General features: G+C 69.8%; 446 protein-coding genes, 10 tRNA genes, 3 rRNA genes, 1 other RNA gene and 4 pseudogenes (2 of these 464 running past the window's edge). 234 read left to right on the top strand and 230 right to left on the bottom strand.

The window, feature by feature from the left end:
• Window positions 1-780: the 5' portion of a branched-chain amino acid ABC transporter permease gene (locus NL112_RS06400; protein WP_255151796.1), read on the bottom strand. Its footprint begins 135 nt before the window's first position; the window shows 780 of its 915 coding nt (coding positions 1-780); it begins with the start codon at window positions 778-780; the stop codon falls past the left edge of the window.
• 3 nt (window positions 781-783) lie between these two features.
• Window positions 784-2,094 (bottom strand): ABC transporter substrate-binding protein, encoded by a 1,311-nt coding sequence (locus NL112_RS06395; protein WP_255151795.1) that lies wholly within the window; start codon window positions 2,092-2,094, stop codon window positions 784-786.
• Between the two features lie 172 nt (window positions 2,095-2,266).
• On the opposite strand from NL112_RS06395, the gene NL112_RS06390 reads away from it, so the two are divergent.
• On the top strand, window positions 2,267-3,100 hold the full coding sequence (locus NL112_RS06390) for a proline dehydrogenase family protein (RefSeq protein WP_255151794.1): 834 nt from the start codon (window positions 2,267-2,269) through the stop codon (window positions 3,098-3,100).
• Here NL112_RS06390 and NL112_RS06385 read toward each other — a convergent pair.
• On the bottom strand, window positions 3,093-3,809 hold the full coding sequence (locus NL112_RS06385; RefSeq protein ID WP_255151793.1) for a helix-turn-helix domain-containing protein: 717 nt from the start codon (window positions 3,807-3,809) through the stop codon (window positions 3,093-3,095). The two genes, NL112_RS06390 and NL112_RS06385, sit on opposite strands and share 8 nt — an antisense overlap.
• A 142-nt stretch (window positions 3,810-3,951) precedes the next feature.
• Between NL112_RS06385 and NL112_RS06380 the strand changes: the two genes are divergently transcribed.
• Window positions 3,952-5,472 carry an aldehyde dehydrogenase family protein gene (locus tag NL112_RS06380; protein WP_255151792.1) on the top strand — a complete coding sequence of 507 codons (1,521 nt, stop codon included), beginning with the start codon at window positions 3,952-3,954 and terminating at the stop codon, window positions 5,470-5,472.
• A gap of 31 nt (window positions 5,473-5,503) precedes the next feature.
• Here NL112_RS06380 and NL112_RS06375 read toward each other — a convergent pair whose 3' ends face one another.
• The 4 genes from NL112_RS06375 to NL112_RS06360 form a co-directional block, all read right to left on the bottom strand.
• Window positions 5,504-6,238 (bottom strand): response regulator, encoded by a 735-nt coding sequence (locus NL112_RS06375; protein WP_255151791.1) that lies wholly within the window; start codon window positions 6,236-6,238, stop codon window positions 5,504-5,506.
• Between the two features lie 109 nt (window positions 6,239-6,347).
• Window positions 6,348-6,623: a DUF7521 family protein gene (locus NL112_RS06370; RefSeq protein WP_255151790.1), complete on the bottom strand. Its 276-nt coding sequence runs from the start codon at window positions 6,621-6,623 to the stop codon at window positions 6,348-6,350.
• Entirely contained in the window at window positions 6,620-6,994 is a 375-nt protein-coding gene (locus NL112_RS06365; RefSeq protein ID WP_255151789.1) for a winged helix-turn-helix domain-containing protein, read from the bottom strand. Before NL112_RS06365 ends, NL112_RS06370 begins: the two co-directional genes overlap by 4 nt.
• Window position 6,995: 1 nt before the next feature.
• Window positions 6,996-7,652: a helix-turn-helix domain-containing protein gene (locus NL112_RS06360; protein ID WP_255151788.1), complete on the bottom strand. Its 657-nt coding sequence runs from the start codon at window positions 7,650-7,652 to the stop codon at window positions 6,996-6,998.
• Window positions 7,653-7,812: 160 nt separating this feature from the next.
• Between NL112_RS06360 and NL112_RS06355 the strand changes: the two genes are divergently transcribed.
• Window positions 7,813-8,958: a multicopper oxidase domain-containing protein gene (locus NL112_RS06355; protein ID WP_255151787.1), complete on the top strand. Its 1,146-nt coding sequence runs from the start codon at window positions 7,813-7,815 to the stop codon at window positions 8,956-8,958.
• 2 nt (window positions 8,959-8,960) lie between these two features.
• Entirely contained in the window at window positions 8,961-9,923 is a 963-nt protein-coding gene (locus NL112_RS06350; protein ID WP_255151786.1) for a halocyanin domain-containing protein, read from the top strand.
• Here the strand turns inward: NL112_RS06350 and NL112_RS06345 are convergent, their stop codons facing one another.
• The 3 genes from NL112_RS06345 to NL112_RS06335 all read right to left on the bottom strand — a co-directional run bounded on the left by NL112_RS06345 (window position 9,924) and on the right by NL112_RS06335 (window position 12,082).
• Window positions 9,924-10,733, bottom strand: coding sequence for a transcriptional regulator TbsP domain-containing protein (locus tag NL112_RS06345; protein ID WP_255151785.1), 810 nt, complete (start codon window positions 10,731-10,733; stop codon window positions 9,924-9,926).
• Between the two features lie 141 nt (window positions 10,734-10,874).
• Window positions 10,875-11,480 (bottom strand): DUF7504 family protein, encoded by a 606-nt coding sequence (locus NL112_RS06340; protein ID WP_255151783.1) that lies wholly within the window; start codon window positions 11,478-11,480, stop codon window positions 10,875-10,877.
• Complete coding sequence (locus NL112_RS06335; protein ID WP_255151782.1) at window positions 11,477-12,082, bottom strand: DUF7344 domain-containing protein; 606 nt, start codon at window positions 12,080-12,082, stop codon at window positions 11,477-11,479. The genes NL112_RS06340 and NL112_RS06335 overlap by 4 nt, the downstream gene beginning before the upstream one ends.
• Before the next feature lie 399 nt (window positions 12,083-12,481).
• Between NL112_RS06335 and NL112_RS06330 the strand changes: the two genes are divergently transcribed.
• From NL112_RS06330 to NL112_RS06315, 4 genes are all read left to right on the top strand, one after another.
• Window positions 12,482-14,332: a hypothetical protein gene (locus NL112_RS06330; protein WP_255151781.1), complete on the top strand. Its 1,851-nt coding sequence runs from the start codon at window positions 12,482-12,484 to the stop codon at window positions 14,330-14,332.
• A 201-nt stretch (window positions 14,333-14,533) separates the two neighbouring features.
• Entirely contained in the window at window positions 14,534-15,076 is a 543-nt protein-coding gene (locus NL112_RS06325; protein WP_255151780.1) for a hypothetical protein, read from the top strand.
• 79 nt (window positions 15,077-15,155) lie between these two features.
• Window positions 15,156-16,919 (top strand): PKD domain-containing protein, encoded by a 1,764-nt coding sequence (locus NL112_RS06320; RefSeq protein ID WP_255151779.1) that lies wholly within the window; start codon window positions 15,156-15,158, stop codon window positions 16,917-16,919.
• Window positions 16,920-16,963: 44 nt separating this feature from the next.
• Window positions 16,964-18,121: a signal peptidase I gene (locus NL112_RS06315; protein WP_255151778.1), complete on the top strand. Its 1,158-nt coding sequence runs from the start codon at window positions 16,964-16,966 to the stop codon at window positions 18,119-18,121.
• A gap of 1 nt (window position 18,122) precedes the next feature.
• Here NL112_RS06315 and NL112_RS06310 read toward each other — a convergent pair whose 3' ends face one another.
• The 4 genes from NL112_RS06310 to NL112_RS06295 form a co-directional block, all read right to left on the bottom strand.
• The gene (locus NL112_RS06310; RefSeq protein WP_255151777.1) at window positions 18,123-19,145 is read right to left on the bottom strand and encodes a DUF5305 domain-containing protein; all 1,023 of its coding nucleotides are present in this window, start codon (window positions 19,143-19,145) and stop codon (window positions 18,123-18,125) included.
• Window positions 19,146-19,195: 50 nt separating this feature from the next.
• The gene (locus NL112_RS06305) at window positions 19,196-20,227 is read right to left on the bottom strand and encodes a signal peptidase I (RefSeq protein ID WP_255151776.1); all 1,032 of its coding nucleotides are present in this window, start codon (window positions 20,225-20,227) and stop codon (window positions 19,196-19,198) included.
• Window positions 20,227-21,063, bottom strand: coding sequence for a hypothetical protein (locus tag NL112_RS06300; protein ID WP_255151775.1), 837 nt, complete (start codon window positions 21,061-21,063; stop codon window positions 20,227-20,229). Before NL112_RS06300 ends, NL112_RS06305 begins: the two co-directional genes overlap by 1 nt.
• A 274-nt stretch (window positions 21,064-21,337) precedes the next feature.
• Entirely contained in the window at window positions 21,338-22,384 is a 1,047-nt protein-coding gene (locus NL112_RS06295; protein WP_255151774.1) for a halocyanin domain-containing protein, read from the bottom strand.
• Window positions 22,385-22,497: 113 nt separating this feature from the next.
• Here NL112_RS06295 and nirK point away from each other — a divergent pair, with 113 nt between their 5' ends.
• Together nirK and NL112_RS06285 are read left to right on the top strand one after the other, a co-directional pair.
• Window positions 22,498-23,589, top strand: coding sequence for a copper-containing nitrite reductase (nirK, locus tag NL112_RS06290; protein ID WP_350356159.1), 1,092 nt, complete (start codon window positions 22,498-22,500; stop codon window positions 23,587-23,589).
• Window positions 23,590-23,684: 95 nt separating this feature from the next.
• Window positions 23,685-24,665 carry a nucleoside recognition protein gene (locus tag NL112_RS06285; protein ID WP_255151772.1) on the top strand — a complete coding sequence of 327 codons (981 nt, stop codon included), beginning with the start codon at window positions 23,685-23,687 and terminating at the stop codon, window positions 24,663-24,665.
• Between the two features lie 249 nt (window positions 24,666-24,914).
• Here the strand turns inward: NL112_RS06285 and NL112_RS06280 are convergent, their stop codons facing one another.
• The 3 genes from NL112_RS06280 to NL112_RS06275 all read right to left on the bottom strand — a co-directional run bounded on the left by NL112_RS06280 (window position 24,915) and on the right by NL112_RS06275 (window position 26,930).
• Window positions 24,915-25,145 carry a hypothetical protein gene (locus tag NL112_RS06280; RefSeq protein ID WP_255151771.1) on the bottom strand — a complete coding sequence of 77 codons (231 nt, stop codon included), beginning with the start codon at window positions 25,143-25,145 and terminating at the stop codon, window positions 24,915-24,917.
• Window positions 25,146-25,449: 304 nt separating this feature from the next.
• Window positions 25,450-26,139 carry an HNH endonuclease gene (locus tag NL112_RS22880; protein WP_350356156.1) on the bottom strand — a complete coding sequence of 230 codons (690 nt, stop codon included), beginning with the start codon at window positions 26,137-26,139 and terminating at the stop codon, window positions 25,450-25,452.
• 251 nt (window positions 26,140-26,390) lie between these two features.
• A complete protein-coding gene (locus NL112_RS06275) occupies window positions 26,391-26,930 on the bottom strand; it encodes a CBS domain-containing protein (protein ID WP_255151770.1) in 540 nt (179 codons plus the stop codon).
• Between the two features lie 70 nt (window positions 26,931-27,000).
• Between NL112_RS06275 and NL112_RS06270 the strand changes: the two genes are divergently transcribed.
• Window positions 27,001-27,645, top strand: coding sequence for a hypothetical protein (locus NL112_RS06270; RefSeq protein WP_255151769.1), 645 nt, complete (start codon window positions 27,001-27,003; stop codon window positions 27,643-27,645).
• A gap of 442 nt (window positions 27,646-28,087) precedes the next feature.
• On the opposite strand, the gene NL112_RS06265 is transcribed toward NL112_RS06270, so the two are convergent.
• Window positions 28,088-29,092 (bottom strand): tyrosine-type recombinase/integrase, encoded by a 1,005-nt coding sequence (locus tag NL112_RS06265; RefSeq protein WP_255151768.1) that lies wholly within the window; start codon window positions 29,090-29,092, stop codon window positions 28,088-28,090.
• A gap of 414 nt (window positions 29,093-29,506) precedes the next feature.
• Between NL112_RS06265 and NL112_RS06260 the strand changes: the two genes are divergently transcribed.
• Window positions 29,507-29,695 carry a hypothetical protein gene (locus NL112_RS06260; protein WP_255151767.1) on the top strand — a complete coding sequence of 63 codons (189 nt, stop codon included), beginning with the start codon at window positions 29,507-29,509 and terminating at the stop codon, window positions 29,693-29,695.
• An 87-nt stretch (window positions 29,696-29,782) separates the two neighbouring features.
• On the top strand, window positions 29,783-30,823 hold the full coding sequence (locus NL112_RS06255) for a molybdopterin-dependent oxidoreductase (protein ID WP_255151766.1): 1,041 nt from the start codon (window positions 29,783-29,785) through the stop codon (window positions 30,821-30,823).
• On the opposite strand, the gene NL112_RS06250 is transcribed toward NL112_RS06255, so the two are convergent.
• The 3 genes from NL112_RS06250 to NL112_RS06240 are packed head-to-tail and all read right to left on the bottom strand — an operon-like array spanning window position 30,824 to window position 32,444.
• Window positions 30,824-31,456: an HAD family hydrolase gene (locus tag NL112_RS06250; RefSeq protein WP_255151765.1), complete on the bottom strand. Its 633-nt coding sequence runs from the start codon at window positions 31,454-31,456 to the stop codon at window positions 30,824-30,826.
• A gap of 44 nt (window positions 31,457-31,500) precedes the next feature.
• The gene (locus NL112_RS06245; RefSeq protein WP_255151764.1) at window positions 31,501-31,917 is read right to left on the bottom strand and encodes an RNA-binding domain-containing protein; all 417 of its coding nucleotides are present in this window, start codon (window positions 31,915-31,917) and stop codon (window positions 31,501-31,503) included.
• Window positions 31,914-32,444, bottom strand: a complete 531-nt coding sequence (locus NL112_RS06240; RefSeq protein WP_255151763.1) for an AAA family ATPase — start codon at window positions 32,442-32,444, stop codon at window positions 31,914-31,916. The genes NL112_RS06245 and NL112_RS06240 overlap by 4 nt, the downstream gene beginning before the upstream one ends.
• Window positions 32,445-32,568: 124 nt before the next feature.
• On the opposite strand from NL112_RS06240, the gene NL112_RS06235 reads away from it, so the two are divergent.
• From NL112_RS06235 to NL112_RS06225, 3 genes are all read left to right on the top strand, one after another.
• Window positions 32,569-32,946 carry a YccF domain-containing protein gene (locus NL112_RS06235; RefSeq protein WP_255151762.1) on the top strand — a complete coding sequence of 126 codons (378 nt, stop codon included), beginning with the start codon at window positions 32,569-32,571 and terminating at the stop codon, window positions 32,944-32,946.
• 265 nt (window positions 32,947-33,211) lie between these two features.
• Window positions 33,212-34,465 (top strand): vWA domain-containing protein, encoded by a 1,254-nt coding sequence (locus tag NL112_RS06230; RefSeq protein WP_255151761.1) that lies wholly within the window; start codon window positions 33,212-33,214, stop codon window positions 34,463-34,465.
• A gap of 186 nt (window positions 34,466-34,651) precedes the next feature.
• Window positions 34,652-34,727: transfer RNA gene (locus NL112_RS06225), tRNA-Arg, on the top strand.
• A gap of 195 nt (window positions 34,728-34,922) precedes the next feature.
• Here the strand turns inward: NL112_RS06225 and NL112_RS06220 are convergent.
• Window positions 34,923-35,285: a hypothetical protein gene (locus NL112_RS06220; RefSeq protein ID WP_255151760.1), complete on the bottom strand. Its 363-nt coding sequence runs from the start codon at window positions 35,283-35,285 to the stop codon at window positions 34,923-34,925.
• 172 nt (window positions 35,286-35,457) lie between these two features.
• On the opposite strand from NL112_RS06220, the gene NL112_RS06215 reads away from it, so the two are divergent.
• On the top strand, window positions 35,458-35,802 hold the full coding sequence (locus NL112_RS06215) for an ArsR/SmtB family transcription factor (RefSeq protein ID WP_255151759.1): 345 nt from the start codon (window positions 35,458-35,460) through the stop codon (window positions 35,800-35,802).
• Window positions 35,799-36,119, top strand: a complete 321-nt coding sequence (locus tag NL112_RS06210; protein WP_255151758.1) for a DUF7521 family protein — start codon at window positions 35,799-35,801, stop codon at window positions 36,117-36,119. Before NL112_RS06215 ends, NL112_RS06210 begins: the two co-directional genes overlap by 4 nt.
• Here the strand turns inward: NL112_RS06210 and NL112_RS06205 are convergent.
• The 3 genes from NL112_RS06205 to NL112_RS06195 form a co-directional block, all read right to left on the bottom strand.
• Entirely contained in the window at window positions 36,116-38,074 is a 1,959-nt protein-coding gene (locus NL112_RS06205) for a M61 metallopeptidase family protein (RefSeq protein ID WP_255151757.1), read from the bottom strand. The genes NL112_RS06210 and NL112_RS06205 overlap by 4 nt on opposite strands.
• Window positions 38,075-38,392: 318 nt before the next feature.
• Window positions 38,393-38,797 carry a hypothetical protein gene (locus NL112_RS06200; RefSeq protein WP_255151756.1) on the bottom strand — a complete coding sequence of 135 codons (405 nt, stop codon included), beginning with the start codon at window positions 38,795-38,797 and terminating at the stop codon, window positions 38,393-38,395.
• 68 nt (window positions 38,798-38,865) lie between these two features.
• Entirely contained in the window at window positions 38,866-39,960 is a 1,095-nt protein-coding gene (locus tag NL112_RS06195) for an aminopeptidase (protein WP_255151755.1), read from the bottom strand.
• A gap of 85 nt (window positions 39,961-40,045) precedes the next feature.
• Here NL112_RS06195 and NL112_RS06190 point away from each other — a divergent pair, with 85 nt between their 5' ends.
• Complete coding sequence (locus NL112_RS06190; protein ID WP_255151754.1) at window positions 40,046-41,053, top strand: threonine aldolase family protein; 1,008 nt, start codon at window positions 40,046-40,048, stop codon at window positions 41,051-41,053.
• Here the strand turns inward: NL112_RS06190 and NL112_RS06185 are convergent.
• A complete protein-coding gene (locus tag NL112_RS06185) occupies window positions 41,050-41,184 on the bottom strand; it encodes a DUF7859 family protein (protein WP_255151753.1) in 135 nt (44 codons plus the stop codon). The two genes, NL112_RS06190 and NL112_RS06185, sit on opposite strands and share 4 nt — an antisense overlap.
• A 144-nt stretch (window positions 41,185-41,328) precedes the next feature.
• On the opposite strand from NL112_RS06185, the gene NL112_RS06180 reads away from it, so the two are divergent.
• Window positions 41,329-42,207, top strand: coding sequence for an ArsR/SmtB family transcription factor (locus tag NL112_RS06180; RefSeq protein WP_255151752.1), 879 nt, complete (start codon window positions 41,329-41,331; stop codon window positions 42,205-42,207).
• Between the two features lie 99 nt (window positions 42,208-42,306).
• Here NL112_RS06180 and NL112_RS06175 read toward each other — a convergent pair whose 3' ends face one another.
• The gene (locus NL112_RS06175) at window positions 42,307-42,816 is read right to left on the bottom strand and encodes a metallophosphoesterase (protein WP_255151751.1); all 510 of its coding nucleotides are present in this window, start codon (window positions 42,814-42,816) and stop codon (window positions 42,307-42,309) included.
• 86 nt (window positions 42,817-42,902) lie between these two features.
• Between NL112_RS06175 and NL112_RS06170 the strand changes: the two genes are divergently transcribed.
• Together NL112_RS06170 and NL112_RS06165 are read left to right on the top strand one after the other, a co-directional pair.
• The gene (locus NL112_RS06170; protein WP_255151750.1) at window positions 42,903-43,856 is read left to right on the top strand and encodes a cation diffusion facilitator family transporter; all 954 of its coding nucleotides are present in this window, start codon (window positions 42,903-42,905) and stop codon (window positions 43,854-43,856) included.
• Between the two features lie 186 nt (window positions 43,857-44,042).
• Complete coding sequence (locus NL112_RS06165; protein WP_350356155.1) at window positions 44,043-46,226, top strand: ATP-dependent DNA helicase; 2,184 nt, start codon at window positions 44,043-44,045, stop codon at window positions 46,224-46,226.
• Here NL112_RS06165 and NL112_RS06160 read toward each other — a convergent pair.
• Window positions 46,223-46,708, bottom strand: a complete 486-nt coding sequence (locus NL112_RS06160) for a 2'-5' RNA ligase family protein (protein WP_255151749.1) — start codon at window positions 46,706-46,708, stop codon at window positions 46,223-46,225. The genes NL112_RS06165 and NL112_RS06160 overlap by 4 nt on opposite strands.
• Before the next feature lie 24 nt (window positions 46,709-46,732).
• Window positions 46,733-46,900 (bottom strand): DUF7554 family protein, encoded by a 168-nt coding sequence (locus NL112_RS06155; protein ID WP_255151748.1) that lies wholly within the window; start codon window positions 46,898-46,900, stop codon window positions 46,733-46,735.
• A gap of 86 nt (window positions 46,901-46,986) precedes the next feature.
• Between NL112_RS06155 and NL112_RS06150 the strand changes: the two genes are divergently transcribed.
• From NL112_RS06150 to NL112_RS06100, 11 genes are all read left to right on the top strand, one after another.
• Window positions 46,987-47,721 carry a DUF7345 domain-containing protein gene (locus NL112_RS06150; RefSeq protein WP_255151747.1) on the top strand — a complete coding sequence of 245 codons (735 nt, stop codon included), beginning with the start codon at window positions 46,987-46,989 and terminating at the stop codon, window positions 47,719-47,721.
• A gap of 248 nt (window positions 47,722-47,969) precedes the next feature.
• On the top strand, window positions 47,970-49,211 hold the full coding sequence (locus NL112_RS06145; RefSeq protein WP_255151746.1) for an argininosuccinate synthase: 1,242 nt from the start codon (window positions 47,970-47,972) through the stop codon (window positions 49,209-49,211).
• Between the two features lie 4 nt (window positions 49,212-49,215).
• Window positions 49,216-50,667, top strand: coding sequence for an argininosuccinate lyase (argH, locus tag NL112_RS06140; RefSeq protein ID WP_255151745.1), 1,452 nt, complete (start codon window positions 49,216-49,218; stop codon window positions 50,665-50,667).
• Between the two features lie 198 nt (window positions 50,668-50,865).
• Window positions 50,866-51,030: a lysine biosynthesis protein LysW gene (gene lysW, locus NL112_RS06135; RefSeq protein ID WP_255151744.1), complete on the top strand. Its 165-nt coding sequence runs from the start codon at window positions 50,866-50,868 to the stop codon at window positions 51,028-51,030.
• Window positions 51,031-51,054: 24 nt separating this feature from the next.
• Window positions 51,055-51,927, top strand: a complete 873-nt coding sequence (gene lysX / locus NL112_RS06130; RefSeq protein WP_255151743.1) for a lysine biosynthesis protein LysX — start codon at window positions 51,055-51,057, stop codon at window positions 51,925-51,927.
• Window positions 51,924-52,955 (top strand): N-acetyl-gamma-glutamyl-phosphate reductase, encoded by a 1,032-nt coding sequence (gene argC / locus NL112_RS06125; protein WP_255151742.1) that lies wholly within the window; start codon window positions 51,924-51,926, stop codon window positions 52,953-52,955. The genes lysX and argC overlap by 4 nt, the downstream gene beginning before the upstream one ends.
• Window positions 52,956-52,972: 17 nt before the next feature.
• Window positions 52,973-53,803, top strand: coding sequence for an acetylglutamate/acetylaminoadipate kinase (locus tag NL112_RS06120; protein WP_255151741.1), 831 nt, complete (start codon window positions 52,973-52,975; stop codon window positions 53,801-53,803).
• On the top strand, window positions 53,800-54,930 hold the full coding sequence (locus NL112_RS06115) for an aspartate aminotransferase family protein (protein ID WP_255151740.1): 1,131 nt from the start codon (window positions 53,800-53,802) through the stop codon (window positions 54,928-54,930). The genes NL112_RS06120 and NL112_RS06115 overlap by 4 nt, the downstream gene beginning before the upstream one ends.
• Window positions 54,927-56,024 carry a [LysW]-lysine hydrolase gene (locus NL112_RS06110; protein ID WP_255151739.1) on the top strand — a complete coding sequence of 366 codons (1,098 nt, stop codon included), beginning with the start codon at window positions 54,927-54,929 and terminating at the stop codon, window positions 56,022-56,024. Before NL112_RS06115 ends, NL112_RS06110 begins: the two co-directional genes overlap by 4 nt.
• On the top strand, window positions 56,021-56,911 hold the full coding sequence (gene argF, locus NL112_RS06105) for an ornithine carbamoyltransferase (protein ID WP_255151738.1): 891 nt from the start codon (window positions 56,021-56,023) through the stop codon (window positions 56,909-56,911). The genes NL112_RS06110 and argF overlap by 4 nt, the downstream gene beginning before the upstream one ends.
• A 31-nt stretch (window positions 56,912-56,942) precedes the next feature.
• Window positions 56,943-57,524, top strand: coding sequence for an NUDIX hydrolase N-terminal domain-containing protein (locus NL112_RS06100; protein ID WP_255151737.1), 582 nt, complete (start codon window positions 56,943-56,945; stop codon window positions 57,522-57,524).
• Here the strand turns inward: NL112_RS06100 and NL112_RS06095 are convergent, their stop codons facing one another.
• Both NL112_RS06095 and NL112_RS06090 read right to left on the bottom strand, forming a co-directional pair.
• Window positions 57,525-57,998 carry a DUF6789 family protein gene (locus NL112_RS06095; protein WP_255151736.1) on the bottom strand — a complete coding sequence of 158 codons (474 nt, stop codon included), beginning with the start codon at window positions 57,996-57,998 and terminating at the stop codon, window positions 57,525-57,527. It abuts the gene before it with no gap.
• Between the two features lie 83 nt (window positions 57,999-58,081).
• Window positions 58,082-59,911, bottom strand: coding sequence for an endonuclease/exonuclease/phosphatase family protein (locus tag NL112_RS06090; RefSeq protein WP_255151735.1), 1,830 nt, complete (start codon window positions 59,909-59,911; stop codon window positions 58,082-58,084).
• Between the two features lie 152 nt (window positions 59,912-60,063).
• Here NL112_RS06090 and NL112_RS06085 point away from each other — a divergent pair, with 152 nt between their 5' ends.
• Window positions 60,064-60,444 carry a helix-turn-helix domain-containing protein gene (locus NL112_RS06085; RefSeq protein WP_255151734.1) on the top strand — a complete coding sequence of 127 codons (381 nt, stop codon included), beginning with the start codon at window positions 60,064-60,066 and terminating at the stop codon, window positions 60,442-60,444.
• Window positions 60,445-60,689: 245 nt separating this feature from the next.
• On the top strand, window positions 60,690-61,034 hold the full coding sequence (locus NL112_RS06080) for a winged helix-turn-helix transcriptional regulator (RefSeq protein WP_255151733.1): 345 nt from the start codon (window positions 60,690-60,692) through the stop codon (window positions 61,032-61,034).
• Between the two features lie 98 nt (window positions 61,035-61,132).
• On the opposite strand, the gene NL112_RS06075 is transcribed toward NL112_RS06080, so the two are convergent.
• Window positions 61,133-61,291, bottom strand: coding sequence for a DUF7331 family protein (locus tag NL112_RS06075; protein ID WP_255151732.1), 159 nt, complete (start codon window positions 61,289-61,291; stop codon window positions 61,133-61,135).
• Window positions 61,292-61,415: 124 nt separating this feature from the next.
• On the opposite strand from NL112_RS06075, the gene NL112_RS06070 reads away from it, so the two are divergent.
• Window positions 61,416-61,649: a DUF8001 family protein gene (locus NL112_RS06070; RefSeq protein WP_255151731.1), complete on the top strand. Its 234-nt coding sequence runs from the start codon at window positions 61,416-61,418 to the stop codon at window positions 61,647-61,649.
• A 64-nt stretch (window positions 61,650-61,713) separates the two neighbouring features.
• Window positions 61,714-63,018: a threonine synthase gene (gene thrC / locus NL112_RS06065; RefSeq protein WP_255151730.1), complete on the top strand. Its 1,305-nt coding sequence runs from the start codon at window positions 61,714-61,716 to the stop codon at window positions 63,016-63,018.
• A gap of 31 nt (window positions 63,019-63,049) precedes the next feature.
• Here thrC and NL112_RS06060 read toward each other — a convergent pair whose 3' ends face one another.
• Both NL112_RS06060 and NL112_RS06055 read right to left on the bottom strand, forming a co-directional pair.
• Complete coding sequence (locus NL112_RS06060; RefSeq protein ID WP_255151729.1) at window positions 63,050-65,332, bottom strand: prolyl oligopeptidase family serine peptidase; 2,283 nt, start codon at window positions 65,330-65,332, stop codon at window positions 63,050-63,052.
• A gap of 203 nt (window positions 65,333-65,535) precedes the next feature.
• Window positions 65,536-67,989: a prolyl oligopeptidase family serine peptidase gene (locus tag NL112_RS06055; RefSeq protein WP_255151728.1), complete on the bottom strand. Its 2,454-nt coding sequence runs from the start codon at window positions 67,987-67,989 to the stop codon at window positions 65,536-65,538.
• A gap of 149 nt (window positions 67,990-68,138) precedes the next feature.
• On the opposite strand from NL112_RS06055, the gene NL112_RS06050 reads away from it, so the two are divergent.
• Entirely contained in the window at window positions 68,139-68,579 is a 441-nt protein-coding gene (locus NL112_RS06050) for a DUF4407 domain-containing protein (RefSeq protein WP_255151727.1), read from the top strand.
• On the opposite strand, the gene serA is transcribed toward NL112_RS06050, so the two are convergent.
• Window positions 68,546-70,138: a phosphoglycerate dehydrogenase gene (serA, locus tag NL112_RS06045; RefSeq protein WP_255151726.1), complete on the bottom strand. Its 1,593-nt coding sequence runs from the start codon at window positions 70,136-70,138 to the stop codon at window positions 68,546-68,548. The genes NL112_RS06050 and serA overlap by 34 nt on opposite strands.
• 236 nt (window positions 70,139-70,374) lie before the next feature.
• On the opposite strand from serA, the gene NL112_RS06040 reads away from it, so the two are divergent.
• From NL112_RS06040 to NL112_RS06030, 3 genes and pseudogenes are all read left to right on the top strand, one after another.
• Window positions 70,375-72,996, top strand: a complete 2,622-nt coding sequence (locus NL112_RS06040; RefSeq protein ID WP_255151725.1) for an efflux RND transporter permease subunit — start codon at window positions 70,375-70,377, stop codon at window positions 72,994-72,996.
• Window positions 72,997-73,096: 100 nt separating this feature from the next.
• Window positions 73,097-73,753 (top strand): annotated as a pseudogene (gene serB / locus NL112_RS06035) (phosphoserine phosphatase SerB); the annotation flags it as partial.
• Window positions 73,754-73,859: 106 nt separating this feature from the next.
• The gene (locus NL112_RS06030; protein WP_255151723.1) at window positions 73,860-74,078 is read left to right on the top strand and encodes a hypothetical protein; all 219 of its coding nucleotides are present in this window, start codon (window positions 73,860-73,862) and stop codon (window positions 74,076-74,078) included.
• Window positions 74,079-74,107: 29 nt separating this feature from the next.
• Here the strand turns inward: NL112_RS06030 and NL112_RS06025 are convergent, their stop codons facing one another.
• From NL112_RS06025 to NL112_RS06015, 3 genes are all read right to left on the bottom strand, one after another.
• Complete coding sequence (locus NL112_RS06025; RefSeq protein WP_255151722.1) at window positions 74,108-75,400, bottom strand: O-acetylhomoserine aminocarboxypropyltransferase/cysteine synthase family protein; 1,293 nt, start codon at window positions 75,398-75,400, stop codon at window positions 74,108-74,110.
• Between the two features lie 75 nt (window positions 75,401-75,475).
• On the bottom strand, window positions 75,476-76,675 hold the full coding sequence (metX, locus tag NL112_RS06020; RefSeq protein ID WP_255151721.1) for a homoserine O-acetyltransferase MetX: 1,200 nt from the start codon (window positions 76,673-76,675) through the stop codon (window positions 75,476-75,478).
• Window positions 76,672-77,946: an O-acetylhomoserine aminocarboxypropyltransferase/cysteine synthase family protein gene (locus NL112_RS06015; RefSeq protein WP_255151720.1), complete on the bottom strand. Its 1,275-nt coding sequence runs from the start codon at window positions 77,944-77,946 to the stop codon at window positions 76,672-76,674. The genes metX and NL112_RS06015 overlap by 4 nt, the downstream gene beginning before the upstream one ends.
• Window positions 77,947-78,130: 184 nt before the next feature.
• Between NL112_RS06015 and NL112_RS06010 the strand changes: the two genes are divergently transcribed.
• From NL112_RS06010 to ligA, 5 genes are all read left to right on the top strand, one after another.
• Window positions 78,131-78,268, top strand: coding sequence for a hypothetical protein (locus tag NL112_RS06010; protein ID WP_255151719.1), 138 nt, complete (start codon window positions 78,131-78,133; stop codon window positions 78,266-78,268).
• 40 nt (window positions 78,269-78,308) lie between these two features.
• Window positions 78,309-79,502 (top strand): MFS transporter, encoded by a 1,194-nt coding sequence (locus tag NL112_RS06005; RefSeq protein WP_255151718.1) that lies wholly within the window; start codon window positions 78,309-78,311, stop codon window positions 79,500-79,502.
• 99 nt (window positions 79,503-79,601) lie between these two features.
• Window positions 79,602-80,708 (top strand): pyridoxal-phosphate-dependent aminotransferase family protein, encoded by a 1,107-nt coding sequence (locus tag NL112_RS06000; protein ID WP_255151717.1) that lies wholly within the window; start codon window positions 79,602-79,604, stop codon window positions 80,706-80,708.
• A 38-nt stretch (window positions 80,709-80,746) separates the two neighbouring features.
• Window positions 80,747-81,265, top strand: coding sequence for a TspO/MBR family protein (locus NL112_RS05995; RefSeq protein WP_255151716.1), 519 nt, complete (start codon window positions 80,747-80,749; stop codon window positions 81,263-81,265).
• Between the two features lie 46 nt (window positions 81,266-81,311).
• Complete coding sequence (gene ligA, locus NL112_RS05990; protein WP_255151715.1) at window positions 81,312-83,369, top strand: NAD-dependent DNA ligase LigA; 2,058 nt, start codon at window positions 81,312-81,314, stop codon at window positions 83,367-83,369.
• 36 nt (window positions 83,370-83,405) lie between these two features.
• Here ligA and NL112_RS05985 read toward each other — a convergent pair whose 3' ends face one another.
• Together NL112_RS05985 and NL112_RS05980 are read right to left on the bottom strand one after the other, a co-directional pair.
• Window positions 83,406-83,567 (bottom strand): DUF6757 family protein, encoded by a 162-nt coding sequence (locus tag NL112_RS05985; RefSeq protein WP_255151714.1) that lies wholly within the window; start codon window positions 83,565-83,567, stop codon window positions 83,406-83,408.
• Window positions 83,568-83,599: 32 nt separating this feature from the next.
• The gene (locus NL112_RS05980) at window positions 83,600-84,385 is read right to left on the bottom strand and encodes a PHP domain-containing protein (protein ID WP_255151713.1); all 786 of its coding nucleotides are present in this window, start codon (window positions 84,383-84,385) and stop codon (window positions 83,600-83,602) included.
• 119 nt (window positions 84,386-84,504) lie between these two features.
• Between NL112_RS05980 and NL112_RS05975 the strand changes: the two genes are divergently transcribed.
• A complete protein-coding gene (locus NL112_RS05975) occupies window positions 84,505-84,792 on the top strand; it encodes a DUF5789 family protein (protein ID WP_255151712.1) in 288 nt (95 codons plus the stop codon).
• 420 nt (window positions 84,793-85,212) lie between these two features.
• On the opposite strand, the gene NL112_RS05970 is transcribed toward NL112_RS05975, so the two are convergent.
• Window positions 85,213-86,211 (bottom strand): DUF5784 family protein, encoded by a 999-nt coding sequence (locus NL112_RS05970; protein WP_255151711.1) that lies wholly within the window; start codon window positions 86,209-86,211, stop codon window positions 85,213-85,215.
• 122 nt (window positions 86,212-86,333) lie between these two features.
• Between NL112_RS05970 and NL112_RS05965 the strand changes: the two genes are divergently transcribed.
• Entirely contained in the window at window positions 86,334-86,510 is a 177-nt protein-coding gene (locus tag NL112_RS05965) for a DUF5786 family protein (RefSeq protein ID WP_255151710.1), read from the top strand.
• Here NL112_RS05965 and NL112_RS05960 read toward each other — a convergent pair.
• The 3 genes from NL112_RS05960 to NL112_RS05950 are packed head-to-tail and all read right to left on the bottom strand — an operon-like array spanning window position 86,494 to window position 88,998.
• Window positions 86,494-87,216: a DUF7530 family protein gene (locus NL112_RS05960; protein WP_255151709.1), complete on the bottom strand. Its 723-nt coding sequence runs from the start codon at window positions 87,214-87,216 to the stop codon at window positions 86,494-86,496. The two genes, NL112_RS05965 and NL112_RS05960, sit on opposite strands and share 17 nt — an antisense overlap.
• Window positions 87,213-88,130 (bottom strand): NAD(P)H-binding protein, encoded by a 918-nt coding sequence (locus NL112_RS05955; protein WP_255151708.1) that lies wholly within the window; start codon window positions 88,128-88,130, stop codon window positions 87,213-87,215. Before NL112_RS05955 ends, NL112_RS05960 begins: the two co-directional genes overlap by 4 nt.
• Window positions 88,131-88,155: 25 nt before the next feature.
• Window positions 88,156-88,998 (bottom strand): YkgJ family cysteine cluster protein, encoded by an 843-nt coding sequence (locus NL112_RS05950; RefSeq protein ID WP_255151707.1) that lies wholly within the window; start codon window positions 88,996-88,998, stop codon window positions 88,156-88,158.
• Between the two features lie 133 nt (window positions 88,999-89,131).
• Here NL112_RS05950 and NL112_RS05945 point away from each other — a divergent pair, with 133 nt between their 5' ends.
• Together NL112_RS05945 and NL112_RS05940 are read left to right on the top strand one after the other, a co-directional pair.
• Window positions 89,132-89,347: a DUF8015 family protein gene (locus tag NL112_RS05945; protein WP_255151706.1), complete on the top strand. Its 216-nt coding sequence runs from the start codon at window positions 89,132-89,134 to the stop codon at window positions 89,345-89,347.
• 41 nt (window positions 89,348-89,388) lie between these two features.
• Window positions 89,389-89,595 carry a DUF7561 family protein gene (locus tag NL112_RS05940; protein ID WP_255151705.1) on the top strand — a complete coding sequence of 69 codons (207 nt, stop codon included), beginning with the start codon at window positions 89,389-89,391 and terminating at the stop codon, window positions 89,593-89,595.
• Here NL112_RS05940 and NL112_RS05935 read toward each other — a convergent pair whose 3' ends face one another.
• Window positions 89,596-90,540, bottom strand: coding sequence for a hypothetical protein (locus NL112_RS05935; RefSeq protein ID WP_255151704.1), 945 nt, complete (start codon window positions 90,538-90,540; stop codon window positions 89,596-89,598).
• A 169-nt stretch (window positions 90,541-90,709) separates the two neighbouring features.
• Between NL112_RS05935 and NL112_RS05930 the strand changes: the two genes are divergently transcribed.
• The 3 genes from NL112_RS05930 (at window position 90,710) to NL112_RS05920 (ending at window position 93,597) form a co-directional block, all read left to right on the top strand.
• A complete protein-coding gene (locus NL112_RS05930; protein WP_255151703.1) occupies window positions 90,710-92,458 on the top strand; it encodes a helicase C-terminal domain-containing protein in 1,749 nt (582 codons plus the stop codon).
• A gap of 200 nt (window positions 92,459-92,658) precedes the next feature.
• Window positions 92,659-93,234: a DoxX family membrane protein gene (locus NL112_RS05925; RefSeq protein ID WP_255151702.1), complete on the top strand. Its 576-nt coding sequence runs from the start codon at window positions 92,659-92,661 to the stop codon at window positions 93,232-93,234.
• 51 nt (window positions 93,235-93,285) lie between these two features.
• Window positions 93,286-93,597 carry a DUF7521 family protein gene (locus NL112_RS05920; protein WP_255151701.1) on the top strand — a complete coding sequence of 104 codons (312 nt, stop codon included), beginning with the start codon at window positions 93,286-93,288 and terminating at the stop codon, window positions 93,595-93,597.
• A 50-nt stretch (window positions 93,598-93,647) separates the two neighbouring features.
• Here NL112_RS05920 and NL112_RS05915 read toward each other — a convergent pair whose 3' ends face one another.
• Window positions 93,648-94,487, bottom strand: a complete 840-nt coding sequence (locus NL112_RS05915) for a DUF8155 domain-containing protein (protein WP_255151700.1) — start codon at window positions 94,485-94,487, stop codon at window positions 93,648-93,650.
• Between the two features lie 51 nt (window positions 94,488-94,538).
• Here NL112_RS05915 and NL112_RS05910 point away from each other — a divergent pair, with 51 nt between their 5' ends.
• Window positions 94,539-95,216, top strand: coding sequence for a lipoyl protein ligase domain-containing protein (locus NL112_RS05910; RefSeq protein ID WP_255151699.1), 678 nt, complete (start codon window positions 94,539-94,541; stop codon window positions 95,214-95,216).
• Between the two features lies 1 nt (window position 95,217).
• On the opposite strand, the gene NL112_RS05905 is transcribed toward NL112_RS05910, so the two are convergent.
• Window positions 95,218-95,421 (bottom strand): hypothetical protein, encoded by a 204-nt coding sequence (locus tag NL112_RS05905; protein WP_255151698.1) that lies wholly within the window; start codon window positions 95,419-95,421, stop codon window positions 95,218-95,220.
• Window positions 95,422-95,492: 71 nt separating this feature from the next.
• Here NL112_RS05905 and NL112_RS05900 point away from each other — a divergent pair, with 71 nt between their 5' ends.
• Window positions 95,493-96,770, top strand: a complete 1,278-nt coding sequence (locus NL112_RS05900; RefSeq protein WP_255151697.1) for a dihydroorotase — start codon at window positions 95,493-95,495, stop codon at window positions 96,768-96,770.
• Window positions 96,771-96,789: 19 nt separating this feature from the next.
• On the opposite strand, the gene NL112_RS05895 is transcribed toward NL112_RS05900, so the two are convergent.
• On the bottom strand, window positions 96,790-97,350 hold the full coding sequence (locus NL112_RS05895) for a GNAT family N-acetyltransferase (protein WP_255151696.1): 561 nt from the start codon (window positions 97,348-97,350) through the stop codon (window positions 96,790-96,792).
• A complete protein-coding gene (locus NL112_RS05890; protein ID WP_255151695.1) occupies window positions 97,347-97,715 on the bottom strand; it encodes a universal stress protein in 369 nt (122 codons plus the stop codon). Before NL112_RS05890 ends, NL112_RS05895 begins: the two co-directional genes overlap by 4 nt.
• An 82-nt stretch (window positions 97,716-97,797) precedes the next feature.
• On the opposite strand from NL112_RS05890, the gene NL112_RS05885 reads away from it, so the two are divergent.
• Both NL112_RS05885 and NL112_RS05880 read left to right on the top strand, forming a co-directional pair.
• The gene (locus tag NL112_RS05885) at window positions 97,798-98,187 is read left to right on the top strand and encodes an SHOCT domain-containing protein (RefSeq protein WP_255151694.1); all 390 of its coding nucleotides are present in this window, start codon (window positions 97,798-97,800) and stop codon (window positions 98,185-98,187) included.
• 352 nt (window positions 98,188-98,539) lie between these two features.
• Complete coding sequence (locus NL112_RS05880; protein ID WP_255152579.1) at window positions 98,540-99,163, top strand: DUF5806 family protein; 624 nt, start codon at window positions 98,540-98,542, stop codon at window positions 99,161-99,163.
• Window positions 99,164-99,213: 50 nt separating this feature from the next.
• Here the strand turns inward: NL112_RS05880 and NL112_RS05875 are convergent, their stop codons facing one another.
• Genes NL112_RS05875 through NL112_RS05865 form a run of 3 tightly spaced genes read right to left on the bottom strand, consistent with a single transcriptional unit; the run spans window position 99,214 to window position 102,778 of the window.
• A complete protein-coding gene (locus NL112_RS05875) occupies window positions 99,214-99,684 on the bottom strand; it encodes a DUF7529 family protein (RefSeq protein ID WP_255151693.1) in 471 nt (156 codons plus the stop codon).
• 44 nt (window positions 99,685-99,728) lie between these two features.
• A complete protein-coding gene (locus tag NL112_RS05870; RefSeq protein ID WP_255151692.1) occupies window positions 99,729-100,163 on the bottom strand; it encodes a universal stress protein in 435 nt (144 codons plus the stop codon).
• 41 nt (window positions 100,164-100,204) lie between these two features.
• A complete protein-coding gene (locus tag NL112_RS05865) occupies window positions 100,205-102,778 on the bottom strand; it encodes a pentapeptide repeat-containing protein (protein ID WP_255151691.1) in 2,574 nt (857 codons plus the stop codon).
• A gap of 245 nt (window positions 102,779-103,023) precedes the next feature.
• Here NL112_RS05865 and NL112_RS05860 point away from each other — a divergent pair, with 245 nt between their 5' ends.
• Both NL112_RS05860 and NL112_RS05855 read left to right on the top strand, forming a co-directional pair.
• The gene (locus NL112_RS05860) at window positions 103,024-106,353 is read left to right on the top strand and encodes a HEAT repeat domain-containing protein (RefSeq protein WP_255151690.1); all 3,330 of its coding nucleotides are present in this window, start codon (window positions 103,024-103,026) and stop codon (window positions 106,351-106,353) included.
• Between the two features lie 96 nt (window positions 106,354-106,449).
• Entirely contained in the window at window positions 106,450-107,058 is a 609-nt protein-coding gene (locus NL112_RS05855) for a class I SAM-dependent methyltransferase (RefSeq protein WP_255151689.1), read from the top strand.
• 45 nt (window positions 107,059-107,103) lie between these two features.
• On the opposite strand, the gene NL112_RS05850 is transcribed toward NL112_RS05855, so the two are convergent.
• From NL112_RS05850 to NL112_RS05820, 7 genes are all read right to left on the bottom strand, one after another.
• A tRNA-Cys gene (locus tag NL112_RS05850) sits at window positions 107,104-107,179 on the bottom strand.
• Window positions 107,180-107,275: 96 nt separating this feature from the next.
• Window positions 107,276-108,481: an acyl-CoA dehydrogenase family protein gene (locus NL112_RS05845; RefSeq protein WP_255151688.1), complete on the bottom strand. Its 1,206-nt coding sequence runs from the start codon at window positions 108,479-108,481 to the stop codon at window positions 107,276-107,278.
• Between the two features lie 155 nt (window positions 108,482-108,636).
• Window positions 108,637-108,758, bottom strand: a 5S ribosomal RNA gene (rrf, locus tag NL112_RS05840).
• A 111-nt stretch (window positions 108,759-108,869) separates the two neighbouring features.
• Window positions 108,870-111,782, bottom strand: a 23S ribosomal RNA gene (locus NL112_RS05835).
• Between the two features lie 187 nt (window positions 111,783-111,969).
• Window positions 111,970-112,041 (bottom strand) — tRNA-Ala (locus tag NL112_RS05830).
• A gap of 141 nt (window positions 112,042-112,182) precedes the next feature.
• Window positions 112,183-113,649, bottom strand: a 16S ribosomal RNA gene (locus tag NL112_RS05825).
• The 16S, 23S and 5S rRNA genes sit together here with 1 tRNA gene alongside, the layout of an rRNA operon.
• A gap of 835 nt (window positions 113,650-114,484) precedes the next feature.
• Window positions 114,485-114,796, bottom strand: coding sequence for a non-histone chromosomal MC1 family protein (locus NL112_RS05820; protein WP_255151687.1), 312 nt, complete (start codon window positions 114,794-114,796; stop codon window positions 114,485-114,487).
• 235 nt (window positions 114,797-115,031) lie between these two features.
• On the opposite strand from NL112_RS05820, the gene NL112_RS05815 reads away from it, so the two are divergent.
• The gene (locus NL112_RS05815) at window positions 115,032-115,229 is read left to right on the top strand and encodes a hypothetical protein (protein ID WP_254823863.1); all 198 of its coding nucleotides are present in this window, start codon (window positions 115,032-115,034) and stop codon (window positions 115,227-115,229) included.
• 54 nt (window positions 115,230-115,283) lie between these two features.
• Entirely contained in the window at window positions 115,284-116,336 is a 1,053-nt protein-coding gene (locus NL112_RS05810) for a quinone-dependent dihydroorotate dehydrogenase (protein WP_255151686.1), read from the top strand.
• Between the two features lie 138 nt (window positions 116,337-116,474).
• Here NL112_RS05810 and pheT read toward each other — a convergent pair whose 3' ends face one another.
• The 4 genes from pheT to NL112_RS05790 all read right to left on the bottom strand — a co-directional run bounded on the left by pheT (window position 116,475) and on the right by NL112_RS05790 (window position 122,726).
• Window positions 116,475-118,181, bottom strand: a complete 1,707-nt coding sequence (pheT, locus tag NL112_RS05805) for a phenylalanine--tRNA ligase subunit beta (protein WP_255151685.1) — start codon at window positions 118,179-118,181, stop codon at window positions 116,475-116,477.
• Window positions 118,181-119,701: a phenylalanine--tRNA ligase subunit alpha gene (gene pheS, locus NL112_RS05800; protein WP_255151684.1), complete on the bottom strand. Its 1,521-nt coding sequence runs from the start codon at window positions 119,699-119,701 to the stop codon at window positions 118,181-118,183. Before pheS ends, pheT begins: the two co-directional genes overlap by 1 nt.
• Window positions 119,702-119,936: 235 nt before the next feature.
• Complete coding sequence (locus NL112_RS05795; RefSeq protein ID WP_255151683.1) at window positions 119,937-121,100, bottom strand: NAD(P)/FAD-dependent oxidoreductase; 1,164 nt, start codon at window positions 121,098-121,100, stop codon at window positions 119,937-119,939.
• Between the two features lie 30 nt (window positions 121,101-121,130).
• Window positions 121,131-122,726 (bottom strand): tryptophan--tRNA ligase, encoded by a 1,596-nt coding sequence (locus NL112_RS05790; RefSeq protein ID WP_255151682.1) that lies wholly within the window; start codon window positions 122,724-122,726, stop codon window positions 121,131-121,133.
• Window positions 122,727-122,999: 273 nt separating this feature from the next.
• Between NL112_RS05790 and NL112_RS05785 the strand changes: the two genes are divergently transcribed.
• The 5 genes from NL112_RS05785 (at window position 123,000) to NL112_RS05765 (ending at window position 126,633) form a co-directional block, all read left to right on the top strand.
• Complete coding sequence (locus tag NL112_RS05785; protein ID WP_255151681.1) at window positions 123,000-123,725, top strand: class I SAM-dependent methyltransferase; 726 nt, start codon at window positions 123,000-123,002, stop codon at window positions 123,723-123,725.
• Window positions 123,722-124,381, top strand: coding sequence for a class I SAM-dependent methyltransferase (locus tag NL112_RS05780; protein WP_255151680.1), 660 nt, complete (start codon window positions 123,722-123,724; stop codon window positions 124,379-124,381). The genes NL112_RS05785 and NL112_RS05780 overlap by 4 nt, the downstream gene beginning before the upstream one ends.
• A 129-nt stretch (window positions 124,382-124,510) precedes the next feature.
• Window positions 124,511-125,317, top strand: coding sequence for a hypothetical protein (locus NL112_RS05775; RefSeq protein WP_255151679.1), 807 nt, complete (start codon window positions 124,511-124,513; stop codon window positions 125,315-125,317).
• 8 nt (window positions 125,318-125,325) lie between these two features.
• The gene (locus tag NL112_RS05770) at window positions 125,326-125,988 is read left to right on the top strand and encodes a hypothetical protein (RefSeq protein WP_255151678.1); all 663 of its coding nucleotides are present in this window, start codon (window positions 125,326-125,328) and stop codon (window positions 125,986-125,988) included.
• Complete coding sequence (locus NL112_RS05765; protein WP_255151677.1) at window positions 125,989-126,633, top strand: hypothetical protein; 645 nt, start codon at window positions 125,989-125,991, stop codon at window positions 126,631-126,633.
• On the opposite strand, the gene endA is transcribed toward NL112_RS05765, so the two are convergent.
• The 5 genes from endA to larB form a co-directional block, all read right to left on the bottom strand.
• Complete coding sequence (gene endA, locus NL112_RS05760; protein ID WP_255151676.1) at window positions 126,634-127,641, bottom strand: tRNA-intron lyase; 1,008 nt, start codon at window positions 127,639-127,641, stop codon at window positions 126,634-126,636. It abuts the gene before it with no gap.
• Between the two features lie 31 nt (window positions 127,642-127,672).
• The gene (locus NL112_RS05755; RefSeq protein ID WP_255151675.1) at window positions 127,673-128,392 is read right to left on the bottom strand and encodes a topoisomerase DNA-binding C4 zinc finger domain-containing protein; all 720 of its coding nucleotides are present in this window, start codon (window positions 128,390-128,392) and stop codon (window positions 127,673-127,675) included.
• Between the two features lie 26 nt (window positions 128,393-128,418).
• Window positions 128,419-128,676, bottom strand: a complete 258-nt coding sequence (locus NL112_RS05750; protein WP_255151674.1) for a GIY-YIG nuclease family protein — start codon at window positions 128,674-128,676, stop codon at window positions 128,419-128,421.
• A gap of 39 nt (window positions 128,677-128,715) precedes the next feature.
• Window positions 128,716-128,871, bottom strand: coding sequence for a DUF7563 family protein (locus tag NL112_RS05745; RefSeq protein ID WP_255151673.1), 156 nt, complete (start codon window positions 128,869-128,871; stop codon window positions 128,716-128,718).
• A gap of 109 nt (window positions 128,872-128,980) precedes the next feature.
• Complete coding sequence (gene larB / locus NL112_RS05740) at window positions 128,981-129,754, bottom strand: nickel pincer cofactor biosynthesis protein LarB (RefSeq protein ID WP_255151672.1); 774 nt, start codon at window positions 129,752-129,754, stop codon at window positions 128,981-128,983.
• A gap of 196 nt (window positions 129,755-129,950) precedes the next feature.
• On the opposite strand from larB, the gene NL112_RS05735 reads away from it, so the two are divergent.
• Window positions 129,951-130,118 (top strand): DUF1931 domain-containing protein, encoded by a 168-nt coding sequence (locus NL112_RS05735; protein WP_255151671.1) that lies wholly within the window; start codon window positions 129,951-129,953, stop codon window positions 130,116-130,118.
• Window positions 130,119-130,268: 150 nt separating this feature from the next.
• On the opposite strand, the gene rpiA is transcribed toward NL112_RS05735, so the two are convergent.
• Window positions 130,269-130,973 (bottom strand): ribose-5-phosphate isomerase RpiA, encoded by a 705-nt coding sequence (gene rpiA / locus NL112_RS05730; RefSeq protein ID WP_255151670.1) that lies wholly within the window; start codon window positions 130,971-130,973, stop codon window positions 130,269-130,271.
• 86 nt (window positions 130,974-131,059) lie between these two features.
• Between rpiA and NL112_RS05725 the strand changes: the two genes are divergently transcribed.
• Genes NL112_RS05725 through glmM form a run of 3 tightly spaced genes read left to right on the top strand, consistent with a single transcriptional unit; the run spans window position 131,060 to window position 132,706 of the window.
• Window positions 131,060-131,224, top strand: coding sequence for a hypothetical protein (locus NL112_RS05725; protein WP_255151669.1), 165 nt, complete (start codon window positions 131,060-131,062; stop codon window positions 131,222-131,224).
• Window positions 131,209-131,355 carry a hypothetical protein gene (locus NL112_RS05720; protein WP_255151668.1) on the top strand — a complete coding sequence of 49 codons (147 nt, stop codon included), beginning with the start codon at window positions 131,209-131,211 and terminating at the stop codon, window positions 131,353-131,355. Before NL112_RS05725 ends, NL112_RS05720 begins: the two co-directional genes overlap by 16 nt.
• A gap of 22 nt (window positions 131,356-131,377) precedes the next feature.
• Window positions 131,378-132,706 carry a phosphoglucosamine mutase gene (gene glmM, locus NL112_RS05715; protein ID WP_255151667.1) on the top strand — a complete coding sequence of 443 codons (1,329 nt, stop codon included), beginning with the start codon at window positions 131,378-131,380 and terminating at the stop codon, window positions 132,704-132,706.
• Between the two features lie 11 nt (window positions 132,707-132,717).
• Here glmM and NL112_RS05710 read toward each other — a convergent pair whose 3' ends face one another.
• Window positions 132,718-132,876 (bottom strand): DUF7563 family protein, encoded by a 159-nt coding sequence (locus tag NL112_RS05710; protein ID WP_255151666.1) that lies wholly within the window; start codon window positions 132,874-132,876, stop codon window positions 132,718-132,720.
• A gap of 163 nt (window positions 132,877-133,039) precedes the next feature.
• On the opposite strand from NL112_RS05710, the gene NL112_RS05705 reads away from it, so the two are divergent.
• The 3 genes from NL112_RS05705 to NL112_RS05695 are packed head-to-tail and all read left to right on the top strand — an operon-like array spanning window position 133,040 to window position 134,445.
• A complete protein-coding gene (locus NL112_RS05705) occupies window positions 133,040-133,510 on the top strand; it encodes a cupin domain-containing protein (protein WP_255151665.1) in 471 nt (156 codons plus the stop codon).
• A gap of 31 nt (window positions 133,511-133,541) precedes the next feature.
• Window positions 133,542-134,024, top strand: a complete 483-nt coding sequence (locus tag NL112_RS05700) for a cupin domain-containing protein (protein WP_255151664.1) — start codon at window positions 133,542-133,544, stop codon at window positions 134,022-134,024.
• 46 nt (window positions 134,025-134,070) lie between these two features.
• A complete protein-coding gene (locus NL112_RS05695) occupies window positions 134,071-134,445 on the top strand; it encodes a DCC1-like thiol-disulfide oxidoreductase family protein (protein WP_255151663.1) in 375 nt (124 codons plus the stop codon).
• Window positions 134,446-134,715: 270 nt separating this feature from the next.
• Here NL112_RS05695 and pheA read toward each other — a convergent pair whose 3' ends face one another.
• The gene (pheA, locus tag NL112_RS05690) at window positions 134,716-135,522 is read right to left on the bottom strand and encodes a prephenate dehydratase (protein WP_255151662.1); all 807 of its coding nucleotides are present in this window, start codon (window positions 135,520-135,522) and stop codon (window positions 134,716-134,718) included.
• A gap of 104 nt (window positions 135,523-135,626) precedes the next feature.
• On the opposite strand from pheA, the gene NL112_RS05685 reads away from it, so the two are divergent.
• On the top strand, window positions 135,627-136,091 hold the full coding sequence (locus NL112_RS05685) for a hypothetical protein (RefSeq protein WP_255151661.1): 465 nt from the start codon (window positions 135,627-135,629) through the stop codon (window positions 136,089-136,091).
• A gap of 68 nt (window positions 136,092-136,159) precedes the next feature.
• Here the strand turns inward: NL112_RS05685 and lpdA are convergent, their stop codons facing one another.
• The 5 genes from lpdA to lipA all read right to left on the bottom strand — a co-directional run bounded on the left by lpdA (window position 136,160) and on the right by lipA (window position 142,391).
• A complete protein-coding gene (lpdA, locus tag NL112_RS05680; protein WP_255151660.1) occupies window positions 136,160-137,584 on the bottom strand; it encodes a dihydrolipoyl dehydrogenase in 1,425 nt (474 codons plus the stop codon).
• The gene (locus tag NL112_RS05675; RefSeq protein WP_255151659.1) at window positions 137,584-139,164 is read right to left on the bottom strand and encodes a dihydrolipoamide acetyltransferase family protein; all 1,581 of its coding nucleotides are present in this window, start codon (window positions 139,162-139,164) and stop codon (window positions 137,584-137,586) included. The genes lpdA and NL112_RS05675 overlap by 1 nt, the downstream gene beginning before the upstream one ends.
• A 2-nt stretch (window positions 139,165-139,166) precedes the next feature.
• Window positions 139,167-140,147: an alpha-ketoacid dehydrogenase subunit beta gene (locus NL112_RS05670; RefSeq protein ID WP_255151658.1), complete on the bottom strand. Its 981-nt coding sequence runs from the start codon at window positions 140,145-140,147 to the stop codon at window positions 139,167-139,169.
• Window positions 140,148-140,150: 3 nt separating this feature from the next.
• Window positions 140,151-141,260, bottom strand: a complete 1,110-nt coding sequence (gene pdhA / locus NL112_RS05665; protein ID WP_255151657.1) for a pyruvate dehydrogenase (acetyl-transferring) E1 component subunit alpha — start codon at window positions 141,258-141,260, stop codon at window positions 140,151-140,153.
• Window positions 141,261-141,449: 189 nt separating this feature from the next.
• A complete protein-coding gene (gene lipA, locus NL112_RS05660) occupies window positions 141,450-142,391 on the bottom strand; it encodes a lipoyl synthase (protein ID WP_350356154.1) in 942 nt (313 codons plus the stop codon).
• Between the two features lie 91 nt (window positions 142,392-142,482).
• Between lipA and NL112_RS05655 the strand changes: the two genes are divergently transcribed.
• Window positions 142,483-143,094 (top strand): histidine phosphatase family protein, encoded by a 612-nt coding sequence (locus NL112_RS05655; RefSeq protein WP_255151655.1) that lies wholly within the window; start codon window positions 142,483-142,485, stop codon window positions 143,092-143,094.
• 1 nt (window position 143,095) lies between these two features.
• On the opposite strand, the gene larE is transcribed toward NL112_RS05655, so the two are convergent.
• A complete protein-coding gene (gene larE, locus NL112_RS05650; RefSeq protein WP_255151654.1) occupies window positions 143,096-143,956 on the bottom strand; it encodes an ATP-dependent sacrificial sulfur transferase LarE in 861 nt (286 codons plus the stop codon).
• A 103-nt stretch (window positions 143,957-144,059) separates the two neighbouring features.
• Here larE and NL112_RS05645 point away from each other — a divergent pair, with 103 nt between their 5' ends.
• The 3 genes from NL112_RS05645 (at window position 144,060) to NL112_RS05635 (ending at window position 147,753) form a co-directional block, all read left to right on the top strand.
• A complete protein-coding gene (locus NL112_RS05645; RefSeq protein WP_255151653.1) occupies window positions 144,060-146,039 on the top strand; it encodes a MutS-related protein in 1,980 nt (659 codons plus the stop codon).
• Between the two features lie 72 nt (window positions 146,040-146,111).
• Window positions 146,112-146,525: a DUF8059 family membrane protein gene (locus NL112_RS05640; RefSeq protein WP_255151652.1), complete on the top strand. Its 414-nt coding sequence runs from the start codon at window positions 146,112-146,114 to the stop codon at window positions 146,523-146,525.
• A 73-nt stretch (window positions 146,526-146,598) separates the two neighbouring features.
• Entirely contained in the window at window positions 146,599-147,753 is a 1,155-nt protein-coding gene (locus NL112_RS05635) for an ORC1-type DNA replication protein (RefSeq protein WP_255151651.1), read from the top strand.
• A 157-nt stretch (window positions 147,754-147,910) separates the two neighbouring features.
• Here NL112_RS05635 and polC read toward each other — a convergent pair whose 3' ends face one another.
• Entirely contained in the window at window positions 147,911-152,956 is a 5,046-nt protein-coding gene (polC, locus tag NL112_RS05630; RefSeq protein ID WP_255151650.1) for a DNA polymerase II large subunit, read from the bottom strand.
• The gene (locus NL112_RS05625) at window positions 152,957-153,379 is read right to left on the bottom strand and encodes a PPC domain-containing DNA-binding protein (RefSeq protein WP_255151649.1); all 423 of its coding nucleotides are present in this window, start codon (window positions 153,377-153,379) and stop codon (window positions 152,957-152,959) included.
• 216 nt (window positions 153,380-153,595) lie between these two features.
• Here NL112_RS05625 and NL112_RS05620 point away from each other — a divergent pair, with 216 nt between their 5' ends.
• Window positions 153,596-155,467 (top strand): ABC transporter substrate-binding protein, encoded by a 1,872-nt coding sequence (locus tag NL112_RS05620; protein WP_255151648.1) that lies wholly within the window; start codon window positions 153,596-153,598, stop codon window positions 155,465-155,467.
• Window positions 155,468-155,775: 308 nt separating this feature from the next.
• On the opposite strand, the gene NL112_RS05615 is transcribed toward NL112_RS05620, so the two are convergent.
• Complete coding sequence (locus NL112_RS05615; RefSeq protein WP_255151647.1) at window positions 155,776-157,455, bottom strand: Cdc6/Cdc18 family protein; 1,680 nt, start codon at window positions 157,453-157,455, stop codon at window positions 155,776-155,778.
• Window positions 157,456-159,101: 1,646 nt separating this feature from the next.
• On the opposite strand from NL112_RS05615, the gene NL112_RS05610 reads away from it, so the two are divergent.
• The 4 genes from NL112_RS05610 to NL112_RS05595 are packed head-to-tail and all read left to right on the top strand — an operon-like array spanning window position 159,102 to window position 161,721.
• Complete coding sequence (locus tag NL112_RS05610; RefSeq protein ID WP_255151646.1) at window positions 159,102-159,743, top strand: Era-like GTP-binding protein; 642 nt, start codon at window positions 159,102-159,104, stop codon at window positions 159,741-159,743.
• A gap of 2 nt (window positions 159,744-159,745) precedes the next feature.
• Window positions 159,746-160,126: a DUF2073 domain-containing protein gene (locus NL112_RS05605; protein ID WP_255151645.1), complete on the top strand. Its 381-nt coding sequence runs from the start codon at window positions 159,746-159,748 to the stop codon at window positions 160,124-160,126.
• A complete protein-coding gene (locus tag NL112_RS05600) occupies window positions 160,126-161,082 on the top strand; it encodes an OapC/ArvC family zinc-ribbon domain-containing protein (protein WP_255151644.1) in 957 nt (318 codons plus the stop codon). Before NL112_RS05605 ends, NL112_RS05600 begins: the two co-directional genes overlap by 1 nt.
• Window positions 161,083-161,142: 60 nt before the next feature.
• A complete protein-coding gene (locus NL112_RS05595; RefSeq protein WP_255151643.1) occupies window positions 161,143-161,721 on the top strand; it encodes a DUF7090 family protein in 579 nt (192 codons plus the stop codon).
• A gap of 6 nt (window positions 161,722-161,727) precedes the next feature.
• Here the strand turns inward: NL112_RS05595 and NL112_RS05590 are convergent, their stop codons facing one another.
• Window positions 161,728-162,507, bottom strand: coding sequence for a DUF7089 family protein (locus tag NL112_RS05590; protein ID WP_255151642.1), 780 nt, complete (start codon window positions 162,505-162,507; stop codon window positions 161,728-161,730).
• Complete coding sequence (locus NL112_RS05585) at window positions 162,507-162,668, bottom strand: hypothetical protein (RefSeq protein ID WP_255151641.1); 162 nt, start codon at window positions 162,666-162,668, stop codon at window positions 162,507-162,509. The genes NL112_RS05590 and NL112_RS05585 overlap by 1 nt, the downstream gene beginning before the upstream one ends.
• A gap of 46 nt (window positions 162,669-162,714) precedes the next feature.
• On the opposite strand from NL112_RS05585, the gene NL112_RS05580 reads away from it, so the two are divergent.
• Window positions 162,715-163,158 (top strand): RidA family protein, encoded by a 444-nt coding sequence (locus NL112_RS05580; RefSeq protein ID WP_255151640.1) that lies wholly within the window; start codon window positions 162,715-162,717, stop codon window positions 163,156-163,158.
• Between the two features lie 14 nt (window positions 163,159-163,172).
• On the opposite strand, the gene NL112_RS05575 is transcribed toward NL112_RS05580, so the two are convergent.
• Window positions 163,173-163,601: a DUF2391 family protein gene (locus tag NL112_RS05575; RefSeq protein WP_255151639.1), complete on the bottom strand. Its 429-nt coding sequence runs from the start codon at window positions 163,599-163,601 to the stop codon at window positions 163,173-163,175.
• Window positions 163,602-163,701: 100 nt separating this feature from the next.
• Here NL112_RS05575 and NL112_RS05570 point away from each other — a divergent pair, with 100 nt between their 5' ends.
• Window positions 163,702-164,382, top strand: coding sequence for a class I SAM-dependent methyltransferase (locus tag NL112_RS05570; RefSeq protein WP_255151638.1), 681 nt, complete (start codon window positions 163,702-163,704; stop codon window positions 164,380-164,382).
• Window positions 164,383-164,591: 209 nt separating this feature from the next.
• Here NL112_RS05570 and NL112_RS05565 read toward each other — a convergent pair whose 3' ends face one another.
• Window positions 164,592-165,254 (bottom strand): helix-turn-helix domain-containing protein, encoded by a 663-nt coding sequence (locus NL112_RS05565; RefSeq protein ID WP_255151637.1) that lies wholly within the window; start codon window positions 165,252-165,254, stop codon window positions 164,592-164,594.
• Between the two features lie 86 nt (window positions 165,255-165,340).
• Here NL112_RS05565 and NL112_RS05560 point away from each other — a divergent pair, with 86 nt between their 5' ends.
• The 4 genes from NL112_RS05560 (at window position 165,341) to NL112_RS05545 (ending at window position 168,776) form a co-directional block, all read left to right on the top strand.
• Complete coding sequence (locus NL112_RS05560; RefSeq protein ID WP_255151636.1) at window positions 165,341-166,150, top strand: SDR family oxidoreductase; 810 nt, start codon at window positions 165,341-165,343, stop codon at window positions 166,148-166,150.
• 9 nt (window positions 166,151-166,159) lie between these two features.
• On the top strand, window positions 166,160-166,579 hold the full coding sequence (locus NL112_RS05555) for a hypothetical protein (protein ID WP_255151635.1): 420 nt from the start codon (window positions 166,160-166,162) through the stop codon (window positions 166,577-166,579).
• 80 nt (window positions 166,580-166,659) lie between these two features.
• Window positions 166,660-167,325 carry a potassium channel family protein gene (locus NL112_RS05550; protein ID WP_350356153.1) on the top strand — a complete coding sequence of 222 codons (666 nt, stop codon included), beginning with the start codon at window positions 166,660-166,662 and terminating at the stop codon, window positions 167,323-167,325.
• On the top strand, window positions 167,322-168,776 hold the full coding sequence (locus NL112_RS05545) for an APC family permease (protein ID WP_255151633.1): 1,455 nt from the start codon (window positions 167,322-167,324) through the stop codon (window positions 168,774-168,776). Before NL112_RS05550 ends, NL112_RS05545 begins: the two co-directional genes overlap by 4 nt.
• 2 nt (window positions 168,777-168,778) lie before the next feature.
• On the opposite strand, the gene NL112_RS05540 is transcribed toward NL112_RS05545, so the two are convergent.
• Together NL112_RS05540 and NL112_RS05535 are read right to left on the bottom strand one after the other, a co-directional pair.
• Window positions 168,779-169,336, bottom strand: coding sequence for a DUF1684 domain-containing protein (locus tag NL112_RS05540; RefSeq protein ID WP_255151632.1), 558 nt, complete (start codon window positions 169,334-169,336; stop codon window positions 168,779-168,781).
• 58 nt (window positions 169,337-169,394) lie between these two features.
• Window positions 169,395-169,547: a zinc-ribbon domain-containing protein gene (locus tag NL112_RS05535; protein ID WP_255151631.1), complete on the bottom strand. Its 153-nt coding sequence runs from the start codon at window positions 169,545-169,547 to the stop codon at window positions 169,395-169,397.
• Window positions 169,548-169,658: 111 nt separating this feature from the next.
• Between NL112_RS05535 and NL112_RS05530 the strand changes: the two genes are divergently transcribed.
• Both NL112_RS05530 and NL112_RS05525 read left to right on the top strand, forming a co-directional pair.
• Entirely contained in the window at window positions 169,659-172,088 is a 2,430-nt protein-coding gene (locus tag NL112_RS05530; protein WP_255151630.1) for an ATP-dependent DNA helicase, read from the top strand.
• 298 nt (window positions 172,089-172,386) lie between these two features.
• Window positions 172,387-173,415, top strand: a complete 1,029-nt coding sequence (locus NL112_RS05525; RefSeq protein ID WP_255151629.1) for a DNA primase large subunit PriL — start codon at window positions 172,387-172,389, stop codon at window positions 173,413-173,415.
• 16 nt (window positions 173,416-173,431) lie between these two features.
• On the opposite strand, the gene NL112_RS05520 is transcribed toward NL112_RS05525, so the two are convergent.
• Complete coding sequence (locus NL112_RS05520) at window positions 173,432-173,632, bottom strand: DUF7472 family protein (protein ID WP_255151628.1); 201 nt, start codon at window positions 173,630-173,632, stop codon at window positions 173,432-173,434.
• A gap of 135 nt (window positions 173,633-173,767) precedes the next feature.
• Between NL112_RS05520 and NL112_RS05515 the strand changes: the two genes are divergently transcribed.
• The gene (locus NL112_RS05515) at window positions 173,768-174,403 is read left to right on the top strand and encodes an SWIM zinc finger family protein (RefSeq protein WP_255151627.1); all 636 of its coding nucleotides are present in this window, start codon (window positions 173,768-173,770) and stop codon (window positions 174,401-174,403) included.
• 15 nt (window positions 174,404-174,418) lie between these two features.
• Here NL112_RS05515 and hjc read toward each other — a convergent pair whose 3' ends face one another.
• The 4 genes from hjc to NL112_RS05495 form a co-directional block, all read right to left on the bottom strand.
• Window positions 174,419-174,940, bottom strand: coding sequence for a Holliday junction resolvase Hjc (gene hjc / locus NL112_RS05510; RefSeq protein WP_255151626.1), 522 nt, complete (start codon window positions 174,938-174,940; stop codon window positions 174,419-174,421).
• A gap of 64 nt (window positions 174,941-175,004) precedes the next feature.
• Window positions 175,005-176,279 carry an adenosylhomocysteinase gene (locus NL112_RS05505; RefSeq protein WP_255151625.1) on the bottom strand — a complete coding sequence of 425 codons (1,275 nt, stop codon included), beginning with the start codon at window positions 176,277-176,279 and terminating at the stop codon, window positions 175,005-175,007.
• 102 nt (window positions 176,280-176,381) lie between these two features.
• Entirely contained in the window at window positions 176,382-177,764 is a 1,383-nt protein-coding gene (locus tag NL112_RS05500; protein WP_255151624.1) for a collagen-like triple helix repeat-containing protein, read from the bottom strand.
• 163 nt (window positions 177,765-177,927) lie between these two features.
• The gene (locus NL112_RS05495; protein ID WP_255151623.1) at window positions 177,928-179,214 is read right to left on the bottom strand and encodes an amidohydrolase; all 1,287 of its coding nucleotides are present in this window, start codon (window positions 179,212-179,214) and stop codon (window positions 177,928-177,930) included.
• 82 nt (window positions 179,215-179,296) lie between these two features.
• Here NL112_RS05495 and NL112_RS05490 point away from each other — a divergent pair, with 82 nt between their 5' ends.
• A complete protein-coding gene (locus tag NL112_RS05490) occupies window positions 179,297-179,671 on the top strand; it encodes a hypothetical protein (RefSeq protein ID WP_255151622.1) in 375 nt (124 codons plus the stop codon).
• Here NL112_RS05490 and NL112_RS05485 read toward each other — a convergent pair.
• Window positions 179,668-180,735 carry a hypothetical protein gene (locus tag NL112_RS05485; RefSeq protein ID WP_255151621.1) on the bottom strand — a complete coding sequence of 356 codons (1,068 nt, stop codon included), beginning with the start codon at window positions 180,733-180,735 and terminating at the stop codon, window positions 179,668-179,670. The two genes, NL112_RS05490 and NL112_RS05485, sit on opposite strands and share 4 nt — an antisense overlap.
• 58 nt (window positions 180,736-180,793) lie before the next feature.
• Here NL112_RS05485 and hisG point away from each other — a divergent pair, with 58 nt between their 5' ends.
• Complete coding sequence (gene hisG / locus NL112_RS05480; protein WP_255151620.1) at window positions 180,794-181,639, top strand: ATP phosphoribosyltransferase; 846 nt, start codon at window positions 180,794-180,796, stop codon at window positions 181,637-181,639.
• On the opposite strand, the gene NL112_RS05475 is transcribed toward hisG, so the two are convergent.
• Window positions 181,640-182,038 (bottom strand): DUF7473 family protein, encoded by a 399-nt coding sequence (locus NL112_RS05475; protein WP_255151619.1) that lies wholly within the window; start codon window positions 182,036-182,038, stop codon window positions 181,640-181,642. It abuts the gene before it with no gap.
• A gap of 99 nt (window positions 182,039-182,137) precedes the next feature.
• Window positions 182,138-182,701: a TATA-box-binding protein gene (locus NL112_RS05470; protein ID WP_255151618.1), complete on the bottom strand. Its 564-nt coding sequence runs from the start codon at window positions 182,699-182,701 to the stop codon at window positions 182,138-182,140.
• Window positions 182,702-182,821: 120 nt separating this feature from the next.
• Here NL112_RS05470 and NL112_RS05465 point away from each other — a divergent pair, with 120 nt between their 5' ends.
• From NL112_RS05465 to NL112_RS05455, 3 genes are read left to right on the top strand one after another with little or no spacing between them, the layout of a single operon-like run.
• A complete protein-coding gene (locus tag NL112_RS05465) occupies window positions 182,822-183,850 on the top strand; it encodes a methyltransferase domain-containing protein (protein WP_350356152.1) in 1,029 nt (342 codons plus the stop codon).
• A 44-nt stretch (window positions 183,851-183,894) separates the two neighbouring features.
• Window positions 183,895-184,665, top strand: a complete 771-nt coding sequence (locus tag NL112_RS05460; RefSeq protein ID WP_255151617.1) for a 23S rRNA (uridine(2552)-2'-O)-methyltransferase — start codon at window positions 183,895-183,897, stop codon at window positions 184,663-184,665.
• A 37-nt stretch (window positions 184,666-184,702) separates the two neighbouring features.
• Complete coding sequence (locus NL112_RS05455; protein WP_255151616.1) at window positions 184,703-185,161, top strand: hypothetical protein; 459 nt, start codon at window positions 184,703-184,705, stop codon at window positions 185,159-185,161.
• Here the strand turns inward: NL112_RS05455 and NL112_RS05450 are convergent.
• From NL112_RS05450 to NL112_RS05440, 3 genes are all read right to left on the bottom strand, one after another.
• Complete coding sequence (locus NL112_RS05450; RefSeq protein WP_255151615.1) at window positions 185,158-185,874, bottom strand: queuosine precursor transporter; 717 nt, start codon at window positions 185,872-185,874, stop codon at window positions 185,158-185,160. The genes NL112_RS05455 and NL112_RS05450 overlap by 4 nt on opposite strands.
• Window positions 185,867-186,043, bottom strand: coding sequence for a ribbon-helix-helix domain-containing protein (locus tag NL112_RS05445; protein ID WP_255151614.1), 177 nt, complete (start codon window positions 186,041-186,043; stop codon window positions 185,867-185,869). The genes NL112_RS05450 and NL112_RS05445 overlap by 8 nt, the downstream gene beginning before the upstream one ends.
• Before the next feature lie 85 nt (window positions 186,044-186,128).
• Window positions 186,129-188,396, bottom strand: coding sequence for a twin-arginine translocase subunit TatC (locus tag NL112_RS05440; RefSeq protein ID WP_255151613.1), 2,268 nt, complete (start codon window positions 188,394-188,396; stop codon window positions 186,129-186,131).
• Window positions 188,397-188,514: 118 nt separating this feature from the next.
• On the opposite strand from NL112_RS05440, the gene tatC reads away from it, so the two are divergent.
• The 5 genes from tatC (at window position 188,515) to NL112_RS05415 (ending at window position 193,378) form a co-directional block, all read left to right on the top strand.
• Window positions 188,515-189,864, top strand: a complete 1,350-nt coding sequence (tatC, locus tag NL112_RS05435; protein WP_255151612.1) for a twin-arginine translocase subunit TatC — start codon at window positions 188,515-188,517, stop codon at window positions 189,862-189,864.
• Between the two features lie 43 nt (window positions 189,865-189,907).
• The gene (locus tag NL112_RS05430) at window positions 189,908-190,918 is read left to right on the top strand and encodes an AAA family ATPase (protein WP_255151611.1); all 1,011 of its coding nucleotides are present in this window, start codon (window positions 189,908-189,910) and stop codon (window positions 190,916-190,918) included.
• 117 nt (window positions 190,919-191,035) lie between these two features.
• Window positions 191,036-191,779, top strand: a complete 744-nt coding sequence (locus NL112_RS05425; protein WP_255151610.1) for a DNA polymerase sliding clamp — start codon at window positions 191,036-191,038, stop codon at window positions 191,777-191,779.
• 316 nt (window positions 191,780-192,095) lie between these two features.
• Window positions 192,096-192,740, top strand: coding sequence for a hypothetical protein (locus NL112_RS05420; RefSeq protein ID WP_255151609.1), 645 nt, complete (start codon window positions 192,096-192,098; stop codon window positions 192,738-192,740).
• Window positions 192,737-193,378 carry a hypothetical protein gene (locus NL112_RS05415; RefSeq protein ID WP_255151608.1) on the top strand — a complete coding sequence of 214 codons (642 nt, stop codon included), beginning with the start codon at window positions 192,737-192,739 and terminating at the stop codon, window positions 193,376-193,378. Before NL112_RS05420 ends, NL112_RS05415 begins: the two co-directional genes overlap by 4 nt.
• A gap of 189 nt (window positions 193,379-193,567) precedes the next feature.
• Here NL112_RS05415 and NL112_RS05410 read toward each other — a convergent pair whose 3' ends face one another.
• Genes NL112_RS05410 through NL112_RS05395 form a run of 4 tightly spaced genes read right to left on the bottom strand, consistent with a single transcriptional unit; the run spans window position 193,568 to window position 198,098 of the window.
• Window positions 193,568-194,152 carry a DUF7474 family protein gene (locus NL112_RS05410; RefSeq protein ID WP_255151607.1) on the bottom strand — a complete coding sequence of 195 codons (585 nt, stop codon included), beginning with the start codon at window positions 194,150-194,152 and terminating at the stop codon, window positions 193,568-193,570.
• Between the two features lie 23 nt (window positions 194,153-194,175).
• Entirely contained in the window at window positions 194,176-195,219 is a 1,044-nt protein-coding gene (locus tag NL112_RS05405; RefSeq protein WP_255151606.1) for an ABC transporter ATP-binding protein, read from the bottom strand.
• Window positions 195,212-197,053, bottom strand: coding sequence for an ABC transporter permease (locus NL112_RS05400; RefSeq protein WP_255151605.1), 1,842 nt, complete (start codon window positions 197,051-197,053; stop codon window positions 195,212-195,214). The genes NL112_RS05405 and NL112_RS05400 overlap by 8 nt, the downstream gene beginning before the upstream one ends.
• On the bottom strand, window positions 197,010-198,098 hold the full coding sequence (locus NL112_RS05395; protein WP_255151604.1) for a thiamine ABC transporter substrate-binding protein: 1,089 nt from the start codon (window positions 198,096-198,098) through the stop codon (window positions 197,010-197,012). Before NL112_RS05395 ends, NL112_RS05400 begins: the two co-directional genes overlap by 44 nt.
• An 81-nt stretch (window positions 198,099-198,179) precedes the next feature.
• Here NL112_RS05395 and NL112_RS05390 point away from each other — a divergent pair, with 81 nt between their 5' ends.
• The gene (locus NL112_RS05390) at window positions 198,180-199,178 is read left to right on the top strand and encodes an AI-2E family transporter (RefSeq protein WP_255151603.1); all 999 of its coding nucleotides are present in this window, start codon (window positions 198,180-198,182) and stop codon (window positions 199,176-199,178) included.
• On the opposite strand, the gene NL112_RS05385 is transcribed toward NL112_RS05390, so the two are convergent.
• Window positions 199,168-199,944, bottom strand: coding sequence for a sulfurtransferase (locus NL112_RS05385; RefSeq protein WP_255151602.1), 777 nt, complete (start codon window positions 199,942-199,944; stop codon window positions 199,168-199,170). The genes NL112_RS05390 and NL112_RS05385 overlap by 11 nt on opposite strands.
• Window positions 199,945-200,216: 272 nt before the next feature.
• On the opposite strand from NL112_RS05385, the gene NL112_RS05380 reads away from it, so the two are divergent.
• Window positions 200,217-201,077, top strand: a complete 861-nt coding sequence (locus tag NL112_RS05380) for a sulfurtransferase (protein WP_255151601.1) — start codon at window positions 200,217-200,219, stop codon at window positions 201,075-201,077.
• A 139-nt stretch (window positions 201,078-201,216) separates the two neighbouring features.
• On the opposite strand, the gene ilvA is transcribed toward NL112_RS05380, so the two are convergent.
• Window positions 201,217-202,428, bottom strand: coding sequence for a threonine ammonia-lyase (ilvA, locus tag NL112_RS05375; RefSeq protein ID WP_255151600.1), 1,212 nt, complete (start codon window positions 202,426-202,428; stop codon window positions 201,217-201,219).
• A gap of 240 nt (window positions 202,429-202,668) precedes the next feature.
• Entirely contained in the window at window positions 202,669-203,832 is a 1,164-nt protein-coding gene (locus tag NL112_RS05370) for an acyl-CoA dehydrogenase family protein (RefSeq protein ID WP_255151599.1), read from the bottom strand.
• 105 nt (window positions 203,833-203,937) lie between these two features.
• Here NL112_RS05370 and NL112_RS05365 point away from each other — a divergent pair, with 105 nt between their 5' ends.
• Window positions 203,938-204,450 (top strand): HPP family protein, encoded by a 513-nt coding sequence (locus NL112_RS05365; protein WP_255151598.1) that lies wholly within the window; start codon window positions 203,938-203,940, stop codon window positions 204,448-204,450.
• Here the strand turns inward: NL112_RS05365 and NL112_RS05360 are convergent.
• From NL112_RS05360 to NL112_RS05345, 4 genes are read right to left on the bottom strand one after another with little or no spacing between them, the layout of a single operon-like run.
• Window positions 204,405-205,103, bottom strand: coding sequence for a type 1 glutamine amidotransferase (locus NL112_RS05360; RefSeq protein ID WP_255151597.1), 699 nt, complete (start codon window positions 205,101-205,103; stop codon window positions 204,405-204,407). The genes NL112_RS05365 and NL112_RS05360 overlap by 46 nt on opposite strands.
• A 44-nt stretch (window positions 205,104-205,147) precedes the next feature.
• Complete coding sequence (locus NL112_RS05355) at window positions 205,148-206,065, bottom strand: hypothetical protein (protein WP_255151596.1); 918 nt, start codon at window positions 206,063-206,065, stop codon at window positions 205,148-205,150.
• A 56-nt stretch (window positions 206,066-206,121) separates the two neighbouring features.
• Window positions 206,122-206,688: an NUDIX hydrolase gene (locus NL112_RS05350; protein ID WP_255151595.1), complete on the bottom strand. Its 567-nt coding sequence runs from the start codon at window positions 206,686-206,688 to the stop codon at window positions 206,122-206,124.
• Window positions 206,685-207,428: an alpha/beta fold hydrolase gene (locus tag NL112_RS05345; RefSeq protein ID WP_255151594.1), complete on the bottom strand. Its 744-nt coding sequence runs from the start codon at window positions 207,426-207,428 to the stop codon at window positions 206,685-206,687. The genes NL112_RS05350 and NL112_RS05345 overlap by 4 nt, the downstream gene beginning before the upstream one ends.
• Window positions 207,429-207,518: 90 nt before the next feature.
• On the opposite strand from NL112_RS05345, the gene NL112_RS05340 reads away from it, so the two are divergent.
• Complete coding sequence (locus NL112_RS05340) at window positions 207,519-208,613, top strand: aminotransferase class V-fold PLP-dependent enzyme (RefSeq protein WP_255151593.1); 1,095 nt, start codon at window positions 207,519-207,521, stop codon at window positions 208,611-208,613.
• Here NL112_RS05340 and alaS read toward each other — a convergent pair.
• Complete coding sequence (gene alaS, locus NL112_RS05335) at window positions 208,610-211,390, bottom strand: alanine--tRNA ligase (RefSeq protein WP_255151592.1); 2,781 nt, start codon at window positions 211,388-211,390, stop codon at window positions 208,610-208,612. The two genes, NL112_RS05340 and alaS, sit on opposite strands and share 4 nt — an antisense overlap.
• A gap of 157 nt (window positions 211,391-211,547) precedes the next feature.
• Here alaS and NL112_RS05330 point away from each other — a divergent pair, with 157 nt between their 5' ends.
• Window positions 211,548-213,413: a sensor histidine kinase gene (locus NL112_RS05330; RefSeq protein ID WP_255151591.1), complete on the top strand. Its 1,866-nt coding sequence runs from the start codon at window positions 211,548-211,550 to the stop codon at window positions 213,411-213,413.
• 135 nt (window positions 213,414-213,548) lie between these two features.
• On the opposite strand, the gene NL112_RS05325 is transcribed toward NL112_RS05330, so the two are convergent.
• Window positions 213,549-216,626 carry a replication factor C small subunit gene (locus NL112_RS05325; protein WP_350356151.1) on the bottom strand — a complete coding sequence of 1,026 codons (3,078 nt, stop codon included), beginning with the start codon at window positions 216,624-216,626 and terminating at the stop codon, window positions 213,549-213,551.
• 122 nt (window positions 216,627-216,748) lie between these two features.
• Here NL112_RS05325 and NL112_RS05315 point away from each other — a divergent pair, with 122 nt between their 5' ends.
• The 3 genes from NL112_RS05315 to samp2 all read left to right on the top strand — a co-directional run bounded on the left by NL112_RS05315 (window position 216,749) and on the right by samp2 (window position 219,108).
• The gene (locus NL112_RS05315) at window positions 216,749-217,759 is read left to right on the top strand and encodes a bactofilin family protein (RefSeq protein WP_255151590.1); all 1,011 of its coding nucleotides are present in this window, start codon (window positions 216,749-216,751) and stop codon (window positions 217,757-217,759) included.
• 72 nt (window positions 217,760-217,831) lie between these two features.
• Window positions 217,832-218,869, top strand: coding sequence for a bactofilin family protein (locus NL112_RS05310; RefSeq protein WP_255151589.1), 1,038 nt, complete (start codon window positions 217,832-217,834; stop codon window positions 218,867-218,869).
• A gap of 38 nt (window positions 218,870-218,907) precedes the next feature.
• Window positions 218,908-219,108 (top strand): ubiquitin-like small modifier protein SAMP2, encoded by a 201-nt coding sequence (samp2, locus tag NL112_RS05305; protein WP_255151588.1) that lies wholly within the window; start codon window positions 218,908-218,910, stop codon window positions 219,106-219,108.
• A 1-nt stretch (window position 219,109) separates the two neighbouring features.
• Here the strand turns inward: samp2 and NL112_RS05300 are convergent, their stop codons facing one another.
• Window positions 219,110-219,331, bottom strand: coding sequence for a hypothetical protein (locus NL112_RS05300; RefSeq protein ID WP_255151587.1), 222 nt, complete (start codon window positions 219,329-219,331; stop codon window positions 219,110-219,112).
• Between the two features lie 112 nt (window positions 219,332-219,443).
• Between NL112_RS05300 and NL112_RS05295 the strand changes: the two genes are divergently transcribed.
• Complete coding sequence (locus NL112_RS05295) at window positions 219,444-219,809, top strand: GNAT family N-acetyltransferase (RefSeq protein ID WP_255151586.1); 366 nt, start codon at window positions 219,444-219,446, stop codon at window positions 219,807-219,809.
• Here NL112_RS05295 and NL112_RS05290 read toward each other — a convergent pair whose 3' ends face one another.
• The 4 genes from NL112_RS05290 to leuS all read right to left on the bottom strand — a co-directional run bounded on the left by NL112_RS05290 (window position 219,810) and on the right by leuS (window position 227,808).
• The gene (locus NL112_RS05290; RefSeq protein WP_255151585.1) at window positions 219,810-221,225 is read right to left on the bottom strand and encodes a phosphoglucomutase/phosphomannomutase family protein; all 1,416 of its coding nucleotides are present in this window, start codon (window positions 221,223-221,225) and stop codon (window positions 219,810-219,812) included.
• A 44-nt stretch (window positions 221,226-221,269) separates the two neighbouring features.
• The gene (locus tag NL112_RS05285; RefSeq protein WP_255151584.1) at window positions 221,270-223,633 is read right to left on the bottom strand and encodes a DEAD/DEAH box helicase; all 2,364 of its coding nucleotides are present in this window, start codon (window positions 223,631-223,633) and stop codon (window positions 221,270-221,272) included.
• Window positions 223,634-223,691: 58 nt separating this feature from the next.
• Window positions 223,692-225,104 (bottom strand): MATE family efflux transporter, encoded by a 1,413-nt coding sequence (locus tag NL112_RS05280; RefSeq protein ID WP_255151583.1) that lies wholly within the window; start codon window positions 225,102-225,104, stop codon window positions 223,692-223,694.
• Window positions 225,105-225,171: 67 nt separating this feature from the next.
• On the bottom strand, window positions 225,172-227,808 hold the full coding sequence (gene leuS, locus NL112_RS05275; RefSeq protein WP_255151582.1) for a leucine--tRNA ligase: 2,637 nt from the start codon (window positions 227,806-227,808) through the stop codon (window positions 225,172-225,174).
• Window positions 227,809-227,932: 124 nt separating this feature from the next.
• On the opposite strand from leuS, the gene NL112_RS05270 reads away from it, so the two are divergent.
• The gene (locus NL112_RS05270) at window positions 227,933-228,181 is read left to right on the top strand and encodes a DUF7535 family protein (protein WP_255151581.1); all 249 of its coding nucleotides are present in this window, start codon (window positions 227,933-227,935) and stop codon (window positions 228,179-228,181) included.
• Here the strand turns inward: NL112_RS05270 and NL112_RS05265 are convergent.
• Both NL112_RS05265 and NL112_RS05260 read right to left on the bottom strand, forming a co-directional pair.
• Complete coding sequence (locus NL112_RS05265; protein ID WP_255151580.1) at window positions 228,178-229,485, bottom strand: DUF7282 domain-containing protein; 1,308 nt, start codon at window positions 229,483-229,485, stop codon at window positions 228,178-228,180. The genes NL112_RS05270 and NL112_RS05265 overlap by 4 nt on opposite strands.
• A gap of 75 nt (window positions 229,486-229,560) precedes the next feature.
• Window positions 229,561-230,565 carry an ornithine cyclodeaminase family protein gene (locus NL112_RS05260; protein ID WP_255151579.1) on the bottom strand — a complete coding sequence of 335 codons (1,005 nt, stop codon included), beginning with the start codon at window positions 230,563-230,565 and terminating at the stop codon, window positions 229,561-229,563.
• 113 nt (window positions 230,566-230,678) lie between these two features.
• Here NL112_RS05260 and NL112_RS05255 point away from each other — a divergent pair, with 113 nt between their 5' ends.
• From NL112_RS05255 to NL112_RS05245, 3 genes are read left to right on the top strand one after another with little or no spacing between them, the layout of a single operon-like run.
• Entirely contained in the window at window positions 230,679-231,494 is an 816-nt protein-coding gene (locus NL112_RS05255; protein ID WP_255151578.1) for a DUF7537 family lipoprotein, read from the top strand.
• A 39-nt stretch (window positions 231,495-231,533) separates the two neighbouring features.
• The gene (locus tag NL112_RS05250; RefSeq protein WP_255151577.1) at window positions 231,534-232,352 is read left to right on the top strand and encodes a hypothetical protein; all 819 of its coding nucleotides are present in this window, start codon (window positions 231,534-231,536) and stop codon (window positions 232,350-232,352) included.
• Between the two features lie 55 nt (window positions 232,353-232,407).
• Window positions 232,408-232,932, top strand: a complete 525-nt coding sequence (locus NL112_RS05245; RefSeq protein ID WP_255151576.1) for a GNAT family N-acetyltransferase — start codon at window positions 232,408-232,410, stop codon at window positions 232,930-232,932.
• 70 nt (window positions 232,933-233,002) lie between these two features.
• Here the strand turns inward: NL112_RS05245 and thsB are convergent, their stop codons facing one another.
• The 5 genes from thsB to NL112_RS05220 form a co-directional block, all read right to left on the bottom strand.
• Window positions 233,003-234,685 (bottom strand): thermosome subunit beta, encoded by a 1,683-nt coding sequence (thsB, locus tag NL112_RS05240; RefSeq protein ID WP_350356150.1) that lies wholly within the window; start codon window positions 234,683-234,685, stop codon window positions 233,003-233,005.
• Window positions 234,686-234,891: 206 nt separating this feature from the next.
• Window positions 234,892-235,410: a helix-turn-helix domain-containing protein gene (locus tag NL112_RS05235; RefSeq protein ID WP_255151575.1), complete on the bottom strand. Its 519-nt coding sequence runs from the start codon at window positions 235,408-235,410 to the stop codon at window positions 234,892-234,894.
• Between the two features lie 251 nt (window positions 235,411-235,661).
• Window positions 235,662-235,742 (bottom strand) — tRNA-Ser (locus NL112_RS05230).
• A 52-nt stretch (window positions 235,743-235,794) separates the two neighbouring features.
• The gene (locus NL112_RS05225; protein ID WP_255151574.1) at window positions 235,795-235,980 is read right to left on the bottom strand and encodes a DUF7981 family protein; all 186 of its coding nucleotides are present in this window, start codon (window positions 235,978-235,980) and stop codon (window positions 235,795-235,797) included.
• A complete protein-coding gene (locus NL112_RS05220) occupies window positions 235,980-236,360 on the bottom strand; it encodes a Rid family detoxifying hydrolase (RefSeq protein ID WP_255151573.1) in 381 nt (126 codons plus the stop codon). The genes NL112_RS05225 and NL112_RS05220 overlap by 1 nt, the downstream gene beginning before the upstream one ends.
• Window positions 236,361-236,390: 30 nt before the next feature.
• Between NL112_RS05220 and NL112_RS05215 the strand changes: the two genes are divergently transcribed.
• From NL112_RS05215 to NL112_RS05195, 5 genes are all read left to right on the top strand, one after another.
• Window positions 236,391-237,245, top strand: a complete 855-nt coding sequence (locus NL112_RS05215; RefSeq protein WP_255151572.1) for a hypothetical protein — start codon at window positions 236,391-236,393, stop codon at window positions 237,243-237,245.
• Between the two features lie 75 nt (window positions 237,246-237,320).
• Window positions 237,321-240,200, top strand: a complete 2,880-nt coding sequence (locus NL112_RS05210) for a bacterio-opsin activator domain-containing protein (protein WP_255151571.1) — start codon at window positions 237,321-237,323, stop codon at window positions 240,198-240,200.
• 83 nt (window positions 240,201-240,283) lie between these two features.
• Window positions 240,284-240,427 carry a rubrerythrin-like domain-containing protein gene (locus tag NL112_RS05205; protein ID WP_255151570.1) on the top strand — a complete coding sequence of 48 codons (144 nt, stop codon included), beginning with the start codon at window positions 240,284-240,286 and terminating at the stop codon, window positions 240,425-240,427.
• 3 nt (window positions 240,428-240,430) lie between these two features.
• The gene (gene gdhB, locus NL112_RS05200; protein ID WP_255151569.1) at window positions 240,431-241,714 is read left to right on the top strand and encodes a glutamate dehydrogenase GdhB; all 1,284 of its coding nucleotides are present in this window, start codon (window positions 240,431-240,433) and stop codon (window positions 241,712-241,714) included.
• Between the two features lie 50 nt (window positions 241,715-241,764).
• Complete coding sequence (locus NL112_RS05195; protein ID WP_255151568.1) at window positions 241,765-242,394, top strand: rubrerythrin family protein; 630 nt, start codon at window positions 241,765-241,767, stop codon at window positions 242,392-242,394.
• A 27-nt stretch (window positions 242,395-242,421) separates the two neighbouring features.
• On the opposite strand, the gene NL112_RS05190 is transcribed toward NL112_RS05195, so the two are convergent.
• Window positions 242,422-243,183, bottom strand: coding sequence for a S26 family signal peptidase (locus NL112_RS05190; protein WP_255151567.1), 762 nt, complete (start codon window positions 243,181-243,183; stop codon window positions 242,422-242,424).
• A gap of 96 nt (window positions 243,184-243,279) precedes the next feature.
• On the opposite strand from NL112_RS05190, the gene NL112_RS05185 reads away from it, so the two are divergent.
• From NL112_RS05185 to NL112_RS05175, 3 genes are all read left to right on the top strand, one after another.
• The gene (locus NL112_RS05185) at window positions 243,280-244,824 is read left to right on the top strand and encodes a DNA-directed DNA polymerase II small subunit (protein ID WP_255151566.1); all 1,545 of its coding nucleotides are present in this window, start codon (window positions 243,280-243,282) and stop codon (window positions 244,822-244,824) included.
• A gap of 204 nt (window positions 244,825-245,028) precedes the next feature.
• Window positions 245,029-245,496, top strand: coding sequence for a DUF7344 domain-containing protein (locus NL112_RS05180; RefSeq protein WP_255151565.1), 468 nt, complete (start codon window positions 245,029-245,031; stop codon window positions 245,494-245,496).
• Window positions 245,493-245,831, top strand: a complete 339-nt coding sequence (locus NL112_RS05175; protein ID WP_255151564.1) for a HalOD1 output domain-containing protein — start codon at window positions 245,493-245,495, stop codon at window positions 245,829-245,831. The genes NL112_RS05180 and NL112_RS05175 overlap by 4 nt, the downstream gene beginning before the upstream one ends.
• Window positions 245,832-245,885: 54 nt before the next feature.
• On the opposite strand, the gene NL112_RS05170 is transcribed toward NL112_RS05175, so the two are convergent.
• Window positions 245,886-246,266, bottom strand: coding sequence for a hypothetical protein (locus tag NL112_RS05170; RefSeq protein ID WP_255151563.1), 381 nt, complete (start codon window positions 246,264-246,266; stop codon window positions 245,886-245,888).
• Window positions 246,267-246,347: 81 nt separating this feature from the next.
• Here NL112_RS05170 and NL112_RS05165 point away from each other — a divergent pair, with 81 nt between their 5' ends.
• On the top strand, window positions 246,348-247,562 hold the full coding sequence (locus tag NL112_RS05165; RefSeq protein ID WP_255151562.1) for an ATPase domain-containing protein: 1,215 nt from the start codon (window positions 246,348-246,350) through the stop codon (window positions 247,560-247,562).
• A gap of 99 nt (window positions 247,563-247,661) precedes the next feature.
• Window positions 247,662-248,849, top strand: coding sequence for an aspartate kinase (locus NL112_RS05160; RefSeq protein WP_255151561.1), 1,188 nt, complete (start codon window positions 247,662-247,664; stop codon window positions 248,847-248,849).
• On the opposite strand, the gene NL112_RS05155 is transcribed toward NL112_RS05160, so the two are convergent.
• The 3 genes and pseudogenes from NL112_RS05155 to NL112_RS22875 form a co-directional block, all read right to left on the bottom strand.
• Window positions 248,846-249,505 carry a metallophosphoesterase family protein gene (locus NL112_RS05155; RefSeq protein ID WP_255151560.1) on the bottom strand — a complete coding sequence of 220 codons (660 nt, stop codon included), beginning with the start codon at window positions 249,503-249,505 and terminating at the stop codon, window positions 248,846-248,848. The genes NL112_RS05160 and NL112_RS05155 overlap by 4 nt on opposite strands.
• A gap of 51 nt (window positions 249,506-249,556) precedes the next feature.
• Window positions 249,557-250,129, bottom strand: coding sequence for an IMP cyclohydrolase (locus tag NL112_RS05150; RefSeq protein WP_255151559.1), 573 nt, complete (start codon window positions 250,127-250,129; stop codon window positions 249,557-249,559).
• Between the two features lie 60 nt (window positions 250,130-250,189).
• Window positions 250,190-251,409 (bottom strand): annotated as a pseudogene (locus NL112_RS22875) (MFS transporter).
• A gap of 185 nt (window positions 251,410-251,594) precedes the next feature.
• Between NL112_RS22875 and NL112_RS05135 the strand changes: the two are divergent.
• Window positions 251,595-251,667: transfer RNA gene (locus tag NL112_RS05135), tRNA-Gln, on the top strand.
• Between the two features lie 293 nt (window positions 251,668-251,960).
• Here NL112_RS05135 and NL112_RS05130 read toward each other — a convergent pair.
• Window positions 251,961-252,125 (bottom strand): hypothetical protein, encoded by a 165-nt coding sequence (locus NL112_RS05130; RefSeq protein WP_255151556.1) that lies wholly within the window; start codon window positions 252,123-252,125, stop codon window positions 251,961-251,963.
• 211 nt (window positions 252,126-252,336) lie between these two features.
• Here NL112_RS05130 and NL112_RS05125 point away from each other — a divergent pair, with 211 nt between their 5' ends.
• Window positions 252,337-253,608, top strand: coding sequence for a hypothetical protein (locus NL112_RS05125; RefSeq protein WP_255151555.1), 1,272 nt, complete (start codon window positions 252,337-252,339; stop codon window positions 253,606-253,608).
• A 68-nt stretch (window positions 253,609-253,676) separates the two neighbouring features.
• A complete protein-coding gene (locus NL112_RS05120; protein ID WP_255151554.1) occupies window positions 253,677-254,627 on the top strand; it encodes an alpha/beta fold hydrolase in 951 nt (316 codons plus the stop codon).
• Window positions 254,628-254,636: 9 nt separating this feature from the next.
• On the opposite strand, the gene NL112_RS05115 is transcribed toward NL112_RS05120, so the two are convergent.
• On the bottom strand, window positions 254,637-255,530 hold the full coding sequence (locus NL112_RS05115) for an MBL fold metallo-hydrolase (RefSeq protein WP_255151553.1): 894 nt from the start codon (window positions 255,528-255,530) through the stop codon (window positions 254,637-254,639).
• A 203-nt stretch (window positions 255,531-255,733) separates the two neighbouring features.
• Here NL112_RS05115 and cmk point away from each other — a divergent pair, with 203 nt between their 5' ends.
• The gene (gene cmk / locus NL112_RS05110; RefSeq protein WP_255151552.1) at window positions 255,734-256,363 is read left to right on the top strand and encodes a (d)CMP kinase; all 630 of its coding nucleotides are present in this window, start codon (window positions 255,734-255,736) and stop codon (window positions 256,361-256,363) included.
• Here cmk and NL112_RS05105 read toward each other — a convergent pair whose 3' ends face one another.
• Window positions 256,364-257,503 carry a citrate synthase/methylcitrate synthase gene (locus NL112_RS05105; RefSeq protein WP_255151551.1) on the bottom strand — a complete coding sequence of 380 codons (1,140 nt, stop codon included), beginning with the start codon at window positions 257,501-257,503 and terminating at the stop codon, window positions 256,364-256,366. It abuts the gene before it with no gap.
• A gap of 81 nt (window positions 257,504-257,584) precedes the next feature.
• On the bottom strand, window positions 257,585-258,814 hold the full coding sequence (locus NL112_RS05100; RefSeq protein ID WP_255151550.1) for a Vms1/Ankzf1 family peptidyl-tRNA hydrolase: 1,230 nt from the start codon (window positions 258,812-258,814) through the stop codon (window positions 257,585-257,587).
• 122 nt (window positions 258,815-258,936) lie between these two features.
• On the opposite strand from NL112_RS05100, the gene lipP1 reads away from it, so the two are divergent.
• Complete coding sequence (gene lipP1, locus NL112_RS05095) at window positions 258,937-259,908, top strand: LipP1 family hormone-sensitive lipase (protein WP_255151549.1); 972 nt, start codon at window positions 258,937-258,939, stop codon at window positions 259,906-259,908.
• 117 nt (window positions 259,909-260,025) lie between these two features.
• Complete coding sequence (locus tag NL112_RS05090; protein ID WP_255151548.1) at window positions 260,026-260,265, top strand: hypothetical protein; 240 nt, start codon at window positions 260,026-260,028, stop codon at window positions 260,263-260,265.
• A gap of 9 nt (window positions 260,266-260,274) precedes the next feature.
• On the opposite strand, the gene NL112_RS05085 is transcribed toward NL112_RS05090, so the two are convergent.
• Window positions 260,275-260,871, bottom strand: coding sequence for a hypothetical protein (locus NL112_RS05085; protein ID WP_255151547.1), 597 nt, complete (start codon window positions 260,869-260,871; stop codon window positions 260,275-260,277).
• 185 nt (window positions 260,872-261,056) lie between these two features.
• Here NL112_RS05085 and NL112_RS05080 point away from each other — a divergent pair, with 185 nt between their 5' ends.
• The gene (locus NL112_RS05080) at window positions 261,057-262,559 is read left to right on the top strand and encodes a glutamate-cysteine ligase family protein (protein ID WP_255151546.1); all 1,503 of its coding nucleotides are present in this window, start codon (window positions 261,057-261,059) and stop codon (window positions 262,557-262,559) included.
• Here NL112_RS05080 and NL112_RS05075 read toward each other — a convergent pair whose 3' ends face one another.
• Complete coding sequence (locus tag NL112_RS05075; RefSeq protein WP_255151545.1) at window positions 262,560-263,003, bottom strand: hypothetical protein; 444 nt, start codon at window positions 263,001-263,003, stop codon at window positions 262,560-262,562.
• A 72-nt stretch (window positions 263,004-263,075) separates the two neighbouring features.
• Window positions 263,076-263,939, bottom strand: a complete 864-nt coding sequence (locus NL112_RS05070; RefSeq protein ID WP_255152575.1) for an SDR family NAD(P)-dependent oxidoreductase — start codon at window positions 263,937-263,939, stop codon at window positions 263,076-263,078.
• 123 nt (window positions 263,940-264,062) lie between these two features.
• On the opposite strand from NL112_RS05070, the gene NL112_RS05065 reads away from it, so the two are divergent.
• The 7 genes from NL112_RS05065 to NL112_RS05035 all read left to right on the top strand — a co-directional run bounded on the left by NL112_RS05065 (window position 264,063) and on the right by NL112_RS05035 (window position 270,076).
• Window positions 264,063-265,190: an ABC transporter substrate-binding protein gene (locus NL112_RS05065; protein WP_255151544.1), complete on the top strand. Its 1,128-nt coding sequence runs from the start codon at window positions 264,063-264,065 to the stop codon at window positions 265,188-265,190.
• 90 nt (window positions 265,191-265,280) lie between these two features.
• A complete protein-coding gene (locus NL112_RS05060) occupies window positions 265,281-266,402 on the top strand; it encodes an ABC transporter substrate-binding protein (RefSeq protein ID WP_255151543.1) in 1,122 nt (373 codons plus the stop codon).
• Between the two features lies 1 nt (window position 266,403).
• The gene (locus NL112_RS05055) at window positions 266,404-266,886 is read left to right on the top strand and encodes a DUF7552 domain-containing protein (RefSeq protein WP_255151542.1); all 483 of its coding nucleotides are present in this window, start codon (window positions 266,404-266,406) and stop codon (window positions 266,884-266,886) included.
• Window positions 266,883-267,770, top strand: a complete 888-nt coding sequence (locus NL112_RS05050; protein ID WP_255151541.1) for an FAD-dependent oxidoreductase — start codon at window positions 266,883-266,885, stop codon at window positions 267,768-267,770. Before NL112_RS05055 ends, NL112_RS05050 begins: the two co-directional genes overlap by 4 nt.
• Window positions 267,771-267,774: 4 nt before the next feature.
• Window positions 267,775-268,023, top strand: coding sequence for a hypothetical protein (locus NL112_RS05045; RefSeq protein WP_255151540.1), 249 nt, complete (start codon window positions 267,775-267,777; stop codon window positions 268,021-268,023).
• 71 nt (window positions 268,024-268,094) lie between these two features.
• Window positions 268,095-269,243: a FecCD family ABC transporter permease gene (locus NL112_RS05040; protein ID WP_255151539.1), complete on the top strand. Its 1,149-nt coding sequence runs from the start codon at window positions 268,095-268,097 to the stop codon at window positions 269,241-269,243.
• Window positions 269,240-270,076, top strand: a complete 837-nt coding sequence (locus NL112_RS05035; protein ID WP_255151538.1) for an ABC transporter ATP-binding protein — start codon at window positions 269,240-269,242, stop codon at window positions 270,074-270,076. The genes NL112_RS05040 and NL112_RS05035 overlap by 4 nt, the downstream gene beginning before the upstream one ends.
• Here the strand turns inward: NL112_RS05035 and NL112_RS05030 are convergent.
• Together NL112_RS05030 and NL112_RS05025 are read right to left on the bottom strand one after the other, a co-directional pair.
• Window positions 270,073-271,404, bottom strand: coding sequence for an Abi-alpha family protein (locus tag NL112_RS05030; protein WP_255151537.1), 1,332 nt, complete (start codon window positions 271,402-271,404; stop codon window positions 270,073-270,075). The two genes, NL112_RS05035 and NL112_RS05030, sit on opposite strands and share 4 nt — an antisense overlap.
• On the bottom strand, window positions 271,401-272,699 hold the full coding sequence (locus NL112_RS05025) for a DUF445 domain-containing protein (RefSeq protein WP_255151536.1): 1,299 nt from the start codon (window positions 272,697-272,699) through the stop codon (window positions 271,401-271,403). Before NL112_RS05025 ends, NL112_RS05030 begins: the two co-directional genes overlap by 4 nt.
• A gap of 423 nt (window positions 272,700-273,122) precedes the next feature.
• Here NL112_RS05025 and NL112_RS05020 point away from each other — a divergent pair, with 423 nt between their 5' ends.
• Together NL112_RS05020 and NL112_RS05015 are read left to right on the top strand one after the other, a co-directional pair.
• Window positions 273,123-273,776, top strand: coding sequence for a hypothetical protein (locus NL112_RS05020; protein WP_255151535.1), 654 nt, complete (start codon window positions 273,123-273,125; stop codon window positions 273,774-273,776).
• Window positions 273,777-274,029: 253 nt separating this feature from the next.
• Window positions 274,030-276,468: an efflux RND transporter permease subunit gene (locus NL112_RS05015; RefSeq protein ID WP_255151534.1), complete on the top strand. Its 2,439-nt coding sequence runs from the start codon at window positions 274,030-274,032 to the stop codon at window positions 276,466-276,468.
• Here NL112_RS05015 and NL112_RS05010 read toward each other — a convergent pair.
• Window positions 276,458-279,499 carry a COG1361 S-layer family protein gene (locus NL112_RS05010; protein ID WP_255151533.1) on the bottom strand — a complete coding sequence of 1,014 codons (3,042 nt, stop codon included), beginning with the start codon at window positions 279,497-279,499 and terminating at the stop codon, window positions 276,458-276,460. The genes NL112_RS05015 and NL112_RS05010 overlap by 11 nt on opposite strands.
• Window positions 279,500-279,583: 84 nt before the next feature.
• Entirely contained in the window at window positions 279,584-280,036 is a 453-nt protein-coding gene (locus tag NL112_RS05005) for a TIGR00725 family protein (RefSeq protein WP_255151532.1), read from the bottom strand.
• Window positions 280,037-280,266: 230 nt separating this feature from the next.
• Between NL112_RS05005 and NL112_RS05000 the strand changes: the two genes are divergently transcribed.
• Entirely contained in the window at window positions 280,267-282,735 is a 2,469-nt protein-coding gene (locus NL112_RS05000) for a DEAD/DEAH box helicase (protein ID WP_255151531.1), read from the top strand.
• Here NL112_RS05000 and NL112_RS04995 read toward each other — a convergent pair.
• Window positions 282,732-283,403, bottom strand: a complete 672-nt coding sequence (locus NL112_RS04995; RefSeq protein WP_255151530.1) for an Sjogren's syndrome/scleroderma autoantigen 1 family protein — start codon at window positions 283,401-283,403, stop codon at window positions 282,732-282,734. The genes NL112_RS05000 and NL112_RS04995 overlap by 4 nt on opposite strands.
• An 83-nt stretch (window positions 283,404-283,486) precedes the next feature.
• Between NL112_RS04995 and NL112_RS04990 the strand changes: the two genes are divergently transcribed.
• Together NL112_RS04990 and NL112_RS04985 are read left to right on the top strand one after the other, a co-directional pair.
• A complete protein-coding gene (locus NL112_RS04990; RefSeq protein ID WP_255151529.1) occupies window positions 283,487-283,969 on the top strand; it encodes a cation:proton antiporter regulatory subunit in 483 nt (160 codons plus the stop codon).
• The gene (locus NL112_RS04985; protein WP_255151528.1) at window positions 283,969-285,135 is read left to right on the top strand and encodes a cation:proton antiporter; all 1,167 of its coding nucleotides are present in this window, start codon (window positions 283,969-283,971) and stop codon (window positions 285,133-285,135) included. Before NL112_RS04990 ends, NL112_RS04985 begins: the two co-directional genes overlap by 1 nt.
• Here the strand turns inward: NL112_RS04985 and NL112_RS04980 are convergent, their stop codons facing one another.
• The 11 genes from NL112_RS04980 to NL112_RS04930 form a co-directional block, all read right to left on the bottom strand.
• On the bottom strand, window positions 285,136-285,696 hold the full coding sequence (locus NL112_RS04980) for a dolichol kinase (protein ID WP_255151527.1): 561 nt from the start codon (window positions 285,694-285,696) through the stop codon (window positions 285,136-285,138).
• A gap of 1 nt (window position 285,697) precedes the next feature.
• Window positions 285,698-287,491, bottom strand: a complete 1,794-nt coding sequence (glyS, locus tag NL112_RS04975) for a glycine--tRNA ligase (RefSeq protein ID WP_255151526.1) — start codon at window positions 287,489-287,491, stop codon at window positions 285,698-285,700.
• A complete protein-coding gene (locus NL112_RS04970; RefSeq protein WP_255151525.1) occupies window positions 287,488-288,336 on the bottom strand; it encodes a CBS domain-containing protein in 849 nt (282 codons plus the stop codon). Before NL112_RS04970 ends, glyS begins: the two co-directional genes overlap by 4 nt.
• A gap of 156 nt (window positions 288,337-288,492) precedes the next feature.
• Window positions 288,493-289,005, bottom strand: coding sequence for a hypothetical protein (locus tag NL112_RS04965; RefSeq protein WP_255151524.1), 513 nt, complete (start codon window positions 289,003-289,005; stop codon window positions 288,493-288,495).
• A 148-nt stretch (window positions 289,006-289,153) separates the two neighbouring features.
• Entirely contained in the window at window positions 289,154-289,726 is a 573-nt protein-coding gene (locus NL112_RS04960) for a DUF7529 family protein (RefSeq protein WP_255151523.1), read from the bottom strand.
• Window positions 289,727-289,774: 48 nt separating this feature from the next.
• Window positions 289,775-290,230, bottom strand: a complete 456-nt coding sequence (locus tag NL112_RS04955) for a DUF7555 family protein (RefSeq protein WP_255151522.1) — start codon at window positions 290,228-290,230, stop codon at window positions 289,775-289,777.
• Window positions 290,230-291,780 (bottom strand): ABC transporter ATP-binding protein, encoded by a 1,551-nt coding sequence (locus tag NL112_RS04950; RefSeq protein WP_255151521.1) that lies wholly within the window; start codon window positions 291,778-291,780, stop codon window positions 290,230-290,232. The genes NL112_RS04955 and NL112_RS04950 overlap by 1 nt, the downstream gene beginning before the upstream one ends.
• Entirely contained in the window at window positions 291,777-292,871 is a 1,095-nt protein-coding gene (locus tag NL112_RS04945; RefSeq protein WP_255151520.1) for an ABC transporter ATP-binding protein, read from the bottom strand. Before NL112_RS04945 ends, NL112_RS04950 begins: the two co-directional genes overlap by 4 nt.
• Entirely contained in the window at window positions 292,868-294,376 is a 1,509-nt protein-coding gene (locus tag NL112_RS04940; protein WP_255151519.1) for an ABC transporter permease, read from the bottom strand. Before NL112_RS04940 ends, NL112_RS04945 begins: the two co-directional genes overlap by 4 nt.
• A 2-nt stretch (window positions 294,377-294,378) precedes the next feature.
• Window positions 294,379-295,479 carry an ABC transporter permease gene (locus NL112_RS04935; RefSeq protein WP_255151518.1) on the bottom strand — a complete coding sequence of 367 codons (1,101 nt, stop codon included), beginning with the start codon at window positions 295,477-295,479 and terminating at the stop codon, window positions 294,379-294,381.
• A gap of 155 nt (window positions 295,480-295,634) precedes the next feature.
• Window positions 295,635-297,488: an ABC transporter substrate-binding protein gene (locus NL112_RS04930; RefSeq protein ID WP_255151517.1), complete on the bottom strand. Its 1,854-nt coding sequence runs from the start codon at window positions 297,486-297,488 to the stop codon at window positions 295,635-295,637.
• Window positions 297,489-297,788: 300 nt separating this feature from the next.
• On the opposite strand from NL112_RS04930, the gene NL112_RS04925 reads away from it, so the two are divergent.
• Window positions 297,789-297,947, top strand: coding sequence for a DUF7556 family protein (locus tag NL112_RS04925; RefSeq protein WP_255151516.1), 159 nt, complete (start codon window positions 297,789-297,791; stop codon window positions 297,945-297,947).
• A 10-nt stretch (window positions 297,948-297,957) separates the two neighbouring features.
• Here NL112_RS04925 and NL112_RS04920 read toward each other — a convergent pair whose 3' ends face one another.
• On the bottom strand, window positions 297,958-298,263 hold the full coding sequence (locus NL112_RS04920; protein WP_255151515.1) for an AbrB/MazE/SpoVT family DNA-binding domain-containing protein: 306 nt from the start codon (window positions 298,261-298,263) through the stop codon (window positions 297,958-297,960).
• Window positions 298,264-298,394: 131 nt separating this feature from the next.
• Here NL112_RS04920 and NL112_RS04915 point away from each other — a divergent pair, with 131 nt between their 5' ends.
• Window positions 298,395-298,880 carry a MaoC family dehydratase gene (locus tag NL112_RS04915; protein ID WP_255151514.1) on the top strand — a complete coding sequence of 162 codons (486 nt, stop codon included), beginning with the start codon at window positions 298,395-298,397 and terminating at the stop codon, window positions 298,878-298,880.
• Here the strand turns inward: NL112_RS04915 and NL112_RS04910 are convergent.
• The 4 genes from NL112_RS04910 to NL112_RS04895 are packed head-to-tail and all read right to left on the bottom strand — an operon-like array spanning window position 298,877 to window position 303,298.
• Window positions 298,877-300,139, bottom strand: a complete 1,263-nt coding sequence (locus NL112_RS04910; protein ID WP_255151513.1) for an oxidoreductase — start codon at window positions 300,137-300,139, stop codon at window positions 298,877-298,879. The two genes, NL112_RS04915 and NL112_RS04910, sit on opposite strands and share 4 nt — an antisense overlap.
• 37 nt (window positions 300,140-300,176) lie before the next feature.
• On the bottom strand, window positions 300,177-300,494 hold the full coding sequence (locus NL112_RS04905; protein WP_255151512.1) for a DUF5789 family protein: 318 nt from the start codon (window positions 300,492-300,494) through the stop codon (window positions 300,177-300,179).
• A 45-nt stretch (window positions 300,495-300,539) separates the two neighbouring features.
• On the bottom strand, window positions 300,540-301,037 hold the full coding sequence (gene cgi121 / locus NL112_RS04900) for a KEOPS complex subunit Cgi121 (protein ID WP_255151511.1): 498 nt from the start codon (window positions 301,035-301,037) through the stop codon (window positions 300,540-300,542).
• A complete protein-coding gene (locus NL112_RS04895; protein ID WP_255151510.1) occupies window positions 301,037-303,298 on the bottom strand; it encodes an ATP-dependent DNA helicase in 2,262 nt (753 codons plus the stop codon). Before NL112_RS04895 ends, cgi121 begins: the two co-directional genes overlap by 1 nt.
• A 114-nt stretch (window positions 303,299-303,412) precedes the next feature.
• Between NL112_RS04895 and NL112_RS04890 the strand changes: the two genes are divergently transcribed.
• Window positions 303,413-303,658, top strand: a complete 246-nt coding sequence (locus tag NL112_RS04890) for a ferredoxin (protein WP_255151509.1) — start codon at window positions 303,413-303,415, stop codon at window positions 303,656-303,658.
• Between the two features lie 260 nt (window positions 303,659-303,918).
• On the opposite strand, the gene mdh is transcribed toward NL112_RS04890, so the two are convergent.
• On the bottom strand, window positions 303,919-304,833 hold the full coding sequence (gene mdh / locus NL112_RS04885) for a malate dehydrogenase (RefSeq protein ID WP_255151508.1): 915 nt from the start codon (window positions 304,831-304,833) through the stop codon (window positions 303,919-303,921).
• A gap of 103 nt (window positions 304,834-304,936) precedes the next feature.
• Here mdh and NL112_RS04880 point away from each other — a divergent pair, with 103 nt between their 5' ends.
• Window positions 304,937-305,086, top strand: coding sequence for a hypothetical protein (locus NL112_RS04880; RefSeq protein ID WP_255151507.1), 150 nt, complete (start codon window positions 304,937-304,939; stop codon window positions 305,084-305,086).
• Window positions 305,087-305,151: 65 nt separating this feature from the next.
• Here the strand turns inward: NL112_RS04880 and NL112_RS04875 are convergent, their stop codons facing one another.
• From NL112_RS04875 to NL112_RS04865, 3 genes are all read right to left on the bottom strand, one after another.
• Entirely contained in the window at window positions 305,152-306,351 is a 1,200-nt protein-coding gene (locus NL112_RS04875; RefSeq protein WP_255151506.1) for a metal-dependent hydrolase family protein, read from the bottom strand.
• A 71-nt stretch (window positions 306,352-306,422) separates the two neighbouring features.
• Entirely contained in the window at window positions 306,423-307,415 is a 993-nt protein-coding gene (locus NL112_RS04870; RefSeq protein ID WP_255151505.1) for a class I SAM-dependent methyltransferase, read from the bottom strand.
• Complete coding sequence (locus NL112_RS04865) at window positions 307,408-308,538, bottom strand: 60S ribosomal export protein NMD3 (RefSeq protein ID WP_255151504.1); 1,131 nt, start codon at window positions 308,536-308,538, stop codon at window positions 307,408-307,410. The genes NL112_RS04870 and NL112_RS04865 overlap by 8 nt, the downstream gene beginning before the upstream one ends.
• A gap of 81 nt (window positions 308,539-308,619) precedes the next feature.
• Between NL112_RS04865 and NL112_RS04860 the strand changes: the two genes are divergently transcribed.
• The 6 genes from NL112_RS04860 to radA all read left to right on the top strand — a co-directional run bounded on the left by NL112_RS04860 (window position 308,620) and on the right by radA (window position 314,837).
• On the top strand, window positions 308,620-310,230 hold the full coding sequence (locus NL112_RS04860) for a gamma-glutamyltransferase family protein (RefSeq protein ID WP_255151503.1): 1,611 nt from the start codon (window positions 308,620-308,622) through the stop codon (window positions 310,228-310,230).
• Between the two features lie 44 nt (window positions 310,231-310,274).
• Entirely contained in the window at window positions 310,275-311,156 is an 882-nt protein-coding gene (htpX, locus tag NL112_RS04855) for a zinc metalloprotease HtpX (RefSeq protein WP_255151502.1), read from the top strand.
• A 60-nt stretch (window positions 311,157-311,216) separates the two neighbouring features.
• Window positions 311,217-312,434, top strand: coding sequence for an outer membrane protein assembly factor BamB family protein (locus tag NL112_RS04850; RefSeq protein ID WP_255151501.1), 1,218 nt, complete (start codon window positions 311,217-311,219; stop codon window positions 312,432-312,434).
• The gene (locus NL112_RS04845) at window positions 312,431-312,997 is read left to right on the top strand and encodes a hypothetical protein (RefSeq protein ID WP_255151500.1); all 567 of its coding nucleotides are present in this window, start codon (window positions 312,431-312,433) and stop codon (window positions 312,995-312,997) included. Before NL112_RS04850 ends, NL112_RS04845 begins: the two co-directional genes overlap by 4 nt.
• A gap of 37 nt (window positions 312,998-313,034) precedes the next feature.
• Complete coding sequence (gene pspAB, locus NL112_RS04840) at window positions 313,035-313,670, top strand: PspA-associated protein PspAB (RefSeq protein ID WP_255151499.1); 636 nt, start codon at window positions 313,035-313,037, stop codon at window positions 313,668-313,670.
• A 132-nt stretch (window positions 313,671-313,802) separates the two neighbouring features.
• On the top strand, window positions 313,803-314,837 hold the full coding sequence (radA, locus tag NL112_RS04835) for a DNA repair and recombination protein RadA (protein WP_255151498.1): 1,035 nt from the start codon (window positions 313,803-313,805) through the stop codon (window positions 314,835-314,837).
• Window positions 314,838-314,903: 66 nt separating this feature from the next.
• Here the strand turns inward: radA and NL112_RS04830 are convergent, their stop codons facing one another.
• From NL112_RS04830 to NL112_RS04820, 3 genes are read right to left on the bottom strand one after another with little or no spacing between them, the layout of a single operon-like run.
• Window positions 314,904-315,851, bottom strand: coding sequence for an ABC transporter permease (locus tag NL112_RS04830; RefSeq protein WP_255151497.1), 948 nt, complete (start codon window positions 315,849-315,851; stop codon window positions 314,904-314,906).
• Window positions 315,848-316,756: an ABC transporter ATP-binding protein gene (locus NL112_RS04825; protein ID WP_255151496.1), complete on the bottom strand. Its 909-nt coding sequence runs from the start codon at window positions 316,754-316,756 to the stop codon at window positions 315,848-315,850. Before NL112_RS04825 ends, NL112_RS04830 begins: the two co-directional genes overlap by 4 nt.
• Before the next feature lie 58 nt (window positions 316,757-316,814).
• The gene (locus NL112_RS04820) at window positions 316,815-317,072 is read right to left on the bottom strand and encodes a DUF7967 family protein (protein ID WP_255151495.1); all 258 of its coding nucleotides are present in this window, start codon (window positions 317,070-317,072) and stop codon (window positions 316,815-316,817) included.
• A gap of 78 nt (window positions 317,073-317,150) precedes the next feature.
• Here NL112_RS04820 and NL112_RS04815 point away from each other — a divergent pair, with 78 nt between their 5' ends.
• Both NL112_RS04815 and NL112_RS04810 read left to right on the top strand, forming a co-directional pair.
• Window positions 317,151-317,693, top strand: a complete 543-nt coding sequence (locus NL112_RS04815; protein ID WP_255151494.1) for a hypothetical protein — start codon at window positions 317,151-317,153, stop codon at window positions 317,691-317,693.
• Between the two features lie 25 nt (window positions 317,694-317,718).
• Complete coding sequence (locus NL112_RS04810) at window positions 317,719-319,506, top strand: excinuclease ABC subunit C (RefSeq protein ID WP_255151493.1); 1,788 nt, start codon at window positions 317,719-317,721, stop codon at window positions 319,504-319,506.
• Here NL112_RS04810 and NL112_RS04805 read toward each other — a convergent pair.
• Window positions 319,503-320,015 (bottom strand): acyl-CoA thioesterase, encoded by a 513-nt coding sequence (locus NL112_RS04805; RefSeq protein WP_255151492.1) that lies wholly within the window; start codon window positions 320,013-320,015, stop codon window positions 319,503-319,505. The genes NL112_RS04810 and NL112_RS04805 overlap by 4 nt on opposite strands.
• A gap of 152 nt (window positions 320,016-320,167) precedes the next feature.
• Entirely contained in the window at window positions 320,168-322,225 is a 2,058-nt protein-coding gene (uvrB, locus tag NL112_RS04800; protein ID WP_255151491.1) for an excinuclease ABC subunit UvrB, read from the bottom strand.
• A 115-nt stretch (window positions 322,226-322,340) separates the two neighbouring features.
• On the opposite strand from uvrB, the gene NL112_RS04795 reads away from it, so the two are divergent.
• The 6 genes from NL112_RS04795 to NL112_RS04770 all read left to right on the top strand — a co-directional run bounded on the left by NL112_RS04795 (window position 322,341) and on the right by NL112_RS04770 (window position 324,980).
• Window positions 322,341-322,484, top strand: a complete 144-nt coding sequence (locus NL112_RS04795) for a rubrerythrin-like domain-containing protein (RefSeq protein WP_255151490.1) — start codon at window positions 322,341-322,343, stop codon at window positions 322,482-322,484.
• A gap of 50 nt (window positions 322,485-322,534) precedes the next feature.
• Window positions 322,535-323,455 (top strand): oxidoreductase, encoded by a 921-nt coding sequence (locus NL112_RS04790; RefSeq protein ID WP_255152574.1) that lies wholly within the window; start codon window positions 322,535-322,537, stop codon window positions 323,453-323,455.
• 44 nt (window positions 323,456-323,499) lie between these two features.
• Window positions 323,500-323,970 carry an FKBP-type peptidyl-prolyl cis-trans isomerase gene (locus tag NL112_RS04785; RefSeq protein ID WP_255151489.1) on the top strand — a complete coding sequence of 157 codons (471 nt, stop codon included), beginning with the start codon at window positions 323,500-323,502 and terminating at the stop codon, window positions 323,968-323,970.
• Window positions 323,970-324,164, top strand: coding sequence for a hypothetical protein (locus NL112_RS04780; protein ID WP_255151488.1), 195 nt, complete (start codon window positions 323,970-323,972; stop codon window positions 324,162-324,164). Before NL112_RS04785 ends, NL112_RS04780 begins: the two co-directional genes overlap by 1 nt.
• Window positions 324,165-324,225: 61 nt before the next feature.
• Complete coding sequence (locus NL112_RS04775) at window positions 324,226-324,465, top strand: DUF7120 family protein (protein ID WP_255151487.1); 240 nt, start codon at window positions 324,226-324,228, stop codon at window positions 324,463-324,465.
• A gap of 41 nt (window positions 324,466-324,506) precedes the next feature.
• The gene (locus NL112_RS04770; RefSeq protein WP_255151486.1) at window positions 324,507-324,980 is read left to right on the top strand and encodes a PaaI family thioesterase; all 474 of its coding nucleotides are present in this window, start codon (window positions 324,507-324,509) and stop codon (window positions 324,978-324,980) included.
• Here NL112_RS04770 and NL112_RS04765 read toward each other — a convergent pair.
• Window positions 324,977-325,438 carry a GNAT family N-acetyltransferase gene (locus NL112_RS04765; protein ID WP_255151485.1) on the bottom strand — a complete coding sequence of 154 codons (462 nt, stop codon included), beginning with the start codon at window positions 325,436-325,438 and terminating at the stop codon, window positions 324,977-324,979. The two genes, NL112_RS04770 and NL112_RS04765, sit on opposite strands and share 4 nt — an antisense overlap.
• Window positions 325,435-326,001, bottom strand: a complete 567-nt coding sequence (locus NL112_RS04760; protein WP_255151484.1) for a cysteine hydrolase family protein — start codon at window positions 325,999-326,001, stop codon at window positions 325,435-325,437. Before NL112_RS04760 ends, NL112_RS04765 begins: the two co-directional genes overlap by 4 nt.
• Window positions 326,002-326,087: 86 nt before the next feature.
• On the opposite strand from NL112_RS04760, the gene NL112_RS04755 reads away from it, so the two are divergent.
• Genes NL112_RS04755 through NL112_RS04745 form a run of 3 tightly spaced genes read left to right on the top strand, consistent with a single transcriptional unit; the run spans window position 326,088 to window position 330,131 of the window.
• Window positions 326,088-327,617 (top strand): Hvo_1808 family surface protein, encoded by a 1,530-nt coding sequence (locus tag NL112_RS04755; RefSeq protein WP_255151483.1) that lies wholly within the window; start codon window positions 326,088-326,090, stop codon window positions 327,615-327,617.
• Entirely contained in the window at window positions 327,614-328,933 is a 1,320-nt protein-coding gene (locus NL112_RS04750) for an Hvo_1808 family surface protein (RefSeq protein ID WP_255151482.1), read from the top strand. The genes NL112_RS04755 and NL112_RS04750 overlap by 4 nt, the downstream gene beginning before the upstream one ends.
• 55 nt (window positions 328,934-328,988) lie before the next feature.
• The gene (locus tag NL112_RS04745) at window positions 328,989-330,131 is read left to right on the top strand and encodes a nicotinate phosphoribosyltransferase (RefSeq protein ID WP_255151481.1); all 1,143 of its coding nucleotides are present in this window, start codon (window positions 328,989-328,991) and stop codon (window positions 330,129-330,131) included.
• Here the strand turns inward: NL112_RS04745 and NL112_RS04740 are convergent.
• Window positions 330,122-330,454 (bottom strand): winged helix-turn-helix transcriptional regulator, encoded by a 333-nt coding sequence (locus NL112_RS04740; RefSeq protein ID WP_255151480.1) that lies wholly within the window; start codon window positions 330,452-330,454, stop codon window positions 330,122-330,124. The genes NL112_RS04745 and NL112_RS04740 overlap by 10 nt on opposite strands.
• 106 nt (window positions 330,455-330,560) lie before the next feature.
• Here NL112_RS04740 and NL112_RS04735 point away from each other — a divergent pair, with 106 nt between their 5' ends.
• From NL112_RS04735 to NL112_RS04725, 3 genes are all read left to right on the top strand, one after another.
• Entirely contained in the window at window positions 330,561-330,791 is a 231-nt protein-coding gene (locus tag NL112_RS04735) for a SelT/SelW/SelH family protein (RefSeq protein WP_255151479.1), read from the top strand.
• Window positions 330,788-331,714: a bile acid:sodium symporter family protein gene (locus tag NL112_RS04730; RefSeq protein WP_255151478.1), complete on the top strand. Its 927-nt coding sequence runs from the start codon at window positions 330,788-330,790 to the stop codon at window positions 331,712-331,714. The genes NL112_RS04735 and NL112_RS04730 overlap by 4 nt, the downstream gene beginning before the upstream one ends.
• Window positions 331,715-331,779: 65 nt before the next feature.
• Window positions 331,780-332,280, top strand: coding sequence for a hypothetical protein (locus NL112_RS04725; protein ID WP_255151477.1), 501 nt, complete (start codon window positions 331,780-331,782; stop codon window positions 332,278-332,280).
• 177 nt (window positions 332,281-332,457) lie between these two features.
• Here the strand turns inward: NL112_RS04725 and rnpB are convergent.
• Window positions 332,458-332,845: RNase P RNA component (gene rnpB / locus NL112_RS04720), an RNA gene on the bottom strand.
• Between the two features lie 82 nt (window positions 332,846-332,927).
• On the opposite strand from rnpB, the gene NL112_RS04715 reads away from it, so the two are divergent.
• Window positions 332,928-333,926 (top strand): zinc metalloprotease, encoded by a 999-nt coding sequence (locus NL112_RS04715; RefSeq protein WP_255151476.1) that lies wholly within the window; start codon window positions 332,928-332,930, stop codon window positions 333,924-333,926.
• A 201-nt stretch (window positions 333,927-334,127) separates the two neighbouring features.
• On the opposite strand, the gene NL112_RS04710 is transcribed toward NL112_RS04715, so the two are convergent.
• Genes NL112_RS04710 through NL112_RS04700 form a run of 3 tightly spaced genes read right to left on the bottom strand, consistent with a single transcriptional unit; the run spans window position 334,128 to window position 336,019 of the window.
• The gene (locus NL112_RS04710) at window positions 334,128-334,550 is read right to left on the bottom strand and encodes a dCTP deaminase/dUTPase family protein (protein WP_255151475.1); all 423 of its coding nucleotides are present in this window, start codon (window positions 334,548-334,550) and stop codon (window positions 334,128-334,130) included.
• Window positions 334,551-334,597: 47 nt separating this feature from the next.
• On the bottom strand, window positions 334,598-335,698 hold the full coding sequence (locus NL112_RS04705) for an aminopeptidase (protein ID WP_255151474.1): 1,101 nt from the start codon (window positions 335,696-335,698) through the stop codon (window positions 334,598-334,600).
• A 30-nt stretch (window positions 335,699-335,728) separates the two neighbouring features.
• On the bottom strand, window positions 335,729-336,019 hold the full coding sequence (locus tag NL112_RS04700) for a DUF6360 family protein (protein WP_255151473.1): 291 nt from the start codon (window positions 336,017-336,019) through the stop codon (window positions 335,729-335,731).
• Window positions 336,020-336,097: 78 nt separating this feature from the next.
• Here NL112_RS04700 and NL112_RS04695 point away from each other — a divergent pair, with 78 nt between their 5' ends.
• Window positions 336,098-336,505: a DUF6069 family protein gene (locus tag NL112_RS04695; RefSeq protein WP_255151472.1), complete on the top strand. Its 408-nt coding sequence runs from the start codon at window positions 336,098-336,100 to the stop codon at window positions 336,503-336,505.
• Here the strand turns inward: NL112_RS04695 and NL112_RS04690 are convergent, their stop codons facing one another.
• Together NL112_RS04690 and NL112_RS04685 are read right to left on the bottom strand one after the other, a co-directional pair.
• Window positions 336,506-338,278, bottom strand: coding sequence for a nitrite/sulfite reductase (locus NL112_RS04690; RefSeq protein ID WP_255151471.1), 1,773 nt, complete (start codon window positions 338,276-338,278; stop codon window positions 336,506-336,508).
• A gap of 85 nt (window positions 338,279-338,363) precedes the next feature.
• The gene (locus NL112_RS04685) at window positions 338,364-338,714 is read right to left on the bottom strand and encodes a DUF8134 family protein (protein ID WP_255151470.1); all 351 of its coding nucleotides are present in this window, start codon (window positions 338,712-338,714) and stop codon (window positions 338,364-338,366) included.
• Window positions 338,715-339,017: 303 nt separating this feature from the next.
• Here NL112_RS04685 and NL112_RS04680 point away from each other — a divergent pair, with 303 nt between their 5' ends.
• Both NL112_RS04680 and NL112_RS04675 read left to right on the top strand, forming a co-directional pair.
• Entirely contained in the window at window positions 339,018-339,200 is a 183-nt protein-coding gene (locus NL112_RS04680; RefSeq protein ID WP_255152636.1) for a DUF8595 family protein, read from the top strand.
• A 58-nt stretch (window positions 339,201-339,258) separates the two neighbouring features.
• A complete protein-coding gene (locus NL112_RS04675; protein WP_255151469.1) occupies window positions 339,259-339,915 on the top strand; it encodes a DUF7119 family protein in 657 nt (218 codons plus the stop codon).
• On the opposite strand, the gene NL112_RS04670 is transcribed toward NL112_RS04675, so the two are convergent.
• Both NL112_RS04670 and NL112_RS04665 read right to left on the bottom strand, forming a co-directional pair.
• The gene (locus NL112_RS04670) at window positions 339,900-341,120 is read right to left on the bottom strand and encodes a M20 family metallopeptidase (RefSeq protein ID WP_255151468.1); all 1,221 of its coding nucleotides are present in this window, start codon (window positions 341,118-341,120) and stop codon (window positions 339,900-339,902) included. The two genes, NL112_RS04675 and NL112_RS04670, sit on opposite strands and share 16 nt — an antisense overlap.
• Window positions 341,121-341,160: 40 nt before the next feature.
• Window positions 341,161-341,325, bottom strand: a complete 165-nt coding sequence (locus NL112_RS04665) for an FmdB family zinc ribbon protein (protein WP_255151467.1) — start codon at window positions 341,323-341,325, stop codon at window positions 341,161-341,163.
• 98 nt (window positions 341,326-341,423) lie between these two features.
• Here NL112_RS04665 and NL112_RS04660 point away from each other — a divergent pair.
• Window positions 341,424-341,497: transfer RNA gene (locus NL112_RS04660), tRNA-Lys, on the top strand.
• Window positions 341,498-341,679: 182 nt separating this feature from the next.
• Here NL112_RS04660 and NL112_RS04655 read toward each other — a convergent pair.
• From NL112_RS04655 to NL112_RS04645, 3 genes are all read right to left on the bottom strand, one after another.
• Window positions 341,680-342,543, bottom strand: coding sequence for a hypothetical protein (locus tag NL112_RS04655; RefSeq protein ID WP_255151466.1), 864 nt, complete (start codon window positions 342,541-342,543; stop codon window positions 341,680-341,682).
• 88 nt (window positions 342,544-342,631) lie between these two features.
• Complete coding sequence (locus NL112_RS04650; RefSeq protein ID WP_255151465.1) at window positions 342,632-343,690, bottom strand: PGF-CTERM sorting domain-containing protein; 1,059 nt, start codon at window positions 343,688-343,690, stop codon at window positions 342,632-342,634.
• Window positions 343,691-343,840: 150 nt separating this feature from the next.
• Window positions 343,841-345,007 (bottom strand): PGF-CTERM sorting domain-containing protein, encoded by a 1,167-nt coding sequence (locus NL112_RS04645; RefSeq protein WP_255151464.1) that lies wholly within the window; start codon window positions 345,005-345,007, stop codon window positions 343,841-343,843.
• A 404-nt stretch (window positions 345,008-345,411) separates the two neighbouring features.
• Here NL112_RS04645 and NL112_RS04640 point away from each other — a divergent pair, with 404 nt between their 5' ends.
• Genes NL112_RS04640 through NL112_RS04620 form a run of 5 tightly spaced genes read left to right on the top strand, consistent with a single transcriptional unit; the run spans window position 345,412 to window position 350,658 of the window.
• Window positions 345,412-346,857 carry an ABC transporter substrate-binding protein gene (locus NL112_RS04640; RefSeq protein WP_255151463.1) on the top strand — a complete coding sequence of 482 codons (1,446 nt, stop codon included), beginning with the start codon at window positions 345,412-345,414 and terminating at the stop codon, window positions 346,855-346,857.
• Between the two features lie 3 nt (window positions 346,858-346,860).
• The gene (locus NL112_RS04635; protein ID WP_255151462.1) at window positions 346,861-347,730 is read left to right on the top strand and encodes a branched-chain amino acid ABC transporter permease; all 870 of its coding nucleotides are present in this window, start codon (window positions 346,861-346,863) and stop codon (window positions 347,728-347,730) included.
• A complete protein-coding gene (locus NL112_RS04630; RefSeq protein ID WP_255151461.1) occupies window positions 347,730-349,022 on the top strand; it encodes a branched-chain amino acid ABC transporter permease in 1,293 nt (430 codons plus the stop codon). Before NL112_RS04635 ends, NL112_RS04630 begins: the two co-directional genes overlap by 1 nt.
• The gene (locus tag NL112_RS04625) at window positions 349,019-349,807 is read left to right on the top strand and encodes an ABC transporter ATP-binding protein (protein WP_255151460.1); all 789 of its coding nucleotides are present in this window, start codon (window positions 349,019-349,021) and stop codon (window positions 349,805-349,807) included. Before NL112_RS04630 ends, NL112_RS04625 begins: the two co-directional genes overlap by 4 nt.
• A complete protein-coding gene (locus tag NL112_RS04620; protein WP_255151459.1) occupies window positions 349,804-350,658 on the top strand; it encodes an ABC transporter ATP-binding protein in 855 nt (284 codons plus the stop codon). The genes NL112_RS04625 and NL112_RS04620 overlap by 4 nt, the downstream gene beginning before the upstream one ends.
• On the opposite strand, the gene NL112_RS04615 is transcribed toward NL112_RS04620, so the two are convergent.
• The 5 genes from NL112_RS04615 to NL112_RS04595 all read right to left on the bottom strand — a co-directional run bounded on the left by NL112_RS04615 (window position 350,655) and on the right by NL112_RS04595 (window position 353,844).
• Window positions 350,655-351,035 carry a hypothetical protein gene (locus NL112_RS04615; protein WP_255151458.1) on the bottom strand — a complete coding sequence of 127 codons (381 nt, stop codon included), beginning with the start codon at window positions 351,033-351,035 and terminating at the stop codon, window positions 350,655-350,657. The genes NL112_RS04620 and NL112_RS04615 overlap by 4 nt on opposite strands.
• A 40-nt stretch (window positions 351,036-351,075) precedes the next feature.
• Complete coding sequence (locus NL112_RS04610; protein ID WP_255151457.1) at window positions 351,076-351,639, bottom strand: 5' nucleotidase, NT5C type; 564 nt, start codon at window positions 351,637-351,639, stop codon at window positions 351,076-351,078.
• 39 nt (window positions 351,640-351,678) lie between these two features.
• Window positions 351,679-352,167 (bottom strand): hypothetical protein, encoded by a 489-nt coding sequence (locus NL112_RS04605; protein ID WP_255151456.1) that lies wholly within the window; start codon window positions 352,165-352,167, stop codon window positions 351,679-351,681.
• 80 nt (window positions 352,168-352,247) lie between these two features.
• Window positions 352,248-352,967, bottom strand: coding sequence for a CPBP family intramembrane glutamic endopeptidase (locus NL112_RS04600; RefSeq protein ID WP_255151455.1), 720 nt, complete (start codon window positions 352,965-352,967; stop codon window positions 352,248-352,250).
• A gap of 1 nt (window position 352,968) precedes the next feature.
• Entirely contained in the window at window positions 352,969-353,844 is an 876-nt protein-coding gene (locus tag NL112_RS04595; protein WP_255151454.1) for an alpha/beta fold hydrolase, read from the bottom strand.
• An 83-nt stretch (window positions 353,845-353,927) separates the two neighbouring features.
• Here NL112_RS04595 and NL112_RS04590 point away from each other — a divergent pair, with 83 nt between their 5' ends.
• Together NL112_RS04590 and NL112_RS04585 are read left to right on the top strand one after the other, a co-directional pair.
• Window positions 353,928-354,569: a helix-turn-helix domain-containing protein gene (locus NL112_RS04590; RefSeq protein WP_255151453.1), complete on the top strand. Its 642-nt coding sequence runs from the start codon at window positions 353,928-353,930 to the stop codon at window positions 354,567-354,569.
• A 25-nt stretch (window positions 354,570-354,594) separates the two neighbouring features.
• Window positions 354,595-355,713 carry an FAD-dependent oxidoreductase gene (locus NL112_RS04585; RefSeq protein ID WP_255151452.1) on the top strand — a complete coding sequence of 373 codons (1,119 nt, stop codon included), beginning with the start codon at window positions 354,595-354,597 and terminating at the stop codon, window positions 355,711-355,713.
• On the opposite strand, the gene NL112_RS04580 is transcribed toward NL112_RS04585, so the two are convergent.
• On the bottom strand, window positions 355,710-356,942 hold the full coding sequence (locus tag NL112_RS04580; RefSeq protein ID WP_255151451.1) for an MBL fold metallo-hydrolase: 1,233 nt from the start codon (window positions 356,940-356,942) through the stop codon (window positions 355,710-355,712). The genes NL112_RS04585 and NL112_RS04580 overlap by 4 nt on opposite strands.
• A 91-nt stretch (window positions 356,943-357,033) precedes the next feature.
• Here NL112_RS04580 and NL112_RS04575 point away from each other — a divergent pair, with 91 nt between their 5' ends.
• Window positions 357,034-357,807 carry an SDR family oxidoreductase gene (locus NL112_RS04575; protein WP_255151450.1) on the top strand — a complete coding sequence of 258 codons (774 nt, stop codon included), beginning with the start codon at window positions 357,034-357,036 and terminating at the stop codon, window positions 357,805-357,807.
• Window positions 357,808-357,810: 3 nt separating this feature from the next.
• Here the strand turns inward: NL112_RS04575 and NL112_RS04570 are convergent, their stop codons facing one another.
• Together NL112_RS04570 and NL112_RS23025 are read right to left on the bottom strand one after the other, a co-directional pair.
• Window positions 357,811-358,545: a sporulation protein gene (locus NL112_RS04570; RefSeq protein ID WP_255151449.1), complete on the bottom strand. Its 735-nt coding sequence runs from the start codon at window positions 358,543-358,545 to the stop codon at window positions 357,811-357,813.
• 217 nt (window positions 358,546-358,762) lie between these two features.
• Window positions 358,763-359,224, bottom strand: coding sequence for a WNWW family protein (locus NL112_RS23025; protein WP_491543647.1), 462 nt, complete (start codon window positions 359,222-359,224; stop codon window positions 358,763-358,765).
• Between NL112_RS23025 and NL112_RS04560 the strand changes: the two genes are divergently transcribed.
• Together NL112_RS04560 and NL112_RS04555 are read left to right on the top strand one after the other, a co-directional pair.
• Complete coding sequence (locus NL112_RS04560; RefSeq protein WP_255151447.1) at window positions 359,223-360,410, top strand: outer membrane protein assembly factor BamB family protein; 1,188 nt, start codon at window positions 359,223-359,225, stop codon at window positions 360,408-360,410. The genes NL112_RS23025 and NL112_RS04560 overlap by 2 nt on opposite strands.
• On the top strand, window positions 360,410-361,033 hold the full coding sequence (locus NL112_RS04555) for a hypothetical protein (protein ID WP_255151446.1): 624 nt from the start codon (window positions 360,410-360,412) through the stop codon (window positions 361,031-361,033). Before NL112_RS04560 ends, NL112_RS04555 begins: the two co-directional genes overlap by 1 nt.
• Window positions 361,034-361,102: 69 nt before the next feature.
• Here NL112_RS04555 and NL112_RS04550 read toward each other — a convergent pair whose 3' ends face one another.
• Window positions 361,103-361,717 (bottom strand): 30S ribosomal protein S7, encoded by a 615-nt coding sequence (locus NL112_RS04550; RefSeq protein ID WP_255151445.1) that lies wholly within the window; start codon window positions 361,715-361,717, stop codon window positions 361,103-361,105.
• Window position 361,718: 1 nt separating this feature from the next.
• Window positions 361,719-362,147: a 30S ribosomal protein S12 gene (locus NL112_RS04545; RefSeq protein ID WP_178289723.1), complete on the bottom strand. Its 429-nt coding sequence runs from the start codon at window positions 362,145-362,147 to the stop codon at window positions 361,719-361,721.
• A 161-nt stretch (window positions 362,148-362,308) separates the two neighbouring features.
• Here NL112_RS04545 and NL112_RS04540 point away from each other — a divergent pair, with 161 nt between their 5' ends.
• On the top strand, window positions 362,309-362,551 hold the full coding sequence (locus NL112_RS04540; RefSeq protein ID WP_255151444.1) for a hypothetical protein: 243 nt from the start codon (window positions 362,309-362,311) through the stop codon (window positions 362,549-362,551).
• Here NL112_RS04540 and NL112_RS23020 read toward each other — a convergent pair.
• From NL112_RS23020 to NL112_RS04510, 7 genes and pseudogenes are all read right to left on the bottom strand, one after another.
• The gene (locus NL112_RS23020) at window positions 362,548-362,838 is read right to left on the bottom strand and encodes a hypothetical protein (protein WP_491543652.1); all 291 of its coding nucleotides are present in this window, start codon (window positions 362,836-362,838) and stop codon (window positions 362,548-362,550) included. The two genes, NL112_RS04540 and NL112_RS23020, sit on opposite strands and share 4 nt — an antisense overlap.
• Window positions 362,839-362,937: 99 nt before the next feature.
• Window positions 362,938-363,366: pseudogene (locus NL112_RS04535) on the bottom strand (NusA-like transcription termination signal-binding factor); the annotation flags it as partial.
• Window positions 363,367-364,581, bottom strand: coding sequence for a DNA-directed RNA polymerase subunit A'' (rpoA2, locus tag NL112_RS04530; protein ID WP_255151443.1), 1,215 nt, complete (start codon window positions 364,579-364,581; stop codon window positions 363,367-363,369).
• A complete protein-coding gene (locus NL112_RS04525) occupies window positions 364,574-367,522 on the bottom strand; it encodes a DNA-directed RNA polymerase subunit A' (protein ID WP_255151442.1) in 2,949 nt (982 codons plus the stop codon). Before NL112_RS04525 ends, rpoA2 begins: the two co-directional genes overlap by 8 nt.
• A 1-nt stretch (window position 367,523) precedes the next feature.
• The gene (gene rpoB, locus NL112_RS04520) at window positions 367,524-369,350 is read right to left on the bottom strand and encodes a DNA-directed RNA polymerase subunit B (RefSeq protein ID WP_255151441.1); all 1,827 of its coding nucleotides are present in this window, start codon (window positions 369,348-369,350) and stop codon (window positions 367,524-367,526) included.
• A 1-nt stretch (window position 369,351) separates the two neighbouring features.
• The gene (locus NL112_RS04515; RefSeq protein WP_255151440.1) at window positions 369,352-370,914 is read right to left on the bottom strand and encodes a DNA-directed RNA polymerase subunit B''; all 1,563 of its coding nucleotides are present in this window, start codon (window positions 370,912-370,914) and stop codon (window positions 369,352-369,354) included.
• Window positions 370,915-371,142 carry a DNA-directed RNA polymerase subunit H gene (locus NL112_RS04510; protein ID WP_255151439.1) on the bottom strand — a complete coding sequence of 76 codons (228 nt, stop codon included), beginning with the start codon at window positions 371,140-371,142 and terminating at the stop codon, window positions 370,915-370,917. It lies immediately after the preceding gene.
• A gap of 249 nt (window positions 371,143-371,391) precedes the next feature.
• Here NL112_RS04510 and NL112_RS04505 point away from each other — a divergent pair.
• A tRNA-Asp gene (locus NL112_RS04505) sits at window positions 371,392-371,464 on the top strand.
• Window positions 371,465-371,903: 439 nt separating this feature from the next.
• Window positions 371,904-372,473 (top strand): HalX domain-containing protein, encoded by a 570-nt coding sequence (locus tag NL112_RS04500; RefSeq protein WP_255151438.1) that lies wholly within the window; start codon window positions 371,904-371,906, stop codon window positions 372,471-372,473.
• Here NL112_RS04500 and NL112_RS04495 read toward each other — a convergent pair.
• Genes NL112_RS04495 through NL112_RS04485 form a run of 3 tightly spaced genes read right to left on the bottom strand, consistent with a single transcriptional unit; the run spans window position 372,470 to window position 374,209 of the window.
• The gene (locus NL112_RS04495) at window positions 372,470-372,805 is read right to left on the bottom strand and encodes a fluoride efflux transporter FluC (RefSeq protein WP_255151437.1); all 336 of its coding nucleotides are present in this window, start codon (window positions 372,803-372,805) and stop codon (window positions 372,470-372,472) included. The genes NL112_RS04500 and NL112_RS04495 overlap by 4 nt on opposite strands.
• On the bottom strand, window positions 372,805-373,173 hold the full coding sequence (locus NL112_RS04490; protein ID WP_255151436.1) for a fluoride efflux transporter FluC: 369 nt from the start codon (window positions 373,171-373,173) through the stop codon (window positions 372,805-372,807). Before NL112_RS04490 ends, NL112_RS04495 begins: the two co-directional genes overlap by 1 nt.
• A gap of 10 nt (window positions 373,174-373,183) precedes the next feature.
• A complete protein-coding gene (locus tag NL112_RS04485; RefSeq protein WP_255151435.1) occupies window positions 373,184-374,209 on the bottom strand; it encodes an ATP-binding protein in 1,026 nt (341 codons plus the stop codon).
• A gap of 74 nt (window positions 374,210-374,283) precedes the next feature.
• On the opposite strand from NL112_RS04485, the gene NL112_RS04480 reads away from it, so the two are divergent.
• On the top strand, window positions 374,284-374,727 hold the full coding sequence (locus NL112_RS04480; protein ID WP_255151434.1) for a DUF7382 domain-containing protein: 444 nt from the start codon (window positions 374,284-374,286) through the stop codon (window positions 374,725-374,727).
• A 147-nt stretch (window positions 374,728-374,874) separates the two neighbouring features.
• Here the strand turns inward: NL112_RS04480 and NL112_RS04475 are convergent, their stop codons facing one another.
• A complete protein-coding gene (locus tag NL112_RS04475) occupies window positions 374,875-376,428 on the bottom strand; it encodes a lipopolysaccharide biosynthesis protein (RefSeq protein WP_255151433.1) in 1,554 nt (517 codons plus the stop codon).
• Between the two features lie 104 nt (window positions 376,429-376,532).
• On the opposite strand from NL112_RS04475, the gene NL112_RS04470 reads away from it, so the two are divergent.
• Window positions 376,533-377,300: an enoyl-CoA hydratase/isomerase family protein gene (locus tag NL112_RS04470; protein WP_255151432.1), complete on the top strand. Its 768-nt coding sequence runs from the start codon at window positions 376,533-376,535 to the stop codon at window positions 377,298-377,300.
• Here the strand turns inward: NL112_RS04470 and NL112_RS04465 are convergent.
• Both NL112_RS04465 and NL112_RS04460 read right to left on the bottom strand, forming a co-directional pair.
• The gene (locus NL112_RS04465; protein WP_255151431.1) at window positions 377,297-378,040 is read right to left on the bottom strand and encodes a protein-L-isoaspartate O-methyltransferase family protein; all 744 of its coding nucleotides are present in this window, start codon (window positions 378,038-378,040) and stop codon (window positions 377,297-377,299) included. The two genes, NL112_RS04470 and NL112_RS04465, sit on opposite strands and share 4 nt — an antisense overlap.
• A gap of 22 nt (window positions 378,041-378,062) precedes the next feature.
• Complete coding sequence (locus NL112_RS04460; protein WP_255151430.1) at window positions 378,063-378,968, bottom strand: hypothetical protein; 906 nt, start codon at window positions 378,966-378,968, stop codon at window positions 378,063-378,065.
• Between the two features lie 81 nt (window positions 378,969-379,049).
• Here NL112_RS04460 and NL112_RS04455 point away from each other — a divergent pair, with 81 nt between their 5' ends.
• The 11 genes from NL112_RS04455 to NL112_RS04405 are packed head-to-tail and all read left to right on the top strand — an operon-like array spanning window position 379,050 to window position 387,416.
• Window positions 379,050-379,577 (top strand): Na+/H+ antiporter subunit E, encoded by a 528-nt coding sequence (locus NL112_RS04455; RefSeq protein WP_255151429.1) that lies wholly within the window; start codon window positions 379,050-379,052, stop codon window positions 379,575-379,577.
• Complete coding sequence (locus NL112_RS04450) at window positions 379,574-379,846, top strand: monovalent cation/H+ antiporter complex subunit F (RefSeq protein ID WP_255151428.1); 273 nt, start codon at window positions 379,574-379,576, stop codon at window positions 379,844-379,846. The genes NL112_RS04455 and NL112_RS04450 overlap by 4 nt, the downstream gene beginning before the upstream one ends.
• On the top strand, window positions 379,843-380,181 hold the full coding sequence (mnhG, locus tag NL112_RS04445) for a monovalent cation/H(+) antiporter subunit G (RefSeq protein ID WP_255151427.1): 339 nt from the start codon (window positions 379,843-379,845) through the stop codon (window positions 380,179-380,181). Before NL112_RS04450 ends, mnhG begins: the two co-directional genes overlap by 4 nt.
• Window positions 380,178-380,705: a DUF4040 domain-containing protein gene (locus NL112_RS04440; protein ID WP_255151426.1), complete on the top strand. Its 528-nt coding sequence runs from the start codon at window positions 380,178-380,180 to the stop codon at window positions 380,703-380,705. Before mnhG ends, NL112_RS04440 begins: the two co-directional genes overlap by 4 nt.
• On the top strand, window positions 380,702-381,115 hold the full coding sequence (locus NL112_RS04435; RefSeq protein ID WP_255151425.1) for an MnhB domain-containing protein: 414 nt from the start codon (window positions 380,702-380,704) through the stop codon (window positions 381,113-381,115). The genes NL112_RS04440 and NL112_RS04435 overlap by 4 nt, the downstream gene beginning before the upstream one ends.
• Window positions 381,105-381,443, top strand: a complete 339-nt coding sequence (locus tag NL112_RS04430) for a cation:proton antiporter subunit C (protein WP_255151424.1) — start codon at window positions 381,105-381,107, stop codon at window positions 381,441-381,443. Before NL112_RS04435 ends, NL112_RS04430 begins: the two co-directional genes overlap by 11 nt.
• Entirely contained in the window at window positions 381,440-382,879 is a 1,440-nt protein-coding gene (locus NL112_RS04425; protein ID WP_255151423.1) for a complex I subunit 5 family protein, read from the top strand. The genes NL112_RS04430 and NL112_RS04425 overlap by 4 nt, the downstream gene beginning before the upstream one ends.
• On the top strand, window positions 382,876-384,390 hold the full coding sequence (locus NL112_RS04420; RefSeq protein WP_255151422.1) for a complex I subunit 5 family protein: 1,515 nt from the start codon (window positions 382,876-382,878) through the stop codon (window positions 384,388-384,390). Before NL112_RS04425 ends, NL112_RS04420 begins: the two co-directional genes overlap by 4 nt.
• Window positions 384,390-386,039 carry a proton-conducting transporter transmembrane domain-containing protein gene (locus NL112_RS04415; protein ID WP_255151421.1) on the top strand — a complete coding sequence of 550 codons (1,650 nt, stop codon included), beginning with the start codon at window positions 384,390-384,392 and terminating at the stop codon, window positions 386,037-386,039. The genes NL112_RS04420 and NL112_RS04415 overlap by 1 nt, the downstream gene beginning before the upstream one ends.
• Window positions 386,040-386,076: 37 nt before the next feature.
• A complete protein-coding gene (locus NL112_RS04410; protein WP_255151420.1) occupies window positions 386,077-386,454 on the top strand; it encodes a DUF7522 family protein in 378 nt (125 codons plus the stop codon).
• Window positions 386,455-386,489: 35 nt separating this feature from the next.
• A complete protein-coding gene (locus NL112_RS04405) occupies window positions 386,490-387,416 on the top strand; it encodes a sodium:calcium antiporter (RefSeq protein ID WP_255151419.1) in 927 nt (308 codons plus the stop codon).
• Here NL112_RS04405 and azf read toward each other — a convergent pair whose 3' ends face one another.
• Window positions 387,417-388,157 carry an NAD-dependent glucose-6-phosphate dehydrogenase Azf gene (azf, locus tag NL112_RS04400; RefSeq protein ID WP_255151418.1) on the bottom strand — a complete coding sequence of 247 codons (741 nt, stop codon included), beginning with the start codon at window positions 388,155-388,157 and terminating at the stop codon, window positions 387,417-387,419.
• A gap of 71 nt (window positions 388,158-388,228) precedes the next feature.
• On the opposite strand from azf, the gene NL112_RS04395 reads away from it, so the two are divergent.
• The 3 genes from NL112_RS04395 to NL112_RS04385 all read left to right on the top strand — a co-directional run bounded on the left by NL112_RS04395 (window position 388,229) and on the right by NL112_RS04385 (window position 390,099).
• Window positions 388,229-388,573: a dihydroneopterin aldolase family protein gene (locus NL112_RS04395; protein ID WP_255151417.1), complete on the top strand. Its 345-nt coding sequence runs from the start codon at window positions 388,229-388,231 to the stop codon at window positions 388,571-388,573.
• A 43-nt stretch (window positions 388,574-388,616) separates the two neighbouring features.
• Window positions 388,617-389,630 carry a DUF7544 domain-containing protein gene (locus NL112_RS04390; protein ID WP_255151416.1) on the top strand — a complete coding sequence of 338 codons (1,014 nt, stop codon included), beginning with the start codon at window positions 388,617-388,619 and terminating at the stop codon, window positions 389,628-389,630.
• Between the two features lie 61 nt (window positions 389,631-389,691).
• Complete coding sequence (locus NL112_RS04385; protein ID WP_255151415.1) at window positions 389,692-390,099, top strand: DUF5790 family protein; 408 nt, start codon at window positions 389,692-389,694, stop codon at window positions 390,097-390,099.
• 2 nt (window positions 390,100-390,101) lie between these two features.
• Here NL112_RS04385 and NL112_RS04380 read toward each other — a convergent pair whose 3' ends face one another.
• Window positions 390,102-391,310 carry an MFS transporter gene (locus NL112_RS04380; protein ID WP_255151414.1) on the bottom strand — a complete coding sequence of 403 codons (1,209 nt, stop codon included), beginning with the start codon at window positions 391,308-391,310 and terminating at the stop codon, window positions 390,102-390,104.
• A gap of 112 nt (window positions 391,311-391,422) precedes the next feature.
• The gene (locus NL112_RS04375) at window positions 391,423-392,151 is read right to left on the bottom strand and encodes a creatininase family protein (protein ID WP_255151413.1); all 729 of its coding nucleotides are present in this window, start codon (window positions 392,149-392,151) and stop codon (window positions 391,423-391,425) included.
• A gap of 203 nt (window positions 392,152-392,354) precedes the next feature.
• Here NL112_RS04375 and NL112_RS04370 point away from each other — a divergent pair, with 203 nt between their 5' ends.
• Window positions 392,355-392,801: a pyridoxamine 5'-phosphate oxidase family protein gene (locus NL112_RS04370; protein ID WP_255151412.1), complete on the top strand. Its 447-nt coding sequence runs from the start codon at window positions 392,355-392,357 to the stop codon at window positions 392,799-392,801.
• Here NL112_RS04370 and NL112_RS04365 read toward each other — a convergent pair.
• Window positions 392,798-394,723 (bottom strand): ABC transporter ATP-binding protein, encoded by a 1,926-nt coding sequence (locus tag NL112_RS04365; protein ID WP_255151411.1) that lies wholly within the window; start codon window positions 394,721-394,723, stop codon window positions 392,798-392,800. The genes NL112_RS04370 and NL112_RS04365 overlap by 4 nt on opposite strands.
• A 95-nt stretch (window positions 394,724-394,818) precedes the next feature.
• Entirely contained in the window at window positions 394,819-395,382 is a 564-nt protein-coding gene (locus tag NL112_RS04360) for a DUF192 domain-containing protein (protein ID WP_255151410.1), read from the bottom strand.
• Between the two features lie 83 nt (window positions 395,383-395,465).
• Here NL112_RS04360 and NL112_RS04355 point away from each other — a divergent pair.
• Window positions 395,466-395,537, top strand: a tRNA-Val gene (locus NL112_RS04355).
• An 82-nt stretch (window positions 395,538-395,619) separates the two neighbouring features.
• Here NL112_RS04355 and NL112_RS04350 read toward each other — a convergent pair.
• Complete coding sequence (locus NL112_RS04350) at window positions 395,620-395,784, bottom strand: hypothetical protein (RefSeq protein ID WP_255151409.1); 165 nt, start codon at window positions 395,782-395,784, stop codon at window positions 395,620-395,622.
• Between the two features lie 91 nt (window positions 395,785-395,875).
• Here NL112_RS04350 and NL112_RS04345 point away from each other — a divergent pair.
• The 5 genes from NL112_RS04345 to NL112_RS04325 all read left to right on the top strand — a co-directional run bounded on the left by NL112_RS04345 (window position 395,876) and on the right by NL112_RS04325 (window position 397,272).
• Window positions 395,876-395,949: transfer RNA gene (locus NL112_RS04345), tRNA-Phe, on the top strand.
• A 114-nt stretch (window positions 395,950-396,063) separates the two neighbouring features.
• Window positions 396,064-396,468, top strand: a complete 405-nt coding sequence (locus NL112_RS04340; RefSeq protein ID WP_255151408.1) for a DoxX family protein — start codon at window positions 396,064-396,066, stop codon at window positions 396,466-396,468.
• A gap of 91 nt (window positions 396,469-396,559) precedes the next feature.
• A complete protein-coding gene (locus tag NL112_RS04335) occupies window positions 396,560-396,733 on the top strand; it encodes a hypothetical protein (protein WP_255151407.1) in 174 nt (57 codons plus the stop codon).
• Between the two features lie 39 nt (window positions 396,734-396,772).
• Window positions 396,773-396,898, top strand: a complete 126-nt coding sequence (locus tag NL112_RS04330) for a hypothetical protein (RefSeq protein ID WP_255151406.1) — start codon at window positions 396,773-396,775, stop codon at window positions 396,896-396,898.
• 101 nt (window positions 396,899-396,999) lie between these two features.
• Entirely contained in the window at window positions 397,000-397,272 is a 273-nt protein-coding gene (locus NL112_RS04325) for a hypothetical protein (RefSeq protein WP_255151405.1), read from the top strand.
• A gap of 3 nt (window positions 397,273-397,275) precedes the next feature.
• Here the strand turns inward: NL112_RS04325 and NL112_RS04320 are convergent, their stop codons facing one another.
• The 5 genes from NL112_RS04320 to mutS all read right to left on the bottom strand — a co-directional run bounded on the left by NL112_RS04320 (window position 397,276) and on the right by mutS (window position 404,418).
• Window positions 397,276-397,785, bottom strand: coding sequence for a hypothetical protein (locus NL112_RS04320; protein WP_255151404.1), 510 nt, complete (start codon window positions 397,783-397,785; stop codon window positions 397,276-397,278).
• Between the two features lie 115 nt (window positions 397,786-397,900).
• A complete protein-coding gene (locus tag NL112_RS04315) occupies window positions 397,901-398,638 on the bottom strand; it encodes a DUF429 domain-containing protein (protein WP_255151403.1) in 738 nt (245 codons plus the stop codon).
• Between the two features lie 52 nt (window positions 398,639-398,690).
• Window positions 398,691-400,706 (bottom strand): DNA mismatch repair endonuclease MutL, encoded by a 2,016-nt coding sequence (gene mutL, locus NL112_RS04310; protein WP_255151402.1) that lies wholly within the window; start codon window positions 400,704-400,706, stop codon window positions 398,691-398,693.
• An 85-nt stretch (window positions 400,707-400,791) separates the two neighbouring features.
• Complete coding sequence (locus tag NL112_RS04305) at window positions 400,792-401,658, bottom strand: helix-hairpin-helix domain-containing protein (RefSeq protein WP_255151401.1); 867 nt, start codon at window positions 401,656-401,658, stop codon at window positions 400,792-400,794.
• A 111-nt stretch (window positions 401,659-401,769) separates the two neighbouring features.
• On the bottom strand, window positions 401,770-404,418 hold the full coding sequence (mutS, locus tag NL112_RS04300; protein WP_255151400.1) for a DNA mismatch repair protein MutS: 2,649 nt from the start codon (window positions 404,416-404,418) through the stop codon (window positions 401,770-401,772).
• A 104-nt stretch (window positions 404,419-404,522) separates the two neighbouring features.
• On the opposite strand from mutS, the gene NL112_RS04295 reads away from it, so the two are divergent.
• From NL112_RS04295 to NL112_RS04280, 4 genes are all read left to right on the top strand, one after another.
• Window positions 404,523-405,023, top strand: coding sequence for a hypothetical protein (locus NL112_RS04295; protein ID WP_255151399.1), 501 nt, complete (start codon window positions 404,523-404,525; stop codon window positions 405,021-405,023).
• A 27-nt stretch (window positions 405,024-405,050) separates the two neighbouring features.
• Complete coding sequence (locus NL112_RS04290; protein ID WP_255151398.1) at window positions 405,051-405,848, top strand: YqcI/YcgG family protein; 798 nt, start codon at window positions 405,051-405,053, stop codon at window positions 405,846-405,848.
• A gap of 86 nt (window positions 405,849-405,934) precedes the next feature.
• Window positions 405,935-406,735 (top strand): M48 family metallopeptidase, encoded by an 801-nt coding sequence (locus tag NL112_RS04285; RefSeq protein WP_434084202.1) that lies wholly within the window; start codon window positions 405,935-405,937, stop codon window positions 406,733-406,735.
• The gene (locus NL112_RS04280; RefSeq protein ID WP_255151396.1) at window positions 406,735-406,965 is read left to right on the top strand and encodes a hypothetical protein; all 231 of its coding nucleotides are present in this window, start codon (window positions 406,735-406,737) and stop codon (window positions 406,963-406,965) included. Before NL112_RS04285 ends, NL112_RS04280 begins: the two co-directional genes overlap by 1 nt.
• A gap of 1 nt (window position 406,966) precedes the next feature.
• Here NL112_RS04280 and NL112_RS04275 read toward each other — a convergent pair whose 3' ends face one another.
• Both NL112_RS04275 and NL112_RS04270 read right to left on the bottom strand, forming a co-directional pair.
• Window positions 406,967-407,413, bottom strand: coding sequence for a DUF8108 domain-containing protein (locus NL112_RS04275; protein WP_255151395.1), 447 nt, complete (start codon window positions 407,411-407,413; stop codon window positions 406,967-406,969).
• A gap of 38 nt (window positions 407,414-407,451) precedes the next feature.
• Window positions 407,452-408,219, bottom strand: coding sequence for an SDR family NAD(P)-dependent oxidoreductase (locus tag NL112_RS04270; protein ID WP_255151394.1), 768 nt, complete (start codon window positions 408,217-408,219; stop codon window positions 407,452-407,454).
• A 171-nt stretch (window positions 408,220-408,390) separates the two neighbouring features.
• Between NL112_RS04270 and NL112_RS04265 the strand changes: the two genes are divergently transcribed.
• The 3 genes from NL112_RS04265 to NL112_RS04255 are packed head-to-tail and all read left to right on the top strand — an operon-like array spanning window position 408,391 to window position 411,121.
• On the top strand, window positions 408,391-409,854 hold the full coding sequence (locus NL112_RS04265; protein WP_255151393.1) for an amidohydrolase family protein: 1,464 nt from the start codon (window positions 408,391-408,393) through the stop codon (window positions 409,852-409,854).
• A 45-nt stretch (window positions 409,855-409,899) separates the two neighbouring features.
• Complete coding sequence (locus NL112_RS04260) at window positions 409,900-410,352, top strand: peroxiredoxin (protein ID WP_255151392.1); 453 nt, start codon at window positions 409,900-409,902, stop codon at window positions 410,350-410,352.
• Between the two features lie 37 nt (window positions 410,353-410,389).
• The gene (locus NL112_RS04255) at window positions 410,390-411,121 is read left to right on the top strand and encodes an SDR family oxidoreductase (protein ID WP_255151391.1); all 732 of its coding nucleotides are present in this window, start codon (window positions 410,390-410,392) and stop codon (window positions 411,119-411,121) included.
• On the opposite strand, the gene NL112_RS04250 is transcribed toward NL112_RS04255, so the two are convergent.
• Both NL112_RS04250 and NL112_RS04245 read right to left on the bottom strand, forming a co-directional pair.
• Window positions 411,118-411,519 (bottom strand): DUF7988 family protein, encoded by a 402-nt coding sequence (locus NL112_RS04250; protein ID WP_255151390.1) that lies wholly within the window; start codon window positions 411,517-411,519, stop codon window positions 411,118-411,120. The two genes, NL112_RS04255 and NL112_RS04250, sit on opposite strands and share 4 nt — an antisense overlap.
• Window positions 411,519-412,658: an MBL fold metallo-hydrolase gene (locus tag NL112_RS04245; RefSeq protein ID WP_255151389.1), complete on the bottom strand. Its 1,140-nt coding sequence runs from the start codon at window positions 412,656-412,658 to the stop codon at window positions 411,519-411,521. Before NL112_RS04245 ends, NL112_RS04250 begins: the two co-directional genes overlap by 1 nt.
• A gap of 70 nt (window positions 412,659-412,728) precedes the next feature.
• Here NL112_RS04245 and NL112_RS04240 point away from each other — a divergent pair, with 70 nt between their 5' ends.
• On the top strand, window positions 412,729-413,355 hold the full coding sequence (locus NL112_RS04240; protein WP_255151388.1) for a rubrerythrin family protein: 627 nt from the start codon (window positions 412,729-412,731) through the stop codon (window positions 413,353-413,355).
• A 16-nt stretch (window positions 413,356-413,371) separates the two neighbouring features.
• Here the strand turns inward: NL112_RS04240 and NL112_RS04235 are convergent, their stop codons facing one another.
• Window positions 413,372-414,151, bottom strand: a complete 780-nt coding sequence (locus NL112_RS04235; RefSeq protein WP_255151387.1) for a class I SAM-dependent methyltransferase — start codon at window positions 414,149-414,151, stop codon at window positions 413,372-413,374.
• 93 nt (window positions 414,152-414,244) lie between these two features.
• On the opposite strand from NL112_RS04235, the gene NL112_RS04230 reads away from it, so the two are divergent.
• Window positions 414,245-414,586, top strand: coding sequence for a DUF8062 family protein (locus NL112_RS04230; protein WP_255151386.1), 342 nt, complete (start codon window positions 414,245-414,247; stop codon window positions 414,584-414,586).
• On the opposite strand, the gene NL112_RS04225 is transcribed toward NL112_RS04230, so the two are convergent.
• Both NL112_RS04225 and NL112_RS04220 read right to left on the bottom strand, forming a co-directional pair.
• Window positions 414,583-414,996, bottom strand: a complete 414-nt coding sequence (locus tag NL112_RS04225) for a DUF8159 domain-containing protein (protein WP_255151385.1) — start codon at window positions 414,994-414,996, stop codon at window positions 414,583-414,585. The two genes, NL112_RS04230 and NL112_RS04225, sit on opposite strands and share 4 nt — an antisense overlap.
• A 37-nt stretch (window positions 414,997-415,033) precedes the next feature.
• Window positions 415,034-415,450 (bottom strand): acyl-CoA thioesterase, encoded by a 417-nt coding sequence (locus tag NL112_RS04220; RefSeq protein WP_255151384.1) that lies wholly within the window; start codon window positions 415,448-415,450, stop codon window positions 415,034-415,036.
• A 76-nt stretch (window positions 415,451-415,526) separates the two neighbouring features.
• On the opposite strand from NL112_RS04220, the gene NL112_RS04215 reads away from it, so the two are divergent.
• Window positions 415,527-415,718 (top strand): DUF7501 family protein, encoded by a 192-nt coding sequence (locus NL112_RS04215; protein ID WP_255151383.1) that lies wholly within the window; start codon window positions 415,527-415,529, stop codon window positions 415,716-415,718.
• Here the strand turns inward: NL112_RS04215 and NL112_RS04210 are convergent.
• Window positions 415,715-416,359 (bottom strand): DUF6663 family protein, encoded by a 645-nt coding sequence (locus tag NL112_RS04210; protein ID WP_255151382.1) that lies wholly within the window; start codon window positions 416,357-416,359, stop codon window positions 415,715-415,717. The genes NL112_RS04215 and NL112_RS04210 overlap by 4 nt on opposite strands.
• A gap of 81 nt (window positions 416,360-416,440) precedes the next feature.
• Between NL112_RS04210 and NL112_RS04205 the strand changes: the two genes are divergently transcribed.
• From NL112_RS04205 to NL112_RS04185, 5 genes are all read left to right on the top strand, one after another.
• Window positions 416,441-416,902 (top strand): deoxyuridine 5'-triphosphate nucleotidohydrolase, encoded by a 462-nt coding sequence (locus tag NL112_RS04205; protein WP_255151381.1) that lies wholly within the window; start codon window positions 416,441-416,443, stop codon window positions 416,900-416,902.
• Window positions 416,903-417,020: 118 nt separating this feature from the next.
• Window positions 417,021-418,346, top strand: a complete 1,326-nt coding sequence (locus tag NL112_RS04200) for a S8 family serine peptidase (protein WP_255151380.1) — start codon at window positions 417,021-417,023, stop codon at window positions 418,344-418,346.
• Window positions 418,347-418,449: 103 nt separating this feature from the next.
• Window positions 418,450-420,618, top strand: coding sequence for a S8 family serine peptidase (locus NL112_RS04195; protein WP_255151379.1), 2,169 nt, complete (start codon window positions 418,450-418,452; stop codon window positions 420,616-420,618).
• A 296-nt stretch (window positions 420,619-420,914) separates the two neighbouring features.
• Complete coding sequence (locus NL112_RS04190; RefSeq protein ID WP_255151378.1) at window positions 420,915-422,333, top strand: winged helix-turn-helix transcriptional regulator; 1,419 nt, start codon at window positions 420,915-420,917, stop codon at window positions 422,331-422,333.
• 112 nt (window positions 422,334-422,445) lie between these two features.
• Window positions 422,446-422,961 (top strand): phosphate-starvation-inducible PsiE family protein, encoded by a 516-nt coding sequence (locus NL112_RS04185; RefSeq protein ID WP_255151377.1) that lies wholly within the window; start codon window positions 422,446-422,448, stop codon window positions 422,959-422,961.
• Here NL112_RS04185 and NL112_RS04180 read toward each other — a convergent pair whose 3' ends face one another.
• Window positions 422,962-426,555, bottom strand: coding sequence for a pentapeptide repeat-containing protein (locus NL112_RS04180; protein WP_255151376.1), 3,594 nt, complete (start codon window positions 426,553-426,555; stop codon window positions 422,962-422,964).
• Between the two features lie 118 nt (window positions 426,556-426,673).
• On the opposite strand from NL112_RS04180, the gene NL112_RS04175 reads away from it, so the two are divergent.
• Together NL112_RS04175 and NL112_RS04170 are read left to right on the top strand one after the other, a co-directional pair.
• Complete coding sequence (locus NL112_RS04175; RefSeq protein ID WP_255151375.1) at window positions 426,674-427,477, top strand: DUF7847 domain-containing protein; 804 nt, start codon at window positions 426,674-426,676, stop codon at window positions 427,475-427,477.
• A 72-nt stretch (window positions 427,478-427,549) separates the two neighbouring features.
• Window positions 427,550-427,849, top strand: coding sequence for an ArsR/SmtB family transcription factor (locus NL112_RS04170; protein ID WP_255151374.1), 300 nt, complete (start codon window positions 427,550-427,552; stop codon window positions 427,847-427,849).
• Window positions 427,850-427,855: 6 nt separating this feature from the next.
• Here the strand turns inward: NL112_RS04170 and NL112_RS04165 are convergent, their stop codons facing one another.
• Window positions 427,856-428,041: a hypothetical protein gene (locus NL112_RS04165; RefSeq protein ID WP_255151373.1), complete on the bottom strand. Its 186-nt coding sequence runs from the start codon at window positions 428,039-428,041 to the stop codon at window positions 427,856-427,858.
• A 304-nt stretch (window positions 428,042-428,345) separates the two neighbouring features.
• Here NL112_RS04165 and NL112_RS04160 point away from each other — a divergent pair, with 304 nt between their 5' ends.
• The 3 genes from NL112_RS04160 to NL112_RS04150 all read left to right on the top strand — a co-directional run bounded on the left by NL112_RS04160 (window position 428,346) and on the right by NL112_RS04150 (window position 430,276).
• Entirely contained in the window at window positions 428,346-428,543 is a 198-nt protein-coding gene (locus tag NL112_RS04160) for a hypothetical protein (protein ID WP_255151372.1), read from the top strand.
• A gap of 249 nt (window positions 428,544-428,792) precedes the next feature.
• Window positions 428,793-429,449: a helix-turn-helix domain-containing protein gene (locus NL112_RS04155; RefSeq protein ID WP_255151371.1), complete on the top strand. Its 657-nt coding sequence runs from the start codon at window positions 428,793-428,795 to the stop codon at window positions 429,447-429,449.
• A 170-nt stretch (window positions 429,450-429,619) separates the two neighbouring features.
• Entirely contained in the window at window positions 429,620-430,276 is a 657-nt protein-coding gene (locus tag NL112_RS04150; protein WP_255151370.1) for a helix-turn-helix domain-containing protein, read from the top strand.
• 9 nt (window positions 430,277-430,285) lie between these two features.
• On the opposite strand, the gene NL112_RS04145 is transcribed toward NL112_RS04150, so the two are convergent.
• Together NL112_RS04145 and NL112_RS04140 are read right to left on the bottom strand one after the other, a co-directional pair.
• Window positions 430,286-430,498 carry a HalOD1 output domain-containing protein gene (locus NL112_RS04145; RefSeq protein WP_255151369.1) on the bottom strand — a complete coding sequence of 71 codons (213 nt, stop codon included), beginning with the start codon at window positions 430,496-430,498 and terminating at the stop codon, window positions 430,286-430,288.
• Between the two features lie 91 nt (window positions 430,499-430,589).
• On the bottom strand, window positions 430,590-431,258 hold the full coding sequence (locus NL112_RS04140; RefSeq protein WP_255151368.1) for a helix-turn-helix domain-containing protein: 669 nt from the start codon (window positions 431,256-431,258) through the stop codon (window positions 430,590-430,592).
• Window positions 431,259-431,462: 204 nt separating this feature from the next.
• Between NL112_RS04140 and NL112_RS04135 the strand changes: the two genes are divergently transcribed.
• Both NL112_RS04135 and NL112_RS04130 read left to right on the top strand, forming a co-directional pair.
• On the top strand, window positions 431,463-432,080 hold the full coding sequence (locus NL112_RS04135) for a class I SAM-dependent methyltransferase (protein ID WP_255152635.1): 618 nt from the start codon (window positions 431,463-431,465) through the stop codon (window positions 432,078-432,080).
• A 54-nt stretch (window positions 432,081-432,134) separates the two neighbouring features.
• A complete protein-coding gene (locus tag NL112_RS04130; protein WP_255151367.1) occupies window positions 432,135-433,097 on the top strand; it encodes an MBL fold metallo-hydrolase in 963 nt (320 codons plus the stop codon).
• A 385-nt stretch (window positions 433,098-433,482) separates the two neighbouring features.
• Here NL112_RS04130 and NL112_RS04125 read toward each other — a convergent pair.
• Window positions 433,483-433,555 (bottom strand) — tRNA-Arg (locus tag NL112_RS04125).
• Window positions 433,556-433,701: 146 nt separating this feature from the next.
• On the opposite strand from NL112_RS04125, the gene NL112_RS04120 reads away from it, so the two are divergent.
• Both NL112_RS04120 and NL112_RS22870 read left to right on the top strand, forming a co-directional pair.
• Window positions 433,702-434,706 (top strand): S49 family peptidase, encoded by a 1,005-nt coding sequence (locus NL112_RS04120; RefSeq protein ID WP_255151366.1) that lies wholly within the window; start codon window positions 433,702-433,704, stop codon window positions 434,704-434,706.
• Window positions 434,696-435,559, top strand: a pseudogene (locus NL112_RS22870) (DUF4350 domain-containing protein); the annotation flags it as partial. The gene NL112_RS04120 and the pseudogene NL112_RS22870, both read left to right, overlap by 11 nt.
• A 227-nt stretch (window positions 435,560-435,786) precedes the next feature.
• Here the strand turns inward: NL112_RS22870 and NL112_RS04110 are convergent.
• Entirely contained in the window at window positions 435,787-437,277 is a 1,491-nt protein-coding gene (locus NL112_RS04110) for an MATE family efflux transporter (RefSeq protein ID WP_350356149.1), read from the bottom strand.
• Between the two features lie 134 nt (window positions 437,278-437,411).
• On the opposite strand from NL112_RS04110, the gene NL112_RS04105 reads away from it, so the two are divergent.
• Window positions 437,412-437,900: a hypothetical protein gene (locus NL112_RS04105; RefSeq protein ID WP_255151364.1), complete on the top strand. Its 489-nt coding sequence runs from the start codon at window positions 437,412-437,414 to the stop codon at window positions 437,898-437,900.
• A 7-nt stretch (window positions 437,901-437,907) separates the two neighbouring features.
• On the opposite strand, the gene NL112_RS04100 is transcribed toward NL112_RS04105, so the two are convergent.
• The 4 genes from NL112_RS04100 to NL112_RS04085 all read right to left on the bottom strand — a co-directional run.
• Window positions 437,908-438,492: a 2Fe-2S iron-sulfur cluster-binding protein gene (locus NL112_RS04100; protein ID WP_255151363.1), complete on the bottom strand. Its 585-nt coding sequence runs from the start codon at window positions 438,490-438,492 to the stop codon at window positions 437,908-437,910.
• A gap of 68 nt (window positions 438,493-438,560) precedes the next feature.
• Window positions 438,561-438,824 carry a lipoyl domain-containing protein gene (locus tag NL112_RS04095; RefSeq protein WP_255151362.1) on the bottom strand — a complete coding sequence of 88 codons (264 nt, stop codon included), beginning with the start codon at window positions 438,822-438,824 and terminating at the stop codon, window positions 438,561-438,563.
• Window positions 438,824-439,828: an alpha-ketoacid dehydrogenase subunit beta gene (locus tag NL112_RS04090; protein ID WP_255151361.1), complete on the bottom strand. Its 1,005-nt coding sequence runs from the start codon at window positions 439,826-439,828 to the stop codon at window positions 438,824-438,826. Before NL112_RS04090 ends, NL112_RS04095 begins: the two co-directional genes overlap by 1 nt.
• Window positions 439,825-440,731, bottom strand: partial view of a thiamine pyrophosphate-dependent dehydrogenase E1 component subunit alpha gene (locus NL112_RS04085; RefSeq protein WP_350356187.1) — the 3' portion only. Its footprint extends 107 nt past the window's final position; only the last 907 of its 1,014 coding nucleotides appear in the window; its start codon lies beyond the right edge, outside the window — the gene reads right to left on this strand; its stop codon occupies window positions 439,825-439,827. Before NL112_RS04085 ends, NL112_RS04090 begins: the two co-directional genes overlap by 4 nt.

The raw sequence follows: 440,731 nt of genomic DNA, 5'->3' as shown, positions 1-440,731 counted from the left end.
TATCATCCCGATGAGGAACCCGCCCAGCATCGCGCCGTACACCGAGCCGATGCCCCCGAGGATGACGGCGGCGAACACGACGAGCAGGATGTTGAACCCCATCCGGGGCGACACCTGGTTGTAGAGACCGAGGAACACGCCGCCGGCACCCGCCAGCCCCGCACCGATTATCCACGTCCAGAGCTTCACCCGCTTGACGCGGATGCCCGACACCCGCGCGAGGTCCGGGTTGTCGGCGGTCGCACGCATCTTCCGGCCGAGGTCGGTGTACTGGAGCAGGCTGTGGAGCCCCGCGACCAGTATCGCCGCCGACGCGACGATGGCAACGTCGTGGAGCGTCACCCGGATGCCGAACGGAATCAGCGCGTCGATGGGACGCAACACCTGGATGCCGAACTCGGTGAAGTCGGTGCCGAACCCGAGTTGGACGAGCGCGCGGTAGACGAACGCGACGCCGATGCTCGTGATGAGCATGCCGATGGAGCCGATTTCCAGCGGTTCGTACACGAGTTTGTGCGTGAGCACCGCGACGAGGGCCGCGACGGCGACGCCGGCCGCGAGCGCGACGAAGAAGCCCAGCGGCAGACCGAGCACCGTCGCGCCGAGACCGCCGACCGCCCCGAAGGTGACCAGCGCCGCGTACGCGCCGACGGTCATCGTGTCGCCGTGCGCGAAGTTGGCGAAGTCGGCGATGCTGTACACCAGCGACAGACCGATGCTCGAGAGCACGATGATGCTGGAGAACACCAGCCCGTTCGCCAGATATTCCAGGACGGACATCCCTCAGCCTTCGATGGTGCCCGTCTGGACGTACTCGTGGTTCTCGACGGTCAGTATCTGGAGGAACCCGACCGGGTCGCCGTTCTCGTCGAAGTCGATGGGGCCGGAGACGCCCTGATAGTCGATGTCATCGGCGGTGCCGTCCTCGCCGAGCACCTCCATCGCCTCCGCGAAGGTGAACACCTCCTCGCCCTCCGGCCGGGTCACGTCACGCACCGTCTCCTGGAGGGCGGCACCGGTGAACTCGTCGGCCGTCGCTATCGACAGCGCCGCCGTGACGACGCAGTCGTACGCGAACGCCGACCACGAGGTGGGCGTCTCGCCGTACTCGCTTTCGAACTCGTTGGCGAAGTTCTGGTAGTTCTCCTGGTCGATGGCCGCCGACGGCGTGACGATTTTCATGCCGTCGAGACTCCCCTCCGGCGTGTTCGAGAGCACGTCCGGCCCGGCGACGGAGTCGGCGCCGTAGAACGTCGCCTCGTAGCCGTTCGAGTACGCCTCCTGGGCCATCGTCGTGAACTCCGGCTGGTAGGTGATGAACAGCCACGCGTCCGCGTCGGCGTTGGCCATCCCCGAGACGGTCGATGAGTACGACGACTGGCCCTGGTCGTGGGACTGGTCGTACGCGATGTCGCCGTCCCACTCCTCGCGGAACGTCTCGGCGAGCCCCTGCCCGTAGTCGTTGTTCACCCACGCCATCGCAACCGAGTCGAAGCCGTCCTCGCCGATGATGTCCGCCAGCGCCCTCGACTGGGTGCTCCCGGTCGGGGACATCCGGAGCAGGCCGGGGAAGTCCGTCAGGTCCGGGCTCGTGGAGTTCTGGCTCAACTGGACGACGTCGGTGTTCTGGATGACCGACTCGTAGATGGCGAGCGACACCCCAGAGCCGACCGCGCCGATGACGAACGGGACGCCGTCCTGGTTGACGAGTTTCTGTGCGGCGGAGACGCCCGCCTGCGACTGTGACTGGGAGTCCTCGACGATGATGTTCAACTCGCGCCCGTGGATGCCGACCTCGTTGACGGCCGACAGCGCGAGGTCCTTCCCGCGTTGGTTCCGCTGGCCGAACGCCGACAGCGACCCCGTCAGCGAGTCGACCATCCCGATGGTGTACGGCCCCTCGTCACCGCCACCACCTCCGCCACCACCGCCTCCGCCGCCACCGCCTCCGCCGTCGGTTTCGGTCGGACTGTCCGTCTCGGTACCGTCGTCGTCGGTCGTGCTCACACAGCCGGCCGAAACCGCGATGCCGGCGAGCCCCGACGCCCGGAGGACGTCGCGCCGCGTGGGACGCCGCGTGTCATTCGGTGTCATAACGATGTGGCGATAGGTTTCGTCACTCCGACCCTATACTCCGCCCCGACCATGGTCGGGACGCGGCGGTCCGAACGGCGACTCCCCCGCCTGCCAATTAATATTCGTTCTTTCTCGGCGGAAACGTTTGGTCGGGGGGCGATTTAGGGCGGTCGGGGGCGGTGTCGATGGCATGATTCCGCCGATTGCGAGCAACTTCGTCGCCGGCGACGACGCGGCGACTGCGCTCGCCCACGTCGAGACGCTGAACGACGACGGCGTCGGTGCCATCTTGAACCTGCTCGGCGAACACTACGACGAGCGGGCGGCGGCCGACGCCGACGCCGACGCGTACGTCGACCTGGTCGAGCGACTCGCGGACCGCGGCCGCGACGCCTGCGTCTCGGTGAAACCCTCCCAGATAGGGCTCGGCGTCTCCGAGTCGGCGTTCGAGGAGAACCTCGCGCGGATCGTGGCGGCGGCCGACGGCGACTGCTTCGTCTGGATAGACATGGAAGACCACGGGACGACCGACGTGACGCTCGACGCCTTCGAGCGACACGCCCGCGAGACGGACGGCGCGGTCGGCGTCTGCGTGCAGGCGAACCTGAAGCGCACCCGCCGCGACCTCGAACGGCTGGCCGACCTGCCGGGAAAAGTGCGACTGGTGAAAGGCGCCTACGACGAGCCGTCCGACATCGCGTACCGGCAGAAGTCGAGGGTGAACGACGCCTACCGGGAGTGTCTCGAGTACGCGTTCCGCGAGTTCGACGGCGGCGTCGCCGTCGGGAGCCACGACCCCGCGATGACCGGCTACGCGCTCGACCTCCACGACGAGTACGGCACCGAGTTCGAGATACAGATGCTGATGGGCGTCCGCGAGCGCGCACAGGTCGAACTCGCGGCCGCGGGCTACGACGTGTACCAGTACGTCCCGTACGGCGACCGGTGGTTCCAGTACTTCTACCGGCGCGCCCGCGAGCGGAAGGAGAACGCGCTGTTCGCGTTACGGGCGGTCCTCACGTAGGGTCGAGCAGTTTCGACTCGGCCTTCCGGAGATGCTCGAGCAGGGTGGTCTTCGAGACGTCGAGGTCGTCCGCGAGGTCGCGGGTCGAACAGCCTCGGGGCCACTCGTAGTAGCCGGCCTCGCGCGCGTGTTCGAACACCTCCCGCTGGGTGGAGGTCAGCGAGTCGAGACGCTCGGTTCGCTCGGTCGCGGGCGCGTTGCTGTCGGCGGCGTGGATGGCGACGACCGACACCTCCGCGCCCGCCTGCTCGCGGACCCCGTCCAGCGCCGCCTCGATCTCCCCGCGGTCGCCCGTGAACCGGACCTGCCACTCCTCGCGGCCCCCTTCGATGCGGACGGGCGCGCTGTGGACGAACCCGTGTTCCAGTAGCGTCGGACACACCATGTCGTTGGGGTCGTACTCGAGGAAGAACTCCCGGACGACGTTGCCGGGCGCCGACCGGGCGCGCCCGAACCGCTCCTGGAGTTCCAGCAGTTCGCCGGCGTGGTCGGAGGCGCTTATCTTCTCGAGCAGTCGCTCCACCTCCGCCGTCGTGTCGCCGAACGCGGTGAACAGTCCGTTGACCGACTCGGGAGCCGTCTTCGGCGTGTTGTAGATGGCGTGGGCGAGCACGCCCCCGCCGACCTGCTCCGTCGACTCGATGGCCCAGCAGTTGGGGTGCCACAGGTCGAGGGTGAGCCGCGTCCCGGCGCTCGGGGTCTGACTCATCGGTGACTCTATCACGTCCGGAAAGATGTATGTGACGCCCTACCAAAGACGGCCCGACCATGGTCGGTCAGGCTCCCACACCGTGGGGAGGGTGACCATGGGCGGTCCGGAAGTTACGCGGACCGGCGACGGACGACCGGACATGCCGGACACCTACCAGCAGTACATCGGCGGCGAGTGGACAGACGGCGAGGGGTCCGAGACGTTCGCGTCGCGGAACCCGGCGACCGGCGAGACGCTCGCGACGTTCCACCGCGGCACCGCCGCGGACATCGACCGTGCGCTGGCGGCGGCCGACGCGGCCGCGAGCGACTGGCGCGATTCGAGCCACATCGACCGCGCGGAGTATCTCTGGGACATCTACCACGAACTCCGCGACCGCACCGACGAACTCGCCGAAGTCGTCACCAAAGAGTGCGGCAAGGAGATCAGCGAGGGCCGCGCCGACGTCATCGAAGCCTACCACATGGTTGAGTGGGCCGCCGGCGACGCGCGCCACCCCAAAGGCGACGTGGTACCGAGCGAAATTCCCGAAAAAGACGCCTACATGCGCCGAAAGCCACGCGGCGTGGTCGGCTGTATCACCCCCTGGAACTTCCCCGTCGCCATCCCCTTCTGGCATATGGCCGTCGCTCTCGTCGAAGGCAACACGGTCGTCTGGAAACCCGCAGAACAGACGCCCTGGTGCGGCCAAATCATCGCCGAGATGTTCGAGGACGCCGGCATCCCAGACGGCGTCTTCAACCTCGTCCAGGGGTTCGGCGACGCCGGGGCCGAGATCGTCGACGACGACCGCGTCGACACCGTCCTGTTCACCGGGTCCGCGGAGGTCGGGCAGGAGGTGGCCGCGAAGGTGGCCCAACAGCCGGGGAAGCTTGCGGCCTGCGAGATGGGCGGGAAGAACGCGGTCGTCGTCACCGAACACGCGGACCTCGACGTCGCCGTCCACTCGGCGGTGATGTCCTCGTTCAAGACCACCGGCCAGCGCTGTGTCTCCTCCGAACGACTCATCGTCCACGAAGACGTCTACGACGAGTTCAAACAGCGGTTCGTCGAGGTGGCCGAGAGCGTCGCCGTCGGCGACCCCCTCTCCGAAGACACCTTCATGGGTCCGCTCATCGAACCCGAGCACCGCGAGAAGGTGCGCCGGTACAACGACCTGGCCCGCGAGGAGGGCGTGAACGTGCTCGTCGACCGGACCGACCTGCCGGCCGGGGAGATTCCCGACGGCCACGAGGACGGCCACTGGGTCGGCCCCTTCGTCTACGAAGCCGACGCCGACGACCCGCTCCGGTGTACCCACGAGGAGGTGTTCGGCCCCCACGTCGCACTCCTCGAATACTCCGGCGACATCGAACGCGCCGTCGAGATTCACAACGACACGCCGTACGGCCTCGCCGGCGCCATCATCAGCGAAGACTACCGGCAGATAAACTACTACCGCGACAACGCCGAACTCGGACTCGCATACGGCAACCTCCCCTGTATCGGCGCCGAAGTGCAGTTGCCGTTCGGCGGCGTCAAGAAATCCGGCAACGGCTACCCCTCCGCACGCGAAGTCATCGAAGCCGTCACCGAACGAACCGCCTGGACGCTCAACAACTCCAAAGACATCCAGATGGCACAGGGACTGTCGGCGGACATCAAAACCGGCGACGATTAGCGGCGACGTTTCCGCCGAGAAAGGGCGCCGGCTAGTGGAACACGGCCGCGAAGTAGCTCGGTTCCGAGATGTGGCCGGTGACGTGGGTGACCTGTCCCGTGACGGGGCGGTCCGACCCCTGTGCGCGGACCAGGTCGTGGTTCAGTTCCGCGGTGCCGCGGTCGCTTGCGGTCCGTAGCACCTCGTCGAGCGCGTCGCCGTCCGCGAACACGTCGTGGACCCGCTCGCCAACTATCTCGGTCGCCGGGCGGTCCGTGAGCCGTTCGGCCCCCTCGTTCCAGGTCATCACCCGGCCGTCGCGGTCCAGCATCACGACCGCGTAGCCGTCGATGGCGTCGATGGCCTGCTGGAACCGGGAACTGGCGTGGGCCAGTTTCCCCTCGTCGCGCGCGACGACCGCCGACTGGACGTGGTCGAACAGTTCGGTCACCCAGTCGCCCTCCTTGAGAATGTAGTCGGTGGCACCCGACCGGACCGCCTCGCTGGCGACCCGCTCGTTGCCGTGGGCGGTCGTCACGATGAACGGGATGTCGGTGCTGTGCCACCGGACGGCGGTGAGGAAGTCCAGTCCGTCCATCCCGGGCATGTCGTAGTCGCTGACGATGCAGTCGACGAACGACTCGTCGAACGTGTCGAGCGCCGCGGGCACCGACGGCTCCGTCGTCACGACCACGCCCTCGTGTTGCCGGAGCATGGCACCGACCGTCTCCAGCAGTTCCTCGTCGTCGTCGACGAGCAGGACGTGGATGGTGTCGTCGGGTGTCACGCGAGTTCACCCGGGCCGTGTGCCCGACGACGTGGCGACCGTGTGTGCATACCGGACGGTAGGACTCCCGGCGCATAAATATCGTTCATCCGGTTCGAGCGCCGAGCCGTCACTCCACGAACAGCGAGTAGACGATGACGGCGAACCCCGCGGCGGTGAAGGCGCTCTCGACCGCGAGGGCTATCGTCTGCTCCAGCGGCAGGAACTGGTCGGCCGCGCCCGCGAGCAGGGCCCCGAAAGTGACGATGCCGAAGCCGATAGCGAGCGCCCGGAGCGCCTGCGCGCCGGTCCGCTTGTACGCGCGGTAGCTGTAGTAGGTGATGAGACCCCCCAAAACGAGGGTGAGGCTCTTCAGCGCGACGATGAGAACGGTCGTGTGTGTCATGTTTCCTTTCTGACCTCCTCCCAGAGGGTCGCAACGCGCTCCTCCGGGGACTGTTCGGGGCGCTCGACCCGGACGTCGAGGTCGCGGTCGTCGTCGAGGTCGATGTGGACCGTCTCGAAGTCGAGCAGGTAGCGGGTCGTGTGGTGGCCGTCCGACCGCACCTCTACCTCCTCGTCGACGAGCGACGCCTCGCTCAGCAGTTCGAGCTTCCGGTACGCCGTCGAGCGGGGGATGTCACACGTGTCCGAGACTTCCGAGGCGGTCATCGACTCGTCCAGCCGGCGGATGATGCGCCGGCAGTCGTCGTCGTCCAGCGCGTCGAGGACGACCTCGACGTCCGGCTCCTCGGGGGCGAACGGGTTCGACGACACGTCAGGCCCCCTCCGCGGCGACCGTCTCGCCGGTCGACAGATACCGGCGGAGTATCTCCCCCTCCGCGCGCCGGAGGGTCTCGCTGCACGTCGACACCGCCACGTCGAGTTCCGCGGCGAGGTCGCGGAGGTCACAGCCCCGCGGGCTGTCGTAGTAGCCACGCTCGACCGCGAGCCGTGCGACGCGACGCTGGCGCGGCGTCAGCCCGTCGTCCGGGTCGTCGACCGGCCCGACCGACGCCACCTCGAACTCGAAGCCGGTCGCCTCGAGTCGCTCCGCGAGCGCCGCCAGGTTGTCGGCGTCGCTCCTGAGCGTCCACCGAACGAAGCCGTCGTCGACCTCGAACGGGAGCACGACCGGCGCGCCCGCGTCGCGTGCGACCCGCAACAGGCCGGGCGTGGTCGTCTCGACCTGCATCACGGCCCGGCCGGACGACCGGCCGAGCACCGACAGGTCGGAGACGGCCGCCGCGTCGCGGACGGCCGAGACCACCGCCGACAGGTCCGCGCCGGCGTCCACCTCGAACACGACGACGCCGGCGTCGTCGGCCTCCAACAGCGCCGACAGCACCCGGAATCGGGCGTCGGGGTACGCCCGCGAGACGCGCCCTATCCAGGCATCGTCGGGGAGGCGTACGGTCAGTCGAGCCTGCGGCATCCAGTCGTCCTCCGAGCGCCTCCCTCATATCCCTAACTGACTGGCCGTGCCGTGGTCGTGGGACGCGTTTAAATACTCCGGGGCGAAACTGTTCGGGCCGGTTCCAGCGGGCGGGAATCGCCGAGGCGCGCTTTATCATCCCCCTACAAGCCGGAGGTGTATGACGCAGACGTTTGGTGCGCCGGGTGACGGTATCACGCGCAGGGAGTTCGTCGCGGCGACGGGCACCGCAGGGACGGTTGCGGCGGCCGGCTGTACGGCCACCACGGAGCCGTCGGCCACGGAGGTCGAGAGCGGGGCCGCCCGGTCGATGGCCTCCTCGCTCCCGACGACCAGCCCTCCGGAGGTCGTCGACCTGAACGAGCGGGGTGGGGCGGTGACGCTGAAGACGGTGAAGGCGACCCACCACGTCCACCCCACGGAGACGATGGGCGGGCCGGTCACGCTCCCGCAGGTGTGGGCGTGGCAGGCCGACGACGGCGCGCCGTCGGTGCCCGGACCGGTGCTCCGCGTCGAGGAGGGCACCGAGTTCGAGGTGACGCTGGACAACTCGGGGATGAGCATGCCCCACACGTTCCACGTCCACGGTATCCAGAAGACGTGGGAGAACGACGGCGTGCCGACGACGACGGGCGTCACCGTCGACCCCGGCGAGAGCCACACCTACGAGTTCACCGCGAACGTTCCCGGGACGCATCTCTACCACTGCCACTACCAGACGCCCCGGCACATGGACATGGGGATGTACGGGGTCCTGCGGGTGGACCCGAAGGGGTACGAGCCGGCCGACAAGGAGTACTTCATGACCGTCAAGGAGTGGGACAGCCGACTCTCCCGGCAGTTCGGCGGCGAGGACGTCACCTACGACATCACGAACCGTCGGCCCGACGTGTTCACGGTCAACGGGAAGTCCGCCCCCCGGACGCTCCACCCCGAGGACGGCAGTCCCATCATCGTCGAACGGGGCGATACCGTCCGCCTCCACTGGGTGAACGCGGGGTTCATGTCCCACCCGATGCACACCCACAACCACCGGTTCACGGTGGTCGAGCGGGACGGCTCGCCGGTGCCCGAGGTGGCCCGGTACGCCCGCGACGTGCAGGGCATCTCGCCCGCCGAGCGCTACACCGTCGAGTTCGAGGCGGACGCCGACCCCGGCATCTACCTCATGCACTGCCACAAGGTCGACCACGTCCGCAACGGCGCCACCTACCCCGGCGGGATGCTCGGCGGCATCGTCTACAAGGAGGCGATGGACACCGACATCTTCGGGCAACTGATGGAGTACGCGGGCTACGAGGGCTGACCATGCCGACGCGCAGAGCGTTCCTGAAGACGGCGACGGTCGGAACCGCGGCGGCGGCCGTCGGCACCGGCCGGGCGGCCGCCGGGACCGACCTCTCGGGATGGCTGTCGAACACCGACGGCGCCACGGAGGTCGTCGACCGCACCGGGAACGCGACGGTCGAAGTCGCGGTCGGCGCCGAGGGGAACGGCGGCGCGTTCGGGTTCGGCCCGCCGGTGGTCCGTGTCGACCCCGGAACGACGGTCCGGTGGACGTGGACGCAGGGGTCGCACAACGTCGTCGCCAAGGACGGGCGCTTCGAGTCCCCGATGCAGAGCGAGGGCTCCTTCGAGCGGACGTTCGAGACGGCGGGCGTGGCGAAGTACTACTGTGCGCCCCACAAGGCGATGGGGATGAAAGGCGCGGTCGTCGTCGGGGACCGCGAGGTCACTCTCCCCGGCGGCGCGACGCCCACGCCGTCGAGCGACGAGGGAGACGAGGGCACCGCCGGCGAGACGCGGTCGTTCGACGGCTGGCTCGCGGAGACGGACAACTACGACGGCGTCCGCGACCTGCGGGGCAACTCGGAAGTGACGGTGGAGGTCGGTGCCGAGGGCAACGGCGGCCCGCTGGCGTTCGCGCCCGCGGCGATTCACGTCGACCCCGGGACTGTCGTGCGGTTCGAGTGGGTCGGTCCCCGGCAGTACGACGTGGTCGACCCCGAGCTGGGCATCGAGTCCGAGCAGGTGGCGAGCGAGGGGCACATCTACGCCGTCCAGTTCGACGGTGACGGTCTCGCCACCTACGAGTGCACCACGTACGGCGACCAGGGGATGCGCGGCGTCGTCGTCGTCGGGGAGGGCCCACAGGAACAGGTGACGTGGCAGGGCGTCGCCGCGATGGGCGGTGCCGCCGCGGTGCTGTCCGCGCCGCTGGCGCTGGGCCTGCGCCTCCACGAGCGCACGGCCACGACCGGCGACGAGTAGCTACGCGTCGAGCGTGCGGCGCGCGGTGTCGAGGAACTCCTCGACCTCCATCTCGGCCATCGACTCGTCGCCGAGAACGAGCCGCTGTCGGGGGCGACCGACGCTTCCGGAGTGGACCGTCTCCGTGTCGACGAGTCCGAGTTCCTCGAGCCGACGCTTCGCCTGCGAGAACGTGCCGACGCTGGCGACGCCCGTGTCAGAGCCCCACTGCGTCAGTTCGTACAACTGGTGACGATGGCGCGCGGTCAGAAGCACGAGCAGTTCGACCAGGTCGAAGTCGGCCTCGAGGCCTCTGACCGCCGGGAGCGCGAGCGCGGCGTCGAGGTCGGTACCAGTCGCGTCGTCGAACGTCTCGCCGATGGAAGCGACCAGCGACGAGTGGGCCGGAATCTCCGGCCGGTAGGGGTCGCCGTCCGCCCAGCGTCGCTCGATACCCGCACGGACCGCTTCGACCGCGTCGGCGTCGTCCGTCGGCACCCCGAGCGCGTCGTCGGGAACCGCGGTCAGCACCGCCACGGCGCGGTCGCCCGCGACGACGACCGTCTCGTCGCCGGGGTCGCCCGTTCGGACACTGAGCGCACCGGCGGCGTCCAGGTCCGCCAGCCTGGCGGCGACGACCTGGTCACGGTCGATGACGCGAACCGCACCCGCCGGTGCGAGCACCCGCACGGGCGAGCTCCGGTCGGCAACTTCCACGGCGTCGACGACGGCGACGAGTGCAGCGGCGCTCACGCAGGCGACGACCGCTTCGTCGTCCTCCATCGCGGCAGCCAGCACGTCCGCCAGCGAGCCTTCGTGTGCTGCGTCCACACCGGGCGTTCTCAGGGGGTGAAAATGATGGTTTCGGTGCCACCTTGGATTTCCAAGTACCCAATTAATAAATATAGGAAACGACGAGCCGGGGGGCCGTCGCGTCGCTTCGGATCGGCTCGACGCGCGAAAACGGCCGCCTCACTCGCTGTGGACGGTGCACGCGCCGTCGTCGTCGATTTCGAGAACCGTATCGAACAGCGTCCGGACGGTCCCGGTCGCCTCCTCCCCCACCTGTTCTGGGTCGAGGTGGTAGTGGACCCGCACGTCGTAGGAGTCGAGTCGGGAGCGGAAGGTGTGGATGAACCGGAACACGAGTTCGAAGTCGAGATACTGGAGCAGTACCGTCAGCGAGTCGAAACAGAGCGCGACCTCCCCCGGGGTGTCTTCATCCAGTTCCCCCACGAGGTCGGTTATCTTGATGCCGAGTCGCGGAAGGTCGCGGTGGTTGGTTATCGACTCGACGCGCACACCGGGGGGTGTCTCGAGGCCCGCCCAGTCGCCGACCGACAACAGCATGACGTTGCGCGGTCGCTCGACGTCGTCGCGTCGCCACGTCGCCAGTTTCTCCGCCGGCGACCCGGAGAGTTCGACGGTCAGCACCGACTCCTCGTCGGGGTCCCCGTCGGTGAGCAGATGGTGACACACCGTCTCCTCGGTGTCGACGCCGTCCGGTGCGACCACGAGGACGTGCTGGTCGGCATCGAGTGCGTCGCGCGTCTCCGGGGAGAGTTCCACGTCGCTCATTCCGATTCCCCCTCCAGTTCCGGCGGCGGCCCGGGGTCGCCGAACCGCATCCGATTCGAGGCGGCCGTCTGCACGAGCGCCGCCCCGCCGAACACCACGAGCACGACGGCCGCCCAGCCGATGTCCGGAACCGTCGTGAACGGCCGGACGTCGAAGTAGACGAGCGCCAGCGCGATACCCCCCGCGAGCGTCAGTCCGAGGTAGAACCGGCTCCACGGGATGTCCTCGCCCGGTACGACCTCCATGTAGACGTCTATCTCGTCGGCGGCCGCCGACAGCGCGACGACGCCGCGGTCCTGGTCGTACTCGACGATACCCTCGTCGTCGAGCGTCGATAGATGCGACTGATACAGCGAGACGTACACGCGCTTGCGTTCCTTCGAGGAGAGCGCCTCGACCGGCTTGTCGTTCTCCCACGCCGCCACCTGCTCGGCGAGGTCACGGACGGGCACCTCCTCGCCCCGCTGTTTGAGATGGTGGAGGACGTACCGCCGGCGTTTCGCCGTCAGTACGTCGAACAGGGTCTCGCTGGAGAGCCCCGCCTCCCCCGTCCCCTCTGTCGTCTCTTCCTCGACGGCCGGCTGTTCACCTGTGTCGACCATCCATCAGTCGTTCTCGAAAGGAGGGTGACGTTCGTGGATAATAAATCACTCGTGGGAAATGTTGTCGCGCATATCAGCCCGTTGAGTAGCTATCACGGTTGAAAATAGCATCTGACGTTCGAAAAACCAACCCATACAACAGTAATAATTTGTATGGTTGGACCGGACCGTGGAGCGGTAGCCGACGGATGCCGTCCGTCGGTCGAACCAGTTTTGTCAGTCGACTCCCGAAACCGCGTATGCGGCTCGACCACACGGTCGACCGGCGTTCGCCTGCAGGGGCCAAGGGGGACGGGGGACGGACCGATACGCGAACCGGAGGGCCGGAGCTGTGAACGCCAGCACCCCGGCCGCCGTCGTAACCGGACGCGACGGGGCCTGCGTCGGCGACACACCGCGATGACTGCACCGCGAGTCTCGACCGGCGGCGGCCACGCGCTCTCACACCTCCGTAGCTTCGCCCTGCGGGTCGTGGGCGGCCGAGTCGGTGCCGCAATCCTGTTCGGCGCCGTCTCGTTTTTCGGTCTCTACTGGCAGAGCGGCGTCTTCATCAACGATAACTTCACGCTCGTGAACGCGCTCCGGGCAGTATCCGACGGCCGATTGTACTGGCAGAGCCAGGTGTCGTGGCCGGGGACGGTGACCATCGACGGGCGGCTGTACGGACGCAGTTACGGCATCGTGGTCGCGGCACTCCCGTTCCTGTGGCTACTCGAACTGTTCGGACCCATCGTCGGGGTGCGGTTCGTCGCGGTCGGGATCTGGGCGGTCGCCGTGTTCGGGTTCGCACACCACGCCGGAGCGGTGAGCGGCCAGCGGCGCGGGGCACTGCTCGCGGCCGCCGGCGTCGTCTCGGTCGTCGCGCTGGCGAACGCGCTGTTCGCGGGGCCGCTCGATTACGGCGCCCGGTTCGCGCTCGCGCTACAACTGCTCGCTATGGTGACCACGGCGCTCATCGGCGTCCTCGTCTATCGGCTCCTCTGCCGGGTGGAGTCCCGGACGCTCGGCGCTTTCGGTGGAAGCGCGGTCGTGCTCGCCACGAGCGTCGCCTACTGGGCGTCGATTCCGAAGCGACACGTGTTCACGGCGTTGCTCGCGTTGCTCGCGGTGTACGGGTTCGCCGTGAGCCGGACCGAATCGGAGCCGCGACGCGGGCTCGTCCATCGCTGTCTCGCGTACGGGGCGGTCGGGCTGACGGCGTGGGTCAACCCCGCCGAAGCGGCGGTGCTGTTCACCGTGCTCCTGCCTCTCGATGTAGCGACGGCGCCGTCGAACGACCGGATGCACCTTACCGGAGTCGGCTCCGCGTTCGCGCTCTCGTTGCTCCCGTTTCTGGTCACGAACACGCTCGTCACCGGCGACCCCCTCACCGCTCCGGTGATGGAACTCACCGGGTTCAGCGGGACGGGCGGAGGGCCCCCACCGTCGGGTGGCGGCGGTGGCGGCGGTGGCGGCGGAACGACTCCGCTCGTCGAGCGACTGGGGCGCGCCGCATCGCCGATACTCGACCCGCTCGTCCTCGTTTGGTCGGTGTACGCCGACGGGCTGGACGTGCTTCTGGCCGAACCGCTCCGGCTGTATCAGGTGTTCGTCGACCGGGGTTTCGACGCCCTGACCGGCCAGCGGGTGGGCAGCGCCCGGAACCTGAGCGTCCTCGAATCGGTGCCGTTCCTCGCGGCCCTCGTCGGTGCCCTGCCGAGCCTGCGACACGAAGGGCGCACGGAGCGCCTCCGCGCGTGGCTCGCCTCGGCGGATGGCCGAACCGACGCATTCGTCATCGTGTACGTGGCGCTGTTCACGCTGCTGTATCTCCCCCGGCTCCCGTTGCGCGTCCAGCTCACCGTCAGGTATCTCGTGCCGGTCGTCCCCGGGCTGGTGTATCTCGTCTGTCGCGTGCCGGTCGTGAAGCGGAGCCTCCAGCGAAACCAGACGGCGGCGCTGTGGACCTACGCGTACGGCGTCGGGGTGGGGAGCCTGGTCTCGGTCGTCCTGTTCCGGCTCGGGCCGACCGTCGGGCTCGGGCTCTCGAAGAACGAGATCATCTCGATGCACGGTGACATCGCGCTCCTCACCGCGGCGGCGCTCGCGGTCGTGACGGTCGCCGCCGACGTTCGGGACCGCGACGGCCTCGACCGGACCGTCGCCCGACTGATGGCACTCGGGGCCGCGCTGGGCACCGTGCTGGTGCTCGTCTCGTTTCTCCACTACTGGAACGGCGACCTCCTGCTCGTCCCGCAGTTCGGGTCGTAACACCCAGAAACACCGACCACCGACAGATGCCCTAAACGGTCCGTTAGGCACGCCTACCACCGTTCGGAGGAGTTCGGCAGGGGCAAGTAAGCGTCCCTAGCGACGGAGTAGACCGGGCTTACAAAGGGGATAGGGGGTATCGGTGGTGGTAAGCGCGTCATACTCCGCTCCGTCTGGTGCGGGGTGCGTGCGACTCCAACCATGACACGACCCAAAGGCAAACTGTTCGCGCTGCTGGCCATCTTCGCGGCCATCGCGCTGGTCGCGGCGACCGGTGCGTTCAGCAGCGTGGAGGCGACTCGTACCGCAGATGTTGACGTGGCAGGCGACGACGCAGCGCTGCTCCAGCTAGAAGCGTCCACGAATACCGGTGTCTCCGGGGTGGCGGAACAGAACGCTACCGGAGCTATCCAGTTGAAATTCAACGACGGTGATGGCTCCGCTGGCGGTATCAACCCTCACGCAGTGACCACGTTCGACAAAGTTCTGAGGGTAACGAACCAAGGTTCGGATGACGTTGATCTCAGCGTCACCCTGGCGAACGACGATGGGACTGTCGACCCAGCAGACGTTGTTACAGTCGAAACTGCTGGCGGGACGGACTTAGTGAGCGGACAAAAGACACTCACCCCCGGCGACTCCGTCTTGATTAACTTCGAGTTCGACACCACTAGTGACAGCCAGCTAGCAAATGACATAGACGACGAGAGCATCCTCACGTCGGTCACGTTCACTGCAGAATAGCCGGCCAGCTCGGGTTTCCCGTCCCCGAAGTTCCGGGCGCGAGACGAACAGCCCGCCGACCACATACACCCCATCAGCGATGAAACTCTTCAGTCTCGACTCCGTCGTGCTCGCCCTCGTCCTGCTGGGGCTGGTCGTCCCGACGGGCGCCGTCACCGGCGACGAGCTGTTCCCCGACAGCGAGCCGTCGCTGGTGGCCGCGCCCCACGACGGCCCCAACGGCGAGTACGCGACCATCGAGGAGGGGAACCTCTCGGTCGACCTCGCGGACGCGGGCGTCAACCCCGACGCGACGACCACCGTGCGGAACGTGTTCGACCTCACGAACGAGGGCGATGCGCCGCTTCTGGTGTGGATAACCCACGACGCGGGCGACCGCGTGAGTGTCGTCGACGCCGACGGGGACGGGGTGGGCTCCAGCGAGGACGCGGCCCGGCTCGCGCCGGGCGAGACGCTGACCGTCGGCTTCGTCGTCGACACCCACGGGAGCGAGGCGGGCGACGACCTGATGGACCGGCTGACGGTGAAGGTCCGCGAGCCGGGGACGGAGACGCCCGACGAACCCGGCACGGCCACGCCGACGGAGACGTCCGAGACGGCGACCCCCGCCACGGACACCTCCGCGAACGGAACCGGCGGCGAGCCCGGGACCGGCGGCGCGGAGACGATACCGACGCCGGGCGCGCCGACGCCGGCGCCGTCCGACCCCGCCGAGGGCGTCTCGGTCCAGTTCTCGGTGCCGGTCGAGAACGCGACGGTGGCGGTGACCGACCTCGACGAACTGCCGTCTGAGGACGCGTCACTGCGCCGGCCGAGGGCCCGCATCGTCGGGACCATCGGGGCGCGGAACGCGACCGCCGTCGACGGAGCGAACGCGCTGGTGTTGACGAACGAGACAGTGTCGCTCGACGGCCACACCTCGCTCGTCGGCACCGCCGACGCCGTCGACGAGCGGATTCGGGTGAGCCGCATCGTCCGCATCGACCCGCCGCGAGGCACCGAGAACGCGCCCGCGACGGTCCGCATCCGCGTGGACCGTGACGCGCTGGCGGGCGCCGACCCCACCACGGCCCGTGTCGGGCGGGCGACCGCCGGCGGCTGGCAACTGCTGGAGACGCAGGTCGTCGACCGGTCCGACGAGGCCGTCACTCTCGCCGCACGTACCCCCGGGTTCAGCGTGTTCGCGGTGTTCGCCTCGCCGGACGTCAGCTACACCTGGAACATCGAGAGCGTGGGCCAGCGGCGCGGCGAGATCGCGGACGTCTCCTTCGCGGAGCCGGGCATCTACAACGCCTCGCTGACCGTCACCGACGCCCTCGGGCAGTCCGACACGGCAAGCTACCGCATCCTGGCGAACGACCGGCCGAACGTGACGCTCGACCGGAGCGGGCCGCTGGTCGCCGGGAGCCCCGTGACGCTCCGGGCGAACGTCACCGACCGCGTCGGGGAGACGACCGTCACCTGGCGGTTCGAGGACGGCACCACGCTCGTCGGACGGTCGGTGAACCGCTCGTTCGCGCCCGGTCGCCACGTCGTCGAGGTGACCGTCCGCGACGAGTACGGCGCGAACCGCACCCGCGAGTTCGCGCTCGACGTACCGGCGGCGGCCGGCGGCCAGTCGGTCGGCGTCCGCCAGGAGGGCGGGGCGGCCGAACTGCTGATGCTCGGCGTCTCCCTGCCGCTGGCGGGACTGCTCGCGGTGGTGTACGGCCGCCGGCAGTACGTGCGCCGGCGTGACCGCGACCGTGTCCGGAAGCGCGACGGACCCTCCCTCCCGGCGCGGGCGCTCGACGCCGTCGACCGCGCGCTTCCGGGCGAACCCGTGCGCGGTCGCCGCCGGTAAGCCGACGCAAACGGTTTAGGTAACAGGCGGCTACCGACCCTCGAATGGACCCGAGACGCGCGGCGCGGCTGGCCGGCGGCGGACTCCTCGCGCTTCTCCTCGTAACCGTCGTCGTCGGCCAACTGCTCGGCCAGCCGGTGCTCCTGAGCTACGTCACCACCGGGAGCATGGAGCCGACGCTCCATCCCGGCGACGGCTTCGTCGCCGTCCCATCGGCGGTCGCCGGCCCCGTCGAGGAGGGCGACGTGGTCGTGTTCCGAGCCGAGACGCTCCACGGCGGCGGGCTCACCACCCACCGGGTCGTCGAGGAGACGCCGCGGGGGTACATCACGAAGGGCGACGCCAACCCGTTCACCGACCAGGACGGCGGCGAACCCCCCGTCACCGAGGAGCAGATCGTCGCCCAGGGGTTCGAGGTGGGCGGGCAACTGCTCGTCATCCCGAACCTCGGCGTCCCCGCGATGGCGGCCGCCGGCGCCCTCACCGGCCTGCAACGGGGGCTTGCGACCTTGCTGGGCACCCGGTCGCTACTTGGGACACAGGGGCTCGCGTATCTGCTGTTCGCGGTCGGCGCGGGCGCGTACGCCATCGAGGCGGTCCGCGAGCGGGGCCGGGGCGCCCGCCGCGAGACCGACCGCCGCGACCGGCGGCCGGGCGTCGTCGACGCACGGGTCGTCGTCGCCGCGCTCGTCGTGCTGGTGCTGGTCGGCGTGACCGCCGCGATGGTCGTCCCCTCGGGAGGCGAGGCGCTCACGGTCGTCAGTTCCAGTAGCGACTCCCCGCGGCCGAACGTCGTCGCCGCCGGCACGACCCAGAACGTCACCTACTCGTTCCGCAACACCGGCCTGCTCCCGGCGGTCGTCATGCTCGACAGCGGCGACCCGAACCTGACGTTCGCCCGCGACCAGGTGGTCGTCCCCGGGGGGAGCCGCGCGAACGTCTCGGCGACGGTGACCGCCCCCGACCGGACCGGCGTCGTCCAGTACGGCCTCTCGCGCCACTGGTATCTGGCGGTGGTGCCGCCCTCGACCGTCCGGACGCTGTACGCCGTCCATCCGGTCGTGCCGCTGCTGGCCATCGACGCGCTCGTCGGTGCCGGCGTCGGTCTCGTCGGCGTCAGCGTCCTCGGCACGGGCCCCCTCCGATTCCGCGAGTCGGGCATCACGGTGCGCGACCGCCTCCGGGCGTGGCTCCGGCGGTGAGCTACATATTGAGCCACGGCGCGATGCGGTCGTAGTCGTCCGTGTAGTAGTAGACCAGGTCGCCGTCGGCGACCGCGTACGCCTGGTACACGTCGTCGTAGATGACGCGCTTGTTGGAGTCGATGGCCACGTCGACGAGGTCCTCCAGCGTGTTGATGCGGATGTACCGCTTGTCCGGGCCGGAGGGGAACTCTCCCTCGGATATCCACTCTTCGTAGCGGGACCGGACAGTCTCGGTCGCCACCGAGTCGACGTCGAGGTCGCGGTAGACGTACGCGACGCCGCCGGCCCCGACGAGCGCGAGCGCGCCGACGAGCACGAGCGACCCGACCAGAAGCGGGTCCGGCTGGCGCGTCACCGTCCGCGAGACAGACCGCGACTGGGTGCGCGACCCCGAGAGGTCGCCGTCGACCCAGTAGGCGCGGCCCGTCACCTGGAGCGGCGCCGAGGCGTTCAGCGTGCCCTCGTAGCGGTTGCTCCGGTAGTCGACCCTGAGTTCGAGCCGCGTCTCGAACACGCCCACGCCGCCGACGGCCGACCGGACCGACTGGAGCCGCTGTGCGACGGCCGACATGTTCAGGGTGGCGTTCGCGCGGGCGGTGCCGTCGGTCACCCGCTGGCTCTCGTTGACCAGCAGTCGCTCCGTCTGCCAGAACGTCTCGCCGTTGCGCGTCCCCTCGTAGACGAGTACCAGCCGCTGTGACACCGCTACCGTGGGCCCCTCGGGTACCGATGTCTCGACCGAGTAGGTCGCCTCCGGGGCGGCCGCGAGCAGGTACACCGGCTTGTCCCGCAGGCGAACCCCCTCGGCGTACAGCGGCGTCGACCCCGTGACGAGCGCGCTCGTCTCGACGTCGCTCGCGAACGTCTGTTCCGCCCGCTGTTCGGTCACTTGCTCGGTCGGCGGAAATGCGACGAGCCAGCCGGCTCCCCCGAGTGCGAACACGCCGACGAGCACCAGCACGACCGCGACCGTGGGGCCGCGCGTCGCAACGACGTGTTTCGCCTGAGTGCCCGTCGACATGCGAGTACGGTCGCCTTACTACTGTTGCGTACAAATGGGTTCCGTCCGACTCACGGCTGACGTCTGCCGGTTCGACGGCCCGACAGCGCCGGAATCGGCCGCGAGCCGTCGACCAGTAGCGTGTAGCCGGCGACCAGCGGCCCGAACACGACCGACAGAGAGCCGAGCACTGCCGCGAGCGGATGGAATCGGTGGAGCACCACCAGCCAGTCGTGGGGCAACACCCCCGGGTAGGGGTACACCCGGAGCACCGCCTGGTGGACGCCCGGGCGGGCGGGCGGCGGCAGGGTCACTTGCACGTCGAGCCGGTCGCCGGTCGCGGTCGCGCGGTCGACCGTCAGCCCCTCGCCGTCGACGACGAACTGGACGAACGGCGTCGCGGAGACGTCGACGTTCATCTCCCGGGTCGTCGGCTCGCCGACGACGACCTCCGCCCCGGGCTCGCCCGGCTCGGACGCGACGTACGTCAGCCGGTAGGCGTCCGCGCCAAGCGGCGTCACGGCGAGGCCGGTGAGGACGCCCACGACCAACAGCGGCACCACCACGTCGCGAACTCGGTACACCGGCCGGCCGGGGCGGTCGTGGCGGCTCCGCTTCCACGCGCGGGTGGCAATCGCCGCCCCGACCAGCAGGACCCCCGCGAAGATGGGGGACCGGAACGTCCGCACGACGGGCACGACCCGCCCGGCGGTCGGGACGACGACCGGCGTGCCGGCGACGGTCAACACCTCGCCCACGATGGCCGCCCGCGTCACCGGCTCGTAGCCGTTCGCCTGGTCGGTCCGCTCGTTGGCGTCGCCCTTCGTGACGTACCCCTCGGCCGTCTCCCCGACGACGCGGTGGGTGACGAACTCGTTGCGCGACGGCGCCCAGAACACCACGACGTCGCCAGTCTCCACCTCGCCCGCGGGGACGACCACGTAGCCGTCGCCCGGCTGGAGCGTCGGCGCCATGCTGTCGGACTCGGCGTAGCTCACCTGCACCGGTCCCCCGAGTGGTACGGCAAGCAACATGACACCGAGCACGGCCACGACGGCGACGAGCGCGAGCAGACGGAGCCGTACGGAGTCGTCGAGCGGCATCACGCCGTGTCGGTTCTGGTCACGCTGGCGGAGTTCCCGTCGGCGTCGTAGCCCGTGACGGTGAGCGTGTACGTCTCGCCCGGCACGAGGATGTAGCCGGAGTCGGGCTCGATGACGACTTCATTCTTCTTCCTGGAGTAGCTATCCCCCGACGCGGTGTCGCGTTGGGTCCCGCGTACGGTCCCGCCGCTGTCGGTCACCTCGTACTCGACGCGGTCGAGGTCGGCGTCGCCGTCGCCGTCCCGAATGTCCACCTGCTGGACGGTCCAGTTGTTGTCCAGGAGATTGGCGCTGAACTTCTTCACCTTCTTGACGGTCACCGCACCCTTCACGTTCCCCGACTCGGCGGTCGTCGACCGCGTCGCAGTGAACGAGAACCCGGAGCCGGCGACGTCAAGCGTGAACGGAATCGTGGTGTCCTTGACCGCCGCCTCGATATCGACGGTTCCGGACCCCCCGACGGCCAGCGAGAACGAGACGGAACAGCCGCTCGTCCCGGCCGGGTCGTAGTAGAGGGTCCCCTGCGTGCAGAAGTCCAGCGAGACGGTGACAGTCACGTCCGAACTGGTGTCGTTCGTGACCGTGACCAGCCGGTCGGTCGAGTTCTTCTTCACCGCCCCGTTGATGTCGAGGCCGACCAGCGCGTTCGGGTCGTCGGCGACGCTGACGGCCACGCTCCGGCCGGCCGTCGCGGAACTGAACGCTCCGGTACGGTTCGACAGCGACACGGCAGAGAGGACGCCCGCCCCGCCGACGAGACCGCCCAGCACCCGCCGGCGGGTGAGTTTCTCGGACCCGCGGCGCCGCGAGCGGTCACGGGAACGGCGACCGGTCACGGCGGGCCACCTCCCGGTGCGGCGACAGGGCGCGACGCGACGCCGAATCCGTACGGCGGCGTCGGTCTCGAGCCGGGGGCTGTCGGCTGGTGTCGGCGCCCGTTCACGTCTCCGTCCACGTTCACCATTACCCCCTGCGGATAGTCGAATCACGGTCTCGAGATTCAAAAGCCTTCGATTCGGTTCAGGCGCCGACGGCCCGGCGCCCGAGCGTCCGCCCGACAGCGACCGGGGGAAAGCCCCGGCATCCGACGGTCCCGACCCGACCGGCGCCCTACCGGGGCCGGGCGGCCGACTCCTCGTCTCGGGCGCCGGCGGCGGGGTCGGCGGTCGCGTTCCGCCGGTTCCGGACCGCGAGGAACGCGCCGAACGCCGTCGGCGAGAGGATGCCGACGCCGAACGCGCCCAGCACCGCCAGTTCCGCGTTCGACAGTTCGTGCACGCCCTCGAACACGTCGCCGACGACGACGGCGCCCCGCATCCCCGCCGCCTCGTGAGCGGTGCAGGCGTACGTGCTGACGCCGACACCGTCGAACATCTGTCCGAACCGCCCCTCGCTCTGAACGGCGCTGGCGTAGCCGTCGTCGCTGGCGACGTCGTGCTCCCCGTCGCCGGTCCACTCCCAGACGACGCGAGTTCCAGGGTCGACCTGGACCGCGGGCGGGTCGAACGCGAGCGCGCCGCCGTTGCCCGCCGCACCGACGACGACGGTAACCGCCTCGCGGCCACGGGCGTCGACGGTGCCCTCGTAGTTCGAGACGCCGTCGAACCAGTCGCCGTAGTCGGGTTCTCGCTCGACGTACGCGCGGTCCGGTTCCGGTGCGGGCGTCGGCGTCGGAGTGGCGACGGCCACGTCACCGACGACGACGGCCCCCTTCATCCCCATCGCCTTGTGGGGCGAGCAGGCGTACAGCGCGACGCCATCGCTCTCGAAGCCGTGCTCGAACGTGTGGCCGGTGTCGTCGACGAGTTCGCTCTCGAAGGCGCCGTCCTCGCTGACGACGTTGTGGGCACCGCCCGCGCCGGTCCACTCCCAGACGACGGTGGTGCCGGGGTCGACGCGGACGGCCGCCGGGCCGAAGGCGAACCCGCCGCCGTTCCCGTCGGCCCCGACGGCGACGGTGACCCGCGCCTTCCCGCGTTCGTCGACGACGCCCGCGAAGTTCGAGACGTTCGAGAACCACGCCGAGAGGTCTTCGCCCGACTGAGCGACTGCGGTTCCGGTCGTGCCGGCGACCCCTGTGGCGCCCGCCGCGACCAGCGTGGCGGCCTGCAGGAACCGGCGGCGGTTCACGGTTCGGGGGTGTCGTGTCGCGTTCATGCATCACCTTTCAGACGTAGCAACATAACACCAAATTCCGATTCTCACGGCCTGAGACACGAGTTTTTGTTATATGCTGTTGCTCCGAGAACATGCGTTCAGAGGCATTCGAAATGACGTACACCACCACGCGGCGACGCGTACTGCAGACGGCTGGACTCGGCGGCGCGGCGGCCCTCGCGGGCTGTACCGTCGGCACCCCGCCGGCCAACGACGTGCGGACGAGCCCGGTCCAGTTCCAGCAGGACACGCCGGCCGAACTGGGCGAGGCGAAGCCGGTCGACGTCGACCGCATCGCCGCCGACCCCCGGGATATCCCCGCACCCATCTCGCGGTCCGAGCCGGCGACCGTCGAGGTGGAGATGGAGACGCTCGAACTCGTCGCCGAGGTGGAGCCCGGCGTGACGTTCACCTACATGACGTTCGACGGGCAGGTGCCCGGGCCGTTCATCCGCACCCGCGTGGGTGACACCGTCGAGTTGACCATCCGCAACAACGAGAACAACGCGATGGTCCACAACGTGGACTTCCACGCGTGCCGCGGCCCCGGCGGCGGTGCGGAGGCGACGGTCGTCGCCCCCGGCGAGGAGAAACAGCTCTCGTTCAAGGTGACGTACCCCGGCGCGTTCATCTACCACTGTGCGGTGGCGAACGTCGACTACCACATCTCCAGCGGGATGTTCGGCATCATCCTCGTCGAACCCGAAGAGGGCCTGCCCGAGGTGGACCACGAGTTCTACCTCGGCCAGCACGAACTGTACACGAACGGGACGACGGGCCAGACGGGCCACCACGAGTTCGACTTCGCGCGGATGGCGATGGAGGACCCCACCTACGTCCTGATGAACGGCGAGAAGTACGCCATCACGCCCGACAACTACGCCGAGATGAACGTGCGGACCGGCGAGACCGCCCGCGTGTTCTTCGGCGTCGGCGGGCCGAACAAGTTCAGCAGTTTCCACCCCATCGGGAGCGTCTGGGACGAGGTCTGGGAGCAGGGCGCGCTCGCCAGCGAACCGAGCCGCTACGTCCAGACGACGCCCGTCCTCCCCGGGAGCGCCTGCGTCGCCACGATGTCGTTCCCCGTCCCGGGGAACTTCAAACTCGTCGACCACGCGCTCTCGCGGGTCGCACGGAAGGGTGCCCTCGCCGTCGTCACCGCCGAGGGGCCGGAGGACCCCGAGATATTCGCGCCGGGCGAGTGACCGGGTAGCCGAACCGTCCGGGCCGGTCTCCTCTCTTCCTGTCACCCCGCCCACGAGAGACACCGCTTAGTGTCGCCGACCCCTAGCCGGCGGCGATGGCAGTCGAGGTGTGGGGCGTCCTGCCGACGGTCGCGGTCCGCGTCGCCAAGATAGCGGCGTTCATCGCCGTCGGCGTGAGCCTCGCGCACCTGCTGGTGGCGTTCGGCCTCGTCGAGCGCGTGGCGGCGCTGTCGAAGTATCTGACGCGCCCGGCGAACCTCCCCGACGAGGTGGGCGGGGCCATCGTCACCACCGCCGCCTCGACCACCGCGGGCTACGGGATGCTCGCGGAGTTCCGCGAGTCCGGGCGCCTCTCGGACCGTGCGACGCTCGTCGCCGTCACCATCAACACGTTCTTTGGGTTCGTCCAGCACATCTTCACGTTCTACGCGCCCGTCCTCATTCCGATTCTCGGCCTGCGTGTCGGCCTCATGTACGTGGGCGCGCGGGCGGCAATCTCGCTGGCCATCACCCTCACCGGGGTGGCGGCGGGCGCGCTGTTGCTGGCGGGCGAGCGGCCCGGGACGGACCCCGTCGAGGCGGACGGCGGGACCGCCACCGAGCCGACGGTCACCGGCGACCACCCCGAGACCCTCCAGGGGAAACTTGAGCAGGCCGGCCGCAAGGGGTACGAGAAGACCCGCGACATCCTGCCGCGGCTGGCGATTATCTACGCGGCGGTCGCCCTGCTGACCGCGAACGTCGACATCACGCAGGTCACCGCGGCCGCCGACCCGCTGGCGACGACCGTCGGCCTCCCCGCGGCCGCCGTCCCTGTGGTGGCCGTGTTCGCGCTCGACACGACGAACGGCGCCATCGTCATCGCGCCGCTGGTCCCGGGGACGTTCACGCCCGAGCAGGCGGTGGCGACGATGCTCGTCGGCGGCGTCGTCTCCTTCGCCGTCACCACGTTCAAGCGCTCCATCCCGTTCCAGTACGGCATCTGGGGTGCCGAGTTCGGGAGCAAGGTCGTCGCCGTGAACACGGCGCTGAAGGTGGTGTTCATCGCCGCCGCCGTCGCCCTGTTGCTGTACTGATGTGCTGCGGTTTCAGGAGTTTGACCACAGACCGACGACCCACAGTTTCCCTGATAAACGGGGTGATTAGCGGAGTCGCATTCGGCATCCGGTATGCCAGTGGTCTGCGGCGTCATACGGTTCAGGCGAATTATCCATACCCACTAACCTAGTTCTTACGACCGTTCAACACACTTGAAAATCGCCAGAATACAGATTAGGGGTTTGTCGCACACTATGGGATTCTGATTCTGTGTCCCAGTTGGAGAATTATGCCCTTGCTTCGGCAGCTTGAAAGAGCGCATACAAGGCGATTCCACCTAAAGAGAGCGGAACTAAGGCTACGACCGCTCCTGCGAAGAGCCTAGAAGCTTGTTCAACCATCTCGACATTGGGGTTCCCATTAACCAATAGCCAGAGCATCCCCCCAAGGAATGGCAACACGGTAACTACTGCTATCACTCGACCGACCATCGCAATAGCGGCCCAGCTACTTGACATACAATTGGTAAAAGAAGGTGTAGACTGAAAAGTGTTCTTCCTAAACAAGGTTATCACGATTCAACGACCCTGATTTCGATGTTTATTGCAACTATGCCAATGACACTTTGCGCGTGAAAGTGGCATCCAAACAGGCCACTCAGAGCCGTGACTGGTGAGAAGGGGGTATAGACGAAAGTCGCTGATCATTCGTCGGGAAATATCAACACCAGATTCCCCCACCCGAGGTTAATTAGGTACAGAGATAGATTCCCTGAAAACTGTTTAGTCCCGTATCAAACATCGAGGGTGATGTGATTTTCCTTCAACCCTTGACTTTAATGAGTAGATACACGAGGACAATCAATATCGTGACAAACCAATATTGACCACCATACGTAGAATTACCGGCTAAAAATACTAATGAATTGGCAATAATTAGTATTCCTGCTAATCCGAGGATGCTGATTGCCAGGGAACTTAATCCAGCTTTGGCCAAATTACCGCAAGGGTTGTTTGAGTATTCTTCTTGGCTCATATTTTTCCATTCCTGTTGAGTTAGTGTTGTTCCAACTAGTTCCTCCGGGCCGTCTGTCAGTTTCCAAATACTATTTTTCCAACTTTGGCGCGTGAACCTTGATTTACACGACGAGCATCGAATATGTGGATGAAGTAGACTATGCATCCATTCCAACTTATTTGACTTCTCGCACATCGGACAGCCCCCTAAACGGCGGTCGAATATGGAACGACTGGTTTTTGAACGAGTAGTTTCAGTTCTTGCAGTTGGAGCAAGCCTCCTCCCATGAATCGCACTGTGACAGTGACTACACATTGTCTTCAGATTCGTCAGTCGGTGTGTCCCCCCCTTGCTTTTCGGGACGATGTGATGAGCGTGTAACTCGGCATTCCCGTGTGGGCCACCACGTCGACCGCAGTTCTGACATTGATAGTTATCTCTCTGATATACGGTCTTTCGCCGCTCGTCCCAATCAGACGGGTACCCATCCCCCATTACTGTCAACATTTTATCCATGTGTAAATGAATGTTATTAATGTCAAATTTTGAATGGCCTGTCCCGATGAGATGGCCGTCAGTTGTTCAGATTAGTCGCTGACCCAAATCACGCACATTCCAATGCAATTGGCCTGCGACAGAGAAAAGCCGCTTAGACGCTAATCTGATTGAGTTTTCATCCACACATCAAATCAAGACTGTGCATGAATCAATATATCTGAATTAATCATTATTGGAGACTAACCAGTCTACAACAAATCAAATTGGGTGATTAGCCCACAATATCCGTCGTTGTCCTCTACAAGTACAGATGGATAGCCTTCTTCAAGAATAGCTTTTACCAACTCACGGCTATCCGTCGGTTCCACGGAGATGGCTGACATCCCCATCATGTCCTCAACAGGAGTCTTTGGATCAGGATGCTCCATCAAATCAAAATCGGTAACGAATCCAATTGCCTCACCTTCATCCATCACAGGCAATTGTGAGAAGTCATTACCAGTGAGTTTGGAGACCACATCGGCACGAGTCTCACCCTTGTAGGCCCATTCAATATCTTCCACCATCAGAGACTCTGCAGACTCCTGAGACGCCGTGTCATGCTCCTGAAGCACTTGCCAGACCCGTTGGACGTTGCGATAGGAGCCATTAGTCTGTGCTAATTCCATCCGGTTCAGTTGGCTATCACTGAGATTCACTTCGTTAGCGACTTCGAAGAGAGATAGCTCCAGTTCAATCCGTTTGTCGCGAAGGATCTGCATCGTCGTGTCATATTCAGGGATCTGCATATCCCGTGTAATACAATTCGAATCACATCAATTCCCGCCTTATGTGCGACACGTACCTACTGTAAGTTGCATGAGTCCAGCAACCAGCGCCCCGATACCCGAGATACTGGATGAGTCGCAGACGACCAAGCAAGAAGGTAAACTCGATCTCTTTAGAGGGTACGGTGGTTCCGCGAACCAAGCTGTAGAAGACTATTCGGACTCACAGACATGCTCAACTTTTGAGTCCGCTGCCAGCACCCATTTCAGATTAGAAGATGCTCCTGCGAGGACGAGGTGGGAGAAACAGAAGTGGGAGCGATTACAGCGGTGGCAGAGGGGCACAAAGCCTAACTGGGACGGATATGGGATGGACCAGCGACAATCCCAATCGCAGCGTGATAATATCCTATTCAAAAAGACACAAGCAAAGTGTTTGAGTGACGCGTGCGATTTAAACTGCAAGGAGAAAGAGATTGTCGTAAGTGGTAGCACACGACTTGATTACGTAAAATTCGGTGCGCATAGCGATATCTGGAAAGGGATACTGGGAGTGATGGCTGTAGTAGTCGAAAATAGACGACCACAGTACGGTGCTGATTTCGAATTAGCCTCTCTCCATCGTCAAGACGCTTTTCGTGAACTGATGGATTTCATCGGACTGGATTATACAGGATTGAACACGGTGAAAAAGGAGGTAAGAGATCAATTGACGTGGATTTCAGAAGTCGGATGAATGATTATAGCACCGTCTTCTTCGACTATAATTGGTTCCAGAAAATAATCATCCTCCACGAGTCACAGACTGTCGGCTCAGAAAACACTCCTCTCACCCGTCTACCTGCTGTTTTAACAGTGCCGTTTGGTGCGGGAACGCGCCCGGAGACACACTATCCTGCGGTGCGGTTTATGGATAGTTGTCGAGGGCGCATCCCAATCAAGGCAATCCATTCATCAGGATAGCTACCCAATCACTACAGTATCAATGTCAAGGGGTATCACGCTCTATCCACGCCCGTTCCGTCCAATACTTTGTTTCTCAGAACTATTTAAAAGGATTTAGGCTTAGTAGCTACTGTCGGTTCTGTCCTCACGTTACCAGCCAATACATTGTTCAATAATCTGTGAAAGGGCCATGTCTCGCGTAAGCAACTACAGAGAAAGGTCAGAACAATCGGTTAGATACTGTCGAGATACTTCCTACGTGCCTCCGCTTTCTCGTCAGCAGTTCTCTGGTCGTAGTGTGCATCCAATACGTCCTTACTGACGTTCATGCGGTCACTGACGGCGGTTTCAGGAACGTCGTTCAAGAGATGGTGAGTGATACTGCCTCTACGAATCGGGTGCGGTGAAACGCTACTGGGACAGAGAGATGCACTGTTGTCGTCAACCGCCTCACAGTCGTCAGTGTCGCGGTTGTGAGGACACGAACCATAGACACAGGGGCGAGTCATGGTGTATGCGGCGTCTTTGACTGCTGAGAGTGAGATACGACCGTAACGGGTTGTGAATAGTGGTTCTCTCCCGTAATCGTCCGTCTTGTCGTACCTGTGATGCTCAGTGTAGTCGGACAGCACTTCAGTAACGTAATCCGACAAAGCGAGTGTTCGTTGCCCACGCCGACCGTTCTTCAGTGGTGTATCCGTGTCAGGTCGGTGGTGAGCTTCAAGTGTCTGGTTTCGGGAATGAAAGTCGCCAAGGTCGAATGCACGGACGGTCCCTTTGCGACAACCGACGTGCCACATCAACTCCAACAGCGCGTGAGTCCGAGTAGCATACTGATACTTCCGAAGGTGATTCAACATCTCCTCTGCATCGTCAGCATTCAGCATCGTGTCACGAGCTTCAGTCTCCCGATTCCGAGATGGCAGGATTATCTTCTCGTCTAATCCCTCTGGCGCAGCATCGATACTGACACACCACCGCAGAAACTTGCGGAGTGACGAGAGATTAATACTCAGTGTCGTTTGGGCTATCCCCTCTTGTCGCCAGATACGGTAATCGTGTAGTCTCCGACCAGTCAGCTCGGTCAAATCATCGATTTCCTCACTCTCACACCACTCACAGAAAGCTCGCAGGTGTCCAGTGATGTTTTCCAGAGTTTTGTCTGCCAGTTCTGACTGCCGTTCATTCAGATACATTTCTACTGCTGATTCAGGGTTGATGGGTTGCAGTTCGGTCATGGATTGCTCCGAACCGCACGACACGCTCCTGATACCCGCGCCAGTCTCCAGCCTACAGACCGACCTAACGCTTGAACCCCGCTATCGCAAGCATAGGGGCGCTGAGTCTCTGACTTCTCGTAAGAGAATCGTGGGACCGCAGCATCCCGATAGGGTGCAAGGTTCGGGAGCAAGGTCGTCGCCGTGAACACGGCGCTGAAGGTGGTGTTCATCGCCGCCGCCGTCGCCCTGTTGCTGTACGGGCCCATCTGACCGCCCGACACCTCGACGCGCGCCACGGCATGACAGACCATGTACGAACCCGAACTTTCATTATAGTTCCCGCGGTACGGTGGTGTACGGATGCTCGCTGTACGCGCACACTGACCCCTGTTTTGCGACGTACAGCCACTCGATTGCACTCTCAGACAACAGATGAGCACATCCACACCCCGACCCGACACCGAGACGCGCCCCGGCCGACCGACGCCCCGCCCCGACCCCGACCGCTGGTACAGCGACGACGCGGTCACCACCGAGAACGCCCCGCGGACGTTCGACACCGACTGCACGCACCGCCTCCCGAACCCCGTCTCGAAGGCGAACCAGTCGACGCCGCAGTAGCGCAGGCCGCTCCGCTCTTCGGTCGCGCCACGTCCGAGAGCGGCGCGTGGCCCACCACTCAAGCCCGTCCGGCCCGTAGCCGGGGGTATGGACCGGGCGGGGCCTCGCGTACCCTCGTGGCTGGTGGACTACTCGCTTCTGGCCGGCGTCGCGCTGGCCGTCGCCAGCGGCCTCGCCAGCCTCGTCTCCCGGCCCGGCGACGCGTGGCTGTTCGTCCTCCACGGCGGCGCGGGCGTCTCGCTGGTCGCCTTTCTCGCGCTGAAACTCTGGCGCGTCCGCCACCGCGTGCGGGCCGGCGTCCGGGCGCGGTCCGGCCGGGTCGCGCTCTCGGTGGTGCTGTCGCTGGTGGCCGTCGCCGCGCTCGCGACGGGCATCGCGTGGGTGCTCGGCGCCACCGTCCCGGGACCGTGGACCCTGCTTTTCGTCCACGCCTCGCTCGGCGTCGTCACCGCCGTCGTCCTCCTCGTCCACCTGCGTGACCGCCTTTCGCTTCCTGCGCGGGCCGACCTGCGGGAGCGGCGGGCCGCCCTCTCGTGGCTGGGGCTGACCGCGGCGGGCGCCGTCGCCTACCGCGTCACCGACGCCGTCGGCACCGAGCGCCGGTTCACCGGCTCCCGCGAACGGGGGAGCGACGCCGGCAACCGCTTCCCCGTCACCGCGTGGGTCGCGGACGACCCCGACCCCGTCGACCCCGACGAGTGGACGCTGACCGTGACGGGACTGGTCGAGCGCGAGTTCGAACTCGACTACGGGAGCGTTCGACCCGAAACGGAGGCCCGTGCGCTGCTGGACTGCACCAGCGGCTGGTACTCGGAACACGACTGGCAGGGCGTCCGCGTAGACGAGTTGCTGGACGAGGCGGGCGTCGGCGAGAACGCGGCGTGGGTCCAGTTCCGGTCGGTGACCGGCTACCGGTGGTCTCTGCCGCTCGCGGAGGCCCGCGAGGCCCTGCTCGCCACGGCCGTCGACGGCGAACGTCTCAGCCACGGCCACGGCTTCCCCCTGCGGCTGGTCGCGCCCGAGCGCCGCGGCTTCCAGTGGGTGAAGTGGGTCGAGGAGGTCCGGGTGACGCGCCGGCGCGACCGCTCGGAGTGGGTCGCCATCAACGTCTCGGGGCTGGGCGAGTAGTCACGACAGCGCCGCGAGCAGGGCCGCCAGGTCGCGCTCCGAGCCGACGCGGACGCCCGCCGCGTCGCGGTCGAGATGGACCGCCTCCCAGCCGGCATCGCGAGCGCCGACCACGTCCCCCTCGTGGTCGTCCCCGACCATCAGGTACCCCTCCGCCGACAGACGTTGCTCGGCGAGGTCGAACACCGCGGCGTCGGGCTTGTGCGCGCCCGCCTCGTAGGACGTGACGACCGCGTCGAACCGGTCGCGGACGCCGACGGCGTCGAGTTTCCCCGTCTGCCAGTCGGGCAGGCCGTTCGTCACGACGCCGAGCGGCCGGTCGTCGAGGCGGTCCAGCAGGGCCAGCATCCCGTCGGAGACGCCGACCGCCTCGTACTCCAACTCGCGGACGGTGTCGGCGAACGCCGCCGGGTCGACCGTCGCGTCCGCCCGGTCCGCGACCGCCCGCCCGCCGGCGGCGTACGGCTCCGGGTCGAGCGCCCGGAACGCCTCGAGGAACGCCTCGTTGTACGCCTCGACGAGCGCGTCGTCGCGGCTGTCAGCGTGGCGCTGGGTCGCGTCGGCGAGCAGGTCGGCGTACCCGCGGGAGAGGGTGAGGAGCGTGCCGTCGAGGTCGAAACAGACCGCGTGCATACGGGGGCGGGGTGCGCGGCGGTAGAAAGCGTTCGGGTAGCGTGTCACCCGTCGTCGGGGTCGACGGGCCGGCCCTCCTGGGTGGGCGGGGCGACGTGGTCGACGTACGCCTCGACCGACGGCTCCTCCACCTTCACGCGGACGTGGATGGTGCCGAGTTCGCCGGGAGAGCCGACGGCGAAGTTGACGCGGCCCTCAAAGGCGGCCTGCTTCTTCAGGTCGAACGAGAACGCGTCCCCGCGCCGCCCGTCGAAGAACTGGCCGCGGGCGGTGTCGAGTATCTCCTGTTCGTGGAGCAACTCGGAGAACCGCTCCATCCCGTGGGCCGTCGCCAGCAGTTCGCCCTCGCCGTGTTCGACCTCTGCCTCGGGAAACAGATTCTCGATGGCACGCTCTACGCGGTCGGGCAGTTCCGTCTCGCGAACGGGCGTGGTTATCTGGACGTCGACGCTGTAAATCATGCGAGCACCTCCCTGACCTGCCGGCGGAACGCCGCCAGCGTGTCGTCGTTCTCGATGCGGCGGTCGGCCCGCTCCATCGCCTCGCCCATCCCGAAGCCGAGTTCGCGCTCGTCGCGGTCCCGCAGCGTCTCCTCGGCGGTGTTGTCGCGGCCCCGCGTCTCGATGCGCTCGGCGCGGGCCTCGAACGGCGCCTCGATGGCCACGAGCGTGAACTCGTCGCCGAACGCCTCGCGGAACCGGTCGAGTTCCTCGCCCGACCGCAGGCCGTCGACCAGGACGGTGTCCGACGACTCCAGCGCCTCCCGAATCATGGGAATGGACCGCTCGGCGATGGCGAGGGCTCCCTCCTCCTCCCGGAGCGCCTGGGCGATTTCGCCGTGGTGGTCCGCGGGGTCTAACCCCCGGCGGCGGCACTCCTCGCGGATGACGTCGCCCATCGTGACGACCGGGACCCCCATCTCGCGGGCGACGCTGGCGAACTCGCCTTTGCCGCTTCCCGGCAGTCCGACGGTTCCGATGACAGCCATTCGAGCGAGGGTAGCCGGGATTCGCGCTTAAGCGCTGTGACTCGCTGGTCCGCGAGCGACCCGGCCCCACCACGGGACCCACTACTGCCGACAACCCCTTGGCGTCGTCCGTCGTACTCGAGCCATGGCCCAACGTTCGTTCCTCGTCCGCGCCCTGTGGTTCGTGCTCGTCGGGTGGTGGCTCACGCCCGTCCTCATCAACATCGCGTGGCTCCTCAACGTGACCATCGTCCTGATTCCGCTCGGCATCAAGCTAATCAACCTCGTGCCGACGGCGCTGTCGCTGGCGGAGCCGCGGGGCCTCGACGCACCCGAGTCGGGACGTGGGCAGACGAACCTCCTCGTCCGGGCGGTGTACTTCGTGTTCGTCGGCTGGTGGCTCTCGTGGATATGGGCGAACGTCGCCGCCTTCCTCGCGGTCACCATCATCGGCCTGCCGGTGGCGTTCTGGATGTTCAACCGCCTGCCGTACGTCACGTCGCTGTACCGGTTCCACGGCTGAGGCGACGGCGGGTAGATACGTATGGTGGCCGGACCCGCCACCGTTCCAGCGTCCGCCCCTGAACGGTCCTGCGTGCCACCATCCCACATGTGAGTGACTAGCATGGTGGCGAAACCGCTACCCTGCGAGCCGGTAGGATGAGCATGCCGCTCGACGCGAGGACCGTCCGGACCGTTCACGGCCGGCGGCGGTCGAAACTAACGTCCGGTATTATCCCCTGAACCAGCCCAGTAGGCTGCACGATTCGTGTGAAATCGTACGTATCATGACGACCACCACCACCACGCTGTACCCGCTGAGCCGCCGCTCGATGCTGAAGGGCGCCGCGGCCGTCGGGGCCGCCTCCGCGCTCGGGACGTTCGGCCCGAGCGTCGTGGGGCGGGCCGCCGCCGACTCCCACGCCGGCGTCATCGAGACCTGTGGCGACCTCGACGTCGTCCTCGCGCTGGACTACTCGGGGTCGATTCGCAACGCCGGCACCTGGCCGGACATCCAGAGCGGCGTCGAGAGTTTCTTCGACGTGTTCCCCGCGGACGCACAGGTCGGGCTGGTCACGTTCGGTGACTCGCCCGTCGCATACGAGTACGCACCCGGCGACCTGCTCCGGCTCGCCACCGCCAGCAACGTCTCGATGGTCAAAGGTGGCGTCCCCGCGAACGCGCCCCCGGGCGAGAACGCGACCCACATGCCCGGCGCGCTGGCGTTCGCCGACGCCATCCTCGCGAACGAGGGCCGCGGCGGGAAGGAGGTCATCGTTCTCGTCACCGACGGCGGCCCGAACTACCAGAACGGGTTCGTCGGCGACGGCGACGACGACCCCGGGACCGCCGGCTTCCAGGGACCGGCCGACGACGTGCCGTTCCCCTACGGCAGTTTCGAGTTCACCGGCGGCACGACCGGCGGCGAGAACGGCGTCGCCGGCGAGGCCGGCGAACTGACCGAGACGACGGCCACCGCCACCGCCATCACGGACGGCGGCGTCCGCATCATCGCGGTCGGCGTCGGCGGGAACGTCGCCGGCTTCGACACCTACCTGCGCGACGACGTCGCCAGCAGTCCCGACGACTTCGTCGCCGTCGAGAACGCCGAGGACCTCGGCTCCCAGCTCCAGGCGCTCCTGACGGAAGTGTGCGAGGAGGAGTGCGACCCCTGCGCGTTCGACGGGACGTACAAGTTCGAGTACGAGTACGAGGAGGAAGACGGCGTCGTCGTGACCGACGGGTTCGCCCCCGAGGGCGGGAGCGTCGACGGCATCGACTTCGAGAGCTACATCTCGAAGGCCGGCGAGATGTACGAACCCATCAGCGTCACGTTCGCCTCCGACTACTGTGCCGACTCGCTGGTCGCCACGGTGAAGGCCGGCCGCGAGGTCCACGAGGTCGACGTACAACAGGGCGATGACGGCACCGTCGTCGTCAGCATCGACGGCGACGACCGCTTCCGCAACTCGCGGAACGGCAAGGCGTACGCCATCAGCTACGTCCAGTTCGACTGCGTGGCGGCCGACGCGGGAAACTGACGCCGGACTCCACCCCCGAGGCGGAGTCCACGGCCGTCGAACCCGCGGACCGCGACCGGGGACACGGCAACGACCCCGACCGACGCGACGACGACAACCCCGGACGTGCGTACGGTCGCGCCCCCGGGCGCGGCCGGTAGCACCGACCCGCACCGCTTTTGAGCGGGCCGCCGCTATCGTGCGACAGGGCACGTAGCTCAGCCAGGATTAGAGCGTCGGACTTCTAATCCGATGGTCGTGGGTTCGAATCCCACCGTGCTCGCTTCTGCGAACGACAGTGAGCAGAGCGAGCTACGGGAGTCGAACCCTGCCAGTCGCACGCCCGCGCAGGCCGGAGGCCGAGCAGGAACGTCTGGCTCCGGTTCGAATCCCACCGTGCTCGTGCAGCGAGGAGCGGAGCGACGAGCACGGTGATGGTCGCGAAGCCTCCGGCTTCGCTCACTCCCACCGTCTCGTTTCACACCACGTTCAACACGACGACGAGCAACTGGACGGCACAGCAGAACGCGACGGCGAGCACGACCAGCCCGTCGTACAGCCATCGGACGGGCGCCAGTTCCGTGCCGAGGTCGTCGACGAGCGGGAGCGCCCGGAGCACGGCGAACGTCACCGCCGCGACGAGCGTGCCGGCGAACAGGCCGAGCCAGCGCGGGAGCGTCCGGACGCCGTGGTAGTACTGCTCGTAGCCGAGCGACCAGTGGACGACGACCTGCTGGGGGGCCGAGCGGTACGCCGCGACGCCCACAGCGAGCGTGGCGAGCAGGATGCCGACGGCGAGCGCGTCGCCGGCACGGACCCGCGACCGGACGGCGAGGCTCACGCGACCACCTCCGGAGCGGGGCGATTGGCGAGCAGGGCGACCACGCGATGTGCGTCAGTCGGGGACATCACGTGTGGACGAACGGGTGGGAGGAAGATAGACCGGGAGCCACCGCTTCAGCGGCTGAAGCCGTCGGAGATGGTTTATATGCTCGCGGTGACTCGAACCCGTCGTGAGTGAGGAGTGCGACCTCGACGCCATCGCCGCCGTCCTCGAAGACGGGACAGCGCGGGCCATCCTCACCGAGACAAGCATGGAGCCAGCATCAGCCGACGAACTCGCCGAGCGCTGTGACGCATCGGGACCGACCATCTACCGCCGGCTCGACGACCTGCGGGCGTGTGACCTCGTCGAGGAGCGGACGCGCCCCGACCCGGCGGGCGGGCACCACCGGACCGAGTACGCCGCGACGCTCGAGCGCGTGACCGTCGAACTCGACGACGGGACGTTCAGCCTGCGCGTCGACCGCCGGGCGGACATGGCCGACCGGTTCACGCGGCTCATCGAGGGGATGTGACCGTGCTCGCGACGCTCCAGACGGCCGGACCGCTCGACGGCTGGCTCGGGACCGCCCTGCAGGCCAGCGACGTGGTCGGGGCGCTCATCGGGCTGTTCATCGCGTATCAGGCGTACCGCGGCTACCGGCGCAACGAGAGCCGGCCGATGCTGTTCATCGCCGTCGGGTTCGTGCTCGCGCTGGGCGTCCCGGTCGCGCTCCTGTTTGTCACGCTCGCGGTGCCGTCGGTCCCGCGGGCCGCGGTGGCCGTGGCGTCGCAGGCGAGTGAACTCGTCGGACTGCTGTGTATCCTGTACGCGATTCGGATGCCGAGCTAGAACAGGTCCGCGACGAAGAACACGATGCCGCTGGTGTCCGTGGTCGGGTCGGTGCCGGCCCGGACCTCCCTCCCGTCGGGGATGCCGTCGCCGTCGGTGTCGGGGTCCCGTGGGTCGGTGCCGTGGCGCTTCTCGGCGGCGTCACCCAGCCCGTCGCCGTCCGTGTCGCGCTCGGTGGGGTCGCTGTCGAACGCGAGTTCCGCGGCGTCCGCGAGGCGGTCGCCGTCGGTGAACCGGCTGGCCGGGTCCGTGCCGAGGCGAGCCTCCCGTGCGTCGTCGAGGCCGTCGTCGTCCGTGTCAGCGACCGTCGGGTCGGCACCGAGCGCGACCTCCCGGCCGTCCGCCAGCCCGTCGCCGTCCGTGTCGTAGACGGCGGGGTCCGCGCCGACCGCGAGTTCCCGCCCGTCCGCCAGACCGTCGCTGTCCGTGTCCGCGACCGTCGGGTCCGCGCCGACCGCGACCTCCCGGCCGTCCACGAGGCCGTCGTCGTCCGTGTCCGCGACCGTCGGGTCCGCGCCGACCGCGAGTTCCCGCCCGTCCTCTAACCCGTCGTCGTCCGTATCGGCGTCGAGGGGGTCGGTAGGGCCGTCGCGCTCACGCAGGTCGGTGAGCCCGTCGTCGTCCGTGTCGGGGGTGAACGGGCTCGTCCCAAGCGCCCGCTCCGTCGCGTCGTCGAGACCGTCGCCGTCGGCGTCGGCGACGTCGGGGTTCGTGAACGAATACGGGTTCGCCGGGACGGACGGCGTCGCCGTCCCCTGCACGTAGCGGTCGAGCCACCCCGAGAGGTCAGCGCCGGCGGCGTCGTCGACCATCCGCCGGAAGTCGGCGGAGGAGACCGGCCCGTCGTGGCGGTTCATCGTCCGGAACACGTCCTGCAGGGTGGCGTCGCCGCCGCTGGCCGCGCGGATGCGGAGGTCCAGCGCCGCGAGCACGCGCCGTCCCTTCGTGTACGGCGTGCGACTGCTCGACCACGTCGACGGCGCGGCGAGGCGGTCGTCGGCCCCCCGTTCCGTCGTGAGGTGGTCGTGGACGGTGTCGAACTCGATGCGCCCCTGCTGGAGCGTCAGGAGGGCGGTGTAGTACTCCGCGCTGGCCTCGGTGAACCACCGGGTCTCGGCGGTCGTCTCGTACGACTGCCGGCTGTGGACGTACTCGTGGAACCAGGTGTTGCCGGTCGTGTTGAGCCGAACGTCGTCGCGGACCCACACGTCCTGTACGCCGCGGCGCCGCTGGGGGAAGGTGACGCCGCCGCGGCGGATGGGGTCGGTGGTGACGAACACGTTGACGCGCCGGTCGACCGCGCCGACGTCGAGCGCGACCCGGGCGCCGATGAGCGCCGACAGCACCTCGTTCCGGTCGCGGTCGGTGAACGTCGCCGCCTCGGGGACGACGAGGCGGAACTGCTGGTCGCCGTACGAGCGGTTGGTGACCGCGTACTCGCCGAGGAACACGATGCTCGGGCCGGCCGTGCCGCCGTCGGCGGCGACGCGCGTCTCGATGCCCGGGTCGACCCCGTAGTAGCGGTAGGAGTAGGAGAACGTGAGGCGGCCGGCCGCGACGTACGTCCACTGCTCGGCGCCGGCGGTGCCGAGTCCGTTCGCACCCCCGTCCTCCGGCCGAACGGTGGCGGTCCGCGGCGCGGCCGGCGCGGTGAACGTGATGGACGGGTCGCCGGTACGTCCGTCCCAGACGAACTCGCCGCCCGAGCGGGAGAACCCGCGGGTCGACTGCACGCGGATGCCGTCGTACCGGGGGGTGAACCGGAACGACGAGACCGACGCCGGCATCGAGGTGAGCCGGACGGTGACGCGCACCCGGTCGGCCGCGTCCGCCGGCGCGAACGTGTACGACGCCACGATGGCGTCGTCCTCGGTCGCCGTACCCGCCGCGCCGACGGCCGGAGCCACCGCTGTGAGGAGAAGGCAACACACGAACGCGACCCGCAGGCGTCGCACGGTCGTGCTACCCGAGCGACACCCTTAGCGGTTCTGCCCGGTATAGCCGGGGAACGACACGACCGGGTTCAAGTGAGCACATATGAACACCTGAAACCGAATTAGGTTGGTTGTACGGAACAGTTATCCGCTCGTTTGCCAACGAACGTCACGCAATGTCCGAAATACGACCAGCGCCGACGGGCGATTCACGTCCCGGGCATCGCCCGCCCGGAGGGGACCGTGGGGTCTCCGGCCGGAGGACCGCCCGGGACAGGAGGTGGAGCCAGGCACCCTGACCGTCGCTCCGTGCCATGACACACCGGTTGACTCTTTCACTCACGGTGCCACGTCCACGAGTTCCGCGTCGAGGAACACGTCTGCACCGCCGCGAACCCGGAGACAGAGGTCGTGGTCGGTGTCGCGGAACAGGCGCTCGAACGACGCCGGATACGACTCGTGGACCACTTCTACGGCCCTGACGTCCCGGGCCGTCATCCGCGGCCCTTCGAACGTGATTCCCGAGCGGTCGCCGTACGCCTCGCGGGCGTCGGCCAGCCGATGCTCGCGGAACCGCACGCCGACCGTACAGCCGTCGAACGCGACCGCACGGAGGAGCCGCGGCGCGGTCAGCACCTGTCGCCCCGCGTCCCAGACGACGAACCGGTCGACGGCGCGGCCGATTGACGTAAAGCCGGTGACCTCGTGCAGGCGACCGTCCGCGTCGGCGAGCCACGCACGCATCGGCGCCTACGCGTCGAACCCGTCCTCGCGGCTCGCGTCGCTCCCCGCTCGGTTTCCGAGGGCTCGGTTCACTCGCCGTACCCCTCTTCGAACACGAACGTCCCGTTCCGCTGGACCACCTCGCCGTCGACTTCGATGACGCTGTCCTCGCTCATGTCGACTATCATGTCGACGTGGACCGCCGAGTCGTTCCGCTCGTTCTCCTCGCCGACGGTGGCGCCGTACGCGCGCCCGACCGCCATGTGGACGGTGTCGCCCATCTTCTCGTCGAACAGCATGTTGTAGGTGAACCGGTCGATGTCGCGGTTCATCCCGATGCCGAGTTCGCCCAGGCGACGCGCCCCGTCGTCGGTGGTGAGGATGGCGTCGAGGACGTCCTCGTTCTTCTCGGCGCTCCAGTCGACGGCCTCGCCCTCCTCGAACGTGAGGTGCGCGCCCGTTATCTCGTGGCCGCGCTGGTAGACCGGCTTGTCGAAGTACACCTCCCCCTCGACGCTGTCGACGACGGGCGCGGTGAACACCTCGCCGCCGGGCATGTTGTTCTCGCCGTAGTCGTTGAGCGTCGGGTTGCCCGCGACGCTCATCCGCACGTCCGTCCGGTCGCCCGACCGGATGCGCACCTCGTCGGCGGGGTCGAGAATCTCGACCATCTGTTGCTGGTGCTCGCGGACGGCGTCCCAGTCCTTGTTGACCGCGTCCCACACGAAGTTCTCGTACGCCTCCGTCGACATCTCCGCGAGCTGGGCGTTCGCCGCGGCCGGGTACTGGGTCAGCACCCACGTCTTGCCCAGTCGCTCCTCGAGCAGGGGCTGGCGAGCCCGCTCGTAGGCGGTCTGGACGTCGCCGTCGACGTCCGACTCCTCGACGACGTTCTGGTCGCCCCGGATGGCGACGTAACAGTCCATCGCCTCCCACAGCGCCATCTCGTGGTCCGGCACGTCGAAATCGCCGTCGTGGTTGCGGAGGTACGCACGGCGGAACCGCTTGCCGAACCGCTCGCGGACGACGATGGGGTTGGCGCCTGCGTCGGCCAGTTCCTCGTGGAGCGCCACCACCAGGTCGTCGGCCACCGGGTCGGCGTCGATGACGACGTCGTCGCCGGCCTCGATGCCCGCCGAGTGGTCGACGAGGATGCGTGCGTGCTCCCGGATGCGTGGGTCCATACATCGCTCGTCGCCCGCCGCCGGCAAACCGGTTTCGGAGCGGTCCCACCGCGGCGTATTTCACGGCGCGGGGCCAACGGCCGCCATGCTCGATTTCCGCTCGGACACCGTCACCCGCCCCGACGAGGCGATGCGCGAGGCCGCCCACGACGCCGAAGTGGGCGACGACGTCTACCGCGAGGACCCGACCGTCAACGAACTGGAGGCGCGTGCGGCCGACGTCGTGGAGACGGACGCGGCGCTGTACGTCCCCACGGGGACGATGGGCAACCAGATAGCCGCCCGCACGCACACCGAGCGCGGACAGGAGGCGCTCGTCGAATGCGAGAGCCACGTCTACAAGTGGGAACTCGGCGGGTTCGCCCAGCACGCCGGCCTCCAGACCCGCCCCCTCGATGGCGACGACCGCGGCGTTCTCGCCCCCGAGCAGGTCCACGACGGCTACGTCGAGGAAGACGGCCACCGGCCCGGCACGGGCCTGCTGTGTCTCGAGAACACCCACAACAGCAAGGGTGGGACGGCAATCGCGCCCGGAGCCATCGCGGCGGCCGCGGAGGCGGCCCACGAGCACGGCGTGCCGGTCCACCTCGACGGCGCGCGACTGTTCAACGCCGCCGCGGCGCTGGACGTCCCCGCCACCGACCTCGTCGACCCGGTCGACTCGGTGATGTTCTGTCTCTCGAAGGGGCTGGGCGCGCCCGTGGGGTCGGTGCTGGCCGGGCCGGAGTCGTTCATCGAGGACGCACGCCGGGTCCGAAAGCTACTGGGCGGTGGGATGCGGCAGGCCGGCGTCGTCGCGGCGCCCGGCCTGCTCGCGCTGGAGAACCGCGACCGCCTCCACGAGGACCACGCGAACGCCAGACGGCTCGCGGGCGGCCTCGCCGAGTACGACGCCCTGACGGTGCAGGAACCGGAGACGAACATCGTGCTCGTGGAGACGCCCGACCCCGCAGAGGCGTTCGTCGAGGCGCTAGAGGGCGAGGGCGTGCTCGCGTCGCCGTTCGGCGACCGGCAGGTCCGGTTCTGCACGCACCTGGACGTGGACGGCGAGGCCGTGGACGCGGCGGTCGACGCCGTCGGTCGCGTGGTTTAATCGCGGCGGTTCCCCTCGCGCATTCCCTCCGAGAACGCCAGCAAGGTGCGCCGGAGCATCAGATAGACCGCGAGAACGAACAGGAGGATGCCCGAGATGAGCACGACGAGAACGGGGTCCACGGAGGCCATAGACGCCGGTAGCCGCTCTTGGGTAAAGTCGTTTCCCCTCCGAGGTAACGCCGACGACCGACCGCAAGCGCGGTGGAGACGGCCCAGCCGTCAGGGTGTTGTACTCACAAAACTCTTGGCCCATTACACGAAAGACCCCCACGAATGAGCCTCCTGCCCTCCAAGCCGGACGTCGTCTCCGACGGCGAACCCCGCGTCGTCGGCGTCGACAGCGAGGACGCCGACGCGCTGATGTCGGCGCTCTCCTCCGAGACGGCCCGGCGGCTCCTCTCGGAACTCCACGACGAGCCCGCCCCGCCCAGCGAACTCGCGGACCGGGCCGACACGACGCTCCAGAACACCCAGTACCACCTCTCGAACCTCGAGGACGCCGGCGCTGTCGAGGTGGTCGGCACCGCCTACTCCTCGAAAGGTCGTGAGATGGACGTGTACGCGCCCGCGGACGAGCCGCTCGTCATCTTCGCCGGCCAGGACGAGCAGGCGTCGGGGCTCCGGGCGGCGCTGTCCCGACTGCTGGGCGGCGTCGGTGCGCTTCTGGTGGGGAGCGTCGCCGTCCAGGAGGTGTTCGGCGACGGCGTCGGCCGGCTCGTCGGGTTCGGGTCGAACGCGGGCGGCGGCGCACAGGAGCCCCGGTCGGCCGGCGGACCGACCACCGACACCACGACCGAGGCGGACACCACGACCGATGCGGGCGACGCCATCGGGGGCGCCGGAGGCGGCGACGGCGGCGCGACCGGCACGCCCACCACCGCCGAACCGTCGGCGACGAACGCCAGCGACGGACCGGGCGTCTTCACCAGCGGCGACGCGACAAGTACGGTGACGGAGACGCCGGTGCCGGAGGCGTCGACGCCGACGCCGACCGCGCAGGCGACGCCCGCGGCGACGGGGACGCCTTCGCCGACGCCCGTCGCCGCCGACGGCGGCCTCGACGTCGTGGCCGGTCTCCCGCCGGGACTCCTCTTTTTCCTCGGCGGCCTCACGGTGCTTCTGGTGGTCGTTGCGGTCGCGTACCGTGAGTAAAACGGCCCTTTGAGCTTACGGAGTCTACTTTTTATTCCCCCCTAAACGCTCAGGTGCTGATGACTTCGGCCCTCCCCCCGCCGAAGCTTCGGCCCTCCATCATCGTTCTACTTCGAACCGGTCGAACACGGTGCCGTCCGGGTCGACCAGTCGACCGGCGACGACGTCCGAGTCCACCTCCAGTTCGGCGTGGGCCGGTCGATACCACCGCGGGTCGGCGTGGCTTCCCGGATTGAGCACAGGGACGACCCCGGCCATCCGGAAGCCGGGGTCGTGAGAGTGGCCGACGCAGACGAGGTCCGCGTTCGACTGCCGGCCGAACATCGACAGCGCCGTCTCGGTGTGGTCGTGGCCGTGCGCGAGCGCGAGACGAACCCCCTCGTGGTCGACGACGGCGGTGTCCGAGAGGCGCTCGCGGACCGCAGGCGGGTCGTTGTTGCCGTAGACGCCGACGAACTCGCCGGCGGCGTCCTGGAAGGCGTCCAGCACCGACTCGGTCATGAAATCCCCGCAGTGACAGACCAGTTCCGCCTCGCGGACGGCCTCGCGGGTGCGGCCGTCGAGGCGGGGGCCGTCCCTGCCGTGGGTGTCGGCGACGACGACGAGCATGGACGCGGTACGCCGGGGGCCGGTAAGGGCCTTCCCGTCGCGGACGGGACGGCAACGCCTTTGCCGGCGGGGCGTGCACGCGGAGTATGGCAAGTAGCGTCTCCGTCGTCCTCGCGGCGCTCTTTGCGAACGGCGCCATCGCGGTGCTGAAGTTCGCCGGCTACCTCCTCACGGGGTCGCCGGCGATGCTCTCCGAGACGTACCACTCCATCTCCGACACCGGCAACCAGGTGTTCCTCCTCGTCGGAATCTTCTACGGCCGGAAGGAGGCCTCGCGCGAGCATCCGTTCGGCTACGGGAAGGCGCAGTTCTTCTACTCGTTTCTCGTCTCGGTCCTCCTCTTCGGCATCGCCGGCTGGGAGTCGCTGAAGCACGGCTACGACGCCATCGTCAATCCACATCCGGTGACGCCCGGGACGGTGACCCTGCCCGTCGTCGGCGTGTCGGTACCGAACGTGTACGTCAACTACGTGGTCCTCCTCGGGGCCATCGTGTTCGAGGCGTACGCGCTCAAGAAGGCGAACGACGCGATGCGCAAGCAGATTCGGAGCCACGGCTGGTCGGGCTACCGCGAGGCGTTCAGGAAGACGTCGGACGTGACCGTGCTGACGGCGTTCACCGAGGACACCATCGCCATGGCCGGCGCGGGACTGGCGCTGGTTGGGGTCTACCTCTCGCGGGTGACCGGGAATCCGCTGTACGACGCCGTCGCGGCGTTCCTCATCGGCGTGATGCTGATGGGGTTCGCGCTGGCGCTCGCGTGGGAGAACAAGCGCCTCCTGCTCGGCGAGTCGCTGCCCGACAGACAGGAGAAGCGGCTCAGGCAACTCGTCGCGGAGACGCCGGGCGTCACCGATATCGTCGACTTCCGGACAGTCTACTTCGGGCCGAGCCAGATACTCGTCACCGCCGACGTCGCGTTCGACCCCGGCCTCGAGGCCGGGGAGATAGACGACCGCATCACCGACCTCGAGGCGCGGTTGATGGACGCCGAGGAGGACATCTCGAGGGTGTACGTCGAACCCGAGACGCAGGGCTGACAGGCGACGCGTGGGGACGACCCGGCCGGCGCGTCGCAGGGCATCGTGCCACGCTCCCGCCCTGACCGACCGGGGCGACTGGCTATCGCATGGGGCCGATGGCCGCGGTTCCTCACTTGAACCTTCGCCCACCAGTTCCGCTCCGGTCCGCGAACCCTTTTCAGTGAGAGCGGCCAACCCTCGTGCGTGTCAGAGACGGCGTCGTTCCTCCGCTACTTCCCGTACGAGGCTCCGTACGACCACCAGCACGAGGCGATGGACCGCATCCACGACGCGCTGGGGGAAGGGCGTGACGTGCTGTTCGAGGGAGCCTGCGGGACCGGCAAGACGCTCGCCTCGCTCGTGCCCGCACTGGAGTACGCCGACCGCGAAGACAAGACGGTCGTCATCACCACCAACGTCCACCAGCAGACCCGGCAGTTCATCGAGGAGGCGCGCGCCATCACGCGACAGGAGCCGATTCGGACGGTCGTGTTCCGCGGCAAGGGGTCGATGTGTCACATCGACGTGGGGTACGAGGAGTGTCAGGCGCTCCGGGACACGACCCGCGAGTTGGTCGACCAGGAGGCGGAACTCGCGGACCTCGAACGCCGGCAGGAGGAGCTACTCGACGCCGCACAGGACGGCAACGAGCAGGCCGCCGAGGCCCGCTCGTCGGTGATGGACGAACTCGAGACCGTCGAGGAGGGCGTCGAGGCGCTCCGCGAGGAGGCGACGATATGTGACCGCTACTACGCGAACCTCACCGAGGACACCGACGAGTTCTACGCGTGGCTGTACGAGGACGTGCGTACGCCCGACGACGTGTACGAGTACGCCGAGCGGGCCGGCTTCTGCGGCTACGAACTGCTGAAGGAGGGGATGGAGGGCGTCGACCTCGTGGTCTGTAACTACCATCACCTGCTCGACCCCACCATCCGCGAGCAGTTCTTCCGGTGGCTGGGTCGCGACCCGGAGGACGTGGTGGCGGTGTTCGACGAGGCGCACAACGTCGAGGACGCCGCCCGCGACCACGCCACACGGACGCTGACCGAGACGACGCTCGACAGCGCCCTGGAGGAACTCGACGAGGTGGAGGACTACCGCGTCGAGGCCGCCGAACGGGTGGTCTCGGCGTTCCGTGAAGCACTCGGCGAGGTGTACGACGAGGCGCTCGGGTTCGGCGAGCGCGAGACGCTGGGCGACGACTGGGCGGACGTCACCGTCGACAACGACGAGGGGCGCGACGACCTGACGCTCGCCTTCCTCGACGCCTACGAGGGGCCGGGCTACAAGCAGGACCTCGAAGCCGCACTCAACCTCGGGTCGACGCTCGACCGCAAGTACCAGGAGCAGTACAAGGAGGGCGAGACCACGTCCCGGAAGGAGTGTCGCGTCCTGCAGGCGGCCGGCTTCGTCGAGGAGTGGATGGACGAGTCGAAGGCGGCGGGCACCTACCCCGTCGTCTCCGTTCGCCGGGACGAGACGGGCGTGTACGGCCGCGCGGAGCTGTACACCTGCATCCCGCGGCAGGTGACGGAGCCGCTGTTCGAGGAACTGTACGCGTCGGTGCTGATGAGCGCGACGCTCCGGCCGTTCGACGTGACCGAGGACGTCCTCGGGGTGGGCGCAGACCGCGAGGACGGCCCCGTCACGATGGCCTTCGGCGAGCAGTTCCCGCCGGAGCGCCGCCGCACCTACGCCGTCGACGCGCCCGCGCTGTTCGCCAGCCAGCGGGACGACCCCGGCGTCCAGGAGACGGTGACGGAGGTGCTGTCCGACGCGGTGCGGATGACGCCCGGCAACACGCTCGCGTTCTTCCCGTCGTACAGCGAGGCCGAACGCTACTACCACCGCCTCGAGACGGAGGCGACGCCGTATCTCGACCGTCCGGGCGTGCGCGCCCAGGAGTTGAAAGAGGAGTTCGTCGACGACGACGACGCGGTGCTTTTCACCTCGCTGTGGGGCACCCTCACCGAGGGGGTGAGCTACGACGACGACGACGCCCGCACGGTGGTCGTGGTCGGCGTCCCGTACCCGCATCTCGACGACCGAATGGAGGCCGTGCAGGGCGCGTACGCCACCGCCTTCGGCGACGACGACGGGGAGAAGGGCTGGGAGTACGCAGTAGAGGTGCCGACGGTCCGCAAGACGCGGCAGGCGCTCGGCCGGGTGGTGCGGTCGCCGGAGGACTTCGGCGCGCGGGTGCTGGTCGACGAGCGATACACCCAGTCGCAGGCCCGCGAACTCGGCGACTACTCCGTGTATCCGACGTTCCCCGAGGAAGAGCGGACCGAACACATCGACGTGAACCCGGGGAAACTGAAGTACGCGATGCTGAACTTCTACGCCGACATGGACGCGTGGCCGGAGGGGCCGCCGACGCCTTAAGCGGGAAGCGCCACCGTCTCGACTTCGAGTTCCCGGCCGGGATGCCAGAACGCGAGGCGCTCGACCGTCCACTCGACGGGGTCGACCTCCTCGTGCAGGAGGTCGGCGGCGTCGCCGCCACGGGCGATGGTGACGTGCGGGTCGTACTCGTCGCCCTCGAACCCCTCGACGGGGTCGAACACCTCACAGAGGTCGCGGTGGACCCGGTACAGTTCGGGGGATTCGACTTCGAGGTACGCGACCGGTGCCTTCCCCGAGGGCGGGTCGCGGAACAGGTCGACCCCGGTGACGCGGGCGGCGAAGGGCGGCGTCCCCTCGAGCGCCTCCCGGGCGCGGCGCGTCATCGCCTCGAACCGGTCGTCGGGGAGCCGTTTGGCGACGAGCGTGTGGCCCCGCCGCTGGTCGGCGGTGATGCAGGTGGAGGCGAGCCCCACGGCGAGCCGCGTCACCTCGCGGGGGACGGGGACGTTGACGCTGTACACGGCCGAATCGACGCGGCGCGGACGCTAAATCCTGTCGAGTAGGAACAGGATTATCAGCACCGCGATGAGCAGGCCGAGGATGGAGTTGAACGGGCCGAACAGCGCCCCGAGTATCTCCCCGATTATCTCCAGAGCTATCCAGATGAGTACCAGTACGAGTATTACCTTCAGCAGGTCCTCTGCGTCGACCATGGCCGGCGGTGCTCACGGCTCACGGATAAACGATTGGGCCGACCCGGCAACGGCTTTATGTCGGTCTCGGGCCTCGAACCCGACGAATGCGCCGTCTCGTCGTGCTGTCGCTGGTCGCGCTCGCGCTCGCCACGACTGTCGCCCCGGTCGCCGCCATCCACGACACCGGCCACTCGTTTACCGTTCGGCTCGCCGAAGACGGCGACGCGACGGTCGTCGTCGAGGACCGCTACGACCTCTCGAACGACACCGAGCGCCGCCAGTACGAGGCGCTCGTGGGCAACGAGAGCCGCCGGCAGGCCCACCGTGAACGGGTGGCGACGCGTCTCGACCGCGGGGCGAGTCTCGCCGCGGAGGCGACCGGCCGCGAGGTGCAGGCCGGCGAGGTGACGCTGAACGCCACCGAGACCAACGGGACGGGCGTGGTCCGCGCCCGGGGGTCGTGGTCGAATCTCGCGGCCGTGAACGCGAAGTTCAACATCCTCGAACTCCGCCAGCCGTTCGCCGCCGGCTTCGAGGTGAACCGGACGCTGGTGGTCGCCGCGCCGAGCGACTACGTCCGTGCGGCGGCCCGCCCCGGACCCGCGCGGGCGCTGAAATCGAGCGCCTACTGGGCGGACGACGCCGACCTCTCGAACTTCTTCGTCCGGTTCGAGGGGCCGACCACCGCGACGGTCGCGCCAGAGGACGGCGACGAGGGGACGCCGACGGCGACCGTCGCCCCGATTACCGGCGCGGGGCTGTCGGCGTTCTCGACTGCGGCGGCCGTGGCGCTGGTTCCGGCCCTGCTGTTCGTCCTCGGGACGCGTGGGTCGCGCTAGCAGGGTCGGAAAGGGTTGCAGTGTCGCAAGCCTTTAATAGCACTCTCGGGATACGGTGAGGTACATGACGACGGCTCGCTGCGACGGCGCGCTCGCTCGCCCGTCCAGCGGCGTCTCCACTTCCTCCCCGCGACCGCCGCGACCGGGCCTCCCGGCCCGATAACCACAGTTCCACCCCGACGGTCGCCTCGCTTTCGCCGACAACCGCCCGGTAGGCGGTCCATCCGACACCCCCAATCACCACAACAATGACAGAGAAAGTCGCCCTCGCCTTCTCCGGCGGGCTCGACACCACGGTCTGTGTACCACTGCTCGAAGAGGAGTACGGCTACGACGAAGTTATCGGCGTCACCGTCGACGTCGGCCAGCCCGAAGGCGAGTTCGCCGAGGCCGAGGAGACGGCCGAGGCGCTCGGCCTCGAGGTCCACGTCGTCGACGCGAAAGACGAGTTCGCCGACCTGTGTCTCGACGCGGTCCGCGCGAACGCCACGTATCAGGGCTATCCGCTCGGCACCGCACTCGCCCGCCCGGTCATCGCGCAGGCCATCCTCGACGTCGCAATCGAGGAGGGCTGTACCGGCCTCGCACACGGCTGTACCGGCAAGGGCAACGACCAACTGCGGTTCGAGGCCGTCTGGCGCGACTCCGACATGGAGGTCATCGCGCCCGTCCGCGAACTCGGGCTCACCCGCGAGTGGGAGAAGGAGTACGCCGCCGAGAAGGACCTGCCCGTCGAGGCCGGCAACGAGGGCGACTGGTCCATCGACACGAACCTCTGGTCCCGCTCCGTCGAGGGGAAGGAACTGGAGGAGCCGGGCTACGTTCCCGGCGAGGAGATATACGAGTGGACCACCGCACCCTCCGGCGACACCGAGGAGGTCGAAATCACCTTCGAGGAGGGGTATCCCACGGCGCTGAACGGGGAGGCGATGGACCCGGTCGAACTCATCGAGACGCTGAACGAGAAAGCCGGCGCGTACGGCGTCGGCCGCACCGACGTGATGGAAGACCGGATGCTCGGCCTGAAGGTCCGCGAGAACTACGAACACCCCGCGGCGACCACCCTGCTGAACGCCCACGAGGGGCTGGAGGCGCTCGTCCTGACGAAGGACGAGCGCTCGTTCAAGAACTACGTCGACCAGGAGTGGGCCGAGAAGGGGTACCAGGGGCTCGTCAACGGCCCGCTCGTGCAGGCGCTCGAAGCGTTCGTCGCGGAGACGAACGAGCGCGTCACCGGCACCGTGACGGTCCGCTTCGAGGGCGGTCAGGCCCGCGTCGTCGGCCGCGAGTCGCCGTACGCCGTCTACTCGGCGGAGGCCGCCTCGTTCAACACCGAGGACGTCACCGGCGACATCGAGCAGGCCGACGCCACGGGCGTCGCCAAGTACCACGGGTTCCAGGAACGTCTCGCCAACCGCGCGATGGAGCGTGCGAAAGCCGAGGCCGTGACGGACGGCGGGGATAGTGACACGGGAGCGAACGAGGAGTGAACGGATGAGCGACGAGGAGTCCAGCGACGTGGTCCGCCGCGAGCGGTTCAGCGGCGGCCCCGCCCGCGGGTTCCTCTCCTCGCTCGACAGCGACGCGCGCATCTTCCGCGCTGACCTGCAGGTGGACCGCGCCCACGTCGTGATGCTCGCCGAGCAGGGCATCGTCGAGGAGAGCGAGGCCGCCGAGATACTCGCCGCGCTCGACGACGTTGAGCAGGCGGGCCACGCCGACCTCCCGGACGGCGAGGACGTCCACGCGGCCATCGAGACGGCCGTCATCGACCGCGTCGGCCCCGTCGGCGGGAAGATGCACACCGCCCGCTCCCGGAACGACGAGGTGGCGACCTGTCTCCGCTACCGCCTGCGCGCGGACCTCCTCGCCCTCGCCGAGAGCGTCGTCGCGTTCCGCGAGGTGCTCGCGGAGGCGGCCGAGAGCCACGCCGAGACGGTGATGCCCGGCTACACCCACCTCCAACCGGCCCAGCCGACGACCGTCGGCCACTACCTGCTGTCCTACGAGTCGGCGCTCGCCCGCGACACCGAGCGCCTGCTGGACGCGTTCGACCGCACGAACCGCTCGCCGCTTGGCGCGGCGGCGTTCGCGGGCACCCCGTTCGACGTGGACCGCGAGCGCGTCGCGGCCCTGCTCGGCTTCGACGGCGTCGTCGAGAACAGCACCGACGCCGTCTCGGCCCGCGACTTCCTGACGGAGACGACCGCCGCGGCGGCGACGCTCGCCACCCACCTGTCGGGCGTCGCCGAGGACCTGATACTGTTCGCCAACAAGGGGTACGTCGACCTCTCGGACGACTACGCGTCGACCTCCTCAATCATGCCCCAGAAGAAGAACCCCGATACGCTGGAACTCGTCCGCGCGAGCGCGGGCGACGCCTCGGCCGGGATGAACGGTCTGTTGACGACGCTGAAGGGCCTGCCCCGCGCCTACAACCGCGACCTCCAGCGCGCCCACGACCACGCGTTCGACGCGGTCGACGCCGTCCGAGAGGCGACCGAGGTGGCCGCGGGCGCCGTCGCCACGGCCGACTGGAACGCCGACGCGCTCGAAGCGGCCGCGGGCGAGGGGTTCTCGACGGCCACGGGCGTCGCGGACCTGCTGGCGATGCAGGGCATCCCGTTCCGCACCGCACACGAAATCGTCGCCGAAGCGGGTGAGTCGGGCGGCGACCTCGCGGCCATCGAGGCCGCCGTCGCGGACGTGCTCGGTGGCGACCTCTCCGAACACGTCGACCCCGACGCCGTCGCCGCGGCGCTCGACCCCGCACGCTCGGTCGCGTCGCGCGACTCGCAGGGTGGACCCGCGCCCGACGCCGTCGCCGCGGCGCTCGACGACGTGGCGGCGGCCGTCGCGGACGCCGAGGCGGCCGTCGAGCGTCGCCGCGAGGCACTCGCGAACGCCGAAGACCGCCTCGCAGCGGAGGTGTCGACGCATGTCTGAGCCGCGACGCGTCGACCGGCGACCGCCGCGGTCGCCGCCGCCGTCCCCGGCCGGGGACGAATGACACACTCCTGATACAGGAAACACTTGCGACGCCCTGTTCGCCCGTTCTATACGAATAGCGGCCGCCTCGCACTATGTTTGTGTTCTGATAAGTTCGATGGGTTTAAGTCCATGAGGACGCGAGTACGGTGTACGATGGCAGAATGCATCGAGTGCGGGGCCGACCTGAGCCTCCACGACGATCTGGAAGCCGGAGAGATAGTCGACTGCTCGACGTGCGGTGCCGAACTCGAGGTCATCTCGACCGACCCCCTCGAACTCGACACGGCGCCCGAACTCGAAGAGGACTGGGGCGAGTAAGCCCCGTCCGGCGCAGGTGACATCATGCAGATAGGAATGCTATACTCGCGCATCCGGCGGGACGAGAAGCTCCTGCTGTCGGAACTGCGCGAGCGCGGCCACGAGGTGGAGAAGATAGACGTCCGAAAGGAGCGGTTCAACGTGGCGGAGCCACCGGCCGCCTTCGCGGACCTCGACCTCGTCGTCGACCGCTGTCTGGCGACGTCGCGGTCACGGTACGTCACCCGCTTCACCGACCACTACGACGTGCCGGTCGTCAACCACCCGGAGACGGCCGCCATCTGCGCCGACAAGGCACGCAACAGCCTCGTCCTCGAGGAGGCGGGCGTCCCCACGCCCGACACGGATGTCGCGTTCACCAAGGAGTCCGCGATGGAGGCCATCGAGCGGTTCGGCTACCCCTGCGTGCTCAAGCCGGTCGTCGGCTCGTGGGGCCGGCTGATGGCGAAGATAGATTCGCGGTCGGCGGCCGAGGCCGTCCTCGAACACAAGGAGACGCTCGGCCACTACGAGCACAAGGTGTTCTACATCCAGGAGTTCGTCGAGAAGCCGGGACGGGACATCCGCGTGCTCGCCACCGACGGCGAGCCGGTCGCGGCGATGGCCCGCTCGTCGGACCACTGGCTCACGAACGCCGCGAAAGGTGCCGAGACCGAGCGCATCGAGGTGGACGACGAGATGCACGACCTCGTCGAGCGCGCCTCCGACGCCGTCGGCGGCGGCCTGCTCGGCGTCGACCTGATGGAGACGGGCGACTCGTACACGGTTCACGAGGTGAACCACACCGTCGAGTTCAAGGCGCTCGACGAGGTGGCCGAGGTGGACGTGCCCGGCCGCGTCGTCGACTGGCTGGAGGCCCGCGCGGAGCGCGGGCTCGAAGGGGAGGTGCCCGCATGAAAGCGGCCGTCGTCGGCGGGAGCGGGTTCACCGGCGGCGAACTCCTCCGGCTTCTCGACGGCCACCCCGAGTTCGAGGTGGCACAGGCCACCTCCCGCAGTTACGCCAACAAGACCGTCGGCTCGGTCCACCCGAACCTGCGGCATCTCGACCTGCGGTTCACCGAGCCGACGGACCTGGAATCGGTCGACGTGCTGTTCGCGGCCACCCCTCACGGAGTCTCGATGGAGCAGATAGACGCGTTCCGCGACGCCGCCGACACCGTCGTCGACCTCTCGGCGGACTTCCGCCTGCCGCGCGAGGAGCAGTACGACGAGTGGTACGACGGCCACGAGCGGCCCGACCTGCTCGACGAGGCGGAGTACGCCCTGCCCGAGCTAAATCGGGAGAACCTCCCCGGGGCGGACCTCATCGCCGCCGGGGGCTGTAACGCCACCGCGACCATCGTCGGCCTCCTGCCGCTGTTCGAGAACGACATCCTGGAGGGCGACGAACAGGTCGTCGTCGACGTGAAGGTCGGCTCCTCGGAGGGGGGTGCCGGCGGCGGCGACGCCTCCTCGCACGCCGAGCGCTCCGGGGTGGTGCGGCCGTACGCGCCGACGGGCCACCGCCACGAGGCCGAGATACAGGAGTATCTCGGGCTGGACGTGTCGTTCACGGTCCACGCGGTGGACATGGTCCGCGGTGCGTCCGCGACGTGTCACGTGTTCCCGAACGGCCCCGTCTCGAAGGGCGACCTCTGGGGCGCGTACCGCGGCAGTTACGAGGACGAACCGTTCGTCCGCATGGCCTCCGGCGGTGGCGGCGTCTACCGCTACCCCGAACCGAAGGCCGTCGCGGGCTCGAACTACGCGGAGGTCGGGTTCGAACTCGACCCCACGAACAAGCGGCTGGTCGTCTTCTCGGCCATCGACAACATGATGAAGGGCTCGGCGGGGCAGGCGGTTCACGCCGCCAACGTCGCGCTCGGCCTCGAGGAGACGGCCGGACTCGAGCACACGGGCTTTCACCCCGTGGGCGCACCCTGACAGCGGTTTTTCCATACATGACGGTAGTAGTCAAGATCGGCGGCGCCCGCGCGGTCGACCCGTCGGGCGCCCTGAGCGACGCGGCACAGCTGGAGACCGACCTCGCAGTCGTCCACGGCGGGTCCACCGCGGTCGACGACGCCCTCGAACGCATGGGCATCGAACCGGAGTACGTCGAGACCCCCTCCGGAGTCGTCGGCCGATTCACCGACGCGGAGACGATGGACGTGTTCAAGATGGCGATGGCCGGGCAGGTGAACACCGACCTCGTCGCCGGCCTGCGGGAGGCGGGCGTCGACGCCGTCGGCCTCTCGGGGGTCGACGGCGGCCTCCTGTCGGGGAAACGGAAGTCCGCGGTCCGCGTCGTCGAGGACGGCAAGAAGAAGATACGGCGGGGCGACCACTCGGGCACCATCGAGTCGGTGAACGCCGACCTGCTGGAGCGGTTGCTCGACGGGGGGTACACGCCCGTCGCCTCGCCGCCGATGCTCGCGGACGACGGCGTTCCGGTCAACACCGACGCCGACCGGGCCGCCGCCGCGGTGGCGGGCGCGCTCGACGCGACGCTCGTGATTCTCACGGACGTGGAGGGCGTCTACCGCGACCCCGACGACCCGGAGACGCGCATCGAGTCGGTGGAGACCCCCGCCGAGTACGAGGAACTCACCGAGGCCGCGGAGGGATTCATGACCCGGAAGGTGATGGCCGCGACCGAGGCCCTCGAACAGGGTGCGACCGAGGTGGTCGTCGCCAGCGCCAACGCCGACGCCCCCATCACGGGCGCCGTGGACGGCGGCGGCACGCACGTCTACCCGAGCGCGCTCGCCGAGGAGGGGAGCGACGCATGAGCGGGTTCGTGTTCTCCGAGAAGCCCATCGCCATCGAATCGGGCGAGGGCGTCACGCTCACCGCGACGGACGGCACCGAGTACCTCGATTTCGGCGCCTCCTACGCCTGTACGCCGGTGGGCCACTGTCACCCCGACGTGGTCGAGGCCACCACCCAGCAGGTGCAGGAGCTCATGTACGTGCAGGCCTCCTACCCGAACGCAGCCCGCACCGCCCTCTACGAGCAACTGGCGGACGTCGCGCCCGGCGACGTCGACAACGTGTGGCTCTGCAACTCCGGCACGGAGGCGAACGAGGCGGCGCTGAAGTTCGCGCGTGCGGCGACCGGCCGTGAGAAGATCGTCGCCACCACCCAGGGGTTCCACGGGCGGACGATGGGCGCGCTCGCGGCGACGTGGAAGAACAAGTACAAGGAGCCGTACGAACCCCTGGCCGGCGGCGTCGAGTTCGTCCCGTACGGCGACGGCGAGCAACTGCGCGAGGCGGTCGACGAGCAGACGGCGGCGGTCATCCTCGAACCCGTGCAGGGCGAGGGCGGCATCAACCCCGCGCCGACCGAGTACCTCCAGGTCGCCCGCGAGGCGACCGACGAAGCGGGCGCGGCGCTCGTGATGGACGAGATACAGACCGGGCTCGGCCGCACTGGGTCGATGTGGGCCTGCCAGCACCACGACGTGGTGCCCGATATCCTCACGACGGCGAAGGGGCTCGGCTCCGGGCTCCCCATCGGCGCGACGCTCGTGCGCGACTGGATAGCCGAGAGCCACGGCGACCACGGCTCGACGTTCTCGGGCAACCCCGTCACCTGCGCCGCGGCGGGCGCGACGCTCGACGTCATCGAGAGCGAGGACCTGCCCGCCCGCGCCAGCGAACGGGGCGACTACCTGCGTGCGGAACTCGACGCCGCGCTGGGCGACGAGGTGCGCGACGTGCGCGGCCAGGGGCTACTGGTCGGCGTCGAGGTGAAACGGGGGGCGAACCGCCACCTGAAGCGCCTCGCGTTGAACCACCAGGTGCTCGCGCTCCCGGCGGGTCGGACCGTCCTCCGGCTGTTGCCGCCGCTGGTCGTCGATGAGTCCCACGTCGACCGGGTGGTCGACGCCGTGACCGAGGTGGTGACCGGATGAGCGCCGACGGCGCGGCCGAGAGCGTCGCCGTCGACGTCGAGGCGCGCGACCTGCTCCGCGATCTGGTGGAGATACCGTCGCCCTCCGGCGAGGAACAGGAGTGTGCCGAACGGCTCGCGGCGTTCTTCGAGAGCCACGACCGCGAGGTGTGGATAGACGATGTGGGCAACGTCCGCGCGCCGGCCGACGACCGCGCCCTGTTCACCTCGCACGTCGACACCGTGCCGGGCGACATCCCGGTGCGCGTAGAGGACGGCGAGCCGCAGAGCGGCTCGAACGGAGGCGGCGACGCCGCCGAAGGGGGCGAACAGCTGTGGGGTCGCGGCTCCGTCGACGCGAAGGGGCCGCTCGCGGCGCTGGCCGTCGCCGCGGTCCGCACGGGCGTCTCCTTCGCCGGCGTCGTCGGCGAGGAGGTCGAATCCCGCGGGGCGCGCCACCTCGTCGCCGAGCGCGACGCGCCCGATGCAGTCGTCAACGGCGAGCCCTCGGGCTGGGACGGCGTCACGCTCGGCTACCGGGGCATCCTGCAGGGGACGTACGTCGCCACCAGCGAGTCGGGCCACACCTCACGGCCGGAAAACAACGCCATCCAGGACGCCATCGCGTGGTGGTCCCGCGTCGAAGAGGAGTTCGAGAACGACCCCTACGAGCCGGTGTTCGAGCAGGTGACCGCGAAGCCGGTGTCCGTCGAAGGCGGCACCAGCGACGACGGCCTCTCGGTGGAGGCGACGATGGAGGCGCAACTGCGCGTCCCGCCCGAACTCACCTGCGACGAGGTGCGCGAAATCGCCGACGGCCACCTGGAGGCGGGCCACGTCAACTGGAAGGACGCGGTCCAGCCGACGATGCAACCGCCCCGGAACCCGGTCGCGCGGGCGTTCCGCGTCGCCATCCGCGAGACGGGCGGCGACCCCCGCCTGCTCCGGAAGACGGGGACCAGCGACATGAACCTCTACGCGGGCGCGTGGGACTGCCCGATGGCGACGTACGGCCCCGGCGATTCGGACCTCGACCACGCGCCGAACGAACACCTGCCGCTCGCCGAGTTAGACCGCGCGGTGGCCGTGCTAGAGGAGGTGGCCGACCGCCTATGACCCGCCACTTCATCGACGTCGACGACCTGACGCGCGACGAACTCGCGGACGTGTTGACCCGGGCGACGGACCTGAAGGAACGGACGACCCGCGGCAAACCCCACCCCGAACTCGCAGGGCAGTCGCTGGCGATGATATTCGAAAAGCCGTCGACGCGGACCCGCATCTCCTTCGAGACGGGGATGACCCAGCTGGGCGGCCACGCGCTGTTCCTCGGCCCCGACGACATCCAACTCGGGCACGGCGAGCCAATCCGCGACACCGCCCGCGTCCTCTCGCGGTACGTCGACTGCGTGATGGCCCGGATGTTCGACCACAGCGACGTGACCGCGCTCGCGGAGTACGCCACCGTCCCGGTGGTCAACGGCCTCACGGACGACGCCCACCCCTGTCAGACGCTCGCGGACCTGCTGACCATCCAGGAGACGTTCGGCGACTTCGACGTGTCGGTCGCGTGGGTCGGCGACGGCAACAACGTCTGTCAGTCGTTCGTCCGCGGCGCCGCCATGACCGGCATCGACCTGACGGTGGCGACGCCCGCCGGCTACGAACCCGACGACGGGACCGTCGACCGGGCCGCGGAACTCGGCGCCGCCCCCGAAGTGACGAACGACCCCGAGGACGCGGTCGAGGGCGCGGACGTCGTCTACACCGACGTCTGGGTGTCGATGGGCCAGGAGGACGAACGCGAGCAGAAACTGCAGGCGTTCAACGGGTTCCAGGTGAACGCGGACCTGCTCGACGGCCAGAAGGTGATGCACTGTCTGCCCGCCCACCGCGGCGAGGAGATAACCGACGCCGTACTGGAGAGCGACGACGCGCTCGTCTGGGACCAGGCGGAGAACCGCCTCCACGCCCAGAAGGGGCTGTTGACGTTCCTGGGGTAGGTTTTTGCCCGCCGGGAGGCGTCCCGGGCGTATGCCCTCCGACGACACCCTCGACCTGCTGGCGCTGTTGGACGACCTCCGTGTCATCGCCGCCAACGGGCTGGCGTACGCCGACGACCCCTACGACGAACAGCGGTACGAGCGCCTGCAGGAACTGGTCGACGGGTACTACGGCCGCACGCTCGCGCTCCCCCCGGAGGAGGTCCGGGAGCGACTGGCCGACGAGTTCGGTCCCGTCACGCCGAAGGTGGGCGCGACGGGCGCCGTCGTCCGCGACGACGAGGTGTTGACGATGCGGCGCCCCGGCGGCGCGTGGTGTCTGCCGGGCGGCAACGCAGACCCCGGCGAAGAGCCCGAGGAGACGGTCCGCCGGGAGGTCCGCGAGGAGACCGGCCTCCGGGTCGACCCGGTCGACCTCGTCGACGCCTACCTCCTGCCCGCGGGGACGGAGTACGACCCCCACGGTGCCGTCACGCTCCTGTACCGCTGTGAGCGGGTCGGTGGGGAGTTGACGCTCTCCCACGAGGGGACCGACCTGCGGTGGCAGTCCCCGACGGACGTCGAGGAGTGGTTCGCGGACCACGAGCGGTACGCCCGCGACGCCGTCGGCTGATTACAGGTCCCGAGCGGCGACGAACACCGCGCCCGTGACGACGCCGTAGACGACGTGCCACAGGAGGCTCGGCACCGCGAAGTTCGGGAACGGCGGCGCCGCGGGGAAGCCGACCGCGGACAGCCACAGCGGCATCACCAGCGCCGCGAGCAGGAGCCACGTCACGGCGCCGTAGCCGACGCCCGCCGCGACGACGGTCCGCGGTTCCTGCAGGTCAGCCGCCTCCACGATGCCGGCGAATACCACGCCCAGCACGGCGCCGTGGGAGATGTGGACGAACAGGCCGACAGCCGGGGTCGGCGGCGGCGCGAGCGTGTAGAGGCCGGGTATCGCGCCCGCGATGATGTTCGTCGCGCCCATCGCCAGCATCAGTACCGACATGACCACCGCGCCGGCGATGCCGGCGACGACGCCGCCGCGCCACGCGTCCTCGCCCGTCTCGATACCGGTTTCGCGTCGTGTCTCTGTCGACATGACGGGCGGGTGGTCGACGAGGAGGTGAAAAGCGGCGGCGGGTGCGGGCGACGATGCGACCCGGACGCACGGGCGCACGACCGTCACCCGCGGTCGAGCGTTGCGGTGACGCCCCGATGGTCGGAGGCGTCCGGTCCCCCGAACACCGCCACGTCGGTCGTGTCGAACCCCCGGACGAATGCGTAGTCGATGCGCCGCCGGGGGCGAGCGGCGCTGTAGGTGTGCCCGTCGCCGTCGCCGGCGGCGGCCCACGCGTCCGTCAGCGAGTCGGCGAGCACGTCGTACACCCGTTCGTCCGGCGTCGCGTTGAAGTCCCCGAGCACGACCGCCCGCTCGTCCCCCACGACCATCTCGACCACGCGCCGGGCCTGCCGTTCGCAGACCGTTCCCTCGACCTCCAGATGGGCGACGACGGCGGGGAACGCGCCGTCGGGGTGCTCGACCGTCGCGCGCAGGGCCGGCCGGGGGACGGTGTCGGCCGTCGGGAGGTCGACGACCGCGGCGTCGCGGAGCGGCCACTTCGAGAGCAGGGCGACGCCGTAGCCCCCGCTCCGGGTGGCCGGTCCGAGGTGGTAGTGGTAGCCGAGCGCCGCGGCCAGCCACCGCACCCCGTGGACGTTGCCGGCGGTGACGCGGGCACCCGCCGTCTCCTGGAGACCGACGACGCCGGCGTCCTGCCGCCGGAGCAGGTCGGCGACCGCCCGGAGATTGTACGCCCCGCTCGCGTCCACGAACTGGTGGACGTTGTACGTCGCGACCCGGAGCCGCTCGGGGCCGTCGTCGGCCGGTCGGGGCGTCCGGAACAGCGCGCCGACGACGCCGAGCAGGCCGGCACCGACCCCGGCCGCGAGCGCTCGCCGCTGGCCGTCCGGTGGCTCGTCGCGCGGGGCCGCCGGCGTCTCCGTCCGGGCCGCGAGCGCCGCCGTCCCCGCGAGAAGCGCCCCGAGCGCGAGGACGAACGCCGGTTCCAGCCCTCGGAGCAGGGTGCCGACGCCGGGGACGAACGCCCAGTTGACCGCGAGGGCGAACCCGGCGACACACAGCAGGCCGGCGAGTTGAGCGACACAGACCGCGAGACCCGCCCGCCCGGGCGACCGCTCGCCGCGGCCGGCCGTCGCCGCCAGCACGACCAGCGCGGCCGTCGCGGGGGCGACGGCGGCGACGGTGACGCCCGCGAGCAGGACGGCGAGCGACCCCACGAGCCCGAGCCCCCACCCGACCGTCTCGCGGGCGTCCGGCGCGCCACGGTCGGCCACCCAGCCGGCGCCCGCGAGCAGACCGACCGCCGACAGCGCGACGGCCGCGAGATACGAGCCGTCGACCCAGCGCGCGGAGACGGTGGGGTAGCCGAGCCACAGCGCCGCGAGGAAGACGGCGACGAACAGCGGGGCGAGACGGGGAGCGGGGGCGAGGTCGCGACCGGACTCGCCGCCGCGACCGCTCGCCGCGACGAGCGCGGCGAACAGCGCGACGAGCGCCACCCACCCCTCCGGCGTCGCGTACGGCGAGACGGCCCCGAGCAGGCCACGGAGCGCCAGCACCACGAGCAGGCCGACCGCGACCGCGACGCCGACCCGGTCGCCCAGCGCCCGCGCGTCGGCCGCCAGCAGGGGCGTGAGTGCGACGCCGACGGCCGCCGCCCCGACGAGCGCGACGACCGGCGGGCCGACCAACGAGACGGCGAGGCCGCCGCCCGCGAGCACGAGCGCGGCCCGGCGCCGCGTGGCCGGCGGGAGTCGCGCGGCGACGGGGACCGCCCAGCCGGTGACCAGCGCCACGGCGAGCAGGGCGGTGGGGGTGGGGCCGGCCGTCGAGAAGTTCAGCACGAACACGCGGGTGACGGCGTACGTTAGCGTCGACAGCAGGAGGGCGACGGACAGCGACGCACGGAGGAGTCGACTGCCGGACGACATACCCCACGCTCCGCGCGGGGGAGCAAAAAGGGGGCGGCCGGGCATCCCGGGGCGTCGGCGCGGCCGCGTGGGCGGTCCGACGACGGGGGCGCACGCCCGGTGAGTCGCAGGTAACTCCGGGATTGAAGGCGGCCACCGGCGTACGGTCGCCCATGCGAACCGACCCCGACCCGAGCCGGTTCCGCGAGCTGATGCTCGATGAGGAACCGGGGTTCGAGGAGGTCCTCGCGTGCGTGTTCGGCGTGCAGGAACACGAGGTGCGGACGTACCTCGTCTTACGCGACCATCCGGGCAGTACCGTCGCCGAACTGGCCGACGCGCTGGACCGCGACCGCTCGAACGTCAACCGGTCGCTGTCGACGCTTCGCGAGAAGGGGCTCGCGCGCCGCGAGCGGCGACTGCTCGACTCCGGGGGCCACGTCTACCAGTACACTGCGACGCCCGCCGACGAGGCCCGCGAGTTGATGCACGAGACGCTCGACGAGTGGGCCGCCTACGTCCACGAGCGCATCGACGAGTTCCCGGAGGACTAATCGACGAGTCCCTGCTCGCGCAGGTGTTCCTCGAGTTCGGCCTCGCTGTCGAACGCCTCGTCGCAGGCGTCACAGACGTACTCCTCGTCCCCGTCGGAGGCGTGGCTCTCGCTCATAGCCGCCGGTACGCCCGTCGAGGGCTTGAAACCACGGCGTGGCGACCGGGCCGTGCGGACCCACGCGGTCGTGTGTGGTAACCGGATTACCGCAGGTAAGCTTATGTTCGGGACCGCGAACGGCCGAGCATGTCCGACGACGCGCTCGGCGTCTGGTGTGCAGGCGAGGACTGGTGTCCCATCACCGCGACGGCCACGGTCATCGGGAAGAAGTGGCATCCGGTCATCGTCCATCGGTTACTCGACGAGCCCCGGGGGTTCAACGACCTCCAGCGCGCGGTCGACGGCATCTCCTCGAAGGTGCTGTCGGACTCGCTTGAGAGCCTCGAGGACCACGGCCTCGTCGAACGGACGGTGGTCTCGGAGAAGCCGTTCCGCGTCGAGTACGCGCTGACTGAGCGGGGGCGGTCGCTCCGGCCGGTCATCGAGGAGATGCAGGCGTGGGGGAGCGACCACCTCGCCGCACCGCCCTGACTGCGCGAGCGACGACGACGCCTCCGAGGCCGATGCCGGAACCCTGGTTTGCTGTCGGTCATCGCCGTGCGGCTGTCGGTGTGGGGAGCGGGCGCGCTCTATCGGTGGCTGGCGACGTCGAGCGGCGCGTCGGTCTGGACCCACGCGCTGTGGTTGTGTTCGTCGTAGACGATGAGGCCGCCATCGGCGAGTTCTATCGCCGCGTCGCGCTGGTCGGCGGGCAGTTCCGGCCGGTCGTCGGTTGGCGTGGCGGTCATGGGTATCGACGCGGGGGACCGCGTCACGTCCGGGAGTTCGCGCCGTATCGTGTTAAGTGTTATCACGTGTCAGACGTGCGGCGGACGACGACGGCTATTTGGCCGCGGCCGCCGTTGGACCGCCATGACCATCACCGTCGACGCGGGCGAACTGGGGGCCGACGACCTGATGGCCCGACTGAAGGACGGGGAACGCGTGGTCGTACGCACGGAGTTCGTCGGCGAGACGCGGGAGGTGACGCTCCGGTTCGACGGCGAGACGTTCTACTGCGACACGCCGACGCGACTCCACCGCCACGACGACGAGGCCGAGATGCGCACCTGCATCGAGAACCAGGGGTACGCGGCCGACGCGTAGCGGTCGCCCGGCAGTGTTGGTCGGGACCGGCCCCTTTTTGCTCGCGGAACGGTCACGTCCGGCAATGACCGACCTGACGCTACCCGACGACCCCGACCCGCCGGACTGCGCCGACGACGGGGTCTGGCTCACCTGCATCGACTGCGGCCACGACGTCGCGCCGTTCGACGACATCGTCTACACCTGCCCGGAGTGTGACGCCCTGCTGGAGGCCCGCTACGACAGCCACCCCACGTTCGACGCGTTCGAGGGGTCGGGCGTGTGGCGCTACAGCGCCGCCCTCCCGTTCGAGACGGGCGTCACGCTCCCCGAGGGGGCGACGCCGCTCCACTACGTCCCCGGACTGGAGGAGGAACTGGGCCTGCGGAACCTCCGTGTCAAACACGAGGGGATGAACCCCACCGGCTCGTTCAAGGACCGCGGGATGACCGTCGGCGTCCGGGTCGCCGAGGAGTTGGGCGTCGACCGCCTCGCGTGCGCCTCGACGGGGAACACCTCGGCGGCGCTCGCGGCGTACGGCGCCCGCGCCGGCCTCGAGACGCTCGTCCTCCTGCCCGAGGGGAAGGTCGCCGCCGGCAAGGTCGCGCAGGCCAGCCTCCACGGCGCGCGCATCCTCGAAGTCGACGGCAACTTCGACGCCTGCCTCGACCGGGTGCAGGACCTCGCGGACCGCGGCGAGGCGTACCTGCTGAACTCGCTGAACCCGTTCCGACTGGAGGGCCAGAAGACCATCGGCCTCGAGATACTGGAGGAGTTCCGCGACGACGAGGGCCGCTTCCCCGACCGCATCGTCCTCCCGGTCGGCAACGCCGGCAACACCGCCGCCCTCTACAAGTGCTTCCGCGAACTCGTCGCGGGCGGCGACCTCGCGCCCGGCGACGTGCCGAAACTCACCGGCGTCCAGGCCGAGGGCGCGGCACCGATGGTCGAGGCCATCGAGGAGGGCAACGACGAGACGCGGCGCTGGCCGGAGGTGGAGACGGTCGCCACCGCCATCCGCATCGGCAACCCCGTCAACGCGCCGAAGGCACTGCCCGGCATCCGGGAGACCGGCGGCACCGCCGTCGCCGTCAGCGACGAGGAGATAACGTCGGCACAGCGCGCGCTCGCCGGCGAGGGCATCGGCGTCGAACCCGCCTCCGCCGCCTCGGTCGCCGGACTACGAAAGCTCCGCGAGCAGGGAGAGGTCGGCGCCGGCGAGGACGTCGTCTGTCTCACGACCGGCCACCTGCTGAAGGACCCCGACGCCGCCGCCGCGGCCGGCAACGACCCCCAGCCGGTGCCCAACGACACGGACAAGATACTCCGCCACCTCGCCGGCGAGAACGTCGAGGGGGGCCTGCTCTCGCGGCTCCGGAGCCTACTGTGAGCGGCTGAAGCGACGCCGCGGGGGCGGCCGCCTACACCCCGAGCCGGACCGTCTGCTCCGACTCGCCCGCGGATACCTCGACGTCGTGCCGGCCGAACGACCCCGCGAGCGTCAGCGTCGCCGGCGTGTCGCTGTCGACCCGCAGGGTGAGCGGCTCGTTCGGGTCGAGGCCCGCCTCCTCGACCCACAGCGTCGCCGCGGCCGCCCCCTCCAGCCGCAGGTCGAGGGCGTTCTCGGCCGGTCGGATGTCGTCGGGCGACTCCCAGACGAGACCGCTCCGCTTGTAGGGGCTCGGTCGGCTCCCGAACCCGCTGAACTCGTCGGTCGCGGGGTCGCCGTAGCCGTCCGCGAGCGAGACGGCGTCGACGAGCGCGGAGTGTGCGTCGGCGGCGATATCGATGTCGTCGACCCAGTAGGCGCCGTCGTGGACCAGCCCCACTTCGGGGTGGTCGAACTCGGGGACGTGGCGGTAGGTGACGCGGTCGGGGTTCCGGGTGACGATGCCGGCATCGAGGAACCGGCCGGCGCGGTCCCAGCGGTCGCGCAACGCGAACGTCAGGTGGCCCTCCAGCGGGAACACGTCGAGTTCGTGCCGGTAGCCGTGCTCGCGGAGCGAGCGGGCGTAGCTCAGCGGCCCGAGGACGGGGACGAGCACGTCCGACCCCCCGTTCCAGATGAGCATCGGGACGTGCCGGAGGTTGTCGGTGACGTGGCGGGCGTCGTCCGGCCGCTCGCTGAAGATGGACAGCAGGCGGCCGCCGCCCTGCCCGCCGAGCAGGTCGCCGGTTATCGTCGAGGGGAGCGAGAGCCAGCCGCCGGTCGCGCCCTCCACGGGGTCCTCGGTGGGTGGGCCGACGACCGAGAACCCCGACGAGAACAGGTCGGGGTACTGTGCCGCGAGAATGAGCGTCCCGTAGCCGCCCATCGAGTAGCCCGCAAGCGAGACGCGGTCGCGGTCCACCGCGAACCGGGATTCGAGGTCGCGCCACGCCTCGAACACGTCGAGTTCTCCCTCCCGGCGGTACCAGAGGCCGGGACCCCGCGCCTGCGGCATCAGCACGATGCTCCCCTGTTTCTCGCCAACCTCGCGCAGGAGGTTCGGCGTGTAGACGGCGTACTGGCTGAAGCAGTTGCCCAGCGAGTGCAGAAGCACCGTCAGCGGCGTCTCCGAGCCGTCGTAGTCGCTCGGCACGTACGCGCCGTACGGCTGGATGCGCCCCTCCAGCAGGTCCTCCGAGGGGTCGACCCCCTCGCCGAAGTCGTACCGCGAGGGGTACAGAAGCGAGAGGTAGCCCGTCTCCGGGACGTTCCGCTCGGTGACGCCCGCACGCAGTTTGCCGAAGTCCACGTCGGCGTGGAACTCCGAGACGTCCCGCTCCGCCAGGGCGATAGCCTGGTCGTGTTCACGCCAGTTGCCCGTCCCGAGGACGCTCGGGAGCCCCGCGTCGACGGCGTCGAACAGCTTCCGCGGGAGCGAGACGGGGTCGAGGTCCGGCGGCGCCACCGGCTCGTCGAACCGGAAGCCGACGTTGAACACCGGCGGCAGGTCCTGTCCGGAGCGTCGACCGCCGGGCCGCGTCTCCGTCGGCGAGACGGCCACCTGCCGGAACGTGCCCTGTCCGGCGTCCCACAGCCCCGTGAGACAGTAGTGGCGCCAGGTCTCCTCCCCCGGGGAAAGCGGCACCTCCACCTCTATCTGGTTGCGCTCGACGTCGACGCTCACGTTCCCGTCGTCGATTGGTTCGCCGTCCAGTTCCGCACCCGTCCCCCACGTCACGAGCACGTGGTCCGCGGGCGAACCGAGGTCGCCCAGCCCGTAGCCCCAATCCGTCCGACCGCCCTCCGGGTCGCCCGTGCCCGACGTGTCGATGCCGATGGCGACCCCGACGGCCTCGGGGTCGAGCATCGTGTTCAGCGTCACGCGGTAGGCGACGCCCGCCTCCGTGGGCCGGGCGCGGAACTCCAAGAGGTCCGCCGCGTTGTACGCGTACCGGTCGGCGTCGTTCGGGTAGTGGTAGTCGCCCGTCGGCTGGGCGAACGGCCCCCACATCCCCTCGCCGCCGGAGGGGCGACGGCTCGCAAGGGACCGCGAATCGGCACCGTGGTCGTCGTAGACGAAGTCCTGATACAGGTACTCACCGTCGACGTAGGCGTCACAGCCGGAGACGAGTATCGGCTCGGCGGCCCACCCCTCGCCGTTCTCCAGTTGGGGCGGGACCGGCGTCTCGCCGTACAGCGCGTCCGGCCCGGGGCGCGACGCCCGGGACGGGACGCGGTCACCGTCGGTCGAGCCTCCGGCGTCGTCCGCTGACATACCGCACACGAAGGAGCCCAAACGGTAAATGAGTTTAGGCGGGAAACGGGGAGGCGTTTAAGTCGTAGGTCGGCGCGCCCCGCGCTCCCCGCTCGTTCAGTCCGTGGCCTCACTACGCTCGGCCACGCGGCTCACGGGTCGCTACGCTCCCCGCTCGTTCAGTCCGTGGCCTCACTACGCTCGGCCACGCGGCTCACGGGTCGCTACGCTCCCCGCTCGCTGGGCTCCGTCGTCTCGCTACGCTCGACGACGCCGTCCACCGTGTACGTCTCCTCGCCGCGCGTCACGGTCACCTCCCGCTCGCCGTCCGGTGCGACCAGCCGGACCGTCGTCGGGCCGTCGCTGTCGACGTCGAGCGTCAGCGGCGCTGTGGGGTCGAGCCCCGCCGCCTCGACGTAGAGGGTCACGGAGTCGACGCGCCGGAGCTTCAACTCCAGCGTGTTCTCGGGGCCGCGCACGTCCTCGGGGTCGGGGTCGCTCCACTCGACGCCGCGGCTGACGTACGGCTGGGGGCGCGCGCCGACGTTCTGGAACGACTCCGCGTCGGGTTCGGCGTACCCCTCCGCGAGCGAGACGGCGTCGACGAACGCGTTGTCCCCCATCCGGAGGTCGATGTCGTCGACCCAGTAGGCGCCGTCGTGGACGAGGTCGAGGTCCTCGTAGTCGAAGCGGGGGACGCGCCGGTAGGTGACCCGCTGTGGCGTGTGGTCCACCTCGCCGGCGGCGAGATACTCGGGGCCGCGGTCCCACGAGTCGAACACCGCCGGCAACATGTGAGTCGTCGGGAACACGTCGAGCTGGTGGCGGTAGCCCTGTTCGGAGAGCCGGCGGGCGTAGTTGCCGACGCCGAGAAGCGGCGCCAGGGCGTCGCCCGCGCCGTTCCACATCAGCATCGGCACGTTCCGGAGGTTCGCGGTTATCATCAGCGCGTTCTCCGGCCGCTCGGTGAAGATGGTCAACACCTCGCCGCCGCCGCGGCCGCCGAGCAGTCCCTGCGTGAGCGACCGCGGCAACCCGAACAGGTTGTCGGTCTGCCCCTCTAGCGGGTCCTCGGAGGGCGTGCCGACCATCGAAAAGCCGCGGGCGAACAGGTCGGGGTGTTTCTCCGCGAGCAGGAGGGTGCCGAACCCGCCCATCGAGTAGCCCGCAAGCGAGACGCGGTCGCGGTCGACCTCGTAGCGGGTCTCGAGGTCGCGCCACGCCTCGAACACGTCGAGTTCCCCCTCGCGCTGGTACCACGTCGCGGTGCCGCGGGCCTGCGGCGTGAACACGATGGTCCCCTGTGCCTCCGCGAGCTGTTCGACCAGTTTCGGCATGAACAGTTCGTACTGGTTGTGGTTACAGCCCAGCGAGTGCAACAGCACGACCATCGGCGCGGGCTCCTCCAGGCTCTCCGGCACGTACACCGAGTACGGCTGGACCCGCCCCTCGAAGGTGTTGTGCGCGGGGTCGATACCCTGCCCGAACTCGTAGCGAGAGGGGTACAGCAAATCGAGGTGGCCCGACTCCGGGACGGACGACTCGGTGACGCCCTCGCGCAGTTTCCCGAAGTCCACGTCGGCGTGGAACCGCGAGACGTCCCGCTCCGCCAGGGCGAGCGCCTGCGCGTGGTCGCGCCAGACGCCGTGGCCGAACGCGCGCCACAGTTGGTCGTCGAGTGCGTCGGGCACGTCGATGGCCGACAGCAGGGCGAAGGGGTCGTCGACGCTGTCCAGCAGGTCGCCCAGGTCGTTCGACCCGCCGAACAGGCCGAGCGGGTCCGCGAGGTCCGAGACGAGGCCGGGCACGTCAGCGAGGAACTGCTGGACGTTCGTCGGCGCCTCGAACAGCAGGCCGAACAGTTCCTCGTGGAGGTTGTGGCGGTCGACGTTCGCCTCACAGGGCTCGTCGAACCGGAAGCCGACGTTGAACACCGGCGGCACGTCCTCGCCCTCCCGTCGGCCCCCGGGAGTCTCCCGGCCCACGTCGACCCCCACCTGCCGGAACCCGCCGGCGTCGTCGTCCCACAGCCCCGTGAGACAGTAGTGGCGCCAGGTCTCCTCCCCCGGGGAAAGCGGCACCTCCACCTCTATCTGGTTGCGCTCGACGTCGACGCTGACGCGGTCGTCGTCGACTGGTTCGCCGTCCAGTTCCGCACCCGTCCCCCACGTCACGAGCACGTGGTCCGCGGGCGAACCGAGGTCGCCTAGCCCGTAGCCCCAGTCCGTCCGACCGCCCTCCGGGTCGCCCGTGCCCGACGTGTCGATGCCGATGGCGACGGCCGCGGCGTCCGGCACCAGCATCGTGTTCAGCGTCACGCGGTAGGCGATTCCGTCGTCGGTCGGTCGTGCCCGAAACTCCAGGAGGTCCGCCGCGTTGTAGCCGTAGCGGTCGGCGTCGTTCGGGTAGTAGACGTCGCCGGTCGGCACCTGGTAGATGCCGCCGACGCTCTCGGCGCCGGCCGGCGGCTCAGCGAGAAACGAGCGGGTGTCGGCGCCGTGGTCGTCGTAGACGAAGTCCTGATACAGGTACTCGCCGTCGGCGTAAGCGTCGTGGCCCGACGCCAGCAACGGCTCGGCGGCCCACCCCTCGCCGTTCTCCAACGGGGGTGGCGTCGGGTTCTCGCCGTACAGCGCGTCCGGTCCGGGACGCGGACCGACCTCCGACTCGTCGTCCATGTCCGGAGGTACGTGCCCACGCCCAAAGTGGTTCAGCCGTGAATTACCCGGTGGTTAATACGCCACGACCGGGCGCGACGCCGTCGCTGACGCCCGTCCGTCGGCCGTCTGACGGGGGTATTTGCCCGTCGAGCCCGAAGTCGTGGTGCATGTCAACACGCGACTCGCCGACGCTCGTCCGGACCACGGGTCTCACCCGCGACGAGGCGTCGGAGACGACCGCGGCGGAACGGCGACTCCGTACGACAGTCGACGCACTGGAGGCCGAGGTGGCCGAACTGGAGACGCGGCTCCGCGAGCGCGAGCGGGAACTGGCGGCGACCCGCGAGCGCCGCGCCGAGAGCGAGCGGGCCCGCGAGGACGCGGCGGCGTGGGCGGGCCTCCTCGCCGAACAGCTCCGCGCCAGGGACGAGCGGGTCGCGGAACTGGAAGCCGAGCGGGACCGACAGCGCGAGCGCGTCGAGCGGGTGACCGACCGGTACGAGGAACTGCTCGCCGAGGCCCGAGAGTCGGAGAAATCGACCGATGATGGACTGCTGGCTCGACTGCGGTCGTACTACCGGTCGGTCGTGCCGTTCAGTTCGATGTAGGTCACGTCGATGATGCGGTCGTCCGCGAGCAGGTCCTCGCGCACTTCGGGCGGAATCTCCTGGTCGACGTTGTAGACGGTGAGCGCCTCGCCGCCGATGGTCTCGCGGGCGTTGTACATGCCGGCGATGTTGATGCCGGCCTCGCCCATCTCGCTCCCGATGAGGCCGATGACGCCCGGTTCGTCGGTGTTGCGCGCGACGACCATCTTCCCGCCGGGGATGGCGTCGACGCGGTAGCCGTCGACCCGGACGATGCGCGGGTCGTCGCCCGCAAAGAGGGTCCCGCACACGGAGATGGTGTCGTCGGCGCCGCGCACGCGGACCGTGACCAGGCTCTGGAAGTCCTCGCTCTGCTGGCGCTTCGTCTCGCTGACGTCGATGCCCCGCTCCTCGGCGACCCGGGGCGCGTTGACCGCGTTCACCTGCCACTCCAGCGGCTCGAACACCCCCTTCAGCGCGCTCGCGGTCACCAGGTCGAGGTCCTCCTCCGCGATGTCGCCCTCGTAGACGACTTCGACGCCCTCGATGCGGCCGTCGAGCAGTTGGACGGCTATCTTCCCCGCGGTCTCCGCCAGGCCGATGTACGGCTCGACCCGCGGGAAGGCGGCCTCGTCCATCGACGGCGCGTTCAGCGCGTTCATCACGGGTTCGCCGTCGAACGCCGCGAGCACCTGCTCGGCGGTGGAGGTGGCGACGTTCTCCTGTGCGGCGCTGGTCGACGCGCCGAGGTGGGGCGTGACGACCACGTCGTCGACGTCGAGTAGCGGCGACTCGGCCGGCAGGGGCTCCTCGCCGAACACGTCCAGCGCCGCGCCCGCGAGCACGCCGTCCTCGACGGCCTCGGCCAGCGCGGTTTCGTCGACGATGCCGCCCCGGGCGCAGTTGACGACGTAGCCGCCCTCCAGTTGTGCGAGTTCGTCTTCCCCGATGAGGTTCTCGGTGTCCGGGGTCAGCGGCGTGTGGATGGTGAGGAAGTCGGCGGCGTCGAGCACCTCGTCCAGTTCGGCGAGGTCGGCGCCGACCTGCGCGGCCCGCTCCTCGGAGATGTACGGGTCGTACGCGACGAGGTCCATCCCCAGCGAGCCGAGCCGTTTGCCGACCTCCTGACCGACACGACCGAGACCGACGATGCCGAGCGTCTTGTTGTTCACCTCGGTGCCGAGGTAGTCGCCCTTCGCCCACTCGCCGTCCTTGAGTCGGGCGTGGGCCTGCGGGATGGAGCGGGCCGCCGCAAAGGTCATCGCCACCGTATGCTCGGCGGCGGCACGGACGTTCCCCTCGGGCGCGTTGGCGACGATGACGCCGTGGTCGGTCGCCGCGTCGATGTCGATGTTGTCGACGCCGATGCCGGCGCGGCCGACGATTATCAGTTCCTCGGCGGCCTCGAACACCTCGTCGGTGACGTCGGTGCCCGAGCGGACGATGAGCCCGTGGGCGTCGGCGACCGCGTCCAGCAGCGCGTCGCCCTCGGCGTCGTAGGCCGTCTCGACGGTGTGGCCCGCCTCGCGAAGCCGGTCGATGCCGGCGTCCGCGATGGGGTCCGTGACGAGTACCTTCATGTTCCACGGGGCGGGGGCCGCGGGGATAACGCTTTCCTCATCGGCACGATTCGACGCCGGATTATATGCTCGTTTGTGTATATATTTCTATTTTTTGGACTGCTGATACACACACCTATGCCCCCAGCACCGGGGGAACGCGGCGGTCACGTAAGCGGCCGGCAGACGCCGGCGGCACCTATAAGTCCGCGGTGTGTCAGGGTGCCATCAGTGAGTCCCCCTGCGGAGTGGTCGGCGTGAGACGGGCCGAGCAGTTCGTCGCGTGGGCGCTGTCCAACCGTCGGACCGTCGTCGTCGCGGTGCTTCTGGTCACGCTGGTGCTCGGTCTCGCGGCGCCGAGCGTCACGCTCAGCACCTCGCTCGAGGAGTTCCGCGGCGGCACCGAGGAGGCACGCGCCGACGCGTTCATCGAGCGGGAGATGTCCGGGAGCGTCGCCAACGTGAGCCAGAGCCTCGTCGTCATCCGGGGGCAGGACAACGTGTTGACGAAGGAGCAGTATCTCCAGCATATCGAACTCCAGCGGGCGTTGCTGGCCAACGAGACGGTCAACCGGACGCTCGAACCCGACCAGCGGCCGCTGTCCATCGCCAACGTCGTCGCTATCCTCGCGGTGCGGAGCCAGGCGGGCGTCGACGCCGAGAACGTCAGCATCGAGCCCCGGCCGTCGCTGGACGCCCAGGAGGCGGCGCTCCGGAACCTCAGCGACTACCGGACCGGGCTGTTCACCTCCTACGCCGTCGGCATCGTCCTCGACGACTACGAGCACACCTGGCCGCCGGGTGGCGGGTTCGCGTTCGTCCCGATGTCCTACGAGGGCCGCGGGAAGACGGCACCCGCGACCAGCATCGTCGTCTCCCACGAGGACGAGACGACGCCGGCGAACCTCACGGCCGCACAGGTGGCGATGGTCGAGGTGGCGAACCGGGAACTCGACTCGACGGAGGCCGTGGGCATCGGCAACGGCCTCATCAACGCCGAACTCCGGCAGTCGGCGCTCGACTCCGTCACCATCGTCGGCCCCGTCGCCTTCCTGCTGATGGTGCTGGTGTTGTCGTTCGCCTACCGGGACCTGCTCGACGTCCTGCTCGGCCTGCTCGGACTGGGGATGGTGCTGACCTGGACGTTCGGGTTCATGGGCTGGATGAACATCACGTTCAACCAGCTGTTCGTCGCCGTTCCCGTCCTGCTGATGGGGCTGTCCATCGACTACGCCATCCACGTGTTCATGCGGCACCGCGAGGAGCGGGGCGGTGGCGTCGTCGACCCCGCCCGGGAGACCGGCAGGTTCGAGTTCGGCGAGGACCGCGAGGGGCCGGTCGACGTCGAGCCGGCGATGCGGGTGGCGCTGTCTGGCGTCGGCGTCGCGCTCGCGCTGGTGACGCTGACTACGGCGACGGGGTTCCTCTCGAACCTCGTGTCGGGCGTCGCCCCCCTCCGGGAGTTCGGCGTCGTCTCCGCGGTGGGCATCGTCGCCGCGTTCGTCGTGTTCGCGGGGTTCATCCCCGCCGTGAAGGTGGAACTCGACGCGGCGCTCGAGGCCCGCGGCTACGACCGCGACCGGCGGGCGTTCGGCTCGGAGGGCGGCCGCCTCACCGCGTTCCTGGCCGCACCGGTCGCCGCCGCCCGCGTCTCGCCGCTGGGCGTGCTGGCGCTGGCGGGGCTGATTACGCTGGCGGCGGGCGCGGGCGCCGTCACGGTCAGCACCGACTTCCAGCAGGACGACCTGCTCGTCGAGGAGACGCCCGAGTGGACCGACGGGCTCCCCGAGGCGATGGAGCCGGCCAACTACACCGTGCAGGACAACCTCGACTACGTCCGCGAGTCGAACTTCATCTACGACGGGACGACGACCGAACTACTGATACGGGGCGACGTGACCGACGACGACGCGCTCGAACGCGTCCACCGGACGATGGACCGGGCCAACCGCTCGGAGGTGGCGCTGATACTGCCGAACGACGAACCGGGGACGCGGTCGGTGCTGACGATGATGTGGGCCGTCGCCGAGGACGACGAGGCGTTCAACCGCACGCTCCGGCGCGCCGACACCGACGGCAACGCCGTCCCCGACCGGAACATCGAGGCGGTGTACGACGCCTTCTACGAGGCCGCGCCGGATGCGGCCCCGACGATGCTCCACCGCGCGGACGGCGAGTACGACGCCGTCCGGGTGACGGTGCCGGTCAACGGCTCCTACGGGGAGGGAACCATCACCCGGCAGGTGCGCAACGCCACCGCGCCGGTAGAGGGCGACGGCCTGGAGACGACGGCGACCGGCCAGCCGATTATGAATCAGGCGGTCGCCACCCAACTGTTGAACACCGTCACCCGGAGCCTCGCGGTGACGCTGGTCGTGGTGCTGGCGTTGCTGATGACCGCCTACCGGCGCACGCTCGGGTCGGCGTCGCTCGGCGTGGTCACCCTGCTCCCCATCGCGATGGCGGTGACGTGGATAGTCGGCACGATGGCCGCGCTCGACATCCCGTTCAACGTGATGACGGCCGTCATCACCTCCTTCACCATCGGCATCGGCGTCGACTACTCCATCCACGTCGCCGAGCGGTACGCCTCAGAACTGGAGCGGTTGGGCGACGCCACCGAGGCGCTCCGCGTCGCGGTCCTCGGGACGGGTGGCGCGCTGTTCGGCTCCGCCATCACCGACATCGCGGGCGTCGGCGTGCTCGTGTTCGCCATCCTCGTCCCGCTCCAGCAGTTCGGCATCATCACCGCGCTCACCATCGCCTACTCGCTGATAGCGAGCGTGTTCGTGCTCCCGGCCCTGCTGATGGTGTGGACCCGCCGGCTGGCGCCCGCGTCGCTCGACCCCGGTGCGGACGCGAGACCCGCCGACGACTGAGGCGACGAGAAGGGGTTCGGCGCCCCCGGCGAGCGATGGGCGGGAGCCCGACCCCGTCGGCTGGCGAGGCTGACCGGAACCACACCCTTTCAAACGCCGCTCCGTCCAAGCGTCGGGCATGCTGATAGCCTTCGACTTCGACGGGACGCTCTCCGACTCGGAGATGACCGTCCTGCTGGGCGACCGGCGCGGCGTGGCCGACGACATGGCCGCCATCACCGAGCGGGCGATGAACGACGAAATCGAGTACGCCACCTCCCTGCGCGAGCGGGCGGCCCTGCTGGACGGACTGTCCGAGTCGGACGCCGAGGAGGCGTGGCAACAGGTGCGGCTCCGGCCGGGGAGCGCCGAGGTGATAGACGCACTCCGCCAGGCGGGCCACACCGTCGCCATCCTCACCGGCGGGTTCGAGCGGGGCGTCGAGCGGGCGCTGGAGGCCGCCGGCACCACCGTCGACAGCGTCGTCGCCAACCGCCTGCCCGTCGAGGACGGCGAACTGACGGGCGAGGTCGAGGGGCCGCTCATCGAGGGGACGAAGGACGACGAACTGGAACGACTCGCCCGCGAGGTGGGGGTGCCGATGGCCGAGACGGTCGCCGTGGGCGACGGCGCGAACGACCTGCCGATGCTCCAGGTGGCGGGCCTCGCAGTGGGGTTCGACCCGAAGCCGGCCGTCGAGCCGCACTGCGACGACGTGGTCGACTCGATGGCCGCGCTCGCGGACCTGTTCGAACGGCGAGACGTGGTGTCCGGGTAGGCCGAACCGCGGGGGCGACCGGCCACCATCCAGGGGAAGCCGACGGGCGTCAGACGCCCGTCGTACGCGAGTTTTTGCCGTTCCAGTCGAAACGGAGGGGTAGACGATGGGACTGGGACTCTTCGACCGGGTCGGACGGACCGTCGGCAAGTATCCACTGCGCGCCTCGGGCGGCGTCGCGGCCGTCGGCGGCGGCGCCGCGACGTACGACGCGCTCGGAAGCGGGGCGACGGCGTCGGAGGCGCTGGCGTTCCTGCTCGCGCATCCCGCGTACCCGCTGGCGCTCGTGGCGGGGCTCCTCGTGTTGCTGTTCGTCGAGGGGTAGTCGACGCGGCCCCGCGGCGGCCGCGACGCCTACGTCGAGGCGTCGATGGCCGCGTCGAGGTCCGCGATGATGCGGTCGGTGTCCTCCAGGCCGACCGACAGGCGCACGAGGTCCTGCGTGACCCCCGAGGACTCCTGTTCGGCCTCGGTCAACTGCTGGTGGGTCGTGGAGGCGGGGTGGATGATGAGCGTCTTCGCGTCGCCGACGTTCGCCAGCAGACTGGCGAGGTTCGCCCGCTCGGTGACGCCCTTGGCGGCCTCGTAGCCGGCCGACAGCCCGAACGTTATCATGCCGCCGTAGCCCCCGTCGAGATACTCGGTCGCGTTGTCGTGGGTCTCGTGGTCCTCGAGGCCGGGGTAGGTGACCCACTCGACCTCGGGGTGGTCGTCGAGATACTCCGCGACGGCCATGGCGTTCTCGCAGTGGCGCTCCATCCGGAGCGGGAGCGTCTCCAGCCCCTGCAGGGTGACCCACGAGTCGAACGGCGACTGCTGGTTGCCCAGGTCGCGCAGGCCGCGAGCCAGCGCCGCGTACGCGAACGCCGCCTCGCCGAACCGCTCGGCGAAGTTGACGCCGTGATAGGCGGGGTTGTCCTGTGCGATTTCGGGGAACTTCTCGGCGTGGTCGGCCCACGGGAACGTGCCGCCGTCGACGAGGATGCCGCCGACGGTGGTTCCCGACCCGTGAATCCACTTCGTCGTCGACTCCCAGACGAGGTCCGCGCCGTGCTCGATGGGCCGACAGAGTGCCGGCGTCGCGAACGTGTTGTCGACGAACAGCGGCACGCCGTTCTCGTGGGCGATGTCCGCGAGGCGGTCGAAGTCCGGGGTGACCAGCGCGGGGTTGCCGATGGTCTCGCAGTGGACGAACGCGGTGTCCTCGTCGATGGCCTCCTCGTAGGCCTCGTAGTCGAGCGTGTCGACGAACCGCGTCTCGACGCCGCGGCGCTCGACGGTGTGGGTGAGATAGGTGTACGTGCCGCCGTACAGCGACGACGCCGACACGATGTTGTCGCCCGCCGACGCGAGCATGAACGTCGCGAGGTCGAACGACGCCATCCCGGAGGCGGTGGCGCGCGCGCCGACGCCGCCCTCGAGTTTGGCGAGGCGCTTCTCCAGCGTCGCGTTCGTCGGGTTCATCAGCCGCGAGTAGATGTTGCCCGCCTCCTCGAGCGCGAACAGCCGCGCGGCGTGGTCGGCGTCGTCGAACTCGTAGGAGGTGGTCTGGTACAGCGGCGGTGCCCGCGCCCCGGTGGTCGGGTCGGCCTCCTGGCCGGCGTGGAGCGCGTCGGTGAACAGGTCGGGAGTCTCGTCGTCGCTCATCGTCCACTCGACGACCGAGAGCGGATTAAACACCGGAGACAGCGTCAACCGTTGCCCCGACCTGTGACGCGTGGGTCAGTCCGAGAACAGGCTGGTGTGGACGGGCGCGAACTCCGAGTCCTCGTCGTCGGACTCGCGGGTGTCCGTGACGGCGTTGCCCCGGACGCCCGCCTCGACGAAGTCGGCCAGCGGCGGCCCCACCCGGTCCGGCTCCACGAGGAAGGCGTCGTGGCCGTGGTCGGACTCGACGACGTGGTGAGCGACCCGGCTGTCGGTGGCCCGGAACGCCTCCGCGAGCGCCTCGCCCTGCTCGACGGTGAAATGCCAGTCGCCGGTGAACGACAGCACCATCGCCTCGCCGTCGAACGCCGCCAGCGCCTCCGCGGCCGACTCGTAGCCGGCCGCCAGGTCGTAGTTGTCCATCGCCCGCGTCAGATACAGATACGAGTTGGCGTCGAACCGGTCGGCGAACTTCTCGCCGTTGTAATCCAGATACGACTCCACCTCGCGGTACGGGAAGAAGCCGGCGGCGGGGTCGGTGGGGAACGTCTCGCGGGCGGCGTCCATCCCCGCCGAACGGCGGCCGAACTTCGCCTCCATCGACGACTTCGAGAGATACATCACGTGGCCGAGTTGGCGGGCGAGCGCCAGCCCGTGGTCCGGGTCCGGGCCGTCGCCGTAGTAGTCGCCGCCCTGCCAGTTCGGGTCGGTCGTGATGGACCGGCGGGCGATGGCCTCCAGCGCGAGACACTGCGCGTCGAGCCGTGCACCCGTCGCCACCGGGATGACGCGGTCCACGTGGTCGGGGTGGCGTTTCGCCCAGTCGAGGGCGTTCATCCCCCCGACGGAGCCGCCGACGACTGCGTGGAGGTGGGGGACCCCGAGGTGGTCGAGCAGTTCCCGCTGGGCGCGGGTCCAGTCGCCCACGGTCACGGCGGGGAAGTCGGTGCCCCACGGCTCGCCGTCCGGCCCCTCGGTGGCCGGCCCCGACGAGCCGTAACACGACCCGGGGACGTTCGCGCAGACGACGTAGTAGTCGTTGGTGTCTATCGCCTTCCCCGGGCCGACGATGTCGTCCCACCACGCGGCGGCCTGCCCCGCCGTCTCCCCCGTTCGTCGGCGGCCGGCGACGTGGTGGGAGCCCGTCAAGGCGTGACAGACCAGCACCGCGTTGTCGCCGGTGAACTCGCCGTACGTCTCGTAGGCGAGTTCCAACTCGGGGATGGACTCGCCGCAGTCGAACTCGAACGCGCCCAGCGCGACGGTGTCGCTCATATCGCCTCCGCGAGGTCCGCGATGACGTCCTCGCTGTCCTCGATGCCGACCGACAGGCGCACGAGGTCCGGCGTGACACCGGAGGCGCGCTGTTCGGCCTCCGAGAGCTGTGCGTGGGTCGTCGACGCCGGGTGAATCAGGAGCGTCCGCGCGTCCCCGATGTTGGCGAGGAACTTGCACAACTCGACGTCCTCGCAGACGCGCTTGCCGCCCTCGTAGCCGTCCTCGAGGCCGAACGTTATCATGCCGCCGTAGCCCCCGTCGAGATACTCGGTCGCGTTGTCGTGGGTCTCGTGGTCCTCGAGGCCGGGGTAGTTCACCCACTCGACCTCGGGATGGTCGTCGAGCCACCTCGCCACCCGCTGGGCGTTCTCGCAGTGGCGCTCCATCCGCAGACCGAGCGTCTCCAGCCCCTGCAGAGTCGTCCAGGCGTCGAACGGGCTCTGCTGGTCGCCCAGCGAGCGGAGGCCGCGGTGGCGGGCCGCGTACTCGAACGCGCGGTCGCCGAACCGCTCGGTGAAGTCGCGGCCGTGGAACGCCGGGTTCGCCGTGATTTCGGGGTAGTCGTCCGCGTGGTCGCTCCACGGGAACGTGCCGCCGTCGACGAGGACGCCGCCGACGGTGGTGCCGGAGCCGTGAATCCACTTCGTCGTCGACTCCCACACGAGGTCCGCGCCGTGCTCGAACGGGCGACACAGCGCCGGCGTCGCGAACGTGTTGTCGACGAGCACGGGGACGCCCCGCTCGTGGGCCACCTCCGCAATCGCCTCCATCGGGGGTGTCACCAGCGCGGGGTTGCCGACCGTCTCGTAGTGGACGTAGGCGGTGTCCTCGTCGATAGCGTCGGCGTACGCCTCGGGGTCGAGCGTGTCGACGAACCGTGCCTCGACGCCGCGGCTTCCCGCCGTGTGCGAGAGATACGAGTGAGTGCCGCCGTAGATGGAGGACGCCGAGACGACGTTGTCGCCCGCCGACGCGAGCACGAGCGTCGCGGCGTCGAGCGCCGCCATCCCCGACGCGGTGACGCAGGCGCCGGAGCCGCCGTGGAGGTCCGCCAGCCGGCGCTCCAGCACGCCCGTCGTCGGGTTGGAGATGCGCGAGTAGACGTGGTCGTCCGTCTCTAGCGAGTACAGTTCGGCCGCCCGGTCCGCATCTTGGAACTCGTAGGAGGAGGTCTGATGGATGGCGGGGGCGGCGGCCCGCGTCGTCGGGTCCGCCTCGTGGCCCGCGTGGAGACACCGCGTGTCGAAGCCGAAGTCCCGTTTGCTCATGTATGTGACGCATATCGCTCGAAGAATCTATAACCGAGAGTTACGGCAAATTCTGTCGCGGGGGACGGAACGCGGCGTCAGACGCCCGGCAGACGGCTCGCGAAGGGACCGGTCGCCATGTGTCGGTTTCCAGTTCCGGGCCGGTCGGGTCGTCTATTAGAGGGTGGCGGTCGTTCCGACGGGCATGTTCGACCGTCTGCGACGGGCACTGCGCGCGGAACCGAGCGCGGACCTCCGCGAGTGTCGCCGCTGTGGCACCAGCGTCGACGGGGCGACGTGTCCGGCCTGCGGGTCGACCGAAATAGCCAGCTACCGGCTGTGAGTCCCGCACCGATTTGTCGGCTCGGCTCCTACGGCCGGGCGTGAGCGGCCAGCGCCGCGAGCGAGTCGCGCTCGCAACCGTCGTGTTCGCCGTCCTGTTCGCGCAGGTGCTCCTCTATCCGGGGGTGCCACAGCTGGTTGCGTCGTTCGGCGGTACGGGGGCGCTCGATGCGGGCGCGGCCTTCCTCGCCGCGGAGTTCGCGGGGTTCGTCCTGTTCGCGGGCGTGTGGGGCGCGCTGTCGGACGCGGCGGGACGGCGCCGGGCGTTCATCGCGGCCGGCGCGCTCGGCGGCGGTCTCGCGTATCTCGCGCTCGCGGCGCTCCCGACGGTGCCGTTCGCCGTCGTGCTGGCCGTCAGGTTCGTCGAGGGCGCGTTCACCATCGGCGCGTTCTCGCTGGCGATAGCGACGCTGATGGACCTCGGCGGCGGCAACGGCCGGAACATGGGCGCCGCGGGCATCGCCATCGGCCTCGGGACGGGGCTTGGTGCGCCCGTCGGCGGCCAGCTATACCGGCTCGGCCCCCGGGTGCCCCTGCTGGTGGCCGCCGTGCTGATGGTCGCGGTCGGCCTCGCGGCCACCCGCCTGCGGGAGCGGGGCGGTGCGGGCGGCGACGCCCGGACGCTCGCGGCACTCCTGACGGTCCGGGAGCGGCCCGCGCTCGCCGTCCCCTACGCGTTCGGCTTCGCCGACCGGTTCACCGCGGGGTTCTTCGCGCTCGTGGGGGTCGTGTTCTTCCAGACCCGGTTCGGGCTCGACGCCGCCGGCACCGGCCTCCTTCTGGGCGCGTTCTTCCTCCCCTTCGCACTGTTGCAGTACCCGCTCGGGGTGCTGTCGGACCGCATCGGCCGCGTGGGGCCGGTCGCCGCCGGCTCGTTCGCCTACGGCGCGGTCATCGTCGCCGTCTCGTTTGCGCCCTCCGCCGTCGTCGCCGCCGTGTTGATGGCGCTCGTCGGGGGGCTGGGCGCGCTGTGTGCGCCCGCGACGCTCGCGCTGGTCAACGACCTCGCGGCCGACGACGGCCGGGGGACGGCGACGGGCGGGTTCAACGTCGCCGGCTCGCTCGGCTTCCTGACGGGCGTGCTCGGCGGCGAGGCGGCCGCCGACCGCCTCGGCGTCGAGACGGCGTTCCTGGTGGCGGGCGGTGCGGAGATGCTGCTGGCGGTGGCGCTTCTTCCCGCCCTCATGCGGCTGGACGTCGAGCGCGTGGCGACGTTCGCCCGGCCCGAGGAGTGACCGCTGAGGCACGACGGGGTGCCACCGGAAGTGCGGCCGCTATCACAACGCCCTTGCCGGCCCACAGCAACGGTACACCACACCCGAGAGGTGGCTCCCGTGACCGAGAAACGCGAATACAGAGACGACTACCGCGACAAGACGCTGTACCTGCCGGGCCCGACACAGGTCCGCGACGACGTCATCGAGGCGATGGCCGAACCGATGTTCGGCCACCGGATGGACCGGATGACCGACCTGTACACGACCATCGTCGAGGACACCAAGGAGTTCCTCGGCACCGACAACGACGTCATCGTCCTCACGGCCTCCGGCACGGAGTTCTGGGAGGCGACGACGCTCAACCTCGTCGACGAGAAGATGCTCGTGCCGACGTGTGGCAGTTTCAGCGAGCGGCAGGCGAACGTCGCCGAGCGCCTGGGCAAGGAGGTCGACCGCATCGAGTACGAGTGGGGCGAGGCGGTCGACCCGGCGGACGTGCGCGACGCGCTCGACGCCGAGGAGTACGACGCCGTCGGCCTCGTGATGAACGAGACGTCGACGGGCGTGCGCAACCCCGTCGAGGAGATCGGCGACCTCGTGGCCGACTACCCGGACACCTACTTCGTCGTCGACGCCATCTCCTGTCTCGGCGGCGACTACGTCGACGTCGAGGCCCACGACATCGACGCCATCTTCACCTCGACCCAGAAGGCGTTCGCCATGCCGCCCGGCCTCGCGGTGTGTGTCGTCTCCGACGCGGCCTACGAGCGGGAACTCGACAAGGACTCGGCCTCGTGGTACGGCGGCTTCCAGCGCTGTCTCGACTACTACGACCGGAAGGGACAGACCCACTCGACGCCGGCCATCCCCATCATGCTCGCCTACCGCAAGCAGATGAAGCACATGCTGGAGGAGGGCCACGCGGCCCGGGACCGCCGCCACCGCGAGATGGCCGCGTACACCCGCGAGTGGGCCCGCGACCACTTCGACGTGTTCCCCGACGAGGAGCACGCCTCCCGGACGGTCACCTGCGTCGAGAACACGCAGGGCATCGACGTCGCCGGCACCATCGAGACCATCGACGAGGAGTACGACATGGTGTTCTCGAACGGCTACGGCTCGACGCTGTCGGAGAAGACGTTCCGCATCGGCCACATGGGCGAACACGACGTCGAGAGCATCAGGGCGCTGACCGACGCCATCGAGGACGTCGCGGACCTCTGAGGGCCAACGGTTACGGCCTCCCGGCGCGTCTATCCGGTATGGGCACCGACACCTCCGCGCCCGCCGTCGGGTCTGGCGGGCTCCGCGGGGAACTGCTCCGGAAGGACGTCGTCGCGGGCGTTCTGCTGTGTGAAGCCGTCGGCATCACGAGCGGCGCGCTCACCGCCGGCGCGATAACGAACTGGTACGCGACCCTCCAGCAGCCGGCGCTGACGCCCCCGAACTGGGTGTTCGGGCCGGTGTGGACCCTCCTGTACGCGCTGATGGGCGTGGCCGCGGCGCTCGTCTGGCGCCAGCGGGAGACCCGCGTGGCGAAGGTCGGTCTCGGCCTGTTCGCCGTCCAACTTGCGTTGAACTTCGCGTGGTCGCTGGTGTTCTTCGGCGGGCAGAACCCCATCGGGGGACTCGCGGTCATCGTGCCGCTGGTCGTCGCCATCGCCGGGACCATCGCCGCGTTCTGGCGGGTCGACCGCCGGGCGGCGCTGTTGCTGGTGCCGTACCTGCTGTGGACCGGGTTCGCCACCTACCTCAACTACGCCATCTGGGCGCTGAACTGAGCGGCGACGCGACCCATTTTTGACCCGTCCGCGTTCAGGTCCGCTGATGACCGACGTCCCCGAGGACAACCCCTACATCCGGGAGCCACCGACCGAGTTCGCGCCCGTCGAGGACCTCGGCGAGGACGAAGCCCGCGAGCAAGCCGAGCAGTTGCGGGCGGCGCTCCGCTACCACGACTACCGCTACTACGTTGAAGCGGACCCGCTAATCGGTGACCGGGCGTACGACGCGCTGTTCGACCGGTTGCGGGAACTCGAAGCGGCGTTCGACCTGGACGCCGAGGCGTCGCCGACTCGGCGGGTCGGCGGCGAACCGGTCGACGAGTTCGACAGCGTCGAGCACGTCGTGCCGATGCTGTCCATCGACTCCGCCGGCGAGGAGAGCGAGGTGCGGGAGTTCGACGACCGGGTGCGCCGCGCGGTGGGCGACCAGCGGTACGTCTGCGAGCCGAAGTTCGACGGCGTCTCCATCGAAGTCGTCTACGAGGGCGGCACCTACGAGCGGGCAGTCACCCGCGGCGACGGCGAGGTTGGCGACGATGTGACCGAGAACGTCCGTACGGTCTCCTCCATCCCCCAGCGGTTGCGCGGCGACCACCCCGACTTTCTCGCGGTGCGTGGCGAACTGTTCATGCCCCGCGAGGCGTTCAACGCCTACAACCGCGAGCGGGTCGAGCGGGGCGACGACCCGTTCGCCAACCCCCGGAACGCCACCGCCGGCACCGTCCGCCAGCAGGACCCCGCCGTGACCGCCGAACGGCCGCTCGACTGCTTCTTCTTCGAGGCGCTGGACGGTACCGAGTTCGACACGCAGTGGGAGCGGCACCAGACCCTGCCCGAGTGGGGACTGAAGGTGAACGACGAGGTCCGGCGCGTCGACGACATCGACGCCGCAATCGACTACCGCGACCGCCTGCTCGACCGGCGCGACGACCTCGATTACGAGATAGACGGCGTCGTCATCAAGGTGGACGACCGCGACGCCTGCGAGCGGTTGGGCACCACCGCGCGGGCGCCCCGATGGGCGTTCGCCTACAAGTTCCCCGCCCGCACAGAGGAGACGACGGTGCGGGACATCGCCGTGCAGGTGGGCCGGACCGGTCGGCTCACGCCGGTCGCCCTGCTCGACCCCGTGGAGGTGGGCGGCGTGACGGTGTCGCGCGCCTCCCTCCACAACCCCGACCAGATAGCCGACCTCGGGGTGAACGTCGGCGACCGCGTCGCCGTCGAACGCGCGGGCGACGTCATCCCGTACGTCGAGGAGGTACTCGAGAAGGACAGCGAGGGCCAGTTCGCGTTCCCCGACCACTGCCCGGTCTGTGACTCGGCCGTCGAGCGCGACGGCCCGCTGGCGTACTGCACCGGGGGGCTGGCCTGCGACGCACAGCTCCAGCGTGCCATCGAACACTACGCCAGCCGGAACGCGCTGGACGTCGAGGGGCTCGGCGAGAAGTCAGTCCAGCAACTGCTGGACGCCGGGCTCGTCGAGCGCCTGCCGGACCTCTACACTCTCGACGCCGCGGAACTCGCGGCGCTGGAAGGGTGGGGCGAGACGAGCGCCGAGAACCTCGTCGCGGAACTCGACGCCGCGCGTGAGCCACCGCTGGCGGACTTCCTCGTCGCCATCGGCGTGCCGGAGGTGGGGCCGACCGTCGCGCGGGACCTCGCGCGCCACTTCGGGACGTTCGAGGCCGTCCGCGCGGCGAGCCGCGAGGACCTGCGCGAGGTGGAGGGCATCGGCGAGGTCGTCGCCGACGAAATCAGGGAGTTCTTCGACAGCGAGCGGAACCGCGGGGTCATCGAGCGCCTGCTCGATCACGTCGACCCGCAGGCGGCCGACGCCGAGGAGGGGAGCGAACTCGACGGGCTGACGTTCGTGTTCACGGGCGCGCTCGACCGCTGGACCCGGAGCGAGGCACAGGAACTGGTGGAGCGACACGGCGGCGCCGCGACGTCAAGCGTCTCGGGCAACACCGACTACCTCGTGGCCGGCGAGAACCCCGGTGCGAGCAAGACGAGCGATGCCGAGGCCAACGACGTGCCGGTGCTCGACGAGAGCGCGTTCGTCGCGTTGCTCGACGAGCGGAGCATCGACGTGGAGTAAGGGTGACCTGCCGTGTCTCGTTTCGCAGAACGCGTGTCAGGAGCGGTCGATGTCGAGTTCTTCCTGGAGGTCTTCCATCCACCCCTCCTCGGAGAGTTCCTCCATGCGGTCGCGGAAGTGATCCTCGCAGAGGCCGACCTTGATGTGGTCCTTCTCGACGGCGACGGCGGCCTCCTCGTCGCAGTAGTGACACTGCATGCAAACGGCTACGAGAGCACCGGCATTAACGCCTACGGGTCGGGCAAGCCTGCCGCCGCGCGGAACCGCTCGTAGCCGTCGGCACCCAGCCCCGCCTTCCCGAGTTCGTCGTCGTGGGCGTCGCTCCCGCCCGTGGCGACGAGGTCGTAGCGGTCGATGGCCCGGTCGACGAGCCCGGTGTCGACCTCCCTGCCGTAGGGGTAGAACCGCTCGACTGCGTCCAGGTCGCGGCAACGGTCGAGCGCGGCTGCCGGGTCGGGGTAGCGGAACGGGTGTGCGAGGCCGACGAGCGCGCAGGCGTCCCCCAGCAGGTCCCGGCCCGTCTCGAAGGCCGATACGTCACGCGCGACGAAGCAGGGGCCGTCGTCGCCGATGAGTTCCTCGAACACCTGCTCGTAGCTCATGTCGGTCGCCTCGGCGGTGGCACGGGCGACGTGCGGGCGCCCGAGACCCGGTCGGGCATCGAGGCCGAGGTCGACGCCGAGGCGGTCCTCGACGTTCTCGATGATGGCGCGGCCGCGCTCGACCCGGTCGCGCTGGATGCGCTCTATCTCGCGTTCGAGGTCGGCCGTCGGGTCGACGCCGTAGCCGAGCAGGTCGAGACGCTGGTCGCCGGTCTCGACGCGGAGTTCGATGCCGTGGACGAGACGGACGCCGTCGCGGCGCTCGCTCACGGCGTCGAGGTCCGGGTGGACGCGGTCGTGGTCGGTCACCGCGACGGTGTCGACGCCCGCGCGCTTCGCGGCCGCCGGCACCGCCTCGAGCGCCATCGCCCCGTCGGAGTTCGTCGTGTGGACGTGGAGGTCCGCGACTACCATACCCGGACCGGCGGGCGGGGCGGCCTTACGGCTTGCTCCTTAATTCTCCTTAATCACATCCGATTCTGCAAGGCAGTTTGCTCACAACGTTCATTAACGTTCACGGACTCTCACCTCACATGCGATTCATGGCCGACGCGGACGACTCGTTCGAGGCCCACTCGTTCCCCGCGACGACCGGCGAGCTCATCGACGAGTACGGCGAGCTGGAACTGCAGTTGCCCAACGGGACGGAGACGCTCGGCGACGCGCTGGGGCGGCTCGGGGAGGAGACGTACCAGGACGCCGAGGGGGCGAAGCTCGCCGCGCGGTCGGCCATCTCCGAGAAGGGCATCGGCCGGAAGGGGTACTCGGACCGCGACGCGCCGACCGTCGGCGAGAACGGCCCGGAACAGGTCTCCTTCTAGTCCAGTTTTTACACGGCGCGCGAATCGTGCCGGCAAGGCTGTCATCGGCCGCGAAGCGCCCGATTGCTCGTGAGGCGAGCGGTGTGCGGTTCGGTCGACGGGAGAACGGCGAGGCGAGTCTCACGGTGGTGGAAAGTATGCGCGCACACTCCCTCCGCGAGCCCCGGGTCGCGTCAGTCCGTGCATGCTACGGCACGCTCGCTACGCTCGCGTGCCGTGAACCGCGCACCACTCCCTCGCGGATGCTCTGTCCTCGCATGGCTCTCCGTCGTTGTGTTCGCTCGCCGCGCGCACGCCGCCGGCCCGAGGTTTATATACCAATCCGCGGCCACCGGCCCCGTGACGTAGCCGTCGCGCGGGACGAACACGGCGGGTGTGCGGTCCACCGTCTCGCGCCGGAGAGCGGACCGCCTGCTCGCCCTACTCCAGCCACTCGACCGCGCCGTTCAACTCGAACGGGAGCGTGCCGTGTCGATAGCCTTCGATACGGCCGTCGGGGCGAGCACGGAACACCACCGTCGGGTCGTGGGAGACCGACGGTCGTTCCGCTCGGACCGTCGCCCACTCGTCGTCGCGGAACGAGGAGCAGTCGACGAACAGCGTCGCGTCCGGGTGCGCCCGGAGCTGGTCGGCGTTCTTCGCCCCAGCGGTCTCGCGGACGGCCGCGACGGGCGTGTCCGCGCGGCTCCGGCGCTCCGGCGGAAGCGGCCGCGTCACCTCGACGAGGTGGTCGCCAGCCACGCGGAAGTCGAGCGCGTGCCCGCTGTCGAGTTGCACTTCCGGTTCGAAGGAGACCCCGGCGTCGTCGAGCAGTTTGGCGACGGTGAACTCGCCCATCGTCGCGGCCATCCGGCCCACGTCGAGCCCCTCGCTGGTGCCGAGTTTCGACGCCATCGTGTACCGGTGGTCGTCGAGCATCCCCGTCGAGAGTGCGTCCTCGAAGAACGAAAGCGCCTCCTCGCGGGTCGCGTCGGGAAAACCGGCGGCGTGCTCGTCGAAGAACCGCCGGGTCGTCGTCCGGCCGTCCTTCGAGCAGAACACCGGGAGGAAGAACCACGCGACGTGGTCGTACTCGGTCAGCCACGGGTCGACGAGTTCGAGCCGCGCGAGCAGTTCGCGCTGGGCCCACCGCGCGACCTGATACGGCACCTCGGTGAAGTCGTACTTGTCGGTGCGCCACAACACCTCCGGCGTCGTCGTGTTCCCCATCCAGTAGGCCGTCCCGTCGGTCCACGTGAACAGCGCGAACTCGCCGTTGTGCATCTCCAGCCGAACCGCCTCGTACCCCGACGGCGTCGGAAACCACGGCTCCTCCAGGCGAGCACCGATGCCGGCGTCGAGGGGTTTCAGCAACCGGTCGCGGACCCGCTGCTCGTTCCACGACTGGTTCGAGCGACGGAATCGAAGGGGACCTGCCACACCGACTACTCGGTCCGGAGAACGTTTACAGGTTGCGTCTATCGGCGGGTAGCATATAAACGCCCCCGCTGTTTCCCCGTTACATTCATTACCAACAACTCGCAAGTGAGAGTGTAGTTACCATGTCAATGGGTGCCTATGACGAGGACGAGCACGAGCGCCGCGAGCAGAAGACCTCCTCGGTCGACGTGAGCGACGACGACGACCGGACGCAGTATCGGGGAGAGGTGGAGTACGACTCGGGGGACTCGACGGAGGAACTGCTCGACCAGTTCAAACAGATCAAGTCGGGACGCTGACGCCGTCTGCTCCTCTAGCGTGCAACACGGCCAGCGACAGCGCCGTCACCACCGTCACGGCGACGACGTGGCCGACCAGTGCGAACAGGAGCACGGGCCGGCCGACGAGGAACGGCGCCAGCACTAGTTGCACGAGCCCGAACGCCATCGTTTCGAGGTCCGCCCGGACGAACGCGCGACGCGCGGTCGGATGTAGCTCACACTGGGTCGACCGCCAGAGCGCCACGACCGACGCCCACCATCCCGTCCCGATGCGGTAGCAGACGTCCCACAGCACGAGAAGCATCAGATACACCGCCAGTATCGGCGGTTCGGGGCCGAACAGCGTCTCGACGAGCGGCGTGCCCCCCGTCCGCGGGTCGAAGACGAACAGGTGGGTGACCAGCGCGACGTACGCGAGCACCGCGAGCACCACCTCGATGCTCGACCCGAACAGGAGCCGCGTGTACGCCACCGGTGCGTCGCCCCGGCGCGCCAAGCGGCCGATTCGGAGCATCTCGGCGCTCCCGACGGCGGCGACCGCGACCGCGACGGTGCCCGCGAGCGCCGCACTCCAGAGGTCGTAGTACCACGCCAGCGCGAGGAGTGCGACCTCGAAGAGTCCGAACTGGATGCCGATGGCGACCGAGGGCGGCAGGTCGATACCGGGAAGCGCGCCGACGATGGACTCGTACACCCACGTCTCGCCGTACTCCGGCCGCTTCATGCGACCTCCACGGGCGTTGGCTCCGACGGGACCTCCCCGAGCGCGCGGGCGACGGCCGTCTCGAACGGCGTCTTCTCGACGTCGAGCAGGTCGTCGATGCGGTGGTCGGTGACGACGACGGCGTTCTTCAAACCGAGCACGAGCGGGTGGGCGACGCTCGTCGGCACGTCCGTCACGAAGCCGAGCCAGTAGCTCGACAGCCGCGGCGTCAACACCGGCACCGGAACGATGTACGGTGCCCGTCCCGAGACGTGTTCCGCGACGGTCCGGACGATGTCCTCGTAGGCGAGCACCTCAGGGCCGCCGATTTCGTAAGTCCCGCCGGCGGTCTCGGGTACGTCCAGCACGCCGACGAGATACGCGATCACGTCGTCGATGGCGATGGGCTGGCACGGCGTCCGGACCCACTTCGGCGTCACCATCACCGGGAGCCGCTTCGCCAGTTGCCGGACGAGTTCGAACGACGTCGACCCGTCCCCGATGATGATGGCCGCACGGAGCGTCGTCAGCGCGTACTCGCCGTCCGCGAGGATTCGCTCCACCTCGCGGCGCGACTCGAGATGCTCCGAGAGCTCGTCGCGGTCGTCCCCGAGGCCGCCGAGATACACCACGCGCTCGACGCCGGCCTCGCTGGCGGCGGCCGCGAAGTTGTGGGCCGCACGGCGGTCCCGCTCCGCGTACCCGCCCCCGGCCTGCATCGAGTGGACGAGATAGTACGCGGCGTCGACACCCTCCAGGGCGGCCTCGAAGCTTCCGGGTTCCAGCAAATCGCCCGACGCCACCTCGACCCCCTCGGGCGCGTCGTATCGGGACGGGTCACGCACGAGCACGCGAACGTCGTGACCACGCTCGACGAGCGCGGGAACGAGTCGCCCGCCGACGAACCCGGTCGCCCCGGTGACGAGAACGTGCATGTCCGGAGGAACGCACGGAAGCGACTTAATCCCACCCGGGCGTCGGTGGCGCGCCCCTGTCGTCCTCGACAGCGCGGGCGGCCGACGGCGCCGGCTCCGTCCGGTTAGCGCGGCGTTCCCACTCGTCGAGGGCGCGGCCGGCCCACGAGTCGGCATCGAGGACCGCGGCGCGGGCCGACTCGTACCGGTCGCGGTCCACCTCCAGGCTTCCCGGCCGGTGCGCGGCCGCGACGGCGACGAGTTCCGCCCGGTCCGTGTCGGTCGGGCGCGCGGCCGCAACTCGCTCGACGACGCCGGCCAGTCGCCCGGCGTCGGGGTGGCCGAACACCGTCGCGCCCAGCGGCATGGGATCGATGCCGGCGCCGTCGGGCGGCGTCTGCTCGCGAAGGCGGTCGCCGCCGAACGCCGCCTCCACCCGCTCGCACTCGGTCTCGTGGTCGAGCGCGAGGTTGTCGCCCGGGTACGTCGCACACGCCTCGGGATAGCGGTCCGTACCGTGGATTCGACACTGGAGCGTCGTCGGGTCGAGGAAGACGCAGGTGTCGAGCCACGCCGGGTCGGCGTCGAACGGCGCGACGGGCTTGGGAGGCTTGCGGAGCCCCACCTGGAACACCGGGGTCCCCTCGATGGCCGCGAGCGTGTGACCGTCGACGGCCACCCCCTCGTCGGCCGCGAACAGTCGGGGCGCGAGCACGTCCCCGAACCCGTCCGCGACGAACCGGCGGAGTTCGTCGCTGGACAGCGGCACGAGGGTGTAGGTGTCGTCGAGCGGCCGATACCGCCCCTGCTGCTCGTAGTCGCCAGCAGCAGTCGAGAGCGACCGCCAGTCGATACAGCAGCCGGCACACCCCTCGCAGTTCACCTCCATACGCGATAGACGATACCATTGCGCATAAAATCGCGCTGTATAAGTTATAGAGAAATTATATCGTGGTCACTTCGAGTGACGGGGTTAGTTTTTGGCGACCGCGTCCGGTACCGTCGGGTGGAGATGTCCTGTCGTGTCAGCACCGAACCCCATCGAAGCCCGAGCGAGCGAGACGACGACCGGGGGGCCGCCGTCGCGGTACGACCTCGTCTTCGTGGTCATCCCCCTCGCGTTCGCCGTCGGCGCGAGCGACCTGGCCGCGTTCCCGGAGGCGATGCTGTTCGCGTCTGTCTGTGGCGCGGCCGCGATGGCCGACGCGCTGTTCGTCAACCCGCCCGGCTTCCGATGACCGGTCGGTAGCGTCTTGAGGCGCCGCTCCCAACGCGGAGCATGGCGACCGAGCCGTGTGACGGCTGTGGGCGGCGCGTGCGCATCGCCGGCGGCATCGCGAACCTCTGGTCGTTCGGCGGCGACGAGGCGGAGGGGCTCGCGCTCGAGTTGGCCGACGGCTCGGAGTTCCTGCTCTGCTACGACTGTATCGAGGAACTGCCGGACGACGCGACCGGCGAGGACGTGGCCGCACTGGACGAACAGTAGCTACAGCAGGCCGTCGTCGCCGTCCGTCGAGTTGGTCGAGTCCTCCGTCGAGTCGTCGCCGGTCAGCGCGTCCGTCGTCGACTCCGTCGTGTTGGTGACCGCGTCGGTGGTGTCGTCGACCGCGTCCGTCGTCGAATTCGTCGTGTCGTCGACCGTATCGGTGGTCGAGTCCGTCGTGTTCTCCACCGTATCCGTCGTGTCGTCGACCGTCTCGTCGACCGTGTCCGTCGTCTCGTTCGTCGCGCCGCCCGTGGCGTCGTCCACGGCGTCGGTCGCGTCGTCGGTGGTGTCGTCGACCGTCTCGCCGACCCCCTCGGTGGTGTCGTCCGCGGTGTCGTCCACCGCGTCGGTCGCGTCGTCGGTGGCGTTCGCGGCGTCGTCGCTCACCTCGTCGACCCCCTCGGTCGGCGCCTCACCGTTCGCCACGGCCTCGGTGCCGTCACCGACTGCGTCCGTGGTCGTGTCGCCGACGCTCCGGACGGTGTCGTCGGTCGCCTGCAGGGTGGTCGCCAGCGTGCTCTGCTGGCTGGTGAGCATGTACATCGGCCCCCGCAGGGTGGCCGCTAGCGAACTGTCGGGTGAGAGCAACGACAGGTCGGGCTCTTCCGTGCCGGCTTCCGTCCCGTCATCCGGTTCGAACACGCGGGTTATCTCCTCGCCCGGGTCCTCCGGAGTTTCCCGTGCGTCGTCCGAGCGGAGCGGGTCCCCGTCGCTCACGGCGTCGACCGACTCGTCGGCGGCGGCCGACTCTGCACGCTCGGGTGCGCTCCCGGCGGGAGTCGCTTCACTCGCCCCGTCGGGCGTCGGTTCGGGCGTCGCGTCGCCGCCCGGTGAGACCGTGTCGGCCAGTACCCCGAGTCCGGGGTTGCCGACGACGCCGAAACCCAGAAGCAGGGCGACGGCGAGGGCAGGAACGATAGCGTTCGTGTACGGTGTGTCACTCATGGGTTCCCCTCGTGTGTCGTCCGTCGAAGCCGTGCGAGAGACGGTCAGCCCGGACGAACCTGGCGCGGACTGCGTCGCCCGGCCTATAAACGGTGGGTCGCGTTTCACGACTCGAAAGGTCGGGCCGGCGACCGGAGCGTTTACGCCCGACGGCTCGCTTGCTCGGGGTGTGAAGCCCGCCCAGATTACGGAGCAGTTCCCCGCCCCTTCCTTCCGTGGTGCCCAGGAGCAGGCGCTCGCGGACATCCGCGAGGCGTTCGAGGCGGGCAACGACGTGGTGCTGGTGCGTGCCCCCACGGGGAGCGGCAAGTCCCTCCTCGCGCGGGCCATCGCCGGCTGTGCGAGAACCCCCGGCGAGACGGACCACGTCGAGTCGTACGGCGCCTACTACACCACCCCACAGGTGTCGCAACTCGACGACGTGGCCAGCGACGACCTGCTCGAAGATTTGAGCGTCATCCGCGGAAAGCCCAACTACGACTGCATCCTGCCCGGCGAGACGGACACGCCAGTCACGCAGGCGCCCTGCGCCCGCGAACGGGGGTTCGACTGCCCCCAGAAACACCGCTGTCCGTACTTCTCGGACCGCGCCATCGCCTCCAACCGAAACATCGCCGCGATGACGCTCGCGTACTTCATGCAGACCGCCGGGTCGGACGTGTTCGGAAAACGCGACGTCGTCGTCGTCGACGAGGCCCACGGCCTCGCGGAGTGGGCCGAGATGTACGCGACCATCGACCTCTCGCCCGGCCGGGTGCCGGTGTGGGACGCCTGCGAACCGCCCGACATAGACGGTCTGACCGACGTGGAAGGGTACGCCGAGCGACTGCTCCGGGTGTGTGGCCGCCGCCAGGAGGAACTCCGCTCGAAGGTGGAGCTGTCGCGGTCGGAGGTGGCCGAGCGCGACCGCCTCGCCGAACTCACGCGGGAACTCCAGTGGTTCCTCGAAGACGCCCGCGACCCCGACAGCCCGACGACGTGGGTGGTCGACCAGCCGGACGGCGCAGGGACCGCGGTGACGGTCAAGCCGATGGACCCCGCCCGCTATCTCCACCACACGGTCTGGGACCGGGGCAACAAGTTCGCCCTGCTGTCGGCGACCATCCTGAACAAGGACGCGTTCTGCCGGAGTTCGGGGCTGGACCCCGACACCGTCGCGCTCGTCGACGTGCCCCACACGTTCCCCGTCGAGAACCGCCCGCTGTACGACGTGACCTGTGGGAAGATGACCTACGAGCACCGCGACGACACCCTGCCGGAGCTCGCTCGGACGGTCGTCCGGCTGATGGCCCGCCACCCCGACGAGAAGGGGCTGATACACGCCCACAGCTACGCCATCGCCGAACGGCTGACTGAGCTGCTCGAGGAGTTCGGCGTCGGCCCGCGGGTCCGGAGCCACGACTCCGACAGCCGCGACGCCGCGCTCCGCGGCTGGAAGCAGTCGGACGGTGCCGACGTGTTCGTCTCCGTGAAGATGGAGGAGGCGCTCGATTTGAAGGGCGACCTCTGTCGCTGGCAGGTGCTGTGCAAGGCGCCGTACCCGAACACCCGCGACTCGCGGGTCGCGCGCCGACTGGAGGACGACCAGTGGGGCTGGTACTACCGGACCGCCCTGCGGACGGTCATCCAGGCCGCCGGCCGGGTGGTTCGGGCACCCGACGACCACGGCGCGACGTATCTCGCGGACTCGTCGCTGCTGGACCTGTTCGAGCGTGCGCGCCACGACATGCCCGACTGGTTCCGCGACCAGGTCGACCAGATGCAGGCGCCCGAGTTGCCGGCGTTCGACCCCGGCGCGGCGGTCGCGGACGCTCGCGGGTCGTCACGCGGACGGTCGTACGCGAGCGGAAGCGACGACGCCTCGGGCGGGCAGGCGTCACTCGACGACCACCCGCTCGGCGACGTCTGGGGGAACTAGAAGACGAACGAGGCGACGTACGCCACCGACGAGAACACCATCAGGGCCACCATCAGCAGGGCGAGTACCTGTTGCCGGTCCATACCCCTGCCTGGACCCCGCGCCGGAAAGGTGTGTCGCCCCGGTTCTCAGTTGCTGGGACGCGGATTCCCGCTTGAAGTACCACGGCGTCGAACCTGTAACTGTAGAGGTGCCAACCGATGTCCACAACGACCCGGGAACTGAACGCCGAAATCTTCGGCCGTGAGACGACCTTCGAGTACTCCGAGCACTGGATCGGCTACGCGCTGGTCTCGATGCGCGTGGTGATGGGCTGGGTCCTCCTGCAGGGCGGACTCACCAAGCTCGTCACCTACCTGAACGCCGACCCCAGCGACAACTGGACGGCCGCGGGGTTCCTCGCCAACGCCATCCCCGAGGGCAACCCGTTCACCGCCGCGTTCACCGCGATGGCCGGGAGTCCGCTCGTCGACATCCTCGTGATGTGGGGGCTGACCCTGACGGGCCTCGGGCTCATCCTCGGTGCCTTGGTGCGCTGGAACGCGTTCTGGGGCGCCGTCATGATGATGATGTTCTGGGCGGCGAGCCTCACCGGCGGCCTGATGCAGGGCCTGCCCGTCGCCCACGGCTGGGTCGTCGACGACCACCTCGTGTACGCCGCCCTGCTGTTCGGCCTCGGTGCCGTCGGTGCCGGCCGCATCCTCGGCGTCGACGCCTACCTCGAACAGACCGAGTTCGTCAAGAACAACCGCGTGCTCCGGCTCATCCTCGGGTGAGGGGGTGAGCCGATTCACGTACCGTCCGGCATCCCCGCCGGAGTGATTCACATGGAGACTGGACTGATAGTGCTGTTGCTCGTCGTGACCAACGCGGTGGTGCTGGTGCTCGGCGGCCTCGTCACGCACCTGACGTACCGCGCCTACCGGCGGACCGGCGGCGAGGTGCTCGGGAGCCTGGCGCTCGGGTTCGGCCTGCTCACCGCCGGGTTCCTGGTGGGCGGCGGCGTCCACCAGTTGCTCGGCGCGGACCTCGTGGCCGGGGTGCTCGCCCAGAGCCTGCTCACCGCGCTCGGGTTCGGCTTCATCGTCTACTCGCTGTACGTCCGCACCCCGGACCCCGACGACACGGTCGCCGCCTGACCGAGGGCCGCCGTCTCTCGACCGACGCCACCCCACCAGCGGCGGCGCCGTCAGCCGAGCCGAATCGGCTCGCCCGTCGCGTCGATTCGCACCCGCACGTCGTCGCCGGCCTCGAACTGGTGGCCCTCGTGGAAGACGAGTTTCGCGCCGAACGCGACCCGCGAGGCGAACAGCGACAGCCCCGTCGCCCGGTGGTCGTTCGCCCACACGCCCACGTCGTGCCACGCCACGTCCCCGCCGGTCGCCGTCCCGACCTCGGTTCCGAGAAGCGACACCGGCCCGTCGTGGGGCGCGAGCGTCCCGCCACCCCCGTAGTGGGCGAGACCGCCGTCCAGCGGCACCCCCTCGTCGCTGGCGAGTGCGACGAACCCCGCCCGGTTCGAGACGGGAGCGTCCAGCAGCGCGTGGGTCGGCCCCGTCTCCACGACCGTCCCCCGGCCGTCCCACGCGACGCCCGCGACGTCGACGCCCAGCGCAAGCGGGAGCGACCCCGACGCGCGATACGGGTTCTGGTCGGGGTCGCGGAACCCGACGTGGAGGTGGTCGTCGACCCACTGCCCGAAGAACCCCGAGCGGACGAGCGTGCCGAGCGACTCCCCGACGGCGACCTCGTCCCCGGCCTCGACGCCCGGGTCGACGTGCAGGATTCGCGCGACGACGTCGCCACAGTCGACGAGTATCAGGTGGTCCTCGTCGACGGCGTACGCCTTCGGCGGACACCGTACCGTCCGGGTGTCGAGCACCTCCCCCGCCACGGGTGAGGGCGCGGGACCGCCGTTCTCACCGGGGTAGAGGTCGACCGCGCGGCCCCGGTCGTGGGCCGAGTACGGCGAGTTGTACAGCGAGAACCGCTCGTACCGGCCGACCACCTCGCCCGCCAGCGTGACCATGCGGACACGAGGAGACGAGAGCCTTTAGCCGCGTCGTCCCCGAGTCGACGCATGCGCATCCTCCGGGGCCGGACCGACTCCATCGCGGCGGACCGCGAGGTGACCGCCACGCTCCAGGCGGACGTTCGGGAGACGGGCGACCCGGTCGTCCGCGCGTGGACGCCACACCAGCATCTCGCAGTCGGGCGCCGCGACGCCCGCGCGGACGGCTACGACGACGCCCGCGCGGCCGCCGAGTCCAGGGGGTTCCCGGTCCACGAGCGGCGCGTCGGCGGCCGCGCCGTCGCGTACACCGGGAGTACCGTCGCGTTCGTCCGCGTCGAACCGGTCGACGACGTGCGCCAGGGACTCGACGCCCGCTACGACGCCGCCGTCGCCGACCTGGAGCGCGCACTCGAAACGGTGGGCGTCGACGCCGACCGGGGCGAGCCACCGGCGGCGTTCTGCCCGGGCGACCACTCGCTGTCGGCCGCGGGGAAGATAGTCGGCATCGCCCAGCGGGTCGGCCGCGGCGCCGCGTCCACCGCGGGGGTCGTCGTCGTCCGCGACCACGACGCCGTCGCCGACGTGCTCGACCCGGTGTACGACGCACTCGAGGTCCCGTTCGACCCTGACTCCGTGGGGAGCGTCGCCCGTGCGGGCGGCGACGCCGACCCGGAGACGGTCGCCCGCGCCGTCGAGGACGCGCTCGTCGGGGACCGCGAGGCGACCGTCGAGCGGGTCCGATGAGTCACCCCAAGACGGCGTAGCCGGCGAGCAGGAGGCCGACGGCCAGCAGGACGGCCCCGACGACCCGAAACAGAAGCCGACCCCAGTCGTCGAGACCAGGAGCGTTTGGGCTCGTCAGCGACCAGAGCCGGTCCACCAGCCCGGGCGCCGCGACCAGCAACAGCCCCCACGCGGTCGCGGCGAGCCCGTACGCGAGCAGGTTCACGCCGGGCGTGCGACGTCCGGGGCAAAGAGCGTTCCCACGGGTTTTACGTCCGCCTGCGGCCGACGGACGGCATGCTCATCCGCAACGCCGAACTCGCGGACGGCCGGGTCCGCGACGTCCGCGTCGAGGGCGAACGGATCGTCGCCGTCGGGGAGGGCTTCGCGGCCGACGACGGCGAGGTCGTCGACGCGTCGGGGAAACTGCTCCTGCCAGGGATGATAGACGCCCACGTCCACTTCCGCGAACCGGGGTATCCGCACAAGGAGACGTGGGCGACGGGGTCGCGGTCGGCCGCCGCCGGCGGCGTCACCACGGTCGTCGACCAGCCGAACACCGACCCGCCGACGACGACGGGGGCGGCGTTCGACGAGAAGGCCGAACTCGCCGCCCCGTCGACTGTCGACTTCGGGCTGAACGGCGGCGTCACGCCCGACTGGGACCCAGACTCGCTGTTCGAGCGCCCGCTCTTTGCGCTCGGCGAGGTGTTCCTCGCGGACTCGACGGGCGATATGGGTATCGGCCGCGACCTGTTCGAGCAGGCCGTCGAGCGGGCCGCCCGCGAGGACGTGGTCGTCACCGTCCACGCCGAGGACGCGACGCTGTTCGACGCCAGCGCCCGGGAGCGCGACGACGCCGACGCCTGGAGCGCGTTCCGCACCGCCGAGGCGGAGGCCGCCGCGGTCGAACTCGCCGGCGATGTCGCGGGCGAGACGGACGCGCAGGTCCACGTCGCCCACACCTCGACGCCGGAGGGCATCGACGCCGCGGCCGACGCCGGGCTCACCTGCGAGGTGACGCCCCACCACCTCCTGCTGTCGCGCGACGACCTCGGCGCGTTGGGGACACACGGCCGGATGAACCCGCCGCTCCGCTCTGAACGGCGCCGCGAGGCCGTCTACGAGCGGGTCGCGGACGGCACCGTCGACATCGTGGCGACGGACCACGCGCCCCACACCCGCGCCGAAAAGGACGCCGGCATCTGGGACGCGCCCTCGGGCGTGCCGGGCGTCGAGACGGCCCTGCCGCTCCTGCTGGAGGAGGCCAGACAGGGACGGCTGGGCTACGAGCGCGTCCGCGATTTGACGGCCGCGAACCCCGCCGCCGTGTTCGACCTGCCCCGGAAGGGTCGGGTCGCCGAGGGGATGGACGCCGACCTCGTCCTCGTCGACCCCGAAACCGCCCGGGAGATACGTGGCGAGGACCTGCACACGAACTGCGAGTGGACGCCGTTCGAGGGGCGCCGCGGCGTGTTCCCCGAACTCACGATGGTCAGGGGACGCGTCGTCTACCGGGACGAAGAGGCGTGGACGGTCCCCACCGGCGTCGGGGAGAACGTCCGGACTCGATAGGACGCCGGACGGCCGGCCGCTACTGCAGGCGTGCGGTCATCGTCAGTTCGAAGCCGCTGTCCTCCAGTTGCTCGAAGCCGACGTTCTCGTACAGCGCCACCGCGGGACGGTTCCACCGCTCGACGGTGAGCCAGACGCGGTCGACGCCGGACTCGCGACCCAGGCCGAGCAGTCCCGCCATCAGGTGGGTGCCGATGCCCGCGCCCTGGTACGCCGAGAGCACGAAGATTGCGAGTTCGTACGCCACGCTCTCGTCGTCGGGCGCCCCCGTGTCGGGGACGAGCGTGGCGTGGCCGACTGCGCTGGCGTCGTGCCACGCGACGACGTTGAGACAGTCCTCGGCGAGGATGCCGTCGAGCCACTCGCGGATGTTCGTCTCGTCGACCGGCGGGATACCCTGCGCGCGGTCCTCGGGGTCGAACGCGCGGTACATCTCGACGAGCGCCTCGCCCTCGTCGTCGACGGGGGCGTCGGCGCCGCCGAACTCGCGGATGGTCACCGTCCGTCCGGTACCGTCCTCGAACTCGTGTGGCGGCGGGTCGTAGGGACCGGCCACCCTGTCGGGGTACGAGCGACTCATCGGACCAGTGTGACGGAGGTGTGTGCGTTCAACAGGACGAACTCCGCGATGGAGCCGAGCTGGACCTTCCCGAGCGGACTCGTCTCGCCGCCCCCGAGGACGATGCGGTCGTACCCCTCCGACTCGGCGATTTCGACCAGGCCGCTCCCCGGATGTCCCTCGACGATTCGGACGTCGGCGTCGAGGCCCGCATCGGCCAGGGCGTCGCGTGCACGGTCGGCCACCTCCTCGGGTGTGGGCTCGGAGTCCGGGTTCTCGAGGACGGCCACCGACAGGTCGTCGCCGGCCTCCAGCGCCCGCTCGATGGTCTTCTCGAGCGCGCGAAAGGAGTCCTCGCTCCCGCCGATGCCCAACAGCAGTTTCATGCGCGACCGCAGGGCGCCCGCACGCAAAAGCGTCCCGGCGACCGGAGGAACGCTTTTGCCCGGTCGCGACCCCAACGCCGACATGGGTGTCGTCGAGAACCTCCGGGAGGAAGCGACCGGCGTCCTGACGCTACTCATCCTCGGTGCGGGGTTCCTCGCCATGTTCGGGGGATACGGCTGGTTCTGGATGGTGTGGGTCGTCGGGTTCGCCGTCGTGTTGCCGCTCGTCGGCATCGCGCTCGGCGAGGGCGAGGAGTCGCTCGACCCCTTCGAGGACGGCACCGACCACGACGGCCAGCGACAGGAGGCGGAGGAAGACGACCCCCTCGAGGCGCTGAAGCGCCGGTACGCGGAGGGGAAGCTCACCGACGCGGAGTTCGAGGAACGGCTGGAGCGACTGCTGGAGACCGAGGACGAGCAACGGGCCCGCGAGTACCTCGACCGCCGGGAACGGGAGCGCGCGGAGGAGTAGCCGCTCGCCAACCGTGGCCTCGCTCCCGGAGGTCGCTCTCGCGCCGACACCGCGACTCGCGGCTCGCTCCGCTCGCCGCTCGCCAACCGTGGCCTCGCTCCCGGAGGTCGCTCTCGCGCCGACACCGCGACTCGCGGCTCGCTCCGCTCGCCGCTCGCCAACCGTGGCCTCGCTCCCGGAGGTCGCTCTCGCGCCGACACCGCGACTCGCGGCTCGCTCCGCTCGCCGCTCGCCAACCGTGGCCTCGCTCCCGGAGGTCGCTCGGCCACGCGTCTGCCGTCCGTCAGACATCGCCGACATACTTTTTCGACGGGGGGCCCGACTCGCCCCTATGACCGAGGATGGGTCCGCGATGGGTGCCGTGAGCGAGGACGGGGTGACGGCCGCAATCCGCCGCGTCGACGGGGACGGCGCGACGGACGCCCCCGACGAGGGGGCGGGCGAGGACGTGCCCGACGACGTGGCCGACTACAAGCGGTTCTCGAAGATAGACGGTGCCACCTACGACCGCGCCAACGAGTTCCTCCGGGACCGCACCTACATCACGGCCCGCGAGTGGGCCATCGCGCGGCTGTGTGCGGATTTCCGGACGGAGACGGGCGTCGAGATGACGAAAATCGGCGAGAACCTTCCCCACCTGGTCCCGTTCATGACCGACACGTACACTCCGCAGGCCGTCAATCAGGCGCGGGCCTCCTTCGAGGAGAAGGTGCAGAAGGCGGGCGCGACGTTCCTCTACGGCGCGATGTGCGACTTCTTCACCGCCGAGGAACTCGACGACCTGATGTACGAGGTGACCGAGGTGGCGAAGTTCCTGCTCGAGGTCGAGGGGGTCGAACTCACCGTCGAAGAGGAACTCGCCGCGGAGGACCGCATCTCGACGGTGATGCGCGAGGTGCGCGAGCAGTCGGCGGCGCTCCGGCACGACGAGATGCAGTGTCCGGAGTGTGGCCACACCATCGAGAGCGAGGACTGAACGGCTCGCGCTCGGGGGCCGGGAGCCGGGAGCCGGGAACGACGCTGTCGTCAGGGGCCGCCGTCGTACGGGAAGAACGGCGCGGGGTTCTCGTGGCTGAACGTCACCGCATCCTCGCCAGCGAGGTCGCGGACCCGGGTGTACAGTTCGCCGTCGTGCGCGCGGAGTTCGCCCTCCGCGTCGGCGGTGCGGTCGTAGTAGGCGGGGAGACACACCGCCACCTCGCCGTCGGCCGTCTCGGTGACGACAAGCAGGAACACCCGCTCGTCGGCGTCGGCGCGGAACACCTCGTAGGCGTCGACCTCGCGGTCGCCGACGGCCGCCACCAGGTCGTCGAACTCCTCGTCGTCGACGACCGCCACCAGCCCGAACTGCTCGTCGTCCGCTGGGACGACGGTCACGTCCGTCGGGTGGAGCGTGACGACCGTCCAGCCCGCCGTCCGGTACTGCTCGGCGATGTCGTCCATCTCCTCGAGGATGGCCGTCCAGTAGCCGCCGACCGCGTCGGTGGCGTCGCTCATACGTGGCGGTGGCGCGCTCGGGGAAAAAGCGTTCCGCGACGGCCTCAAACCGACAGCACCGGCTGGGAGGCGTGCGCGAGCACGTACTCGGCGGCCTTCTCGATGACCGCCGCGGGGTCGCCCGTCACCGGCTCGCGAGGGATGACGATGAAATCGGCGGCGATGTCCTCGGCGGCGTCGAGGACGACGCTCCCGGGATGCTGGGAGAGCCGGTGCATCGAGAAACCGTGTGCCTGCGAGTGGGCGACCGGCACGTCGCCGGCGATGTCGCGGACCGTGTCCATGAACGACTCCGCCTCGGCGGCGACCTGCTGTTCCTCCAGGTCGCCCGCCTCGACGCCGCGGACGACCCCCTCGCCGAACACGTAGAGGGCGTGCAGACCCGCGTCGTACCGGTCGGCGATGGCGACGCCGTACTCGACGGCCTCGCGGGCCTCGTCGCTCCCGTCGACCGGCACCAGGACCGTCTCGATGTCCATACCGGGCGTGGGCGGGGGGAGGGCAAAAAGTCACCGAGCGTTCACTGCGAGACCCGCCGCCCGAGCACGAACACCACGAGCGCGATGAGGATGGCGCCGAGGAACGCCTCGATGCCCGCCAGCACGCGGGCGACGGTGCCGATGGGCTGGACGTCGCCGTAGCCCAGCGTCGTGAACGTCACGAGCGAGAAGTAGAGGTTCTTCCCCAGCACCTCGATTCCCGCGGGGGTGAACACCGCCGCCGGCTCCGAGAGCCCCTCGATGGTGAGCCCCGACGCCCGCTTCGCCTCCCGGGGTAGCATCGAGAACACGAGCGCCCACGCGAGGATGACGCCGACCGACGCGGCGATGACGCGCCAGAGCCGCTCGCCGTAGCCACACGACCGGTACAGCAGGAAGTTGCCGAGCCAGGCGTTGGCCGCCGTCGCCCGCGACCGTAGCGACTCCTCACCGTCGGCCATCACGCGGCGGTTCTTCCGGCCCCGGTAGCGGAGCTCCTTGATGAACAGCTCGGAGACGCCCTCGCGGTCGCTGGTGTCCTTCGCGCCGTTCTTCGCCTTCCGGTAGGTGTCTTCCAGTTGCGCGTGCGACCGGTCGGCGTCGTCCGGGAGGACCGTGGTGTGGAGCCGCCACCCCGACGAGGCCAGCGCGTCCTTGTGCTGGCCGAAATCGAAGTCGTCGAACGTCGTCCGCAGGATGCGCATGTGCTCCAGCGCCGGCGCGTCGCCGTCGTCGGCGTCGACGGTCACGGAGCCCAGCGTCGCCCCTTCGCAGTCGTAGACGACCCGCTCGTCGCCCGACGGCTGGGTCAGCCGCCCCGCCTCCAGCGTGCAGTCACCGAGGCCGACGACCGGCCGGTCGGCGTCGACGACCGGCCCGCGGAACTCGCCTTCCGCGATGTCGGCGCTCGCGAACGTCGGCGGCTCCCCGAACCGGCCGTCCGCGAACGTCGCCGTCGTGTCGAACCGTGCCTGCCGGAAACTGGCCCGCCCCTCGACCGTCGCACCGTCGAAACGGGCGTACCGGAGGAACATCGTGCTCTCGAAGCCGGCGTCGCCGCCGACCGTCACCTCCCGGAACGTGACCGCATCCCGGAACAGCGCGTTCTCGACCGAGAGGTCGCCGCCGACCGAGAGCCCGTCGAACGTCGCCCGCCCGCCGAACTCGGCGGCCGCGAGCGAGGCGTCACCCTCGACGGCGGTCTCCGAGAGGTCCGTCGTGGCGCGGACGGTCACCCGGTCGCCCACGAACCTCCCCAGCGTCGCGTCCCGGAGGCGAAGCGAGGTCTCGACGGCCGCCCCGGTCACGTCGAGCGTCCCCGCGACGGTGGCGCCGTCGAACACGGCCTGCCGTTCGAGCGTCACGCCGGTGAACGCCCCCTTCCCGACGTGGGCGTCGGCGAACTCGCCGCTCCGGACCAGCGCGTCCGTCAGCGCAAGCCGGCCGTCCACGTGCGCGCCGGCCAGCGAGATGTCGTCGACCTCCGCACGCGCGAACGACAGGTCGCCGGCGTCCACGTCGTCGAACACCGCGTCGGCCACCCGCGCCTCCGCGAACGTGGCCTCGTCGACCGTCGCGTCGGAGAGCGTCACCGCGTCGGCGTCGGCGTGCTCGAACGCGAGCGTGTCGACGTCGGCCCCCTCGAACCGGCAGTCGGCCACGCTCGCGGCCGTGAACGTTGCCGTCCCGACGGCCGCGTCGTCGAACACCGCCTCCCGGGCGAACACGACCTTCGAGAAGTCGGCCTCGTCGGCCTCGCTCGCCTCGAACGTCGCGTCGCCGCTGAACTCCGCGGACGCGAACGTCACGTCGCCGAACGTCGTCGACGGGAAGTCGGCGGCGTGCTCGTAGCGCGTCTCCGTGAAGTCGGCCGTGTCGTGGAACTCGGCCCACCCGAAGTCGACGGTGCCGAACGACGTCCGCCGGAAGTTCGCCGCCTCCACGAACGACGCCTCCGTGAACACCGCCCGCTCCAGCCGCGCGTTCTTGAACGAGACGCTCCCGAACTCCGCGTCGGCGAACGTCGCCGCGCGGAACCGGGCGGTGGCGAAGCGGCCGTCGTCGACGCTCGCCCCCTCGAAGGAGACGGCGTCGTCGAACGTCGCGTCGACGAACGACGCGGCCACGAACGACGCCCCGTCGAAGTACACCTTCCGGTCGAAGGACGCGCCCTGCATCGTCGCCTCGGTCACCGTGGCGTCCTTGCAGAGCACCTCGCCGGAGAACGCCGTGTTCGACACGTCCAGTTCGCCGACCGTCGCCCGGTCCAGAAGCAACGGCTGGTGGACCGTCGCGTCGGTCAGCGCAAGCCGCTCTACGTCGGCGTGTCGGAGGTCTATCGGCTGGTTGTCGTCGGCCCGGAGGACGGCGAAGGTGAGCGCGACGGACCCCAGGTTCGCGCCGATGAACCGCGTCGACGCCTCGGCGTCGCTCGCGGCCGCCGCGAGCGCGTCCGCGACCGCATGCGGGTCGGTCTCGTCGGGCGGCCGGTGGAACAGACAGTAGTCGCTGTCCCCGTCGGTCGGCCGGTCGCACGTCCAGACGGCGTCGAGCGGACTCGCCTCCCCCTCCCGCCGCTCGTACGCCCCGGGGTCGAACTCGTAACTACAGGTCATGGCGGGTCAACGCGTGGGTCGGGGCGGGAGTCCAGAGGCACGGACCGGTCGACGTCGACGCTCACGACTCCCACTTCCTGTGGTCCCCCCACGGATAGCGGGGTGTCGACCCCCCGGACACATGTATCTTGGTCTAGCGGTCGGTGTATCCCGAAGCGCCCGACCGGCCGCGCCGTCGGCGTGCGACCGGCGGGTTCGTGTCGGACGGGAAAAACTTCAGGCCCCTCCACCGCATGGCCGCACGCATGGGGGGTTCAGACGCTCCTTCGGACCGCGCCGAGACGCTTCGCACGCGAGTAACCGACGACGACGGGTCGCTCACCGACGACGAGGTGGACGAACTCGTCGGTCTGCTGGGAACGGCCGACCCGGCCGGCGAGGTGGCCGAGGACGCCGTCGTCGCGCTGTGGTGTACGGGGTTCGTCGTCCCGGACGCGGTGAAACGGGCCGTTCCGTCGCTCGTCGCCGTCGCCGACCAGGGGACGGACACCGGGAAGGCGTACGCGCTACTGCTGTTGAACGGCGTCGTCCCGTACGAGGAGTACGAGACTGACCCGGTCGTCGACGACCTGTATGCCGAGCGGGAGACGCTACTTTCGTTCCTCGACGAGTACGCGCCCGAACTCGACGACGAGGACGGCGTCAGTCCGCGCGACGGTCTCGTACTCGCGGTCGGCACCGTCGCCCGCGTCCACGACGACGTGCGCGATGCGGTGCGCGACCGCCTCACCGCGGCCGACCCGGGCGTCCGGACGGCGGCGCTGGACGTGCTGGCGTCGGTGCCGCTCGAGGCCGCCGACCCGTCGAGCGACGTCGCCGCCGACGTGGTCGCGGCGGTCGACGACCCGGACCCCGACGTTCGCGCCGCGGCCCTGTACGCGCTGACGGCGCTCGACGACGCGGAGACGCCCCCGGACGCGCACGTCGACCTCGTCCTCGAACGGACCGACGACGACGCCGAAATCGTCCGTGAGGCCGCGAGCGAGGTGCTGGCGTCGTTCGCCGAGACCGACGAAGCGGTGTGGAACGACGTCGCCGACGACCTGCGGCGCGGCGACGCGGCCGCGCGCCGGCAGGCGCTGGCCGTCGTCCGCGAACTGATGGGCGTCACCGGGTACGAGGGTGGGATGGCCGACCTGTTCGAGGCGTTCTCCGACATGTACGGCTGGGACACCGACGTGGACCTCGACGACGAGCGCATGGCGGCGGTGGCCGACCCGCTCGTCGAGGCCGTCGAGGCCGACGACCCCGAGTTGGCCGCCAGCGCGGCGGAGACGCTCGGCTACGTCGCCGTCGGTTTCGACGACCCCGACGGCCGCGAACGGGAGATCGAGGCGGCCATCGACGCGCTCCACGCGGCGGTACACGACGACGAGCGAACCGAGGTCCGGGCGACGGCCGCCTCCGCTCTCGGGTTCGCGCTCGCGAACGTCCACGACCCCGCGGCGTTCGAGGACACCATCATCGCGGCCGCGGAGACGCTCCTGGTCGTCGTGAACCCCGAGGCCGACCACGACGAGGACGGGCCTCTCCCGGCGACGCCCGCAGACCCGGCGGTGCGGACCAGCGCCGCCGAGACACTGGGGGAACTCGTCGACGCGTACGAACCGCTGGCGCGGCCGCTGGGGGCCGACGTCGTGGCCGCACTCGACCCCGACGACCCGGACCCGGCGTTCACCGTCGCACTCGTCGAGACGATAGGCGACGTCCGGTCGCAGACGCAGGGCGTCGTGACCCTCGCGTTCGACCGCCTGCTCCGTCTCGCCGAACACGACGACCCGAAGGTGGCGGCGGCGGCGCTGGAGGCGCTCGACGACAGCGAGGTACGGTCGGCACTCCCCTTCGTCGCCGACACCCTCGCCGACCAACTGGAGCGCGACGACCCCGACGTGCTCGACGGCGCCGCCAGCGCGCTCGCGGAGACCGCCGAACGGTCGCCCGACGCGGTCGTCCCGCACGTCGAGGCGCTCGCGGGCGTGTTGACCGACGAGGCGCTCGACGTCGACCCCGACAGCATCACCGACAAGGGGGCGCCGGCGGCCGCGGCCGCGGCGCTTGGCGAAGTCACGGAGGCCCACCCCGAGGAGACGGCCGACGCCGTGGAAGAACTCGTCCGGTCGCTCCGGTCGGACGACCCCGCGAGGGTCCACAGGGGGGTCGCGCTCGTCCCCGAACTGCTGGAGTTCGTCGACCCCACGGTCGACCGCGACACCCGCGAGCGCGTGCTCGAGGAACTGGCCACCATCGCCCGGGAAGGGGAGCCCGAGAGCCGGGAACAGGCGTTCGACACGCTCCAGTCGGTGCTGTCGAGCATCGAGACCCGCCGCCGACACGCCGACGACGAGGAGACGCCCGACGAGCCGACCCCGGGGCTACGTGCGGTCCGGGACGCTATCGAGGACGGACTCACCCAGCGGTACGGCGACTGCCGGTGGCACGCCGCCCGCGCCGCCGACGAGTTCGCCTCGGTGTTCCCGAATGCGGCCGTCGACATCGCGCCGCCGGTGCTGGAACTGCTCGAACAGCGTGAGACGACCACGCGGAACGAAACGACGGCGGCGCTGAGCTACGTCGGGACGGTCGCCGAGGAGTCGCCCGACCCGTTCGTCGACCACGTGCCGCTGTTCGACAGCTACCTCACCGAGGACGACGGCACCATCCGGAGTTCGGCCGCGAGCACGCTCGCCAGCCTCGCCGAGAACCACGGTGAGGCGGTCGAACCCGCGGCCCGACATCTCCGGGAGTGTCTCGACGACGAGTACGCCCGCGAGTCGGCGCTGGAGGCGCTCGCGGAGATGGCGCTCGACTGCCCGAGCGCCGTCGCCCCGGTCGGCCCGGTGTTCGTCGAGGTGCTCCGCGAGGACGCCCCCGACACCGACGACGACGGCGACGGGTTCGAGAGCGACCGGTCCGACGACGGTTGGCTCGGGGAGATGCAGTCGGGGCTCGAAGCGCTCGTGGGCGACATGTCCCGGGCGTTCCTCGACCGCCACGCAGTCAAGGGAATCGCTGGGCTCTCGGTCAGCGAACCGGCGTCGGTCGAGGGAGCCGCGGGGCCGCTGGTCGACCGCCTGGAGAACGGCGCCGATGGCGAGTTGATGACCCGGAGCGGCACGGAGTCGTTGAACCGCATCGTCCGCCTGTGGGCGAGTTTCGGGCTGGCGACGCTGGCCCGCCACGACGACGAGCGGCTGAGCCACCTGCGCGGGACGTTCATCGACCACGTGAACGACGAGGAGGAGTTCGTGCGGACCCAGGCGCTACGTGGTCTCGCGTGGACCGCCGACCCCGAAACCGACGGCCGGTTCGAACCCCGGTTCGTCGAACTGCTCGAGGACGACCAGGCGATGCTCCGGCGTGCCGGCATCATCGGGCTGGGCCATCTGGAGGCACGCGACCACCTCACCGAAATCAGGCGACTCGCCCGGACGGACGACAGCGACCTCGTCACGTCGGCCGCCGGCGACATCGTCGACTACTTCGAGGGCGACGAGGACCGCATCAGCGTCGACCAGGAGCACGACGACGTGGGCGTGTTCCTCCCCGACGACGCCGACGACCGCTACTCGCTGTAGCCGGGCGAGAGCAGGAGAACGAACGCACCGCGGGAGGAAGGACTACGACTCCGTCCGTCGAACATCCGGCGTGACCCGAGCGTCGCGGTGCCGCCGATGAGCGTCACCCCACCCCCGGAGCGACCCATCGCCGAGGTGTACGACGCGGCGTACGCGGGCGTCCCGAACTGGGACGTGGGCCGCCCGCAGGCGGCGTTCGTCCACCTCGAGGAAGCCGGCCTCGTCGCTGACCCGGTGCTCGACGTGGGCTGTGGCACCGGCGAACTCTCGGTGTTCCTCGCGCGCCGCGGCCACCGCGTGCTCGGCATCGACCTCTCGCCGCTTGCGGTGCGACAGGCCCGCGAGAAGGCCCGCTGGCGGCGCGTCCCGGCCGAGTTCCTCGTGTGGGACGCGCTGTATCTCTCGACGCTGGCCGACGCCGGCCTTTCGTTTCGCACGGTGGTCGACTCCGCGATGTTCCACGTCCTCGGGGACGCCGAACGCGACCGGTTCGTCGACGAACTGGAGACGGTCGTCGAACCCGGGGGACTCTACTGCACGCTCGGGGACGCGCGACGGGACTCGCGGGCGGTGTACGGGCTCACGCCGGCGGAGCTCCGCCGACGGTTCGGGAGCGAGTGGGAGATGGTGTTCGCCGTCGAGACGCGGTTCGACCGCCGGTGGGGTGCGACGCCCGCCTACTTCGTCGGGATGCGTCGGCGGTGAGTGTCGGGCGGATGGCGCTCACGCCCCGCGGTGCTCGGCGAGAAGAGCCAAGGGCCGGATTTGAACCGGCGTATAGTTGCTCTGCAGGCAACCGCGTAAGGCCAGACTCTGCCACCTTGGCGCAGTCGATTGTAACGTTCTCCGGCGTTTAAGCGTAGCGATAACCGAGCAAGAGGGAGCAGTGACCGGGGCGGGGCCCCGAAGCGAGACGTGGGCGCTAGTCGTTCGCGTAACTGCGGGGCAGGTCGAGCGTGTGCTCGGCGATGTGGTTGCGCATCATCTCGGTCGACCCCGGGGCGACCTTGCCGAGACGGGTCCCCTTCCACATCTCGATGACCGTGTAATCACGGGAGAACCCGTTCCCGCCGTGGGTCTGGACCGCCACGTCCGTCGCGTCGTGGCCCGCCTCGCTGGCACGCAGTTTCGCCATGTTGGCTATCTTCGCGCGCTCTTTCGGGTCCGGTTCGTTGTCGATGGCCCACGCGGCCTTCCGGACGAGCATCCGCGCGGCCTCCAGCCGTGACCAGTCCTCGGCGATGGGGTGCTGGACGGCCTGGTGAGCGCCGATGGGCTCGTCGAACACCTCCCGCTCGTTCGCGTAGTCGATGGCGCGGTTGAGCGCACATTTGCCGACGCCGATGGCGCCCGACGCGCCCAGCAGGCGCTCGGGGTTGACCGTGTCGAACAGCTGGTAGAGTCCCATCCCCTTCGTGCCGACGATGTCGTCCTCGTGGACGCGGACGCCGTCGAGCGACACCTCGAACTGCTTTTCGGGCGTCGGGATGCCGACGTCGAGTTCGCGGGCCTCCAGGTTGGCGTCCTGCGGGTCGACGAGGAACAGCGTCACCCCCTGCGTGCGCTTCGGGGCCTCCTCCTTCGGCGTGGTGCGCGCGACGAGCAGCATCTGGTCGGCACGTTCGACACCGGAGATCCACTGCTTCGTCCCGTCGATGACGAACTCGTCGCCGTCCTGTTCGGCGGAGGTGGTCATGTTGGGCGCGTTGTGACCCGCGTCGGGTTCCGTCAGCGCCATACAGAAGTTGGCGTCGCCGTCACAGATGCGCGGGAGCCACTCGTCCTGCTGTTCGTCGCTCCCGTAGTTCGTCAGGGTGATACCCCCGAAACAGACCGTGACGACGTACAGCATCTCGACGCCGAGACAGCCGTGGGTCGCCAGTTCCTCGACGATGGCCGACAGTTCCCAAAAGCCCATCCCCTCGCCGCCGTGTTCCTCGGGGATGGCGGTGCCGAGGAAGCCGGCCTCGGCACAGTCGTTCCAGAACTCGGTCGGCTCCTTCCCCTCGCTCACGTCGAGCCAGTAGTCGTCGTCGTAGTCGGCGGCAATGTCGCGAGCCGTCTTCCGAATCAGGTCCAGTTCGTCGGTGTCCTCGAACGCCGGCGGCGTGGACTGTGTCGTCGTCATGCCCGGACGGTAGGACCTGTCGCACTTAAATTATGCAACTAAAAACGGTCGTATAGTTTATCATGTGGACAACAGGACGACGGGAGCGTTGCCACTCCGCGACGTAAATGAAAACGGCCCGAGGGGGACTCCCCCTCGGGCCGTGAAGTATGAATGGTAGGCGGCGAACCGGATTTCCCAGAGACTCGCGTACTCCAGTACTCGCCGGAACGCTGGCAGGCTTATCTTCCGTGTTCGGGATGGGTACGGGAGTGACCCTGCCGCTGTGGCCGCCTTAACGCCGATTCACGGAATCGAACCGTGATGATGCCAATATCGGTGATGGAGTGGCCGTATGCAAGTGCGATCCAGATTGCGCCTGGACCCGTTCACGGGTCTCAGTGCGATGATTGAGTGGCTTCGGTCGTTAGTTCTCGCGGGCTGAACACCTCGTTACCTCGGTGCGTACACCCCGAGTCTATCGATCTCGTCTTCTACGAGTGACCTCAGCGGAGCCTCTTTTCCAGGTGGGTTTCGAGCTTAGATGCGTTCAGCTCTTACCCCGTGTGACGTAGCTGCCCGGCACGTGCCCTCTCGGACAACCGGTACACCAGTGGTCACCATTCGTAGTTCCTCTCGTACTATACGAACGTTCCCGTCAGGCTCCGAACACCCCCAGTAGATAGCAGCCGACCTGTCTCACGACGGTCTAAACCCAGCTCACGACCTCCTTTAATAGGCGAACAACCTCACCCTTGCCCGCTGCTGCACGGGCAGGATGGAGGGAACCGACATCGAGGTAGCAAGCCACGCGGTCGATATGTGCTCTTGCGCGTGACGACTCTGTTATCCCTAGGGTAGCTTTTCTGTCATCAATGGCCCGCATCGGGCAGGCTCATTGGTTCGCTAGACCACGCTTTCGCGTCAGCGTCGCTCGTTGGGAACGACACTGTCAATCCACCTTTTGCTCTTGCACTCTTCCACGGGTTCCCGACCCGCGTGAGGTGGACTTAGGGCGCGCTCGATATCGTTTCGAGCGCGTACCGCCCCAGTCAAACTGCCCGGCTATTGGTGTCCTCCTCCCGGAGTGAGGGTCACAGTCACTAACGGGTAGTATTTCACTGATGGCTGGGTGGCCCGCTAGCGCGGGTACCTCTGTAACGCCTCCTACCTATGCTGCACATTAGCGACCATGTCCCAGCAACAGCCTGCAGTAAAGCTCCATAGGGTCTTCGCTTCCCCCTGGGGGTCTCCAGACTCCGCACTGGAACGTACAGTTCACCGGGCCCAACGTTGGGACAGCGGCGCTCTCGTTAATCCATTCATGCAAGCCGCTACTGAAGCGGCAAGGTACTACGCTACCTTAAGAGGGTCATAGTTACCCCCGCCGTTGACGGGTCCTTCGTCCCATTGTACTGGGTGTTCAGATACCCGCACTGGGCAGGATTCAGTGACCGTACGAGTCCTTTCGGATTTGCGGTCACCTATGTTGTTACTAGACAGTCGGAGCGCCCGAGTCACTGCGGCCTGCCCATTTCCTGGGCAGGCATCCCTTATCGCGAACTTACGGGACTAATTTGCCGAATTCCCTAACGTCGGTTGATCCCGACAGGCCTTGCCTTTCTCCGGCACGAGTACCTGTGTCGGTTCTCGGTACGATCGTCATACTCGCCTTTTCACGGGCCCTAGGTTGAACCAGCTTACGATATCCCGCCGTTCGTCCGCTTCGTGCCATTACGGCTTCCACGGCCTTTGACGGTTCTCCCACGCGAAGGCGTGGGCTGGTCGACCCCAAGGCGTCGGCTTTTGGTGTATGACGGCGCTGGAATATTAACCAGCTTCCCGTTTGTCCTGCGCGAATTACGACAGGACTTAGGATCGGCTAACCCTCGGCTGACGAACATTGCCGAGGAACCCTTACTCGTTCGGCCGTCAGGATTCACACCCGACTATCGCTGCTACTATGGCCAGGATTTTCTTCACCGGTCGGTCCACTCGAGATCTATCCCGAGCTTCCACCCAACCGGAGTGCCGACCTACGCAAACACCCTGTAACGGGTGTGGCTAGGTCTCGGTAGTGGACTTGAGCCCCGATCATTTTGGGCGCCCCAAACCTCGGCCGGTAAGCTGTTACGCTTTTCTTAGAGGGTAGCTGCTTCTAAGCTCACCTCCCGGCTGTCTAGGGCTCGGGACCACCTTCAATCGCACTTAGTCCACATTTTGGGACCTTAACCCAGCTCTGGGTTGTCTCCCTTACGCCGTACAGGCTTACCCCGCACGGCGGACTCCCTGCGTCAACGGCGTATGTGAGTTCGGAGTTCGACAGGAGGTCCGACTCCTCTCGGAGTCGGTGCCCCCAATCGGTCGCTCTACCCCACATACTACCTCGGCAGAGGTAATGCTTCGACATTTTTCGGTCGGAACCAGCTGTTGCCAGATTCGATGGGCCTTTCACCCCTACACACGGGTCACGGGAGGGTATTGTAGGACACCAACCCTAACGGGCCTCCACGTAGCTTTCGCCACGCTTCGCCCTGCCCGCGCGTAGATCATCTGGATTCGGGTAGTACCCGTTTGACTCCCCGCGCTTGAACACGGCGGCCCTCGCAATGCTGCGGCCATGTCGGTTTCCCTACGCCTTCCTGGGTACACCAGTTAGACTCGTCAAACAGGTACACTCCCTGGCTCGTTTTTCAAAACGTACGACGGAACATCGGCTCCTCTCGAGTCCTACAGTGGGATCGCTCCCATGTCGTTCGTCGAGAGGCCTTTTATGCCCCGTCGCTCCATCGCCACCTGATTTCAGGCCCTATTGCACCTCCCTTCTCGGGGTGCTTTTCAGCGTTCGCTCACGCTACTTGTTCGCTATCGGTCTCAGGTCGTGTTTAGTCTTGGCAGTCGATGCCTGCCATATTTCCGAGGGATTTCGAACCCCCGGTACTCTGGAGCTGACGCACGACCTACTCCACGACTGTACGGGGCTGTCACCCTGTATCGCGCTCCGTTCCAGGAGACTTCTCGTCGAGTTTCGGCCGATGAGAGCCAGTCCGAACACCACATTGCCCGAAGGCTTCGGTTTGGACTGTGTCGCGTTCACTCGCCGTTACTGACGACATCGCATTCGCTTTCTCTTCCTGCCCCTACTAAGATGTTTCAATTCGGGGCGTTCCCCATTGCGCAAGGCAATTGCTGTGGGGATTCCCATTCGGAAATCCATGGTTCTTCGCCTCCGTGCGGCTCCCCATGGCTTATCGCAGCTTGGCACGTCCTTCGTCGGCGCCTGAGCCGAGCCATCCACCAGGCGGCACAGTAGCCACGATCACTGAGGAACAGTGAACGGGTCCAGTGAGCGCCTGGATCGCACTTACACACGGCTTCATCGTACACCCGGCTGCGACGCCGTGGCGTACATCCACCCTTCCCACTCGCGTTCACACGGAGTGGTGCATCGGTCGTACACGGAACGAATACGGTGTCCCGTATAAGGGACACGGTTTCCGTCCCGGACATGGACCCACGGGGATTCGAACCCCGGGCATCCTCCTTGCAAAGGAGGCACTCTACCACTGAGCTATGGGCCCAACGTCGACCCCGCCGGACGGCTCTCGATGGTGTTCGAGCAGTCCGAACGCGGCCGTAGCCCTGGTAGTTCAAAGGTGCCCGGATGGGCGTCGTCGATGCGAACCCGGGTGGGCCGGAGCGATGCTCCGGTCCCGTACGTTAGGAGGTGATCCAGCCGCAGATTCCCCTACGGCTACCTTGTTACGACTTAATCCCCCTTGCGGAGCCCAGATTCGACCAGCGCATGCTGGCCTCATCCGGACCCCACTCGGGTGATTTGACGGGCGGTGTGTGCAAGGAGCAGGGACGTATTCACCGCGCGCTTCTGACACGCGATTACTACCGAATCCAGCTTCATGCGGGCGAGTTTCAGCCCGCAATCCGAACTACGACCGGGTTTAGGAGATTAGCTTCGCCTCTCGGCGTCGCATCCCATTGTCCCGGCCATTGTAGCCCGCGTGTTGCCCAGCTCATTCGGGGCATACTGACCTACCGTTGCCCGTTCCTTCCTCCGCTTTGGCAGCGGCAGTCCCCCTAGTGTACCCAGCCATCGCGAGATGCTGCTGGCAACTAGAGGTGCGGGTCTCGCTCGTTGCCTGACTTAACAGGACGCCTCACGGTACGAGCTGACGGCGGCCATGCACCTCCTCTCAGCAGCGTCGGGTAAGGTCATCAACCTGACCGTCATAACTGCTGTCGGAGCTGGTGAGATGTCCGGCGTTGAGTCCAATTAAACCGCAGGCTCCTCCGGTTGTAGTGCTCCCCCGCCAATTCCTTTAAGTTTCATCCTTGCGGACGTACTTCCCAGGCGGCTCGCTTCACGGCTTCCCTACGGCACAGCGCAGGCTCGTAGCCTGCGCCACACCTAGCGAGCATCGTTTACGGCTAGGACTACCCGGGTATCTAATCCGGTTCGAGACCCTAGCTTTCGTCCCTCACTGTCGGATCCGTCCTCCTGAGGCGCTTTCGCCACCGGTGGTCCGTCCAGGATTACGGGATTTCACTCCTACCCCGGACGTACCCCTCAGGTCTTCCGGTCCCAAGCCGAGCAGTTTCCGCCGGACGCCTACTGGTTAGGCCAGTAGATTTCCCGACGGACTTACTCGGCCAGCTACGGACGCTTTAGGCCCAATAATATCGGCCATCACTCGGGCTGCCGGTGTTACCGCGGCGGCTGGCACCGGTCTTGCCCAGCCCTTGTTCCTGTACCGCCTTACGGTACAGAAAAGCGAGGGCTCTATGCCCTCGCACTCGGTGTCCCCCTATCGCACTTGCGTGCAGTGTAAAGGTTTCGCGCCTGCTGCGCCCCGTAGGGCCCGGACTCTTGTCTCAGAGTCCGTCTCCGGGCTCTCACTTTCATGACCCGTACCGATTATCGGCACGGTGGGCCGTTACCCCACCGTCTACCTAATCGGCCGCAGCCACATCCTACGGCGCCGGAGCGTTTCGCGCTCCCAGCATTCCAGCTCGGGAGCGCCATCCGGGATTAGCCTCAGTTTCCCGAGGTTATCCCAGTCCGTAGGGCAGTTTGGCCACGTGTTACTGAGCGGTTTGCTACGTTAGACGTACAACTCGCATGGCTAAATCGGACACCGATAGCAATAGCCTCCGGCAGGATCAACCGGAATGGTCCCTCGGCGAGGCCGAGGGGGGCTTGGCGGGACACACTCGAAGAGTGTGTACCTCTGCTATCGTGGGTTGGCATCGGCGACACCCATACCGGGTGTCACCGAACTACCAGGGCTAACATCAGATTCGATCTGTACGGCGGACCGCAGGGGTCGAATCCTCATTTCCTTCGGGACCTCAACGTACACCGAGACGGGTCATAAACCCACCGAAGTGCATTCGAGGTCCGCGACGGGCCGACCGTCGAAGGCCGGACCCAGTCACGCTGTGTGCATTCCATCCGAACACCCTGTTGCACTTAAGGGCGTCGGATTCGTCCTCGCGCCGTCCCCGGGATGACCCCGGAAGCGCGTATTTGAATCCGAGCACCCTGTCACGTATAAGGGCATCGGATTGGCCCCCGCCGGGACGGCGGGAGGCGCGTGTCTCGTTCCGAGTGCCCTGTGACGGATAAGGGCGTCGAATCGTGCTTCGCGCCCCGACGGAGTCAGGACGCGGGACGCCGAGACGGCGTCCGGGGGGGCGTCGTGCCCCACGTCGTTCGCATTCCAGTCGATGGGAGTGATTATCTTAAGCCCGTCGTTCTGTCCCCGCCCCGTGATGCGGTTTCATGGGGAGCGTCACCACGGTACCAGCGCGCGTGCCGGGGGCTCCCGGTCGGGGAATGTCGCGCGGCTGGAGGTCGAGCCGTCATCCCGCGCTCGCACGCTCGGTCCGGTCGGATGAGGGCCGCGCGGTCGCGCATACGCGAGAGAGGACAAAGAGGGTTCGGCATCCACGCGGACCGGGGTGCGCCGCTGTCGACGCGAGCGACCGAAAATGGGGAGTCGGCGGTTAGATCTCGTCGAGGTGCTCGATGCCCTTCTTCTTCACGTTGGCCTCGGTGATTTCGTCGGGCATCCAGTCGGGCTTGTCGTCGGGGGCGTCCTCGTTCCACGCCCAGCCGTCGTAGATGTGGACCTTCTTGGTCCCTTTCTCGCGGAGCCTGAGCTCCTGGTGTTCGGCGTGTTGCTCGCTGTCGGCCGGGTCGAGTCGCCGGGCCGCCTTCAGCGCCGCCTGTCGGGGAGTCCGCCCCGAAAACACGCTCGTCTCGTTGCCCGTTGCGTCACGCAGTGCGAAGTTACGCTTGTCGTCGTCGGATGCCATCGTTGTTCGCCTCCATGCCACTGGTGAACAGGGTTCGTTATAAATATATCCCCCAAACCGGGAGACGACGGCCGATTGATTTATAAGCAGACCTGTTTCACCGGCCGGAATCACGACGCTCGACCCGTGAAGCCGTGCGAAACCGTGGGCTGACTGCCTCGCGCGCGGGTCGCACGCCGCTCCTGGCACGGTACACTTATGTATCTCGTGTGGCGAAACGACGAACACCAGCGCGATGGTGCGAAAGAAGAAGCTCAGCCCCAGTGGCGCGAAAGACGAGAACGGCGAGTACCACAACGTCCACGTGAACCTCCACGAGGACGAACTCGCCGTCGCCGGCATGGAGATCGGCGACGAGGTGTTCGTTCGAGTCCGCGACGGCAAGATCATCATCCAGAAAGCCGACCCCGACGAGGTCGAACACGAGTTCTGAGCCCCCACGCGCCGACCGCATCGCTTTTGCGCGTTCGCCGACCCGCCTAGGCCGATGAACGCCTACGACGCGGCGAAACCCCTGCTGTTCTCGTTGCCGGCCGAGACCGCCCACGGGCTCGGCCACGCGGCGCTCCGACTCGCACAGGACACGCCCGTCGAGTCGTGGCTCCGGGACCGCTACGTCGTCGCGGACGCTCGACTCGAAACGACGGCGTTTGGCCAGTCGTTCCCGAATCCGGTCGGCGTCGCCGCCGGCTTCGACAAGAACGCCGAGATACCGAACGTGCTCGCGGCGCTCGGGTTCGGCCACGTCGAGGTCGGAGGCGTCACCGCCCAGCCCCAGCAGGGCAACCCCCGCCCGCGGATGTTCCGCCTCCGCGAGGACGACGCCCTCGTCAACCGCATGGGGTTCAACAACCACGGCGCCGACGTCGTGGGCGACCGACTCGCGGCCACCGACTGCCCCGTGCCGCTGGGCGTCAACATCGGGAAATCGAAGTCCGCGCCCCTCGACGCCGCGGAGGACGATTACCTCTACACGTACGAGCGCGTGCGCGAGGGCGGCGACTACTTCGTCGTCAACGTCTCCTCGCCGAACACGCCCGGCCTCCGCGAGTTGCAGAACCGCGAGGCGCTCGAACGCATCCTCGGCACTCTGCAGGATGCCGGCGCCTCCCCGCTTCTCGTCAAACTCTCCCCGAACCTCCCCGACGCGGCCGTCGAGGAGTCGCTCGGCGTAGTCGACGACCTCGGCCTCGACGGCGTCATCGCCACCAACACCTCCACCGACCGCCCCGACTCGCTCCGTTCGCCCAACGCCGACGAGGAGGGCGGCCTCTCCGGGAAACCCATCGAGGACACCGCGACGGGGATGGTCCGGTTCGTCGCCGAGCGGACGGACGTGCCCGTCGTCGGCGTCGGCGGCGTCTCGGACGCCCGCGGCGCCTACGAGAAGATACGCAACGGCGCCAGCGTCGTCCAGCTGTACACGGGGCTCGTCTACGAGGGGCCGTCCATCGCCCGCGACATCAACGAGGGCTTGCTCCGTCTGCTCGAACGCGACGGCTTCGACTCTATCGAGGAGGCCATCGGCGCGGACCTCTGACGCGCGACTGGGTTTCACACCCTGGCGGACTGGCCGGGCGAGAACGCTCGACGAAGCGCGCAGCGAGGCGCGAGAGTCGAGCGGTCGAGGGCTTCCGGAGCGGCGAGTCCAGCAGACCGAAAATCGGCTTCGAACGGCCTACTCCAGCGCGTCGAGGCGGAACTCGAACGCCGCCACCGGGAGTTCGAGGTCGTGTTCCACCAGCACCTTCGGATGGACCTCACCGACGACGCCCACCGAGTCGCCGTCGAGCACCACCTCGGCCGCGCGCCCGTCGATGAACGTCGGGTGCTCGGTCGCGGGCGTCTCCAACTCGGCGCCGAACGCGCGCGCGACCGCCTGCAGGCGGGCCTTCGCGTCCTCGTAGGAGGCGTCCGTGCGGGCGAGCACGCCCGCAACCGTACGGTGTTCCGCGACGCTCGTGTCCTCGGCGTCGTCGCGTTCCGCGGCGAGACCGATTTCGGCGAGGTCCTGCGGGTACGCGCGGTGGGTGTTGTTCTCCAGCACCATCAACAGCGACGGGAGCGCCCACGTCCGCAACATGGTGTAGTCCTCGCTGTACGGTTCGGTGATGGTGACGGGGTCACCGCCGCCCACGACGTCGGCTTCGGGCGCCACGGCCATCCGCTCGTAGTTTTCGGCCTCGTTTATCATGTGGAAGTTCAGCAGGTCCTCGAAGCCGAGGCCGACCAGCGTCTCGCGGGCCGCCCGCTCCAGGTTCGACCGCTCGTGGCGGCCGCCGACCGTCGACACGTCCGGGTAGCGGGGGTCGAGGTCGTTGAACCCGTAGGCGCGGCCCACGTCGTCGACGAGGTCCATCGGGTGGAGTACGTCGACGCGGTACGGCGGTATCTCCACCTCGTAAGCGAGTTCGTCGCCGTCCTCCGAGTCCGCGTCTAGCCCGGAGCGCTCGAACAGGTCGAGGACGTCCTCGCCGGCGATGTCGATGCCCAGCACCGACTCGATGCGCTCGTGGGTGACCGTCTTCGTGCTCGTCGAGAGGTCCGGGCGAATCGCCTCGCCGTCGGGGTACTCGACACGCACGTCCTCGACGCGCCCGCCGCGGGCGTCGAGGGCGTAGCAGACGATGTTGAGCATCTTGTCGATGGTCCACTGGTCGGTGCCCGTCATCTCGACGAACAGGTCCCGGGAGCCCTCGTCCACCTCCGTCCGCTTGCCGTTGATGACCGGCGGGAACGAGAACAGCCCCACGTCGTCGTAGATGGCCGGATAGCGGTCGTAGTCGGCGACGAGGTCGGCGTACGTCTCGCCGGTCGGGTGCTCCGCGAGCACCTCCGCGGGCGTCATCTCGCTGTTCGAATCGAGCGGGACGAACCGGTCGCCGTCGGGGTCGATGCCGGTGTAGGTGATGGTCTTCTCGCGGTCGTCGCCCGCGCTCCGACCTTTGAGCATAGCGAGGTCGTGAACGCCGATGGCCCCCTTCGCGCGCTTGCGGCCCATCGTCGCGTGGAGTTTCTCCTGCAACTGGATGAGCGACTCCAGTTTCTCCTCGGTCATATCGACGCCCCGGACGACAGCGGCGGTGACGTACGGGCGCTCCTCGGGCACGTCCTCCACCTCGACGACCCACTCGGCGTCGTTCGTCTTCGGGACGTACACGCCGCGGTCGTCGCCGTACTGGTAGCGGAGCGAGCGGGCGACCCCTTCGACGGAGAGGCGGTCAAGCCGGTCGGGAGCGAACTCCAGTTGGAACTCGCCGTCCTCGGTCTCGCCCTCGAACTCCAGGCCGAGCGCGAACAGGTCGTCCTTCAACTCCTGGTCGCCCTTCTCGTCGTGGCCGGTCAGCTGGCGGAGTTCGTCGGGGTCGACGTCGACGACGGGCATCAGTGCACCACCTCCACGTTCCGCAGCAGGTCGAGGTCACACAGCGTCCCGTGGACGTCGCGGATGTCCTCGAAGCCGTACATCAGCATGAGCAGGCGCTCCAGCGCGAGCCCCCACGCCATCACGTCACAGTCGACGCCGAGCGGCTCCAGCACCTCCGCGCGGAAGATGCCGCTGTTGCCGATTTCGACCAACTCGCCCGTCTCCGGGTGGGTGCCGAACAGTTCGAACGAGGGCTCGGTGTACGGGTTGTAGTGGGGTTTGAACTCGATGTCGGTGATGCCGAACTGCGCGTAGAACTCCTCGAACGTGCCCATCAGGTCACGCACCGACAGGTCCTCGGCCATCACCCACCCCTCTATCTGGAAGAACTCCAGCAGGTGCGTCGGGTCGAGCGTGTCGTTCCGGTACACCTTCTCGACGGAGAAGAACCGCTCGGGCGGGTCGAGTTCGCCGATTTCGTGGCCCGATAGGTACCGCATCGACAGCGAGGTGGTGTGGCCCCGCAGGTCGACCCCGCGGGCGACCTCCTCGGTCCACGGCGAGTGGTAGCCGTCGCCGTCCGGCCCGACGCCGTCCAGATGCGCCGACCGAACCCGCTCGACGAGGTCCTCGGGCAGGTCTTTCATCGGCGGCACGTCGAGCGCGAACTGGTCCCAGTGAGTCCGCGCGGGGTGGTCCTGTGGCATGAACAGGCAGTCGTTGATCCAGAACTCCGCGTCGGCGTGGGGTCCCTCCATCTCCTGAAACCCCATCCCGACGAGCGTGTCCTTCACGCGCTCGGCGGTCTGCCGGAGGATGTGGGTCTTGCCGCCGACCACGTCCTCAGCGTCGGCCTCGACGTTGTATTCGGCGAACTCGACATCCTCCCAGTCGCCGCTCGTCAGGAGTTCGGGCGTCACCTGCCCGACCGTCTCGGCCGTCTCGACGCCCTCCATCAGCGCGGTGACGCCGTCGTCGGTGAGCGTGACGGAGCGAACGGTCGTGGCCGACCGCTCCACGAGGCCGCGGTCGACGAGGCGGTCGAGCACGCCCGAGTCGAGGTAGCCCGCGTTGCCGTCCGCGATGGCGTCGAGCGCCTCGGCCTCGGGGTCCTCGTCGGGGTCCACGTCGGGGCCGCCCTCGCGGTCCGCGAGTATCTCGCCGCTGTCGATGGAGCCGAACCCCTTGCGGGCGAAGTTCGACAGTGCGATGTCGACGGCCGGGCCGTCGAGGCCCGACGCGCCGATGACCTCGCCCATCGATACCGGGCCCTCGTCGGCGCCGGCCTCGACCGCGGCCCGGTAGAGGCGCAGTTCGGGGAGGCCCTCGCTCCGGTACCGTTCGCCTTCCTCACTGAGGGTGACGTCCTCGGCCTCGTACTCGTCGACGTCGAGGAGGCCCCTGTCGTCGAGTTCGAACGCCGCGCGGGTGAGCGACTCGGGTTTCTCACCCGTTTCGTCGGCTAGCTGTGCTATCGTTTTCGTGTCGGTCGCGCTCGCGGCTTCAAGCAGCGCGACCTGCGTCTCCGGGAGTTTCATTGTGTGGGTGTGTGCCGGACGGTCAGGTAACGGTTCCGACTCCGCAACGGCGGGGTTTCACGCGACGGGGCGCTCTCGCGGCCGTCCCGGTCCACCCGCGCTACCGGACCGCGAAGAAGAAGCCGACTCCCGGGCTGTCGGTCGCTCGACGGACGCTACCACCGGCAGGGGAGTCGGATGCCATACCCGGGAGCAGGGCCAGCCAGCGCAAAAGCGTTGCGCCGGCCCCGCAGGCTCAGGCGACGTGGGACTCCTCGCGGCCCTCGCCGGCGTCGAACCGCCCGCGACCGAGCCCCGACACGTCCACGAGCGACGCCGCGCCGTCACAGCAGAGTTGCGCGACCACCTGCCCCGTCGCGGGCGCGTGCTGGAACCCATGACCGGAGAACCCCGCGGCGGTCACCACGCCGGGGCGCGACACCTCGATTATGGGGTGGTGGTCCGGGGTCACCGCATAGAGGCCGGCCCACCCGCGGACGACGCCCGCGTCGGGGCCGAAGTAGCCGGCCGTCTCGCCGGCGCGCTCGACGGCGGTGGCCGCCCAGTCGAGGTCCATCCCCGTGTCGTAGTCGTCGGGGTCGGCCTCGGGGTCCGCGTCCGAGAAGTGGCCGCCGACGATGGCCTGTCCCTCCCGCTCGGGGCGGAAGTACGACCCCGAATCCAGGTCGATGGTCAACGGCACGGATTCGGGAACGGGCGTCTCGGGGTCGACCACCGCCACCTGTCGACGGCGCGGCGAGACAGGCAGGTCGACGCTCATCATCCGGCCGACCCGTCGCGCCCACGCGCCCGCGGCGTTGACCACGAAGTCGGCGTCGAGCGCGCCGTCGGGCGTCTCGACCCGGACGTCCGCGGGGCCACCGTCGTCGCCGCCCTCGATGTCGACGCCCGTGACCGGCGTGTGGGTCCGAATCGTTGCGCCCGCCTCGCGAGCCGCCTGCGAGAACCCCTGCAGGGCGAGGTGCGGGTCGGCGAACCCGTCGGTCGGCGCGTACGTCGCCACCCGGTAGCGGTCGGCGTGGAGTTCGGGGCAGTGGTCCCGGGCCGCCGCGGGGTCGAGCACCTCCGTCGGTACGCCGGCCTCGCGTTGCATCGCGGCCGACGCCCGCAGGGTCTCGGCGGTCGATTCCTCGCGGGCGGCAAAGAGGTAGCCCGTCTGTCGGTGGGTGATGTCGACGCCGAACCGCTCCTCGAACGATGTCCAGACGTCGAGCGACGCCAGCGAGAGGTCGACGTTGACGCGGGTGGAGAACTGCGCGCGGATGCCGCCCGCCGAGCGGTCGGTGTTGCCGCTCCCGAGCGCGCCGGCCTCACAGACCGTCACGTCGACGCCCCGCTCGGCGAGGTAGTACGCGGACGCGAGGCCGACGATGCCGCCGCCACAGACCACGACGTGCATGCCCGAGCCAGCGGGTCGAGCGGCTTGAACCTACCCCCGGCGGCGCGGACTCTCGAGTTCGATGTCCACCTCGTCGAGCACTTCCTCCATCTCCTCGCGCTTCTCCTGGTGGTCCGCGAGGAACTCCTCCATCAACTCGGCGGCCTGCTCCTTACAGCCGCCACAGAGCCGCTCGCCGCCGACGCACTCCTCGTACACCTCGGTGGCGAACTCGTCGTCGTCGCCCGCCAGCAGGTAGGCGTACAGCTCGTAGACGGGACACTCGTCGGCCTTCCCGCCGAGCCGTCGCTGTTCCTCGGCCGTCTCGCGGCCGCCCGTCGTGGCGGCTTTCACCTTGTCGTACCCCTCCTCGGGGTCGTCGAGCAGGCTGATGTGGCTCGCCGGGACGGACGACGACATCTTGCCGCCCGTCAGCCCGGTCATGAACCGGTGGTAGATGGAGGAGGGCGGGTAGAAACCGTAGCCGCCGTTGTCGACCTCCACCTCGCGGGCGAGCTCCTCCGCTTCGTCGTGCGTCAGGTCAAAGGCGTCGACGTGCTCGTCGAACACGCGCTTCTCGCCGTCGACGGCCGCGATGAGCGCGTCGAACGCCTCGGATGTGGCGTTGCGGTCGAGGAAGCGAATCCGGGGGCGGAGCGGCTCCTTCCCCGCGTTGGCGAGCTTCTCGATGGCCCCCTCCGCGCCCACCTCGCCGGCGTGGTCCGCGCGGAGGTGGTCGGCCGCCGCCTCACAGCGCACGTCGGCGTCGGCGCCGCCGAGCGCCTCGTACGCCTCGCGCATCAGGCTCCGCTCCGCGGGCGTCGCCTCGAAACTGGCGAACGCCTCGGTCACCTTGAAGAACCGCATCCGGGCGGCGAGGTCACGGGCCAGTCGGACGTGCGGGTCCTGGTCCGGGCCGACCGGGATGACGGTCGGTTTCGGTTCGTCCAGCTGCGGATAGAGGATGTCGGCCATCTGCGTGACGACCGACTGCATGTGCGAGACGTCGGTCTCGCCGTCGAAGCCGTAGATGGCCTCGAACTCCGAGAAGTTCGCCTTCGCGCCGAGTTCAAAGGCGAGGTCCTGCACCTCCCGGTTCGTCGACTGGCGGTACAACTCGCCCTCCTCGGGGTCGAAGCCGAGCGCGAGCAGGCTCAGCAGGTAGTCCCGGGAGTGCTCGTCGATTTCGGCCCACGAGAGGCCGCGGGCGGCGTGGGCCTCCAGGTCCGCGATGAGGCCGTACGCGTCCGCGCCCTGCTTTTGGTGCCAGATTATCTCGTCGAACACCATCTTGTGGCCGATGTGGGGGTCGCCGGTGGGCATGAACCCCGACAGCACCGCGGCGTCGCCGCCCTCGCGCAGTCGCTCGGCCACCGCCGAGTAGTCCCGGTGGCCGAAGATGACGCCCCGGCGCATCAGGTAGTGGGGGTTCGGCACCTCGTCGAGGATATGGTCGAACTCCTCGATGCCGAACTCCTCGAACAGGTTCCGGTAGTTGGAGACGGTCGCCGACCCCCACGGGTCGAGGGCGACGTCGTCGGCCCCTGCTGCGCTTCCCCCATCGGTCCGGACGCCACCCTCGTCCGCGACGAGGTTCGTCCGCTCGGGGAAGGAGTCACCCTCCTCGCGGTGGTCGTCTCCGGGCATTTCGGCCCCAACTCGGGCGGGTCCGCGCAAAAAGGGTTCGCTTGCGTGGGAACGCGTCGCGACCGGAGGACGCCCCCGCCGACACAAGAACTAAATCCCCGGCGGCCGAAATAGTAAGTAAGCGGTAAAGTAAATATCTCCGACAACTTTTTGCACGAGCAGTCACAACGCTCGGGAGCCGTCAACGAGCCCAGCCCCTCCGATTCCGACCCACGCACCGGCCGGCGACCAGCCACGGGTCCGCCGAACCGCCAGAGCCATACGAGAAATTACATGACAGACACCGACTACGACGGGACCATCGACTGGGACGACTACTGGGACGACGCGGACGACCAAGAGCGCGGCGAGGCGAGTCCGGCCGCCCACCACGCGGGCGGCGTGCTCGCGGATTTCGTCGCCGAGACGGGCGCAGACAGCGTCGCGGACGTGGGGTGTGGCGCGGGCGCGGCGACGTTCGCCGTCGCGGAGGCTCACCCCGAGGTGAGCGTCGTCGGTTACGACGCCGCCCCGCCCGTGCTGGCGGAGAACCGCGAGCGCGCCCGGGAGGCGGGCGTCAACAACGCCCGGTTCGAGGAGGCGACCCTGCCCGCGTTCGACCCCGACCGGCAGTTCGACGTCGTGTTCTCGTACTTCACGCTCCAGTACGTCCGCGACGTGGAGCGGGCGCTCCGGAACCTCTACGCCGCCGTGGAACCCGGCGGCGCGCTCCTGTTCAACTACCTCAACGAGGCCGGCCGCGAGTACTGTCTGGAGTCGGCCGAGGACCCCGAGGCGAATGCGGACCGCGCGTTCGTGTTCGACCCCGAGCAGTACACCGACCGGTTCGAGGCGTTGCTGGACGGCGACAGCGTGCTCTCGGAGGCGCGCATCGAGGCGACGCTCGGCGTCGAACCCCGGGACGCCTTCGAAGTGGTCGAGCGCCCCGACGTCCAGTGGGCGTGGCACCACGCGCCGCTGGTGTACGTGCCGAAACCCGACGAGGAGGCGACAGCGTGACCCACGACGACACCATCGACTGGAACCGGTTCTGGACCGACGCGGAGGGTGACCGCCGCGCGTCGGCCGCAGTCGGCCAGTTCGGGAAGGCCGACCTGCTGGACCGGTTCTTCGAGCGCGTGGGCGTCCCCGACTCGTTCGCGTCGGTCGGCTGTGGCCCCGGAGCGGTGCCCCTCGCCGTCGCACGGCGGCACCCCGCCGACGTGTACGGCTACGACGCCGCCGACAGCGCCGTCGAGCAGGCCCGTGCGGCGGTCCGCGAGGCGGGCGTCGACGCCACGTTCGAGACGGCGGCGCTCCCGGCGTTCGATCCCGGGCGGCGGTTCGACGTGGTCTACTGCTACGCGACGCTCCACTACGTCCGCGACGTGGAGGCGGCGCTGTCCGCGCTGTTCGCGGCGACGGCACCGGGCGGCCACCTCGTGTTCGACTACCCGAACCCCGCCACCCGCGAGCAGTACGCCGACGACCTCGACGACGACGGGCGCGAGCGGTTCGCGCTGGTGCTGTCCGGCGAGAGCGTCCTCACCCGGGAGGACGTCGAAGCCGCGCTCGACGCCCCGGTCCACGACTACTGGGACGCGGTGGACGCCCCCGACGAACCGTGGACTGGCCCGCACCACCCGTGCGTGTACGCGAAACGTCCCGAAACGTAGATACCGGGATAACGAGCGGAACGAAATTGGTGGTAGCAGGCTGTAACTGGCCCGTTTCCGGGTCGTAAACCTCGGCCGGGTTTGCTAAAAAATGCTATATCGATGGAAGATAATTCAACTGTCGGAGTTATGAGTTCATCACCCGAGACGGGCGACGCCGTCGACCAGATAGCGCGCCTCGACGAGATAGGCTACCCGGAGTTCACCCAGAAGCTCATCACCGACACGTTCGACGCGGTGGTGTCGTCGATGATACGCCAGCAGGAGTCGTACGCCGACCTGCTGGAGAAGGTGGCGATGACCGTCGACCAGTTCGAGGCGGAGAACGTCGCCACGGACGAGGTCGACGCGTGGCTGACGAGCACGTTCCCGAACCCCGACGGGAAGGGGTCGGTCGTCGGGACGCCCGGCGACCCGGGCGACCTCTCGGAGACGGCGGCGACCCGTCTCGACACCCTGCTGGGCGACACGGCGAGCGACATGGGCGTCGAGTTGCCCGACGACGGCGGCCTCGACGAGGAGGACGTGGTGACCATCCGCGACGTGACGCGCCGGCAGATAGCCCGCCCGCGGATGGCGGCGATGCGCGAAATCGTGAACCAGGGCGTCGTCCGCCTCGTCGTCGAGGACGGCACCATCGAGACGGACCTGGAGTTCCGCACGGAGGCCAGCCAGCTGTTCACCCAGCTCGACACGGAGACGACGACCACCTCCGGCGGGTTCGGCGGCTTCGGCAACCTCACCGGCAAACTGTTCGGCATCAACCTGGGCGGCAACTACCACAAGGTCAACGTCGACACCCGGACGACCGACCGCCGGGGCGACAGCGAGGCGGAAGCCGAGATAAACGGCCACGTGAAGCTCAACGTCCGCGGCGACTACCAGCCGCTGAACACCCCGCAGTCGCCGGGTGAGACGCCGACCGACGAGGCCTGAGCGACCCGATGCCGACGCTCGGTTCGGTGCTCGCCCGGGTCATAGAGGGCGGCGTCGAGGGCGTCGTCGACGCGGAGACGGCGGCCGCGGCGGACCGACTCGCCGTCGAGCGGCGCCTCGCGGAGCCGCCGGCCGCGTTCGTCGACGCCGGCGAGGTGGACGCCGTCCTCGCGGAGCGGTTCCCGCCGTTCGACCGCCCGCCGGAGAAACTGCTGGCGCGCGTCTTCGACGACGAGACGCTCGACCGGTATCTCTCGGGGTGGGAGCCGGGCGACACCGCGGTCCGCGAGGGGGCACTGTACGTCCACCCCGAGCGGTTCCCGCTCGGGGAGTTGCCCGAGACGCCGCCCGTCGAGCGTACCCTCGGCGTCCGGCTGGACGAGACGGACCTGACGTTCCTCGGGTCGCTCCCGACGCTGTCGGCCGACGCCGTGGCGACGGTCCGCGAGGCCGTCGCCGACCGCCTCGGCGGCGAGCGGAAGGCCGCCCGGCGAGCGGTCGCGGAGGCGGGCTACCCCCGGCCCGTCGTCGATTCGCTGGAGGTGGAGACGGGGCTGACGTTCGCGCCGGACCTCGGCGTCCGGCTGGTCGACGCCCGGACCGTCGGGCCGGTCGAGCGGGCGGCGATGGGACGGGTCCGCGCGAAACTCCACTTCGAGGGGGAGCGGTAGATGCCGCTCACGTTCGCGACCCTGCTCGTCCACCTCCACGAACAGTTACAGACCGCCGTCGACGACATCGAGGCCGACCGCGAGGCTCGGGAGAGGGGCCCCTACCTCTCGGTCGCCGACCTCTCGGTCGAACTCCCGGTCGACGTGCTGGCCGACGAGGACGGCGAGCTCCCGGTGACGCCCGGCGCGGGCGAGGGGACGGTGTCGGTGACGTTCCGGCCCGGCCCGGTCGACGAGGACCCGGTCGACGAGGACCCGGCCGACGACGACCCGAACGCGACGGAGGCCGTCGAAGGGGTCGGGCCGGTCCGCGGCGGTGCGCTCGGTGCGGCGAGCGTCGACTCGCTGTCGGCGCTTGCCGGCGCGGAGCCGTCGGCCGTCGCGGCGGCGGCGGGCGTCTCGACGCGCCGCGCCGAGGGTTTCGTCCGCGCGGCCGGCCTCGTCGAGGTGGGCGCCGACCGGCAGACTGCGGAACTGCTCGCCGCCCGCGGCGTCGGCCGCGACGACCTCGCGGCGATGACGGTCGACGAGGCGCTCGCGGAACTGACCGCGGCCGTCGAGGAGCGAGCGGCGGAAGTGCCACGCGACTACGCCCCGGACGCACGGGTTGTCGCCAACCTCGTCGAGCGCGCGGGCGGCGAGTGACTACGGCGTCAGCCGCCCGACCTCCAGCCACCGGACCTCGTCGTCGGCCGTGAGCGCGAACGTCATTCGCTTGCGGACGCCGTGGGCGAGACGCACGTCCAGCGAGAGGTCCCGCGGCGAAAAGGTGTGGTCGGCGGGGAGCACGCGGACCAGCAACTCGGAGTGACCGAGTTCGTCGACCGACTCCACGTCGGCGTACGTCCGGAAGTCGGCGCCGAACTTGAACCCGGTCTTGGGGACGACGCCACGCTCCCGGAGCGCGGCGTAGACTGTCAGCCGGCGGTCGAACCGGGCGCCTTCGGCGTCCCGGCCGCTGGCGACCACTGCGTCGACGCCGCCATCGAACGAGAGGACGCTCCGCTCGGCGAGATACGCCGCCTCGACGAGCGACAACTGGAGCGCCGTCCCCGCCTCGTCGAGCGGCCGGCCGTAGAACCCCTCCTCGTAGAGTCCTGCCGGGGGGTCCCAGACGACGACCCGGTCGTCGAGCAGTTCCGCCTCGGCCGACCAGTCGAGCGCCGTCCCCGACGACCCCGATACGTCGGGGCGGGACGTCTCCAGATACGTCAGTTCGGACTCCTCGTCGACGACGGCGAGCACTACCTCACCCAGGTCGGCCGCGGTCACCGACTCCCGTTCGGCGACGACGCGGACGCGGTACTCGACGGTGTCGTCCCACGGCCCGTCGCCGCGGGGGTAGACGACGAAATCCGCGCCCGACGGCTCGGCGACCCAGTCCTCGCGGGCGGGCGTGAGATAGAAGCCGCGGTCCCGGAGGTCCTTGTAGACGAGGAAACGGGCCGCCAGTCCCGGGGCGGTGGCGAGGAACGACTCGAAGCCGTGGCCGTCGACGGCGTCGAGGTCACCGCGGTAGAGGAGGTGGGCCGCCTCGGCCCGGGAGACGGCCAGCGCATCGCCACGGGGATGGCCGTAGCCGCTCGAATCGTAGAACCGCTCGCGGGCGGGCGCGTCGAGCACGACCACCCCACCCTCGACGTGTCCCTGCATACTCGAACCGGAGACGGCGAGGGGCAAAAACCTACGGAGACGGACAGCCGGCGTCGAGACACCGCGGTCCCTCGGCGGACGCGAACGTCGGGAGCCCGCAGTCGCAGGTGCCCACCCGCTCGCTCGCCGGTAGCGAGAACGCGGCCTCGCAGTCGGGGTAGGCGTCACAGCCGAGAAACAGGCCACCCGCCCGCACGACCCGCAGGTCGTCGCCACACGCCGGGCAGTCGAACGCGCGGTCGAACGCCGACTCGACCTTCGGGTCAAGCGGGTCGCACGTCCGGTCGGCACACACCTCGAACCGCTCGCCGCGGGTGACCTCCAGGCGGGGAAGCCCGCAGTCGCACCGCTCGTCGCGGACCGTCGCGCCGTCGGGCAGGCCGTGGACCCGGTCGCAGTCGGTGCACGCGAGGCGGCCGGAGCGCCGGACCAGCGTCCCGTCGCAGTCTGGACAGGGGCCGACCGGTTCGCCCGCCGGCGAGACGGGGACGCGGACGTCGACGCTGACGGCGTGGAACAGCACCCGCAAGCGGGCGTCGCCGTCGCGGGCCTCGACCGTAGGTGGGTCGCCCGCCACGACGGTCGCCTCGGGGCGGGTGAGCCACGCCACCGGGCGGTAGCCGTCGGCGTCGTGGACCAGAACGGTGTCGTCGGGCTTGCGGAGACAGACCGCACGGCCTCGCTTCTCGTGGGCACGGTCGCCCCGGTACGTGGTGGTGCAGTCGCCGGCGATGAGGTGAGCCTCTGTCACGCGCCGGGTGGCCGCGGTCTCCTACTTCAACTCTCGGACGCGCCGTCGGCCACGAGCCGCTCCTTCCGGCGGCGGGAGAACGTCTTTATCTCGTGTTCGCGGGACATCGCGGCGCTTTTCGAGTCGTACGACTCGACGTGGACGAGTTCGACGGGCGTCCGGCCGCGGGTGTACTTCGCGCCCTCGCCGGCGTCGTGTTCGGCGACGCGTCGCTCGGGGTCCGTCGTATAGCCGGTGTAGAGGGTGCCGTCGCTACACTCGAGGACGTACACGTAGTGGCTCACCGGAGGGCACCCCCGTGGTTGAGGGGCGATGCTGCGGCGCTACGGCCGCGATTCGTACGCACGCTCCCTGGAGACCTCGGCGATGCCGGCGTTCGCCGAGCAGTTCGGGCAGGCCCTGACCTGCCCCGACTCGTCCGCGAACACGCGGGCGAACCGCTCCGAAACGTGCGCGTCACAGTGGTCGCACCTGGGCATTATCCTGCCGACGGGTACGGCCCTGTCGGCACCCCTTGGTAGGGTTTCGACACACATATACCCTCGGCAACGGGTGATGGCGGCCGCCTCCGACCCGTGGTACCACGACTCACTCACTCCCGTCGCGTGCGTCGCTCACCGCGCGGGCGAGGAGCCCTGCCTGCGCGCCCGCGGTGAACCCGGCGTCGATGTTGACGACAGACAGGGCGGTGCACGACTGGAGCATCCCGGCGAGCGCGGCCTCGCCGTCGCCCGCGTGCCCGTAACCGTTCGAGACGGGGAGCCCGATGACGGGCGTGTCGACCAGCCCCGCGACGACGGTCGGGAGCGCCCCCTCGCGGCCGGCCGCGACGACCAGTACGTCAAGCGCCCGAAGGTCGTCCAGCGCGTCGAACAGGCGGTGGATGCCCGCCACGCCCACGTCCGTCACCCGCTCGACCGTCGCACCCATCTCGGCGGCGACGACGGCCGCCTCGCCGGCGGCCGACGCGTCGGAGGTGCCCGCGGTGACGACGCCGATCGTCGCGTCGAGGGTCGGCGCCTCGAACGGCGGGGTACGGGCCACGAGCGTCCGGGCGCGGTCGTCCTGCTCGACGGTCGCCTCGGGGTGGTCGTCGGCTACGACCCGTCGGACGGCGTCGGCGTGGGCGTCGCTCGCGCGGGTGACGAGCGCCCGCCCCGTGGTTTCGAGACTGGTCGCCGCGAGTGCGGCCGTCTCTGCCGGCGTCTTCCCCTCGGCCAGCACCGCCTCGGGGACGCCCGACCGGCGTTCGCGGGCGGCGTCGAACCGGCCCGCCTCGTTGCGGGCGAACCCGCGGAGTTCCGCCTCGGCGGCCGCCGGCGAGAGGTCGCCGGCCGCCACCCGTTCGAGGATGTCGCGCATACCCGACGGGAGCGCGCGCGAGCACAAAGCCGTCCGGATTTGCTCACGGTCGATGCTGTCAGCGGAGAAACCGGAAGCGTCGGCGCCCAGCACCGGCGAATCCTTCCCCGTTCTACACGGAGAACGGGCGCGAGAAGCGGCGAGAGCGCCGTAGAATGGGAAACCATATAAAGGACCCCCAGCAACATCGGCTCGTATGGCAGACCTGATCGTCAAGGCCGCTGTGAAGGAAGCGCTCGATGACATGAACGTTGCGTCCGACTTCTACGACGCGCTCGACGACGAGGTCGACGAGCTGCTCGAGGACGCCGCCCGGCGTGCCCAGGAGAACGACCGGAAGACGGTCCAGCCGCGCGACCTGTAACTCGGGTCAGTCCCCGATTCCCGCTTTCTTTCGACGCCACCCACCAGCGACAGCCGGCGCTCCGGCGCACCCGCGGCGTCGCTCCGCTCACGGGCCTTCGGCCCGTTCGCATCCGAGGTTCCCCCTCCGGTCGAACCTCGCCCCGCTCGCTCATTCCGAGGCCTCACTGCGTTCGGCCTCGTGGACCTCGACGCCGTCGTCGCGTCCCACGAACACGGCGTCGGCAAGCCCCACGAACAGCCCGTGTTCGACGGCCCCCGGCACCGCCGAGAGGTCGCCCGCCAGCGCCGCGGGGTCGTCGATGGGCCCGAACGCACAGTCGAGCACGAGGTTGCCGTTGTCGGTGACGACGGGGCCGTCCTTCCGCTCGGCCGCCCGCAGGTCGGGGTCGCCACCGAGCGCGCGGAGCCGCTCGGCGACCACCGGCGCGGCGTCCGGCAACACCTCGACCGGCACCGGATGCGAGAGCCGGTCGGCCAGTTTCGAGGGGTCCGCGACGACCAGCAACTCGGCGGCGGCCGCGTCGACGTACTTTTCGCGGGCGTGGGCCGCGCCGCCACCCTTCACGAGGTCGAACCCAGCCACCTCGTCGGCGCCGTCGATTGCCACGTCGGGCGTGGCCTCCTCCAGCGTCGTCAGCGGGATGCCGGCCTCGCGGGCGAGGCGCCGCGACTGGTAGGAGGTCGGGATGCCCTCGACGTCGAGGCCGGCGTCGACGGCCTCACCGAGCGCGCGGATGGCGTGGGCCGCGGTCGACCCGGTGCCCAGTCCCACGACTGTCCCGTCGGTGACGCGGTCGGCCGCGACCCGCCCCGCTTTGCGTTTCGCCGCCTCGGTGCCGCCGTCCTGCTTCATGCTCGGGGGTCGGGCAGGCGGGGACAAAAACCCGCGCCCCTCGATGCGGGCGACTGCTCTTGTGACCAGAGCGCGTACGTCGGGGCATGACAGACTGTGCGTTCTGCGGCCACGCGGCCGAGCGCCACGACCCAGTCTACGTCGAGTACGACGGCGACCGTCTCGCGTTCTGCAACTGGGCGTGTCTCGACCAGTACGTCGACCGCGAGGCGCTGACGACCGGGACCTGCTGTGTGTGGGAGCCGACGTGACCGTCGCCGTCGTCGCCCCACCGGACAGCACGTTCGCCGGTGCGGTGAACGCCGGCCGCGTGGCCGACCGCTACGCCGACTGGCTCGCACGGGACGGCGGGTTCCACGCCCCGCGGGTAGAACCCGGGTAACTTTCCACCCGCCGAGCGAGCGATGGGTATGTTCGGCACAAGCGGCATCAGGGGGCCCGTGGGGGAGACGGTCACCGCGGACCTCGCGCTCGACGTGGGGCGGGCGGTCGGGAGCGACCTCGCGGCACGGGATGCTGAGGGGCGCGTCGTCGTCGGGCGCGACCCCCGCGAGTCGGGCGAACTGCTAGTCGACGCGCTCGCGGCGGGCCTGCGCGAGACCGGCGCGGACGTGGTGGACCTCGGCGTCGCGGCCACGCCCACGGTCGCCCGCGCGGTCGCGTGGGGGGACGCTGGCGCGGGCGTCTCCGTGACGGCGAGCCACAACCCCGCGCCCGACAACGGCATCAAACTGTGGCAACCCTCGGGACAGGCGTACGACGCCGACCTCCGTGCCGAAATCGAGCGCCGCCTGCGCGAAGCGGCGTTCGACCTCCGGGCGTGGGACGGCCTCGGCACCCGCACGGAGTGGGACGCCGCGCCCGACCACGTCGAGCGACTGGTCGCGGCGACCGACCTCTCGGGTGCGCCCGACGTGGTCGTCGACCTCGGCAACGGCGCCGGCGGCGTCACCGTCGACGCGCTGACCGAACTCGGCTGTTCGGTCGAGACGCTGAACGCCCAGCCGGACGGCACGTTCCCGGGCCGGCCCTCCGAGCCGACCGCCGAGAACTGCGCGTCGCTGGCGGCGCTCGTCCGCGAGTCCGACGCCGAGGTGGGTATCGCACACGACGGCGACGCCGACCGGGCCCGCGCCGTCGCGGCCGACGGCACGTTCCTCTCGGGCGACGCGACGCTGGCGCTGTTCGCCGGGGAGGCCGCCAGCGAGGGCGACCGCGTGGCGGTGCCCGTCGACACCAGCCTCGCCGTCGAGGACTACCTCGCCGAGCGGGGCATCGACGTTGAGCGCACCCGCGTCGGGGACGTCTACGTCGCGGAGGCGGCCACCGACCCGGGCGTGGCGTTCGGCGGCGAGCCGTCGGGCGCGTGGATATGGCCCGGCGAGACGCTGTGTCCCGACGGCCCGTACGCGGCCTGCAAACTGGTCGAACTGGCGAGCGAGCGGCCGCTCACCGAGCGGCTGGCGGACGTGCCCGACTACCCCATCCGCCGCGACAGCGTCGAGACCGACGAGAAGGCGGCGGTGATGGAGCGGGTTCGCGAAGCCGTCGACGCGGAGTACGACGACGTGGCGACGCTCGACGGCGTCCGGGTCGGCGTCGACGGCGGCTGGTTCCTCCTGCGGGCCAGCGGTACCCAGCCGCTCGTCCGGGTCACGGCCGAGGCTCGCGACGAGCGGCGGGCGGAAGAACTGTTCGAAGCGGCGCGCTCGCTGGTGGCGAGCGCGCGGTAGGCGTCAGATACTCAAGTTCGTCGCGTCGACCGGGCCTCGCGCACGTCGGCGCCGTCCCGGATTTTGTCCTCGCACTGGGGGCAGACTCGCGGGTCCTCCGTCCCGTTCGGGGTGAACACGCGAGCGTAGGCTGCCGTTACGAACGAACTGCAGTTCTGACACTCCGGCATACCCCACGGAAAGGAAGCTACCCCCATAATAATAGTGTGGGTGTCGGTGACAAACCGGCCAACGTTGCCACCTCTACCGCCCGAACGCGGAGTTCTCGCCGCCGCGTGTCGGCGCGACCCACGCCGGGGGCACGCCTTTCTCCCGGTGGCCCGAACCCCGTGCATGGTCAACGAGGCGGAGCTCGACTGGACCGAACAGGACGGCGAGACCACCGCATTCCGGCGGAAGAAGCTCGCGGCCGCGGCGGGCGGCGAGGAACTGGGCGCGTCGCTGTACGAACTCGACCCCGGCGAGCGGCCGTGGCCGCTCCACTATCACACCGGCAACGAGGAGGCCATCTACGTACTGGCCGGTACGGGAACCCTACGCCGCGGCGAGGGACGCGAGGACGCCTCGCTGGAACCGGGCGAGTACGTCGCCTGCCCGGCCGACGAGTCGGGCGCCCACCAGGTCGTCAACACCGGCGACGAGGTGCTCCGGTATCTGATGACCTCGACGATGAACGACCCGGACGTGGCCGTCTACCCCGAGGTCGACGGCGTCGGCACCTTCGTCGGCGGACCGCCGGGCGGCGACGGCGAGCGAACCGTCGAGTTCTACGAGCGCGACGACGCCGTCGACTACTGGGACTAAGCTTAACTCGGCGGCCGGTGTCGCTCCCCGCATGGAGAAAGCCGACATCGAGAGCCTCGACTCGTGGATGGGGCCCGCCGACGTGAAGCGACCGGTCGGGCGCGCGCTCGGCGCGGACCACGCCGCCATCAACTACTACGAACTCGACCCCGGCGAGTCGTTCGCGTTCGGCTACCACACCCACGCGGACCAGGAGGAGGTGTTCTACGTCCTCGACGGCGAGGCCACCTTCGAGACGGGCGACCCCGACGGGGAGACGGAGGAGGTGACCGTCGCGGCGGGCGAACTCGTCCGATTCGGCCCCGGCGAGTGGCAACAGGGCTGGAATCGCGGCGACGAGCGCGTCCGGGCGCTTGCAGTTGGCGCGCCCCAGGACTCCGGCGAGACGACCATCCTCCGGGAGTGCGAGTCGTGTGGCGAGCGCACCGAACAGCGCGTCGAGGCGACCGAGGAGGGCGACGAACTCGTCACGCTCTGTGTCGAGTGCGACGCCATCAGCGGCCGGTTCGACTGACGCCGCGCAGGGAAACCGGCAAGGGTACGCCCGTCCTACTCCGGGTATGGTCGACACGTTCGTCTACGACGACGACTGCGGGTTCTGTACGTGGTGTGCCGAGCAGGTGCTCGAACACACCGACATGGACGTGGTGGGGTTCTCCGAACTGGAGGACGACCAGCGCGAGCGCCTCCCCGACGACTGGGAGGAGGGCGCCCACCTGCTGACCGACGACGCCGTCTACTCGAACGGCGAGGCCATCGAGCAGGCGTTCCTGCGTGCGGACGTGGCCCCTCCCGGCACCGACGACGTGGTCGGGTTCTTCCGCCAGTTCCGTGACTACGACCGCCTCCGGGAACGGCTCTACCGGGAAGCGGCCGACCGCCGGGACGTGTGGGGACTGCTCGTCAGCGAGGAGCCGCCCGCGCGCCGGGAGTGAGTACGTCCCGCTGGGGTGGGATATAGAGAGGAAACGGTACCGTTTCGGGTGGAGATAGCCCCCGGAGCGGGAGAGAGGACGAGCATCCGCGAGAGAGCAATGCGACCGAGCGGTTCCCCCGCGGCGACCGCAGGGAGCCGCGGTAGCGCCCGCGGACGAGAGGCGCGCGAACGGAGTGAGCGCGCCGATGGGAGCAGGCGCGCATATTTTCCACCAGTTTTTGCCGGGGGTCGAGCGCCGGAGGCGCGAGACCCCCGAGCAAAAAGTGGGTTAGTAGAGCACGTGCTCGGTGTCGTACGACCCCAGCACGCGGACCCAGCCGTGTTCCGCGATGTCCTCGAGGTCCCCGAGCGCCTCCTGGGTGCGGTCCTCGTAGAGGCCCGCCTCCACGTCGATGTGGAACACGTAGTCGCCGAGTCGCTCACCGGAGGGGCGCGACTCCACCCGCGAGAGGTTGATGTCCCGCTCCGCGAACGGTTCGAGCATCTCCAGAAGCAGGCCGGGGTAGTTCGTGTTCGGGTAGACGACGAAGGAGGTCTTCCGGCCGGCGTCGGTCCGCTCCGTCTCGGGCGCGATGACGACGAACCGCGTCGCGTTCGAGGTGCGGTCCTGGATATCCTCCGCGAGCACCTGGAGGTCGTCACCGGCGTTGTCCGGGTGGCCGACCGCCGCCACCGTCTCGTCCTCGCGGGCGCGCTCGACGCCGCGGGCCGTGGAGGCGACGGCCTCCAGTTTCGCCTGCGGATACTCGCGTTCGAGGTACGACCGGCACTGCGCGAGCGCCTGTGCGTGGCTCGCCACCACGTCGAACTCGCTCCGCTGAGCGAGCAGGGCGTGCCGGATGGGGGTGACTATCTCCCGGACGACCGCCACGTTCCGGTCCGAGAGCGCGTCCAGCGACTCCGTCACCGACCCCTCGATGCTGTTCTCGATGGGGACGACACCGCGGTCGTACTCGCCGCCGGCGACGCCCTCGACGATGCCGGTCACCGACTCGGTGAACTCGATGTCGTCAGCGACTGCCCGGGTCGCCCGGTGGGAGTAGGTCCCCTCGGGACCGAGCGTCAGCGCCTTCATGCTCTCGGGTAGTCCGGTCGGGGGGATAAACGAACCGGCGGATGACTCAAATCCGCGGTTGCGTCTACGGGGCGCTTTTGCCGGAGGCGCGACGACCCTGGGCCATGATACCGGAGATATCGCGCCGAATCGCCGTCGAGTCCGCGCCCGCGGCGCTCGCGTTCGTCTGCTGGGCGTTCGTCGTGCAACTCGCGCCGCCGACGCTCCAGACGCCGCTGACGCTCATCGCCCTGACGCTCGGCCTGCTGTACGCCGGTGCCCGGGGGCGGGCGCTGGCCGACGCGGCCTCCCCGGACCCGCTGGAGGCCGACGCCCGCTCGTTCCTCGCGGAGAACCTCCGGGCGGCCGCCGCCGCGGGCGTCTGGCTGGTCGCGGCCGCGCTGGTGTACGGGCTCGCGGCGGTGTGGGACCTCGTCTTCGAGCGGGTGGGCGCGTTCACGAACCCGGCCGACTGGCTGGCGTCGGCGTTCGGCGGCGCGGCGCTCGTGGCCGTCGTCATCTACGCCGTCGCGCGCTGGACCGCGATGGAGCGGCGCGGGGGCACAAGCACCGCGCCCGCGGACGACTGAGTCCAGCGGCTCGGGGTGCGATTCTCCTTCGGACGGAAAACTCGCGGACGCACGCCTGTTCGCGAGTCCTATCGGTTGAGCGTGTGGATGGCGTGGCCCTGCGCGTTCTTCACCGCCTCCATCGTCGCCTCCGCCAGCGTCGGGTGGGTGTGGATGGTCGAGCCGACGTCTTCGAGGGTCGCGCCCATCTCGATAGCCAGGGCGAGTTCCGCTATCATCTCGCTGGCCTCCGGGCCGACTATCTGCCCGCCGAGCACGAACCCGGTCTCCTCGTCGGCGACGACGCGGACGAACCCGTCGCGCTCGCCGAGCGTGAGCGCGCGACCGGACGCCTGCATCGGCATCTGTCCCACGACGGGGTCGAACCCTTCGTCGGCGGCCTCGCTCTCGGTCATCCCCACGGTGGCTATCTCGGGGTCGGTGAACACCGCGGCGGGGACGGCCTGATAATCCATGGCCGCCGGCTCGCCGGCGATGACCTCCGCGACCACCTCGCCCTCGTGAGAGCCCTTGTGTGCGAGCATCGGTTCGCCCGCCACGTCGCCGACGGCGAACACGTTCTCGACGTCGGTGCGGCCCTCGTGGTCGGTCTGCAGGAAGCCGTTCTCGTCGGGGTCGAGCCCGATGGCCTCGAGGTTGAGCGTGTCGGTGACGGGTTCCCGACCCACGGCGACCAAGACCTTGTCGGCGTCGTACTCCGAGCGGTCGCCGGCCTCGGTCTCGGTGGCGACGCGGACGCCCTCGGCCGTCTGCTCCCAGTCGCTCGCCCCTTCGCCGAACTGGAACTCGACGCCGAGTTCCTCGGCGCGCTCGCGGACGACGCGAGCGACGTCCTCCTCGTAGCCGGGAAGCGCCTGGTCGAGCATCTCGACGACGGTGACGTCGGTGCCGAGTTTGGCGAACACCGTCGACAGTTCCATGCCGATGTAGCCGGCGCCGACGACGACGAGGTCGTCGGGCACCTCGTCGAGGGCGAGCGCGCCCGTCGACGAGAGCACGTGCTCCTCGTCGAACTCGAACCCCGGAATCTCGATGGGCCGGGAGCCGGTGGCGACGACGGCGTGTTCGAACTCGATGGTCTCGCTCCCCTGGCCCTGGCCGCCGTGGGCGACGCGGGCCTTCCCGTTGCCGGCGAACTCCGCGGTGCCCTCGACGAGGTTGACGCCGTTGGCCTTGCAGAGTTTCTCGACGCCGCCGGTCAACTGGTCGACGACATCGCCCTTCCACGACTGCATCCCCTGCAGGTCGACCGCGGGGTCGGCGTGGACGCCCATCGCCTCGGCGTTGCCCGCCTCGTGGGCCACGTCCGTCGCGGTGATGAGCGCCTTCGACGGGATACACCCGCGGTTGAGGCAGGTGCCGCCGTAGGCGTCCTTCTCGACGAGCGTCGTGTCCAGATCCAGTTGCGCCGCGCGGATGGCGGCGACGTAGCCGCCCGGACCCGCGCCGATGACCAGTACGTCCGTGCCAGTTGAGATGTCTCCGACGACCATTATTCCAAGAGCAGCAGTTCGGGGTTGTTCAGGTACTCCATGAGCGTGTTGGCGAACGCCGCGGCGTCGGCGCCGTCGATGACCCGGTGGTCGATGGACAGCGAGATGGGGATGGTGTGTCTGGCGACCACCTCGCCGTCCTCCACGACGGGCCGCTGTTTCAGTTCGCCCAGCCCGAGGATGGCTGTCTCGGGGTAGTTGATGATGGGCGTGGCGTACTCGCCGCCGATGGCGCCGAAGTTCGTGATTGAGAAGGTGCCGCCCTGCATCTCCTCGCGGGAGATGGAGCGCTCGCGGGCCTTCCCCGCTAGCTCGTTCACGTCGCTGGCGATACTGAGCATGTCCTTCCCGTCGGCGTTCTTCACGACGGGCACCATCAGCCCCGCGTCGGTGGCGACGGCGATGCCGACGTTGTAGTACTGCTTGCGCAGTATCTCTCCGGCGTCCTCGTCGAGCTGGGAGTTGAGCACGGGATGCTGTTTCAGCGCCGCGACGACCGCCTTGACGACGAACGGCATGTACGTCAGACGGATGCCCTGCTCCTCGGCGCGGGGTTTCAGCCGCTCGCGGGCGTCCACGAGGTCCTCGACGACGACGGTGTCGTGGTGGGTGACGTGGGGCGCGGAGTACTTCGACGTCTCCATCGCCTCCCCGATGGTCCGGCGGACGCCCGTGTACGGCACCCGCTCGACCTCGCCCTCGTCGGTAGTCTCGGTCTCCGGGGCCGCCTCGCTGACGGCCTCGGCGTCGGCCGCCTGTGCGGCGCGCTGGGCCTCGGCGTACTGGGTGACCTGCTCGGAGGTGACGAACGCCTGCCCGTCGCGGGTCTCGTCGGTCGGCACGTCGTCGATGTCGACGCCCTCATCGTCGGCCAGTTGCCGGGTCGCCGGGGTCGCGAGCGTCGTCTCGCGGCCCGCCGCCTCCGCCGACGCCGGGGCCGTCGCGGTCTCACCGGCGTCCGCCTCGTCGCTGACGCGTTTCGTCGCGGATTTGGTCTCGGTCTCCTCGCTGTCGGCCTCGTCCTGCTCGGCGTGTGCCCGGACATCGGCCTCGGTCACGCGCCCGCCGGGGCCGGAGCCCTCGACGGCGTCGATGTCGACGCCGAGTTCGCGGGCCAGTCGTCGCGCGGAGGGTGCCGCGAACGTGCGGCCGCCTTTGGTGGCGGTCGCCTCGGCGTCCGCGTCGTCGCTCTCGTCGGCCGGTTCGACCGCGGACTCGACCTCGGTGTCCTCGGCCGCGTCGGCCGTTCCGGCCGTAGATTCGTCGACAGATTCGTCGGCCGGTTCGGATGCCTCACCCTCCACGTCGTCAGCCTTCGGCTGACTGCTCGACGAGGTGTCCTCGTCGGTGTCGAAGGTGATGATGACGTCGCCGACGGGGACCATCTCGCCCTCTTCGGCGAGTATCTCGCGGACGGTGCCGTTGACGGGTGCGGGTACCTCCACGACGGCCTTGTCCGTCTCCACCTCGGCGACCGGTTGGTCCTCGGTGACGGTGTCGCCGACCTCGACGAGCCAGTTGACTATCTCGGCTTCGGTCAGCCCCTCGCCCACGTCGGGCAGTTTGAACTCGCGGACCATCGTTAGAACTCGACCGCCTCCCGGATGCCGTCCTCGATGCGGTGTGCCTCGGGCATGTAGTAATCCTCGAGCGCGTACAGCGGGAAGGGCGTGTCGAAGCCGGTGATGCGCTTGACGGGCGCCTCCTGGTACAGGAGCGCCTCTTCCTGAATGGTGGCGGCGATTTCGGCGCCGAGGCCGCCCGTCTTGGGTGCCTCGTGGACCACCGCGGCCCGGCCCGTCTTCTTGAACGACTCGACGATGCTGTCCCAGTCCATCGGCGACAGCGTCCGCAGGTCCACCACCTCGACGTCTATCTCGCCCTCGAGGTTCTCCGCGGCCTCCAGCGTCGGCCGGGTCATCGCGCCCCACGTGAACACCGAGACGTCCGTCCCGTCCCGGCGGACCGCGGCCTCGCCCAACTCGACGGTGTAGTCGTCGTCGGGCACCTCCTCGCGGAAGGCCCGGTAGATGAGTTTGGGTTCGAGGAACACGACCGGGTCGGGGTCACGAATCGACGCGGAGAGTAGCCCCTTCGCGTCGTGGGGCGTCGACGGCACGACGACCTGGAGGCCGGCCTCGTGGGTGTAGAACGCCTCTTTCGACTCGGAGTGGTGTTCCGGCGCGCGGATGCCGCCGCCGTACGGCGCACGGAGCGTCATCGGCACCGTGAACCGGCCGCGCGAGCGCGTTCGCAGGCGGGCGGCGTGGCTCACTATCTGGTCGAATGCCGGGTACATGAACCCGGAGAACTGTATCTCCGGCACCGGCTTCATCCCGTAGGCGGCCATCCCGATGGCGGTGCCGACGATGCCGGCCTCCGCCAGCGGCGTGTCGATGACGCGGTCCTCGCCGAACTCCTCGTAGAGCCCCTCGGTGGCGCGGAACACGCCGCCGTTCTTGCCGACGTCTTCGCCGAGCACGACGACGTCGTCGTCGCGCTCCATCTCGGTTTTCATCCCGTCCCGTACTGCCTGCACCAGGGTGAGGTTCTGCGTGCTCATCTGTCAGTCCTCCAGTAGCGCTTCGTCGCCGTGCTGCTCGCGGAGGCGTTCGAGGTAGTCGAGTTGCTGTTCCAGCCGCTCCGGCATCTCGTCGTACACGTGGGCGAACATCTCCTCGGGGGCGGGTCGTTCGATGGACTCGGCGGCCGTGATGGCCTCCGCGACCTCCGCTTCCACGTCCTCGGTGATAGCATCGACCCGCTCGTCGTCGAGGACGCCGTGGTTCCGCAGGAAGTTCTCCAGCCGCGGGATGGGGTCCTTCGCCTTCCAGCGTTCGACCTCCTCCTCGTCGCGGTAGACGGAGGGGTCGTCCGCCGTCGTGTGGGCGCCGAAGCGGTACTGAACCGCCTCGACGAGCGTCGGTCGGAGTTCGTCCTCGCCCGGGTCCGTCGCCTTCTCGACGGCCTCGCTGGTGACCTGATACACCGCGAGCGGGTCCATCCCGTCGACCTGCACGCCCTCGAACCCGTAGGCGGCGGCCTTCTGGGCGAGCGTCTCCGCGGCGGTTTGGCGCTCCCGTGGAACCGAGATGGCCCACTGGTTGTTGTTACAGAAGAACACGTTGGGGGTGTCGAACACGCCCGCGAAGTTCAGTCCCTCGTGGAAGTCGCCCTCGGAGGTGGCGCCGTCGCCGAAGTAACAGAGGACGGCCTCGTCGTCGTTCCCCTGGAGTTTCGCGGCCCACCCCAGCCCCGACGCGTGGGGAATCTGGGAGGCGATGGGGACGGCGACGGGCATGATTCGGAGCCCTTCCAGCCGGTTGCCCCGCTCGTCGCCCATCCAGTAGCGGAGCGTCTCGTCGAGTTCCAGCCCGCGGACGTACGCCGCGCCGTGCTCGCGGTATGAGGGGACTATCCAGTCGTCGGAGCCGAGCGCCATCGCGGAGGCGACCTGTGCGCCCTCCTGGCCCGACAGCGGCGGATAGGTCCCCATCCGGCCCTGTCGCTGGAGGCTCACCGCCCGCTGGTCGAAGTGGCGGGCGAGTTTCATCGTGCGGTACATCTCGACCAGCCGGTCGTCGTCGAGGTCCGGGACCGTCGCCCCGTCGAGGACGTTGCCGTCCTCGTCGAGTATCTGGACCCGGTCGTCCGGGTCGCGCTCCAGTACGCTCACGGACGGACCACCCGTGCTGACATACGGGAACGCTCACTCGCCCGCGGCATATGGTTTTCGTAAATACCTTCCGCTGGGTGCCGTTATTGCCGGCGAGCACCCCACGAACGTCGAGCGCGGCCGTTTTTCGCCGGGGGGATGTGACCGTCCGTCCGGTTTTCGGTGGAAAACGTGGCGTGGTACCGAGGCTCAATCGCCGCGTGCTCGGGCCTGCTCGCGCGCCTCCTCGACGCTGAGGCCGTCGCGGGCGACCGCCTCGACGAAGAACTCGCCGGCCTTGAACGACGAACGGACCATCGGCCCCGACGCACAGTAGAGGAAGTCGAGTTCCTCCTCCGCGACGGCGCGCCAGGTGTCGAACACGTCGGGGTGGACGTAGTCGAACACCTCCAGATGGGAGCGGGACGGCTGGAGGTACTGGCCGAACGTGACGATGTCGACGCCGGCCTGCTTCAGGTCCGAGAGCGTCTGGTACACCTCGTGGGCGTACTCGCCGACCCCGAGCATGATGGAGGTCTTCGCGTAGCAGTCCGACTCCGCGACCTGCCGCAGGACCGACAGCGACTGCTCGTAGCCGGCCCGGCGGTCCCGGACGGGCCACTGGAGGCGTTCGACCGTCTCGACGTTGTGCGCGAGCACGTCCGGCCCGGCGTCGATGACCTTCCGGACGGCCGCTTCGTCCCCCTGGAAGTCGGGGATGAGCGCCTCCACGAGAATCGAGGGGTCCCGGCGCTTTATCTCGCGGACGGTCTCCGCGAAGTGGGAGGCGCCGCCGTCTGGCAGGTCGTCGCGGTCCACGCTCGTCAACACGACGTAGTCGAGGCCGATTTCGGCGACCGCCGAGGCGACGTTCGCCGGTTCGTCGCCGTCGAGCGGGTCCATCCCGCCGGTCTTCACGTCACAGAAGTTACAGCCGCGCGAACAGCGGTCGCCCATCAGCATGAACGTCGCCGTGCCGGGGCCGTTGCGCCCGCTCCAGCAGTCACCCAGATTCGGACACGAGGCCTCCTCACAGACCGTGTGGAGGTCGTGGTCGCGGAGGGTCGACTTGATGTCGGCGAACCGCTCGCCGGACGGGGGCCGACTTTTCAGCCACTCGGGCTTGCGACGGCGCTCGCGGGAGCCGCTCATTGCCGTGATATTTGCCTCCGCGGGCAAAAGCGTGCTGACACCGGCCCCGCGACGCGAACGCTCATGGGGAACGGGACCCTGGCTCCAGCCGATGACCACCATCGTCGTCGCGCGCCACGGGGAGACGCCGTGGAATCGGGAGGGGCGGATGCAGGGGTGGGCGCCCGTGCCGCTGAACGACACCGGCCGCGAGCAGGCCGACGCGCTCGGGGCGTGGCTCGCGGACCGCTACGCGTTCGACGCGGTCCACGCCTCCGACCTCCTCCGGACGAAGGAGACGACCGAGCGCGTGGCCGACCACCTCGCACACGAGCCGAGCGACGCCAGCTACGAGCGGGCGTGGCGCGAGCGCGACATCGGCGTGTATCAGGGGCTGACGTATCAGGACGTGTTCGAGCGCTACCCGGAGTTCGGGCTCGGGGAGGCCGCCGCCGCCGCGGCCGACCGGGTGCCCGACTCGGGCGAGAGCCTCGTCGACGTGCACGACCGGGTCACCGACCGGTTCGACCAACTGCTCGCCGAGGGGGGCACGCGGCTCGTCGTCACCCACGGCGGCCCCGTCTACATGCTACTGTCGCACGTCACCGGGGGCGACATCGAGACGGCGGTGCTGGACAACCACATCGACAACTGCGGCGTCACCGTGTTCGAGGGCGACGAACCGCGCGTCGTCGACCGGAACGTCCGCGAGTGGGCCGACTGAGTCAGTCCGGCGTCGGGTAGTCGGCGTCGAGCACGTCGCCGCCGTCCGCGTCGGGCGAGACGCTCCCCGTGCGGTATCCCTCCAGGTCGAGCGTCACGTGGTCGAACCCGCAGTCGAGCAGGTGGTCGCGCGCGGCACGCACGAAGTCGGCGTCGAGCGCGCGGTCGAGTTCGTCCTCGCCGACCTCGATGCGGGCGAGGCCGTCGTGGTCGCGCACCCGGAACTGCTCGAACCCCCACGTCCGCAACAGTTGTTCGGCCTGCTCCACGCGCGTCAATCGGTCCTCGGTCACGTCCAGCCCCGTCGGGATACGCGACGACAGGCAAGCCATCGAGGGCTTGTCCGCGACCGACAGCTCGTAGTGGTCCGCGATGGCCCGGACCTCCTCCTTGGTGATGCCGTGTTCCAGAAGCGGCGAGTAGGCGTCGAGTTCCTCGACGGCGCGGAGCCCGGGGCGGTGGCCTTCGCCGGGGTCGTCGGCGTTCGTCCCGTCGCACACCACGTCGATGCCTAGCTCGCGGGCCACGTCGAACATCTCGCCCAGCCGCATCGACCGGCAGTGGTAACAGCGGTCGTCGTCGTTCTCGACGAAGGCGGGGTCGTCGAGTTCCGAGAACGAGGTTATCTCGTGGCGGACGCCTATCTCCTCGGCGACGCGGGTGGCGTCGTCCAACTCGGCCGCGGGGAGCGTCTCCGATTTCGCGGTGCAGGCGACGGCGTCGTCGCCCAGCGCGTCGTGGGCGACCGCGGCCACCACCGAGGAGTCGACGCCGCCGGAGAAGGCGACGACGACGCCGTCGAAGCCGGCGAGGTCCTCGCGGGCGGCGTCCAGTTTGGCGACGGTCGCGTCCGGCAGGCTCATGCTCGGGGCTCGGCCGGCGACGGGCAAAAGGCCACGGGTCGGGGCACCCACTCGACGCCCGTCTCGGGAAGGCTTTAGGCCGCCGGGTCGGTAGACGCCGCCGATGGAACTGGAGGCGGTCCCCGGCGTCGGCGCGAAGACGGCCGACCGACTCCGCCAGCTCGACGACCCCGAGGCGGCGCTCGAACGCGGCGACGTCGCCGCCATCGCGCGAGCGCCCGGCATCTCGGAGGGGCGAGCCGCCCGCATCGCGCGGGGGGCTATCCGCGCCCGCCACGGCGACGACGGCGACTTTCTCGCCACCGACCGAGCGCGGGAGCTGTACCGGGACGCGCTCGAACTCGTTCAGGGGCGGGCCGTCACCGCCTACGCCGCACGGCGGCTAGAGACGCTGTACCCTTCCGGGAGCCGGTCGCGCATCGAGGAGGTACGCGAGTTCGCGGCCGGCGCGATGGAACGCGACCCCGACCCCGACGTGCTGGACGCACTCGACGGCGTCGAGCCGCTCGACGCCCCTGGTGACGTGCGGGTCCGCGACCGCTGTCTGGCGACGACCGACGCCGAGACGTACGCGGAAGCGACCGACGCGATGCCGGAGTTGTCGGTCGAACTGGTCGACGACGCACGGGACCTCGCGGAGCTCGCGCGGGGGTACGCCACCGTCGTCGCGCTCGACGAGGCGTTCGCCGGCGTCGACGTCGAAGGCGACGTGCGCGTCGACCCCGGGGCGCTCGACGACCCCGTCTCGGTCGTCCCCGAGCGGGTGCTTGCCTTCTTCGCGCGCAACCGCGACAGCCTGCGGGCGGCCGCGCGCGTCCACCGGGCCGCCGACCTGGACGCGCCGCTGGACGCCGAAGAACTCGACCAGGCGCTCGAGCGGCTCGACGCGGACGGCACCGTGGCGGGCGACGAGGAACTCGACCGGCTCTCGACGGCGGTGGACGACCTCGACGCCGCCGTCTCGGTCGCCGAGAGCGTCGCCAACGACCGCCTGCGCGAGGCCATCGAACAGCGCGACGTGACCATCGAGGGCGCCGATTTGCTGTCGCTGGTCGAGCAAGGCGCGGGCGTCGACTCGCTACTCGACCGCGAACTGGCCGACGAGTACGCCGAGGCGGTCGACGCCGCCCGGGACCACCTCGTCGACGCGCTGGACCTCTCGGACCACGCGGACCTCGCACGCGAGGCGTTCGACGACCGGCCGACGTTCCCGGTGGAGTCGAACGACCGCGCCGTCTCGCGGCTCCGCGAGGAGCTAACCGCCGAGCGCGACCGCCGGGCGGCACGGCTCAAACGCGACCTCGCGGAGACGCTCGCCGAGATGCGCGACCCTGCCGCCGACCTCGTGGATGCGGCCCTCGAGTTGGACGTGGAACTGGCCGTCGCGCGGTTCGCCCGCGAGTTCGACTGCACGATGCCTGAGTTCGGAGGGCGGGGGTTCGCCATCGAGGCCGGGCGCTCGCCGCTGCTCGACGTCCCGTTCGAGGACGTGGAGCCGGTCGACTACGGCGTCGAGGGGGTCGCAGTGCTGTCGGGCGTCAACTCCGGCGGCAAGACGTCGACGCTGGACCTGGTCGGGCTGGTCGCGGTGCTGGCGCACATGGGGCTTCCCGTGCCGGCGGAGTCGGCCCGCGTCGAGCGGTTCGAGGCGCTCCACTACCAGGCGAAGACGCAGGGCACGCTCGATGCGGGCGCGTTCGAGGCCACGCTCCGCGAGTTCGGCGACGTGGCGACGGGCGACCGGACGCGGCTTGTCCTCGTGGACGAACTGGAGTCTATCACCGAACCGGGCGCCTCGGCGCTCATCATCGCGGGCATCCTCGAGGCGCTCGCGGCGTCGGAGTCGACGGCGGTGTTCGTCTCGCATCTCGCCGGCGAGATACGCGCCGCCGCCGACATCGACGTCACCGTCGACGGTATCGAAGCCGTCGGCCTCGTGGACGGCGACCTGGAGGTGAACCGCTCCCCGCGGAAGGACCACCTCGCGCGCTCGACCCCCGAGTTGATAGTCGAGAAACTGGCCGGCCAGGCGGACGGCGAGTTCTATCCTCGCCTGCTGGAGAAGTTCGACGACGTGGAGTGAGAGGTACGGCGGATATTCATTCGCAACGACACGTTTATGTCCGGGGCGGGAAACCACCTGACCGAGGGGACTATGTCACGAATCCTCAAGACGTCGGGCTTTCTCGGCCTGGCGACGATGATGGTGGTGGGGTTGTATCAGAACATGCTGCTCGCGGGTGGGACCGCGGTACCTAGCTGGATGGTCGGGGGACACGCGCATCTCGGGGTGCTGTCAATTCTTGCTATCGTGATGGGGTTCGCCGTCGATGCGCTGGGCGTCGTCGGGCGCGTTCGGCAGGCCGTGACTGGGCTGTACGTCGTCGGCCAGTGGGCGCTCCCCGTCACCGTCTGGGTCGCCGCCGGCGTTCCCGTGCCGGCCCTGCACCCGACCGCGTTCCTGTGGGGGCTGTGTCTCATCGTTGCCATGCTGTTGATGGCGTGGCAGGCCTGGACCGCGGAGGCGGCCGACACGCCGCCCCAAGGGGCGATGCCCGCCGACGACTGACGCGGCCGTCGCTGACCACTTCCGCCGGGGCGCGACAACGGTTAAGTGGCGTGGGAAGCGAGGTGAAAGTGAAATGAGCGACGGCGCGCCACCCCGCCGTGTCCTCGCGGACGGAGGGGATATGCTCGGGTGGGACGAGTCGGTGTTCCGCGACGAGCACGTGTTCGACTTCGAGTACGTGCCGGAGACGTTCCGCCACCGCGACGAGCAGATGGAGACGCTGAAGTACGCGCTCCGTCCTGCGGTCCGGGGGTCGCGCCCGCTGAACGTGATGGCGCGTGGTCCGCCCGGGACGGGGAAGACCACCGCCGTCCAGATGCTGTTCGACGAACTGGCGTCCGTCTCGGAAGTCCAGACCGTCCGCGTCAACTGCCAGGTCGACTCGACGCGCTACTCGGTGTTCTCGCGGCTGTTCGAGGGTATCTTCGAGTACGAGCCACCCACGTCGGGCATCTCGTTCAAGAAACTGTTCGGCCAGATAACCGACCGCCTCGTCGAGGAGGACGAGGTGCTCGTGGTCGCGCTCGACGACGTGAACTACCTGTTCTACGAGAACGAGGCGTCCGACACGCTCTACTCCCTCCTTCGGGCGCACGAAGCCCACTCGGGCGCGAAAATCGGCGTCATCGTCGTCTCCTCCGACCTCGAACTCGACGTCATCAACGAACTCGATGGGCGCGTCCAATCGGTGTTCCGGCCCGAGGAGGTGTACTTCTCGAAGTACGGCGAGCGCGAGATAGTCGACATCCTGCAGGAGCGGGTCGACCGCGGCTTCCGCGAGGGCGCGGTCGGACCGCAGGTGCTCGACCGCGTGGCGGAACTCACCGCCGACTCGGGCGGCGACCTCCGAGTCGGCATCGACCTGCTCCGGCGGGCCGGGCTGAACGCCGAGATGCGCGCCTCGATGGAGGTGGCCGTCGAGGACGTCGACGACGCCTACGAGAAGGCGAAACACGTCCATCTCTCGCGGCACCTGCGTGGCCTCTCGGAGTCCGAACGCGCGTTCCTGCGGGTGCTCGCGGACCACGACGGGAAGCGGGCCGGCGACGTGTTCGACGCGTTCAACGACGAGACCGACCTGGGGTACACCCGCTACTCCGAGATAATCAACAAGCTCGACCAGCTCGGACTGGTCGACGCCGAGTACGCCGACGTGGACGGACGAGGGCGCTCACGGGAGCTACGGCTGGCGTACGACGCCGAGGCGGTGCTCGACAGGCTGGATTGAGGCGAACAGGCGGGCCGTGGGGAGCGAGGCCGGGGACGGCCTCGTTGCTCCGGGACGGCGGCCCACACACCCGCCTCGACCGCCCCGGGCGACGGTCACATCACGGGCGGGGTGGCCGCGCTCCCGTACTTGAACCTTCGTGCGGGCCGGCGACCGGCTACATGAAGTCGCTGATGCTTCCCTGCTTATTCTTGTCGTTCTCGAAGATGGATTCGAGCGACCGGTCGAGGATTTCCAGGCGCTGTTTCGTGTACTCCCGACAGCCGTACTCCTCGGCGACGCGGATGGCGACGTCCATGTACTTGTTCACCGACCCCCGGTGGACGGTGAGGTTGACGCGGCCGCCACACTCCCGGCAGTCGCCCGACAGCGGCATCCGCCGGTACTTCTCGCCGCAGTCGAGACACCGGGTCTCCTGCCGGGAGAAGGCGCGCAGATTCCCGATGAGGTCCGGCAGGAAGTGGTACTCGATGACTCGTTCGGCGACGTCCGTCTCGTCGACGGCCCGCAACTTCCGGGACAGTTCCAGTTGCGCGTCCATCTTGTCCATCATCGACCCGAGCGTCTTGTACGCCGACAGGTCCGGACCGAGCGCGATGTCGGTGGTGTCGTGGGTGTGCCGGAACCCAGTGTACTCCCTGTCGGTGCCGAGGTTCTCCTCGGCAATCTGGACCTCCACCTCGCCGGGGTCGACCATCTCCCGGGTCGCCTCGTAGAACTCCCGGGGATACTGCTCGACGATGTCCATGTTGTGCGCCTCGTCGTCGATCTCCGAAGGGTCGATGCGCGAGGACATGACGAGCGGGGCGTCCATCTGGCCGCCCCGCTGGTCGGGGAGATACGATTTCGAGAAGTTGAGAAGTCCGTCCATCAGGAGCATCACACAGTCTTCGTCGCCGTCGCACTGGCCGATGAAGCAGTCGTTGGCGACGAGCGTGTTCGTGTCAGCGACGGTCAGCGAGTACGTGTGGTCGATGTCGGACTCGACGTGGTCGACCGATACCACCTCGTCGAGCCACACGTCGCCACCGTCCGAGAACAGACGCTGCGACCGGAGTTCCGTGTCCGCGAGCGTCGTGTCGAGCGCGGCCTGTTTCCGCTGGAGCGTGAACCCGACGCGCTCGGCGAACCGTGTGGCGTTCTCGGAGGTAATCTTCAACACCCAGGTCTCGAACTCACCGGGATCGTCGTAGAACTCCGCGAGAACTCCCGTTTCGGGCGTTCGGGTCTCGCAGTACGTCTTGGTGGCGACGCCGAACCGCTTCAGTGCCGCGACGAGGTCGCGCTTCAGTTCGTCGCTAACCGTGTGGGCGCGGACCTCGATGCGGTCGCTGGACGCACTCCCGTCGCCAGCGAAGTAGGCCGCCAGGAACCTCCTGAGATGTGGCTTCGGACTGCCCATGACCGCATCGGGAATTCGTTTCGACTCCGCGCTACTACCGCAGTCGAGAAGGTCGCGGAACAGAACGGCGACGAGTCGACTCGAAACGGTGACCTTCCACTCGTTCTCCTCGTACGCATCGACCCCGAAGACGTCCGCGAAGGTCCGGACGATACTGCGACGGGGTTCCGCGTCCGGGATACAGATGGTCGTCTGATAGAAGTTCCCGTCGTCGAGTCGCGTGAATCCCTCGGCAGCGTAGTATCCCAGGAGTTCAGCGACGCGTTCGTCGACGGTCAGCATCCGGTCGAGCGTGACGGTGTCGCGTCGCATCGAGAGTCGGACACCCGCTGGAATCCGGTCGAGGAGTTCCGACTCGTCGTAGAGGTCGAGCAGTGGCCCGACGGGGACGCTGTCCCGACTGACCCAGTTGTAGACCGTCGAGTCGCTGACGCCGAGGCGTTCGGCGACCGGCTTCAGGTAACTGTCGGCCGGCGTCGCGGCGTCGAGGAGGCGCTTGATTCGGTCCGGTCCCATCCCGACGACGGCGAGGTCGTCGTTCGGAACGGCGTCGGCGTCGATGAACTCCGCGAGCAGGTCGAGCGTCGTCTCCCTGCCGTCGAAGTCGATGGTCTTCGGTGTCGGAACCGAGTCGCCCTCCGCGAGTTCGAGAGCCTCGATCCGTTCGGGACCGTCGTTCCACCGGCGCATCGAGTGGTCAGGCGTCACCGTCAGTTCCCGCCCGCTTCGTGTCTCGACGCGGACGAGGTGGTCGGGAGACGGGTGCTTGCTGACAGCTTCGACCCGTTTCAATGTCTCCTGCCCGTTGTCAGTCATGGAGGGGACGAACACGTCACCATCCAAGTCCTGAACGAGAGCACCGAAGTCGTCCCGCCGCGCCGTCTCGGGGTCGAGACGGTCCTCGACGAGCGTCTCGATACGTTCGTGAGACCACTCGTCGTTCTCGTCGCTGTACCACACTTTCGTCTCGGGATGGAAACAATTCCTGCGCTTAGCCGCGTGAAAATACGGATGTGCATACCCTACGGCCGCCGACGTGAATCCGATAACTCGCCCGACAACTGCCGCCGACGTGTGCGGCGCCATCCCGAAGACGAGTTCGCCGACGAGGTCCTCCCGCTCCTCGACCTCGTAGTAAGCGTCGAGCCCGTAGTACTGTTCGAGCAGGTCGTCGACGTAATCGGCAGTGCGGAGCATGTGCTCGGCGGCGCCGTCCGACAGTACCACGTCCTGTACCTTCAACTCGACAAGCTGGTCGTCGTGTCGGAGCGGTTCCCCGTCGACGTCCTCGGTGTAGCCGAGTTCCCGCAGTTGCCCCACCTCGACATCGAGTTCGGAGGCGCGGACCGACGTGACGGGGAGGTCCGTCATGTCGTAGCGGACGGTGCCGTCCTTGAACGAGGAGACGCCGTTCTTCGACCGAAGAATCCCCTTCTCCATCGGCTCCGGGACCTTATGCGTCGAGGAGAGCCCCTTGACGCCTTTCAGGATGTCGAACGTACCGGGCCGCTCCCCCACCGAATCGAGCGCGTCGCGGTACTCGGTGCCGACGTCGACGACGCGCGTCTCGGTGGTGCGAGCGAGCGTCTCACACCGCGGACACTCCGCGCGGCCGGACTCGTCGGGTTCAACCTCGATGTCGCAGTCGGGGCACTCGTAGTGGGGTTCGGTGTGGCCGTCGCAGTCGGGACACCGCGCCCGGAACGTGTGGGTGCCACAGTCCGCACACTCTCGGCGGCCCACTTCCACCTCGACCTCGCCGGGGGCGCCGGTCGCGTCCCGCTGTTTCGCCGCGGCCGCCACGTCGCGCTGACTGCCGCCCGCCTCGCCGATGGGGAACAGCGTGTGGACCGCCGGCGAGAGGTCGCGGCTCTCGGACTTCTCCGGGCGGCCCATCCGGTTGCCGACCCGGGTCGGGGCCCGCTCCTGCAACTCGAAGGGGGCGACCTCGTTGACCGCACGGTGGCTGTTCGCGCCGTCGTCCCACTCGCGGGCTTCCCGGGACAGGGTCTCCCAGGTGCGGTCGAGGTCCGCGGTGAAGCCGAGCGACCGGACCAGCGGGAGGGCGTCGGGGACGGTGACCGTCTCCTCGCTCTGGGTGTGCTCGACGATGAGCGTCTCCATAGCGTCGGTGACCGCCTCCGTTCGCGGGAGAACGAGGGTGCGGTCGCCGCCCGCGGAGGGTGGCGCTTCGAGGCTCGCACCGTCGGCCTCGGCGAACTCCCCGGCCGATTCGACGGCGTCCGCAAGCGCCTCGAACCGCTCGACAGGCAGGTCGTGCCAGAGGTAGGTGTAGGCGGGGTGGAGCGGCGCGTCGTACTCGTCGGCCCACGCGAGCGCCCGGTCGGCGTCGGGGTCAGCGAGGTCGACGCCGGGGTCGTCCTGAAGCGCCTGCACGTCCGCGCCCGCGTGCGAGAGGTCCTGTTCCCACCACTCGACGGTGTAGGAGGCGGGGGCGAGCGGGTGGTTGTTCTCGACGAACTCGCCGTAGTTGACGAGATACTCGCCCAGGTCGAGCACCTTCTCGACGCCGTTGCGGACGTCGAGCGCCTCCGCGGGGTCGTCGATGCGGCGCACGTCGCCGTTGGCGAGTTTCACCGTCGGGCCCTCGATGGAGTCGACGGGGACGACCCCCGCGGCCTTCCCGGGGCGTTCGGTCTTTATCTGCGTGCCGGTCGCGAGGAAGTCGTCGACGAGATGCATCGTCGCCGGGTGGACCCCGGCGGTGGCGAACCCGTGGTTGCGCGCGCGGCCGTACCGCAGACGGAACCCGCCCGACTCGGAAGGGTGACCGAACACCGGCCGCCCCGCGATGAGGTCCCGGAGGTACTTCGTGGAGGCGTCCGGACGCGGCGGGCCGGCCTCGGCGGCCGCGTCGCCGTCGTCCTCCCCGTCGGCGTCGGCCGCGTCGCTCTCGCCGTCGTCGGCCGCGTCGCCGTCGTCCGTGCCGGTGCTGTCCTCGTAGTAGGTGCCGTCGATGAGGTCCTGGAGCCACGGCCACTCCACCTCGTCGAGTTGGCGGGTGTATCGCTGAATCTTCGGGGCCTTCAGCGCGATTCCCTCCGCGAGAACGAGACACATCCCGCCGCGGGCGGAGTTGGTGTCGACCCGTTCGAGGTCGCGGAACCCCGACACCTCCTCGTCGCCCGTCGCCTCGCCGTCCAGCATGATGGGCATGTGCTCGGCGATGAACTTCGTCTCCTTGTCTTTCGGCGTGTACTGGAGACCCGTCTCCTTGTCGTACAGCGCAATCTCCTCGGCGTACCGCTCCACCTCCTCGCTTCGGGGGCGGAACTCCTCGATGTCAAGAAGCGAGCGGGCGTAGTCCGCGACCAGCACGGAGAGCGCCTGCGCGGTGCCGCCCGCCGAGCGGATGGGACCGGCGTAGTAGACGTTGACGAACTCGGTTCCGTCGTCGTTCTCCAGCAGTTCGGCCCGGTCGATACCCTCGATGGGCGCGGCAACGACCCCCTCGGTCAGGAGCGCGACCGCGGTCCGAACTGCCCCCTCGACTTTGCCGGCACGCGTGTCGTAATCGCCGACCGTCCCCTCGACGAAGTCCGTGACGAGTTCGAGTGCGGCCTCCTCGCGGGACATCTCGCCTTCGAGTTCGCGGACGCGCTCGGCGACTCCCTCGATGCCGAGGATGTTCTCGACGCGGTCGGCCATGTCCTTCGCCACCGGTATCTCGACTTCGGGCTTCGGGTCGCCGCCCCGCCGTTTCGCCTCCTCGGCGACGTCGAACGCCGAATCGAGGTCGGCTTCCAGTCGCTCGAAGTAGCGTTCGTCTTCCGGACGCATCTACAGCGGCCAGAGGTCGAGGTCGGTCGTCTCGTCGTGTTCACGTTCGAGGTGAGCGTCGAACTCGCGCACGTACAACTCGCCAGCGAACGTGGTCGCCGCATCGAGATGTCCTCCGAGGACGGTGCCGTCTTCCCGCGAGAGCGTGACGTGGGTGTGGGCGAACCGCTCACCGTCCAGATGGGAGACGTTACCGACACAGGACGTGACCTCCAGCGGCTCGTCGAACGTCTCCGGGTAGTACTCCTGTTCCGTCTGGTCGTAGAAGTAGACGGTGGCGTCCTGCACCGCGCCGAGACCGAGGTAGAACGCCGCGTCGATGCCCTCGCCGGCGGCGAACGCCTCTATCTGCTCGCGCCAGTCCCGGCCGTGCTCGAGTCGGGCGACGAACTCCCGGCCCCCCTCGAGTTCGCGGTAATCCATACCCGAGGCACGCGAGCGGAGCGTAAAAAGCTACGGCGAATCCGTCCGACGGCCGGCGCCAGCCCCGCACGACCGAAGGGTGAAATCGGTGTTTCAGTATATGTCGGTGTCTCGTAACTAAAATCAGTATTTGTGTTAAATCGTGCCGCAGTATGGTGAAATTTCGATTTTATTTTTCATCAGGTTATTGAGTGTATTCCGTCTAACGGGGTACGTATGGCATCCGACAGCCCTGATTCGGTTTCCCGGCGCCGGTTCCTGCAGGCGACGGGCGCGGCGGGTGCGGCCGCCACGCTCGCCGGCTGTTCGCCCCAGCAGGGGACGCCCGGCGGCAACGGGACCCAGTCCGACACCGACACGCCGAAATCGAGCCCCCCACAGACCGACACGCCCGAACCGGTCGAAGGCGGTACCCTCCGCCGCACGTTGACCGGCACCATCACGACGTTCGACCCCATCGCCGCGACGGACACCGCCTCCGGCATCGTCATCCAGCAGGTGTTCGACGCGCTGATGAACTACCCCGACGGCGAGCAGGCGGCCACCACCCAGCTCGCCACGGACTATTCCGTCAGCGAGGACTTCACCACCTACACGTTCACCCTGAAGGAAGGCGTCACGTTCCACGACGGGACGGAACTGACGGCCGAGGACTTCGTCTACTCGTGGGAGCGGCTCGTCCGCTCGCCCCACAGCGCCCGTGCGTACTTCGCGCTGTCGTCGATGGGCATCAGCTACGAGAAGACTGAGGACGGCACCTACAAGCCGGGGTCGCTGGCCGTCTCCGCCGAGGGCGAGTACACCCTGAAGATCGAGCTCGACGGGCCGTTCGCGTTCACCCTGCCGATGCTCGCGTACACGGCGTTCGCCCCCCTCCCGAAGGACTACCTCGGTGACATCTCCAGCGAGACGAACGACGAGGGCGAGCCCTCCGAGCAGTACCGGGAGTTCGCCCAGAGCGACCCGGTCGGTACGGGCCCGTTCCAGAACGTCACCTGGAAGCAGGGCGAGTCCGCCGAGGTGGAGGCGTACGGCGACTACCACGGCACCGGGCCGTATCTCGACGGCGTGCATCTGCGCGTGCTCGAGGACCCGAACGCGCAGTTCCAGTACGTCCAGAACAACCGGGCCGACCTGTTCACCGTCCCCACCTCGAAGTTCGACCCCGCGAAGGTGTCCGTCGAGTACACGGACGACCTCGAGCGACAGCACGGGACGTACGGCCCGATGCAGAACGGCCAGACCGTCAACTACGCGAAGGTGCCCGAACTGTCGCTGTACTACTTCGCGTTCAACGCGGCCAACATCCCCCGGCCGGTCCGGCGGGCGGCCGCGTACGTCATCAACCAGCACCAGCTCTCCCAGCAGGTGTTCAAAGGTCGCTACCAGCCCGGTTACCACATCACGCCGCCGGCCATCTACCCCGGCGGGGTCCCGGCGTACGAGGAGCACGCGAAAAACGAGTACCCGTACGGCTACGACTCGGTCGAAATCGACGAGGCGAAGAGCCTGATGGAGGAGGCCGGCTACGGCCCGGACAACAAGTTCGAGATGACCCTGACCCACTACACGAGCGACGTGTGGAGTCAGGCCTCACAGATCGTCCGCGACCGGCTGAGCGCGGCCCACATCAACCTGAGCATCGAGCAGGCGGAGTTCTCGACGATGCTCCAGCGCGGGAAGAACGGCGAACTGGAGATGTACACGCTCGGCTGGGTCGCCGACTACCCCGGCGCGGGCAACTTCCTCCAGCTCGTCTACCCGCCGCGGACCGACACCTCCGACCCCGGCCCGTCGACGTACACCGACTGGGACGACGTCGACAGCCAGGCGAAGCGCAACGCCACCCAGGCGTTCGAGAAAATCCTCGAGAACCGCGCGCCCACCGACGAGGACCAGCAGGCGCGCAACGAGGCGTACGTCACCATGGAGGAGGCCAACTGGGAGGACGTCATCCTGGTGCCGACGTTCCACGCCAACAGCCAGCCGATGTGGTACAACGGTACCCACGTCCCGGTTCACGGCTCGATGGGTCCCTCCCGGCAGTCGTACAACACGGCCTGGAAGGAGGAGTCCGCACAGGAGTAATCCCAGTAGCCGTTCCCCCCGCACCACCGGGACCGGCGCCGTGACGCTGCCCCCGGCGACCGCGCCGGAGGGATACGCTGTCTGTCGTGCGGCCGCTGTCATTCCACCCCGGTCGGCTCCCCGCCGACCACTGTCATTCCAGCCGGCCGGTCCGACGACCGGCCACCTCGCTTCGACGCCGCCGAGCGGCGGCTCCGCCGACCCCCTTCGCTTCGAGTGGAGAATCCGCCGACTGGAAGGGTGTCGAGACGGCAGAGTGACTGGACGACGGGACGGACTGACGACCGGACGGGACGAGCGGCGACCGGTCAGTTGTCGAACCGGGCCTGGACGAACGGCTGTGCGTCCTCGACCTCGCCGATGCGCGAGTCGGAGACGAGGACGGCCTCGGTCTCCTCGATGGGAACCGAGAGGCTGATCTCCTTCGTGCGGCCGTACCGGCCCTTCGAGACGACGACCGCGTTGACGATGCCGAGCATGTCCAACTCGGAGATGAGGTCGGTGACCCGGCGCTGGGTGAGCACGTCCGCGTCGATCTCCTCACAGAGGCGCTTGTAGATGTTGAACACCTCGCCGGTGTTGATGTTGTGGACGCCGTTCTTCTCCAGCAGGATGGTCGCGTAGAGGACGAGTTTCGACTGCGTGGGGAGCGTGCGGACCACCTCGACCACCCGGTCGAGTTCGATCTTCTCCTGGGCCTTCCGGACGTGCTCCTCGTTGACCACGTCAGTGCGGTCGCGCTCGGCGAGTTCGCCCGCGGTCCGCAGGAGGTCCAGCGCGCGCCGCGCGTCGCCGTGTTCCTGGGCGGCGAAGGCGGCACACAGCGGGATGACGTCGTCCTCGAGGGCGTCGCCCTTGAAGGCCACCTCCGACCGTTGCTGGAGGATGTCGCGCAGTTGGGTGGCGTCGTACGGCGGGAACACTATCTCCTCCTCACCGAGGCTCGATTTGACCCGGGGGTCGAGGAAGTCGGTGAACTTCAGGTCGTTCGAGATGCCCATGATGGAGACCCGCGAGTTCTCCAGCTCGGAGTTCATCCGCGAGAGGTTGTAGAGGGTGTCGTCGCCGGACTTCTCGACGAGTTTGTCTATCTCGTCGAGCATGATGACGACGACGCGCTCGTGGTAGTCGACGGCGTCGAAGAACGTCTGGTAGACCCGGTCCGTCGGCCACCCCGTCATCGGCGCGGGCTCGAAGCTCTCGCGGTCCCGCTCCAGCTGTTCGACGCGGTCTTCGAGGGCGTCTACGGTGTCGAACTCGGTGTCGGCCAGCACCGCGTCGGCGTCGGCGTCGTCGGCCGTCGCCCGGTCGTGGAGCTCCGCGAGGTGGGTGAGCTTCTCGTCGATGACCTGCTCGTTCTTCTCGATGAACTTGTTGGCGAGTTGTGCGAGCACCCGGTACTGGGTGTCGGTCACCTCGCAGTTGATGTACTCGACCTCGCAGGGCACCTCGTACTTCTGGCTGGTCGACTCCAGTTCCTCGGAGACGAACTTCGCGCTGGCGGTCTTTCCGGTCCCCGTCTTCCCGTAGATGAGGATGTTCGACGGGGTGTCGCCCCGCAGTGCGGTGACCAGGATGGTCGCCATGTTGTTTATCTGCTCCTCGCGGTGGGGGAGTTTGTGCGGGGTGTAGGAGGGTCGGAGCACCTCCTTGTTCTCGAAGATGGGTTCCCCTTCCAGCAGGTCGTCGAACAGACCCCGGGAGGCCTCGTCGGGCTCGTCGCCGTCCTCGCCGAGTTCGTCGAGTACGATGTCGTCGAGGTCGACGTCGCCGGCGTCCCCGGCCGCCCCGTACCCCTCGGGCGGGTCGCCGTCGTCCGTGCGGGCGCGGTCGAGTCCGTCCTCGTCGAGATACGAGACGCCGTCGGCGTCGACGCCAGCGTCGGCCGCGTCGAGGTCGGGGTCGTCCCCACCTCCCCCGGTGTCCCCACTGGCGTCGTCGTCGGTCTGCTGTGCCCCTCCGTCGGATTCGTCGTTCGATTCGCTCATGTGTCACCCCTCTGTTTCGAGTGGAAGCGAGACACGCGGCCCCGAAAACCGGGAGAAATCCGGTCGCAAGCGGTGATAGGAGACCCGGCCGCGGTCCCGCGGCGTCCAGTTGATGCAAACGAACCGGTGGTGGTAACGGTATTAAATATTACGGTGACGCCGCCAGCAGTTATTCCCCCGAGAGACGGGAGTTCCGAGAGAGACGGGACCTCGGAGTGAAAGAGACGAGACCCCGGGGACGACTGCACGTGGAACGTCGAATCCCGGAAACCGAGCCACACACCCGATACGGCTCTTCTTCCGGCCGATTGCGCACGTCGTCGTCGCGGCGGAGTCGAAACCGAGGGGTTCGCTCTCGGTCTCGGGAGTGAATTCTCCGAGTTCTGCCGCTCGTCCCGCGGACTAACCGCCGCGTGGGTCGTCGTACTAGAGGAGAAACAGTGGTCCTAGATGTGGTCTAGTACCACTAGTATAGAATCGGCGTACTAGATTTGTTTAGGGTAGAACACGGATGCAGTCGGCGGATACTGGTAGTTTCTCCCCGACGCTGTCGTTCGGCACGAATACCCCCACCCCTTCGTTTCGAGTGGAGAGACGTTCAAGAGTGGGGTGGGGGGCCGTCTCGCCTCGAACGACGGTTACTCGACCGAAACAACTAAGTCATATTTGCTACAACGAAATCCGTACTGGAACTAGGGTAAGTGAACGATATCGAAGACGTATCGATATCGTGAACGCACCCTAGAACGCCCTAGTCGGCCGATTTCGACATATCCACCGTTCACCGGCTCTCTCCCCCGGTCCGGGGTTCTGTGGGTTCCACTCGAAACGAAGGGGTGGGGGTTCGCATTCCCGTCCTCACGAGTTTTCTCGGACTGGTCTCCGCCGTCCCTGCCCCGACCCGCCCCGACCTGGCCCGAACCGACCCGACCTGGCCCGACCTGACCCGACCCGGCCCGACCTGACCCGACCCGGCCCGACCTGACCCGACCCGGCCCGATAGTAGCTGTCCGGCTCACGATACTCGCGTCCTGGCCCTCGGAATCGCCATGTCGGGACTACCAGGCCAGTCGAACAGTCTTCCCACTATCCCGGCCGACGTTTCCGAATCCATCGGTCACCCTCATTCGACCGTTCCCCGGTTGCACTCGACGGTCCGGAGCGACTATCGGATCGACATGTGACAATCGGTCCGAATCGTCCCGGAACGTAACTGTTCAGTCCGAATTTGGATTCGGAATCGTTCAGGTACCGGCTACGTTCAGGTACCGGCTAGTGGGCGCGCGAGCGCGGGCGCTAGCCGCCGTGAGTGGCACAGCCCCCTGATTTCGTGTCGACCTGCCTACCCCACTCGACCCCCGACCGTCGGCTAAACTGCCGGCGAACGGCGTCACGTTCCGGGCCACGGTCGGCGGTCGTCACCCTGACCAACACGTGGAACCGACCGACATCTGGGAACCGCGTCGCGACCGGACACGTCGGGACCACGTCGCGGGTCACGTGACGCCCCCGCTGAGCCTCCGTACGGGCCATCCCACCTGTCCGCGTCCGGATACGTGTCTGACGCAGACTTAAGTGAATGCGGTATGGTACTACGTGCAGAGCGGCCGGATTTCCACCCGAAGTCAAGGCCGTGGGAGGAAAGGATGGGACTGATTACAGACCTCAGATCGAGCATCTCTCGGGTGACGTCTAGCCTGTTTCAGGGGTCCGAGCCGAAGCGAATCGGCATCTACGGCCCCCCGAACGCGGGGAAGACGACGCTCGCTAACCGTATCGCACGCGACTGGACCGGTGACGCCATCGGGCCGGAGAGCCACGTCCCCCACGAGACGCGCCGCGCCCGGCGCAAGGAGAACGTGGAGATAAAGCGCAACGGGAAGTCCGTCACCATCGACATCGTCGACACGCCCGGCGTGACGACGAAAGTCGACTACACGGAGTTCCTCGAACACGACATCGAGGAGGAGGACGCCGTCCGCCGGTCCCGCGAGGCGACCGAGGGCGTCGCGGAGGCGATGCACTGGCTCCGCGAGGACGTCGACGGGGTCATCTACGTGCTCGACTCGACGACGGACCCGTTCACGCAGGTGAACACGATGCTCATCGGCATCATCGAGTCACAGGACCTCCCCGTCCTCATCCTCGCCAACAAGACCGACCTCGAGGACTCGTCGGTCCAGCGCATCCGCAACGCGTTCCCACAGCACGAGACTATCCCGCTGTCGGCGCTGGAAGGGGACAACATGGACGAAGTGTACGACAAGATTTCGGAGTACTTCGGGTGACCATGCCTGAAGCACAACACCCCGACGACGGCGTGCAGGTCGACATGATAAGCGCCGAGCGGATGGACGGCCTGCGCACGATGGAGAAGATACGGCTCATCCTCGACGGCGTCCACGACGGCAACATCGTCATCCTCGAGAAGGGGCTCGACCCCGAGGAGGAGTCGAAGCTCATCGAGGTCACGATGTCGGAGATATCGCCGGACGGGTTCACCGGCATCGAGATAGAGACGTACCCGACTGGAAGCGGCGACACCAGCCTGTTCGGGAAGCTGATGGGGAAAAGCGGCGAGAGCAAACTGACGGTCATCGGGCCGGCGAACCGCATCGAGACGCTCCACAAGGACGAGAACCTCATCAGCACGCTCATCCACAAGCAGTAATGCCCCACCAGTGTACCGCCTGCGGGCACACGTTCGACGACGGCTCGAAGGAGATGCTCGGCGGCTGTCCCGACTGCGGTGGCAACAAGTTTCAGTTCTACCCCGAGGGGACCGAGGTGCCCGACGAGCCGCCGGAAGACGCCGCGGAGGCGGTGCCGGACTCCCCCGAACCCGACGGCGCGGCCTCGACGGTGGGTCGCGCCGCCACGAAGGTCCGCGATTTCGTCTCGAACTCGCCGTCGCCGGAGGAGCGGGTCGACGACGAGCCACCGTCGGTGGACGAACCGTTGACGGCCGACGAGCCGCCGACTGACGAACCATCCACGGCCGACGGAACGGCCGCGGCTTCCGGTGGAAGCGCCGAGTCGGACGCCCCGGACCCGAACGCCCCGTGGCCCGACTCCTCGGACGCCGCCGACCCCATCCGCAAGGGCGGCTTCCAGGAGGAGGACGACGACGCCCCGGACTCCGCCGACGAGGACGGTATCATCGATGCGGACGCGCGCGCGGCGCGCGAAGCGGTCGAGGACGCGGAGGACCGCGCCCAGTCCGATGCCCGCGCGGGCGTCGCCAGCGACGCCGAGGTGGCGTCCGCGGGCGGCACGGACGCCGACGACGCCGACGACGCCGACGACGCATCCACGGCCGACGCCGCCACCGGGACGGGGCTCGGCGACGAGGGTGACCTCGAGGCGGCGGAGGCGACCGTCGACCGCGAGGCCGACGCCGAGGGGCGCGTCGTCTCGGAGCCGACCGGCGAGGAGCCGGACCTCTCGGAGCTTCGCGAGCAACTCAACGACCAGTTCGAGTCCATCAAGATACTCGAGCCCGGTCAGTACGAACTCAACCTGATGGAGCTGTACGACCGCGAGGAGTACATCATCGCGCTCCAGGAGAACGGGCGATACGTCATCCAGGTGCCCGAGAACTGGATGGGCGAGGAGCCCGGCGAGTAGCGCCGGCGGGTAGGGCCGGGCGACGTTCACGTTTAAGCCACTCCCGCCCGACTGCCCGGTATGGATTACGAACTCGCCGTCGAGAACGCCCCCGACACCATCCCCGGCGGCACCGGCGTCCTCCTCATCCACCCGAGCACAGGCGAGACGGACCGCATCGACACGGAGTTTCTCAAGACCGACACCGACTACCGGCTGGTCATCTCCACGCGGACCACCGCACGCGAGGTCCAGCAGAAACTGGAGTACTACGGCGTCGACCGCGACACGACGACCATCCTCGACACGCTGTCGGTCGAGCGGGGCTACTCCCGGCGTAGCTCCGACTCCGTCTACTACGTCTCCTCGCCCGACGACCTGGCGGGCATCGTCCGGAAGACCCGCGAGTTCCTCGAGAGCCACGAGGGGAAACTCCGCATCTCGCTGGACTCCATCACCGAGATGGCGTACTACGCCGACGACCAGCGCGCGATGGGCGCCGTCGAGGACATCCTCCTCCTGCTGGACGAGCACGACGCCGTCGGCCTGTTCCACCTCGCCGAGGAAGTCCACGACCCCGACGTGGTCGACCAGTACCGCGAACTGTTCGATGGCGTCATCGAACTCACCGAGGGCGGCACCATCACCGTCGACTTCTGACGGCCGCTACGCCAACTCGTCGAACGTCCGCTCGGCCCACTGCACCGCGTAGGCCGCGCCGTGGTGGCGGTACGCCGCCGTGTCCAGCGCCGAGAACGGCGCGGGGAGGTCGAGGCCGTGTTTCACGGCCGAGCAGGCGAACTCGGCGGCCGCCGGAAACTCCGTGCGGCCGGCGGCGACGTCGGCAGACAGGTCCGAGAGCCGTGGCTCCAGTCGCTCGCCGGCGTCGACCCACTCGTCGTACAGCGTCGGGTGCGACTCGTCCCATCCCTCGAACACGTCCCGGGTGTGGAGTCCCACGTACGCCTCGTACAGCGCGGCCGCCAGTTGGTAGGTGTCCGTCGGGGACAGCGGCGTCGCCGCCGCCAGCGCGGGGTAGTCGGCGTCGAAGAACCCGAGGAACGTCTCCGGCAGGTCGCGTCCCGCCTGCACGAGCGCCTCCGCGACGAGAAACGCCACGAACCCGTCGGGCGAGCCCGCGAGCCGCGGTTTGACGAACACCGTCGGCGGCGTCGTCTGTCGTGTCCACGCGACGCCGCCGTCGCCGGGCGCCCCGACGGTGAACTCCTCGCCGGCGAGTCGGTGCAGTATCTCGGGTGCGTCGTCGGGCACCCACTCCGAGGGGTACGATTTCGGGTCGAGCGCGTCGACCAGCAGGCCGAGACTCTCCGCGGTTGCCGGGTCGAGCGTCTCGAAGTCCCGCTCGACGTCGACCACGAGAGCCTCGGGGGCGTACTCGTCCCGGACGGCATCGACGGCCGGCGAGGGCTCGCGCTCGGTGAACATCAGAGCGCGAGCGCGACTATCAGCGCGACCGAGAACAGCGCGGCGGCCCCGACCGTCCCGACCACGACCTTGGTGGCATCGCTCATGCCCCAAGCCTCCGACGGAACCGGCTTAAAGGCTTCAGTTCGCGGCCGACGCCACCGTCGGTCGGCCGGGGACACGCCCGAGGGGGACACGCTTACGGCGTCGGCCTCCCCCGACGCGAGCGTGCAACGACGACACGTCACCTCGGGAACCGAGTGGGAACCGCGCGTCGGCTACGCCCGGGCCGTCAGAGTCGGTGACGGCGGTGCCGGCGACCGGGTGGTCGTGTCCGGGACGACTGCCACCGACGACGGTGAGGTGGTCGCGCCGGGGGACCCCGAGCGACAGACGCGTCGGGCACTGGAGAACGTCCGTGCCGCGCTCGAGAAGGCGGACGCCGCGCTCGACGACGTCGTGCGAACCCGCCTGTTCGTCACCGACATCGACGACTGGGAGACGGTCGGGGAGGTCCACGGGGAGTTCTTCGACGACGTGCGGCCGGCCGCGACGATGGTCGAGGTGTCCCGACTGGTCGACCCGGGGCTGGTGGTCGAAGTGGAAGCGGAAGCGGTCGTCGGGAGCGGTGACGACGCGGAGGTAGTCGTCGATAGCGGCGACGGGGAGTAGGTGGCCGCGTCCCCTCAGAACACCGAGTCGGCCGTCGCGGCGCCGACCACCGAGAAGATGGCGCCGATGGCGACGGCTTTCGCCGTCTCCAGCGGCCACTGCGACTGCGGGACGCCGAAGTCGTTGAAGAACGTCGCGGGCGCGTCGAACACCAGCGCGAGGAGCAACACCGACCCGAACGAGACGGCCATCAGCGAGAGGAACCGGAGGGGGATGCCCCCGACTTCGCTCTCGCGGTCGGGGTCCCGGTCGTCGGCCTTGTACAGCGCGCCGTAGCCGATGAGGACGACGATGAGCGCGGCGGTGCCGCCCTGCAGGAGGCTCATGTTCGTGGCGAGTTGCCACACTTCAGCGGTGACGACGAAGGGGCCCGCCAGCAGGAACCCCCCGACGACCTGCTGTGCGATGTCGGCCACCTTGAACCGGCGACGTGGTCCTGCCATACCCGTCCGTCCGCGCCGGTGGGTAAAAATCCATCCGGGGTCCCGCCGCGGGGCACGCCCGGAACGCACCGCTGAAGTGCGGCCGCGCCCTCCCGGCGGTATGAGCGTCCGCGAGGAGTTCGACGCCTGGGCCGCGGCGGGGAAGGACCGCGGGATGGAGCAACGCCACTGGCACACCGCGAAGCACGTCCTCGCGCGGATGCCCGTCGAGGCGGGCGACACCGTCCTCGACCTCGGCTGTGGGTCGGGGTACGCCGCCCGCGCGCTCCGGGACACGAAGGAGGCAGGCCGCGCGTACGGCCTCGACGGCTCGCCCGAGATGGCCCGCAACGCCGCCGACTACACCGACGACCCACAGGTCGCGTATCTCGTCGGCGACTTCGACGCGCTCCCCTTCGCGGACGACAGCGTCGACCACGTGTTCTCGATGGAGGCGTTCTACTACGCCGCGGACCCCCACAACACGCTCGAAGAACTCGCCCGAATCCTGCGACCGGGCGGGACGTTCTTCTGTGCGGTGAACTACTACGAGGAGAACGTCCACTCCCACGAGTGGCAGAAGTCAATCAGCGTAGAGATGACCCGCTGGTCGGCAGACGAATACCGCGAAGCGTTCCGCGAGGCCGGGTTCCACGTCGCCGAACAGGACAACGTACCGGACCGCGAAACCGAGATACCACCCGAGAGCGAGTTCCCGACCGACGACTGGGAGACGCGGGGGGCGATGGTCGAGCGGTACCGCACGCTCGGCACCCTGCTCACGGTCGGCGTCCGCCCGTAGCCCCCGGTCGCCGTCGCCGCCCGCCCCCATTCACCCGGTCGCCGTCGCCGCCCGCCCCCATTCACCCGGTCGCCGTCGCCGCCCGCCTCCATTCACCCGGTCGCCGTCGCCGCCCGCCTCCATTCACCCGGTCGCCGTCGCCGCCCGCCCCCATTCACCCGGTCGCCGTCGCCGCCCGCCTCCATTCACCCGGTCGCCGTCGCCGCCCGTCACCGTGTCCGGAGGCCGGCCCTGACGAGTTTCGCCTCGGCCTTCTGGAGATGCTCCGCGGCGGTACTGGGCGCGCAGTCCAGCGCCGCGGCGACCTCTGTCTGGCTGGCGCTTCGGGGCACGTCGTAGTAGCCCAGTTCCATCCCGACTTCGACCGCCTCCCGCTGTCGGTCGCTCAACTCCGCGGCCACCGTCGGCGGGATGCCCTGCAACCCTCCGACTTCCTCGACCCGGGGGTCGACGACGGGGCGGACCGCGTCGAGCGCCGTCTGGATGGAGTCGGTCGGTCCGAAGACGGACATGGTGACCGTGCCGTCCGCGCGGAACAGCACCGGCGGTACGATGACGATGCCCCCCTCGGCGAGCGGGTCGAACAGGGTCCGCTGGACGTCGGTCCGCGCGTCGCGGACGTACGCGTGGAACGCTCCGTCGCCGGCCGGTTCCAGTTCGTGTTCGAGTATCGGGTCCATCCCGGCGACGGCCGCGTCGAACGCCGCCGCGTCGCCCTCGACGTAGTGGAGGACGCCGATCATGTCGCCGTGCGTGTTCCACTGCATCGCCGTCGCCCGCTCCACGAACGGCGCGTTGGTCAGCAGGTCGTACATCGGGTGTATCTCGGCTTCCCGGTCGTCCGCGTCGAGCGTCACCCGGACGTGCTTCATGTGGTACGGTCCCGCCGACGATTGACTTAAACACCCCGGGCAGGTTCGGCAGGGACGACTCCCCGCTCCACCGACAACCTCTCGCCATGCGACGAACGCTCCTGACGGGTGCCACCGGAACGCTCGGTCGGGCGCTTCGCCCGCGGCTCCGCGAGGCCGGTCGGTCGGTCCGAGCGGCCAGCCGCTCCCCACCGGCCGACACGGACGGCGACTGGGTGGAACTGGACCTGACGACGGGCGACGGCGTCGAGGCGGCGATGGAGGGGGTCGACGTCGTCGTCCACGCGGCGACGGCACCGACCGGCGACAGCGCGGCCGTCGACGTCGCGGGCACCGAGCGCCTGCTCGCGGCGGCCGCGGAAGCGGACGTCTCGAACTTCGTGTACGTCTCCATCGTCGGCGTCGACGAGATACCGCTGTCGTACTACCGGCACAAACTCGATGCCGAACGCGCCGTCGAGTCGAGTGAGGTGCCCGCGACCGTCCTCCGTGCGACGCAGTTCCACGAGTTCGTCGACGACGTCCTCGCCGCCGTCTCGCGGCTCCCGGTGTGGCCGCTCCCGACGAGGCTCCGAGTTCAGCCGCTGGCCGTCGGTGAGGCCGCGGACGCCGTCGTCGAACACGCCACACCCGAGGCGAGCGGCCGGGTGGCTCCCGTCGGGGGGCCCGAGGTCCGAACCCTGGGCGAACTCGCACGGTCGTACCGCGAGACGCGGGGCCTTCGACGACCCATCGTCAGGCTACCGATTCCGGGGCGGGTCGCCGCCGGTTTCCGCGCGGGCGAGGCGACCTGTCCGGACCGGGCGGTCGGCACCGTCACCTGGGAGGAGTGGCTGGCGGCCCGCCACGGGACCGATACCGCGACCGAGGTGCCCTCGACCGGCGCCTCACCCTGACTGACAGCGATGTGCCGTCCGCGCTCGCTCGGCTGGACGGCCGCGGCGGTGGTCGTCGCCGTCGCCGTCCACGTCGCCCTCACGCTCGGTCACGGTCTCGCCCACTTCGCGATACCGGTTCCGGTCGCCCACTGGCAGGTCGCGTACACAGTCGTCGTGCTGTTGGCCGCACCCATCGTCGGCGTCGGGTTGCTCCTGTGTGGCCACTCCCGGGCCGGCGCGTGGCTCGTGCTCGTCGCTGGCCCCGCCGCGTTCGCCTTCGAGGGAGCGTTGCACTTCGTCGTCGCGAACCCCGACCACGTGGCGACGGTCGACCACGGTGCGCGGCTGTTCACCGCGACGGCGCTTTCGACGACCGGGAGCGACGCGCTCCTCGCGCTCGCCGCGGCCGTCCGTCTCCGGCGTCGCTCCCCGACCCCCGACGGGTGACCGGGTGACGACTGGCGGCCCGGAACCGCTGGAACGGGTAGCCTCTGACGCTGTCGCTCCCTGACACTCTTGACGGTGGCGTGTCCACGTCCCGTATGGACCTCCGCGTCATCCTCGTCGGCGGCGGTCGGGTGGGGTACCACGCCGCGCAGGCGCTCCACGACCGCGGCCACGACGTCGTCATCGTCGAACGGGACCCGGACCGGTGTGAACGCCTCGCGGACGCCTACTTCGCGACGGTCATCGAGGGCGACGGCACGCGGCCGGACATCCTCCGGCAGGCCGACCCCGAGAGCGCCGACGCCATCGTCGGCCTGACTGCCAATCCCGGGTCGAACCTGGGCGCGTGCGTGCTCGCGGCCCGCGTCAACCCCGACATCCGGACGGCCATCCGCGTTGCCACGCCCGAGGGGGCCGAGGGGTACGAGGAGGTTGTCGACGCCACCATCTTCCCCGAGCGGTCGGGGGCCCGCGCCGCGGTCAACGCCATCACCGGCGACACCGTCCGGTCGGTTGAGACGCTCCCGGGCGAACTGGAGGTCGCGGAGATGCGGGTCCTCGAGGGCGCGCCCGTCGCCGGCCGGAGCCTCGCGGAGGTGGCGCTTCCCCGGGGGAGTCTCGTCGTCTCGGACGCCGCCGGCGACCACGTCCCCCACCCCGACACGGTGCTCGAAGCGGGGCGGACGTATCTCGTGGCCGTCGAACCGGACGTGGCCGACGAGGTCCGGCAACTGTTCCAGGGATGAGCCCGGAGAGTCAGGGTCGCCAGCGCGACCCGGCGGCGGAACTTGGCCTGCTCGACGCGACGATGATAGGGATGGGCGCGATGATAGGTGCGGGCATCTTCGTGCTGACGGGGCTGGCCGCCGAGATAGCCGGCCCAGGTGCCATCCTCGTGTTCGCGCTCAACGGCGTCGTCACGGCGTTCACGGGGCTGTCGTACGCGGAACTCGCCTCCGCCATCCCGAAGTCGGGCGGCGGCTACGCGTTCGTCCGCGAGGTGTTCGCGGACCTCCCCGCGTTCGTGATGGGGTGGATGCTGTGGTTCGCGTACATGATAGCCGGGACGCTGTACGCGCTCGGCTTCGCCCCCAACTTCCTCGAACTCCTCCACGTGTACGGCTACGTGCCGCCGCCGGAGCAGGTCGGCGCCGTCGCGGTCCCGGTCGTACCCGTCGACCTGCCCGCGACGGTGGCGCTTGCGGCCACGGCGGTCCTGCTTCTCGTGAGCGTGAACGCCGTCTCGACGGCCGCCAGCGGGAGCCTCGAGACGGTGTTCACGGCGGTCAAGGTAGCCATCCTCGTCGTGTTCGTCGCGTTCGGCGTCGCGGCGCCCGCGTTCGCGCCCGGCGCGGAGTTCCAGCCGCTGTTCACGGGCGACCGGACCGCCTTCTCGCTGTTGCCGGCGATGGGGCTGACGTTCATCGCGTTCGAGGGGTACGACCTCATCACCACGGTGACGGAGGAAGTGAAGAACCCCCGGAAGAACATCCCGCGGGCCATCTTCATCAGCCTCGCCGTCACCGTCGTCGTCTACCTCGCCGTCGTCACCGTCGCCATCGGCACGCTCGGGGCGGCGGGGCTAGCGGAGGCGGGCGAGGCGGGCATCGCGGCGGCCGCGACGAGTTTCATGCCCGAGTTCCCGGTCATCGGCGAGGGGGGTGCGGTCATCGTGTTCGGTGCGGTGTTCTCGACGCTGACGGCGCTGAACGCCGTCGTCATCGCCTCCTCGCGGGTCGCGTTCTCGATGGGTCGGGAGGGGCAACTGCTCGCGCCCGTCGGCCGCATCCACCACCGGTTCGGCACGCCGTTCGTCGCCATCGTCGCCAGTTCCGTCGTGATGCTTCTGGCCGTCGTGTTGCCGACGAAGAGCGCCGGCAACATGTCGAGTCTGTTCTTCCTGCTGTCGTTCGTCGTCGTCAACGGCGCGGTCATCAAACTCCGCCGGGAGCGGCCGAACATGACCCGCCCGTACGAGATGCCGCTGTACCCGCTCCCGCCGGTGCTAGGCATCGTCCTGAACCTCGCGCTCACGGCCGTGCTGGTCGAGTATCTCCTGCGGACGGACCCGCTGGCGCTGGCGCTCACCGGCGGCTGGATACTGTTCGGACTGGTCGCGTATCTCGCCGTCAACCGCGGCGAGGAGGAGTCGCCCGCCGGCGAGCGCGGGGCGGCCGCCGACGGACTAGACGACTGACGTTACGCCGGCAGTCGCTCGCCCGCCTCGATTTCGACCTCGAGCCAGTTCTCCTCGGGCGGGAGCGGGCACGCGAACGCCTCGTTGTACGCACAGAACGGGTGGTACGCGAGGTTGAAGTCCAGCGGTACCTCGTCGGCCTCGTGCACGTCGCCGTCGAGTTCGAACTCCATGTACCGGCCCGCGGGGTACGTCTGCTGGCCGGTCGTCTTGTCCCGGAACGGGACGAACAGCGAATCTCCCCGGCCGTCGACCTGCTGGTAGGCGACCAGCGTCCGCTCCTCGCCGCCCAACTCGAACCGGAGACGCGCGACGCGCTCGTACTCGAGTTCGGTGTCGACGGTGGTGTCCATCGTCACGGTGTCGTCGCCCTCGACGGGTTCGACGGCGGCGGTCACCCGGTAGCCGGCGTCCGGGTCGAAGTACGACAGGCCGTCGAACGCCTCGCGCTCCTCCGCCGGAATGGGCGACTGCCGATTCGACGCGAAGAACTCGTCTTTCGTCTCGCGGTGGGACTCCAGTTCGCGGCGCCAGGCCGCCTCGTCGAACTCGTCGCTCATACCGGGAGGTAGACGCCTCGACGCGTAAACCGTTGGTCGTTGCGCGCTCGCCGGGCCGCTACCCCTGCAGGTCGAACTCCACCACGTCGGTCGGCCCGCAGTACGGACAGACGGTCGCCCCTGCCTCCAGCGTCGCCCCGCAGTCCCGACACTCGTAGACGTACCGCGGCCCGGTGGCGAACATCGAGGTGACGAACCCGTGGACGCTCATATTCATCATTATTTATCATTCTGATTGTTAACGCTTGGGTTGCTCGTCGGGGCCCCGCGGGCCGCCGGCGAAGGTTCAAGTACGAACCCGGGACCCAACTCCGACACGCTCATGGCCGCCGGACCGCTCCCCGAGAACGTGACCGAGGCCGGCGACTGGCGCGACGTGTTCGGCCACGAGGAGCCGTACCCCGAGCAGGCCGACGGCATCGACGCGGCCGTCGAAACCGCCCGCGAGAACGGCTTCCTCGCGGTCGAGGGCGCCTGCGGGACGGGCAAGACGATGCTCGCGTTGACCGCCGGCGTCCACCTCGTGCGCGACCCCGACTCGTCGTTCGAACGCGTCGTCGTGCTCACCAGCGTCAAACAGCAGTTGCGCCAGTTCGAGGCCGACCTGCGGACGATGAACGCCAACCTCCCCGACGACTACGCGCCCGTCACCGCGATGACGCTCGTCGGGAAGGCCGACGTCTGCCCGTACAACATCACCGGCACCGCGGGCATCGACGACGAGACCGTCTACGAGCGCTGTGAGGGGCTCCGCGAGCGTACGCGCGGCCTCACCGAGGAGACGACCGCCGGCGCGCTGGCGTCACAGGCCCGCTCCCAGCAGGTGGGGCTCGCGGACTCCGGCCGGGAGGGCGCGGAGTTCATGGAGGTGCTCGGGGAACCCACGCCGTACCCGCCCGACACCGCCGAGTACGCCGACGGCATGGCGGACGTGGAGTACTGCCCGTTCTACGCGCAGTTCCTCGACGACCTGCCGGAGGAGGGCGACCCCGCGGAGGCCGTCCCGTTCGACTTCACCGACATGGGTCTCATCGAGAGCGAGGACCTGGTGCGGCTGTCGGCGGGTCACGGCACCTGCCCGCACTCGATGATGGGCGCCGTGCTCCCCCACGTCGAGGTGGTCGTCGGCAACTACTACCACGCGTTCGACCCCGTGACGGTCGGCTCCTTCACGGGTGCCCTCCTCGATTCCGAGACGTTCGTGGTCTGTGACGAGGCGCACATGCTCGAACCGCGGGTCCGTGACCTCGTCTCCGATTCCGTCGCGGACGCCAGCCTCCGCGACGCCGAGAGCGAACTCGCGCGAGTCGTCCAACCGTTGACCCTCGACGGCGAAGGGGGCCAGCGCACCTCGGCGGGTCTCTCGGAGGCGCGCGACCTCATCCGCGCGGAACTGGACGACGCCGACGTGACCGTCGAGGAACTCCAGCGCACCCGCGAGTTCCTCCGTGACCTGCGCGAGGAACTCGACCGCCGGGTGACCGCACACCTGAACGCCGAACATAGGGGGTGGCGCGCGAACATGACCGACCTGCCGGACGCGGAACTCCCCCTGCGCGACCCCGAGGAGCCGGCCCCCGACGGAATCAGCGAGTGGGCCGACCGGGCCGGCTACACGGACGCCGTCTGGTCGCGCGCGGAGACGGTCGGGGCCGTCGTCTCCCGCATCCTGGACGAGGCCGAAGACGAGGACAAACAGCGCGCGGCGCCGGGCGTCGGGCGCGTGCTCGGCGCGTGGTACCGCAACGACCACGAGAACTACTTCCGCGAGATAGAGCTAGAGCGAACCTGGGACGACACCGAACCCGCGGACTCGTGGCGGCGGGCGTACAACGCGCGCCTCTCCATCCAGAACTGCGTGCCCGGCGACGCCATCGCGGACCAACTCGGCGAGTTCGGCGGCGGCGTCCTGATGAGCGCGACGCTCGCGCCGCTCGACGTGTTCGAGCGCGTCACCGGCCTCCAGCACCTCCGCGACGAGGAGGACCGCCCCGTCGAGCGCCGGACCTACGGGCTGGGGTTCCCCGAGGAGAACCGGGCGTCGTTCGCCGTCGCCACGCCGAAGTTCACCCACGCGAACCGGGGTGCGCCCGGCGAGCGGAACGAGACCCGCCGCGTGTACGCCGACGCCATCCGTGAGGTAGCCCGCAGTCCGGGCAACGTGCTCGTCGGGATGCCCAACTACGCGGAGGCGGAGTGGGCCGCCGAGGTCCTGTCGTCGGTCGACAAGCCCGTCCTCGTCGACGAATCCAGCCGCGACGCCGTCACGGAGGACCTGAAAAGCGAGTTCTTCGACGGCGAGGGGAAGGTGCTCGTCACCTCCCTCCGGGGAACGCTCACGGAGGGCGTCGACTACCGCGGCGACCGCCTCTCGGCCGCGGTGGTCGTCGGCGTCCCCATCATCAACACCGCCTCGCCACGCACGCGAGCGGTCAAGACCGCCTACGACCGCGAGTTCGGCGACGTCTCCGCGAGTGGAACGAGCGGAGGCTCGCGGGGCGGAACGTCCCGCGGTGGGTTCGAGACGGCGTTGACGGTGCCCGCGGTCCGCAAGGCGCGGCAGGCCATCGGCCGCGTCATCCGCGGCCCCGAGGAGGTGGGCGTCCGGGTCCTGCTCGACGAGCGGTACGCCCGCGACTCCTGGGACTCCTGCCGGGCGTATCTCGGCCCCGAACGCGAGGAGTTCCAGCCGGTCTCCCCGGATATGCTGTCGCTCGGACTGGACCGGTTCTGGAGCACGCACGGCGAGTAGGACGCTGTGGAGTGAACGGACGACGCGGTGACAGGCGACCGCCGACGACACCTCGAAAGCCCCGGTCAGCTACGGTCGCGCGGCTCGCTGTGCGCGCTCGCTTCGCTCGCGTGCTTGCGTCGCCGGGCTTCCCGTAGCTGACCGCCCCTTTCAGTCCCGCCCACGTTGATTGACCAAGCATCAGGGGTGGGACTTTCGAGGTGTTCACAGCCGTCGTCCCGACGTTCCAGCCCCGTTTCCTTCGACTATCTGCTAGCGACCGTCGCGTTTATTCGGCGGCCCCCGCAACCACCTGCTCATGCAGTCGCTCCACGCCCGCTACCCGTTCCTCGGCGCGTCCCGAGACGCGGTCGAGCAGGCGGACGTGGACCTCGCGGCCGTCGTCCGGGAGGGCGGCGCGCCCGTCGACCGGGGCGTCGAGCGCGTCGAGCGGGCCCTGGTGGCCGGTAGCGTCGCCCCGCAGACCCGGTGGGGGACGCGCGCGGAACTGCTGTCGTACCCGGTCGCACGCGTACTCGTCTCGCTTCTGGACGTGCCGGGCGCCGTCGAGAAGTACGCCCGCGCGGAGGCGACCCAGGCGTACGAGCGGTTCACCGACGACTTCGACGAGGACGCTCAACTCAAGAGCACGGCCGAGGACACGCTCGGCCTCGATGCCCTGCTCGCGGATTTCGACCTCGCGGGCGACGTCGAGCCGACGGGCGACGGCCGTTTCTCCGTGGCGGTGGGGGCGTACCTCCGACTCGCGGCGCCGCTGGGCGACGACTGGCGGCTGGCGACCCGCGCGCTCCACGACGGCCGCGTCGACGTCCGCCGCCGGGAACTGTACGACCTGCTCCGGGAGGCGGTGCGCCGGCGCGTGGCCGACGGCCTGCCGCTGTCGGTGCCCGAACCCATCGCGGGGGCGCTCTCCGGGGAGGTCGAACGGCTCCGCGAGTCGCTGTCCGCGGTCGAGTCGACCCGCGACGTGGACACGTTCGCCCCCGAGTCGTTCCCGCCCTGCGTGCAGGCGCTCGCGGAGCGGGGGCGAAACGGGGAGTTGGGCGACACCGGCCGGTTCGCGCTCCTCTCCTTTCTCGCCAGCACGGGCGCGCCGTTCGAGCAAGTCGCGGCGCTTCTGGGCGTCCGTGACCTCGATGCGGCCGACGACCTGCGGTACCAGTACGAACGACTCGCGGGCGACGGCGCACAGTTTGCACCCCCCTCCTGCGAGACGATGCAGGCGAACGACGACTGTCACGACCCGGACGACCTCTGTGCGTCCATCGGGCATCCGCTCGCCTACTACGAGAAGCGGCTGGCCGGCGACGTACCCGCCGACGACTGACGGCCGTCGGGTCGCGCTACCGGCGGTCGAGGAACACGCCGACCGCTGTCATCAGGAAGATGAAGCCGACGACGGTACCGACGACGAGCGTCGCGCCCGAACTCGTCAACTGGGCACCACCGTGGCTCGCGCTGACGGCCATGACGGCCGCGACGAACAGGACGACCGCGACCACGGAGACGCCGATTTCGAGGAGCGTCTCCCCCTCTATTTGCATGGCTGGCGGTCCGGCGGGCCGCCGCAAAAGCCCTTCGAAGGCCGTTCGGCGGAGCGAACCGGCGTGAACGGTCGAACGCCTTAGGGTCGTTCGCCCCCTCGGTTCGGGTGGAGACGGGCACGCCCCGTCGATACTATGACGCACCTCGAACACACAGCCGCGTCATCGGAGAAACGGCCGCTCGCACCCGACGTCGGCCGACTGGACGACCGCTCGGCCCGCGCGTGGACCGAAGCGATGGCGGTCACGCCGCTCGGGAGCGGCCGCTACGCCGTCGACGCCCAGTCCGGGAACCGCTACGTCGTGGACCTGCCCGCCCACCGCTGTACCTGTCCCGACGCCAGCATCCGCGGGGAGAGATGCAAACACCTCCGGCGCGTCGCCATCGAGATAACGCGCCGCGAGGTGCCGCCGCCGGGGAAACGCGAGGGGCAGTGTGCCGCCTGCGGCCACGACCGCTTCCTGCCGGAGACGGGCCCGGCGCTCTGTGACGACTGCCGATTCGACCCCGGCGACGTGGCCCGCGACCGGGAGACGGGCGACCTCGTCGTCGTCGCCCGGCCGACGGACGAGCGCGCCGACGAGTGGGTCATCGAGGGGACGGACCGCACCGTCGCCTCCTACGACACCAACGAGGGGTACCCACCGGACGACCCCGTAATCGAGGTCGTCTACCCCTTTTCGGGGAACCGCCAGCAGGCGCTCTCGGAACTGAAGCGGTACGCGTTCCCCCACTCGCGGCTCGACCGGCAGGACCAGCAGTTGCTGTAACGCTCCCGTCGAACGCTACTCCAGCATCTCGGCGGCCTCCTCGACCGAGAGGTCGCCGGCCTCGACGGCCGCCAGCACGTCCAGCGTCTCCTGGTCCGGGCCGTCGTCGACGCCTATCTCGTCGAAGGTGACCTTCCGCGAGTCGCCGGTCAACTCCGCGAGGTCCTCGCCCTCCGCCAGCGCCGTCTCCTTCTTCACCCGGTAGTTGCCGCCGTCGGTGACGTACAGGTCCGCCGGGTGGAAGAAGAACCAGTCCTCGTTGTCGAAGCGGGCCGCGACCCGGGGTTTCGCGCCGAAGTTTCGCGAGAAGTACACCAGCGCCTCCACCTCTTCGCCGTCGAGATAGATGGGGCGGCCCGACGACGACTTCGCCTCGATGGCGTAGAAGCGGTCGCCGTCACCCGCCAGCACGTCCGGAAGTTCGCGGTCCGTCGCGGAGCCCGAGGCGGGCGCGCGCATCACCGCGAAGCCGCTGTCGTCGAGCAGGTTGACGAGTTCGCGCTCGCGGCGGTCCCCCTTCGAGTTCGCGTCGACCATCTACCCACTCTCGGGCGTCAGGGGGCTTAAAAGGCGGGAGGGGGCGGTGGAACTGGTCTCTCCGTCAGGTACCGTGGTCCCACGACTCCATGTACTCGCGCTGTTCGTCGCTCAGGTCGTCTATCTCGACGCCCTCCGCCGCCAGTTTGATTTCGGCGACCTCCCGGTCCAGCCGGTCGGGCACGTCGTGGACGCCCGGCCCGTAGTCGTCCCCGTTCTCGACGATTTCGCGGACGGCGACGGCCTGCACGCCGAAGCTCTGGTCCATCACCTCGACCGGGTGGCCGAGCGCCACCGGCGACGCGAGGTTGACCAGCCGACCCTCCGCGAGCACGTTCAGCCGGCGGCCGTCGGGGAGTTCGTACTCGCGGACGCCTTCGCGGGCCTCCCGCTCGGCGACCGCGAGCTCCGATAGCTGGTCGAGGTTGACCTCCACGTCGAAGTGACCGGCGTTCGCCAGCAGGACGCCGTCGTTCATCCGCTCGAAGTGCTCGCGGGTGATGACGTCCCGATTTCCGGTGGTGGTGATGAACACGTCGCCCGTCTCGGCGGCCTCCTGCATCGTCGTCACCTCGTACCCCTCCATGTGGGCCTCCAGCGCCCGCCGGGGTTCGACCTCGGTGACGACGACGTGGGCGTTCTGGCCGCTGGCCTTCTTGGCGACGCCGCGGCCGCAGTCGCCGTAGCCCGCGACCACCACGGTCTTGCCCGCATACGAGAGGTTCGTCGTCATGGCGATGTTCGCCAGCGACGACTCCCCGGTCCCGTGGACGTTGTCGAACAGCCGCTTCATCGGCGTGTCGTTGACCGCGAACACCGGATACCGGAGTTCGCCGTCGTCGTCCATCGCGCGCAGACGGTGGACGCCCGTAGTCGTCTCCTCACAGCCACCGAGGATGGAGTCGATGAGTTTCGGGTGCGACTCGTGGATGGCCGCGACCATGTCCATCCCATCGTCGACCGTGATGGTGGGCTCGTGGTCGATGACCGCCTCGATGGCGGCGTAGTACTCGTCGTCGTCGACCCCCCGCTTGGCGTAGGAGGTGATGTTCTCGTGGGCGTCGAGCGCGGCGCTCACGTCGTCGTGCGTGGAGAGGGGGTTACAGCCGGTGATGGCGACCTCCGCGCCGGCGTCCGCGAGCAGTTCCGTCAGTGCCGCGGTCTTCGCCTCGACGTGCATCGCCATCCCGACCGTTTCGCCGTCGAGCGGCCGGTCGGCCTCGAACTCCTCGCGGAGCGCGTTCAGGATGGGCATGTGCTCGCGCGCCCAGGCTATCTTCCGGTGACCCTCCTCGGCGGCGGCCGCCGGGTCCGGTAGCTGCATCGAAATGGAGTCCATACCCTCGCTGGGGCGGTCCCGGCCTAAACGCTACCGAAGCCGGCCGCGCCGCTGGTCGGGTGAGCGCGCGGAGGAAGCGGTAGAACGGACGTGGGGGCGAGGCTATCGGCCGTTGCCCTTGCCCTGGCTGTTGCCGGGGCCGCCGTCCGACGTGTCGGCGTCGTCGTCTCCGTCGCTATCGTCGCCGTCACCGTCGTCGCTGTCGTCGTCGTTCGGGCCGGCGTTCTCCGGCGGGCCGCCGGTCTCGTTACCGTCCGGGCCCTTGTCTTCGGGCGGGCCGCGCTCCGTGTCACCGTCGGGGCCGGCGTTCTCCGGCGGGCCGCGTTCGGTCTCGTTGCCGGGGCCGCGGTCCTCCGGCGGGCCGGCGTGGTCGGGCCGGTTGTCCGCGCCGGGGTTGTTGGCGGTCACGAACTCGGAGACCTGCTGACCGATGGACTCGTTCGTCGTGTTGCCGTCGAGTAGCGAGTGGACGAACGCCGAGACCTCCATCCCGAACGCGTCGGTCTCGTTTTCGGTCTCGTTGTCGTCGTCGGCGCCCGTGGTGAACTCGACCGCCTCGCCGCTGTAGGTGGTGTTGTTCACGTCGGCGTACGCCGTGTACGTGTACGTCGTGTTGTTCTCCAGGCCGCTCACGCCGGCGGAGAAGCCGGCCTCGGCCGAGACGTTGCCCGCCTCGACCGTCTCGTTGCTACCGGAGAACTCGAAGTAGACGGTCGCGGTCTCGTTGTCCAGCCCCTCGATGTCGCCCTCGAGCGTCGCGGAGCTGTTGGTCACGTCCGTCGCGTCGCCGGTCTCGACCTCGATTTCCTCGTCGTCGACCTCACCGACGGTGAACTCCTCGACGTCGCCCTCGTCGCTGAGGTTACCGGACGTGGCCGTCGCGCGGTACTGGTAGGTGCCGTTCTCCAGTCCGTCGACGGTCGCCGAGAAGTTCCCGGTCTCCTCGAGCGTCTGCGAGACGGTCGTCGAGGCGTTCTCGTCGTCCATCCAGTAGGTGAACCCGACGGTCGCGTTCTCGACGCCCTCCATGTCGTCGAGTTCGCCGGTCAGCGTCGCCGAGCCGTTGGCCACGTCCTCGGCGTCGCCGGTCTCGACGTCGAGTTCGGTCTCGACGTCGGTGGCGAACGTCTCCGTGGCGCCGACCGCGGAGCCGTTGTCGGTCTCGGCGTGAGCCGCGTACGTGTACGTGGTGTTCTCCTCGAGGTCGTCGACGGTTGCGGCGAACGACCCGGTCGAGGAGACGGTCATCTCCTCGGTTGTCGTCGTCTCGTTGTCGTCACCGTCCTCCCAGTAGGTGAAGTACACCGTCGCGTTCCCGTCTAGCTGTGTCACGTTGCCTGTGAGCGTGGCCGACTCCACGCCCACGTCCTCGGCGTCGCCGGTCTCGACGGCGACGCCGCTGGACTGTGCGGCGACGGCCGCCGGTGCCACGACCGACAGCACCAGCAGCGCCACCATCGCGAGCGAAGCGAGTTTCCTGGACATCACAGGCGTCGGAAAGCAGGACATACCAATAAACCGGGACTCTCGTTCACCCCGTTCATCCGGTTCACCGTTCCTCAAAGACGGATACAGAACGACGTAGAGTGTTTAAAATTAGCTCTCCAAGTTCAACGGCCGACTCGGACGGTCGCCGCGTCGCGGTCACTCAGGCGCGCTCGACTGCCGCGGCGGCCCGCTCGGCGGCGGTCTCGCGGACCGCCCGCTCGTCGAGCGTCAGCAGTTCGCGGTCGCGCATCAGCACCCGGCCGTCACAGACGGTGTGGCGCACGTCGCTCCCCTTCGCCGCGTACGCGAGATGGCTCACGACGTCGTGGGCGGGCGTCAGATGCGCGGCCTCCAGGTCGACGACCGCGAGGTCGGCGGGCCGGCCCTCCTCGATGCGGCCCACGGGGAGGCCGAGCGCGTCGGCGCTCCCCTGCGTTGCCATCTCGACGGCCGCCTCCGCGGGGACGGCGCTGGCGTCGTCGGCCGCGAGTTTGCCCAGCATCGCGGCGTCGCGCATCTCGCCGAACATGTCGAGGTCGTTGTTGGAGGCGGCGCCGTCAGTCCCGAGTCCGACCGTGACGCCGGCCTCGCGCATCTGCTGGACCGGCGCCATCCCGGAGGCGAGTTTCATGTTCGAGGCCGGGCAGTGGACGACGGCCGTCCCGCGGTCGGCGAGCCGTTCGATTTCGGCGTCCGCGAGGTGGACGCCGTGGGCGACCCAGGTGTCGTCGTCGAGCATCCCGTGGTCGTCGGCGTACACGGTCGGCCGCTGGCCGGTCTCGGCGTCGATGGCCTCCAGATACTCCCGCGTCTCGTTCAGGTGGAAGTGGAGCGGGACGCCAGCGTCGCGGGCGCGCGGGACGAACTCCTCGAGGAACTCGGCGCCGACGGTGTGGGGGGCGTGGGGCATCACCGCCGTCGTGACGCGGCCGTCGGCGACGCCGTCGTACTCGCGGGCGACCTCCAGCGACTCGCGGAAGTCGTCGCGCGCCTCGGCGTCGTCTTTCCCGAGCGTGACGACGCCGTGGCCGACGCGGGCCCGCAACCCCGCCTGCTCGACGACGTCTACCACTTCGGGGACGTGAAAGTACATGTCCGCGAACGCAGTCGTCCCCGACCGTACCATCTCGACGGCCGCGAGGCGGGTGCCGGCGGCCACGTCCTCGGCATCGAGCGCCGCCTCGGCGGGCCAGATGTCCTCCTCCAGCCACGCGGTCAGTGGCTTGTCGTCGGCGTACCCCCGCAAGAGCGTCATCGCGGCGTGGCCGTGGGCGTTGACCAGCCCCGGCATCACCAGGCCGCCGGCGGCGTCGAGCGTCTGCTCGCCGTCGCGGGCGTCGAGTCGGCCGACGGCGGCGATGCGACCGTCGTCGTCGACCCGCACGTCGGCGCGCTCGACCGAGAGGTCCGGGCGGAGCACCTTCCCGCCCTCGATGCGGAGCGTCATGGCTTCCTCTCGCGTCCGCGCCGGCGTCAATCCCTCGATTCGGGGGCGGGGTTTATCTCCCCGCCCCCGTATCCCCCGGAGCGTGCTCCTCCAGTCCGGTCCCCGCTTCGCCGTCCCGTTCGCGCTCACCGGCGGTTTCGGTCTCCTGCTGGCGCTGGCGGGTGCGGTGCTCCTCGCCCGCAGTAGCGGGGCCGACCGGAACACCGCGCGCCACCAGGCGTTCGCGGTGGCGCTGGCGCTGTTCGGACTCGGGTTCGTCGCGCTCGCGTTCGACTTCGCCGGCTCGATGGCGAGCCTGATGGCCGCCGGCACCTCCGGGGCGGCGATGGAGCCGACGCTCGCCGGTCGGGTCGGCCTCGCACTCCCGTGGGAACCGGTCGCCCTGGGGCTGTTCGCGCTGGCGGCGGCGGCCGCCATCGTCGGCGTCCGGGCCGTCGTCCGCGGCGTCGGCGACTAATCGGCTCGCAGGCGGTCGATGCGCTGGCCGACGCTCGGCCGGAGGCTGAGCACCCGCGCGAGCAGGCCAGCGTCCAGCGAGGCGTCGTGGAGTTGGGCCACCGTGTCGAGCGCGTCGGCGACGCGCCCGGCCCCGACCGCGTCCGCGGCCCGGTCGTCAGCGTGGAACACGAGCCGTCGGCCGACGGGGTAGCCGACGGTCGGAACGGCGACGAGGAGCCCCACTCCGACGAGCGGCCGGCCGGCGGACAGCGTCGCCAGCAGGAGGCCGCCGCCGACGGCCACGAGGCCGAGCCGGTAGGCCGTGTGGCGGGCGTTCGCGGTCGTGACCGCGAGCATCGCCGCGGCGTCGTCGTCGTCGAGCGCGTCGAGCAGGTAGTCGGTGACGAACAGGTGGCGGTAGCCGGGCGGTCCGCGGACGAACGCGGAGGCGTTCTCCTCCTCGCGGCGGTCGAGGACGCGGAGCCGGTAGCCGTCGGCATCCGCGCGGTCGAGCAGGCTGTCGATGCGGGCGCGCTCCTCGTCGGTCGGTTCGCGGACGGACTGGGTGAGTGCGATGAGCCACGGCGCGGCGAGATAGGCCCCGGCGGCGACGAGCGCGACGCCGACGGCGGCCGTCAGGGGCGTCAGCGACACCGAGAACGCGGCGGCCGCGGCCGTCGCGGCGAACAGGGCCGCGACGACCAGCCAGCGGGCGACGCGTACGGCCGCCGTCCCGGTACCGAGTTCCACCTCGCGGGTCCGGCGGATGGCCGGCAGGTAGCCGAGATACGTCCCCAGCACGACGGCGGTGCCGGCCAGCGCGTAGCCGTACGCGGTCAGTAGCGTCCGGGCGAACTCGGGGCCGGCGAGGAGGTTCGCGACCGCCGGGTGGACGCTCCCGTCGGCGGCGACGACGGCGACGAGCCACCCCACGAGCGACAGCACGCTCCCCACCAGCAGGTCCCGACGCAGGCGGCGGCTGGCCCGGTCAGAACTGCCGTAGCGGCGGCCGAGCAGTCGCATCAGTCCGTGCGCGAGGACGGTGGTGACGGCGGTCGCGGCGGCGAACGCGGGGAGGGACACGTCGGCGGGGCGACCGCGAAGGGGAAAGAGCCTTCGGCCGGCCGCCGGTACGAACGGTATGCGAATCGCCGTGCCCAACAAGGGCCGCCTCCACGACCCGGCCGTCGAGTTGCTCGAACGGGCCGGCCTCCACCTGGAGAACGGTGCCGACCGAAAACTGTACGCCGACACCGTCGACCCCGACGTCTCCGTCCTCTTTGCCCGCGCGGCGGACATCCCCGAGTACGTCGCGGACGGCGCCGCCGCGGTCGGCATCACCGGCCTCGACCAGACCCGGGAGTCGCGGGTCGACCTCGTGGACCTCCTCGACCTGGAGTTCGGCCGCTGTCGGCTCGTCCTCGCCGCACCGGAGGACGACGGCATCGCGTCGGTGGAGGAACTCGCCAACGGCACCGTCGCCACCGAGTTCCCCAACATCGCGGCCGACTACTTCGCCGACAAGCCGGTGTCGCCCGACATCGTGGAGGTGTCGGGCGCGACCGAACTGACGCCCCACGTCGAGATAGCCGACGCCATCATCGACATCACGTCGACGGGGACGACCCTGCGGATGAACCGCCTCGCCGTGGTCGACGAGGTGCTCGCGTCGTCGGTCCACCTGTTTGCCGACCCCGCGGTCGCGGAGGACCCGAAGGTCCAGCAGGTGGCGACGGCCCTGGAGTCGGTGCTGTCGGCCGACGGGAAGCGCTACCTGATGATGAACTGTCCCGAAGACGCCCTCGCGGACGTCGAGGACGTCATCCCGGGGATGGGCGGGCCGACCGTGATGGATATCGACGGGCAGGACGCGGTCGCGGTCCACGTCGTCGTCGAGGAGCGCGAGGTGTTCGAGACCATCACGCGGCTGAAGGAGGCCGGCGCGAGCGACATCCTCGTCACCGAAATCGAGCGGCTCGTCGAGTAGTCACAGCAGGCCGAACAGGTTGCCCAGCGCGATGCCCAGCACCGCGGCGAACGCGAAATGCAGGAGGACGAGCGGCGCCGCCGACCGGAGCTTCAGCCGGTAGCTGAAACTCACCGCCATCAGGTCCGCCACCAGGGTCACCAGCACCACGAGCCCCACGAGCAGGGAGTCGTCGATGCCGACAGGCGCGCCCGCCTGCCCGTACCGCTGGAGGAGGATGGAGACGGCCGCGGGGACGGGCGCGGCGTACACCGCCCGCTGTGAGGGGACATCCCCGATGAAGAACGTCGCCGCGAGATGGAGCGTGACGGCGTAGAACGCCGTCGTCACGAGGAACGTCACGACCAGCGCGAGCAGGCCGCCGCCGGTGGCGTTCGCCTGGATGAGCGGGGCCGTCATCGGCCGCCGGTACTCGCGGCGGCCGTTTGTACGTGCCGGTCGCGGGCGGTCACGCCGCTCGATGTCGGCAGGCGCTCGAAAGAAGGGGTGGGAGCCGAATCAGTCGCCGAGCAGGCCGAGTTCGTCGAGCCGGGAGACGATTTTGTCGACCGCTTCCTCGGCGTCCTCGGGCTTCTTGCCGCCGGTGATGACGAGCTTGCCGGAGCCGAACAGCAGGGCGACGACGTCCGGGTCGTCCAGCCGGTAGACGAGCCCCGGGAACTGCTCGGGCTCGTACTCGATGTTCTCCAGACCGAGACCGATGGCGATGGCGTTGAGGTTGAGGTTGCGGCCGAGGTCCGCGGAGGTGACGATGTTCTGGACGATAATCTCCGGGTCGTCCTCGACCTCGATGTCGAGGTCGCGGAGCTTGTCGAACACGATGCGGAGCGACTCGTGGACGTCGTCGGTCGACTTCGCACCGGTACAGACTATCTTCCCGGACCGGAAGATGAGGGCGGCGGACTTCGGCTCCTGGGTGCGGTACACCAGCCCCGGGAACTGCTCGGGGTCGTAGTCCGCACCTTCCAAGTCCATCGCGACGCTCTGCAGGTCGAGTTCCTGCCCGATGCCGGTCGACGCGACCACGTTCTCGATGTTGATAGTGTTCTTCGGGTCGTCCATCGTTCGACTTAAGCCACGTATTTAAGGTTTATAAAGGTACGTATCCGGAACTGACAGGTCGGATACTGGAGTGGAGTCGCGGGGGTTTATGCGTCGCTCGGGCCGGCTATCGCCGGGTTGATGCTCGCGCGTCACCGACGGCCGGGCGTGTATCTGCTGGAGTTGAGCGGCGAGGACGACGCCTTCGCCCGTCGGGAGGCCGCCGCGGCCTGCTCGGCCGTCGAGCCGCTGGCTCCGGGGCTCGCCACCGCGCGCGGCGTCACCGACCGCGTGCGGGGGCTGGCGCTCACCCGCTCGGCGTCGCGGCTGGTCGGCACCGGCGACGCGAGCGTCGAGAGCGCCGTCGCCCTGCTGGAGGCGGCGCCCGTCGACGTACCCGGCGACGCGACCGTCGCCGTGCGCGCCCGCGACGTGCGGGGGCTGACGGGCGTCTCCACGAGCGACGCCGAGCGCGAACTCGGCGGTGTCCTCACCGACCGCGGGTTCGCCGTCGACCTCGACGCCCCCGACGCCGTCCTCCGGGTGCTGTTCTCCGAGGAGACCTGTGCGGTGGGGTGGCTCCACGCGGAGTCGGTCCGCGACTACGGTTCCCGGAAGCCGACGGACAAGCCGTTCTTCCAGCCGGGGTCGATGGACCCCATCCTCGCGCGGGCCGTCGCCAACGTCGCCGGCGCTCGCCCCGGCGCGCGGCTGGTCGACCCGATGTGCGGGACGGGCGGCGTCCTCGTCGAGGCGGGACTCGTCGGCGCGGACGTGGTGGGCAACGACGCCCAGCGGAAGATGGTCCGGGGCGCCCGCGAGAACCTCGACCACTACCTCGCGGCGGGCACGGAGGGGCTCCCCGACCCGGGCCGGTTCGACGTCGTGCGGGGCGACGCGACGCGGCTCCCCCTGCGGGACGACTGTGCCGACGGCGTCGTGTTCGACGCGCCGTACGGCCGGCAGTCCAAGATAGCGAACCGCTCGCTCGACGCGCTGGTCGCGGACGCGCTCGCGGAGGCGGCACGGCTCGCGCCGCGTGCGGTGGTCGTCGGCGACCGCTCGTGGGTCGAGGAAGCCGAGGCCGCGGGCTGGCGCGTCGAGTCGTCGTTCGTGCGCCGGGTCCACGCCTCGCTCGACCGACACGTCCTCGTGCTCGACACCGGGTAGAACGACAGGCGTTTCCTTCTCGGGCGGGTAGCGGAGCCAAGCAGATGCCGGGCAAAGACGAGTACTACAACCGCGCGAAACAGGAGGGGTACCGCTCGCGTTCCGCGTACAAACTGAAGCAGTTGCACGAGGACGCGGGCGTCGTCCAGCCCGGTGACACGGTCGTCGACCTCGGGGCCGCGCCCGGTGGCTGGCTCCAGGTCGCCGCCGAACTCGCGGGCGAGGAGGGGCAGGTCGTCGGGGTCGACCTCCAGCGCATCGACGCCGTGGAACGCGGCGGCGCGTCCGTCGAGACGATTCGCGGCGACATGACCGAGGAGTCGACCCGCCAGCAGGTGCGTGACCGCGTCGGCGAGGCCGACGCCGTCGTCTCGGACATGGCGCCGAACATGACCGGCGAGTACAACCTCGACCACGCCCGTTCGGTGTATCTCGCGCGGCAGGCGTTCGAGACTGCGACCGAGGTGCTCGGCGCTGGCGGCGACTTCGTCGCCAAGGTGTTCGAGGGCCCCGACACCGACGACCTGCGGGCCGACGTGGACCGCGAGTTCGAGTACGTTCGGACCGTCCACCCGCCCGCCTCGCGCGATTCGTCCTCGGAACTGTATCTCGTCGGGAAGAACCGCCTGACTGCGCCCGTCCGTGAGGGCGACGAACTCGACGTGGAGATAGTCGACGTCGGCGCGGAGGGCGACGGCATCGCCAAGGTGGACGGGTTCACGCTGTTCGTCCCCGGCGCGGAGTCGGGCGAGACGGTGTCGGTCCGGGTCGACGACGTGAAGCCGCGCTACGGCTTCGCCGAGCGCGTCGAGTAGTCGCAACGACTTTTCGCCGCCCGCGGGTGGAACAGCTATGCCCTCTCGCAGAGCCGCCCTCCGCGCCGGTGGTCTCGCCGTCACGACCGCGCTCGCCGGCTGTTCGCGTCTCCCCTTCGTCTCCAGCCCGGCGCTCACGCTCCGGGTGCAGAACTTCACCGACCAGTCGCGACGCGTCGCCGTCGACCTGTTGCGGGCCGACGGTCACGAGCGAAGCGAGGCGCTCGTCTACGCCCGCAGCTTTGACCTCGCCCCCCACGACGCCGGCGACGACCACGAGATGCGCGAGGAAGACGCCGTCGAGAGCCGGAGATACGTCGTCAGAGCGACCGTCGACGCCGGGCCGCCGTGGGAGTACACGTTCTACCCCGACTGCACGGGCGACGACCAGCCCCGCGACGAACTGTACGTCCAGGCCACGCCCCGCGAGGGAACCCCTGTTCCCTACGTCGACTACCAGCAGAACGTCTGTAGCACCGACGCCGCCCAGTACTAGTCGGAGACGATGGGGTCGGCGTGGCCGGCCTCACGCGACCGGACGAACCCCGTCACCGCGTACACGAACGGCGTGTCGACGACGGCGACGCCGAGTTTCAGGAGGTACTGGCCGACCATCAGCGCCGTGATGGCCGGGAGTTCGAGCCCCAGCCCCGGGTTCAGTCCGACCGCCGGGAGCACGTAGAACGCGACGCCGACGAAGATGACCGTGTCGACGGCCTGCGAGGTGGCCGTCGAGCCGACGTTGCGGAGCCAGAGCTTCTCCTTGCCCGTCATCTCGCGGATGCGGTGGAACACGACGACGTCCCAGTTCTGCGAGACGAGGTAGGCGAGCAGGCTCGCGCCGACGATGTTGACCGACTGGAGCAGGACGGACTCGTAGGCCGACGCCGGCACCGAGTTGATGGGTGCGGCCGGCGCGACGACCGTCGAGTACACCAGCGCCAGCATGACGAAGTTCATGAAGAACGCGACGTTGACCATCCGCTGGGCCGCTCGTTTCCCGTACAGTTCGGCGTAGCAGTCCGACGCGAAGAACGTCACGGCGTACGCCAGCGCCGCGCCGGGCAGGATGAGCGTCGCCCCCGCGACGGGCACCGAGAACGGCAACTGGAACCCCAGCAGTTTCGCCGCGGTCAGCTGTGAGGTAACGAGCGCGGTGACGAACAGCGCCAGAAGCGCCGTCGCGCCGAGCGGAACCTCCCTACTCATCGCTGTCGAGGCGGCCGTGGCGTTCGTCTATCTCGTCTAAGATGTCGAGGTTCTTCCGGACGGACGCCCGGATGGCGTCGCTCCGGTTGACGTACTTCCCGTCGTCCCCCACGTGACCGTCGAGGTCGTCGAGAAGCTCCTGTGGAATCTCGACGCTTATCTTGGGCATATCCGGGTATTATCCGGGGATTACTTAAGCGCGTCAGTTCCCGGAGCGGACGCCGTGGGGTCCTCGCCGCCGTCGGGAGCGCGGGTCAGTCAGACGCCGACTCGACGGTCGGCTTCCCGCCGCCGCGCCGCCCGCCGAGGGTGGCGGCCCACAGGCCGGCCAGCCCCAGTCCGTACATCGCCATCACCGGGATGCCGATGAGGAACATCATGAATACGCCTCGTGGGGAGAGGAAGGCGACGAGGCCGAACACGGCGAGCGTGACCTCCCGCCAGCGGCGACGCATCGTGGCGTACGGGACCAGCCCGCCGGCGTGGAACAGCCACATCGACACCGGAACGCAGGCGAGCAGGCCGACGCCGACGGTGGTGAAGAACACCAGCCAGCCGAAGTTGTTGATGCGGTAGGCGATGACCATGTGCGCCTGGAGCGCGTCGGCCGCGAGGTACGAGATGATGGTCGGCGCGACGTAGAGGAAGCCGACCACGCTACCGACGACCAGCGTCGCGAGCAGGCTCCCACCCCAGACGGCGAGCACGCGCCGGTCGCCCCGCGCGAAGCCGCGCTCCTTCAGCGCCGGCCACGCGTAGTAGAGCAACACCGGGAGCGCCGCCACGAACCCGGCGATGGTGGCGACCTTGATTTCGAAGATGAGCGCCTCGACGGGGTGGAGCGCCACGATGTCGACCTGGTCGGCGACGAGCTGGCTCGGGAGCTTCGAGACGAACTGCTCGCGGAGTTCGCCGATGCCGCCCGTGTAGAGGACGTAGAACGTCACCGCGAGCACGCCCATGAACACGCCGACGATGCGGAACGCCTTCGAGGTGAGCGAGGAGGCGATGAACGCCAAATCGTAGTAGTAGCCGCCGATGTCGTCCTCGTCGACCTCGTCCTCGGTGAACGCCGAGACCATCCCCGCGCCGGTGCGGGAGAACACGTTCCCCTCCTCTTCCTCCTCCTCGTCTTCGGGGGGCGTGTAGTTCCCCTCCTCGTCGACGTGGTTCGCGGCCTCGGCGGTCGCGCCCTTCTCGACGGGGTCGGCCTCCACGAGCTCCTGAGCCTCGTCGAACCGGTCGAGGATGGCCTGCGCCTTCTCGTCGTCGCCGTCGTCGATGGCGTCGCTGGCGAGCGCGAGCGCCCTGTCTTCCTCCATGTCGGCGAACGCCTCGACGGGCGCGGCCCGGACGCCCGCCGCGTCGAGGTTCTCGATGTCGATGCCCTCGGGGTCGCCCGCGCTGGAGGCGGCCGGCGCTTCGCTCGCGACCAGTTCGTCGAGCACCTGGAACATCAGGTAGACGAGCGCCGCGCCGCCGGCGAGCAGGCCGACGACGAGCGCGGCCGCCACGAGGACGTACGTCGCGTCGACGCCGAACAGCGTGGTCGTCGCCAGCGCGTCGGGCATCTTCGAGTCGAGGTACGGCCCGGCCAGCGGCACGGCGTCGAGCCGCGGCAGGTACGGGTCGAGTGCGCCCCCGACGAGCGCGCGGCCGCCGAGGAACGTCGCGGCGGCCGCCAGGAAGCCGACGCCCGCTATCACGTTCCAGTTGTCGCGGAACACCGCTTTCCCGTCGACGCGCTCGCCGGCCTGCTGGGCGTTGACGAGGAACTTCGTCAGCGACAGCGAGAACGCGTACAGCACGACCAGCGGCGTCGCCCACATCATCTGCGTGAGCGGGTCCGGCGGCGTGAACAGCGCGCCGAGCGCGTAGAGGCCGACGATGGCGTGTTTCCAGTAGTCGCGGAACGTCTGATAGCGGACGATGCCCGACAGCGACAGCCCGGACATCACCAGCGGCAACTGCGCGGCCAGTCCGAACGAGATGGACAGCAGGAACACGAACTGCGCCCACTTCACGATGGAGTAGGTGGGTTCGAACCCCGCCTGCACGGCGTTGCTCGACAGGAATTCGAAGGCGACCGGGAAGAAGAGGAGGTAGCCGTAGGCGACGCCGCCGAGGAACAGCAGGACGCTCATCAGGAACGCGAGCGCGATTTTCCACCGCGAGACGTTCCGTGGCCACAGCCCGCGGGCCTTCAGCGCGTCCCGCGAGTAGTAGAGTAGCGGCGGAATGGAGACGATGACACCGACGACGAGGCCGATTTTGACCTGCAACAGGATGACGTCGAACGGGGTGACGGCGACGATGGTGGCGTCCGGCGCCTGCGCCAGCAGGTCCGCCTTCAGCCGCTCCCAGCCGTCCGCCCGCAGATACCAGATGGTGCCGACCAGCGCCAGCACGAACAGGATGAACACCTTCTGGAGGTGTTTCTGGGCGGCCCCGAACATCGCGCCCAGCGTCTCCCGGCCGCTGGCGACGGTGTTGGCGACGTCCTCGTCGACGGCTCCGGACACGCCCGTCCGTTGGGTTCTCCGGGTTATCAATCTTTCACGACGCCGCGCCGGCGGCCGGCGGTTCCCTGCCGTGTGCGGAGAAGAAGGCTTACAATCGGGCGGGACGGACCGGCGGGTAATGGCTGAGGAGCCGGGCGACGACCGTGAGGGTCGGGACTCGACCGACGACGCGGGGACGGACACCGACGAGTCCGCCGACCCCGACGCTCACGACGACGGCTCCGACGACGTCACCGACGCGGAGGCCGTCGACGAGGCGGGCGACGGGGACGACGCGCCAGCCTCGGACGCCCCGGGCGACGAGGCGGACGACGACGCGCCCACGTCGGGGACGGACGCCCCGGATGACGCCCCGGCCCCGAACGACGACGCCGTCGCCACGGACGAGGAGTTCAACCGCCTCCACGCCGACGACGTCGAGTTCGAGGGCGAGGCGGTCGACCCCGACGACTACCCGGACCCGGTCGGGGAGTACGACGTCCCGGACCCGGCCGAGGAGGACCCCAACGACCTCCACGAGCGGTACGGGATGCCCGAGTCGGACGTCAGCGAGGAGGAGCGAGCGGAGATGGAGGCGATGTCCACGGGCGAGGCCGGCGAGACGGCCGACACCCACTCCGACGGCGGCTACGCCGACGACAACCCCTACGCGGACTACGACGACTACCAGGTCGAGGAGACGACGGTCCACGAGGGCGCGCCCGACGACCAGGAGATGCCGCTGGCGGACCACATCGAGGAGATGGTCAAGCGGCTTGGCGTCGTCGTCGTGGTGATGGCCGTCGTCTCGGGCATCGTGTTCCCGTTCGGCACGGACCTCATCAACTTCCTGTGGTACTCGTATCTCCCGGGGACGGTCTCGCAGTGTCCCGAGGCGGCCGTCACCGCGGGGAACCTCGGGCCGGGCGACGCCGCCTGTCCCCGGGTGTACCACCCGCTGGCTGTCATCCTCGCGCGCCTGAAGGTAGCCACGCTCGTCGGCTTCCTCGTCGCGCTTCCGGTGTTCGTCTACCAGACGTACCTGTTCATGCGTCCCGGCCTCTACCCGAAGGAGCGCCGCTACTACCTCGCGTCCGTCCCCACGAGCCTCCTGCTTGCGACCGCCGGGGTCGCCTTCGCCCACTTCCTCGTCATCCCCGCCATCTTCACGTACTTCGTCTACTACTCCGACTCCGCGACGACCATCGCGTTCGGCCTGACCGAGACGTTCGACCTGATGGTGCTGATGATGGGCGGGTTCGCCATCGTGTTCCAGATTCCCCTGTTCATCATGCTCGCGCTGATGATGGGGCTGGTCACGCGGCGGTGGATAGCCGACCGCCGGCTCATCTTCTGGGGCGTCTACGCGGGGCTGGCGTTCCTGTTCTCGCCGGACCCGACCGGGATGGCGCCCATCATCGTCGCCGCGACGATGATAGTGCTCCACGAGGGGACGCTCCTGCTGGCGAAGTGGACCGGGCGGGGCTAGACGGCCACCTTCATACCCTCCGGTCGCCAACTCGCGGACAGGAATGGAGTCGCCGCTGTGGACCGATGAGTACGCCCCCGCGGTCGCGGACCTCCCCCAGCCGACGGTCCGCGACTATCTGACCGAGGCCGCCGACGAACCCATCAACCTCGTGCTGTTCGGCCCGAAGGGGTCGGGAAAGACGGCGGCGGCCCGGGCGCTGGCCCGCGAGGCCCACGAGGACCCCGACAACGACCTCGTGGAGATAAACGTCGCGGACTTCTTCGACCGGACGAAAAAGGAGATACGGTCGGACCCCCGGTTCGCGTCGTTTCTCGAGGGCCGCTCGTCGATGAGCAAACGAGACATGATAAACCACGTCCTCAAGGAGTCGGCGTCGTACCAGCCCGTCTCGGGGACGTACAAGACCGTCCTGCTCGACAACGCCGAGTCAATCCGCGAGGACTTCCAGCAGGCGCTCCGCCGCGTGATGGAGCAGTACGCCGCCTCGACGCAGTTCGTCGTCACGACCCGCCAGCCGTCGAAGCTCATCCCGCCCATCAAGTCGCGGTGTTTCCCGGTGCCGGTACGGGCGCCGAGCCACGAGGAGACGGTCGATGCCCTGGAACGGGTCGTCGCGGCCGCCGGCGCCGAGTACGACGCCGAGGGGCTGGAGTACGTCGCCGGCTACGGCGGCGGCGACCTCCGGAAGGCAGTGCTGGGCGCACAGACCGCCTACGAGGGCGAGGGCGCGGTGACGATGCAGACGGCCTACGAGGCGCTGGGGGACATCGGCGACGACGATATTATCGGCGAGATGCTCGACGCCGCCGAGGCCGGCGAGTTCTCGGAGGCCCGGAGCCACCTCGACGACCTCGTCTACGACGAGGGGTACAGCGGCGAGGAGATACTCGAGGACGTGTTGCGGGTCGCCCGCTCGCGGTACGAGGGCCGCCAGTTGGCGGCGCTGTACGAACTGGCCGGCGACGTGGACCTCGCGCTCACCGAGTCGACCAGCGACCGGGCACAACTGGGTCACCTGCTGGCGGAACTGGGCGCGTCCGTCGACGCCTGACCGGGCCGAGCGCCCGCGGCCACGGCGACGCCAGCGCGAGCGAGCCACGCGCTCGCGGGCGCAGACTAGCATGGAAGGGGTGAGTTTTTATCACGCCGTTTCGTAGCCGCCGGCAAGATGTTCAAGGCTATCGTGAGCGCCGAGACGCTCCGGGACGCGCTCGATTCGGTGAGCGTGCTCGTCGACGAGTGCAAGATACGGCTGGAGGACGACGGCCTCGAGATTCGGGCGGTCGACCCCGCGAACGTCGGGATGGTCGACCTCGAACTCTCCGCGAGCGCCTTCGAGTCCTACGAGACGGACGGCGGCGTCATCGGCGTCAACCTCGCCCGCCTCGAGGAGTTCGCCGGCATGGCCGACTCCGACCAGCTCATCCAGCTGGAACTCGACGAGGAGACCCGGAAGCTCCACATCCAGATCGAGGGGCTGGAGGGGACGCTCGCGCTCATCGACCCCGACTCCATCCGCCAGGAGCCGGACCTCCCGGACCTCGATTTGCCCGCGGAGGTCGTCATCGAGGGCCGCGACATCGCACGCGCCGTCAAGGCCGCCGACATGGTGAGCGACCACATCGCGCTGGGCGTCGACGCCGACGGCGAACTGTTCTACGTCGACGCCGAGGGCGACACCGACGACGTCCACCTCGAGTTGACGACGGACGACCTCATCGCGCTGACGCCCGGCGACGCCCGCTCGCTGTTCTCGCTGGACTACCTCAAGGACATGAACAAGGCCATCCCGAGCGACGCCGAGGTGACGATGGAACTCGGCGAGGAGTTCCCCGTCAAGATGCACTTCGACATCGCGGAGGGCGACGGCTCCGTGACGTACATGCTCGCCCCCCGCATCCAGAGCGACTGAAGTAGGTCCTTCCACCGTATCTGTTCTCCATCTCTCCGACCATCTGCCGTATCTTCGACCCTCTGTAGCCTCACGGGGTTCGACACGGGGTGAAGCGGTAGCACACCGGTGCGTGTCGTCCCCGCGCTCTGTCAGTACGCGCTTGCTGTACACGGAGGGCACGGTCGGAACGGTGGCGTTACTTCGTTCAATTACGAGTCGCCGAACTAATCGCGCAGAGTGTGTGCGCAGTGATCAGAGCAACTTCGTCCAGATGATAGCCACATGGGGACATCTGGTAAATTGAATTTAGTTCGAGTAGCGGCGACTACCGAGTATGTTATACGTCAACACGCGACAATGGGAGCGACTCGAAACGTGGACCGATACCGTGTTTCTCGTTGCGGGAGTGTCGTTTCTCGGCGCCACAGTCTTCTTGATCATCAATCGGTTCCTCGGCGGCATCGGGACGGCAGGACAGGTCATCGAAGCCGTGTTCTACATCACTGCGTTGATGGGCCTCGCTGTGGGTCTGCTCGGGTTCTATCCCCGGGTCAACGACCAGTCACCACGGCTGGCGCTGGTCGGTCTGGCGTTCGCGGCCATCACCGTGCTCGGATACGTCGGGATGGTTGTGTGGGCAGTACTCGGTGTTGTTCTCGAGGTCGTGTCGCTTCCGGGCGATGGGTTGGCGGTGGTGTTGTTCGTTCTACTGCTCGTCGGGTCCCTGGTGTTCGGGGGAATCAGTGCCCGGTCCGGCGTCCCCTCACGGAGCGTCGGCATCCTCCTGTTGGGCATCGCCGCAACCTTTGGCGGATACATGGGGGTGTTCGCCGTCGTGGGAATCAATCCGCCGGACTGGCTTCCCGCTACTGTCGGCGGCATATTCACCGTGCTCACGTTGGCTATCGGATACGGTCTCCGAACCGCGTCTCGACCGACCGGCCGGACGGAGCCGACACCGACGGGTGGGTCGTCATGACGGCGACGGCGTCCGGGACCAGGCTGTGGGAATCCCTCGGGAAACGGCGCTCGACGGCCTTCCTGGTCGGCGGGCTACTGCTGGCCGTCGATGCGGCGTGGCTGGCGATGAACATGTCGACGGGTGCAGAGGGTTACCTGTTGCCCGGGCAGTTGTTCGTTGGTGTCGGTTGGACCATCGCCCTCGTCGGGTTACTCGGGCTGTATCCTGCACTGTCCGAGCAGAGTCGGTGGCTCTCTCGCGTGGGCGCAGTCTGTGCAGGAATCGGCGTCGTGACCTTCGCAGTCATGGCTGTCGTCGTGTTCGTCGATATCACCGGCCTCGTTGCAGGGGTGTACGAGCCGATGGGCGCCTTCTTCATCCCGGGCGTCATCGTGGGCAGTGTCTTGGGGTTCGTAGCGTTCAGCGTTGCCGTCTTTCGAACTCACGCCGATTCAGTCGCCTTCGGACTCCTGCTGTTGGCTCCCCCGGTTCTGGTCCTCTCGAACATCCTCAGATTCGTCGCCGGCTACACCTCCGAGATGGTGACCCTCGGCATCGTCATCGCCGACGCGCTCTCGCTTCTGGTTGTCGGCTACTATCTCCGCAATCAGTCGCCGCTGGGCTACCCTGAGAGCGCCGCCCAATCGGCGGCCTGATGCCGGCAGTACGTGGTTGACGCGGGCTCTGTGTCGTGGTCCGGACTGGCTTCGACGAACCGGGCACACGGGGGAACGTCTCCCGGTCCGTACGCGCCCTGTCTGGAACAACCCGGGTCGCGGGAGCGATACCGTGAACTCAAACAGCGGGCCTACGAAGAGTACACGACCCACAACGACGAGCCACCGTCATAGCCGCCGGTCGATGACTGCCTTCGCTTCCTTGCCCGCCTGCTTCCAGCCGTACCCCTGCTGGTAGACGTGTTTCTTCGAGTCGACCAGCTCCTCGGGCGTGTCCTCCTCGAAGCCGCCGCGGGTCCACGTCCCCGACTCCTCGAGCCACGTCAGCATCTGCTCTTTCGTCTCCTCCCACGAGAGGCCGACCATCTCGTAGAACGCGATGAGGGCGAACACGGCGTTGTCGTGGGCACCGGGGACGCTCCCCTTCTCGTAGATGGTCTGGAGCGGCTCCATCGTCGGATGCGTCACCCGCTCCTTGTACGCCTCCGCGGTCAGCAGTTCCAGGTCGCCGTCGCGCTCGTCGACCCGCTGGTCGCCCCTGAGCCGCGAGAGCGCGGCCGAGTGGAGGCCGCCCCAGTCGTCGATAGCGCCCTGAAGCTCCTCCTCGCCGTAGGGTCGCCGCGAGAGCCGCGAGAGCACGTCGACGTACGCGGCCTCGATGTCGGTCCAGGCGACGCCCTCGAACGAGCAGTCGGCGTCGTGGAGGTTGCTCCGGGTCCGACAGCCGGGACAGGGGTACTCGAAGCGCGGCACACCGGAGGCAAGCGGGAGACCCACTAAGTCGTGTCGCTCGCCGTCGCGTCGAGGCGGACCACGCTCTCGGGGTCGAAGCCGACGGTCAGCGACTCGCCCGTCTCGGGCAGGCGGTCGACGCCCGCGGCGTCGACGCGGACGACCACCTCCCGGTCCTGCCACGTCAGCCCCACCCGGACCGCCTCGCCGAGGAACTCCGCGTAGTCGACGGTGCCGGTCAGCGTGTTCGCCCCCGCGTCGACCCGCATCGACTCCGGGCGGACACAGAGCGTGACGGCCTCGCCGGACGGGGTGTCGCCCTCGACGGCGAAGGTGGCGTCGCCCACCTCGACGCCGTCGCCGGCGGCGGTGCCGTCGAACACGTTGTTCTCGCCGACGAACTCCGCGACGAACCGGGTCGCCGGCTCCCGGTACACCTCGCGGGGGGTACCCACTTGCTCGACGCGGCCCTCGGACATGACGGCCACTCGGTCCGACACCGCGAGCGCCTCCGCCTGGTCATGGGTGACGTAGAGGGTGGTGACGCCCGTCTCCCGCTGGATGCGGCGCACCTCGCGGCGCAGGCGCTCGCGCAGGCGAGCGTCGAGCGCGCTCATCGGTTCGTCGAGCAACAGCACGTCCGGACTCGGAGCGAGCGCGCGGGCCAGCGCCACCCGCTGTTGCTGGCCCCCGGAGAGTTCGCCGGGGTCGCGGTCGCGCATCCCGGCCAGCCCCACGAGGTCGAGCAACTCCGCGACGCGAGCGCCGTCCTCCCGGTCGGTGAACCGGAGGCCGTAGGCGACGTTCTCCTCGACGGTCATATGCGGGAACAGCGAGTACTGCTGGAACACGATGCCCACGTCGCGGTCCTCGGGGGGGAGGCCCGCGACGTCCTCGTCGCCGAACCGCACGGTCCCCTCGGTCGGGTCTTCGAACCCGGCGACCGTCCGCAGGGTGGTGGTCTTTCCGCACCCGGAGGGGCCGACGAGGGTGAAGAACTCGCCGTCCTCGATATCGAGGCGCACGTCCGTGAGCGCGGTGGTCGCGCCGTACCGCTTCGTGACGCCCGCGAGCGAGAGGCTACTCACGGTACCGCCCCCCGACGCGGTCGATGACGACGAACGCCGCCGCCGTCACGACGAGCAACACGGTGCCCATCGCCGTGGCCGGACCCAGCGTCCGGTCGGTCAAGAACCGTTCGACCGCGACCGGCATCGTGTACGCCCGCGACCCCTCCGCGAGGATGACGGTCGAATCGAACTCGCCGATGGAGATGGCGAACGCGAACGCCGCGCCCGCCGCGAGACCGGGCGCGACCAGCGGCAGTTCCACGTCGACCAGCGCGCGCCCCCGGGTCGCGCCGAGCGCGCGGGCCGACTCGACGAGTCGCCTGTCGAGGTCACCGAGCAGGGGCGCGACGTTGCGGACGACGAACGGGTACGCGCCGACGGCGTGGGCCGCGACGATTGCGACCGGGCCGGCGACGGCCAGCCGAACGCCCCCCACCTGCAGGCCGAACACGAGGCCGTCGAGCAGGCCGAGGCCGACGACGATGCCCGACACCGCGAAGGGGAGCATTGACGCCGTCCCCAGGAACCGCGAGAGCGGCCCCTCGCGGCTGGTGACGAACGCGACGACGACGCCCATCGGCACCGCCACCAGCAGGGTGCCGACGCCGAAGATGAGGCTGTTCCTGACCGCGATGCCGGGTTTCGTCTGGACGGTCACGTCGGAGGCCTGTCGCTCCATTAGGTAGCCGTAGTACTGGGTCGTGAGTCCGTTCGGGCCGGTGAGCGACTCCGCGACCATGCTGACAAGCGGGAGCAACACGACGACGGCGACGACCAGCCCGTAGCCCGCCAGCGCCACCCGCTTGAGGTCGAGACGGCCACCGAGCCGTTCGCGGGGGAGCGGCGAGACGGCGCGGTCCGAGCCCGAGGCCGCCGCCTCGTAGCGGAGGTAGGCGTAGGTGAGCCCCAGCGAGACGAGGCTCTCGAGGACGGCCAGCGCCGCGGCCTCGGTCAGCCGCAGTTGCTGGACGCGGTCGTACAGCCACACCTCGACGGTCGCGAGTTTCAGCCCCCCGAGCGCGAGGATGATGGGGAACGACATGAACGTGAAGATGAACGTCAGGAGCGCGCCCGTCAGCACCGCCGGCAGGAGCTGGGGAACGACCACGTCGCGGAACGCTCGCAGGGGTGAGGCCCCGAGCGACCGGGCCGTCTCGACCGCGCGGGCGTCGACCGTCTCCCAGGCCGCGGCGACGATTCTCGTCACGAGGGGCGCGTTGTAGAAGGCGTGTGCGAGGACGATGATTTCGAGCGTAAAGAGGAGGTCGAACGTCGGGAGGCCGAGCGTCCGGAGCAGGTCGTTGAGCGCGCCGTTCGACCCGAACGCGGCGACGAACCCCACCGCGACCATGATGGAGGGGAGGACGAACGGCACCGCGGTCAGCGACTCTATCGTCCGTCGCCCGGGGAACTCGAAGCGGGCGAGCAGGTAGGCGCCGGGCAGGCCGAGCGCGAGGCTCGCCAGCGTCGACAGCAGGGCCTGCCACGCGGTGAAGCCGAACAGGCCGAACGGCGGCACCGCGGCCACGAGCGCGCCGAGCGCCGCCCGCAGGCCGTCCGCGGCCGCGACGCGTGCGGCGCTGTCGACGGCCCACGCGAGGACGCCGGCGGGGACGCCCGCGGGGTTCTGCACCGCGCCGGCGAGCGCGCCGACGTAGAACGGGTCCGACAGCACCGCGAGCAGGGGGTCGAGCGTGAGCGTGCCGTCGACCGAGACGGCGCGGGCCAGCACCGTTCCCACAGGGTAGTAGAGCATCACCACCAGCAGGGCGGCGGTGGCGAGGCCGACCAGCGGGAGCGCGACCCGCTCAGCCCTGCGCGATCTCCCGTGCCCAGTCCTCGACCCAGCCATCCACCTTCCCCTTCAGGTCGTCGTAGGTAAACGTCACCGGCTCCGGGGGCTCCTTCGCGTACTTGTCGAACGTCTCCGGCAGGTCGGCGTTCGGCGTCGCCGGGAACTGGACGTTGCGGACCGCTATCTCGCCTTGCACCTCGGGCCGGAGCACGAACTCCATGAACGCCGTCGCCAACCCGTCGTCGCCGGCGGTTGCGAACCGGGCCATTCCCTCGGGGTTGGCGTACCCCTGTTCGTTGAGGAAGCCGATTTGATGGCGCGTCATGTCCTGGTCGTAGCGGTTCGCGTACACCTGGTCGGTCGAGTAGGAGACGACCATCGGCCGCTCGCCGTTGGAGTAGGCGGTGTAGGCGTCGTCCCACGTCCCGAGGACGGTGATGTCGTTGCGGTCGAGTCGCCGCCAGTAGTCGAGATAGCCGTCGGCGCCGAACTGCTTGACCGTCCACAGCAGGAACGCCCGCCCCGTCGCGGACGACTGTGCGTTCTGGACGATGAGCGTCCCCTCGTAGGGGTCGGTCGTCAGGTCCGCGAACGTCTTCGGCTCCTCGACCTCGCTCTCGTCGAACACCAGCGAGATGTAGCCGGTGTCGTACGGCACCGCCCGGCCCTTCGGGTCGAACTCTAGGCCCTCCTTCACCTGGTCGCGCCGGTCGATGCTGTCGACGGAGTCGAACAGGTCGTCGTCGAGTTCCGTGTCCAGCCGTAGCAGGTGGTCGACGTTCAGCCCGACGTACAGGTCCGCCTCGATGGGGATACCCTCCCTGGCGCGCTGGATGTAGTAGTTCAGCCCCGACTCGGGCGTGGCGAACTCGACGGTCGCCTCGGGGTACTGCTTCTCGAACTCCTGTTTCAGCCAGGGGCCGGCCGCGCCGTCGCCGTCGACCATCGAGGGGTAGGTGGCGACCGTGAGCGTGCCGCTCGGCGGCCCCCCGCCGCCGTAGCCGATACAGCCGGCGAGCGCCGCCGTCCCGGTCGCGCCCGCGGCCGCGAGATAGCCCCGCCGCGAGACTCCCGTCCGTCGTCTACCGTCGTTCCTATCCATTACCGAGTGGTTGCAGTCGGTGGTACAAAAGCGACCCGAACTCGGCGAAAGGGTTTCGTCGGTTCCGGGGGAAGCGGGGTCGTGCGACCCGACCGGCAACGGCGGTGGGTGCTGGCCGCGGTGCTTGCAGTCGTGGCGCTGGTGACGACGTACCTGTTACGAGAGGTGCTGTGGACGGTGTTCTTCGCCGTCACCGTCGCGTACGTGCTGTTGCCGGTTCGTGACTGGCTGGTCGACCGGGGGTTGGGCCGACAGGCCGCGAGCGCCGTGGCGACGACGGCGGCGTTCCTCGCGGGGGTGGCCGTGCTGGTGCCGCTGGCGCTGGTCGTCTACCGGCGTCGGCGGGCGGTGCTTGACCTCCTGCGGCGGCTCCCCGAGGTGGTCGTCCTCCGGGCTGGCGGGTTCAGCTACCGGGTGGAACTCGCCGACATCGTCCCCGCGGCCGCACAGTCCGTCCGCGGCGTCGCCATCGACGTAGCCCGGGCCGCACCCGTCATCGCGCTGAAGGCCGCGCTGTTCGCGTTCGTCCTCTACGCGCTGTTGCTGTACCCCGGCGCGCCCGGGCGTGCCATCCGGCGGCTGGTGCCGGTGTCGTACCACGACGTACTGGAGACGCTCCACGAGCGGGTGACGACGACGCTGTACGCCATCTACGTCCTGCAGGCGGCGACGGCCGTCGCCACGTTCGCCATCGCGTTCGTCGTGTTCTCCCTGCTGGGCTACGACGCGGCGTTCAGCTACGCCGTCGTCGCGGGCGTGCTCCAGTTCGTCCCCATCGTCGGGCCGAGCATCCTCATCGTCCTGCTCGCGGCGGTCGACCTCTCGCTCGGCGCGGTCACGCGGGCGGTGCTGGTGCTGGTGGTCGGGCTTCCGCTGATAGGCTTCCTCCCCGACGCGACGGTGCGGCCGAAACTGGCCGAGTGGACCGCGGAACTCCCCGGGAGCGTCTACTTCATCGGCTTCACAGGTGGCGTCCTCTCGGTGGGTGCGGTCGGGTTCATCGCCGGCCCGCTGGCGGTGGCACTGCTGGCGTCGGTGGTGCGGCTGGTCGGCGACAACTGGAACGGCGCTACTCGGTGACGAGTTCGCCGCCCTCCTCCTCCCACTCGGTCAGCGACCCCTCGTAGAACGCGAGGTCCTCGTAGCCGAGATGCCGGAGGACGAGGTACGTGTGGCTGATGCGCCGTGCGGTGTTGCAGTACAGCAGGATTCGCTTCTCGGGGACGATGCCCTTCGATTCGAACAGCTCGCGGAGTTCGGCCTCCGGTCGGAGGCCGCGCGTCTCGTCGTCGACGACCTCCTGCCAGTCCAACTGTACCGCGCCGGGGATGTGGCCCTCCTCGAACTCCCACGGTTCCCGGGTGTCGACGAGGACCGCCCCCGACTCGATGGCGTCCTCGACGGCGCTCATCGGGACGAGCGGCCCCTCGGTGTCGAAGGCGGCCTCGTAGCTGACCGTATCGGGCACCTCGGCCTCGCTGGTCGTCTCGAACCCGCGTTGCCACGCCGAGAAGTCGCCGTCGAGCAGATGCAGTTTCGCGGGGTCGTGGCCGTACAACTCGGCGGTGACGAGGAAGCGGGCGGCGAACACGCCGTGGTGGTCGTCGTACGCGACCACGCGGTCGTCGTTCGAGATGCCCGCCTCGCCCACGAGTTCCGCGAACGCCGCCGCGCCCGGCAGTTTCCCGGCCTCGCCGTCGTCGCCGCGGAACGTGTCGAACGGGACGTTCACCGCGCCGGGGACGTGGCCGATGCCCTCGAACTCCCAGGCGTCGCGGACGTCGACGACGCGGACCTCGTCCAGCCGGTCGGCGAGCCACGACGGCGGGACGACCTTCGGGTGCATACTCCCACTCGGTCGCCGCCGCGTTTCAACCCGGCGTCGGCGGCCACGCCCGGCCATGCTCCGGGGTAGCGGCATCATTTTCCGGGTCGGCCCGCGCGAGGGCGCACCATCGCCACACGCCGCCCGTTCGGCCCGCTCACGGCCCCTCCCGGCCGAACGTGGCCCGCGCGCCGCTCCGATAGCGGCAACAAACACCGCGAATAGCGAGCGGTGGCCGAACTGTCCGGCAGTAACAGGGATATGCGGGCCGCGCGTGTATCGACGGTTGCACCATGACTGACTACGCGAACGACGTGCTCGTCTCCGCCGACTGGGTGGAGGAGCATCTCGACGAGTTCGGGAGCGACGACCCCGCCTATCGGCTGGTCGAGGTCGACGTGGACACGGAGGCGTACGACGCGGCCCACGCGCCGGGCGCCATCGGCTTCAACTGGGAGACGCAACTGCAGGACCAGACGGAGCGGGACATCCTCTCGAAGGAGGACTTCGAGGACCTGCTGGGGAGCCACGGCATCAGCGAGGACTCGACCGTCGTGCTGTACGGGGACAACTCCAACTGGTTCGCCGCCTACACCTACTGGCAGTTCAAGTACTACGGCCACGACGACGTGCGCCTGCTCGACGGCGGCCGCGACTACTGGCTCGACAACGACTACCCGACGACCGACGAGGTGCCGGAGTTCCCGGCCGTCGACTACGAGGCGGGCGGCCCCCGCGAGTCCATCCGCGCCTACCGGGAGGACGTCGAGAACGCCATCGAGCGGGGGGTCCCGCTCGTCGACGTGCGTTCGCCCGAGGAGTTCAAGGGCGAGATTCTCGCGCCCCCGGGACTGCAGGAGACGGCCCAGCGCGGCGGCCACATCCCCGGCGCACAGAACATCTCGTGGGCCGCCGTCACGAACGACGACGGGACGTTCAAGACGTACGACGAACTCGCCGAACTGTACGGCGAGCACGGCATCGACGGCGAGGGCACCACCGTCGCCTACTGCCGCATCGGCGAGCGCTCGTCGGTGGCGTGGTTCGCGCTCCACGAACTGCTCGGCTACGAGGACACCGTCAACTACGACGGCTCCTGGACCGAGTGGGGGAACCTCGTCGGCGCGCCCATCGAGCAGGGCGAGGCCGAGTGACCCCAGGGAACGAGACCTCGTAGTGGAGCGGCACGCGAAGTGCGCCGCGGAACAGGGCGAAGCGGAGTAAGCGGCTCACACCTCTCGGGTTCTTTCGACCCCTGGCCGAGCAGTCGTATCGGCGACGACAGCGCCGTTTCTACACCACCACTTCGACGGGGTAGCCGTGCGCCTCCAGTTCCTCGATGAGCGCGGCGATGTGGTCGTGGCCCCGCGTTTCGAGGTCCAACTCGACCTCGGTCTGGTCGATGCGGGTGTCCAGCGACGTGCGCTCGTGCTGGATGCCGTAGATGTTGGCCCGCGCCTCGGCGATGACCTCCAGCAGTTTCTCCAGCGACCCCGGCCGGTCTTTGAGGACGGTCCGTATCTTGAGGTAGCGACCGTCCTCGACGAGGCCGCGGGTGATGACCGTCCGCAGGACGTTCAGGTCGATGTTCCCGCCACACAGCGCTGGGACGACGACCTCGCCCTCCTCGTACTCGAAGGTCCCCTCCAGCAGGGCCGCCAGCGCCACCGCGCCCGCACCCTCGACGAGCGTCTTCGAGCGTTCGAGCAGGTCGACGAGGGTCGTGGCGATGGCGGAGTCGCTGACCGTCACCACCTCGTCGACGCGCTCCTGGATGACGTCGAAGGTGTGTTCGCCGACCTTCCGGACGGCGATGCCGTCCGCGATGGTGTCGGCCTCAGCCGTCTCGACGGGGTGGCCCTTCCGGAGGGATTTGGCGACCGACGACGCGCCCTCCGCCTGCACGCCGACGACGCGCGTGTCGGGCTTCTGGGCTTTGACGGCGGTGGCGATGCCGGAGATGAGACCGCCGCCGCCGATGGGGACGACGACGGTGTCGAGGTCCGGGCAGTCCTCGACGATTTCGAGGCCGATGGTGCCCTGTCCGGCCATGACGGCCTCGTCGTCGAACGCGTGGACGTAGGTGCGACCCTCCTCGCGCTCGAGGTCGTGGGCCTTCGTCTGGGCCTCGTCGTAGTCGACGCCGTACAGCACCACCTCCGCGCCGTAGTCCTTCGTCGCCTCCACCTTCGAGACGGGCGCGTACTCCGGCATCACTATCTTCGCGTCGACGCCGGCCCGGGTGGCCGCAAGCGCGACGCCCTGCGCGTGGTTGCCGGCCGAGGCGGTGACGACGCCCGCCTCGCGCTGCTCGTCGGTCAACTGCGCTATCTTGTTCGTCGCGCCACGTATCTTGAACGACCCGGTGCGCTGGAGGTTCTCCAGTTTCAGGTGGACCTCCGCACCCGTCCGGTCCGAGAACGTGTGCGAGTAGTCCAGCGGGGTGTGTCGCGCGACCTCCGAGACGCGCTGGCGCGCCTCCAGCACCTCGGCTACGTCGAGCATACCACCGGCTACCCCACGCGGGGTTCTACGTCTTTCGGGAAAAAGGGGAATGGGGAAAGAGCGTGTGCATCCGATGGAAGGGGCTGGGGTATCATAAGACCCAGCCATCCGGACTGGAAGTAAAACCGCAGGACGTGACGGGGTCGAACTGCCGGTCTGACGGTCGTCAGCCGACTGTCGTCGGTTACTCGAATGCGGGACTCTCGCTTGCTGACGGGGCTTCCCGTTCTCGTAGCCGAGCTACTCGAATGCGGGAATCCCAGTCAGGTCGTGGCCGATGATGAGCGAGTGGATGTCGTGGGTGCCCTCGTAGGTGTAGACGGTTTCGAGGTTGGCCATGTGACGCATCGGCGAGTAGTCGGCGGTGATGCCGTTGCCGCCGAGCATCTCGCGGGCGACCCGCGACTGGTCGCGGGCCATCCGGACGTTGTTGCGTTTCGCCATCGACACCTGTTCCGGGCGCAACTCGCCGCGCTCTTTCAACTCCGCGAGCCGGTAGGCGAGCAGTTGGGCCGTGGTGATCTGGGTCGCCATCTCGGCGAGTTTCTCCTGCTGGAGTTGGAAGCCGCCGATGGGCTGGCCGAACTGTTCGCGGTCGGTGGCGTATTCGCGTGCGGTCTCGAAGCAGTCGCGGGCGGCGCCGACCGCGCCCCACGCGATGCCGAACCGTGCCTGTGTGAGACAGGAGAGCGGCCCTTTCATCCCCTTCACGTCTGGCAGGACGTTCTCCGCGGGGACGTGGACGTTCGAGAGTTCTATCTGGCCGGTGACCGAAGCCCGAAGTGAGAGTTTGTCCTCGAGTTTGGGCGTTTCGACGCCGTCGCGGTCGGTTTCGACGAGGAAGCCGCGGATGGGGTCGTCGTCGGCCGAGCGGTCGCGGGCCCAGACGAGGGCGACATCAGCGAGTGGGGCGTTCGTAATCCAGGTCTTCGTGCCGTTCAGCACGTAGCCGTCGCCGTCTTTCTCCGCGTGGGTCTCCATCCCCGACGGGTTCGAGCCGTGGCTGGGTTCGGTGAGGCCGAAACAGCCGACGGCTCTCCCCTCGCCGAGGTCCTCGAGCCAGGCCTCCTTCTGGGCGTCGGAGCCGAACGCGTGGATGGGGTAGATGACGAGCGCGCCCTGGACGCTGGCCATCGAGCGGAGCCCCGAGTCGCAGGCTTCCAGTTCCTGCATGAGGACGCCGTAGGCACGTTCGGAAAGGTCGGGCAGGCCGTAGCCGGAGAGGTTCGGCGCGTAGAAGCCCAACTCGCCCATCTCCTCGATGAGGTCGGTCGGAAAGGTGCCGTCTATCCAGTGGTCGCCGATGTCCGGGCGGACGGTCTCCTCGACGAACTCGCGGGCCGTATCGCGGACCAGCCGTTCCTCCTCGGTCAGGTCGGCTTCCAGCCCGACGTAGTCAAGCATACACGAGCATGCGCGTCCAGCAGTAAAAACGCTCCTTCCGCCGCCGAGCGTCGTCGGCCCGGGCGACATCGGGGGGCTTTTCGGCGTCCGCCCGGCAGGCCCGGTGTGCGCGAGACGCTCCGTGCGGCAATCCACGCGGCCGTGCTACTGGTCGCGCTCGGCGCGCTGGTGTGGGCGACGGGCCGGCCGTTCCTGTTCCCGAGCCTCGGTCCGACGGCGTACCTGCTCGCGGTCCACCCGCGCCGCCGGACGAGCCAGCCCCGGCAGGTGGTCGGCGGCCACGCTATCGGGGTGCTCGCGGGCCTTCTCGCCTACGGCCTGCTGGCGGCGCCGCTGGTCGGCACCAGCCCCCCGCCCGCGCTGTCGTTCGGCGGCGTGCGCCTGGCCGCGAGCGCGGCGCTGTCGGTCGGGCTCACCACGGGGGGGATGCTCGCGCTCGACGCCCGCCACGCGCCGGCCTGCGCGACGACGCTCATCGTCTCGCTGGGCCTGCTGGCGACGCCGCTTGAAGGCGCCATCGTCGTCGCCAGCGTGACCGTGCTGGTGGCCGCCGACGCGGCCGGCAAGCGGGCTCAGTCGTCGCTTGCGGCCGCCGGAGCCTCCGTCCGAACGCGCTGAAGGAAGTTCTCGAACACCTGCTTCGACTCGCAGGCGGCCGCGTAGCTCTCGTCGGTGATGTCCGCACAGACCGCCTCGATGCGCTCGTCGGGGAGGTCCTTCCCCCGCGTGACGGCCTCGGCGGTCCGCTGGTCGTACTCGGGGTGGGCCTGCACCCCGACGACGCCCCCCTTGCGGAACCCGTGGACCCCGTAGTCGTTCTCCGCGATGAGCTCCGCGCCGGGCGGCAGTTCCGTCACCGCGTCCGAGTGGGTCGTGAACACGAGGAACTCCTCGCCGACGCCGTCGAACACGGGGTCGGCCCCCACCTGCTCGACGGTGCGGTAGCCGAGTTCGTACTCGCCCATGTCCTCGACGGTGCCGCCGAGCACGTCCGCGAGCAACTGGTGGCCGAAACAGATGCCCAGCGCCGGCAGGCCGCGGTCGATGGCCTCGCGGACCCACTCGGTCGTCGGCTCGTACCACGGCTCGTCCCAGTAGACGGACGACCGCGAACCGGTGACGACGAACCCGTCGTAGTCGAACCCCTCGGGGTACTGCTCGTCGACGACGTGGAACTCGACGAGGTCCGCGTCCAACTCGCGACGGAAGTTCCGCCGGGTGTTCTGAGCGGCGTGGGAGGCGTTCACCAGCGCGAGACGTGGCCGACTCATTTGGCGTCGCTAGCCTGTCGGGTCACAAGAGCGTGACGCCCGCGTCAGTTCCGGCGCACGACGAGCGCCGTCAGCCCGAGCGTGAGGAGCCACGTGGCCAGCCACCCGTCGCCGACCATCCCGAAGGGCAGGAAACCGTCGTCCGGCGTGTCGGTCTCCGTCGGCGTGTCGTCGTCCGGCGGGTCCGTGGCCGTCGGCGTGTCGGGTTCGGGCGAGTCAGTCGGGTTATCGTCGGTCGGGTTATCGTCGGTCGGCGTGTCCGACTCGGTCGGGCTGTCGTCCGGCGTGTCGGTCTCCGTGGGGCTGTCGTCGGCCGGCGTCGGTGAATCGGTGGGTGTCGGCGAGTCGGTGGACGAGCCTCCGTCGCCGCCGCCGTCGTCGCTCCCCCCGCCACCGTCCCCGCCGCTATCGCCGCCGCCGGTCCCTCCGCCACCACCGGCACCGCTACTTTCGGTCGGCGTCGCGGTCGGGGTCGGCGTGGACGTGTCGGTCGGTTCGGGCGTCGGGCTCTCCGTCGGCGTCGGCGAGTCGGTCGGTGTGGGCGAGTCCGTCGGCACTGCGGTCGGTGAATCGGTGGGCGTCGGACTCGGCGTCGCGGTGGGTGGGGCCGTCGCGGTCGGGGTGGGGCTGGCCGCACCGACGCCGCCGACGGTCGTTTCCGTCGGGGTGGCGTTGCCGCCAAGCGCACCGTCGACGCGTTCGGTCATCTCGTCCCAGGTGTCGGTCACCCCGGGGCCGGTCGCGGCGCCGAGCGCGCCCCCGACGACGACCACCAGCACGACGGCGACCACGCCGACCGCCCGGAGATGCTGGATTACGGGATGGAACGGCGCGGCGCCGCCGCTCGGCTCCCACGCGAACTCCCGGTCGACGGTCTCGTTGCCCGCGGCCCACTCCGGGTCGGAGTCGTGCCGCTCGCCGTACGGGTAGCTCTGCCCGGTGTCCCCCGCCTCACCACTCATCGCTCGAACGGAGCGTGTCTAAACTTAAAATCCCGATGTCGGTTTTCTCCGGTGAATTATTGTTCAGGCGGGGTCCAGTCGGTCGTCGCCGCGAGCAGTTCCTGCAGGATGAACCCCGTCAGCCCCCAGACGGTGTGGCCGTCGACGCGGAAGAAGGGGAGCCGTGCGGTCCCGCGGTCCGGGTGGCTCCGCTCCTCCGTCGTGTAGTTCGTCGGCTCCACGAGCGCCGTCACGGGAAGCACGACCACCTGCGCCACCTCCGCGGAGGTCGGCCGGTAGTCGCGGTCCGGCACCCGCCCGACGACGGGTCGGACGACGTGACCGTACGGCCCCGGTACGTCGTCGAGTCGCCCGAGCAGGTCGACGCTCTCGGGGTCGATACCGACCTCCTCGCGGGCCTCGCGCAGGGCCGTCTCCGTGAGGTCGGCGTCGTCGGCTTCGCGGCCGCCACCCGGGAACGACATCTCGCCCGCGTGGGTCGGCATGTGGTCGGCCCGCTCGGTGAACAGCACGTAGTGGGCCCCCTCGCGTTCGATGACGGGCACGAGGACGCCGGCCTGCTCGGCTTCCTCGGCGTCGACCGTCCGCGCGTCGCGGGTCAGCGCCGACAGGTCGAGCCTCACAGCGCCTCCAGGAAGCCGAGCAGGCGGTCGTTGACGGCGACGCTGTGCTCCAGGTGCGCGAGATGTCGCCCCTCGACGGCCTCGTACTCGCCGCGAGGCAGGCCGGTGGCGAGCGCCTCGCAGGCGTCGGCGGGCACGACGGGGCTGTCGAGCGGTCCCAGCACGAGCGCGGGCGTCTCGTACTCGTACAGCGGGCCGGGGTCGAACGCCTCGTAGGCGGCGTACAGCGCCCGCCGCGCTTCGGGGCCGGCGTCGTCGAGTTCGCGCCAGCCCTCGATTTCGTCGCGGGGCGCCACGCCGACGTACGACTGCGAGAAGGCGACGTCGGGCCAGTCGTCGCCGAACAGTCGTTCCAGCGCGTCGGCGTCGACCACCTGCCCCGAGGCGGGCGTGGCGATGCAGGTGAGCGACCGGGCGCGGTTGAACTCGCGGGCGTACGCCAGCGCCACGGCGCCGCCGAGGCCGTGGCCGACGAGGTGGGCGGCCCGTACCTCCGCGTCGCGGAACACGGCTTCGAGGTCCGCCGCCAGCGTCGCGGCGTCGTACGGGCCGGGCGGCGCGTCCGACCGGCCGGTCCCCCGCGGGTCGACGACCAGCGCCTCGTACGGGCCGACGACGGCGTCGTGTTGCCACCCCCACGACCACGCGCCGAGCCCCGCCTCCGGCAGGAAGGCGACGGTCGGGCCGTCGCCCACCCGCTCGTAGTAGAGGTCGACGCCACCGTTGTGCGCCCGCGGCATACCCCCGGCTACTCCGCCCGCCCGATTAACTCCCGCGGTCCCCTCACGTTCCGTCGCGGGAGTTACGTGGCCGGGTTCCCTCTCTCGAACATGGACCCGACGGAGCTCCGCGCGGACATCCCAGCACTCGACGGTGCGACGTATCTGAACACCGGCGCGAGCGGCCCCGCACCGGCGCGCGTCCTCGATGCGGCCGCCGACGCACAGCGACGCCACGAGGTCGACGCCCACCACGGCGACCCGTACCCCCACGCGTGGGACGCGTACGACGCCACCCGCGAGCCGGTCGCGGACCTGCTCGGCGCCGCGCCCGACGAAATCGCGCTCGCCGGGAGCACCGGCGACGGCATCTCCCGGGTCGTCAACGCCGTCGACTGGGAAGCGGGCGACGCCGTCGTCCGCACGGACCTCGAACACCCGGCGGGCGTCCTCCCGTTCGCTCGCCTCCGCGAGATGGGCGTCGAGGTGCGGGAGGTACCCGCGCCCGGCGGCTATCTCGATTTCGACGCGTACCGCGAGGCCGTCGACGGCGTGCGGTTCGTCTGCCTGTCGTCGCTGTCGTGGCTCCACGGCACCCGCCTCGACGTCGAGCGCGCGGTCGACATCGCCCACGACGCCGGCGCGTTCGTGCTCGTCGACGCGGTCCAGTCAGTCGGACACCACCCCGTTGACGTGACACGGTGGGGTGCCGACGCCGTCGTCGCGGCGGGCCACAAGTGGTTGCTGGGGGTGTGGGGTGCGGGCTTCCTCTACGTCGACGGCGACGTCGTCGAATCGTTGCGCCCGCGCCACGTCGGCTACCGGGGGGTAGAGCACCCGACCGAGGGGTTCGCGTATCATCCCGACGCCTCCCGGTTCGAGGTCGGCACCCAGTCGCTGGCGCCGTACGCCGCGCTCCGGGAGGCCATCGCCGTCCACGGGGAACTCGGCTCCGACGCCGTCCACGACCGTGTGCTCGGTCTCGCGGAACGGCTCGCTGACGCGCTGGGTGAGCGCCTCGTCTCACCCGCCGAGCCGGAGTCCGGCCTCGTGACGTTCACCGCCGAGGAGCCGGAGGCGACGGTCGACCGACTCGCCGAGCGGGACATCCACGTCAGAAGCCTTCCGGGCGGCGAGCACGTCCGCGCGTCGGTCCACGCGTTCAACACCGCCGAGGACGTCGACCGCCTGCTCGACGCGCTCTAGGCGTCGAGTTTCGCCCGGAGCACCTCGGGCGCGTCCTCCAGCGCCGCGTCGAGTTCGTCGGCGTCCGGGCCGCCGCCCTGCGCGAAGTCGGGCGGGCCGCCGCCGCCGCCGCCGACCTTGCGCGCGAGTTCGCCCACCACCTCGCCCGCGTTGACCGGCACGCCGTCGGGGACGGCGACGACGAACGTCGCACCGTCGAGTCCGGAGCCGAGAACCGCGACCTTCCCCTCCTCGACGAGGGCGTTCGCGGTCGCGCGGAGTTCGTCCATGTCGGCGTCGAGCCGCTGGACGACGGCCGTCGCTTCGCCCAACTCGACCTCCTCGCCGCCGCCCCCGCCGGAGGCGCGGGCGTCCGCCAGTTGCTCCTTCAGTTCCTCGATGCGCTTGCCGCGGTCCTTCCACTCCTCGAAGAACCGCTCGGCCGTCTCGGGCACCTCCTGCGGGGAGACGTCGAGCGTCTCCGCGGCCTGATACAGCGCGTCCTCGGTGCGCTGGGTGGCCTCGACGGCCGCGTCGCCGGCGGCGAAGGTGATGCGCTCGACGCCGTCCTGCACTCGCTCCGTCGACAGAACCTTGATGGTCCCGATGTCGCCGGTTCGGGCGACGTGCGTCCCGGCACAGGCCTGCACGTCCTCGGCGACGTGGATGAGCCGTATCTCCTCGCCCGGCGGGATGCCGCCCTGGAACAGGTCGAACCCGTGGCGCTCCTGGGCCTCGTTGCGGTGGGTCCACTCCTGTTTGACCGCGAAGTTGTCCGTCACGATGTCGTTGGCGACCCGCTCGATGCGCTTGACGTCCTCCCGGGAGATGCGGTCGTAGTGGGTCACGTCCAGCCGCGAGGAGTCGGTGCCCTTCTGAGCGCCCGCCTGCCGGACGTGTTCACCGAGGACTTCGCGGGCCGCGTGTCCGATGATGTGGGTGGCGGTGTGGTGACGCATCAGCCGCCGGCGTCGGCCGGCGTCTATCTGCCCGCGGACGAACTCGCCTTTCCCGGGGTTCTCGTCGGTACGGTGGAGGATGACGCCCTCTATCTCCTGTACGTCGGTCACCTCGACGGTGGCGTCGTCGGTGGCGAGCGTCCCCGTGTCGGCGGGCTGGCCCCCGCCCTCGGGGTAGAACATCGTCTGGTCGAGCACCACGTCGTAGGCGTCGTCGCGCTCGATGACGTCGAGCACGACCGCCTCGAACTCGGTGCGGTCGGCGTCCTCGTAGTAGAGCTTCTCGGTGTCGGGCAACTCGGCGATGCGGTCGTCGTCCGATTCGAGGTGGTCGTCGTCCTCGAACGCCTGCTCGCCGCCGTGGCGCGCCGCCACCAGCGAGTAGAAGTCGTCCGGAATCTCCACGTCGGCGCCCTTCTCGCGGGCTATCTCCTCGACGGTGTCCGGCTGGATGCCGTGGGAGTCGTACAGTTCGATGACCTCCTCCAGCGGAATCGGCTCGCCGGAACTCGCGTACTCGTCGGCCAACTGACGGACGCGGCGCCCGCCCCGCTCGAGCGTCTCGCGGTACTTCTCCACCTCGGTGCGGACGATGTCGCGGACGGTGTCGCGGTTCTCGTAGCCCAGCCGCTCGGCCTGCATGTCGACGAGTTCGTCCAGCGGCGCGTCGACGCCCACGTCGTCGACGAGCCGTTTGGTCCGCCGGAGCACCATCCGCGCGAGGTAGCCGGTGCCGACGTTCGAGGGGACGATGCCGTCGCCGAACATGTACGCCATCGTGCGGCAGTGGTCCGAGATGGCGTAGATGGTCTCCAGCGGCTCCATCAGGCCGGTGAGCCGCGTCGTGGAGACGTCGAGCTTCTCGGCGATGTTGTCGCGGGCCGTCTCCATGTCTTCGGCCTCGTCGATGTCCATGTGGCCCGCGAGCTTCGCGGCCCGGTGGACGAGCCGCTCCTCCTCGGCCGAGAGGTCGATGGCGGCGTTCTCCTTCAGGAACGCTATCATGTCGGGGTAGACGGCCTCGTAGACGGTCGGCGTCCCCTGGGACATCCACGTCCACCGCTCCAGCCCGTAGCCGGTGTCGACGATGTACGTGTCCATGTAGGAGTAGCGGTTCCCGTCCTTGAGTTCGTACTCGCCGTCCGGGTCCTGCTCCATGCACATGAAGACGAGCGTCGCCAGTTCCAGCCCCTTGTAGATGACCTCGATGGCGGGTCCGGCGTTGCCGCCGCCGACCCACGGGTCCTCGATGTAGGTGACGGCCTCGGGGTCGGCGCCCATCTCGACGAGCAGTTCGTCGCAGTATTCGACCGTCTCGTCCTTCCAGTACACCTCCCCGGAGTAGGCGTACTCGTCGCCCACCTCCTCGCGGGCGTTGAACGCGTGGTGGGCCATCATCTCGAACGCCATCGTGTGGCGTCCGGTCTTCCCCACGTTGTCGATGTCCTGCATCCGGATGCAGGGCTGGGAGATGGTGAGGGGGTTCGCGGGCGGGGGCGTCTTGCCGGAGGTGACGAGCGGCTGGAAGTCGTATATCGAGGCCTGCGTCAGGAGCACGTCGTCGCGCCAGCGGTTCGCGGCCACCGGATACGGTTCGATGCGCTCGTGGCCGTGCTCCTCGAAGAAGGAGAGGAACGCCTCGCGCATCTCCTCTAAGGTGTGTTCCTCGTCGAAGCCGGGGTCGTCGATGAAGCCGTACTCCTCGCAGGGGGGTTCCCCACACGTCTCCCGCTCGGCGTCGCGGGACCAGAACGCAGCACCACACTCGGAGCACTCCTGTCGGGTGAAGCCGTTCTCGTGGAAGTACTCGAGCTGGTACTCCGACTCGAGATCGCTCATTACCACCAATTGGCCAACCTGCGTCTAAAAGGGTTCCGAACGGGTGAATCGCGGTCCCACGGCCGGGCGACCGTCTCGGCTACCTCGCCAGACGATGGCGTCTCGCTCGCCGAGACGAAGCGTACGCTTAAGTCGGTTCCCGGGGGAGTCCAGTTGAATGCCGACAGAGGAGGTGTCGGCCTCGCAAAGGACGACACGGCGGGTGTACGTCACCGACGACGCCCTCCGGGAACGGGTGGCCGCGCTCGACGGGCTGACCGTCGTCGACGACCCGTCGACGGCGGACTGTGTCGTCACCGACTCCAACGGCGCGGCCCCCGACGCCCGGCCGACGGTAATCGTCGCCGACGCGCTGGACGACGTCGACGGCTCGCCCGCGGGGTTCGTCCGGACCGACGCGACCGACGCGACGCTGAGCGACCAGATTCGGTTGGCCGCACGGCGGACGGCGCCGTCGAAGGCCGCCCGTCTGCCGGACGTGACCCGCGACATCGTCGCCTGCGAGGACCCCGAGGAGGTGTACCGCCTCGCGGTTAGTGCGGCCGAGCGGGTGCTCGACCTCGACGGTGCCTACGTCGCCGAGGCCGGCGAGACGTACTTCCAGCCGAAGGCGAGCGCCGGCGTCATCACCGACGACGGGGTCTCCGAGGAGATGCGCGTCGACGAGGGGCTGGCCGGCCGGACCTACCAGTCGGGGGAGTCGATGGTCGTCGACGACCTGACGGACAGCGGCGACGCCAAACCTGTCGACCCCGACTACCGCTCGGGACTGTCCGTTCCGCTCGGCGACGTGGGCGTGTTCCAGGCCGCCTCCATGTCACCGGATGCGTTCGACGAGCGGGACCGCGAACTCGTCGAACTGCTGATGTCGCACGCCGCCGAGACGGTCACCCGCCTGCGAACCGAGCAACGACTCCGGGAGGAGCGCCGCATCATCGAGCGGCTCCACGCCAGCACGACCGAACTGCTCGCCTGCGAGACGGAGACGGAGCTGTGCCGACAGCTCGTCACCGCCGCCGAGCGCATCCTCGAGTTCGAGGTCTGTACCGTCCTGCTCGCCGACAGCGACGACGGCCCCCTGCGGCTGGTCGCCTCCAGCGACTCGCCGCTGGCTCCCGACCCCGACGGCCCCGAACGGACCGTCCCGGTCGACGTCGGCGTCGTCGGCCGCACGTACCGGGAGGGCGAGTCGATACTCGTCCACGACGTCGCGGACGTCGACGACGCCCGGCCGTACGACGACGCCTACCGGTCGGCGCTGTCCGTCCCGTTCGGCGAGTGGGGCGTCGTGACCGCCATCGCCGACCAGCCCGGCGCCTTCGACGAACAGGACCGCGACCTGCTCGAACTGTTCGTCACGCAGGCCGCGGCGGCGCTGGCCCGCCTCCGCGCCGAACAGGAACTCGTCGCCGAGCGCGACCGACTCGAGGAGTTCGCTTCCGTGTTGAGCCACGACCTCAGGAACCCGCTGAACGTCGCCACCGGCTATCTGGAGCTCGCACGGGAGTCCGGCGACACCGGCCATCTCGACCGCGTCGCCGCGTCGCTCGACCGGATGGACGCGCTCGTCGAGGACGTGCTCACGCTCGCCCGCGAACCGGCGACCGCCGAGACGGCGCCGGTCGACCTCGAATCCCGGGTCGAGACGGCCGCCCGAGGGGTCGAACTCGACACGGTCCGAATCGACGGGCCGCTCCCGGACGTCAACGCCGACGCCGACGCACTCCTGCGCCTGCTGGAGAACCTGTTCCGGAACGCCGTCGAACACGCGGGTCCCGACCCGACGGTCCGGGTCGCCCCCCTGTACGAGGACGGCGAAGCCGTCGGCTTCCGGGTCGGCGACGACGGTCCCGGCATCCCGCCGGAGGAACGCGAAGCGGTGTTCGAGTCGGGGTACACCACCGGCACCGGGACGGGGCTCGGCCTCCCCATCGTCCGGTCCATCGCCGACGCACACGGCTGGGCGGTGACCATCGGCGAGAGCGAACTCGGCGGCGTGGCCTTCGAGGTGCGGACGGGGTAACCCCCGCCGGCCACGGCTCCCTCCGGTCGCTGTTCGTCACGACGTGGTCTTGCGGCCGGCCACGCTACGCCTCGCGTGTCGCTCCCTTCGGTCGCTCCCGTTCGGCATTTGGAGGTTCTCGCTTCGCTCGAACCCCTACTCCTCGTCTAACGCTAGCGACGCCAGCAACGCCTCCAGTTGCACCTGCTCGTTTGCGCCCGCCGTGATGCGGTAGTCGGCCTCCCCGATGCGGTCCATCAGCCGCACCGCCTCCCGCTCCGAGAGGTCGAACTCCCACACGGAGCGGTGGAGCTGGTCGATGACGTCGCCGCCCGCGATGCCCACCTCGGTCAACAGCGTGTCGAGTTTCGAGCGCGACTGCGTGAAGTCGCCGTCCAGCGCGAGTTCGACCATCTCCTTTATCTCCTCGGGGCGGGCCGTCGAGGTAATGGCGTACACCGCTTCCTCGTCAACGGTGTCGCCCATCACCGCGGCCGCTTGCAGGCCGTTGATGGCCTTCCGCATGTCGCCGTCCGCGGCGTAGACGAGCGCGTCGACGCCGTCGTCGGTCACGTCGATGCCCTCCGTGGCGGCTATCTCGCGGACCTGCTCCTCGACGGCCTCGTCCGCGAGCGGCGAGAACCGGAACACGGCACACCGCGACTGGATGGGGTCGATGATCTGCGAGGAGTAGTTACACGAGAGGATGAACCGGGTGTTGTTCGAGAACTGCTCCATCGTCCGCCGGAGCGCGGACTGGGCGTCAGAGGTGAGCGCGTCCGCCTCGTCGAGGAAGATGATGCGGTAGTCGTGGCCGCCGAACGACGAGCGCGCGAAGTTCTTGATGCGGTCCCGCACCACGTCGATGCCGCGCTGGTCGGAAGCGTTCAACTCGAGGAAGTTCTCCCGCCAGTCGTCGCCGTACAGTTCGCGGGCGATGGCCACGGCGCAGGTCGTGTTGTGCATCACCGTCGGAACCCGACCGGCGACGTAGTTCCGGGTTCCGGGGACCGTGAGGTCGTACACTCGCTCCGGTTCGTCCACCCGTTCGACCGATTCGACCTCGTCGAAGTAGAGGTCGCTCCCGACGAGCGTGTCGAGTTCCGAGAGCGCGTCGAGCACCGTCTCCGAGAGCATCCCGGCCGCGACCGACCGGACACGGTCCGCGACCGTTCGGAACCGGGTGAGCGACGCGAGGTCGTTGCCACCGTCGAGCAGATTGATGACCTCGGTTCCACGCATCTCCGTCTCGTCGGCGACGTGGTTGTACGGGACACCGAGCGTCTCGATGCAGTCGGTGAGCGTCCGGCGGACCCGACCAAGGTCGGTGTCGGTGGCCGTTCCGTCGATGCTCTCTAACAGTTCGAGCGCCCGCTCGGTCCCCGGCGTTCTGCGGCCGTCGGCGTATTCGAGGAGACGGTCCGAACGGACCCCGGTTTCGGCTTCGAGTTCCCGTCGCGTGTCGATGGGTTCGAGCTTCCCCCGTTCGCCCGCCCACGTCGCCGGCACCGCCGTCGCGGCGTCGATGTCGGCGCGAAGGCGGTCGAGTCGTTCGAGCACCGCTTGCGCGTCGTCGATCCGTGCCGTCGCGGCGTCGACGAGTTCGTCGACGCGGTCGAGGTACGACTCCCTGCCGGGCGATTCCGGGTTCAACGAGTCGGGAACGTAGTCGGATTTCGTCAGATACAGTTCCTCACACAGCGTGTCGACGGCCGCCTGCGTCGGCACCGTATCGTCGTTCGGGTTCGGGTCCCGCGTCGCGTTCGTCGCCAGCCGTTCGGCCTTCTCGTCGAGGGTGAACCCGACGTGCTCTCGGAACTGTTCGAGGTGACGTGCGCTGGAGACGTACAGGGTGTGGTACTCCCGCTCGGTCCCCGTCCCGTTCGTGGCCGCTTTTTGCTGTCGTTTGCGCCGGCTGGGAACCCCGAACCCGGAGAGCAGATACGACACGAGCGTAATCAGCCGCTCGTTCTTCTGTGTCAGTTCGACGATACCGTTCTCCGTCACGTGCCCCTCGGCGTCGAAGACGGCCCTGAGGAACGCCCGCCGGCTCTCTGCGTCGGCACGGACGAGCGCCGAACCGATGCCGTTCCCGCCGGTCGCCCCGTCGAAGACGTCGACCGTGGCTTCGAGGAACTGCGTCAGCGACCGACTGGCGACTGCTCGATAGCTCACGCCGTTCTGTTCGCCCTGCCGGACGTCGAGGCCGAACAGCGCCTCGGTCACGTGCTCGAACCGGTCGAGCAGTTCGTCGTCGGTGTTGTAGAACTTCACTCGCCCGCCGTCGAGTCGGGCTTCGCTCACCGACAGTCCGACGAACGCCGCGAGCTCGGGCGTGAGTTCCCACACCGGCGGTATCGGTTCCGACCGGCGGTTGTTCCGATTGACGTACTGAATCGCCGTGACGTGCGTCTCCAGTTCCTCCCGGGCGACGTCGAGCTCGCGGAGGTACGACAGCGAGCAGACCGTACTCGGCTCGTCGACCCGGCAGTCGAGCGTGCGACGGTAGTCCCGGACCGTCTCGACGGGCGTGTCGGCGGCCGCCGCGATGGTCTCCTCGTCCTCACCGCGTCGAAGGCCCGCAACGACCCGCTTCTTCTTGCCGACGTAGTTCTCCTCGGCCGGAATCCCGTGGCTTCGGGCGAACTCGTCCGTGACGTGGACGAACGTCCGGTCGCCGTCCATCGCGTCGACCCAGTTCAGACTGTCGTCGCCCTCGGGAAGCGGCGCACTGCGGGGGCGTACGACGCGCCTGCCGGCGTCTAGCTCGCCGGCCGGCTCCCACGAGAGGCCGTCGTGCCCGACGGTCAGGAGCTTGTGCTCCGGGGTCACCGTCAGGTCGTTGCCGTCCCGGGTGGTGACCCGAACGAGGTTCTCCGCGCGCTTCCCGAACACGTGCGACGGCTCCACGTACTCGAACGAGCCGTCGTCGGCGAACGTCAGCACCTCCAGTCCGTCGTCGGGCGTGTCGAACCCCTCGGTCTCGCCGACGACGTCGCCGATGGGTTCGACGCCGCGGTTCGTCAGCACGGGCGTCTCGCCGGTCACACATTTCCCGACACCTGCGGGCCCCGCAAACAGCAGGTGCGGCAGGTCGTCGCGCTCGATGTACGACTTCAGGCGCTCGGTGATGTTCTCGTGGCCCGCCACCTCGTCGAGCGTCTGCGGGCGGTACTTCTCTATCCAGACCTCCCGCCCCCGCTCCGTGTCGGCGTCCTCGGCGGCCTCGCTCATATCTTCGGGTCGGCCCCGCCCGGGCATAAACCCCCCGAGACCACCCGTCGCGACGGCCGCCCGTCGCGTGTTCGCACGCCTCCCTACGTGTTTATGGTCCGATACGTCGTAGTCGTACTGTTATGCTCTCCCCACGCCGACGCGTCGCGGTTCTCGCGGCGCTCGTCCTGCTCGTCGCATCGTTCGCGGGCACCGCCGCGGCCGACCCCCGGTTCGGCGGGTCCATCGTCGTCCCCGAGGGCCAGACCGTCGGCGACGTCGAGGCGGTCGGCGGGTCGGTCGTCGTGCGCGGCACCGTCGACGGCGACCTGAGCGGCGTCGCCGGGAGCGTCGTCGTCTACGGCACCGTCACCGGGAACGTCGAACTCGCGGCCGGGAGCGTCACGCTCGCGGACACCGGCACCGTCGAGGGCGACGTACAGGTCGCCGCCGGGTCGCTCGTCGTCGACGGCACCGTCCTCGGGAGCGTCACCGCGGGCGCCGGCGACATCGTGCTCGGCCCGGATGCCCGTATCGCGGGCGACCTGCGGTACGACCCCGACGCGGCGCTGTCGGGCAACCGCGGCGCCGTCGAGGGGAGCATCGTCGCCGACGACGCCATCGTGGGCGACGTGAGCGTCGTCCCCGAGGTGCCCGGCGTCGTGTTCGACGTGTGGGGGCTGGTCGTCGGCCTCGTCGTCGGCGCAGTCCTGCTGTACGGCGCGCCCCGGTTCTCCGACCGGGTGACCGACCGCGCCGTCGGCGAACCGCTCGCGTCGGGCGGCGTCGGCCTGTTCCTGGTAGTCGTCGCGCCCGTCGTCGCGCTGCTGCTCGTCGTCACCATCGTCGGCATCCCGCTGGCGCTGGTCGGTGCCGTCCTGTTCGGTCTGTTCGCGTGGCTCGGGTCGCTGTACGGCCGCCTTGCGGTCGGTGCCTGGCTGGCCGACGCCCTCGGCCAGGAGGGGCGGGCGGCGACGCTCCTGCTCGGGTTCGGCGCGGTGTTCGTCGTCGGCCTCGTCCCCGTGCTCGGTGGGCTGGTCGAACTGCTCGTCGCCCTGCTGGGCATCGGCGCGCTCGCCGTTGTCGCGAACGGCTGGCGCCAGCGCGACGCCAGCGAGGGCGAGGGGCCGACGCCGGCCATCCGACCGGTCTGAGCGCCCCGAATCCGGTCGGCACTCCCGACCGTTCGGACAAAGCACTTATCACAGGCGGTTCACCGCGCCGACATGTCCCGTTCGCCGCTCGCGCTCCTCTTGCTGGCGCTCGTCGTTCTCGCAACGGTCCCCGCCCCGGTCGCCGCCGACTCCCGGACCGGCCCCAGCGTCGTCGTCGAGTCCGGCGAGACGGTCGACGGGTTCACCGCGACCGGCGGCGTGGTCGTCGTGCGCGGCACCGTCGAGGGCGACCTCGAAGCGTACGGCGGCCGCGTCCACATCGCGGAGGGCGGTCGCGTCACCGGCCGTCTCCGGGCCAGCGGCGGCACCGTCGTCGTCGACGGCACCGTCGAGGGGACCGCACTCGCGTACGGCGGGAGCGTCCGGGTGGGCGAGACGGCCCGCGTCGAGCGGTCGTTCGGCGCCGTCGCGGGCGCGGTCAGCATCGAGGGCACGGTCCTCGGTGACGCCACCGTCGTCGCGGGGACGGTGACGCTGGGCGCCGACGCCGACGTCCGCGGCGACCTCAACTACGACGGACAACTATCCGACGAGGGCGGGACCGTCCGCGGCGACGTACGCGGCGTGGGCGACCTTGCGCTCGTCCCCTCGGTGCCGATTCCCGGCCCGCTCGTCTCCGCCTACTGGTTCGCCGCCAACGCCGCACTCGGGGCGTTGCTCCTGCTCGTGTTCCCGCGGTTCTCGTGGGCCGCCGCCAACACCGTCGCGGTCGAACCGCTCCGCACGACCGCCGCCGGACTGGCTGGGCTGGTCGGTGGCCTGCTCGTCGTCGCCGTCACCGCGCTCACGCTGGTCGGTGTTCCGCTGGCGCTCGCGGCCGCCGCCGTCCTGTTCGTCTGTTGCTGGGCCGGCGCCGTCCTCGGGCGGTTCGCCGTCGGCTCGTGGCTGCTGTCGTTCGTCGACCGCGACGACAAATGGCCCTCGCTCCTCGTCGGCCTGCTCGTCGTGGGGGTCCTCGTCCGCCTGCCCGTCGTGGGCGACGCGTTCCGCGCGGCCGTCCTGCTGGCGGGGCTCGGCACCGTCGTCCTCGGCCTCCGGTCGGCGTACGAGGTGCTCCGCGAGCATCCCGGCGGGCTCACCTCCCTCTGACTCGTGAGGCTCTTGGCGCGTCGCCCGCTACCCTGCCCATGCGCGTGACCTGCGAGGTGGTCGGGGAGGGGACCGAGGAGCGCGACCTGCCCGACGACGCCACATACGGCGACGTGCTCCGCGAACTCGACTTCTCGCCCCACGAGGCGTCGGTGCTGGTCGACGGCTCGCCCGTCCCGGAGGACGCGCCCGTCGAGACCGACGACCTGCAGGTGCTCCGTCTCGTGAAAGGCGGGTAACTCAGGCGTACAGCACGGTCCAGACACCGATGCACCCGAACAGAGCGCCGAGCAGTAGCCACGCGACCGCGACCCCCCTGCCCCAGTAGCGCCGGCCGCCGCTCGCCCCGGCCGCGTCGCCGAGCGGGGCCGTAGCGAGCCCCGGCCGGACCCAGAGCGCGACGCCGAGTGCGAGAAACAGCCCCCCGAGGAGCAGGGTACTCGGGAGCGGCGGGAGGCGCACGCCCGCCCGGTTCACGCGCCCCCGTGTAAACGGTTGAGTCGGCGGGTCGCAGAACACGGCAAGTGGGCCGGCGAACGCCGAGGTTATCACGGCGACCGTCGAACGCGCCGGTATGCACGTCCGCGAGGCCACGACCGACGACCACCTCGCGGCCCGCTCCATCTTCGACGTGGCCATGTTGCAGGTCCCCGACTTCCACCGGGCGGAACTGCTCGTCGCCGTCTCCGAGGACGACCAGGTGGTCGGCGCACTCGCCTCGCACGCCGCCGGCCGCGACCAGCGGGGCGACATCGAGGCCGTCGCCGTCCGCCCCCGCCGCCGGGGGCAGGGTATCGGCACCGCGCTCGTGGAGGCGGCCGACGAGCGGTGGACGCCGCTGGTCGCGGAGTTCGACGCCCGCGTTCGGCCGTTCTACGAATCCCTCGATTTCGACCTCGAGCGAGTCGAGGACGGACGGTTCAGGGGCGTGCGCCGCTGACTACACCAGCGGTTCGACCAGCTCCTCCCCCTCCGCGAGCAGCGCCTTCACGCGCTTCTGGCTGGAGGATTCGGCGTACACGCGGAGCTTCGGCTCCGTCCCCGAGGGGCGCACGAGGAGCCAGGAGCCGTCCGCAAGCAGGAGCTTGAACCCGTCGACGGTCGCCACCCGCTCCACCTCGCTTCCGGCCACGCTGTCGGGTATCTCGTCTTCGAGCGCCTCCAGCACCGCCGCCTTCCGGTCGTCGGGGCAGTCGACGCTCACCCGGTCCTGCACCACGTCGCCGTACTGCTCGCGGACCGCATCGAGGCGGGCGTCGAGCGACTGCTCCGTCTCGGCGGCCGCCGAAAGCAGGGCAAACAGGACGCCGTCCTTGTTGCGGAGGTGGCCGCGGACGCCGAACCCGCCGGACTCCTCGCCGCCCAGCAGAGCGTCGTGTTCGCCCATCGCTTCGGCGACCCACTTGAACCCGACCGCCGTTTCGTGGACCGACTGGCCGTGTGCCTCGCCGACCCGGTCGACGAGGAACGTCGTCGAGACGGTGCGGACCGCGTCCGCGCTGGCTCCGCCAGCGACCGCGTCCGACTCGAGCAGGAACTCGTACGTCGCGGCGAAGTAGAGGTTCGGGTCGACGTACCCCCGCTCGGGCGTGACGACGCCGATTCGGTCGGCGTCGCCGTCGTTGGCCACCCCGAGGTCCGCCTCGCCCGTCTCGACCCGCTCGACGAGGTCGGCCAGTCGCTCGCCCGACGGCTCGGGGTGGCTCCCGCCGAACGTCGGGTCCCGGTCGGTGCGCAGGCGCACCACGTCCGCGCCCGCCGCCTCCAGCAGGCGGTCGGTGACGCCGCGGCCGGAGCCGTGCATCGCGTCGTAGGCGACGGTCAGCCCCGAGAGGTCCACTTCGTCGCCGGGCGTCACGCTCCCGACGAACGATAGCGCGTGGTCGACGTACGGGCCGAGCAGGTCCGTCTCGGTGACGGTGCCGTGCTCGGATTCGGGAAGGGGGTCCGGCCGTCGGAGGTTCGCCTCGATGCGCTCGGTCGCCTCCGGGAGCGCGGGCGTGCCGTCCGCGGGCACGAACTTCACGCCGTTGTACTCGGGCGGGTTGTGGCTCGCGGTTATCATCAGCGCGCCCGCCAACTCGCGGTCGGTGACGGTCCACGCGACCACGGGCGTCGGGGTGTCCCGCTCCGGCAGGAGCGCGTCGAACCCGTTTGCACACAGCACCCGGCACAGCTGTTCGGCGAACCCGCGAGAGGTCCCGCGGGCGTCGTACCCCACCGCGACCGTCTCCCCCTCGAACCCCTCCTCGCGCAGGTAGTCGGCGACCGCCTGGCCGACGACCCGCACGCGCTCGTCGGTGAACGTGTCGAGCGTGGCCCGCCAGCCGTCGGTGCCGAACGCGATCTCGTCCATGCGCCCACTCCACCGGCGGGCGAGAAAAAGCCCCCGCAGACGACCTACTCGACCCGGACGGTCCGCGTCGCCGAGACGGGCCGGAGCGGCAGGTCGGCGAAGGCTACCTCCGTCCGGAACTCCAGTTCGTCGGGCGAGCCCCCGAACACGCCCACCGGAAGCGTCGCCTCGCCGAGATACCGCGACTCGGTCGTCATCTCGACGCCGTTGACCGTCACCCGTATCTCGGCGCTGGCGCCACCGCCCGCGTTCGAGACGCGCACCTCGCACATCTCGTTGTCGCCACGCGCGATGGAGTCGGGGAACTCACCCCAGTCGAACGTGACGGCCGGGAGGTCGCTCGCGTGCTCGACGACTCGCTCCGCGAGCCCCTCGGAGAGGCCGGCGTCGACGAGGCCGTCGACGCCCGCCTCCACCACGTCGGCGGGCGTCGTCAGCCCCTCCGTGGCGAGTTTCTGTGCCCGGCCCTTCCCGACGCCGTCGATGGCGGTCAGTCCGACCGCCTGCGAGGAGATGCCGTTCTCGACGCGGGCCTCGGCCCGGCGGGCGACGTTGGCGGCCCGCCCGCCCGCGAACCGTTCGAGGAACGAGCGGAGCGCCGCCAACAGACGCAGGGCGTTCTGTCTGATGACCCACGCGTCCGACTGGAGTTCAGAGGGCGTCGTCCCCTCCATCGACGCCCGGAGGATGGCGAGTACCTTCCGGTTGCCCGGTTCGAGTTCCTCTGCTTCCCCATCGAGCACCGCTCGAACCGCGTCCCGCTCGTCGCGGCGCGCGCTCACGCTGTCGAACTCGGCGCTGTCCGCGACGGCCCGGAGGACGGCGGCCTCGTCGAGGCCGTCCTCGGCCGCGCGGTCGGCCAGCGACTTGAACGCCTCCGCCGTCTCCAGTCGCAGGTAGAACTTCGAGGCGAGGCGACCCAGCGGCGTCCCCTCGACGCCGAGGTCGGCGTCCGTCTCGACGAAGCCGCCGTCGACGAGGTCCGACAGCGTCTCGCGGACGTGCTCGCGGAGGCGGCCGCCGGAGTGGTACTGGTCCGGGGCCGACCCCGCCCGGACGTAGTAGAAGGTGGTCTCCAGCCAGTCCATCACGTCGTCCAAATCGCGGATGGTCCCCAGCGCGATTTCGGCGTTGAGATGCGACGCGAGGTCGTCGGCCAGTCGGCTCTCTATCTCCTTGCCCTCCTGCAGGAGCGTCCGGTACTTGTCGGCGTCCTCGCCGTCACAGACCACCCACGCGTACCCCTGGTCGTCGTAGCCCGGCCGGCCCGCGCGGCCGAGCATCTGGAGCACGTCGAGCGGGCTCATGTCCACCTCGCCTTCGAGGGGGTCGTGGAGCTTCGTGTCCCGGATGACGACACAACGCGCGGGGAGGTTCACGCCCCACGCGAGCGTCGACGTCGAGAACAGGAGCTGTATCTGCCCCTCCTTGAACCACTCCTCGACGGCGTTCTTGTCCTCCCGGGAGAGGCCGGCGTGGTGGAAGGCGACGCCGTCGACCACCGACTGGCGGAGCGTGTCGTTCCGGAGGTCCTGTGCGGCCGTGTGCAGGTCGTAGTCGCCGCGGGCGCCGATGTCGATGTCCCGTTCGGCGATGACGTCGCGGGCCTTCTCGGCGGCGCGGACGGTGTCCTGCCGCGAGGCGACGAAGGTGAGCGCCTGCCCGCCGTCCTCGATGTGCGGTTGTGCCAAATCGAGCGCCCGGTACAGCCGCCGGTACTTGTCGGCGAAGGAGTTCTCGCCGTGGGCGTACGTCTCGACGCCCGCGTGAAGCGGGACGGGCCGGTAGTCGTCGCCGAACTGGAACGTGCAGTCGTCGGGGGCGTCGAGCCAGTCGGCGACGTCCTCGACGTTCGGCATCGTCGCGGACAGCGCGACGACCCGCGGGTCACAGAGTCGGCGGAGCCGCGACACCGTCACCTCCAGGACGGAGCCGCGCTTGTCGGAATCGAGCAGGTGGACCTCGTCGATGACACAGCAGTCGACCTGCTTGATGAACGCGTAACGCGGCGAGTCGTGCTTGCGAGTCGCGGAGTCCACCTTCTCGGGCGTCATCACGAGGATGTCCGCCCGCTCGGCGCGCCGCGGGTTCAAATCGCGCTCACCGGTGACGACGTACACCGAGTAGCCGAGCTTTTCGAACCGCTCCCACTCGCTCTCCTTCTCGTTCGTGAGCGCGCGAAGCGGTGCCAGAAACAGGGCCGTCCCGCCGGCATCGAGCGTCCGGCAGATGGCCAACTCCGCGAGCGCGGTCTTGCCGCTGGCGGTCGGCGCGCTCACCACGACGTTGTCGTCGCTCTCGAGGACGGCCGGCAACGCGGCCGACTGCATCCGGTTGAACTCGTCGAACGAGAACGCGTCGGCGAACTCCGGGACCACCTCGCTGACGGCGTGTTTCCCCGTTGCCACTACGCGTTCTCGGGGCCTTCTCCGTCAAAGGGGTTGCCCTTCGGGCCGCGGCCGCCCGTCAGTCGGCGGCCGCCGCCTCCACCGCCCGCGAGAGCATCCCGTCGTCGACGGAGTGGTAGTAGTACGCCGCGAGGCCGACCGCGACGACGACGTTCGATATCGTGACCGCCCAGAACACCGCGTGGACGCCGACGCCCAGGAGCAGGACGCCCCCGAGCGCGATGGGCAGTCGAACGGCGTAGAACTGGAGCAGGGTGGCGGCGAACGACACCCGGGTCCGGCGGGCGCCGTTGAACCCCGCCTCAAGCAGGTAGGCGGCGCCGATGGCCGGGTAGCCGTACGCGAGGACGGTGAGGTAGTCGACGGTGAGTTCCGCCGCCGCACCCGTCAACTCGGGCGCGATGACCGCGACGATGGTTCCGGGGACGAGCCACTGGAGCGCGCCGAGCACCGTCAGCGCCCCGACCGCAAGGCCCGTCGCGGTCCACGTCGCCCGGTTCGCCCGCGCGGGGTTGCCCGCGCCGAGGTTCTGCCCGACGACGCTCTGGACGGCCTGCTGGAAACTGATGGCGGGCGTGAACGCCACCGTCGCGACCCGGGCACCGACGTAGTAGGCGGCGATGCCGGCGCCGCCGCCGGCGACGAACACCACGACGACGACGGCGAAGCGGGCGACCTGTCGCGCGAGTTGCTGGCCCGCGGTCGGGAGCCCGACCGTCAGGAGTTCGCGCGCGTCGGCGAGCGAGACGACGGCCGCCGCCCGCGAGAACAGGCCCCCGCGACGCGCGAGCGCGATGCCCGCGCCGAGCGCCAGCCCCGCGGTCCAGCCGGTGACCGTCGCCAGCGCCGCGCCCTGCACCTCCAGCCGCGGGAACGGGCCGATGCCGAAGATGAGGAACGGGTCGAGCGCGAGGTTCACGACCACCGTGATGACGTTCATGTACAGCGACGCCGTCGAGTCGCCGTGGGCGATGTAGACGTTCTCGATGACGTCCGACACCGCCGCGAGGCTCATCCCCAGGAGCAACACCCGGAGGTAGGTGGTGGCGGTGTCCCGGAGGTCGACGCCGCCGCTCGTCGACGGGTCGAGGCTCGCCAGCAGTTCGACCGCGGGGCCGGCCGCCACGTAGCCGGCCGCGCCGCAGACGACGGCGACGCCGCCCGCCACGAGGACGCCGTTGAACGCCGCGCGGCGCGCCCCCCGACCGTTCTCGCTACCGATGCGCTGTGAGACGACCACCTGCGTCCCCACCATCGGCGCGAAGAACACGAGCGCGACCACCACCGACCAGACGGGCATCGCCAGCCCCACCCCGGCGACGGCGTCGGCGCTCAGCCGCCCCAGCCAGAACAGGTCGACCACCTGCTCGGCGACCCGGACGAACCCCTGGGCGACCAGCGGCACCGCCAGCAGGAGCATCGACCGGACGAGGCCGCCCTCGGTTATCTCCCCGGTGGAGACGTCGAGCATCTACGCCCGTTTCTCCCACGTCCTACATTAATTTTCGCAGTCTTCTATCCGGGCGAAAGCCCCCGGCTCACTCGTGGATGTCGATGGCCGGGCGGCCGGGTTCGGCCTTCCGGACGACGCTCTCGTCGGCCTCGTCGGGCGACAGCACCCGCACCTCGGCGTCGAACTCCCGCTCCAGTAACCACGCGGCGCGGTCGAGCGCCGCCCGCTCCTGGTCCGGCGGCAGGGTCAGCGACAGCGCCTCGCGCTCGGCCTGCAGGTCCTGCCCGTAGTCGGCGGCGTCGTCGCCCTGCTCGCGGATTTCGGGCTCCTGCATTATCTCGGAGATGAGGTTGTCCGCGTCCGACTCGACGGCCACCTCCAGCGCCCGGTACTTCCAGTCGGGCGTGACGACGATGTCGATGGTCTCGGGGTTCTCGATGCCGGCGACGCTGGTGATGTCGCGGACGTCTTCCTGGGTGTTCTCGACGAGCCGTCGGCGCTTCTCGGCCGTCTCGCGGTCCACCTCGGCGTCGGGCCAGGCGGCGTCGACGACGAACCCCTCGCCGTCGAGTTCCTCCCACAGTTCCTCGCAGACGTGGGGCGCGACCGGCGCGAGCAGTTTCACGACCGTCTCCAGTCCGCGCTCGAACGTCTCGGCGTGGGGTTCGTCGGCGTACTCGCGGTACTGCCGGAGCGTCTTCGCCAGCCCCTGGGCCTCCCGGAGCGCGACGTTGAACGTCAGCGACTCGTACTCCTCGCGGGCGACGGCGGCCGCGGCGGCCGTCTCGTCGCGGACGTACGCGGCGACGCTGTCGTCGTCGCCGTCGGCCGTCGCGGGGTCGAACGCCGCCACCAGGTCGTACAGCCGGTCCAGAAACGCCCGCGTCGAGCGGACTCCCTGGTCGGACCAGTCGAAGTCGCGTTCCGGCTGGGCGGCCTCCATCATGAACAGCCGCGCGGTGTCGGCGCCGTACTCCTCGACGATGGCCTGTGGCGAGACGACGTTCCCCTTCGATTTGGACATGGCTTCGCCGTCTAACTGGACCATCCCCTGTGCGAGCAGGTTCTCGAACGGCTCGCGGTGCTCCAGCATCTCCAGGTCGGCGATGGCCTTCGTGACGAACCGCGAGTACAGCAGATGCATCACGGCGTGCTCGATGCCGCCGACGTACTGGTCGACGGGCATCCAGTCGTTGGCCCGGTCGACGTCGAACGGCGCGTCGGTGTCGTCGGGCGAGACGTACCGCAGGAAGTACCACGACGAGTCCATGAACGTGTCCATCGTGTCCGTCTCGCGGGTGGCCGGCCCGCCGCAGTCGGGGCAGGTCGTCTCCTGCCACTCCTCTGCGGCCTCCAGCGGGTTGCCCGTCGTGTTGATGAACTCCGGCAGTTCGACGGGCAGTTCGTCGTCGGGTACCGTCACGGCGCCGCAGTCCGGGCAGTTGACGACCGGAATCGGGGTCCCCCAGTAGCGCTGGCGCGAGATGAGCCAGTCGCGCAGGCGGTACTGGACGTGGTGTTCGGCGGAGGGGATATCGGCCTCCAACTGCTCGCGGGCCGCCTCGCTGGCGAGTCCGGAGTAGTCGCCGCTGTTCACCAGGACGCCGTCCTCGGTGAACGCACCCTCGCTCACGTCCGGCACCTCGTCCTCGCTCGGCGCGACGACGGGGTCGATGTCGACGCCCATCTTCTCCGCGAAGACGTGGTCGCGGTCGTCGTGGCCGGGCACGCCCATCAGCGCGCCCGTCCCCACGTCCGACAGCACGAAGTCGGCGACGAACACCGGCACCTCCTCGCCCGTCGCGGGGTTCGTGGCCGTCAGGGCCGTCTCGACGCCGTTCGGCTCGTCGCCGTCCGGGTCGGCTTCGTGGTCGATGAACTCGCGGACGGCGTCGTCTTCCTCGGCCAACTGTTCGGCGATGGGGTGGTCCGGCGCGAGCGCGAAGAACGTCGCGCCGAAGATGGTGTCCAGCCGGGTGGTGAACGCCTCCACCGGACCGTGGCCCGACACGTCGAACTCGACGCGGGCGCCGTGCTGGCGGCCGATCCAGTTGCGTTGCATCTGCCGCACCGAGTCGGGCCACCCCTCCAGACGGTCGATGTCGTCGACCAACTCGTCGGCGTACTCGGTTATCTTCAGGAACCACTGCTCCAGTTCCCGCTGTTCGACGGGCGTGTCACAGCGCCAGCAGAGTTCGGCGTCGCCTTCGACCTGTTCGTCCGCCAGCACCGTCTCGCAGGAGGGACACCAGTTGATGTCCGCCGCCTTGCGCTCGACCAGACCTTCCTCGCGGAACTGGGCGAACAGCCACTGGTTCCAGCGGTAGTACTCGGGGACGCAGGTGGCTATCTCGCGGTCCCAGTCGTAGCCGAACCCCATCGCCTCCATCTGGCCTTTCATCGTGTCGATGCAGTCGAACGTCCAGTCGGCGGGGTTCGAGTCGCGTTCCTTGGCGGCGTTCTCGGCAGGGAGGCCGAAGGCGTCCCACCCCATCGGGTGGAGCACCTCGTCGCCGCGCATCCGGCGATAGCGGGCGTACGCGTCGGTGATGGTGTAGTTGCGGACGTGGCCCATGTGCAACTGTCCCGACGGGTACGGGTACATCCCGAGCACGTACGTCGGGTCCTCGGCGTCGTCGGGCGTCCGGTACACGGAGGCGTCGTCCCACGCCTCCTGCCAGCGTCGTTCGACCGTCGCGTGGTCGTAACCGTCGTCGCTCATGGAGAGATGAATTACCCGAAGCGAGTAGCGACGCGGCCCTTAAGCTTTCCATCGGACAGTCGGACTGGCGGGTCGCGACCGTGCGTGCGCCACGGCTAAGAGCGTGGCGCGCCTACGTTGGGGCATGAGCGAGGAAGAGACCAGCGACGGCCCCGCGACCAGATTCGTCGACAGCGTGACGCCCCGGTACGTCGGACGTCCGGATAGCGAGATGCACGCCATCGGCCTGCTTCTCGGAGCCATCATCTTCGTCCTGCTCATCCCCATCCTGCCGTTCCTGCTGGTGCTGTGGGCGGTCAACCGCCTCGTCAACGCACGCAAGGGGACGGACCTCGACCCGAACTTCACCGAGGAGCGCGAGCGACCGACTTAGCGGCGCGCGAGCAGGGCGACGGCCGCCAGCGCGGCGAGCACCGCGAGGACGCCGAACCCGGGCTGACCGGTCGGCGTCTCCCCGTCGGCCGGCCCCTGTCGGTCCTCGTCGGTCGGCGACGCCGTCACGGTGACGCTCACCGTCCCCTGTGGTGTGGGCGAATCGGTCGGCGTGACGGTCGCGTTACCCGCGCCGTCGTCGGTTTCTGTGGCGTCGTCAGCGTCGTCGGGAGTCGGTGACGCGGTGGGGGTGTCTTCGCCGTCCTCCGGCGTCGGCGTCGGCGAGAGCGTCGGCGTCTCGCCGTCCGCGTCGTCAGGGGTGGGCGACGGGGTGGGTGTGTCGCCGTCCGGCGTGGGGGTCGCGGTGTCGGTGGCCGTCCGGTCGGTCGGCGTCGACTCGCTCGCGCTCGAATCGTAGGTGAGCCGTGCGGCGTCGCTGGCCATCACGTTGCCGTCGTCCGTGAGATACGGGTCGTCGACGTCGCCGCCGGTGTCGTCGAAGCGGAACCGCCGGTCACCGTTCGTGTCGGTGTAGACCTGCGCGTACAGCGTCGCGTCAGCGTCGATGCCGGGGGAAAGCGGGACGACGACGTTCGAGTGGTTCCCCGGCGGGAGATACGTCGAGGCGCCGCGGACCTCGTTGGGGGTCTCGCCGGTCCGGTTCTGGACGACGACGAATCCGCCCTCCGAGAGGCTGACCGACTCGACCGTCACCGTCTCGCCGGCGGTCGTCTCGTTGTCGAACCGGACGGCGGCGTCGTTGTACTCGTAGCCGACCGTCCCGGTCGCGGTGTCGGCGGCGCCCTGGGAGTTGACGGTGACCTCGACCGCCGCGTCGCCGGCGTTCTGTGGGTTCTGGACCGGCGTGAGCACGACGACTACCTCGTCGCCGGCCTGCAGGGTGAGGTTCCCCTTCGTGGCGATGCGGACGGCGGTCCCGTCCTTCTTGGCGCTGACGGTGCTGACGTTGGCCGCGACGTCGATGCGGGTGCCGGGGTCGTCGCCGCCGCGGTCGATGCCGATGCGGCCCATCGACCCCGCGCCGACGTTGCTCACGTCCGCCTCGGGCGCGCCGGCGGTGTAGTCGACGAGGACGTCGTTGAACACCGCACCCGCGCTCTCGGCGTCGGCACCGACGGTGAACACGACGGTGTGGGTCGCCCGCGCGTCGTTGGGGTCGGTCGGCGTCGCGTCCACCGCGACGGTCGTCGAGGCGGTCGTCCCTCCGACTGCGGCCGCACCGGACAGCGTCGCCAGGACGACGAGCGCGCTCAGCGCCGTCGCTCGGAGTGTCGTTCGGGTCATGGTAGATGCCGGAATGGCTCGTTTGCAGGAACCGACGAGACGCTGAAATGCCTTGTGGCCCCCCGGGACGGGTCGCTATCGCAGTTCCGTGTCGACCAACTCGAACGGGTAGCCGTTCCCCTTCTCGTCGGCGTGCTCGTACACGACGTGGGCGGTGGCGACGTCCTGAATCGCGAGGCCGGTCGAGTCGAACACGGTGACGCCCTCCGGTCCGTCGCGTTCGCCACGGCCGGCGACGGCGTCGGTCACTATCTGGCCGAGTTCGGCGTAGATGTCGCCGTCGTCCAGCAGGCCCTCGCCGTAGGGGACGTTTATCTCGCCGGAGTGGGTGCACTGCTCGTAGTCGTCGATGACGATGGTGGCGTCCGCGAGCAACTCGTCGGCGAGTTCGTGCTTGCCGGGGGCGTCGGCGCCCATCGCGTTGACGTGGGTGTGTTCGCCCACCGCGTCGGCCGAGACGATGGGCTCCTCGACGGGGGTGACCGTCGAGAGCACGTCACACGAGGCGGCCTCCGCGATTGAGCCGCCCCGCACGTCGAACCGGTCCGAGAAGCGGTCGACGAACGCGGCGACGGCCTCCTCGCGTACGTCCGAGACGACCACCTCCTCGATTGGTCGCACCTCGGCGATGGCCTCCAGTTGCGTGTACGACTGGACGCCCGCGCCGACGATGCCCAGCGACGAGGCGTCGGGGACCGCGAGGTGGTCGGTGGCGACGGCCGCCGCCGCGCCCGTGCGCTTGCGGGTCAGCGTCGTCCCGTCGAGGATGGCCAACGGGAAGGCGTTCTCCGGGTTCGAGTACACCATCGTCCCCAGGACGGTCGGCAGGCCGAACTCCTCGGGGTTGTCGGTGTGGACGTTCACCCACTTGATACCGGCGGCGTCCCAGTCGCCGGCGTCCATGTACGCGGGCATCGACCGGAAGTCGCCGTCGTACTGCGGCAGGTCGATGTACGACTTCGCGGGCATCTGGACGTTCCCGTGCTCGTAGGCGGCAAAGGCCTCCTCGACGGCGGCGATGACCTCCGGCATCCGGGCGTTCTCGTCGACGTCGGCCCGGTTCAACAGCAGCGTCTCCATGGCCGGCAATTCTTGCGCCGCGACTTAGTACCCGCCGATTCGCCAGCCGCGTTGCTGTCACCGCGATTTCACCCTACGGTAGCCTTTCGGTGAGCCGTTCCCGGGCTGTGAACGTGTCACGACGCCTCGCGGTGCTCGCGGTGGCGCTCGCGCTCGTCGTCGCCGGCTGTACGGCGTCGGCCCCCACCGCGAGCACCGACTCGCCGACGGTGACGCCCGCCCCGGTGCCGACGCCCGACTCCGTCCCGGGGCCAGGGCTTTCGCCCGTCGGCATCGAGGACCCCGAAGCCGTCGTCGACGCCCACGCGCGGGCGCTCCGCGACCGGTCGGTGGCCGTCACCGTCGAGCGGTCGCTCTCGTACGCCAACGGCACCGACCGGACGTACACCCGCGTCGTCGAACACGCCGCCGCGAACCGCTCTCGCTACCGCATCTCGGTCACGCACCGGGGTCTGCTCGCGCCGCCCGACGGCCGCCGTGTCACCTACTTCGCGGACGGCACTCGGGTGCTGAAGGCCGTCGTGACCGACGACGCCCGCTACCGGGTCGTCCGCGGCCCCGACGACGCGCCGATTCGCCCGGCCGAAGGGCCAGTCGCACCGGTCCACGCCGCCGCGTTGACCGACATCTTCGCCCCCGTCGAGTCGACCCGGGTGGAACTCGCGGGCCGCTCGCCCGACGGCGTCGGTCGCTATCGGCTGACGGCGACCGAGGTGAACGCGTCGGTGCTGGCCCGCAATCAGCCGGTCGAGACGGTCCGGCGTGCCCACGTCGAGACCGTCGTCACGGACCGGGGGGTCGTCCGACGGGTCCGCCTCCGCTACGTCGGCACGCTCGACGGCAGGCGGGTGGTCGGCACCCAGCGCATCGTCTACGAGGACGTGGGCAACACGACGGTCCGCCGTCCCGCGTGGACGACCGTGGTGTGACGCCCGAACGGTTACCCCGCTCGCGCCCGAGGTGCGGACATGCGCGCCGCGGCCGTCGCTCTGCTGGTCGCCGTACTGCTGGTGCTGGCCGGCTGTAACGCCGTCGTGTCCGGCCCGGCGACGCCGACGGCACGGACGACGGCGGCCCCGGTGCCCGACGCCGACGCCTACCCCCCGGGGGTCGGGGCCGACGGAGTGTCCGACGCCGTGGCGCTGGCGAACGCCCACGCGGCGGCGGCCGGCGACCGGTACGTCGTCGCCTCGAACTACACCGTCAGGTACGCCAACGGGACGCTCCGTGCGTCGGTGCGCCAGCGCAGTCGCGTCGAGAGCGAGCGGTGGCGCGCTCGCGTCGCCGTCGACGGGCCGCGACCGAGCGTCGTCAGCCGCGACCCCGCGACGGCGGTGTTCTACTCGAACGGGGCGACGCTCGTCGAGCGCATCCGCCGCGAGTCGGGGACGTCGTACCTGTACGTCCCGGCCGACGAGTTCAACGGCGGCAACGGGTTCTACAACTCCCTGCGGCGGCCGAAGCCGTACCGCGACCCGTGGGCGCTCCTGTCGTCGCTCGACGTGCGGACCCAGGCGGCGAACGGGTCGGCCGTGCTCGTCGCGGACGCGCTCGCGGAGCCGTCGCTGTTCGCCGCCGTGGCGGAGGTCCAGGCGCCCCGGAACGTCTCCTACAGCGCGACGGTCGGCGCCTCGGGACTGCTCCGAACACAGCGACTCACGTACGCCGGCGAGATGTTCGGCACCTCGGTCCGGGTTTCCCGGACCATCCGCTATCGCTCGCTCGACGCGTCGGTCGAGCGACCGGACTGGTACGCGACCGCGGTGAACCGCTCGGTTCGGGGATGAGAACAGTTCACACTCCATGGCGAGACTGAAGTGTGGCCCGCCTCCCCGTTATCTCATGCCCGGTCCCGTGTTCATCGAAGGTGAGACCGTCGACCTCCACCCCATCGAGGTCGACGACGCGCCGTTCCTCGAGCGGCTGGTCAACGACCCGGCGGTGCGTGCCGGCCTCGGGTCGCACGCGTCGCACAACGAACAGGAGGAGCGCGAGTGGGTCGAGTCGCTCGGCGGCGAGGAGGTCCACCTGCTCGCCTGCGTCGACGGCGACCCGGTCGGCACGTTCGGTCTCAACGACGTCAACGAGGTCTGGGGGACGACCGAACTCGGCTACATGATCCTGCCCGACCACTGGGGGAACGGCTACGCCACCGACGCGGCCGCGCTCATCTGTGGCCACGCGTTCGACGAGCGCCGCCTGGCGAAAGTGTACGCGCACGTGTACGAGACGAATCCGGCGTCGGCCCGCGTGCTGGAGAAGGTCGGCTTCGAGCAGGAGGGTCTGCTCCGGCAACACGCGTTCGTCGACGGCGAGCGCGTCGACGTCGAGCGGTACGGCCTGCTGGCCGACGAACTGGAGCGGTAGCTACCGGACGAACAGAAGAACGGTCGTTCGCGAGCGGTGCAGGCGCGCGAGGGACGTGCGGAACGTGGAGTTACATCATGCCGCCCATGCCGCCCATGCCGCCCATACCGCCGCCCATGCCGCCCATGCCGCCACCGGGGCCGCCCTCCTCTTCTTCGCCCTCGGTGGAGAGGTCGCCGGCGGCGATGATGTCGTCGATCTTGAGCACGAGGTTCGCGGCCTCGGTCGCGGAGGAGAGCGCCTGCTCCTTCGCGTGGGCCGGTTCGACGACGCCGGCGTCGTAGGTGTCGACCGTCTCGCCGGTGAACACGTTGAGGCCGGCGTACTGGTCGCCGTCGGCGTGGGCCGACCGCAGGTCGACCAGCGTGTCGATGGCGTCCAGCCCGGAGTTCTCCGCGAGGACCCGCGGAATCAGCTCCAGCGAGTCGGCGAACGCCTCGACCGCGAGCTGTTCGCGCCCCTCGACGGAGTCGGCGTACTCGCGGAGCCGGGAGGCGAGTTCCACCTCGACGGCGCCGCCGCCCGCGAGCACGCGGCCGTCGGAGACGGTACTACCGACGACGTCGAGCGCGTCACCGACGCCGCGCTCGAGTTCGTCGACGACGTGCTCGGTGGAGCCGCGGAGCAGCAGCGTCACGCCGTGGGCGTCCCCGGTCCCCTCGACGTAGAACAGCTCGTCGGCGTCGTCGCGGCTGATGGTCGCGGTGCCGAGGTCCGCGCTCGTGACCGCCTCGAGGTCCGAGACGATGTTCGCGCCCGTGACCTCGCGCAGGAACTTGATGTCGGACTTCTTCACGCGGCGGGCCGCGAGGATGCCCTCCTTCGCGAGGAAATGCTGGGCCATGTCGTCGATGCCCTTCTGGCAGAACACGACGTCCGCGCCGGAGGCGGCGATGGCGTCGACCTTCTCGCGCAGTTCCTCCTCCTCGCTGTCGAGGAACGCCTGGAGCTGGTCGGGCGAGTCGAGCTGGAGCTCGGCGTCGACGTCTGTCTCCTCGATTTCGATGGGCTCGTCGACCAGCAGGACGTTCGCGTCCTCGAGGTCGGTGGGCATGCTGTCCTGCACGGGGTCCTTGTCGATGACCGCGCCGTGGAGGAGTTCGGACTCGCCCGCGGAGCGACCGGTCTGGGTCTCGACGTTGACGTACTCGAGGTCGACGACCGTGGAGCCGTCCTCGGCCTCGACGGTGACGGCCTCGACGGCGTCGACGATGAGCTGGCTCAGAAGCTCCTTGTTCAGCTCGGCGCCCTTGCCGGTCATCGAGGTCTCGGCGACCTTCCGGAGGAGGTCGATGTCCTCGGGGTCGACCTCGACGGCGATGTCGTCTATCTCCTCGCGGGCCTTCTCGCTGGCCTGGTGGAACCCCTTGATGATGGCCGTCGGGTGGATGTCCTGCTCGAGGAGGTCCTCGGCGTTCTTCAGGAGTTCGCCCGCGACCGCCACGGCGGTCGTGGTGCCGTCGCCGGCCTCGTCCTCCTGTGTCTCCGCGACCTCGACGATCATCGACGCGGTGGGGTTGTCGATGTCCATCTCCTGGAGGATGGTGACGCCGTCGTTCGTGACGGTCACGTCGCCCATCGAGGAGACGAGCATCTTGTCCATCCCTTTCGGGCCGAGGGTGGAACGTACCGACTCGGCGACCGCCCGCGCCGCCGAGATGTTGTGGCTCTGCGCGTCCTTGTCCTTCATCCGCTGGGAGTCCTCGCCCAGGATAATCATGGGCTGTCCCTGCATCCGCTGCTGTTTGCTCATGGTCGGTCGAATGATTGCTCACGGTTCTATATAAATCCGGCGCTGTCGGTCCGCGACGCCGTTCCATCTCCGCGTCGGGTAACGACGGATAACCGCACCACGGTGGTGGAACGAAACGGAAGTGCCCGGGCGAGTGTGCGAGTGAATGACGTGGCTGATGTCCCGCTCGAGGCGGTCTTTATATGTGATGTCGGGGTGTGGTTCGTTCAGAGTTCGTCGGTCGCCGCATAGAGGAACGCGCCGAGCGCGAGGTACTGCTGGGCCGCCTCCGTGACCATCGCGGCCGCCTCCTGGTCGTCCGCGATGCGGTACTCCTTCGAGCGGACGAGTTCGAACATCTCGAGCACGTCATCGCCGTCCATCTCGTGGAGGGCGGGGTACACCGTGCCGGGGCTGAGCTGGCTGTCGAACAGCCGGCTCAGGTCCGACATCAACGCCTTCCCGTTCGTCTCGCCGGACCGCATCGCGATGAGCACCACGAGCAGTTCCTCGAGGCTTTGCTTGACGAGCTTCTCGTCGAACCGGAACGCGGCGTCGGCGAACAGCGCGTCGAGGCTGGACTCGAGCAGTTCGTCCGCTTCCTGTTCGGGATGGTCGCCGGCGGGCGTCTCCAGGTCCAGTCCCCCACCGGTGCCGTCCGATTGAATCTCGTCGAACAGTCGCGAGAGCTTCTCGTCGGTGTCCTGACGACCCTCGGACGTGCGCCCGGCGTTGATTCCGTCCATGCCCCGCCACACGTCTCCCCCTACATTAAGTAACTAGCTGTATCTTCAGCGGCTGAAAACGGCGGAGAGAACTCCGTCCCCGGCGCTCAGTAGCTGTATTCGACGACGGTCGTCCCGCCGTCGTCGAACACGTAGACGGTGTCGCCCGAGTTGTTCCAGACCGCCGCAGTTTCGCCTCGCACACGCGACGCGGTGCTCGCCGTTCGCACGAGGTTCTCGCGTCGCTCGACCCTCGCTACTCGCGTCAGAAGCGCCGGGACAGGGATTTGAACCCTGGATCCCTGAGGGAACACGCTTTCCAGGCGTGCGCCTTACCACTCGGCCATCCCGGCTACGTCCACACCTATCCCAGTCGGCCGTTAAAGCGTTTCGAGACACGGCGACTCACAGGCGGGCGTCGACGGCGTACGACAGCAGGCCGGTGACGACGCCGACGACGCCCATCACCAGCAGGACGACGAGAAAGCCGATGGCTTCGCCGGTGAGTAGCTGGTAGCCCTGGCTCAACACGCCGAACAGGAGCGCGCCGATGAGGCCCCACAGGGTCGCCGCCTTCGCCGCCGGCTCCATCACTCGACGCTGGCGATGGCCTCTATCTCGACGCCGACGCCCTTCGGGAGCGCGCCGGCCTGCACCGCCGACCGCGCCGGCGGCTCCTCGTCGAAGTACGTCGCGTACGTCTCGTTCATCTCGTCGAAGTCCTCGATGTCCGCCAGGAACACCGTCACCTTCAGCACGTCGTCCATCCCGGCGCCCGCCTCGGCGAGCACCGCCTCCAGGTTCGACAGCGCGAGGTCCGTCTGCTCGTCGATGGGTGCGTCCGCCCGGAGGTCGCCGTCGGGCGTCAGGGGTATCTGCCCCGCGGTGAACACCACGTCGCCGTTCGTCGTCGCCTGGCTGTACGCGCCGACCGCCGCCGGTGCCTCGTCGGTGCTGACGATTTCCTTCATATCCGCCCGTCCGACCGCGGGGACCAAAACTTGCCGGGACACGCCGACACGCTCACGGCGGCGCCCGCCGTCGACCCGGACGTGCGCCGCCCGCTGTTCGCGCTGGCCGCCCTCGCCGGGGCGGCCGGCTACGCCCGCCACCGCGCCCGCGGAATCCCGTTCTGCCCGCTCGTCGCCGGCTCCCGCGTCGGCGCCGACTGGCCCGAGCGCCGCGGCGTCACGGGCGACCCGGTGGCCGGCGAGATGGACGACCTCGCAACCTACGCCCGTCCCGACTTCGACCCCGGGCGCGTCGACCCGGCGGTGCGGGCGCTGTACGAACACACCGCGGACTTCGAGATGACGCTGGCGGCCGACTGGCACCGGCCGTTCCGAGCGGGCGCGGCCGTCGCCGCCCGTGCCACCTCGCGGCTCGAACAGCTGAACCTCCCCGGTCCGGGCGAGGGGACCCGCACCGTCGAGAGCCGGCTCTGCCGGCTCGACGCGCCCGACCCCCGCGACGACCCGCGGCTGTGGGTGCGGACCGACCGGGCGACCGGCGAGGCGGTGTTCGTCGCCGTCTACGCCAGCCACGTCCGCGACGGCGAACGGCTCGTCAACATCGCCGTCCCGCTTCCGGGTGCGAACCTCTCGACGGTGCTCCGGATGCGGCATCTCGATTCGGGGCTGGAGCTCACGACCGACTGCCCGACCGGCGGGCTCTACCTCGTCACGCCCGTGGGCGCGTTCGCGCTCCCCGCGAGCCAGCGGTTCCGCGTGTATCCGGGCGCACATCCGGACGCGCCCGACGCGCCCGACGGCCGGCCCGCCGACGTACTCGCGACGCAGGCGATGTGGCTGGCCGGCGCTCGATTCCTCACCGTCAGGTACGCCGCACGGCGGTGACTGTCGGCTCGTACTCGGGCCGCCCGCGGGCCGATGTCGGTGCGTTCAACCGCCCCGGGGCCGTAGCGGCGTCCCATGTCGAGTTCAGCCGCCACGTGGGACGGGACCCGCGTGCTCGTCGTCGGCGCGGCCGACTGGGTCGACCCGCTGGCCGACGCGCTGAGGACCCGGACCGCCGCGACCGTCGAGACGGTCCGGAGGTACGGGGCCGCCCGCGAGACCGTCCGCCAGCGGGCGGTCGACTGCGTCGTCACCGCCCACGACCTCGGCGAGACGACCGGCGTCGAACTGTGCCGGGCGCTCCGCGAGGCGGCGCCGGGCCTCCCGGTCGTCCTCTGTACCGCGGCGGGAAGCGAGGCGGTCGCCAGCGACGCCATCGAGGCCGGCGTCAACGACTACGTCCCCCTGTCGTCGGCCGACCCCGCGCTCGACGACCTGCTCGACCGCATCGGTCGGGCCGTCGCGGCGGCGAACCGGACGGCGACACGGCGCGACCGCGCCCGCCAGTTCGACGCCATCTTCGAGGACGCGCGGACCGCGACGTGGGTGCTCGACCCCGACGGGTCGCTCGCGCGGGCCAACCGGACCGCCGCCGACCTGGCGAGCGTCGACGCCGAGGCCGTCCGCGGCGACCCGTTCTGGACGCTCCCCTGCTGGACGGACGCCGGCGTGGGCGGGGACGTCCGCCGGGTCACGGAGCGGGCGCTCGACGGCTCGTTCAGCAGTGCCGTCGTCACCGGCCCGCCGACGACCGACGCCGACCGGGTGCTGGAACTGTCCGCCCGGCCCGTGCGCGACGCCCGCGACACCATCGTCTCTATCGTCGTCGAGGGGGTCGACATCACCGACCGCGTCTCGCTGGAACGCGAACTCCGGCGCTCCGAGGAGCTCCACCGCGTCACGCTCAACAACATGACCGACACGGTGCTCATCACCGACGACGCGGGCGAGTACACCTACGTCTGCCCCAACGTCCACTTCATCTTCGGCTACACCGCAGACGAGATACGCGAGCGCGGCACCATCGACGACCTGCTCGGCCCCGACCTGTTCGACCGCGAGGAACTGGCCGAGTCGGGCGTCCTCAAGAACATCGAGTGTACGGCCACCGACAAGGCGGGCCGCGAGCACACCCTGCTGGTCAACGTCCGCGAGGTGTCGATTCAGGGCGGCACGCTACTGTACAGCTGTCGCGACATCACGAAGCGGAAACAGCGCGAGGAGGCGCTGGCGACGCTCCAGGAGACTGCCCGCGACTTCCTCTACGCGGAGACCCGCCACGAGATAGCCCAGCACGTCGTCGAGGACACCCCCGGCGTGCTCGACCTCGACGCCAGCGCCGTCTACCTGTTCGACGAGGACGGCACCGACCTCCGCCCGGTCGCCACCGCTCCTGAGATGGAGCGGCTCCACGGCCCGCTCCCGACGGTCGACGCCGACGGCGGGAGCCTCCCCGGCTACAGTTTCATCGAGGACGAGTCGCTGTTCCTCGACGACGTCCACGACGCCGACCGCCTCGCGAACCCCGCGACCGACGTGCGAAGCGCCGCCTACATCCCGCTTGGCGACCACGGGGTCTTCGTCGCCGGGTCGGCCGACGTCGGCCGGTTCGACCCCGTGACGCGGGAGCTTGCCGACCTGCTCGCCGCGACGGCCGAGGCCGCGCTCGACCGGGTCGTCCGCGAGAGCCGCCTCCGCGAACAGGACCGCGAACTCCAGGCACAGAACGCACAGCTATCCGCGCTGAACCGGGTCAACGAGATAATTCGCGAGATAGACCAGGCGCTGGTGCGCGCCGAGACGCGCGAGGAGATAGACCGCGCGGTCTGTGAACGGCTGACCGCCAGCGACCGGTTCGCGTTCGCGTGGATCGGCGTGGTCGACGCCGCCGGCGAGACGGTCGAACCCCGGGCGTGGGCGGGCAACGAACAGGGGTATCTGGACAGCCTCACCGTCGAGATGGGCGGTGCGGAGCCGGCCGGCCGGACGGCCGCGACCGGCGAGGTGACGGAGGTGACGAACGTCGCGGACGCGCTCCGCGAGGCGTCGTGGCGGAAACACGCGCTCTCGCGGGACTACCTCTCGGCGCTCAGCGTTCCCATCGCGTACGACGAACTCACCTACGGCGTCCTGACCGTCTACGCCGACGTGCAGGACGCGTTCGACGACACCTCCCAGTCGGTGCTCGCGGAACTGGGTGAGACCGTCGCCTCCGCGACGAGCGCCATCGAGCGGAAGAACGCGCTTCTCACCACCGCGACAACGCGACTGGAGTTCGAGGTTGCCGACCCAGCGTTCGTCCTCTCGCGGCTGGCGACCGCCGCCGACTGCACGCTCTCGTATCAGGGCGGCGTCCAGCAGACGGCCGACGGCCTCTACGTGTTCGTCACCGTCGACGGCGCCGCTGTCGAGGCCGTCGAGGCCGCCGCCCGCGAGTTGGTCGCCGTCGAGGCGGTCCAGCGCATCGGCACGGAGGACAGCGAGGGCGTGGTCCGGCTCCACCTCTCCCAGCCGTTCGTCGCTCTGGAGTTGGCCGACCACGGCGCGGTCCTGCGGAGCGCGACGGCCGACCCGGCGACGACGACGCTCGTGGTCGACATCCCCGACAGCGTCGACGTGCGCCACATCACCCAGCTTGTGACCGACGCGTTCGCGGAGACGGAGCTCCGCTCGAAGCGGACGCTCGACCGCGCGTCGACGCCCGACCTGCACGCGGAGGTGTTCGACCGTCTCACCGACCGACAGCTCGAAGTCGTCCAGACCGCCTACTACAGCGGCTTCTTCGAGTCGCCCCGCGAGAGCACCGGCGAGGAGATAGCCGACGCGCTCGACATCTCGCCGACGGCGTTCTACCAGCACGTCCGCACGGTCCAGCGCAAACTGTTCACCGTGCTGTTCGAGGAACTCGGCGCCCCCGCGTCGCTCGGCGTGCCCTCGCCCGCGGACGGCGAGTAGGGTTCAATAGTGAACAGTGGTTCCTCGGAATGGTTTACTGTTGAACAAACACGGTAATTCTTGCACGAACCTTACGTCGGGCGATGCGAGACGTCGAACCCGACGGCGACGACGAGACGGCCTACGAGTGCTTCGACTGCGGGGCCATCGCCCGTGAGGAGGCGCCGCCCGGCGAGTGTCCGGTCTGCGGCGGGTCGATGCGGAACCGACAGACGCCGATGGAGTGACCCATGTCCTCGGAGACTGCTCACGCGGCCGCGCGGCCGGAGGAGCCGACCGAGTCGGCGCTGGCGACGGCCCGCCGCCAGCTCGCCCGCGCGGCGGGTGAACTCGACATCGACCCGAACGTCGTCGAGCGACTGCGCCACCCCGCGAAGGTCCACGAGGTGACCGTCCCCATCGAACGCGACGACGGCACCGTCGAGGTGTTCTCGGGCTACCGCGCCCAGCACGACAGCGTTCGCGGCCCGTACAAGGGCGGTCTGCGGTTCCACCCCGGCGTCACCCGCGACGAGAGCGTCGGCCTCGCCATGTGGATGACCTGGAAATGCGCGGTGATGGACCTCCCGTTCGGCGGGGCGAAGGGCGGCGTCGTGGTCGACCCGAAGTCGCTGAGCGACGCCGAGATGGAGCGACTCACCCGCCGGTTCACCGAGGAGGTGCGGGCCGCCATCGGGCCGAACCAGGACATCCCGGCGCCCGACATGGGTACCGACGCCCAGACGATGGCGTGGATAATGGACGCCTACAGCATGCAGGAGGGCGAGACCATCCCGGGCGTCGTCACGGGCAAGCCGCCGGTCGTCGGCGGGAGCTACGGCCGGGAGACGGCACCGGGCCGAAGCGTCGCCATCGTCACCCGCGAGGCCTGCGACTACTACGACCGCTCGCTCGCGGAGACGACCGTCGGAGTCCAGGGGTTCGGGAGCGTCGGCGCGAGCGCCGCCCGCCTGCTCGACGAGTGGGGCGCGACCGTCGTCGCCGTCAGCGACGTGAACGGTGCGGTGTACGACCCCGGCGGGCTGGACCCCGCGGCGATTCCCGCCCACGACGAGGAGCCCGAAGCCGTCACGGGTGTCGACGGCGAGGCGCTGTCGAACGAGGAACTGCTGGAACTGGACGTCGACGTGCTCGTGCCCGCGGCGGTGGGCAACGTCATCACCGAGGAGAACGCGAACGACGTGCGCGCGGACATCGTGGTCGAGGGAGCAAACGGCCCCACGACGTTCGGCGCCGACGCGGTGCTGGAGGAGCGTGGCGTCCCCGTCATCCCCGACATCCTCGCCAACGCGGGCGGCGTGACGGTGAGCTACTTCGAGTGGCTCCAGGACATCAACCGGCGGTCGTGGTCGCTCGACCGGGTGAACGAGGAACTCGACGCCGAGATGCGGACCGCCTGGAACGCGGTTCGCGAGGAAGTCGACGCCCGGGGCGTGACGTGGCGCGACGCCGCCTACGTCGTCGCGCTCTCGCGGCTCGCGGAGGCACACGAGGCCCGCGGGCTCTGGCCGTAACGGCTGTCGCTGTCGCAGGCTACAAGCCGCCGCTCGCCGTAGCCGGAGCCATGACTCCCGAGGAGTTCCTCGACGCCGTCCGCGCCGACGCCAAGACCGAACTGTCGCGGCTCGGCTCGTCGAAATCACTGTACGCCGACACGATGGGCGAGATGGAGACCGACGCGGTGCTGGCGGCGGCCGCCGACGCCGAACACGCCGCCGCCGAGACGTTCGCCGCGTGGGCCGCCGACGCCGACGACGAGGCGGCCGCCGAGGCGTTCGCCGCCACCGCCGAGGAGGAGCGCGAGCACTACGAGCGGGTCGCCGCCGAACTCGACGCCCACGAGCCGAGCGAGGCGGTGCCGGCCATCCAGGAGATGCTCCGAGGGTTCGACGACACGCTCGACCGGCTGGGCGGGCTCGTCGGCCGCACGCTCGCGGCCGAGAAGTCCAAGGAGCAGTTGACCGGCTACTTCGTCGGCGAGGCCGACCCGCAGACCTCGCAGTTGTTCCGTGACCTCGGGGCGGACCTCGACGACCAACTGGAGCGGGCGACCGACCTGCTCGCTGAGCGCTGTGCGGACGAGGCCGACTGGGAGCGGGCCCGCGAGGCCGCCACCGCCGCCATCGGGAGCGCCTACGACGAGTACACCGAGCGGCTGGAGTCGATGGGCGTCAACCCGAAGCCCGTCTGTTGAGCCGCTCGCGTCGCGTGGTCGCGGCGGCTATCCGGCGACTGCGGTCGCGTTCGCCGGTCGGGCGCTCGCCTCGAACGCCGGCGCGGGGTCGACGGTCGCGGGCGGCGCGCCGGGCGCCGCCGTCGCCGTCAGCGGGCACGGCCCACTGGAGGCACAGAGCTTCACGTAGCCGACCAGCGGGATGCCCACCTCGGCGGTGCCGACGACCCAGCCCGGACGGACCGGCGGCGAGAGCCCGTTCACCTGGTCGTAGCGCCGGTTCGTGTTCTCGTTGTCGCCCTTCGTGATGAAGCCGGCGTGGGGCGCGGGACAGTAGCGCAACTCGTTGCAGTTGTCGGCGCTCCCCACGTAGCTCCGGTTCGCCCGGTCGTACCAGTTCTCGCCGTCGTCCACCCAGAACCGCGCCCGGTGGATGATGGGCGTCCCCGAGCGGTTGTCCGGCCGGTAGATGATGACGTCGCCGGGGGCGCTGAACTTCGTGTACCCCTCACGTTCCCCGGTCTGGTAGGTCACCACGCCCGTCTCGGCGGTGGCGAACTCGGGGGAGAGCCGGTGCTCCTCCATCACGAACACGAGGTCGCCCGTGTTCATGTTCGGGTGCATGCTCGACGACTCGACGGCGACCATCGGCGGCCAAACCCCGCTGATGGCGAAAAGCAACAGGCCGACGGCAAGCACCGCGCCGGCGCTGGTCACCACCTCCCGGACCCAGACGACGGCGCCCTCGTCGGTCGTCCGGAACCACTCCACCCACTCGCGGAGGGTGCGTGGTCCCGTGTCGTCGCTCATTAGCCGCCAATTCGGTGCGAGCGGTTTCAACCTTCCCGTTTCGACGCCCGCCCCGACTTCCGCTACGCTTTTCTCCGGCCGTCGCAACCTCCGTGTGTGCCACAGGAGACGCCGGCACGCATCGCTCAGACGCTCGCCAGCCACGGCTACAACGCCGAGCGCGAGGCCATCACCCTCCTTTCGGGTGCCGCGAACCCCGAGGCCGCGCTCGTCGCCGCCGTCGACGCCGCCCCGCCGGACGCGCTCGTGCTCACCGCCGACCACGTCCGCGCGGCACTCGAGGACGGCCCCGCGGCCGAGCGCACCGGCGGCGAGGCGACGCCCGCGGCAGACCCCTCCGTTTCGGGTGGAGACGACCCACCCGAATCGGACGCCGGCGCCGGCGCGTCTCCAGTCGAAACGAAGGGGTCGTTCGAGCGCGACCCCGACCGCTCGAAGCGGTCGCTGTCCGTCGCCGGCGACATCACCGGCGAGTCGACCGGAACCGGCGAGTACGACGAGTTCGTGACGGTGTTCCGCGACCGCTACGAGAAGCTCTCCAAGCAACTGCGGGGCCGGGTGAACCACCGCCCGACGGACTCGCTGGAGGCGATGCCCGGCGGCGGCGAGGCCGGCCTCGTCGGGATGGTCAACGACGTCCGCTCGACGGCCAACGGCCACTGGCTCGTCGAACTGGAGGACACGAAGGGCACGTTCCCGTGTCTCGTGATGAAGGACAAACCCATCGCGGACCTCGTCGACCAACTGCTCCTTGACGAGGTGGTCGCCATCGACGGCACCCTCAGCGACGACGGCGGCATCGTCTTCGTCGACTCGATGCATTTCCCCGACATCCCGCGGACGTACTCGCCCAGCACCGCCGACCGCCACGTCCAGGCGGCGCTCATCTCGGACGTTCACGTCGGCTCCGAGGAGTTCATGGCCGACGCCTGGCACCGCTTTACGGACTGGCTCCACACCGAGGACGCCCAGCACGTCGAGTACCTGCTCATCGCGGGCGACATGGTCGAGGGCGTCGGCGTCTACCCCGACCAGGACGACGAACTCGACGTCGTCGACATCTACGACCAGTACCGGGCGTTCTCGGAGCATCTGAAGGAGGTGCCCGGCGACATGGAGATACTGATGATTCCGGGCAACCACGACGCCGTCCGCCTCGCCGAGCCCCAGCCGGGGTTCGACGAGGAACTCCGCGACATCATGAGCGCCCACGACGCCCGCATCACGGGCAACCCCTCGATGGTCACCGTGGAGGGGGTCGACATCCTGATGTACCACGGCGTCTCGCTCGACGAGGTCATCGCCGAACTACCGGAGGACCAGGCCAGCTACGACGAACCCCACAAGGCGATGTTCCAGCTCCTGAAGAAGCGCCACGTCGCCCCGCAGTACGGCGGCCACACGCGGCTCGCCCCCGAGGAGAAGGACTACCTCGTGATGGAGGAGGTGCCCGACGTGTTCCACACGGGCCACGTCCACAAACTCGGCTGGGGGCAGTACCGGAAGGTCATCGCCGTCAACTCGGGCTGTTGGCAGGCCCAGACCGACTTCCAGAAATCCGTCAACATCGACCCCGACGCCGGCTTCGCGCCGATTCTCGATTTGGACACGCTGGAGATGACCGTCCACAAGTTCAGCTGAAAAAGACACGGCGGCCTCACTGCGTTCGGCCACGGTGAACCGCCCGCTTCGCTCGCGGTGCTTGCCGTGGTTGCCTGTCTCGTTGAGCGTGTGAACGCTTCAGGTTCTGGTGACTACGGTGGGAGGTTGTCGGGTGGCCACGAGTAGATGCCATCTGAACTCCTACGACGGAATACTTTTGATATTCGTGTGTAAGATGGTCCCATGAGCCACGACGGCGAGGACACACCGCCTGACGACTCCGATGTGGGGGACCGGTCCCGACCGGGAGAGTTCGCCCCGCCCGACATCGACCCGGCCGTGCTGGAACTCGACCACGTGTTCTCGGTGCTGGGGCATCCGCGCCGCCGCTACCTCATGTATGCGCTCGCGGAGAACCCCGAGTGGACGCTCGAGGACCTGGCGACGAAGCTCACCGCGTGGGAGCAGGACCTCGACGAGACACGCGTCTCCGAGTACCGCCGCGACCAGACGTACGTCTCGCTGTATCACACCCACGTTCCGAAGCTCGTCGACGAGGGCGTCGTCGAGTTCGACAGCGAGACCGAAACGATACGCCGCGGCCCAAACGACAAGCAGGTGTTCGCCGTCCTGGCGGGTGCCGGCCACGGGCTCGACCACGCCCAGGAACAGCACGCGAGCCGTAGCTACGACAGCACCGACGAGACATGAGCGAAAGCGAAGACAACAACAGGGGAACCGCAAGTGAGGACGCCGACTGGGGGGTCATCGAACAGCGAGCGTACGACCCGGAGAGCGACCAGGACCTCACCACAGTCGTCATCGAGGCGGTCGCCGCCGCCGAGGACGAACCGGTAGCGAGCATCAAAGAGCCGCTCCTGTACGAGGTGGTCGATATCGCCGCGGTCAACGACGCGCTGTTCGGCACGAAACTGACCGACACGAAGGGCGTGACCGGCGGCAGTCTCGACTTCGAGTACCGCGGGTTCCGCATCACCGTCCGCGGCGACGGCTGGGTCCAGGTCGCCGAACCAACCGAGGAGTAGCTGGGCTGTATCTATCACAGCGTCCCGAGGGAGCAGGCGCTCTTTTCCGCGCGTTTAGGCGTCCAGCCGGTACCGCACCGTCCGCGTTCCCTCGAACCGCGGCCCCTCGCCGTGTTCGGTGAACCCCGCTTCGTGGGCGACTGCCCGCAGGTCGTCGTCCTCGGCGACGAGCAACTCGACGGCCATCCCCTCGCGTTCGGCGAATCGGACCGGCTCCTCGAGCAGGCGCTCGCAGGCGTCGTGGGTGCCCTCCAGTTGCGTGACGTGGACCGTCTCGCGCTGGGCGTCGAAGGAGACGAACCCCCGCGTCTCCTCGCCGGCCTCCGCGATGCGCACGGTCCGGTCGTGGACGAGGTTGCGCATCACGTCCGCGGGCGACCCGGTCAACTCGGCCATCCGCTCGGCGTCGGCCTCCACCGCGTCACGAACGTCCATGGTTCGCGGTAACGGGGTGCGTCCACTTGAACGCTCCGCGCGACCGAAAACCGTTCCCGACTGGCGCTCAGAGGTGTGTCTATGAGTGACGAAGGCGACGGCAACGAGGGGGGTGTCGACGGCGCGCGGCGACTGCCCGGCGCGGAGGCCGTCGCCGCGGCGAGCGAGCGGGACGGCGAGGGGGTGGCGTGTGCGTTCTGTCGGCTCCCAGTCCCGGAGACGCCCGTCGAGGCGACGCTCGACGGCCAGCAACGGGCGTTCTGTTCGCAGGCGTGTGCCGACGCCTACGAGCGGGCCGACGCCGCGTTCGACGAGTACCACGGCAACCGCCGGGTCGAACCCGGCGTGTCGGCGCTGGACGCCTCGCTCCCCGAGGGGTACCCCCGCAACGCGTTCGTACTCGTGCCCGGCGAGGCGGGCACCCGCGACCGCGCCGTCGGCGCGGAACTCGTCTGGCGGACGCTCCAGCGGGGCGAACCCGTGGTGTTCGTCTCCTTCCAGGAGCCGCCGGGCGCGGTCGTCCAGCAGTTCCTCACGCTGGAGTGGAACGTCCTCCCGTATCTCGAGTCCGGCCTGTTCCACATCATCGACTGCTTCACCTACCGGCTCGACGACCGCGACCGGATGTTCGACCGGATGGACGACTGGAACGGCCACCTGTACGATGTCGCCGAAGACGCCACCACGACGGTCCGCGACCCGACCGACGTGGGCGAGGTCCACAACAAACTCGACAACGCTCTGGAGGACCGCGACATGGTCGACCAGGGGCTGGTCATCGTCGACTCGCTCACCGAACTGGGGACGCTCGTCCAGCCGGTGCGGGCGTACAACTTCGTGAAGGACATCCGCGCGGATATCTGCAAGGGGCGGTTCGTCCCCATCTTCGCGGGCGCGACCATCTCGGCAGGCAGTGCCGACCAGTTCCCCCACGACCTCCAGTACACCATCGACGGTCTCATCGAACTCCGCCTCAACGACGAAATCGTCCCGAACACGCTCGTCAAGCAGGTGCGCATCCGGAAACTGAACGGCGCGCTCGTGGTCCCGGAGTGGCACGCCTACGAGTACGCCCCCGGCACGGGGATGGTCACGTTCGACCCCGAGGCGGAACTCCGCGAGAAACGGGAGGAGGACGGGGAGCCGTCGGCCGAGGCGAACGCGGCCGACGCCGACGACCCCGAGACCGCCCGCGCCGACGACGGCGGTCCCAGCGCCGAGGACGACGGCGCCGACCCAGTCAGGAAAGAGGGGGCCGCGGCCGACGACCCGACCGCCGGGCCCTCCGACGGTTGAGGTCGGCAAGGCTTCCGGTTATGGACAGGATTATCCCCCCCGGTAGGCTACGGTGGGTATGAGCCATCGTCACACGAACCGACGCGCCTGGGTGAGTCCATGCGCGTCGTAGCGAAGTTCGGCGGTACCTCGCTCGGCAACGGCGAGCGCGTGAACCGCGCGGCCGACTCGGTCGCGGCGGCGGTCGACGCCGGCCACGAGGTCGCCGTCGTCGCCAGCGCGATGGGGTCGACCACCGACTTCCTGCTCGACGCCATCACCTTCGACGCCGACGACGCCGACGAGGCAGAAATCGTCTCGATGGGCGAGCGAACGTCCGTCCGGATGCTGAAGGCCGCGCTCTCGGCCCGCGGCGTGAACGCGCGCTTTCTCGAACCCGGAACCGACGAGTGGCCGGTCATCACCGACGAGCACGGCGAAGTCGACATCGAGGAGACGACCCGCCGCGGGAAGGCGCTGGCCGAGTCGATGGCCGCGGAGGGGTTCGTCCCCGTCATCACGGGGTTTCTCGCACAGGACCACGCGGGCAACGTCACCACGCTCGGGCGCGGCGGCTCCGACACCACCGCCGTCATGCTCGGCAAGGTGATGGACGCCGACGAGGTGGTCATCGTCACCGACGTCGAGGGCGTGATGACCGGTGACCCCCGCGTCGTCGAGGGCGCACGCAACGTCGGCGAGATAACGGTCGACGAACTGCGGAACCTCTCGTTTCGCGGCGCGGAGGTGGTCGCGCCGTCGGCGCTCGCGTACAAGACCGACGACATGGACGTCCGGGTCGTCCACTACCAGCACGGCGACCTGCTGACGGGCGGGACGAACATCGAGGGACAGTTCCAGAACCTCATCGACCTCCGCGAGGGGAAACTCGCCTGCCTGACGGTCGCGGGGCGGGCCATCCGCAACCGACCGGGCATCCTCTCGGAACTCTCCAACCCCCTGCGTGACGCAGACATCAACATCGACGCCGTCGCCAGCGGGATGGACTCGGTGACGTTCTACGTCGACGCCGACATCGCCGAGGAGGCCGAGACCATCCTCCACGACGCCGTCGTCGCCGAGGAGGCGCTCTCGTCTATCACCGTCGACGACGACATCGCCGTCGTCCGGGTGACGGGCGGCGAACTCCCGAACCAACCGGGCGTCGTCAACCGCATCCTCTCGCCGCTGGCGGAGGCCCACATCAACATCCAGGACGTCGTCACCTCCGCCACCTCCGTCGCCGTGTTCGTCGACTGGGACGACCGCGAGGAGGCGCTGGAGATAATCCAGGACATCGACCTCTAGCGGCCCTTCCTGAGTCGCGTCCCGATTTCGCTCGGCAAGCCGGCGGCTTCGACGGCATCGACCACCTGCTCGATGCCGTAGGGGACCCGCCGCTCCTCGACCGTCATCGCGTCCAGGTCCAGCAGGGCGTACGCCGCCTTCGGGTCGCCGTCGCGGGGCTGACCGACGCTCCCGGGGTTCATCACGATGCCCTCGTCGTACACCTCGTGAGCCTGGACGTGGGTGTGGCCCATCACGAGCACGTCCTCCTCGCCGAGCATGTCGGGCGAGAACATCGCGGGGTAGGTGTAGCGGTCGGGGTCCTCGGGATGGCCGTGGACGAGTTTCACGCGGCCGTCGAGTTCGGTCCGCTCGTCCGGGAGCGATTCGAGCCACGCGACCTGCGCGTCGCGCAACTCCCCCTTGGCGTACTCGACGCCCGCGCCGGCCATCGAGTTGAACCCGAACGTCGTGTCCGTCACCACCGCGCGGTCGTGGTTGCCCATCACGGTCGGCACGCTCCGCTCGCGCATCGCCTCGACGGCCTCGCGGGGCCACGGGTTGTAGCCGACCACGTCGCCCGCACAGACCAGCGCGTCCACGTCGGGCATGTCCGCGAGGACCGCGTCGAGCGCGGGCTTGTTCGCGTGGATGTCGGAGATGACGCCGACGAGCATGGCCCCGGCTACGCGCGCACCGGGTTTAGGTTGCGGGGCCGGCCGGGCCGACTACTCGTTGACGAACGCCGTCTCGAACCCCCCGTCCGTCGACTCGACTGCGGCGGCACACACCGGATGCTCGAACTCGAGGTCGTACGCCGCCCGGGCGGCCTCGCTCGCGGTGGTCGCGTCGAATCCGAACGGCTCGGGCGCGTTCGTCTCGTAGGTGGCCACCAGCGTCGGCTCCGCGACCTCTCGAACGAGGAGGGCGTCCTTCCGGACGACGCCGACGTACGCCGACTCCGCCGAGACGGTGCCCGCGATACGGGGCGTGTCGTAGTCGTCCTTCTCGTAGTCGAGCGCGTGCAGTGCCGTCACCAGCGCGTCGCGGGCGGGATACCCCCGCTCCAGTTTCTCCGCGATGGGGTCGACGTGCGACCCGTTGCCGATTGCGGCGGTGTCTCCGGTCGTCCGCAGACAGTTGTACGACACGTAGGGGTTGTCCGTCTCGGGAGCGTCCTCGGTGGGCCCGACCGTCAGCGTGCCGTCGCGGTCGTACACGCGGCGGTTCGGGAACGACCGCGATGAGACGCGATAGGCGGCGAGTCCGGGACCGACGACCAGCAGGCGTCCGACGTACATACGTGGTCGTGCATACTTCTCGGTCTTGTAGGTGGCGATGTGGGCACGTTCGGCGACTGGTCAGTCGCCCGGCGGCGCGTCCGGCTCCGTCCAGACGGTCCCGGTGCGGGCGTAGATGCCCGCGAGTAGCACGCCGCCGGCGACGAGCGGCACCACCGCACACGCCGCGTAGATGGGGGTGAAGCCGACGGCGTCGATCAGCGGGAGCGTCACCACCGGGCCGAGGCCGCCGCCGAGGTCACCGAGCACGTTGTTCGTCCCCATCGCCCGGCCCATCCGCTCGCCGGGCGTCAGGTCCGCCAGCAGTGCCATCAGCGGGCCGCTCGTGCCGCCCTGGCCGGCGCCGATGAACGCACAGGCGACGACGAGCACCGGAAGCGAGTCGGCCAGCGCCAGCGCGGCGAACCCCGCGAACGAGACACAGAGGAACGCGAACAGCACCGGGAGCCGTCGACCGTACAGGTCGCTCGCCTTCCCGCCCGCGAGCATGAACCCCGCGGCCGCCGCGACGGTCAGCGCCATCAGCAGGCCGGACATCCCCTGTGGACCGTAGCCGAGGACGCCGATGTCCGTCTCCTCGAGGAACAGCACCAGCGTCGAGAACAGCGCGCCGAGATAGCGAAGTAGAGCCCGAAGTTGACGAACCCGACGGACAGCGTCGACAGCGACGTGTCGAGTTCCCACGGCCGGACCGTCGACCGAGTCTCGGAGACGTGCGTCTCGGGGACGGTGGCGTACGCCACGACGCTGGCCAGCAGTGCGAACCCGGCGGCGACGCTGAACGCCACCGAGACGCTGTAGAGGTCGCTCACGACGCCACCGATGACCAGCCCCACGGGGAACCCGAGCGTGATGCCGCCGCGGATGACGCCCATGCTCGTTCCCCGGGAGTTGCCGTCGCTGACGTCGGCGGCGATGGTGTAGGCGGTCGCGAACACGACGGCGCTCCCGAGACCCCACACCACCCGCGCGGCGAGGAACCACGCCGACGGCCACGCCGCCTCCAGCGCGACCACGTAGCCCAGCGTCGCCAGCGCCTCCACGAACAGCCCCACGACGAGCGGTTTGCGGGTGCCGACGCGGTCGACGAGCGACCCCGCCGGCGCGTTCGCCACGATGCGCGTGAACCGGTTCGCGCTCAGGATGACGCCCACGACGAACGGCGAGATGCCCAGCACCGCCCCGAGGTTCGGAAGGACGGGGAACACCACGCCCCCGCCGAAGCCGACGAAGAAGGTGCTGACGACGACGGCGAGAACGACGGAGCGGGTTCGGGTCATGCGAGAGGTGGGCCGCCGACCGGCCCGAGAAGTTCGGTCGACGGTTGACGACACGCCGTGTTAGGTCTGCCGTGTTCGGTCGCCACCCCGCCCCGACACGGGCCCGGAAGGACGGGACGCGAGGCCGGTCGGGAGCCGAAACTTCGCAACACTCATTAACGCTGACCGTGGAACTACGACTGCGCAGTCCCATGGGGTAGCGGCCAATCCTGAAGCCTTCTGGGGGCTTCGACCCAGGTTCGAATCCTGGTGGGACTACTCAAACTTCTCACCGAACCCATCCGCCAGACAGCGGCGCTACGGCGGCGTGGTAGTGACCGTATAACGACGTTCCGTTCCCCCGGTATCGACACGCGACGGAGGGTATCAGCGTGTCGAAGCACCACTATCCGGACGAAACGAGCGGATGCTACTACCGTCGCCCCCGCGACTGCTGTTGGCTCTGCTACGGACGGATACTGCTGGGCCTGCGAACCAGTTGATAGCTCGACAGGAGGTCACGGGAAATCGTTCCCGACCGGACACGGTGAGCGCGTTGCGAGCCCTGCCGGTCAGCCGTCGAGTTCGCCGTCGGCGAAACAGTCCGTGCACAGGTCGCCGTACGCCCCGACGGTGTCGGCCTGCTCCCTGACCGCCCGGGCGCCCTCGGCGGCCGAACGGCCAGCCTCTCGGTGCCAGCGGTCCTGATACGACAGCAGGAAACTCACCGCGACCACCCGCCCGACCGTCTGTGGGTCGAAGATATGGATATGTCTCCACCAAAAACTGGTTCTGGCGTCCGTATGTTCGTGTTCTGTTGATCTTATCGGCCAATCACAAACTGAGATGTGTTAAAGGTTCGCACGGGGCGGCGAGCGGGTGCGCCGGTACTCGGCCCCGACTGCCGCGGGGGAAGGACGTATTCGGCTGTCTGCCGTACGATACTATGTGACAGGGTCGAACCGGACGGCTGCGGTGGCGGCCCGCCTGCGGCGCCTCGACGCCGGGACCATCGCCGCGCTGGTCGCGGACCTCTGGGCCGCTCGCGGCTACGAGACGACGCGGGACGGTGCTCGGGTCGTCGCAGCCACCGACGGGTCCGCCGTCGTCGTTCGGGTGGGCCGCGGCGCCGACGAGCGGCCGCCCGACGTGGTCGTGTCGCTCGGCGGCCGCGACCCGGCGCCCCCCGGCGGCCGCGTCGTCGACGCGACGGACCTCGCCGAAATGTTGCTGTACGCCGTCGACGGACCGACGACCGGAGCGCTCTGCACGCGGTATCTCGGTGGGCCACCGGAGGCGCTCGCTCCCTCGCGGGGCGTGCGGGACCGCCTCGCCGGCTTCGGAGCGTGGCGGCTGGCGCGGCCGGTCGTCGGACGCAGGGGCGCCCGCATCGCGGTCCTGATCGTCGCCGTCGCCGCGCTCGTCGGGGTTCTCTCGTGGGGCGGCGCTCCGCCCGCGGCGCCGACTGGGGAGACGGGCGCCCTGTCGGGGGGCGTCGACACGCCGGCGGCGGTACCGAGCGCGACGACCACCCCGGCGACGCGCGCGGCGGCGGTTCCGGGGCTGGCGGCCGACGGCGTGGCGAACCTGACGGCGCTCGCGGCCGCTCACGAGCGGGGGCTGGCTGCCGGGTCGTTCACGGCGTGGGTCGACCGGTACTACACCCGGACGGACGGCACGCGCGTCCAGCGCGACGTCGACGTCGCGGTCACGGCCGACCGCTCGCTCACCGTCGTCACCGTCGAGGACGACGGCGGCCAGACGACGGTGCTGGCGGTCTACGACGACGGCGAGGCTCGCTACGCCGCCGAGCCGGCCGCCGACCGGTACCGTCGACTCGACCCCGGGGAGTCGGTCGAGTTCGGCGTCCCGGGACCGACGACACTGCGCCGCGAGGTCGTCGCCCGGTATCTCTCGACGCCGACGACGCGGGTTTCCGGGGCGGTGACGCGCGATGATGAGACGGCGTATCGCGTCGTCGGAACGGGCCCGCCGTCGGTCCCCGCGCTCGACGGCGTTCGGAACTACTCGGTCGTCGCGCTCGTCGACGAGCGGGGCGTCGTCCGGGAACTCACCGCGAGATACGTCCCCGCGGGCGACGACGCCACCCCGGTTCGGTTCGAGGTGACGTTCGACCGCCTCGACGCCACCCGGGTCGAACCCCCGTTCTGGTACCTGCGGCGGTTCGCGGACGATGCCACCCCGACGACCGGCGAGTGAACCCGGCGCACCGGCCGGTCGCCCTAGCACCGGAAACCGTTACCTCGCCAGCGGTCGTATCTGCACGGATGATACAGCCTGTCGGTAGCGTCCGACGTCTCGCCTTCGGGGGGCCGCCCCCGTTCCTCGACGACCCGTCCGACGACCTGCTTGCGGTCGCCCGCGACCTGTACGAGACCCCGCTGACGATTGGCCTACCGGACGGCCGCCGACTGGGGTACGCCGAGGTGGGCGACCCCGACGGCGACCCGGTGGTCGCGTTCCACGGCGTGCCGAGCGGGCGCCTCGGCGCCGCCGTGCTCGCGGCGACGGCCCGCGAACGAGGGGTTCGCCTCGTCGCCCCCGAACGTCCGGGCGTGGGCGCGTCCGACCCCGACCCGGACCGGACGCTGATCGACTGGCCGACCGACGTGACGGCGCTGTTCGACGCGCTGGGCGTCGACGCGGCGCCCGTCGTCGGCATCTCAGGGGGCGGGCCGTACGCGCTGGCGGCGGGTGCCGTCGCGCCCGACCGGTTCCCGCGCGTTGCCGTCTGCTGTGGCGTCGGCCCGATGGCGGCCGTCGGCCGTACGGACCGGCTCCTGTTCGGCGGCGCACGGTACGCTCCCCGGCTGGTCGGCGCGTTCCTGCGGGGCGAGGCGCTGTCAGCGCGGTACGCGCCCGAGCGGACCATCGAGCGGCGCGTCGCCGCCGCCGCGCCCGCGGACGAGTCGCTGTGGCGGGGGCCGGTCGGCGAACTGCTGGTGGCGTCGGTCCCCGCGGCCGTCGAACCCCACGGGCCGGCGGCGTTCGTCCGTGACCTCCAGTTGTACGCGGGCGACTGGGGTGTCGACCTCGGCGGCATCGACGTTCCGGTCGGCCTCTGGTACGGGCGGGCCGACCGCATCGTCCCGGCGGCGATGGGGCGGTATCTGCTCGACGCCGTGCCGACCGCCGACGGCCACTTCTACGCGGACCAGGGCCACGTCGGCGCGGTCGTCGAGAACGAGGCGGCCGTCCTCGACTGGCTGGCGCGGTAGCCGCCGCGGTCACTCGATGCCGTGGTGTTTGAGGAAGCCGTCGGTGATGAGGCTCGCGTAGAACGACTCCACGCGCTCGCTGTACGGCGGTGCGGCGTCGACGAGTTCCGCGGCGACGGCGCGTTTCGTCTCGGCACGCGACTCAGACGCGTCGTGGAGTTCGAGAATCCGGTCGTCGAACCGGTGGAGTTCGCGCTCGGCCCGCTCGAACGCCGCGGCCGGCTCCCCCGGCCACTCGCCGAAATGCGGGAACACGATTCGTTCGGGGTCGAGGGCGCGGAGTCGGTCGATTGCGTCGGCTATCATCTCGACGTCGAAGTTCGGGAGCGTCGCCGGCGGGAGCCACCGGTCGGCGCGTGCGAGATAGATGCCGAGACACTCGGCGGCGAACAGAAGCTCCCGCTCGGGGTTCCAGACCGCGAAGTGGTCGGGCGAGTGACCCGGCGCGTAGAGCAGTTCGAGGCTGTTCGCCCCGATGTCGACCGTCGTCCCGTCGTCGCCTACCCCGACGACGTTCGCCTCGGGGACCGCTCCCTGCTCGCCCATCGACGCGAAGTGGTCGCCCATCGCCCGTCTACTGCTCTCGATGAGGCCCTCCGGGTCGACCAGGTGGGGGGCCGTCGACTCGTGGATGTAGACGTCGAGGTTCGGTGCCGCGTCGACGAGTGCGCTCGCGGCACCGCTGTGGTCGACGTGGATATGCGACAACACGAGATGCTCCAGCGCCGCCGGTTCGACGCCGCAGTCGGCCAACCCGTCCATGATGGTCTCGGCGCTCGCGGCGGTGCCCGCGTCCACGAGCGTCGGCTCCTCGTCGTCGAACAGGTAGACGGACGCGACGCCCGCGTCGAACATGCCGATGTCGATGCCGTAGACCCCGTCGGTGACCTGGAACGTCGACATGCCTCCCCGTTCGGGGTGGCGGGTGATAGCTCTTGGTCGCCACGCAGGGGGTGGTGGCTCACTCGGGCGGGACGTACTCGATGGGCTCGTCCCGGTCGTCGTCGGCCATCGGCCGTACGTTCCGGCGGGGTGCAGTTGACCGTTCCTGCGGGCGAGCGGCCGCGTCCGGTGGCTATATGCCCCGGACGGGCGAGTCGCCGACGATGGCTGGGACGGACCCGGACCGAGAGACGCCGGCCGGCGACCGACGCGTGGACAGCAACCTCTTCATCACCGTCTCGGGGCCGCCCGGATGCGGTGCGACGACCGTCTCCGAGCGACTGGCGTCGGCGCTGGACTGCGGCTACGTCAGCGGCGGCGAGATATTCCGCGAACTCGCCGAGGAGCGGGGGATGTCGCTGACGGAACTCATCGCGAAAGCCGACGCCTCCGACGAGATAGACCGCGCGCTCGACCAGCGGCTCCGCACCATCGCCGAGCGGTGGGGCACCGCCAACAAGGCGTTCGTCCTCGAGTCGCGGCTGGCCGGCTGGCTGGCCGGCAACCGCGCGGACCTTCGAATCTGGCTCGACGCGCCCGAGGAGACCCGCGTCGCACGCACCGCCGACCGCCCGGAGATGGGCGCGGAGATGCGGGTCCGCGAGGTGTCGGAGGCGGGCCGCTACGAGAGCTACTACGGCATCGACGTCACCGACACCTCCTTCTACGACCTCTCGGTCAACACGGCGCGGTGGAGCATCGACGCGACGATGGACCTGCTGTTGACAGCTATCGAGCGGTACGACCCCGAGGCCGACGAGGGGGCGTTCCCCACCGACGACGTCGACGTCTAATCACCGTTCGTCGACGGGCGTCCACGTCCGGTCGTGGGCGCCGACGTAGCGGGCCCGCGGCCGGACGAGGCGGTTGTCCGCGAACTGCTCGAGACAGTGGGCGGTCCAGCCGCCGACCCGGGCGACGCCGAACGTCGCGGTGAACAGTTCGCGGGGGACGCCGATGCCGTGCAACAGGGCGGCGGTGTAGAACTCGACGTTCGTGTCGAGCCGCCGGTCGGGCTTGTGCTCCGCGAGGACGTCGACGGCCACGTCCTCGAACTCGGTGACCGTCTCGAAGAAGTCGCCGTCGCCGCCCGCCTCGTAGAACCGCTCGGCAGCGGCCGACAGCACCGCCGCACGGGGGTCGCGCACCCGGTAGACGCGATGGCCGAAGCCCATCAGCCGGTCGCCCGCCTCGAGCGTCTCGCGGACGTACCCCTCGGGGTCGCCGTGCTCGTGGACGTCCTGGAGCATCTCGAGCACGGGGCCGGGCGCACCGCCGTGGAGCGGCCCCTTCAGCGCGCCGACGGCCGCCGTCACCGCCGACACCACGTCCGACTCGGTGGAGGCGACGACGCGGGCCGCGAACGTGGAGGCGTTCAGCCCGTGGTCGATCACGGTGTTCAGGTACGTCTCCAGCCCGCGGACCGCGGCGTCGTCGGGCTCCTCGCCGGTCAGCATGTAGAGGTAGTTCGCCGCGTGGCCGAGGTCCTCGCGGGGTGCGACCGGGTCCTCGCCCTGCCGGTAGCGCCAGTAGGCCGCGACGACCGTCGGGAAGCAGGCGACGAGACGTCGGGCGGCGGTCTCGGCGTCGGCGTCGCCCGCGAGGTCGGCCGTCGCCGCCCCCATCCGGAGCGCGTCCATCGCTCCCCGGTCGGCGTCGGCGGCACGTTCGAGTACCGCGTGGACCGCCTCGTCGACGGCGCGCCGGCCCGCGAGGTCGGCGCGGAACGAATCGAGTTCCCCCGCGGTCGGCAGGCGGTCGTTCCACAGCAGGAAGACGCTCTCCTCGACGGTGGCGTCGGCCGCCAGTTCCGCGACGGGGAAGCCGCCGATCGTCAGGTCGCCGGCCTCGCCGTCGATGTCGCTCAGCCGCGTCTCCGCGACGAGCACGTCCTCCAGTCCACGCTGTAGCTCCGGGTCGTCCGGTGTCGACATGCCGTCAGGTTGGGCGGCGACGAACGTATACTCTCGGTGAAACGTAGATTGGTAAGAGATTCGAGAGGTCGCCGCGCGGCGTCACTCCACCGGGAACCGGAGGTGTGCGCCGACGCCGTCGAACGCCTCCTCGAAACGGCTCCCGTCCTCGGTGTCGGCGGGGACGACGACGGAGTCGCCGCCCTGCTCGGCGGCCCGCTCCTCGAACTCGCCGATTGCGGCGGGGTCGAGCGCCTCCGAGACGACGAGCGTCTCGACGGCCTCGTAGGTGAGCGCCTCGTCGACGCCGTCGCGGCCGTACGCGGTCGGCTCCTCGTCGTCGCCGACCGCCCGCAGGAACGCCGACAGCGCGTCGGTCGCGTCGCCGCGTGCCTCCAGGCGCTCGCTGGCGGCCTCGACGAGTTCGCGCAGACCCTGTTCGGAGGCGTACTCGACGGCGTAGGTGTCGAGTATCTTCTCGTCGAGGCGGTGGTCGAGGTGGTCGCCGTCGGCGAACTGCTCGACGGTGACGTCCGTACCGCCGACCAGCAGGGCGTCGACGCCCGGGTCGGGCGCCGACTCCTCGTCGTCCCACTCGGTGTCGTCGGTGCCGCCGGCCGGCCGCCCGGGGTCGGAGCCCTCCGACCCGATGAAGGCGCGCTCGGCGGCCGTCGCCACCTCCTCGAAGAACTCCTCCTTCTGCTCCTCGCGGCGGCGCTCGAACCGCTCCTCCGACTGGCCGCCCTTGCGGGTCTTCCCGCGCACGTCGCTGTCCAGTTGCTCGAGGAGGGTGACGGTGCCGTCGTAGCGGCCTAGCGCCGCGCCCCCGCGCTCGACGACCAGCAGGCCGTACGTCTCGTCGGTGGCGCCGGCCGTCGGCTCCAGCGGCCCCGTGTCGAAGGTGTTGGCGACGGTGTAGACCCGTTCGTCGACCGGCCGGGGCATGTCGTCGAACGTGTACGTGACTGCCTCGCCGTCGACGACGCCGGCGTACACCACCAGCCCGTTGGCGGGCAGTTCTTCCTGTGACTGGAGCAGGTCGTGGACCCGCCCCATCGCCTCCTGGTACGGCTTCGAGGCCGCCTCGTCGTGGTGGTCGGCGTTCGCGCGGTCCTCGGCCACCTCCTCGCGGACCGCCTCGAACGCCTCCCCGTCGGGGGGGACGGCCACCGTCACGAGCCGGTCGTCGTCGACCGTCACGTCCGACACTTCCTCGATGCGCTCGCGGAGCGTCTCCTCGCGCTTCTCGCTCTCGTCGGCGGTCGTCTCCGTCGTGTCGTCCGTCGGTTCGCCGTTCTCCGTCGTGTCGTCCGTCTCGTCAGTCTCGGTCATGGTTGATAGCCGGGGCTCGGCCCCGTGAGTGCCGGTCCGGACTACTCGCGCGGTCCGGAAGTGATTGGGGGCCGCGATGCCGCGAGCCCCGCGTTTATGTCAGTCGCAAGCGACGAGCGGGTATGCGAGCCGACGAGCCACATCCGGAGGTGCAGGCGGTCCTCGAACAGCTAGCCGCGCTCGATGCGCTCCCGCTGAACCAGTACGGCCCCCGTGGAGCCCGCGACATCTACGAGCAGTTCAACGCCGACGTCGAGGAGCCGTCGGTCGACCGCGTCCACGACCGGACGGTCCCCGGCTACGACCCCGACGTGGGCGAGACGCGCGACGACGTTCCCGTTCGGCACTACCGCCCGGCCGGCGCGAGCGAGGCGCCGTTCCCGACGGTCGTCTACTTCCACGGCGGCGGGTTCGTCATCGGCGACCTCGACAGCCACGACGTGGTGTGTCGGCACGTCTGTGCCGGCGCGGAGGTGAACGTCGTCGCCGTCGACTACCGCCGCGCCCCGGAGGAGCCGTTCCCCGCGGCTATCGAGGACGCGTACGCCGCCACCGACTACGTCGCCGCGAACCCCGGAGAGTTCGACGGCGACGGGCAGGTGGCAGTGATGGGCGACAGCGCGGGCGGCAACCTCGCGGCGGCCGTCTCCCTGCTTGCACGGGACCGCGACGACGGGCCGGCTATCGACCGGCAGGTGCTCGTCTACCCGGCCGTCGACGACACCCGGCAGTACGAGTCGTGGGACGAGAACAAGGAGGGGTACTTCCTCGTCGCGGAGGACATGCTGTGGTTCTCCGACTGCTACTTCGGGAGCGACATCCACCGGGCGAACCCGTACGCGTTCCCGATGGCCGCGAGTAGCCACGCCGACCTGCCGCCCGCGACGGTGGTGACCGCGGGGTTCGACCCCCTGCGCGACGAGGGGGCCGCCTACGCCGACGCGCTTCGGGAGGCGGACGTCCCCGTCGACCACCGCAACTACGACGACGTCATCCACGGGTTCTTCTCGATGCTGGCCCCGCCGGCCGACCTCGAACGTGCCCACGAGGCGGTCGACGCCGTCGTCGGCGACCTCCGGGCGACGTTCGCGTAGGGGGGCCGTCGTCGCGTCGTCCCCGTGGGCGTTCGTCCGGCCTCGCAGTCGGCACTCCCGGCGCGCTGTCAGCACACGTCAGTACGGCTATAAGCTCTCGTCCGTCGTACAGGGGGCATGGCATTCGACAACGTCACGTTCTTCGAGTTGCACCTGGACGACGCCCGTTTCGGCGGGCCGAGCGAGGAGTCGGCCGAACCGGCCGAGGAGGAGACGGCACGCGGCGCTCGGGTGCCGCTCGGCCTGCTCGTGCTCGCGGGCGTCGGCGCGGCCGTCGTGGCGCGTCGCCTGCGCCGGGGTGTGTCGGCCGAAGTCGACCTCGAGGCGGCCGACGTCGAGGCCATCGCGGTCGAGTGACGCCGGGCGCTACACTACGTCAGCGATGGGGACCCGCTCGGTGGCGACCTCGGTGTCGTCGTTGAGCACGACTATCTCGATGTCGTCGTCGGTGACGTCGACGGAGTCGTCGACATCGACCTCGACCGGGACCGAGGTGGTCTCGCCGGCCACGACGGGGTCCGCGAGCACGTAGGTGTCGGCCGCCTCGCCGGGTTCGGTCTCGTCGAGGCTTACGTCGGCGCCAGCGGGCGAACGCACGACGAACTGCACGTCCTCGAGTTCGCCGTCCTGCGGGTTATCGACCGATATCTCGGTCGTGCCGTCGACGAGGCTCCGCGAGACGACGACCGACTCGTCGTCGGCGTCCTCGCGGGCGTCGCCGATGCGCTCGGAGGTCTCCGTCCGCTCGGTGTCGTCGTCGCGCAGTCGCGCCATGATTGGCTCGCTCAGCGCCAGCGCCGCGCCGACGAGGAATATCGCGACGGCGAGCCCTCGTCCCACGAGCGGGTCGTAGCCGATGAAACTGGTGAGATTGAAGTAGGTGATATCGAAGAACGCGAAGATGCCCATTCCGATGAGCACCACGCCGAGCACGTCGATTGCGAGTTCTTTTGCAGGTTTCATGCGCGGGAAGGAACAAATTCGTCGGTGAAAAAACCACACGACGGTCGCGGCGGCCGAACCGGCCGCTCCCGCAGTTCTGCGGCCCGATTCCGGGCTGTGGGTCGTCTCGGTCGCCGGTGGCGGCTCCGGGGCGTCGCCGCCGGGTAGCCGCAGGGTTCTAATCCGATGGGCCTCCACGTCGGGGTATGTCCGGTTCGGAACTCGTGGCGCGTGTGCGGGATGCGCTGGACGTCGACGCCGAGGAGTTCGCGTCGCGGGTCGACCGCGAGGTGGAGGCGCTGAAAGCCGAAATCGCGGAAGGGACGTTCGACAACCCGCAGGCAATCGTCGGGCTCGAGTACGAGTTCTACGCCGTCGACGACGAGACGAACGCGCTCTCGCGGGTGCCCCGGCGCCTGCTGGAGTACATCGGCTTCGAGAAGGAACTGGGCCTTCACAACGCCGAGATGCAGACCTCCCCTCAGCCGCTGTCGCAGTACGGGCTCCGTGCCCAGAAGGCGGAGGTGCAGGCGCGGCTGGACGCCGCCGAGCACGTCGCCACCGCCGAGGGGCTGTATCTGGTCAGTGACGCGATGTGGACCCAGCCACCCATCGGGGAGACGGCGACCTCGTATCTCGCGGACAGCATCGAGGAGGAGGGAGTGCGGCTGGCGACGAACATGAGCGACGCCGTCCGCTATCACGCGATGGCGAACACGGATTTCCGCGCGGAGATGACGCTCGACGCCCCGCACGTCGAACTGGAGGCGGAGACGGTGATGCCCGAGAGTCTCATCACCTCCATCCAGCCCCACTACCAGGTGGCGCAGGCGTCGGACATGCCGACGTACTTCCGGTACGCGCTCCGGGTCGCGGGGCCGCTTCTCGCGCTCGGGGTCAACTCGCCCTTCTTCCCGCCGGACCTCTACACCGAGGACCCGGAGGTCGTCCTCGGCGAGGGGTACGACGAGAACCGCGTCGTCGTGTTCGAGTCCGTTCTCAACCCCGACGACACGGAGAAGGTCACCTTCCCCAAGGACTTCGAGAGCGTCGACGAGGCGGTCGACCGCATCGCCGCCGACGAGACGGTCGTCCCCGAACTGCAGGACGACGCCGGCCGGTTCGACGACCGGTTCGCCCACTTCCGGCACAAACACGGCACGTACTGGCGGTGGGTGCGTCCGGTGTTCGACGGCCCGACCCGGACGGACGCCAACGCCCGCATCGAGTTCCGGCCGCTGGCGGCCCAGCCGACCGTCGAGGACAGCATCGCCTTCCTCGCGGTGTTCGCGGGGCTGATGGAGTCGCTTCCGCGGCTCGACCACCCCGTCTACCAACTGGACTGGGACGACGCGAACGAGAACTTCTACGCGGCGATGCGCGACGGACTCGACGCCGAGTTGACGTGGATAACCGCGGACGGCGAGGAGACGACCGACACCGACGTGCTGTACGCGGAGCTGTTCGAGTACGCCCGCGACGGCCTCGAAGCCCGCGGCCTCTCCTCGGAGGAGGCGACCCAGTACATCCGGCCGCTCCGCGAGCGTGCGGACCGACGGGTGACGCCGGCCTCGTGGAAGCGTGCGCAGGTGCGGCGCCGCTACGGCCGCGGCGAGCCGTTCGCCGAGGCCATCTGGGGGATGCAGGCCGAGTACATCGCCAACCAGCGCGAGACGCTCATCGAGGGGTCGTTCGTCGACTGGCTGTGACTACGCGGTGGCCGCCTCGGAGACGGCGTCCATCCCCGCCCGCGCGAGTGCGCCGACGGCGACGGCGAGGGTGCCGATGACGACCCCCTGCACTGCGAGCACCACCAGCCCCTCGACCCCGAGGAAGTAGGCCGTCTGCTCGGCGAGCGTCCGCCCGGAGAGCCCCAGGAAGGCGTGGTCGGCGCGGTAGCCGTACAGCGACGCCGCGGCGAGGAGCCACCCGGGGACCGCGCCGCCGCGGGCGAGTCCCACGAGCGTCGCGGCGACGAGGCCGACCAGCGCCGCCTCTCCCGGGATGAAGATGACGCCGCCCGCGATGTGGAACACGCCGACGGCGTAGGCGGCGAACGTGCCCAGAAAGCAGGCGACGGCGAGACAGAGCCACACTGCGGGGCGGTTCCACGCGGCCGGGCGGCCGACGAGCACGCGCTCGCTGGAGAGCATACCGACGCGTCGCCCACGGGAGAGATAACTGGTCCGGTGGGTGAAACGCTCGCTGGACCGTCCTCGTGCCGGCTACTCGTAGGTGAGGCTCATCCCGCCCTCGTACGTCAGGTCGCCGCCGTCGAGGTGTTTCGAGTGTTCCGAGAACCCCATCACGAACAGGTTCCCCACCTCGTACGGCTCCATCATCTCCTTCACGCGGGTGTGGCCGAGCATCACCTGCTCGACCGTCTCGTCGACCGTCAGCCCCCGCGAGTCGGCCGAGTCGGGGAGCTGTTTGGCGACGAGTTCCGTCTTCACGTAGCCCGTCGAGACGGAGAACGCGCGGACGTCGCCGTCGCCCTCCGCGGCGATGGACTGGGTGAGCCCCCGGAGGCCGAACTTCACGGTGTTGTACGCCACCTTGTCGTGGGTGACGACGTGGCCGTGCACCGAGCACATGTTGCCGACGTGGCCGCGGCCGCCGTCCTCGAAGTGGGGCCAGCAGCGTTTGGTCAACAGGAGCGGCGCCCGTTGCATGACGGCGTGCATCCGGTCGTACTGCTCCATCGGGAACTCGTCGATGGACGAGATATGCTGGAGGCCGGCGACGTTGGCGAGGTAGCGCAGTTGGCCGAGGTCGGCCGCCTCCTCGACCACCCGTTCCACGTCGGCGTCGTCGGTCAGGTCGCCGGGCACCGGTTCGATTCGTCCCGGCAGGTCGAGTTCCGCGGCCCGGTCCGCCACCGATTCGAGACCGTCGCCGTCCACGTCGACGCCGGCGACGGTGAGTCCGTTGCCCGCGAGACACAGCGCCGTCGCGCGGCCGATACCCGACGCCGCCCCCGTCACGAGCGCGACGTTCTCGGGGGCGAACCCGGGGTCGTCCATCTCCACGATGTCCTCGCGCGTTATCTCGCTCGGCCCGTACTTCTCGAGAGCCTCCTCGACGCTCATGTCGGCCATACCCACACGGAGGCCACGGGGGTCGGTAAACCCCGGCGGCAACATGTGAACCTCGGGGTTTAGGCTCGCCGAAACATCGACGGATTTAGGTCGACCAAAACCATCGGCGGGAGTATGCGACGACGCACGTTCATCGCGGGCACCGCGGCGGGGGCCGCGATGCTGGCTGGCTGTACCGGGGACTCCGACACGCCGACGCCGACCGACGGCGGCGGGACGCCGACGTCGACGGCCGACCAGTCGTACTCGGTGGAGATGGCGCCCGTCGGCGAGGTCACCCTCGAGTCGGTGCCGGAGTCGGTCGCCCACTACTTCCCCGGGTACGCGGACATGGCGGTGGCGCTGGGTCACGGTGACAGCATCAACTCGGTCGGGTTGCCGAGCCGGTACCACACCGACGCGTACGCGGAACTCGACGGCGTGAGCGTCGACACGTCGTCGATGACCGAACTCGTCGGCGACAGCGGCATCGACAAGGAGGTGTTCCTCGAGTTGGACAGCGACCTCCACATGATAGACCCGAAGTGGCTGACCAACAACGCCTTCTTCGGGCTGGAGGAGTCCGACGTCGAGCAGCTATCCGAGGCGGTCGCACCGTTCCTCGGCAACACCATCTTCCGGCGCACCGACACCTGGCACGACTACCGCTACTACTCGATGTACGAGGCGTTCGAGAAGGTCGCGGAGGCGTACCAGGAGCGCGAGCGGTTCGAGGCGTTCCGCGAGTTCCACGACGCCGTCATCGCGGACGTGCAGACGGACCTGCCGCCGGCGACCGAGCGGCCGAACGGCCTGCTGTGTTTCGCCGCGGACGACGAACCGGAGGCGTTCTCGCCGTACCGCATCTCCGGGAAGGGGACCAACAAGAAGCAGTTCCACGACCTCGGCATCACGGACGCGCTCGCGGGCAGCGGCGTCGAGGGGCTCTCCGAGAGCAACCGCGGGAAGATAGATTACGAGACGATGCTGGAGGTCGACCCCGACTCCATCCTCGTGCGCGGCCACGAGAGCAAGAGCCGCGAGGAGTTCCAGGACACCGTCGTCGCGTTCATGGAGAACCACGACACCGCCTCGCAACTGCGCGCCGTCGAGGCGGGGAACGTGTTCCGCGGCGGCCCCATCTACGAGGGACCGGTCCAGAACCTGTTTCTCACCGAGCGGTACGCCACGCTGTACTTCCCCGAGCAGTTCTCGGGCGACCTGTTCGACCGCGAGGAACTCGCGGGCATCATCACGGGCTGACGACTGGATAGCCACCCTCCCCAGCGGGTTCACGACCGCTCGCACGGGAAACCGGAGCGACTAAGTATTTTTAGGCCGGCCTAAAAATTGATGGCTGGGTTCACGCGCCGCGACCTCGTGCGGGCGGGGGCGCTCGGGACCGGGACGCTGTTGGCCGGTTGCACCGGTGACGCGCCCGGCGACGGCACCGACACGACGACCGACACGGCGACGGCCGACCCGTCGTACTCGGTCGAGATGGCCCCCGTCGGGGAGGTGACGTTCGAGTCGCCCCCGGAGACGTGGGTCGCCAACAACGGAAGCTGGGCCGACATGGGGGTCGCGCTCGGGCTCGAACCGCCGAAGGGCGTCTGGCTGACGGGCCGTTACCACACGGACTACTACGACGAGATACCGGGCGTCTCGGTCGACACCTCGGAGATGGTGTCGCTGTACCAGGACGGGGTCAACAAGGAGTTGTTCTACGAACTCGACGCCGACGTCCACGTGATGGACCCGAACTTCCTGATGAACCGGTTCAAGGGGTGGTCGGAGTCGGACGTCGCGGAGGTAGAGGAGAACGTCGCGCCGCTTTTCGGCAACTGCATCTACGCACAGCACTACCCATGGCACGACGACTACCGCTACTACTCGCTGTACGAGGCGTTCGAGAAGTTCGCGCGGGTGTTCCAGCGCACCGACCGCTACGAGGCGTTCACCGAGGTCCACGCCGCGTTCCGGAGCAACCTCGCGCCCGTCGCGCCGACGGGTAGCGACCGGCGGAAGGTCGCGGTGCTGTGGGGCGTGAGCGACGAACCCGAGACGTACTACCCGTACCTCGTCGGTGACGGCACCGGCTTCAAACACCTGCGCGGACTGAACGTCCGCGACGCGCTCGCGGAGACCGACATCAAGGACTTCCACGGCAGTCGGGGCTCCGTCGACCTCGAGACGCTCCTCGACATCGACCCGGAGGTGCTGATGCTCCGCGGTTACGAGGCGAAGAGCCGTACCGAGTTCGAGGACGCCGTCGTCGCGTTCCTCGAGGACCACGACGTCGGCTCACAGCTCACCGCTGTCCGGAACGGCGACGTGTACCGGGCCGGCGGGCTGTATCAGGGTCCCATCACGTACATGGTGTTGACCGAACGGACCGCCCGACAGCTCCACGACTTCGACGACGAACTGTTCGATCACGACCGCGTCGGCGCCATCGTCAACGGGGAGCTGTGAGATGAGCGCCGCGCCCGAGGACACCACCTACGAATCGACGCTATTGCGGGCCCGCGCCCGCGTCGAGGCGCTGTCGGCCGACGGCGGCGCGTTCGCGGTCGCCTGCCGCGAGAGCGGCATCTCGCCGCCGCCGGTGTCGGACGCGCGGTTCGACACGTTCGACGCCGCGGAGCAGGCCCGCCGGGCCGCCGAGACCTACCGCGAGGCGCTACGCGAACTCGACCCCGGGCTCGAACGCTATGACCTCGCCGTGTGTGAGCCGACCGACGACGGCGTCGGCTTCGCCAGCGTCACCGAGACGACGACCGACCGACGCGCCAACGGCCTGCCGCGGGCCCGCCGGACGGTCACGCTCGCGGGCGGCGGCCGCGACGAGTGGCTCCGCGTCGAGAACGCGCCCGTCGTGGACCTCGTGGGGCCGGACGCCCTGCTCGACGACGAGGTGGTCGAACGACAACTGCGGACGATGGGCCGGGAGCCGTGACCGACCGCGACGCCGTCGTCGTCGGGGGCGGCCCCGCGGGGACGACCGCCGGCGTGTTCCTCGCCCGCTACGGCCTCGATACGGTCCTGTTCGACCGGGGCGCGGGTGCACTCCCCCGGGCGGCGTTCCTCGAGAACTACCCCGGCTTTCCGGCGGGCATCGACCCCGAGACCCTGCAGGCACTCCTCCGTGACCACCTCGACGAGGTCGGCTGTGACCGCATCGAGGAGACCGTCGAGCGGATCGACCGGGTCGACGGCCGGTTTCGCGTCGAGACGACCGACCGGACGACGACGGCCGACTACGTCGTCGCCGCGGCGTGGTACGACGGCTCGTATCTCCGGCCGACGACCGGCGAGGCGGCGTTCCACGAACACGTCCACCACGGCGAGCGCGAGGAGCGGTTCGACCCCGACTACCCCGACGCCGACGGCCGAACGCCGGTCGAGGGGCTGTACGCCGCCGCGCCGTCGGGCGACCGGAACGACCAGGCGATAGTCGCGGCCGGCCACGGCGCCCACGTCGCGCGCTGTCTCGTCGAAGACCACCGGCGCGCCGAGGGGTTTCCCGAGGGGGTCGCGGCACACTACGACTGGCTCCGCCCCGACAGCGAGTTCACCGGCGAGTGGGCCGACCGGGACCGGTGGCGGGAGTGGTTCGCGAACGAGGCCGGCGACCACGACCTGAGCGACGAGCGGTTCGCCGAACTCCGGGAGCGGTACATCGACCGCGCGTTCGGAACCGCCCGGTCCGACGACGATGTCGAGCGCCTTCGACGGCGCGGACACCGCCGGGTCGCCGAGCATCTCGACGACGCGGCGATTCTGGAGGCCGTGGACGACGCGGCGATTCGGGCGTATCTGGACGAACCGACCGACCGCTGACGCAATGACGGACGACACCGACTCCACGACCGCACCGACGCGACCGGCCGCGGCCGACGAGACGACCGATTCTGCGGGTGCGATGCGTGCCCGAACCTGGACCGTCGCCGCGAACTACCGCGACCCCGCGGACTACGACATCCCCGCGCTCCCCGACTGGACCGTCTACCGTGACGAGGACGGCACGCTCGCGTTCGCCAGCGAGGGGGAGGCGTTCCTGACCGCACGCGACCCGGTGGACGTCCGGCGGTGAGACGCCGAACCGAACGCCTTTTGAGTTCTTAGGGGGACCTAAAACCCACATGAACACACGGGAGGCGACGCATGGCGACCGAGACTGAGTCCGCCGACCCGCCCGTCGTCGGCTGGTTCGACTGGGTCGATACCCGGCTCGTCGGGTTCTGCGGGGTCGCGCTCGCGGTCACCGTCGTCGCGGGGCTCGTGCAGGTGAGTTTCGGGACGTTCACGATGTCGCTGTCGACGGCGTGGGGGGCGGTGTTCGACCCCGACGTCCTGCTGGACCCGAGCGTGCTCGCCACTTTGCTTCTCGGCGACGGGCTGGCGGCCGACCTCGGGTTCTCGACGAGCTACGACCTCGCGGAGTCGACGCTGGTCGTCTGGACCATCCGGATGCCTCGCGTGCTGGTCGCGGTGTTCGTCGGGGTGAACCTCTCGCTGTCGGGCGCCATCTTCCAGGCGGTGACGAAAAACGAACTCGCCAGCCCGTTCATCCTCGGCGTCTCCTCGGGGGCGGGGTTCGCCATCCTGCTGACGCTCGTGGCGTTCCCGGCCTTCGCCGTCCTGTTGCCGCTGACGGCGGCGCTCGGGGGGACGGTCGCGTTCCTCGTCGTCTACGCCATCGCGTGGAAGGGCGGCACCTCCCCCGTCCGGCTGGTGCTGGCTGGCGTCATCGTCGGCACCGTATTGAACTCCCTGCAGACGTCGCTGTTCTACTTCGCGGCCGACCTGGGCACCGTCCAGCAGGCCGTCGCGTGGACCACCGGCTCGCTGACGGGCGTCGACTGGGAGCAGGTGCGGACGGTGTTGCCGTGGACGCTCGCGGTCCTGCCTGCCGCGTTCGTCGGCGCGCGACAGCTGAACGTCCTCCTGCTCGGCGAGTCGACGGCCAGCGCGCTCGGGATGCGCGTCGAGCGCACCCGTTTTCTGCTGTCGGCGGTCGGTATCGTCGCCGCCGCCGCGAGCGTCGCGGTCGCGGGCATCGTCGGCTTCGTCGGCCTCATCGTCCCCCACGTCGCCCGCACGGTCGTCGGGAGCGACCACAAGCGATTGCTCGTCGGCTGTGCGTTCCTCGGCCCCGCGCTGATGGTCGTCGCCGACGTGGGCGCGCGGCTGTTCTTCGAGGTGGTGCTCAACGCCCCGACGCAACTACCGGTGGGTATCGTCACCGGGCTCGTCGGCGGGCCGTACTTCCTCTACCTGATGCGCAAGCGCCAGCAGTTGGGTGAACTATGAGCGAAGGCGAGCACCAGGAGCAGGCGGACACGACCGGGGGGAGCGACGCGCCGCCGTCGTCGCCGGCGCTCGTCGGGGACGGGCTGGCCGTCGGCTACCGGACGACCGACGAGCCGGTCGTCGAGTGCGACCACGTCGTCCTTCCGGCTGGGGAGGTGACGGCGCTCGTCGGACCGAACGGCTCCGGGAAGTCGACGCTGTTGAAGACGCTGGCCGGCCAGCTCGACCCCTGGGCCGGCGACGTGGAACTCGCCGGCGAGGACGTGTACGCGATGGGCGAGAAGCGGCGGGCACGCCGGCTCGGCCTGCTCTCACAGGAACACGACTCGCCCTCGAGTACGACGGTCGAAGAGCTTGTCAGACACGGCCGGTACCCCCATCGGGGGTTCCTCGAATCGCTGACCGAGAGCGACCACGCGGCCGTCGACCGCGCCATCGAGCGGGCGGGCGTCGACCACCTCCGCGGGACGGAACTCGGCCAGCTGTCGGGCGGGCAGAAACAGCTCGCGTGGGTGGCGATGACGCTCGCCCAGGAGCCGGATGTCCTGCTTCTGGACGAGCCGACGACGTTTCTGGACCTCCGTCACCAACTCGGCGTGCTGGAGACGGTCCGGGAGCTGAACCGCGAGGCGGGCGTCACCGTCGGTGTCGTCCTCCACGACGTGGCACAGGCCGCGCGGTTCGCGGACAACCTCATCGCGCTCAGCGAGGGGTCGCCGTACGACTGGGGGCCGCCCGCTGACGTCGTGACGGAGGACCTGCTCGCGGACGTGTTCGGCGTCGCGGCGACGGTCCGCGACGGACCGGAAGTGGTCCCTCACCGACCGCTTTAGTCGTCCGGCTCCACGTCGCCGAGCGCGCCGGCCGCGTCCGGAACGGGGTCGATGCCGAACGCCTCGCGGCAGAACTCGACGCCGAACGGCGTGAGGTGGACCTTCCGGCGGTCCTTCTTCGGGCGGGTGGCCCGCGCCTCGGCGTTCTCGACGTGCGGCTGGGCCTCCAGCACCCGGTAGCGGTCGAGGTCCTCGACGGGTTCGTCGGCGAACCACAGGAGACCGAGCCGGTCGAGGTTGTGGAGGTACGCGGGCATCCGCTCGGCGTGGCGACAGCCGGCCTTCTGCCCGAGCATCGTGAGGTGGCTCGCCAGTAGCGTCGAGCCGAGCGGGAGCCAGCCCACGTCACGAACGTCCACCGCAGGCTCGGGGCCCTCGGTGGCGAGTAGCCGCAGGATGCGCGCCTCGTCGGGCGCGAGTTGCTCGACGACGTGGTCGTACGCCGGATGGTACTCCTCGGTGTAGTCGATGTCGGCCGACTGCTCGAGCAGGGCCTCCCCCCGCTCGCGGAGGCTCTTCGTCTCCTCGTCGGCCTCGGGCGTCCGTCGCCGCTCGCGGGTCGCCTCCACGTCGACGCCGGTGTCGACGCCGAGCCGCTCCAGTTCCGTGAGCGCGACCTCGCGGCCGTCGTCGAGGAGTTCCGCCGGCGAGTGGGCCGTCGCCGCGGCGCGCGCGAGTTCGGTGGCGACGCGGACGCCCGTCTCCCCGGAGTTGGCGGTGGCGTTGCGCGTCACCAGCGCCAGCAGGCGGGCGAGCCGGTAGGGGTCGACCGAGTCGCCGTCGCCCGAGAGCGCGGCCGCGGCGTCGGCCGTGCCGGTCGACTCGAGCAGGCCGTCGAGTCCGAGGCGGTCGAGCAACTGGAGCCACCCGGTGTCCCGTCGCTCGTCGAGCCCCGCGGCCTCGAACACCGACAGCGCGCGCTCGGCGTCGTCGAAGGAGGCGGCGTCGACCAGCACCGCCTCCCAGAGCGCGAGCATCCGGTCGAGTTCGCGGCTGTCGACGCTGGTGGGGTCGACGATAGCCGCCTCCAGCGACGACAGCAGGGTGTCGAGCGACTCCTCGTCGAGCCGGTCCGGCCCGGAGAGGGCCGCTTCCAGCACGTCGAACAGCCGCTCGACCTGCCGCCGGGTCAGGTCGCGGGCAACGTCGTCCATCTCGGCGGGGTCGAACTCGCCGTCGCCGTTCGTCCGGCCGCCGAGCGACGCCGCCAGTTCCTCGACGTCGTCGTCGGACGGTCCGTCGCCGCCCTCGTCGGGCCGGTCGGCGGTCGGCTCCTCCGAGTCCTCCGTGCCCGGGTCGTCGCCCGGGTTCGTGCTCTCCTCGCTCATACGGCGTTCACCACCAGTAGCTGTATCCAGCCGGCGACGAACCCGAGGACGGCGCCGATGAAGATGAGGAGCCACTCGTCCTCCTTGAACGCCTGCCGGAGCATCTCCGCGAAGTCCGGCGGCGACAGCACCCGCATCCGCTCGTACATCAGCTGTCGGAGCGCTTCGTTGCGCTCCTCGTTCAACTCGGGGTCCTGGAGCGGCTCGAACGCGTACTCGACGCCCTCCTCGGCGACCGACTCGCGGATGGACTCGTACTCCTCGGGCCCGGTGGCGACGCGGACCGCGGGGCCGGCGACGCCCAGCGCGTCGTCGATGGACGGCCGGAGCGCGTCCTTGATGAGCTGTCGGGTGCGGTCGGACTGGCGGCCGTACAGCAGGTTCTCCGCGATGTTCGACAGCGTGATGATGCGGTCGGCGACCAGTTTCGTGTACGCCCACGACGCCTCGTCCTGCCGCTGGATGAACAGCCCCTGGAGGGTGAACGGGCCGATGTCGTGCGGCTCGTACGGCAGGAAGATGAGCTTGATGGCGATGTAGTTGGTGATGTAGCCGACGGCGACGCCCGCGACGGGCAGGACCCACCACTGGTTGATGTAGAGGAACAGCGGGACGGAACACGCACCGAGCAGCGTCCCGATATAGAACCCGGAGTTGATGACGAACTTCAGTTCGCGGTCGCCGACCTCCATGAACACCTGGTTGACGAGTTCGGGCTCCTGCTCGAACTGGTCGACGACCATCATCTTCACGTCGAGCAAGTCGTCGATGTGCTCCCCGATATTGGTGGCGATGTTGCCGACCACCTCGGGCAACTGGTCGTCGATGCGGGCGTGGACGGCCCGCCGCACGGCCGGGGGCGCGTCCGCCCACAGCTGCGGATGCTCCCGGCGGATTATCTCCTCGACCAGCGCGTGGATTTCCTCGCTCGACTCCGAGACGATGTGCTCCGCGATGCGTTCGGGGTCGAGTTCCTCGTAGAACTCCCGCTGGCTCCCCAGTTTCGAGATGCCCTTGTCGACCGCGAGGCTCCCCATCTTCTCGGCCCGCGAGGGGATGATGCCCTGCCAGCCGAGCCGTCCGGACATGAACCCGGGAATCTGCTGGATGCGGTTCGGCAGGTAGGGGACGAGCCGCTTCATCCCCGGCACGCGGACGCCGACGAAGTCGATGGGGTAGAAGAGGAGCCGGATGCCGACCCAGTTGGTGATGTAGCCGATGATGCCCGTGATGAACGGAATCAGCAGGAGGCTCCAGTCGAGCGCCGGAAGCCAGTCGAGCGAGATGGGAGTCATCGTGCGAGTGGTGCGGCGTCGGTCGGGAGCGATGCGCGGCGGAGCCGGGCCATGCGGCACGTACGGCCAGCCCGTGTGTCGTACCCGGTGCATCGCTACGCTATCAGTTAAGTTGCCGGTATCCGCCCCGTCGGGAGGGGGTCGTTCTCCCGGCAATAGGAGGCAACGGGGTCAGGCTTCTCGGGCGCGTACACACGAGTAGATAGAGCGCCGCCACCCCTCTCGACTCCACCCATCCGCGGCCTGAACCACTCTCTGACATTGAATGGTTCTGAATGGTATTCAGGGGTAAAGCTTATTAGCGTTCGCGTCCATCGTTCAGATAGGCGATGTCGGACCCCGACGCTCCGGCACCGCGTCCATGGTAGCACCCGGACTCGCCGGGGCGCCGGACGACATCGCTCCCAACTGAGGAATCCGACAATGAGTGACCGCACATCCCCCATCAACACGGTATTCGAACTGCAGCGCCGGACCATCGAACAGAGCCAGGACCTCGTCGAGCGCTCGCTCGACGTGCCGCGCCAGGTGACCGAGACGGTCGCCAGCGGCGTCGACACCCAGCGGCAGGCCCAGGAGCAGACGGTCGAGCTCGGCCGCACGTCCATCCAGTCGGTCATCGACACCGTCGACTCGACGACGCCCGCCGGCGAAGAGACGCTCGACGACCTGCGCAACGCCGTCGACGACGCCTTCGACAGCCTGCTCGAACAGCAGGACCAGGCGTACGACACGGTCGACGAGCAGTTCGACGAGGGTCTCGACCAGTACGACGAGCTGAGCGAGGAGTCGCTCGAGGCGCTCAACGACCAGCTCGACGCCCTGCTGGACGCCAACGAGGACCTCGAGGACCAGACGGTCGAGGCGTTCGAGCAGGCCATCGACCAGATCGAGCAGTTCCAGGACCAGCTCGAGGAGCAGAGCGACGAGCTCCAGAACCGCTTCGAGGAGCAGCTCGACCGGTTCCAGGAACAGCTCGAGGAGCAGGTCGACCGCTTCCAGGACCTGCAGGACCGCGTCGAGGACGTCCAGTCCGACGCCGTCGACGTCGCCGTCAACGACACCGACGACGAGTAACGTCCTCGTCACGCCCGTCAGCTCCCACCCATACATCCGCGCTTCCTTCACCGCCGCCCCCGCGGCGGCGTCTTCTCCCGCGCCCGACGGGTCACGTGACCACCCTTCCCGCCGGGCCCGTTTCCACCGACCGACGAGCCGGCGGCTCGTCGCGCCGCCCCACCACGAGTAACCACTCGGTACCGCCGGTGGCCACCGCTTACCCCGGTGAACGGTCGCCGATGGCTTTCGCCGGCGGGTCGTCCACGGGGGCATGGCCGCCCCCTCCGCCGCCGACCGGGTGACGGCGCTGGTCGTCGGCCGCCCCCACCTCGTCGTCGTCGCCTTTCTCCTCGCCACGCTCCCGTTCGTCGTCGGTCTCACGACCGTCTCCACGGAGACGGGCACCGACCAGTTCGCCGAGGAACTCCCCGAACAGGACGCGCTGGAGGCGGCCGACCGGGAGTTCACCCCGCCGTTCGAACCGGCGGCCGGCACGACCCAGTTGATACAGCGGGGCGACAACGTGCTGTCCCGGGCCGCCCTGGTGCGGATGCTCCGCGTCCAGCAGGCGCTCGCGGCCCGGCCGGAACTCCGGGTCGACTCCTCGACCAGCGCGGCCGCGCAGGTGGCCCGGGAACTCGACCCGGCGGCGACGACGCCCGCCGCGCAACTGCGGGCCGTCGAGCGTGCACCCCCGGCGGCCATCGACCGGGCGGTCCGGCGGGCCGCCGCCGCTCCGGGGTTCGCCCGCCTCCTCAGCACCGACTTCTCGGCGACCGCGGCCCGTGCGTCGGCCACGGTGGCCGTCGTCGACCATCGGGTCCCCGCCGCCGGCGAGGCGGACGACCCCCTCGGTCCAATCCAGCGCCGGATGGTGACGCTGGTCGCCCCCATCGCGCCCGACGTGACGGTGTTCGGCGGCGGCGTTCTCGAGGCGGAGTTCGGCGCCGTCATCGGCGACACCCTGCTCGTCGTGGTCCCCGCGTCCGGTCTGCTCATCACGCTGTTTCTCGTCGTCGCCTACCGCGACCCGCTCGACCTCCTGCTCGGCCTCGTCGGGCTGGTGCTGGTCGCCGTCTGGACGTTCGGCCTGCTGGGGCTGGCGGGGATTCCGTTCGACCAGATACTGGTGGCGGTGCCGCCGCTGTTGCTCGCGGTCGGCATCGACTACGGCATCCACGCCGTCAATCGCTACCGCGAGGAGCGGTCGGGAGGTCGTGCCCCCCGGCCGGCGATGCGAGTGACCGTCGCTCAACTGGTCGTCGCGTTCGGCATCGTCACCGTCACCTCGGTCATCGGGTTCGCGTCGAACCTGACGAGCGACCTCGTCCCAATCAGGCGGTTCGGGCTGGTCGCGGCGGTCGGTATCGCGTTCACGGCGCTCGTGTTCGGCGTGTTCCTGCCGGCGGCGAAACTGCTGGCCGACGATGTCCGCGCCCGCAGGGGTCTGCCGGCGGCGACGACCCGCCCCATCGGGCAAACCGGCTCCGGCGTCGGCCGCCTGCTCTCGGTGGGGGTGGTCGCCGCGCGCCGCGGCCCGCGGCTCGTTCTCGCGCTCGCGCTCGTGACCACGCTCCTCGCGGGCGGCTACGCCACCGGCGTCGACACCGAGTTCTCACAGGAGGACTTTCTTCCTCCTGCGGAGACCCCGCCGTATCTCGCGGCGCTCCCGGAGCCGTTCCGGCCGGGCGAGTACACCGTCACGCGGACGCTCGACTTCCTCGAGGACCGGTTCGAGACGGGCGAGGCCGACACCGTCACCGTCTACGTCCGCGGCCCGCTCGAAGCCGACACCGCGCTCGAATCCATCGAGCGGGCGGGCACGAACCCCCCCGACACGTTCGTCACCGAGGCCGACGGCTCCGCGGTCGGCACCTCTATCGTCACTGTCATCCGGGCGCAGGCCGCCGCGGACCCGGAGTTCGCCGCGCTCGTCGCCCGCAACGACCGGAACGGGAACGGCGTCCCCGACCGCAACCTCGATGCGGTGTACGACGCCCTGCTCCGGTCGCCGGCCCGTGGGGTCGCGCTGGAGTATCTCACCGAGGACCGGCGGAGCGCCCGCGTCGTCTACCAGGTGGAGGCCGACGCCGACCCCGCGGTCGTCACGGCCGACGCCCGGACGGTGGCCGCGCGGTTCCCGTACGCCGCGACGGCGACCGGCGAGGTGGTCGTGTTCCAGGCCGTCGCGGACCTCATCTTCCGGTCGGCGCTGGTGAGTCTCGCGGTGGCGCTGGGGGGCACGGCCGTCGCGCTCGCGGCGGTGTTCCGGTGGCTCGTCGGCCGCCCGACGCTCGGCCTGCTGGCGCTGGTGCCAATCGTCACCACCGTCGCGCTGGTGGCGGCGTCGATGCGCGCGGCGGGCATCGCGCTCAACGCGTTCACCGCGACGGTGCTGGCGCTCACCATCGGCCTCGGCGTCGACTACTCGGTCCACGTCCTCCACCGGTTCGCGGACGAGCGCCACGAGGGGGCCGGCCTCGTCGACGCGCTCACCACCACCGTCACCGGGACGGGCGGCGCGCTCGCGGGGTCGATGCTCACCACCGTGTTCGGCATCGGCGTGCTCGTGCTCGCGCCGTTCCCGGCTATCGGGCAGTTCGGCCTGCTCGCGGCGTTGAGCGTCTTCTATGCCTTTCTCACGTCGGTCCTGCTGTTGCCGTCGGCGCTGACGCTCCGGGCGCGGTACGCCCGCCCGCTCACCGCCTGAGGCGGTCGACGCCCGTCCGTATCGCCCGCCGCTTCCAGTACACCAGCCCCGCCAGCGCCACGGCGACGACGAGTACGGCGAACGTCCCGACGCCGACCGAGTCGACGCCGACGGGGAGCCGACGCGGCGGCGGCTCCGTCACCGTCACCGGGACGAAGTACGTGTCCGAGAGGACGGTGTCGCCGTCCGCGTCCTCGTAGGTGAAGTCGACGAGCAGGGGGTACTGCTTCGCCACCGCGCCGCCGTCGGCGGCGAGCGCGAACCTGAGCGTCGCCGTCTCGTTCGGGCCGAGTTCGGGCACGAACGCCTCCGCGTCGTCGCTGGCGAGCGGGTCGTCGACGAACAGTCGCGCCCGGACGTTGCGGAGCGGCCGGTCCTCGCGGCTCTCGACCCGGAGGTCGACCACCGTCGACCCGCCGGCGGGGAGCGTTGCGTTCGCCGCCTCGACGTGGAACTCGTCGCGCTCGGGGCCGACCGTCACCCGGGCGTCGATGGGGTCGGTCGTCTGCCGCTCGTCGGCCTGCCCGCGGTAGCGCACCCGGAACGCCACCTGCCGGGGACCGGGTTCGGCGTCGGCGGTCACGTCGAACCGGAACGCGACGGATGCGTTCTCGCCGGGCGCGAGCGACCCGACGGCGTACTCGCTCTCGCGGGGGATGAGCGTCCCGGCCGTCGGCTCGACGGCGAGAACGACGCTCTCGGCGGCGACGGCCCCGGTGTTGACCAGCCGCGCGGTCACCTGGCCGGTGTCGTCGACCCGGAGCGTGCTCGTCACGTTCCGGAGCGCGAACGTCTGCTCGGGCGCGACGCCGACGCTGGCCACGAGCGGCGCGCTCGTGCGGAACTCGCCGTCCTGCCCTCGGTAGCGGACGCGGAACGTGAGCGGCCGGGCGCCGGGGTCGACCGTCCGGGGCACGTCGAACGTGAACGCGACGGGCGCGCCCTCGCTGGGTTCGAGCGTCCCTGCCGCGGCGGCCGCCGACAGCGGCTGGAGCGAGCCGTTGGCCGCGTACAGCAGGCTCACGTCCTCGGCCGGGGCGTCGCCGGCGTTGACGAGCGTCGCCGTCACCTCTCCGCGTTCGCCCACCCGCAGGTCGCTCTCCACGCGCTGGAGGCGGAACGCCTGTTCGGGGGCGACCGGCACCCGAGCGTCGAGTGGTCGACTCGCGCGGCGCTCGTCGTCGCGGCCGCGGTAGCGGACCTGAAACCGGAGCTGTCGCGGCCCCGCGCCGGCCCCTCGCGGCACGTCGACGGTGAACCCGAAGGGAACTGACTCACCGGGGTCGAGGCTCCCGACGCCGAACTCCGACTCGCGGGGTCGGAGGTCGGTGTCGTTCGCCAGCAGGACCAGCGCCGCTCCCTCCACGGTGGCGTTGCCGGTGTTGACGAGTCGTCCCCGCACCCGGCCGGTGTCGCCGACCCGGAGCGTGCTGTCGGTCACCGCGACCCGGAACGCCTGCTCGGGGTCGACGCGCACCCGGGCGTCCAGCGGGTCGCTGACCCGCCGCTCGTCGCCCTGTCCCCGGTAGCGGACCCGGAAGCCGACGAACTGCGGCCCGGGGTCGGCCGTCGCCGGCACGTCGACGGGAAACCGGAAGGTGGCCGACTCGCCCGGGTCGAGGTCGCCGACCGGAAACCGCGTCTCCCGCGGGGTGAGCCCGCTCGCCTGGTCGAACACGACGACGGCGTCCGTCACCGGTTCGTCGCCCGTGTTGAGGACGGTGCCGGTCAGGGTGCCGCCCGCCGCCACCCGGAGGTCGCCGGCCACGTCGCGGACGGCGAACGTCTGCTCGCGAGAGACGGTGACGGGCGCGTCGACGGCGTCGCTGACGCGCACCTCGTCGCCGGGGTCGCGGTAGCGCACCCGGAAGTCGAGCAGTCGCGGTCCGCCCGTCGAGTCGTTCGCCACGTCGACGACGAACGCGAACGGGGCGCTCTCGCCGGGCGCGAGCGACCCGACGGCGTACTCCGGCTGGCGCGCCGTGAGGCCGGCGGCGTCCTCGGGGAACACGACGACGGCGTTCGTGACGGTCCGCCCGCCGGTGTTGACGACCCGCCCCTCGACGGTGCCGCGCTCGCCGACCCGGAGCGTGTCGCTGGCGTCGGCGACGGCGAACGTCTGCTCGGCGCCGACCGGGACGGAGACGGTCACGGCCGTCGACCGCTCGCGGACGCCCGCGGGCGACCGGTACCCCACCGTCGCCGTCACGGGGTACGCCCCCGGCGGCAGGTCGGCGGGCGCGCCGACGCGGACCGGAACCGTCCGCGACTCGCCGGGGTCGAGCCGCCCGAGTGCGACCCGTTCGGTCGACCGGGCGCGTCCCCGCTCGCCGAACGTGACGGAGCCGTTGGCCGCCGACAGCAGGAGGACGCTCTCGCCGGCTGGCTCGGAGCCGACGTTCGTGACGGTGAGCCGCTTGACCGCCGTCTCGCCGGCGGTGACGACTGGTCCCTCGGCGGCGAATGCGAACCGTGCCCGCTCGCGGACCACGAGCGTCAGCGTCGCCCGTGCGTCCCGCGAGATGTCGGTGAACCGCGGCTCCTCGAACTCGCTGTACCGGACGACGCTCGTGTAGTCGTACGAGAGCCGCACCGGGAGTTCGTACGTACCAGGGGGGATGTCCTCGCTCACCTCCAGTCGCAGGCCGAACGGGCCGGCGATGCCCTCCGGCACCGTGCCCGCGGGCACTTCGCCGCTCAACACCTCCACGTCGTCGGCCACGTCCTCGGGGAGGCGGTCGGTGTCGACGCTGAACCGGACGTTGCGGGCGGTCTTGACCCGCTCCTCGAACGTCGCGGGGCCGCCGCTGGTCAACACGCCGCTGTTGGTGATGAACACCTCCAGCGTGACCTGTTCGCCGCCGAGGACACGGTTGTCCGGGGCGAACAGTTCGAGGACGGGGCGACCGACGACGGTACCCTCCTGCACGCTCGGAGTCGCGGTAACGGCCGAGAACGCGAGCAGGGCGGCGAGAACGACGAGCGCGGCCGCCGCGACGCCGACGACCACCCGGCGTCGTCCGACTGCCATGGGGCGGCGAGTACGCCGCCGTCGCGGATAAACCGGGTCAACCGTTCGCCCGCGTACCCGCGACCTACCGCCGGTCGGCCGGGCTTACTCCACGCGCCGCTCGACGCTCTCGACGGCCGACGCCACGCTCTCGCAGGGCTCGAACCCGGCGAACCCGGAGAGGTCGTGGCTGTCGAGACCGGCCACCGGCTTGCCGGCGTCGAGCGCGTGGCCCAACTCGGAGAGCGTGCCGGTGCCGCCGTCGACGGCGACGACGGCGTCGCCGTTGACGACGACGAGGACGTTCCGGGCGTTGCCGAGGCCGGTGGCGATGGCCGTGTCGAGGTAGTCGTTCCCCTCGCGGTGGTCGGTGCCCTTCAGGATGCCGACGGTGCGACCGCCCGCGGACTGGGCGCCGCGACAGACCGCCTCCATGACGCCGCCGTAGCCGCCACAGACGACCGTGTGGCCCCGCTCGGCGAGCCGGGTCCCGAGGCGTTCGGCTCGCTCCGCGGTCGCTTCGTCGACCCGACTGCCACCGATGACCGAGACGCGCATGGCCGTCCGTCGTGGCGGGAGCGGAAAGTCGCCACGCTTTTCAGCGTCGCGTGGCCCGGATTGGGACATGACTCCGCTCGAATGGGGCGTCGCCGGCGCGGCGTTCCTCGTCGTGGGCGGTCTCGCCACCTCGCTGGCGTCGCGGTGGTTCGACGCCGACCTTCCCTGGTAGCTCCAGTTTCACTCCGCCACGCGAACCCTTATCCGGGACAGCGGGATACACACGGGTAATGGCGGCCCCCGACGCGGTCGAGCACGTCGACGGTCCCCTGCTCACGGAGGGGTTTTTGGAGCGCCGCGACTACCAGACGACGCTCGCCGACACCGCGAAACGGGCCCACACGCTGGTCTGTCTGCCCACCGGCCTCGGGAAGACGACCGTCTCCCTGCTCGTTACGGCTCACCGCCTCGCGGAGTACGGCGGGAAGGCGCTGATGCTCGCGCCCACCAAGCCGCTCGTCCAGCAGCACGCCGAGTTCTACCGCGAGGCGCTCGAGATTCCCGACGACGAAATCGTCGTGTTCACCGGCGACGTGCGCCCGGACGACCGCGCCGACCTCTGGCAGTCGGCGCGGGTCGTGCTGGCGACGCCCCAGGTCGTCGAGAACGACCTCGTCGGCAACCGCGTGTCGCTCGCGGCGGTCACGCACGTCACCTTCGACGAGTGCCACCGCGCCACCGGCGAGTACGCGTACAACTACATCGCCGACCGCTACCACCAGGACGCCGACCGCCCGCTCGTCACGGGGATGTCGGCGTCGCCGGGCGGCGACAAGGCGGAGATTCTGACCGTCTGTGAGAACCTCGGTCTGACGGAGGTGGAGGTGATGACCGAGGACGACGCCGACGTCGAGGAACACACCTACCGGACGGAGGTGGACTGGCAACACGTCCAGTTGCCCGACGAGGTGCTGGAGATTCGGGACGCGTTGAACGAGGTCATCACCGAGCGGCTGGAGAAACTGAAGGAGCTCGGGGTGACGAACTCGACGGACCCGAACATGAGCCAGGGGACGCTGAACAAGATGCGGGCCCAGCTCCAGCGGCTGATGAACAACGACCAGTCGGAGGGGTACCAGGGGATGAGCGCCCACGCCGAGGTGATGAAGCTCCGGCGCGCGACCGAACTCGTCGAGACGCAGTCGGTCGAGTCCCTGCGGCGGTACTTCGAGCGCCAGCGCCAGCAGGCCCGCTCGTCGGGCGCGTCGAAAGCCTCCCAGCGGTTCGTCTCCGAACCGAAGGTGAAGGAGGCGATGCGGCTCGCCGAGGAGTTCGACGACCTCCACCCCAAGTTCCGCAAGACGCGCATCCTGCTGGCGGAGACGCTCGGCCTGCAGGGCGGGAGCCGCGCCATCGTGTTCACCGAGTCGCGCGACACCGCCGAGACGCTGACCGAGTTCCTGGGCGAGCATTTCGACGCCCAGCGGTTCGTCGGCCAGGGCGACAAGGAGGGCTCCGACGGGATGACCCAGACCCAGCAGAAGGAGACGCTCGACGAGTTCCGCGCCGGCGAGTTCGAGGTGCTCGTCTCCACGTCCGTCGCCGAGGAAGGGCTGGACGTACCCGACGTGGACCTCGTGCTGTTCTACGAGCCGGTGCCGAAGGGCATCCGCTCCATCCAGCGGAAGGGCCGCACCGGCCGCGCGAGCGAGGGGAAGGTGGTCGTGCTCATCGCGGACGACACCCGCGACGAGGCGTTCTTCTGGATGTCGCGCAACGAGGAGAAGAAGATGGAAGAGGAGTTGCGGAAGCTGAAGGGGCTCGCGGGGGAGGTGGAGGCGCAACTCGGCCAGGAGTCGCTGGCGGCGTTCAGCGACCCGGGCGTCCGTGCGGAGGAACGACGGGACAGCGACGACGCGGACGAGACGGGGTCGTCCGCGGACGACGACGCCGAACCGACCGCGGCCGCCAACGGCGGCCAGTCGGGGCTGGACTCGTTCGCCCCCGACGACGACACCGGAGACGAGGTGGACGACGGAGCGCCCGACCCGGCGGCCGAAGACGACGAACGCGACGACGCCGTCGTCGCCAGCGCCGGCACCGACGAGGCGGGCGTCGAAATCGTCGCCGACCAGCGGGAACTCGACTCGACGATCGCGCGTGACCTCTCGACGCGGGACGGCCTCACGACGCGGCTGGAGACGCTCGACGTGGGTGACTACGTGCTCTCCGACCGGGTAGTCATCGAGCGCAAGAGCGTCGCGGACTTCCTCGACACCCTGCTGGGCGAGGACCGATCGATGTTCGAGCAGGTGAAAGACGCCACCCGCAACTACGCGCGGCCGGTCGTCCTCATCGAGGGCGGCGACCTCTACGGCGAGCGGAACGTCCACCCGAACGCCATCCGCGGCGCGCTGTCGTCGCTGGCGGTCGACTTCGGCGTCAGCGTCCTGTTCACCGACGACGAGGCCGACACCGCGGACCTGCTCGAGGTCATCGCCCGCCGCGAACAGGAAGAGGACGACCGCGAGGTGCGCGTCCACGGGAAGAAGTCACAGCGCACGCTCGACGAACAGCAGGAGTACGTCGTCTCCAGCGTCGGCGAGGTGGGGCCGGTGACGGCGCGGGCACTGCTGGAACAGTTCGGGAGCGTCGAGGCCGTGATGACCGCCGACGAGGCGGACCTGATGGAGGTCGAAGGGGTCGGCGAGGTGACGGCCGCCCGCATCCGGGAGGTCGTCGGGAGCCAGTACCGCTAGCGGACCCGCTCGGCCGCCTCGAGCGCCTCCGCGGCTTCCTTGGCGGCGGCGAGGTACTCCCGCTTCCGCGAGAGGTCGTCGGTCGCCTCCGCCTGCCTCGACAGCGCCGCGAGGCTCCGCGCCAGCGACGCGCGCGCGGTCGCGAGGTCGTTGCCGTCGGCGGCGTCGGCCACCGCCGCGGGGTCGGGCCGGCGCGCGTCCGGTTCGGGGTCGGGGACGGTCGCGGGGTCGGCGGTCGCTTCGTGGCCCGCGCCCTCCGGCGGGTGTTCCACCTCGACGCCCTGCTCCGGCTCCGGTTCGGGGTGCTGGTCCGGTCCGGCGGCCGCGTTCGCCGCGGCCTCGGTTGGCTCCTGCGGTTCCTGGTGGTTGTCCTGCTCGACCTGCTGTCGCTGTTCGGCCTGCTGTCGCTGTTCGGCCTGCTGTCGCTGTTCGGCCTGGTCCGTCTGTGCGGCCTCGTCCGCGCCGCCGGGGCCGTGACACGACGGGCAGAACTCCTGGCCCTCGTGGCGGAAGATGGGGTCGCCACAGGCGTCGCAGTGCTTGTTGGTCATCGTCGCGCCCTTGAGCAGGAGTTCGGACATCCGCTCGGAGGCCTGTCGCTTCTGTTTGTCGCGCTCGAACTGCTCGCGCAGTTTCTCGCGCTCGGCTTCCCGGTCGAAGTCGCTCATGTCCGGGGGGAGGGCACGGCGGCGCAAAAGGACTGCGACGCCGCGACGCGAACGTTGTAGTGGTCGCGCGACCAGTTCAGGGTATGACCGTCTACGAGACCGACGTGCCCGGCGTCGGCCGGAAGTTCGAACTCGACGTGGGCGACGGCGCCCGCGCGGTGGTGTTGCTCCACCACGACGGCCGCGTCGAACTGTTCCGCCGTGACTCGCCCGAGGCCGACTCCGAGAAACTGTTCGACCTGACGAACCGGCAGGCGAACCGCCTCGGCTCCATCCTCGAGGGGGCGTACTTCGAGAGCGTCGACCTCGACGACGTGTCGGTGCCGCTGGGCGACGCCATCATCGAGTGGACCGAGGTACCCGACGATTCCCCGCTCGCGGGGAGGACGCTCGCCGCCGCGAACGTCCGCGGGGAGACCGGCGCGTCGGTCATCGCAATCCAGCGCGGCGACGAGACGGAGCCGAACCCCGGCCCGCAGACGGCGCTGGAGGCGGGCGACGTGCTGGTCGCGCTCGGCACCCGCGAGGAGCAGTCGGCGCTCGCGGCGCTCGTCCGCGGGGACTGATGGCCGCCCTGCTCGTCGAGGCGGGCGTCGTCCTCGGTGTCATCGCCGTCGGCGGCGCCGTCGCGGCGCGGCTCGACCAGTCGGTCATCCCCGCGTACATCCTCGTCGGCCTGCTGGTCGGCCCGTTCTCGCCGGTCGAGGCGCTGTCGGTCGTCGAGAGCCGCGAGTTCATCGACCTGCTGTCGGAGCTAGGGGTCGTCCTCCTGCTGTTCTTCATCGGTCTGGAGTTCAACGTCGGCCGCCTCGTCGACAGCGGCGACCGGATGTTGCGGGCCGGCGGCGTCGACTTCCTCGTCAACTTCACCGCCGGCGGCCTGCTCGCGCTCGCGCTCGGGTTCGGCCCGCTCGGGGCGCTCCTCCTGGCGGGCGTCACCTACATCTCCTCGTCGGCGGTCGTCACCAAGACGCTCGTCGATTTGGGCTGGATAGCCGACCCCGAGAGCGAGGCCATCCTCGGCGTCCTCGTGTTCGAGGACGTGCTCATCGCCGTCTACCTCGCCGTCGTCGCCGCCCTGCTCGGCGGGGGCGGCACCGCCACCGTCCTCCGGTCGCTGGCTATCGCCGGCGGAGTCATCGCCGGCCTGTTGGTGCTGGCGACCGTCGGAACCCCCCTGCTCGACCGCCTGTTCGAGACCGACTCGGACGAACTGTTCGTCCTCCGGGTACTCGCGCTCGCGGTGCTGGTCGGTGGGGTCGCGCTGGCGGTCGGCGTCAGCGAGGCCGTCGCCGCCTTCTTCCTCGGGACGGCGTTCGCCGGCACGGACCACGTCGAGCGCATCGAGCGCGTGCTCGTCTCCGAGCGGGACATCTACGCCGCGGTGTTCTTCTTCGCCATCGGCCTCAAGACCGACCCCGCCACCGTCGCGGGCGTCGTCGGCCCCGTGTTCGTACTGGCGGTCGTCACCGCGGTCACGAAGTTCGCCAGCGGCTACGCGGGGGGTCGCGCCTACGGGCTGTCGGGTCGCCGCTCCGTCCGGACCGGGCTGGGACTGGTCGCCCGCGGCGAGTTCTCGCTGGTCATCGCGGCGCTGGCACTCTCCGCTGGCCTTCCGGAGGTGGCGTCGGTCGCCGTCGGCTACGTGTTGGTGATGAGCGTCCTCGGGACGGTGCTGATGCGCTACTCCGGGCCGGTCGAGCGACTGGTCGCGCGGGCGTCCACGGCGTGATTACACCAGCAGGCCGACGGTGATGGCCGCCGCCGCCGCGGGCGGGATAGTGAGGTTGTCGTCGACGACGTAGCCGGCGACGACGGGCTTGACGCCGTCCGCGAGCGTCGCGGCCAGTCCCCCGAAAATCGCCGGCACCGACCCCACGAACGGGAGCGCGACGAGCGTCGCCAGCCCGAACGTCGCCAGCAGGACGAACGTCCGTTTGACCCGCCGGAGTTCCCCCGACCCGAGCAGGCCCGCGGCGGGGTCGACGAACGCGAGCATCAGACACCCCGGCACGGCCGCGTCGGGCCGGAACAGCCACAGGGTCGCCGTCATCGACAGCACGTACAGCGCGTACGCCGCGGGGTTCGACTGCTCGTACTCGCGGGTGAGCCGGTCGAAAATCGAGAGGTCGAGCGTCCCCGACAGCCGCAGGGCTTCGAGCGCGAGCGCGACGGCCGAGCCAGCGAGAAACAGGTACCGCAACTGCCCATACGAGAGGAGGTCGACGGCCCACGCCAGCGGCACGACGCCGCCGGAGGCGTGGACGAGTCGGCGCTCGACCTCCGCGTCCATGCTACACGCGGTGGACGTCCCCGCGGTCGAGAAGCGCGTCGAACGTCGCGTCGCCGGCCTGCAGGTCCGCGAGCAGTTCCGGCAGGTCGGCGGCCGGGACCCGAGCCTGCTCGGTCGAGTCGCGGTCCCGCAGGGTTACCGTTTCGGCGTCGTAGTCGTCGCGTTCCAGCGTCTCGTGGTCGACGGTGACGCAGAACGGCGTGCCGACCTCGTCCTGCCGGCGGTAGCGGCGGCCGATGGAGCCGCTGTCGTCGTAGTCGACCTCGAACCCCGCCTCGCGCAGGCGCTCGCGGACCGACTCGGCCCGCTCCACCAGCGGGTCGTCGTTCGAGACGAGCGGCGCGACGCAGACGAACGTGGGCGCGAGTTCGGTGGGCACCTGGAGGTACGACCGCCGTTCGCCGTCTACCTCGTCCTCGCCGTAGGCGTGAGTGAGGACGGTGTAGACGAGACGGCCGACGCCGAAGGAGGGTTCGACGACGTGGGGCGTGATATGCTCGCCCGCTTCCGTCTCCTCCTCGACGGCGAAGTTCGCCACATCGGTGTCGACGCCGTACTCCTCACCGTCGACCGTCACCTGGACGGTGTCGGCCTCGAACGCCTCGGGGTCACGCTCCGCGAGCAGTTGCAGTTCCTCGCGGATGTCGCCCGCCACGTCGCCGTACTCCGGACCGAGCACCGACATGTCGGGGTCGACGGTCGGCCGCTCGACGGTCTTCGGCTCGTCGTACTGCTTGAACAGCGTGAAGTCGCCGTCGCTGTGGGCGGCGTGCTTCGAGAGGTCGTAGTCGGAGCGGTAGGCGAACCCCGTAATCTCGACCCAGTCCCCGCCGAGTTCGGCCTCGGCGTCCCAGCAGTCGACCGCGTAGTGGGCCCGCTCGCCCGAGAGATGCTGGCGGTAGCGGAATCGGTCCATGTCGACGCCGACCCGCTCGTACCAGCCCTTCGCCAGCCCGAGGTAGAAGGCGACCCACTCGCTACCGACGACGTCCTCGTCGAGCGCCTCCCGCACGGTCAGGTACTCGATGCCGCCCTCGCCGTTCTGGTTCTCCGCGGAGTAGAGGGGGAGTTCCACGTCCGCGACCCGCTCGATGGGCGGTTCGTCCTCCTCGGGGTCGATGAAGTGTTCCAACTCGGCCTGCGTGAACTCCCGGACCCGGACGAGGGCGCGCCGCGGCGATATCTCGTTGCGGTAGGCGTTGCCCACCTGCGCGACGCCGAACGGCAGTTGGCCGCGGGCGTACTCCTTCAGGCGGGGGAACTCCACGAAGATGCCCTGTGCGGTCTCCGGGCGGAGGTAGCCCGGTTGCGAGGAGCCGGGACCGATGTTCGTCTCGAACATCAGGTTGAACTCCTCGACGGGTTCGCCCGCGAGGTCCGCGCCGCAGGTCGGACACGTCAGCCCGAGGTCCGCTATCATCTCCTGGACCTCCTCTATCGGTATGGCCTCGGCGTCCTCGACGTCGGAGTTGTCCTCGACGAGGTGGTCCGCGCGGTGGGACTCGCCACACTCGGGGCACTCGAGTATCATGTCGTCGAAGCCGTCGAGGTGGCCCGACGCCTCGAACACGGGTTCGGGCATCACGTCCGGCGCCGACACCTCCATGTGGCCCTCGCGGGTGACGAACCGGTCGCGCCACGCGTCCTCGAGGTTGCGCTTCAGCGCCGCACCCTCGGGACCGTAGGTGTAGAACCCGGAGACGCCGCCGTACGCGCCCGACGACTGGAAGAAGAAGCCGCGGCGCTTGGCGAGCTCCGCGACCGCTTCCAGTTCCGTGTTCTCGCCCTCGCTCATAGCGCCTCCAGCAGGTCCGTGTCCCGCAGGATGCCGACGAGTTCGTCGCCGTTCACCAGCGGAATCTGCTCGATGTCCTCCGATATCATCAGCTGTGCGGCCTCGACGACGCCGCTGGACCCGGAGACGGTGACCAGTCCCTCGGTCATGAACGACGAGACGGGTTCCGCAGGGAGTTCGACGTTCCGGGTCGGCAGATAGCGGGAGCCGACGGCCTTGATGCCCTCCCACTTCCAGTCGTCGTCCTCGTCGGCGATGGCGTCGCCGGTGGACTCCTCGCCTTCGACGATGCGGGCGACGTCGAGGATGTCCACCTCGGTCACCATCCCCTCGGGGGCGCCCTCGCCGTCGAGGACGACGCCGTACGCCTCGTCGGCGTAGGCGAGTTCCCGCTCCGCGACGGTCAGCGGCGTGTCGCGGTAGACGCAGTTGACCGCGTGCTTCGCCAGCGGCTCCACGTCGCTGTCGGCGTCGACGTCGCCGTTGGCGATGGCCCGCACCACGTCGGTGATGGTGATGATGCCGACGAGCGAGCCGTCGTCGACGACGGGGACGCGCCGCTGGCCGGCGGACCCGATGACCTGTGCCACGTCGCGGAGGTCCGCCGTCGAGGAGACCGACTCGACCTCCTCCGCGAGTAGCGCCAGTTGGTCCTCGTTCGGCTCCTCGATGAGATGTTCCCGCGAGACGAGTCCGCGGAACTGCTCGCCGTCCTCGCCGTCCTTCACCACGGGGATGGAGGAGAACTCGTTGTCCTGCAGTCGGTCGAGCACGTCCTCACGCGTACCCGGTACCGTCGCCGTCACGAGTTCCTCGCGCGGCGTCATGGCGTCAGCGACCTTCATACCCCATTTCACCCGTTCCCGGTACTAAGTCCTTGCACTTGGAGCGCGTGGTGCGACCGGCGGGAGCGCCACGTTGTCGCGAGCGGTGTCGGGCGGCGCTCCGTAGTGTCACTTCGGCGGCGTCGGTGCGAGAAAGCGTCGGGTCGGAGGACCGGACTACAGCGGGAGGCTCGGCGGACTCGGACTGTCCTCGGGCGGGAGGCGGACGGTGCGCTCCTGCCCGTTCGCCTCGACGGTGACGACGAGGCCGTCGGTGCTACCTTCGACGGTCACGTCGACGTTCCGGTCGGCGGCCGTCGTCGCGGGGCTCGGTGGACTCGGCGCGCCCTCCGGCGGGAGACGGATGGTTCGCTCCTGACCGTTGGCGGCGACCGTGACGACGAGGCCGTCGGTGCTACCTTCGACGGTCACGTCGACGTTCCGGTCGGCGCTGGTCGACGCCAGCGGGAGCCCCGGAAGACTCGGCGGGCTCGGGCTGTCGGACGGCGGGAGACTGATGGACTGCGTCTGGTTGTTCGCGGTGACGGTCACCGTCGCGCCGTCCGAGTCACCCTCGACGACGACGCCGGCGTCGCCGTCGGCCGCCGCGGCCGGCCCGGCGAACATCGACAGCGCGACCGTCAGCGCGACGAACAACGATACGAGCGTTCGTGTGTTTCCGCGTAGCATACGTCACGTTCCTACACCGGTTATGGGTTGGAATTTACTCCGGTAGATACCGGTTATTTATAACTACTGGGCGTTTCGAGCGGTGAGTCGTGAGTGGTGACTCGCGGGTGGGAACCACGTGGGGGTCGAGAACTGGCGTCCGTGGCCGTTACGCGTCGTCGTCCGCGAGGGCGTCGTAGTCGGCGGAGAAGTAGGCCTCGTACTCCTCGAAGCGGGGGAAGAACTTCTCCGGGGCGTCGTGCTCGAACGAGCCGTGGACGGTGCCGTCCAGCGTCTGGACGTGGCTGTACATCGCCTCCTCACTGCGGGCTTTGTTGACCAGCGGCGTCGCGTCGTGGAGCCGCAGGTTCCAGGCGATGAGGATGGCGGTCCGGCTGTCGGGGTCCGTCAGCAGGGTGACGCCGAACAGTTCGCCGCTGGCCTCCTGGCGGAACACGTCGTACTCGGGGAACTCGCCGGTCTCGAACGCTTCCTCGAACCCGTCGACGTAGTTGTCGGGGATGACGTGGACCAGCCCCCAGCGGTCGGGGTCACCGGCCTCCGGATGCTCGGGAGCGGTGTCGCCGGCGGCCACGTAGAAGGCGTCCCAGCCGTCCTCTTCCATGTCGGCGGCCATCGCCTTCATGTCCTCGATGGTCTCCTCCCACGCGTTCTTCAGGACGTCGGCGTTCGCCGCGATGCGCTCGGCGTAGTCGACCTCCTCGTCTCCGGTTTCGACCATTTGCCGGTGTTGGGGCGTCCGCGGGGTTGTATCTGTCGGTGCGGCGACTCACAGCCCCACGATGAACAGCCGCTCCAGCAGGAACGAGGCGAGGAGCATCACGCCGCTGGCGACGAGTAGGCGCCCGCCGCCCGAGAGCCGCTCGCCCTCCCCCGGGTCGTACCGGCCAAGCGGCGGCAGGTCCGCCACCTGCTCGGCGAATCCGCCGTCGGTCGAGGCGCCGGTGTTCGACATCGACAGCGTGAGCCGCGAGTTCTCCTTGTACGGTGCGTCGGGCCGCAGTTTCAGCGCACCCAGCGCCATCGCGGCGAACCCGCCGAAGAACAGCACGTACTGGACCGACAGCACGGGGTTGACCCCCGACAGCGAGTCGGCGCCGACGCCGACGAGCGCGAACAGGTACGGCGCAGCCGTCGCCACCGCCGCGACGGTGAGCGTGAGCGCGACCCCGTACTGGAGGCCGTCGAGCGCCCGCAACGCCCAGCGCGGCGGCCGCCCCGCCATCAGGAGTCGAACACGTCGGCGAACATCGCCCCCGGCTGGTCGTGGCCGCCCTCGTGGCGGTGACACAGCGAGATGCGGCCGGCGTCGCTCACCTCGTGGTGGTCGGGTCGCTCCGCGTCACACTGGCTCCCGAACTCGTCGAGGAGATACTCCAGCGCCTCGTTCTCGTCGTTGTTGGCGACGAGTTCCTCGGCGTGGTCGACGTGCTGGCGGATGTCGCTTGGCACGTCGACGTCGGCGAACACCTCCTCGTTTATCTCGGTGATGTCCGAGAAGCGCGTCTCCATCCCGAGCATCTCCTTGGCAATCTCCCGTAGCGACCGGTCGGCGGTGGCCCGCTCGCGGATGACTTCCTGGAGGACGGTCAGCGCCTCCCAGAGGTCGTCGTCCATGTCGCGGTACGCCTCCGGCCGGATCTTCGCCGGACACCGCGTGGTGAACGGACAGCCGGTCGGCGGGTCACGCGGACTCGGCGGCGTCCCGCGTAGCGTGATGCGGTTCTTCTCGTCCGTCGGGTCCGGGTCCGGAATCGCGGACAGAAGCGACAGCGTGTACGGGTTCGCGGGGTCCTCGAACAGCTCCTCGGTCGGTCCCAGTTCCATGACGTTGCCGAGATACATCACGGCCACGCGGTCGCAGATGTGCCGCACCACCGAGAGGTCGTGTGCGATGAACAGGTACGTCAGTCCGAACTCGTTCTGAAGGTCCTCCAGAAGGTTCAGTATCTTCGCCTGCACCGACACGTCCAGCGCGGACACCGGCTCGTCGAGCACGACGAACTCCGGTTCCAGCGCGAGCGAGCGGGCGATGCCGACCCGCTGGCGCTGGCCGCCGGAGAACTGGTGGGGGTAGCGGTAGTAGTGCTCCTCGCGAAGGCCGACCGTCTCCAGCAGGTCACGGACGTGCTGGCGGCGCATCCGGCCCTTCGATTTGTTCACCCCGATGTCGACGGTGGTGCCACCACCCGCGTCGACCGACACGTCGAGGTCGCCCGTCGACAGCGGCACGCCGTCGCGGATCGACAGTTCGTAGCCGTCGCCCTCCAGCCGAAGCGTCATGTCGATGTCGCGGCCGTCGGCGTCGGCGCCGGCCTCCTGTACGTCGCCGGTGACCGTAGCGTCGCCGCCCTCGACGCGGACCGCGAGGTTCGGCCAGCCGTGGACGTCGAGCGGCTCGCGGATGATTTCGCCGACCGTCATCCGGTCGTTGAGCGACGATTCGGGGTCCTGGAACACGATTTGGGCGTTCCGGCGCCACTCCTTCAGGTCCGACCCCGAGAGGGTGGTGATGTCCTCGCCGTCGAACAGCACCTCGCCGTCGGTGGCGTCCTCGAGCTGGACGAGTGTCCGGCCCAGCGTGGTCTTCCCACAGCCGGACTCGCCGACCAGCCCCAGCGTCTCGCCGCGACGGATGTCGAAGTCGACGCCGTCGACGGCCTTCACCGGGTTGTCGTTGATCAGTCCACCCTCCTCGTAGTACGTCTTGAGGCCGTTCACTTCGACGAGGAGGTCCTCGTCGCTCGCGGCCTCGCGCTGTATCTGCTGGCTCATTCACTACCCTCCGTCGGATCGGTCAACTGCGACGTGGCGTCGCGTGCACGGTGCGTCTCCACGGCGTCTTCGCGGCTCATCTCGTCGGGGTACAGCAGGCAGGCGGCGGTGTGGTCGTCCGCCTCCTCACCCACGCTCACGTTGACGGGATGGACCGCATCGCAGGCGTCGAACGCCTCCGGACACCGCGGCGCGAACCGGCAGTACTCCGCCGGCTCGTTCGGCGTCGGCACGTCGCCCTCGATGGTTCGGAGCCGGTCCTCGCCCGGATGCCGGCCGGGAATGGACTGGAGTAGCCCCTGCGTGTACGGATGCTTGGGGTTGTCGAACAGCTCCTCGACGGGCGCCTTCTCTATCATCTCGCCCGCGTACATCACGTTCACGCGGTCGGAAATCTCCGCGATGACACCCATGTCGTGGGTGATGAACATGATGGAGAGCCCGCGCTCCTCCTGGAGGTCCTGGAGCAACTCGAGAATCTGTGCCTGGATGGTGACGTCGAGCGCCGTCGTCGGCTCGTCACAGATGAGCAGTTCCGGGTCGCAGGCCAGCGCCATGGCGATGACCGCCCGCTGGCGCATCCCACCGGAGAACTGGTGGGGGTACTCGGTGACGCGCCGCTGGGCGTCCGGGATGGACACCGCCTCCAGCAGTTCGACTGCGCGGTCGGTGGCGTCCTTCCCGGTCAGCCCCTGGTGGAGCCGCAGGGCCTCCTTTATCTGGTTCCCGACCGTGTAGACGGGGTTGAGGGAGGTGAGCGGGTCCTGGAATATCATGGCGATGCCCGAACCCCGGAGCTGGCGGTAGTCGCGCTCCGCCTTGCCGACCAGCTGTTCGCCCTTGAACTCGATGGAGGAGCCGTCGAGGATGCGGCCGGGGGTGTCGACCAGCCCCATGATGGAGCGGGCCGTCACCGACTTCCCGGAACCGGACTCGCCGACGATGCCGACGGTCTCGCCCTCGCGGATGTCGAAGGAGATGCCGTCGACCGCGCGGATGACCTCCTTGTCGGTGAAGAACGCCGTCTGCAGGTTCTCGACCTGCAACACGGGCTGTTCGTCGGTCTCGCGTTCGGGCGCTTCCATGCTCATCCGCCACCACCCCCGGCGGCGGCGACCTCGCTACCGGCTTCGCCGCCCTCGGACTGCGGGTCGATGGCGTCGCGGATGCCGTCGCCCATCGCGTTGAATGCGGTGACGACCAGCACGATGAGGATGCCGGGGATGAAGCTGATGTGCCACGACTGGGTGGCGACGTACCCCTGGCCCATGTCGATGGCGCGGCCCCACTCGGGGGTGGGGGCGTTGACCCCCAGCCCCAGGAACGACAGCGCCGACGTGCCGATGATGATGCCGCCGATGGTCATCGACCCGTAGATGAGCAGGTAGCCGACGATGTACGGGAGCATGTGCTTGCGCATCGTCGCGCTCGCGCGCTGTCCGTACGAGCGGGCCGCGTCGACCCACTCCTGTTCGGACACCTGGAACGCCGGGCCACGCACCGACCGCCACAGGAACGGCCAGCCCGTGAACCCGAATATCAACGCGATTAGCAACCCCCCGTTGTAGATGTTCGACAGCCAGTGGTTGGAGAACACCACCGACACGAGGATGAGCAACAGCAACTGCGGAATCGTCATGATGGAGTCACCCGCCACGACCACCGCGAGGTCCACGAGGCCCTTGTAGTAGGCCGTCAGCAGGCCGAACGCGGTAGCGAAGAAGCCGCTGATGCCGATAGCCGTCAGCCCGATGAACAGCGAGGTGCGTGACCCCGCCGCCATGAAGGTAAAGAGGTCCTTCCCTGGTGTGGGCAACGTCCCGAACGGATGGAACCGCGAGTACTGGTCGTACTGCCACGGGCCGGTGTTCTGGCCGCCGGCGCCGTTCGAGGCGGCCGCGAGGTTCGCCGACCCGACGGATATCTCCTGGACCTCCCCCACGTCCTCGTTGAAGTACGTGACCTGGTGCTCGTAGGGGCTACGGATGTTCTGCTCGACGGTGGTCGGCCCGAGCGCCGGCGCGAAGATGGCCAGCGTCAGGAACATGAACACGATGACGAAGCCGAACTGGCCCCAGCGGTGGCGGCGCAGTCGGTTGACCACGTCGTCACGCGGCGTCCAGTCGGCGTAGCGGTAGTGCTCCCGGAACACGAAGTAGCCCCGGAGCATCCAGTAGGCGAACGCGAACGAGTACGCGAAGATGAGCACGACCCGGATGAGCCAGGCGTACTTCGGCGAGAGGTCGAGGAAGGTGCCCTCCCACGGCCCGTTGAACACGTAGTTCGTGTCGCCGGTCTGCGTCTCGATGAGCCGGTCGACGCCGTTGACGTCGTACCCCTGGTTGGGGATGACGTCACGGGACAGCAGCGTCGGAATCTGCTCGGCGAAGGCGACGAACCCGGAGAGGTCGAAGCTGAGACCCGGGATGGCGCTGACGAGTGCCCGTGCGACCTCGCCGACGAACTGGAACATCGCGCCCGCCTCCAGCACGAACAGCACGGCGAACCCGGCGAACCATATCAGCGCGGGCCGCGGGTTCTCGGCGATTCGTTGTCGGAGCGGTACTTCCTCGGTGTCGTCTGATACTCTACTCATTGTCAGTCTTCGTACCCCACACGCGGGTCGATGAGCGTGTACAGCAGGTCCTGGATGATGTTCAGCGACAGCGTCAGCAGGATGAAGATGAAGATGAGCCCGCCCGCAAGCGGGAGGTCACCCGAGGTGACGCTGTCGAAGAACAGCTTGCCGATGCCGTTGATGCCGAAGACGCTCTCGACGAGGACGCTCCCGCCGATGAGCAGGAACGCCTCGCCCGTGATGATGGGGACCAGCGGGATGAGCGCGTTCCGGAACACGTGCTTCCAGACGATGGTCCGGGGGCCGAGCCCCTTCGCCTTCGCCGTCTCCACGTAGTTGGAGTTGATGGTCTCCAGCACTGCGGTCCGGCCGATACGCATCTCGTTGCCCATCGACGAGGAACCCAACACGAGCGCCGCCGGGAGGATGTACTTGATGGCGGCAAACAGGTTCATCAGCGACGCTTGGAGCGCGCTCACGGAGACCCCGTTCTCCAGCGGCTGGTAGATGGTGTTCAGGTCGGGAGCGCCGATGACGCCCGGCGTCTGCACGAGGAACCCTTCCCACGCGAAGCCGAACAGGTTCTCCGACTGCGTGAGCACGCCCGACAGGATGACGGCCAGCCAGAAGTTCGGCATGGCACGCCAGACGATGCCGCCGAACGACGCCGAGTAGTCCGACAGCGTGTTCGGGTTCAGCCCGGCGTAGAAGCCGAGCGGGATGCCGATGAACAGCGCCACCAGCACCGACCAGAAGCCGAGCCAGATGGTCTTGGGTGCTCGGGAGGCCATCACCTCGTACACCGACGTGGACGGACTGATGACCCACGACGTGCCCAAATCGAGGGTGAACAGGTCCGTGATGAAGTCGACGTACTGCTGCCAGAGCGGCACCGAGACGTAACACGGCGGTTCGGCGCATGCCGACGCCGGACCGACCTTCTCGATGCCGATGGAGGTGGCGATTTCGTGGTACTGTTGCGGGTCGGGGCTCTGCCCGAGAATCGCGTACACGGGGTCGATAGGGCCCGCCCGAATGATTAGGAAAGTGATGGAGGTCGAGAACACCAGGATGGGTATCGCGAGGAGTACCCGCCGGACGAAGTAGCTCCACCGGCTCACAGGTGCTCACCTCCCTGTGTGTCGAGGTCACTCATTATTAATACGGCTACTGCTTGATTGCTGTTTACGGCAATTATCTCTTTCGTTCTCTCGCCCCCCGCTCGTTCGTGGCGGCGGTGCGAAAAATATGGGTCTCGACCGTATGAGGCGGCCGATTAGTTGTTGGTCGGCGCGTCGGCGTCCTTCCAGGTGCGGTGGTGCATCATGCGGCTGGGGCCCATCGCGCCGTGCAGCGGGATGTGCGTCCAGTCGTAGTGCATCGGCTCACCGACGCCGTGGAAGGTGTTGACGAGGATGACGTCCTCCCAGTTGGCCTCCTCCATGGTGACGTACGCCTCGTTGCGCGTCTCCTGGGCCGACTCGGTCGGCTGACGGTTGTTGAGAACCGTCTCGAACGCCTCCTTGGCGTTGGTCTTGGCCTGACTGTCGACGTCGTCCCAGTTCGTGTACGTCAGCGGGCCCGACGAGGACGTGTCCGTCCGCGGCGGGTAGATGAGCTGGAGGAAGTTGTCCGGCGCGGGCCAGTCGGCGATCCACCCGAGGGTGTACGCCTCGAGGTTGCCGTTCCGGCCGCGCTGGAGGAGCGTCGAGAACTCCGCCTGCTCGATGCTCATCTGGATGTGGGCGGCGCCGAGCCGGTCGCGGAGAATCTGGGCCATCTGGTTCCAGGTGTCGCTCACGTAGTGCGTGAACGTCATCTCGAACTGGTTGTCCGGCCCGTAGCCGGCGTCCTCCATGACCTGCTTCGCCTGGTCCAGCTGGACCTGGTTGTAGCCGTAGGGGTAGCTGCTCTCGGCGTGCTCGGTGTACGCGTTACCGCCGCCGGGGTAGATGAGCGGCGGAGTCAGGTGGTAGCCGGGGGCGACGCGGCCCTTGAACACCTGGTTGGCGAACTCCTGCTGGTTCGTCGCGTACGCGACCGCCTGCCGAACCGGCTTCGGCACGTTCTGGGTGTTGAACGCGAAGTAGTACGTCGACACCTCGGGCACGCGGGCGTACGAGACGGTCTCGCCGTTCTGGAGCGGGCCGTAGGTACCGATCTTCCGGCCGATGTCGTCCGTGCGCTCGATGGTGACCTTCCCCGGGTCGTACTTCGAGGTCGGGATGCCGAACTTGTCGGCGTTCTTGTTCTGGACGTACTGGTAGGAGGCGTTCGGGTCCTCGATGACCGCCCAGTGGACGGAGTCGAGGTACGCCGGCTCCATGTGGTAGTCGTCGTACCGGGTGACGCGAGCGCCCTCGCCCTGGTTCCAGACGTCGAACGTGAACGGCCCCGCGCCGATGGGGTTCGACGTGGCGAACTCCTGATACTCCATCTCGCCGTCGTACCCCTGGATGTCGCCGACGATGCCCTCCGGCAGCGCGGCGAAGGAGGTGTACGCCAGCATCGACAGCGTCGACGCGAACGCCTGCTCGAGGTTGATCTCGAGGGTGCTGTCGTCGACCGCGTTGATGGCGAGCGTGCCGGACTCGTAGGTCCCCTCCTCGGTCGTCTCGTGCTGGACGCCCATCGAGTCGAGGATGAAGTACGCCCGGTTCGAGTTGTCGGAGGCGGCGAGCCGCTCCCACGAGTAGACGAAGTCGGACGCAGTAACGCTGTCACCGTTGTGGAACGTCGCGTCCTTGAGGGTGAACGTGTACGTCGTGAAGTCGTCGTTCGTCTCGTAGGAGTCGGCGAGCTGCTTTACGACCCCCGTCTGACCGTTCGGGTAGTTCATCAGGGCGTCGAACACCTGCTGGATGACCCGCCCGGAGGCCGTGTCCGTGGCCTTGATGGGGTCGAACGTCGTGATCGTGGAGTTGATCAGCTCCAGCTGGCCGCCCTTGTTTATCTCGCTTTCCGTCTCGGTCGCGGTGGGGGACTCCTCCATGTCACCGCCGTCGTCCTCGGTGGGGGACGGGGTCGGAGTTCCGTCACCGCCGGTACATCCTGCGAGCGCCGCGGCACCTGCCGCACCACCGGTCGCCTGCAGGAAGCGACGTCGTGAAACGCTGTTACTGTCTGTCATTCCGGGTTGCCGTATTTACCGGATGTGGTTAAAGTTACCGTTGTCACTCCGCCACATCCCTCGGAGTCTCTGTTTTCCGCACTGTTCCCCGCCTTTGTCTTGCATACGTCCACGGTGCCCTTTCGATTTCTGACGAAAATATCTGCCGGTGGGTGAAAACGAGATTTCAGTAACTGTGAGGATAATTAACAAGGAACGTCGCCGTCTGGCGGTATGCTCCACCTGTCAGGTGCGTCCACCCACCCGAATCGGCCTGTCAATTCGTCACGTTTATATACTTCATGTTAACTATCCACATGCATGGCACCGGACTCCGCTGTCACCGGAAGCGCGGTCGGGCATGGTGAGGTCATGGCATCCGTCGACGACGGGTGTTTCCTCATCGCTGACGTCTCTCGGGACGACGCGTGGCTCTCGATATCCCGAGCGGACGCCCCGACGCTCGACGCCTACCGGTAGCGGAGAAGGGTCAGTCGTCGTCGCGGTTCCGCTTCACCGGGATGACGACCGTCTGGACGATGTCCCCCTCCTCGATGTCGAGCGCCTCGCGCTCCGCGTCGGGGATGGAGATGCGGCCGCCGCTCTGGACGCGGGTCTTGAACGTCGCCATCTGGCTCATCGCGCCGAGCTGGCCGCCCAGCGACCCCATGGCGTTCGTACCGGAGCCGAGCATCCCCTGAAGGAGCTGCTGTTGCTGCTCGGTCGCCTGTTCGGTCGCCTGCTGGAACGCCCGGAGCGGGTTCGGCCACGCCGGCGTGTCGTTCTCGTCGCTCATGCCCTGAGAGAGCAGTCGTCGGCAGTTAAGCGTTGTGATGAGAACCATCGAACACCATTCACTGGCAATCAGTGACTACAAGCTCCGCCGAATCGGCACGCTTTTAGCGTGCCGGCTGAAACCAGCGTCACATGGGTTCACACACGACAGGGGACGACGACCCCGACCGTCCCGAACCGGGCGGTGCCCTCCCCGGGTGGGAGGTCGACCTCGACGCCGGCGACCCGCTGGAGGTCGGTGACTCGGTCAGGTTCTCGAAGACGCTGACCGAGGCCGACGTCGAGCGGTTCGCGCTCGCGTCGGGCGACACCAACCCCATCCACCTCGACGCCGACTGGGCCGAGGAGACCCGCTTCGAGGGCCGCATCGTCCACGGGACGCTCGTGGCGGGGGTCGTTTCGGCCGCGCTCGCCCGCCTGCCGGGCGGCGTCATCTACCTCTCTCAGGACCTAGAGTTCCAGGCGCCGGTCCGGCTGGGCGACCGCGTCACCGCCACCGTCGAGGTGGTCGAGGACGTCGGCGGCGGCCGCTACCGGCTCCGAACCACCGTCGCCGGCGAGGAGAACGTCGCCATCGACGGCGAGGCCGTCGTCCTCATCGACGACCTCCCCGACTAATCGTACTCCCCGTCCCGCTCCAGACGGGCGCGTTCCCGGACCACGTCAGGCGTTCGACACCGTCCCTCGGCACCCGTCACCTGCGGCACCGTGCAGTTGTTACAGGACCGACACAGCGCCCGCTCGCCGCCGTCGAGCAGGCGCTTCCCGAGGCGGGGTTCCGCGTAGAACGGCCGGGCCATCCCGACGAGGGCACACGCCTCGCCGAGCAGGCGGTCGCAGTGGTCCCGCTCCCGGATGCCGCCCTCACAGAGCACCGGCACCTCGACCCGCTCGCGGACCTGTCGGCAGAGGCCGGCGTTCCAGCCCGGCTCTCGCGTGAACCGGCGTGCCTGCCACCGGTTGAGCGCGGCGACGACTCGCCACCACCCGCCCCACGCCTCGCGGTACCCCTCCCGGAGGCCGTCGTCTGCCCACGCCCGCGTGGGGTAGGCCCCCCTGACGATGCTCGTGTCCCAGAACGTCGACACCTCGACCGGGACGAGGGCGTCGTAGCCGTAGTCGGCCAGTCGCTCGCAGGCGTCGACCGCGTCGTCCCGCGAGAGCCGGCGGCGAACCCACGGCGGGGCGGCCGTCTCGGCGGGCACCTTCGTCAGAAGCGGCACGTCTCCCGCGTGGGCGCGGACGGCGTCGTGTATCCGTTCGAGAAAGCGAACCCCGTCGGCGTACTCGTCGTCGCGTCGGTTGAACTGCGGCGAGAGGAACTGCTGGACGATACCCATGTTCGCGCCCGAGAGGTGGATACCGTCGTAGCCCGCGTCGACGGCCTGGCCCGCGGCGCGCCCGAACTGCTCGGCGAGGTCGGCCACCTCGTCGGTCGACAGCACCTCGGCGTCGAGGTCGAGCAGGCCGACTGCGTCGAGCGCCCGCACCGTCGCCGGGGGGCGCGAGACGGCTAGCTGTCGGCCGTCGTACCCCCGGTGCCACAGCGACCGGCTCCGCAGGCCGCCGTGGGCCAACTGGAGGAATATCCGGCCGCCGTGGTCGTGGACCGCGCCGGTGAGCCGCGACAGTTCCGCGACGAACGCGGGGTCGGCCACGCGGGTCATGTTCGGGACGGCACAGCCCCCCTCGGCCGTGACGACGCTCGCGCCCTGAAACAGGAGGCCGACGCCCGACGCCGCCGCGGGTTCCAGTTCCGAGACGAGGCGGTCGACGGCCCCCTCGCCGGTGCCGGCACACTCCAGCAGGGGCGCACGGTAGAGGCGGTTGGGGACCCGGACCCCACCGACGGTCACCGGGTCGTCCAGCGCGACCATACCTCCTGTTTCCCGTCGGGAAGCAAGAGCTTCCGGGCTACTCGCGGACGTCGTCGGTGAACGCCTCGTCGTACTCCTCGGCGCGTTCGAGTTCGTCGGTCAGCGCGTCGCGGGCCGCCGCCGGCGAGTCGAACTCGTCGTACTCGTCGGCCAGCCGGTCCAGCGCGTCCGCCAGCGTCTCAGTCTCGTTGACGAGGTCCGACTCGGAGCTCCGGTACTGGGCGACGAGGTCGTCGCTGTTGGCGGGGTAGGCCCCCTCCAGGTCGGCCTGGGCTGATTCGAGGACGTGTTCGACCTGTTCGGCTCGCTTCCGTTGCCGCTCGCGGGCGCTCTCCTGTGGGTCGCGGTCGCTCATCGGTGGCCTCGAACTTCGTAGCCGCACGTGAAAACGCTGGTGGGGCTACCGCTCGACGACGAGCAGGGCCACCCGCTCGAGCACGAGGTCCTCGAGGGTCGCGTCGGTCGCCGCCAGTTCCCGCTCGCCGATGTCGAAGAACGTGCGGACGCGCTCGGCGTCGTAGGCGCCGAGCGTTTCGGCGGGGGAAAGCAGGTCCGCGACGGCGTCGGCGGCGGCCGCCTCGTCGCCGCCGTCCGGGGCGTCCAGCAGGACGACGACGGGCGTCTCCCCCTCGTCGACGCCCATCTCCAGCGCGCGGGCTATCTGCCGGCGGCCGGCGGCGTACAGCAGTATCTCGACCGCCCGGTCGCGGGCGATGGCCTCCCCCCGCGACCGCTCGCGGTCGGCGAGTTCCACCGCCCGTTCGAGATGCCGCCGCGAGACCACGTAGCGGGCGTCGAACGCCTGTACCGTCACGCCGTACTCGTCCCCGACGCCGTCGAGCGCCGCGACGAACGCGTCGACGTCCGCCACGTCGGCGACGCCCTCGACCAGCCGCATCAGAAATCACCCAGACTCGACTGGTCGTCCTCGCTCCCGGTCTGCGGGTCGGTCTCCGTGTCGTCGTCCACGTCGTCGGGTGCGGCGTCGGGGTCGGGGGTCACGCCCTCCATCGAGGGGTCCTGGTGGCCGGCGTTCTCGAGGACGGTCTCGGCCGTCTTCTCGCGGCCCCGGAGCGCCGCGAGCACCACCGATTTCTCGGCGTTGCGCAGTTCGGAGCGGGTCTGGATGCCGGCCGCGAACAGCCGGCGGGCGCGCTTGCGGCCGACGCCCCGCACGCCTGCGAGGTCGATGAGTTCCTCGCGGACGCCGTACTCGACGCGCTTCTTCGCCTCCCGGACGGCGGTGGCGCTCCCGAGGTCCAACTCGGCGGCCAGCGATTCGGCCGCCCCGAGCAGCCACTCGGCGGTGTCGACCTTTCCCCTGATGTCGCCCGGGCCGACGCCGTAGCGGTCGGTGATGCGGTCCTCGTCGGTCTCGTCGGCCCAGTCCTCGAGCAGGCGGGCGGTCTTGAGCGCGGAGAGCCAGTCGTCGAACCGCGACTCCTCGAACTCCGAGGGCGCCGACCCCGGCAGTTCGTCCTCGCGCTCGTACGCCTCCATCGTGTACTCCTCTCGCTCGCCGCTCCGGAGGTAGAGCTGGTACATGTCGGGCGTGCGGGCGACGAGATGGTAGAGGCCGAGCGCCGAGGGGTCGTCGGCCGCCCGCAGGCCGTCGATGACCGTGGCGGCGCTCATCGGGTCGAGGTAGAGCCGGGAGACGGTGTGGCCCAGCCCGGTCGCCTTGAGCCGTCCCGAATCGGTCTCCTCGACGAAGTCGTTCACTCGAAGGTAGTCGAGCATGTCGTCCATCACCGTCTCGAGGCGGCCGCTCTCGTGGGTCTGGGTCGCGTACAGCGTCTGCTGGAGGAACTCCACCAGCGTCTCCCGCGAGTCCGCGAATCCGGAGGCGATGGTCGCCAGCAGGTGGGTACGCATCGCCGGCTCCGCGGCCAGTTTCGACCGCACGGGTTCGGGGTCGGCCCAGACGTACCGCTCGAACAACTCGTCGAGTTCGTCGTGGCTACTTGCCAACAGCAGGGCCTCGCCGTACGGGTCGAGGCCGGGTCGGCCCGCCCGGCCCATCATCTGGTGGACCTCCAGCACGGAGAGCGGTTCCATCCCGCCCGCCTCGCCGGAGTAGCGCCGCCAGTCGCGGACCACGACCCGCCGGGAGGGGGTGTTGACGCCGGCCGCCAGCGTCGGGGTCGCACAGACGCATTTGACGAGGCGGTCGCGGAAGGCGTCCTCGACGAGCGCGCGGTGTTCGCTCGCGAGGCCGGCGTGGTGGAACGCGGCGCCCTTCTCGACGGCGTCGGCCAGGTCGTCGCTCGTCTCGGTGTCGCTCACCTCGCGGATGTCCGCGGCCACGTCCGCGAGTGCGGCCATCTCGTCGCCGTCCAACTGTCGGGAGGTGACGGTCGCCAGCCGCGCGGCGGCGGCCTCGGCGTTGCGCCGCGAGTTGACGAACACGAGCGTCGACCCGTCGTCGGCGAGCGTGTCCCGGACGACTGCGGCCGTCGGCTTCTCCGACGACTTCACCCGTAGCTCCTCCTGTGTGCCGTCGTCGAAGTGGAGCGCCTGCCCGTAGTGGACCCCCTTGCGCAACTCGATGGGGCGCCACGTCGAGTCGACGAGCGCGGCGTCGAGCCAGTCGGCGAGTTCGTCGGCGTTGCCGATGGTCGCCGACAGCGCAACCACCTGCAGGTCGGGGTTGCGCCCCCGGAGTTTGGCCAGCGTCACTTCGAGGGTCGGCCCCCGATTCCGGTCGTCCACGAGGTGGACCTCGTCGGCGACGACGCAGTCCAACTGGTCTATCCACGGCGCGCCGTTTCGCACGAGCGAGTCGACCTTCTCGCTGGTGGCGACGATGACGTCCTTCTCGGCGAGCCACTCGCCGTCGGAGTCGTAGTTGCCGGTTGAGACCCCCACCGAGAGGCCGTACTGCTCGAACGCCGCGAACTCGTCGCGTTTCTCGGAGGCGAGCGCGCGCAGGGGGACGATGTACAGCGCCTTCCCGCCGCGGTTCACCGCCGCGAACATCGCCAACTGGGCGACGAGCGTCTTCCCCGAGGCCGTGGGGATGGAGGCGACCAGCGACTCCCCCTCGGTGACGCCGGCCTCGACCGCCTCGGCCTGTGGCGGGTACAGCGATTCGATGCCGTCGTCCCGCAGGTGGGCGGGGAGCCACTCCGGGACGGCGGGCACGTCGGAGACGTCCATTGGGGTCGGGTAGCGCCTCATCGCTTTTAAATGGTCGCACCACGGCGCGCTCCCGGTGGCGTCCGTTCGGTCGGTCGCCGCCAGGTCTTTGCCCGTGCCCGGTCACGTCCGCGTATGCGAGTCGAGTACGACCGGGACACCTGCATCGGGATGTTCCAGTGCGTCGCCGAGTGGGACGCCTTCCAGAAGGACGAGACGGCGGGGAAGGCGGTGCTGGCGGACAGCGAGGAACGCGAGGAGGGGGTGTTCGTCCGCGAGGTGCCCGAGGGCGCGGAACTCGACGCGAAGTTCGCCGCCCGCTCGTGTCCGGTCGACGCCATCCGGGTGTACGACGACGACGGCGAGCAGATACTCCCGTAGCGCCACGGTACCCCGGTCGTAGCCGGGTTCGGCACAATCGTTATATACTTCGGTGGGGATTCTACTTGGTGAGCCATGTCACGCAGTCAGGGGTCCCACGTCGAGGAGTGGGCCGGGTTCACGGACGCCCGCCTGCCTGACGAGGTGGCGTCGGAGCGCGGCCGCGACGAGGAGTAGCGGAGGGCGTCCCGGGGCGGCGAGAGCGCCGCCGGCGGCTGTTGTCACCCGGTCAGCGGCGCGACGCGAAGAAGGGGAAGGGGTTACGCGATTTCGTCGTACTGGTCGGAGAGTTTCTCGGCGGCGTCGTCCATCAGGTCGGCCTCGTAGTCGTCGAGGTCCCACTCGACGACCTCCTCGATGCCGTTCGAGCCGAGTTTGACCGGAACGCCGAACGCGGTGTCCTCGTAGCCGTACTCGCCGTCGAGCACGAGCGACCCCGGGAGCACCTCGCCCGTGTCCCGGAGGACGGCCTCGACCATGTGGGCGACGCCCGTCGCCGGCCCCCACTGGGTCGCGCCCTTCCGCGAGATGACGTCCATCGCGGACTCCTGGAGGTCGCCGAGTATCTCCTCCTTCTCGTCGTCCGAGAACTCGGGGTCGGTGCCGTCGACGCGCACCTTCGAGAACACGGGCACCTGCGCGTCGCCGTGCTCGCCGAGGATGGTCGCCTCGACGTTCTGGACCGGGGCGTCGAACCGCTCGGAGAGGACGTAGCGGAACCGCGCGGAGTCGAGGCGGCCGCCGAAGCCGATGACCTTGTGGCGGTCGCGCTCGCCCGCCTCGTACAGGTGGCGGTTCAGCAGGTCCACGGGGTTGGAGGTGGTGATGGAGACGAAGTCGTCGTTGTACTCGGCGATGGAGGAGCCGATGTCCTCCATGATGGGGGCGTTGTCGCCCGCGAGGTCGATGCGCGTCTGGCCCTCCTTCCGGGGGATGCCCGCCGTGATGACGACCACGTCGGAGCCCTCCGTCGCGGAGTAGTCGCCCTGCCGGACGGTCGTGTTCGAGTCGTAGGCGACGCCGTGGTTCGTGTCGGCGGCCTGCCCGATGGTCTTCTCCTCCATGTCCGGGATGTCGACGAACACGAGTTCGTCCGCGATGTCCCGGAGCGCGATGTTGTAGCCGGCCGCGGCACCGACGGTCCCCGCCGCGCCGATGATGCTAACCTTCGTCATAGTCGTTCGGAACGTCCGGGTCTCACCGATTAAACGCTTCGAAATACCCGCTTCTCGCGTCGTCGCCGGCAGTGATTTCACTCGCCATGTCGTACGGTAACGCATGGCGAAACACCACTACCGGTGCAACAAGTGCGGCCGCGACTTCGAGGACCACGAGCACCTGAAGACGCATCTCGAACGCCGCCACCCGAAGGAGGACGCTCACTGGTGGGTCGCCGTCGAGGACCCGAGCGTCCTTCGGTTTGAATAGCGAGGTTCGACCGCAGGGAGAACCTCGAAGCGAACGGCGAGTGTAACGAGCCGTGAGCCCACCGACTACCTGATGCGCTCGCCGTCGCGGTACACTTCCTCGACGGCGCGGAGCGCGTTCAGGTCCTCGCGCGGGTCGCCGCCGAGCACGAGGAAGTCCGCGTAGTTGCCCGCCTCGAGACCCCCCACGCTGTCGTCCGGGACGGTCCGGCCGGCGACGGTGGTGGCGCTGGCGACGGCTTCCTCGACGGAGAAGCCGGCCTCCTCGACCAGCAGTTCGAGTTCCAGCGCGTTCTCGCCGTGCGGGACGAGGTCGGGGCCGATGAAGTCCGTGCCCGTGGCGATGGGGACGCCCGCATCGTGGGCGCGCTCGACGGACTCGAAGTGCGCCTCGCTGGCCTCGCGGGCCTTCCGCAGGCCGTGCTCGGGGACGCCGTGGTCGTCGCCCTGCGTGACGATGCGGTGCATGATGGAAAGCGTCGGGACGAACGTGGCGTCCGTCTCCAGGAACAGGTCGAGACACTCGTCGTCGAGGTGGAACCCGTGCTCGATGGTGTCGACGCCGTTCTCCAGCGCGCGCTTGATGCCCGGCGCGCCCTGCGCGTGGCTGGCGACGGGCATCCCGACGCGGTGGGCTTCCTCGACCATCGCCGCCACCTCCGCGTCCGTAAACTGCGCCTGCCGCGGGGAGTCCTTCTCGGAGAGCACGCCCCCGGTCGTCATTATCTTCAGCACGTCCGCGCCCTCCCGGGCGCGCTTGCGGGCGACCTTGCGGCACTCGTCGGCACCGTCGGCCAACTCAGAGATGCCCGCGCCGCCCTCGACCCACTCGTGGGGGAGCATGTGCAGGTCGCCGTGGCCGCCGGTCTGCGAGATGGAGAGCCCCGAACTGAACACGCGGGGGCCGTCGACCTCGCCGGCGTCGATGGCGTTTCTGACGCCGATGGCGACGTTCGACCCCACGTCCCGGACGGTGGTGAACCCGGCCGACAGCAGGCGGTCGGCGTCGGCCACCGCGCGGGCCGCGGACTCGGCTCGGTCGTCGGCCACCCAGTCCATCGGGTCCATCGAGCGCGCGCCCTTCAGGTGGAGGTGGGCGTCGACGAACCCCGGCGTCACCACCTCTCCCGACAGGTCGACGTGTTCGCCCGGTGCCTCCACGGCGTCGCGCGGCCCGGCGTCGACGACCCGGCCGTCCTCGACGGCGATGCGTCCGTCCTCGATTACCTCGCTCCCGGTGAACAGCGTCCCGCAGTCGACGTACATACGCCCGACTGGGAGGCCCACCGACAAAAGCACTCAGCCCGCGGAGTCGCCCAGCCTGCTCCGTCGCGGCGTCACTCCACCCGCGCGTCCACGACGACGTGTTCGACGCCGGGCGCGTGGGTCTTCACGACGCGCCGGTCCAGCACTGCCACGTCCCGGCCCCGCTCGTCGGCGGCAGTCTCGATGCGCTCGACGGGCCGGTCGAACACCTCGGGTTCGGGCGTCGCCTCGTGGAGGTGGAGCACGCCCCCCGGTTCGAGCGCGTCGAGCGCCGTATCGAGGTACTCGTGGGCGTCGTAGTAGCCCATCACGACCCGGTCGGCCGTCGCGTCGACGTCCCGGCAGTCCGCGCGGAACGCCGACACGCGCTCTTGCACCTCGTTGAGCATCGCGTTCTCGACGAGGTAGCGGTACGCCTCGGGGTTGATTTCGGCGGCCGTGACTGCCGCGCCCGAACGCGCCATCGGGAGGGTGAAGTAGCCGACGCCCGCGAACATGTCGAAGACCCGCTCGCCCGCCTCGACGACCTCCCCCATCAGCGCGCGCTCGGCCTTGTTCCCCGGCGAGAACATGACCCGCGACAGGTCCATCGCGTACCGCGTCCCGTGTTCGGTGTGGACCACCTCGGTGTCGCCCAGTCCCGCCAGCACCGCCACGTCGGGTTCCCGGCGGTCGCCCGAGACGCCCCGGTGGAGCAGGACGGTGTCGGCGCTCCCGTGGAGGTCGAGCAGGGCCTCGCCCACTTCCTCCGGGTGGGGGTAGTCGCCGTCGTCCAGCAGGACGCAGGTGCCGAGCACCGACCACGAGGCGGGGGCATCGGCCAGTTCGTCCTCGCTCCAGCCTCGCGCCGCGAGCAGGTCCTTCAGGTCGCGGTTGCGCGCCGGCAGGTCGGCCGTCGTGAGCCGACCCTCGACGGTGTCGGGTTCGGCCGTGACGGGGACGGCGATGCCTTCCCCGTGAGGTTCGACCGCGCGGGTGCGGTCGTACACGCCCTCTGTCTCGAGTGCGTCGATGACCGCCTGCGCGCGCTCCCGGTCGACGACGACCGCGAGACCCTCAGGCATCGTCGCTCTCGCCGGGGTCGCGCTCGTCGGGCAGGACGTGCAGGCCGGCCCGCGACCGCAGGACGCGCACCTCGTCGACGTCGGGGTCGAGGTAGTCGGGGCGGGGAACGGTCGTCGACTCGTACGTCTTCGGGTCGAGCACCTGCACGGCGCGGGCGTCCTCGACGCTGACGAGCGTCGTCGACTCGCCGTCGTCGTGGGTGCCGAGTTTCCGCGCGTCGGGCGCGATGCCCTCCTCGTGGCTCGCCTCGTAGCGGTCGCCCGTCTCGACGCGGACGCCCTTCAGGTTGCCGTGCGCGCTCGTCACGAGGACGGGCCCGTCGCCGTCCGAGAGGTCGATGACGTCGCCGGGCGTGAACTCGGGGAGGCGGGCGACGAACGTCACCCGGTACTTCTCGTTGCCGTCGCCGTCCTCGGTCTGGAGCGTTTCGGCCGCGGACACCTCGCCACCGAACTCCCGGACGATGCGGTGGGCGATGGCCTCCCCCATCTGGTTGGTCGATATCTTCATGTTCAGGCCGTCGTCGCCGCGCTTCGCGCTGGTGATGAACGCGTTGCGGTCACCCGTCGCCTCCCGCTCGGCGATGTAGTCCTCGGCTATCTCCTCGGCGCGGTCCATCTCCGCCGGCGTCGGCGTGCGGTTCGCGCCCCGCACCTGCACGAGACTCGCCCAGTAGTCGCCCGCGATGCGGCCACACCGGTCGCACGTCTCCCGCGAGATGTAGACGGGGACGGTGACCTCCTCCTGTAAGGGCGTCTCGCGGATGAGCCCCGTGAAGAGGGCGTGCATCCGGATGGTGTTCTGGTCGACCTGCTCGGGTTCGACCCCCCACGACACCTCGCGGGCCTCGATGTGGACGCCCAGCGCCTCCGCGGTCTCCTCGACGGCGATGTCGGTGTAGTCCTGTGCGCCCACGTCGACCCAGCGGTTGCCGCGGTGGACGGCGCCGCACTGCGAGCAGACGCGCACCTCGATGCGGTCGGGCGCGTCGACGAGTTCGAAGTCGTCGAAGTAGCAGGAATCACACAGCGCCGCCTGCGTGTCCCCGCCGGGGAGGTCCGCGTCCGGCGGGCGCTCGACGGGGTCGCCACACCGGGGACAGAACTGCCGTGACTCGCTCATTACTGTGGCGTGGGGCGTTCTCGCGTTTAAACTGCACGTCCGACCCCGACAGCTAAACGGCCGGCGGCCGGACGCCCCGGCATGGACCGACACGCAGTCGACGACTTCGGCTCGCGGCGGTCGACCGTCTACGGCGACCGGGGGATGGTCGCCACGAGCCAGCCACTGGCCGCGACCGCCGGCCTGGACGTCCTCGACGCGGGCGGCAACGTCTTCGACGCGGCCGTCGCCACCGCGGCCGCGCTCAACGTCGTCGAACCCACCTCCACGGGACTCGGCGGCGACGTGTTCGCGCTGTACCGCACCGCCGACGGCGAGGTGGGCGCGATGCGGTCGTGCGGCGGCGCGCCCTCGGGCGCGACCCGCGAGCGCGTCAGCGAGGCCGTCGCGGGCGAGGCGGCCCCGAGGGACGCGGAGATGCCGTTCCGCGGCCCCCACACCGTCACCGTCCCCGGCACCGCACGCGGCTGGGAGGCCACCGTCCGCGAGTTGGGCCGGCTGACGCTGGCCGACGCGCTCGGGCCGGCCATCCGCTACGCGACGGAGGGCTACCCCGCATCGCCGGTCGTCGCGGACGCGTGGACACACGGCGCGGACCTGTTCGACGCCGACCACGCCCGCGAGGCGTATCTCGTGGCCGGCGAGCGCGCCCCCGAACCCGGCGAGCGCGTCCGCCTGCCGGAACTCGGGGCCACCCTCGAACGCATCGCCGACGAGGGTGCGGACGTGGTGTACGAGGGCGACGTCGCGGAGGCCATCGCCGGGGAGGTGCAGGACGCGGGCGGGTTCCTCACCGTCGAGGACCTCGCCGCCTTCCAACCGGAGTTCATCGACCCCATCTCGACGACGTACGAGGGAGTCGAGGTGTACGAACTCCCGCCGAACAACCAGGGGCTCGTCGCGCTCGAGGCGCTGAACGTCGCGTCGGAACTCGACGCCGGCAGTCGGGAGGGCGCCGAACGGGTCCACCGGTTCGTCGAGGCGACCAAGCGGGCGTTCCACGACGGCCACCGCTACGTCACCGACCCCGACTACGAGGACGTGCCGCCGCTGAACGCCGACGAGTGGGCCCGCGAGCGCGCGAGCGAGGTGACCGACGAGGCGAGCGACGTAACCCTCATGCGGGGGACCGGCGCGGAGGACGCCGACACCGTCCTGCTGTGTGTCGCCGACGAGGCGGGCAACGTCGTCTCGTACATCAACTCCCGGTTCGCCGGCTTCGGGTCGGGGCTGGTCGCGGGCGACACCGGCATCGCCCTCCAGAACCGCGGGGCCTCCTTCTCGCTCGACCCCGACCACCCGAACCGGCTGGAACCCGGCAAGCGCCCGTTCCACACGCTCATCCCCGGCCTGCTGGAGTTCGGCCCCGACGACTGGGCGGCGTTCGGCGTGATGGGCGGGTTCATGCAGCCACAGGGCCACGTGCAGGTGGTCTCGAACCTCGTCGACCGCGGCATGACGCCCCAGCAGGCGCTGGACGCGCCGCGGTGGCGCTACCGCGAGAACGGGCGACTGGCGGTCGAGGCCCGAACCGACGCCGGCCTCCAGAACGCGCTCGCGCGGCGCGGCCACGACCTCTCGGTGCTCCGGCCGGGGATGTTCGGCGGCGCGCAGTTCGTTCGCCGGAACGCCGAGGGCGTGCTCTCGGGGGCGACCGAGCCCCGGAAGGACGGCACCGTCGCGGGGCGGTGACTGGCCGGCGGGAGGACTATATTCGTTCGCCGCCCAGTACGGGTATGAAGTGGAAGACGGACTGGGGGCTTCGCGGCAGGATGGTCCTCACTATGTTCCTGCTGTTCGCCCTCTACATCGCCTTCGTCGGGGTGATGGCGGTGTTCTTCACCGACCGGCTGTTTCCCATCCTCGTCGTGATGGCGCTGTTCCTCGGTGCGCAGTTCTTCTTCTCGGACAAACTCGCGCTCTACTCGATGGGGGCCCGCGAGGTGAGCGAGCAGGAGTACCCGCAACTGCACGCGACCGTCTCGCGGCTCTCACAGCAGGCCGACCTGCCGAAGCCGACGGTCGCCGTCGCGGACTCGAAGGTCCCCAACGCCTTCGCCACCGGCCGCTCGCAGAAGAGCGCGGCCGTCTGCGTGACGACGGGCATCATGAACACGCTGAACGAGGAGGAACTCGAGGGGGTCATCGCCCACGAACTCGCCCACGTCAAGAACCGCGACGTGATGGTGATGACCATCGCGTCGTTCCTCTCCACGATTGCGTTCCTCATCGTCCGGTGGGGGTGGCTGTTCGGCGGCGGCCGCGGCCGCAACGGCAACCAGGCGCCGGTCATCGTCGCCATCCTCGCGTCGCTCGTGGTGTGGATAGTCTCCTTCCTGCTCATCCGCGCGCTGTCGCGCTACCGGGAGTTCGCCGCCGACCGCGGCGGCGCGGTCATCACCGGCAAGCCGTCGGCGCTCGCGTCGGCCCTGCTGAAAATCTCCGGCGAGATGGACCAGGTACCCAAGGAGGACCTCCGCGAGGAGGCGGAGATGAACGCGTTCTTCATCATTCCCATTCGCTCGGGGGTCGTCGGCCGCCTGTTCTCGACGCACCCCTCGACCGAGAAGCGGGTCGAGCGCCTGCGCGACCTCGAACGCGAACTGGAGACGGCGTGACGCAAGCGGCCGTTTGACCGGTCACAAGACCTTTTCTCGGGGGTGACGACGGACCGGGTAATGCCCTCCAGACGACGCATGCTCTCGGCGGTCGGCGCCGCCGGTGTCGCGGCGCTGGCCGGCTGTTCGGCCGGTGCGAGCCAGCGCGTCACCGGCGCGTGGCCCCAGTACGGCCGGACGGCGACGAACGCCAGCGCCACGGACGCTCGCGGCCCCGTCGAGGACGTCGCCCTCCAGTGGGACGCCTCGCTCGGGTTGCCGCTCGACCAGTCGCCCGTGGTCGCGGGCGGCCGGGTGTTCCTCGGCGGCCTCGACCGGTTCGTCGCGTTCGACGCGGCCTCGGGCGACGAGGACTGGCGTGTCGACATCCCCGAGGACCAGCGGTTCAACGACAGCGCGGCCGCGGTCGGTGACGGCACGGTCGTCGCCGGGTTCGGTGGCGTCCTCCGCGCGTTCGACGCGGCGACGGGCGACGAGCAGTGGACGGAGCGGCCGGGCGACGGCATCTCCGCGCCGACGCTCCGGGACGGCATCCTCTACTACGGCGTCGCCGAGACCGGGAGCGTCGAGGCCCGTGCGCTCGCGGACGGCTCCCGTGCGTGGCGCACCGAGGTCGGCGAGTGGCTCCCCGGGCCGGTGGCACTCGCCGGCGACACCGTCGTCGTCGCCGCCGCACGCGACGACGACCCGGGCGTGCTCCGCGGTCTCGACGCCGCCTCCGGCGAGGAGCGCTGGCAGTACGACCTCGACCCGGAGGCGACGGACGACGAGAGCGTCGAGGGCGACCCCTCGGGCGTCAGCGCGGGCGGCGGCCGGGCGTACGTCGGCCTCGACGATGGCTCCGTCCACGCCGTCCGACTGGCCGACGGCGAGCGCGCGTGGCGGTTCGACCCCGGGACGACGGTGACGTACGAGGGGTTCGGCGGCGACGCCGAGCCCCGACAGCCGGCCGTCGACGCGCCCCCCGCCGTCGGCGACGGGACGGTGTACGTCGCCCACGGCGACGGCCGCCTGTACGCCGTCGACGCCGGGACGGGCGAGGCCGACTGGTCGTTCTGGGGGTGGAACGCGATGCCCGGCCAGCCCGCGGTCGGCGAGGACGCGGTGTACGTCGGCTGTGCTGACTCGTTCCTGTACGCGCTCGACCCAATCGAGGGCGAGCGGCGCTGGGAGTTCTCCACGCGTCGGGCGATACGCGCCGCGCCGGCCGTCGTCGACGGCCACGTGTTCGTCACGAGCGCGGACGAGCGCCTCTACGCGCTCGGGGGTGGGGCATGAGACGCCGCGACCTCCTGCAGGCGGCCGGGGCCGCGGGCGCGACGGCGCTCGCTGGCTGTTCGGCGCTCGACCGCTCGGGGCTGATCGACACGAGCCTCGACCCGGAGTTCGACCCGCGGCGCGAGCGCCGGACCCGCCCCATCGTCGTGTCGTGGGACGACGACGCCGGCGCGGTGTTCGTGCAGGGGTTCATGTACTACGGGTCGAGCAGTTGCAACCGCATCGGCGTCACCGAGGCGCGGTACGACGCCGACGCCGACACCCTCCACGCGACGTTCGACTCCGTCGAGAAGGGGGGGTTCCCGTCGCTGGGCTGTACGGCCGACATGGCCGCGAGCCACTACCGCGCCCGGTTCGCGTTCGCCGACGAGTTGCCCGAGCGGGTGGTCGTCCGCGAGCGGGGGTCCGCAAGCGACGCCGACGAGCGGACGGTCGTCCGGAGCGAACAGCGGCGGCTCTGCTCGGCCGACTTCGACCCCGACTCGGAGCGGGGGCGGAAGGCCCACTGGACCTGTCCCGAGAAGTACCTCCGCGCGGGCGTCTCGAAGGGCGTCGAGGACTGACCGCACCGTTTTAGCGGCCGTCGCCCCCACGTCTGGTATGGGTATCTTCGACACCGTGCGGGAGGCGCTGGGGCTGGCGGCGGAGGCAGACGCCACCCGGGGGGCCGACCCGGAGGACCTGTTCGCGCTCTCGACGGGGTACGTCACGATGGCCGCGGACCTCGATTACGCACCGGCCGGCGAGGCGGCACTGTGCTTCTCGGAGGTCGATTCGACGGCGTTCGGCGACGCGCGCGAGGAGGTAGCCGCGGTGCTGGACGCCGGCGAGGCCGAGACCGGAACCCGGTTCGAGTTCCGCACCGACGCCCACGGCTACGACTGGGTCGTGCTCGCGGACGACGACTTCGAGGACCTGGTGACGAGCGTCCACTTCGCCGCCGACACGATGATGGAGAGCGGATTCGGCTCCCGCCTGCTCGCGGCCGTGTTCGCGTTCGAGCGAGAGCGCGAGACGCCCGCGGGCGAGGCCGCCTACTGGATTTATTCGTTTCGCCGTGGTCGCTACTACCCGTTCGTGCCGACGGGGGGCCGCGAGCGCGACTCGGCGGCGGAGTTCAAACTCGAATCCGTGCTGGACGGCGAACTCGCCGTCGAGGACGACAAGTCCTACTGGTACCCGCTGTGGCCCGAGGGTGATGCCCGGCCGTGGGGGGCATCGCTCGACGCGGCCTGAGACCGACCCCTCGCGCCGCTTCCGGGTAAAACCCTTCGTCAGACGCTCGAATCTTCCCTCTCGTGTCGTGCGGTTACAGTTTCACCACGCTGTTAACGAGACTTTATACCGTGGGCCGCACAACGACCGGATATGGCAGCACAAGCCGAACTCGAGGACCTGCCCGGCGTCGGGCCGGCGACGGCGGACAAGCTCAAGGACAACGGCTACGACTCCTTCCAGTCCATCGCGGTCGCCTCCCCCGCGGAGCTGTCGAACAAGGCCGACGTGGGCGAGTCGTCGGCCTCCGACATCATCAACGCGGCCCGCGACGCCGCCGACATCGGCGGCTTCGAGACCGGGTCGGACGTGCTCGACCGCCGCGAGCGCATCGGCAAACTGGAGTGGCTCGTGCCCGAGATCGACGACCTCCTCGGCGGGGGCGTCGAGACCCAGTCCATCACCGAGGTGTACGGCGAGTTCGGCGCCGGCAAGTCGCAGGTCACCCACCAGCTCGCGGTGAACGTCCAGCTCCCCGAGGAGGCCGGCGGGCTCGCGGGCCGCTGTGTGTTCATCGACTCCGAGGACACGTTCCGCCCCGAGCGAATCGACGAGATGGTCCGCGGGCTCGACGACGAGGTCATCGAGGCCGCCATGGAGGACCGCGACATCGACGGCGACGCCGGCGACGAGGAGGCGCTGGCGGCGCTCGTCGACGAGTTCCTCGACAAGATACACGTCGCGAAGGCGTTCAACTCCAACCACCAGATACTGCTCGCGGAGAAGGCCCAGGAGATAGCGAAGGAACACGAGGAAGACGAGTACCCGGTTCGCCTGCTGTGTGTCGACTCGCTTACCGCCCACTTCCGCGCGGAGTACGTCGGCCGGGGCGAACTCGCGGACCGCCAGCAGAAGCTCAACAAGCACCTCCACGACCTCGACCGGGTGGGCAACCTCTACAACTCGGCGGTCGTGGTCACCAACCAGGTGCAGTCGAACCCCGACGCGTTCTTCGGTGACCCGACCAAGCCCATCGGCGGCAACATCCTCGGCCACAAGTCGACGTTCCGACTCTACCTGAAGAAGTCGAAGAACGACAAGCGCATCGTCCGGCTGGTCGACGCGCCGAACCTCCCCGACGGCGAGGCCGTGATGCGCGTCCAGAACGAGGGGCTGAAGCCCGAGTAACCGCGTTCGCTTCGTTTTCCAGTCGGCGACGGATAGCTACCAGGTAGCCCCCTGTTTCGCGTGGAGCTACAGGTCCGCCCGCTCGAACGCGTAGTAGCCGGCCACGAGCGGGACGACTATCCACACCAGGAGGTAGACGACGAGCGCGCCGTCGGTGAGGTAGATGGGGACCTCACCGAGTTCCTGTGCGATGAACCGGCCCTGTAGGCCGCCGATGAGGCTGACCCGCGCCTGGAGTTCGGCCTGACCGATGCTGGCGACAAGCGACTGGTACGTCCCAACCGGGTTCAGATGCTTGACGACCAGGAACAGTTTCGCCAGCGCCGTGTTCCCGATGTCGGTGTTCTGTGACACCTGTTGCACGACGGCGGTGGTGAACTGCCCCCACAGCAGGGTGAAGAGGGCGTACAGGCCGACGACGGTGACGACCGAGCGGCGGTTCGTCGGTGCGGCGGCGCTGACGCCGACCGACAGCGCGACGAACACGACGCCGATGAACGCCGTCGCGGCCGCGAACAGCAGGTAGTTCACCGCGTGGAACTCGACGCCGAGGATGGGGAACACCGGCGCGGCGACGAGGAAGCCGAGCAGGACGGGCGCCGTGACGACGGCGCTCCGGCCGGCGAACTTCCCGAGCACGGCGTCGAGCCGCGAGTGGGGGAGCGCGAGCAGTAGCTTCAGCGTCCCGGACTCGCGTTCGCCCACCAGCGCGGCGTAGGCGACGACGATGGCCGTCAGCGGAATCAGCAGACGGGTCACCTGCGTCAGCGCCGTGAGGAACGCGTCGGAGGTGAGCCCCTGCTGTATCTGCTGGGCGGCCTCCGCCTGCGAGACGTTCGAACTGTTGGCGACCTGCTGGAGCTGTTTCTGGATTCGGTCGGCGAAGAAGTACGCCGACGCGGCGAAGAACACGACGAACACCGTCGTCAGGACGAGCAACGCCCGCGACCGGATGGCGTCGCGGAAGTCCTTCTTGGCGACGGCTTCGATGGAGTCGAGGTCGAACTCGGTCATGCGTCCTCCTCCGTGTAGGCGGCGAACAGGTCCTCCAGCGACGCCTCGCGGGTGGTGAAGTCCTGCACGTTCGCGCCCGCCGATTCGAGTGCATCGAGCGCGTCCATCTTCGCGTCGTTGTCACAGGAGACGACGACGGTGCCGCCGTCGAGCCGCGCCTCCGAGACGCCGTCGACGGCCCGCACCGCGTCGAGTTCCGCGTCGCCGACGCTCGTGGCCTCTATCTCGAGGGTCGTCTCCGCGTCGCTCTTCTGGCGCAGGTCCTCGATGGAGTCGACGGCGACGAGTTCGCCCTCCCGGAGGATGCCGACGCGGTCACAGACCGCCTCGACCTGTCCGAGGATGTGACTGGAGAAGAACACCGTCGCGCCGCGGTCGACCTCCTCGCGGACGATGGACCGCATCTCGCGGGCGCCGTTCGGGTCCAGCCCCGTCGAGGGCTCGTCTAACACGAGCAGGTCCGGCTCGCCGACCAGCGCCATCGCCAGCGCGAGCCGCTGTGTCATCCCGGTGGAGAACCCGCCGGCCTTCCGGTCTTTGGCGTCATCCAGACCCACGCGGTCGAGCAGTTCGTCCGGGTCGTCGTCGGCGCCCTTCGACTCGACGGCGAAGGCGACGTGCTGGCGTGCGGTCAGGCGCTCGTACGTGTCGAACCCCTCGGGGAGCACGCCCGTCCGCTGGCGGATGGCGACGCTCTCGGCCTGAGCGTCGTGGCCGAGCACGCGTACCTCGCCGCTGGTCGGGCGCACGAAGTCGAGGAGCGCGTTGATGGTCGTCGACTTCCCGGCGCCGTTCGGGCCGAGGAAGCCGAACACCTCGCCCTCTTCGACGGTCATGTCCAGCCCCTGGAGGGCGGTCACGTCACCGAACCGCTTGGTGACGTTCGACAACTCGATGGCTGCCATGGGCGCCGGTTGCGGGGCCTCTCTTAAAGCCTTTGAGAACCCGCCTCGGCCGGAAAGGCTATATTTCGTCGTCGGGGGCGTGCGAGTCGCGCACGCGCTCGACCTCCTCGCGGTAGCGGTCGCGGTCCGTCTCGTCGACGGGTTCCAGGTCCGCCTCGTCCATCTGCTTGGCGGCGGTGACGGTGACGCCGCCGTTGGCGATGGCCGTCATCGGCACCTCCTTCGTCCGCGCGCGGGTGCCGTCGGGCGTCGCGTACACGAGCGTCACCAGGTCGCGGTCGTTGTACGTTCGCTCGACCAGCCAGCACTGGACCATACCTGCGCTACCCTGCGGGTGCGCTTGTAACTGGCGGGTGCGGGCAACGTTGACGTACCGTCGGCGAGACGCCCCGGCGTGAGCAGGGTGGACGTCGAGGGGCAACTGCTGGCCGGCGAGACGCGCGAGGACGAACTGACCGTCGGAGGCGCGCGTCTCGTTCGCACCAGCCACCGGCTACTCGTCGCGCGGCCCGACGGCGAGCCGCGGTTCCGTGCCGTCGACTGGCCGAACGTCGGCGCGGTCGAGCGAGGCACCGACGCGCCGACGTGGGCGCTCTCGTCTGCCCTGCAGGCGCTCGTGGTCGGCGTAGTCCTCGTCGCGTTCGGGGTGGTCGCTCCCGTCGACGGGCTGACGACGGACGTGACCGCACCCGGGGGGACTGGACTCGAGGGGACGCTGGCGGTGGTCCGACAACTGCTCGCGCTCGTGCGACTGCTCGACGACGCCCTGCTCCTCGGCGGGACGGCCGGCGTCCTCGTCGGCCTCGCGCTCGTCGGCTACTACGCCGCCGCCCGCGAGCCGGTGGTCGTCGTCGGGGTTTCGGGGGCGGAGCCGGTTCGGCTCCCCGCGGACGGCGGCTCCGTCGCCCGCGTCCGCGCGTTCCTCGCGGAAGCCTGAAGCCCGTCAGTTCCCTACCGCGGATGTGAACGCCGAGGCGGTCCGCGAGCGCGCCGGCGACCTCCCCCGCAAGCCCGGCGTCTACCAGTTCGAGCGGAGCGACGGCACGGTGCTGTACGTCGGCAAGGCGGTCGACCTCCGTGACCGGGTGCGCTCGTACGCCGACCCGCGGGGCGAGCGCATCCGGCGGATGGTCCGGCGGGCCGACCGCGTCGACTTCTCCGTCACGGAGACGGAGACGCAGGCGCTCCTCCTGGAGGCGAACCTCGTCAAGCGGTTCCAGCCGAAGTACAACGTCCGGCTGAAGGACGACAAATCCTACCCGATGGTCCAACTCACGGACCACGAGGTCCCCCGCATCCAGATAACCCGCGACCCCAACGAGGGTGCGACCGTGTTCGGGCCGTACACGGACAAGGGGCGGGTCGAAACCGTCGTGAAGGCGCTCCGCGAGACGTTCGGCGTCCGGGGCTGTTCCGACCACAAGTTCCGCAACCGCGACCGGCCGTGTCTCGACTACGAGGTCGGCATCTGCTCGGCGCCGTGTGTCGACTACGTCGACGACGAGGCGTACCTCGCGGACGTCGAGAGCGTGCGCCGGTTCCTCGACGGCGAGACGGGCGCGCTCGCCGAGCCGATGGAGGCGGCGATGGAGCAGGCGGCCGACGACAGGGAGTTCGAGCGCGCGGCGAACCTCCGGGACCGACTGGACGCGGTCGAGGCGTTCCACGGCGGCGGCGCCGCGGCAGTCCACGGCCGGGAGGAGCGGGCGGTGGACGTGCTCGGAGTCGCCATCGAGGGCGGCGACGCCACCGTCGCCCGCCTCCGGAGCGAGGACGGGAAACTCGTGGACCGCGAGCGGTACCCCGTGTCCGCGCCCGACGGGGGGGAAAGCGAGGCTCGACCGGCGGGAGAGCCTCGAAGCGAGCGGGCAGAGCCCGCGAGCGGCACCGCGGCCCTGCTGTCGGCGTTCCTCACGCAGTTCTACGCCGAGCGCGAGTTGCCCGACGCCGTCCTCCTCCCCGAGCGCCCGGAGGACCCGGACGTGACCGACTGGCTGGAGGGGGAAGGCGTCGCGGTCCGGGTCCCCGGTGCGGGACGGGAGGCGACGCTCGTGAAGTTGGCGCTCAAGAACGCGCGACGACAGACGGGCCGGCGCGACGAATCGGCGGCGCTCGCGGCGGAACTCGGTCTCGACGGCGTCGAGCGCATCGAGGGGTTCGACGTGAGCCACGCGCAGGGGAAGGCCGTCGTCGGCTCCGACGTCTGTTTCGTCGGCGGCGACGCGGCCACGAGCGACTACCGCCGGAAGCGGCTCGACGACCGCAACGACGACTACGCGAACATGCGGGCGCTGGTCCGGTGGCGCGCGGCGCGGGCCGTCGAGCGCCGGGACGACCGGCCCGACCCGGACCTGCTTCTCGTCGACGGCGGCGAGGGGCAACTGGGGGCCGCGCTCGACGCGCTCGACGAGGTGGGGTGGGACGTGCCGGTCGTCGCGCTCGCCAAGGAGGAGGAACTGGTCGTCACCCCCGACGGAGTGCTCGACTGGAACGACGACGCGCCTCACCTCCACCTGCTCCAGCGGGTGCGCGACGAGGCCCACCGCTTCGCCGTCCAGTACCACCAGCAGGTGCGCGACGAGGTGGCGACGACGCTCGACGACCTGCCGGGCGTCGGCCCCGAGTTGCGCAAGCGCCTGCTCCGGCGGTTCGGCTCCGTCGACGGCGTGCGGGACGCCAGCCCCGAGGAACTGCGGGACGTGGAGGGGGTCGGCGACGCGACGGCCGACACCATCGTCTCCCGGCTCTAGGCGTCGATTCCGCGGGCCATCAGGTCGTGTTCCCGCTGGCTCCGGCAGCGGAGCCGCGGCACCGGGCGGCTCTCGCCGTCGGCGTCGATGGCGACGAACGTGAGGTCCGAGGAGGCCGTCTCCCTCGTCTCGCCGTCGCCGGGTCGCTCCGCGCGCACGTCGACGCGGACGTCCATGCTCGTGTGCCCGATGTCGTACACGTAGCCGGTGACGACGGCGATGTCGCCGAGGTCGATTGGCGCGTGGACGTCGACGCCCTCGATGGCGGCGGTGACGACCTGGCCCCGCGAGAACCGGCGGGCGGCGATGGCGCCGCAGATGTCCATCCGGTGGAGCACCCACCTCCCCAGCGCCCGCCCGAGGTTGTTCGTCGCGGCCTCGCGGGCGTCGCCCGCTCGTCCGTATCGGGGCGCTCCGCGCCCCGCAGTCGGCATGACGACTTCACTCGTCTCGGTGTACGACTCCTCCAGGCGGACGGACGCACGGCTCTCGGGGGCTGTGGCTGTCATGGGTAGTGCCGGCCGAACCGCCCGGGCGAGGGCGCACCCTACTGTGCCCTGTCACGCGCGCCGGTGCGGCCGACCGTACCCCGACGGTCCCGCCCCGGTGACTAAAGCCTTTCCAACACAGTTGTTCTAATACAATTTCGTTTGTTGATGGGTCACGGCTCCTCGGGCGCGGGGACGCCCTCGTCGTCGGTCACGTCGAGGTCGAACTCCTCCTCGAGTCTGCGGATGCGGTCGCGGATGTCCGCCGCGAGTTCGAACTCCAGGTTGTCCGCGGCCTCCTCCATCCGGCGTTCGAGGCTCGCTATCAGTTCCTCGGCCTCGTCAGCGTCGTCCGCGTCGAGCCCGGAGACGCCCGACGTGTCCGTCTTCGAGCCCGGGAGGGAGGTCTCGCCCACCTCCTTGTCGATGGTCGTCGGCGTGTAGCCGTGCTCCTCGTTGTACGCCTGCTGGATCTCGCGGCGGCGCCGCGTCTCCTCGATGGCCGACGCCATCGCGTCGGTGGTGTCGTCGGCGTACAGCACCACCTTCCCCTCGACGTTGCGCGCGGCCCGACCCATCGTCTGGACGAGCGTCGTCTCCGACCGGAGGAACCCCTCCTGGTCGGCATCGAGGATGCAGACGAGCGACACCTCGGGGATGTCCAGCCCCTCCCGGAGGAGGTTGATGCCGACGAGCACGTCGATGTTGCCCAGCCGGAGGTCGCGGATTATCTCGTGGCGCTCCAGCGTGTCAGTCTCGTCGTGCATGTACTCGACGGCGACGCCCGCCTCCTCCAGATACTCGGTGAGGTCCTCGGCCATCCGCTTGGTCAGCGTCGTCACGAGCACGCGCTCGTCGCGCTCGACCCGCTCGTCGACCCGCTCCATCAGGTCCTCGACCTGCCCCTGTGCGTCAGTCACCTCGATTTCCGGGTCGACGAGGTGGGTGGGGCGAACTATCTGCTCGACCACCTGCCCGGAGTTGTCTCGCTCGTAGTCGCCCGGGGTCGCGGAGACGTACAGGCGCCTGTCGGTCTTCTCGAGGAACTCCTCGAACGTCAGCGGGCGGTTGTCGTACGCCGTCGGGAGCCGGAACCCGTTCTCGACCAGCGAGTCCTTCCGTGACTTGTCGCCCTCGAACTGGCCCTTTATCTGTGGGAGCGTCTGGTGGGACTCGTCGACCACCGTGAGAAAGTCGTCGGGGAAGTAGTCGAGCAGGGTGAAGGGGGGTTCGCCGGAGTCGCGGTCGGACATGTGGACCGAGTAGTTCTCGATGCCCGAGCAGTAGCCGGCCTCGCGGAGCATCTCCAGGTCGAAGGTGGTGCGCTCCTCGATTCGCTGGGCGGCGACGAGGTCGCCCTGCCGCTCGAAGTAGCTGATGCGGTCCTCCAGTTGTGCCTCTATCTCCTCGATGGCCCGTTCGAGCCGCTGTTCGGGAATCGAGTAGTGTTCCGCCGGGTGGAGCAGGACGGCCGGCTCCTCGCTTTGCACCTCGCCGGCGGTGGGGTCGACCTTCCGCATCCGGTCGATTTCGTCGCCCCAGAACTCCACGCGGACGGCGTAGCGACCGTACATCGGAAATATCTCGACGGTGTCGCCGCGCACCCGGAACGTCCCCTGGTGGAAGTCGACGTCGTTGCGCTCGTAGTTCAGCTCCACCAGCTCCGCGAGCAGTTCGTCGCGGTCGATGGTCTGGCCCCGTTCGAGTCGCAGGGACATCTCCTCGTAGTTCGCGGGGTCGCCCAGCCCGTAAATCGCGGAGACGCTGGCGACGACGACGACGTCGTCCCGCGTGAGAAGCGACCGGGTCGCGGAGTGGCGCAGGCGGTCTATCTCCTCGTTGATGGACATCTCCTTGTCGATGTACGTGTCGGTCTGCTCGACGTACGCCTCCGGCTGGTAGTAATCGTAGTAGGAGACGAAGTACTCGACGGCGTTGTCCGGAAACAGGCTCCGGAACTCCTCGTACAGCTGAGCGGCGAGCGTCTTGTTGTGTGCGATGACCAGCGTCGGCTGCTGGAGCTCCTCTACCGTCCACGAGACGGTGTTCGTCTTCCCCGAGCCCGTCACGCCGAGCAGAGTCTGTTCGGTCATTCCGTCGCGGAACCCGGCCGCGAGTTCGTCGATAGCCTCCGGCTGGTCCCCCGCCGGTTCGAACGGCGCCTCGACCCTGAACGGCGTCGCCGCGTCGGGACGGTCCGGCGAGAGCGGTCCGGACTCGCTGTCACTCATCGCCCGTACTGGGGCCCGCGACCACTTCAGGCGCTCGCTCGAACTGACCGTTCGGGCGAGAATCCTGTCCTGTGCTAACGCTTAACGTGGTGGGGTACGAACGCCCATGGGACGTATGGTTCACGACCCCCACAGCCGCGACGAACCGCTGTACGAGTGTCTCGACTGCGGCAGTCGCGTCGAGGGCGAGACGGACGACCGGCTCTGTGCGGACTGCGGCGGCTACATGCAGAACATCGGCATCACGCGGGCCGAGTGAGCCCTGCCGCGGCGCGAGCGTTCTTCCCGCTGGCGCTCCTCGGGGCGCTCATGGGATGGAGCGCCGACGACGTGCCGGACTGCTCGGGACAGCGGGTCGTCGTCACCGGGGCCAACAGCGGCATCGGGCTGGAGGCCACCCGCGAACTCGCCCGGGCGGGCGCGGCGGTGACGATGGCGTGTCGGAGCGTCGACCGCGGCGAGGCGGCCGCGGCGGACGTCCGCGACGACGCCCTGGATGCCGACCTCTCGGTGTCGGAACTCGACCTCGCTGACCTCGATTCCGTCCGCGAGTTCGCCGACCGGTTCGGGAGCGAACTGGACGTGCTCGTCAACAACGCGGGCGTGATGGCCGTTCCCCGGAGCGAGACGGCCGACGGGTTCGAGACGCAGTTCGGCGTCAACCACCTCGGCCACTTCGCGCTGACGGGCCTGCTCCTCGACAGTTTCGCCGCCGACGCGCGGGTCGTCACCGTCTCCAGCGGCCTCCACGCGCAGGGCGACCTCGACTTCGATGACCTCCAGCACGAACGCGACTACGACAAGTGGGAGGCGTACGCCGACTCGAAACTGGCGAACCTGCTGTTCGCGTACGAACTCGACCGGCGGTTCCGGGCGGCCGACCGCGGGGGCTTGAGCGTCGGCGTCCACCCCGGCTACGCCGCGACGAACCTCCAGTACCGCGGCCCCGAGGCCGAGGGGTCGCGGCTCAAGAAACTCGGCATGCGCGTCGCCAACGCCGTCGTCGCTCAGCCGCCCGAACAGGGGGCGCTCCCGACGCTGTACGCCGCGACCGCATCCGACGTCGAGGGCGGGAGCTACTACGGCCCGGGCGGGTTCATGAACCTCCGTGGGAGCCCCGAGCGCCAGCGGTCGTCGGGTCGCTCGCGCGACGCCGAGACGGCGGCGCGGCTCTGGCAGGTCAGCGAGGAGGTGACCGGCGTGACGTACGACCTCCCGGCGCCGGAGTGAGTCCTGGCCCCAACACGTATCCCCTCGCGGGACACAGCGGGACCATGACAATCTCGGCAGGCGACTCGGTCACCATCGAGTACGTCGGGCGACTGGACGACGGCACCGTGTTCGACACCTCCCGGCGCGAGGTCGCGGAGGCGGAGGGACTGCTCGACGACCAGCCGGGACGCGAGTACACGCCGCTGACGGTCGACGTGGGCGCCGGCCAGGTCATCGACGGACTCGACGAGGGGCTCGTCGGGATGGACCCCGGCGAGGAGGCGGTCGTCACCGTCCCGCCGGAGGACGGCTACGGCGAGTACACCGACGAGCGCGTCGTCGAGTACGACCGCGACCGGCTCGACGAGATGCTGGAGGGCGCGACGCTCGCCGAGGGGATGCAGCTCCAGACCGAGGAGGGACTCCCCGGCGAGGTGGTCGATGTCGGCGAGTCGGTCGTCCGCGTCGACTTCAACCACGAACTCGCGGGCGAGACACTGGAGTTCGAGGTGGAGGTCGTCGAGGTCGAATAATGGGGCTGTTCCACGATCTCGGTCGCCGGGCCGAGCAATTGAAGCGGGAGGCGACCGACGCGGCCCGCGAGGAGGCCGACTACGAGTGTGCCGACTGCGGCGGCGCGGTGTTCGCCGACCGAGACGACTGCCCCGACTGTGGTGGCGCGGTCGTCGCTCGCAGGACGGACGACGGCGACCCGGACGAGTCGTAGCCGCGCCGCGCGGATGGCCGCGAGCCCAACTTTATCAGTCTCGCCGTCCCAACCCCGCACGATGTCGAAGATAGAGGTGGACATCCCCGCGCGACTCTCCGACGAGGTGCAACGGCTGGTGGACCAGGGCGAGTTCCTCAACCGCGAGCAGGCCGTCGAGGAGCTTCTGACCCGCGGCGTCTCCGTCTACAACACCGACACGGTCGACGAGGAGGAACCCGGCGAGGACGTGTTCACGCAGGCGACCAACGACCGGCAGGACCCCGCGGCCCGCGACGACGGCGACGAGTACACGCTCTGAACGCCGGTGGTTACAAGCCCACCGTCGCCCTCCGGTGGGGCGTGAGCGACGAATCCATCCCCGAGGGCGCCGTTGAGGCGCTCCAGCAGTACTTCGACACCCGCCACGAGTTCCTCTCGTGGCTCGGCGTCCAGGTCGACGAACTGGAGCACGGCCGGGCGGTGATGTCCATTCCCTACGACCGGAAACTGACGAACGTTCCGTGGTACGAACAGGAGAGTGAGGAGCCCGAGCGACACCCGATTCAGGGCGGCGTCGCGTCGACGCTCATCGACACCGTCGGCGGCATCGCCATGCGCGGGCACCTGACGGACCCGCTTTCGGACGGCGTCGCCACCATCAATCTGAACGTCAACTACCTCCGGCAGGCGACGGGCGATTTGACGGCGACGGCGGAGGTCATCCGCGCGGGCGACACCGTCGGCGTCGCAGACGTGCTCGTCGAGTCCACCGCCGGGGGGGAGACGAAACCGGTCGCCATCGGCCAGGGCGCCTACCGCCTGTTCCAGAGCTAGAGCCGCTTCTCGAACCGCAGCAGCGTGTAGTTGCCGCTCTCGGTTTCCCCGCGGTGGGTCTCCTCGTAGCCTCGTGCGGGGTAGAACTGCGCGGCGGCCTCTTGCTCGATTACCGTCTCCAGCACGACCCGCTCGAAGCCGTGGACGCGGGCGCGCCGCTCCAGCGTGTCGACGATGCGGTCGCCCAGCCCTTCGCGCTGGCGGGCGGGAGCGACGGCGATGCGGAACAGTTCGACGGTCGCGTCGTCGGCGGGCCGGTAGCCGCCCATCGCCACGACCTCCCCCTCGTCTTCGAGGACGAGGAACTCACCGCCCTCGGCGAAGAACGACGCCTCAACCGACCGCAGGTCGTCGGTGCCTGGTACGTCCGCCGGGTCGGTGCCCGCGTCCCGAAGCGCCCGCTCGTGGAGCGTGACCAGCGTGTCGCCGTCGGCGTCGGTGGCGCGGCGGAGCCTCACGCGAACGTCACGTCTTCGAGCGTCTCGACCTCGCCGAACAGCCAGTCGGCGTGTTCGACGGCGTACTCGCGGTGGTCCTGCTCGATGTGGCCGACGGCGTCATCGACGAGCACGGGTCGGTAGTCGCGCAGGCCCGCGGAGCCGGCGGTGTGGAGCACGCAGACGTTCGCGAGCGTCCCACAGAACAGCAGGTCGTCGATGCCGTGGGCGTCGAGGTGGCCTTCGAGGTCGGTCTGGTAGAACGCGTCGTAGGTGTGTTTCGTGACGACGTGGGCGTCTTCGACGGGCAACTCGTCGACGATGTCGGCCTCCCACGACCCCTCGACGACGTGCTCGCCCCAGCGGTCGAACTCGTCGTAGTAGTGGTTCCCCTCGAACTGCTCGGGCGGATGGACGTCGCGGGTGAACACGACGCTCGCGCCGGCCGCGCGGGCGCGCTCGACGAGGTCGGTACACGGCTCGATGGCCGCCTCGCTTGCTGGCGCGTACAGCGCGCCGTCCGGATGACAGAACCCGTTCTGCATGTCGACGACCACGACCGCAGTGGAGTCGGGCTCGAACATGGGCGGGGGTACGCTCCGGGCGCTCAAAACCGTTTGTCACCGCGGGACGGGGATACTTTTGACTCTCCGTCCCGTGAGTGAGAGCCATGCGACCGCTCGCCGCCGTCTGTCTCGTCGTCCTGGTCGGGCTCGCGGGCTGTAGCGTCGGCTACACCGGCCCCGCCGCCCCGCCGGACGCGACCGACACGCCCGCATCGACGCCGGAGGCGACCCCGGCCACGCCCGACGCGACGGTCACGCCCACGCCGGCCGGGGCCGTCTCGCCGCCCGACCCCGAGACGGACACGCTCGGCTGGGAGTCCGGCCGGTGGGCCAACGAGACGCTCGCAATCACTCGGTCGGACGGGCTGAACGAAAGCGAGCGGCGCGCCGTCGTCGACCGGGCGATGGCCCGCGTCGAACTCGTCCGCGGGCTGGAGTTCCGCGAGCGGGTACCCGTCGAAGTCGTCACCCGCGCGGAGTACCGCAACAGCTCGCTCGCCACCTCCGGCGAGGTGGCGCCGGCGTTCCGCCGGTTCGACAACGCGAAGTTCGAGGCGATGTTCCTCGTCGGCGAGGAGAACGATTCGCTGGCGGTCCAGAGCCAGAACCGCGGCTCGTCGGTGGCTGGGTTCTACTCGCCGCGCAACGACACCATCGTCATCATCTCCGAGCAGGACCCGCCGGACCTGCCCGGCGAGCGCACGCTCGGACACGAACTCGTCCACGCGCTCCAGGACCAGTACTACAACCTCTCGACGTACCGCGCGCCGACGCGGATGGCGTACAACGGCCAGAACGGGCTCATCGAGGGCGACGCCAACCTCGTCCAGCGCCGCTACGAACAGCGGTGTAGCGAGGAGTGGGACTGTCTCGCGGCGCCCGCGGGCGGCGGTGGCGGGGGGAGCGACTTCCATCTCGGCATCTACATCCTCAACTTCTTCCCGTACAGCGACGGTCCCGGCTTCGTCGGCTACTACGAGAAGCGCGGCGGCTGGGAGCGGGTGAACGAACTGTACGACCGGCCGCCCGCCTCCGACGAGCAGGTCATCTACCCGCCGAAGTACGGTGAGGACGCACCGACCGACGCCGCCTTCGCCGACGAGACGAGCGAGGGCTGGAGCCGCGTGCGGCCAGAGCCGCGCCGTCCCACCTCGGCTCGGCCGGACTACGCCAGCCTCGGCCAGTCCGGGCTGACGGCGATGTTCGCGTACACGCTGTACGACCCGGAGAACCGGAGCGGCACCGTCGTCGCGCCCGGCGAGTTCCTCAACACCGACGGCGGGCAGGTGAACCGCACGGACCCGTTCAACTACGACCTCGCGTACACCAGCGGCTGGGACGGCGACCGCCTGCACGTCTACCGGAAGGGCGACCGGACGGGCTACGTCTGGCGAATCGAGTGGGACGACGCCAGCGAGGCCCGCGAGTTCGCGGGCGGCTACGAGCGCCTGCTGGCCCACTACGGCGGGGAGCCGGTCGCCGTCGGTGACGGCACCGCCGGGAGCACGACCGTCTACCGCATCCCCGACGGCCCGTACGCCGACGCGTTCCGCGTCACCGTCGAGGGCGACACGGTCACCATCGTGAACGCGCCGACCACCGACGCGCTCTCGGCGGTCGGAGGGTCGGCGTGACCGGCCGCGCGACGCTCGCGTGCGTCGCTCTGCTGGTCGTCGCGGCCGGCTGTTCGGGCATCGGGTTCACCGGCCCGCGGGAGCCGCCCGCGGGCGGCGACGCCCTCGGCTTCGAGGACGGCTACTGGTACGACGACTCGCTGAACGTCACCGCCGACGACGGGCTGAACGAAAGCGAGCGGCGCGCCGTCGTCGCGCGGACGATGGCCCGCGTCGAGGTAATCCGGGACCTGGAGTTCACCGAGCGCGTCCCGGTCGAAGTCGTCTCCCGCGAGCAGTACCGCTCGCGCTCCAGCGGCGGCTCCTCGGGCGACGCCACTTACGAGGCGTGGAACAACCAGGTGTGGGAGGCGCTGTTGCTCGTCGGCGAGGGGACCGACGTCTCGGACACGTTCGACACCATCTTCGGCTCCTCCGTGCAGGGGTACTACTCGCCGTCGCGTGACGAAATCGTCCTGGTCTCGAACTCGGAGACGCCGACCGTCGACACGCGGACGCTGGCCCACGAACTCGTCCACGCGCTCCAGGACCAGCATCTCCGGCTGTCGAGCGACGCCGAGACGCAGGACGCACAACTGGCGACCGACGGCCTCGTCGAGGGCGACGCCAACCACGTCGAGGAGCTGTACGACGGGCGCTGTGACGCGGAGTGGGACTGCCTGCCGACCCCCGAGCGCGGTAACGGCGGCACGCCCACGGAGTTCAACTTCGGCGTGTTCCTCACGGTGTTCACGCCGTACGCCGAGGGGCCGGCGCTGGTCGAGGACCTGCGGGAGCGGAGCGGCGGCGACTGGGACCGGGTGAACGAGGCGTACGACGACATGCCCGCGTCGACCGAGCAGGTCATCCACCCCGAGAAGTACCCCGACGACCGCCCCACGAACGTCTCGGTGCGCGACCGGTCGAGCGAGGCGTGGCACCGGTTCGACGTCGACCAGCAGGCCGACACCGTCGGCGAGGCGTCCCTCTACGCGATGTTCTGGGCGAACGGGCAGGTGGATCGCTCGCGGTCGCCGTACAACTACTCGCATCCGCTGTCGACCGGCTGGGACGGCGACGCCGTCGTCCCGTACACGAACGGGAGCCACGGCGGCTACGTCTGGAAGGCCACCTTCGACTCGAAACGCGACGCCCGGCAGTTCTACGACGGCTACGTCCGGGCGCTCGAATCCCGCGAGGCGCGGTCCCCCGACCCCGGGGTGTACGTGATTCCGGACGGCCCGTTCGCGGACGCGTTCCGCGTCACGCGCTACGGCGACACCGTGGTCGTGGTGAACGCACCGACGCGGGCCGACCTCTCGGCGGTCCACGGCTGACCGAGCCGGCCGGCGGACAGCGGGTTTTTTCCACCGTCGTCGCCCATCTCCGGGCATGTTCGACATCGTCCCGTCCGACGCCATCAGCGAGGGACGGGCCACCGACGCCTACTTCCAGCGCACCCGCGAGGCGCTGGAGGGTGCCGGCCGGAACCCCCACGTCGTCGCCGAGGTGACGGCCGACCAGTTTCCAACGGGTGAGTTCGAGGTGTTCGCCGGCCTGAAAGACGCCGCCCACCTGCTCGAAGGCCGCGACGTGGACGTCCACGCGCTCCCGGAGGGGACGCTGTTCGACGGCGGTCCCGTGCTCCGCATCGAGGGCAACTACCTCGACTTCTGCGAACTCGAAACCTCGCTTCTCGGGTTCCTCTCGCCCGCCAGCGGGCAAGCGACCGCCGCGCGGGAGGTAGCTACCGCCGCCGAGGACCGGGCGGCGCTCTCCTTCGGCGCGCGCCACGTCCACCCCGCGAGCGCGGCCGCGCTCGAACGGGCGGCGCTCGTCGGCGGGATGGACGGCATCTCCCACGTCGCGGCCGGCGAGGTCATCGGCCGCGAGGCCGGCGGAACGATGCCCCACGCGCTGATGATATGCTTCGGGAAAGGGAACCAGGAGGCCGCGTGGCGCGCGTTCGACGAGTACGTTCCGCCGGAGGTGCCGCGGGTCGCGCTCGTCGACACCTACTCCGACGAGGCCGACGAGGCGGTCCGCGCGGCCGAGGCCGTCGACGGCCTCGAGTCCGTCCGACTCGACACCACGGGCTCCCGGCGCGGCGACTTCCGCCACATCGTGCGGGAGGTGCGGTGGGAACTCGACGCCCGTGGCTTCGAGGACGTGGGGGTGTTCGCCTCCGGCGGCATCACCGCCGACGCCGTCCGCTCGTTGCGCGACGTGGCCGACGGGTTCGGCGTCGGCTCGTACATCTCGAACGCCGACCCGGTCGACTTCGCGCTGGACATCGTGGAGGTGGACGGCGAGCCGGCCGCCAAGCGGGGTAAGCTCTCGGGGACCAAGCAGGTGTACCGGACGCCCGACGGCGGCCACGAGGTGGCGCTCGCGGACCGGCCGGCGCCGGCGGACGGCGACCCCCTGCTGGAGCCGGTCATCGAGGACGGCGAGCTGGTGGCGTCGTTCGACCTCGACGACGCAATCGAGCGGTGCGAGCACGACGCCGACCTGGTCGGCTTCCGTCAGGCGTAGTCGCGGCCCCAGTCGGCCATCGCGGCGACGACCGGCTCCAGCGCCGCGCCCTTCTCGGTCAGCGCGTACTCGACGCGGAACGGCTCCTCGCTGACGACCCGCCGGGAGACGACGCCCTCGTCGCGCAGGTCGTCGAGCGTGTCCGACAGCACCCGGTTCGAGAGGCCGTCGACGGCCGACAGCGCCGCGAACCCCTGCGGACCGTCGGACAGCAGGCGGTGGACGACCACCGGGTGCCACTTCCCGTCGAGGACGGCCGCCGCGCAGGTCACCGAACACCAGTCGGCGTCGGCACACCAGCCGGCGGTGCAGGTGTCGCTCATACCGGCCGGAGGGGCCGGTGGGCCAAAAGCCCGGGGTGAGCGCGTGCTCACCCGGTGAGTCGACCCTTCGCCCGGACTTACGGGGCTGGTGGCCCATCGTCCGCCCATGACGCACGTCGAAATCGAGTACTGCGTGCCGTGCGGACACCTCGACCGGGCCGTCGACACCCAGCGACACCTGCTCGAACTGCTCGGGCGCAACGTCGAGACGGTCGCGCTCCGTCCGGGCGACGGCGGCGTGTTCGAGGTTCGCGTCGACGGGGAGACCGTCTTCGACAAGGACGACGAAGCGTACGACCTCGATTCCATCGCCGAGCGGGTCAGCGAGCGGGCGTGAGCGCGAACCGGCCCCTCGGAGCGGTCGACCGACTGCTCGGCGCGGTCGACGACCACCTGCTCGGGTTCGTCCTGCTGTCCGTGGCCGTCGGCGCACTCGTCCCGTCGCTGTCCGCGCTGACCGCGCTGACGCTCCCGATGCTGGCGGTGATGGTCGGGTCGGTGTCGCTGACGCTGTCGCCGGGCGCGTTCCGCGCCGTCGACCGGCGGGCCGTCGGCGTCGTCCTGCTGGCGCAGTCGGGGATGGCGCTCGTGGCGTTCGCCGTCGCCAGCCTGCTCGGACTCGGTCCACACCTCACGCTGGGGTTCGTCGTCCTCGGGGCGGTGACGCCGGAACTCGTCACGCCGACGATGACCGAACTGGCGGGCGGCGACACGGCGCTCTCGACGGTCGTGCTCGTCGCCGTCGGTCTCGGCAGTCTCGCACTCGTACCCGGGTGGGTGGCCCTGCTGGTCGCGGACGTGCCCGTCCCCGCCGGTCGCGTCGTCGAGAACCTCCTGCTCGCCGTCGTCGGGCCGATGCTGGTGGCCGTCGCGGCCCGCGCCCGGTTTCCCGACCGCGTCTCCCGCCACGACGACCGCTACCCGTCGGTGTCGGCGCTGATGGTCGTGCTCGTCATCGGCGTCGTCACGGCCGCCAACGCCGGCGTCGTCCGGGCGAACGCGGGCCTGCTCCCCGCCGTCCTCGCCGGCGCGCTGGCGCTCAACCTCGCGGGCTACGCGGGCGGGTGGCTGGCGGCCGCACCGTTCGACCGCCGGACGCGGGTGGCGGCGACGCTGTCGGTCGGGATGCGCGACTTCGCCGTCGCCGCGGCGCTGGTCGTCGCTGCCGGGTTCCCACCGGTGGCGAGCTTGCCGGCGGTCGTGTTCGGCGTCGTCGAGATGGCGACGAGCGCGGCGCTTTCGGAGTGGTTCGGGGAGTAGCCTCCACGTGACAGCTCCGCACACGCCCGCCAGACTTTCGGTCCCGCTCTCGGAACCACGGGCGGATGGACGTCCTCTCGGACCCCGAGACCCTCCGTGGCGCCGCCGGCGTGGCCTCCAGCGAGGAGACGGTCGTCGACGACGCCGACGCGCTCGACTACTTCGACTCCATCGCCGGCATGGTCGCCATCGGTGCCAGGAGCGACGACGCCGTCCTCCTGATGGAGTCTCCCCACGGCTGGCGACTGCCGTACACGACGGTCGCGCCGGACGATGACTGGGTGGTCACCGCAGAGCGGTTCGCCGCGGCGCTGACCGGCGACGCGCCCGCCGTCGCAGGCATCGAGCGGGTCGCCCGCATCACCCACCACGACGAAGACGGCGACCGGGTGACCACGACTCACGACGTGGTGGTCGGCACCGACCCGGTCGACGGTCGCCCCGTCGCCGAGGCCCCGGCGTTCGGCCCGTGGGACGAGATGACCGTCGCGTGGTTCGAGTCGGTGCCCGACGACGCCTACTGGGACCACGAGGACGCGGTCGCGGACGTTCGGCGGTTTCTGTAGCATCCGCGAGGCGCGAAGCGCCGAGCGGTTCCACCGCGGCCGAACGTAGTGAGGCCCCCGGACCAAGGGCCGACGACCGCGGCGCGAGTAGAGCGAGCGCCGCGACGGGAGGCCCGCCGTGTCTTTTTCATGAACGTTTTTCCCGGCGAGCCGGAGGCTCGCCGTGGAAAAAGGTTCGGCTGAGGGTAGTAAGCCCCCTTCTGTTTCCACCCGGCATTCGGCTGAGCACCCGCCGCGGGAATCCGGGCTACCTTGGTTGCGGCGGGCTTGCACCGGTGAGGATTCACCGTTCCATCGGTCCCCGTCCGTCTCGCGGGGTCGCGGCCGAGGCCGCTCGCCCGGTCCGAGGCGCAGAGCGCCTCGCGCTCGGTGGGTTAGCTTCCTCGCCTCGCGGGTCGGGTCGCGCACCTCATCGCTCGGGACGGGACGTGTCGTTGCTGTTCCATAGCCAGCGGTCTCCCGCTCCGGGTTTGCACCCGGTCACCTGCCCGGCTGGTGGGGGGACTTTCCTCGCGAGCGTGCCTCGCGAGAGGCACGTCGTCGCGGCGGCCGGGCACCCTCTGCCGACCGGACGTACGCCCCGGTCAACCCTAAGCCCATCGGAGGGCCGCAAGCGTCTTTCCCGAGGCCGTCGTAGCGTGGGAGGAATGCGCGTTCGGGTCGGAGTCGTCGCCGCGTTGCTGGTCCTCGCTGGCTGTTCGGCCCCCGTCGGGACCGGCGACACCGGGTCGCCGTCGCCGACGTGGTCGGGCGACGCGGACAACCACTTCCGCGAGCGGACGCTGACGGTCGCGGTCAACGTCTCCGCGGAGAGCGACCGGAACTTCCGGCCGATGGTCCGCGAGGCGCTCGACTACTGGGAGGCGAACGCCGAGCAGTACGCCGGCTTCCCCGTCGAGTACGAGCTCGCGTCCGACGCCCCCGACCCGGACATCGAAGTCCGAATCGTCGACAGCATCGAGAACTGCGGCTCGGAGAGCTACACGGCCGGCTGTGCGCCCATCCTCGAAGACCCCGAACAGGTCCGGCGCCCGGTCGTGGTCCGGGTGCGGGACAACTACTCGACGGAGTCGACGGTGTCGGTGCTGAAACACGAACTCGGGCACACGCTCGGGCTCCACCACGGCGACGCGCCCGAGCAGGTGATGCAACACCGCTCGCAGTTGACGACGCTCCCCCAGCCGGACGCGACCGAGCGCGCGATGCCGTGGCCCGACCCTGAGCTGTCGGTGTACGTCGACTACGCGAACGTCTCCGCGGACGAGCGTGACGCGACGGAACGGCAGGTGCAGGGCGCGCTCGGCTACTTCGCCGACGGCGCCGACGGCACCGTCCCGGACAACGTCTCGTTCGTCCGGACGGACAACCGCACCGCGGCGGACGTGGTCGTCGCCTTCGGCGAGGAGGCGCCCTGCACCGCCGGCGCGGGGTCGTGTGGCTCGCTCCGGGGTCGTGACCCCGACGGCGACGGCGCGCTGGAGACGTTCACTGGACTGCACATCGTCGTCGCTGGCGTCGACACCGAGGCGCGGGGCTGGCACGTCGGCTTCTGGCTGGCTCGCGGGTTCGGTCTGACCGACGAGGAACTCCCGTCGCCGCTGGCCAGCGACGACCCGTCGGTGCGGCGGAGCGAGTGGTGGGAGTAGCGTGGCCGACCGCAGGGAGGCCGCGGCATGACGAACGGCGACCGAAGGGAGCCGTGAGTAGCGCGGCACGAGCGACCGGCGGGAGCGACACGCGAGGCGTAGCGTGGCCGACCGCAGGGAGGCCGCGGCATGACGAACGGCGAACGTAGTGAGCCGCGAGCAGGAGCAGATCCGACCGGGGCGACGAACCGTCGTTACCGTTCAGTCAGTGTCGACCAGCCGCGACACCTGCGCGTTCTCCTTGAGCGCGACGCCCGCTTCCGGCACCGACAGCGGCACCGGCCCGACGTCGGTGACGTGAGCCGTCGGGTGGCTCGCACCCAGCGCGAGCAGTCGCTCGTGGGGCTGGAGGACGAACGAGACGTTGGCGCTCTGGAGCGACTCGTTGAACGCGAGCAGGTAGGTGCCCGCGTCGAGTTCCCACCAGCCGTACTCGTCGGCCGCGTCGCGGCGTTCGGTGTCGACCGGTTCGGTGGCGGGGTCGGCGTACTCCTCGCCGCCGAAGTCGGCCTGGCCCGCTTCGGTGATGCGGTACACCTGCCCGGCGGTGAGCGAGACCCCATCGTCGTCGACCTGCGAGGGTTCGTGAATCAGTCCGTCGAGGAACTCGACCGGCGATGGCATACCCGAGGATTCGGGGGCGCGGCGGAAATGCGTGGCGGGGAGTGGTCTCAGTCGCCGTCGAACCCGTCTTCCCACCGGAACACGCCGTCGCGCTGGAGTACCTCGCCGTCGACTTCTAGCGTCGACTCGCCGCGCATGTCCGTGATGAGGTCGACGTGGACCGCCGAGTCGTTGCCCGCCTCGCCCTCGGGGAGGTTCGCGTCGTACGCCCGACCCAACGCGAGGTGGACCGTGCCGCCCATCTTCTCGTCGAACAGGAGGTTGTCGGTGACGCGGTCGATGCCGCGGTTCATTCCGACGCCGAGTTCGCCGAGGCGGCGCGCGCCCTCGTCGGTGTCGAGTATCTCCTCGACGACGCTCTCGCCCCGTGCGGCCTCGTAGTCGGTGACCTCGCCCTCCTCGAAGGTGAGCCGGACGTCCTCGACGCGGGTGCCCCGGACCGTCTGCGGGACGTCGAAGGTGACGTAGCCGGCCGTCGCGTACGGCGCGGTGAACACCTCGCCCGAGGGGAGGTTATGGGAGTCGTACGCGACCGACGCCGCGGAGTTGACGGCGGTGCGGCCGTCGATGCGCATCGTGAGGTCGGTGCCCTCGTTGCGGATTCGGACCTCCTCCCCGTCGTCGAGGAGCTCCTTCAGTCGGGCCATCTCGTCGGCGAGCGCCGCCCAGTCGCGGAGGACGGCGTCGTAGACGAACGCCTGGTACGCCTCGTAGCTCATGCCGGCCTGCTGGGCCATCGCCCGCGTCGGGTGGACGGTCGACACCCAGTCGGTGGCGAGCCGCGCCTCGCGGATGCCCTGTCGCGCGCGGCTCCGCGCCTGCCGCCGGTCGCCGGGCACGTCAGCCGCCGCCGCGGTGTTGCGGCTCCCCGAGAGGAGGAGCACGCTGTCGGCTTCCTCGTACAGCGCCCGCTCGTAGGCCGGGTCATCCTCGAACTCGCCGCCGTGTGCGCGCAGGTACGCCCGGCTCATCTCGCCGGAGGCGTACGTCGCCAGCATGTTGGCGTCGCGCTCGCCCAGTTCCTCCGCGACGGCGACGCCCAGCTCGTGGGCGCCCTCGCCGACCGAGACGACGACGTCGTCGCCGGCGTCGACCCGCGCGCTCCAGTCGACCAGCGTCTCGGCGTGTTCGCGTATCCGGTCGTCCATGCCGCCCGGTTGGACCGTGCGCGTGAAAAGTCAGTCGTCGCCGTCGCGCGCGTCCTCGACCGATTCGGCCTCCGACTCCAGGGCGGCCGCCAGCTCCCGGGCCTGCTCGGGGGTGAGCCGCAGGCGGTCGGCGTGTGCCGGCAGGCTGTCGAGGTCGGTGTTGTCCAACTCGACGGCGACCTCGACGTGGTCGGGGTCCGTTCGCGGGGTGGTGACGTTGACCGTGGCGAACGCCTCCTCCTCGAACCCGTGGCCCTCCGCGGCGGCGTCCACGAGGTCCAGCGTCGTGTAGGCGTTGACGGTCATGATGCGGTCGGCCATGACGGGACGACGGCGGCGGCCGGCGTAAGCGTGGCGACCGGGGGAGCGTTTACGTGTCGGTACGTCGACGCTCCGGACATGTCCTCCGGGAACGCTGACCGGCCCGACGACCGGGAGATAGCGAGACGCGGCCTCTCGGCGCTGGTCGTCGCGGTCGTGGCGGTCGCGCTCGTCGTCTCGGCCGCCCGCGTACTCGACGTGGCGCCGGGGTTCGACCCGTTCGGCTACGGGCCGTCGACCCTGTTCACGGTCATCGGGGTGGTCGGCGCGACGCTCGTGTACGCGGTGCTGTGGCGCGTGGTCGCCGACCCGGACCGGACGTTCACGCTCGTCGCCGGCGCGGTGCTTGTGGTCTCGTGGGTGCCCGACGTCGTCGTCGCGCCCGCGCTCCCCGGGGCGACGACCGGCGGCGTGCTCGTGCTGGCGTTCCTCCACCTCGTCGTCGCCGTCGTCGCCGTGGGGTTCCTGACCGAGCGAATCCCGTAGTCAGTCGTCGGAGGCGAGCGGCTGACCCTGCCCGTCGGTCGGTGCGGGGCTCTGGGCCATCTCGTCCTCGTCGGCGTACGGGTACCACGTCATCTTCGTGTTGTGCATGTACGGGTCCTCGTAGCTGGTCTCCTCGGGGTCGGCGAGCCCCGTCAACTCGTCGTCGTCCCGCTCGGCGACGAACTCGCGGAAGCTCTGTCCGTCGGCGCGCTCCTGTTCGTACACGTCGAGGAGGTTCTCGACGTAGCCGGGCACCTCGTCGGCCGCGACGCGCATCTCGACCCAGTCGGCGAACTGTGGGTTCTCCCCGAGACCGCCCCCGAGGCCGACGTCGAACGCCTCGACCGGTTCGCCGTCCTTGCGGGTCTTCATCCCGCGCAGGGAGACGTCGGCTATCTGCGGCTGGGCACAGGAGGCGGTACAGCCCGACAGGTGGATGTGGAAGTCCTCGACGCCCGCCGGCACGTCGACGTTCTCCTTCAGCCAGCGGGCGTACCGCACCATCCGATTTTTGGTCTCGACGATGGACAGCGAGCAGTACTCGGTGCCGGTGCAGGCGATGGAGCCGCGCATGAACGGGTGGGGGTCCGGCGAGTAGTCGTCGAGCAGGGGTTCGTCCAGTAGCGCGTCCAGCTTCTCCTCGGGGGCGTCCGTGATGATGACGTTCTGTCGCTGGGTGAGCCGCACCTCGCCGGAGCCGTACTCGTCGGCGAGACGGGCGAGTTCGTACACGTCGTCGACGCCCTGCCGGCCGACCAGGACGGAGAGGCCGACGTAGTAGTTGCCGTCCGGCTGTTCGTGGACGCCGACGTGGTCGCCGTGGTCGCCCTCGCCGGCGTTGTAGGTGTACTGCTCGCGGAGGTCCTCGCCCGCCGTCTTCAACTCGTCGTCGACGAACTCCTCCTGCAGGACGCGGCGGAGTTTCTCGGTCCCCCACTCGTCGACGAGGAACTTGATGCGGGCGTTGAACCGGTCCTCGCGGTCGCCGTGCTCGCGGAACAGCGCGGAGATGGCGCCCGCCACCTCGGTCGCCTCGTCGGGCGTGACGAACACGTCGATGTCGCGGGCAAAGCGCGGCTCCTTCCGGGCGAGGCCGCCGCCGACGCGGACGTTGAACCCCTTGACATCCTCGCCGTCTATCTCCTTGACGGCCGGTTCGAACGCGAGGTCGTTGATGTCCCCCTGGCCACAGCCCTCCGTACAGCCGGTGACCGACACCTTCCACTTCCGGGGGAGGTTCGCGTGGTCGTCGTCGCCCTTGAACTGCTCGTGGAGCTGTTCGGCGACGGGCCAGGCGTCGATGAACTCGTGGGTGTCCTTCCCGGCGACGGGACAGCCGACGATGTTGCGCCAGGAATCGCCACACGCCTGCTGGGTCGACAGCCCCGCCGACTCCAGTTTCTCGAATATCTCGGGCACGTCCTCGAGTTTTATCCAGTGGAGCTGGATGGACTGGCGGGTCGTCCAGTCACAGACAGCGGCGCCGAACTCGGGGTTGTCGACGGGCCCCCGCGCGTACTCGTCGGCCACCTCCGCGACGACCTCCAGTTGCCCCGGCTTCAGGACGCCGTTGGGCGTCCCGATGCGCATCATGAAGTAGCTCTCCTGGCCCTTCCGCTGGTGGTACAGCCCCCACCACTTGAACCGCTCGAACCACTCGTCCTGTTCGTCCTCGGGGATGGCCTCCCACCCGTCGTCGGCGAACTCGAAGAGACGGTCACGGATGTCGTTCCCGTAGACCTCGTCCTTCCAGCCTTCGACCTTGCTCGGCATATCCACCCGCACGCTCCCGCCGCATAAACCGACGCCTCCAGCGTCAACCTTCCCCCCTGCTCCCCCGTTCCGGACGGCGTTGCCGCTACTCGGGACGGTCGGCCGCGGGGCTCGCCAGTCGGACCCGACGCTCGGGAACGTGGGCGCTGTCGGGGACGACGCGCCGGAACGCGCCGGTCTCAGGGTCGGCCCGGCCCAGTTCCAGCCAGTCGGTGACGCCGCTCGTCCCGCAGGCGATACACCGGCCGGCGATGCGCCCCTCGACGACGCCGCAGTCGACGCTCACCGCGACGAACCCCTCGGCGAGGAAATCCGTCGGCTCGCAGTCGCAGACGCCCGAGCGCGCCAGCAACCAGAGGTCCGAGACGTTCACCTCGCGGCTGTCGTTGACGCTGACCCACGCGCCGTCGTCGAGCTGATGGACCGAGGTGACCATACCCCCAGCAGGCCCGCCCGGGGCGTAAACACGGCGCTCCCGACGCCCGTTGCCGCGCGTCACCGGACGCGGTGACGCCCGTTCGCGGCTCGAACGGTCGCAGTCGTGCGATTATCGACCGAACGCTCCGCCCGAACAACCGGCAACATGCTCCGAGAGGCGCCAGCACGGGTAGCGATTACAGGTGAGAGCGACCTTATCCCCGGCGGGGCCGTGCGATTCACCGATGAGCGAGCATCGGCACGACGAGAGCGTTCCCCCGGCCGACGCGGCGCCGGAACTGTACGACGGGGGAGAGGAACGATGAGCGAGGACGATGAGTCGCGCGACGAGCGGTACGCGGACGTGGACACCAGCCACCTCGAGGGCGTGGAGGACGGCTGTGGCTGTGCGGAGGTGTGGGAACACACCTCCGAGCGGGAGGCGGCCGAGGACGACCCCGCGGAGGACGGCGAGGAGCGCGTCGAAGCCGACGCGTCGGGCTGACGCCGACGGCGCACACGCGACAGGAGGCTTTTATTCTCGCTTTCCCAACCACGAGTCGATGGTAGACCGTCGAGGCGATGGTGACCCACCGACCGACCGCGAGTCGCCGGTGGGCGAACCGGTCATCCGCCGGGACGTGGCGGGCGAGGACGCCGCGCGGTTCGACCCGACGGACCCCGAGAGCCTGCAGGAGGCCGCCGACACCGTCCGGAAGTTCTCGAACAACACCGCGGGCGGCGACGATAACGTCTACATGCTGCGTGGCGCGGCCGCGTGTGCGGCGCTGGTGCGCGGCGAGGGGTCGTACAAGGCCGCCGCCGAGCGCGCGGGCGGCGACGCGACCATCGCCTTCATCCGCAAGTGGGCACGGGTCCACGACCTCCCCCGCTCGGTGCGCCGGTACGTCGCGCTCGGGCGCATCGCCCCCACGGCGGCCAAGCACATCGCTCGCGTCTCGGGCGAGGCGCGGTTCCTGCTCGCGTGGGCGGTCCTCGACCACGACATGACGGTTCGTGAGGTGCGGTCGGCCGCCTCCAGCGTCAACGACGGGCAGAGCGTCGAGGCGGCGCTTCGCGCCGAGGGGGTCGAACTCGGCCGCCTCGACGTCGCTCTCCCGCCGGCGACGTACCGGGAACTCCGGCGCCGCGCCGCCCTGGAGGACGCCGACCCCGAGGCCATCGTCGCGGACGCGCTCGACGACTACTTCGACAGGTAGCGTTCCGCCGCGGCGGTCAGCACCGCAACGCTCGTCTCCACATCGCGCCAGTCGACCGTCTCGTCGGGGTAATGCGCCTCGTCGATGCTCCCGGGGCCGAACAGGACGGTCGGGACTCCCGCCCCGACGTAGTGGCGCGCGTCCGCGCCGTAGGTCACCCCTCGCGGGTCGGTGTCCTCGAGGCCCTCCGCGGCCATCCCGGCCTGCACCGCCTCGACGACGGGCGCGTCCGCCGGAACCTCGCTCGGTTCGAACTGCACCGAGAACCGCTCGAACGTCGGCGGATGCTCGCGGAGCCACTCGCTGTCCGCGGCCACCTCGTCGAGTCGCTCGCGGAACGCCCGCTCCACGTCGGCGACCGTCTCGCCGGGCGCGACGCCCAGCCGCCACTCCGAGACGTGACGCGCGGGCACCGTCGAGGCCCACGACCCCGCGCGGACGGTGCCACAGACGACGGGCCACGCCACCGGGTACTCGTCGTACAGCGGGTGGGTGACCCGCTCGCACCGCTCGCGTTCGAGCGCCGCGAACGCCTCGCGGACCCGTTCGAAGTGAGGGTGGACGTCCTCGCCGCGCCACCGCGTCGCGGCGTGTGCGGACCGGCCGGTCAGCTCCAGTCGCATCATCGCGCTCCCCTCGGTGGCGACGACCGGCCGGAGTTCGGTCGGCTCCGCGACGATGCAGGCGTCGCGCTCGAACGGGTACGGGTTGTCGAGCGCCGCGGCGGCCGCCCCCACGCCGCCCTCCTCCTCGCCGGCGACGCTCTCGACGACGACCCGGCCCCCCAGGTCCGCGTCGGCGTCCCGGAGCGAGAGCGCGGCGAACACGCAGGCCGCGAGCCCCGATTTCATGTCGGCGGCGCCGCGTGCCGTGAGACGGTCGCCGTCCCACCGCGGGACGAACGGGTCGCCGGTCCAGACGCCCTCGTCGGCCGGCACCACGTCGACGTGGCCGTTCAACACCAGCGTCGGCCCCCTGTCGTCGAACTCGATGACGCCGCCGACGCTCGGCCGGTCCGCGAACGACGGCTCCGGTTCGTCGGGAAACGAGGGGTGGGCCGCGAGCGCGTCGGGGTCCGCGGTCCACTCGTACGTCTCGAACCCCAACTCGTCGAGGCGGTTGCGGAGCCAGCGCTGTGCGGGCGCCTCCTCGCCGTCGGTCGTGTCGAACGTCAGCAATCGCTCGACGAACCCGCGGCGGTCCATGCTCGACGGTGATAGGGCCGGGAGGATGAACCCTCCGGCGCTACGGCGCGTACGAGGTCACGTCGGTCCCGCGACACTCGGGACACGTCACCTTCGACAGGTCGGCGTGGGGCGACTGGAACACCGCGCCGCAGTTCACGCACTCGTAGTCGTAGACGCGCTGGTCGCTCCCCACGATGTCCTTGAGTCTCTCGAGGAGTGCCATGGGTACGGCCGGCTACGCACAGTATCGCGCATAACTGTTGTTGCCGGAAGGTGGCCAATCGAAACTGTTTACCACAGGACAGCGCAATCCTGACCCGAGGGCCGATAGCTCAGCCCGGCAGAGCGTCCGGCTTTTAACCGGACGGTCGTGGGTTCAACTCCCACTCGGCCCGCTTCTCCGTGTCACGAACGTAGTGAGCGACCAGAGACATCAGGTGGGAGTTGAATCAGGGAGGTCGCGCGGAGCGAACGGCGTGAGCGAGCACGTCCGACCGTGGTTCGACTCCCACTCGGCCCGCGTCTTCGACCCGCGGCCGACGTAGTGACGCGAGAACGCGGCGAGTCGAGAAGGGGGTCAGCCCTTGACGGGCATCAGCGCCATCGAGACGACCAGTAGCGCGGCGATGCCCGCGAGGATGACGACGCCCCACAGCCCGTTCATCCGCTCGTCGAAGTAGTCGACGCGGTTGAGCTGGGCGGTATAGGCGGGGTACGCCTCCTGTGTGGGGGCGATGGTGACTTGCGCGCCGTCGCCGTGGCCCGAGAAGTGAGCGAAGTACTGGGTGCCCGACAGCGTGACGTTGGTCCCCTCCGAGAGTTCGACGGTCTCGTCACGCTCACCGGTCCACGTCAGCGTCGCCTCGCTTGCGGTCACGCTGGCGACGGTGGTCTCGTTGCCCTGGTACTGCATCGAGTCGCCCTCGCTGAACCGCTCGGTTGCGGGCTCGGGGAGGTACTCGTCGAGCGGGACGTTCGTGTTGTTCTCCCGGTAGGTGACGTGCGGTTCGCCGTTCACCCGGGTCGTCGTGTTGTAGACGGCGGAGTCGTTCATCAGGATGCCCGAGACGTTGAACTCCTCGCGGAGCGTGAAGGCGTTCGACTCGTTCTCGACGAGCACGCGGTACTCGGCGTCCCGGTACTGGACCGTCGAGTTGTTCCCCAGCGTCGCCGAGAACTGGTACGACGAGTTCGTGTAGGTGAGGTTGCCGACGTAGGTGGTGCCGCCGCCACCGCCGCCGTGGCCGCCACCGCCGCTGGACTGCTCGGTACCGACCTGCACGAGGTACTGCCGGTCGCCGACGGTGAACGTGTCGCCGTCGCTGTACGTCTCGCCGGACACCTCGACCGCGGGCGCGTCAGCGAGCGCGATGACCGAGTACGCGCTGGCCCCCATGACGAGGAAGAAGACGAAGTATATCGCCGCGACTCGCCGTTGCATGCTCGATGGGTAGAAACGCCGGCCTATAGGTATTGTCGTTTTCCCCCGAAACCGTCAGCGGCGGCCTCCGGGGGCCGCGGGAACGGGACTATCGCGTGCGCCGGAGCGCGACCACGGCGGCACCGACGAGCGCGACGAGCGCGGCGGCGGCACCGAAGCCGGGGCCTTCGGCGACCGTCGGCGTCACCGGGACGGCGTCACCGGTCCCGGTGGCCGTCCGCTGTGCGGGTTGCTGGTTCGACCCCTGCTGGTTCCCTTGGTTCGACTCCTGTTGGTTCCCCTGGTTCTGCTGTGGCCGGGACGTCGCGGTCGCCGTCGGCTCGTCGTCGCTCGTGTCCGACTCGGGCGTCGACGTGCTCTGCTGGGGCTGTGGCGTCGTGGTGGGTGTCGGCGTGTCGGTCGGCTCGGGGGTGGCGGTCGGCGTCGCCGTGCTCCCACTGGGGGTGGCGGTCGGCGTTGACCCGCTACCCTCGGCGGACGGCGGCGGGCCGAGCGTCTCGACCGCCTGCTGGCGGCTGTCGCACTCGCAGATGTAGTAGTAGTGGGAGTTCACCGCCACTTCGAAGTTGCTACCGTCGTAGCCGGTGCCGTTGAGCGAGCCGAATATCTGGTACCAGCCCGGCTCGTTCGGCATGTTGTAACAGTCGTTCTGGACGGCGATGATCTGGTCGTTGGCGTTGATGCTCACCGGCGACCCGGCGAGGTCCCCCTCGTCGAAGAACTTCACCACGATGGAGTGGTCGTTGAACGACGAGTCCTCGCGGTGCTGGAGCAGGTCCTGGTCGGTCTTGGTGCCGGGGGAGTCGTTGTCACGGTCGAGGCCGAATCCGGCGGTGTTCGACGTCCCGCAGTTCGAGAAGTCGACGGCCTGGCTCTCGATGACGAGCGTACCGGCCTCCTCGAACCCCTTCTGCGAGGAGGTGTCCTCGAAGCTGTCGGTCACCGCCGCGAGGTGCCAGATGCTCGTGTCGGCGCTGTCCTTCGGGTAGTGGCCCTTCTCCTGTGGCAGGTGGACCGTGTAGTTGGCCGAACTGTCGTGGTCCGCGGCCACGCTTCCGGTCGCGGCCACGAGTCCGACCCCGGCGACGGTCACGGCGACCAGTGCGACGAGGAAGAGACTCCGTGAACGGTTCCGTGCGTCTGTCATCTGTCCGGGCGAAACAACTACGCGAATAAGAACCTTCGCAACTACTCAGAAACTACAATCATCAAAACCCGGCAGTATCCGGTAATGAACCGGAATTTGGGATGTTCCAGGTGAACACGGCTCTCGGCGAGGACGGCCACGACGCTCCCGCTACCAGGTCCGGCGGAGCGCGACCACGGCGGCGCCGACGAGCGCGACGAGCGCGGCGGCGGCACCGAAGCCGGGGCCTTCGGCGACCGTCGGCGTCACCGGGACGCTCCCGTCGGTCGCGGTCCGACGCGTGACGTCCTGCTGACCGCCGCCGGCGTTGGTGTCGCCGCCACTGCCGGCGTCGGTGTTCCCGCCGCCACCGCCGCCGGAGGAGCCGCCGCCACCACCGCCGCCCTGTGCGGGCGCCTGCGTGGCGGTCGGGGTCGCCTGCTGGGGCGTCGGCGAGGGGGTCGGCGTGTCGGCCGGCTCCGGCGTCGCGGTCGCGGTCTGCGTCGCGGTCTGCGTCGCCGTGCTTCCGTCGGGCGTGGCGGTCGGGGTGGGAGTCGACCCGCTGCTCTCCGCGGACGGCGGCGGGCCGAGCGTCTCGACCGCCTCCTGCTCGCTGTCGCACTTGCAGATGTAGAAGTAGTGCGACATGTAGTCTATCTTGACCCGGTTGCCGTTGAACGCGGTACCGTTCCCGTACGCGTGGATCTGGTACCAGCCGGGCTCCTTCGGCATCTTGTAGCAGGCCCCGCCGCCGGACTTGTACCCCTGGTGGGCGACGATCTGGTCGTCGGGGTACACCTCGGCGTTCCCGTCCCCGTCCTCGCGGCCCTGCCCCTCCTTCCAGGGCTTCTCGCCGGGACCGCCCTTGTCCTCGGGGCTCGGGGAGGCGAGTTCGTCACCGTCGAAGAACTGGAGGACGATGCTGTGTTCCTTGAACGCCGAGTACTTGCGGTACTGGAGCAGGTCGACGTCGGTCTTCGTGCCGGGGTCGTCGCTGTCGCGGTCGATGCCGAACGCCGCGGTGTTCTCGGTCTTGCACTCCGAGAAGCTGATGTCCTGGCTCTCGACGATGATCCAGTCCAGTTCCTCGACGCCCAGTTTGGCGCCTCGGTTCTCCAGTTGTTCGCGCGTGAAGCCGGCGTAGTGGTTGATGCTCGCGTTCGCCGGCCCGCCGGGGTTCTTGTCCCGTGGGTAGTGGTCGCTGTCGAACGGGAGGTTGACCGTGTAGTTGCCGCTATCCTGTCCGTGGTCGGCCGCTGCCGTGCCGCCGAACATCGCGGCCATCGACGTGACGACGAGTAGCGTCACCAGTGCCGTGACCGTTGCGTTCCGTGCCATGAGTTCACACCGTACCGAACACGTCGCCACTCCGTAACCTCTCTGCGGGCAATACGTGGGGGTTGAAATACTCGGACCGGGCAGTGAACGGCTCGTTTATGAGCCGACTTCCGCCTCCTCCTGATAAACGCGCCGTCGTATCCGGGGCTGGCCGGTCAGATATACCACCGCGGGGCCGCGTCCCCACCGGGGGCCGGTGAGGCGGTGCCGCCACGGGGCATCCGGCACCGCCGTCCCGCAGTCCGGTGGATATCTCGACATCGCGCGCCGGGCGGTCGGTCGGCTCGTCGCTCGGAACGCTCCCCGGATTTATGTGTGAAACGCTGTCACGGGTTATAAACCGCCGGAACGTCACGGCAGAATAGTATTCCGGTGGTCTGCAAAAACAGCATCACACCTGAAGCATGGCAGACGAGAAACCGAGCGACCAGCGGGTCGACCGACGCGACCTGCTCAAGTACACGGGGGCCGGCGCCGCGGGGGTGGCGCTGGCCGGTTGTAAAGAGCGCCCCACGGAGGAGACACCGACGGCGTTGCCGGGCGACGCGACGCCGTCGGGCGACCAGCCGCTGAAGGGGCAGACGTACAAACTCGGCGTGCTCGCCCCGACGCCGGAGTCGTTCCCCGTCGGGACGTCGATGGTCCGGTGTGCGAAACTGGCCGCGGAGGAGCTGAACAAGAACGGCGGCATCGCGGGCGCGGAGGTCGAGGTCGTGGTCGGCAACACCGAGGCGTCGCCCGGCACCGCGAGCCAGGTGTTCCTGAACCTCATCCGCGAGGAGGGCATCGACGCCGCGTTCGGCACGTTCCTAACGCAGGTCACGCTGGCGTGCTTCCAGCCGATGACCCAGAACGAGGTCCCGCTCATCTGTACGGCCGCGGCGGGACCGAAGCCGTCGCGCGTCGTCAACAAGCAGTACGACAAGTACAAGTACTTCTTCCGGGCCGGGCCCATCAACTCCTTCGACCTGGCGAAGGCCGAACTGGAGTTCCTCAACCTGTACGCCGACCAGCTCGGCTGGGAGAAGGCCGCCCCGCTCATCGAGAACATCGGGCCGTTCGACCCGTTCGCGTCCGTGCTCGACGGCAACATCAGCGACTACGTCAATCCGGTCGCGACGGGCGGGTCCGACACGGAGGTCCGGCGCACCTCCTCGGGGACGACCAACTGGACGCCCATCTGGGACGAGGTGGAGCGGGCCGACGCCGACGTCGCGCTCATCGCGCAGGCGTTGACCGGCACCGCCTCCATCAAGCAGTGGTTCAACCAGAAGCGGAGCTTCGAGATGGGCGGTATCTCCGTGCCCGCGCAGGTGTACGCCTTCTGGGACGAGGTCGGCGGCGCGTGCGAGTACACGTTCACGATGAACGCCATCACGCCCCAGACGACGAACACGCCGCGGACCCAGCCGTTCATGAAGCGCTACCGGAAGCGGTTCACCGACGAGGACTCGGATCGACCTACCTACCCGGTGTACTCCGGGCCCATCACCTACGACGGAATCCGCGGGTTCGCACACGCGATGGAGACGTGGGTGAAACAGGAGGCTCTCACGCAGAAGCCGTCGCCCGACCAGATGGTCAACGCGATGGAGTCGCTCACCTTCTCCGACGGCATCGTCATCCCCGACTTCCAGTTCACCCCGAAGGACGCGAAGTACGCCCACGACCCGCAGTGGACCTCGATGAAGGAGAGCGGGGTGCCGGTCTGGCAGCAGTGGCAGACGGACCCCGAGATACGGGAGGACTACGGGGTGATGCACTCCTTCGCGCCGGAGCAGAACAAGACCGCCGACTACTCGTACCCCGACTGGATCGACTACCCCTCCGACCATCCAGCCAACCAGTAAACCATGGTGCAAACGAACATACTCAACGTCATCATCAACGCGACGACGATCAGCGCCCTGTACGCGCTTATCGCCATCGGCTTCACGCTCATCTTCGGGGTCGGTGGCGTGCTGAACTTCGCGCACGGAGCACTGATAACCGTCGGAGCGATAGGGACGTACCTCGTGTCGAACAGCCTGGGCCTCCCGGTGATAGTCGGGATGGTCGTCGGCACCCTGGCGGCCGCAGCCGTCGGTGCAGTCATGTATCTCGGTGCCATCCAGTTCATCGAGGACCAGCCGGTGACGCTGTCGATACTGACGTTCGTCATCGGGTTCGCCATCGCCCACTTCTTCCGCATCTTCGTGTCGTCGGGTGACCTGACTGTCGACCTGCTCATCGGTGGCGGGACGACGTTCCTCGGCCAGGGCATCCGCTACATCGACGTGTTCATCTTCGTCCTGTCGTGGACCATCATCATCGGCGTGTTCTACTTCGTCAACCGCACGAAGACGGGACAGGCCATACTGGCCACCTCGATGACGAAGAAGGGCGCGGCGCTCGTCGGCGTCGAGTCGAAGAAGGTGAACCTCTACGTGTGGGTGATGGCGGCGGCGTTCGCGGGGCTCGCGGGCACCCTGCTCGTGATGAAACAGGCCGGCTCTTGGAACATGGGAACGAGCCCGCTCATCCTCGCGTTCTCCATCGTCATCCTCGGCGGCCTCGGCTCCATCCGCGGGTCGGTCGTCGGGGCGTACGTCATCGGCTTCGTCGAAACGTTCACGACACAGGTCATCAGTACGAAACTGACCGGCCTGGCGTCGCTCGTGCTGCTCATCGCGTTCCTGCTCGTCAAACCGGAAGGCCTGTTCGGCCGGGAGGCTGCTGAATAATGTCGAACGAATCCATCCGCCGCCGCTCGACGAACGAGGAGCGGCGACAGGCGCTGTTACGGAAGCTGAACCCGCTCAACATGCCCCTGCGGTTCCAGATCGGCCTGCTCGGGCTGGTCGGCTTCATTATCCTGCCGCGGTTCTTCTACCCGAACCAGATGGGGCCGTTCATCAACCTGCTGTACCTCATCATGTTCGCCATGTCCTGGGACGTGGTCTCGGGGTACACCGGTCAGCTCTCCTTCGGCCACGCGTTCTTCTTCGCGGTCGGGGGCTACGGCTCCGCCGTCCTCCAGATGCAACACGGGATCCCCGCGTACGCGTCCATCCCGCTCGCCGTGATAGTCGCGGCCGTCGCGGGCGTGCTCGTCGGCCTGCCGGCGCTCCGGCTCCGTGGCCCGTATCTCTCGCTGGTCACGCTCATCGTGCCGGTCATTTTCGTGAAGATGCTCGTCCTGTTCAACAACTCGCTGGTCGTGTTCGGCATCCCCATCGCGCCGGAGGGACTCGGCGGCACCTCCGGGCTGTCGGGACTCCCCCAGCGGCTGTTCTCGACGGCCGAGACGGCGGTGGTGACGACGACGGACTTCCAGCAGGCGGTACTGTACGACTACTACTTCGCGCTGGCGATGTTCGGGCTGATACTGGCCGTGTTGCTCGCCGTCACCCGCTCGTCGGCGGGCGACGTGCTCACCGCCATCCGCGAAGACGAGGACGCCGTCGCCGCCGCGGGGCTCAACCCGTCGAAGTTCAAGCTGTTCGCGTTCGTCCTCTCGGGGACGGTCGGCGGCCTGGCCGGCGCGGCGCTGGTCCACTCCTCGGCGGCTATCGCCCAGCCCGGCCCCCTGCTCGGCGGCGCGGGACAGGCCGGCTCCCCGATTCAGCTGTCCATCAACATCATCATCATGGCCATTCTGGGCGGCGCAGGGACCATCGTCGGCCCCGTCGTCGGGGCGATTACGTTCGCCGCGACGGAGGTAGCCATCGGCTCGATGGAAGGGGTCATGATCCCGCTGGTCGAGGTTTCGGTGGCGTCGCTGTACCCGCTCCCGCTTCTCGTGGCCGCGATGTTCGTGCTGTTCTTCCTGCCCGACGGCGTCCTGCCGGCGAGCATCCGGGCGGGCCGGTTCGCGCTGGCGTACAACCGCGGGGAAAAAGACCTTGATGACGCGGAGATAACCGAGAAATTCGAGGAGACGAACATCGGTGAAATCGTCCAGAACTACCGCGAGGAACTGCAGACGGAGATTCACGAACTCACCGACCCCGACAGCCGGGGTGACGACAGATGAGCACTGACAGCGAATCCGACACCACGACCGACCCGACGTACGGCCCGAACGACGGGGTGCTGGTCGTCAACGACCTGCTGAAGCAGTTCGGCGGGCTGACGGCCGTCGACAACCTCTCGTTTGCCGTGCAGGAACAGGAGATACTCGGCTTCATCGGCCCGAACGGCGCCGGGAAGTCGACGACGTTCAACTGCGTGACCGGCACGTACAAACCGACCGACGGCACCGTCTGGTTCAAAGGCGAGGACGTCACCGGGCTCGAACCCCACGAGATGGTGAAACGGGGGATGTCCCGGACGTTCCAGGACTTCGCCCCTCTCGAGGACCGCACGGTCGTCCGGAACGTCGAACTCGCGCTGGCGCCGGACGAACTGTTCACGCTGTCGGGGGTCGGCGGCCGGACGCGCCGGCTCGCCGAGGAGATCTGCCGGCGCGTCGGCCTCGGCGAGCAACTGGAGCAGACGCCGGGCGAACTCCCCCACGCGGGCATGCTGAAGCTCGAACTCGCGCGGGCCATCGCCACCGACCCGGACCTCCTGCTCGTGGACGAGCCGTTCGCCGGCCTCTCCTCGAACGAGGTGGAGGAGCTGTCGAGCGTGCTCCGGTCGCTCCGGGACCACGGCATGACGCTCATCGTCGTCGACCACAACATGCGGGGACTGCTCTCCCTGATCGACCGCGCGTTCGTCATCCAGTTCGGGTCGAAGATCGCCGACGGCACGCCCGAGGAGATCAAGAACGACCCCGAGGTGCAGGAGGCGTATCTCGGAGGTGACGACATATGAGCACGGACTCCGACGGTGGGGGGTTCTTCGACGACGAGGGAGCCGACGACGCGGAGACGGCCGACGACACGGAGACGGCCGACGAGTCGGCGACCGACATCGACCAGCAGGAGACCACCCGACAGACCGAGCCGACGGGGAGCCGCGAGGTGCTGACCGCGGAGGGCCTCCGGGTGTCGTACGGGCAGGTGACGGCGCTCCGGGGTATCGACCTCCACGTCGAGGAGAACGAGATAGTCGGCCTCATCGGGCCGAACGGTGCGGGCAAGACGACGTTCGCCAACACCGTCTCGGGGTTCATCGACTACGACGGGAGCGCGTCGTATCGTGGCCAGGAGGTCGCCGACGTCGGCCAGACCGAACTGGTCGAACAGGGGATGATACACTGCACGGAGGAGCGTGACCTGTTCGGGTTCATGAGCGTCGAGGAGAACCTGAAGCTCGGGGCCTACCGACGCGCGGAGGACGTCATCGAGGAACGCCTCGACTTCGTGTACGACCTGTTCCCCCGTCTCGTCGAGCGGCGCACCCAGAACGCCCGCACGATGTCGGGCGGCGAACAGCAGATGCTCGCCATCGGCCGTGCGCTGATGGGCGACCCCGACCTGCTCATCCTCGACGAGCCGACCATCGGCCTCGCGCCGGTCATCCTCGAGGACATCAGCGACGGCATCGAACAGATAATGGAGGAAGACCCCATCACCATCCTCCTGACCGAGCAGAACGTCACGTTCGCGTTCAAACACGCCGACCGGATGTACCTGCTCGAGAACGGCGAGGTCGAACTGCAGGGGACGCCCGACGAACTCCGCGGCGACGACTACATCCGCGAGTCGTATCTCGGCGGCTAACGGTCGGCGCGCCGCCGCCACGCCCGCTTCTGGCCCTTCTCGGTGACGTGTCGCTCCCCGCCGGCGAGCCGTTCGCGAACCTGCTTCTCGACGTCGACGGCGTCGGCACGTATCTGGTCGTCGAACGCCTCGACGAGTTCGTACGTCCAGCGGTCGTCGACGGCGCCCCGCGGAAGCAGGTCGTCCCGTAGTCTGTCGGCGAACTCGTCGTGACCCGCCGCCCGCAGTTTCCGGCGAGCCGTCTCGAACCGGTCCATCGCCCGCCCCGTCTCGTGGTGACACTCGACGAGCGCCCCGAACGCGCGGTGGACGTGCTCGACGCCCAACTCCAGCGCGTGAAGCGCCTCCCGTTCGGTGTCGGTCAACTCCTCGGGCATACGCCCACTACGGGCCGAGACGACAATAGTAACGCGCCGACTACACGCCGAACAGCCGCCGGAGGTCGCGCCACGAGTCGACGACGCGGGCGTCGGGGCAGGCGGTCGGCTCCGAGTACGGCTGGCGGAACAGCACGCCTTCCTTCCCCGCGTCGAGGGCGTCCGCCACGTTGCCGTGGTAGTCGTCGACCAGCGCGTCGCCCGGGAGCGCGCCCTTGTCGCGGGGGACGTCCTCGATGAAGCGGTCGTACGGCAGGTCGTGGCGGTCGAGCCACGCCCGCGAGATGTCGTGCGTCTCGGGGATGCGGTGGGTGGCGACGTGGAGGTCGTAGCCCGCCTCCGAGAGCGCGTGCATGCCGCCCCGGACGCCGGGGAGCGGCTCGGCGCCGTCGAGGAACCACTCCGGCCGTTCGACCATCAGGTCGCCGATGACCTCGCCGACGTGGACGTCGTGGCCCGGCACCGACCACGACCAGTCGGTGATGTCGGCGGGCGCGACGCTGACGCCGTACGCGCGGTGGAGATGCTCGCAGAGACGGGGGAGTTGCCAGCAGAGGACGCCGTCGAAATCGAGAAGGAGCGTCGCCGGCGGGTCGAGTTCCATGCCCGATTCAGGCGCGGGCCGCGCTTCGTCGTTCCGGTTTCAGGGGAGCGACACGCCGGGCCCCTCCGAGGAGGACCCGTTGACCGTGCAGGGCGCGGGCAGGGTGTCCGTCCGGAGCGTGCAGTCGAACTCGCCGGTGGCGCTCCGGTTCTGCACGCTGACCGTCACCTCGTCGCCCCCGCCGCCGTACAGCCCCGTCGGGTTGGCGTAGTTGTTCCCCTCGTAGTCGACGCCGAGGGGCCCCGCGGTCAGCCCGCCGCCCTTGTCGCAGGCGTGCTGGCCGCTGGTGAGCGACCCCTCGCAGTCGACGACCATCCAGCCGCCGCCCTGCCCGCTCTCGACGGACTGGACGACGAGTAGCGTGGAGTTCTCGTCGGTGTCGGTCGCCTCGACGGTCGCATCGACGCTTCCCTGTGTGCCGTTGCGGCGCTCGTCGGCGTCGGCGGCCGCCGCCGGGCCGACGACCGACAGCGCGACGACGCACGCGAGGACGAGCGTCACCGCGACGGTTCGCGCGTTGGCTGTCATCGTCCGTTCCTGTCGCTCCACGGGTTTCGGGCTGTCCCCGGCGTGCTACGGTCAATTAAATGAACACCGGGTTGTCGGTTTCACGCGATACCCAGCGCCACCACGACGACGTACGCCCAGACGTTGTTACAGAGGTGGACGAGGTACGCGCCGGTGAGGCTGTCGAACCGCAGGCGCAGGGCGGTCGGGACGACGGCCCACCCCGCGATGGCGAGCACGCCGGCGGGGCCGAGCGCGACGACGTGGACGGCCGCGAACAGCGCGACCGACAGCCCTCCGGCGACGACCGGGGAGAGGCCGCGGCCCAACAGGCTCCCGAGCAGGAGCCCCCGGAACAGCACCTCCTCGACGAACGGCGCGACGACGATGCCACCGAACACGACGGCCGCGAGCGTCAGCGGGTCCCCGAGCGAGTAGCCCATCCCCTGCGTCGAGAACCCGAGCAGTTCGCCCAGCGTCGACCCCGCGAGGTAGCCGGCGACGCCGACCGGGACTCCGACGACGACGCCGAGGAGTTCCCACCGGCCGGGGCGCTCGAACCGGACGGCGGCCGTCCACTCGCGGCCGTCGAGCGCCCGCGCCACCGCGGCGAAGACGGCCAGCGCGGCGACGCCGTAGGAGGCGTCGACGACCCACCGCGGGGGCTCGCCCCCGCCGCCCGTGCCCGCGACGTAGACGGCGATGAGCCCGGAGGTCAGCAGGATGGGGGCGACGCAGGCGACGACCGCGGCGGGCACCCGGTCGGCCAGCGCCTCGGTCGGGAGCGCGTCGCGCCGGGCGGCGCCCGTCTCGACGGCCATCTCAGTCACCTCCCTTCGCGGCCACCGCCTCGCGGCTCGCCGGGTCGGCCGCCGCGTCGAGCAGTCGGTCGCGGGCGTCTAACAGCGCGGTCAGGTGGTCCGCGCCGTCGAGGACGGTCACCTCGCCGTCGACCTGTCGGGCGAGCGCCCGGGCCCCCTCCAGGGGGGCGTTTTCGTCGTCGTCGCCGTGCCACAGTCGCACCGGCGCGTCGACGGCGTCGAGCGGCAGGTCCCACTCGTCGCCCAGCAGGGCGAGTTCGGTGACGGCACCGGTGGTACCGTCGGCGAACGCCTCCAGGAACTCCTCGCGGACCGCCCGCCCGGTCGCGTCGTCGAGCGCCGCCGGGTCGTCAGTGTACTGGCCGGCCACCAGCGACGGCGAGCCCCGGGCGGCGAGCCACGCCTGCCCACGCAACAGCGCCGACAGAAGCGGCGGCGTCCACGCCGCGAGCCCGTGGAGGAGTCGCTGTGCAGTGGGCCGGTCGTGGAGCGACGGCGGCGCGGCGGTCGACACCAACTCGACCCCCGTCACGCGCTCCGGGGCCGTCGCCGCCAGCGCGAGTGCGTGGGGGCCGCCGCCGGAGAAGCCGGCGACGCGAGCCCGGTCGACGCCCGCGTCGTCCAACACCGGCTCCACGAAGGCGGCGGTGTCAGCGAGCGTGCGGTCGGGCCGCGGCGCGGACCGCCCGTAGCCCGGCCGGTCCGGCACCAGGAGCCTGACATTCCGTTCGCGGGCCGCGTCGTCGAACACTGCGCCGAACAGCCGCGACCCGGGGGTGCCGTGGAACAGCACCAGCGGCGCTCCCTCGGGGTCGCCGTACTCCGCGTACGCGACCCGTCCCCTCGCGGCGGCTACCGTCGTCACGTCGGCAGTCATACGTCGGCCTACGGGCGCGGTGCTGGTGGGGCTGGCCCCGAACGAATGCGGCGTTTTATGAATCCGGGGGCGGTGCCTCCCCCGTGAAGCGGGTCACGTACGCGGTCAGCTACCCCCCCGAGTTGGCCCACCCCGTCCACCGGCAGATAGCCGACGGGGGCCCGGCCTCGCGGGTTGAGTTGGTGTCGTGGGGGCCGACGGCCAGCGTCACGTCGTTGCTGTGGTGTGACGGCGACCGGGCGGCGATGGAGGCGGTGCTCGACGGCGTCGACAGCGTCACCACGGCGAGTCTCGTCGCCGGCGACGGCGGGACGTACGCGTTCGTCCGGCAGACGAGCTACGAGTTCGCGGACGCGCTGATGGAACTGCTCGGGGCGGCGAACGTCGCGTTCCTCCCGCCGGTGACGTTTCTCGATACGGGGGCCGCGCGGTTCGAGGCAGTCGGCGAGTCGCGGTTCCTGAGCGCGTTCCACGAGCGGCTGAGCGACCTGGTCGACGCCCGCATCGTCCGGGTCCGCGAGTTCCGCCGTGAGGAGACGACGGCGCTCACCGACCGCCAGCGGGCGGCGCTGTCGGCGGCCGTCGACGCCGGCTACTACGAGGTGCCCCGCACCGGCTCCGTCGACGACGTGGCCGACGAACTTGACTGCGCCCGGGCGACGGCGGGCGAACTGCTCCGGAAGGCCGAGGCGCGTGCCGTCCGCGAGTTCCTCGATGAGATTTAATACCGTTCGGTCGCCCGACACGAATATGTCGGCCGACACGGACGTCCTCGTCGTCGGTGGGGGGCTCGCGGGGCTTGCGCTCGGCGGCTACCTCGCCCGACAGGGGACCCCACCGACCATCGTGGAGCAGGTTCCCGACTGGCGCGAGAGCGGCTACGGCATCGGTCTCTGGGAGGGCGGCCTCGACGTGCTCGCGGACCTCGACTGCCTCGACGCGGCGGGCGACCGGGCGGCCGACCCCGAGGCGTTCGCGGTCCGGGGGGAGGGCGGTCGCCTGCTCGCGCGGGCGTCGCTCCCTGCCGACGAGACGTCGCTTCTGGTCGTCCACCGCGCGGACCTCCACGCGGCGCTCCGTGGGGCGGTTCCCGACGACTGCCTCCGGATGGGGACCGAACCGACCCGCATCGAGCAACGGCGCGACGACGTGCGCGTCACGTTCGACGACGGGTCGACGGGGACGTTCGACCTCGTGGTCGGGGCCGACGGCGTCCACTCGACGGTGCGCGAGCGGTGCTTCGACGACTGGACCCGCCGGGAGTACGACACCTACGTCTGGTCGCTGTGGCCCCGGCAGGACGTGGACGTCGGCGCCGACATGGTGAGCGTCTGGGGGCCGGGAAGCGAGGGGTTCGTCGCCCGCGTCGGCGACCGGGTGGGGTTCAACCTCGCGGCCCGCCTCGATTCGCCGCCGGCGCCGCCGGCCCGCGACGCCCTCCGGGACGCCGCGGACGCGGTGGGCTGGAAACTCCCCGACCTGCTGGAGACGGACGACGAGCCGTTCTTCGACCGGGTGCGGGACGTCTCCTGCGAGCGGTGGCACCGCGACCGGGTCGCGCTCGTCGGCGACGCCGCCCACGCCGTCCACCCCATCTCGGGGATGGGCGCGTCGCTCGCGTTACAGGACGCCCGCGTGCTCGCCCAGGAACTCGCCACCGCCGGCCGCGTCGAGACGGCGCTGGCCCGGTACGAACGGCGCCGCCGGCCCGAGGTGCGCCGCGTGACGCGGAGCGCGCGAATAGAGGCCGCGGTGACGTTCGTCGAGTCGCCGCGCCTGCGCGGGGTCCGCGACTGGGTCGTCGAGCACACGCCGCTGTTCGAGCTGTTCGTCGAGAGCCAGGTGGGGGACGGCGTCGGCGTCTTCTAGACGACTATCCGCTCGCCCACCTCGGGGGCGCTCGCGTCGTAGCCGTCCCCGCGCAGTTCGTCGGCGAACGCCGGACAGCGGTCGCCGTGGTTGACGAGCACCGTGGCATCGCGATACGAGTCGAGGAACGACCGGAGCCCCGCGCGGTCGGCGTGGGCCGAGAAGTCGAACCCTTTGACGCGGGCGCTGACAGGCATCCGCCGGCCGTCTATCTCGGCGCTCCCGGTCTCGAGCAACTCGCGGCCGGGTGTCCCCTCGACCTGGTAGCCGGAGAAGGCGACGAGGTTGCCCGGGTAGCCGCGAATCGCCGGCACGTACGTCATCGCCGGCCCGCCGGTGAGCATCCCGCTCGTGGTGACGACGACGGTGTTCTGGTCGGCGATGCGCTCCCGCTGGCCGTCCCGTCCAGTCACCTCGCGGGCGTTCGAGGCGGCACGCCGGAGCGCCTCGGGGTCGCGGACGAACGCGGGGTGGTTCCGGAGCAACTCCAGCACCTCGACGCCCATTCCGTCGACGTAGCAGTCGATATCGTGGGCGGCACAGACCAGAAGCACCTCCTGGGTGCGGCCGATGGCGAACGCCGGGACGACGGCCGTTCCCCCCCGGACCGTGGTCTCGCGGAGCGTCCGGGCGAATCGCCCTTCCACTTCGTCGCGCGGCTCGTGGCTCACGTCGGAGTACGTCGACTCACACAGCACGGCGTCCGCCTCGGGGCGGGCGGTCGACCCCGCGACGAGGCGCTGGTCGTCCGTGTGGAAGTCGCCCGTGTAGAGGAGCCGGGTGTCGCCGTCGTCGACGAGGACGTGCGCGCTCCCGGGGATGTGGCCGGCGTCGAACAGCGTCACCTCGTGGCCGGCCGCCTCGAACGTCTCGCGGTAGCCGTGCGTGACCGACACCTCCGAGAGCCGGTGGACCTCGGCGTCGGTGAACGGACACTGCATCGTCCCGCCCTTCAGTTTCAGCGTGTCGCGGGCGAGCATCCGAGCGAACGCGGCGGTCGGCGGCGTCCAGTGGATGGGTGGGCGCTCGCGCCCCGACAACAGTGCGGGAAGCCCGCCGACGTGGTCGAGGTGGCCGTGGGAGACGACGACCGCATCCGGGTCGACGGAGCCGACGGGCCAGCCCGCCGGCTCGGTGTTCTTCATGCCGTAGTCCAGAAGCAGGGAGTCGTTGACGAGGACGGCGCTCCGGCCCACCTCGCGGGCGCCACCTAGCAGCCGGAGCTTCATATCCGCGGTAGCTCCGCCGCCGCCTTCCCTTCGTCGGTTCGCCGCCCCCGGCGGCACGCTTATGCCCGACAATGTGGTACGCTACCGCTCCATGACGGAACTCCTCACCGACCGTGCGGCAGTCGTCACCGGCGCGGCGTCCGGCATCGGGCGGGCCGTCGCGCGCGAGTTCGCGGCCCACGGGGCCGATGTCGTGTGTGCCGACGTCCGGGAGTCGCCACGCGAGGGTGGCGAGCCCACCCACGAACTCGTCGCGAGCGAGACGGACCGCGAGGCGGCGTTCGTCGACTGCGACGTGACCGACTACGACGACGTCGAGCGGGCGGTCGCGGCCGCCGACGCGTTCGGCGGTATCGACGTGATGGTGAACAACGCGGGCGTCGTCGGCCCACAGACCCCGGTGGTCGACCTTGACGTGGACGCCTACCGGGACCTCGTGGCCGTGAACCTCGACGGCGTCGTCCACGGCTCGAAGGCGGCGGCGCTCCGGATGGTCGAGGGTGGCGGAAGCATCGTCAACGTCTCCAGCATCGCCGGCATCACCGGCTACGGCGGGCTGGCTCCCTACTCGGCGTCGAAGGGTGGCGTCACGCTGTTCTCCTACGCGCTGGCGGCGGAACTCGGCCCGGACGGCGTCCGCGTCAACGTCGTCCACCCGGGCGTCATCGAGACGGCGATGACGACCGACGACTACGCGCTCGTGGGCACCGACGAGGGCGAGGACCTGAAGGCGTCGATACCGCTCCGCCGGTTCGGCCGGCCGGCGGAGGTCGCCGGCGTCTGCACCTTCCTCGCCAGCGACCTCGCGGGGTTCGTCACCGCCGAGTCGGTCGTCGTCGACGGCGGGAGCCTCAACAGCCGCTGACGCTCAGAGGTGTCGCTCGACGGTCTCGCGCAACTGGTCGGCGACCCTGTCGGCGTCCGTCGCGGTGACGGAAAGCGACGTCTTCGACTCGTCGGTCTCGGCCATCTCCGACAGCAGGCCGCCGCGGCGGTCCACCTCGACGTAGACGTCGAGCGCGTCCGGGCCGGGGTCGGGGACGAACTCCAGTTCGTCGAGGTCGCCGGCGAACGGCCCGCCCGAGGGGCGGAACTCGAACTCCTGGTAGAACCGGCGGCCGACGTACCGGCCGTACGGGTCGGCCTCGCAGTCGGCGCTCCGGAGCGACAGCCCCAACTGCTCGGCGGCGTCGAACAGCGCCTGCATCCGCGGGGTCGGCTGGACGTCCAGCGGGTCCGTGTCTTCGGGGTCGACGGCCAGCGAGATGTCGAGTTCCGTCTCGACCCACACGCGGACGTTCCCGAGCGTGACCGGCGTGTGATACGGGACCTCGAGCGTCACGTCCCGGGTCTCGGAGGTGTCCGGTTCGATGTCGAGTCCTTCGGAGAGGACGAGTCGGTCGACCGTCCCCTCCCGGTAGCCGTCGTCGGTGAGATAGCGCGTCTCCAACTCGAGTTCGATGCGGTCGACGGCCTGTTCGGCGTCGCCGCCCTCGATGTGGACCGTCGCGTCGACGGACTCGCCGGGCGTGACCGTCTCGGAGGGGAGGACGGTGTCTACGGTGGCGTTGCCGATGCCGATGCTCGCGAGGACCTTCTTCATGCGGGAAAACGGTCGAACGGAAGCCCCATCAACGTTGTCGCCGCGACGCGAGTGGCGGCCCGGAGCAGGTACACAGGACAGCAGTTCAGGACGGTTCAACGGCCGTGGGATGTGGGTTCGGTACGGTGTAGGGGGACCACCTCACTCGTCATATGGTAACGCGTGGCATGATATGAACGTTACGGTCGCGGCACCCGTCGCTGTTCGAACGTCGCCGCTACTCGCGCCAGCGGCGCACCTGGAACGCGGCGTAGCCGCCGTACGCGAGTTCGAGCGCGCCGAGCCACCAGTTCCACCGGTCGGCGGGGCCGCCGTCGGGCGCGTCGGCCAGTTCGGCGGCGACGAGCGCCGCCGTCAGCGGGCGGCCGGCGTCCCGCTCGTAGCGTCCCTCGTCCGCGAGGTCGCGGGCCTGCCGGGCGACGGCACGCCGCTCGTCGGCCGTGCCGCCGAACCGCTGGAGCCGGGCCCGAAGGTCGTCGCTGTCCACGCCCCCGCTTCGGGTCGAGCGGCCTTCACTGTACGTCCGACCCACGCGCGCCAGCGGCCCACGACCGCCGCGTCGGGCGACCGGCGAGACGCTCACCGGCTTCGAGACGGCCGTGCGGGACCACGTCGACGCGTGGGACTGCCCTCCTACCGGCGGAAAACACTCGTAGTGGGAGCGTCGACTCGCCGACATGGCTGTGCTCTCCAGACGCGACGCGCTTCGGGCCGGCGCGGCGATGCTCCCCGTCGCGGTCGCCGGCTGTTCCTCCTCGTGCCCGGCCGACGACCGGCCCACGCCCTCGCGGGTCGTCGGGCCGGGCGACACGGGCGGCACCGTCCCCGACCCGACCGTCGACTGGCCGACGTACCGCGGGAACGCTCGCAACACCGGCGTCGTCGCCGGTGCCGCGCCGCCGGCGGACCCCGCGGTGGCGTGGGCTGTCGACCTGCCGGGTGAGGCCCGCGCCAGCGCGCCCAGCCTCGCCGGCGGCGTCGTCCACGTCGTCGACGGGGGCGGCACGCTCCACGCGCTCGACGCCCGTGACGGCACCCGCCGATGGTCGGTCGCGGTCGGGACCGGCCCGGCCGCGGGGCCCCCGACCGTCACCGACGACGGCGTCGTCGTCGCCGGCGACGGGGGGACCGCGCTGGTCGCCGACGGCGAGACGGTCTGGACGGCCGACCACGCGGCCACTGCCGCCGCCGTCGTCGGCGAGGCCGTCTACCTCCCGACGGCGGGCGAACTGCTCGCGCTCGACCCGGTGGACGGGAGCGTGCGGTGGCGCGTGCCGTTCGACGGCCCCGTAAGCCGGCCGGCGCTCGCCGACGGCTCCGTCTACGCGACGGCCGCCGGCCTCGGTGCGGTCTCCGAGGCGGGCGAGACGCGGTGGACCGCCGGAAGCGGCGGCGTCGACTCGCTCCCGGTCGTCGCCGAGGACGTCCTTGTCGGGAGCTACGACGGCCTGTTCGCGTACGCGACCGGCGACGGCCGCGAGCGCTGGCAGTTCGAGCGCGGGGGTGGCCGCGGCTACGACGCGCCTGTCGCCACGGCCGACTCGCTGTACGCCGTCGAACTCGTCGGCGAGGGGCCGGACGCGCTGTTCGCCCTGAATCGCGGCGACGAACCGGAGCCGCGCTGGTGTGTCTATCTCGGCGAGGGGTCGGTCGACGCCGCCTCGGACGGCGGGCCGCTCGTGTCGATGCCCGCCGGCGAGGGCCCGGAGGCCGAGTTCGCGCTCCAGTCGCTCTCCCGCGAGCGCGGGCAGGGCGGGTGGGCGTTCACCGCCTCGCGGCGGGTGCCCGCGCCGGCGCTCTCCGCGGGGAGCGCGTTCCTGACGACAGACCGAACGGTGGTCGCGCTCGGGGAGGCGGACGGCTGATGCTCCGCGACCGCCCGCGGCTCGTCGGCGCGGCGGCCGTCGTCGGGAGCGTGGCGCTCCTCGCGAGCACGGCGATACAGGCGATGGTGCCCGTCCCGGACGCCTACCAGTTCGACCCGGCGTTGACGGATCCCCAGAGCCTCCGGAACACGGTCGCTCCGGGGCTGACGCTCGCGGGAATCGCCACCCACGTCGCCCTGCTGTTCGTGCGTGCCGGCGCGGAGTCGGGGCTCCGGCTGTGGGGTCGCCGGATTACGCTGTTCGGGCTCGTCGGCGCGTTCGTCGGCTACGCCGGCCTGTTCGCGTTCGACGCCGGCGTCGGCCCGCTCGCGGGCATCGTGGCGGGGCTGTTCGCCCTGCTCGCGCTCGTGACCGTCGGCGTCGCCGGCCTCGGCGTCGGCCTGTACGGCGTCGCGCTCCTCCGTGACGACCGGAGAATCGACCGCGGCGCGGGCGCGCTCCTGCTGCTCGCGCCGCTTCTCGGCGGCGCCATCACCGTCCTCGACGTCGGCTTCTGGCTCCCCACCGCCGTCTACGCCGCGGGGATGGCCCTGCTCGGCTACGCCGGCTGGCGGGCCAGTGGCACCCGCGGGGTCGACACGTCAGCCGCGACCGCGGAGTGAGTTCGGGGGGCCGCTCGACCGGCGGCGCCGCTCCGCGACGGTCGAAGACGGGGAGAAACTGCCGAGAGATTATCGCGCGGCGGCCGCGACGCGCTCCTTCTCTTCCTTCTGGTTGACGGCGTAGGTGCCGACGTCGTAGTTGGCGGCGCCGACGAGCTGGTTGGCCAGCGCCTCCGCCGCGGGCGTGGGCGTCTTGAACGACGCACCCTGCACGCCCTCGGCGAGGAACTTCAGCGCCTGGTCGACGCGGCGCTGGGGCGCCACGTCCACCGCTTTGGGCACGGAGATGCCACCGTACTTCAGGCGGACGGTCTCCTCGCGCGGGCCGGCGTTCTCCACGGCGGTGACGAGCACCTGCACCGGGTTCTCGTCGGTGCGCTCGTGGACCTGCTCGAACGCGTCCCGGACGATGCGGGTCGCCTGCTGTTTCTTGCCGGTGTTCTCCTCGGTCTGCATCAGACGGTTGATGAGCCGCTCGACGATGCTTATTTCCGACTTCTTGAACTGCTTGCTCGCGTGGCGACCCTGGGTGTGTGCGATGGGCGTGACGGTGATGTACCGCCGCGTCGACGGGTCGCTGTACTCGATGTCGTCGACGCTCCACTCGCCGAACAGCTGGGCGGAGACGCGCTCGTCGTCCGTCGAGGCCGGGGCGTCCGGCTCGGGGGCTTCCTCCTCCGACATGTTAGCGCACCGGCTTCTCCGCGTTTCCGCGGACGAGTTCGATCAGGGAGACGCCGTTCACCTTCTCGACCTTGTAGTTCACGCCCGAGAGGTCACCCATGGCGCGACCCTTCGCGCCACCGATGCCGGCGATGGTGACCTCGTCGTGCTCGTCGATGAACGAGATGGCGCCGTCACCCGGACAGAAGGCGGTGACCTGCTTCCCGTTCTTGATGAGCTGGACCCGGACGCATTTCCGGATCGCGGAGTTGGGCTGTTTCGCTTCGATACCGACCTTCTCGAGTACGATGCCGCGCCCCTGCGGCGCACCCTCCAGCGGGTCGGACTTCTTGCCGAGCCCGCGGGCGCGTCGCGCGTAATCGGAGTCGGACCACCGGTGTTTCTGGCGGTCCTTCTTGAGCTTGCGCGCGGCGTACTTGCCGTTCGCCATAGTACGCTCCCATTCCCGACGGAGGCACTTAAGCATCCCTTTTCGCCCGTCACGACGCGCCGGCGCGAGCGGCCGCCTCCCGCCCGTTTGCGGCGTGTGAGATGTTCCCACCGCGGACGAATCCACAAAGGTTCATATGGTCGGTGGCAAAACTGGCGGGTATGTCAGAAACTGCCGCGACGGATGGCGGCGGCCCCACGGAGATATTCAAGAGCGGCTTCTTCCTCAAGAGCGTCGTCCTCGTCGCCGTTCTCGTCATCATGGGGTTGGCGGCCCCGCCGCTGTTCCCCGACAACGAGTTCCTCGGCGTGTTCGTCGGGATGGTCTGGAGCATCGCCTTCCTCATCGTCGCCGTCGGGGTCGTCGCCATCCTGTGGAGCGGCATCCAGCAGGCGCTCCGCTAGGCCAGTTCCACGTCGTCGACGCCGTAGTACCGCTGTGCGAGCAGTCGTGCCCGCCTGATTCGTCGCCCGCCCGTGCCGATGGCGAGTCCGCGCTCGTCGTCGGCCACCTCCGCGTAGGCGACCCCGCTCTCGCTGACCGTCACGTTGTGGACCGTCGCCGGCGCGAAGGCGTTGGCGACCAGTTCCGCGGCCGTCCCGCCGTACTCGACGACCTCGACCGGCCACCCCAACTCCCCCCGGAGCCGGTCGGTCGCGTCCCGGACATCCTCGACGGTGCCGCTGGGCACCAACACGAGTAGCCGCTCGTCGACGGCGTCGAACAGCGCGTCGACCGGTTCGACGCCGGTCGCCGCCGCCACGCGGTCGAGACAGGAGTCGGGGTCGGGAACGAGTTCCACGTCGTCGACTGCGTGGTGGCGGGCCGCGAGCCGCTCGGCCATCGCCACGTTCTGCCCGCCGGCGCCGATGGCCGCGCCGAAGTCGTCGGCGTCGACCTCCGCGTACGCGACCCGCTCGGTCCCGTCGTCGGTCTCCCGCTCGCGGACGGTCACCTCGTACACCGCGGCGGGACGGAGCGCGTTCGCCACGAACGCGCCGGGGTCGTCGGCGTCCTCGACGAGTTCGACCCGCGAGCCCAGCCGCTCTTCGAGGTTCGAGACGGTGCGGCCGCCGGGACCGATGGCGTCGGCCATCCCCTCGGGCGGCACGACGAACACGGCGCGGTCGTCGTCCAGCACGCAGTCGCGTGCCGCGACGCCGGTCGTGTCCTCGAACACGGCGAGGTGTTGTCGTGCCTCGTCCGAGAGGCGAATCATCTAGTCGTCCGCGCTCTCCGGGCGGCTGGGCGAGGAGCCCATCCGCAGGTCCACGTCGCCGGTGCCGAGCTTGATAGGCTTGCCGACGATGACGTTCTCCGTGACGCCGTCGAGGTCGTCGACCTCGCCGTGGATGGCCGCGTCGAGCAGGTGGTTGACCGTCACCTCGAAGGCGGCACGCGCCAGCACCGACTGCTTGTTGCCCGAGATGCCGTGGCGGCCGATGGATTCGATCTCGCCACGGTTCGTCATGATGTCCGCGACCAGCATCAGGTGCCGGACGTTCACGTCGTCGAGCCCCTGCTCCTCGAGGGTGTTCATCGTCTCGTCGATGATCGCCTCGCGGGCCGCCTCGATGCCGAGGTTGCGGTGGATTTCGTGGATGTTGTTGCAGGTGGTCCGCGAGGCGTCGACGCCCTCGATGTCGAGCACGTCGCCGAACGCGGAGCCCTCGGTGTAGAGGACGAACTCCTCGCTCCCGTCGTCGAGCTCCTCCTTCCGGATGACGACGCGGGTGATGTCCTCGATTCCCTTGAACACGATGTCGCGCAGTTCTTCGACCAACTGGAGCAGTTCCCGATACGACGGCTGGTCGGGGCCGAACTCGATGACCGTCTCGTCGGGCCGGGACGTCTCGACGCCGAGGTTCGACTCGATGGCGTCGGCGATTTCGCCGGCTATCTCGTCGAGGTTCTCGACCGTCGGCCACCGCTCCAGCAGGGTGTCCTCGTTGAGGTCGATGGTGACGATCATGTCCGCGACGTTCGTGGACACGTCGCCCAGCGCGAGGATTTTCGTCGCCTCTATCTGCCAGACGACCTCGTGGGCACGCTCCCGTTCGGTGGCGTACTCGTCGTCGAGGGCCACGCGCATCGTCGGCGTGTCCGGCGTCTTGCGGGCGTCCACTAGCTCGATGAGCCGCGGCAGGCCCTGGGTCACGTCGATTTCGGCGACGCCGGCGTAGTGGAACGTGTTCATCGTCATCTGGGTCCCTGGTTCGCCGATGGACTGTGCGGAGACGGTGCCGACGGGGTCCAGCGGGTCGATGCGGGTCTCCAGATAGCGCGACTCGGTCGCTTCGGCGATTTCGGCGGCCTCCTCGACACTCACGGCTTCGTCGCGGGCGGCGACGACGTCGTACACCTGCTCGCGCAGGCGCTTCGGCAGTTCGGTGTCCTCGACGACGGCGCGGATGTCGTCGTTCACGTCAGTCATCGGACTCCACCTCCGTCGTCAGCCCCTCGACGGTCCAGCTGTCCTGGTGTTCGGAGATGTTCGTCGTCGGCTCCTTGCGCCCGACGAACTCCGCCTTCTCGTCGTCGCTGTCGAACTCCGCTTCGAGGATGCGGTCGGCTATCTGGTCGACGTCGATGTCGTTGTCGGCGTGCGAGGAGACGTTCACCGGCGAGGTGCCGTCCTCGCCGAACTCGAACTGGACGACGGTGTCGGAGGTGTCCCGCACCGTCCCGTCGTACTGCGTCTCGAGTTCGGAGAGGGCGTTGATGAGCCGGCGCTGGAGGTAGCCGGACTTCGAGGTCCGGACTGCCGTGTCGACGAGCCCCTCGCGGCCGCCCATCGCGTGGAAGAAGAACTCCTTCGGCGAGAGGCCGGTCCGGTAGGAGGACTCGACGAAGCCGTGTGCGTCCGCCGAGAGGTCGTCCTTCCGGAAGTGCGAGAGGGTGCGGTCCTCGTAGCCGCGGTTGATGCGCTCGCCACGCACCGCCTGCTGGCCGACACAGCCGGCCATCTGCGTGAGGTTCAGCATCGACCCACGCGCGCCCGACCGGGCCATGATGACCGCCGGGTTGTCGTCGGTGAAGTGGTCGTCGGCGATGTCGCCCGCGGAGTCGCGGGCCTTCCCGAGCGTCTGCATTATCTTCATCTCCAGCGTCTCGTCGAGCGTCCGCCCCGGGAGCGATTCGAGTTCGCCCTTCTCGTACGTCTCGATGAGCTTCTGGACCCGCTCGTAGGCGTTGTCGATGGCCTCGTCTATCTGGGCCTCGGCCTTCTCGTCGACCGACTCGTCGTCGATGCCGATGGAGAAGCCGAAGTGCATGATGGCACGCATCGCCAGCGTCGCCACCTCGTTGACGAACACGCGGGCCCGCGTGTTCGAGTAGTTCTTGGCGATGGTGTCGACGATTTCGCCGCCGAACGCGCCGACGGCGTCCTCGTCGATGGTGCCCTCGACGAGCCGTCCGTCCTCGATGACGACGTGGTCGCCCGTCGAGGAGTCGAACTCGACGGTGAGGTCGTCGGGCAACAGCTCCGAGAACACCGACCGGCCGGTCCAGTACGCCTTCCCGTCGTCGTCTTCGCCGTCGGGCTCGGGCAGTTCGTCGATGCTCGTCGCCCGGAGCAGGTCCAGCGCCTGCGTCTCGTTGAACTCGGGGTTCTCGTGGGTCAGCAGATACGTCCCCGAGATGTGGTCCTGGATGGCGCCGATGATGTTCTCGCCGAACCGCGGGCTGAGAATCTGCTCCTGGACGCGCATCAGCACGCGCGCCTCGGCACGCGCCTCCTCGTTCTGGAGCGCGTGCATGTTCATCTCGTCGCCGTCGAAGTCGGCGTTGTACGGCGGACACACCGTCGTGTTCAGCCGGAACGTCTTGTACGGCATCACGACCACCTCGTGGGCCATGATGGACATCCGGTGAAGCGACGGCTGGCGGTTGAAGATGACGATGTCGCCGTCGATGAGGTGGCGGCTGACCTCCCAGCCGGGGTCGACCTTCTCGGCCAACTCCTCGCAGTTCTTCTCGGTCACCTTCAGCCGGCGGCCGTCCGGGCGGCGCACGTAGTTGGCGCCCGGATGCTGTTCGGGGCCGTTCGCCACGTAGCGGCGGGCGTCGTCGAGGTTCCGCTCGTTGACGTTCATCGTCTGGGTCATCTCGGTCGCCACGCGGTCGGGCACGCCGACCTCGTTCAGCGACAGCGTCGGGTCCGGCGAGATGACGGTCCGCGCCGAGAAGTTGACGCGCTTGCCCGACAGCGACCCGCGGAAGCGGCCCTCCTTCCCCTTCAGCCGCTGGGAGAGCGTCTTCAGCGGCCGACCGGAGCGGTGGCGGGCCGGCGGCGTCCCCGAAATTTCGTTGTCCATGAACGTCGTGACGTGGTACTGGAGCAGTTCCCAGAGGTCCTCGATGATGAGCTGTGGGGCGCCAGCCTCGCGGTTCTCCATGAACCGCTGGTTGATGCGGATGATGTCGACCAGCTTGTGGGTGAGGTCGTCCTCGCTACGCTGGCCGTTGTCCAGCGTAATCGAGGGGCGAGCGGTCACCGGCGGCACGGGGAGGACGGTCAGGATGATCCACTCGGGCCGGGACTTGCTGGCGTCGATGCCCAGCACCTCGATGTCCTCGTCCGGGATGTCCTCGAACCAGTCGCGGATGTCCGAGGGCATCAGCTTGTTCATGTCCTCCTCGGTGAGGTCGACGTCGAGCGCCTTCTCCAGTTTCTTCCGGTCCTCCTTCGTCGGCCGGAACTCGCTCGACAGTATCTCGTTGATGCGGGAGACGTCGATGCCCGTCTCCTCTGCGAGCTCCTGGGGTGCAACCGGCTCGCGGTCGGTGTCGTCCTCCTCGTCGACGGGGCGACCCTCCATCGCCGCGGCGATGGTCTCGGAGTATTCGGACGAAAGGACCTCCTGCACCTCGTAGTAGGTGGTCGGCTTCTCGTGCTGGATGTCGTACTGCTTCTCGCCGCAGTGGGGACAGCGGTCCTTCTTCCGGGCCTGCCGGATGGCGGCCTTCGTCACGTCGCCGAGGTCCTCACCTAGCTGGCGTGTCGTCGTCAGCCGGTCGCGGAACTCGCTTTTCTCGTCGTCGGTGAGACAGAGGCGCGAGCACTCGCGGCAGGTGCCGCGCAGGAGCCGACGGATGAGCTTCGAGAACCCGACGTGGATGACCGGCGCGGCGAGTTCGATGTGGCCGAAGTGGCCGTTACACGACCCCGAGTGCTTGCCGCAGGTCTTGCACTCCAGCCCGGGGTCGATGACGCCCAGCCGCGGGTCCATCAGCCCCATGTCAATGGGGAAGCCGTCGTCGTCGTACGTATCGGCCGTGATGACCTTCGTGGCCGACATCTCGCGGTACTCCTCGGGGTCCATCAGCCCGAAGCTGAGCGACCCGATCTGTTTGGGTGCTTCTCCCTGCATGTCAGACAGCCTCCGTGAGTTCGATGCGCGGGGCGATACCCAGCGCCTTCATCTCGTCCAGGAGGAGCTTGAACGCGTAGCTCATCTCCACCTCGTGGACGTCCGTCTCCTCCTCGCAGTTCGGACAGTAGACGCGCCGTTGCTCGACGTTCTCGACGGCGGTCATCCCACACTGCCCGCAGACGTGGATGAACTCGCGGTCGGACTCGTCGAGCAGTCGCTCCTTCAGCGCCATCGCGGCGCCGTGGCCGATGAGCACGTCGCGCTCCATCTCCCCGACGCGCAGACCACCCTCGCGGGCGCGGCCCTCGGTGGGTTGCCGGGTGAGCACCTGCACCGGGCCACGCGAGCGAGCGTGGATCTTGTTCGAGACCATGTGGTACAGCTTCTGGTAGAAGATGACGCCGACGAATATCTCGGCCTCGATCTTCTCGCCCGTGACGCCGGAGTACATGACCTCCTTCCCGTTCGACTGGAACCCGTTGTCGACGAGCGTCTCGCGGAGGTCCTCCTCGTCCTCGCCGGTGAAGGCGGTGCCGTCGACGCGCCGCCCCTCCAGCGAGCCGACCTTGCCGCCGAGCATCTCGAGGATGTGGCCGACGGTCATCCGCGACGGGAGCGCGTGCGGGTTCAGGATGAGGTCGGGCACGACGCCCTCCTCGGTAAAGGGCATGTCCTCCTGGGGGGCGATGTGGCCGACGACGCCCTTCTGGCCGTGCCGGCTGGCGAACTTGTCACCGAGTTCCGGAACGCGCTGGTCGCGCACGGAGACCTTCGAGAGCTTCGAGCCGTCCTCGCCCTCCATCAGGGTGACGGTGTCGACGACGCCCGACTCGCCCGAGCGCATCGTCACCGAGGTCTCGCGGCGCTTCTGCGGGGAGAGGCCGCCCATGTCGTCCGGCTCCTCGAGGAACCGGGGCGGGGAGGTCTTCCCGAGCAGGACGTCGTTCTCGCCGACCTCCGTCTCGGGGTTGACGAGGCCGTCCTCGTCGAGGTGGTTGTACGCGTCCTCGCCGCGGGCGCCCCGTACGTCGTCCTCGGGAATCTCGAAGCGGTCCTCCTGGCCGCCGGGGTAGCGGCGCTCCTCGCCCTCGTAGGTGCGGAAGAAGTGCGAGCGGGCGAGCGCGCGGTCCACGCTCCCCCCGTTCAGGACGAGGGCGTCCTCGATGTTGAACCCCTCGTAGGACATGACAGCGACGACGAAGTTCTGGGCGGCCGGGCGTTCGTCGTAGCCTATCTGTTCGGTCGTCTGCGTCTTGACGAGCGACAGCTGGGGGTAATGCAGGAGATGCTGGCGCGTGTCCGGACGGATGCGGTAGTTCGCCGCCGGCAGGCCGAGCGACTGCTTGATCATCCCCGAGCCCATCGTAATGCGGGGCGAGGCGTTGTGCTCGGGGTAGGGAATCATCCCCGCACCGATGCCGAAGATGAGCTGTGGGTCCACCTCGAGGTGGGTGTGGTCCTCGGTCAGTTCCTCCTTGTCGACGCCGACGAGGATGTCCTCCTCCTCCTCGGCGTCGATGAACTCGACGTAGCCGCGGTCGACGAGGTCCTCGAAGGAGAGGTCGCCGTCCTTGACCGCCGCGATTTCGTCGTCGGAGACGAGCGTCTCGCCGTCCTCGACGACCAAAAGCGGCCGCCGGGCGCGGCCGGCGTCGGCGTTGATGATGACCTCGTTGGTGCCGTCCTTGACGGAGACGTTGACCATCTCCGAGACCTCGCCGCGGCGCCGCGCTTCGCGGACGTTGCGGGCGAGTTCGTGCGGTTCCGGATGGGTCCCGATGAGCGACCCGTTGACGTAGACCTTGGATTCTCGTTGACTGCTCATGTTAGTCGTCTGCGGGGGCATCGACGGTCTCGATGCCGGGGATGCCGTTGACGCCCATGGAGGCGAGTTCTCGCTTCAGTTCCTGCTCGTCCTCGACGTTCTGTGACAGCTCCATCGCCTGCGCGAAGTTCTTCACCAGCCCACAGTTGGGCCCCTCCGGCGTCTCGGAGGGACAGATGCGACCCCACTGGGTCGCGTGGAGGTCACGCGCCTCGAAGTGGGGCTGGGAGCGCGAGAGCGGCGACCGGAGCCGCCGCAGGTGCGAGAGAACGCCCATGTAGTCGGTGCGGTCCACGAGTTGGGAGACGCCCGAGCGGCCGCCGACCCAGTTCCCGGTCGCGATGGGGTGTTCGAGCCGCTCGGTCAGCACGTCCGACCGGACGACCGTCGACACCGAGAGGTTCCGGTTGCGCATGTTGGCCCGTTCGAGTTGGTACTTCACGTCGCGGGCCAGTTTGTTCAGCGCCGTGCGGAACAGGTCCTTCATCAGGTCGCCCGACACCTTCAGCCGCTTGTTCGCGTAGTGGTCCTTGTCGTCGGCCTCCCGCCGGTTCAAGGCGAGTTCGAAACACGCCTCGGCCATCCGGCAGAGGTAGACCGCCTTGTTCATCCGCACCTCCTCGTCCTCGACGCCCTCCTCGTGGAGATGCGGCAGGAGGTAGCGGTCGATGACGTAGTTGGCGCGTTTCAGCTGGTAGTTCTTCCCCTGGCCGGAGGCGACGCGCTTCCCGAGCGTCTCGATGGCCTCGTTGGTCGACTGCACCTCGGCGGCCTCCAGGTTCTCCAGCATGAACTTCACGACCTCGGGGTCGTCGCTCACCCGGTGGACGATTTCCTCGTCCGACTCCAGCCCGAGCGCGCGCACGAGCGTCACGAAGTTGATGGAGCCCGACACGGAGGGGAACGACACCTCGAGGATGCCGTCGCGGTTGCGCTCACAGAGTACGAGCGCCCGGTAGCCGCGGCGCTGGGAGAACGTCTTGGCGACCTGAATCTCGTCGCCGTACTTCGTGTCGTACTCGGCGAGAATCTTGTTCGGCGCGAGGTCCTCGCTGGTCATCAGCACCCGCTCGGAGCCGTTGACGATGAAGTAGCCGCCGGGGTCGGCGGGGTCTTCGCCGATCTCGATGAGTTCCTCCTCCGAGAAGTCGGCGATGTTGCATTTGTCGGAGCCGACCATCACCGGCATGCGGCCGATTTTGGTCTCGGACTGGTCGACGATGTGCTCCTCCTCCTCGTCGCCGCCGCGAACGATGGTCATCTCCATGAACACCGGCGCGGAGTAGGTGATGTTCCGGAGGCGGGCCTCCTGCGGATACAGCAGTTCCTCGGAGCCGTCGGCCTCGCGGACCCGGGGCGTCTCGACCCGGACGTTGCCCAGGTCGACGCGCACGGGCTCTTGGCCCTCCTTGTCGCCGATGTCGGTCTCGATGCTCTCCTTCTCGTCGACCACTCGCTGCATCCCGCGCCCGAGGAAGGCGTTGAACGAGCGGAAGTGGTGCTCCGCGAGGCGGTCACGCGAGAAGTACTCCCGCGAGATCGCCCGTCGGTTGTCTCGGTCCATTTACTCGATCACCAGTCGATAGACGGTCGCGCTGTCGGTCGTGCGGGAGTCCCGGGTTATCTCGATGACGTCGCCCACGTCGGCGTCGTCGGGGAGCGCCGGGTCCGTCCGCTTGATTTTCGGTAGGTCTGTACGGTCGATGTCGTACTCCGCGAGCACCGCCTCGAGGGCGTCCTCCTCGATGACGCGGTGTTCGGGGACGAGGTTGTGTTGGCTTACGTCTACCATGTGTGCGTCAGGCCGGGCAAAGAAGCTGTCACGAGATACTACAGCCTCGTTCTCGCTGGCGGCACAAAACGCTTCCGAAACGCGATTAGCGGGGCTCCTCGAACCACGCCGCCACGGCGACGGCGGCGCATCGTCTACCGTCCCGGACGCGTGTATCCTACAAGACTCTTGTGCCCGTGGTATCGCACACCGCGCCGCCGGCCTTTGGAAAGCCTTAATAATACCACCCGGCTACCCTGAGATGCGCTTGCCCGGGTGGTGTAGTGGCCCATCATACGACCCTGTCACGGTCGTGACGCGGGTTCAAATCCCGCCTCGGGCGCTTCTCGGATTCCCACACCTCGCGGAGTTTCATCTCCGCGGTTATCCCGAGAATCCGTGTGCGAGGTTCGCGGGATTTGAACCCTGCCGGTCGCGCGCAGCGACCGCAAGGGAGCGAGCACGTCCTGCTCCGGTTCAAATCCCGCCTCGGGCGCTTCTGTCTCGGTCGCTCGAACGCCGAGCGCCAGCGACGAGTGTCCCTGCCCGCGACGACAACCCCGTTGCTGTCCGCGCCTGCAGAGCCGGTGGCTCTCGACTTCCGAACCCACGACCCGGAGAGCGACCGTGTGCATCGTCGCGTTCCGTCGGTTCCCTATGAGCGCCTCGCTGTCGGGTCGCCGAGCGTTCACCGCATGTCTCAGCCCGGAAATCAGCCCAAAGCCTCATACTGTCTCCGCATCCATACCCCCTGTGACCCAGGAGCCACGGGGGGAGACCACATGAGCGAGGAGCGGCTGACAGTTCTCGTCATCGACGACGAGCCGGACCTGGCGGACCTCTACGCCGCGTGGCTGTCTGACGACTACGACGTCCGGACGGCATACGGGGGAGAGGAGGCGCTAGAGCAGGCCGACGACGCCGTCGACGTCGCACTCATCGACCGGCTGATGCCGGATCTGTCGGGCGACGAGGTGCTCGAACGCATCCGCGAGCAGGGGTACAACTGCCGGGTGGCGATGGTGACGGCCGTGGAGCCCGACTTCGACATCATCGACATGGGGTTCGACAACTACCTCGTCAAGCCCATCCGCCGGGAGGACCTCATCGAGGCGGTCGAGTCGCTCCGCACCCGGTCGACGTACGACAGTCAACTCCGCGAGTACTTCTCGCTGGCGTCGAAGCGAGCGGCACTGGAGTCCCAGAAGAGCGACCGCGAACTGGCCGACAGCGAGGCGTACGCCGAACTCACCGCCGAACTCGACGACCTCAGCGACCAGCTCGACGAGACGACCGCCGAACTCGACGCCGACGACTTCGAGGTGGCGATGCGCCAGCTCGACGACTCCTAGAGCAGGCCGCCGACCGTCAGCCCAGCGAGGACAGCCGCGAGCGCGGCCGCGAGATTCACGACCGCGTTCCGAACCGCGAGCCGAGCGAACCCGTCCTCAGCGAGCCGGACCGTCTCGAACGCGAACGACGAGAACGTGGTGAACGCGCCACAGAACCCGGCTCCCAGCGCCAGCACGACATCTGCCGGAAGGGGAGCGGCTGTAACGACACCCAGAAGGAAGCTCCCGAGGGCGTTCACCGCGAGCGTGTCGTAGGTGGCCGTCTCGACGCGCTCGGCGACGAGATGGCGTGCGAGGGCGCCGAGCGCGCCCCCGACGCCGACGAGTTCCATCACGCCGCCCACCCCGCGACGGCGCGGCCGGCCAGCACCGCGAGGAAGCCGAACGCGTAGGTGGCGACGACGTTCACGACGGCGAGTTCCGGCCCGAGGCCACTCGTCTCCAGCGCGAACGTGGAGTAGGTGGTGAACGACGAGAGGAAGCCGGTGCCGGCGACCAGCCGCGTCTCCTCGGAGACGACCCCGACGAGCCGCTTCTCGTACAGCAACACCCCGAGCAGGAACGCTCCGGCGACGTTCGCGGCCAGCGTCCCCCACGGGAACCCCCCTGGAAGCGCCAGCGCGACGGCGTGGCGGGCGACGGCCCCCGCGAACCCCCCGACGGCGACCAGTCCCAGCGTCTCGACGCGGCGGGCGTCCATACCCGTCGGTTCAGCCGCCGCTACTCGTCGGTTTCGACTCCACGCCGACGCGCGGGCCGTCGCCGCCGTGGGGGGTCGTCCGCTCGCGGACCCGGACGCCGTGTGCGCGTTCGGTCGCGTCGTCGAACACCAGCGCCTCGCCCACCCCCGCGGGCAGGCGCTCGCTCACGTCGCCGTCGACGTACTGGCCCCGCGCTCCGGCCAGCGTCTCCGTGTCGGCTCGCCCGGTCAGGCGGTGGGCGACGAACAGGTCTGCCTGCGAGACGGCCGTCGCCGGGAGCGCGTCGGGCCGCTGGGTGGCGAGGACGACCGACACGCCGGGCGCTCGCCCCCGGGTCAGCAGGCGGTCGATGGCCGCCGCCGCGACACCGTCGATGAACGCGTGCGCCTCGTCGACGAGGAGCCACGGGAGCGGTCCCTCGCCCGCGACGCGGCGGTCGTACAGCCCCGTGGCGACCGCGCGGACGACGGCGTTGGCGGCCCGCGGCGGCGCGCCCGCGAGGTCCAGTACCGTCGCCCCGCACGGCGCATCGTGCCCCCCGGGGCCGAAGATGTCCCACGAGGCCGCGCGTGCCAGGTGGTTCCCGGCCGCGCGCCGGAGGTCCGGGTCAGCGTCGGCGGCCGCCACGCGCTCGCGCATCCCGGCGAGCGTCTCGCGTTCGTCCGCGGCGGTCCAGACGAGGCTCCCGGCGCCGGAAACGGGGTCCAGTCCGACGAGCGCGGGCCACTCGCGGGCCGGCACCGCGTCGGCCCGAACCCGGGGGTCGACGACGCGCGCGCCGGCCGCGCGGAGGCCGTGGAACGCACCCATCGGGTCCACGACGACCGGCACCACCCCGCCGACGGCGGCCAACTCCTCCGCGAGCACCGCGAGCGTGTTCGACTTCCCGCTCCCCCGTTTCCCGACGACGCAGGCGGCGTGGGGCCGCGAGCAGTCGACCCGAACGGGCGCGCCGTCGCTCCCGTCGCGCGCCCGGTAGCGGCCGAGTGCGGCGCTCGGCCCCGTTTCGCCGTCCGCACGACCGATGACCGACATGCCGGGGGTGGCCGCGGCCTCCGGTTTCAATCCTCGGCCAAGGATTCAAGTAGAGGAACGCGGCCACCCACCCCGTGTTCGAACGCTTCCGCACCGACGAGCGGGCCATCGAGGGGTTGCCGGTTCGTCTCGTCGTCGCCTTGGTCGTCGGCGTCGCGTCGCTGTCGGTGATGCTGAACATGCTGTCTGGGCTGGCGGCCATCGGCGTCACGGAACTGGACACCCAGCCGGTGCCCGAGGTGACCGACCCCGGCAACACGACGCTCGCCGTCCGGGTGGTCGACCCCGACGGCGGCGGCGTCGCCAACGCCACGGTGGTCGCCCGCGGCGAGACGGTCAGCCTGGAGTCGCCCGCAGTCGCCCGGACGAACGCCTCCGGCTACGCCCGCCTGCAGGTCGCGCCACGGCTCGGCCCGAACCAGCCCGACGGCGAACTCGGGTTCGAGGTGAAACCGCCCGCCGGGTCACAGTACGTCGACCGCCGGGGGAACACCCGGGTGCTGGTGGTCCGGGGGTGACGGCGGCTACAGGGCCGCGTGGTCGACGGGTGGAGGCCACGTTACGGCGAGCGGCGAGCGTAGCGAGTCGCGTGGTCGACGGGTGGAGGCCACGTTACGGCGAGCGGCGAGCGTAGCGAGCCGCGTGGTCGACGGGTGGAGGCCACGTTACGGCGAGCGGCGAGCGTAGCGAGCCGCGAGCGTCCCGAGCAGGCGCCGCTCCACGCGGTCGAACCCCAGCCACGACAGCGCGGCCGCGTACGCCGCCAGCCCCAGCGCCGTCCCCGCGACGACGCCGGGAACCCCGCCGACCAGCGCCTTCGCCGCGAGCGCGACGGCCGCGAGTGGCACCCCCGCGACCAGCGGTTTCGTGTGGGCCGGAGTGAGCGGCTGAAGCCCCTCGAGTCGGTAGAGCGCGGCCACCTCCAGCCCGTTGTTGAGCGACAGCATCAGCAGGTAGCCGCCGACGAGTCCCGGCAGGCCGAACGCCGCGGTCAGCGGCACCGCCGTGACGATGAGCGCGGCCGTGAGCGTCCCATTGACGACCAGCAGGGCGCGCTGGTGGTCGGTCATCATCAGGAGGATGCCGACGCTTCCGGCCGCACACGCGAAGAACTGCGCGAGGACGAACAGCGGGAGAAGCGGCGCGTAGTCGACGAACGCAGGGCCGAACGCCGCCATCACCGTCGTCCGGTAGACGACGACCGGCACCGCGAGCGCGGTCACGCCCACGAGGACGAGGCGGCTGGTCGCGTGGTAGAGCCGCTTCAACGCCGCCCGCTGGTCGTCGTCGTGGAGCGCCGCGGCGACGGGCGGCATCAGCTGGTTGACGCCCATCAGCGGGAGGCGGACGAGCATCCCCACGAGGACGCCCACCGCGAACACGCCGCCGGCCACGTCCGTCAGGAAGACGGCGATGAGCGGGTAGAAGCCGAGCCGCTGGACGCTGGTGGCGATGCTCCCGAGGAACAGCGGCATCGTGTAGCGGACGTACCGGCGGTGGAGCCGCCTGGCGTCGACGCCTCGGAGCCGCGGCCGGAGCCCGCGCTCGCGGGCCAGCCACACGACGGCGGCGGTACCGACGATGCCCGCGACGGCCCACACGCCCGCCGCGACGGCGAGCAGGTTCCCCGAGAGCAGGCCGGCGACGCCGACGAGCAACTGGGCGGCGGGGAACCCCACCCTGAGCGCGACGTTCAGCGCCGTCACCTCCTCGAGTCCACGGAGGAGTTCGCTCGCGGTCCACAGCCAGACGCTCGCGGGGAGGCCGACGGCGAACACGCGGAGGAACTCCGCGAACCGCGCGCCGCGGCCGGTAGCCGCCGACAGCGCCGGCGCCGCGAGGAACAGGCCGACGCCGAACGCGGCGGCGACGCCGACGACGAGCAGGCTCCCGAACGTCGCGACCAGGTTGCGCTCGGCCTGGGCGTCGGCGTTGGGCAGGAACCGGCTCAGGCCGGCACGGAACCCGAGCGCGAGCGAGCGGAACAGCGTCTGGATGCGCCGCGCGAGCACGAATACACCGTAGGCCGCCGCCGAGAACCCGTTCGTGAGGACGGCGGTGAACGCCAGCATCAGCCCCCGCTCCAGCAGGATGCCGGGGATGGAGACGACCGCGCCGTGGGCGACCCGTTCGAGCGCGTCCGCGAGGTGGGCGTCGGCCGGGTCTGCGAACTCGTCGTCGTCGTCCGCGTCGGTCCCGGCCGTCGTCTCGGTCGCCACACCCCGGGGTTGCCGGTCGAGGAGAAAAGCCCGGCGGAGCCGTGTGAGTCGGTCCCGTTCCGCGGGCAGGTAGCTTCTTGTACGTCCCTCTACCCTCTCCGCACATGAGCGTCGAACTCACCCGCACGGACGACGTCGCGACCATCACCATCTCGAACCCGGACCGGAAGAACGCCATCTCGGTAGCGGCCAGCGAGGACATGGCCGAGTACGTCCACGAGGTCGCCCACGACGACGGGGTCCGCTGTGTCGTCGTGCAGGGCGAGGGGGACGCGTTCTGCTCCGGCATCGACCTCGCGGAGGGAATGGGCGGTGGCAGTCCCACGCAGGAACTCGAACGCGGGCTGAACGCCATCGTCGCCGGCCTCGTCCGGATGCGGAAGCCGACGGTGGCGAAGGTCCGCGGGCCGGCGGTCGGCGCGGGCGCGTCGCTGGCCACGGCCTGCGACTTCGTCTACGCCGAGCAGTCCGCGACGTTCGGCTGGGGGTTCACCGACATCGGCCTCGCGCCCGACACGGGGGCGACGTGGGTACTCCCGCGGCTGGTCGGCGTCCGGCGCGCGCTCGAACTGCTCGCCACCGGCGAGCAGATAAGTGCCGAGGAGGCCGTCGCGCTCGACATCGCCAACGACGCCGTCCCGGACGCCGACCTCGACGGGTTCGTCGACCAGCGGGTCGAGATGCTGGCGTCGCGGCCGACCGAGGCCGTCGCCGCGGCCAAGCGACTCGTTTACCGGTCCGGCCACCGCTCGTTCGAGGAGGCGCTGCGCGCCGAGGCGCGCGAACAGGAGCGGATGGTCGAGACGGAGGACTTCGCCGAGGGCGTCGCCGCGTTCGCCGAGAACCGGGAGCCGGAGTTCCAGGGCCGCTAGAGGGTGCTGTCCCAGTCGATCCACTCCTGCTCCCAGCCGCGGCGCCGCTCGGCCGCGCGGCGGGCGTGCTCGCGGTCCTCGCGGTGGGTGCGGTTGCGCTCGACCGTCCCGGCCTGCTCGCCCTCGACGAGCATCGGCTGGAACGCGACCGTCCCGTGGCGGCGCACGACCTCGCCGTCGCCGTCGACGACGGCCAGCGTCTGGCTCGCCCCGCCGAGCGGGAGCACCATCCGGCCGTCGGCCGCGAGCTGGTCGAGCAGGCGCCGCGGCGGCTCGATGGCGGCCGCCTCCACGAGCACCCGGTCGTAGGGGGCGTACTCGGGGAGGCCGTCGGCGCCGTCGCGGCAGTCGACGAGCACGCCCGGGTAGCCCGCCGCCTCCAGGTTCGACCGCGCCTCGTACACCAGGCGGCGCGTGATGTCGACGGCGTGGACGTTGCGCTCCCCGGCGATTTCGGCGACGACGGCGGCGGTGTAGCCGACGCCCGCACCGACCACGAGCACGCTGTCGCCCGGTTCGGGCGCGAGCGCCTCCAGCAGGCGCGCGGCCGTCGACGGCGAGAGGACGCGCGTGCCGAACCGTTCGCCGGTGCGGTCGGCGTACGCGAGTGACTCGTCCTCGACGAACGGCTCCCGGGGCACCTCGCGCATGGCGACGCTGAGGCCGTCGCTGTGGACGAACCCCTTCGCCTCGTGTTCGAGGCTGTCCACCATGTCGTCGCGCAGTACCGCCGGGTCCATGCCCCGAACTCCGGGCCGGACGCTATTGAACCCCGTGCCCGACCACCGCCGCGCGGTCGGTTCCCGGGACGGGGTCGACCGACGACTCGAACCCTACCTCCTCCAGCCACCCCCGGACCGTCGCCGCGTCGTACACGCCCGCGCCCCCGGTCGCCAGCGTCTCGACGGCCAGCAGGTCGGCGTCCGGCGTCCGGTCGCGCAGGGGTTCGACCGCGACGACGGCCTCGGTGCTCTCGGCGGCCGCCCGCATCCACCTCTGGTTCTGTTCGGGGGTGTGCCGGCGCGTCAGGTCGACGGCGACCGCGAGGTCTGATTGCGGGATACTGTCCAGGTAGCCCCCTGTTTCCAGTCGAACCTCGCTCGCACGGAGCAGGGGTTCGACCGCCGCGCCGCGGTCGGGGGTCTCGACCACGGTGGCGTCGAGGCCGCGGGCGGCGAACTCGCGGGCGTGGCGGCCGGGGCCGTCACGGAGCACGACCACGCTGTCGGCGTCGGGCGCGGCGCGGACCGCGGCCGTGACCGTGGCGCGGACGGTGGCGTCCTCGGCGGCCCACTGTGCGCCGAGGGCGTTCCGGGTGGCGTGGGCGGGGGAATCGCGCTCGTGGCCGGTCGCCGTCTCGGGCAGTCGGGTCCAGGCGTCGACGGCGTCGAGCGCCGCCGGGAGCCCACCGACCGAACGCACGTCCGTCTTGGTGAGGAAGCCCAGCATCCGGTTGGTGGGTTCGTACTCGTCGCCGACGCGGTCGAGGAAGCCGCGTTCCGCCAGCGCGGCGACGAACGCCTCGGCGGCGTCGACCGTCAGCCCGGTCTCGTCGGCGAGCGCCGCAGGCGTGCCGGCGCTGGCCGCGAGCGCGTCGAGCGCGCCCGTCTCGCGGGCCGCCCACAGCAGGAGGAGTTCCCGCGTCTCGGCGGGGAGGGTGTCGTCCATGCCGGCCCGTTCGGCCCCGGTCGCCTTGTCTCTCCCGTCGCCACGCGAATACTGAAATCGTTGGATGTTGACGTACCGCACATGTCGACGGACACGGACCCCCTCGTCCACGGAGGCGGCCCGCGGCGGTTCCTCGCCGTCTTCCTGGGCGCGTACGGGTTCTACCTCCTGCTCGGCGACCCGTTCGACCCGTTCGACCTCGCCACCGGCGCGGTGACGGCGGCGGTGGTGGCCGCCGCGTTCGCCCCCCTGCTGTTCGCGGCGCCGCCCACCGCCCGCCGGACGCTCCCGCGACTCGCCCGCGCGGCGCTGTTCGTCCCGTATCTGCTGTACGAGGTGGCGAAGGCGAACCTCGCGGTGGCGTACGTCGTCCTCCACCCGGACCTGCCGGTCGACCCGGCGTTCGTGACGTTCGACCCCGACGGGGAGACGGCGTTCGAGCGCGCGATGCTGGCCAACGCCATCACGCTGACGCCGGGCACCGTCACCGTCGAGGCCGATGCCGACCGCGTTCTCGTCCACTCGCTGACGCCGGCCTCGCGCGAGCGACTGGCGGGCGGGCCGCTGGAGCGGGCCGTCCGGTTCGTCGTCCGCGGGAGGGGGTCGTGACGCCGGCGACGGGGGGGTTGCTCGCGGCCGCGGCGGCGCTGGTCGCACTCGCTATCGGCGTCGGCTACCGCGCGGTCCGCGGGCCGACGGTACAGGACCGCCTGCTCGCGGTCAACGCCGTCGGGACGACGGCCGTCGTCGTCGTCGCGCTGCTGGCCGCGGCGTTCGACGCGCCGGGCTTTCTCGACGTGGCGCTGGTGTACGCGCTGTTGAACTTCCTGCTGTCCATCGGCGTCGCAAGGCTCGTCGTCGGGGGTGAGCGGCTGTGACGCCCGGCACGCTCGTCGCGCTCCTGCTCGTGGCCGGCGGCGTCGGGTTCGTCGCGGTGGCGCTCGTGGGGCTGGTGCGCCTGCCCGACTGCTACAGCCGCGCGCACGCCACCTCGAAGGCGGAGACGCTGGGGGCGCTGCTCGCGCTCGCGGGGGCCGCCGTCGCGTTCGGCGACCCCGCTCCGGCGCTGAAACTCGGCCTGCTGGCGCTGTTCCTGCTCGTGACGGGACCGGCGGCCGCCCACGCCGTCGTCCGCTCGGCCCACCAGCAGGGGGTACCGGCCGCCGCCGGGACGGGGACAGTCGACGCCGACGACGGGGGTGGGGGGTCGTGACGCCCGTCGAGGCCGCGCTGCTGGCGGTCGTGCTCGGGGTGGCCGTCCTCGCGGCACTGGCCCGCGACGCCCTGGTGGCCGTCGTCGTGTTCGCCGTCTACAGTCTCGGACTCGCACTGCTGTGGCTGGTGTACCGGGCGCCCGACGTGGGGCTGACGGAGGCGGCCGTCGGCGCGGGCGTCACCACCGCGCTGTTCGTCGTGGCGCTCACGGAGACGACTCGGCCCGCGGACCGGCCGTTCGCGCTCCGCGTGGACGGCCGCGCGCTCGTCGGGGTTGGCGCGCTCGTCGCGGCCCTGCTGGCGACGGTGCCCGCGCTCCCGGCGGTCGGCGACCCCTCGGCGCCCGCGTTCGGCGGCGCCGCGGCGTACTACCTCGACGCGACGCCCGCGCTCGGCATCGACAACGCCGTCACGGCCGTCCTGGTCGCGTTCCGCGGGTTCGACACGTTCGGCGAGGTGGCCGTCGTGTTCGCCGCGGGGCTGGCCGTCCTCGTGGTGTTCCGGAAGGAGGTGCCCCGATGACCCGCGACAGCGTCGTCGTCACCGAGACGGTCCGGGTCGTCGCGCCGTTCGTCGTCACGTTCGGCCTGTTCACGATGTTCCACGGCACCACCTCCGTCGGCGGCGGCTTCCAGGGGGGCGTCCTCGTCGCCAGCGCCGTCGTCACGCTCGCGTTCGCGTTCGGCGTCCGGGAGACGTGGCGCGCGCTCGACGCCCGCCTGCTCGTCGGCGCCGCCGGCGCGGGCGTGCTGGCGTTCGGCGCGGTGGCGCTGGCGAGTCTCGCCGCCGGCGGCGCGTTCCTCGACGTGTCGGGGCTACCGGTCGCGCCCGTCTACGCCGTCGAGGCGGTCGAACTCGGCATCGGCGTCACCGTCGCGAGCGTCGTCGTCGTCCTGTTCTTCGAACTCGCGGGGGGAGGGGATGCTCGGTAGGGCGGCGTACGCCGTCGCCGTCTTCCTGGTCGGCGTCGGCCTCTACGTGCTCGCCGCTGACCGCAACCTCCTGAAGAAGGTGCTCGGCCTCAACGTGTTCCAGACGGGCATCTTCCTGTTCCTCGTCGCGGCCGGCTACCGCGAGGGTGGTGCCCCGCCCCTGTTGGACGGCCCCGGGCCGTACGTCAACCCGGTGGTTCACGTCCTCGTGTTGACGGCCATCGTCGTCGGCGTCAGCCTCTCGGGGGTGGCGCTCGCGCTCGTCGTCAGGCTCTACCGCACGTACGGCACGCTCGACGAGGCGGAACTCCGGGAGGTGGTCGAGTGACCGACCCCACGCTGCTGGTGGCGGTGCCGCTGCTCGCGAGCGTCGTCCCCGCGACGCTGGCGTTCGTGCGCGAGCGCCTCGGCTGGCCCGTCGCGCTGGCGACGCTTCTCGTCCAGACGGCCCTCGCCGTCGACGTGGCCGCCGACGCCGTCGACGGCACGCCCGTCGTCGCGGACGTGGGCGGCGTCCCCGCGCCGTTCGGCATCCGCCTCGTGGTCGACCCGCTCGCGGCCCCGTTCGTCGTCCTCGTCGCCGTCGCCGCGCTCGCGGTGCTGGCGTACACGCGGGCGGCCGGGCCCCGCTCCGGCCCGTTCTACAGCGTCTACCTCCTGCTCGTGGCGGGACTCACCGGCGTCTGCGTCACTGCCGACGTGTTCAACCTCTACGTGTTCCTCGAGATATCGGGCATCGCCTCGTACGCGCTGGTCGCTCGCGCGTCCGGCGGGCGGGCGGCGTTCGCCGCCCTCCAGTACCTGCTCGTCGGCACCGTCGGCGCGTCGCTGTACCTGCTGGGCGTCGGCTACGCCTACGTGGCGACGGGCACGCTCGCCGTGGCCGAACTCGCGGCGACGGTGCCCGACGCCGACCCCGCCCTGGTGCTCGCGGCGTTCGGCCTGATGGCGACCGGCCTCGGCGTGAAAGCCGCGCTGTACCCGCTCCACACCTGGAAACCCCCGGCGTACGACCACGCGCCCGCCGGCGTCACGGCCCTCCTCGCCGCGCTCGTCTCGACGGTGGCGGCGTACGCGCTCGCCCGCCTCCTGCTGTCGGCGTTCACCCTCCGGCTGTTCGCGCTCGCGCCGTTCGTCCAGCCCGCGCTGCTCGCGGCCGCCTGCCTCAGCATCCTCGCGGGGAGCGTCCTCGCGTACCGGGAGCCTCGACTGACCCGACGACTCGCCTACTCGTCGGTGGCGCAGTTCGGCGTCGTCCTCGTCGGAATCGCCGTCGCCACGCCGCTGGGCGTCGCCGGCGCCGTCGTCCACCTCGTCGGTCACGCCGCGATGAAGGCGGGCGCGTTCCTCGCGGCCGGCGTCGCGGCCGCCCGCTACGGCGCCGCGACCGTCGACGACTACCGCGGCCTCGCCCGCGAGGCGCCGTACCTCGCCGGCGGGCTCGCAGTCCTGCTGTTCGGACTGGTCGGCATCCCGCCGACCGTCGGTTTCGTCGGGAAGCTCTACGTCGCGCTCGGGGCGGCGCGGGCCGGCGCGTGGCTCCCGCTGGCGGTCGTCCTCGGGAGCACCCTGACCTCGCTGGCGTACTTCGCGCCCGTCGTCCAGCGGATGTACGTCGAGGGGCCGCCGCCCGAGCGGACCGGCACCGACTCGCCGGGGATGCGCGCAACCGTCGCGGGTGCCGTCGCCGCCACGCTCGCGCTCGGCGTGACGGCCCCCCTCCTCGAGCGCACCCTCGCGCCGTTTTTAGAGGTGGTGCTGTGAACTCGTCGCTCCCGCTCGTGGCTGTCGCGCTCCCCGCCGTCGCCGCCGTCCCGATCCTCGCCACCGGCCAGCGCCGGCCGAACCTCCGGGAGGCGTGGACGTTCCTCGCGGCGCTCGGGACGCTCGCCGTCGTCGCGGCGCTCGTCCCCGGCGTGCTCGCGGGGACGCGGTACGTCACCGACCTCGGTGAGTTCGCCGCGGGCGTCGGGTTCGTCCTCCGTGTCGACCCGTTCGGCGCGCTGTTCGCCCTGCTGGCGAGCGCGCTGTGGCTGGTGACCAGCCTCTACAGCGTCGGCTACGTCCGCGGCCTCGACGAGCACGCACAGACGCGCTACTTCGCGGCGTTCGCCGTCAGCGTCGCCAGCGCGCTCGGCGTCGCGTTCGCGGGCAACCTGCTGACGCTGTTCGTCTGCTACGAACTGCTGACGCTGGCCACCTACCCGCTCGTGGTCCACGCCGAGACGGACGCCGCGCGGGCCGCGGGCCGCGTCTACCTCGGCTACACGCTCGCCGGCGGGGTCGCGGTCCTCGGGGGACTGGTGGTCGTCTACGTCGCCGCGGGGACGCTCGCATTCGTCCCGGGCGGCGTCGCCGCGCTCGCGGCGGACCCGGCGCTGGCCCGCGCCGCGTTCGCGCTGCTGGCGGTCGGATTCGGCGTCAAGACGGCCGTCGTCCCGCTCCACGGCTGGCTCCCGACGGCGATGGTCGCGCCCACGCCCGTCTCCGGACTCCTGCACGCCGTCGCCGTCGTCAAGAGCGGCGCGTTCGGCCTCGGCCGGGTGACGATGTACCTCCTCGGTCCCGACGCGATGCACGAGTTGGGGCTGTCGGCGCCGCTCGCGGTCGCGGCCGCCGGCACGATGCTGTTCGCAGGCGTGGTCGCGCTCCGACAGACGACGCTCAAGCGCGCGCTCGCCTACTCGACGGTGAGCCAGCTGTCGTACATCGCGCTCGGGTTCGCGCTCGCCGGCCCGGGGGCGGCGTTCGGCGCGCTCCTGCACATCCCGGCCCACGCGCTGATGAAGATCACCCTGTTCTTCGTCGCCGGCGTCGTCGCCGTCGAGACGGGCGTCACGGAGGTGGCCGGGCTCGTGGGCATCGCCCGCCGGCTCCCGGCGACGATGACCGCCTTCGCCGTCGGGGCCGCCGGCCTCGCGGGGTTCCCACTCGTCGCCGGCTTCGTCAGCAAGTTCCACCTCGTCGTCGGGGGCGTCGCCGCCGCCGGGCTCCCCGTCGCGGCCGTCTATCTCGCGGCGGGCGCGCTCAAACTCCTGCTGTTCTGGCCGATGCTGTCGGCGGCGTTCTTCCCCGACGGCGGCGCGATCCACGGAGAATCGGACGCCGACGGGGCCGTGTGGGAGCGCCGGTCGCCGTTCCGGGAAGCCCCTCCTGCCCTGTTGGTCCCCGTGCTCGCCGTCGCCGTCGGCGCCGTCGTGCTGGGCGTGGTGCCCGACGCGCTCCCGCTGTGGGACCTCGCCGACGCGACGGTCGCGGAGGTGTTCGGCTCGTGATGCCGGCGTCGCTGGCGTTCCTCGCCGCGGCGCTGGTCGCCGCACTCGCGCCCCGGCGAGTCGGGACGGCCGCGGGCGTCCTCGCGGGGGCGGCGACCGCCGCCTGGGCCGTGACCACCCCCGGGGGAACGCTCGCGGTGTCGCTGTGGGGGTTCGACCTCGCGCCGGTCGCCGTCGACGGCCTCACGCGGCCGGTCGCGTTCGTGTTCGGCCTCGTCGCCGCGGCGAACGCGCTGTTCGCCCACGGGTCGGGTGCGGACCGGCGGGAACTGGCGACCCAGTTCGCCTACGTGGGTGCCAGTCTCGGGGCAGTGCTGTCGGGCGACTGGCTCACCCTCGTCGTCCACTGGGAGCTGATGGCCGCCGCCGCGACGGTGCTGGTGTGGCGGACCGCCGCGGACCGCGCCCCGGGGTATCGCTACGCCGTCTATCATCAACTCGGCGGGGCACTCCTGATAGCGGGCGTCGTCGCCCACCACGCGGCGACGGGGACGTTCGTGTTCGAGTCGGGCATCGCGGCGGGCCTGCCGCGACTGCTCGCGGTGCTCGGCGTCGGGCTCAACGTCGGCTTCCTCGGCCTCCACGTCTGGTTGCCCGACGCCTACCCCGCGCCGAGCGTCGCCACCTCGGTCGTGCTCTGCGGGTTCACGACGAAGGTGGGCGTCTACGCGCTGGTTCGGGTCGCTCCCGGCGGCAGTCGCGCGGTGGCGTATCTCGGGGGCGGCATGCTGCTGTTCGGCGTGACGATGGCCATCCTCCAGACGGAACTGCGGCGGCTCCTCACCTACCACATCGTCTCGCAGGTGGGGTACATGGTCGCGGGCGTGGGCGTCGCCTCCGCGCTGGCGGTCGACGGCGCCCTCGCGCATCTCGTGAACAACGTCCTCTACAAGAGCCTCCTGTTCATGGTGGCGGGCGTCCTCGTGGTGCGAACCGGCGAGGAGCGGCTGAAGCAACTCGGGGGACTCGGGCGCGCCATGCCCGTCACTGCGGGCGCGTACCTCGTCGCGGCGCTCGCCATCGCGGGCACCCCGGGGTTCGCGGGCTTCGTCAGCAAGGGGCTCGTGACGAAGGCGACCGAGGCGGCCGGCTTCGACCTGCTGTGGTGGGTGCTCGTCGTCGGGGGCGTCGGCACCGTCGTCTCGTTCGCCAAGTTCGGCTACTACGTGTTCCTCCGCGAGGGGTCGCTGTCGCCGGCCGACGCCTCCCGAGGCCAGGCGGCGGCGATGGCGATTCTGGCCGTCCCTTGCGTCGCGTTCGGTCTCGTCCCGGGACTCGGGTTCGCGCTCCTGCCGGGCGGGGGCGGGACGTTCGTGCCGTACACGGTCTCGGAGGTGACGAAGGCGGTCGTGACGCTGGGCGTCGGCGTCGTCGCGTTCGCGCTCGTCCGGCGGCCGCTGTCGACGATCACGCCCGTTCCCGACCTCGACGCACTGTACACCCCTGCCGGCGCGGCGCTCCGGGACGCTACCGTCCGCGCGGTCGCGGCCGGGGCGGCCGCGCTCGACCGCGCCGGCCGCCTCGCGGTCCGGTGGGCCGACGCGGTCGTCTCCGACCGCAGGCTCGCGGGCGACTACCCGCCCGTGGGTCGCGGCGTGTTGCTGGTCGCGCTCGCGGCCGCCCTCCTCGTCGCGGTGCTGCTGGTGTGACCACCGGGTTTTTGCTCGAATCCGTTGTCGTGGACGTATGGCGCCCGACTACGACGCGCTCGTCGCGTGGCTCCGCGAGGCGTACGGCGACCGGCTCCGGTGGGTCGCCTCGTTCGACCACGGGCGGTTCAGCCACCGGGTCCGGTTCGTCCGCGACGACCTGAAGACGGAGCTGACCGAACAGCAGCTCGACGTCGTCGTCCACCGGTCGCTCGCGGTGTTCAACAGGGACCACGTCGAGGACGTGTACGCACACCTCGGGCCGGCGCGGGCGCTCGTCGTCGAACACGAGCGCGCGACGGCCATCCACGTCTACCTCGACGACGAGCAGGGGGTGGTCGTGAAGCTCGAACCCGCGGCCACCGTCGAGGTGCCCGGGTTCGCGGCCGACTGCCGCGACCGGCTGGGGGCATGACGGTGTTCGAGACGCCGTCCGTCGACGGCTGACCGATGGTGGGGGTCGCCGTCACCGGTCTCGCGCTCGTCGGGAGCGTCGCCGCGCTGTGGGGCGGCGCGACGCTGTTCGTCGGCAACGCCGCCCGCGTCGCCCGCCGGCTCGGGGTGTCGGAGCTCGTCGTCGGCCTGACGGTCGTCGGCTTCGGCACCTCCGCGCCCGAACTCGTCACCTCCGTCGACGCCGCGCTCGTCGGTGCCGGCGACGTCGCCGTCGGCAACGTCGTCGGGTCGAACCTGTTCAACCTCGGGGTCGTCCTCGGGGGGCTCGCCGTCGTCGGGTCGGTCCGCGCCTCCCGGACGCTCGCCCTCCGGGACGCGCCCGTCATGCTGGGCGCGACGCTACTGCTGTGGGCGGTGGTCCGGGACCTGCGGCTCTCGCGTGTCGAGGGGCTACTGCTGGTGGCTCTGCTCGCGGGCTACCTCATCGTGCTCCTGCGTGCCGGCGGCCCGGTGGAGACGACACCGTCGGGCGAGGCCGACGCACGCCCCCGGACGCTCCTTGCGGCGCTCGCGGGCTTGGCGCTGGTCGTCGGCGGGGCGGACCTGCTCGTCCGGTCGGCCGTCGCGCTGTCGACGCTGGCCGGCCTCTCGGAGTGGGTCATCGGCGAGACGGTGGTCGCCGTCGCCACCTCGACGCCCGAGATAGCCGCGTCGGTGGTCGCGGCCCGACGCGGGATGCCCGAACTCGCGGCGGGCAACGTCGTCGGGAGCAACGTGTTCAACGCGCTGGGCATCCTCGGCGCGGCGGCCGTCGTCCGCCCGCTCGCGGTGACGCCCGCCGCGGGCCCGACGACGCTGTGGCTGGTCGGGTTGACGGCGCTGGTCGTCGTCTTGCTCGCGACCCGTGGCGGGCTCTCGCGGCTAGAAGGCGCGGTCTGTGTCGTCGTGAACCTCGTCCGCTGGGGACTCGACCTGATGTAGCTACTCGAACTCGGCGGAGTTGTCCTGTGGCTCGTAGCCGAGCACCTCCTTCGCGCGTTCGAGCGAGTAGTACTTGCGGTCGTTGTCGGAGATGCCGTAGACGATTTCGTACTCGTAGTCGGCTTCGAGCGCACACCGATGCAACTGGGCACAGTCCCGGTGGGAGAGCCACATCGCCTGCCCGCGCTCGTAGTCGACGGGCGGGTGGTCTTTGGTGAGGTTGCCGATGCGGACGTTGCACACGGAGATGTCGTGTTCGTCGTGGTAGAAGCGGCCGATGGTCTCGCCGGCGGCCTTCGAGATGCCGTAGAAGTTCCCCGGCCGCGGAAGCTCCGTGCCGTCGAGCAGGAAGTCGTCGTCCTCGCGGTAGAGGTCCGGTTTGCGGTCGGTCTCGTAGTGGCCGACGGCGTGGTTCGAGGAGGCGTAGACGAACGTCTCGACGCCGGCCTCGACGGCGGCGTCGTACAGTATCTTCGTGCCGTTGATGTTGTTCTCCAGCACCGAGTCCCAGGGGGCGTCCGGGCGGGGGTCGCCCGCGAGGTGGATGACCGCGCCGACGCCCTCGCAGGCCTCCGCCATCAGGTCCTCCTCGACCACGTCGCCGACGAGATACGGATGGTCCGGCTCCTCCGGTGGGGGGTTGTGATAGAGGAGTCGCCAGTCGTACTCGTCGTCGAGCCCGTCGAGAATGGCCCCGCCGACGCGCCCGCCAGCGCCGGTCAACAGTACGGGGTCGTCCATACCGGAGGCTGGTGCAGACGGGACAAGAAACGTCCGGTTCGCTTTTCCCCCACGGCGGCCGACCACCGGGCATGGAGCCCGACGCCCCGCAGGTCGCCTGCTTCGAGGCGGGCATCAAGTTCGGCTCGCTGTACCACCAGTTCGCCGGCACGCCCGTCGCGCCCCGCTCTATCGACTCGCTGGAACGTGCGATGGCGGAGGCCATCGAGAACCAGCCGTACTGTGTGGAGGTCTCGGTCGACATCATCGAGGAGCGGGTCCGCGACGCCATCGCCCACGACGAGGGGTACACCGAACTCACGGGGTCGCTGATGGAGGTGGAGATGACCGTCGACTACGAGGGTATCGAGGTGCGGACGGAGATGGCGATGGCGGACGGCTACCCCCGGATGCGAGTCGTCAGCGTCGAACGGTAGGTGTCAGGAAAGCGTTAAGAGCCGGGGCGTCGACCGGTCGGCTATGTCACTCTCCGCAGTCGACCGACTCGACGACGCCTTCGACGCGACGAAGGCGCTGTTGCTCCCGTTCGACGCCGGGACGTGGGTCCGCCTCGCGGTGATGGCGTTCTTCATCGGCGGCATCGGCGGCGGCTTCTCCAGCAGTTTCAACGGCGGCGGTGGGGGAGGCGGCGGTGGCGGAGGCGGCGGCATCCCGTCGTTCGACCGGCTCCTCCAGGGGTTCGGCCCGCTTGACCCCGGTCTCGGCGCCGTTCTCGTCGCCCTCGTGGTGCTGGCCGTCCTCGTCGGCCTGCTGTTCCTGTACGTCGGGAGCGTGATGGAGTTCGTGTTCGTGGCGGCGCTGGTCACCGGCGAGGCCGTCGTCCGGGAGCGGTTCTCGGCACGTCGCTGGCAGGGGACCCGGCTGTTCGGCTTCCGCATCGCGCTGTTTCTCGCCGTCGCGGCGCTGGTCGCCGCGGCCGTCGCGCTCGGACTGGCGCTCCAGGGCCCCGGTATCCGGGTGCTCGCCCTCCTGCTTGCGGTGCCGGTGTTTCTCGTCGCCGGACTCGTCGCCGCCGTCGTCCACGGGTTCACCAACGTGTTCGTCGTCCCAATCATGCTGGAGGAGCGGTGTGGCGTGCTCGCGGGCTGGCGACGGCTCTGGCCGGAGCTGACCGACCAACTCGACGAGTTCGGCGTCTACCTGCTGTTGTCGGTCGTGCTCGGCGGCATCGGCGGGACGGCCGTCGCCACGGTCGTCGGCGTCATCGGTCTCGTGCTGTTTCTCCCCGTCGGCGTCTTCGGCATCGCGGCGCTGGCCGCCGGCGGCGGACCGGTCCTGCTCCTGCTCGTCCCGGTCGTGTTCGTCGTCCTGCTGGTGCTGGGGGCCATCGGCGCCGTCGTCAGCGTCCCGGTGGTGACGTACCTCCGCTACTACGCGCTGCTGGTGCTGGGTGACACGACGGCGTACGACCTGCTCGACGGCGGCGACGCCGACGAGGGCGACACCGAGTTCGGCGGCGAGACGCCCGCCTGAGCGGCATTCCACTTTCACTTTCGGGCGTGTTTATATAGTGTCGGCAGTCGAACCCGCCGGTATGAGTCAGTCGACGTTCGACGACGACGAACTGTTCGGCGAGGCGGCCGACGAGATGCGCGCGACGGTCGAGGAGGCGCTGGCTGAGGCGCGCGCGGAACTGCCCGAGTCGGACGACATCTGGGCGGTCGACGCGGACAACACGCTGGGCGTGCTCAACGCCCTGAAGGGCGCGCTCGACACCGGCGACGCCGCCGACAGCCTCCGCGAGGCGAAAAAGCAGTTCGTGATGGGCGAGCGCGCCGACGCGTTCGACGACGCCGACGACCTCGAAGCCGAAATCGAGGAACTCGAAGACCTGCTCGGCGACATCGAGAACGCCCACGAGGAGGCGGCAGAACTGGCCTCGACGATTCCGGAACTCCGCGGCGCGCTTGACGACGCCCACGCGGACGAGGACGACGAGTAGCTTCACCACGTCTCCCTGCTCGCGCTCGTCATCCGTCGCCGTCCCGTCACCGCGAACGCGACCAGCGCCGCCGCGCCGGCGGCGACGCCGCCCGCCAGTAGCAACGGTCGGTAGCCGGTGGTCAGCGCCACGCCGGCGAACAGCACCGGCCCGAGTGCTCGCCCGAGGAACGTCGTGCTGTTGCGAAGCGAGAGCGCGCCGGCCCGGAACCGGCCGGCGACGCGCTCGCTCATCTCCGCGTCGACCGACGGCATCGATAGCCCCAGTCCGGCCCCGACGACGGCCATCCCTGCGGCCACCGTCGCGGCCGTCGGTGCGAGCCACGCGGCCGCGAGACCGACAGCATAACAGGCGAACCCTGCCGCGACGAGGCGGCCGTTCGACATCCGCCGGGCGAACCGACCGTTGAGCGAGGCGACGACCACTGCCACGGCCTCCGTGACGGTGATGACGAGACCGACCGCCACGGGACCGAGGCCGAACTCCGCAGGCAGAAGGAAGGGGAGCGTGGTCAACACCGCGCCGAACAGCAGGAGTTCCGTCAGGAACGCCGCGGCGTACAGCCCCAGCGTGGCCGGCGTCGCCACTGTACGGGCGGCCCCACGGAGATAGCCGACGGTCCGCGGCGGCCGCTCGCGGGTCGGTTCCTCCAGCAGGGCGGCGGCGACAACCGCCAGCGGCACCGCCAGCAGGTACGTCAGGAACGGGACGTTCCACGAAACGGTGGCGAGCGCTCCCCCGACGACGGGGAACAGCGCCGCGCCGGCCGACAGGACGGCGATGTTGACGCCGAGGACGGCGTTTCGCTGGACACCCTCGAACGCGTCGCCGATGACCGTGACGGTGGTGACGAAGATGCCGGCCGCGGCCGTCCCCGCGATGGCTCGAAGCACGAGGACGACCCAGAACGCGGGGGCGAACGCCGTCGCGCCGCCCGCCACCCCGAACAGCGCGAGGGAGCCGACGAGCACGCGCTTGCGGCCGAGTCGGTCCGCAAGCACGCCGATGAACGGCGAGACGACGATTCCCACGAGGAAGTAGGCGCTGACGAGCAGGCTGGCCCGCGCGTCGGTCACGCCGAAGGCGTCGCGAACGACCGGGAGCGCGGGCGCGACGAGCGGCACGCCCAGCGGCGCGAGCGCGGTGCTGGCGAGCACGACCTGTACGGTTCGCGAGCGCCACGGCACACCCCCCTGACTCGTGGCCGCCATCTCACCTCGCGGGATGGACGACGCTCGGTCGCGCGCGACGCCGGCCGAGATATGCGGGGTGCATATCCGCAGTGTCAACGTTCTCCGGTAAAACGATACCCCGGGACGAGAGCTACTGGTCGCCGTCGAGCGCCCGGGCGGCGACGGCATCGAGCACCTCGACGCAGGCGTCGACCGACGCCGCCAGCAGACGCTCGCCCTCTTCCTCGGTGGCGGGCGTCGGGTCCTCGAGATTGCCCGACTCGGAGAACTCGTCGAAGTCGAACGCGAGATTCGCGCCGCCGGCCCAGTCGCCGAAGCCGTCGCCGGCCCCCTCGGCGGCCTCCGGGTAGCGGTCCTCGCGTATCAACTCCGGGTCGATGGCGAGCATCATCGACGTCTCGACGGGGCCGCCGTGACCCAACTCGAGGTCGGACTCGACGGCGTCGAACCAGGTGAACGGCACCGCGTAGCAGTCGCCGTCGCGGCTGACGCGGGCGCAGATTTCGAACAGCGCCCCCGTGTTGCCGCCGTGGCCGTTGACGACGACGATGCGGTCGAAGCCGTGGTGGGCCAGCGAGCGGAGCACGTCCCCGACGTACGCGCGAAAGGAGTCCTCGGTGACCCACAGCGTCCCGTCGAACGCGCGGTGCTCCTCGGCGACGCCGACCGGGATTGGCGGGGCGACGACCACCTCGTCGTCGTACGCTTCGGCCGCCGCCTCCGCGATGGCGGCGGCGCTCATGAAGTCGACGCCGAGCGGCGCGTGGGGGCCGTGCTGTTCGGTGCTGCCGACGGGAAGCAGGGCAAGGTCGGTGTCGGCGTCCCGGGCGTCGGTCCAGGAGTGCTCGGCGAGGTTCATGCTCACCGCTCGCGCCCCCGACAGCAAGTAGCCGGCGGTCCGGATGGCTGACAGGCGACCCTCGCGGTCGGCGGGACGGTGGGTCGCGCTCCGGCCTGGTTCGCCCCGCCGCGGCGGCTACGTCACGCGCCCGGTGGGCGCGTCCCGGTACTTGAACCCTCGCCCGAGGTGGGAGTTGAATAGCTACGCGTCCTACGTTCGGTATGGACATCGAGAACGTCCAGTATGCGGACACCCGGGGGCTGAGCGACCGAGAGGTCGGCGACCTGCTGGCGGCCCACCACGTCGGCGTGCTCGCGCTGGCCGACGACGGGAGCGCGTACGCGGTGCCGGTCGACTACCACTACGACGGCGAGTCGCTGATTCTGCGGCTGAGCGACGACGGCGAGAGCCGGAAGCTCGCGTACGTCGAGGCGACGACCGACCCCCAGTTCCTCGTGTACGGCCACGGCGGCGACTACGAGTCGTGGAGCGTCCTCGTCCGCGGCGAAATCGAGGAACTGGACCCCGACGCCGAGGGCATCGACGCCGCGACGGTCAACGACTGGTTCGGCCCGGTCCGTGTGTTCGACGAGACGGTGCCGGACCTCGAACTCCGGCTGTTTCGGCTCGTCCCGGAGTCGATGGTCGGGCGGGCGACGCTCGATTAGTCGTCGTCGGACTCGACGCGGCGGGCGTCCCGCTCCTGGGCGCGCTCGACGAACTCGTCGGGGAGTTCGTCTATCTCGCCTGCCTGTACGCCCCAGAGGTGCGCGTACAGCCCGTCCGAGTCGATGAGCTCCTCGTGGCTCCCCCGCTCGACGATGCGGCCGTCCTCGAGGACGACGATGTTGTCGGCGTCCTTGATGGTCGAGAGGCGGTGGGCGATGGCGAACGTCGTCCGGTCCTCGGTGAGGCGGTCGAGCGACCGCTGGATGAGCATCTCCGTCTCGGTGTCCACGTCGCTGGTCGCCTCGTCGAGCACGAGGATTTCGGGGTCTTTCAGGATGGCGCGGGCGATGGAGATGCGCTGGCGCTGGCCGCCGGAGAGCTTCACGCCCCGCTCGCCGACCTCGGTGTCGTAGCCGTCCGGGAGGTTCGTGATGAAGTCGTGGGCCTCCGCGGCTTTGGCGGCCTCGACCACGTTCTCGCGGTCGGCGTCGAACGTGCCGTAGGTGATGTTCTCGGCGACAGTGCCGTAGAACAGGAACGTGTCCTGTGAGACGTAGCCGACCTGCCGGCGCAGGGAGGGGATGGTCACGTCACGGAGGTCCTGGTCGTCGATGCTGATGGCGCCCTCGTCGACGTCGTACATCCGCAACAGGAGTTTGAGGACGGTCGACTTGCCCGCGCCGGTCGGCCCCACCAGGGCGAGCGTCTCGCCGCCCTCGACCTCGAAGGAAACGTCCTCGATGATGGTCTCCGTCTCGTCGTAGCCGAACGTCACGTCGTCGTAGACGACGTGGCCGTCTTCGACGACGAGTTCGTCGGCGTTGGGGTCCTCCTCGATGCGCGAGGGCTCGTCCATCAGCCCGAAGATGCGCGCGGCCGAGGCGTAGGCGCGCTGGTACATGTTGATTATCTGTCCGAACTGCGCCATCGGCCAGATGAACCGCTGGCCGAGCAGGATGAAGGTGACGAACTCCCCTTCGTCGAGCGTGCCGGACAGCGGGCCGAGCGGCTGGCCGAGCACCCACAGACCGCCGATGAGGAACGTGAGCACGAAGCCGACGCCGGCCAGCACCCGGAGACCGGGGAAGAACTTGATGCGCGTGCCGATGGCGTCCCAGTTGGCGTCGAAGTAGTCCTGTGAGACGTCGTCGACCCGTTCGGACTCGAAGCTCTCGGTGTTCGACGTCTTGATGACCTGGATGCCGCCGAGGTTGTTTTCCAGCCGGGAGTTCACCTGTCCGACCGAGGAGCGGACCTCCGCGTACTTCGGCTGGATCGTCTGGACGAACTTGTACGTGAACAGCGCCAGCAACGGGACGATGAGCAGCGTGACGAGTGCGAGTTGCCAGTTGATCCACAGCAGGACGCCGGCGATGCCGACGACCATCACACCCAGCCGGAACGCGGAGTTCATGCCGTCGTTGAGGAACCGCTCCAGCCGGTTCACGTCGTTCGAGAGGATGGACATCATCTCGCCGGTCTGTTTGTCGGCGAAGAAGTCCATGTTCAGCCGCTGCATCTTGTCGTACGTGTCCGTCCGGATGTCGTGCTGGATGTGCTGGGCGAAGGAGTTCCACCCCCAGTTGCGGGTGTAGTGGAACGCGGCCCCGCCGAAGAACGCGAAGGCGATGATGCCGATGGTGAGCCACAGTTGGCCCGTATTCGTCGCCGGGATCCAGGCGTCGGGAACGAACAGCAGCGTGTACGCCTTGTTGTCGAAGAAGATGGCGTCCACGGCCAGTCCGAGGAGGACGGGCGGGATCAGGTCGAGCACCCGGGCGACCACGCTGGAGACGACGCCGACCACGAACGCCACCGTGTTCTCCGCGCCGTACTCGGCGAACAGCCGCCGCATCGGGTTCTCGGCCTGCTCCCGCTGCTCCTCGAACGGGTCGTCCTCGTCGGCCGTCGCTACGTCCATTTACAGGCTGTTCGGGACTGCCCCGGAAAAGGGTTCGCTGAACGGGGTTTCAGTAAGGTGGCTGATAGAGGTTCGCTACCGACCCGCACGCGGCGTCAGCCGGCGGCGTCGTAGCCGGCGACGTACACCTTGTCGCCCTCGGTGACGTTGTGTCGGGTCGTCCACTCGTAGTTCACCTCGAGCACGTACTGGCCGTAGCCGGGGTACTTGTACTGCTCGCCGTCGGCGCCCTCGGGCGGTTCCTCGGCGTGGTGGATGCGGGTGATGGTGCCGTCGGCGTCGACGTAGACGATGTCGATGCCGAAATCCATCCCGCGCATGACGTAGGTGTGGTTGCCGGGTTCGTCGTACGGGAACAGCATCCCCCGATTTTCGGGGAGCGAGTCGGTCTTCGACAGGCCCGTGTACTTCTCGCGCCACGTCTGTGCGAGCGCGACTCGGACCTCCCCGAGGGTGGCGTTCGTCTCCGCGTCGACGACGGTGACGGTGGTGTGGTTGTAGTCGGGGTGCGGGGAGGTGGCAGTGGCGTTCGGCCCCGTCGGCGTCGTGGGGTCGTACCCGTCGGTCGTCAGCAGGGGGTCGAGCGCCCCCGCGGACAGCGCCACGAACAGGAGCGCGACCCCGGCGACGGCGAGCGGGACGACGACCCGACGGTCCATACCGGCTAAGGGACGGCGACGTGGGTAAGCGTTCCGTCCCGGAACGTAAGGGCTATTCCGGCGGCCCGTCTGAATCGGGATGCGGGCTCGTGGTCTAGTGGTATGACGCTTCCCTTACAAGGAAGAGGTCGGCGGTTCAATTCCGCCCGGGCCCACTTCTGTGCGCCGAGCAACCGCGAGGAGCCGGTCGCGTCGCCGACCACGGCGGCGGTCCGTGACCGTTTCCCGTGGTCGTTCTCAGTCCAGTCGCGTGTAGAGGTACGCGCCGATGGGGACCGTTCCCGCGAGACCGAGTAGCATCGGCGTGTAGCCGGTCGGGTCCGGCGACAGCAGGAAGGCGAGCGCGAACGCGGCCGGGAGCGCGAGCAGGAGGGCGGCGACGGCACGGACTGGCGGGCGCATGCCGTCGCCCACACGACGGCGGGAGAAATAGCCGACGGTGCGGTGCCTTTCGAAACCCTTTTTTCCCGTATCGCCGTCGGTTCTCGTGCGCGCCGCCTTAGCTCAGACTGGGAGAGCACTCGACTGAAGATCGAGCTGTCCCCGGTTCAAATCCGGGAGGCGGCATCCCGATTCTCCGCGATTCCCGTTCGGCCAGCACCCACGCTCGGCCGTGTCGTGCATCCACACCTGCGAGCCGCGGGACAACCCTCTTGCCGACCGCCTGCGACCGCCTACCGGATGCCAGCCGACACCGACGGCACGCTCGCTCGCCTCGAACGCCCGCTCCGCTACGTGATGGGCCTCGCGTACGTCGTCGCCGGCGTGCTCCACTTCCTCGCGCCGCGGGTCTACGAACGGACAGTCCCGCCCGAACTCCCCCGGCCACGTCTGCTGGTCTACCTCTCCGGGGTCGCCGAAATCGTCCTCGGCGTCGGCGTGCTGTTCGAGCGGACCCGCCGGCCCGCGGCGGCCGGTATCGTCGCCCTGCTGGTCGCCGTGTTCCCGGCGAACGTCAACATGGCAGTCCGCGACGTGGACCTCGAGTGGGTCGAGGACGTGCCCGACGTGGCGCTGTGGGCGCGGCTCCCGTTGCAGGGCGTGCTCGCGCTGTGGGCGTGGTGGCACGCGCAGACCGACCCGTGACGCCGTTCGCCTCTCGTCCTCGTCGTGCCGTCGTTCTCCCCTCGGGGTGACGACTCCGGGGCTTGAAACGCGTTGCATGTGACCAGTAGGCATGAGCCGGGCGTTCCCCGAGCGGGTCGCAGGCGTCGTCGACACCGACCGCGAGGCGTTCGCAGAGCGGGTGGCCCGCGAGGCCGAGACGCTGAAGGGGGAACTCGAGGTGGGGACGTTCGACAACACCCGTGCGCTCGTCGACGGGCCGTTCGCCGACTGGCTGGACGGCTGACCCCCCACGCCTAACCGTCAGGCGGACGACCCACCGACCATGAGAGCGTCGACGCTGGTGCTCGTGTTCGGTGCCGCACTGTTCCTGTTCCCGCTCCCCGGGACGTTCATCGCGGGAGCCCTGGTGTTGCTTGCCGGCGGCGCGGCCCGCTGGCTCGGTTCGTAGCCGGCCGTCGGCCGCCCGTCGGACGCACAGTTAAACGAGGGTGTATCGACCGGCGAAACGACCTTATACATATTTAGGCATGGGGCCTGATACCAAGCAGTATGCTCAGGCTGGTCGAACAAAGCGTGGAGAACGTCCAGTCCACCACGGCGGCGCTCATCGGGTTGGCGGCGGGACTGGAAGACCACGAACAGGATGCCGTGGAGGGGTTCCTGAAGAACCCCAACGGACGGAACGTGAACACGCTAGCGACGTACGCCTCGGTCGAACACGAGATGGTCGAGGAGACGTTCGACGCGATACCGGACGCCCTGGTCTGGAAAGAGGAGGGGAAGTGGCAACTCGTGTTGGCCGACCCCTCCGTCTCCTCCTGACCGTCAGTACGTCACGACGGCCGCGACGATGCCCACCGTCTGGCCGACGCCGCCGAGCACCAGCGCCCCCACGGTGAGCGTGCCGCCCGCCGCGGTTCCGACGACGACGCCCAGCGCCGCGACGGCCGACAGCGCGCCCCCAACTGTGTAGCTCCACGGCCGGTCACCGTCGGGCACCCGGCGGCCGGTGTCGACCAGCGCCACCGCCGGCAGGAGGAGCCACCCCGCCACGGCGACGACCGCCATCGTCTCGGCTCCGGTCGCGACGCCGTACGCGCCCGCGAGCGTCACGGGCACGCCGGCAACGACGACGCCGAGCCACGGCCGTAGCGCCGGGTCGCCGCGCATCTCCCGCCAGGACAGCGCCGCGAACGCCACGAGAAGCGCCGTCATCACGCCGTGACCGATGAGGACCGTCCGGGTCGAGAGCGCGCCGAGGTGGGCCGCGAGCGCGAACCCCCACGCCAGCGGGACGAGGCCGGCCGGAGCCGTCGCACGGACTGCTCTGAGCATATCCCGCCCTGCGCGTGGCCGGGAGAAAAATCCCCCTTGCCGGCGGGCCAGTGGTCGTCTCGCGTCGCCCCCGAGCGTGACCCAGGTCCGGGGCAACGGCGCGACTCCCGCGCGGTCACGTCAGCGGCGTCTCGCTCCGGTAACAGAGCCGCATCGGGAGGCCGGTCGCGTCGGTCGGCGGGTCCAGGGGGAGCGACCGGAGTTCCCCCGCCCCCGGACGAGCGGTGTAGCCGAGCGCCACCGCATCGAGCACGTCGTCGACGCGCACGTCGTGGCCGGCCATCGCCTCCGCGACGGACTGGACCGTCGGCGGCGCGTCGTGGTCGTACTCCGCGAGCGCGCGCATCCGCTCGGCGTAGCCGCCCGCGGTCCGCTTCGGGTGTTCCAGCGGCTCGCCGGCGAACGCTCGGAAGCAGAGCTCCGGGTGCGACTCGACGAACACGTCCCGGGACTCGGGCACCTCCTGGAGCAGTTCGTCCACCGCCGCGATGGCCGGGGTGACCTCGAACGCCCGCTCGGAGAGGTCGGCGTCGGCCTTCCGGTTCATCACGCGCTTTGCCGCCGGGTAGCGCCGCTTCAGCGTCGCCTCCCGGACCGGCGGCGTGAACACCGTCGAGGCGCGCGACCCGAGCACCTCGCGGGCGAGGCGGTCGGCCTCGCGAGTGGGGTCGCCCTCCTCGACGAGGCCGATGGGCACGTCGATACAGACCCGCCGTGCCCGGTCCTCGTAGTCGTACCAGAGGTCGCCGACCTCCTCGTAGACGGCCGCCTCCTCGAACGAGTCGGGGCCGAACGCGACGGCGACCCACCCGTCGGGGCTCCAGTCGGCCCCCACGTAGCGGGGTTCGTCCATACCGGCCGGTGGAGCCCCTCGATTAAAACCCCCGCGCCCTCGGGCGACGGCGTCAGCCGCCGTGGCCGGGGTAGTCGCGCTCGAACCGTTCCTCGAGTTCCGTGTGGCCGAGTTCGACGACGACCGGCCGCCCGTGCGGGCAGGCGTACGGGTTCTCGCAGTCGTCCAGCGCCGACAACAGGTCCGTCACCGTGCCTTCGGTGAGCGACTCGTTACCCGTTATCGACGGGTAGCACGCGAGGTCGCCCAGCAGGTCGTCGGCCGCCGCCTCCACCGTCCGGTCGGGGTCGCCGTCGGCGAAGTCGCCCAGCAGGTCACGCACCAATTCGGGGCCGGCGGCGTCGGCCAGAAGCGCCGGCACCGTCGTCACCCGGAGCGTGCGGTCGTCGACCAGCGTGGCGTGGAACCCCAACCGGGCGAGCGCGTCGCTTGCCGGCTCGGCCAGCGCCGCTTCCTTCGCAGTCAGCGACAGTTCGACCGGCTCCGCGAGCGCCTGCGTCGTCACGTCGTCGTCGAATCGCTCGCGCAGTCGCTCGTAGTTCACCCGCTCGTCGGCGGCGTGCTGGTCGACCAGCACCAGCCCCTCGTCGGTCTCGGCGACGACGTACGTGTCGTGTAGCTGTCCGAGCACGCGCATCGCGGGGAGCGTCTCGAACGACTGCTCGGCGGGGTCGGAGCCGTCGAACGTCGTCTGGGTCGGCGTCTCGCGGAACTTCCGGTCGGCGTCGACGCCCCCGTTTCGGGTCGAACCGGGTGTCTCATCGCCGTCGGGCGACCACGCGGCCCGGCCCACGTCGCCCGGCCCGTCGTCGCCCCGGTTGGAGCCAGCGTCGGTCGACGGCCCGGAACGGCCGTCGGTCCCCTCGTCGGCGGAGTTCCCGGCACGGTTTCCGGTTGCCCGCCCGTCGGCGCTCGCTCCCGGTGGCCGGTCCGTCCCGTCGCTCACGTCCTCGTCGCTCACGTCCTCGTCGCTCGCGTCGCCGTCGCTCCCCCCGCTCCGCTCGGGGGCGATTTCGGTCTGCTCGGCCTTCGACCGGCCCCGGGGTGCGGAGGTGCGAATCAGCCCCTCCGCGAGCAGGGCGGACTCGACGGCGTCGCGCACCTGCCGAGCCATGCCGTCCTCGTCGGCGAACCGAACCTCCAGTTTCCGGGGGTGGACGTTCACGTCGACGGTTGCGGGGTCCACCTCGACGTCGAGGACGGCGAACGGGTAGCGGTCGCTCGCTAGCTGGCGGCCGTACGCCTCGACGACGGCGTCGCGGACCGCGGTGGCGGTCACCCACCGGCCGTTGACGAACACGTTGACGTACTCGCGGGTCGCGCGGTTCGTCTCCGGGTGGCTGACCAGCCCGGAGACGCCGTCGAGCGGCCCCTCCTCGTCGGTCCCCTCGACGGGAACCATGTTCGCGGCCACCTCGCGGCCGTACACCGACATGACCGCCGAGCGGCGGTCGCCCCGGCCCTCGGTGGCGAACGTCTCCCGGCCGCCGTGGGTCAGCGAGACGGCCACCTCGGGGTTCGCCAGCGCGTACCCCGAGACGACGCTGTTGACGTGGGAGAACTCCGTCGAGTCGGCCTTCAGGTACTTGCGGCGCGCGGGGACGTTGTGGAACAGGTCCGCCACCTCGACGGTCGTCCCCTCGGGACAGCCGACCGTCGAGACGTCGACTACCTCGCCGCCCTCCACCCGGAGTTCGGTGCCGCGGTCGGCCCCCTGCTCGCGGGTCCGCAGGGTGAGCGTCGAGACGGCGGCGATGGCGTGGAGCGCCTCGCCGCGGAAGCCGAGCGTCCCGACGCCGGACTCCAGGTCGTCGATGTCACCTATCTTCGAGGTGGTGTGCTCCTGGACGGCTAGTCGGGCGTCCGACTCGCTCATGCCGTGGCCGTCGTCGCTGACGACGACCCGGTCGGTGCCGCCGGCCTCGACGGTCACGTCGACCCGCGAGGCGCCGGCGTCGATGCTGTTCTCGACGAGTTCCTTCACGACGGATGCGGGCCGCTCGACCACCTCGCCGGCGGCGATGCGGTCGACGGTCGACTGGTCGAGCGGGCGGATGTCGGGGGCCACGGCGCGTTCGGCTCTCACGAGGGTCGAGGCGCCTATCAATTCACCGTTGCGTACCGGCGACGGGCCGCAGAAACGTGACGTCGGGTTACGCCTGATCCTGTGCGCGCTCGACCCACGTCGCCGCGCGGTTCTCGCTGACCTCGGCGACCTCGGCGACCTCGTCGGCGCTCGTGCGCGCGAGTTCGCTCTCCGAGGTGATGCCGGCGTCCGCCAGCCGGCTGGCGTACGTCGGGCCGATGCCCTCGAGGTCCGCGACGGCGGGCGACTCGCTGTCGCCGTCGAGGGCGTCCTCGGCGGCGTCGGTGGCGTCGTCGGCCGCGTCTTCGGCGGACTCCTTGGCGTCCTCTGCGGCGTCTTCGACGGACTCCTTGGCGTCCTCTGCGGCGTCTTCGACGGACTCTTTGGCGTCTTCGGCGGCGTCGGTGGCGTCGTCGGCCGCGTCTTCGACGGACTCTTTGGCGTCTTCGGCGGCGTCGGTGGCGTCGTCAGCGGCGTCCTCGACGGAGTCGGCCGCGTCCGCTGCCGTCTCCTCGGCCGCGTCGATGACGTCGCCCGCTTCGTCGGTAGCCTCCTCGGCGGCCTCTTCCGCCGTTTCGGTGGCCTCGCTGGCGCGCTCGCGAACGTCCTCGCGGACGTCGCGGACCCGCTCGAGTTGCCGTTCGAGCGCGTCGAAGTACTGCTCGGTCACCTCTTCGGTGCTGTCGACGCCGCTCTCGGCGGTGTCCTGGACGCTCTCCAGGAGGTCGACCTGCTGTTCGTTCAGCCGGTCGAACACGTCGTCGATGCGCTCCTCGCCGTCGTCGGCGGGCGCCGCGCCCGCGACGGTCTGTAGGGAGCGACGGGTGAACTCGAGGCCCTGTTCGTTGAGCGTGCGTTGCGTCTCGATGGTGCCCTCGATGAGCGTCCGCTGGGTGCGGAACAGCGGACCGAGGGGGCTGGAAGATTCGCTCATACTGTGTTCCTCCGTACGACGTATTCGCACTGGAGACGGTTGGTAGGTTCTCCGGTGTTTGCAGGCTGGTTCAAGTGCGCGTGCGACCGGCTGACACGCCGCGTCACGGGCTCACTCGCCGTCGAGCCGCCGTTGCCACTCCTGAACTTTCGCCATCAGTTCCACGGGGGGTGTCTCGTTCACGTCCGCGCCGCGCAGTTCCTCCAGCACCGACTTCCTCGCCGGGTCGAGGGGGTCGCCCTCCCCCCCGCCGACGTCGCTCTCCCCCCCGTCGGCGTTCGCCTCGCCGCGGAACCCCCCGCTCCCGAGGTCGAACACCGCCTGCACCGTCTCGCCCGACGACGACCCCTTCGCCTCGATGGCCTTCTCGCGGCGCAGGCGGTCCAGCACGTCGCGGGCGCGGTCCACGACCGGTTCGGGCACGCCCGCGAGGTCCGCGACGTGGACGCCGTACGAGCGGTCCGTGGGCCCCTCCTCGACGGTCCGGAGGAACGTCACGTCCCCGTCTTCCTCCTCTGCGGCGACGTGGACGTTCGCCACCCGGTCGAGGTGGTCCGCCAGCCCCGTCAGTTCGTGGTAGTGGGTCGCGAACAGCGTCTTCGCGCGCACCTCGTTGTGCAGGTACTCGGTGGCGGCCCACGCGATGGAGATGCCGTCGTAGGTGGCCGTCCCGCGCCCCACCTCGTCGAGGATGACGAGCGACTCCTCGGTGGCGGAGTGGAGGATGTTCGACAGCTCCTGCATCTCCACCATGAACGTCGAGCGGCCCTGTGCGAGTTCGTCGAGCGCGCCCACTCTCGTGAAGACGCCGTCGACGAGGCCGACCCGCGCGCTGTCGGCGGGGACGAAACTCCCGACCTGCGCGAGCAGGGTGACGAGGGCGGCCTGTCGCATGTACGTCGACTTCCCGCTCATGTTCGGGCCGGTCACCACGAGGAAGCGGCGCTCGCGGTCCAGATGCAGGTCGTTCGGCACGAACTCGACGCTCTGCTCGACGACCGGGTGGCGGCCGGCCTCGACGTGGAGCACGTCGTCGTCGGTCAACTCCGGCCGGGTCCAGTCGTTGCGCACCGCGTGGGCCGCGAGCGCCGCGTACACGTCCAACTCCGCGAGTACGCGCCCGACGTCCTGCAGGAGTTGTGCCCGCTCGCCCACCTCGTCGCGCAACTCGCGGAAGATGTCGTACTCCAGGTCGCCGCGCCGCTCCTCCAGTCTGAGTATCTCCCGTTCCTTCTCCTCCAGTTCGGGGTGGACGTACCGCTCGCTGTTCTTCAGCGTCTTGATGCCCTCGTAGTGGTCGGGCACCGTCTCGGCCTCCGATTTCCCGACCTGGATGTAGTAGCCGTCCGTCTTGTTCCGGTCGACCGAGAGCCGCGAGATGCCGTGTTTCTCGGACTCTCGCTCGGCGAGCGTCTGTATCCACTCGACGGCCTCGTCGTGCGCCTCGACTAACTCCGCGAGTTCCTCGTCGTAGTCGGGGCGAATCAGTCCTCCCTCGGTGAGGGTCTTCGGGGGGTCCGCCGCGAGCGCCTCCCGGAGTTCCGCGTGGAGGTCACGGACGGCCTCGCGGTCGAGGTCGGCCAGCGCCTCGGCGACCGGCGAGTCGGCCAGTCGGGGGCTCGACTCGACGGCCTCCGCGAGGTCGGGCACCAGTCCGAGCGTGTCGCGGACCCGGAGCATGCCGGGCGCGTCGAGGCTCCCCGAAGCCGCCCGCGAGGCGAGCCGTTCAAGGTCGTAGGCACCCCCGAGCAACTCGCGGAGGCGCTCGCGGGTCATCGCGTCGGCCGACAGCGCGGTGACGGCGTCCTGTCGCGCCTCCAGTTCGCCACGGCGGCGGATGGGGCGGCCGAGCCACTCCTTCAGCAGGCGGCCGCCGGCACTGGTGGTCGTGTGGTCTATCGTGGAGAACAGCGAGACGCCCGCGTCGGTCATCGGCTCCGTGAGTTCGAGGTTGCGCTGGGTGGTGGCGTCGACGGAGACGTGGTCGTCGGCGCCGTAGCTCTGGAGCCGCGTCACGGAGGCGAGCGCCCCCACGCCCGTCTCCTCGACGTACGACAGCGCCGCGCCCGCCGCCCGAACCGCCTGCCCGGACTCGTCGAGGCCGACGCTGGCGGCCGTGTTCTCGCCGAACTGCTCGCGGACGGCGTGGCGTGCCCGGCCGGGCGCGAACGCCTCCGTCGCGTGCAGGGTGAGCGTGGCGTCGACCCGCTCGCGCACCCGGTCGAGGAACGCGTCGTCGCCCCGTAGCTCCGGCCCCGGCAGGAGTTCGGTCGGCGCGAACCGGTACAGTTCGGTGAGCGCGCGCGAGTCGGCGTCGGCACCCGACAGTTCCGTCACCCGGAACCGCCCGGTCGTGATGTCGACGAACGCGAGGCCGACCGCGCCGCCGTCGCGGACGGCCGCCGCGAGATACTGCGCGTCGTCGCCGGAGGGGTCGACGAGCGTGCCCGGCGTGACGACCCGCGAGACGCGCCGTTCGTGGCCGCCGTCGGTCTCGTGTTGGTCGGCGACGGCGACGCGGTAGCCGCGCTCGACGAGCGCCTTCAGGTACGGGGTGAGGTCGTCGACGGGGACGCCGGCCATCTCGTACGTCTCGCCGCCCGAGGAGCGCTCCGACACCTTCAGGTCGAGTTCCTCGCCGACGACGCGGGCGTCCTCGCCGAAGAACTCGTAGAAGTCGCCCATCTGCATCGCCAGCAGGTCGGCGTCGGTGTCGTCCTTGAGACCGACGTACTCCCCGACGATGCCCTCCGCAGTCATACTCCGGGCTGTGACGGTCGCGGGTAAAGAGATGTGGGATGTGCGTTGCGGCAATCCTGTCGGCCGCCCGCGACGTTTATCGTGTCAGCGCACCTACCGTGGGTATGGACGAACCGCTGACGGCCGCGTCGTGGCCGGAGGCCGTGACGCTGGTGCGTCAACTCGGCGCCGGCACGAAGGCGCGCGTCCCGAAGTCCGCTGGGTCGCCGCCCGACGACCTCCGATTGCGGCGGTCGAACGTGCCGTGGTCGGTCCACCGGGGCGCCGCCGCCGTCTACCGCGAGGACGTGCCCGGCGAGCATCTGCAGGTCCGCGAGTACGGCGACCACTGGCTGGTGGAACTCGACCGGCACAACCCCCACTACCGGCCGGCGCGCCACGTCGCCGTCGACACCCGCTCGTACACCGTGAACGCGCTGTCGAACCCGGTGTGGACGGCCATCGGCATCGCGCTGTTCACCCCGGTCCGGAGCCTCCAGTTCACCGAGGAGGTGGCGACGCTGGCCGTCGACGCGCCGAAGTCGCTCGTCGAGAGCGGGCTAGAGACGGCCCGGGATGGCCTCTCGCTTCTGACGCTCCGGCGCGGCTCCGAGAGCGCAAGCTAGTTAGTTTTCCGGGCCCCCGTTCCGGGCATGAACGAGCCGGGGCTGTCGGTCCTGATGGACCAGGAGACGTTCGCCCGGCGGGCCGAGTCGGCGCCGGGGTGGGTCCAGGACCACTGGGAGACGTTCGAGCAGGGGCTGACCGGCACCCGGGACGGCGAGCCGTTCCCCTGCTTCTTCGGTGCCGAGTCCGTCCGGGCGGGCGAACCGCTGTACACCGTCGTCCCCTCGCTGTCCTTGCGGGAGGACCTCCTCCAGTTGGGCGAGGTGCTCCGGGAGTATCTCGCGGTCCACGAGGACCACGGCGAGCGCGCGTCGCTGGTGACGTTCTTCAAGCCGCCCGAGCGCCCCTTCTCCGAGCGCGAGTGGCACGAGACGCTGTGGCACGTCCTGCAGTTCCTCCACCTCCACGACCCGGAGCCGTGGCCCGCCGACATCCCGACTGACCCCGACGACCCCGAGTGGGAATTCTCCTACGCCGGCGTGCCGATGTTCCCGACGTGTCGGGCGCCGTTCTACTCGAAGCGCGCTTCCCGCTACTGCCCGGTCGGCCTCGAAATCACGTTCCAGCCCCGGCGGCTGTTCGAGAACCTGAACGTCACCGCCGACCACCCGCAGGGCCAGCAGGCCCGCGAGATAATCCAGGAGCGACTGCGCGACTACGACGGCCACCCGCCGCATCCGCTGCTCGGCGACTGGGGCGTCGAGGGCGACCGCGAGTGGCACCAGTACATGCTCCCCGAAGACGAGCGGCAGGCGCCCGACGCCTGCCCGATGACGGTGACGCGAGACCACCTGAAGCCGGGGTTCGCGGCCGCTGACGACTGAAATCCGGCATCCGCTTCTCGGCCACCGAAGCTTAGTACCCCCGTCCGTTACGCCCGCCCATGCGACATCTCGGTCTGAAGGCACGAATGGCCGTCGTCGGCTCCATCCTGTTCGCGTTCTACGCCGTCGCGGCCGTCGTGTTGATGGGGATGTTCGGCACCGAGACGCTCCCGCTGATACTCGTCGGGAGCGTCCTGTTCGTCGGCGTCCAGTACAAAGTGGGCAAGTGGGCCGCGCTCCGGAGCGTCGGTGCCGAGGACATGCCCGAGGAGCGGTTCCCCCGCATCCACGAGCGAGTCGAGGAACTCTCCGCGGAGATGGGCATCGAGAAGCCCACGCTGAAGGTCGCGCGGATGGGCGTCCCCAACGCCTTCGCCGTCGGTCGGAAGGGTGCGGGCGTCGTCGTCGTCTCGGAGGAGCTGATGCGCCTGCTCGACGACGACGAACTCGACGGCGTGCTCGCACACGAACTCGCGCACATCCGCAACCGCGACGTGGTGATGATGGTGCTCGGGCAGGGCGTCGCCTCCATCGTCGCCATCGTCGCCCAGTGGGTCGTCCTCCTTACCGGGGACAACGAACTCGCGGACTTCTTCCTCGCCATCGTCGTCGGGCAGATAGTCCAGATGCTCGTGATGGTGTTCGTGCTGGCCATCTCCCGCTACCGGGAGTACGTCGCCGACAGCGACGCCCGCGAGGCCATCGGCGGCGGCGACCCGCTGGCCCGCGCGCTGGAGAAGATATCCAGCGGCAACGCCCGCGCGGACGAGTCGGCGGTCGACGAGCAGGTGAACGCGCTGTGCATCTTCGGTGACGGGTCGGGCATCGCACGACTGCTGTCGACGCACCCGCCGATGGAGAAGCGCGTCGAGCGCCTGCGGAACTGATGGACTATCGGACGCTCGCCGCGGCGGTGCTGGGCGTCGCGCTCGGCGCCCTGCTGGTCGCGTACCCCGAGGGCGTCGTCCGCGCGCAGATGGCCGGTCGGTTCCCCACCGACAGACGCGGCGAGTACGGCGAGGACGGCGACGGCCCCCGGTGGCTGACGACCGCGGTCCGGCTCGCGGGCGTCGCCTGTATCGCCGCGGGCGGCTACTTCGGGTGGACGCTCCTGTAGGTCACTCCGTCTCGCGGTCCCGCTCGGTCGCCTCCTCTGCGTCGGCGTCGGGCTCTCCCTCGCGGCAGTCCCCGCAGTAGACGTTCTCGCCCCACTCTAGCGTGCGTAGCGGGACGCCGAGCGCCACCTGCTGTTCGGCGTAGGTGCGCCGCTCGCCCGCCTCGATGGGGTCGCCACACACGTCACACCGGGCGCCCTCGTCGGCGTCGACGGGGTCACGGTCGACGCGCCGCTCGGTGCCGACCGCGGTGACGGGGTACGCCATCAGGTCCTGGAGGACGGCGAAGTAGACGAACAGCAGGGCGCCGAGCGCCAGCCCCACCTCCGTCTGGTACGGGTCGAGCGCGTTCAGTTCCGCGAGCATCGCGTACGCGACCAGTAGCCCGACGACCATCGCGTCGTCGAGGCGGCGGCGGAGCCGACCCGCAAGCGAGTCCGGCGGGGCCATGTCCGGGGTATCTCCGCCTCGGTTGATACGTCTTCGGCCTACGACGTCGAGAAGCCGCCGTCGACGGTCAGCCCCTCGCCCGTGATGTAGGAGGCCTCGTCGCTCGCCAGAAACAGGATGGCGTCGGCGATTTCCTCCGGCTGTGCGAGCCGTCCCAGCGGGTAGCGCTTCAGCATAATTTCCTTCGCGCGCTCGGGGTCGTCGCGCGTCTCGAAGAACTGCCGACCCAGCGGCGTGTCCGTGAAGGCCGGACAGACCGCGTTACAGCGGACGCCGTCCCGGCCGGCCTCGGCCGCCACCGCCCGCGTGAAGTTCAGCACCGCGCCCTTCGTCAGCGAGTAGACGGCCTGCTTCGGCAACCCGTAGTAGGAGGCCAGCGAGCCGACGTTGACGATGTTGCCCGACCCCTGCTCCTTCATGTGGGGCAGGGCGGCGTGACAGCCGTTCCAGACGCCGCGCACGTTCACGTCGAGCACGTAGTCGAACACGGTCATGTCCGTCTCCTCGACGTCGGCGGGCGGGTGGCCGACGCCGGCGTTGTTCACCACCACGTCCAGCCCGTACTCCTCGGCGGTGGCGTCGACGGCGGCGTGGAACGCCTCCGCGTCCGTCACGTCGAGTTCGGTGAACTCCGCGCCGCCGGCGTAGTCGCCGTCGGCGATGTCCGCGACGGTCGCCTCGCCGCCGTCGGGGTTGACGTCCGCCGCGACGACGAACGCGCCCTCCTCGGCACACCGCTTGGCGGTCGCCTCGCCGATACCCTGTCCCGCGCCGGTGACGAACACCGTTCGGTCTTCGAGTCGCATGACCGTACGTTCGATGCCGATTACTTAACTCCTCGCAGGCGATGGAAACCCGCGACGGCTCACCGTCCGGGTCGCGCCACGGGTCCCGCACCGCCCGGCTCGGCTTTCATATCCCTAGCTCGTTCGGGAAAACGCACAGAGGTGGCGGCGACGTACGTCGAGGCATCCCCGATGTCGGAGTTCGTCATCCACGACGCGACGGTGCTCACGGTCGACGAGTCGAACCGGCTGTACGAGAACGGAACGGTCGTCGTCTCGGACGGTCGCATCGCCGAGGTCCGCCCGAGCGAGCCCGGCGACGCCGACCTCGCCGCCGACCACGTCGTCGACGGGGCGGGGACGCTCGTGATGCCCGGCCTCGTCAACAGCCACTCCCACCTCGAACTCACGGGGCTGTTGGGCGCGTTCAGCGAGATGGACACCTCGGAACTGCTGGTGCAGATGACCGCCATCGCCCAGCGGCTCGGCGAGGGGGCCTACGAGTATCTCTCGACGGCGAGCTACGAGCTGGCGGCGCTGAACTTCATCCGCGGCGGCGTCACGACCGTCAACTCGATGGACGCCCGTCCCGAGCACGGCGTCGACGTCTTCGGCGAGGCGGGGCTCCGCGGCTTCTTCGGCCCCTGGATCAGCGACCTGTTCTGGGACGTGCCCGTCGACGAGCAGTTCGAGCGCGCCCGGACGTTCGTCGACCGCCACCACGACACCTACGACGGACGCATCCGGGCGACGCTGTGTCCCCACGACGACTGGTCGTGTTCCCGGTCGGTCTGGGAGCGGACCGCCGACCTCGCGGCCGACTACCCGGAGCTTCCGGTCCACACCCACCTGCTCGAGTTGGACGCCAGCGACACGATGGCGCGGGCCAACGGCGGCGCCGACTCGCTGGCACTGCTGGACGACGTCGGCCTGCTCGACGACCGGCTCGTGGCGGCGCACTTCAGGGTCGCCGACGACGAGGACGTCCGCCGGGTCGCGGACGCCGGCGCGGCCGTCGCACACTGCCCCTCCATCTTCTGTTACTGGAACCCGGACGGCGACGCGCCGTGGACGCCGGTGCCGGAGCTGCGACGCGCCGGTGCGACCGTCGGGCTCGGCCTCGACGACCACTACTGGCACGACTCGTACGACCTGTTCGGCGAGGCGCGGCAGGCACGGCTGGCGGCCACGCTCGACTCGGGCGACCAGCAGTTCTCGTCGATGGAGCTGGTGCGGATGCTCACGATAGAGGGCGCGCGGGCGCTCGGCGTCGGCGACGAACTCGGGAGCCTCGAACCCGGCAAGCGCGCCGACCTCGCGGTGCTGGACCTCTCGGACCCGAAGTTCGCGCCGCGGACGAACGTGCCCGCGATGGTCGTGAACGCGGCGTCGCCCGCCGACGTCGAGACCGTCGTCGTGGACGGCGAGGTACTGTTGCGCGACGGCGAGGTCCTGACGATGGACCAGGACGCGGTGCTCGACCGGGTAACGGCGGCCGTCGACCGGTTCGCCGACGAGACGGGGTGGGAACTCGGCCCCGGGGGCGCCGACCCGCCGGGCGGGTTACGGACGGCCGCCGACCTGCCGAAACGCGGCCCGGCGCACCTGCTGGCCCGTCTCGGCGTCCAGTCGGTGAAGGACGCGTTCCCGCCGTGAGCGGGGAACCGTGGCGGCTTTGACGCCGCCCCGCGATACACCGACATGCTCGATACCGGCACCGAGGCGCCGCGGTTCGAACTGCCGAACCAGGACGGCGAGACGGTCGCGCTCCCCGAGGAGGGCACCGTCGTCGTCTACTTCTACCCCCGGGCGGACACCCCCGGCTGTACGACACAGGCCTGCTCGTTCCGCGACCGCTGGGACGACTACCGCGACCGTGGCGTCCGCGTGTTCGGCGTCAGCGACGACCCCGTCGCGGACCTCGCGGCCTTCGCCGAGAAACACGACCTGCCCGTGGAGTTGCTGTCAGACGAACTGGGTGAGGTCGCTCGCGCGTACGACTCCTACGGCCAGAAGACGGTGTTCGGCAACGAGGTGGAGGGCGTGTTCCGCAACACGTACGTCGTCCGCGACGGCGAGGTCGCACTCGCGTACGAGGGGGTCGACCCCGAAGACCACGCCGACGCGGTGCTCGCCGACATCGACGCGCTGTAGCGGCCGGACTTTTGGCGCCGCGGACCGTCGCCCGACCATGGACTCACTCGAAGGCCAGTCGGCCGTCGTCACCGGCGCGAGTTCCGGCATCGGCGCGGCTACCGCCAGGGCGCTCGCCCGCGAGGGCGCGAACGTCGCGGTCGCGGCCCGCCGCTCCGGCCGACTGCAGGAACTCGCGGGCGAACTCGAAGGGGAGTTCGGCGTCGAGGCCGCCGTCGTCCCGACGGACGTGACCGACCGCGAGGCCGTCGACGCGCTGGTCGAGACGACGGTCGAGCGGTTCGGCGGCCTCGACCTGCTGGTGAGCAACGCCGGCGTCGCCGCCGGGCGCGACGTGGTCGGGATGAGCGACGACGAGTACGGCCGGATGATGGCCGTCAACTGCGACGGCACCTTCTACGCGACGCGGGCCGCGCTCCCGCATCTCCGCGACAGCGAGGGGACGCTCGTCTACGTCGGCAGTTACGCCGGGCGACACCCCCGCGCGTACAACCCGGTGTACGCGGCGACGAAGTGGTGGACCCGCGGGTTCGCCAAGAGCGTCTCCGCGGGCGTCGGCGACGAGGTGGCCGTCTCCGTCGTCAACCCCGCCGCCGTCCGCACGGAGTTCGAGGTGGACGGCGAGCAGTTCCGCGACCGGTTCGACCCCGGCGAGGTGGTCGAACCCGAGGAGGTGGCCGACGCCGTCGCCTTTGCGGCCGCGCAGTCGCCGTCGATGGTCCACGAGATAGACCTCTACGAGCGGTCGAAACTCGCCAAGGAGTCCTAGGGCCGCGTCACGCCCACCGCCTCCGCCGGCGTCGCCGCCGCCCGCCGGTAGCGCACGGGGTCGCGGTCGACCGCGAACGCCCGGACCCGAACGAGCAGTCGCCCGCCGTCGAGCGTCGCGCGCAGGAGCAGGCCCTCGCCGGTGACGACGACGTACGGCGGTTTCGCCACCGGTCGGGCGGCCAACTCGCGGCCGTCGGCGGCGACACACTCCGCGAGCACCGCTGGCGCCGTCTCCAGCACGCCCGCCCGGTCGAGCGCCGCGCGGAACGGCCCGACGACGCGCTCCCGGTCACGGACGCCGTCCGCCCAGTCGGCGGCCACCGCGTCGGCGCAGTCGAGCGTCCGCTGGACCCACCCGCGCCGCTCGTCGAGCAGGTGAGTACGGACCGGGTCCATCAGTCCGCGGCGGCCGCGCAGTTGTTCGGCCCGAGTTCGAGTTCGAACGCCGCCTCGTCGTCGGCGGACTCGCGCCCGAGATTGACCGCGATGACCCGCTCGAAGTTGGCGGGCCGGGCGCCGAGACCGTCGAGGACGCGCTCGACGAACGCGTCGGCGTCGACGCCGAACGGCCACAGCCGCTCCCGCAACTCTCCGAGAGGAGCGGTGTAGCTCCCGTCGGGCGCGCGCTCGGCGGCGTCGCCGTAGTGGCCCGGCGCGACCACCGCGTCGTCGTCGAACCGCGCCAGCCGCTCCGTGAGCGTGCGGTGGAGGTCGCGGGCGTGCTCGCTCGCGCCCTCGTCGCCGCTCTCCAGGTCGGGGCGGGGGACGCCGTCGACGAACAGCGTGTCGCCACACAGCAGGAGGTCGCCGACGGCGAGCGACACCATCCCGGTCGTGTGGCCGGGCGTGGCGACGACCTCGACGGCGGCGTCGCCCACGGTCAGAGCGTCGCCGTCCTCGACGGTCTCCACGTCGAAGGTGACGCCCCGGTCGACCGCCGTCGCGGACATGTAGGGGGTCGCACCCGCGTCCGCGAGGTCGCGGAGGCCGCTGACGTGGTCGGCGTGGACGTGGGTGTCGACGGCCGCCGCGAGGTCGGCGCCCAGTTCCGCGGCGTCCGCCCGGTAGCGGTCCGCGAACGCCCGGAGCGGGTCGACGACGAGCGCCTCCTCGCCCGAGACGACGAGGTAGGCGAGACAGCCGGAGGAGGGCCGGTGGTACTGGTAGACGGTCGCCGCGCCGGCGTCGGCCGCGAGTTCGACCCGGCGGTAGACGCGCGCCCAGCCGTGCATCCCCTCGGCGAGGTTCCGGGCGTCGACGCCCGCCTCGCGGAGCTGTGCGGCCACTTCGTCGCTGGCCTCGCCGCGGCCACAGACCGCGACGACGGGTTCGACCACGTCCTCTGGCAACAGGTCGGCGGGGTCGCCGCCGGCGCCCGCGGCGACGAACTTCATGTACGGCACCTCGACGCGCTCGATTCCGGGTGCGTCGATGCGCCACTCGTCTATCTCCGCGCGGTTCCGGACGTCGAGCAGGGTGACGCGCTCGCCGCGCTCGATGCGGTCGGCGAGGTCGTCGGGCGAGACGGCGGCCATACCCCCGGTAGGTCGCCGGCGCCGATAAACGCGGGGTACGATTAAGCCGCCGGGCGTCACACGTCCGGGCATGAACGGGAGCGAGGTCGTCGCGGCGGTCCGCGAGGCCGCCGCCACGGAACTCGACCGACTCGGCTCGGAGAAGTCGCTCGTCGCCGCCACCGACGCCGCGCTGGAACGCGAGGCGGTGCTCCGGGCCGCCGCGGCCGCGGAGGCGCGTGCCCGCGACACGTTCGAGGCGTGGGCCGACGACGGGGGGCCGGGGGGCGAGGCGTTCGCGGCCGCCGCCGCGACCGAGCGCGACCACCACGAGCGGGTCGTCGCCCTGCTGGACGAGACGCCCGACGCGCCCGACCCGGACGCGCTCCACGCCTACCTGCGGCGTCTCGACGCCCCGCCCGAGCGGGTGGGCGCGGGGCTGGTCGGCCGCTCGATGGCGGCCGAGCGGTCGCTGCTGCAGTTCGTCAACTTCTTCGTCAACGAGGGGGCGAGGAGCGAGGCCGACCTGTTCCGGGAGTTGCGTTCCGACACCGAGGCGACCGTCGAGACGGGCGCGGAGACGCTCGACGCCGTCTGCGAGACCGACGAGGAGTACGAGCGCGCCCGCGAGGCGGCCGTCGAGGCCATCGGGCGGGCGTACAGTGAGTACGCCGACAGTCTGGAGGCGATGGGCGTCGACCCGAAACCGGTCTGTTGAGCGGCGTTCCCCGCAGTCAGTCCGGGGTGGCGACGGCGACGACGCGGAGCCGCCGGTAGTCGGCGACCCACGTTCCGTCCTCGAACAGGTCGTCGCGCAGGCGGTGTTCGGTTTCGGCGACGACCGCGGCCCGCTCGTCGTCGGGGACGCCCGCAAGGAGGTCGTCACCGAACATGTCGAGCCACGCCGCCAACCCGTCGTCGCCGTCGTCGAGTTCCGTCGGCCGGTCGAACAGCGTCGCGTACCGCACCTCCAGCCCGTGGGCCTCAAGCGCCGTGGCGTACTCGCCGACGCTCGGGAAGTACCACGGCGACTCGACGTCGTACCCCCGGGCCGACGCCGCGGCCCGGACCGCGTTCACGACGGCGCTCACGTTCCCCTGTCCGCCCAGTTCGGCCACGAACCGGCCGCCGGGACGGAGCGCCGACGCCACCGATTCGAGGACGGCGTCCTGCTCGGGAATCCAGTGGAGCGCCGCGTTCGAAAACGCCGCGTCGAACGGCCCGCTGACCGGCAACTCGCGGGCGTCGCCGAGCACGAACCGCAGGTCCGGGTACGTCTCCCGGGCCGCTTCGAGCATCTCGGGCGACGCGTCCAGTCCGACGACGTCGGCGCCCGACGCCGCGATTCGGTCGGTCAGGTGGCCGGTGCCACAGCCGACATCGAGGATACGCTCGCCGGGAGCGGGGTCGAGCAGGTCGACGACGGCCTCGCCGCGCTCGAACACGAAGGTGTGTCCCGCGTCGTAGCTGTCGGCGTCCCAGCCGTCGCCGGCACCCTCCCGGTCGGGGGTCATACGGCCGCCCTCTCGTGCCAGCGGCTTAGCGGTGTCTCTTCGCCCGGCCGCCGCTCCCACAGGGTCTTACGTCTCGGGGCTGTCGCCCTTCCCATGTCCGACTCCGGTGGACCCCCGGTCGACGACGTCGACGACGTCCCGACAGTGTCCTGCAGTCGCTGTGACGAGGAGTGGTCGCTGGCGTACGAACTCGACGAACTCGCCATGGGGAACCGGGCGGTGGAGGCGTTCGCCATCGACCACCAGCAGCACACGGGCCACTTTCCCGACGGCGTCACGCCGTGGGTGGCCGCCTGCCGTCGCTGTCCGGAGGCGGTCGAGCGGCTGGAGGAGTCGGGAGCGCGTCGGTGGGCGCGCACCCACGCCCGCCACACGGGCCACGCGGTCGACCTCGACCACGCCAGCCGCGACGACCCCGAGCGGGTCGAGCGCTAGTCCAGCGTCGACAGCACGAGCGTCGAGAAGTCGGTCTCCGAGAGGTGACCTGCCTCCAGCGCGTGGAACCACCCCTCGCGAACCTCGTAGTGGCCCCGTCGTTCGCGCTCGTCGTCCGAGGCTGAAGCCTCGGGCTCCGTGAACGCCCAGACGTGGACGTCCTCGGGCTCCCAGGTGCCGGCCTGGGGGACGCCGCCCACGTCGCGTCCCTCGGTCTCGATGCCCGCGAGGTCGAGCAGGAACCGGAGCATCGTCCCGACCTGGCTCCGGGGGACGCCCTCGCTCATCGCGGGCGACTCGTAGCCCACGTGGACGGCGCCGTCGTGGCGCTCGCAGTTCGTCACGTACAGCCCCTCGCCCATCAGGTGCGTCTCCAGCGCGTCCCCGAGTTCGTCGACGGTCAGGCTCACGTTCGAACGTACGCGGCCGGCGCCTTAGACCGCTCGGTCACACCGGTTCCGGCGGGTCGTCCTGGTAGGCGACCACCGCGTCGCGGAACCCCTGGGGGACGCGCGTCGGCTCGCCGTCCTGGACTGCGACGTGGGTCATCTCTCCCTCCGCACAGAGCGTGCCGTCGGCCTGCCGGCAGTTCCACGCGAACTCGATGGACGACTCGCGGACGGCCGCCACGCGGATGCCACAGACGAGGTCGTCGCCGAACTCGGCGGGCGCGCGGTAGTCGAGTTCCGTGTGGACGACGTGGATGTCCCAGTCGGTCGACTCGATCTCGCTCCACGGGTAGCCGATGTTGCGCATGAACTGGTTCAGCGTCTCGTCCTGGTACGTGACGTACTCGCCGTAGAACACGATCCCCTGGGCGTCCGTCTCCGCGAACCGGACGCGGGTGTCCCACACGTCGTGCATACCGGCGGAAGGCCGCCGCCCCGCAAAAAGACTCCCGCCCCGGAAACGCTACGGTCGCGGCCGTCGTCTCTCCCACATGGACCTGCCCGTCGACCCCGACGCCCCGGCGTGGGACGACCCGGACTACTGCCCGTTCTGCGGGACGAGGCTGACCAGCGGCGGCGCGGGGTTCATCGACCACCTCGAGGCGTCGCCCGACTGCGAGACGCGGTTCGCGGAGTGGCTCGAGCACGTCCGCGACGACATCGGCGGCGAGTGGGGCGGCTAAAGCCGGTCGGCGAGCCCTCCCGAGCCGACCTCGTCCAGATACGTGTCCCGGACCGTCTCCGCGAGGTAGCCGTCCGGGTCCAGCACGATGTAGACGGTGACGAACGGCTGGTCCGGGTGCGCGAGGACGAACGTCTCGAACGGCGGGTCCGGCGCGTCGGCGCCCCCGTCGCGGCCCCCCGCGGCCCGCACCAGAAGCGGCTCCAGCGGCTTCACGCCGTCGCGGAACTCCTCGAACAGGTCCTGCTCGCCCGGCTGTTCGGCGAACGTGTAGACGACGCCGTTCGGCTCGCCGTCGGTGCCGTGGGTGACCCGGGAGTTCATCCCCGCGTTCTGCTCGCGGGCGTCCCGCCAGCACCGTTCCGCCGCCTCGAACAGCGGCTCGGTCGTGCGGACGAAGTGGACCCGGCTCTCGGAGACCCGCGTCAGGTCGGCGAACCGGGCGTCGCCGTCCGTCCACGACAGCGTCGCCTCGACGCGGTTGCCCGGCTCCAGTTCGGCCACCCGCTCCGCGAGGGCGCCGTCGTAGCCCGTCGCCGGCACGTACGTGGGGTCGCCGCTCTCCACGTCGAGCAGTAGCCACTCGTCGTCGCGGCGCGTGCTCGCCAGCACGCGGAACGTCCCCTCCGTCGTCTGCTCCATGCACCCGGTAGCGGCCCCGAGACCAAAACGCCGGTGTTCCCCACTCGTCAGCTATATGCCGGCCCGCCACCGGCTGTGACCATGTACGAGAGCGGCGCGTTCGTCGCACGACAGCTCGACCCCGTCTCCGACGAACAGGTCCAGCCCAACGGCGTCGACTTGACGCTCGATGCGGTGTTCGAGCAGACCGACCCCGGCCGGCTCGGCACCGACGGCAAGACTGTCGGCGAGCGGCGGGAACTCGACCCCGAGAACGGCTGTTACCGGCTCGACCCCGGGGGGTACGTCGCTCGCTACGGTGAGACGGTCGCCGTCCCCGAGGGTCACGTCGGCTTCGTCTACCCGCGGTCGTCGCTGATGCGCAACTCCTGTATGCTCCACACCGCGGTCTGGGACGCCGGCTACGAGGGTCGCGGTGAGGGTCTGCTCGTCGTCCACCACCCCGTCGAACTCGAACCCGGCGCCCGCATCGCCCAGTTCGTGCTGGCCGAGGCCGACCACGAGGGTGAGTACGCGGGAAGCTATCAGGGCGAGAACATCTGAGCTCCCGCGTCCCTGCCGGCTACAACGTGTCGTTTATCATTAACTGCCGGGTCTGGAAATAAAGGGTGGGGCATAGCCTGCGACAATCCGATTTGTCGTTCGCACCACGAGTTAGTCGATGGTACACAACGACAGGCGGACGTTCCTGAAGACGGCCGGGGCGGCCGGGGTCGGACTGACTTTCGCGGGCGGCGCGTCGGCCAGCGAGGGCAACGTACTCGACGACGCGCTGGACCTGACCAGCGACGTGGTCCAGGACGTGTTACTCGTCGTCGACCGGGAGGGCGTCACGGACGAACTGGCGTCGCTGGGGCTCGACGTCTACGAGTTCGAGGTGCTACCGCTCGTCTATCTGGAGGCGTCCGGCCCGACGCTGGAGGAGGTGTCGCTTCTGGACGGCGTCGTGCGCGTCGAGGCGAACCGTGACCTCGAATGGTTCAACGACGACGCCCGCGAGGTGACGGGGGTCGACGAGACCGACCCCTCGTACAGCGGCGACAGCGCCCACGTCGCGGTCATCGACTCCGGCGTGGACCCCACCCACCCGGACCTCGACGTCGCCACCAACTACCAGTGGGTCGGCAACCCGCTGGGGTCGCCGACGCTGTTCGTCCCGTCGCCGGTCGACACCGACGAGATCGGCCACGGCACCCACTGCTCCGGGACGGTCGCTGGCACCGGCGCGCAGTCGGACGGCCAGTACAAGGGGATGGCGCCCGACGCCACCCTCACCGTCTACTCGACGAGCGCGGGCGTCTCGGTGCTGAAGGCGGCGGCCGCCTACGACCACCTGCTGGCCAACGAGGCCGACGCCGTCGACATCGTCTCGAACTCCTACGGCGCCGCCAGCGCCAGCGACTTCGACCCCTCGCTTCCCATCAACGTCGCCACCGAGGCGGCCCTGGAGGCGGGCCTGCTGTCGGTGTTCGCCTGCGGCAACTCCGGGCCGGGGTACGACACCCTCAACGACTACGCGAAGGCGCCGTGGGTGCTGGGCGTCGGCGCGACGAACGACGACCGCGCGGTCACCGGGTTCTCCTCGCGCGGCCGGCAGGACGGCGCTCACGACCGCTCGCAGGCGCTCTCGGACGGCACCGGCCTCTACCGGCCGGGCGTCTGTGCGCCCGGCGCCTCCATCGTCTCGACGATGGGGCCGACCGACCCGCTCCAGGCGACCGACAACGGCGGCACCGAGAGCCTCGCGTCGCCGTACTACGCGGCCATCTCGGGTACGTCGATGTCGACGCCCTGCGTGGCGGGCATCTGTGCGCGGATGTACGACGCCGCCCGCGAGAACGGGCAGTCCATCGCGCCGCTGGACGTCATCGCCACTCTCGAGGACACCGCCGACGGGAGCTACGAACCGGCAAGCGGTGGCCGCGGGTTCGTCGACGCCGACGCCGTCGTCTCGCGGGCCGCGAGCGGCGACCTGTCGTCTCTTTGATTCGGTTATACGCGGCCGATTATAGCTCGTTTTTGGGTGTGTGATGCCTTCTTTGGACGGGTTTGTCAGAAGCGGATTAAGCCGGTAGCCCTGCCGAGTTCCCATGCAGTTCGACAGGCGAACGCTGTTGCAGAGCACCGCGGCGGTGGGCGGGGCGGCGCTGTTCCCGATGGCGGGGGGCGCACGCACACCCGAGCAGACGCTCGACGACCGCCTCGACACCGGCGGCGGCCCACAGGAGGTCGTCGTCGTGTTCACCTCCAACGAGGCGGTCGAGGCGCTCGACCGGTTCACGCTTCCGGAGGGGTACTACCGGTTCGAGACGCTCCCGATGGGGTACGCGGTGGCGACGGGCGAGCAGATAGAGCGCATCTCGCGGCTCCAGTCGGTCGTACGGGTCGTCCCCAACTACGAACTGGAGTGGTTCAACGACGACGCCCGCGAGGTGACGAACGCCGAGTCGGTCGCCGCGGAGCTCGGCTACGACGGCACCCACGGCCACGTGGCGGTCATCGACACCGGGCTCGACGGCCCCCACCCCGACCACCAGATCAACGTCGCGCACAACTACAAGTACACGAACCCGCTCGACCGCGGGACGATGTGGGTCGACATGGGGAAGGCCGACACCGACGGCAACGGCCACGGCACCCACGTCTCCGGGTCGGTGGCGGGCGACGGCTCCGTCGAGCGGGCGAACCGCGGGATGGCGCCCAAGGCGACGCTGACGATGTACTCGACGGGCGCGGGGCTGCTCATCGTGAACGCGCTGGGCGCGTTCGACCACCTCATCGCACGCAAGGAAGCGGGCCGGACGAACGTGCAGGCGGTGAACAACTCCTTCGGGGCCATCTCGGGCAACGGGCAGAACATGGACCCCGCGAACCCCGACATCGTCGCCTCGTACCACGCGTACCAGGCGGGCATCCTGCCGGTCATCGCGGCGGGCAACTGCGGCCCGGACGGTGGGGCCACCTGCACCCGGACGGGCGACAACACGCTCGGCAACACCGCGCAGGCGCCGTGGGTGCTCGGCATCGCGGCGACGCGCGACGACGGCAACGTCACCGGGTTCTCCTCGCGCGGTCGGCCCCCCTCGTCCGACAGCATCCACAACTACGACCGCGACGTGGCGCTGGCCAACTACGAGGAGTTCCTCGACTCGCTGGAGCCGCCGACCGCCGCCGACACCGAGACGGTGTACGAGGTGGCCGGCTCCGGCGTCATCGCCAACTTCCTGGTCCAGACGGCCGACACGTTCGCCCTCTCGGCGTCGCCCGACACCGCACTCTCCGAGGTGAACGGGTTCTACGTCGACACGACGCTGACGTGGTCGCCGTCCTCGGGTGCCGGTGCGCCCGAACCCAGCGAGTTCGAGTACCGGCTCATCGGTCCCGAGGACGACACCGTCGCCACCGCCGGGTCGACGTTCGTCGACGGCACCCGCAACGAGGCGGCGCTGACCATCGGCACCTACCTCCCGCTCCCGGACGACTCGGCACAGTACGAACTGGAGGTCACGTCCTCGCGCGGCGGCGGCCAGTATCAGGTCGACGGCACCGTCGTCGCCGTCGACGCCGAGGACGGCATCCCCGACCCGGAACGGCCGTTCGGCATCGAGCGCCCCTCGGTGGGCGCGCCCGGCAACAGCATCGTCTCGACGATGATGATAGGCGACCAGCTAGCCGACCAGAGCAACGGCATCTACTACCAGGCCATCTCGGGCACCTCGATGGCGACTCCCGTCACCGCGGGCGTCGTCGCACTGGTCAACGACGCCTACTACTCCGAGTTCGGGGCGTACCCGGACGTGCTGGAGGTCATCGACGTGATAGAGGAGACGGCGCGGTTCCTCGAGGAGAAGAACCACACCGTCCACAACATCGGGAAGGGGCTCGTCGACGCCGAGGCGGCCGTCGAGGAGATGCTCGCCCGGGGTCGCGCCGAGCGCGACGACGGGGCGACGGCGCCGCCGCCGACGGTCGACAGCTACGAAGTCACCGAGGCCGGCGGCGAGAGCGCCCACGCGGAGATAACGGCGAACTGGGCCGTCAGCGACGGCGACGAGAACCTCGACGCGGTCGTCGTCGAGGTGATAGACGAGTCCGGCGCCGTGGTCCGCGAGCGGACGACGGCCGTCGACGGCGCGACGGCCAGCGGCACCGACGAGTTCGAGATACGGGGCGCGAACGACGAGGAGTTCGAGGTGGTGCTGACCGTCACCGACGCGCAGGGGAACCGGGCGACGGCCAGCGCGACGGTCGGCGAGTAGGGACCGACACCTCCGCTTCGTCTCGAACCGCACCGCCCTCGAACGTGAACAACCGTTATCGTTTGACGGGTTTGTCACAACGGTTTAATACGGTGTCGGAACGGTCCATATCAATCTTTCGGACGGACCGGAAACGCTTGCCTCGAGCCGTCTATCGGCCGATACTCGGATAGTGATAAACCCCCACGTATGGCCGACAGAACGACTAACCGGGTCTACGAGAAACGAGGGATGACCAGCGGACGGTCGGGCCTCGCATGAGACGTGTAAACACACAGTGCATCGCGGTGGTCGTGATGGTTCTCGCTCTCTGTTCGGTCGCGGTCGCGCCCGTGGCCGCGGTCGGCTCGGAGGACGCCGACAGCGGGTCGACCGTCGCCGGCACCCTGAGCGACGGAGACGGTTCCGACGACTCGACGGACTCCGGCACTGACGGGTCGGCTGACGGCGGTTCGACGGACGACTCGACCGGGACCTCCGGTGACGGTTCGACGGACGACTCGACCGGGACCTCCGGTGACCGGACGTTCGACGACTCGTCGAGCGACTCCGACGGGGAGTCCGACGACTCGTTTTCGGACGGTGAGGAGGCCGAGACGCTCGTGACCGAGTCGACCGACGCCGTGGACGACGCCGTCGGGTTCGGCACCCTCTCGGACGAACTGTCGATGGCGTCGGTCGCCACCGACGGCGCCGACGGCACGACGACGGCCGTTTCCGGGGGGGAGGAGGTGGTACCGTTGACGACGCTCGACGCCTTCGACGGCGCGGCGGTGTCCGACACGACCGGTGCCGTCTCGGCATCGGCTCTGACAGGCAAGCAGGACGCGCTCCTCGGCGAGACGGTGACGGCGCTGTCGGGCGTCGGTGGCGGCGTCGGGCCGATGACGGACGCTACCGGGCCGGTCCGTGACGGCGTCGATCCGGTGCGTCCGGACGTCGATGCCACCGGCACGGACGCTCCGAGTTCGAACGCCCTCGCGCTCGGCGAGCGTGGGCCAGCGGGGTCGACGCCCGCTCCCGCCGGGCCGACGACGGGCCTCGCGCTCGGGGTCGGTGCGGTCGCCGCCGCGGCGGTCACCCGGCGCGCCGCGGTGACGCCCCAGGCGCTCGTGACGTTCGCGTCGACGCTGACCGCCGGCGTCGCGCCGCTGTCCGCCCCCGGCCGCACCCTCGACCGCCTGCTCCGCACCGTCGCGCCGTTCCGCTACTCGCGGTACGACGACTCCGACCCGCTCGAACACGACGCCCGCGCCGACGTGTACGAAGTCGTCGACGAGACGCCGGGCGCGTATCTCTCGGAGGTAGCCGAACGCGCGGACCTGCCGCTGTCGACGGTGCGTCACCACGTCCGCGTCCTCGAACGCGAGGACCTCGTCTCCGGTGCGAAGGTGCGCGGGAAGCGCCGCTTCTACCCGGCGTACACGCAGGGCGTCGAACTCGCGGCCGCGCTCGAGGAGGACGCCACCGCCGCGGTCATCGACGCCATCGCGCGGTTCGGGGCGGCTTCCGTGAGCGACATCGCCGACGAACTGGGGCGTGACCCCTCGACGGTGAGCCACCACCTCTCGCGGCTCGCCGAGGACGGCATCGTCGTCCGCGAGCGCGAGGGCCGCGCCGTGATGAACAAACTGGCTCCGGAGGCCCGCACGGCGCTCGAACCCAGCCACGACGCGCCGTCGACCGAGAGCGGGGAGGCGCTGGCCTCCGACTGACGCCCACGCGTTCGGTCCCCGTCCCCGCCGACGGCAGATGCCGGTTCCGTCCGACCGTCGGTCGTTTCACCGAGACAAAACATCTTTACCGGGATGGGCCGCGGTAGCACACATGAGTGGGGACACGGAGGGGGCGGTCGAGGGGGGCCGCGGCCTCACCCTCGACGACGTTCTCAAGGGGCTCGGCATCCAGTCCGAGGTCCTGATGGAGGTGCTGGAGCTTCTGACCGCGCTGTTGATGGTCGTACTGTTCGCCATCGGCGTGTTCGACCTCGGCTTGAAACTGTACCAGCTCATCGCCAGCGGGCGGTTCACCGACCCCGACGCCATCCTGAAGCTCATCGACACCGCGCTCCTGCTTCTGATAATCGTCGAGATATACCGGACGGTCATCTCCTACGTCGAGGACCTGAACATCCTCCCCATCGTCATCAACGTCGGGCTCATCGCCATGGCCCGGAAGATAATCAGCTTCCGGACCGGCAAGTACGGGACGAAGGAGGAGGCGCTGCTCGCGGCGGCCGCCTACGGCTTCCTGATGCTCATCCTCGTCGCCTCGTTCTACCTGATGCACCGGAGCCAGCAACGGAGCGACTTCGACATCTACTCGGTCGCCGACGGGGAGTAGTCAGGCCATCCGCCGCCCGATGACGAACACGACCAGCGCGACCAGCAGGGCCCCGAGGAACGACTCGAGGCCGGCGAGCGTCCGCGCCACGGGGCCGACCGGCTGAACGTCGCCGTAGCCGAGCGTCGTGAACGTGACGATGCTGAAGTAGAGCACCCGGCCCATGATTTCGGCCCCCTCGGGCGAGAGCGCCTGCGAGACGCTGGTGAACCCCGTCGTCGTCCCGACGGAGGAGCGCGTCCCTTCCGCGACGGTGGCGTACAGGAGCGCCCAGACGCCGACGACGACCACCGAGACGTAGACGACGCGCCAGAGCCGTTCGCCGTAGCCACAGGTCTGGTACAGTAGCCAGTTGCCGAGCCAGTGGCCGGCCGACCGGCTCCGGGTCCGGAGGTCCTCGCCGCCGTCGGTCACGACGTTGCGGTTCTTCTGCCGGCGGAAGGAGAACTCCTTGATGTAGAACTCCGAGGCGGCCTTCCGCTGGCCGAACGCGTCGGCGCTGTTCTTCGCTTTCAGATACGTGCTCTCCAGGTCGCCGGGCGGCAGGTCGTCCGTGGCGAGTTCGTCGGCGTCGGCCACCGACGGGTACTCGAAGGAGTGGATGGTCCAGTCGTTGCGCGCCAGCAGGTCCATATGCTCGGAGAAGTCGAAGCCGTCGAAGTTGGTGTTGAGAAAGCGGAAGTAGTCGAACAGTTCGAACCGGCTCTCGTTCGGCTCGAACCGCACCTCCCGGACCGTCGCCTCCTCGAGGTCGTAGAACGTCTCGCCGTCCTCGGGCTGTTCGATGTGGCCGCCCTCGAGCGTGGCCCGCGTCATGTCCACGAGAACGGCGGAGTCGGCCGGCGCCGCCCGGAACTTCAGTCGCTCGGTGAACTCGCTCTCGACGAACCGGGCACGGGTGGCGAACTCGGTTCCCTGGAAGTTGGCGGTGTGGAACTCAACGCGGTAGAAATGTGCGCCCGCCTCGAACGTGGCTCGCTCGAAGGTGACGTCCTCCGTCTCGGTGTTCGAGCCGCCGTGGAACTCCGTCCCGTTGAACGTGACGCCGCCCGCGAACGTGACGGCCTCGAAGGTGGCGTCGCCGTCGAACCGGGCGTCGTCCATCTCGAAGGAGCCGCCGACGACGGCGTCGGTGAACTCCGCACCGTGTTCGAGGTGGACCCGCTCGAATGAGACATCGTCCTCGAACTGCGCGCCCGAGAAGTTGGCGTAGCGGAACCGCGCCCGCGAGAACTCCACCTCGGCGGCGAACCGCGTCCCCCGGAAGTCGGCGTCGTCGTCCAGCACGGTCGGGCTCCCCTCGAAGGCGGCGCCCTTCATCGACGCCGGCCCCTCGAAGACAGCGTCGCCGAACGTGGCGTTGCTCCCGAACCGCGTCTCGTCGAACACCGCCTCGTCGTGGAATCGGACCCCGTCGAACGTCGCTTCGTCGGCGAACGACGCCGCGTCGAAGTCCGCGAGGCCGGCGACCGTCGCCTCCTCGAAGGTGGCGCTGTCGGTGAACGTCGCGTCGACGAACATCGCGTCGTCCTCGAACGCGGTCGCCCGGAAGTCGGCGTAGCCGAACTCCGCGTCGTCGAAGCGGACGCCCGCCGCGAACGTCGCGTGGTTGAACGTCGCGTCGTCGTCGAGCAGGTTCGCGCCGCCCTGGAACTCCGTGCCCCGGAACGTCGCCACGTCGTCGAAGGCGGCACCGTCGAAGGAGGCGTCGTCGCGGAACCGAGCCTCGTCGAACGTCGCCTCGCGCTCGAAGACGGCGTCGGTGAACTCGGCGTCGCCGTCGAACGCCGTCTCGGTGAACGTCGCCGTCCCCTCGAAGGTGGCGTCGGCGAACGTGGCGTACCGGAAGCTCCCGGCCTCGAACGTCGCCTCCCGCTCGAAGGTGGCGTCCGCGAACGTCAGGTCGTCGTCGCGTGTGTTGTCGCCGCCGTGGAACTCCGCGCCCCGGAACTCCGCGACGCCCGACAGCGTCGCCCCCCGGAAGGAGGCGTCGTCGCGGAACCGAGCCTCGACGAACCTGGCCGCGCCGTCCCACTCGGTGTCGGGGAACGCGGCGTCGAGCGCGAACGTCGCGTCGCTGAACTCGGCGCCCTCCGCGAAGGTGGCGTCCGCGAAGGTGGCGTACTGGAACGCGGCGTTGCGGAACGACGCCTCGGCGTCGAAGGTGGCGTCCGCGAACGTGACGTCCTCGTCGGCGACGTTGTCGCCGCCGCGGAACTCGACGCCACGGAAGTCCGCGTCGCCGTCGAACGCAACCGCCGCGAAGGCGGTGTCGTCGTGGAACCGCGCCTCCGCGAACGCCGCCTCCCCCTCGAAGGCGGCGTCCTCGAACACCGCCTCCCCCTCGAAGGTGGTGTCGGCGAAGGCGGCGTCGTCGCGGAACCGCGCCGCACGGAAGTTGGCGAACGCGAACGTCGCGCCCGTGGCGTCGACGCCGGCCCCGAACTCGGCGCGCTCGAACGTCACGTCGTCGTCCTCGACGTTGTCGCCGCCGTGGAACTCGACGCCGCGAAGCGACAGCGCGGCCTCGAACTCCGCGTCGGCGAAGGCGGTGTCGTCGTGGAACCGCGCCTCGTCGAAGGTGGCGTCCGCGAACGCGCAGTCCCGGAACGACGTCTCCTCGTCGAAGGTGGTGTCCGCGAACCTCGCGTCGCCGTCGAAGGCGGCATCGTCGAACACCGCACGCCGGAACCGGCCGCCGGTGAACACGGCGTCGCCGTCGAAGGTGGCGTTCGCGAACGTCACGTCGTCGACGCTGACGTTGGCGTCGCCGTGGAACTCGACGCCACGGAAGTCGGCGTCGCCCCCGAACGTCGCGTCGGTGAACTCGGCGTCGCCGTCGAACCGCGCCTCCAGAAATCCGGCGTCGCCGTCGAACGCCGTGTTGACGAAGTCGGCGTAGCGGAACTCCGCCTGCTCGAACGTCACCTCGCGCTCGAAGACGGCGTCCTCGAAACAGGCGTCGTCGTCGAGCAGGTTGGCGTCGCCGCGGAACTCCGCGCCCCGGAACCGGACGGGCGCGGCGTACCGGGTGTCGCGGAAACAGCTGTCGCCGTGGAACCGCGCCTCGTCGAAGTTCACCGCCGCCCCGAACGTCGACCGCTGGACCGAGAGGTCGCCCTCGACGACCAGCCCCTCCGCGCGCACTTCGCCGGCGACGCTCGCGGCGACGAGCCCCACCGACTCGCGGAACGTCGCCGCCTCGACGTCGAGCACGTCGAGGCTCGCTCCCCGGAGGTCGAGCGGCTGGCACACCTCGCTGTTCGAGAGGTCGAGCGTCCCGTCGACCGTGGCGCCCCGGAGGTCTATCGGGTACTGGTCGGGCGCCTCCAGCGTCGCAAACGAGAAGTCCACCTCTCCGAGGTAGGCGCCGAGCAGGCGCTTGGCCGCCTCGCCCTCGCGTTCGGCGACCGCCGCCAGCGCCGCGGTCACGTCCTCGTCGTCGATACCCCGTTCGGCACGCGCCGCCGGGTCGAGATGGAACAGGCACCGCTCGGCGTCCTCGTGGGTCTCGTGTGGGCAGTCCCACGGCTCCGCGAGGCTGGTCCCGTCGCTCCCGTCCGGCCGCAACGTGAACGTACACGTCTCCGACATCTCCCCCACTCGACCGTGGGATGGACGACCGGCGACGTAAATGTTCTCCCGCGTGACACGTCGTGCGGCTCCCGGACGGAACGACAAGGGTTTTACAAATTCTGAACGAACGGTCAGCATGGCCGTCCTGTCATCCCTCCGACGGACGCCGGGTGCGCTGGCGCGCAACCCCATCGTGTTCGTCCCCGTGTTCGTGTTGCTGCTGACGCAGGTGCCGACGATGCTGCTGCAAGCGACGTTCCCGATCCTGGCGAGTCTCGTCTCGCTTCTCGTCTCGCTGCTGTTCATCGTCGTCGTGCCGTTCTTCCAGGGTGGGCTCATCGCCATGAGCGACGAGGCGCTCGACGGCACCACGTCGCTCGACCGGTTCGTCGCGGCCGGGAAGGCCAACTACACGTCGCTTCTGGTCGCGTACCTGCTGTTGCTGGTGGCGAACTTCGTACTCGGCGTCGTCGGCTTCCTCGCCGCCATCGTCGCCGGCGTCGCGGTGTTCGCCGGTGCGGGGGGGCCGAGCCTCGCGGCGGTCGGCGTGCTCGGCGCCGGGCTACTGCTGTTCCTGCTCGCGTACCTCGCGGTCGTGTTCTTCATCCAGTTCTACGGCCAGGCCGTCGTGCTCGACGGCCACGGCGCCATCGACGGGCTGAAACACAGCGTCGGCGTCGTCCGCGGCAACCTCCTGTCCAGCCTCGGCTACTCGCTACTGGTCGGCCTGCTGGGGCTCGTCGCCGGCGGCGTGTTCGGCGTCGCTTCGCTCCTCACGACGCCCGAGGCGACCGCCGGAACCGCGCTCGCCCAGCCCTCGCCGGGCGTCCTCGCGGGCGTCGGCGTCGTCGTGCTGGTCGTCGGGACGCTGTTCGGCGGCTTCTTCGGCGTCTACTCGGTGGCGTTCTACCGGGAACTCACGGACCGTGGCGCGCTGTAGCCGCAGTCCCTACATAAATGCCTTCAAAATCAAAGCCGCGGACTCGTACGGCTCGCTGACCTGGACGATGACGTGAACCGCGACGACACCCTCGGGGCCGCGCTCGACGCGCTCTCGGCCGCACAGCGCCGCCGCGTCCTACTGAAACTCGCCGACGGAGAACCGATTCCGGTAGACGACCTCACGGCAGGAGCCGACGACCGGCGGCAGGCGACGGTCGAACTGCACCACCGACACCTCCCGCGGCTCGACGACGCCGGCTACGTCGCGTGGGACCGGACGGCGGGCCAGCTCCGTCGCGGCGAGAACTGGAACGATGTCGCACCCCTGCTCGCGGCGCTTCCGGTCGCCGAGACCGACGGCGGCGAGTGACTCCGGTCACTCCTCGGTGTCCTCGGGGACCACTTCGTACACCTCGACGCCCCACGTGCGCTCGCCGTCGGTGAACCCCCAGCCGTTCTCGACGTCGACGCCGTTGGCCGCCGCTCCGGCGACGAGCCGTCGCATCGCCGCTCTGAACTCGGCCTCGGTCGTCGGCGCGTCGGTGGGTGGGTCGCCTGTCATGGTCGTCCCTCGTCGCTGGTGACCGTCGGTGTCACGACGGGGCCGCGGATGGACGACCCTGGTCGGATGTCATCCTCCATGCGCGTAAGTGGCGGCGTTCGATGCCGAAGGGATTGATGCGGACCGCGCCGGTCGCATCCCACCCGAACCCCTTTCACCCTGGCACACCAAGCACGGACGACTGGGAACACCCCCCTGACTCTCTTCCCCGTGGTGTGTGACGATTCACCCTTGCGACGGAGGTTCCAGGTTGTTGGACGGGTTCCGTGCACGACGGTCGCACTATCCTCGTCACAACCCACCAATGACATCTTCGACGACAGGGTCAGAGGGCCCCACGACTGAGCGGGAGTTCCGCCGCGCCCTGGCGACACTCCTGCACGAGGCGCACGACAGCGGCGTCGCCATCGAGGGAGGCTGGGCGTTCAGAACCGACGGCGACGACCACGACTGGGGGGTCGAGATATACGAGGTGGCGTACCGCTCGGAGCGGCACGACTGATCGGACGGGGACGAGTCCGCCAGCCGCGAGTGTAGCGAGCGGTAGGCCGAGCGGCACGTCGAGCGGTAGGCCGAGCGGTAGCAATAAAAACACCTTCGAGGGTACAGGCTACCTACTTTACTTACGGGTCCGGTACAGTCGGGCAATGGTACTCGGTCGGTCGTCGTCGCCGCGTGGTTCGTCGTATCGTCGGTGGGTTCGACAGCATCGTCTGTGGCGTTCACGAACCGGCGTTCCTCGCAACGCGCGATGAGCGTCATCGCGCGCTTCTCCATCCCGGCCGAGGAGTTCACGCTCGGGGAGGCACTCGAGGTGCGCGAGGGGGTCGAGATACGTCTCGAATCCATGATTCCGACCGGCGACGACCTCGTGCCGTACTTCTGGGTGTCGTCGGCCGACGCGCCCGCGGTGCAGTCCGCTCTGGAGGGGTCGGAGCTCACAGAGTCGGTCCGCGTCGTCGACGAGGTGAACGGCGAGAGCCTGTTCCGCGTCGACTGGAGCACCGAGGTCAACGGCGTCATCGACGCCATCGACGCGGCCGAGGCGGTGGTTCTCGAAGGCGAGGGGCGGGGCGACCACTGGGCGTTCCGCGTCCGGTTCCCCGAGCACGCGGCGCTGTCGCAGTTCTACCGTAGCTGTGTCGACGCCGGCATCACCGTCGACCTGAACGAGGTCAACAGCCCGCTGGCGGACGGTTCCACCGGTGGCTACGGCCTCTCCGAGGAGCAGCAGACGGCGCTGGAGGTCGCTCTCGAGCGTGGCTACTTCGACATCCCTCGCGGCATCACACTCGTCGAACTGTCCGAACAGCTCGGCGTCTCCGACTCGGCGGTCTCACAGCGCATCCGCCGCGGCCTCGGGAAGCTCATCTCCGCGACGATCGTCCGGGGCGACGGCCCCGACTGACGGGCCGGGCGGGAGCCGCTCCGTCGACCACGCACATTTTTTATGTCTACGGCTTCCATGTCGAACCATCATGGCCAGCGTCGTCATCGCTTCGCCGACCACCGGGTCGTGTAGATGCAACTGAGACCGCCACACACGGACGAGGAAGCGACGCCGGGGACCCGACACCGATGAACGTCTTCGCCGAGTTCGACGTACCCGTGACGGCGTTCCCGCTCGGCCAGTTCCTGCGCGAGCACCGGTCGGTGACGGTCGAACTCGAACGGGTCGTGCCGACCGCGGGGTTCGTCCACTATCTCTGGGTGGAGGGGGGCGACGCCGAGGCGGTCGTCTCGTCGCTCGTCGACGACGGAGCGGTCGCGTCGGCCGACGTGGTCGACGACCTCCCGGGGCGGACGCTGCTCCGCGTCGACTGGGCGGGCACCGACGCGCCGCTGTTCGATCTGATCCAGGCCAACGGGGCGACCCTCGTCGGGGCCACGGGCGCTCACGACGGCTGGACGGTGGACCTCCGGTTCCCCGACCAGGGGGCGCTGTCGACGCTCTACGACGAGTGCATCGAACGGGGAATCGACGTCGACCTGCGGCGAAGTTACGAGGCCGGCTCGCCGAGCGCCGACGACGGTCTCGGGCTGTCGGACCCACAGCAGGAGACGCTGGCGACGGCGTTCCGGGCCGGCTACTTCGAGGTGCCCCGCCGGACGACCATCGAGGACCTCGCCGCGGAGATGGGCGTCTCCGAGCAGGCGGTCTCGGAGCGGCTCCGTCGGGCGCTGTCGACGCTGCTGACGTCGACGCTGACCGGACGGGACGACGACGAGAACTGACGTCCGACCTCAGTTCGGGTCGACGGTGACGTCGTCCGGGCCGCGGACGGTGATCGTGCAGTCCGCGTACGTGAACTGGACGGCGACGCTCCCGTCGCCTCGGAACAGCGCGTCGAGCGCGTCCGTGTCGACGTACTCCGCCAGCGCCGGGAGCTCCGTCACGTCGCTGCCGTTCCGTTCCGCGACGGCCAGCACGACCGCCGTGCTCGCTGACTGTACCATGGTCTGATGACCGGTGGCTACCACATACACGTATTTGAACCTTCTACTTCGATACTCCTTATGTACCCCGGCACTTCTACTTCGAAGCTCCTTACGTATCGTCGGCGTCCTCGTCCGTCCCGTCGAGCGTCGTCTCGAGGAGCCGCTTGGTGCCGCGCCGGATGCGCTGTGAGACGGCCGTGTCGGAGATGCCCATCCGCTCGGACAGCTCCACCAGGTTGATGCGTCGCGGCACGTCGAAGTAGCCCGCTTCCAGCGCGCTGACGAGCGTATTCCGCTGGGTATCCGAGAGGTCGATGCCGACCCCGACGTTCGTCGGCGGCCCGGGGTTGTGGACGCTCTGCAGGTCGATATGGAGGTCGGCCGCGGCCGCCTGCTGGTAGAACGCCGTCAGGTCCTCGTGGGTGGGGAACCGTAGCTGGAACCGCCAGACGTCGTCCCCACCGGTCGCCTCCAGGATGACGCCGTCGCTGTCGGCGAGCGCCTCGAGCAGGCCGTCGAGTTCGCTCGCCCACTCGACGCGGACGAGCACCTCGTCGGCGACCTCGTCGATGATCTCGAACGACTCGATGTCGGCCTCCTCGCGCAGGGAGGTCTCGACGGTCTCGAGGTCGTCGTCGGACACCCACAGGTACGGGAGGAACGCGTCTCCGAGCGGGACGACGCGCTCGATGCGGACGCGTATTCCCGGGTTCGTTGCGAGTGCAGGCCCCAGCGTGAACTCCTCGGCCGGGACCTCCACCGTGGCGATGACGCTCATCGGCCTAGTTCCGTGTCTCGCTCCCGGTGCATAAATCCCTTCGACTGTAATGGCCACTAATATGAATAGCTTCGATATAGAACCATCCTACTCCGTGCCGGCACCCGGGCGGTCGCCCCCGCACGGGACGGGGTAACCGGAGCGTATCCGCGCTCGCGACCGTCGCCCGCCGAGCATATGACCGTGGACCCCGTCGCGTCGAGCATGGACCCCGACGAGAACCGCCGCGGGTGGGCCGAGCGCTCCGGCGCGTACAGTCCGGAGTACTACGCACAGCTCGGCCCGAACGAGGTGAGCGAGACGCTGGCGGCGGTGTTCGACCACTACGTCGACGAGGACGCCGCGGTGCTCGAGTTGGGCTGTAGCTCCGGTCGCCACCTCGAACGCCTGCGGCGGGCCGGCTACGAGGACCTCACCGGGGTCGACCTCAACGACGAGTCGTTCGCGGTGATGGCCGACCACTACCCCCGGCTGGCCGACGTCGGAACGTTCCACACGGCCCCCCTCGAGGAGTTCCTCCCGGAACTGGACGACGGCGCGTTCGACATCGTCTACTCGGTGGAGACGCTCCAGCACGTCCACCCCGACGACAGCGAGGTGTTCGAGGAGTGCCTTCGGGTCACGTCGGACCTGCTGGTCACCGCGGAGAACGAGGGGAACAGCCCGCGGCGCGGCCGCGACGACCACGAGGTGAGCCGCGTCGACGACGAGTTCCCGCTGTTCCACCGCGACTGGAAGGCGGTGTTCTCGTCGCTCGGCGCCGCTCACCTGCTCCGTGAGCCGACGAAACGCGACACGGTCCGCGTGTTCAGGAGCGTGTGACGCGCCGATTCCGGTAGCCGCACCGGTTTTACGTCGGGGAGCGAACGGTGTCGCATGGACGACGCTCACCGCATCGAGATTCCGACGCCGTTCGACGTCGGGCGGGTGAATTGTTACGTCTTCGCCGGGGGCCCACTGACGCTGGTCGACCCCGGGCCGGCGACCGACGCCGCCTACGAGGAGCTCGCGGCCGGACTCGAGGACCTCGGGTACGCCGTCGCCGACGTCGAGCAGGTGCTCATCACCCACCCGCACATGGACCACTTCGGGCTCGCCAACCGGGTCGTCGATGTCTCGGGGGCGGCCGCCGTCGCCCACCGCGACGCGACGCGGCAACTCCGCGACCCGGACGGCCACCTCGACCGCGAGCAGGCGCTGTTCCGCCCGTTCCTGACTGCGATGGGCGTCCCCGAGCAGGTCGTCGAGACGGCCGTTACGCTCCCGGACGCGTACACGGAGTACCAGGAACCGCTCGCGGTCGACCGCGAACTGACCGACGACGACCCCGTCGACGCTGGCGTCGACCTCCGGGCGGTCCACACGCCCGGGCACGCACCCGGGTCGGTCTGTTTCGTCGCCGAGAGGGGTCCGGTCGCGTTCACCGGCGACCACGTCCTCGACCACATCTCGCCGAACCCGCTTCTGACGGTCGCGCCCGGCACCGACGACGAGCGCACGCGGAGCCTCCCGGCGTATCTGGACGCGCTCGACCGACTCCAGGCAGTCGACGCCGACGTGGGCCGTCCGGGTCACGGGGACGACGTTTCCGACCTCTCGGCCCGCATCGACGAGATACGCGACCACCACCACGAGCGCAAGGAGCATATCGCTGACCTCATCGACGAGCGGGGGACGGCGACCGCCTACGACCTCATGGGCGAACTGTTCCCCGACCTGCCGGCGACGGAGGTGTTCCCGGGGATGTCGGAGATAATCGGCCACCTCGACCTGCTGGAGGACGAGGGCCGCGTCGACGTGACCGAGACCGACGGGGTCCGCCGGTACGCGCTGGACTGATTCGGGTGCCCCCGGCCCGCCGCCCGGAGCGTTCTGTCGCGGCCACGCCCGTGTCCGCGACCACCTCCTCCGAGCCCTCGTTCGTTGCGGTCCGCGCGAATCCCGACCGCTCGCACCCGACGGTCGTCGTCGAACTGCTCCTCCGCGGGGTTGATGCACGGCTTCTCACAAGAATGGCAGTTATACTGCCTGTAGCGGGAGAGTCGAGTCACGGCACACCCCCCGAGTTGGCCGAACCAATCGCAGGATAGCGTGGGGCCGCGTTAGGCGGCGTAACGAAGTCATTTTCAGACGCGAATCTGAAGATCGCTAATCCTGCGATAATCGGACGTAGCGCACTGCTGTGCGCCACTTCCAATTGGCCGGAAATCGGGGAGTAGAAGGACGAGCCCGACGGGATTTGAACCCGCGACATCTTGGTCCGGAACCAAGCACTCTGTCCACTGAGCTACGGGCTCCTATCCCGACGTAGCGGAGGCCCGGTGATAACCGTTGTGAACCGCGCCGCCCGGTGCCGACGGGAGGAACACGGCGCACGGTGGCGGCTTCCGCTCGTAACCCCGGATTACTGCTCGTTCGCTGGGGCGAACGGCCTGCGGGTATTATGGCCGATGTCATGGCACTCGGTGGCATGGTGTTCGAGCGGCGCGACGCCCGCGGGGTGGTCCTGCTTCTGGCCGTCGGCGTGCTCGTCGGCGCGGCGGTGGCGCTGGTCGTCGTCCCGCTGGTCGACCGGCCGCCGGACCGGGTGGCGGTCGTCACGCTCGAGGGCGCAATCGACGGCACGTCGGCGGCGTCGTTCACGGCCCGCATCGAGCAGGTCCGACAGGACCCCTCGGTGGCGGCGGTCGTCCTGCTGGTGAACAGCCCCGGGGGGACGGCCGCCGCCAGCGAGTCGCAGTATCTCGCGGTGAAGCGGCTCGCCGCCGCCAAGCCGGTGGTGACCAGCGTCGACGCCGTCGCCGCGTCGGGCGCGTACTACACGGTCCTCCCGAGTGACGCCATCTACGTCAAACCCGCCTCCACCGTCGGGAGCGTCGGCGTGCTCGCGCCGTACCCCCAGCAGGTCCAGCCGAACGACGTCGTCGCCGCCACGGGGCCGGACAAGCTCTCGGCCGACAGCCGGCGCGGCTTCACGTACACGCTGGAGACGCTGAAGCGGGCGTTCGCCAACGCGGTGATGGCGAGCCGCGGCGACGACCTCGCGTTGACGCGGGCGGAACTCGTCGAGGCGGGCGTCTACTCCGGGACGGTCGCGGTCCGCAACGGCGTGGCCGACCGCGTCGGCGGCACGCAGGCCGCAATCGCGCACGCCGCCGAACGTGCGGGGCTGGACGGCTACGCGGTCGAGACGTACCGGCCGAACGCGACGACGACGTTCGTCTCGCGGGCGGCGTTCGTCGCCAGCGCCGCCGACGCGAAGCGGCTCCGGTCGCCCGCGTACCTCACCGGCGTCGGCGGGCCGGGGGCCGCGTACGGAACGTTCCTGATGCTCCCGCCGCAGTACGCCTACCCCGGACGGGGTAGCTATCTCGGGGCCGGCGCGTACGCCGGCGGGGAGAACGCGACGGCGACCCCGACCCGGACGGTGGTGGCCGATGGAGGCTGAGGCGGCCGCCGGCGGCGTCGCCGTCGTCGTCGGGGCCGCGCTGTTCGTCGTCGCCGCGGCCGCGTTCGGCGCGACCGTGTTCGACGCGCCGGCGCCGTACGACACCGACACCGACGCGGCCGACGACCGGCCGCCCGGTGAGTACCGGCCCGCGTCGGTCGTCGCCGAGCCGATTCCGGCCCGCGGCCGCGTCACCGTGAACCGGTCGCTGTACGCGCGTAACGCCAGCGACCGGAAACTCGTCGTCGTCGACAGCGCGAGCCGCGTGCTCCAGGAGGACGTCAGGCAGTTACGGCTGGCGCTCGTGCGTGCCGGCCACGACGTGCGGACGACCGACGACCTGGACGACGCACTGCGCGAGGCCGACGCCTACGTCCGCATCGACCCCGGCGTCTCGCTGTCCGCCGAGGAGGTGGACGCCGTCCGCAACTTCACCGACCGCGGCGGCCGCGTCCTGCTTGTCGCGGAGCCGAACCACGTCGAGGTGTCGACCGGCGTGTTCACCACCTCGCTGACCGTCCGCCGGACCGCGATGGTCGACCTCGCCGCCGAGTACGACATCGTGTTCGGCAACCGCTACCTCTACGACACGACCACGAACGACGGAAACTTCCGGCACGTGCTCGCTCGCCCCACGAACGCGGCGACGGCGCCCGATCTCGACCGGGTGGCACTCTACACGGCGACCCGGGTACAGGCGCGCAACGCGACGGTCCTGTTGCGGACCCCGCCGACCACGCACCTGTCGAACGCCGGGGCCGCGAGCCAGTATCCGGTCGCGGTGCGGTCGGGCAACGTCGTCGCGCTCGGCGACGGCACCTTCATCCAGGAGGGTCGCCACGCGGTCGCCGACAACGAGGCGCTCGTCGGCTACGTCGCCGAGTTCCTGGTGAGCGGCGACGCGCGCCCGCCGCCGGAACCGGCCGCGGAGCCCCCGCCGGAGAACGCGACCGCCACCCCCGAGGGGACCGCCACCACTCCGGCGGGCAACGCGACCGAGACGCCGACGCCCACTCCTGGGGGACCCGCTCCCCCGACGCCGGGCGTCGACGCGACGGCGACCGCCGAGCGCACGCGCGGTCAGTCCTCGGCGTCGGGCGTGGGCCCGACCTCGGCCCCGGCGTCGTCGGTGTCGACCACCGACCGCTTCCACGTGCCGCGCGTGAACCACGCGCCGGCGGCGACGGCACCGACGATGTTGCCCAGCGCCATCCCGTACCAGATGCCGGTCGCGCCGAGGCCGGCGACGAACGCGAGGTAGTAGACGGTCGGGACGCGACCGACCCACAGCGCGGTCAGCGAGAACACCAGCGCCGTCTTCGTGTTGCCGGCGCCGCGGTACGCGCCGAGCAGCACCTGGAGGACGCCGATGAACGCGAACTCGACGGTGCGGATGCGGAGGTAGCGAGTCCCCTCCTCGACGGTGCGGGCGGCGTCGGCCGTCGTCGACTGGATGAACACGCTGACGATGGGTTCGGCGAACGCCAGCGCCACCAACGCGACGCCGAACATCACGGCCGCGCCGACGCCGCCGGCGAGTTTCACCGCCCGCTCCGCGCGGTCGGCCTTGTCCGCGCCGAGGTTCTGGCCGACCATCGTGTTCGTCGCCCGGCCCAGCCCCATCGCGGGCAGGAAGACGAGCGAGATGAGCCGGTTGCCCAGCCCGTAGGCCGCGACCACCGGCGGCCCGAACGTGGCGACCATCGCGGTCAGGGTTATCATCGCCAGCGCGCTCGTCGACTGCTCCAGCGCCGAGGGCGCGCCGATGTCGACTATCTGTTTCACCCAGTCGAGTTCCAGCCGCAGGTGCTCGGGGCGGATGTCCGGGCCGACCCGCAGGCCGAACAGGATGTACATGCCGATGCCGGTGGCGACGACCCGCGAGATGAGCGTCGCCACCGCCGCGCCCTCCACGCCCATCGCGGGGAAGTCGAGCGCGAGCGTGTGGCCGAACAGCGTCACCGCGGGGCCGACCTGCCAGCCGAAGATAAAGAGGGGGTCGAGCACGACGTTGAGGACGACGGTGACGAACATCACGCGCATCGGCGTCCGCGTGTTGCCGTAGCCGCGCATCAGCGCCGAGAACACGAAGAAGCCGAACAGGAAGGGCGTCCCCAGGAAGAACACCCGCATGTACTCGCTGGCCAGCGGGATGACCTGCGCGGCCGTCTCCACGTCCGCCGGCAACAGCCCCAGCAGCGGCTCGGTCGTCAGGTAGCCGAGCACGCCCAGCGCGACCGCGAGCACGGTGACGAACGCGACCGTCTGCCCGGCGGCTTTCCCCGCCGACTCCTCGCCGCCCGCGCCGGTGTACTGGGCGACGAGCGTCGACCCGGCGACGGTGAACCCGCCGCCCACGGACAACAGCAGGAAGATGAGGGGAAACGCGAGGCTCAACGCGCCCACCGCCGCCGCGGGTTCGGCCGTCCGGCCGAGCCAGATGGTGTCGGCGATGTTGTACGCGACCTGCAACAGCTGGGTGACCACGATGGGCCACGCCAGCGTGAACAGGGGCCGCGCGAGGCTTCCCTCGGTGATGCTGCTCTCCGTGGAGGACTCGGGCACAGTCACAGCACGCTTCGGGTCGATATGTGACCTTCGTTACGGTCGTGTGCTGGACGTTCCCACGCAGAGGCCTCCCCCGCGTGACTTCGAGTGGAGATTGGCGAAAAGAGTTTACCACCGCGGGGACGTGACACCGGACCGTGCCCTCCAGACGAACCCTCCTGTGGACCGTCGGGACCGCCTCGCTGGCGGCGACCGCCGGCTGTTCGGCGCTCGACCGTGGCGTCCCCGGCTACGTGCAACTGAAGTCAATCGAAGGGGTCCGCACCGACGACGGGACGCGACACGGCGAGTCGATACTCCGGGTCACGCTGAGTTCCCCGCCCGGGGGCCGACCGGAACTGAGCCACGTGAACGACGAGTGGGTCGACCGGTTCGAGACGCCACACACCCCGACGGTGTCGGACGCGCTGGCGGCCGACCTCTCCGCGGCGTTCGACGAGGTCCGGTACGTCGTCGGCGTCTGCTCGCCGAAGTGGGCCGACGACGGGGAGCCGATAGGCTGTTACAACGTGAACACGACGCGGAAGACGTTCGACCGGGCGCAGGTCCACGACCGCGTGCGGGCGTCCTCGGACGGGACGTATCTCACGGTCCACGCGGTCGACGGGGAGTGGAACTTCGAGTAGGAGAGGGTTACGGCGTCTCGCGGGTCTCGAGCGAGAGGTCGTCGATGGGGTAGGCGACGCAGGTGAGCGTGTACCCCTCCTCGAGTTCCTCCTCGCCGAGCATCGACTGGGTGTGGTGTTTGACGTACTGCTCGGAGTTGCCGCCGTCGGTGATGTGGCCGCCACAGGAGACGCACTGCCCCTCGCGGCAGGCGTACGGCATGTCCCAGCCCTCGTCCTCGCCGGCCTCCAGAAGCGTCTCGTTCTCCTTGACCTCGATGGTGGCGCCCTCCTTGAGATACTCCACCTCGAACGTCTCGGCCTCGTCGTCCGGGATGGCGGCGGGGTCGTCGTCACCGGCGGCCTCCTCGCCCTCCGCGAGTTCGCCCTCGGTGTCGCCCTCCGCGACGGCACCCGCGGCGACGCCACCACCGCCGATGGAGCGGTTCATCGGCTCGGGGAACTCCGTCTCCGGCACCGAGGAGGCGCGCTGTTCGAGCACCTCCTGGGAGATGTCGTCCGGGATGGGGTACTCCGTCCCCTTCGTGAAGTGCAGGGCCACCACGACGAGCGTGAGCGTCACCCCGAGCGCGATACCCAGCGTGCTTACCATGTTCAGGCGTTGGGAAAGCGCCTTCAATAGCGTTGCGATTGTCCCATCCGACTACGGCCCCCGACCGGCTACCCCGGCCGGATGCTCGCCAGCGCGTCGCCCCGCCGGAACTCCTCGTTTTCCCCGAGGTGGACCGTCACCACCTCGCCCGACGCGGGGGCGGGTACGTCGACGCTCACCTTCTCTATCTGTATCTCGCACAGCGTCTCGCCGTCTTCGACGACGGCGCCCTCGCGGACGAACCAGTTGGCGACGACGGCTTCCTCGACGTCCATCGCGTCCTCGGGCCACACCGCGGCGGAGTCGACGGGAACGAGGTCGGCGTCGCTCATCACGTCAGGTCGCGGGCGGCCGCCTCGATGTCCTCCGTGTCGGGGATGACCGCCTGTTCGAGCGGCCGGGCGTAGGGGATGGGGACGTCCGGCATCGCCACCCGGTGGACGGCCTCGACCGGGGTGTCGCTCTCGGCGACGCGGGCGATGACCTCGCCGGTGACGCCGAAGGAGCGGTAGTCCTCGTCGACGACGAGCAGGCGGCCGGTCTTCTCGACGGACGCCAGTATCGTCTCCGTGTCCAGCGGGACCAGCGAGCGCAGGTCGACCACTTCGAGGTCCACGTCGTCGAGGCTCTCCGCGGCCGCTAGCGCCCGGTGGACGTGCAGGCCGTGGGTGACGACGGTCACGTCCTCGCCCTCGCGTTTCACGTCGGCCTCGCCGATGGGCACCTCGTAGGCCTCGTCGGGGACGGGCGTCTTCGGTCCCTCGGGGGCGGGCATCCAGCCGATGCCCATCAGCCGCTTGTGGAACATGTAGACGACGGGGTCGTCGTCGCGGACGGCGGTGTGCATCAGCCCCTTCGCGTCGTACGCCGTCGACGGGACGACCACCTTCATGCCGGGCATGTGGGCGAAGGTGCCGTACAGCGTCTGGGAGTGCTGGGCGGCGTCGCTGTACGTGCCGCCCACGGCAGTCGTCAGCACCATCGGGACCGACATCTCCCCGCCGCTCATGTACGTGTTCTTCGCCATCTGGTTGTATATCTGGTCGAAGCAGACGCCGAAGAAGTCGACGAACATCAACTCGGCGATGGGCCGCATCCCCTGCTGGGCGGCGCCGACCGCCGCGCCCATGTACGCCGTCTCGGAGATGGGCACGTCCATCACCCGGTCGTGGCCGAACTCCTCCAGCAAGCCCTCGGTGGAGTCGAAGATACCGCCGTAGTCGGCGACGTCCTCGCCCATGTAGAACACCTCCTCGTCCTCGCGCATCTCGTGGGCGATGGCCGACACCATCGCCCGACTCATCGTCAACTCGCGCTCGGCGGCCTGCTGGCTCATTCGTCGTCACCTCCGCCCGCCGCCAGCGGCGCACCGGGCGTCTCCCGCTCGGGTGGGTTCGTGAACACGTCCTCGAGCGCCGTCTCGGGGTCGGGTTCAGGCTGGTCCTTCGCCCACTCGATGGCCTCCTCGACGCGCTCCTCGGCTCGCTCGCGGAGTTCTGCGACCCGGTCGGCGCCGACGCCCGACACGCGCAGGTCGTTGCGCAACCGCTCGATGGAGTCGAGTCGCTCGGCCCGCTCTTTGTCCTCGTCGGGCCGGTACCCCTCCGCGTCGCCCATGAAGTGGCCCATCCGGCGGTGGACCTGCACCTCCATCAGCGTCGGCCCCCCGCCCTGTCGGGCGCGCTCGATGGCTTCCTCGGCGGCCTCGTAGACGGCGGTGGCGTCGTCGTAGTCGACGCGGGTGCCCGGCATGTCGAACCCGCCGGCCCGGTCCGCGCCGTTGCGCACGTCGGTCACCCGCTCCTTCGGCATCGAGATGGCCCAGTCGTTGTCCTCGATGACGAACACCACCGGCAACTCGTGGACCGCCGCCATGTTGAGCGACTCCAGGAACGCCCCCTGGTCGATGGCACCCTCGCCGAGGAACGCCACGGCCACGCTGTCCTCGTTGCGCTTCTTCGCGGCCATCGCCGCGCCGACGGCGGGCGGACAGCCCTGCGCGATGATGCCGCTACACGCGAAGTTGACGGCGTCGTCGAACAGATGCATGTGGCCGCCCTTGCCGCGGCAGAGTCCGGTCTCGCGGCCGAATATCTCGGCGGTCATCCGCTTCAGGTCGACCCCCTTGGCGATGGCGACGTGGTGTGGTCGGTGCGGTGCGGTGACGGCGTCCTCGGGGTGGAGATGCTGGCAGACGCCGGCGCCCGACGCCTCGTGGCCCGCCGCGAGGTGGAGTTCA

This window comes from Halorarius halobius (genome assembly GCF_024298865.1).
GTDB lineage: Archaea > Halobacteriota > Halobacteria > Halobacteriales > Haloarculaceae > Halorarius > Halorarius halobius.
Note: the sequence above shows the minus strand (reverse complement) of the source record. Positions and strands in the feature narration are given on the sequence as shown.

Excerpts from the sequence above, each read along its gene's own strand:
- NL112_RS04360 (WP_255151410.1), bottom strand. The coding sequence starts at position 395,382 with ATGGACCGTCGGGTCGTCGTCCCGCTCGCCGTCGCCGGGGTCGCGCTC.
- NL112_RS05590 (WP_255151642.1), bottom strand. The coding sequence starts at position 162,507 with ATGTTCACCGAGCGCGAGCCCTCGCCGGCCGTCGATGCCGTCCGGGAC.
- NL112_RS04965 (WP_255151524.1), bottom strand. The coding sequence starts at position 289,005 with ATGCTACGCGGAAACACACGAACGCTCGTATCGTTGTTCGTCGCGCTG.
- NL112_RS05355 (WP_255151596.1), bottom strand. The coding sequence starts at position 206,065 with ATGAGTGGTGAGGCGGGGGACACCGGGCAGAGCTACCCGTACGGCGAG.
- NL112_RS04575 (WP_255151450.1), top strand. The coding sequence starts at position 357,034 with ATGACGGAACTCCTCACCGACCGTGCGGCAGTCGTCACCGGCGCGGCG.
- NL112_RS05725 (WP_255151669.1), top strand. The coding sequence starts at position 131,060 with ATGACAGACTGTGCGTTCTGCGGCCACGCGGCCGAGCGCCACGACCCA.
- NL112_RS05190 (WP_255151567.1), bottom strand. The coding sequence starts at position 243,183 with ATGAGCGACGACACGGGACCACGCACCCTCCGCGAGTGGGTGGAGTGG.
- NL112_RS04295 (WP_255151399.1), top strand. The coding sequence starts at position 404,523 with ATGGACGAACCGCTGACGGCCGCGTCGTGGCCGGAGGCCGTGACGCTG.
- NL112_RS05895 (WP_255151696.1), bottom strand. The coding sequence starts at position 97,350 with ATGAGTCGCTCGTACCCCGACAGGGTGGCCGGTCCCTACGACCCGCCG.
- uvrB (WP_255151491.1), bottom strand. The coding sequence starts at position 322,225 with ATGAGTGACAGCGAGTCCGGACCGCTCTCGCCGGACCGTCCCGACGCG.
- NL112_RS06250 (WP_255151765.1), bottom strand. The coding sequence starts at position 31,456 with ATGCACGCGGTCTGTTTCGACCTCGACGGCACGCTCCTCACCCTCTCC.
- NL112_RS05195 (WP_255151568.1), top strand. The coding sequence starts at position 241,765 with ATGACTCCCGAGGAGTTCCTCGACGCCGTCCGCGCCGACGCCAAGACC.
- NL112_RS04460 (WP_255151430.1), bottom strand. The coding sequence starts at position 378,968 with ATGGACGACACCCTCCCCGCCGAGACGCGGGAACTCCTCCTGCTGTGG.
- NL112_RS04595 (WP_255151454.1), bottom strand. The coding sequence starts at position 353,844 with ATGACTGCCGACGTGACGACGGTAGCCGCCGCGAGGGGACGGGTCGCG.
- NL112_RS22880 (WP_350356156.1), bottom strand. The coding sequence starts at position 26,139 with ATGGGGGATGGGTACCCGTCTGATTGGGACGAGCGGCGAAAGACCGTA.
- NL112_RS05115 (WP_255151553.1), bottom strand. The coding sequence starts at position 255,530 with ATGTCGACGTTCCAGGTCACCGACGGGGTCTACGGCATCGACATCGGC.
- NL112_RS04685 (WP_255151470.1), bottom strand. The coding sequence starts at position 338,714 with ATGGTCACCTCGGTCCATCAGCTCGACGACGGCGCGTGGGTCAGCGTC.
- NL112_RS05555 (WP_255151635.1), top strand. The coding sequence starts at position 166,160 with ATGTGCCGTCCGCGCTCGCTCGGCTGGACGGCCGCGGCGGTGGTCGTC.
- NL112_RS04695 (WP_255151472.1), top strand. The coding sequence starts at position 336,098 with ATGTCCTCCGGGAACGCTGACCGGCCCGACGACCGGGAGATAGCGAGA.
- NL112_RS04560 (WP_255151447.1), top strand. The coding sequence starts at position 359,223 with ATGGCTGTGCTCTCCAGACGCGACGCGCTTCGGGCCGGCGCGGCGATG.
- NL112_RS05210 (WP_255151571.1), top strand. The coding sequence starts at position 237,321 with ATGTCGAGTTCAGCCGCCACGTGGGACGGGACCCGCGTGCTCGTCGTC.
- NL112_RS04515 (WP_255151440.1), bottom strand. The coding sequence starts at position 370,914 with ATGGACCGAGACAACCGACGGGCGATCTCGCGGGAGTACTTCTCGCGT.
- NL112_RS05180 (WP_255151565.1), top strand. The coding sequence starts at position 245,029 with ATGAGCCACGACGGCGAGGACACACCGCCTGACGACTCCGATGTGGGG.
- NL112_RS04940 (WP_255151519.1), bottom strand. The coding sequence starts at position 294,376 with ATGAGTAGAGTATCAGACGACACCGAGGAAGTACCGCTCCGACAACGA.
- NL112_RS06015 (WP_255151720.1), bottom strand. The coding sequence starts at position 77,946 with ATGAGCAAACGGGACTTCGGCTTCGACACGCGGTGTCTCCACGCGGGC.
- NL112_RS05395 (WP_255151604.1), bottom strand. The coding sequence starts at position 198,098 with ATGGATAGGAACGACGGTAGACGACGGACGGGAGTCTCGCGGCGGGGC.
- NL112_RS04630 (WP_255151461.1), top strand. The coding sequence starts at position 347,730 with ATGTCGAACGAATCCATCCGCCGCCGCTCGACGAACGAGGAGCGGCGA.
- NL112_RS05925 (WP_255151702.1), top strand. The coding sequence starts at position 92,659 with ATGTCCACAACGACCCGGGAACTGAACGCCGAAATCTTCGGCCGTGAG.
- NL112_RS05935 (WP_255151704.1), bottom strand. The coding sequence starts at position 90,540 with ATGAGTGACACACCGTACACGAACGCTATCGTTCCTGCCCTCGCCGTC.
- NL112_RS05635 (WP_255151651.1), top strand. The coding sequence starts at position 146,599 with ATGAGCGACGGCGCGCCACCCCGCCGTGTCCTCGCGGACGGAGGGGAT.
- NL112_RS05235 (WP_255151575.1), bottom strand. The coding sequence starts at position 235,410 with ATGGACGGAATCAACGCCGGGCGCACGTCCGAGGGTCGTCAGGACACC.
- NL112_RS06085 (WP_255151734.1), top strand. The coding sequence starts at position 60,064 with ATGCGAACCGACCCCGACCCGAGCCGGTTCCGCGAGCTGATGCTCGAT.
- NL112_RS05770 (WP_255151678.1), top strand. The coding sequence starts at position 125,326 with ATGCCGACGCTCGGTTCGGTGCTCGCCCGGGTCATAGAGGGCGGCGTC.
- lipP1 (WP_255151549.1), top strand. The coding sequence starts at position 258,937 with ATGCGAGCCGACGAGCCACATCCGGAGGTGCAGGCGGTCCTCGAACAG.
- azf (WP_255151418.1), bottom strand. The coding sequence starts at position 388,157 with ATGGACGACCCCGTACTGTTGACCGGCGCTGGCGGGCGCGTCGGCGGG.
- NL112_RS04340 (WP_255151408.1), top strand. The coding sequence starts at position 396,064 with ATGCCAGCCGACACCGACGGCACGCTCGCTCGCCTCGAACGCCCGCTC.
- NL112_RS05530 (WP_255151630.1), top strand. The coding sequence starts at position 169,659 with ATGGCCGCCGGACCGCTCCCCGAGAACGTGACCGAGGCCGGCGACTGG.
- NL112_RS05445 (WP_255151614.1), bottom strand. The coding sequence starts at position 186,043 with ATGCCCAAGATAAGCGTCGAGATTCCACAGGAGCTTCTCGACGACCTC.
- NL112_RS05960 (WP_255151709.1), bottom strand. The coding sequence starts at position 87,216 with ATGAAGCGGCCGGAGTACGGCGAGACGTGGGTGTACGAGTCCATCGTC.
- NL112_RS06070 (WP_255151731.1), top strand. The coding sequence starts at position 61,416 with ATGACCATCACCGTCGACGCGGGCGAACTGGGGGCCGACGACCTGATG.
- NL112_RS05535 (WP_255151631.1), bottom strand. The coding sequence starts at position 169,547 with ATGAGCGTCCACGGGTTCGTCACCTCGATGTTCGCCACCGGGCCGCGG.
- NL112_RS04570 (WP_255151449.1), bottom strand. The coding sequence starts at position 358,545 with ATGAAGAAGGTCCTCGCGAGCATCGGCATCGGCAACGCCACCGTAGAC.
- NL112_RS04430 (WP_255151424.1), top strand. The coding sequence starts at position 381,105 with ATGCTCGGTAGGGCGGCGTACGCCGTCGCCGTCTTCCTGGTCGGCGTC.
- NL112_RS06275 (WP_255151770.1), bottom strand. The coding sequence starts at position 26,930 with ATGCAGATCCCTGAATATGACACGACGATGCAGATCCTTCGCGACAAA.
- NL112_RS04760 (WP_255151484.1), bottom strand. The coding sequence starts at position 326,001 with ATGTTCGAGCCCGACTCCACTGCGGTCGTGGTCGTCGACATGCAGAAC.
- mutS (WP_255151400.1), bottom strand. The coding sequence starts at position 404,418 with ATGACTGCGGAGGGCATCGTCGGGGAGTACGTCGGTCTCAAGGACGAC.
- NL112_RS06295 (WP_255151774.1), bottom strand. The coding sequence starts at position 22,384 with ATGAACGCGACACGACACCCCCGAACCGTGAACCGCCGCCGGTTCCTG.
- nirK (WP_350356159.1), top strand. The coding sequence starts at position 22,498 with ATGACGTACACCACCACGCGGCGACGCGTACTGCAGACGGCTGGACTC.
- NL112_RS04710 (WP_255151475.1), bottom strand. The coding sequence starts at position 334,550 with ATGCCATCGCCGGTCGAGTTCCTCGACGGACTGATTCACGAACCCTCG.
- alaS (WP_255151592.1), bottom strand. The coding sequence starts at position 211,390 with ATGAGCGATCTCGAGTCGGAGTACCAGCTCGAGTACTTCCACGAGAAC.
- NL112_RS04555 (WP_255151446.1), top strand. The coding sequence starts at position 360,410 with ATGCTCCGCGACCGCCCGCGGCTCGTCGGCGCGGCGGCCGTCGTCGGG.
- cmk (WP_255151552.1), top strand. The coding sequence starts at position 255,734 with ATGGCTGGGACGGACCCGGACCGAGAGACGCCGGCCGGCGACCGACGC.
- NL112_RS04585 (WP_255151452.1), top strand. The coding sequence starts at position 354,595 with ATGTCGGCCGACACGGACGTCCTCGTCGTCGGTGGGGGGCTCGCGGGG.
- NL112_RS04385 (WP_255151415.1), top strand. The coding sequence starts at position 389,692 with ATGAGTCAGTCGACGTTCGACGACGACGAACTGTTCGGCGAGGCGGCC.
- NL112_RS05360 (WP_255151597.1), bottom strand. The coding sequence starts at position 205,103 with ATGAGTCGGCCACGTCTCGCGCTGGTGAACGCCTCCCACGCCGCTCAG.
- NL112_RS04745 (WP_255151481.1), top strand. The coding sequence starts at position 328,989 with ATGTTCGACATCGTCCCGTCCGACGCCATCAGCGAGGGACGGGCCACC.
- NL112_RS04130 (WP_255151367.1), top strand. The coding sequence starts at position 432,135 with ATGGACGACGCTCACCGCATCGAGATTCCGACGCCGTTCGACGTCGGG.
- NL112_RS05735 (WP_255151671.1), top strand. The coding sequence starts at position 129,951 with ATGGCAGACCTGATCGTCAAGGCCGCTGTGAAGGAAGCGCTCGATGAC.
- NL112_RS05880 (WP_255152579.1), top strand. The coding sequence starts at position 98,540 with ATGGGTGCCGTGAGCGAGGACGGGGTGACGGCCGCAATCCGCCGCGTC.
- NL112_RS05500 (WP_255151624.1), bottom strand. The coding sequence starts at position 177,764 with ATGTCCAGGAAACTCGCTTCGCTCGCGATGGTGGCGCTGCTGGTGCTG.
- NL112_RS05915 (WP_255151700.1), bottom strand. The coding sequence starts at position 94,487 with ATGGTCACGCTGGCGGGCGAGGTGGTCGGCCGGTACGAGCGGTTCTCG.
- NL112_RS05170 (WP_255151563.1), bottom strand. The coding sequence starts at position 246,266 with ATGGACGTTCGTGACGCGGTGGAGGCCGACGCCGAGCGGATGGCCGAG.
- NL112_RS05040 (WP_255151539.1), top strand. The coding sequence starts at position 268,095 with ATGGCGACCGAGACTGAGTCCGCCGACCCGCCCGTCGTCGGCTGGTTC.
- NL112_RS05790 (WP_255151682.1), bottom strand. The coding sequence starts at position 122,726 with ATGCCCGGAGACGACCACCGCGAGGAGGGTGACTCCTTCCCCGAGCGG.
- NL112_RS05775 (WP_255151679.1), top strand. The coding sequence starts at position 124,511 with ATGAGTTCATCACCCGAGACGGGCGACGCCGTCGACCAGATAGCGCGC.
- NL112_RS04485 (WP_255151435.1), bottom strand. The coding sequence starts at position 374,209 with ATGTCGGTCATCGGTCGTGCGGACGGCGAAACGGGGCCGAGCGCCGCA.
- NL112_RS04395 (WP_255151417.1), top strand. The coding sequence starts at position 388,229 with ATGGAGCCCGACGCCCCGCAGGTCGCCTGCTTCGAGGCGGGCATCAAG.
- NL112_RS04690 (WP_255151471.1), bottom strand. The coding sequence starts at position 338,278 with ATGCCGAGCAAGGTCGAAGGCTGGAAGGACGAGGTCTACGGGAACGAC.
- NL112_RS04910 (WP_255151513.1), bottom strand. The coding sequence starts at position 300,139 with ATGGTCGCGCTGGACGACCCGGTGACCGTCGGTGGGGTCCGGGTCCCC.
- NL112_RS04905 (WP_255151512.1), bottom strand. The coding sequence starts at position 300,494 with ATGAGCGACCGCGACCCACAGGAGAGCGCCCGCGAGCGGCAACGGAAG.
- NL112_RS04270 (WP_255151394.1), bottom strand. The coding sequence starts at position 408,219 with ATGCGACTCGAAGACCGAACGGTGTTCGTCACCGGCGCGGGACAGGGT.
- NL112_RS04190 (WP_255151378.1), top strand. The coding sequence starts at position 420,915 with ATGGTTCTCGCTCTCTGTTCGGTCGCGGTCGCGCCCGTGGCCGCGGTC.
- NL112_RS04715 (WP_255151476.1), top strand. The coding sequence starts at position 332,928 with ATGCGCGTTCGGGTCGGAGTCGTCGCCGCGTTGCTGGTCCTCGCTGGC.
- NL112_RS04120 (WP_255151366.1), top strand. The coding sequence starts at position 433,702 with ATGGCCGATGTCATGGCACTCGGTGGCATGGTGTTCGAGCGGCGCGAC.
- NL112_RS04635 (WP_255151462.1), top strand. The coding sequence starts at position 346,861 with ATGGTGCAAACGAACATACTCAACGTCATCATCAACGCGACGACGATC.
- NL112_RS06180 (WP_255151752.1), top strand. The coding sequence starts at position 41,329 with ATGAGCCTCCTGCCCTCCAAGCCGGACGTCGTCTCCGACGGCGAACCC.
- NL112_RS04490 (WP_255151436.1), bottom strand. The coding sequence starts at position 373,173 with ATGGACGCCCGCCGCGTCGAGACGCTGGGACTGGTCGCCGTCGGGGGG.
- NL112_RS05205 (WP_255151570.1), top strand. The coding sequence starts at position 240,284 with ATGCGAGACGTCGAACCCGACGGCGACGACGAGACGGCCTACGAGTGC.
- NL112_RS06285 (WP_255151772.1), top strand. The coding sequence starts at position 23,685 with ATGGCAGTCGAGGTGTGGGGCGTCCTGCCGACGGTCGCGGTCCGCGTC.
- NL112_RS05785 (WP_255151681.1), top strand. The coding sequence starts at position 123,000 with ATGACAGACACCGACTACGACGGGACCATCGACTGGGACGACTACTGG.
- NL112_RS05025 (WP_255151536.1), bottom strand. The coding sequence starts at position 272,699 with ATGACTCCCATCTCGCTCGACTGGCTTCCGGCGCTCGACTGGAGCCTC.
- NL112_RS04495 (WP_255151437.1), bottom strand. The coding sequence starts at position 372,805 with ATGGAACTCGTCGGCGTCGGGGGCGCGCTCGGCGCCCTCGCACGCCAT.
- NL112_RS06350 (WP_255151786.1), top strand. The coding sequence starts at position 8,961 with ATGCCGACGCGCAGAGCGTTCCTGAAGACGGCGACGGTCGGAACCGCG.
- NL112_RS06185 (WP_255151753.1), bottom strand. The coding sequence starts at position 41,184 with ATGGCCTCCGTGGACCCCGTTCTCGTCGTGCTCATCTCGGGCATCCTC.
- NL112_RS05885 (WP_255151694.1), top strand. The coding sequence starts at position 97,798 with ATGGGTGTCGTCGAGAACCTCCGGGAGGAAGCGACCGGCGTCCTGACG.
- NL112_RS04145 (WP_255151369.1), bottom strand. The coding sequence starts at position 430,498 with ATGGTACAGTCAGCGAGCACGGCGGTCGTGCTGGCCGTCGCGGAACGG.
- NL112_RS04665 (WP_255151467.1), bottom strand. The coding sequence starts at position 341,325 with ATGGCACTCCTCGAGAGACTCAAGGACATCGTGGGGAGCGACCAGCGC.
- NL112_RS05860 (WP_255151690.1), top strand. The coding sequence starts at position 103,024 with ATGGGGGGTTCAGACGCTCCTTCGGACCGCGCCGAGACGCTTCGCACG.
- NL112_RS05310 (WP_255151589.1), top strand. The coding sequence starts at position 217,832 with ATGTCCCGTTCGCCGCTCGCGCTCCTCTTGCTGGCGCTCGTCGTTCTC.
- NL112_RS04605 (WP_255151456.1), bottom strand. The coding sequence starts at position 352,167 with ATGACAGCCAACGCGCGAACCGTCGCGGTGACGCTCGTCCTCGCGTGC.
- NL112_RS04550 (WP_255151445.1), bottom strand. The coding sequence starts at position 361,717 with ATGTCGGAGGAGGAAGCCCCCGAGCCGGACGCCCCGGCCTCGACGGAC.
- NL112_RS05560 (WP_255151636.1), top strand. The coding sequence starts at position 165,341 with ATGCGACGAACGCTCCTGACGGGTGCCACCGGAACGCTCGGTCGGGCG.
- NL112_RS04950 (WP_255151521.1), bottom strand. The coding sequence starts at position 291,780 with ATGAGCCAGCAGATACAGCGCGAGGCCGCGAGCGACGAGGACCTCCTC.
- NL112_RS04985 (WP_255151528.1), top strand. The coding sequence starts at position 283,969 with ATGGCCGCCCTGCTCGTCGAGGCGGGCGTCGTCCTCGGTGTCATCGCC.
- NL112_RS06255 (WP_255151766.1), top strand. The coding sequence starts at position 29,783 with ATGGACCGGGCGGGGCCTCGCGTACCCTCGTGGCTGGTGGACTACTCG.
- cgi121 (WP_255151511.1), bottom strand. The coding sequence starts at position 301,037 with ATGCGGCTGGTCGAGGGCGTCGCCGACGTGGCGGACGTCGACGCGTTC.
- NL112_RS04600 (WP_255151455.1), bottom strand. The coding sequence starts at position 352,967 with ATGGCCGTCGAGACGGGCGCCGCCCGGCGCGACGCGCTCCCGACCGAG.
- NL112_RS06305 (WP_255151776.1), bottom strand. The coding sequence starts at position 20,227 with ATGCCGCTCGACGACTCCGTACGGCTCCGTCTGCTCGCGCTCGTCGCC.
- NL112_RS05430 (WP_255151611.1), top strand. The coding sequence starts at position 189,908 with ATGGAGTCGCCGCTGTGGACCGATGAGTACGCCCCCGCGGTCGCGGAC.
- NL112_RS04830 (WP_255151497.1), bottom strand. The coding sequence starts at position 315,851 with ATGACCGAGTTCGACCTCGACTCCATCGAAGCCGTCGCCAAGAAGGAC.
- pheA (WP_255151662.1), bottom strand. The coding sequence starts at position 135,522 with ATGAAGGCGCTGACGCTCGGTCCCGAGGGGACCTACTCCCACCGGGCG.
- NL112_RS05670 (WP_255151658.1), bottom strand. The coding sequence starts at position 140,147 with ATGAGCACGCAGAACCTCACCCTGGTGCAGGCAGTACGGGACGGGATG.
- lpdA (WP_255151660.1), bottom strand. The coding sequence starts at position 137,584 with ATGGTCGTCGGAGACATCTCAACTGGCACGGACGTACTGGTCATCGGC.
- NL112_RS04405 (WP_255151419.1), top strand. The coding sequence starts at position 386,490 with ATGGTGGGGGTCGCCGTCACCGGTCTCGCGCTCGTCGGGAGCGTCGCC.
- NL112_RS06335 (WP_255151782.1), bottom strand. The coding sequence starts at position 12,082 with ATGGTCGACACAGGTGAACAGCCGGCCGTCGAGGAAGAGACGACAGAG.
- NL112_RS05765 (WP_255151677.1), top strand. The coding sequence starts at position 125,989 with ATGCCGCTCACGTTCGCGACCCTGCTCGTCCACCTCCACGAACAGTTA.
- NL112_RS04100 (WP_255151363.1), bottom strand. The coding sequence starts at position 438,492 with ATGGTAAGCACGCTGGGTATCGCGCTCGGGGTGACGCTCACGCTCGTC.
- NL112_RS05225 (WP_255151574.1), bottom strand. The coding sequence starts at position 235,980 with ATGGAGCCGGCGGCGAAGGCGGCGACCCTGTGGGGCCTCATCGGCGCG.
- NL112_RS05950 (WP_255151707.1), bottom strand. The coding sequence starts at position 88,998 with ATGGAGGTGAACTGCGAGGGGTGTGCCGGCTGCTGTATCGACTGGCGG.
- NL112_RS06075 (WP_255151732.1), bottom strand. The coding sequence starts at position 61,291 with ATGACCGCCACGCCAACCGACGACCGGCCGGAACTGCCCGCCGACCAG.
- NL112_RS06190 (WP_255151754.1), top strand. The coding sequence starts at position 40,046 with ATGCTCGATTTCCGCTCGGACACCGTCACCCGCCCCGACGAGGCGATG.
- NL112_RS05505 (WP_255151625.1), bottom strand. The coding sequence starts at position 176,279 with ATGGACTCCATTTCGATGCAGCTACCGGACCCGGCGGCCGCCGCCGAG.
- NL112_RS04545 (WP_178289723.1), bottom strand. The coding sequence starts at position 362,147 with ATGGCGAACGGCAAGTACGCCGCGCGCAAGCTCAAGAAGGACCGCCAG.
- NL112_RS05345 (WP_255151594.1), bottom strand. The coding sequence starts at position 207,428 with ATGCCGCGGGCGCACAACGGTGGCGTCGACCTCTACTACGAGCGGGTG.
- NL112_RS05000 (WP_255151531.1), top strand. The coding sequence starts at position 280,267 with ATGGCGGCCCCCGACGCGGTCGAGCACGTCGACGGTCCCCTGCTCACG.
- NL112_RS06055 (WP_255151728.1), bottom strand. The coding sequence starts at position 67,989 with ATGGACGACGAGTCGGAGGTCGGTCCGCGTCCCGGACCGGACGCGCTG.
- NL112_RS04890 (WP_255151509.1), top strand. The coding sequence starts at position 303,413 with ATGCGAGTCGAGTACGACCGGGACACCTGCATCGGGATGTTCCAGTGC.
- hjc (WP_255151626.1), bottom strand. The coding sequence starts at position 174,940 with ATGGTCGACGCGAACTCGAAGGGGGACCGCCGCGAGCGCGAACTCGTC.
- pheS (WP_255151684.1), bottom strand. The coding sequence starts at position 119,701 with ATGAAACTCCCGGAGACGCAGGTCGCGCTGCTTGAAGCCGCGAGCGCG.
- NL112_RS06235 (WP_255151762.1), top strand. The coding sequence starts at position 32,569 with ATGGCCCAACGTTCGTTCCTCGTCCGCGCCCTGTGGTTCGTGCTCGTC.
- NL112_RS05940 (WP_255151705.1), top strand. The coding sequence starts at position 89,389 with ATGGCGACCGAGCCGTGTGACGGCTGTGGGCGGCGCGTGCGCATCGCC.
- NL112_RS06195 (WP_255151755.1), bottom strand. The coding sequence starts at position 39,960 with ATGGACCCACGCATCCGGGAGCACGCACGCATCCTCGTCGACCACTCG.
- NL112_RS04655 (WP_255151466.1), bottom strand. The coding sequence starts at position 342,543 with ATGCAACGGCGAGTCGCGGCGATATACTTCGTCTTCTTCCTCGTCATG.
- NL112_RS06320 (WP_255151779.1), top strand. The coding sequence starts at position 15,156 with ATGAAACTCTTCAGTCTCGACTCCGTCGTGCTCGCCCTCGTCCTGCTG.
- NL112_RS06330 (WP_255151781.1), top strand. The coding sequence starts at position 12,482 with ATGACTGCACCGCGAGTCTCGACCGGCGGCGGCCACGCGCTCTCACAC.
- NL112_RS04895 (WP_255151510.1), bottom strand. The coding sequence starts at position 303,298 with ATGGACGTCTCCGACGTGCCCGCCGTCCCGGAGTGGCTCCCCGCCCAC.
- NL112_RS04290 (WP_255151398.1), top strand. The coding sequence starts at position 405,051 with ATGAACGAGCCGGGGCTGTCGGTCCTGATGGACCAGGAGACGTTCGCC.
- NL112_RS04970 (WP_255151525.1), bottom strand. The coding sequence starts at position 288,336 with ATGAAGGTCGCTGACGCCATGACGCCGCGCGAGGAACTCGTGACGGCG.
- NL112_RS06120 (WP_255151741.1), top strand. The coding sequence starts at position 52,973 with ATGACGGTAGTAGTCAAGATCGGCGGCGCCCGCGCGGTCGACCCGTCG.
- NL112_RS04525 (WP_255151442.1), bottom strand. The coding sequence starts at position 367,522 with ATGCAGGGAGAAGCACCCAAACAGATCGGGTCGCTCAGCTTCGGGCTG.
- NL112_RS06370 (WP_255151790.1), bottom strand. The coding sequence starts at position 6,623 with ATGACACACACGACCGTTCTCATCGTCGCGCTGAAGAGCCTCACCCTC.
- glyS (WP_255151526.1), bottom strand. The coding sequence starts at position 287,491 with ATGAGCGAGGGCGAGAACACGGAACTGGAAGCGGTCGCGGAGCTCGCC.
- NL112_RS05625 (WP_255151649.1), bottom strand. The coding sequence starts at position 153,379 with ATGGATTACCGCGAACTCGAGGGGGGCCGGGAGTTCGTCGCCCGACTC.
- NL112_RS04185 (WP_255151377.1), top strand. The coding sequence starts at position 422,446 with ATGAGTGGGGACACGGAGGGGGCGGTCGAGGGGGGCCGCGGCCTCACC.
- NL112_RS05920 (WP_255151701.1), top strand. The coding sequence starts at position 93,286 with ATGGAGACTGGACTGATAGTGCTGTTGCTCGTCGTGACCAACGCGGTG.
- mdh (WP_255151508.1), bottom strand. The coding sequence starts at position 304,833 with ATGACGAAGGTTAGCATCATCGGCGCGGCGGGGACCGTCGGTGCCGCG.
- NL112_RS05070 (WP_255152575.1), bottom strand. The coding sequence starts at position 263,939 with ATGAGCGTCGAGGAGGCTCTCGAGAAGTACGGGCCGAGCGAGATAACG.
- NL112_RS05005 (WP_255151532.1), bottom strand. The coding sequence starts at position 280,036 with ATGCGCGTCTCGGTCATCGGTGGCAGTCGGGTCGACGAAGCGACCGCG.
- rpoA2 (WP_255151443.1), bottom strand. The coding sequence starts at position 364,581 with ATGACTGACGTGAACGACGACATCCGCGCCGTCGTCGAGGACACCGAA.
- NL112_RS05085 (WP_255151547.1), bottom strand. The coding sequence starts at position 260,871 with ATGAAACCTGCAAAAGAACTCGCAATCGACGTGCTCGGCGTGGTGCTC.
- NL112_RS04845 (WP_255151500.1), top strand. The coding sequence starts at position 312,431 with ATGAGACGCCGCGACCTCCTGCAGGCGGCCGGGGCCGCGGGCGCGACG.
- NL112_RS05875 (WP_255151693.1), bottom strand. The coding sequence starts at position 99,684 with ATGAGCGACGCCACCGACGCGGTCGGCGGCTACTGGACGGCCATCCTC.
- NL112_RS04500 (WP_255151438.1), top strand. The coding sequence starts at position 371,904 with ATGAGCGAGGAGCGGCTGACAGTTCTCGTCATCGACGACGAGCCGGAC.
- NL112_RS04230 (WP_255151386.1), top strand. The coding sequence starts at position 414,245 with ATGTCCGACTCCGGTGGACCCCCGGTCGACGACGTCGACGACGTCCCG.
- NL112_RS05975 (WP_255151712.1), top strand. The coding sequence starts at position 84,505 with ATGCGATTCATGGCCGACGCGGACGACTCGTTCGAGGCCCACTCGTTC.
- NL112_RS04640 (WP_255151463.1), top strand. The coding sequence starts at position 345,412 with ATGGCAGACGAGAAACCGAGCGACCAGCGGGTCGACCGACGCGACCTG.
- NL112_RS05525 (WP_255151629.1), top strand. The coding sequence starts at position 172,387 with ATGCAGTCGCTCCACGCCCGCTACCCGTTCCTCGGCGCGTCCCGAGAC.
- NL112_RS06340 (WP_255151783.1), bottom strand. The coding sequence starts at position 11,480 with ATGAGCGACGTGGAACTCTCCCCGGAGACGCGCGACGCACTCGATGCC.
- NL112_RS05545 (WP_255151633.1), top strand. The coding sequence starts at position 167,322 with ATGAGCCCGGAGAGTCAGGGTCGCCAGCGCGACCCGGCGGCGGAACTT.
- NL112_RS05425 (WP_255151610.1), top strand. The coding sequence starts at position 191,036 with ATGTTCAAGGCTATCGTGAGCGCCGAGACGCTCCGGGACGCGCTCGAT.
- NL112_RS05520 (WP_255151628.1), bottom strand. The coding sequence starts at position 173,632 with ATGCAAATAGAGGGGGAGACGCTCCTCGAAATCGGCGTCTCCGTGGTC.
- NL112_RS04155 (WP_255151371.1), top strand. The coding sequence starts at position 428,793 with ATGAGCGTCATCGCGCGCTTCTCCATCCCGGCCGAGGAGTTCACGCTC.
- NL112_RS05325 (WP_350356151.1), bottom strand. The coding sequence starts at position 216,626 with ATGAGCGAGGCCGCCGAGGACGCCGACACGGAGCGGGGGCGGGAGGTC.
- NL112_RS06025 (WP_255151722.1), bottom strand. The coding sequence starts at position 75,400 with ATGAGCGACGACGAGACTCCCGACCTGTTCACCGACGCGCTCCACGCC.
- NL112_RS04375 (WP_255151413.1), bottom strand. The coding sequence starts at position 392,151 with ATGAACCTCGCCGAGCACTCCTGGACCGACGCCCGGGACGCCGACACC.
- NL112_RS06100 (WP_255151737.1), top strand. The coding sequence starts at position 56,943 with ATGCCCTCCGACGACACCCTCGACCTGCTGGCGCTGTTGGACGACCTC.
- NL112_RS05105 (WP_255151551.1), bottom strand. The coding sequence starts at position 257,503 with ATGTCGACACCGGACGACCCGGAGCTACAGCGTGGACTGGAGGACGTG.
- NL112_RS05075 (WP_255151545.1), bottom strand. The coding sequence starts at position 263,003 with ATGCTCTCCAGCGAGCGCGTGCTCGTCGGCCGCCCGGCCGCGTGGAAC.
- pheT (WP_255151685.1), bottom strand. The coding sequence starts at position 118,181 with ATGCCCGTCGTCGACGTCGACCCCGACGAACTCCGCCAGCTGACCGGC.
- gdhB (WP_255151569.1), top strand. The coding sequence starts at position 240,431 with ATGTCCTCGGAGACTGCTCACGCGGCCGCGCGGCCGGAGGAGCCGACC.
- NL112_RS06080 (WP_255151733.1), top strand. The coding sequence starts at position 60,690 with ATGTCCGACGACGCGCTCGGCGTCTGGTGTGCAGGCGAGGACTGGTGT.
- NL112_RS05575 (WP_255151639.1), bottom strand. The coding sequence starts at position 163,601 with ATGGCAGGACCACGTCGCCGGTTCAAGGTGGCCGACATCGCACAGCAG.
- NL112_RS04795 (WP_255151490.1), top strand. The coding sequence starts at position 322,341 with ATGGTTCACGACCCCCACAGCCGCGACGAACCGCTGTACGAGTGTCTC.
- NL112_RS04580 (WP_255151451.1), bottom strand. The coding sequence starts at position 356,942 with ATGAAGCTCCGGCTGCTAGGTGGCGCCCGCGAGGTGGGCCGGAGCGCC.
- NL112_RS05010 (WP_255151533.1), bottom strand. The coding sequence starts at position 279,499 with ATGGCAGTCGGACGACGCCGGGTGGTCGTCGGCGTCGCGGCGGCCGCG.
- NL112_RS06110 (WP_255151739.1), top strand. The coding sequence starts at position 54,927 with ATGAGCGCCGACGGCGCGGCCGAGAGCGTCGCCGTCGACGTCGAGGCG.
- NL112_RS05380 (WP_255151601.1), top strand. The coding sequence starts at position 200,217 with ATGACTGACTACGCGAACGACGTGCTCGTCTCCGCCGACTGGGTGGAG.
- NL112_RS05745 (WP_255151673.1), bottom strand. The coding sequence starts at position 128,871 with ATGCCCAGGTGCGACCACTGTGACGCGCACGTTTCGGAGCGGTTCGCC.
- NL112_RS05100 (WP_255151550.1), bottom strand. The coding sequence starts at position 258,814 with ATGACCGAGACTGACGAGACGGACGACACGACGGAGAACGGCGAACCG.
- NL112_RS04200 (WP_255151380.1), top strand. The coding sequence starts at position 417,021 with ATGGTACACAACGACAGGCGGACGTTCCTGAAGACGGCCGGGGCGGCC.
- NL112_RS05250 (WP_255151577.1), top strand. The coding sequence starts at position 231,534 with ATGCGCGCCGCGGCCGTCGCTCTGCTGGTCGCCGTACTGCTGGTGCTG.
- polC (WP_255151650.1), bottom strand. The coding sequence starts at position 152,956 with ATGCGTCCGGAAGACGAACGCTACTTCGAGCGACTGGAAGCCGACCTC.
- NL112_RS05605 (WP_255151645.1), top strand. The coding sequence starts at position 159,746 with ATGCCTGAAGCACAACACCCCGACGACGGCGTGCAGGTCGACATGATA.
- NL112_RS06310 (WP_255151777.1), bottom strand. The coding sequence starts at position 19,145 with ATGTCGACGGGCACTCAGGCGAAACACGTCGTTGCGACGCGCGGCCCC.
- lysX (WP_255151743.1), top strand. The coding sequence starts at position 51,055 with ATGCAGATAGGAATGCTATACTCGCGCATCCGGCGGGACGAGAAGCTC.
- NL112_RS05495 (WP_255151623.1), bottom strand. The coding sequence starts at position 179,214 with ATGACGCTCCGCATCGAGGGCGGGAAGGTGCTCCGCCCGGACCTCTCG.
- serA (WP_255151726.1), bottom strand. The coding sequence starts at position 70,138 with ATGAAGGTACTCGTCACGGACCCCATCGCGGACGCCGGCATCGACCGG.
- NL112_RS05090 (WP_255151548.1), top strand. The coding sequence starts at position 260,026 with ATGGCATTCGACAACGTCACGTTCTTCGAGTTGCACCTGGACGACGCC.
- NL112_RS04925 (WP_255151516.1), top strand. The coding sequence starts at position 297,789 with ATGGCACCGGACTCCGCTGTCACCGGAAGCGCGGTCGGGCATGGTGAG.
- NL112_RS04165 (WP_255151373.1), bottom strand. The coding sequence starts at position 428,041 with ATGACAGGCGACCCACCCACCGACGCGCCGACGACCGAGGCCGAGTTC.
- NL112_RS05645 (WP_255151653.1), top strand. The coding sequence starts at position 144,060 with ATGGAACTGGAGGCGGTCCCCGGCGTCGGCGCGAAGACGGCCGACCGA.
- NL112_RS05280 (WP_255151583.1), bottom strand. The coding sequence starts at position 225,104 with ATGCTCGACGTCTCCACCGGGGAGATAACCGAGGGCGGCCTCGTCCGG.
- NL112_RS06360 (WP_255151788.1), bottom strand. The coding sequence starts at position 7,652 with ATGCCGCAGGCTCGACTGACCGTACGCCTCCCCGACGATGCCTGGATA.
- NL112_RS05955 (WP_255151708.1), bottom strand. The coding sequence starts at position 88,130 with ATGCACGTTCTCGTCACCGGGGCGACCGGGTTCGTCGGCGGGCGACTC.
- NL112_RS05020 (WP_255151535.1), top strand. The coding sequence starts at position 273,123 with ATGAGTGACCGCACATCCCCCATCAACACGGTATTCGAACTGCAGCGC.
- NL112_RS04090 (WP_255151361.1), bottom strand. The coding sequence starts at position 439,828 with ATGAGCCAGCAGGCCGCCGAGCGCGAGTTGACGATGAGTCGGGCGATG.
- NL112_RS04410 (WP_255151420.1), top strand. The coding sequence starts at position 386,077 with ATGGCGCCCGACTACGACGCGCTCGTCGCGTGGCTCCGCGAGGCGTAC.
- NL112_RS05455 (WP_255151616.1), top strand. The coding sequence starts at position 184,703 with ATGCCCTCTCGCAGAGCCGCCCTCCGCGCCGGTGGTCTCGCCGTCACG.
- radA (WP_255151498.1), top strand. The coding sequence starts at position 313,803 with ATGGCAGCACAAGCCGAACTCGAGGACCTGCCCGGCGTCGGGCCGGCG.
- NL112_RS04240 (WP_255151388.1), top strand. The coding sequence starts at position 412,729 with ATGAACGGGAGCGAGGTCGTCGCGGCGGTCCGCGAGGCCGCCGCCACG.
- NL112_RS04650 (WP_255151465.1), bottom strand. The coding sequence starts at position 343,690 with ATGACAGACGCACGGAACCGTTCACGGAGTCTCTTCCTCGTCGCACTG.
- NL112_RS04380 (WP_255151414.1), bottom strand. The coding sequence starts at position 391,310 with ATGGCGGCCACGAGTCAGGGGGGTGTGCCGTGGCGCTCGCGAACCGTA.
- NL112_RS06265 (WP_255151768.1), bottom strand. The coding sequence starts at position 29,092 with ATGACCGAACTGCAACCCATCAACCCTGAATCAGCAGTAGAAATGTAT.
- thsB (WP_350356150.1), bottom strand. The coding sequence starts at position 234,685 with ATGAGCAAACAGCAGCGGATGCAGGGACAGCCCATGATTATCCTGGGC.
- NL112_RS04150 (WP_255151370.1), top strand. The coding sequence starts at position 429,620 with ATGAACGTCTTCGCCGAGTTCGACGTACCCGTGACGGCGTTCCCGCTC.
- htpX (WP_255151502.1), top strand. The coding sequence starts at position 310,275 with ATGAAGTGGAAGACGGACTGGGGGCTTCGCGGCAGGATGGTCCTCACT.
- NL112_RS05370 (WP_255151599.1), bottom strand. The coding sequence starts at position 203,832 with ATGCTTGACTACGTCGGGCTGGAAGCCGACCTGACCGAGGAGGAACGG.
- NL112_RS04825 (WP_255151496.1), bottom strand. The coding sequence starts at position 316,756 with ATGGCAGCCATCGAGTTGTCGAACGTCACCAAGCGGTTCGGTGACGTG.
- NL112_RS05265 (WP_255151580.1), bottom strand. The coding sequence starts at position 229,485 with ATGACCCGAACGACACTCCGAGCGACGGCGCTGAGCGCGCTCGTCGTC.
- NL112_RS04365 (WP_255151411.1), bottom strand. The coding sequence starts at position 394,723 with ATGGACGTAGCGACGGCCGACGAGGACGACCCGTTCGAGGAGCAGCGG.
- NL112_RS05460 (WP_255151617.1), top strand. The coding sequence starts at position 183,895 with ATGCCGGGCAAAGACGAGTACTACAACCGCGCGAAACAGGAGGGGTAC.
- NL112_RS06030 (WP_255151723.1), top strand. The coding sequence starts at position 73,860 with ATGGGACTGGGACTCTTCGACCGGGTCGGACGGACCGTCGGCAAGTAT.
- NL112_RS04235 (WP_255151387.1), bottom strand. The coding sequence starts at position 414,151 with ATGACCCCCGACCGGGAGGGTGCCGGCGACGGCTGGGACGCCGACAGC.
- lipA (WP_350356154.1), bottom strand. The coding sequence starts at position 142,391 with ATGAGCGGCTCCCGCGAGCGCCGTCGCAAGCCCGAGTGGCTGAAAAGT.
- NL112_RS04780 (WP_255151488.1), top strand. The coding sequence starts at position 323,970 with ATGGGGCTGTTCCACGATCTCGGTCGCCGGGCCGAGCAATTGAAGCGG.
- NL112_RS05450 (WP_255151615.1), bottom strand. The coding sequence starts at position 185,874 with ATGAGTAGGGAGGTTCCGCTCGGCGCGACGGCGCTTCTGGCGCTGTTC.
- NL112_RS04945 (WP_255151520.1), bottom strand. The coding sequence starts at position 292,871 with ATGAGCATGGAAGCGCCCGAACGCGAGACCGACGAACAGCCCGTGTTG.
- NL112_RS06240 (WP_255151763.1), bottom strand. The coding sequence starts at position 32,444 with ATGGCTGTCATCGGAACCGTCGGACTGCCGGGAAGCGGCAAAGGCGAG.
- NL112_RS05515 (WP_255151627.1), top strand. The coding sequence starts at position 173,768 with ATGACGCACCTCGAACACACAGCCGCGTCATCGGAGAAACGGCCGCTC.
- NL112_RS04960 (WP_255151523.1), bottom strand. The coding sequence starts at position 289,726 with ATGGTCGAAACCGGAGACGAGGAGGTCGACTACGCCGAGCGCATCGCG.
- NL112_RS04255 (WP_255151391.1), top strand. The coding sequence starts at position 410,390 with ATGGACTCACTCGAAGGCCAGTCGGCCGTCGTCACCGGCGCGAGTTCC.
- NL112_RS05220 (WP_255151573.1), bottom strand. The coding sequence starts at position 236,360 with ATGAAGGAAATCGTCAGCACCGACGAGGCACCGGCGGCGGTCGGCGCG.
- NL112_RS05030 (WP_255151537.1), bottom strand. The coding sequence starts at position 271,404 with ATGAGCGAGGAGAGCACGAACCCGGGCGACGACCCGGGCACGGAGGAC.
- NL112_RS06090 (WP_255151735.1), bottom strand. The coding sequence starts at position 59,911 with ATGTCGTCCGGCAGTCGACTCCTCCGTGCGTCGCTGTCCGTCGCCCTC.
- NL112_RS04275 (WP_255151395.1), bottom strand. The coding sequence starts at position 407,413 with ATGGCCCCGCCGGACTCGCTTGCGGGTCGGCTCCGCCGCCGCCTCGAC.
- NL112_RS05595 (WP_255151643.1), top strand. The coding sequence starts at position 161,143 with ATGGATTACGAACTCGCCGTCGAGAACGCCCCCGACACCATCCCCGGC.
- NL112_RS05055 (WP_255151542.1), top strand. The coding sequence starts at position 266,404 with ATGAGCGCCGCGCCCGAGGACACCACCTACGAATCGACGCTATTGCGG.
- NL112_RS04670 (WP_255151468.1), bottom strand. The coding sequence starts at position 341,120 with ATGGACCGCCGCGGGTTCGTCGAGCGATTGCTGACGTTCGACACGACC.
- argC (WP_255151742.1), top strand. The coding sequence starts at position 51,924 with ATGAAAGCGGCCGTCGTCGGCGGGAGCGGGTTCACCGGCGGCGAACTC.
- NL112_RS06260 (WP_255151767.1), top strand. The coding sequence starts at position 29,507 with ATGAGCACATCCACACCCCGACCCGACACCGAGACGCGCCCCGGCCGA.
- NL112_RS04980 (WP_255151527.1), bottom strand. The coding sequence starts at position 285,696 with ATGGACGCGGAGGTCGAGCGCCGACTCGTCCACGCCTCCGGCGGCGTC.
- NL112_RS04330 (WP_255151406.1), top strand. The coding sequence starts at position 396,773 with ATGAGAGCGTCGACGCTGGTGCTCGTGTTCGGTGCCGCACTGTTCCTG.
- NL112_RS05065 (WP_255151544.1), top strand. The coding sequence starts at position 264,063 with ATGCGACGACGCACGTTCATCGCGGGCACCGCGGCGGGGGCCGCGATG.
- NL112_RS05015 (WP_255151534.1), top strand. The coding sequence starts at position 274,030 with ATGGCCGCCCCCTCCGCCGCCGACCGGGTGACGGCGCTGGTCGTCGGC.
- NL112_RS05270 (WP_255151581.1), top strand. The coding sequence starts at position 227,933 with ATGAGCGAGGAAGAGACCAGCGACGGCCCCGCGACCAGATTCGTCGAC.
- NL112_RS04680 (WP_255152636.1), top strand. The coding sequence starts at position 339,018 with ATGAGCGAGGACGATGAGTCGCGCGACGAGCGGTACGCGGACGTGGAC.
- NL112_RS05710 (WP_255151666.1), bottom strand. The coding sequence starts at position 132,876 with ATGCCGGAGTGTCAGAACTGCAGTTCGTTCGTAACGGCAGCCTACGCT.
- NL112_RS04805 (WP_255151492.1), bottom strand. The coding sequence starts at position 320,015 with ATGACAGCCACAGCCCCCGAGAGCCGTGCGTCCGTCCGCCTGGAGGAG.
- NL112_RS05150 (WP_255151559.1), bottom strand. The coding sequence starts at position 250,129 with ATGTACGTCGGACGCCTGCTGGTCGTCGGTCCCGGACTCGCCGCCTAT.
- NL112_RS04735 (WP_255151479.1), top strand. The coding sequence starts at position 330,561 with ATGACGCACGTCGAAATCGAGTACTGCGTGCCGTGCGGACACCTCGAC.
- NL112_RS04875 (WP_255151506.1), bottom strand. The coding sequence starts at position 306,351 with ATGTACGTCGACTGCGGGACGCTGTTCACCGGGAGCGAGGTAATCGAG.
- NL112_RS05570 (WP_255151638.1), top strand. The coding sequence starts at position 163,702 with ATGAGCGTCCGCGAGGAGTTCGACGCCTGGGCCGCGGCGGGGAAGGAC.
- NL112_RS05655 (WP_255151655.1), top strand. The coding sequence starts at position 142,483 with ATGACCACCATCGTCGTCGCGCGCCACGGGGAGACGCCGTGGAATCGG.
- NL112_RS05610 (WP_255151646.1), top strand. The coding sequence starts at position 159,102 with ATGGGACTGATTACAGACCTCAGATCGAGCATCTCTCGGGTGACGTCT.
- NL112_RS04740 (WP_255151480.1), bottom strand. The coding sequence starts at position 330,454 with ATGAGCGACACCTGCACCGCCGGCTGGTGTGCCGACGCCGACTGGTGT.
- NL112_RS05060 (WP_255151543.1), top strand. The coding sequence starts at position 265,281 with ATGGCTGGGTTCACGCGCCGCGACCTCGTGCGGGCGGGGGCGCTCGGG.
- NL112_RS04210 (WP_255151382.1), bottom strand. The coding sequence starts at position 416,359 with ATGGAGCAGACGACGGAGGGGACGTTCCGCGTGCTGGCGAGCACGCGC.
- NL112_RS05815 (WP_254823863.1), top strand. The coding sequence starts at position 115,032 with ATGGTGCGAAAGAAGAAGCTCAGCCCCAGTGGCGCGAAAGACGAGAAC.
- NL112_RS06390 (WP_255151794.1), top strand. The coding sequence starts at position 2,267 with ATGATTCCGCCGATTGCGAGCAACTTCGTCGCCGGCGACGACGCGGCG.
- NL112_RS05260 (WP_255151579.1), bottom strand. The coding sequence starts at position 230,565 with ATGGAGACGCTGCTGTTGAACCGGGCCGACGTCGACGAGAACGCCCGG.
- NL112_RS04880 (WP_255151507.1), top strand. The coding sequence starts at position 304,937 with ATGGCGAAACACCACTACCGGTGCAACAAGTGCGGCCGCGACTTCGAG.
- NL112_RS05340 (WP_255151593.1), top strand. The coding sequence starts at position 207,519 with ATGGACCCGACGGAGCTCCGCGCGGACATCCCAGCACTCGACGGTGCG.
- NL112_RS06170 (WP_255151750.1), top strand. The coding sequence starts at position 42,903 with ATGGCAAGTAGCGTCTCCGTCGTCCTCGCGGCGCTCTTTGCGAACGGC.
- NL112_RS04915 (WP_255151514.1), top strand. The coding sequence starts at position 298,395 with ATGGGTTCACACACGACAGGGGACGACGACCCCGACCGTCCCGAACCG.
- argH (WP_255151745.1), top strand. The coding sequence starts at position 49,216 with ATGAGCGACGAGGAGTCCAGCGACGTGGTCCGCCGCGAGCGGTTCAGC.
- NL112_RS04455 (WP_255151429.1), top strand. The coding sequence starts at position 379,050 with ATGTCGACGGACACGGACCCCCTCGTCCACGGAGGCGGCCCGCGGCGG.
- NL112_RS05855 (WP_255151689.1), top strand. The coding sequence starts at position 106,450 with ATGAGCGTCACCCCACCCCCGGAGCGACCCATCGCCGAGGTGTACGAC.
- NL112_RS04415 (WP_255151421.1), top strand. The coding sequence starts at position 384,390 with ATGCCGGCGTCGCTGGCGTTCCTCGCCGCGGCGCTGGTCGCCGCACTC.
- hisG (WP_255151620.1), top strand. The coding sequence starts at position 180,794 with ATGCGAATCGCCGTGCCCAACAAGGGCCGCCTCCACGACCCGGCCGTC.
- NL112_RS06270 (WP_255151769.1), top strand. The coding sequence starts at position 27,001 with ATGAGTCCAGCAACCAGCGCCCCGATACCCGAGATACTGGATGAGTCG.
- NL112_RS05865 (WP_255151691.1), bottom strand. The coding sequence starts at position 102,778 with ATGACCTGTAGTTACGAGTTCGACCCCGGGGCGTACGAGCGGCGGGAG.
- NL112_RS04700 (WP_255151473.1), bottom strand. The coding sequence starts at position 336,019 with ATGGCCGACCGCATCATGACCGTCAACGCCTACACGACGCTGGACCTC.
- NL112_RS05685 (WP_255151661.1), top strand. The coding sequence starts at position 135,627 with ATGATACCGGAGATATCGCGCCGAATCGCCGTCGAGTCCGCGCCCGCG.
- glmM (WP_255151667.1), top strand. The coding sequence starts at position 131,378 with ATGGGTATGTTCGGCACAAGCGGCATCAGGGGGCCCGTGGGGGAGACG.
- NL112_RS04510 (WP_255151439.1), bottom strand. The coding sequence starts at position 371,142 with ATGGTAGACGTAAGCCAACACAACCTCGTCCCCGAACACCGCGTCATC.
- NL112_RS04865 (WP_255151504.1), bottom strand. The coding sequence starts at position 308,538 with ATGAGCGAGTCACGGCAGTTCTGTCCCCGGTGTGGCGACCCCGTCGAG.
- lysW (WP_255151744.1), top strand. The coding sequence starts at position 50,866 with ATGGCAGAATGCATCGAGTGCGGGGCCGACCTGAGCCTCCACGACGAT.
- NL112_RS04990 (WP_255151529.1), top strand. The coding sequence starts at position 283,487 with ATGACCGTCTACGAGACCGACGTGCCCGGCGTCGGCCGGAAGTTCGAA.
- NL112_RS04370 (WP_255151412.1), top strand. The coding sequence starts at position 392,355 with ATGGACATCGAGAACGTCCAGTATGCGGACACCCGGGGGCTGAGCGAC.
- NL112_RS05600 (WP_255151644.1), top strand. The coding sequence starts at position 160,126 with ATGCCCCACCAGTGTACCGCCTGCGGGCACACGTTCGACGACGGCTCG.
- larE (WP_255151654.1), bottom strand. The coding sequence starts at position 143,956 with ATGAGCCTGCCGGACGCGACCGTCGCCAAACTGGACGCCGCCCGCGAG.
- NL112_RS05695 (WP_255151663.1), top strand. The coding sequence starts at position 134,071 with ATGGTCGACACGTTCGTCTACGACGACGACTGCGGGTTCTGTACGTGG.
- NL112_RS05470 (WP_255151618.1), bottom strand. The coding sequence starts at position 182,701 with ATGGACGACCCGAAGAACACTATCAACATCGAGAACGTGGTCGCGTCG.
- NL112_RS05995 (WP_255151716.1), top strand. The coding sequence starts at position 80,747 with ATGGGCACCGACACCTCCGCGCCCGCCGTCGGGTCTGGCGGGCTCCGC.
- NL112_RS05475 (WP_255151619.1), bottom strand. The coding sequence starts at position 182,038 with ATGACGGCCCCGCTCATCCAGGCGAACGCCACCGGCGGCGGCCTGCTC.
- NL112_RS04610 (WP_255151457.1), bottom strand. The coding sequence starts at position 351,639 with ATGGAACTCGACCCGCCGGCGACGCTCCTTCTCGATTTCGACGGCGTC.
- NL112_RS04675 (WP_255151469.1), top strand. The coding sequence starts at position 339,259 with ATGGTAGACCGTCGAGGCGATGGTGACCCACCGACCGACCGCGAGTCG.
- NL112_RS04215 (WP_255151383.1), top strand. The coding sequence starts at position 415,527 with ATGGACCTGCCCGTCGACCCCGACGCCCCGGCGTGGGACGACCCGGAC.
- NL112_RS04645 (WP_255151464.1), bottom strand. The coding sequence starts at position 345,007 with ATGGCACGGAACGCAACGGTCACGGCACTGGTGACGCTACTCGTCGTC.
- NL112_RS06050 (WP_255151727.1), top strand. The coding sequence starts at position 68,139 with ATGTCAACACGCGACTCGCCGACGCTCGTCCGGACCACGGGTCTCACC.
- NL112_RS04135 (WP_255152635.1), top strand. The coding sequence starts at position 431,463 with ATGGACCCCGACGAGAACCGCCGCGGGTGGGCCGAGCGCTCCGGCGCG.
- NL112_RS06095 (WP_255151736.1), bottom strand. The coding sequence starts at position 57,998 with ATGTCGACAGAGACACGACGCGAAACCGGTATCGAGACGGGCGAGGAC.
- NL112_RS04870 (WP_255151505.1), bottom strand. The coding sequence starts at position 307,415 with ATGCCTGAGGGTCTCGCGGTCGTCGTCGACCGGGAGCGCGCGCAGGCG.
- NL112_RS06395 (WP_255151795.1), bottom strand. The coding sequence starts at position 2,094 with ATGACACCGAATGACACGCGGCGTCCCACGCGGCGCGACGTCCTCCGG.
- ilvA (WP_255151600.1), bottom strand. The coding sequence starts at position 202,428 with ATGCTCGACGTAGCCGAGGTGCTGGAGGCGCGCCAGCGCGTCTCGGAG.
- NL112_RS04260 (WP_255151392.1), top strand. The coding sequence starts at position 409,900 with ATGCTCGATACCGGCACCGAGGCGCCGCGGTTCGAACTGCCGAACCAG.
- NL112_RS04180 (WP_255151376.1), bottom strand. The coding sequence starts at position 426,555 with ATGTCGGAGACGTGTACGTTCACGTTGCGGCCGGACGGGAGCGACGGG.
- NL112_RS06280 (WP_255151771.1), bottom strand. The coding sequence starts at position 25,145 with ATGTCAAGTAGCTGGGCCGCTATTGCGATGGTCGGTCGAGTGATAGCA.
- NL112_RS04785 (WP_255151489.1), top strand. The coding sequence starts at position 323,500 with ATGACAATCTCGGCAGGCGACTCGGTCACCATCGAGTACGTCGGGCGA.
- NL112_RS04175 (WP_255151375.1), top strand. The coding sequence starts at position 426,674 with ATGGCCGTCCTGTCATCCCTCCGACGGACGCCGGGTGCGCTGGCGCGC.
- NL112_RS04820 (WP_255151495.1), bottom strand. The coding sequence starts at position 317,072 with ATGGTCCAGTGCTGGCTGGTCGAGCGAACGTACAACGACCGCGACCTG.
- NL112_RS05845 (WP_255151688.1), bottom strand. The coding sequence starts at position 108,481 with ATGACGACGACACAGTCCACGCCGCCGGCGTTCGAGGACACCGACGAA.
- NL112_RS05155 (WP_255151560.1), bottom strand. The coding sequence starts at position 249,505 with ATGCTCGTCGGCGTCATCTCCGACATCCACGCGAACAAGCCCGCGCTC.
- NL112_RS06115 (WP_255151740.1), top strand. The coding sequence starts at position 53,800 with ATGAGCGGGTTCGTGTTCTCCGAGAAGCCCATCGCCATCGAATCGGGC.
- NL112_RS04140 (WP_255151368.1), bottom strand. The coding sequence starts at position 431,258 with ATGAGCGTCATCGCCACGGTGGAGGTCCCGGCCGAGGAGTTCACGCTG.
- NL112_RS04205 (WP_255151381.1), top strand. The coding sequence starts at position 416,441 with ATGTACGAGAGCGGCGCGTTCGTCGCACGACAGCTCGACCCCGTCTCC.
- NL112_RS04850 (WP_255151501.1), top strand. The coding sequence starts at position 311,217 with ATGCCCTCCAGACGACGCATGCTCTCGGCGGTCGGCGCCGCCGGTGTC.
- NL112_RS04095 (WP_255151362.1), bottom strand. The coding sequence starts at position 438,824 with ATGAGCGACGCCGACCTCGTTCCCGTCGACTCCGCCGCGGTGTGGCCC.
- NL112_RS04790 (WP_255152574.1), top strand. The coding sequence starts at position 322,535 with ATGGGATGGAGCGCCGACGACGTGCCGGACTGCTCGGGACAGCGGGTC.
- NL112_RS05675 (WP_255151659.1), bottom strand. The coding sequence starts at position 139,164 with ATGGTCCGCGAGTTCAAACTGCCCGACGTGGGCGAGGGGCTGACCGAA.
- NL112_RS06355 (WP_255151787.1), top strand. The coding sequence starts at position 7,813 with ATGACGCAGACGTTTGGTGCGCCGGGTGACGGTATCACGCGCAGGGAG.
- NL112_RS05615 (WP_255151647.1), bottom strand. The coding sequence starts at position 157,455 with ATGAGCGAATCGAACGACGAATCCGACGGAGGGGCACAGCAGACCGAC.
- NL112_RS04265 (WP_255151393.1), top strand. The coding sequence starts at position 408,391 with ATGTCGGAGTTCGTCATCCACGACGCGACGGTGCTCACGGTCGACGAG.
- pspAB (WP_255151499.1), top strand. The coding sequence starts at position 313,035 with ATGGGTATCTTCGACACCGTGCGGGAGGCGCTGGGGCTGGCGGCGGAG.
- NL112_RS05080 (WP_255151546.1), top strand. The coding sequence starts at position 261,057 with ATGTCCGGTTCGGAACTCGTGGCGCGTGTGCGGGATGCGCTGGACGTC.
- NL112_RS05385 (WP_255151602.1), bottom strand. The coding sequence starts at position 199,944 with ATGCACCCGAAGGTCGTCCCGCCGTCGTGGCTCGCCGACCGGCTGGAC.
- NL112_RS04280 (WP_255151396.1), top strand. The coding sequence starts at position 406,735 with ATGGACTATCGGACGCTCGCCGCGGCGGTGCTGGGCGTCGCGCTCGGC.
- NL112_RS05290 (WP_255151585.1), bottom strand. The coding sequence starts at position 221,225 with ATGGACGAGATCGCGTTCGGCACCGACGGCTGGCGGGCCACGCTCGAC.
- NL112_RS05045 (WP_255151540.1), top strand. The coding sequence starts at position 267,775 with ATGACGGACGACACCGACTCCACGACCGCACCGACGCGACCGGCCGCG.
- NL112_RS04350 (WP_255151409.1), bottom strand. The coding sequence starts at position 395,784 with ATGCGCCCGCCAGTCCGTGCCGTCGCCGCCCTCCTGCTCGCGCTCCCG.
- NL112_RS05910 (WP_255151699.1), top strand. The coding sequence starts at position 94,539 with ATGCGCATCCTCCGGGGCCGGACCGACTCCATCGCGGCGGACCGCGAG.
- NL112_RS04465 (WP_255151431.1), bottom strand. The coding sequence starts at position 378,040 with ATGGACCCGGCGGTACTGCGCGACGACATGGTGGACAGCCTCGAACAC.
- ligA (WP_255151715.1), top strand. The coding sequence starts at position 81,312 with ATGACCGACGTCCCCGAGGACAACCCCTACATCCGGGAGCCACCGACC.
- NL112_RS04320 (WP_255151404.1), bottom strand. The coding sequence starts at position 397,785 with ATGCTCAGAGCAGTCCGTGCGACGGCTCCGGCCGGCCTCGTCCCGCTG.
- NL112_RS04920 (WP_255151515.1), bottom strand. The coding sequence starts at position 298,263 with ATGAGCGACGAGAACGACACGCCGGCGTGGCCGAACCCGCTCCGGGCG.
- NL112_RS05620 (WP_255151648.1), top strand. The coding sequence starts at position 153,596 with ATGGCATCCGACAGCCCTGATTCGGTTTCCCGGCGCCGGTTCCTGCAG.
- NL112_RS23025 (WP_491543647.1), bottom strand. The coding sequence starts at position 359,224 with ATGTCGGCGAGTCGACGCTCCCACTACGAGTGTTTTCCGCCGGTAGGA.
- NL112_RS05810 (WP_255151686.1), top strand. The coding sequence starts at position 115,284 with ATGAACGCCTACGACGCGGCGAAACCCCTGCTGTTCTCGTTGCCGGCC.
- NL112_RS04470 (WP_255151432.1), top strand. The coding sequence starts at position 376,533 with ATGAGCGTCGAACTCACCCGCACGGACGACGTCGCGACCATCACCATC.
- NL112_RS04625 (WP_255151460.1), top strand. The coding sequence starts at position 349,019 with ATGAGCACTGACAGCGAATCCGACACCACGACCGACCCGACGTACGGC.
- NL112_RS05160 (WP_255151561.1), top strand. The coding sequence starts at position 247,662 with ATGCGCGTCGTAGCGAAGTTCGGCGGTACCTCGCTCGGCAACGGCGAG.
- NL112_RS05980 (WP_255151713.1), bottom strand. The coding sequence starts at position 84,385 with ATGGTAGTCGCGGACCTCCACGTCCACACGACGAACTCCGACGGGGCG.
- NL112_RS04705 (WP_255151474.1), bottom strand. The coding sequence starts at position 335,698 with ATGGACGACCGGATACGCGAACACGCCGAGACGCTGGTCGACTGGAGC.
- NL112_RS05640 (WP_255151652.1), top strand. The coding sequence starts at position 146,112 with ATGTCACGAATCCTCAAGACGTCGGGCTTTCTCGGCCTGGCGACGATG.
- thrC (WP_255151730.1), top strand. The coding sequence starts at position 61,714 with ATGACCGACCTGACGCTACCCGACGACCCCGACCCGCCGGACTGCGCC.
- NL112_RS04390 (WP_255151416.1), top strand. The coding sequence starts at position 388,617 with ATGTCACTCTCCGCAGTCGACCGACTCGACGACGCCTTCGACGCGACG.
- NL112_RS05175 (WP_255151564.1), top strand. The coding sequence starts at position 245,493 with ATGAGCGAAAGCGAAGACAACAACAGGGGAACCGCAAGTGAGGACGCC.
- NL112_RS04305 (WP_255151401.1), bottom strand. The coding sequence starts at position 401,658 with ATGAGCGAATCTTCCAGCCCCCTCGGTCCGCTGTTCCGCACCCAGCGG.
- NL112_RS05565 (WP_255151637.1), bottom strand. The coding sequence starts at position 165,254 with ATGAAGCACGTCCGGGTGACGCTCGACGCGGACGACCGGGAAGCCGAG.
- NL112_RS04860 (WP_255151503.1), top strand. The coding sequence starts at position 308,620 with ATGGACCGACACGCAGTCGACGACTTCGGCTCGCGGCGGTCGACCGTC.
- NL112_RS06230 (WP_255151761.1), top strand. The coding sequence starts at position 33,212 with ATGACGACCACCACCACCACGCTGTACCCGCTGAGCCGCCGCTCGATG.
- NL112_RS05985 (WP_255151714.1), bottom strand. The coding sequence starts at position 83,567 with ATGCAGTGTCACTACTGCGACGAGGAGGCCGCCGTCGCCGTCGAGAAG.
- NL112_RS04285 (WP_434084202.1), top strand. The coding sequence starts at position 405,935 with ATGGCCGTCGTCGGCTCCATCCTGTTCGCGTTCTACGCCGTCGCGGCC.
- NL112_RS05465 (WP_350356152.1), top strand. The coding sequence starts at position 182,822 with ATGCTCGCGCGTCACCGACGGCCGGGCGTGTATCTGCTGGAGTTGAGC.
- NL112_RS04995 (WP_255151530.1), bottom strand. The coding sequence starts at position 283,403 with ATGAGCGACTTCGACCGGGAAGCCGAGCGCGAGAAACTGCGCGAGCAG.
- NL112_RS06010 (WP_255151719.1), top strand. The coding sequence starts at position 78,131 with ATGTTCGACCGTCTGCGACGGGCACTGCGCGCGGAACCGAGCGCGGAC.
- NL112_RS04725 (WP_255151477.1), top strand. The coding sequence starts at position 331,780 with ATGGACGTCCTCTCGGACCCCGAGACCCTCCGTGGCGCCGCCGGCGTG.
- NL112_RS04195 (WP_255151379.1), top strand. The coding sequence starts at position 418,450 with ATGCAGTTCGACAGGCGAACGCTGTTGCAGAGCACCGCGGCGGTGGGC.
- NL112_RS06175 (WP_255151751.1), bottom strand. The coding sequence starts at position 42,816 with ATGCTCGTCGTCGTCGCCGACACCCACGGCAGGGACGGCCCCCGCCTC.
- tatC (WP_255151612.1), top strand. The coding sequence starts at position 188,515 with ATGGCTGAGGAGCCGGGCGACGACCGTGAGGGTCGGGACTCGACCGAC.
- NL112_RS04775 (WP_255151487.1), top strand. The coding sequence starts at position 324,226 with ATGTCGAAGATAGAGGTGGACATCCCCGCGCGACTCTCCGACGAGGTG.
- NL112_RS04620 (WP_255151459.1), top strand. The coding sequence starts at position 349,804 with ATGAGCACGGACTCCGACGGTGGGGGGTTCTTCGACGACGAGGGAGCC.
- NL112_RS04540 (WP_255151444.1), top strand. The coding sequence starts at position 362,309 with ATGTCAGAAACTGCCGCGACGGATGGCGGCGGCCCCACGGAGATATTC.
- NL112_RS04435 (WP_255151425.1), top strand. The coding sequence starts at position 380,702 with ATGACCCGCGACAGCGTCGTCGTCACCGAGACGGTCCGGGTCGTCGCG.
- endA (WP_255151676.1), bottom strand. The coding sequence starts at position 127,641 with ATGCAGGGACACGTCGAGGGTGGGGTGGTCGTGCTCGACGCGCCCGCC.
- NL112_RS04220 (WP_255151384.1), bottom strand. The coding sequence starts at position 415,450 with ATGCACGACGTGTGGGACACCCGCGTCCGGTTCGCGGAGACGGACGCC.
- NL112_RS04335 (WP_255151407.1), top strand. The coding sequence starts at position 396,560 with ATGAGCCGGGCGTTCCCCGAGCGGGTCGCAGGCGTCGTCGACACCGAC.
- NL112_RS05415 (WP_255151608.1), top strand. The coding sequence starts at position 192,737 with ATGACGGCGACGGCGTCCGGGACCAGGCTGTGGGAATCCCTCGGGAAA.
- NL112_RS05420 (WP_255151609.1), top strand. The coding sequence starts at position 192,096 with ATGTTATACGTCAACACGCGACAATGGGAGCGACTCGAAACGTGGACC.
- samp2 (WP_255151588.1), top strand. The coding sequence starts at position 218,908 with ATGCGCGTGACCTGCGAGGTGGTCGGGGAGGGGACCGAGGAGCGCGAC.
- NL112_RS06325 (WP_255151780.1), top strand. The coding sequence starts at position 14,534 with ATGACACGACCCAAAGGCAAACTGTTCGCGCTGCTGGCCATCTTCGCG.
- NL112_RS05165 (WP_255151562.1), top strand. The coding sequence starts at position 246,348 with ATGAGTGACGAAGGCGACGGCAACGAGGGGGGTGTCGACGGCGCGCGG.
- NL112_RS04930 (WP_255151517.1), bottom strand. The coding sequence starts at position 297,488 with ATGACAGACAGTAACAGCGTTTCACGACGTCGCTTCCTGCAGGCGACC.
- NL112_RS05700 (WP_255151664.1), top strand. The coding sequence starts at position 133,542 with ATGGAGAAAGCCGACATCGAGAGCCTCGACTCGTGGATGGGGCCCGCC.
- NL112_RS06150 (WP_255151747.1), top strand. The coding sequence starts at position 46,987 with ATGCGCCGTCTCGTCGTGCTGTCGCTGGTCGCGCTCGCGCTCGCCACG.
- NL112_RS04755 (WP_255151483.1), top strand. The coding sequence starts at position 326,088 with ATGCGACCGCTCGCCGCCGTCTGTCTCGTCGTCCTGGTCGGGCTCGCG.
- NL112_RS05890 (WP_255151695.1), bottom strand. The coding sequence starts at position 97,715 with ATGAAACTGCTGTTGGGCATCGGCGGGAGCGAGGACTCCTTTCGCGCG.
- NL112_RS05795 (WP_255151683.1), bottom strand. The coding sequence starts at position 121,100 with ATGCACGTCGTGGTCTGTGGCGGCGGCATCGTCGGCCTCGCGTCCGCG.
- argF (WP_255151738.1), top strand. The coding sequence starts at position 56,021 with ATGACCCGCCACTTCATCGACGTCGACGACCTGACGCGCGACGAACTC.
- NL112_RS04250 (WP_255151390.1), bottom strand. The coding sequence starts at position 411,519 with ATGGACCCGGTCCGTACTCACCTGCTCGACGAGCGGCGCGGGTGGGTC.
- NL112_RS05315 (WP_255151590.1), top strand. The coding sequence starts at position 216,749 with ATGCTCTCCCCACGCCGACGCGTCGCGGTTCTCGCGGCGCTCGTCCTG.
- NL112_RS04615 (WP_255151458.1), bottom strand. The coding sequence starts at position 351,035 with ATGCCCGAGGAGTTGACCGACACCGAACGGGAGGCGCTTCACGCGCTG.
- NL112_RS05900 (WP_255151697.1), top strand. The coding sequence starts at position 95,493 with ATGCTCATCCGCAACGCCGAACTCGCGGACGGCCGGGTCCGCGACGTC.
- NL112_RS06155 (WP_255151748.1), bottom strand. The coding sequence starts at position 46,900 with ATGGTCGACGCAGAGGACCTGCTGAAGGTAATACTCGTACTGGTACTC.
- NL112_RS06245 (WP_255151764.1), bottom strand. The coding sequence starts at position 31,917 with ATGATTTACAGCGTCGACGTCCAGATAACCACGCCCGTTCGCGAGACG.
- NL112_RS05120 (WP_255151554.1), top strand. The coding sequence starts at position 253,677 with ATGATACAGCCTGTCGGTAGCGTCCGACGTCTCGCCTTCGGGGGGCCG.
- NL112_RS05295 (WP_255151586.1), top strand. The coding sequence starts at position 219,444 with ATGCACGTCCGCGAGGCCACGACCGACGACCACCTCGCGGCCCGCTCC.
- NL112_RS05540 (WP_255151632.1), bottom strand. The coding sequence starts at position 169,336 with ATGAGCGACGAGTTCGACGAGGCGGCCTGGCGCCGCGAACTGGAGTCC.
- NL112_RS06200 (WP_255151756.1), bottom strand. The coding sequence starts at position 38,797 with ATGCGTGCGTGGCTCGCCGACGCGGACGGTCGCCTGCACGAGGTCACC.
- NL112_RS05330 (WP_255151591.1), top strand. The coding sequence starts at position 211,548 with ATGCCGACAGAGGAGGTGTCGGCCTCGCAAAGGACGACACGGCGGGTG.
- NL112_RS04325 (WP_255151405.1), top strand. The coding sequence starts at position 397,000 with ATGCTCAGGCTGGTCGAACAAAGCGTGGAGAACGTCCAGTCCACCACG.
- leuS (WP_255151582.1), bottom strand. The coding sequence starts at position 227,808 with ATGAGCGACGACGGTTACGACCACGCGACGGTCGAACGACGCTGGCAG.
- NL112_RS06145 (WP_255151746.1), top strand. The coding sequence starts at position 47,970 with ATGACAGAGAAAGTCGCCCTCGCCTTCTCCGGCGGGCTCGACACCACG.
- NL112_RS04160 (WP_255151372.1), top strand. The coding sequence starts at position 428,346 with ATGACATCTTCGACGACAGGGTCAGAGGGCCCCACGACTGAGCGGGAG.
- larB (WP_255151672.1), bottom strand. The coding sequence starts at position 129,754 with ATGCGCGACATCCTCGAACGGGTGGCGGCCGGCGACCTCTCGCCGGCG.
- NL112_RS05035 (WP_255151538.1), top strand. The coding sequence starts at position 269,240 with ATGAGCGAAGGCGAGCACCAGGAGCAGGCGGACACGACCGGGGGGAGC.
- NL112_RS05820 (WP_255151687.1), bottom strand. The coding sequence starts at position 114,796 with ATGGCATCCGACGACGACAAGCGTAACTTCGCACTGCGTGACGCAACG.
- NL112_RS06315 (WP_255151778.1), top strand. The coding sequence starts at position 16,964 with ATGGACCCGAGACGCGCGGCGCGGCTGGCCGGCGGCGGACTCCTCGCG.
- rpoB (WP_255151441.1), bottom strand. The coding sequence starts at position 369,350 with ATGAGCAGTCAACGAGAATCCAAGGTCTACGTCAACGGGTCGCTCATC.
- NL112_RS06385 (WP_255151793.1), bottom strand. The coding sequence starts at position 3,809 with ATGAGTCAGACCCCGAGCGCCGGGACGCGGCTCACCCTCGACCTGTGG.
- NL112_RS04315 (WP_255151403.1), bottom strand. The coding sequence starts at position 398,638 with ATGGACGAACCCCGCTACGTGGGGGCCGACTGGAGCCCCGACGGGTGG.
- NL112_RS05245 (WP_255151576.1), top strand. The coding sequence starts at position 232,408 with ATGCCCGGTCCCGTGTTCATCGAAGGTGAGACCGTCGACCTCCACCCC.
- NL112_RS04955 (WP_255151522.1), bottom strand. The coding sequence starts at position 290,230 with ATGGCGGGGCGGCCGCCGCGCTGGGCGTTGCGGGCGCTCGACGGCCTC.
- NL112_RS04245 (WP_255151389.1), bottom strand. The coding sequence starts at position 412,658 with ATGGCCGCCGTCTCGCCCGACGACCTCGCCGACCGCATCGAGCGCGGC.
- rpiA (WP_255151670.1), bottom strand. The coding sequence starts at position 130,973 with ATGAAGCAGGACGGCGGCACCGAGGCGGCGAAACGCAAAGCGGGGCGG.
- NL112_RS05400 (WP_255151605.1), bottom strand. The coding sequence starts at position 197,053 with ATGGCTGGGTCGAGGACTGGGCACGGGAGATCGCGCAGGGCTGAGCGG.
- NL112_RS05705 (WP_255151665.1), top strand. The coding sequence starts at position 133,040 with ATGGTCAACGAGGCGGAGCTCGACTGGACCGAACAGGACGGCGAGACC.
- NL112_RS05870 (WP_255151692.1), bottom strand. The coding sequence starts at position 100,163 with ATGGACATCGAGACGGTCCTGGTGCCGGTCGACGGGAGCGACGAGGCC.
- metX (WP_255151721.1), bottom strand. The coding sequence starts at position 76,675 with ATGAGCGACACCGTCGCGCTGGGCGCGTTCGAGTTCGACTGCGGCGAG.
- NL112_RS06060 (WP_255151729.1), bottom strand. The coding sequence starts at position 65,332 with ATGTCAGCGGACGACGCCGGAGGCTCGACCGACGGTGACCGCGTCCCG.
- NL112_RS06380 (WP_255151792.1), top strand. The coding sequence starts at position 3,952 with ATGCCGGACACCTACCAGCAGTACATCGGCGGCGAGTGGACAGACGGC.
- NL112_RS05965 (WP_255151710.1), top strand. The coding sequence starts at position 86,334 with ATGTCAATGGGTGCCTATGACGAGGACGAGCACGAGCGCCGCGAGCAG.